Annotated in this window: 445 protein-coding genes, 4 tRNA genes and 5 pseudogenes (2 of these 454 running past the window's edge); 178 read left to right on the top strand and 276 right to left on the bottom strand. The window is 59.3% G+C overall.

The genetic code is table 11. The annotated features are described in order from the left end of the window. From QOL84_RS11165 to flhA, 13 genes are all read right to left on the bottom strand, one after another. Positions 1–265: the 5' portion of a chemotaxis protein CheW gene (locus QOL84_RS11165; RefSeq protein ID WP_008083417.1), read on the bottom strand. The gene continues 221 nt to the left of window position 1, outside the view; the window shows 265 of its 486 coding nt (coding positions 1–265); the start codon lies at positions 263–265; the stop codon falls past the left edge of the window. 89 nt (positions 266–354) lie between these two features. After that, positions 355–1,305: a CheW domain-containing protein gene (locus QOL84_RS11170; RefSeq protein WP_283437235.1), complete on the bottom strand. Its 951-nt coding sequence runs from the start codon at positions 1,303–1,305 to the stop codon at positions 355–357. A 131-nt stretch (positions 1,306–1,436) separates the two neighbouring features. Further along, positions 1,437–2,225: a ParA family protein gene (locus QOL84_RS11175; protein ID WP_007919990.1), complete on the bottom strand. Its 789-nt coding sequence runs from the start codon at positions 2,223–2,225 to the stop codon at positions 1,437–1,439. 43 nt (positions 2,226–2,268) lie between these two features. Continuing rightward, entirely contained in the window at positions 2,269–3,159 is an 891-nt protein-coding gene (gene motD / locus QOL84_RS11180; RefSeq protein WP_008077690.1) for a flagellar motor protein MotD, read from the bottom strand. A gap of 12 nt (positions 3,160–3,171) precedes the next feature. After that, entirely contained in the window at positions 3,172–3,912 is a 741-nt protein-coding gene (locus QOL84_RS11185; RefSeq protein ID WP_003222929.1) for a flagellar motor protein, read from the bottom strand. Further along, a complete protein-coding gene (locus tag QOL84_RS11190) occupies positions 3,912–5,060 on the bottom strand; it encodes a protein-glutamate methylesterase/protein-glutamine glutaminase (protein ID WP_283437236.1) in 1,149 nt (382 codons plus the stop codon). The genes QOL84_RS11185 and QOL84_RS11190 overlap by 1 nt, the downstream gene beginning before the upstream one ends. Positions 5,061–5,109: 49 nt before the next feature. Further along, positions 5,110–7,377: a chemotaxis protein CheA gene (locus QOL84_RS11195; RefSeq protein ID WP_283437237.1), complete on the bottom strand. Its 2,268-nt coding sequence runs from the start codon at positions 7,375–7,377 to the stop codon at positions 5,110–5,112. A 54-nt stretch (positions 7,378–7,431) separates the two neighbouring features. After that, a complete protein-coding gene (locus QOL84_RS11200) occupies positions 7,432–8,220 on the bottom strand; it encodes a protein phosphatase CheZ (RefSeq protein WP_034151516.1) in 789 nt (262 codons plus the stop codon). Between the two features lie 18 nt (positions 8,221–8,238). Then, on the bottom strand, positions 8,239–8,610 hold the full coding sequence (locus QOL84_RS11205; RefSeq protein ID WP_161986607.1) for a chemotaxis response regulator CheY: 372 nt from the start codon (positions 8,608–8,610) through the stop codon (positions 8,239–8,241). 166 nt (positions 8,611–8,776) lie between these two features. Beyond that, entirely contained in the window at positions 8,777–9,517 is a 741-nt protein-coding gene (gene fliA / locus QOL84_RS11210; RefSeq protein ID WP_007920004.1) for an RNA polymerase sigma factor FliA, read from the bottom strand. After that, on the bottom strand, positions 9,514–10,344 hold the full coding sequence (fleN, locus tag QOL84_RS11215; protein ID WP_003222917.1) for a flagellar synthesis regulator FleN: 831 nt from the start codon (positions 10,342–10,344) through the stop codon (positions 9,514–9,516). Before fleN ends, fliA begins: the two co-directional genes overlap by 4 nt. A 116-nt stretch (positions 10,345–10,460) precedes the next feature. Then, positions 10,461–11,801, bottom strand: coding sequence for a flagellar biosynthesis GTPase FlhF (gene flhF, locus QOL84_RS11220; RefSeq protein WP_129390952.1), 1,341 nt, complete (start codon positions 11,799–11,801; stop codon positions 10,461–10,463). An 11-nt stretch (positions 11,802–11,812) separates the two neighbouring features. Continuing rightward, positions 11,813–13,942, bottom strand: a complete 2,130-nt coding sequence (gene flhA, locus QOL84_RS11225; RefSeq protein WP_129390949.1) for a flagellar biosynthesis protein FlhA — start codon at positions 13,940–13,942, stop codon at positions 11,813–11,815. Between the two features lie 634 nt (positions 13,943–14,576). Between flhA and QOL84_RS11230 the strand changes: the two genes are divergently transcribed. Further along, complete coding sequence (locus tag QOL84_RS11230; RefSeq protein ID WP_158959458.1) at positions 14,577–14,933, top strand: DUF6124 family protein; 357 nt, start codon at positions 14,577–14,579, stop codon at positions 14,931–14,933. A 172-nt stretch (positions 14,934–15,105) separates the two neighbouring features. Here QOL84_RS11230 and flhB read toward each other — a convergent pair whose 3' ends face one another. The 53 genes from flhB to QOL84_RS11495 all read right to left on the bottom strand — a co-directional run bounded on the left by flhB (position 15,106) and on the right by QOL84_RS11495 (position 73,620). Beyond that, entirely contained in the window at positions 15,106–16,245 is a 1,140-nt protein-coding gene (flhB, locus tag QOL84_RS11235; RefSeq protein ID WP_129390943.1) for a flagellar biosynthesis protein FlhB, read from the bottom strand. 3 nt (positions 16,246–16,248) lie between these two features. Beyond that, a complete protein-coding gene (fliR, locus tag QOL84_RS11240; protein ID WP_129390940.1) occupies positions 16,249–17,034 on the bottom strand; it encodes a flagellar biosynthetic protein FliR in 786 nt (261 codons plus the stop codon). Between the two features lie 3 nt (positions 17,035–17,037). Further along, the gene (gene fliQ / locus QOL84_RS11245) at positions 17,038–17,307 is read right to left on the bottom strand and encodes a flagellar biosynthesis protein FliQ (protein WP_007920026.1); all 270 of its coding nucleotides are present in this window, start codon (positions 17,305–17,307) and stop codon (positions 17,038–17,040) included. Beyond that, positions 17,304–18,062, bottom strand: a complete 759-nt coding sequence (gene fliP, locus QOL84_RS11250; protein ID WP_283437238.1) for a flagellar type III secretion system pore protein FliP — start codon at positions 18,060–18,062, stop codon at positions 17,304–17,306. The genes fliQ and fliP overlap by 4 nt, the downstream gene beginning before the upstream one ends. Further along, positions 18,062–18,520, bottom strand: a complete 459-nt coding sequence (fliO, locus tag QOL84_RS11255) for a flagellar biosynthetic protein FliO (RefSeq protein WP_283437239.1) — start codon at positions 18,518–18,520, stop codon at positions 18,062–18,064. Before fliO ends, fliP begins: the two co-directional genes overlap by 1 nt. Beyond that, positions 18,521–18,970 carry a flagellar motor switch protein FliN gene (gene fliN, locus QOL84_RS11260; RefSeq protein ID WP_008077656.1) on the bottom strand — a complete coding sequence of 150 codons (450 nt, stop codon included), beginning with the start codon at positions 18,968–18,970 and terminating at the stop codon, positions 18,521–18,523. Between the two features lie 56 nt (positions 18,971–19,026). Then, positions 19,027–19,995: a flagellar motor switch protein FliM gene (fliM, locus tag QOL84_RS11265; protein WP_038363850.1), complete on the bottom strand. Its 969-nt coding sequence runs from the start codon at positions 19,993–19,995 to the stop codon at positions 19,027–19,029. A gap of 9 nt (positions 19,996–20,004) precedes the next feature. Then, complete coding sequence (gene fliL / locus QOL84_RS11270; protein ID WP_283437240.1) at positions 20,005–20,508, bottom strand: flagellar basal body-associated protein FliL; 504 nt, start codon at positions 20,506–20,508, stop codon at positions 20,005–20,007. Between the two features lie 205 nt (positions 20,509–20,713). Further along, positions 20,714–22,084, bottom strand: coding sequence for a flagellar hook-length control protein FliK (locus tag QOL84_RS11275; RefSeq protein ID WP_283437241.1), 1,371 nt, complete (start codon positions 22,082–22,084; stop codon positions 20,714–20,716). A gap of 105 nt (positions 22,085–22,189) precedes the next feature. Further along, entirely contained in the window at positions 22,190–22,537 is a 348-nt protein-coding gene (locus QOL84_RS11280) for an Hpt domain-containing protein (protein WP_283437242.1), read from the bottom strand. A gap of 31 nt (positions 22,538–22,568) precedes the next feature. After that, positions 22,569–24,272 carry an ATP-binding SpoIIE family protein phosphatase gene (locus tag QOL84_RS11285; protein ID WP_283438647.1) on the bottom strand — a complete coding sequence of 568 codons (1,704 nt, stop codon included), beginning with the start codon at positions 24,270–24,272 and terminating at the stop codon, positions 22,569–22,571. A gap of 5 nt (positions 24,273–24,277) precedes the next feature. Then, positions 24,278–24,583 (bottom strand): STAS domain-containing protein, encoded by a 306-nt coding sequence (locus QOL84_RS11290; protein WP_129390919.1) that lies wholly within the window; start codon positions 24,581–24,583, stop codon positions 24,278–24,280. A gap of 152 nt (positions 24,584–24,735) precedes the next feature. Continuing rightward, complete coding sequence (gene fliJ, locus QOL84_RS11295; protein WP_283437243.1) at positions 24,736–25,188, bottom strand: flagellar export protein FliJ; 453 nt, start codon at positions 25,186–25,188, stop codon at positions 24,736–24,738. Between the two features lie 6 nt (positions 25,189–25,194). Further along, positions 25,195–26,553 (bottom strand): flagellar protein export ATPase FliI, encoded by a 1,359-nt coding sequence (gene fliI / locus QOL84_RS11300; protein WP_129390909.1) that lies wholly within the window; start codon positions 26,551–26,553, stop codon positions 25,195–25,197. After that, the gene (gene fliH, locus QOL84_RS11305; protein WP_283437244.1) at positions 26,543–27,343 is read right to left on the bottom strand and encodes a flagellar assembly protein FliH; all 801 of its coding nucleotides are present in this window, start codon (positions 27,341–27,343) and stop codon (positions 26,543–26,545) included. Before fliH ends, fliI begins: the two co-directional genes overlap by 11 nt. A gap of 4 nt (positions 27,344–27,347) precedes the next feature. After that, positions 27,348–28,367 carry a flagellar motor switch protein FliG gene (fliG, locus tag QOL84_RS11310; RefSeq protein WP_007920042.1) on the bottom strand — a complete coding sequence of 340 codons (1,020 nt, stop codon included), beginning with the start codon at positions 28,365–28,367 and terminating at the stop codon, positions 27,348–27,350. Next, positions 28,360–30,147 (bottom strand): flagellar basal-body MS-ring/collar protein FliF, encoded by a 1,788-nt coding sequence (gene fliF, locus QOL84_RS11315; RefSeq protein ID WP_283437245.1) that lies wholly within the window; start codon positions 30,145–30,147, stop codon positions 28,360–28,362. Before fliF ends, fliG begins: the two co-directional genes overlap by 8 nt. A 15-nt stretch (positions 30,148–30,162) precedes the next feature. Further along, positions 30,163–30,492, bottom strand: a complete 330-nt coding sequence (gene fliE, locus QOL84_RS11320; protein ID WP_064119537.1) for a flagellar hook-basal body complex protein FliE — start codon at positions 30,490–30,492, stop codon at positions 30,163–30,165. Between the two features lie 252 nt (positions 30,493–30,744). Continuing rightward, positions 30,745–32,136, bottom strand: coding sequence for a sigma-54-dependent transcriptional regulator (locus QOL84_RS11325; RefSeq protein WP_283437246.1), 1,392 nt, complete (start codon positions 32,134–32,136; stop codon positions 30,745–30,747). A 5-nt stretch (positions 32,137–32,141) separates the two neighbouring features. Continuing rightward, positions 32,142–33,335: a sensor histidine kinase gene (locus tag QOL84_RS11330; RefSeq protein WP_283438648.1), complete on the bottom strand. Its 1,194-nt coding sequence runs from the start codon at positions 33,333–33,335 to the stop codon at positions 32,142–32,144. Between the two features lie 128 nt (positions 33,336–33,463). Then, entirely contained in the window at positions 33,464–34,939 is a 1,476-nt protein-coding gene (locus tag QOL84_RS11335; protein WP_064390855.1) for a sigma-54 dependent transcriptional regulator, read from the bottom strand. Positions 34,940–35,111: 172 nt separating this feature from the next. Next, positions 35,112–35,408: a flagellar protein FliT gene (gene fliT / locus QOL84_RS11340; protein ID WP_007920054.1), complete on the bottom strand. Its 297-nt coding sequence runs from the start codon at positions 35,406–35,408 to the stop codon at positions 35,112–35,114. 10 nt (positions 35,409–35,418) lie between these two features. Beyond that, entirely contained in the window at positions 35,419–35,814 is a 396-nt protein-coding gene (gene fliS / locus QOL84_RS11345) for a flagellar export chaperone FliS (RefSeq protein WP_129390894.1), read from the bottom strand. A 130-nt stretch (positions 35,815–35,944) separates the two neighbouring features. After that, positions 35,945–37,396: a flagellar filament capping protein FliD gene (gene fliD / locus QOL84_RS11350; RefSeq protein ID WP_283437247.1), complete on the bottom strand. Its 1,452-nt coding sequence runs from the start codon at positions 37,394–37,396 to the stop codon at positions 35,945–35,947. Positions 37,397–37,478: 82 nt separating this feature from the next. After that, positions 37,479–37,835: a flagellar protein FlaG gene (locus QOL84_RS11355; protein ID WP_283437248.1), complete on the bottom strand. Its 357-nt coding sequence runs from the start codon at positions 37,833–37,835 to the stop codon at positions 37,479–37,481. Positions 37,836–37,909: 74 nt separating this feature from the next. Then, positions 37,910–38,770: a flagellin domain-containing protein gene (locus QOL84_RS11360; protein ID WP_283437249.1), complete on the bottom strand. Its 861-nt coding sequence runs from the start codon at positions 38,768–38,770 to the stop codon at positions 37,910–37,912. Between the two features lie 242 nt (positions 38,771–39,012). Further along, a complete protein-coding gene (locus tag QOL84_RS11365; protein ID WP_283437250.1) occupies positions 39,013–39,279 on the bottom strand; it encodes a hypothetical protein in 267 nt (88 codons plus the stop codon). Continuing rightward, complete coding sequence (locus QOL84_RS11370) at positions 39,276–40,568, bottom strand: motility associated factor glycosyltransferase family protein (RefSeq protein ID WP_283437251.1); 1,293 nt, start codon at positions 40,566–40,568, stop codon at positions 39,276–39,278. The genes QOL84_RS11365 and QOL84_RS11370 overlap by 4 nt, the downstream gene beginning before the upstream one ends. An 87-nt stretch (positions 40,569–40,655) precedes the next feature. Then, positions 40,656–41,582, bottom strand: coding sequence for a ketoacyl-ACP synthase III (locus tag QOL84_RS11375; protein ID WP_283437252.1), 927 nt, complete (start codon positions 41,580–41,582; stop codon positions 40,656–40,658). 227 nt (positions 41,583–41,809) lie between these two features. Further along, the gene (gene pseI / locus QOL84_RS11380; RefSeq protein ID WP_283437253.1) at positions 41,810–42,862 is read right to left on the bottom strand and encodes a pseudaminic acid synthase; all 1,053 of its coding nucleotides are present in this window, start codon (positions 42,860–42,862) and stop codon (positions 41,810–41,812) included. After that, complete coding sequence (gene pseG, locus QOL84_RS11385) at positions 42,859–44,361, bottom strand: UDP-2,4-diacetamido-2,4,6-trideoxy-beta-L-altropyranose hydrolase (RefSeq protein ID WP_283437254.1); 1,503 nt, start codon at positions 44,359–44,361, stop codon at positions 42,859–42,861. Before pseG ends, pseI begins: the two co-directional genes overlap by 4 nt. Next, positions 44,358–45,053 (bottom strand): pseudaminic acid cytidylyltransferase, encoded by a 696-nt coding sequence (gene pseF / locus QOL84_RS11390; protein WP_283437255.1) that lies wholly within the window; start codon positions 45,051–45,053, stop codon positions 44,358–44,360. The genes pseG and pseF overlap by 4 nt, the downstream gene beginning before the upstream one ends. Continuing rightward, the gene (locus QOL84_RS11395) at positions 45,050–45,670 is read right to left on the bottom strand and encodes a pseudaminic acid biosynthesis-associated methylase (protein ID WP_283437256.1); all 621 of its coding nucleotides are present in this window, start codon (positions 45,668–45,670) and stop codon (positions 45,050–45,052) included. Before QOL84_RS11395 ends, pseF begins: the two co-directional genes overlap by 4 nt. A gap of 31 nt (positions 45,671–45,701) precedes the next feature. After that, positions 45,702–46,859: a UDP-4-amino-4,6-dideoxy-N-acetyl-beta-L-altrosamine transaminase gene (gene pseC, locus QOL84_RS11400; RefSeq protein ID WP_283437257.1), complete on the bottom strand. Its 1,158-nt coding sequence runs from the start codon at positions 46,857–46,859 to the stop codon at positions 45,702–45,704. After that, the gene (gene pseB, locus QOL84_RS11405) at positions 46,856–47,857 is read right to left on the bottom strand and encodes a UDP-N-acetylglucosamine 4,6-dehydratase (inverting) (protein ID WP_283437258.1); all 1,002 of its coding nucleotides are present in this window, start codon (positions 47,855–47,857) and stop codon (positions 46,856–46,858) included. Before pseB ends, pseC begins: the two co-directional genes overlap by 4 nt. A gap of 30 nt (positions 47,858–47,887) precedes the next feature. After that, the gene (locus QOL84_RS11410; protein WP_283437259.1) at positions 47,888–50,803 is read right to left on the bottom strand and encodes a TIGR00180 family glycosyltransferase; all 2,916 of its coding nucleotides are present in this window, start codon (positions 50,801–50,803) and stop codon (positions 47,888–47,890) included. A 55-nt stretch (positions 50,804–50,858) separates the two neighbouring features. Continuing rightward, positions 50,859–51,596 (bottom strand): cephalosporin hydroxylase family protein, encoded by a 738-nt coding sequence (locus tag QOL84_RS11415; RefSeq protein ID WP_093439633.1) that lies wholly within the window; start codon positions 51,594–51,596, stop codon positions 50,859–50,861. Between the two features lie 17 nt (positions 51,597–51,613). Then, a complete protein-coding gene (locus tag QOL84_RS11420) occupies positions 51,614–52,684 on the bottom strand; it encodes a class I SAM-dependent methyltransferase (RefSeq protein ID WP_283437260.1) in 1,071 nt (356 codons plus the stop codon). Further along, positions 52,681–53,532, bottom strand: a complete 852-nt coding sequence (locus tag QOL84_RS11425) for an NAD-dependent epimerase/dehydratase family protein (RefSeq protein ID WP_283437261.1) — start codon at positions 53,530–53,532, stop codon at positions 52,681–52,683. The genes QOL84_RS11420 and QOL84_RS11425 overlap by 4 nt, the downstream gene beginning before the upstream one ends. Continuing rightward, positions 53,529–54,755, bottom strand: a complete 1,227-nt coding sequence (locus QOL84_RS11430) for a class I SAM-dependent methyltransferase (RefSeq protein ID WP_283437262.1) — start codon at positions 54,753–54,755, stop codon at positions 53,529–53,531. The genes QOL84_RS11425 and QOL84_RS11430 overlap by 4 nt, the downstream gene beginning before the upstream one ends. Then, positions 54,752–55,312, bottom strand: a complete 561-nt coding sequence (locus QOL84_RS11435; RefSeq protein WP_283437263.1) for a dTDP-4-dehydrorhamnose 3,5-epimerase family protein — start codon at positions 55,310–55,312, stop codon at positions 54,752–54,754. Before QOL84_RS11435 ends, QOL84_RS11430 begins: the two co-directional genes overlap by 4 nt. Continuing rightward, positions 55,309–56,391, bottom strand: coding sequence for a CDP-glucose 4,6-dehydratase (rfbG, locus tag QOL84_RS11440; RefSeq protein WP_283437264.1), 1,083 nt, complete (start codon positions 56,389–56,391; stop codon positions 55,309–55,311). Before rfbG ends, QOL84_RS11435 begins: the two co-directional genes overlap by 4 nt. After that, a complete protein-coding gene (gene rfbF, locus QOL84_RS11445) occupies positions 56,373–57,146 on the bottom strand; it encodes a glucose-1-phosphate cytidylyltransferase (RefSeq protein ID WP_108226864.1) in 774 nt (257 codons plus the stop codon). The genes rfbG and rfbF overlap by 19 nt, the downstream gene beginning before the upstream one ends. A gap of 245 nt (positions 57,147–57,391) precedes the next feature. Continuing rightward, entirely contained in the window at positions 57,392–59,329 is a 1,938-nt protein-coding gene (locus tag QOL84_RS11450; RefSeq protein WP_283437265.1) for a calcium-binding protein, read from the bottom strand. A 239-nt stretch (positions 59,330–59,568) separates the two neighbouring features. After that, on the bottom strand, positions 59,569–63,162 hold the full coding sequence (locus QOL84_RS11455) for a glycosyltransferase (RefSeq protein WP_283437266.1): 3,594 nt from the start codon (positions 63,160–63,162) through the stop codon (positions 59,569–59,571). Positions 63,163–63,279: 117 nt separating this feature from the next. Further along, positions 63,280–64,848 (bottom strand): flagellar hook-associated protein 3, encoded by a 1,569-nt coding sequence (locus QOL84_RS11460; protein WP_283437267.1) that lies wholly within the window; start codon positions 64,846–64,848, stop codon positions 63,280–63,282. A gap of 13 nt (positions 64,849–64,861) precedes the next feature. Further along, on the bottom strand, positions 64,862–66,907 hold the full coding sequence (flgK, locus tag QOL84_RS11465) for a flagellar hook-associated protein FlgK (protein WP_283437268.1): 2,046 nt from the start codon (positions 66,905–66,907) through the stop codon (positions 64,862–64,864). Between the two features lie 24 nt (positions 66,908–66,931). After that, positions 66,932–68,236: a flagellar assembly peptidoglycan hydrolase FlgJ gene (flgJ, locus tag QOL84_RS11470; RefSeq protein WP_283437269.1), complete on the bottom strand. Its 1,305-nt coding sequence runs from the start codon at positions 68,234–68,236 to the stop codon at positions 66,932–66,934. Positions 68,237–68,247: 11 nt separating this feature from the next. After that, on the bottom strand, positions 68,248–69,336 hold the full coding sequence (locus QOL84_RS11475) for a flagellar basal body P-ring protein FlgI (RefSeq protein ID WP_283438649.1): 1,089 nt from the start codon (positions 69,334–69,336) through the stop codon (positions 68,248–68,250). A 27-nt stretch (positions 69,337–69,363) separates the two neighbouring features. Further along, a complete protein-coding gene (gene flgH, locus QOL84_RS11480) occupies positions 69,364–70,059 on the bottom strand; it encodes a flagellar basal body L-ring protein FlgH (RefSeq protein ID WP_053118299.1) in 696 nt (231 codons plus the stop codon). A 53-nt stretch (positions 70,060–70,112) separates the two neighbouring features. Continuing rightward, positions 70,113–70,898, bottom strand: a complete 786-nt coding sequence (gene flgG, locus QOL84_RS11485; protein ID WP_129390828.1) for a flagellar basal-body rod protein FlgG — start codon at positions 70,896–70,898, stop codon at positions 70,113–70,115. Between the two features lie 45 nt (positions 70,899–70,943). Next, positions 70,944–71,684: a flagellar basal body rod protein FlgF gene (locus tag QOL84_RS11490; protein ID WP_064390829.1), complete on the bottom strand. Its 741-nt coding sequence runs from the start codon at positions 71,682–71,684 to the stop codon at positions 70,944–70,946. A 373-nt stretch (positions 71,685–72,057) separates the two neighbouring features. Continuing rightward, positions 72,058–73,620, bottom strand: a complete 1,563-nt coding sequence (locus QOL84_RS11495; RefSeq protein WP_129390825.1) for a sigma-54-dependent transcriptional regulator — start codon at positions 73,618–73,620, stop codon at positions 72,058–72,060. A 374-nt stretch (positions 73,621–73,994) separates the two neighbouring features. On the opposite strand from QOL84_RS11495, the gene phhA reads away from it, so the two are divergent. From phhA to QOL84_RS11525, 6 genes are all read left to right on the top strand, one after another. Then, positions 73,995–74,786 carry a phenylalanine 4-monooxygenase gene (phhA, locus tag QOL84_RS11500; RefSeq protein WP_283437270.1) on the top strand — a complete coding sequence of 264 codons (792 nt, stop codon included), beginning with the start codon at positions 73,995–73,997 and terminating at the stop codon, positions 74,784–74,786. Between the two features lie 69 nt (positions 74,787–74,855). Next, positions 74,856–75,212, top strand: a complete 357-nt coding sequence (locus tag QOL84_RS11505; protein ID WP_003222798.1) for a 4a-hydroxytetrahydrobiopterin dehydratase — start codon at positions 74,856–74,858, stop codon at positions 75,210–75,212. Further along, positions 75,212–76,405: an amino acid aminotransferase gene (locus QOL84_RS11510; protein ID WP_283437271.1), complete on the top strand. Its 1,194-nt coding sequence runs from the start codon at positions 75,212–75,214 to the stop codon at positions 76,403–76,405. The genes QOL84_RS11505 and QOL84_RS11510 overlap by 1 nt, the downstream gene beginning before the upstream one ends. Before the next feature lie 294 nt (positions 76,406–76,699). Then, positions 76,700–76,831, top strand: a complete 132-nt coding sequence (locus QOL84_RS11515; RefSeq protein WP_256661294.1) for a hypothetical protein — start codon at positions 76,700–76,702, stop codon at positions 76,829–76,831. A gap of 71 nt (positions 76,832–76,902) precedes the next feature. Further along, a complete protein-coding gene (locus QOL84_RS11520) occupies positions 76,903–77,085 on the top strand; it encodes a hypothetical protein (protein WP_283437272.1) in 183 nt (60 codons plus the stop codon). Positions 77,086–77,187: 102 nt separating this feature from the next. Further along, positions 77,188–78,387, top strand: coding sequence for an MFS transporter (locus QOL84_RS11525; RefSeq protein WP_129390814.1), 1,200 nt, complete (start codon positions 77,188–77,190; stop codon positions 78,385–78,387). Here QOL84_RS11525 and arfB read toward each other — a convergent pair. Both arfB and QOL84_RS11535 read right to left on the bottom strand, forming a co-directional pair. Next, a complete protein-coding gene (gene arfB / locus QOL84_RS11530; RefSeq protein ID WP_007920134.1) occupies positions 78,384–78,797 on the bottom strand; it encodes an alternative ribosome rescue aminoacyl-tRNA hydrolase ArfB in 414 nt (137 codons plus the stop codon). The genes QOL84_RS11525 and arfB overlap by 4 nt on opposite strands. Positions 78,798–78,985: 188 nt before the next feature. Then, positions 78,986–80,398, bottom strand: coding sequence for an amino acid permease (locus QOL84_RS11535; protein WP_283437273.1), 1,413 nt, complete (start codon positions 80,396–80,398; stop codon positions 78,986–78,988). A gap of 893 nt (positions 80,399–81,291) precedes the next feature. Here QOL84_RS11535 and QOL84_RS11540 point away from each other — a divergent pair. Both QOL84_RS11540 and QOL84_RS11545 read left to right on the top strand, forming a co-directional pair. Continuing rightward, entirely contained in the window at positions 81,292–81,429 is a 138-nt protein-coding gene (locus tag QOL84_RS11540; RefSeq protein ID WP_003222780.1) for a hypothetical protein, read from the top strand. A gap of 70 nt (positions 81,430–81,499) precedes the next feature. Then, positions 81,500–82,465, top strand: a complete 966-nt coding sequence (locus QOL84_RS11545) for a M29 family metallopeptidase (protein WP_283437274.1) — start codon at positions 81,500–81,502, stop codon at positions 82,463–82,465. Between the two features lie 194 nt (positions 82,466–82,659). Here the strand turns inward: QOL84_RS11545 and rluB are convergent, their stop codons facing one another. The 6 genes from rluB to QOL84_RS11575 form a co-directional block, all read right to left on the bottom strand. Further along, positions 82,660–83,880 carry a 23S rRNA pseudouridine(2605) synthase RluB gene (rluB, locus tag QOL84_RS11550; protein WP_129390805.1) on the bottom strand — a complete coding sequence of 407 codons (1,221 nt, stop codon included), beginning with the start codon at positions 83,878–83,880 and terminating at the stop codon, positions 82,660–82,662. 154 nt (positions 83,881–84,034) lie between these two features. After that, positions 84,035–84,226, bottom strand: coding sequence for a DUF1289 domain-containing protein (locus tag QOL84_RS11555; RefSeq protein ID WP_283437275.1), 192 nt, complete (start codon positions 84,224–84,226; stop codon positions 84,035–84,037). A gap of 104 nt (positions 84,227–84,330) precedes the next feature. Beyond that, complete coding sequence (scpB, locus tag QOL84_RS11560) at positions 84,331–85,326, bottom strand: SMC-Scp complex subunit ScpB (RefSeq protein WP_283437276.1); 996 nt, start codon at positions 85,324–85,326, stop codon at positions 84,331–84,333. An 11-nt stretch (positions 85,327–85,337) separates the two neighbouring features. After that, positions 85,338–86,159, bottom strand: a complete 822-nt coding sequence (locus QOL84_RS11565) for a segregation and condensation protein A (protein ID WP_488168963.1) — start codon at positions 86,157–86,159, stop codon at positions 85,338–85,340. Further along, the gene (locus QOL84_RS11570; RefSeq protein ID WP_129390793.1) at positions 86,160–86,789 is read right to left on the bottom strand and encodes an L-threonylcarbamoyladenylate synthase; all 630 of its coding nucleotides are present in this window, start codon (positions 86,787–86,789) and stop codon (positions 86,160–86,162) included. A gap of 13 nt (positions 86,790–86,802) precedes the next feature. After that, positions 86,803–87,666 carry a PHP domain-containing protein gene (locus QOL84_RS11575; RefSeq protein WP_283437277.1) on the bottom strand — a complete coding sequence of 288 codons (864 nt, stop codon included), beginning with the start codon at positions 87,664–87,666 and terminating at the stop codon, positions 86,803–86,805. An 87-nt stretch (positions 87,667–87,753) separates the two neighbouring features. Between QOL84_RS11575 and QOL84_RS11580 the strand changes: the two genes are divergently transcribed. The 6 genes from QOL84_RS11580 (at position 87,754) to QOL84_RS11605 (ending at position 92,348) form a co-directional block, all read left to right on the top strand. Further along, a complete protein-coding gene (locus tag QOL84_RS11580; RefSeq protein ID WP_283437278.1) occupies positions 87,754–88,350 on the top strand; it encodes a septation protein A in 597 nt (198 codons plus the stop codon). 1 nt (position 88,351) lies between these two features. Further along, complete coding sequence (locus QOL84_RS11585; RefSeq protein ID WP_283437279.1) at positions 88,352–88,651, top strand: YciI family protein; 300 nt, start codon at positions 88,352–88,354, stop codon at positions 88,649–88,651. A 359-nt stretch (positions 88,652–89,010) separates the two neighbouring features. After that, positions 89,011–89,421: an SH3 domain-containing protein gene (locus tag QOL84_RS11590; protein WP_129390781.1), complete on the top strand. Its 411-nt coding sequence runs from the start codon at positions 89,011–89,013 to the stop codon at positions 89,419–89,421. A gap of 7 nt (positions 89,422–89,428) precedes the next feature. After that, complete coding sequence (locus QOL84_RS11595) at positions 89,429–90,106, top strand: response regulator transcription factor (protein WP_129390778.1); 678 nt, start codon at positions 89,429–89,431, stop codon at positions 90,104–90,106. 254 nt (positions 90,107–90,360) lie between these two features. After that, on the top strand, positions 90,361–90,810 hold the full coding sequence (locus QOL84_RS11600) for a Spy/CpxP family protein refolding chaperone (protein WP_129390772.1): 450 nt from the start codon (positions 90,361–90,363) through the stop codon (positions 90,808–90,810). A gap of 197 nt (positions 90,811–91,007) precedes the next feature. Continuing rightward, positions 91,008–92,348 (top strand): sensor histidine kinase, encoded by a 1,341-nt coding sequence (locus QOL84_RS11605; RefSeq protein ID WP_283437280.1) that lies wholly within the window; start codon positions 91,008–91,010, stop codon positions 92,346–92,348. A 676-nt stretch (positions 92,349–93,024) separates the two neighbouring features. On the opposite strand, the gene QOL84_RS11610 is transcribed toward QOL84_RS11605, so the two are convergent. Then, positions 93,025–93,591, bottom strand: coding sequence for a nitroreductase family protein (locus tag QOL84_RS11610; RefSeq protein ID WP_283437281.1), 567 nt, complete (start codon positions 93,589–93,591; stop codon positions 93,025–93,027). Positions 93,592–93,712: 121 nt separating this feature from the next. On the opposite strand from QOL84_RS11610, the gene QOL84_RS11615 reads away from it, so the two are divergent. Beyond that, positions 93,713–95,167 carry a TrkH family potassium uptake protein gene (locus tag QOL84_RS11615; protein ID WP_129390763.1) on the top strand — a complete coding sequence of 485 codons (1,455 nt, stop codon included), beginning with the start codon at positions 93,713–93,715 and terminating at the stop codon, positions 95,165–95,167. Here the strand turns inward: QOL84_RS11615 and QOL84_RS11620 are convergent. Next, positions 95,124–96,185, bottom strand: a complete 1,062-nt coding sequence (locus QOL84_RS11620) for an AraC family transcriptional regulator (protein ID WP_218570000.1) — start codon at positions 96,183–96,185, stop codon at positions 95,124–95,126. The two genes, QOL84_RS11615 and QOL84_RS11620, sit on opposite strands and share 44 nt — an antisense overlap. Before the next feature lie 164 nt (positions 96,186–96,349). On the opposite strand from QOL84_RS11620, the gene QOL84_RS11625 reads away from it, so the two are divergent. Continuing rightward, on the top strand, positions 96,350–96,661 hold the full coding sequence (locus QOL84_RS11625; RefSeq protein WP_129390760.1) for an Mpo1-like protein: 312 nt from the start codon (positions 96,350–96,352) through the stop codon (positions 96,659–96,661). Positions 96,662–96,687: 26 nt separating this feature from the next. After that, the gene (locus tag QOL84_RS11630; protein WP_283437282.1) at positions 96,688–97,278 is read left to right on the top strand and encodes an HD domain-containing protein; all 591 of its coding nucleotides are present in this window, start codon (positions 96,688–96,690) and stop codon (positions 97,276–97,278) included. 77 nt (positions 97,279–97,355) lie between these two features. Here the strand turns inward: QOL84_RS11630 and QOL84_RS11635 are convergent, their stop codons facing one another. Beyond that, positions 97,356–98,171: a UDP-2,3-diacylglucosamine diphosphatase gene (locus QOL84_RS11635; protein ID WP_283437283.1), complete on the bottom strand. Its 816-nt coding sequence runs from the start codon at positions 98,169–98,171 to the stop codon at positions 97,356–97,358. Between the two features lie 133 nt (positions 98,172–98,304). Here QOL84_RS11635 and QOL84_RS11640 point away from each other — a divergent pair, with 133 nt between their 5' ends. Together QOL84_RS11640 and QOL84_RS11645 are read left to right on the top strand one after the other, a co-directional pair. After that, positions 98,305–99,069, top strand: a complete 765-nt coding sequence (locus QOL84_RS11640) for a helix-turn-helix transcriptional regulator (protein WP_283437284.1) — start codon at positions 98,305–98,307, stop codon at positions 99,067–99,069. A 254-nt stretch (positions 99,070–99,323) separates the two neighbouring features. Then, positions 99,324–100,217, top strand: a complete 894-nt coding sequence (locus QOL84_RS11645; RefSeq protein ID WP_283437285.1) for a DMT family transporter — start codon at positions 99,324–99,326, stop codon at positions 100,215–100,217. On the opposite strand, the gene QOL84_RS11650 is transcribed toward QOL84_RS11645, so the two are convergent. Beyond that, positions 100,211–100,498, bottom strand: coding sequence for an Rdx family protein (locus QOL84_RS11650; protein WP_016771139.1), 288 nt, complete (start codon positions 100,496–100,498; stop codon positions 100,211–100,213). The genes QOL84_RS11645 and QOL84_RS11650 overlap by 7 nt on opposite strands. A gap of 71 nt (positions 100,499–100,569) precedes the next feature. Between QOL84_RS11650 and QOL84_RS11655 the strand changes: the two genes are divergently transcribed. Beyond that, a complete protein-coding gene (locus QOL84_RS11655; RefSeq protein WP_129390745.1) occupies positions 100,570–102,771 on the top strand; it encodes a patatin-like phospholipase family protein in 2,202 nt (733 codons plus the stop codon). Positions 102,772–102,819: 48 nt separating this feature from the next. Here the strand turns inward: QOL84_RS11655 and QOL84_RS11660 are convergent, their stop codons facing one another. From QOL84_RS11660 to recQ, 3 genes are all read right to left on the bottom strand, one after another. Next, complete coding sequence (locus tag QOL84_RS11660; RefSeq protein ID WP_283437286.1) at positions 102,820–104,595, bottom strand: motility hub landmark protein FimV; 1,776 nt, start codon at positions 104,593–104,595, stop codon at positions 102,820–102,822. Between the two features lie 127 nt (positions 104,596–104,722). Further along, the gene (locus QOL84_RS11665; protein WP_016984207.1) at positions 104,723–105,157 is read right to left on the bottom strand and encodes a MarR family transcriptional regulator; all 435 of its coding nucleotides are present in this window, start codon (positions 105,155–105,157) and stop codon (positions 104,723–104,725) included. A 564-nt stretch (positions 105,158–105,721) separates the two neighbouring features. Next, positions 105,722–107,851: a DNA helicase RecQ gene (recQ, locus tag QOL84_RS11670; protein WP_129390739.1), complete on the bottom strand. Its 2,130-nt coding sequence runs from the start codon at positions 107,849–107,851 to the stop codon at positions 105,722–105,724. Positions 107,852–108,210: 359 nt separating this feature from the next. On the opposite strand from recQ, the gene QOL84_RS11675 reads away from it, so the two are divergent. The 4 genes and pseudogenes from QOL84_RS11675 (at position 108,211) to QOL84_RS11690 (ending at position 112,425) form a co-directional block, all read left to right on the top strand. Then, a complete protein-coding gene (locus QOL84_RS11675) occupies positions 108,211–108,798 on the top strand; it encodes a UPF0149 family protein (protein ID WP_129390736.1) in 588 nt (195 codons plus the stop codon). A 10-nt stretch (positions 108,799–108,808) separates the two neighbouring features. Next, positions 108,809–109,204 carry a YbaN family protein gene (locus QOL84_RS11680; RefSeq protein WP_129390733.1) on the top strand — a complete coding sequence of 132 codons (396 nt, stop codon included), beginning with the start codon at positions 108,809–108,811 and terminating at the stop codon, positions 109,202–109,204. Between the two features lie 246 nt (positions 109,205–109,450). Next, positions 109,451–111,445, top strand: a complete 1,995-nt coding sequence (locus QOL84_RS11685) for a hypothetical protein (RefSeq protein ID WP_283437287.1) — start codon at positions 109,451–109,453, stop codon at positions 111,443–111,445. 658 nt (positions 111,446–112,103) lie between these two features. Next, positions 112,104–112,425 (top strand): annotated as a pseudogene (locus QOL84_RS11690) (DUF6124 family protein). A 202-nt stretch (positions 112,426–112,627) separates the two neighbouring features. Here QOL84_RS11690 and QOL84_RS11695 read toward each other — a convergent pair. Next, positions 112,628–120,529 (bottom strand): retention module-containing protein, encoded by a 7,902-nt coding sequence (locus QOL84_RS11695; protein WP_283437288.1) that lies wholly within the window; start codon positions 120,527–120,529, stop codon positions 112,628–112,630. A gap of 534 nt (positions 120,530–121,063) precedes the next feature. Here QOL84_RS11695 and QOL84_RS11700 point away from each other — a divergent pair. The 3 genes from QOL84_RS11700 to QOL84_RS11710 all read left to right on the top strand — a co-directional run bounded on the left by QOL84_RS11700 (position 121,064) and on the right by QOL84_RS11710 (position 126,122). Beyond that, on the top strand, positions 121,064–122,422 hold the full coding sequence (locus QOL84_RS11700; protein ID WP_283437289.1) for a TolC family outer membrane protein: 1,359 nt from the start codon (positions 121,064–121,066) through the stop codon (positions 122,420–122,422). A gap of 168 nt (positions 122,423–122,590) precedes the next feature. Further along, complete coding sequence (locus tag QOL84_RS11705) at positions 122,591–124,750, top strand: type I secretion system permease/ATPase (protein WP_283437290.1); 2,160 nt, start codon at positions 122,591–122,593, stop codon at positions 124,748–124,750. Positions 124,751–124,760: 10 nt separating this feature from the next. Beyond that, a complete protein-coding gene (locus QOL84_RS11710; protein ID WP_283437291.1) occupies positions 124,761–126,122 on the top strand; it encodes an HlyD family type I secretion periplasmic adaptor subunit in 1,362 nt (453 codons plus the stop codon). Positions 126,123–126,236: 114 nt separating this feature from the next. On the opposite strand, the gene QOL84_RS11715 is transcribed toward QOL84_RS11710, so the two are convergent. After that, positions 126,237–126,833 carry a tRNA-uridine aminocarboxypropyltransferase gene (locus QOL84_RS11715; protein ID WP_283437292.1) on the bottom strand — a complete coding sequence of 199 codons (597 nt, stop codon included), beginning with the start codon at positions 126,831–126,833 and terminating at the stop codon, positions 126,237–126,239. A gap of 18 nt (positions 126,834–126,851) precedes the next feature. Beyond that, complete coding sequence (locus QOL84_RS11720; RefSeq protein WP_053118206.1) at positions 126,852–127,745, bottom strand: LysR family transcriptional regulator; 894 nt, start codon at positions 127,743–127,745, stop codon at positions 126,852–126,854. A 292-nt stretch (positions 127,746–128,037) separates the two neighbouring features. On the opposite strand from QOL84_RS11720, the gene speB reads away from it, so the two are divergent. The 6 genes from speB (at position 128,038) to QOL84_RS11750 (ending at position 133,679) form a co-directional block, all read left to right on the top strand. After that, a complete protein-coding gene (gene speB / locus QOL84_RS11725; RefSeq protein WP_129390710.1) occupies positions 128,038–128,988 on the top strand; it encodes an agmatinase in 951 nt (316 codons plus the stop codon). A 10-nt stretch (positions 128,989–128,998) separates the two neighbouring features. Beyond that, entirely contained in the window at positions 128,999–129,421 is a 423-nt protein-coding gene (locus QOL84_RS11730; RefSeq protein WP_283437293.1) for a YybH family protein, read from the top strand. A 55-nt stretch (positions 129,422–129,476) separates the two neighbouring features. After that, positions 129,477–130,979, top strand: a complete 1,503-nt coding sequence (locus QOL84_RS11735) for a purine-cytosine permease family protein (protein ID WP_129390704.1) — start codon at positions 129,477–129,479, stop codon at positions 130,977–130,979. 217 nt (positions 130,980–131,196) lie between these two features. Further along, positions 131,197–132,576 carry a sodium:solute symporter family protein gene (locus tag QOL84_RS11740; RefSeq protein WP_129390700.1) on the top strand — a complete coding sequence of 460 codons (1,380 nt, stop codon included), beginning with the start codon at positions 131,197–131,199 and terminating at the stop codon, positions 132,574–132,576. Between the two features lie 85 nt (positions 132,577–132,661). Next, positions 132,662–133,387 carry an MBL fold metallo-hydrolase gene (locus tag QOL84_RS11745; RefSeq protein WP_283437294.1) on the top strand — a complete coding sequence of 242 codons (726 nt, stop codon included), beginning with the start codon at positions 132,662–132,664 and terminating at the stop codon, positions 133,385–133,387. A gap of 43 nt (positions 133,388–133,430) precedes the next feature. Continuing rightward, positions 133,431–133,679 (top strand): acyl carrier protein, encoded by a 249-nt coding sequence (locus QOL84_RS11750; protein ID WP_158836264.1) that lies wholly within the window; start codon positions 133,431–133,433, stop codon positions 133,677–133,679. A gap of 89 nt (positions 133,680–133,768) precedes the next feature. Here QOL84_RS11750 and QOL84_RS11755 read toward each other — a convergent pair whose 3' ends face one another. Next, positions 133,769–133,897, bottom strand: coding sequence for a PA1414 family protein (locus QOL84_RS11755; RefSeq protein ID WP_003184145.1), 129 nt, complete (start codon positions 133,895–133,897; stop codon positions 133,769–133,771). 142 nt (positions 133,898–134,039) lie between these two features. After that, complete coding sequence (ptrR, locus tag QOL84_RS11760) at positions 134,040–134,933, bottom strand: putrescine utilization regulator PtrR (RefSeq protein ID WP_283437295.1); 894 nt, start codon at positions 134,931–134,933, stop codon at positions 134,040–134,042. A gap of 104 nt (positions 134,934–135,037) precedes the next feature. Here ptrR and QOL84_RS11765 point away from each other — a divergent pair, with 104 nt between their 5' ends. Continuing rightward, the gene (locus QOL84_RS11765; protein WP_283437296.1) at positions 135,038–136,219 is read left to right on the top strand and encodes an MFS transporter; all 1,182 of its coding nucleotides are present in this window, start codon (positions 135,038–135,040) and stop codon (positions 136,217–136,219) included. On the opposite strand, the gene QOL84_RS11770 is transcribed toward QOL84_RS11765, so the two are convergent. From QOL84_RS11770 to QOL84_RS11780, 3 genes are all read right to left on the bottom strand, one after another. Next, on the bottom strand, positions 136,164–137,096 hold the full coding sequence (locus QOL84_RS11770) for a DMT family transporter (RefSeq protein ID WP_129390685.1): 933 nt from the start codon (positions 137,094–137,096) through the stop codon (positions 136,164–136,166). The genes QOL84_RS11765 and QOL84_RS11770 overlap by 56 nt on opposite strands. A gap of 251 nt (positions 137,097–137,347) precedes the next feature. After that, positions 137,348–137,764 (bottom strand): DUF2177 family protein, encoded by a 417-nt coding sequence (locus tag QOL84_RS11775; RefSeq protein WP_283437297.1) that lies wholly within the window; start codon positions 137,762–137,764, stop codon positions 137,348–137,350. A 114-nt stretch (positions 137,765–137,878) separates the two neighbouring features. Then, complete coding sequence (locus QOL84_RS11780) at positions 137,879–138,715, bottom strand: CvfB family protein (RefSeq protein ID WP_129390679.1); 837 nt, start codon at positions 138,713–138,715, stop codon at positions 137,879–137,881. A 339-nt stretch (positions 138,716–139,054) separates the two neighbouring features. Between QOL84_RS11780 and QOL84_RS11785 the strand changes: the two genes are divergently transcribed. The 3 genes from QOL84_RS11785 (at position 139,055) to QOL84_RS11795 (ending at position 141,124) form a co-directional block, all read left to right on the top strand. Then, complete coding sequence (locus QOL84_RS11785) at positions 139,055–139,243, top strand: hypothetical protein (RefSeq protein WP_016985943.1); 189 nt, start codon at positions 139,055–139,057, stop codon at positions 139,241–139,243. Between the two features lie 217 nt (positions 139,244–139,460). Further along, on the top strand, positions 139,461–140,177 hold the full coding sequence (locus QOL84_RS11790) for a TorF family putative porin (protein ID WP_283437298.1): 717 nt from the start codon (positions 139,461–139,463) through the stop codon (positions 140,175–140,177). A gap of 77 nt (positions 140,178–140,254) precedes the next feature. Beyond that, positions 140,255–141,124 carry a DUF6279 family lipoprotein gene (locus QOL84_RS11795; protein WP_283437299.1) on the top strand — a complete coding sequence of 290 codons (870 nt, stop codon included), beginning with the start codon at positions 140,255–140,257 and terminating at the stop codon, positions 141,122–141,124. An 87-nt stretch (positions 141,125–141,211) separates the two neighbouring features. On the opposite strand, the gene QOL84_RS11800 is transcribed toward QOL84_RS11795, so the two are convergent. Then, positions 141,212–141,604, bottom strand: coding sequence for a transcriptional regulator (locus tag QOL84_RS11800; RefSeq protein WP_283437300.1), 393 nt, complete (start codon positions 141,602–141,604; stop codon positions 141,212–141,214). 175 nt (positions 141,605–141,779) lie between these two features. Here QOL84_RS11800 and QOL84_RS11805 point away from each other — a divergent pair, with 175 nt between their 5' ends. The 4 genes from QOL84_RS11805 (at position 141,780) to QOL84_RS11820 (ending at position 144,417) form a co-directional block, all read left to right on the top strand. Further along, complete coding sequence (locus QOL84_RS11805; protein WP_283437301.1) at positions 141,780–142,514, top strand: DUF899 domain-containing protein; 735 nt, start codon at positions 141,780–141,782, stop codon at positions 142,512–142,514. Between the two features lie 169 nt (positions 142,515–142,683). After that, positions 142,684–142,959, top strand: coding sequence for a hypothetical protein (locus QOL84_RS11810; protein WP_129390663.1), 276 nt, complete (start codon positions 142,684–142,686; stop codon positions 142,957–142,959). 261 nt (positions 142,960–143,220) lie between these two features. Then, complete coding sequence (locus QOL84_RS11815) at positions 143,221–143,805, top strand: C39 family peptidase (protein WP_283437302.1); 585 nt, start codon at positions 143,221–143,223, stop codon at positions 143,803–143,805. A gap of 12 nt (positions 143,806–143,817) precedes the next feature. Continuing rightward, on the top strand, positions 143,818–144,417 hold the full coding sequence (locus tag QOL84_RS11820) for a hypothetical protein (protein ID WP_129390657.1): 600 nt from the start codon (positions 143,818–143,820) through the stop codon (positions 144,415–144,417). Positions 144,418–144,473: 56 nt separating this feature from the next. Here the strand turns inward: QOL84_RS11820 and QOL84_RS11825 are convergent, their stop codons facing one another. Beyond that, entirely contained in the window at positions 144,474–145,814 is a 1,341-nt protein-coding gene (locus QOL84_RS11825) for a DEAD/DEAH box helicase (RefSeq protein WP_129390653.1), read from the bottom strand. A gap of 191 nt (positions 145,815–146,005) precedes the next feature. Here QOL84_RS11825 and QOL84_RS11830 point away from each other — a divergent pair, with 191 nt between their 5' ends. After that, positions 146,006–147,304, top strand: a complete 1,299-nt coding sequence (locus tag QOL84_RS11830) for a mechanosensitive ion channel family protein (protein ID WP_283437303.1) — start codon at positions 146,006–146,008, stop codon at positions 147,302–147,304. Between the two features lie 90 nt (positions 147,305–147,394). Here QOL84_RS11830 and QOL84_RS11835 read toward each other — a convergent pair whose 3' ends face one another. The 3 genes from QOL84_RS11835 to QOL84_RS11845 all read right to left on the bottom strand — a co-directional run bounded on the left by QOL84_RS11835 (position 147,395) and on the right by QOL84_RS11845 (position 149,719). Continuing rightward, positions 147,395–148,252, bottom strand: a complete 858-nt coding sequence (locus tag QOL84_RS11835; RefSeq protein ID WP_283437304.1) for a carboxylate/amino acid/amine transporter — start codon at positions 148,250–148,252, stop codon at positions 147,395–147,397. Positions 148,253–148,573: 321 nt separating this feature from the next. Then, a complete protein-coding gene (locus QOL84_RS11840; RefSeq protein ID WP_283437305.1) occupies positions 148,574–149,173 on the bottom strand; it encodes an FMN-dependent NADH-azoreductase in 600 nt (199 codons plus the stop codon). 231 nt (positions 149,174–149,404) lie between these two features. Beyond that, positions 149,405–149,719 (bottom strand): 3-phosphoglycerate kinase, encoded by a 315-nt coding sequence (locus QOL84_RS11845; RefSeq protein WP_283437306.1) that lies wholly within the window; start codon positions 149,717–149,719, stop codon positions 149,405–149,407. 49 nt (positions 149,720–149,768) lie between these two features. On the opposite strand from QOL84_RS11845, the gene QOL84_RS11850 reads away from it, so the two are divergent. The 7 genes from QOL84_RS11850 to QOL84_RS11880 all read left to right on the top strand — a co-directional run bounded on the left by QOL84_RS11850 (position 149,769) and on the right by QOL84_RS11880 (position 155,776). Continuing rightward, on the top strand, positions 149,769–150,692 hold the full coding sequence (locus tag QOL84_RS11850) for a PA3225 family LysR-type transcriptional regulator (protein ID WP_129390612.1): 924 nt from the start codon (positions 149,769–149,771) through the stop codon (positions 150,690–150,692). A gap of 14 nt (positions 150,693–150,706) precedes the next feature. Beyond that, positions 150,707–151,510: an alpha/beta fold hydrolase gene (locus QOL84_RS11855; RefSeq protein ID WP_283437307.1), complete on the top strand. Its 804-nt coding sequence runs from the start codon at positions 150,707–150,709 to the stop codon at positions 151,508–151,510. Positions 151,511–151,513: 3 nt separating this feature from the next. Continuing rightward, positions 151,514–152,077 carry a peptidylprolyl isomerase gene (locus QOL84_RS11860; protein ID WP_283437308.1) on the top strand — a complete coding sequence of 188 codons (564 nt, stop codon included), beginning with the start codon at positions 151,514–151,516 and terminating at the stop codon, positions 152,075–152,077. A gap of 88 nt (positions 152,078–152,165) precedes the next feature. Further along, positions 152,166–153,998, top strand: coding sequence for an ABC transporter ATP-binding protein (locus QOL84_RS11865; protein ID WP_283437309.1), 1,833 nt, complete (start codon positions 152,166–152,168; stop codon positions 153,996–153,998). A gap of 278 nt (positions 153,999–154,276) precedes the next feature. Beyond that, on the top strand, positions 154,277–154,972 hold the full coding sequence (gene aqpZ / locus QOL84_RS11870) for an aquaporin Z (protein ID WP_129390601.1): 696 nt from the start codon (positions 154,277–154,279) through the stop codon (positions 154,970–154,972). 190 nt (positions 154,973–155,162) lie between these two features. Further along, entirely contained in the window at positions 155,163–155,432 is a 270-nt protein-coding gene (locus QOL84_RS11875; protein ID WP_283437310.1) for a hypothetical protein, read from the top strand. A 5-nt stretch (positions 155,433–155,437) separates the two neighbouring features. After that, a complete protein-coding gene (locus tag QOL84_RS11880; protein ID WP_283437311.1) occupies positions 155,438–155,776 on the top strand; it encodes a hypothetical protein in 339 nt (112 codons plus the stop codon). 95 nt (positions 155,777–155,871) lie between these two features. Here the strand turns inward: QOL84_RS11880 and QOL84_RS11885 are convergent, their stop codons facing one another. Then, on the bottom strand, positions 155,872–156,996 hold the full coding sequence (locus QOL84_RS11885; protein ID WP_283437312.1) for a GNAT family N-acetyltransferase: 1,125 nt from the start codon (positions 156,994–156,996) through the stop codon (positions 155,872–155,874). Positions 156,997–157,278: 282 nt separating this feature from the next. Here QOL84_RS11885 and QOL84_RS11890 point away from each other — a divergent pair, with 282 nt between their 5' ends. Next, positions 157,279–158,610 (top strand): putative porin, encoded by a 1,332-nt coding sequence (locus QOL84_RS11890; protein WP_129390589.1) that lies wholly within the window; start codon positions 157,279–157,281, stop codon positions 158,608–158,610. 159 nt (positions 158,611–158,769) lie between these two features. Here QOL84_RS11890 and QOL84_RS11895 read toward each other — a convergent pair whose 3' ends face one another. The 5 genes from QOL84_RS11895 to aceK form a co-directional block, all read right to left on the bottom strand. After that, positions 158,770–159,009, bottom strand: a complete 240-nt coding sequence (locus QOL84_RS11895; protein WP_129390586.1) for an anti-sigma factor family protein — start codon at positions 159,007–159,009, stop codon at positions 158,770–158,772. After that, positions 159,003–159,617, bottom strand: coding sequence for an RNA polymerase sigma factor (locus QOL84_RS11900; RefSeq protein WP_283437313.1), 615 nt, complete (start codon positions 159,615–159,617; stop codon positions 159,003–159,005). The genes QOL84_RS11895 and QOL84_RS11900 overlap by 7 nt, the downstream gene beginning before the upstream one ends. Before the next feature lie 95 nt (positions 159,618–159,712). Further along, a complete protein-coding gene (locus tag QOL84_RS11905; RefSeq protein ID WP_283437314.1) occupies positions 159,713–160,834 on the bottom strand; it encodes a beta-ketoacyl-ACP synthase III in 1,122 nt (373 codons plus the stop codon). A gap of 334 nt (positions 160,835–161,168) precedes the next feature. Further along, a complete protein-coding gene (gene hrpA / locus QOL84_RS11910; protein WP_283437315.1) occupies positions 161,169–165,080 on the bottom strand; it encodes an ATP-dependent RNA helicase HrpA in 3,912 nt (1,303 codons plus the stop codon). A 276-nt stretch (positions 165,081–165,356) separates the two neighbouring features. Then, the gene (gene aceK / locus QOL84_RS11915) at positions 165,357–167,078 is read right to left on the bottom strand and encodes a bifunctional isocitrate dehydrogenase kinase/phosphatase (RefSeq protein WP_129390573.1); all 1,722 of its coding nucleotides are present in this window, start codon (positions 167,076–167,078) and stop codon (positions 165,357–165,359) included. Between the two features lie 399 nt (positions 167,079–167,477). Between aceK and QOL84_RS11920 the strand changes: the two genes are divergently transcribed. Further along, complete coding sequence (locus QOL84_RS11920) at positions 167,478–168,386, top strand: DMT family transporter (protein WP_283437316.1); 909 nt, start codon at positions 167,478–167,480, stop codon at positions 168,384–168,386. A 75-nt stretch (positions 168,387–168,461) separates the two neighbouring features. On the opposite strand, the gene QOL84_RS11925 is transcribed toward QOL84_RS11920, so the two are convergent. Together QOL84_RS11925 and QOL84_RS11930 are read right to left on the bottom strand one after the other, a co-directional pair. Next, positions 168,462–169,325, bottom strand: coding sequence for a DMT family transporter (locus tag QOL84_RS11925; protein WP_129390567.1), 864 nt, complete (start codon positions 169,323–169,325; stop codon positions 168,462–168,464). 96 nt (positions 169,326–169,421) lie between these two features. After that, positions 169,422–169,586, bottom strand: a complete 165-nt coding sequence (locus tag QOL84_RS11930; RefSeq protein WP_162835961.1) for a hypothetical protein — start codon at positions 169,584–169,586, stop codon at positions 169,422–169,424. Between the two features lie 223 nt (positions 169,587–169,809). On the opposite strand from QOL84_RS11930, the gene QOL84_RS11935 reads away from it, so the two are divergent. Next, the gene (locus QOL84_RS11935) at positions 169,810–170,304 is read left to right on the top strand and encodes a hypothetical protein (RefSeq protein ID WP_346772240.1); all 495 of its coding nucleotides are present in this window, start codon (positions 169,810–169,812) and stop codon (positions 170,302–170,304) included. 35 nt (positions 170,305–170,339) lie between these two features. Then, positions 170,340–170,498 carry a hypothetical protein gene (locus QOL84_RS11940; protein ID WP_283437317.1) on the top strand — a complete coding sequence of 53 codons (159 nt, stop codon included), beginning with the start codon at positions 170,340–170,342 and terminating at the stop codon, positions 170,496–170,498. A 57-nt stretch (positions 170,499–170,555) separates the two neighbouring features. On the opposite strand, the gene QOL84_RS11945 is transcribed toward QOL84_RS11940, so the two are convergent. Both QOL84_RS11945 and cysK read right to left on the bottom strand, forming a co-directional pair. Further along, the gene (locus QOL84_RS11945) at positions 170,556–171,494 is read right to left on the bottom strand and encodes an aspartyl/asparaginyl beta-hydroxylase domain-containing protein (protein ID WP_129390558.1); all 939 of its coding nucleotides are present in this window, start codon (positions 171,492–171,494) and stop codon (positions 170,556–170,558) included. 256 nt (positions 171,495–171,750) lie between these two features. Then, entirely contained in the window at positions 171,751–172,725 is a 975-nt protein-coding gene (gene cysK / locus QOL84_RS11950; RefSeq protein ID WP_129390555.1) for a cysteine synthase A, read from the bottom strand. 128 nt (positions 172,726–172,853) lie between these two features. Between cysK and QOL84_RS11955 the strand changes: the two genes are divergently transcribed. Beyond that, positions 172,854–173,930: a DUF748 domain-containing protein gene (locus tag QOL84_RS11955; protein ID WP_283437318.1), complete on the top strand. Its 1,077-nt coding sequence runs from the start codon at positions 172,854–172,856 to the stop codon at positions 173,928–173,930. Here the strand turns inward: QOL84_RS11955 and QOL84_RS11960 are convergent. Both QOL84_RS11960 and QOL84_RS11965 read right to left on the bottom strand, forming a co-directional pair. After that, positions 173,927–174,424, bottom strand: a complete 498-nt coding sequence (locus QOL84_RS11960; protein WP_283437319.1) for a helix-turn-helix domain-containing protein — start codon at positions 174,422–174,424, stop codon at positions 173,927–173,929. The two genes, QOL84_RS11955 and QOL84_RS11960, sit on opposite strands and share 4 nt — an antisense overlap. Beyond that, complete coding sequence (locus QOL84_RS11965; RefSeq protein WP_283438652.1) at positions 174,412–174,642, bottom strand: DUF4160 domain-containing protein; 231 nt, start codon at positions 174,640–174,642, stop codon at positions 174,412–174,414. The genes QOL84_RS11960 and QOL84_RS11965 overlap by 13 nt, the downstream gene beginning before the upstream one ends. 201 nt (positions 174,643–174,843) lie before the next feature. Between QOL84_RS11965 and QOL84_RS11970 the strand changes: the two genes are divergently transcribed. Next, positions 174,844–175,689 carry an AAA family ATPase gene (locus tag QOL84_RS11970; RefSeq protein ID WP_038358424.1) on the top strand — a complete coding sequence of 282 codons (846 nt, stop codon included), beginning with the start codon at positions 174,844–174,846 and terminating at the stop codon, positions 175,687–175,689. Between the two features lie 12 nt (positions 175,690–175,701). Then, positions 175,702–176,880: a vWA domain-containing protein gene (locus QOL84_RS11975; RefSeq protein ID WP_008085921.1), complete on the top strand. Its 1,179-nt coding sequence runs from the start codon at positions 175,702–175,704 to the stop codon at positions 176,878–176,880. Between the two features lie 160 nt (positions 176,881–177,040). On the opposite strand, the gene QOL84_RS11980 is transcribed toward QOL84_RS11975, so the two are convergent. From QOL84_RS11980 to QOL84_RS11995, 4 genes are all read right to left on the bottom strand, one after another. Then, entirely contained in the window at positions 177,041–177,958 is a 918-nt protein-coding gene (locus tag QOL84_RS11980; RefSeq protein ID WP_283437320.1) for a 5-oxoprolinase subunit C family protein, read from the bottom strand. Then, positions 177,955–178,659 carry a 5-oxoprolinase subunit PxpB gene (gene pxpB, locus QOL84_RS11985; RefSeq protein WP_283437321.1) on the bottom strand — a complete coding sequence of 235 codons (705 nt, stop codon included), beginning with the start codon at positions 178,657–178,659 and terminating at the stop codon, positions 177,955–177,957. The genes QOL84_RS11980 and pxpB overlap by 4 nt, the downstream gene beginning before the upstream one ends. After that, positions 178,656–179,408, bottom strand: a complete 753-nt coding sequence (locus QOL84_RS11990; RefSeq protein WP_283437322.1) for a 5-oxoprolinase subunit PxpA — start codon at positions 179,406–179,408, stop codon at positions 178,656–178,658. Before QOL84_RS11990 ends, pxpB begins: the two co-directional genes overlap by 4 nt. 61 nt (positions 179,409–179,469) lie before the next feature. Continuing rightward, positions 179,470–180,756 (bottom strand): MFS transporter, encoded by a 1,287-nt coding sequence (locus QOL84_RS11995; protein ID WP_283437323.1) that lies wholly within the window; start codon positions 180,754–180,756, stop codon positions 179,470–179,472. 159 nt (positions 180,757–180,915) lie between these two features. Between QOL84_RS11995 and QOL84_RS12000 the strand changes: the two genes are divergently transcribed. Beyond that, complete coding sequence (locus QOL84_RS12000) at positions 180,916–181,830, top strand: LysR family transcriptional regulator (protein WP_283437324.1); 915 nt, start codon at positions 180,916–180,918, stop codon at positions 181,828–181,830. A 143-nt stretch (positions 181,831–181,973) separates the two neighbouring features. On the opposite strand, the gene QOL84_RS12005 is transcribed toward QOL84_RS12000, so the two are convergent. The 3 genes from QOL84_RS12005 to QOL84_RS12015 are packed head-to-tail and all read right to left on the bottom strand — an operon-like array spanning position 181,974 to position 183,818. Continuing rightward, the gene (locus QOL84_RS12005) at positions 181,974–182,516 is read right to left on the bottom strand and encodes a DUF2937 family protein (RefSeq protein ID WP_283437325.1); all 543 of its coding nucleotides are present in this window, start codon (positions 182,514–182,516) and stop codon (positions 181,974–181,976) included. Positions 182,517–182,528: 12 nt separating this feature from the next. Beyond that, a complete protein-coding gene (locus QOL84_RS12010; RefSeq protein ID WP_283437326.1) occupies positions 182,529–183,305 on the bottom strand; it encodes a class II glutamine amidotransferase in 777 nt (258 codons plus the stop codon). A 15-nt stretch (positions 183,306–183,320) separates the two neighbouring features. Then, positions 183,321–183,818, bottom strand: coding sequence for an MFS transporter (locus tag QOL84_RS12015; protein WP_283437327.1), 498 nt, complete (start codon positions 183,816–183,818; stop codon positions 183,321–183,323). A 225-nt stretch (positions 183,819–184,043) separates the two neighbouring features. On the opposite strand from QOL84_RS12015, the gene QOL84_RS12020 reads away from it, so the two are divergent. Beyond that, positions 184,044–186,098: a S9 family peptidase gene (locus QOL84_RS12020; RefSeq protein ID WP_283437328.1), complete on the top strand. Its 2,055-nt coding sequence runs from the start codon at positions 184,044–184,046 to the stop codon at positions 186,096–186,098. 204 nt (positions 186,099–186,302) lie between these two features. After that, a complete protein-coding gene (locus tag QOL84_RS12025; protein WP_034153174.1) occupies positions 186,303–186,776 on the top strand; it encodes a cyclic nucleotide-binding domain-containing protein in 474 nt (157 codons plus the stop codon). Here the strand turns inward: QOL84_RS12025 and QOL84_RS12030 are convergent. After that, the gene (locus tag QOL84_RS12030; RefSeq protein WP_283437329.1) at positions 186,773–187,057 is read right to left on the bottom strand and encodes a hypothetical protein; all 285 of its coding nucleotides are present in this window, start codon (positions 187,055–187,057) and stop codon (positions 186,773–186,775) included. The two genes, QOL84_RS12025 and QOL84_RS12030, sit on opposite strands and share 4 nt — an antisense overlap. Before the next feature lie 80 nt (positions 187,058–187,137). Between QOL84_RS12030 and QOL84_RS12035 the strand changes: the two genes are divergently transcribed. From QOL84_RS12035 to QOL84_RS12050, 4 genes are all read left to right on the top strand, one after another. Then, positions 187,138–187,824: a spermidine synthase gene (locus QOL84_RS12035; RefSeq protein WP_283437330.1), complete on the top strand. Its 687-nt coding sequence runs from the start codon at positions 187,138–187,140 to the stop codon at positions 187,822–187,824. Between the two features lie 48 nt (positions 187,825–187,872). Continuing rightward, a complete protein-coding gene (locus tag QOL84_RS12040) occupies positions 187,873–188,244 on the top strand; it encodes a YajD family HNH nuclease (protein WP_007911336.1) in 372 nt (123 codons plus the stop codon). Between the two features lie 132 nt (positions 188,245–188,376). Further along, a complete protein-coding gene (locus QOL84_RS12045; protein WP_007911337.1) occupies positions 188,377–188,847 on the top strand; it encodes an RNA methyltransferase in 471 nt (156 codons plus the stop codon). Between the two features lie 81 nt (positions 188,848–188,928). After that, positions 188,929–189,306: a YgaP family membrane protein gene (locus tag QOL84_RS12050; protein ID WP_129390514.1), complete on the top strand. Its 378-nt coding sequence runs from the start codon at positions 188,929–188,931 to the stop codon at positions 189,304–189,306. A 76-nt stretch (positions 189,307–189,382) separates the two neighbouring features. Here the strand turns inward: QOL84_RS12050 and QOL84_RS12055 are convergent, their stop codons facing one another. Continuing rightward, positions 189,383–190,612: a hypothetical protein gene (locus QOL84_RS12055; protein WP_283437331.1), complete on the bottom strand. Its 1,230-nt coding sequence runs from the start codon at positions 190,610–190,612 to the stop codon at positions 189,383–189,385. Between the two features lie 78 nt (positions 190,613–190,690). Then, positions 190,691–191,140, bottom strand: coding sequence for a YcgN family cysteine cluster protein (locus QOL84_RS12060; protein ID WP_129390508.1), 450 nt, complete (start codon positions 191,138–191,140; stop codon positions 190,691–190,693). A 280-nt stretch (positions 191,141–191,420) separates the two neighbouring features. Here QOL84_RS12060 and QOL84_RS12065 point away from each other — a divergent pair, with 280 nt between their 5' ends. Continuing rightward, positions 191,421–192,014, top strand: a complete 594-nt coding sequence (locus QOL84_RS12065; protein WP_283437332.1) for a nitroreductase family protein — start codon at positions 191,421–191,423, stop codon at positions 192,012–192,014. A 58-nt stretch (positions 192,015–192,072) separates the two neighbouring features. Here the strand turns inward: QOL84_RS12065 and QOL84_RS12070 are convergent, their stop codons facing one another. The 4 genes from QOL84_RS12070 to QOL84_RS12085 form a co-directional block, all read right to left on the bottom strand. Next, the gene (locus QOL84_RS12070; protein ID WP_283437333.1) at positions 192,073–193,005 is read right to left on the bottom strand and encodes a D-2-hydroxyacid dehydrogenase; all 933 of its coding nucleotides are present in this window, start codon (positions 193,003–193,005) and stop codon (positions 192,073–192,075) included. Between the two features lie 105 nt (positions 193,006–193,110). Then, entirely contained in the window at positions 193,111–193,404 is a 294-nt protein-coding gene (locus tag QOL84_RS12075; RefSeq protein WP_283437334.1) for a YcgL domain-containing protein, read from the bottom strand. Beyond that, positions 193,401–194,534, bottom strand: a complete 1,134-nt coding sequence (gene rnd, locus QOL84_RS12080; protein WP_283437335.1) for a ribonuclease D — start codon at positions 194,532–194,534, stop codon at positions 193,401–193,403. The genes QOL84_RS12075 and rnd overlap by 4 nt, the downstream gene beginning before the upstream one ends. Positions 194,535–194,776: 242 nt before the next feature. Then, positions 194,777–196,426, bottom strand: coding sequence for a phosphoethanolamine transferase (locus QOL84_RS12085; RefSeq protein ID WP_283437336.1), 1,650 nt, complete (start codon positions 196,424–196,426; stop codon positions 194,777–194,779). A 396-nt stretch (positions 196,427–196,822) separates the two neighbouring features. Between QOL84_RS12085 and QOL84_RS12090 the strand changes: the two genes are divergently transcribed. Together QOL84_RS12090 and QOL84_RS12095 are read left to right on the top strand one after the other, a co-directional pair. After that, on the top strand, positions 196,823–198,010 hold the full coding sequence (locus QOL84_RS12090) for a cyanate transporter (protein ID WP_283437337.1): 1,188 nt from the start codon (positions 196,823–196,825) through the stop codon (positions 198,008–198,010). Between the two features lie 185 nt (positions 198,011–198,195). Then, entirely contained in the window at positions 198,196–199,131 is a 936-nt protein-coding gene (locus tag QOL84_RS12095) for a LysR family transcriptional regulator (RefSeq protein ID WP_129390488.1), read from the top strand. A gap of 3 nt (positions 199,132–199,134) precedes the next feature. Here QOL84_RS12095 and QOL84_RS12100 read toward each other — a convergent pair whose 3' ends face one another. The 6 genes from QOL84_RS12100 to QOL84_RS12125 form a co-directional block, all read right to left on the bottom strand. Further along, positions 199,135–199,500 carry a 5-carboxymethyl-2-hydroxymuconate Delta-isomerase gene (locus QOL84_RS12100; RefSeq protein ID WP_283437338.1) on the bottom strand — a complete coding sequence of 122 codons (366 nt, stop codon included), beginning with the start codon at positions 199,498–199,500 and terminating at the stop codon, positions 199,135–199,137. A 168-nt stretch (positions 199,501–199,668) separates the two neighbouring features. Further along, positions 199,669–200,589: a LysR substrate-binding domain-containing protein gene (locus tag QOL84_RS12105; RefSeq protein WP_283437339.1), complete on the bottom strand. Its 921-nt coding sequence runs from the start codon at positions 200,587–200,589 to the stop codon at positions 199,669–199,671. A gap of 72 nt (positions 200,590–200,661) precedes the next feature. Continuing rightward, a complete protein-coding gene (locus QOL84_RS12110) occupies positions 200,662–202,770 on the bottom strand; it encodes a DUF6311 domain-containing protein (protein ID WP_283437340.1) in 2,109 nt (702 codons plus the stop codon). After that, on the bottom strand, positions 202,767–203,153 hold the full coding sequence (locus tag QOL84_RS12115) for a GtrA family protein (protein WP_283437341.1): 387 nt from the start codon (positions 203,151–203,153) through the stop codon (positions 202,767–202,769). The genes QOL84_RS12110 and QOL84_RS12115 overlap by 4 nt, the downstream gene beginning before the upstream one ends. Continuing rightward, the gene (locus tag QOL84_RS12120; RefSeq protein WP_283437342.1) at positions 203,150–203,860 is read right to left on the bottom strand and encodes a class I SAM-dependent methyltransferase; all 711 of its coding nucleotides are present in this window, start codon (positions 203,858–203,860) and stop codon (positions 203,150–203,152) included. The genes QOL84_RS12115 and QOL84_RS12120 overlap by 4 nt, the downstream gene beginning before the upstream one ends. Before the next feature lie 3 nt (positions 203,861–203,863). Continuing rightward, a complete protein-coding gene (locus tag QOL84_RS12125) occupies positions 203,864–204,829 on the bottom strand; it encodes a glycosyltransferase family 2 protein (RefSeq protein ID WP_283437343.1) in 966 nt (321 codons plus the stop codon). Between the two features lie 277 nt (positions 204,830–205,106). On the opposite strand from QOL84_RS12125, the gene QOL84_RS12130 reads away from it, so the two are divergent. Both QOL84_RS12130 and QOL84_RS12135 read left to right on the top strand, forming a co-directional pair. After that, on the top strand, positions 205,107–205,298 hold the full coding sequence (locus tag QOL84_RS12130; protein WP_129390466.1) for a YegP family protein: 192 nt from the start codon (positions 205,107–205,109) through the stop codon (positions 205,296–205,298). 152 nt (positions 205,299–205,450) lie between these two features. After that, entirely contained in the window at positions 205,451–205,657 is a 207-nt protein-coding gene (locus tag QOL84_RS12135; protein WP_283437344.1) for a hypothetical protein, read from the top strand. A 115-nt stretch (positions 205,658–205,772) separates the two neighbouring features. On the opposite strand, the gene QOL84_RS12140 is transcribed toward QOL84_RS12135, so the two are convergent. From QOL84_RS12140 to dapA, 6 genes are all read right to left on the bottom strand, one after another. Further along, the gene (locus QOL84_RS12140) at positions 205,773–206,033 is read right to left on the bottom strand and encodes a hypothetical protein (RefSeq protein ID WP_283437345.1); all 261 of its coding nucleotides are present in this window, start codon (positions 206,031–206,033) and stop codon (positions 205,773–205,775) included. Between the two features lie 537 nt (positions 206,034–206,570). Further along, positions 206,571–206,660, bottom strand: a tRNA-Ser gene (locus tag QOL84_RS12145). An 83-nt stretch (positions 206,661–206,743) separates the two neighbouring features. Beyond that, the gene (gene purC / locus QOL84_RS12150) at positions 206,744–207,457 is read right to left on the bottom strand and encodes a phosphoribosylaminoimidazolesuccinocarboxamide synthase (RefSeq protein ID WP_008077821.1); all 714 of its coding nucleotides are present in this window, start codon (positions 207,455–207,457) and stop codon (positions 206,744–206,746) included. Positions 207,458–207,485: 28 nt separating this feature from the next. Then, a complete protein-coding gene (locus tag QOL84_RS12155) occupies positions 207,486–208,247 on the bottom strand; it encodes an MBL fold metallo-hydrolase (protein WP_283437346.1) in 762 nt (253 codons plus the stop codon). A gap of 6 nt (positions 208,248–208,253) precedes the next feature. Beyond that, entirely contained in the window at positions 208,254–209,369 is a 1,116-nt protein-coding gene (bamC, locus tag QOL84_RS12160; protein WP_283437347.1) for an NlpB/DapX family lipoprotein, read from the bottom strand. A gap of 17 nt (positions 209,370–209,386) precedes the next feature. Further along, positions 209,387–210,265 (bottom strand): 4-hydroxy-tetrahydrodipicolinate synthase, encoded by an 879-nt coding sequence (gene dapA, locus QOL84_RS12165; RefSeq protein ID WP_283437348.1) that lies wholly within the window; start codon positions 210,263–210,265, stop codon positions 209,387–209,389. 337 nt (positions 210,266–210,602) lie between these two features. Between dapA and QOL84_RS12170 the strand changes: the two genes are divergently transcribed. Continuing rightward, positions 210,603–211,163, top strand: coding sequence for a glycine cleavage system transcriptional repressor (locus tag QOL84_RS12170; RefSeq protein WP_129390441.1), 561 nt, complete (start codon positions 210,603–210,605; stop codon positions 211,161–211,163). Positions 211,164–211,173: 10 nt separating this feature from the next. Next, a complete protein-coding gene (locus QOL84_RS12175) occupies positions 211,174–211,647 on the top strand; it encodes a peroxiredoxin (RefSeq protein ID WP_129390439.1) in 474 nt (157 codons plus the stop codon). 109 nt (positions 211,648–211,756) lie between these two features. Here the strand turns inward: QOL84_RS12175 and QOL84_RS12180 are convergent, their stop codons facing one another. Next, positions 211,757–212,827, bottom strand: coding sequence for an AI-2E family transporter (locus tag QOL84_RS12180; protein ID WP_283437349.1), 1,071 nt, complete (start codon positions 212,825–212,827; stop codon positions 211,757–211,759). Between the two features lie 32 nt (positions 212,828–212,859). Continuing rightward, positions 212,860–213,099 carry a sulfurtransferase TusA family protein gene (locus QOL84_RS12185; protein WP_129390433.1) on the bottom strand — a complete coding sequence of 80 codons (240 nt, stop codon included), beginning with the start codon at positions 213,097–213,099 and terminating at the stop codon, positions 212,860–212,862. Between the two features lie 98 nt (positions 213,100–213,197). On the opposite strand from QOL84_RS12185, the gene QOL84_RS12190 reads away from it, so the two are divergent. Then, positions 213,198–214,631 (top strand): M48 family metalloprotease, encoded by a 1,434-nt coding sequence (locus QOL84_RS12190; protein ID WP_129390430.1) that lies wholly within the window; start codon positions 213,198–213,200, stop codon positions 214,629–214,631. An 81-nt stretch (positions 214,632–214,712) separates the two neighbouring features. On the opposite strand, the gene QOL84_RS12195 is transcribed toward QOL84_RS12190, so the two are convergent. The 4 genes from QOL84_RS12195 to rpoE form a co-directional block, all read right to left on the bottom strand. Beyond that, positions 214,713–216,140: a DegQ family serine endoprotease gene (locus QOL84_RS12195; protein WP_283437350.1), complete on the bottom strand. Its 1,428-nt coding sequence runs from the start codon at positions 216,138–216,140 to the stop codon at positions 214,713–214,715. A 210-nt stretch (positions 216,141–216,350) separates the two neighbouring features. Then, entirely contained in the window at positions 216,351–217,316 is a 966-nt protein-coding gene (locus QOL84_RS12200; RefSeq protein ID WP_283437351.1) for a MucB/RseB C-terminal domain-containing protein, read from the bottom strand. An 8-nt stretch (positions 217,317–217,324) separates the two neighbouring features. Continuing rightward, entirely contained in the window at positions 217,325–217,912 is a 588-nt protein-coding gene (locus QOL84_RS12205) for a sigma-E factor negative regulatory protein (protein WP_283437352.1), read from the bottom strand. 30 nt (positions 217,913–217,942) lie between these two features. Further along, positions 217,943–218,524, bottom strand: coding sequence for an RNA polymerase sigma factor RpoE/AlgU (gene rpoE, locus QOL84_RS12210; protein ID WP_003172477.1), 582 nt, complete (start codon positions 218,522–218,524; stop codon positions 217,943–217,945). A gap of 557 nt (positions 218,525–219,081) precedes the next feature. On the opposite strand from rpoE, the gene nadB reads away from it, so the two are divergent. Beyond that, entirely contained in the window at positions 219,082–220,698 is a 1,617-nt protein-coding gene (gene nadB / locus QOL84_RS12215) for an L-aspartate oxidase (protein WP_283437353.1), read from the top strand. Here nadB and QOL84_RS12220 read toward each other — a convergent pair. Further along, positions 220,667–221,119, bottom strand: a complete 453-nt coding sequence (locus QOL84_RS12220; protein WP_283437354.1) for a protein YgfX — start codon at positions 221,117–221,119, stop codon at positions 220,667–220,669. The two genes, nadB and QOL84_RS12220, sit on opposite strands and share 32 nt — an antisense overlap. Further along, complete coding sequence (locus tag QOL84_RS12225; RefSeq protein ID WP_053118052.1) at positions 221,103–221,357, bottom strand: FAD assembly factor SdhE; 255 nt, start codon at positions 221,355–221,357, stop codon at positions 221,103–221,105. Before QOL84_RS12225 ends, QOL84_RS12220 begins: the two co-directional genes overlap by 17 nt. A 150-nt stretch (positions 221,358–221,507) precedes the next feature. On the opposite strand from QOL84_RS12225, the gene ygfZ reads away from it, so the two are divergent. Both ygfZ and QOL84_RS12235 read left to right on the top strand, forming a co-directional pair. After that, complete coding sequence (gene ygfZ / locus QOL84_RS12230) at positions 221,508–222,449, top strand: CAF17-like 4Fe-4S cluster assembly/insertion protein YgfZ (protein WP_283437355.1); 942 nt, start codon at positions 221,508–221,510, stop codon at positions 222,447–222,449. Between the two features lie 35 nt (positions 222,450–222,484). Further along, a complete protein-coding gene (locus QOL84_RS12235) occupies positions 222,485–223,306 on the top strand; it encodes an HDOD domain-containing protein (RefSeq protein WP_283437356.1) in 822 nt (273 codons plus the stop codon). A gap of 153 nt (positions 223,307–223,459) precedes the next feature. Here the strand turns inward: QOL84_RS12235 and QOL84_RS12240 are convergent, their stop codons facing one another. After that, positions 223,460–224,845: a sensor histidine kinase gene (locus QOL84_RS12240; protein WP_283437357.1), complete on the bottom strand. Its 1,386-nt coding sequence runs from the start codon at positions 224,843–224,845 to the stop codon at positions 223,460–223,462. Further along, positions 224,838–225,509 (bottom strand): response regulator, encoded by a 672-nt coding sequence (locus QOL84_RS12245; protein WP_038358340.1) that lies wholly within the window; start codon positions 225,507–225,509, stop codon positions 224,838–224,840. The genes QOL84_RS12240 and QOL84_RS12245 overlap by 8 nt, the downstream gene beginning before the upstream one ends. A gap of 236 nt (positions 225,510–225,745) precedes the next feature. Here QOL84_RS12245 and QOL84_RS12250 point away from each other — a divergent pair, with 236 nt between their 5' ends. The 5 genes from QOL84_RS12250 to QOL84_RS12270 all read left to right on the top strand — a co-directional run bounded on the left by QOL84_RS12250 (position 225,746) and on the right by QOL84_RS12270 (position 231,192). Then, a complete protein-coding gene (locus QOL84_RS12250) occupies positions 225,746–227,038 on the top strand; it encodes an OprD family porin (RefSeq protein ID WP_283437358.1) in 1,293 nt (430 codons plus the stop codon). 111 nt (positions 227,039–227,149) lie between these two features. Further along, positions 227,150–228,127 carry a Bug family tripartite tricarboxylate transporter substrate binding protein gene (locus QOL84_RS12255; RefSeq protein WP_129390396.1) on the top strand — a complete coding sequence of 326 codons (978 nt, stop codon included), beginning with the start codon at positions 227,150–227,152 and terminating at the stop codon, positions 228,125–228,127. A gap of 57 nt (positions 228,128–228,184) precedes the next feature. Further along, a complete protein-coding gene (locus QOL84_RS12260; protein WP_283437359.1) occupies positions 228,185–228,649 on the top strand; it encodes a tripartite tricarboxylate transporter TctB family protein in 465 nt (154 codons plus the stop codon). Position 228,650: 1 nt separating this feature from the next. Next, positions 228,651–230,165 carry a tripartite tricarboxylate transporter permease gene (locus tag QOL84_RS12265; RefSeq protein WP_129390390.1) on the top strand — a complete coding sequence of 505 codons (1,515 nt, stop codon included), beginning with the start codon at positions 228,651–228,653 and terminating at the stop codon, positions 230,163–230,165. Continuing rightward, entirely contained in the window at positions 230,158–231,192 is a 1,035-nt protein-coding gene (locus QOL84_RS12270) for an AbrB family transcriptional regulator (protein ID WP_129390387.1), read from the top strand. Before QOL84_RS12265 ends, QOL84_RS12270 begins: the two co-directional genes overlap by 8 nt. A 114-nt stretch (positions 231,193–231,306) precedes the next feature. Here QOL84_RS12270 and ung read toward each other — a convergent pair whose 3' ends face one another. Beyond that, positions 231,307–231,999: a uracil-DNA glycosylase gene (gene ung, locus QOL84_RS12275; protein WP_064119805.1), complete on the bottom strand. Its 693-nt coding sequence runs from the start codon at positions 231,997–231,999 to the stop codon at positions 231,307–231,309. A gap of 132 nt (positions 232,000–232,131) precedes the next feature. Between ung and QOL84_RS12280 the strand changes: the two genes are divergently transcribed. Continuing rightward, positions 232,132–233,244 carry an enoyl-CoA hydratase/isomerase family protein gene (locus tag QOL84_RS12280; protein ID WP_129390384.1) on the top strand — a complete coding sequence of 371 codons (1,113 nt, stop codon included), beginning with the start codon at positions 232,132–232,134 and terminating at the stop codon, positions 233,242–233,244. Positions 233,245–233,308: 64 nt separating this feature from the next. On the opposite strand, the gene QOL84_RS12285 is transcribed toward QOL84_RS12280, so the two are convergent. From QOL84_RS12285 to QOL84_RS12305, 5 genes are all read right to left on the bottom strand, one after another. Then, positions 233,309–238,867 (bottom strand): calcium-binding protein, encoded by a 5,559-nt coding sequence (locus tag QOL84_RS12285; protein ID WP_283437360.1) that lies wholly within the window; start codon positions 238,865–238,867, stop codon positions 233,309–233,311. Positions 238,868–238,869: 2 nt separating this feature from the next. After that, complete coding sequence (locus QOL84_RS12290; protein WP_283437361.1) at positions 238,870–239,730, bottom strand: hypothetical protein; 861 nt, start codon at positions 239,728–239,730, stop codon at positions 238,870–238,872. A gap of 33 nt (positions 239,731–239,763) precedes the next feature. Next, a complete protein-coding gene (locus QOL84_RS12295; RefSeq protein ID WP_283437362.1) occupies positions 239,764–240,978 on the bottom strand; it encodes a glycosyltransferase family 4 protein in 1,215 nt (404 codons plus the stop codon). A gap of 200 nt (positions 240,979–241,178) precedes the next feature. Then, the gene (locus QOL84_RS12300) at positions 241,179–241,586 is read right to left on the bottom strand and encodes a hypothetical protein (RefSeq protein ID WP_129390381.1); all 408 of its coding nucleotides are present in this window, start codon (positions 241,584–241,586) and stop codon (positions 241,179–241,181) included. 180 nt (positions 241,587–241,766) lie between these two features. Continuing rightward, positions 241,767–242,018 carry a hypothetical protein gene (locus QOL84_RS12305; protein ID WP_283437363.1) on the bottom strand — a complete coding sequence of 84 codons (252 nt, stop codon included), beginning with the start codon at positions 242,016–242,018 and terminating at the stop codon, positions 241,767–241,769. Between the two features lie 336 nt (positions 242,019–242,354). Here QOL84_RS12305 and QOL84_RS12310 point away from each other — a divergent pair, with 336 nt between their 5' ends. The 8 genes and pseudogenes from QOL84_RS12310 to QOL84_RS12340 all read left to right on the top strand — a co-directional run bounded on the left by QOL84_RS12310 (position 242,355) and on the right by QOL84_RS12340 (position 247,666). After that, complete coding sequence (locus tag QOL84_RS12310) at positions 242,355–243,842, top strand: sensor domain-containing diguanylate cyclase (protein ID WP_283437364.1); 1,488 nt, start codon at positions 242,355–242,357, stop codon at positions 243,840–243,842. After that, positions 243,835–244,065, top strand: coding sequence for a cysteine-rich CWC family protein (locus QOL84_RS12315; RefSeq protein ID WP_283437365.1), 231 nt, complete (start codon positions 243,835–243,837; stop codon positions 244,063–244,065). Before QOL84_RS12310 ends, QOL84_RS12315 begins: the two co-directional genes overlap by 8 nt. Positions 244,066–244,098: 33 nt before the next feature. Further along, a complete protein-coding gene (locus QOL84_RS12320) occupies positions 244,099–244,791 on the top strand; it encodes a pseudouridine synthase (protein WP_283437366.1) in 693 nt (230 codons plus the stop codon). A gap of 317 nt (positions 244,792–245,108) precedes the next feature. Continuing rightward, a complete protein-coding gene (locus tag QOL84_RS12325) occupies positions 245,109–245,993 on the top strand; it encodes an alpha/beta fold hydrolase (protein ID WP_064119706.1) in 885 nt (294 codons plus the stop codon). 159 nt (positions 245,994–246,152) lie between these two features. After that, positions 246,153–246,226: transfer RNA gene (locus tag QOL84_RS12330), tRNA-Gly, on the top strand. A 150-nt stretch (positions 246,227–246,376) separates the two neighbouring features. After that, positions 246,377–246,460, top strand: a pseudogene (locus QOL84_RS29505) (type II toxin-antitoxin system HicA family toxin); the annotation flags it as partial. Between the two features lie 36 nt (positions 246,461–246,496). Continuing rightward, the gene (locus QOL84_RS12335) at positions 246,497–246,904 is read left to right on the top strand and encodes a type II toxin-antitoxin system HicB family antitoxin (protein WP_283437367.1); all 408 of its coding nucleotides are present in this window, start codon (positions 246,497–246,499) and stop codon (positions 246,902–246,904) included. 33 nt (positions 246,905–246,937) lie between these two features. Next, on the top strand, positions 246,938–247,666 hold the full coding sequence (locus QOL84_RS12340; RefSeq protein WP_283437368.1) for a class I SAM-dependent methyltransferase: 729 nt from the start codon (positions 246,938–246,940) through the stop codon (positions 247,664–247,666). Positions 247,667–247,901: 235 nt separating this feature from the next. Here the strand turns inward: QOL84_RS12340 and tam are convergent, their stop codons facing one another. Continuing rightward, the gene (tam, locus tag QOL84_RS12345) at positions 247,902–248,672 is read right to left on the bottom strand and encodes a trans-aconitate 2-methyltransferase (protein WP_283437369.1); all 771 of its coding nucleotides are present in this window, start codon (positions 248,670–248,672) and stop codon (positions 247,902–247,904) included. A gap of 374 nt (positions 248,673–249,046) precedes the next feature. Here tam and QOL84_RS12350 point away from each other — a divergent pair, with 374 nt between their 5' ends. Together QOL84_RS12350 and QOL84_RS12355 are read left to right on the top strand one after the other, a co-directional pair. Further along, entirely contained in the window at positions 249,047–249,550 is a 504-nt protein-coding gene (locus QOL84_RS12350) for an inclusion body family protein (protein ID WP_008076892.1), read from the top strand. A gap of 125 nt (positions 249,551–249,675) precedes the next feature. Further along, entirely contained in the window at positions 249,676–250,215 is a 540-nt protein-coding gene (locus QOL84_RS12355; RefSeq protein WP_283437370.1) for an AidA/PixA family protein, read from the top strand. A gap of 39 nt (positions 250,216–250,254) precedes the next feature. Here the strand turns inward: QOL84_RS12355 and QOL84_RS12360 are convergent, their stop codons facing one another. Beyond that, entirely contained in the window at positions 250,255–251,340 is a 1,086-nt protein-coding gene (locus QOL84_RS12360) for a type I restriction endonuclease (protein ID WP_129390357.1), read from the bottom strand. 212 nt (positions 251,341–251,552) lie between these two features. Here QOL84_RS12360 and QOL84_RS12365 point away from each other — a divergent pair, with 212 nt between their 5' ends. Further along, positions 251,553–251,963, top strand: a complete 411-nt coding sequence (locus QOL84_RS12365) for a low affinity iron permease family protein (RefSeq protein ID WP_129390352.1) — start codon at positions 251,553–251,555, stop codon at positions 251,961–251,963. Between the two features lie 81 nt (positions 251,964–252,044). Here the strand turns inward: QOL84_RS12365 and QOL84_RS12370 are convergent, their stop codons facing one another. The 8 genes from QOL84_RS12370 to QOL84_RS12405 all read right to left on the bottom strand — a co-directional run bounded on the left by QOL84_RS12370 (position 252,045) and on the right by QOL84_RS12405 (position 257,979). After that, a complete protein-coding gene (locus QOL84_RS12370; RefSeq protein ID WP_283437371.1) occupies positions 252,045–252,548 on the bottom strand; it encodes a DUF4142 domain-containing protein in 504 nt (167 codons plus the stop codon). 75 nt (positions 252,549–252,623) lie between these two features. Continuing rightward, positions 252,624–252,779, bottom strand: coding sequence for a KGG domain-containing protein (locus QOL84_RS12375; RefSeq protein ID WP_007911485.1), 156 nt, complete (start codon positions 252,777–252,779; stop codon positions 252,624–252,626). 115 nt (positions 252,780–252,894) lie between these two features. Then, positions 252,895–254,244, bottom strand: a complete 1,350-nt coding sequence (locus QOL84_RS12380) for a sensor domain-containing protein (RefSeq protein ID WP_283437372.1) — start codon at positions 254,242–254,244, stop codon at positions 252,895–252,897. A 79-nt stretch (positions 254,245–254,323) separates the two neighbouring features. Further along, positions 254,324–254,962, bottom strand: a complete 639-nt coding sequence (locus tag QOL84_RS12385) for a LysE family translocator (RefSeq protein WP_129390343.1) — start codon at positions 254,960–254,962, stop codon at positions 254,324–254,326. A 60-nt stretch (positions 254,963–255,022) separates the two neighbouring features. Then, positions 255,023–255,439 (bottom strand): fosfomycin resistance glutathione transferase, encoded by a 417-nt coding sequence (gene fos, locus QOL84_RS12390; protein ID WP_283437373.1) that lies wholly within the window; start codon positions 255,437–255,439, stop codon positions 255,023–255,025. Positions 255,440–255,443: 4 nt separating this feature from the next. Then, complete coding sequence (locus tag QOL84_RS12395; protein ID WP_283437374.1) at positions 255,444–256,160, bottom strand: PA3715 family protein; 717 nt, start codon at positions 256,158–256,160, stop codon at positions 255,444–255,446. Positions 256,161–256,197: 37 nt separating this feature from the next. Then, positions 256,198–256,932 carry a PA3715 family protein gene (locus QOL84_RS12400; protein WP_283437375.1) on the bottom strand — a complete coding sequence of 245 codons (735 nt, stop codon included), beginning with the start codon at positions 256,930–256,932 and terminating at the stop codon, positions 256,198–256,200. A 135-nt stretch (positions 256,933–257,067) separates the two neighbouring features. Beyond that, positions 257,068–257,979, bottom strand: coding sequence for a LysR substrate-binding domain-containing protein (locus tag QOL84_RS12405; RefSeq protein ID WP_283437376.1), 912 nt, complete (start codon positions 257,977–257,979; stop codon positions 257,068–257,070). 77 nt (positions 257,980–258,056) lie between these two features. On the opposite strand from QOL84_RS12405, the gene QOL84_RS12410 reads away from it, so the two are divergent. From QOL84_RS12410 to QOL84_RS12420, 3 genes are all read left to right on the top strand, one after another. Further along, positions 258,057–258,542: a DMT family transporter gene (locus QOL84_RS12410; RefSeq protein WP_283437377.1), complete on the top strand. Its 486-nt coding sequence runs from the start codon at positions 258,057–258,059 to the stop codon at positions 258,540–258,542. A 272-nt stretch (positions 258,543–258,814) separates the two neighbouring features. Then, entirely contained in the window at positions 258,815–260,050 is a 1,236-nt protein-coding gene (locus QOL84_RS12415; RefSeq protein WP_283437378.1) for an aminotransferase class I/II-fold pyridoxal phosphate-dependent enzyme, read from the top strand. Positions 260,051–260,065: 15 nt separating this feature from the next. Continuing rightward, positions 260,066–261,232: an MFS transporter gene (locus tag QOL84_RS12420; RefSeq protein ID WP_283437379.1), complete on the top strand. Its 1,167-nt coding sequence runs from the start codon at positions 260,066–260,068 to the stop codon at positions 261,230–261,232. On the opposite strand, the gene yiaY is transcribed toward QOL84_RS12420, so the two are convergent. Next, entirely contained in the window at positions 261,229–262,377 is a 1,149-nt protein-coding gene (yiaY, locus tag QOL84_RS12425) for an L-threonine dehydrogenase (RefSeq protein ID WP_283437380.1), read from the bottom strand. The two genes, QOL84_RS12420 and yiaY, sit on opposite strands and share 4 nt — an antisense overlap. 154 nt (positions 262,378–262,531) lie before the next feature. Between yiaY and QOL84_RS12430 the strand changes: the two genes are divergently transcribed. Continuing rightward, entirely contained in the window at positions 262,532–263,551 is a 1,020-nt protein-coding gene (locus QOL84_RS12430) for a DUF4917 family protein (protein ID WP_283437381.1), read from the top strand. Between the two features lie 88 nt (positions 263,552–263,639). Here QOL84_RS12430 and QOL84_RS12435 read toward each other — a convergent pair whose 3' ends face one another. After that, complete coding sequence (locus QOL84_RS12435) at positions 263,640–264,182, bottom strand: helix-turn-helix domain-containing protein (RefSeq protein ID WP_283437382.1); 543 nt, start codon at positions 264,180–264,182, stop codon at positions 263,640–263,642. Between the two features lie 106 nt (positions 264,183–264,288). On the opposite strand from QOL84_RS12435, the gene QOL84_RS12440 reads away from it, so the two are divergent. Together QOL84_RS12440 and QOL84_RS12445 are read left to right on the top strand one after the other, a co-directional pair. Continuing rightward, a complete protein-coding gene (locus tag QOL84_RS12440; RefSeq protein ID WP_283437383.1) occupies positions 264,289–265,071 on the top strand; it encodes an aldolase in 783 nt (260 codons plus the stop codon). Between the two features lie 23 nt (positions 265,072–265,094). Next, entirely contained in the window at positions 265,095–265,976 is an 882-nt protein-coding gene (locus QOL84_RS12445; protein WP_283437384.1) for a dihydrodipicolinate synthase family protein, read from the top strand. 132 nt (positions 265,977–266,108) lie between these two features. On the opposite strand, the gene QOL84_RS12450 is transcribed toward QOL84_RS12445, so the two are convergent. The 3 genes from QOL84_RS12450 to QOL84_RS12460 form a co-directional block, all read right to left on the bottom strand. Beyond that, on the bottom strand, positions 266,109–266,453 hold the full coding sequence (locus QOL84_RS12450) for a YegP family protein (protein ID WP_025110712.1): 345 nt from the start codon (positions 266,451–266,453) through the stop codon (positions 266,109–266,111). 194 nt (positions 266,454–266,647) lie between these two features. Next, a complete protein-coding gene (locus QOL84_RS12455; protein ID WP_095119157.1) occupies positions 266,648–266,953 on the bottom strand; it encodes a ribbon-helix-helix domain-containing protein in 306 nt (101 codons plus the stop codon). Positions 266,954–266,966: 13 nt separating this feature from the next. Continuing rightward, entirely contained in the window at positions 266,967–267,548 is a 582-nt protein-coding gene (locus QOL84_RS12460) for a DJ-1/PfpI family protein (protein ID WP_129390304.1), read from the bottom strand. A gap of 270 nt (positions 267,549–267,818) precedes the next feature. Here QOL84_RS12460 and QOL84_RS12465 point away from each other — a divergent pair, with 270 nt between their 5' ends. Then, the gene (locus QOL84_RS12465) at positions 267,819–268,793 is read left to right on the top strand and encodes a DMT family transporter (protein ID WP_283437385.1); all 975 of its coding nucleotides are present in this window, start codon (positions 267,819–267,821) and stop codon (positions 268,791–268,793) included. Here QOL84_RS12465 and QOL84_RS12470 read toward each other — a convergent pair. From QOL84_RS12470 to QOL84_RS12485, 4 genes are all read right to left on the bottom strand, one after another. Then, a complete protein-coding gene (locus QOL84_RS12470) occupies positions 268,784–269,998 on the bottom strand; it encodes a class I SAM-dependent methyltransferase (protein ID WP_283437386.1) in 1,215 nt (404 codons plus the stop codon). The genes QOL84_RS12465 and QOL84_RS12470 overlap by 10 nt on opposite strands. A 168-nt stretch (positions 269,999–270,166) precedes the next feature. Further along, a complete protein-coding gene (locus QOL84_RS12475; protein ID WP_283437387.1) occupies positions 270,167–270,784 on the bottom strand; it encodes a TPM domain-containing protein in 618 nt (205 codons plus the stop codon). Positions 270,785–270,817: 33 nt separating this feature from the next. Further along, on the bottom strand, positions 270,818–271,570 hold the full coding sequence (locus QOL84_RS12480; protein ID WP_283437388.1) for a TPM domain-containing protein: 753 nt from the start codon (positions 271,568–271,570) through the stop codon (positions 270,818–270,820). Positions 271,571–271,685: 115 nt separating this feature from the next. After that, the gene (locus QOL84_RS12485; protein WP_103307001.1) at positions 271,686–272,294 is read right to left on the bottom strand and encodes a LemA family protein; all 609 of its coding nucleotides are present in this window, start codon (positions 272,292–272,294) and stop codon (positions 271,686–271,688) included. Positions 272,295–272,554: 260 nt separating this feature from the next. On the opposite strand from QOL84_RS12485, the gene bglX reads away from it, so the two are divergent. Next, on the top strand, positions 272,555–274,846 hold the full coding sequence (gene bglX, locus QOL84_RS12490) for a beta-glucosidase BglX (protein ID WP_283437389.1): 2,292 nt from the start codon (positions 272,555–272,557) through the stop codon (positions 274,844–274,846). A gap of 155 nt (positions 274,847–275,001) precedes the next feature. Here bglX and QOL84_RS12495 read toward each other — a convergent pair whose 3' ends face one another. The 5 genes from QOL84_RS12495 to QOL84_RS12515 all read right to left on the bottom strand — a co-directional run bounded on the left by QOL84_RS12495 (position 275,002) and on the right by QOL84_RS12515 (position 279,289). Next, positions 275,002–276,159 carry a phospholipase D-like domain-containing protein gene (locus QOL84_RS12495; RefSeq protein ID WP_129390285.1) on the bottom strand — a complete coding sequence of 386 codons (1,158 nt, stop codon included), beginning with the start codon at positions 276,157–276,159 and terminating at the stop codon, positions 275,002–275,004. Between the two features lies 1 nt (position 276,160). Next, a complete protein-coding gene (locus tag QOL84_RS12500) occupies positions 276,161–276,751 on the bottom strand; it encodes a YceI family protein (RefSeq protein WP_283437390.1) in 591 nt (196 codons plus the stop codon). 144 nt (positions 276,752–276,895) lie between these two features. Further along, a complete protein-coding gene (locus QOL84_RS12505; RefSeq protein WP_283437391.1) occupies positions 276,896–277,192 on the bottom strand; it encodes an amidase in 297 nt (98 codons plus the stop codon). Continuing rightward, positions 277,189–278,262 (bottom strand): serine hydrolase domain-containing protein, encoded by a 1,074-nt coding sequence (locus QOL84_RS12510; protein WP_283437392.1) that lies wholly within the window; start codon positions 278,260–278,262, stop codon positions 277,189–277,191. Before QOL84_RS12510 ends, QOL84_RS12505 begins: the two co-directional genes overlap by 4 nt. 148 nt (positions 278,263–278,410) lie before the next feature. Beyond that, positions 278,411–279,289: an acyl-CoA dehydrogenase middle domain-containing protein gene (locus tag QOL84_RS12515; protein ID WP_283437393.1), complete on the bottom strand. Its 879-nt coding sequence runs from the start codon at positions 279,287–279,289 to the stop codon at positions 278,411–278,413. 153 nt (positions 279,290–279,442) lie between these two features. Here QOL84_RS12515 and olsB point away from each other — a divergent pair, with 153 nt between their 5' ends. Both olsB and QOL84_RS12525 read left to right on the top strand, forming a co-directional pair. Continuing rightward, positions 279,443–280,198, top strand: a complete 756-nt coding sequence (olsB, locus tag QOL84_RS12520; protein WP_283437394.1) for an L-ornithine N(alpha)-acyltransferase — start codon at positions 279,443–279,445, stop codon at positions 280,196–280,198. Then, positions 280,198–280,992 (top strand): lysophospholipid acyltransferase family protein, encoded by a 795-nt coding sequence (locus tag QOL84_RS12525; protein ID WP_283437395.1) that lies wholly within the window; start codon positions 280,198–280,200, stop codon positions 280,990–280,992. Before olsB ends, QOL84_RS12525 begins: the two co-directional genes overlap by 1 nt. 223 nt (positions 280,993–281,215) lie before the next feature. On the opposite strand, the gene QOL84_RS12530 is transcribed toward QOL84_RS12525, so the two are convergent. Then, positions 281,216–281,800 carry an acyl carrier protein phosphodiesterase gene (locus QOL84_RS12530; protein WP_283437396.1) on the bottom strand — a complete coding sequence of 195 codons (585 nt, stop codon included), beginning with the start codon at positions 281,798–281,800 and terminating at the stop codon, positions 281,216–281,218. A gap of 170 nt (positions 281,801–281,970) precedes the next feature. On the opposite strand from QOL84_RS12530, the gene QOL84_RS12535 reads away from it, so the two are divergent. The 4 genes from QOL84_RS12535 to QOL84_RS12550 all read left to right on the top strand — a co-directional run bounded on the left by QOL84_RS12535 (position 281,971) and on the right by QOL84_RS12550 (position 285,160). Further along, positions 281,971–282,273 (top strand): ArsR/SmtB family transcription factor, encoded by a 303-nt coding sequence (locus tag QOL84_RS12535; protein ID WP_008080109.1) that lies wholly within the window; start codon positions 281,971–281,973, stop codon positions 282,271–282,273. A 34-nt stretch (positions 282,274–282,307) separates the two neighbouring features. Then, complete coding sequence (locus tag QOL84_RS12540; protein WP_283437397.1) at positions 282,308–283,474, top strand: MFS transporter; 1,167 nt, start codon at positions 282,308–282,310, stop codon at positions 283,472–283,474. A gap of 28 nt (positions 283,475–283,502) precedes the next feature. After that, complete coding sequence (locus QOL84_RS12545) at positions 283,503–284,552, top strand: alkene reductase (protein WP_283437398.1); 1,050 nt, start codon at positions 283,503–283,505, stop codon at positions 284,550–284,552. Between the two features lie 158 nt (positions 284,553–284,710). Next, complete coding sequence (locus QOL84_RS12550; protein ID WP_283437399.1) at positions 284,711–285,160, top strand: hypothetical protein; 450 nt, start codon at positions 284,711–284,713, stop codon at positions 285,158–285,160. A 365-nt stretch (positions 285,161–285,525) separates the two neighbouring features. Here QOL84_RS12550 and emhR read toward each other — a convergent pair whose 3' ends face one another. Then, positions 285,526–286,158, bottom strand: coding sequence for an efflux system transcriptional repressor EmhR (gene emhR / locus QOL84_RS12555; RefSeq protein WP_129390258.1), 633 nt, complete (start codon positions 286,156–286,158; stop codon positions 285,526–285,528). Positions 286,159–286,424: 266 nt separating this feature from the next. Here emhR and QOL84_RS12560 point away from each other — a divergent pair, with 266 nt between their 5' ends. The 5 genes from QOL84_RS12560 to QOL84_RS12580 all read left to right on the top strand — a co-directional run bounded on the left by QOL84_RS12560 (position 286,425) and on the right by QOL84_RS12580 (position 294,917). Beyond that, positions 286,425–287,582 carry an efflux RND transporter periplasmic adaptor subunit gene (locus tag QOL84_RS12560; protein WP_053117889.1) on the top strand — a complete coding sequence of 386 codons (1,158 nt, stop codon included), beginning with the start codon at positions 286,425–286,427 and terminating at the stop codon, positions 287,580–287,582. Between the two features lie 3 nt (positions 287,583–287,585). Beyond that, entirely contained in the window at positions 287,586–290,735 is a 3,150-nt protein-coding gene (gene emhB, locus QOL84_RS12565; protein WP_283437400.1) for an efflux RND transporter permease subunit EmhB, read from the top strand. Continuing rightward, positions 290,732–292,192: an efflux RND transporter outer membrane subunit EmhC gene (gene emhC / locus QOL84_RS12570; RefSeq protein ID WP_129390249.1), complete on the top strand. Its 1,461-nt coding sequence runs from the start codon at positions 290,732–290,734 to the stop codon at positions 292,190–292,192. The genes emhB and emhC overlap by 4 nt, the downstream gene beginning before the upstream one ends. Positions 292,193–292,556: 364 nt before the next feature. Continuing rightward, positions 292,557–293,816, top strand: a complete 1,260-nt coding sequence (locus QOL84_RS12575) for an OprD family porin (RefSeq protein WP_283437401.1) — start codon at positions 292,557–292,559, stop codon at positions 293,814–293,816. Between the two features lie 291 nt (positions 293,817–294,107). Then, positions 294,108–294,917 (top strand): methyltransferase domain-containing protein, encoded by an 810-nt coding sequence (locus tag QOL84_RS12580; protein ID WP_283437402.1) that lies wholly within the window; start codon positions 294,108–294,110, stop codon positions 294,915–294,917. 95 nt (positions 294,918–295,012) lie between these two features. Here the strand turns inward: QOL84_RS12580 and pcaC are convergent, their stop codons facing one another. From pcaC to pcaR, 11 genes are all read right to left on the bottom strand, one after another. After that, positions 295,013–295,405, bottom strand: a complete 393-nt coding sequence (gene pcaC, locus QOL84_RS12585; protein ID WP_025110738.1) for a 4-carboxymuconolactone decarboxylase — start codon at positions 295,403–295,405, stop codon at positions 295,013–295,015. Between the two features lie 13 nt (positions 295,406–295,418). After that, the gene (pcaD, locus tag QOL84_RS12590) at positions 295,419–296,207 is read right to left on the bottom strand and encodes a 3-oxoadipate enol-lactonase (protein ID WP_283437403.1); all 789 of its coding nucleotides are present in this window, start codon (positions 296,205–296,207) and stop codon (positions 295,419–295,421) included. A 12-nt stretch (positions 296,208–296,219) separates the two neighbouring features. Then, the gene (locus QOL84_RS12595; RefSeq protein ID WP_283437404.1) at positions 296,220–297,584 is read right to left on the bottom strand and encodes a 3-carboxy-cis,cis-muconate cycloisomerase; all 1,365 of its coding nucleotides are present in this window, start codon (positions 297,582–297,584) and stop codon (positions 296,220–296,222) included. A 45-nt stretch (positions 297,585–297,629) separates the two neighbouring features. After that, positions 297,630–298,925: an MFS family transporter gene (locus QOL84_RS12600; protein WP_283437405.1), complete on the bottom strand. Its 1,296-nt coding sequence runs from the start codon at positions 298,923–298,925 to the stop codon at positions 297,630–297,632. 197 nt (positions 298,926–299,122) lie between these two features. Continuing rightward, a complete protein-coding gene (pcaG, locus tag QOL84_RS12605) occupies positions 299,123–299,689 on the bottom strand; it encodes a protocatechuate 3,4-dioxygenase subunit alpha (RefSeq protein WP_283437406.1) in 567 nt (188 codons plus the stop codon). Position 299,690: 1 nt separating this feature from the next. Further along, a complete protein-coding gene (pcaH, locus tag QOL84_RS12610; protein WP_283437407.1) occupies positions 299,691–300,395 on the bottom strand; it encodes a protocatechuate 3,4-dioxygenase subunit beta in 705 nt (234 codons plus the stop codon). Between the two features lie 36 nt (positions 300,396–300,431). Further along, positions 300,432–301,637: a 3-oxoadipyl-CoA thiolase gene (gene pcaF / locus QOL84_RS12615; RefSeq protein WP_283437408.1), complete on the bottom strand. Its 1,206-nt coding sequence runs from the start codon at positions 301,635–301,637 to the stop codon at positions 300,432–300,434. Beyond that, complete coding sequence (locus QOL84_RS12620; RefSeq protein ID WP_283437409.1) at positions 301,634–302,413, bottom strand: CoA-transferase subunit beta; 780 nt, start codon at positions 302,411–302,413, stop codon at positions 301,634–301,636. The genes pcaF and QOL84_RS12620 overlap by 4 nt, the downstream gene beginning before the upstream one ends. Then, positions 302,413–303,270 (bottom strand): CoA transferase subunit A, encoded by an 858-nt coding sequence (locus QOL84_RS12625; RefSeq protein WP_053117863.1) that lies wholly within the window; start codon positions 303,268–303,270, stop codon positions 302,413–302,415. Before QOL84_RS12625 ends, QOL84_RS12620 begins: the two co-directional genes overlap by 1 nt. Positions 303,271–303,560: 290 nt before the next feature. Then, positions 303,561–304,907 (bottom strand): 4-hydroxybenzoate transporter PcaK, encoded by a 1,347-nt coding sequence (gene pcaK, locus QOL84_RS12630; RefSeq protein WP_283437410.1) that lies wholly within the window; start codon positions 304,905–304,907, stop codon positions 303,561–303,563. A 293-nt stretch (positions 304,908–305,200) separates the two neighbouring features. Then, positions 305,201–306,043: a pca regulon transcriptional regulator PcaR gene (gene pcaR / locus QOL84_RS12635; protein ID WP_007917109.1), complete on the bottom strand. Its 843-nt coding sequence runs from the start codon at positions 306,041–306,043 to the stop codon at positions 305,201–305,203. Positions 306,044–306,710: 667 nt separating this feature from the next. Between pcaR and QOL84_RS12640 the strand changes: the two genes are divergently transcribed. Both QOL84_RS12640 and QOL84_RS12645 read left to right on the top strand, forming a co-directional pair. After that, positions 306,711–306,911: a hypothetical protein gene (locus tag QOL84_RS12640; protein WP_008080067.1), complete on the top strand. Its 201-nt coding sequence runs from the start codon at positions 306,711–306,713 to the stop codon at positions 306,909–306,911. A 374-nt stretch (positions 306,912–307,285) separates the two neighbouring features. Continuing rightward, positions 307,286–308,761, top strand: coding sequence for an inorganic phosphate transporter (locus tag QOL84_RS12645; protein WP_129390214.1), 1,476 nt, complete (start codon positions 307,286–307,288; stop codon positions 308,759–308,761). Between the two features lie 991 nt (positions 308,762–309,752). On the opposite strand, the gene ccoM is transcribed toward QOL84_RS12645, so the two are convergent. Further along, positions 309,753–309,866 (bottom strand): cytochrome c oxidase subunit CcoM, encoded by a 114-nt coding sequence (ccoM, locus tag QOL84_RS12650; RefSeq protein WP_003222396.1) that lies wholly within the window; start codon positions 309,864–309,866, stop codon positions 309,753–309,755. 145 nt (positions 309,867–310,011) lie between these two features. Continuing rightward, complete coding sequence (locus tag QOL84_RS12655; RefSeq protein WP_283438679.1) at positions 310,012–310,368, bottom strand: hypothetical protein; 357 nt, start codon at positions 310,366–310,368, stop codon at positions 310,012–310,014. Between QOL84_RS12655 and QOL84_RS12660 the strand changes: the two genes are divergently transcribed. From QOL84_RS12660 to QOL84_RS12670, 3 genes are all read left to right on the top strand, one after another. Next, positions 310,357–311,223, top strand: a complete 867-nt coding sequence (locus tag QOL84_RS12660; RefSeq protein WP_283437411.1) for a LysR substrate-binding domain-containing protein — start codon at positions 310,357–310,359, stop codon at positions 311,221–311,223. The two genes, QOL84_RS12655 and QOL84_RS12660, sit on opposite strands and share 12 nt — an antisense overlap. An 88-nt stretch (positions 311,224–311,311) precedes the next feature. After that, positions 311,312–311,782 carry a RidA family protein gene (locus QOL84_RS12665; protein WP_283437412.1) on the top strand — a complete coding sequence of 157 codons (471 nt, stop codon included), beginning with the start codon at positions 311,312–311,314 and terminating at the stop codon, positions 311,780–311,782. After that, positions 311,779–312,990: an aminotransferase class V-fold PLP-dependent enzyme gene (locus QOL84_RS12670; protein WP_283437413.1), complete on the top strand. Its 1,212-nt coding sequence runs from the start codon at positions 311,779–311,781 to the stop codon at positions 312,988–312,990. The genes QOL84_RS12665 and QOL84_RS12670 overlap by 4 nt, the downstream gene beginning before the upstream one ends. Here QOL84_RS12670 and QOL84_RS12675 read toward each other — a convergent pair. Continuing rightward, positions 312,960–313,301, bottom strand: a complete 342-nt coding sequence (locus tag QOL84_RS12675) for a hypothetical protein (protein ID WP_003222394.1) — start codon at positions 313,299–313,301, stop codon at positions 312,960–312,962. The two genes, QOL84_RS12670 and QOL84_RS12675, sit on opposite strands and share 31 nt — an antisense overlap. A 271-nt stretch (positions 313,302–313,572) precedes the next feature. On the opposite strand from QOL84_RS12675, the gene rapA reads away from it, so the two are divergent. Beyond that, entirely contained in the window at positions 313,573–316,419 is a 2,847-nt protein-coding gene (gene rapA, locus QOL84_RS12680; protein ID WP_283437414.1) for an RNA polymerase-associated protein RapA, read from the top strand. A 246-nt stretch (positions 316,420–316,665) separates the two neighbouring features. On the opposite strand, the gene QOL84_RS12685 is transcribed toward rapA, so the two are convergent. Beyond that, entirely contained in the window at positions 316,666–318,015 is a 1,350-nt protein-coding gene (locus QOL84_RS12685) for a spinster family MFS transporter (RefSeq protein ID WP_129390207.1), read from the bottom strand. Between the two features lie 301 nt (positions 318,016–318,316). On the opposite strand from QOL84_RS12685, the gene QOL84_RS12690 reads away from it, so the two are divergent. Both QOL84_RS12690 and QOL84_RS12695 read left to right on the top strand, forming a co-directional pair. Then, a complete protein-coding gene (locus QOL84_RS12690; protein ID WP_034155003.1) occupies positions 318,317–318,685 on the top strand; it encodes a YkgJ family cysteine cluster protein in 369 nt (122 codons plus the stop codon). A gap of 149 nt (positions 318,686–318,834) precedes the next feature. Beyond that, positions 318,835–321,117 (top strand): putative bifunctional diguanylate cyclase/phosphodiesterase, encoded by a 2,283-nt coding sequence (locus tag QOL84_RS12695; protein WP_283437415.1) that lies wholly within the window; start codon positions 318,835–318,837, stop codon positions 321,115–321,117. On the opposite strand, the gene QOL84_RS12700 is transcribed toward QOL84_RS12695, so the two are convergent. Next, entirely contained in the window at positions 321,008–321,904 is an 897-nt protein-coding gene (locus QOL84_RS12700) for an NAD(P)-dependent oxidoreductase (RefSeq protein WP_164979411.1), read from the bottom strand. The genes QOL84_RS12695 and QOL84_RS12700 overlap by 110 nt on opposite strands. Positions 321,905–322,099: 195 nt before the next feature. Between QOL84_RS12700 and QOL84_RS12705 the strand changes: the two genes are divergently transcribed. Next, complete coding sequence (locus QOL84_RS12705; RefSeq protein ID WP_283437416.1) at positions 322,100–324,301, top strand: hypothetical protein; 2,202 nt, start codon at positions 322,100–322,102, stop codon at positions 324,299–324,301. 306 nt (positions 324,302–324,607) lie between these two features. On the opposite strand, the gene QOL84_RS12710 is transcribed toward QOL84_RS12705, so the two are convergent. Beyond that, the gene (locus tag QOL84_RS12710; protein ID WP_283437417.1) at positions 324,608–324,928 is read right to left on the bottom strand and encodes a DUF2288 domain-containing protein; all 321 of its coding nucleotides are present in this window, start codon (positions 324,926–324,928) and stop codon (positions 324,608–324,610) included. Between the two features lie 353 nt (positions 324,929–325,281). Here QOL84_RS12710 and QOL84_RS12715 point away from each other — a divergent pair, with 353 nt between their 5' ends. The 5 genes from QOL84_RS12715 (at position 325,282) to QOL84_RS12735 (ending at position 330,282) form a co-directional block, all read left to right on the top strand. Next, positions 325,282–326,409, top strand: coding sequence for a branched-chain amino acid ABC transporter substrate-binding protein (locus QOL84_RS12715; protein WP_129390189.1), 1,128 nt, complete (start codon positions 325,282–325,284; stop codon positions 326,407–326,409). Between the two features lie 230 nt (positions 326,410–326,639). Further along, positions 326,640–327,563 carry a high-affinity branched-chain amino acid ABC transporter permease LivH gene (livH, locus tag QOL84_RS12720; protein ID WP_034154997.1) on the top strand — a complete coding sequence of 308 codons (924 nt, stop codon included), beginning with the start codon at positions 326,640–326,642 and terminating at the stop codon, positions 327,561–327,563. Next, positions 327,560–328,816: a high-affinity branched-chain amino acid ABC transporter permease LivM gene (locus QOL84_RS12725; RefSeq protein ID WP_129390186.1), complete on the top strand. Its 1,257-nt coding sequence runs from the start codon at positions 327,560–327,562 to the stop codon at positions 328,814–328,816. Before livH ends, QOL84_RS12725 begins: the two co-directional genes overlap by 4 nt. After that, the gene (livG, locus tag QOL84_RS12730) at positions 328,813–329,580 is read left to right on the top strand and encodes a high-affinity branched-chain amino acid ABC transporter ATP-binding protein LivG (protein WP_129390183.1); all 768 of its coding nucleotides are present in this window, start codon (positions 328,813–328,815) and stop codon (positions 329,578–329,580) included. The genes QOL84_RS12725 and livG overlap by 4 nt, the downstream gene beginning before the upstream one ends. Next, the gene (locus QOL84_RS12735) at positions 329,581–330,282 is read left to right on the top strand and encodes an ABC transporter ATP-binding protein (protein WP_129390180.1); all 702 of its coding nucleotides are present in this window, start codon (positions 329,581–329,583) and stop codon (positions 330,280–330,282) included. 157 nt (positions 330,283–330,439) lie between these two features. On the opposite strand, the gene QOL84_RS12740 is transcribed toward QOL84_RS12735, so the two are convergent. The 4 genes from QOL84_RS12740 to QOL84_RS12755 form a co-directional block, all read right to left on the bottom strand. Then, entirely contained in the window at positions 330,440–331,678 is a 1,239-nt protein-coding gene (locus QOL84_RS12740) for a DUF2599 domain-containing protein (protein ID WP_283437418.1), read from the bottom strand. Between the two features lie 30 nt (positions 331,679–331,708). Then, on the bottom strand, positions 331,709–333,427 hold the full coding sequence (locus tag QOL84_RS12745; RefSeq protein ID WP_283437419.1) for a DUF2599 domain-containing protein: 1,719 nt from the start codon (positions 333,425–333,427) through the stop codon (positions 331,709–331,711). A gap of 293 nt (positions 333,428–333,720) precedes the next feature. Continuing rightward, on the bottom strand, positions 333,721–333,960 hold the full coding sequence (acpP, locus tag QOL84_RS12750) for an acyl carrier protein (RefSeq protein ID WP_283437420.1): 240 nt from the start codon (positions 333,958–333,960) through the stop codon (positions 333,721–333,723). Between the two features lie 93 nt (positions 333,961–334,053). Next, positions 334,054–334,305, bottom strand: a complete 252-nt coding sequence (locus QOL84_RS12755) for a hypothetical protein (protein ID WP_283437421.1) — start codon at positions 334,303–334,305, stop codon at positions 334,054–334,056. A 399-nt stretch (positions 334,306–334,704) separates the two neighbouring features. Here QOL84_RS12755 and QOL84_RS12760 point away from each other — a divergent pair, with 399 nt between their 5' ends. The 5 genes from QOL84_RS12760 (at position 334,705) to QOL84_RS12780 (ending at position 339,457) form a co-directional block, all read left to right on the top strand. Beyond that, on the top strand, positions 334,705–335,007 hold the full coding sequence (locus QOL84_RS12760; RefSeq protein WP_008086321.1) for a BufA1 family periplasmic bufferin-type metallophore: 303 nt from the start codon (positions 334,705–334,707) through the stop codon (positions 335,005–335,007). Between the two features lie 25 nt (positions 335,008–335,032). Beyond that, positions 335,033–335,920, top strand: coding sequence for an MNIO family bufferin maturase (gene bufB, locus QOL84_RS12765; protein WP_283437422.1), 888 nt, complete (start codon positions 335,033–335,035; stop codon positions 335,918–335,920). Beyond that, entirely contained in the window at positions 335,917–336,675 is a 759-nt protein-coding gene (locus tag QOL84_RS12770) for an HvfC/BufC N-terminal domain-containing protein (RefSeq protein ID WP_283437423.1), read from the top strand. Before bufB ends, QOL84_RS12770 begins: the two co-directional genes overlap by 4 nt. Then, a complete protein-coding gene (locus QOL84_RS12775) occupies positions 336,672–337,148 on the top strand; it encodes a DoxX family protein (protein ID WP_283437424.1) in 477 nt (158 codons plus the stop codon). Before QOL84_RS12770 ends, QOL84_RS12775 begins: the two co-directional genes overlap by 4 nt. A gap of 107 nt (positions 337,149–337,255) precedes the next feature. After that, entirely contained in the window at positions 337,256–339,457 is a 2,202-nt protein-coding gene (locus QOL84_RS12780; protein ID WP_283437425.1) for an RCC1 domain-containing protein, read from the top strand. 38 nt (positions 339,458–339,495) lie between these two features. On the opposite strand, the gene QOL84_RS12785 is transcribed toward QOL84_RS12780, so the two are convergent. Further along, positions 339,496–340,404, bottom strand: coding sequence for a LysR family transcriptional regulator (locus QOL84_RS12785; protein ID WP_283437426.1), 909 nt, complete (start codon positions 340,402–340,404; stop codon positions 339,496–339,498). Between the two features lie 104 nt (positions 340,405–340,508). Between QOL84_RS12785 and QOL84_RS12790 the strand changes: the two genes are divergently transcribed. From QOL84_RS12790 to QOL84_RS12800, 3 genes are all read left to right on the top strand, one after another. Beyond that, positions 340,509–341,108 carry a short chain dehydrogenase gene (locus tag QOL84_RS12790; protein WP_283437427.1) on the top strand — a complete coding sequence of 200 codons (600 nt, stop codon included), beginning with the start codon at positions 340,509–340,511 and terminating at the stop codon, positions 341,106–341,108. Positions 341,109–341,295: 187 nt separating this feature from the next. Then, positions 341,296–341,949, top strand: a complete 654-nt coding sequence (locus QOL84_RS12795; protein WP_283437428.1) for a COG3650 family protein — start codon at positions 341,296–341,298, stop codon at positions 341,947–341,949. Between the two features lie 97 nt (positions 341,950–342,046). Further along, the gene (locus QOL84_RS12800) at positions 342,047–343,660 is read left to right on the top strand and encodes an NAD(P)/FAD-dependent oxidoreductase (protein WP_122591545.1); all 1,614 of its coding nucleotides are present in this window, start codon (positions 342,047–342,049) and stop codon (positions 343,658–343,660) included. Between the two features lie 115 nt (positions 343,661–343,775). Here QOL84_RS12800 and QOL84_RS12805 read toward each other — a convergent pair whose 3' ends face one another. After that, positions 343,776–344,870, bottom strand: a complete 1,095-nt coding sequence (locus QOL84_RS12805) for a PLP-dependent cysteine synthase family protein (protein WP_283437429.1) — start codon at positions 344,868–344,870, stop codon at positions 343,776–343,778. Between the two features lie 250 nt (positions 344,871–345,120). Here QOL84_RS12805 and nhaA point away from each other — a divergent pair, with 250 nt between their 5' ends. The 4 genes from nhaA to QOL84_RS12825 all read left to right on the top strand — a co-directional run bounded on the left by nhaA (position 345,121) and on the right by QOL84_RS12825 (position 348,296). Beyond that, positions 345,121–346,311, top strand: coding sequence for a Na+/H+ antiporter NhaA (nhaA, locus tag QOL84_RS12810; protein ID WP_283437430.1), 1,191 nt, complete (start codon positions 345,121–345,123; stop codon positions 346,309–346,311). A 249-nt stretch (positions 346,312–346,560) separates the two neighbouring features. After that, positions 346,561–347,790 carry an S-type pyocin domain-containing protein gene (locus tag QOL84_RS12815; RefSeq protein WP_283437431.1) on the top strand — a complete coding sequence of 410 codons (1,230 nt, stop codon included), beginning with the start codon at positions 346,561–346,563 and terminating at the stop codon, positions 347,788–347,790. Positions 347,791–347,798: 8 nt separating this feature from the next. Beyond that, complete coding sequence (locus QOL84_RS12820) at positions 347,799–348,053, top strand: colicin E3-like toxin immunity protein (RefSeq protein ID WP_283437432.1); 255 nt, start codon at positions 347,799–347,801, stop codon at positions 348,051–348,053. A gap of 9 nt (positions 348,054–348,062) precedes the next feature. Further along, positions 348,063–348,296: a DUF7683 domain-containing protein gene (locus tag QOL84_RS12825; RefSeq protein ID WP_283437433.1), complete on the top strand. Its 234-nt coding sequence runs from the start codon at positions 348,063–348,065 to the stop codon at positions 348,294–348,296. Between the two features lie 63 nt (positions 348,297–348,359). Here QOL84_RS12825 and QOL84_RS12830 read toward each other — a convergent pair. After that, positions 348,360–348,620: pseudogene (locus QOL84_RS12830) on the bottom strand (outer membrane lipoprotein); the annotation flags it as partial. 10 nt (positions 348,621–348,630) lie between these two features. Here QOL84_RS12830 and QOL84_RS12835 point away from each other — a divergent pair. The 3 genes and pseudogenes from QOL84_RS12835 to QOL84_RS12845 form a co-directional block, all read left to right on the top strand. Further along, positions 348,631–348,807 (top strand): annotated as a pseudogene (locus tag QOL84_RS12835) (Na+/H+ antiporter NhaA); the annotation flags it as partial. Positions 348,808–349,056: 249 nt separating this feature from the next. After that, a complete protein-coding gene (locus QOL84_RS12840) occupies positions 349,057–350,244 on the top strand; it encodes a colicin E3/pyocin S6 family cytotoxin (RefSeq protein WP_283437434.1) in 1,188 nt (395 codons plus the stop codon). A 19-nt stretch (positions 350,245–350,263) separates the two neighbouring features. After that, a complete protein-coding gene (locus QOL84_RS12845) occupies positions 350,264–350,515 on the top strand; it encodes a pyocin S6 family toxin immunity protein (protein WP_283437435.1) in 252 nt (83 codons plus the stop codon). 72 nt (positions 350,516–350,587) lie between these two features. On the opposite strand, the gene QOL84_RS12850 is transcribed toward QOL84_RS12845, so the two are convergent. Beyond that, entirely contained in the window at positions 350,588–351,052 is a 465-nt protein-coding gene (locus QOL84_RS12850; protein ID WP_008086349.1) for an outer membrane lipoprotein, read from the bottom strand. Positions 351,053–351,232: 180 nt separating this feature from the next. Here QOL84_RS12850 and QOL84_RS12855 point away from each other — a divergent pair, with 180 nt between their 5' ends. Continuing rightward, a complete protein-coding gene (locus tag QOL84_RS12855; RefSeq protein ID WP_283437436.1) occupies positions 351,233–351,469 on the top strand; it encodes a hypothetical protein in 237 nt (78 codons plus the stop codon). A gap of 5 nt (positions 351,470–351,474) precedes the next feature. Here QOL84_RS12855 and pdxH read toward each other — a convergent pair whose 3' ends face one another. The 5 genes from pdxH to dinG all read right to left on the bottom strand — a co-directional run bounded on the left by pdxH (position 351,475) and on the right by dinG (position 359,424). Further along, positions 351,475–352,122, bottom strand: a complete 648-nt coding sequence (pdxH, locus tag QOL84_RS12860; protein ID WP_283437437.1) for a pyridoxamine 5'-phosphate oxidase — start codon at positions 352,120–352,122, stop codon at positions 351,475–351,477. A 24-nt stretch (positions 352,123–352,146) separates the two neighbouring features. Next, positions 352,147–353,253: an OmpA family protein gene (locus QOL84_RS12865; RefSeq protein WP_283437438.1), complete on the bottom strand. Its 1,107-nt coding sequence runs from the start codon at positions 353,251–353,253 to the stop codon at positions 352,147–352,149. A gap of 113 nt (positions 353,254–353,366) precedes the next feature. Next, entirely contained in the window at positions 353,367–354,512 is a 1,146-nt protein-coding gene (locus QOL84_RS12870) for a serine hydrolase domain-containing protein (RefSeq protein ID WP_283437439.1), read from the bottom strand. A gap of 191 nt (positions 354,513–354,703) precedes the next feature. Beyond that, complete coding sequence (locus QOL84_RS12875; protein ID WP_283437440.1) at positions 354,704–357,184, bottom strand: beta-galactosidase; 2,481 nt, start codon at positions 357,182–357,184, stop codon at positions 354,704–354,706. A gap of 95 nt (positions 357,185–357,279) precedes the next feature. After that, a complete protein-coding gene (dinG, locus tag QOL84_RS12880; protein ID WP_008085357.1) occupies positions 357,280–359,424 on the bottom strand; it encodes an ATP-dependent DNA helicase DinG in 2,145 nt (714 codons plus the stop codon). 99 nt (positions 359,425–359,523) lie between these two features. On the opposite strand from dinG, the gene QOL84_RS12885 reads away from it, so the two are divergent. Then, positions 359,524–359,988, top strand: a complete 465-nt coding sequence (locus tag QOL84_RS12885) for a DUF2269 family protein (RefSeq protein ID WP_129390122.1) — start codon at positions 359,524–359,526, stop codon at positions 359,986–359,988. Between the two features lie 220 nt (positions 359,989–360,208). On the opposite strand, the gene QOL84_RS12890 is transcribed toward QOL84_RS12885, so the two are convergent. The 4 genes from QOL84_RS12890 to QOL84_RS12905 form a co-directional block, all read right to left on the bottom strand. Beyond that, positions 360,209–360,967: a collagen-like protein gene (locus QOL84_RS12890; protein ID WP_129390119.1), complete on the bottom strand. Its 759-nt coding sequence runs from the start codon at positions 360,965–360,967 to the stop codon at positions 360,209–360,211. After that, positions 360,960–361,241, bottom strand: a complete 282-nt coding sequence (locus QOL84_RS12895) for a DUF1145 domain-containing protein (RefSeq protein ID WP_129390116.1) — start codon at positions 361,239–361,241, stop codon at positions 360,960–360,962. The genes QOL84_RS12890 and QOL84_RS12895 overlap by 8 nt, the downstream gene beginning before the upstream one ends. Before the next feature lie 162 nt (positions 361,242–361,403). Next, positions 361,404–362,126, bottom strand: a complete 723-nt coding sequence (locus tag QOL84_RS12900; RefSeq protein ID WP_283437441.1) for a PA1041 family peptidoglycan-binding anchor lipoprotein — start codon at positions 362,124–362,126, stop codon at positions 361,404–361,406. 89 nt (positions 362,127–362,215) lie between these two features. Continuing rightward, complete coding sequence (locus QOL84_RS12905; protein ID WP_064120833.1) at positions 362,216–362,911, bottom strand: PA1041 family peptidoglycan-binding anchor lipoprotein; 696 nt, start codon at positions 362,909–362,911, stop codon at positions 362,216–362,218. Positions 362,912–363,110: 199 nt separating this feature from the next. Here QOL84_RS12905 and QOL84_RS12910 point away from each other — a divergent pair, with 199 nt between their 5' ends. The 4 genes from QOL84_RS12910 to QOL84_RS12925 all read left to right on the top strand — a co-directional run bounded on the left by QOL84_RS12910 (position 363,111) and on the right by QOL84_RS12925 (position 364,909). After that, on the top strand, positions 363,111–363,608 hold the full coding sequence (locus QOL84_RS12910; RefSeq protein WP_283437442.1) for a DUF6231 family protein: 498 nt from the start codon (positions 363,111–363,113) through the stop codon (positions 363,606–363,608). A 4-nt stretch (positions 363,609–363,612) separates the two neighbouring features. Next, the gene (locus tag QOL84_RS12915) at positions 363,613–364,089 is read left to right on the top strand and encodes a YchJ family protein (protein ID WP_283437443.1); all 477 of its coding nucleotides are present in this window, start codon (positions 363,613–363,615) and stop codon (positions 364,087–364,089) included. Positions 364,090–364,208: 119 nt separating this feature from the next. Beyond that, on the top strand, positions 364,209–364,703 hold the full coding sequence (locus tag QOL84_RS12920; protein WP_129390104.1) for an LEA/WHy family protein: 495 nt from the start codon (positions 364,209–364,211) through the stop codon (positions 364,701–364,703). After that, entirely contained in the window at positions 364,700–364,909 is a 210-nt protein-coding gene (locus QOL84_RS12925) for an SEC-C metal-binding domain-containing protein (RefSeq protein WP_008083915.1), read from the top strand. The genes QOL84_RS12920 and QOL84_RS12925 overlap by 4 nt, the downstream gene beginning before the upstream one ends. 148 nt (positions 364,910–365,057) lie before the next feature. Here QOL84_RS12925 and QOL84_RS12930 read toward each other — a convergent pair whose 3' ends face one another. Further along, positions 365,058–365,615 carry a cysteine hydrolase family protein gene (locus QOL84_RS12930; RefSeq protein ID WP_283437444.1) on the bottom strand — a complete coding sequence of 186 codons (558 nt, stop codon included), beginning with the start codon at positions 365,613–365,615 and terminating at the stop codon, positions 365,058–365,060. A gap of 146 nt (positions 365,616–365,761) precedes the next feature. Between QOL84_RS12930 and QOL84_RS12935 the strand changes: the two genes are divergently transcribed. The 11 genes from QOL84_RS12935 (at position 365,762) to pdeM (ending at position 379,800) form a co-directional block, all read left to right on the top strand. After that, complete coding sequence (locus tag QOL84_RS12935) at positions 365,762–366,406, top strand: glutathione binding-like protein (protein ID WP_283437445.1); 645 nt, start codon at positions 365,762–365,764, stop codon at positions 366,404–366,406. 191 nt (positions 366,407–366,597) lie between these two features. After that, positions 366,598–369,048 (top strand): penicillin acylase family protein, encoded by a 2,451-nt coding sequence (locus QOL84_RS12940; RefSeq protein ID WP_283437446.1) that lies wholly within the window; start codon positions 366,598–366,600, stop codon positions 369,046–369,048. Positions 369,049–369,211: 163 nt separating this feature from the next. Next, positions 369,212–370,246 carry a ligase-associated DNA damage response exonuclease gene (locus tag QOL84_RS12945; protein WP_283437447.1) on the top strand — a complete coding sequence of 345 codons (1,035 nt, stop codon included), beginning with the start codon at positions 369,212–369,214 and terminating at the stop codon, positions 370,244–370,246. Continuing rightward, positions 370,243–371,931 carry an ATP-dependent DNA ligase gene (locus tag QOL84_RS12950; protein ID WP_129390085.1) on the top strand — a complete coding sequence of 563 codons (1,689 nt, stop codon included), beginning with the start codon at positions 370,243–370,245 and terminating at the stop codon, positions 371,929–371,931. Before QOL84_RS12945 ends, QOL84_RS12950 begins: the two co-directional genes overlap by 4 nt. Positions 371,932–372,304: 373 nt before the next feature. After that, positions 372,305–373,087, top strand: a complete 783-nt coding sequence (locus QOL84_RS12955; RefSeq protein WP_129390082.1) for a transporter substrate-binding domain-containing protein — start codon at positions 372,305–372,307, stop codon at positions 373,085–373,087. Positions 373,088–373,143: 56 nt separating this feature from the next. Next, a complete protein-coding gene (locus QOL84_RS12960; protein WP_283437448.1) occupies positions 373,144–373,872 on the top strand; it encodes an ABC transporter permease in 729 nt (242 codons plus the stop codon). Continuing rightward, positions 373,869–374,579, top strand: a complete 711-nt coding sequence (locus tag QOL84_RS12965) for an ABC transporter permease (protein ID WP_158832068.1) — start codon at positions 373,869–373,871, stop codon at positions 374,577–374,579. Before QOL84_RS12960 ends, QOL84_RS12965 begins: the two co-directional genes overlap by 4 nt. A gap of 13 nt (positions 374,580–374,592) precedes the next feature. Further along, entirely contained in the window at positions 374,593–375,711 is a 1,119-nt protein-coding gene (locus QOL84_RS12970; protein WP_283437449.1) for a succinylglutamate desuccinylase/aspartoacylase family protein, read from the top strand. Positions 375,712–375,724: 13 nt separating this feature from the next. After that, a complete protein-coding gene (locus QOL84_RS12975; RefSeq protein WP_034154958.1) occupies positions 375,725–376,489 on the top strand; it encodes an ABC transporter ATP-binding protein in 765 nt (254 codons plus the stop codon). Between the two features lie 168 nt (positions 376,490–376,657). After that, positions 376,658–379,147, top strand: a complete 2,490-nt coding sequence (locus QOL84_RS12980) for a ligase-associated DNA damage response DEXH box helicase (RefSeq protein ID WP_283437450.1) — start codon at positions 376,658–376,660, stop codon at positions 379,145–379,147. After that, positions 379,144–379,800 carry a ligase-associated DNA damage response endonuclease PdeM gene (gene pdeM, locus QOL84_RS12985; protein ID WP_283437451.1) on the top strand — a complete coding sequence of 219 codons (657 nt, stop codon included), beginning with the start codon at positions 379,144–379,146 and terminating at the stop codon, positions 379,798–379,800. The genes QOL84_RS12980 and pdeM overlap by 4 nt, the downstream gene beginning before the upstream one ends. A gap of 116 nt (positions 379,801–379,916) precedes the next feature. On the opposite strand, the gene QOL84_RS12990 is transcribed toward pdeM, so the two are convergent. After that, positions 379,917–380,126, bottom strand: a complete 210-nt coding sequence (locus tag QOL84_RS12990) for a hypothetical protein (RefSeq protein ID WP_283437452.1) — start codon at positions 380,124–380,126, stop codon at positions 379,917–379,919. Between the two features lie 107 nt (positions 380,127–380,233). Further along, positions 380,234–380,800 carry a dCTP deaminase gene (gene dcd / locus QOL84_RS12995; RefSeq protein WP_129390062.1) on the bottom strand — a complete coding sequence of 189 codons (567 nt, stop codon included), beginning with the start codon at positions 380,798–380,800 and terminating at the stop codon, positions 380,234–380,236. 354 nt (positions 380,801–381,154) lie between these two features. Here dcd and QOL84_RS13000 point away from each other — a divergent pair, with 354 nt between their 5' ends. After that, a complete protein-coding gene (locus tag QOL84_RS13000) occupies positions 381,155–381,364 on the top strand; it encodes a cold-shock protein (protein WP_002554837.1) in 210 nt (69 codons plus the stop codon). A gap of 153 nt (positions 381,365–381,517) precedes the next feature. Here the strand turns inward: QOL84_RS13000 and QOL84_RS13005 are convergent, their stop codons facing one another. Beyond that, the gene (locus QOL84_RS13005) at positions 381,518–382,525 is read right to left on the bottom strand and encodes a DUF481 domain-containing protein (RefSeq protein ID WP_283437453.1); all 1,008 of its coding nucleotides are present in this window, start codon (positions 382,523–382,525) and stop codon (positions 381,518–381,520) included. Between the two features lie 164 nt (positions 382,526–382,689). Here QOL84_RS13005 and QOL84_RS13010 point away from each other — a divergent pair, with 164 nt between their 5' ends. From QOL84_RS13010 to QOL84_RS13025, 4 genes are all read left to right on the top strand, one after another. Further along, on the top strand, positions 382,690–383,043 hold the full coding sequence (locus tag QOL84_RS13010; protein ID WP_283437454.1) for an MGMT family protein: 354 nt from the start codon (positions 382,690–382,692) through the stop codon (positions 383,041–383,043). Positions 383,044–383,086: 43 nt separating this feature from the next. After that, the gene (locus QOL84_RS13015) at positions 383,087–384,646 is read left to right on the top strand and encodes an AmpG family muropeptide MFS transporter (RefSeq protein WP_283437455.1); all 1,560 of its coding nucleotides are present in this window, start codon (positions 383,087–383,089) and stop codon (positions 384,644–384,646) included. Positions 384,647–384,775: 129 nt separating this feature from the next. Continuing rightward, positions 384,776–386,491: a proline--tRNA ligase gene (locus QOL84_RS13020; RefSeq protein ID WP_129390050.1), complete on the top strand. Its 1,716-nt coding sequence runs from the start codon at positions 384,776–384,778 to the stop codon at positions 386,489–386,491. Between the two features lie 17 nt (positions 386,492–386,508). After that, on the top strand, positions 386,509–387,462 hold the full coding sequence (locus QOL84_RS13025) for a hypothetical protein (RefSeq protein WP_283437456.1): 954 nt from the start codon (positions 386,509–386,511) through the stop codon (positions 387,460–387,462). Between the two features lie 88 nt (positions 387,463–387,550). Here the strand turns inward: QOL84_RS13025 and dinB are convergent, their stop codons facing one another. Next, complete coding sequence (gene dinB, locus QOL84_RS13030) at positions 387,551–388,612, bottom strand: DNA polymerase IV (RefSeq protein ID WP_283437457.1); 1,062 nt, start codon at positions 388,610–388,612, stop codon at positions 387,551–387,553. Between the two features lie 280 nt (positions 388,613–388,892). Here dinB and QOL84_RS13035 point away from each other — a divergent pair. From QOL84_RS13035 to QOL84_RS13050, 4 genes are all read left to right on the top strand, one after another. Continuing rightward, positions 388,893–388,969: transfer RNA gene (locus tag QOL84_RS13035), tRNA-Met, on the top strand. 222 nt (positions 388,970–389,191) lie between these two features. Beyond that, positions 389,192–389,268, top strand: a tRNA-Met gene (locus tag QOL84_RS13040). A 279-nt stretch (positions 389,269–389,547) separates the two neighbouring features. After that, a complete protein-coding gene (mprF, locus tag QOL84_RS13045) occupies positions 389,548–392,187 on the top strand; it encodes a bifunctional lysylphosphatidylglycerol flippase/synthetase MprF (RefSeq protein ID WP_283437458.1) in 2,640 nt (879 codons plus the stop codon). Then, entirely contained in the window at positions 392,187–393,482 is a 1,296-nt protein-coding gene (locus QOL84_RS13050; protein WP_283437459.1) for a virulence factor family protein, read from the top strand. Before mprF ends, QOL84_RS13050 begins: the two co-directional genes overlap by 1 nt. A gap of 194 nt (positions 393,483–393,676) precedes the next feature. On the opposite strand, the gene QOL84_RS13055 is transcribed toward QOL84_RS13050, so the two are convergent. Further along, a complete protein-coding gene (locus QOL84_RS13055) occupies positions 393,677–393,823 on the bottom strand; it encodes a hypothetical protein (protein ID WP_283437460.1) in 147 nt (48 codons plus the stop codon). Between the two features lie 371 nt (positions 393,824–394,194). On the opposite strand from QOL84_RS13055, the pseudogene QOL84_RS13060 reads away from it, so the two are divergent. Beyond that, positions 394,195–394,520 (top strand): annotated as a pseudogene (locus QOL84_RS13060) (DUF3077 domain-containing protein). A 162-nt stretch (positions 394,521–394,682) separates the two neighbouring features. Here the strand turns inward: QOL84_RS13060 and QOL84_RS13065 are convergent. Continuing rightward, positions 394,683–396,524 (bottom strand): potassium transporter Kup, encoded by a 1,842-nt coding sequence (locus QOL84_RS13065; RefSeq protein WP_430458729.1) that lies wholly within the window; start codon positions 396,522–396,524, stop codon positions 394,683–394,685. A gap of 349 nt (positions 396,525–396,873) precedes the next feature. Between QOL84_RS13065 and rimO the strand changes: the two genes are divergently transcribed. The 6 genes from rimO (at position 396,874) to tsaA (ending at position 402,135) form a co-directional block, all read left to right on the top strand. Further along, the gene (gene rimO / locus QOL84_RS13070; protein ID WP_129390028.1) at positions 396,874–398,211 is read left to right on the top strand and encodes a 30S ribosomal protein S12 methylthiotransferase RimO; all 1,338 of its coding nucleotides are present in this window, start codon (positions 396,874–396,876) and stop codon (positions 398,209–398,211) included. Between the two features lie 288 nt (positions 398,212–398,499). Then, a complete protein-coding gene (locus tag QOL84_RS13075) occupies positions 398,500–398,973 on the top strand; it encodes a GNAT family N-acetyltransferase (protein ID WP_283437462.1) in 474 nt (157 codons plus the stop codon). A gap of 189 nt (positions 398,974–399,162) precedes the next feature. Next, positions 399,163–399,873, top strand: coding sequence for an rRNA pseudouridine synthase (locus QOL84_RS13080; RefSeq protein WP_129390023.1), 711 nt, complete (start codon positions 399,163–399,165; stop codon positions 399,871–399,873). 72 nt (positions 399,874–399,945) lie between these two features. Next, complete coding sequence (locus QOL84_RS13085; RefSeq protein ID WP_053117744.1) at positions 399,946–400,416, top strand: YehS family protein; 471 nt, start codon at positions 399,946–399,948, stop codon at positions 400,414–400,416. Between the two features lie 128 nt (positions 400,417–400,544). Continuing rightward, positions 400,545–401,315, top strand: coding sequence for an SDR family oxidoreductase (locus QOL84_RS13090; RefSeq protein WP_283437463.1), 771 nt, complete (start codon positions 400,545–400,547; stop codon positions 401,313–401,315). Between the two features lie 121 nt (positions 401,316–401,436). After that, on the top strand, positions 401,437–402,135 hold the full coding sequence (tsaA, locus tag QOL84_RS13095) for a tRNA (N6-threonylcarbamoyladenosine(37)-N6)-methyltransferase TrmO (RefSeq protein ID WP_283437464.1): 699 nt from the start codon (positions 401,437–401,439) through the stop codon (positions 402,133–402,135). Positions 402,136–402,245: 110 nt separating this feature from the next. Here the strand turns inward: tsaA and fpr are convergent, their stop codons facing one another. Next, positions 402,246–403,025: a ferredoxin-NADP reductase gene (gene fpr / locus QOL84_RS13100; protein ID WP_007908723.1), complete on the bottom strand. Its 780-nt coding sequence runs from the start codon at positions 403,023–403,025 to the stop codon at positions 402,246–402,248. 133 nt (positions 403,026–403,158) lie between these two features. Here fpr and QOL84_RS13105 point away from each other — a divergent pair, with 133 nt between their 5' ends. Further along, complete coding sequence (locus QOL84_RS13105; RefSeq protein WP_034154937.1) at positions 403,159–404,085, top strand: LysR family transcriptional regulator; 927 nt, start codon at positions 403,159–403,161, stop codon at positions 404,083–404,085. Here QOL84_RS13105 and QOL84_RS13110 read toward each other — a convergent pair. The 3 genes from QOL84_RS13110 to QOL84_RS13120 all read right to left on the bottom strand — a co-directional run bounded on the left by QOL84_RS13110 (position 404,082) and on the right by QOL84_RS13120 (position 406,139). Beyond that, positions 404,082–404,444, bottom strand: a complete 363-nt coding sequence (locus tag QOL84_RS13110) for a diacylglycerol kinase (protein ID WP_129390014.1) — start codon at positions 404,442–404,444, stop codon at positions 404,082–404,084. The two genes, QOL84_RS13105 and QOL84_RS13110, sit on opposite strands and share 4 nt — an antisense overlap. Positions 404,445–404,518: 74 nt before the next feature. After that, positions 404,519–405,169, bottom strand: coding sequence for a response regulator transcription factor ErdR (gene erdR / locus QOL84_RS13115; protein WP_129390011.1), 651 nt, complete (start codon positions 405,167–405,169; stop codon positions 404,519–404,521). A gap of 223 nt (positions 405,170–405,392) precedes the next feature. Beyond that, positions 405,393–406,139, bottom strand: coding sequence for a tRNA-uridine aminocarboxypropyltransferase (locus QOL84_RS13120; protein ID WP_129390008.1), 747 nt, complete (start codon positions 406,137–406,139; stop codon positions 405,393–405,395). A gap of 189 nt (positions 406,140–406,328) precedes the next feature. On the opposite strand from QOL84_RS13120, the gene QOL84_RS13125 reads away from it, so the two are divergent. Next, entirely contained in the window at positions 406,329–406,754 is a 426-nt protein-coding gene (locus tag QOL84_RS13125) for a PA3611 family quorum-sensing-regulated virulence factor (RefSeq protein WP_129390005.1), read from the top strand. On the opposite strand, the gene QOL84_RS13130 is transcribed toward QOL84_RS13125, so the two are convergent. Continuing rightward, positions 406,755–406,949 (bottom strand): hypothetical protein, encoded by a 195-nt coding sequence (locus QOL84_RS13130; RefSeq protein WP_283437465.1) that lies wholly within the window; start codon positions 406,947–406,949, stop codon positions 406,755–406,757. It lies immediately after the preceding gene. Positions 406,950–407,301: 352 nt separating this feature from the next. On the opposite strand from QOL84_RS13130, the gene QOL84_RS13135 reads away from it, so the two are divergent. Continuing rightward, entirely contained in the window at positions 407,302–408,420 is a 1,119-nt protein-coding gene (locus tag QOL84_RS13135) for an LOG family protein (RefSeq protein ID WP_283437466.1), read from the top strand. A 54-nt stretch (positions 408,421–408,474) separates the two neighbouring features. On the opposite strand, the gene recX is transcribed toward QOL84_RS13135, so the two are convergent. From recX to QOL84_RS13375, 48 genes are all read right to left on the bottom strand, one after another. Then, a complete protein-coding gene (recX, locus tag QOL84_RS13140; RefSeq protein WP_283437467.1) occupies positions 408,475–408,945 on the bottom strand; it encodes a recombination regulator RecX in 471 nt (156 codons plus the stop codon). 8 nt (positions 408,946–408,953) lie between these two features. Next, complete coding sequence (recA, locus tag QOL84_RS13145) at positions 408,954–410,009, bottom strand: recombinase RecA (protein WP_201227715.1); 1,056 nt, start codon at positions 410,007–410,009, stop codon at positions 408,954–408,956. Between the two features lie 83 nt (positions 410,010–410,092). Then, positions 410,093–410,593 carry a CinA family protein gene (locus QOL84_RS13150; RefSeq protein WP_283437468.1) on the bottom strand — a complete coding sequence of 167 codons (501 nt, stop codon included), beginning with the start codon at positions 410,591–410,593 and terminating at the stop codon, positions 410,093–410,095. A 67-nt stretch (positions 410,594–410,660) separates the two neighbouring features. Next, positions 410,661–411,179 carry a lysis system i-spanin subunit Rz gene (locus QOL84_RS13155; protein WP_283437469.1) on the bottom strand — a complete coding sequence of 173 codons (519 nt, stop codon included), beginning with the start codon at positions 411,177–411,179 and terminating at the stop codon, positions 410,661–410,663. Further along, positions 411,158–411,724: a glycoside hydrolase family 19 protein gene (locus tag QOL84_RS13160; RefSeq protein ID WP_283437470.1), complete on the bottom strand. Its 567-nt coding sequence runs from the start codon at positions 411,722–411,724 to the stop codon at positions 411,158–411,160. The genes QOL84_RS13155 and QOL84_RS13160 overlap by 22 nt, the downstream gene beginning before the upstream one ends. A 36-nt stretch (positions 411,725–411,760) precedes the next feature. Then, positions 411,761–411,976 carry a hypothetical protein gene (locus tag QOL84_RS13165; RefSeq protein ID WP_283437471.1) on the bottom strand — a complete coding sequence of 72 codons (216 nt, stop codon included), beginning with the start codon at positions 411,974–411,976 and terminating at the stop codon, positions 411,761–411,763. Between the two features lie 10 nt (positions 411,977–411,986). Next, entirely contained in the window at positions 411,987–413,189 is a 1,203-nt protein-coding gene (locus tag QOL84_RS13170) for a carbohydrate-binding protein CenC (protein ID WP_283437472.1), read from the bottom strand. Between the two features lie 92 nt (positions 413,190–413,281). Then, positions 413,282–413,719, bottom strand: coding sequence for a phage tail assembly chaperone (locus QOL84_RS13175; protein WP_283437473.1), 438 nt, complete (start codon positions 413,717–413,719; stop codon positions 413,282–413,284). A gap of 9 nt (positions 413,720–413,728) precedes the next feature. Further along, complete coding sequence (locus QOL84_RS13180) at positions 413,729–414,433, bottom strand: gp53-like domain-containing protein (protein WP_283437474.1); 705 nt, start codon at positions 414,431–414,433, stop codon at positions 413,729–413,731. Positions 414,434–414,456: 23 nt separating this feature from the next. Then, a complete protein-coding gene (locus QOL84_RS13185) occupies positions 414,457–415,023 on the bottom strand; it encodes a tail fiber assembly protein (protein ID WP_283437475.1) in 567 nt (188 codons plus the stop codon). A gap of 7 nt (positions 415,024–415,030) precedes the next feature. After that, positions 415,031–416,110: a phage tail protein gene (locus tag QOL84_RS13190; protein WP_283437476.1), complete on the bottom strand. Its 1,080-nt coding sequence runs from the start codon at positions 416,108–416,110 to the stop codon at positions 415,031–415,033. A 139-nt stretch (positions 416,111–416,249) separates the two neighbouring features. Further along, positions 416,250–416,765 (bottom strand): phage tail protein, encoded by a 516-nt coding sequence (locus tag QOL84_RS13195; protein WP_283437477.1) that lies wholly within the window; start codon positions 416,763–416,765, stop codon positions 416,250–416,252. Then, a complete protein-coding gene (locus QOL84_RS13200) occupies positions 416,762–417,919 on the bottom strand; it encodes a phage tail protein (RefSeq protein WP_283437478.1) in 1,158 nt (385 codons plus the stop codon). Before QOL84_RS13200 ends, QOL84_RS13195 begins: the two co-directional genes overlap by 4 nt. A gap of 71 nt (positions 417,920–417,990) precedes the next feature. Continuing rightward, the gene (locus tag QOL84_RS13205; protein ID WP_283437479.1) at positions 417,991–418,410 is read right to left on the bottom strand and encodes a tail fiber assembly protein; all 420 of its coding nucleotides are present in this window, start codon (positions 418,408–418,410) and stop codon (positions 417,991–417,993) included. Positions 418,411–418,427: 17 nt separating this feature from the next. Then, positions 418,428–419,309: a gp53-like domain-containing protein gene (locus tag QOL84_RS13210; RefSeq protein ID WP_283437480.1), complete on the bottom strand. Its 882-nt coding sequence runs from the start codon at positions 419,307–419,309 to the stop codon at positions 418,428–418,430. Between the two features lie 12 nt (positions 419,310–419,321). Beyond that, a complete protein-coding gene (locus tag QOL84_RS13215; RefSeq protein WP_283437481.1) occupies positions 419,322–419,921 on the bottom strand; it encodes a YmfQ family protein in 600 nt (199 codons plus the stop codon). Further along, on the bottom strand, positions 419,912–420,952 hold the full coding sequence (locus tag QOL84_RS13220) for a baseplate J/gp47 family protein (protein ID WP_283437482.1): 1,041 nt from the start codon (positions 420,950–420,952) through the stop codon (positions 419,912–419,914). Before QOL84_RS13220 ends, QOL84_RS13215 begins: the two co-directional genes overlap by 10 nt. Then, complete coding sequence (locus tag QOL84_RS13225) at positions 420,942–421,340, bottom strand: phage GP46 family protein (RefSeq protein WP_038358016.1); 399 nt, start codon at positions 421,338–421,340, stop codon at positions 420,942–420,944. Before QOL84_RS13225 ends, QOL84_RS13220 begins: the two co-directional genes overlap by 11 nt. Continuing rightward, positions 421,340–421,849, bottom strand: a complete 510-nt coding sequence (locus tag QOL84_RS13230) for a phage baseplate assembly protein V (RefSeq protein ID WP_129389952.1) — start codon at positions 421,847–421,849, stop codon at positions 421,340–421,342. Before QOL84_RS13230 ends, QOL84_RS13225 begins: the two co-directional genes overlap by 1 nt. 114 nt (positions 421,850–421,963) lie before the next feature. Next, complete coding sequence (locus QOL84_RS13235) at positions 421,964–423,010, bottom strand: phage baseplate assembly protein (protein WP_283437483.1); 1,047 nt, start codon at positions 423,008–423,010, stop codon at positions 421,964–421,966. 3 nt (positions 423,011–423,013) lie between these two features. Further along, positions 423,014–424,249, bottom strand: coding sequence for a DNA circularization protein (locus QOL84_RS13240; protein ID WP_129389946.1), 1,236 nt, complete (start codon positions 424,247–424,249; stop codon positions 423,014–423,016). Beyond that, positions 424,236–425,924 carry a phage tail tape measure protein gene (locus tag QOL84_RS13245; protein ID WP_283437484.1) on the bottom strand — a complete coding sequence of 563 codons (1,689 nt, stop codon included), beginning with the start codon at positions 425,922–425,924 and terminating at the stop codon, positions 424,236–424,238. The genes QOL84_RS13240 and QOL84_RS13245 overlap by 14 nt, the downstream gene beginning before the upstream one ends. Positions 425,925–426,054: 130 nt before the next feature. Further along, on the bottom strand, positions 426,055–426,351 hold the full coding sequence (locus tag QOL84_RS13250; protein WP_003222226.1) for a phage tail assembly protein: 297 nt from the start codon (positions 426,349–426,351) through the stop codon (positions 426,055–426,057). Beyond that, positions 426,348–426,695 carry a phage tail tube protein gene (locus tag QOL84_RS13255; RefSeq protein WP_007908779.1) on the bottom strand — a complete coding sequence of 116 codons (348 nt, stop codon included), beginning with the start codon at positions 426,693–426,695 and terminating at the stop codon, positions 426,348–426,350. Before QOL84_RS13255 ends, QOL84_RS13250 begins: the two co-directional genes overlap by 4 nt. Positions 426,696–426,762: 67 nt before the next feature. Continuing rightward, on the bottom strand, positions 426,763–428,259 hold the full coding sequence (locus QOL84_RS13260; RefSeq protein WP_283437485.1) for a phage tail sheath subtilisin-like domain-containing protein: 1,497 nt from the start codon (positions 428,257–428,259) through the stop codon (positions 426,763–426,765). Next, positions 428,259–428,441 carry a DUF2635 domain-containing protein gene (locus QOL84_RS13265; RefSeq protein ID WP_129389937.1) on the bottom strand — a complete coding sequence of 61 codons (183 nt, stop codon included), beginning with the start codon at positions 428,439–428,441 and terminating at the stop codon, positions 428,259–428,261. Before QOL84_RS13265 ends, QOL84_RS13260 begins: the two co-directional genes overlap by 1 nt. Further along, complete coding sequence (locus QOL84_RS13270) at positions 428,438–429,022, bottom strand: phage tail terminator protein (protein ID WP_283437486.1); 585 nt, start codon at positions 429,020–429,022, stop codon at positions 428,438–428,440. Before QOL84_RS13270 ends, QOL84_RS13265 begins: the two co-directional genes overlap by 4 nt. Positions 429,023–429,117: 95 nt before the next feature. Beyond that, positions 429,118–430,086, bottom strand: a complete 969-nt coding sequence (locus tag QOL84_RS13275) for a hypothetical protein (protein WP_283437487.1) — start codon at positions 430,084–430,086, stop codon at positions 429,118–429,120. Positions 430,087–430,176: 90 nt separating this feature from the next. Beyond that, positions 430,177–430,533, bottom strand: a complete 357-nt coding sequence (locus tag QOL84_RS13280) for a phage tail protein (protein ID WP_283437488.1) — start codon at positions 430,531–430,533, stop codon at positions 430,177–430,179. Continuing rightward, on the bottom strand, positions 430,530–430,847 hold the full coding sequence (locus tag QOL84_RS13285; protein WP_283437489.1) for a hypothetical protein: 318 nt from the start codon (positions 430,845–430,847) through the stop codon (positions 430,530–430,532). Before QOL84_RS13285 ends, QOL84_RS13280 begins: the two co-directional genes overlap by 4 nt. Next, the gene (locus QOL84_RS13290; protein WP_283437490.1) at positions 430,847–431,971 is read right to left on the bottom strand and encodes a hypothetical protein; all 1,125 of its coding nucleotides are present in this window, start codon (positions 431,969–431,971) and stop codon (positions 430,847–430,849) included. Before QOL84_RS13290 ends, QOL84_RS13285 begins: the two co-directional genes overlap by 1 nt. A gap of 86 nt (positions 431,972–432,057) precedes the next feature. After that, positions 432,058–432,795, bottom strand: a complete 738-nt coding sequence (locus QOL84_RS13295; RefSeq protein WP_283437491.1) for a hypothetical protein — start codon at positions 432,793–432,795, stop codon at positions 432,058–432,060. Continuing rightward, positions 432,792–433,082, bottom strand: coding sequence for a hypothetical protein (locus QOL84_RS13300; protein ID WP_283437492.1), 291 nt, complete (start codon positions 433,080–433,082; stop codon positions 432,792–432,794). Before QOL84_RS13300 ends, QOL84_RS13295 begins: the two co-directional genes overlap by 4 nt. Beyond that, the gene (locus QOL84_RS13305; RefSeq protein ID WP_283437493.1) at positions 433,079–436,597 is read right to left on the bottom strand and encodes a TipJ family phage tail tip protein; all 3,519 of its coding nucleotides are present in this window, start codon (positions 436,595–436,597) and stop codon (positions 433,079–433,081) included. Before QOL84_RS13305 ends, QOL84_RS13300 begins: the two co-directional genes overlap by 4 nt. Before the next feature lie 68 nt (positions 436,598–436,665). Next, complete coding sequence (locus QOL84_RS13310) at positions 436,666–437,271, bottom strand: tail assembly protein (protein ID WP_283437494.1); 606 nt, start codon at positions 437,269–437,271, stop codon at positions 436,666–436,668. Between the two features lie 29 nt (positions 437,272–437,300). After that, entirely contained in the window at positions 437,301–437,906 is a 606-nt protein-coding gene (locus QOL84_RS13315; protein ID WP_283437495.1) for a tail assembly protein, read from the bottom strand. 27 nt (positions 437,907–437,933) lie between these two features. Beyond that, positions 437,934–438,737, bottom strand: coding sequence for a C40 family peptidase (locus QOL84_RS13320; RefSeq protein ID WP_283437496.1), 804 nt, complete (start codon positions 438,735–438,737; stop codon positions 437,934–437,936). Positions 438,738–438,739: 2 nt separating this feature from the next. After that, positions 438,740–439,423 carry a phage minor tail protein L gene (locus tag QOL84_RS13325; protein WP_283437497.1) on the bottom strand — a complete coding sequence of 228 codons (684 nt, stop codon included), beginning with the start codon at positions 439,421–439,423 and terminating at the stop codon, positions 438,740–438,742. A 66-nt stretch (positions 439,424–439,489) separates the two neighbouring features. Then, positions 439,490–439,828: a phage tail protein gene (locus tag QOL84_RS13330; RefSeq protein ID WP_186622077.1), complete on the bottom strand. Its 339-nt coding sequence runs from the start codon at positions 439,826–439,828 to the stop codon at positions 439,490–439,492. A gap of 37 nt (positions 439,829–439,865) precedes the next feature. Then, positions 439,866–441,092, bottom strand: a complete 1,227-nt coding sequence (locus QOL84_RS13335; RefSeq protein WP_283437498.1) for a phage tail tape measure protein — start codon at positions 441,090–441,092, stop codon at positions 439,866–439,868. 56 nt (positions 441,093–441,148) lie between these two features. Beyond that, entirely contained in the window at positions 441,149–441,403 is a 255-nt protein-coding gene (locus QOL84_RS13340; RefSeq protein ID WP_283437499.1) for a hypothetical protein, read from the bottom strand. A 29-nt stretch (positions 441,404–441,432) separates the two neighbouring features. Further along, positions 441,433–441,783, bottom strand: a complete 351-nt coding sequence (locus tag QOL84_RS13345; RefSeq protein WP_283437500.1) for a phage tail assembly chaperone family protein, TAC — start codon at positions 441,781–441,783, stop codon at positions 441,433–441,435. Between the two features lie 8 nt (positions 441,784–441,791). Then, a complete protein-coding gene (locus tag QOL84_RS13350) occupies positions 441,792–442,283 on the bottom strand; it encodes a phage tail tube protein (RefSeq protein WP_283437501.1) in 492 nt (163 codons plus the stop codon). Positions 442,284–442,375: 92 nt separating this feature from the next. Beyond that, positions 442,376–442,567: a hypothetical protein gene (locus tag QOL84_RS13355; RefSeq protein WP_283437502.1), complete on the bottom strand. Its 192-nt coding sequence runs from the start codon at positions 442,565–442,567 to the stop codon at positions 442,376–442,378. A gap of 24 nt (positions 442,568–442,591) precedes the next feature. Then, entirely contained in the window at positions 442,592–442,939 is a 348-nt protein-coding gene (locus tag QOL84_RS13360; protein ID WP_283437503.1) for a phage holin family protein, read from the bottom strand. Positions 442,940–443,079: 140 nt separating this feature from the next. Next, positions 443,080–443,502, bottom strand: a complete 423-nt coding sequence (locus tag QOL84_RS13365; RefSeq protein WP_283437504.1) for a tail fiber assembly protein — start codon at positions 443,500–443,502, stop codon at positions 443,080–443,082. 48 nt (positions 443,503–443,550) lie between these two features. Next, on the bottom strand, positions 443,551–443,955 hold the full coding sequence (locus QOL84_RS13370; RefSeq protein ID WP_283437505.1) for a tail fiber assembly protein: 405 nt from the start codon (positions 443,953–443,955) through the stop codon (positions 443,551–443,553). 517 nt (positions 443,956–444,472) lie between these two features. After that, entirely contained in the window at positions 444,473–445,207 is a 735-nt protein-coding gene (locus QOL84_RS13375; RefSeq protein WP_283437506.1) for an XRE family transcriptional regulator, read from the bottom strand. Between the two features lie 210 nt (positions 445,208–445,417). Here QOL84_RS13375 and mutS point away from each other — a divergent pair, with 210 nt between their 5' ends. Next, complete coding sequence (mutS, locus tag QOL84_RS13380; protein ID WP_283437507.1) at positions 445,418–448,000, top strand: DNA mismatch repair protein MutS; 2,583 nt, start codon at positions 445,418–445,420, stop codon at positions 447,998–448,000. Between the two features lie 163 nt (positions 448,001–448,163). Then, a complete protein-coding gene (fdxA, locus tag QOL84_RS13385) occupies positions 448,164–448,487 on the top strand; it encodes a ferredoxin FdxA (protein WP_064393166.1) in 324 nt (107 codons plus the stop codon). Positions 448,488–449,028: 541 nt separating this feature from the next. On the opposite strand, the gene rpoS is transcribed toward fdxA, so the two are convergent. From rpoS to QOL84_RS13425, 8 genes are all read right to left on the bottom strand, one after another. After that, a complete protein-coding gene (rpoS, locus tag QOL84_RS13390) occupies positions 449,029–450,039 on the bottom strand; it encodes an RNA polymerase sigma factor RpoS (RefSeq protein ID WP_129389857.1) in 1,011 nt (336 codons plus the stop codon). A 106-nt stretch (positions 450,040–450,145) separates the two neighbouring features. Continuing rightward, the gene (locus QOL84_RS13395; protein WP_283437508.1) at positions 450,146–451,015 is read right to left on the bottom strand and encodes a peptidoglycan DD-metalloendopeptidase family protein; all 870 of its coding nucleotides are present in this window, start codon (positions 451,013–451,015) and stop codon (positions 450,146–450,148) included. 210 nt (positions 451,016–451,225) lie between these two features. Further along, on the bottom strand, positions 451,226–451,861 hold the full coding sequence (locus QOL84_RS13400; protein ID WP_174823965.1) for a protein-L-isoaspartate(D-aspartate) O-methyltransferase: 636 nt from the start codon (positions 451,859–451,861) through the stop codon (positions 451,226–451,228). A gap of 41 nt (positions 451,862–451,902) precedes the next feature. Continuing rightward, the gene (gene surE, locus QOL84_RS13405; protein WP_283437509.1) at positions 451,903–452,652 is read right to left on the bottom strand and encodes a 5'/3'-nucleotidase SurE; all 750 of its coding nucleotides are present in this window, start codon (positions 452,650–452,652) and stop codon (positions 451,903–451,905) included. After that, positions 452,640–453,698 carry a tRNA pseudouridine(13) synthase TruD gene (gene truD / locus QOL84_RS13410; RefSeq protein WP_283437510.1) on the bottom strand — a complete coding sequence of 353 codons (1,059 nt, stop codon included), beginning with the start codon at positions 453,696–453,698 and terminating at the stop codon, positions 452,640–452,642. The genes surE and truD overlap by 13 nt, the downstream gene beginning before the upstream one ends. Next, positions 453,695–454,168 carry a 2-C-methyl-D-erythritol 2,4-cyclodiphosphate synthase gene (gene ispF, locus QOL84_RS13415; protein WP_020795989.1) on the bottom strand — a complete coding sequence of 158 codons (474 nt, stop codon included), beginning with the start codon at positions 454,166–454,168 and terminating at the stop codon, positions 453,695–453,697. Before ispF ends, truD begins: the two co-directional genes overlap by 4 nt. 44 nt (positions 454,169–454,212) lie before the next feature. Then, positions 454,213–455,058, bottom strand: coding sequence for an S-formylglutathione hydrolase (gene fghA, locus QOL84_RS13420; RefSeq protein ID WP_283437511.1), 846 nt, complete (start codon positions 455,056–455,058; stop codon positions 454,213–454,215). A 95-nt stretch (positions 455,059–455,153) separates the two neighbouring features. After that, a protein-coding gene (locus QOL84_RS13425) for an S-(hydroxymethyl)glutathione dehydrogenase/class III alcohol dehydrogenase (protein ID WP_283437512.1) crosses the window boundary here: on the bottom strand, positions 455,154–455,830 show its 3' portion. Its footprint extends 436 nt past the window's final position; only the last 677 of its 1,113 coding nucleotides appear in the window; its start codon lies beyond the right edge, outside the window — the gene reads right to left on this strand; its stop codon occupies positions 455,154–455,156.

Below are 455,830 nucleotides of genomic sequence, written 5' to 3' on the forward strand. Positions count from 1 at the left end.
TGACGATACGGGTGTTGTCGCTGATCTCGCCGCTGTTCAGGCCGAAGCGCTGACGGGTGTCGATCACGGTGACCACGTTACCGCGCAGGTTGATGATGCCCAGCACGTAGCTTGGCGCGCCCGGCACCGGAGCGATCTCGGTGTAGCGCAGGACTTCCTGAACGCGCATCACGTTGATGCCGTAGGTTTCGTTGTCCAGCTTGAAGGTCACCCATTGCAGGATCGGATCTTCAGAACCTTTTGCATTCGTCGCCTGATTACTCATACCTGACCCCTCGAAAAAACCGCTCTGGGCGGTGTGTGTTCTGTGTGGCGGCATTCAACAATGCCGTCGCCTGATTGTTATGTCGGCTGCTATGTCGGTTTATGTAGCGGCTTGTGGCCGCTCAAGTGCTTTGCCCCACCGCTGTCGATCAACTCGGCCAGTGCGGAAACGTCAAGCAATGCACACATGTGCTCAATCACGGTGCCGGCGAGCCATGGCCGCTGACCCCGGTGACTTCTCCATTTGATTTCATTCGGGTCCAGGCGCAACGAGCGGCTGACCTGATGCACCGCCAGGCCCCACTCGTAACCTTGTACCGAAATCACGTACTGCAGGCCCTGACGAAAGTCATCGCGATAGCGATCCGGCATGACCCAGCGTGCGGTGTCCAAAACTTTCAGGTTGCCGGACTGGCTCGGCAGGATCCCGAGGAACCATTCCGGCTGACCGAACAGCGGCGTCAGCTCATGACCGGCCAGCGAATAGATCGAGCCAAGGCACACCAGCGGCACCGCCAGGGTCAACCCGGCGACGTCGAACAGCAGGCATTCGAAGGCTTCTGACGCCCAGGCCGGACGGCCATCGGTTTCCACCGGTGGCGGCGTATTGCTGGGCGGCAGATGCACTTCGACCAGCGGCGGTACCAGCGTCTGCTCGACGGGTGCGGGTGCTACCGGAGCCGGTTCCGGTTCAAGCACCGCCGGTTCCGGCGCGGTTTTCAACAATTGGGTTTGCAACAGCGGCGCCAGCGTCGACACCGATGCGCGCATCGGCTCGTCTGCTTCGATCAATGCCACCGGCGCTTTGGCAACCGCGGCGATGGCAGGCGCAACAACCGGCGCAGCCGGCCTGGCCGCTTTCTGCGCGTCACGCGCCTGCTCTTCCAGCACCGCCGCCTGGAACTCGTCCAGCACCTCGGCACGTTCTTCGACAACCTCGACTGGCGCCGGCAACTCGTCAGGAATTTCCTGCAGCAAACTGTCCAGATACGACTGCAAGGCCAACTGCGGCTTAGACGTCAACTTCAAAGGCCGATTCATACACAGTCCCCTGTAGGAGCTGCGGAACGCTGCGATCTTTTGATCTTTTCAGAAGCACCACAAAGCAAGATCAAAAGATCGTCCGAACGCGGCACCGAACCTGCGGCAGCTCCTACAAGGTTCAAAATCATTCAAGCCACCTGCGGAACAAGTTGTTGCGCCAACAGGTGCTTGAGCAGCGCGCGATACGCCAGCACGCCACGGCTCTTGCCGTCGAATTGCGAAGGCGTGACACCGGCACGGCTGGCGTCGCGCAGACGAGTATCGACCGGGATGTAACCCTGCCAGATCTCTTCCGGGAATTTGTCGCGCAGCACGCGCAAGGTGTGCATCGATGCCTGCGTACGGCGATCGAACAGGGTCGGCACGATGCTGAACGGCAGCGCCTGTTTGCGTGAACGGTTGATCATCGCCAGAGTGTTGACCATGCGCTCGAGGCCTTTGACGGCCAAGTGTTCGGTCTGCACCGGGATCACCAATTGCTGGCTCGCCGCGAGGGCGTTGACCATCAACACGCCGAGCAACGGCGGGCTGTCGATCACCGCGTAATCGAAGTCCTGCCACAACTGCGCCAGACTCTTGGCGATCACCAGACCCAAGCCACTCTGACCCGGCGACTGCCGCTCAAGGGTTGCCAGCGCAGTGCTCGACGGCAACAGGGAAATGCGTTCGTCACTGGTCGACAACAGCAACTGCCCCGGCAGGCCTTGCGGCACACTGCCCTTGTGCAGAAACAGGTCGTAGTTGCTGTGTTCCAGGCTGTCGGGATCGTAGCCGAAATAGCTGGTCATCGAGCCGTGCGGGTCAAGATCGACCACAACCACGCGCTTGCCCGCCTCGGCCAGCAATCCGGCTAAAGCGATGGAAGATGTGGTTTTACCGACACCACCCTTTTGATTGGCGACTGCCCAGACTCTCATTCAGTTCGTTCCTCCCGGCCGATATGCTCGACCGAGACATAGCTCAGCGTGTTAATGCGGGTGACGGAGAATTGACGGCACTCTCGCGTCCCGGCGTCTTGACCGGGGTCGGTGCAGTTTGTGTGCCAGCACGCTTCAACGCGGCGTCCGGTTGCGCATTGGCGGTCCCGGTGCCCGTGAGGCTGCGACGCACATCGAGATTGCGCGACACCACCAGCACCACACGACGGTTCTTCGCGCGGCCTTCAACGGTGGCGTTATTGGCCACCGGTTGAAACTCACCGTAACCCACCGACGCCAGACGACCAGGGTTCACGCCCTGCATCGCCAGCATGCGCACGATGCTCGCCGAACGTGCCGAGGACAGTTCCCAGTTGGTCGGGTATTGCGCGGTGCGAATCGGTTGATCGTCGGTAAAGCCTTCGACGTGAATAGGGTTGTCGAACGGCTTGAGGATCGCTGCAACCTTGTCGATGATGTTGAACGCGATGTCGCTCGGCATGGCGTCGCCACTGCCAAACAACAGGCTGGAATTGAGCTCGATCTCGACCCACAACTCGTTGCCGCGCACGGTCATCTGGTTGGAGCTGATCAGGTCACCGAAGGCAGCGCTGATGTCATCGGCGATGCTTTTCAGCGGATCGCTGGCGCCGGCGATACCGGCATCGATCTGCTCGGCGTCCTTGACCAACGGCTTGGCCGGGGTCACGGTCTTCGGTCGCTCGTCGCCGATCGGGATCGGTTTTAGCGCGCGGTCGGAGTCTTTGAAAACGCCGACCAGCGCTTCGGAAATTTCCTTGTACTTGCCTTCGTTGATCGACGAAATCGAGTACATGACCACGAAGAACGCGAACAGCAAGGTGATGAAGTCAGCGTAGGAAACCAGCCAGCGTTCGTGGTTTACATGCTCTTCCTGGTGGCGACGACGAGCCATGAGGTTATTCCCTTAATCCATGAAGCCTTGCAGCTTCAACTCAATGGAGCGAGGGTTTTCACCTTCGGCGATCGACAGGATCCCTTCCAACAACATTTCGCGATAACGCGACTGTCGCAACGCGATTGACTTCAGCTTGGCGGCCACCGGCAGCAACACCAGGTTGGCACTGGCCACACCGTAAATGGTCGCGACGAAAGCCACGGCGATGCCGCTGCCCAACTGCGTCGGATCGGCGAGGTTGCCCATCACATGGATCAGGCCCATTACCGCACCGATGATGCCGATGGTCGGCGCGTAGCCGCCCATGCTTTCGAAGACTTTCGCCGCCTCGATGTCGCGCGCTTCCTGCGTATAGAAATCCACTTCGAGGATGCTGCGAATCGCTTCCGGCTCGGCGCCATCGACCAGCAGTTGCAGGCCTTTGCGCGAGTAATTGTCAGGCTCGGCATCGGCCACGCCTTCCAGGCCCAGCAGGCCTTCCTTACGCGCGGTGAGGCTCCAGTTGACGACGCGGTCGATGCCACCGGCCAGATCGACCCGTGGCGGAAACAGGATCCAGGCGAGGATCTGCATGGCGCGCTTGAACGCGCTCATCGGCGATTGCAGCAGCGCGGCACCGATGGTGCCGCCCAGTACGATCAATGCCGCCGGGCCGTTGGCCAGCGCACCGAGGTGACCACCTTCCAGGTAGTTGCCGCCGATGATGGCGACGAACGCCATGATGATCCCGATAAGGCTTAAAACATCCATCAGATACACGCCTCGACGATGTGCTTGCCGATGTCGTCCAGGCTGTACACCGCATCGGCGAGATCAGCTTTGACGATGGCCATCGGCATGCCGTAGATCACGCAACTGGCTTCATCCTGCGCCCAGATCGAGCTGCCGCCCTGCTTGAGCAGACGCGCGCCTTCACGGCCGTCAGCGCCCATGCCGGTCAACACCACCGCCAGAACTTTGTCGCCGTAGGACTTGGCTGCGGAACCGAAGGTGATGTCCACGCACGGCTTGTAATTCAAACGCTCGTCACCCGGCAGAATCTTCACCGCGCCACGGCCGTCGATCATCATTTGCTTGCCACCCGGTGCCAGCAACGCCAGGCCCGGACGCAGGATGTCGCCATCCTCGGCCTCCTTGACGCTGATGCGGCAGAGCTTGTCGAGACGCTCGGCGAAAGCCTTGGTGAACGCCGCCGGCATGTGCTGGATCAGCACGATCGGCGCCGGGAAGTTCGCCGGCAATTGCGTCAGCACGCGTTGCAGGGCAACCGGGCCGCCGGTCGATGTACCAATCGCAACCAGTTTGTAGGCTTTGCGTTTCGGTGCCGGCGACGACGAGCCGGCAGTCGAGGCGCGGCTTGCAACAGGCGCATGCACAGGTGCCGGGCGTGCCGGGGCACTGGTGCTGTGGCTGCTGAAGCTCGATGCCGCCGGGGTCGGCGCAGGTGCAGGTGCAGGTGCAGCCACTGGCGCAGGGGCGCTGTAAGCACTGAAACGACGATTGCTGCGCGAAATGCTGTGGACCTTCTCGCACAGCAGTTGCTTGACCTTCTCCGGGTTACGCGAGATGTCTTCGAAATTCTTCGGCAGGAAATCCACCGCGCCGGCGTCCAGCGCATCGAGGGTTACCCGCGCGCCTTCGTGGGTCAGCGAGGAGAACATCAACACCGGAGTCGGGCAGCGCTGCATGATGTGCCGCACCGCCGTGATGCCGTCCATCATCGGCATCTCGTAGTCCATGGTGATCACGTCTGGCTTGAGCGCCAGAGCCTGATCGATCGCCTCTTTACCGTTGGTGGCCGTACCGACCACCTGGATGCTCGGATCCGCTGAAAGAATCTCCGAGACGCGGCGGCGGAAAAAACCCGAATCGTCCACCACCAGGACTTTGACTGCCATAAACACTCCATTAGGTGCAGCGGGACGTTATCGCCCCGCCGCCCCGGATTCAAATACGCCGTGCGGCGTAACGCTTGAGCATGCTTGGAACATCGAGAATCAGTGCAATGCGGCCGTCACCAGTGATGGTGGCGCCGGACATGCCCGGAGTTCCCTGGAGCATTTTGCCCAATGGCTTGATGACCACTTCTTCCTGGCCGACCAGTTGATCGACAACGAAGCCGATCCGCTGAGTGCCCACCGAAAGGATCACCACGTGGCCTTCACGCTGCTCTTCGTGAGCGGCGGAACGAACCAGCCAGCGCTTGAGGTAGAACAATGGCAGCGCCTTGTCCCGCACGATCACCACTTCCTGACCATCGACGACGTTGGTGGTCGACAGGTCGAGGTGGAAGATCTCGTTGACGTTGACCAACGGGAACGCAAACGCCTGATTGCCGAGCATCACCATCAGGGTCGGCATGATCGCGAGCGTCAGCGGCACCTTGATGACGATCTTCGAGCCTTGGCCCTTGGTCGAGTAGATGTTGATCGAACCGTTGAGCTGGGAAATCTTGGTCTTCACCACGTCCATGCCGACGCCGCGGCCGGAGACGTCGGAGATCTCGGTCTTGGTCGAGAAACCCGGGGCGAAAATCAGGTTGTAGCACTCGGTATCGCTGAGGCGATCGGCCGCGTCCTTGTCCATCACCCCGCGTTTTACCGCGATGGCGCGCAGGACGTTCGGGTCCATGCCTTTGCCGTCATCGGAAATCGACAGCAGGATATGGTCGCCCTCTTGCTCGGCAGCCAACACGACACGACCGCCACGGGCCTTGCCCGATGCTTCGCGTTCTTCCGGCGACTCGATGCCGTGGTCGACCGCGTTGCGCACCAAGTGGACCAGCGGATCGGCGAGTGCCTCGACAAGGTTTTTGTCGAGGTCGGTTTCTTCACCGACCAGCTCCAGGTTGATCTCTTTCTTGAGCTGACGAGCCAAGTCGCGAACCAGACGCGGGAAGCGCCCGAAGACTTTCTTGATCGGCTGCATCCGCGTCTTCATCACCGCGGTCTGCAAGTCAGCCGTGACCACGTCGAGGTTCGACACGGCCTTTTGCATGGCTTCATCGCCGCTGTTCAGGCCCAGGCGCACCAGACGGTTACGCACCAGCACCAGCTCACCGACCATGTTCATGATTTCGTCGAGACGTGCGGTGTCGACGCGCACGGTAGTCTCGGCTTCGCTCGCCGGTTTTTCCGGTGGCGGTGTCGCCGGAGCGCGGGCCGGAGCCGGTGCAGCAGCAGCGGCCGGTTTCGGCGCTTCGGCTTTAGGCTCAGGCTTGGCCACAGGTTTGGGCGCTGCAACAGCGGCCGGTGCCTTGGCGGCAGGCGTGGCGACAGTAGAAGCGCTGCCCGCAGAAGCGGCGCCGACTTCGCTGAACTTGCCTTTGCCGTGCAATTCATCCAGCAGCGATTCGAACTCGTGATCGCTGATCAGATCGCTGCCGGCAGCCGCAGCCACCGGTGCGGCAGGCGCAGGTGCCGAGGCAATGGCCGATTCCAGCGCATCGACGGCGAAGTTGCCTTTGCCGTGCAACTGGTCGAGCAATGCTTCGAATTCGTCGTCAGTGATGTCGGAGTTGTCGCCCTTGGCAGGCGCCGCAGGCGTTGCCGCCGCAGGAGCCACGGCATCAACCGCGAACTGGCCTTTGCCGTGCAGTTGATCGAGCAACGACTCGAACTCGGCATCGGTGATTTCATCGCTGGCTGCTTCATTGGCAGTTTGCGCAGGGGCAGCAGCGGCCGGGGCTTCGGCTTCGGCCTTGACGGCGTTCAGCGAATCCAGCAGCTGTTCAAATTCGTTATCGGTGATGTCGCCCGAATCGCCTTCGCCAACCAGCTCTTCGATCATTTCAGCCACCGGCGATGCCGGGGCTGCGTCCGCCGATTGCGGTTCGGCCAGGCGCGCGAGGGCGGCCAGCAGTTCCGGGGTTGCAGCGGTGATCGGTGCACGCTCACGAACCTCAGTGAACATGCTGTTCACCGCGTCCAGTGCTTCGAGGACAACGTCCATCAGTTCTGCATCAACGCGACGTTCACCCTTGCGCAGGATGTCGAACACGTTTTCGGCGATGTGACAGCACTCCACCAGCTCATTGAGCTGAAGGAAGCCGGCGCCCCCTTTTACAGTGTGGAAACCGCGAAAAATTGCGTTGAGCAGATCTGCGTCATCCGGGCGGCTTTCCAGCTCGACCAGTTGTTCGGACAGTTGCTCAAGAATCTCGCCGGCCTCAACCAGGAAATCCTGAAGGATCTCTTCATCGGCGCCGAAGCTCATTAATGGGGTGCTCCTACAGGTCTAAAAACCCAAAAAACCTAAAATTCCACAACTCTAGAATCCAAGGCTGGATAACAAATCGTCCACATCGTCCTGACCGGACACAACGTCTTCTCGTTTATCGGCATGAATCTGCGGACCTTCACCCTGCGAGAGATGTTTTTGTGGATCTTTTTCTGCAAGCATCGCGGCGCGGTCATGTTCGATGCCCGCAAAGCGGTCGACCTGACTGGCCATGAGCACGAGTTTGAGCAAATTGCTTTCGACTTCGGTGACCAGTTGGGTCACACGCTTGATCACCTGACCGGTCAGATCCTGGTAATCCTGAGCCAGCAGGATGTCGTTGAGATTGCTCGACACCGCACGGTTGTCCGTGCTGCTGCGTGACAGAAAACCGTCGACCCGGCGCGCCAGTTCGCGGAACTCTTCAGCCCCGACCTCGCGACGCATGAAGCGGCCCCAATCGGCGCTCAAGGTCTGGGCTTCATCGGCCAGACCATTGACCACCGGCGTGGCGCTTTCCACCAGATCCATGGTGCGGTTGGCCGCGGCTTCCGTCAGCTTGACCACATAGCCAAGGCGTTCGGTGGCGTCGGTGATTTGCGACACTTCCTCGGCCTGCGGCATGTTCGGGTCGATCTGGAAGTTGACGATCGCACTGTGCAGTTCACGTGTGAGCTTGCCGACTTCCTGATACAGGCCACGGTCACGGGTCTGATTGAGCTCATGGATCAGTTGCACAGCGTCGCCGAACCTGCCTTTTTCAAGGCTCTCGACCAGTTCGACCGCGTGTTTTTTCAGGGTCGACTCGAAATCGCCCTGTGAAGATTCGTTATGCTCCATAGCTCCCCCGCGCGTTCATCAGCCGATGCGTTCGAAAATCTTCTCGATTTTGTCTTTCAACGCCTGAGCCGTGAAAGGTTTGACTACGTAGCCGTTCACACCGGCCTGAGCGGCCTCGATGATCTGCTCGCGCTTGGCTTCGGCAGTCACCATCAATACCGGCAGGTGCTTGAGTTTTTCATCGGCGCGCACGTGGCGCAGCAGGTCGATACCGGTCATGCCCGGCATGTTCCAGTCTGTTACCAGAAAGTCGATGCTTCCGCTGTTGAGCACTGGAATGGCAGTCACGCCATCGTCAGCCTCGACGGTGTTGGTGAACCCAAGATCACGCAGCAGGTTCTTGATGATCCGCCGCATCGTTGAGAAGTCATCAACGATGAGGATTTTCATGTCTTTGTTCAATTCGACCTCCAAGCAGTCTTAAACGCGCCCAGCACCTGGACGCGCCACTTCAATCAATCGGCGCAGCACTCGAAGACTGTCTGGAGCACAACAGAGCAAGACCGGTGCCGTTCATCACCGCACCAGCCTCGTTCGCAGTGTCCCCACACTGCCTTCAGCGCGCTCGCCACTCCCCCAAACGCCCCCGCAAACGGGCCGCGCACTGGCTGTGTAACTGGCTGACCCGCGATTCACTGACGCCAAGGACTTCACCGATTTCCTTGAGGTTCAGCTCTTCGTCGTAGTACAGCGCCAACACCAGTCGCTCACGCTCCGGCAAATTGGCAATCGCGTCCGCCAGCGCTGCCTGGAAGCGTTCATCTTCCAGATCGCGCGACGGCTCGAGATGAGCACTCGCGCCATCCTCGTGCAGCCCTTCGTGTTCGCCGTCCTGCAACAGGTCGTCGAAACTGAACAGGCGGCTGCCCAAGGTGTCATTCAAAATCCCGTAGTAATCGTCGAGACTCAATTGGAGTTCGGCTGCAACCTCGTGATCTTTAGCGTCACGGCCGGTTTTAGCTTCAATTGAGCGAATTGCGTCACTGACCATACGGGTATTGCGGTGAACCGAGCGTGGCGCCCAGTCCCCTTTGCGCACTTCGTCGAGCATCGCGCCGCGGATTCGAATGCCCGCGTACGTTTCGAAACTGGCGCCTTTGCTGGCGTCATATTTGGTCGAGACTTCGAGCAGGCCGATCATCCCGGCCTGAATCAGGTCTTCGACCTGCACACTCGCCGGCAACCGTGCCAGCAAGTGGTAAGCAATGCGTTTGACCAGCGGCGCGTAACGCTCGATCAGCTCGTACTGAGCGTCGCGTGCCGACTTCTTGTAGTAGTTCATACCGCTAGCGGTCATAACACGGGCCCTGCCGTTTGCTGCACGAGGCGCTCGACGAAAAATTCAAGATGGCCACGCGGGTTGGCCGGCAACGGCCAGGTATCGACTTTCTGCGCGATCGCCTTGAACGCCAGTGCGCACTTGGAACGCGGGAAGGCTTCATAGACGGCGCGCTGCTTCTGCACGGCCTTGCGCACACTTTCGTCGTACGGCACGGCGCCGACGTATTGTAGAGCGACGTCAAGGAAGCGATCCGTGACCTTGGTCAACTTGGCGAACAGGTTGCGCCCTTCCTGAGGGCTCTGCGCCATGTTGGCCAGCACGCGGAAGCGGTTCATGCCGTAATCGCGGTTGAGCAATTTGATCAGCGCGTAGGCATCGGTGATAGAAGTCGGCTCATCGCAGACCACCAGCAACACTTCCTGCGCTGCGCGCACGAAACTGACTACCGAGTCACCAATACCCGCAGCGGTGTCGATCACCAGTACGTCGAGATTGTCGCCGATGTCGCTGAACGCCTGAATCAGGCCGGCGTGTTGCGCCGGGCTCAGGTGCACCATGCTCTGCGTGCCGGAGGCGGCAGGCACGATGCGGATCCCGCCCGGGCCTTGCAACAGCACGTCGCGCAATTCGCAGCGGCCTTCGATGACGTCGGCCAGCGTGCGTTTGGGGGTCAACCCCAGCAGAACGTCGACGTTCGCCAGCCCCAGATCGGCGTCCAGCAACATGACCCGACGGCCAAGCTCTGCCAGCGCCAGGGACAAGTTCACTGACACGTTAGTCTTCCCGACGCCACCTTTGCCGCCGGTCACCGCGATCACCTGTACGGGATGCATGCTGCCCATGTTATTTCTTTACCTTGTCTTGCATAGACGGAGGCCACATTACTGGCTGCGCGTTCACAACCGGAACAATGCATGGCAGACCATCGATGTAGGTACAAAAATTATTCATGAATACCTCAGCCTACCTGCTTGGTCGGGCTGTGATAGATATCAGCGAACATGTCAGCCATGGCTTCTTCGCTGGGTTCTTCCTGCATTTGCACGCTGACGGCGCGGCTGACCAGTTGATGACGGCGCGGCAGATGCAGATCATCCGGAATCCGTGGGCCATCGGTCAGGTACGCGACCGGCAATTCATGACTGATCGCCAGGCTTAACACTTCGCCAAGGCTGGCCGTTTCATCCAGTTTAGTCAGGATGCACCCGGCTAGCCCGCAACGCTTGTAACTGTGATAAGCGGCGGTTAGAACCTGTTTCTGGCTGGTGGTTGCCAAGACCAGATAATTTTTTGAGCGAATGCCACGACCGGCGAGGCTTTCGAGCTGCATGCGCAGGGCCGGATCGCTGGCTTGCAGGCCCGCAGTATCGATCAACACCACGCGTTTGCGCAGCAATGGATCCAGTGCCTGAACCAGCGATTGGCCCGGATCGACGTGAGTCACCGGCACATTGAGAATGCGGCCCAGCGTCTTCAGTTGTTCCTGCGCACCGATGCGGAAGCTGTCCATGCTCACCAGCGCGACATTCTGCGCGCCGTACTTGAGCACATAACGCGCGGCGAGCTTGGCCAGCGTGGTGGTCTTGCCCATGCCGGCAGGGCCGACCATGGCAATCACACCGCCCTCTTCCAGCGGCTCGACTTCCGGTACGGCAATCATCCGCGCCAGATGCGCAAGCAACATGCGCCAGGCCTGACGCGGCTCTTCGATATCGGTAATCATCGACAGCAAGTCGCGCGACAACGGACCGGACAAACCGATGCGTTGCAGACGACGATACAGATTGGCTTGCGCCGGACGGCTGCCTTGCAGCTGATTCCAGGCCAGGGTGCCGAGCTGCACTTCCATCAGCTCGCGCAGGCTGTTCAATTCAAAACGCATCGAATCCAGTGCACGCGGATCAACGCCGCCGGAGGACTGCGCAGGTGCCGGGGCCGGACGCGCCGGCGCGGCGTAGGTCGGTTCGGTCAGCGGTTCGGCAGCGGTCAGCGGCAGGCCGGCCGTCAAAGGCAGCCCGGCGAACAACTGGCGATTGGTGTTGCCGTCGGCTTCGCCACGCATGCTCAACTCGGCCTGGGCGGTGACGATGCGCGACTGGGTCTTGCGCAGCTCGTCTTCGAGTTCCATGTTCGGAACCCGCGGCGCCAGCGCCGACAATTTGTAATCCAGTGCCGCCGTCAACTCGACACCGCCGGCAATGCGACGATTGCCAATGATGGCGGCATCAGCGCCCAGCTCATCACGAACCAGCTTCATGGCCTGACGCATATCGGCGGCAAAGAAACGCTTAACTTGCATATACCACTACCTCAGCCGTTGGGCCCTACTGTCGCAACGATGGTCACTTGCTTGTTGTCCGGTATTTCCTGGTAGGCCAGCACGTGCAGTCCAGGGACTGCGAGGCGGCCAAAGCGCGAGAGCATCGCGCGCACCGGGCCTGCTACCAACAGGATCACCGGCTGACCTTGCATTTCCTGACGCTGCGCCGCTTCGATGAGCGAACGCTGCAGCTTCTCGGCCATGCTTGGCTCCAGCAGAACGCCCTCTTCCGAGCCTTGTCCTGCCTTCTGCAGACTATTGAGCAATATTTGTTCCAACCTTGGTTCCAAGGTGATCACAGGCAGCTCGGACTCAGTGCCTACAATGCTTTGGACGATGGCGCGGGATACGCCGACGCGCACAGCGGCCACCAACGCGGCGGTATCTTGACTCTTGCTGGCGTTGTTGGCGATTGCTTCAGCAATGCTGCGAATATCGCGCACCGGCACATGTTCGGCGAGCAGCGCTTGCAGCACTTTGAGCAGTTGCGACAGCGAAACCACCCCCGGCACCAGTTCTTCAGCCAGTTTCGGCGAGCTTTTGGCCAGCAATTGCATGAGTTGCTGCACTTCCTCGTGGCCGATCAGCTCACTGGAGTGCTTGTACAGAATCTGGTTCAAGTGCGTGGCGACCACGGTGCTGGCGTCAACCACGGTGTATCCGAGGGATTGTGCCTGCGCACGCTGGCTGATTTCGATCCACACCGCCTCCAGGCCGAAAGCCGGATCTTTGGCGTTGATCCCGTTGAGCGTGCCGTAGACCTGGCCCGGATTGATCGCCAGCTCGCGATCCGGGTAGATCTCGGCTTCGGCGAGGATCACGCCCATCAGGGTCAGGCGATAGGCGCTTGGCGCCAAGTCGAGGTTGTCGCGGATGTGCACGGTCGGCATCAGAAAGCCCAGATCCTGCGAGAGCTTCTTGCGCACGCCCTTGATCCGCGCCAGCAATTGTCCGCCCTGGTTGCGATCAACCAGCGGAATCAGGCGATAACCGACTTCCAGGCCGATCATGTCGATCGGCGTCACATCGTCCCAGCCCAGCTCTTTGGTTTCCATGGCGCGGGCCGGCGACGGCAGCAGCTCTTGCTGGCGCTTGACCTCTTCCAGTGCCACGACCTTGGCCACGTTCTGCTTTTTCCAGAACAGGTACGCGCCACCACCAGCCAGCGCGGCCATGCTCAGGAACGAGAAGTGCGGCATGCCCGGCACCAGGCCCATGACCGCCATCAAACCAGCGGCCACGGCCAGCGCTTTCGGCGAGGCGAACATCTGGCGGTTGATCTGTTTGCCCATGTCTTCCGAACCGGAAGCGCGGGTCACCATGATCGCTGCAGCTGTGGATAACAACAGTGATGGCAATTGCGCCACTAAACCGTCACCGATGGTCAGCAAGGCGTAAACCCGACCGGCATCGCCGAAGCTCATGTTGTGCTGGAAGATACCGACGGCCATGCCGCCGATGAGGTTGATGAACAGAATCAGCAGGCCGGCGATTGCATCACCACGGACGAACTTGCTGGCACCGTCCATCGAACCGTAGAACTCGGCCTCCTGGGCGACTTCCTGACGGCGCATCTTCGCTTGATTCTGGTCGATCAGACCGGCGTTGAGGTCGGCGTCGATCGCCATTTGTTTGCCGGGCATCGCATCGAGGGTGAAGCGCGCGCTCACCTCGGAAATCCGCCCGGCACCTTTGGTCACCACGACGAAGTTGATGATCATCAGGATCGCAAACACCACGATACCGACCACGTAGTTACCGCCGATCACCACCTCACCGAAGGCCTGAATCACCTTACCGGCGGCGGCGTGGCCGTCCTGACCGTGGAGCATCACCACCCGCGTCGAGGCCACGTTCAACGCCAGCCGCAGCAGGGTCGCGACCAGCAGGATCGTCGGGAATACGGCGAAATCCAGCGGCCGCAGTGCGTATACGCAGACCAGCAGCACGACGATCGACAGGGCAATGTTGAAGGTGAAGAACACGTCGAGCAGGAACGGCGGCACCGGCAACATCATCATCGCCAGCATCACCAGCAACAGCAACGGCACGCCCAGATTGCCCCGACTTAAATCGGCAACGTTTGTGCGTGCTGTGTTGAATAACTGAGAGCGATCCACCGGTTTTCCCCGTTCCTTTAAAGCAAACTTTTGACGCCCAGAGCGGGCTCACGGCGGCTACTGCAAGAAGCTTTCCAACTTTTGCCGGGGAACGAAATAGCGAGGGAATAAACACGCCCCCTGTAGGAGTGAGCCTGCTCGCGATAGCGGTTTGTCTGGTTCGAATTCATCGACTGAAAAAACCCCATCGCGAGCAGGCTCACTCCTACAGGGGATTGCATTCCAAATGTCAGATTTAAATGCAATCCAAATGTGGGAGCGAGCCTGCTCGCGAAGAGGCCCTCATGTTCGGCGCAAATTTCTTCATTTAAACGAAGCTGTTTAAAAGACACCTGCAGACACGGTCTCAAGGCTACAAATCCTTGCGCCTTTGCCTACAGCCAAGCCAGAATCCGCCGGCTTGTGCGCTTTGGGGTCGGATTCTATTGTGGTTCGGTCGCTGATCGTTCAGTGATCGGGTTTAGCAGCCCGGGTTTTTCTCTAGACGCACAAGTCCGTTGTCGTTATGGCGGCTTTGCGTGGGGCACTTCGGTGCGCCGGGTTCTAGAGTCCTGGTCTGCTAACCCGCGTACAGCCGCCACCCTCTTCGTTAGCAGCGAACGTTGGCAGCTTCACCACTCTAGAGGCTCTACCGATGATCAAACCAACACCAAACCCACCCGAAACCGACCCCGCCTCACCTTACGAATCCATCGATTCAAAAAAACTCCACGACGCCGCCGAACGCGCCCTCGATCACTACCTCTGCCCCGGCAACACTCGGCCTGCGCGCAAACCCAGCACGATGTACGCCGTCGTCGCGGACATCAAAAGCGAAGAGCTGCTGGCCAACGCCTGCGAAACCCTCGCCTCAGCCAGAACCATCGCCCATGACTTCGCCAACCTCATACCCGCATCGCAGCGCCGAACACTGCTGGGGATCGCGCAATTGATCATGCTCGGGGAGTTGGCCGTTAACCGGGCGCTGGATAACTTGGAATTGCCGAATTAGTTCGGCCACAAATCGTTCCCACGCTCGGCGTGGGAATGCCTCAACGGACGCTCCGCGTTCGGCTCTGGGAAAGGGACGCGGAGCGTCCCGCGCTGCATTCCCACGCAGAGCGTGGGAACGATCAAAGAGTTGGCAGGTGCTGGCAACCATCCGACACGGCGTCGAATGACCGTCAGGAATCGCGGCGCAGGTCCGGCGGAATCGGCAGATCGTCCTTGAGCGGATCCGGGCGTTTGCCCTTGCCCGCGCGGTATTGGCGGATCTGGTAGACGTAGGCCAGTACCTGGGCTACCGCCAGATACAGGCCGCCAGGAATTTCCTGATCCAGTTCCGTGGAGTAGTAGATCGACCGGGCCAGCCCCGGCGACTCAAGGAGCATGACGTTGTTGGCCACGGCGATTTCGCGGATTTTCAACGCGAGGAAGTCGCTACCCTTGGCCAGCAATACCGGTGCGCCGCCCTTCTCGGTGTCGTACTTGAGCGCGACGGCGTAGTGCGTCGGGTTGGTGATGACCACGTCGGCGCTGGGAATCGCTGCCATCATTCGCCGCTGGGACATTTCGCGCTGGGTCTGCCGGATGCGCTGTTTGACCTCCGGGCGGCCCTCCTGATCCTTGTGCTCGTCGCGCACTTCCTGCTTGGTCATCAGCAGTTTCTTGTGGGCTTCCCAAAGCTGCACCGGCACGTCGACAGCGGCAATGATGATCAAGCCGCAGGCCAGCCACAACGTACTCCAGCCCACCAGCAATATGCTGTGAATGATCGCTGACTCAAGCGGTTCGTGGGCGATACGCATTATGTCGTCGACGTCCGATAACAACACCACCAACGCCACACCCAAAGTGATCAGAAACTTGGCCAGTGCCTTGAGCAGCTCGATCACAGCCTTGAACGAAAACATCCGCTTCAGGCCCGCCGCCGGGTTCATCCGGCTGAACTTGGGCGCCATGGAACCGGCCGCGAACAGCCAGCCACCGAGGGAGATCGGCCCGATCAGCGCAGCCAGCAACAGGGTGATCATGATCGGCTGGATCGCCACCAGCGCCATCTGGCCCGACTTCAACAGAAACGCGCCCATCGCGCCCTGATCCATGATCACCTCACGCGACAGCGTGAAGTTCAGGCGCATCAGCTCCATCAGGTCTTCGGCCAGCATGCCGCCAAACACCAGCAGCGCGCCGGCCCCGGCCATCATCACGGCGAGGGTGTTGAGTTCTTTGGATCGGGCGATCTCACCCTTCTCACGGGAGTCCTTTTTACGTTTATCCGTGGGGTCTTCTGTTTTGTCCTGACCGCTTTCGCTCTCAGCCATGACTCAGCGCGCCCGTGCCAGTTCGCGTAACAACTGCAAGGCCTCGGTGGCCAGCGGTTGATACTGATTGAGAATGTCCGCCAGACCGACCCAGACGATGAACAGCCCGAGCACCAGGGTCAGCGGGAAACCGATGGAGAAAATGTTCAGTTGCGGCGCGGCGCGAGTCATCACGCCGAACGCGATGTTGACCACCAGCAAGGCCGTGATCGCCGGCAATACCAGCAGCAACGCCGCCCCGAGGACCCAACCGAGCTTGCCAGCCAACTCCCAGTACTGCGCCGTCATCAGCCCGCCACCCACCGGCAGCGTGGTGAAGCTTTCGGTGAGCACTTCGAAGACCACCAGATGGCCATTCATCGAAAGAAATAACAGGGTCACGAGCATGGTGAAGAACTGCCCGATCACTGCCACCGAGACGCCGTTGGCCGGGTCGACCATCGAGGCGAAACCCATGCCCATCTGAATCGCGACAATCTGCCCGGCCACGGCAAAGGCCTGGAAAAACAGTTGCAAGGAAAAACCCAGCACGGCGCCCACCAGAATCTGCTCGGCGATCAGCATCAAGCCACTGAGATCGAGCGGGCTGACCGCCGGCATCGGCGGCAGGCTCGGCGCAATCGCTACGGTGATTGCCACGGCGAAATACAGGCGCACCCGGCGCGACACCAGCGTGGTGCCGAACACCGGCATGACCATCAGCATCGAGGCGACGCGAAACAGCGGCAACATGAATGACGCCACCCAGGTACTGATCTGGGTGTCGGTCAGCTGAAGCAGCGATTGCATGGCTTAGCCGATGACCATCGGGATATTTTTGTACAACTGGATGATGTATTCCATGAAGGTCTGCACGATCCACGGACCGGCGACGATCAGGGTCACCAGCATCACCAGCAGACGCGGGAGGAAGCTCAACGTCTGTTCGTTGATCTGCGTGGCGGCCTGAAACATCGCCACCAGCAGGCCGACCAACAGGCTCGGCACCACCAGGATCGCGACCATCAACGTGGTCAGCCACAGCGCTTCACGAAAGATATCGACCGCGACTTCCGGCGTCATGGCGTGACACCTCCGAAACTGCTGGCGAGGGTGCCGATGATCAGCGCCCAGCCATCCACCAGCACAAACAGCATGATCTTGAACGGCAGCGAAATGATCAGCGGCGAGAGCATCATCATACCCATCGCCATCAGCACACTGGCCACGACGAGGTCGATGATCAGGAACGGAATGAAGATCATGAAGCCGATCTGGAACGCGGTTTTAAGCTCGGAGGTGACGAATGCCGGCACCAGAATGGTCAGCGGCGCCTGATCCGGGGTGGCGATGTCGGTGCGCTTGGACAGGCGCATGAACAGCTCGAGATCGCTGGTGCGGGTCTGCGCGAGCATGAAGTCCTTGATCGGTACCTGGGCCTTTTCCACCGCTTGCTGAGCGGTGAGTTTTTCCGCCAGGTACGGTTGCAGCGCATCGTTGTTCACCCGGTCAAACACCGGCGCCATGATGAACATGGTCAGGAACAGCGCCATGCCGGTGAGGATCTGGTTCGACGGCGTCTGTTGCAGGCCGAGGGCCTGACGCAGGATCGAGAAGACGATGATGATCCGGGTGAAACTGGTCATCAGGATGACCGCCGCCGGAATAAAGCTCAGCGCGGTCATGATCAGCAGGATCTGCAGACTGACCGAATACTCCTGCGCGCCATTGGCGTTGGTGCCCAGCGTGATCGCCGGGATCGACAACGGATCGGCGGCGAACGCCAGTGGCGCGGCCAGCAACAAGGCCAGCGTCAAGACGATGCGTAACGCACCCATTACTTCGTATCCTTCTGATCCTTGCCGAGTATCTTCAGCAACTGCTGGGCAAAATCCGGCGTGGCTTTTTCACTGGTGCTTGGCACCGGCACCGGCTCTTTGAGCACGTGCAGCGCGGTGATAGTGCCGGGGCTCAAGCCGAGCAGAATCTGCTCGTTGCCGACCTGGACCAGCATCAAGCGATCCCGTGGGCCGAGCGCGCGCGAACCGATCAACTCGATCACCTGGCCCTTGCCCGCCGGGCCTGCCTGCTGCACGCGGCGCAACAGCCAGGCGAGGAAGAAGATCACGCCCAGCACCAGCAGCAGACCGAACACCAGTTGCGTCAGCTGACCGGCCACGCCACTGTTGACCATCGGCGCGGTGGCCGCAGGCACGCTTGCAGCGATGCTCGCCGCCGGCTCGGCAGCCAGCACGGTCAATGGCAGCGCCAGCAGCGCCCAGAGAAACCTTTTCACTCAGCGCAGCTTCTTGATGCGTTCGCTTGGGCTGATCACGTCAGTCAGGCGGATGCCGAACTTCTCGTTGACCACCACCACTTCGCCGTGCGCAATCAGCGTGCCGTTGACCAGCACGTCGAGCGGCTCGCCAGCGAGACGATCGAGCTCGATCACCGAACCCTGGTTGAGTTGCAGCAGGTTGCGAATATTGATGTCAGTGCTGCCGACTTCCATCGAAATCGACACCGGGATGTCGAGGATCACGTCCAGGTTCGGACCGTCCAGCGTCACCGGATCGTTGTTCTTCGGCACGCTGCCGAACTCTTCCATCGGCAGACGCGAGCCGCTGGAGGCGTCGGCCGCCAGCAATGCATCGATGTCAGCTTGACCATCACCGGTCTCTTCCAGGGCAGCAGCCCATTCATCGGCCAGTGCCTGATCGTCCTGGGCGTTCATATCGTCGTTCATCATGTGTCCTCGGCGGGCAACAATTCAGTTAATGCAAAAGGGGGTGTGGCGCCGCTTCAGCGGCGCTCGATCGGCTCGATCACTTGCAACGCGAGGTTGCCTTTGTGCGAGCCCATCTTGACCTTGAAGGCCGGCACGCCGTTGGCGCGCATGATCATTTCTTCCGGCATCTCGACCGGGATCACATCGCCCGGCTGCATGTGCAGGATGTCGCGCAGCTTCAACTGGCGGCGAGCCACGGTGGCGCCGATCGGTACGTCGACATCGAGCACGTCCTGGCGCAAGGCGTTGACCCAGCGCTCGTCCTGATCGTCGAGGTCGGACTGGAAACCGGCGTCGAGCATTTCGCGCACCGGCTCGATCATCGAGTACGGCATGGTCACGTGCAGATCGCCGCCACCGCCATCGAGTTCGATGTGGAACGTGGAGACCACGATCGCTTCGCTCGGGCCGACGATGTTGGCCATGGCCGGGTTCACTTCCGAGTTGATGTACTCGAAGTTGACTTCCATGATCGCCTGCCAGGCTTCTTTCAAGTCGACGAAGGCCTGCTCCAGCACCATGCGCACCACACGCAGTTCGGTCGGGGTGAATTCACGCCCTTCGATCTTGGCGTGACGGCCATCGCCGCCGAAGAAGTTGTCCACCAGTTTGAACACCAGTTTGGCGTCAAGGATGAACAGCGCGGTGCCGCGCAACGGTTTGATCTTGACCAGATTGAGGCTGGTCGGTACGTACAGCGAGTGCACGTATTCGCCGAACTTCATCACCTGCACGCCACCGACGGCAACGTCCGCCGAGCGGCGCAGCATGTTGAACATGCTGATGCGGGTGTAGCGGGCAAAACGCTCGTTGATCATTTCCAGGGTCGGCATGCGTCCACGGACGATGCGATCCTGACTGGTCAGGTCGTAGCTTTTGACACTGCCGGGTTCGGCAGCGTTATCGGTCTGTACCAGACCATCGTCGACGCCGTGCAACAGCGCGTCGATTTCATCCTGGGACAGCAGATCCTGCACGGCCATGTCGTGTTCCTACTGCAGTACGAAATTAGTGAAAAGCAACTGTTCGATCACCACTTTGCCCAGCTCTTTCTGCGCCACTTCCTGGACGCTGGCTGTAGCCTTCTGGCGCAACATCTCCTGGCCGATCGGCGTCGCCAATGTGGCGAAATCCTGACCGGAGAAAAGCATTACCAGGTTGTTGCGGATCACCGGCATGTGCACTTTGAGCGCTTCGAGATCAGCCTGATTACGCGCCAGCATGGTGATGCTCACCTGCATGTAGCGCTGACGGCCGTTCTGGTTGTAGTTGGCGACAAAGGCCGGCGCCATCGGCTCGAAAATCGCCGGTTGCTTGCCGGCCGGCGCAGCCTCGGCGGCCTCGGCAGGCTTGCTCTGAGCGCTGTGCATGAAGAACCAGGTCGCCCCCACGGACGCGCCAATGGCCAGCAGCAACGCCAGCACGATCACAATGATCAGCTTGAGTTTGCCTTTGGTTGCGGGGTCTTTCACTGCTGCTGTTTCGCTCTTCGCCATGCCAATAATCCGTCACTATTCGGGTTTTCACAGTCGCACGGCAAGGCAAGAGCAAGTGTTATGCCAGAAGTGTCCGAGCCAACAATTGGAGGAACTGCTAGAAGCACAAAGCAAAAGATCGCAGCCTACGGCAGCTCCTACATAGGCGCGTGTACACCCTGTAGGAGCTGCCGAAGGCTGCGATCTTTTAATGTCCCCGCAAACGTCAGGCGTAATAGTCGACCGCGCTGCTACCGATCACGCTGGTCGTTTGTGCAGCGGCTTCAGCAATGGCGGCCGGCGCCAATTCTTCATCGGCCGAATCGAGGCGACCACCGGCAGCGCTGGTGCGACCGCCCTGACCCTGCTGCGCCTGTTCCTGACCCTGCTGACCCTGCCAGCCACGGCTCTGGTCGGAGACATTGACGTCAACCTGGCCCATGCCCTGCTGGTTGAACATATCGCGCAGGCGATGCATCTGGCCGTCGAGGGCTTCACGCACACTTGGGTGCGCGCTCATGAACGTCACCTGCGTCTGCTGATCCGGAACCATGTTCACGCGGATATCCAGACGCCCGAGTTCGGCCGGCTGCAATTGAATGTCCGCCGCCTTCAGATTGGCGCTCGACAGATACATGACGCGGTTGACCACTTCTTCGGTCCAGCCGCTCTGATGCATGGCGATTGGCTGATTCACCGGCACCGCGTTGGCCGTCTTCGGCGTCGCCGCCTGAGTCAGCGCCGCCAGACGGTTGGCGAAATCATCGACGCGGGTGTCGCTGGTGGCAGTCTTGAGGTCTTTGAGGCCGTCATCGATCAGGCCACTGAAGGCCTTGTCACCGCCCTGGCTGGTGCTGTCCTTGTCGGCCTGCACATCCAGCATGCTGGCCATACCAGCGGCGAAGTTCTGCGCCGAGGTCAATTCGCCGTCGGCCTGAGTCTGTGCCGGCGAAGCTTTCGGCTGCGCCTGGCTGGCGGCGGAAATATGCCCGCCCTGCTCCATGGCCAGTCGCACCACCGGCAGTGCATCGAGCGGATCGGTTGAAGGATCGAATTCGCTGTCGGCGTTGGCCGCCGGGTCTTTGACCACGCCCGGCAATACCGCCACGGTCGGGGTTTCGGTTTTCGCCGGGGTGGCTACTTCGGCCGCTGGCGCGGCCACCACCGGCGCTGTGACCAGCGGCTGCACGACCTGCATCAACGCCGGATCCAGCGCCGGATCGACCGGCGCGGTATCGATAACCGGAGGTTGCGCGGTATCGGCACTGTCGTCGCTGCCGGCGCTCTTGTCAGCATCAGCGCTGGTTTTGTCGGCAGGCAAGGCATTGCCGCTATCGGCAACGGCCGGCGCCGGGGCGGCAGTCTGATCCTTGCCGACATCCTTCCTGGCGCTGTCATCGGCGACCTTGTCACGCGGTGATTTCACCGGGCTGTCAGCACTGACGGCAGTCTTTTTCGGGCCTTGGTCGGCGAACACCTGAGCGAAGCTTGAAGCCTTGTCCCCGGTGTCTGCGGCCACTGCCGACGTTTTGGCAGAGGCGGCTTGAGCCTTGGCCTGAGCGGCGTTCTGAAGAAGGATGTTGGGGGTCGCAGGCATGAAACGGTCTCCGCTGCACTGGGATCGTAGGTACAGTTGCGGAGATAACTGCAAGTGCCGGGCCAGTTTTGTCCGACGCTTGAGAAAAGCGCCGGACGGCCGGATTCAGTGCGTGTGCGCGTGGTGTTTTTCGTTTTCGTAAACCGGACGAACATGCTCGAACTCGCCACTGATGTCAGCGACCAGTTTGACGATTTCTGCGGGGCTTTTGTGCCTGGCGTCCGATTCGAGTTCCTGGCACAGCTCGGCCAGTCGAATCGCGCCCATATTGCTGGCGCTGCCCTTGAAACTGTGGGCAACTTCCGACAGGGCCTTGGCATCCGCCGCTTTTTGCAGCGCAACCAAGCGATTTTCGGAATCCGTGAGAAAGGTATCCAGCAGCTCTGGATAACCATCCTCCATGACTTCGCGCAGTACGCTCAGCGCCTCGCGATCAATATGTGTATCTGTCACTTGCTCACTCCTTGATCAAGAATTGCGCAGATTATGCCTGAACCTCCCAGAAAAACTCCACGCGGGCACTACGACCTTCGTCCGACCAACTGGCATTGCGCCCCAATTGCCGGACCAGACTGACCCCGCGCCCCGACAGACGGACACCTTCCAGCGGCCGTTCCATCACCCGCGCCACATCGAAGCCCTTGCCGCTGTCCTCGACGCGAACCACCAGACAACCGCCCGCGCCTTGCGGCAGCACCTGCAAATGCACGCGCACGTAACCGTCCTGCAGAGCCTCCAGCCGCGTATTGCGCTGTTCATAGTAGCGAGCAAAACCTGCGGCATCGCGCTTGAGACTGGAATCCAGACCGAGCACGCCGTGTTCCAGTGCATTCGAATACAACTCGGCGAGCACGCTGTACAAGGCGCCACTCTGCGCTCGCAACCCATGTACTTCCTGCAACAATTGCAGCAGATAAGGCATCGGATTGAATCGCCTGAGCGTGGCACCCCGGAATTCGAAGCTTACCGACCAGTCCAGCGGACACGACTGGCCGCTGTCGGAATAAACCGGCGCCGAAGGACGAACCTGCGCCGGCGCCAGCAGACTGACCTCGACCATGCTGACATCGTCCCGCGCCTCACCGCGAAAATCGCGCAGCGCCTGTTCGATATCTTCGAAGAGGCGATCAGGCTCGCGATTGGCGGCAAACACCTGCTGTAAACGTTCAACGCCGAACAACTGCTCGCTGGCATCACTGGTGTCGATCACCCCGTCGGACAACAGGAACACCCGATCCCCGACTGCCATCGGATGCACCTCGGTGCAATCGTCGAACGCCTGCGGGCTGAGCACACCCAACGGCAGATGCCGGGCGGCCAATGGCACACGCTCGCCGCTGGCGATTCGATGCAGATAGCCATCGGGCATGCCGCCGTTCCACACTTCGACCGAACGCCGCTGAAAACTCAGGCACAGCAGCGTCGCACAGCAAAACATGTCGACCGGCAGGATACGTTTAAGCTTGGCATTCATCTCGCGCAGGGTTTCCGCCAGGCCATAACCCTTGGCGGTCATGCCATAGAACACCTCGGCCAGCGGCATCGCCCCGACCGCTGCCGGCAGGCCATGCCCGGTGAAATCACCGAGCAGCACGTGCATGTCACCCGCCGGCGTATAAGCCGCGAGCAACAGATCCCCGTTGAACAGCGCATAGGGCGATTGCAGATAACGAATGTTCGGCGCGCTGAGGCAGCCGGAATGCGCGACCTTGTCGAACACCGCTTTGGCGACGCGTTGCTCGTTGAGCAGATAATCGTGATGCCGGGCGATCAGGTCACGCTGCTGCAGAACTGTGGCCTGCAAGCGGCGCAAGCGATCCATCGCCTTGATTTTGGCGGCGAGAATCACCTGGTTGTAGGGTTTCGCCAGAAAGTCGTCACCGCCCGCTTCCAGGCAACGCGCCAGCGCTTCGCTTTCAGTCAGCGAGGTCAGGAAGATGATCGGCACCAGGGTTTCCCCGGCCAAGGCCTTGATCTGCCGCGCCGCCTCGAAGCCATCCATCACCGGCATCATCGCGTCCATCAGCACCAGGTTCGGTTGCTCACGGCGAAACACCTCCACCGCCTCGGCACCGTTGGCGGCCGTCAGCACTGCATGACCCTGACGACGGACGATAGTCGACAGCAGCAGACGGTCGGCGGCGCTGTCTTCGGCGATCAGGATGGTCAGCGGCTCTTGCGCCTGCATGGCCGTCAAGTGATGTCGAAGAGCTTGTCGAAGTTGGAGATGGCGAGGATCTTGCGCACGTCGGAGTTGGGGTTCACGACACGGATATCGGAATCGTCGCCACCGGCATGATCACGCAAGAGCAACAGCATCCCGAGGGCGGAGCTGTCCAGATAAGTGGTCTCTTTCAGATCCAGCTCATAGGAATTGGGCTCCGGCTCGATTCGCTCATAGGAATTGCGAAATTCCTGATGCTTGCCGAAGTCGAATCGACCCTTGACCGAGATCTTGAGCTTTTTTCCATCCGGGGAGACTTCTGCAACGACTGACATTGACTGGCTTCCTTGTCATTGACGAACGTGTACAAGGTTTAGCACTTGGACAGGGTTGGGGCAAGGTCAGGAAGCCAGATCAAGAGATCGCAGCCTTCGGCAGGCTGATCCCCTGTAGGAGCTGCGGCACGCTGCGATCTCTTGATCTGGCTCTAAAAAGGCTGAGAACGCGGCAACCGCTGCGACAACTCGTCCAGCAACTTCTGCTCGCGCTTGTCTTCGAAGCGTTGCGCCTCTTCGCGGTAGCGCTGCACCAGTTTGCGCAGGCCTTCGACTTTGGCAAATGCCTGTTGCCAGGCCTCACGCGCATTGTCCAGATTCTTCTGGTGCCAGTTCAGGCTCTGCCGTTGCTGATCGACGGCAGTGTCGAGCTGGGCGAGAAAGCCCTGAAACCCCAGCAACCACTGCCCGCTCACGCCAGTGGCGCCGCGCACGATCCACTGCTCGGAATAATCCAGACGAAAGGCATTGAGGTCGGCGAGTTTGCTTTCAGCGACCTTCACCTGGCCTTGAAAGTAACCCAAACGCTGCACGGCGGTTTTCTCGGCTTTTTCAGCCATGTCCACCACCGGCGCCAGACGCGCGGCTCGACTGACGGCGGCCATGCGCGGTTAGCCGCCCGCCGCAGGCGCGAACAGGGTTTCCAGATAAGCCTGGCTTTCGCCCATGTTGATTTTGTCGTTCAGCCCCTGCCGCTGGTACCTGACCAACTGCGGTTGCAGGGAAATCGCCATGTCGGTTTCACGGTCACCGCCGGCCACGTAGGCGCCAACGCTGATCAGGTCACGACTCTGCTGGTAGCGCGACCACAGCTGCTTGAAATACTGCGCGCGCTGCATGTGTTCCGGCGAAACCACCGCAGGCATCACCCGGCTTATCGACGCTTCGATGTCGATGGCCGGATAGTGCCCTTCCTCGGCCAGACGCCGCGACAGCACGATGTGGCCATCGAGTACGCCCCGCGCCGAGTCGGCAATCGGATCCTGCTGGTCATCGCCTTCCGACAGCACGGTGTAGAACGCGGTGATCGAACCACCACCCTTCTCCGCATTACCGGCGCGCTCGACCAGTTTCGGCAACTTGGCGAACACCGACGGCGGATAACCCTTGGTCGCCGGCGGCTCGCCGATGGCCAGAGCGATTTCCCGCTGGGCTTGGGCGAAACGGGTCAGCGAATCCATCAGCAACAGGACGTTTTTGCCCTTGTCGCGGAAATATTCGGCAATGCGCGTGCAATACATCGCCGCGCGCAGACGCATCAGCGGCGCATCGTCCGCTGGCGAAGCGACCACGACGGAGCGCTTGAGGCCTTCTTCACCGAGGCTGTGCTCGATGAACTCTTTAACTTCCCGACCGCGCTCACCGATCAGGCCGACGACGATGATGTCGGCTTCGGTGAAGCGGGTCATCATGCCCAACAGCACAGATTTACCGACACCGGTACCGGCGAACAGACCGAGACGCTGGCCGCGACCGACCGTCAACAAACCGTTGATGCAACGGATGCCGACGTCCAGCGGCACGCTGATCGGGTCACGGTTGAGCGGGTTGATCGTCGGGCCGTCCATCGGCACCCAGTCTTCGGCTTTCATGCCGCCCTTGCCGTCCAGTGCACGACCGGCGCCATCAAGCACGCGACCGAGCATGCTCATGCCCATCGGCAAACGTCCGGTGTCGGCGAGCGGCACCACGCGGGCGCCCGGGGCGATGCCGGCGACACTGCCGACCGGCATCAGAAAGACTTTGCTGCCAGAGAAACCCATGACTTCTGCTTCCACCTGGGACGGGTGATAGCTGTCGTCATTGATCACCAGGCAACGCGTGCCCATCGCGGCGCGCAGGCCTTCGGCTTCGAGGGTGAGGCCGACCATGCGCAGCAGACGACCTTCAAGAATCGGCGCGCCGGCAATTTCAACGGCCTCGGCATAACTGCTCAGGCGCTTGGCGAAACTGGTGCGTTCAAGGCGCATCGGGAGTGTCCGCGAGCGGCTCTTCAGGCGTGGCCGCCGGTTTTACGGCTTCGGGAATGTCCAGGCTCAGATCTGCTTCAGCCGGATGCAAGGCCTGTTCGTGCAACTGATCGAAGAGCTTCGCCATGACCTGAACCACGCGCGTTTCAATGCTCGCGTCGATGCGACTGTGCTCGGTTTCAACCCGACAGCCACCCGGCAGCAGCGATTCATCTTCGACGATGCGCCAGCTTTCCTCATGACGTTCGCGCAGCGCCTTGGCTTGCTCGAAGTCTTGCGGGTTGACGTACAGACGCACGTTGTCGACGCCCAGCGGCAACAGCTTGAGGGCGTCGCGCATGACGTGTTCGATCTGGCTCGAATCGATGGCCAGTTCGCGCTTGATCACCTGTTTGGCGATGTGTTGCACGAGGTCGACCAGCGACTTTTCGATTTGCGTGTCTTGCTCGGCGATGGGTTCGAACAGGTTCGCCATCAGTTGCTCGAGGCTGGCAATTTTTGCCGCCAGCGCCACTTCAGCTTCCTGCCGGACTTTCAGCGTGGCGCTGTGGAAGCCTTCCTTTTCGCCGATAGCAAAGCCTTCGTTGTAAGCCTCCTGACGGATGCTTTCGAGCTCTTCGAGGGTCAGTGGCTGGACTTCTTCCAGCGGCACTTCTTCCATTTCCGGCGGTTCGGGCTCAGGCTCGGGTTCCGGCTTCGGCGGATCGAAGCTGGGCATGGCCCAGGATTCGAATCCGCGAACATCGCGGGCACGGATCAGATCCGTCACATCGTCGTCGTGCTTGTCCATGGGCTTAGATCATTTCCTCGCCACCCTTGCCGCCGAGTACGATCTCGCCGGCTTCGGCCATACGACGGGCAATGGTGAGGATTTCTTTCTGCGCGGTTTCGACGTCGCTGACGCGCACCGGGCCTTTGGCCTCGAGGTCGTCGCGCAACAGTTCGGCCGCACGTTTGGACATGTTCTTGAAGATCTTCTCTTTGACGCCTTCGTCCGAACCCTTGAGGGCCAGCACCAGCACGTCGGAGGAGACTTCGCGCAGCAACGCCTGAATACCACGGTCGTCGACATCGGCGAGGTTGTTGAACACGAACATGAGGTCTTCGATCTGACCGGACAGGTCTTCGTCGACTTCGCGGATCGAGTCCATGAGCTGGCCTTCGATCGAGCTGTCGAGGAAGTTCATGATGTCTGCCGCACGCTTGATACCACCCAGGGTGGTGCGCGAGGCATTCGAATTGCCGGAGAACTGCTTCTCGAGAATCTGGTTGAGCTCTTTCAGTGCCGCTGGCTGCACGGTGTTCAACGACGAGACGCGCAGGATGATGTCCAGACGCACCTTGTGATCGAAGTTGCCGAGCACTTCACCGGCCTGATCCGGATCGAGATACGCCACCACAATCGCCTGGATCTGCGGGTGTTCGTAGCGGATCACGTCGGCAACCGCGCGCGGCTCCATCCATTTCAGGCTGTCGAGGCCACTGGTGTTGCCACCGAGCAGGATGCGGTCGATCAGGCCGTTGGCCTTGTCTTCACCCAATGCCTGGGTGAGCATTTTGCGCACGTAGTCGTCGGAACCGACGCCAAGGCTGGTCTGGTCGCCGACGATGTCGACGAACTCGCTCATGACCTGCTCGACCTGTTCGCGATGGACGTTACCCATCTGCGCCATGGCTACGCCAACGCGCTGAACCTCTTTCGGGCCCATGTGGCGCAGCACTTGCGCGGCATCGGTCGAACCCAGGGACAGCAGCAGAATCGCGGCTTTGTCGACCTTGTTCAGTTTGACGGTTGCGGCTCGGTTATCACTCATCTGCGTTAATCCACTCTTTCACGACCTGAGCCACGCGACCCGGATCCTCGGCCACCAGACTCTTGATTGCATTCAGTTGCGCGTCATAACCCTCGCTTGGGCTTGGCAACAGAATGCTCTGCGGACCACCGAGGCTCACGCGGTCGTTGGAAAGTTCGCCGTCCAGGCCGCCCATCCCGCCGAGTTCCACGTCGCTGCCAAGACCGGCCAGCTCCTTGCCTTTGCCGCCACCGGTAATGTTGTTGAGCACCGGGCGCAGCACACCAAACACCAGCACCAGGATGAACAGCACACCCAGCACTTGTTTGACGATGTCCCAGAACCATGGCTGGGAGTAGAACGGAATATCGGCAATCACTTCACCGCGCTCGGCGGAGAACGGCATGTTGATCACGCTGACGCTGTCGCCACGGCTGGCGTCGAAACCGACGGCGTCCTGCACCAGACGGGTGAAGCGCGCCAATTCGTCGGCGCTCCATGGCGCACGGGTGGTTTCCCCGTTGGCGGCATTGACCTTGACCTGGTCGTCGACAACCACCGACACCGACAGACGATTCAGGCGACCCTGCTGCTGTTTGGTGTGGCTGATGGAACGGTCGAGCTCGAAGTTCTTGGTCGATTGTTGACGCTTGTCTGCCGGGTACGGCGCGAGCATTGGCTGGCCGGTGGCCGGGTCCATGATCTGCTGACCGTTGGCATCAACCAATGGCTGACCTGGCTGCACCATGCTGGCCGGCGCAGCTGCGCCGCCGGTGGTTTGCGGCGCCGAGGCCGGCGCTGGTGGCTGATTGCTCAGGGCACCCGGCACACCTTGCGGGCCATTGCTGGCGGTGCGTTGTTCGTTGACCGACTGCTCGCTGCGCAACGCCGGTTGATCCGGGTTGAACTGCTCGGCAGTCGATTCGACGGCATTGAAATCGATATCGGCCGAGACCTCTGCCTTGTAGCGATCGTTGCCCAATACCGGTTGCAGGATGTTGTGCACGCGCTGGGTGAGCATGCTTTCCATGCGACGGCTGTAATCGAACTGCTTGCCAGCCATGGTCATTTCGGAGTTTTCCGCCTGATCAGAGAGCAGTGTGCCCTTCTGGTCGACGACGGTGATGTGCGATTTGCTCAGCTCGGGAACGGAAGTCGCCACCAGATTGATGATCGCAATCACCTGACCCGGCTCCAGCGAACGACCGCTGTACAGTTCGACCAGCACCGACGCACTTGGCTTGCGCTCATCACGAACGAACACCGAGCTCTTCGGAATGGCCAGGTGCACGCGCGCACCCTTGACATTGTTCAGGCTGGAAATGGTCCGCGCCAGTTCACCTTCGAGGCCGCGACGATAGCGGGTCGCTTCCATGAACTGACTGGTGCCCAGCCCCTGGTCCTTGTCGAGGATTTCGAAACCGATGTTGCCGTCGCTGGGAGTGACACCAGCGGCAGCGAGTTTCATCCGCGCACGGGACAGGTCATCGGCTTTGACCAGCAAGGCGCCGGAATTCGGTTCTACGGTGTAAGGGATGTCGGCGGCGGCCAGGGTGTCCATGACCTGTTTGGCGTCCATGCCGGCAAGGCTGCCGTACAACGGACGGTAATCCGGCTGCTGCGACCACAGCACCACGGCAAAGCCAATCGCCACGCTCGCAGCCAGGCCGACCAACAGGCCCACCTGACGCAGCACGGTCATCTCGGAGAGGTTTTCCAGGAAGGACAGGCCGAAGAGCGGCGGTTTGCCGTCTATCGGGGTGGCCTTGGCCGGAACGTTATCGGCGACTGCTTCTGCCATGACTCAATCTCGTCCTTAAACCGGCATCTGCATGATGTCTTGATAAGCCTGAACCAGTTTGTTGCGCACCTGGGTCAGAGCCTGGAACGACACGCTGGCTTTTTGCGAAGCGATCATCACGTCCGTCAGATCGACGCCGCTTTTGCCGACTTCAAAGGCGTTGGCCAATTGAGTCGACGCTGTCTGGGTATCGCTGACTTTGTTGATCGCCTGACCGAGCATGTCGGAAAAGCTGCTGCCCGCCAGTTCAGGGACAGCGGTCGTCGATTTCGGCGCAGACATGGCATCCAGCTTCATGGCCTTCATGTCTGTCATCAACCGATTAAATTCAATACCTTGGCTCATGGTCTACTCTCTTGGGCGGCCCGCAATTTTTTGACACTCACTCGGCGGGTACACAGGTGTTAGCAACAAGGGTGCCAGCTCGGCGGACTTTTTCCACAAAAGCCAATCGGGGCACCGCGCGAACAGCGAAGCCACCGCAAAATCACTGTGGGAGAGGGCTTGCTCCCGAAGGCGGCGTGTCAGCTGCATAAATATCGACTGACACTCCCTCTTCGGGAGCAAGCCCCCTCCCACAATGGGTTTTGCGTGAGTTCAAGTGGCGAACAGATAGCCTTCGACATCCATCCCGGCATCGCGCATTTGCGCCAGTTTGTAGCGCAGGGTGCGTGGGCTGATGCCGAGTTTTTCCGCCGCTTCTTTGCGGCGGCCGCGCTCGGTGCGCAAGGTGTCGATGATCATCTGAAACTCCCGGCGCCGCAGGTCATCGCCCAGCGCACCGGCAGAATCGGCGTCGATTTCGACTTCACGGATCGCTGGCGGTACAGCTGTCGCCACCGGCAAAGGAGCGAACGTCACCGGACCGGCCAGACAGAAATCCTGCGGCTGGATCAGTCCGCCCTGCTGCAGGATCAACGCGCGCTGAATCGCGTTATCCAGCTCACGGACATTGCCTGGCCACGGGTAGGCGATCAGACACGCCTGCGCTTGAGGCGAAAGTTTCGCCGCCGCATGCTTCATTTTATTGACGTGTTTGTTCAGCAACCGCTCGGCCAGCGGCAGGATATCGGCAGTGCGCTCGCGAAGTGGACGCCAGGCCAAGGGGAAAACCGACAAACGGTAAAAAAGATCTTCACGGAAGCGCCCCGCCGCCACTTCGCCAGCCAGATCGCGGTTGGTGGTGGCGACCACACGGATGTCGAGAGTGATCGGCTTGCGCGCACCGACGCGCTCGACTTCGCGCTCCTGCAACACGCGCAGCAGCTTGGCTTGCAGGCCAAGGGGCATTTCGGAAATTTCATCGAGCAGAATGGTGCCACCGTCGGCCTGTTCGAACTTGCCGGCCTGGGCGGCGATGGCGCCGGTGAACGAACCTTTCTCGTGACCGAACAACGTCGCTTCGAGCATGTTGTCGGGAATCGCCGCGCAGTTGATCGCGATGAACGGTTGATTGGCGCGATGGGATTGCTGATGGATGTAGCGCGCCAGCACTTCCTTACCGGTGCCGGACTCACCCGAGATCAATACCGTGGAATCGCTGCGCGCCACGCGTGCCGCGAGATCGAGCAACTGTGCGCTGGCCGGTTCGACCGCGATCGGCCCTTCGGCTTCGCTGGCACTGATGCTGCCCAGCGCATGTCGCGCGACCAGATCCAGCAGCGCCTTGGGTTCGAACGGCTTCACCAGGTAATCCGCCGCGCCATGGCGCATCGCGTCGACCGCGCGCTCGACGGCACCGTGAGCGGTCATCAGCAACACCGGCAACTGCGGCTGACGGGCACGCAGCAGGGCGAGCAATTGATGGCCATCCATGCCGGGCATGTTGACGTCACTGACCACCAGGCTGAACGCTTCGCCCGCGACCGCCGTCAACGCTTCTTCTGCGCTGCCAACCGCCTGATAATCATGGCCGGCCAGCAACAGCGTATCGGCCAGCGCCTCACGCAACGAACGGTCATCCTCGACCAGCAAAACCTTGATGCCCATGGCGTTCACTCAGCTCCCTGTACAACGGAAAACAGCGGCAGGCTGACCTGCGCGCACGTGCCGCGCCCGACCCTCGAACGCAGCTGCAATTCTCCCTGATGTGCCCGGGCCACAGCCTTGACCACGGTCAGGCCGAGACCAGTACCGGTGACTTTGGTGGTGAAAAATGGCTCGCCGAGACGCGTCAGTACAGCCGGCTCGATCCCACTACCGTTGTCACTGACACTGATACGCAAGATGTTGTCGCGGGTGTAGCAATGCACTTTCAGGCGCACATCAGCGGCGCTGGCCTGAATCGCGTTTTCGAGCAGATTCAACAGCGCCCCGACCAAGGTGTCGCGGTTGCACAGCAGCTCGCCGGCATGACTGTCGCACTGCCAGCGGATTGGCAGATCCTGCACATGGGTCAGCGCGGCGGCTTGCAGCGCCTGCATCAGCGCATTCGGCGTCAAACGATCGGTCAGCGGCAATTCTCCGCGAGCGAACACCAGCATGTCGCGCACCTGATGCTCCAGCTCGTGCAGACGCTCTTTCAGGCGCCCGGCGAAACGCTGCTGGGTGGCGACCGGCAGCTCCTGCTCAGTCAAATGACTGGCGTACAACAGCGCGGCGGACAACGGCGTGCGGATCTGATGGGCCAGCGAGGCGACCATCCGCCCCAATGACGACAGACGCTCGTGGCGCGCCAGTTGATCTTGCAAATGACGGGTTTCTGTCAGGTCGTTGAGCAGCACCAACTGCCCCGGCTCGGCATCCAGCGAGCGCGTGGCAATCGACAGGCGTCGACCGTTTTTCAGGGAAATTTCGTGACCGTCGTCTTCGCGCGGGGCAAAGCAGCGCGCAATCACCTGACGCCACAACTGGCCTTCGAGCGGTAAGCCGAGCAGCTCGATGGCGGCCGGATTGGCTTCGCGCACCATGCCATGACCGTCGATGACGATGACGCCACCGGGCAACAGATCGAGGAGATTTTGCAGACGGTTGGCCAGGCGCTCTTTTTCCGCCAGCTCCTGCATGCGCTGGGCGCTGACCACCGCCAACTCGCCTTTGAGTTCGGTCACCCGCGCTTCAAGCATGCTGTAGGAATCAGTCAACTGGCTGGACATTTGATTGAACAGCTCGAAAGCCTGCTCAAGACCCTGTCGGCTTGCCTGTTCTACGGAGGACGGCTGCCCCTCGGGACTGGAGGCAGAAGACATCTGGGCGACTTGGGGCATTGTGCTTTCTCGCTTGGCTGACCGTCAGTGAAACGGAACGTTGCGAGGGCTGTAGCAATACCCGTGCCTAAAAAAAACCGCTTATAAATGAAGAGGTTGAAAAACAGGCGTCAATCATCCGCCTGTTCATCACCATCACGTCGACTCATGCCGTATTTGCGCATCTTCTCGACCAGGGTGGTTCGACGAATACGCAAGCGCTCGGCGGCACGTGCCACGATGCCATTGGCGTCGTCCAGTGCCTGTTGAATCAGGCCCTGCTCCAGACCACCGAGGTAGTCTTTAAGGTCGAGGCCTTCCGGCGGCAGCATGGCATTGGCGGTGAAGTCCGGCGTATGCCCGTTGATGGCCACACGCTCTTCCAGATCGCTGCGCAGGCTGTCGACCATTTGCTCGTCTTCGTCGTCGACGTAGCGGAATTTCTTCGGCAACTCGACCACGCCGATCACCCCGTACGGGTGCATGATCGCCATGCGCTCGACCAGATTGGCCAGCTCGCGGACGTTGCCCGGCCAGCCGTGACGGCACAGCGACATGATCGCCGCCGAGTTGAAACGGATCGAACCACGCTTCTCGTGCTCCATGCGCGAGATCAGCTCGTTCATCAGCAACGGAATGTCTTCGACGCGCTCACGCAGCGGCGCCATCTCGATCGGGAACACGTTCAAGCGATAGTAGAGGTCTTCGCGGAAGGTGCCGATCTCGATCATGCTTTCGAGATTCTTGTGGGTCGCGGCGATGATGCGCACATCGACGCTCTGGGTCTTGTTGCTGCCTACGCGCTCGAAGGTGCGCTCCTGCAAGACGCGCAGCAGCTTGACCTGCATCGGCAGCGGCATGTCGCCGATTTCGTCGAGGAACAGCGTACCGCCGTTGGCCAATTCGAATCGCCCGGCACGGCTGGTGATCGCGCCGGTGAAAGCGCCCTTCTCGTGGCCGAACAATTCGCTTTCGAGCAGCTCTGCCGGGATCGCCCCGCAGTTGACTGGCACGAACGGCGCGTCGCGGCGCTTGGAATGGTAATGCAGGTTACGTGCAACCACTTCCTTGCCAGTGCCGGACTCGCCGAGGATCAGCACGCTGGCATCGGTGTCGGCGACTTGCTGCATCATCTGGCGCACGTGCTGGATCGCCCGGCTGGTGCCGACGAGGCTGCGGAACAGATTGGGCTCACGATGACGGCCGCGCTCGCGGGCCTGGTCATACATCTCGCGATAGACCTGGGCACGGTGCAGGGAGTCGAGCAATTTGCTGTAGCTGGGCGGCATTTCGAGGGTCGAAAGCACCCGGCGGCGTTGGTCGTCAGGCAGATCGACGGAAGAATTATCGCCCATCAGCAAAACCGGAAGGAACTCATCCCAGGTTGAGAGTGTCTTTAACAAGCCCAAAAGCGCGCCAGGAGCATTAACGGTCCCGATCAGTACGCAAATGACTTCACGACTAGACGACAAAGAGCCGACTGCCTGCTGCCAGTCATGGCTGCCGCAGGGTAAATTTTCTTCGCCAAGAAAATTTAGAATCACCGCCAGGTCGCGGCGGCGGACGCTATCGTCATCGATCAGCAGAATTTTGGTTTCACGCCACATGCAATAGCAACTTCCCTAGTCAACTCAATGCCCGAAAAATGGGGCAAGCGAGACGCTTGCAGGACACCATGTGCCTGTAGACGCCTGAAATCTGAAAACAGCCACTAGTTAAGTCAAAAAACCGTGCACAGTCAAATTTATGGCGCACATGTCTGGATTAACTGGGGGTTAATTAACCAAACAGATGGTAAACCTTTGCCGCCTTTTGCGCTTGGGTGATCTGCGACATCTCGTTGGCTATCGCCTGCCGCTCACCCATGGCCACCTCAAGAAGCTCCTTGTAGACATGGAGCAACTCCTCAAGATTGTTGCGCAACGCGTCCTCATCCAGCGCAGCTTCAGCCATGACGTCTTCCATGCAGGAACGGCAAGCCAGATCCAGCTCGCCAATAGCTTCCCAATTGCGCTCGGCCAAGGCTGTTACCAAGGCTTCGCGGGTATCGGCAATTCGCTGCAATACAAGACTCATGGTGCTCTCCTTAAAACTGGGGGCCTGGCGGAGCAATACCGTCCCAGCCTTCCTTCACGGTGCGCAGCAGCCCGGCGACCTCATCGAGAATCTTCGGATCACTGTCGATGTTGGCCTGCGCCAGGCGCTTCATCATGTAGATGTAGAGCTGGTTGAGATCAGCCACCGACTCGGCGCTGTTCTCCAGATCGAGGCCTTCACACAAGCCACCGATAATGCCAACGGCCTTGTTGATCGCCGTCCCTTTGCCGGGAATATCCTTGCGCTCGATGGCGCCTTTGGCCTGAGCGATACGCTCCAGGCCGCCTTCCATCAACATTTGCACCAGACGGTGCGGGCTCGCTTCGGATGTCTGAGCGTGTGCGCCGACTTTCTGATATTGCCGAAGGGCTAACATTGGGTTCATGTTCTACCTCATTGCCACAATGACTCGTATAACCAGTGTATCGCCAGCGAGCCACAAAACTTTAGATGAAAAGACAAAAACCCGGCGCACGCCGATAAAGCGTAGCCGGGTTTTTGTCGTCAGATCATGACTAGCTGGCGGACTTCTGCGCGTCCAGCGAAGCGAAGAACGAGGTGATGTTACTCGCCGTCGCTTTCATCTGCCCGACCAACAGGTCCATGGCATTGTATTTGGCGGTCAATGTCGCCGTCAGGCTCGCCACGTGTATGTCGAGTGCGGTCTGCTGACTTTTCAGGCTCGCAGCCGAACTGGTCAGATTGCTGCTGCGCTGATCCAGCAGCCCCGTGCCCGGCTTGACATAGGGATCGACAGCGCTCTTCATGCGCGCCAGCAAACCGTTAGTGGACGTGGTGCCGGAGAACAACTGCTGAACCTGACCCGCCATCCCGGGTGTGCTCATACGATCATTGAACACCTTGGTGTCCAGCGTCAGCTCACCGGTTTCCTTGTCAGTCAGGACGCCCATCTGCGCCAGTACGGCCAGGCTACCGCTACCGGAGCTGCTCATGGTCAGTTGCGAACGAATATCCGACATCAGCGAGCGTGGTAGCGAGTCACCGGTAAACGCAGCAGAAACGGTCAGATTGCCATCCTCATCCGCTGTCGCATTGGACAGGGTGTCGATGGTTCTCTTCAGGGTGTTGTAGGAATCCATAAAAGACTGAAGCGACGTCTGGATACCCGTCGTGTTGGTGGCGACGGTGACAGTCGCGGCGGTCTGGGCTCCAGAGGCGTCTTTAGGGCTCACCGAAGTGAGGTTCAGCGTCATCCCGCTGATTGCACCCGACACCGTATTGCTTTTGCTGGTGACGAGCAGTCCGTCAATGGTGATCTTGGCATCCTGAGCCAAATCACCCACAGCGCCCGAGGCACCCGGGGCAGGAGTCCCACCCATTTGCTGGGTACCGTCGATTTCCAGGCCGGCAATACCGCTGACCTGCATGTCCATGCCGGCACCGGTCTTGCTCGAACTCAGCACCAGACGCGAGGCGCCAGTGGCGTCGGTCACGATGTTGGCAGAAATACCGTTGCTGGCCTGCGCGGTGTTGATCGCATCCCGAGTGCTCTGCAAGGTGGCATTGGCCGGAATCGCGACATTGTAATCAATGCCATTCTGACTGATTTTCAGAGTACCACTCGGAATGGCACTGGTTGCGCCGCCAGCGAATGCGGCACTGGCCACTTTCGAGCCGGTTGCCAGATTCTTCACGACAACGCTATAGCTGCCAGGCACAGCCGTGCTGTTGGAGGTAGCGCCGAGGACCGTCGGAGTGTCAGACGTCGCGGTATAACCGGCAAATGCAGGGCTCGTCGCCTGCCCAAGATCGGTCATCGATTTCTGGAATGCCGCGAGCGCGCTTTTCAGCGAGCCAACACCGGAAATCTTCAATGAGTTGGTTTTTGTCTGAGTATCGATCTGCGTCTGCTTGGCCGACTTGTCGGCATTGACCAGCGCAGTCACGATCGAACCGATGTCCAGACCGGAACCCAGTCCCGAACCCGGCAAAATTGGACTTGCCATGTGCATCTCCCTTCAGATTGTTGCCATTCTTTTGACCGTTACCCGCGTCCTGAGAACGTACAAACACTATTCATGCCAGCTATCAGACTTTGGCGTCGAACAACACGTGGCTCGCATTGGCGAGGCTGTCTGCCAGCTTGAGGGCTTCTGCGGAGGGAATCTGTCGAACGACTTCACCCGTCTCGCTTGCTATCACTTTGACGATAACCTTTCCGGAATGCTCATCAATGGAGAATTCCAGATTGCGCTTGATCGACTGTACGAACTTTTCGATCTCCTGCACTGCCAATTTCAACTTGGCATCGTCCGTATCCTGGCTCTTAGCAGCGACCGGAGCATCAGCCTTGGCAACTTTAGGCGCCTCTGACGGCTTGTCAGCAACTGGCGTTACTGGCTTGGGAGCCGGATAAGAGACGTTAAGCTTTACGCTCATGTCCATACCGATCACCTCCATAAACTAAAAAAGCGAGAGAGCGCGACAAGCGCACTCCCCCGCCTAAACTCATTCCGAAATTACTGAAGCAGCTTCAGTACAGCGGAAGGCAGTTGGTTGGCTTGAGCCAGTACGGAGGTCGAAGCCTGCTGCAGAGTTTGCTGCTTGGTCAGGTTAGCAGTTTCTGCGGCGAAGTCGGTGTCTTGTACACGACCCTGTGCAGCAGTGGTGTTCTCAACGATGTTTTGCAGGTTGGAGATGGTGCTGGTCAGACGGTTTTGCGAAGCACCCAGGCTGGCGCGCTGTGCACCGATTGCAGCGATAGCGGCATCGATTGCAGTGATAGCGTTGTCGATGTTCTGCGAAGCAGAACCCGCACCAGTACCCGAAGCACCAGTCAGAACTACAGTACCGCTACCAACCGACAGGCTGACGGCGTCGAACTTGGAGCTCAGTACCAGGTCGATGTGGTTAGCCGAACCGGTGTTTGCGCCAACTTGCAGAGTTACAGTACCAGCGGTACCGTCCAGCAGGTTTTTGCCGTTCAGGTTGGTCGAAGCCGAGATACGAGTGATCTCGTCGGACATCTGAGCGAATTCGGAGTTGGTAGCGGTCTGGTCAGCAGTGCCGTTGGTACCGTTACGTGCTTTAACAGCCAGTTCACGCATACGCTGCAGGATGTCGGTAGTAGCTTGCAGGCCACCTTCAGCTGCCTGAGCAACGGAGATACCGTCGTTGGCGTTCTGGATAGCCTGGTTGCCACCACGGATCTGCGAAGCCATACGGTTGGAGATCTGCAGGCCAGCGGCGTCGTCTTTAGCGCTGTTGATTTTCAGGCCGGAAGACAGGCGCTGCATCGAAGTCGACAGAGCGTCGGAAGCGCGGTTCAGGTTTTTCTGAACGTTCAACGACGTAGTGTTGGTGTTTACTGTTAAAGCCATGACGAATTCCTCGTTGGTTGGGTACTGCGGCTTCCGGCCCTGGCAACCGCCGGGTATGGCCTAGAGAACCTTCGTAATAGTTATCGTCGGATTGGCAGGTTGCTTGAGGGCTTTTTAAAAAAAAATTGCCATCACCCTGCCACCCCCGAGAAAACAAGGGCTTAGCCCACCCTCAACCGCGAAAAAATGACGTCATAAAACCGACCTCGGCGCAAAGCCACAGGCCAGTGCTGTTGCGTTTTTTACAATCGTGCATTTTGCAGCAGCTCGATCAATTCGAATTCCATGTAGTCGGCGAGACCGAGCCAGTCCTGACGCTCCTGACACGCGAGCATTTGTGTCAGCACGGCCGCCCAGGATTGCTGAACATCTGCCGATGCCGACAACAATGACTGTTGCGCCCCCTCAAACACATCGACCATCTCCAGCGCAGCCTCGACATCACGCCCCAGCCGAAACAACCCGGCGCATTCGCGGCATTCGTCCAGGCACTTATCAATCGCGGTCATTGCACGAACTCCTGATTGAAACGCGTCCCGACGATCAGCGCTCCCGCCCGACTGCTGTTAAAGAAATCGACCTGTGGCTGACTGGCGATGTAACGCTCGAGCACACATAGATAGCCTCGGAAGTTGAGCTGCGTGGCGACCCTCTGGCCATTGCCGTCCAATACCCAGTGCCGGGCCTGGCTCACGCCGGGGCCCAACTCGCCATCGTCCCAGCCAGCGTGAGTCTTGTTCATCGGAAAAGCAAAATCGGCGCCGAACAGCGTAATGCGCGCCGCACCCATTTTTACCGCCAGATCAGTGGCCGGATGAATCACGCTGCCGCCAACGTGCAATCGCGCTCGCGAACACTGTTCACGCAATGCGGCGTAGACCGGGCTGGCCGAGTAGCCGCCGTAGCGCTTACCTTTCCAGGCCTGCAACACCGCAGGATCGCTCATCGGCAAATACACCAGCGTTATGCCGTCAGACTCTTCGCACGGCAGATGACGGAAGCTGATGCGCTGATCGATGCTCACCACGATGTCAGGCACGATCCCGTGTTCGCGCAGCGGCCGGTAAGCAGTATCGACACAAATGAACAGCGGGCGCTCAGTTTGAGCACGTACTGCCGCCAGTCGCGCAAATTGACTCTCCAGTGTCGGACCGGTGCCAATCACATAGATTTCCCGCCCGGCGCAGGTGCCGAACAACTGCGCCACATCATCATCGGCTAACAGTACCGGCAAGCAGTCCTGCAAACGCTGCTTGATGAACGGCAACTGCGGATCGAATTCACGGTTGTTGAAACTCAGGTGCACTTCGCTGACCAGCCGATCACGGATCTTCGCGTTGAAGTCATCGGCCAGCAGCATTTCGGCAGGCAGGGCAAAAAACGGCGTGCAGATGTCCGCCAGATCACTGGCGTAGAGCAACTCAACTCGCGAGTCTTGCAGCCATTGGCGCTGATCGATCAGTTGCAGCACCAGCGCGAACAACGCGCCATTGAGGATGTGCACATACAAACGCTCAAGCCCGGCGCGCTCGAGCAACACCGCTGGCAGGTCGCCGAGCCCGGTGCCGTAAACGTGCAAGCGCGGCTTGTCCTGCGGCAGGCTGGCAGCCTGGATGCGCGCTTCGTGGTCGCGATCATGGCGACTGGTGAGCTGAATCCCGGCCACGCTCAGCGTCGAGCCCAACCCTTGCGTCAGCTCTGCCTGCACCGATGCACTGTCCTCGGCCATCAGACGTTCGAACAGCGCCGGCCAGCGCTGCTGGATGACTTCGACGTTGGCTTGGAAAAATTCGCTCATGCCGCCTCGCGCTCCATTCAGGCAAAAAAAATAGCGCTCAAGGTTAACCTTGAACGCTATTTTTGTATCAGGCGTTTTTGATCCGACTCAAGGACGGAAGATGATCGCCGAACCCCACGACAGACCGACACCGAAACCACTGATCGCGATGCGCTGCCAGTCGGAATCGAGTACGTGCTTCTCAAGCAGCAACGGAATGCTCGACGACACGGTGTTGCCGGTCTCGACCATGTCCTTGAGAAACTTCTCCGGCTTGTCTTCAAAGCGTCGCGCCACGGCATCGACAATCGCCGCACTGCCCTGGTGGATGCAGAAAGCGTCGATGTCATCAGCCTTGAGGTTCGAGTCGTCGAGCAACTCGTGCAGGTGCGCCGGGACTTTGAGCAATGCGAAGTTGAACACCTGACGACCGTTCATGAAGAACACGCCATCGGTGACTTTCAAGTGCGGTGCGCCGGAACCGTCAGTACCGAACTTGGCCTTGCCCAGCGCCCAGGTCGGATCTTCGCCCATCCAGGTGGCGGTGGCGGCGTCGCCGAACAGCATGGTGGTATTGCGGTCTTCCGGATCAACGATCTTCGAGTAAGGGTCGGCGGTAATCAGCAGGCCGTTTTTCAGACCGGCAGCTTCCATGAAGCCCTTGATTGCGTAGATGCCGTAGACGTAACCGGAGCAACCCAGCGAGATATCGAACGCGGCGACATTGGTCGGCAAGCCGAGTTTGTCCTGGACGATGGCTGCGGTGTGCGGCAAGCCTTCTTCGTCACCGTTCTGGGTGACGACGATCAGCGCGTCGATCGATTCACGTTTCAGTTGAGGATTGCTGGCAAACAGCGCATTGGCCGCTTCAACGCACAGATCCGATGTTTCCTGATCAGCGTCTTTGCGCGGCAGGAACGCCGAGCCGATCTTGCCAAGGATGAACTCTTCATCCTTCTCGAATTTTGCACCTTGTGCGTAATTGTCCACGCCGGCTACAGGAACGTAGCTCGCAATGCTTTTTATGCCAATCATTACGGCTTCCCAAAAAAAAACAGCCCAAGACCACCGCTCGCAAGGATTTCGAGGGGCGCCGACAAACAGAAAACGGCCGCCACAACGGGCAGCCACGGGAAGCGCAAAGGGCTATCACTGGAACCGAAAACGGGCCAGGCGCCATCTCCCCGATCAATACAATACAGTGAAGATGCGCGTTATGACTCGCAGGTCACGCTATTTTGCCGAATCGGTTGCAGATCGACTTATTCGACCAGCGACCAGTCCAGCGGCGTGCCGCGCTTGATCGGTGCACGAGCGCGACGACCGAGGATGGCATCGGTGTGCTTGGGCGGCAGACCGAGACCCGGACGGATGGCGCGCAGATTGTCCCCGGTAAAGGGGTCACCAGCGGCCATGTCAGCGGTGACGTACAGCGAACGGCGATAGACCAGCGACTTGCGTTCAGCCTCGGTCACGCCGTAATGCACCTGTCCCATGGCCTGCCAGGCGCGTTCGGTTTCCAGTACCAGACTGGCCATTTCCGCCGGTTCCAGCGAGAAGCTGGCGTCCACGCCACCGGCCGTGCGGTCGAGGGTGAAGTGTTTTTCCACCACCGTCGCCCCCAGCGCCACAGCGGCGACGGACACGCCAACGCCCATTGAGTGATCGGACAAACCGACTTCGCAGCCAAACAATTCGCGCAGATGCGGGATCGTGCGCACATTGCTGTTCAGCGGAGTCGCGGGATAGGTGCTGGTGCACTTGAGCAACACCAGATCCTTGCAGCCGGCCTCGCGGGCAGCGCGCACAGCCTCATCAAGCTCGGCGATGCTGGCCATGCCGGTGGAGATTATCAGCGGTTTGCCGGTAGCGGCGACGCGGCGAATCAGCGGCAGATCGGTATTCTCGAAACTGGCGATCTTGTAGGCCGGCACATCAAGGCTTTCGAGAAAGTCCACGGCGCTGTCATCGAACGGCGTGGAAAACGCCAGCATCCCCAGTTCTTTGGCCCGGGCAAAAATCGGCGCGTGCCATTCCCACGGCGTATGAGCTTGCTCATACAAGTCGTAGAGCGAGGTACCCGCCCACAGGCTGCCGGGATCCTTGATAAAGAATTCACCTTCCGACAAATCCAGGGTCATGGTCTCGGCGGTGTAGGTTTGCAGCTTCAAGGCGTGCGCACCGGCCTTCGCCGCAGCTTCGACGATTTGCAGGGCCACATCGAGCGACTGGTTATGATTGCCGCTCATCTCGGCAATGATGAATGGCGGCGCATCGGCACCGATCAAACGGTCGCCAATCTTGAAACTGCTCATGTGCGATGTTCCTTCAAAACCCGGGTGAACGCGCAGGCACTTTGAATGTACCCGGCGTCACGAAATACATTCAATGAGGCACGATTGGCCGGCAACACCTGAGCACTGATGGCAGTCAGTTGCGGCCAATGCGCGGCGACAAACTCTTCACCCCGCGCCAGCAGTGCCCTGCCCCAGCCCAGGCCGAAACGCCCTTCCAGCAGATATAACGAGACTTCGGCTTCAAAGCCGCGCAAGTCGTAACGCAAGACACCGACCGCGCCGTCGTCGGCCGCGGCAATCAGCAGCAGACGCTGGGGATTGCGCAGGCTCGCGGTCAGCCAGTTGAGATGTTGCGACCACTCGATCACCGCGCTTTGCTGCGACCAGCGTCGCACCGCCTCAGCGTTGCGTCCGTCGAACAGCAATTGTGCATCGTCCAGCGTCGCCACCCGCAGTTTGAGCACTGCCCCGGCCATTGCCGCCGCGACCCGCAGCGCACCGCGTCCATCAACCAGTTGCCGCGAGCGCTCAGCCAGACTTTGCCGCAGATAGACGTTGTCGACGACAAAACCGATGGCGTCACGCAATTGCTCAACGCTGACCTGCTCACGGGCGCCCATGAACACATGAGCACCGGCTGCCGCCATGACCTCACCGTTGTTCTGCTGATTATTCGACACCGCGATGCAAATCGTCGGCAGGCCCATCGCCGCACGCTCCCAACTGGTGCCGCCACCGGCGCCGATAAACAGATCAGCCTCGATCATGCGCTGATAAAAATCGCTGACAAAACTGTGCAGCCGCCAGTTCGGCCGTGTCTCGGCCAGCGCCTGCATCTGTGCCCACACCGGGTTATCGGCACCGGCAACGAAATCCACTTGCAGCGCGCAGAAGTCTGCCAGCGCCAGCATTGCGTGATGCGTCTGCATCGCCGCATCGAAGCCGCCGAAATTCACCAGCACTCGCCGGGCTCTGGGCTTGATCTCGATGGCCGGGCAGGTGAACTCTTCACGCAACATCGCATAGCGCGGCCCGAGCAGCGTGCGGCAACCGTCGGGCAGCAGCGGCGCGTAGTTCTCACTGAGTCCGGACAAATTCTGATTGAGCAAAAGATCGACGCTGTAGCGCCGCGTCGCCAGATCATCGACAGCGGCGATACGTGGCGCCCAGCGCCGCGCGGCGGTCTGCCAGTGATGGTCGAGTCCGTAATGGTCGGCGATGATCCAGTCGAAATCAGCATGGCCATCCAGTTGCAAGGCCAGCGCGTCGATATCCGCCTGCCACGGCAGTATCGATTCGATGCCTTGCTGCGGGTCTTCATCAGGGTAGAAGTCAGGCAGAGAAAAGGTCTCGAAACCCTCAGCGCTCAGCGCATCAAGCCGATGCCCCGGCAAACGGCGGCAAGCGAACGCGACATGACTGCCCTGCGTGCGTAACACCCGCGCCAGCGTCAGGCAGCGGGCGATATGGCCACTGCCAATAGTCGGCGAGGCGTCAGCGCGAATCAGCACTCTCATTGCAATTCACCACCGGCCTTGAGCGCGGCGTAAAGATATTCGGCACGCTTCCAGTCTTCCAGCGTATCGATGTCCTGCACCAGATGCCTTGGCAAAATCACCGGCAGGCTGGCAGGCGAATACAGCACGTCGCCGCGCAGCCAAGCGTCGCTGCGGCCCCAGTAAAACTGGCCGGCATCCTGAAACGCCTCGGGCAGATCCTGCGAGCGGGTGTTGCGAAATTCGGGATACAACGCGGTCAGGGCGCCCTGCCCGTCGACGGTCAGTGCACGCTGCACCGCAAAGCCGAAACTGCACACCGAGAACGCAAAGGATTTCTCCGGATGCCGTTCCAGCAACTCCAGCCCCTGACGCAAATAACGCGCCTGCAACAACGGCGCCGTGGCATAGATGCAGCAGGCATAGTCGAACGGCGGCAATTGCTGCAAGGCGTGCACGATCACCGCCGCAGTGCCGGTGAAATCATCGGCCAGATTCGCCGGGCGCAAAAACGGCACCTGCGCGCCATGTGCCTGCGCCAGCTCGGCGATTTCCTCGTCGTCGGTACTGACCACCACTTGATCGAACAGCCCTGAATCCCGCGCCATTCGAATCGAACGGACAAACATCGGCACGCCGTCGAACGGCATCAGGTTCTTGCGCGGGATGCGTTTGCTGCCCCCACGGGCCGGGATGATTGCGACGTGGCTCAAGGGCGTTTTTCCAATAGAAACCAGGTGATGTCATCCGTCGGGAATTGCCGGTCACGGTGATACACAAAGCCGTAATCCAGCAGTTGCAGATCAGCGTAGCGATCAAGCATTTCACCAGCGAAATCGCGTTTGAACAGCTTGCCGCTGTTGCCGCGATAGGACACCTCGACCGGCGCCGGGTTGTAATACTCGGCGATCAGGATGTAGCGCTGGCTCAGTTCATAAAGCTGCGCATAGGCGGTCGGCAGCAACTCGGGCGCCAAGTGGATCAACACACCTTTGCTCAGGGTCAGGTCGTAGCTGCGCTCGCGAGGAAAGTCGAACAGCGAGCCATGCCAGATCTGCGCGATGTCCAGCGCCCGCGCCTGGGCGCAGGCACTTTCGTTGATCTCGACGCCGAACAGCTCGCATTGCGGCAACAACTGATGCAACGCCTGCAAGTTATTGCCGGCATTGGTGCCCAGTTCCACCAGACTGTCGATGCGCCCGGCCCGGCTCAGTGCCTTGGCGAACAACGCCAGATTGGCCGCGACCAGCGGCTGACCGATATTGCGGTCAACGTACTGGTTGCCGAAATCGCCTTGCCAGAATTGTTCCTGCTCGCTCAGATCACGCATTGCCGTTTTCCATCCACCGCCGCAGCGGCATTTACTCGGTCAACCGTCGCAGTTGCTCGACCACATAGTCCTGCTGCTGATCGCTCAGCAACGGAAACAGCGGCAGGCTGATCGCTTCGGCGTAATAACGCTCGGCTTCGGGGAAGTCTCCCTCGGCGAAACCCAGGTCACGATAGTAGGGCTGCAAATGTACCGGAATATAGTGCAGATTCACCCCGACCCCGGCCGCACGCAAGCCTTCGAACACCTGCCGGTGACTGAGGCTGACGCGTTCGGTCTGCAAGCGCACCACGTACAGGTGCCACGCCGAATCGGCTTCCGGCTGAGGGCTGGGCAGCGTCAGCGGCAAGTACGTCAGCAGACTGTTGTAACGCGCTGCCAGTTCACGTCGACGTTCAATGAACTCGTCCAGTTTGCTCAACTGTGAAAGACCCAGCGCAGCTTGCAGATCGGTGATCCGGTAGTTGAAGCCCAGTTCGATCTGCTGGTAATACCACGGGCCATGACTGGGCTCGGTCATCTGCTGCGAATCGCGGGTCATGCCATGGCTGCGCAAGCGTTGCAGACGCTCGGCCAGTTCGCGGCGATTGGTCAGCACCATGCCACCTTCGGCGCTGGTGATGATCTTCACCGGATGAAAGCTGAACACGGTCATCGCCGCAAATTCACCGCAGCCCACCGGACGCCCGGCGTAACTGGCACCAACGGCGTGCGAGGCATCTTCGATCAAGGTGAAGTTGTAGCGCTCGGCCAGCTCGGCGATTTTTCGCATATCGCAGCTCTGCCCGGAAAACGCCACCGCCACCAAGACTTTCGGCAGCTTGCCGTCCTGTTCAGCCTGATCGAGTTTGGCTTCGAGGGCCAACGCATCGAGGTTCCAGGTCAGCGGATCGATATCGACGAAATCAACTTCGGCGCCGCAGTAACGTCCGCAATTGGCCGAGGCCAGAAAGGTATTCGGCGTGGTCCACAAACGGTCGCCCGGGCCGAGGCCCGCCGCCAGACAGGCAATGTGCAGCGCCGCCGTGGCATTGCACACCGCCACGGCGTAATCCGCCTGACAACGTTCGGCCATCGCCTGCTCGAAGCGTTCGATGGTCGGCCCTTGGGTCAACCAGTCGGACTGCAACACCTCGACCACCGCGTCGATATCGGCCTGATCAAGGCTTTGCCGACCGTAGGGAATCATGCCGAGAGATTCGCGTGCAGGTCGGCGATCTGCCCGACCGAGAGGAACTGCGGATTGGTGTCGGAGCGATATTCGAAGTCTTCACTCACCGGCCGCCCGCGCTCACCCAGTTTGTCGACGGCAAAATCGACATCGACGCTGGTGAAGCGGATCGACGGCTGGATGGTGTAGTGGTCTTCGAACTCCAGCGTCATCCGCGCATCGTCCAGCGGCACCATCAGCTCATGCAGTTTTTCGCCCGGACGAATCCCGACGTTTTTATGCGGCAGATGCTCGGCCATGCCCAGCGCCAGATCGACGATGCGGATCGACGGAATCTTCGGCACGAACACTTCGCCGCCGTGCATCCGCGCGAAGCTGTCGAGGACGAACTGCACACCGTGGTCGAGGGTGATCCAGAACCGCGTCATGCGCTCGTCAGTGATCGGCAGCTCAGTGGCGCCGTCGGCAATCAGTTTGTTGAAGAACGGCACCACAGAACCGCGCGAGCCGGCGACGTTGCCGTAGCGCACCACGGCAAAGCGGGTTTCCTGCTCGCCGGCAATGTTGTTGGCGGCGACGAACAACTTGTCCGAAAGCAACTTGGTCGCGCCGTACAGGTTGATCGGGCTGGCGGCCTTGTCGGTGGACAGCGCCACAACCTTCTTCACGCCATTGTCGATGGCGGCAGCGATGATGTTCTCCGCGCCATTGACGTTGGTGCGGATGCATTCGGTCGGGTTGTATTCCGCCGCCGGCACCTGCTTCAGAGCAGCGGCATGCACCACGTAGTCGATGCCGCGCATGGCCTGACGCAGACGGTCAGCGTCACGCACATCACCGATGAAGTAGCGCATGCACGGCGCGTTGAACGTCTGCTGCATTTCGTACTGTTTCAGCTCATCGCGGGAGAACACCACCACGCGCTTGGGCTGGTATTGCTCCAGCAAGCGACGGATGAAGTTGCGCCCGAACGAGCCAGTGCCGCCGGAGATGAAAATCGATTTACCGTTGAACATTTGCTGATTCCTGTTCCCTGTCCGACTGACTCAAGCGAGCAACTGTGACCAGTTGATCGGCGCGTCTTCTCTCAAGGTAAAACCCTTGCCGGTCGAGGCCAGATTGGCGTTATAAGCCGCATCTTGCGCAAAAACAGCGCTCCATTTTTCACGCAATGCAGCCAGCGACTCAGGCGCTTTCGGCAACTCGCCGGTATGTAGCACCTGCACCTGCGGCGTCCACACCGTGAGGTAACCGGCCTGTCCCGCCTTGAGGCACAGATCTACATCGCTGAAGGCGTCGGCGAAGATTCCCTCGTCCAGGCCGCCAAGCGCGTCAAACAGTTCCTTGCGCACCATCAGGCACACTTTCGACACAGCCGAATAGTTCTGCTCGACTGCCAGGCGCTGCATGTAGCCCTCGGCGGAATGTTTCTCGCCGATGAAGGCCGAACCTACGCCATCGCCAAACCCGAGAATCAAACCGGCCTGTGAGACTTTGCCGTCGCGGTCCACCAGCTTCGCACCCACGATGCCTACTTCCGGACGCAAGGCATGATTGAGCAACGATTCAATCCAGTTCGGGTTGACCACCTCACTGTCCGCAGCCATCAGCACCAGGCACTCGCCTTTCGCCTCTTGGCTGGCAGCATTGAACAGCGCCGCGTCAGTCAGCGGTTTATCGGCATGCAGGACACGGACCCTGGTGTTCTGCAATGTACCCAGCCAGTCGTTGACGTCAGCCGACTGATTGGGATTTGCGGCGATCAATACTTCATAGCGGGTATACCGGGTTCTGAGCAGGACGCCTTCCAGGCAACGTTGCAGTGCCGGGAGATCGTCGCCAGCAGGCAAGATGATCGAGACCAGAGGTTGTTCGGCATGACGGTAGTCGACTTGATAGGTGCCAGGTACCGCTGAAGTGACCTTGGCCTTGTAGCCGCGATTACCCAGATGGCGTAACAACGCCTGACGCTCATGAGCGTTTTCCTCCAGCATCGGCGCCTGGGAAATCAGCAACGGTTCGTCGAGGTGCGCCAGACCGCCGAGCCCGCCGCGCTGAATGATGCGCAGGAGCAAATCGAATTCCAGGGCTTTGCTGAAGTCCGCCTGATAACCACCGACCTCAAGCAGAACATCCCGACGGATCAGCCAGTGACGAGCCATCAGGGACGGAACGCTTTGCAGCAGATCAAGATTGAAGCCCGGCCGGAACATATCAACCAGTGCCCCCTTGTCGGTGCGCTGGATTTCATCGGTAGCAACCGCGCGAATGCCTTCGGCAGACATCAGCTCAAGGCTCGCCCGCAGCAATCCGCCCGCAGTGAACTCATCACCTGCCTGAGCCAGCAACAACCAGTCGCACGGTGACTGGCTGGCGCTCTGATTCAATTTGTCGACGAGATTACCCGGCGTGACGCGAACAAAGTGCAACGTGTTCTGCGCGGTAGTCGCCGCTGGTGCTTCACCCGTGGTGAAAACCACAATCCTGAACGCTTTGCAGTGCCCCTCGAGCAAGCTGTCCAGAGTCACCTGCAACTTATCGATATCGTTGTCCAGATCCAGCAGGAAAACACCGAAGTGCGGACCGCCACCGTTGGCGGCCAGATGCCGGGCAATCGATTCGATGTGTTCAACTGCAGGCTCGCGCGTTGCCAGCCACTTGAGCAGGCGACCGGATTGCATCCTGTCGAACACTGCGTGGTGATCATCGGCGGTCAGTGTCGCGAGGCGTGCGATCCACTCGTGCATCGCTTGCGCTTCGTCCTCATCACCCAGCGACTCCAGTTGAGTCGCCAGACGATTGATAACCGTACGGTTGAAAGCATTCAGATCATGAGCCTGCCACAAACGGTCCAGCACGCTTTCCGGCGTGTCGTTGTTGCGCGCTTGCAGCAAATGCGCCTGGCGAGTCCATATGCCTTCAAGTCCTTCCAGCTGAATGCGTCCGGCCGGCATGGCGTGCAGCATGAATTCAAACTGCTCGAGACGATCAAAGAATGGCTGGTTGTAAAACGGCATTTCAACGTATTGCAGCGGCCCGAAACGACGATCCGGCATTTTCAGCGACTGATTCCAGGTGGACTGGAATATCAGCTCTGCGGTCAAGGCTCGCCCGGATTGCAGACTGTCGACCATCGCCTCGAAACTTTGCAGGGCAAACGCTTTGCCCTGCTCCGCATCAAGCCCTTCAATGCCAGTGGGCAATGATGCGAGGAATTCGGCAAAGCCTTCCCGCTCGGCGACCGACTTGGCGTCGATATAAGTCAGCGAGTGATACACCTCGGTGCTGTGCTCAGAGTCACCGTAGTTGATCTCGCGCACAACATAAGGCATCGGCAGGATGCGTGCCTTGGCGCTCGCCAGCAGGAAGTAGACGTGACCGATTTCCTGCCATTGAAAACTGGTCCCGGGCGGCAGCGACGAGTGCCACTTCTTGATCAAATCGGTACGGCATACCGCGTAGAACGGAGGAATGTACTGACTCATGTAATCGATGACTCGATCCTGAGCCCGCTCGGAGGAATAATCCTCCTGAACCTTCTTGTCCCGGCGGTAGTAACTCACGCTGCCGGCAAGTGTCAGGTACATCAGGCAATAACCGTGACACATGCCGTAGTCCGGGTTCGCCTGCAGGAAGCCCACTGACTCGAACAGCGAGTCGTGCAGGATGAAGTCGTCGTCGGCAGCCAGCACCATATACGGCGTTGTCACCAGCTCCACACCATAGGCCAGCTTGGCCTGCATTCCCCAGTAAGCAAACTGCGGAACGTGATGGTAATCGACTAAAGAAAAATCGCCCTCAGCCCGCTCGGTAGTAGAGTCCAGCACCATGATCTTGCAGGGCAAACTGCTGTAATACTTTACCGCCCGGCGTAAAAACGCGGGCCGGTTATGAGTAAACAGCACCACGGTCAACAGCTCGTTGAGCGGCAGCGCTTGTTCAGAACTGTACTTGCCTTGCATAACTTCTCTCCACAACCGGCGACTGGCCGAGATAACGCTTTGATGATGTTGCGAATTAACGAACGCGACGCAGATAGCCGTCCGGCGCCACGGTGATCAGCAGCTTGTTCTGCAACTGCTGGTCGATCTCGAAATCCTGGTTCTCTTCGAGGTATTTCCACACCGCGGTTTTCGGGTTATCGCCCGGGCCCCATGGACGATCCGGAAAGAAATCGGCGGGCATGTCTTCGACCACGGTGTCCATCACCACGCAATAGCTGTCGACCGACACCAGCGGCGCGTAAAGGCGCAGCTCTTCGAGGACGTGATCGTGGGTGTGGTTGGAGTCGAGCACCAGAATGACTTTCTTGCCTTTGGCCGCAGCCTGCACCTGCGCGGCAATGCCGGCGTCGATGCTTGAGCCTTCGATCATCTTGATGCGCTTGGCCATCGGGTGGCTTTCGATCGCTTCGCGGTTGTGCGGACGAATATCGAGATCGATACCCAGCACTTCGCCGTGGCCCTGCAGCTCCAGCAACGAGGCGTAGTAGATGATCGAACCGCCGTGGGCGATGCCGCACTCGATGACCAGATCCGGTTTGACCTGCCAGATGATCTCCTGCATTGCCATCATGTCTTGTGGCAACTGGATGATCGGACGGCCCATCCACGAGAAGTGGTAGCTGTATTTGTGTTTGGCCGATTCGTTGAAGAAATCACGGGCCAGACCAGTGAGTTTCTGGTCGTCGCCTTGCTGGGCAATCTGTTCCCGGCACTCGGCTTCGAAAGCTTGGTTAATGCTGTTGTCGGTCATTTTCAAAATCTCAAGGGTCACTGGAACGAAGCGCTGTCGACGGCGTGATAGACATAACGTCCATCGGTCATCCGCTTGATCTCTTCGAGGTAATTGGAGTTCATCACAAACAGGTTGGCGCCTTCGGGCAAGGCGTCCATCGCCTCTTGCGGCGAGGACACCTGCACACCACTGAGCGGCAGATAACGCCCTTGCTTGGCCGGGTTGATATCCACCACCCGATCCACCGCCACACCTGCGCGTTGCAGGAACAGCGAATAGATCACGCCTTTGGACGAAGCGCCCCAGATCGCCGAACCCTGCTCGGGGGCGGACTGAATGATCTGCACCGCCCGGTCGAGACTGGCAGTGAAATCGTCGGGCAGCTCCAGGCGTGGCACCGGTTGTTCCGGGGTCAGGCGCAATGTCGCCAGGTCGGCGACGATGTACAGGTATTGGCCACCGAACAGGTGACCGGCCTCATGCACAGTGCCGAACATCCGGCGCAGGTCATCGAGGCGGAAATAATTGACGTGCTCGTAGAACAGGTCGAACCAGGCTTTGTGTTCGAGAATCCAGTCGAAGCACGGCACTTCGATGTAGATCTGCCCGCCCTGATTGGCTTCGGCGATTACCGCGAGGAAACTCACCGGGTCCTGAATATGTTCCAGCACATGGCGCAGGACGATGGCGTCCGCCGCCAGACCGAGGCCACGGGTGAACGGCGCCTTGATCACATCGGCGTTGTCACCTTCGTACGCCGGGTCGATGCCGGTGATCGAGTAGCCAAGGCCTTTGAGCAATTCAAGGAAGTAGCCCTTGCCGCAGCCGACTTCGATCAGCTCCTGGCCTTTGAAATGCCTGGCGATGATCCCTTCGACGTCGCTCAGGTGCTTCTGGAACTGGCCGGAATGCGCCTGCTCGTTCTGATAGTCAGCGTCGTAGCTGAGCTTGTCGGCGTCGAACGCGGCATTGAAGATCAGGCCGCTGCGCTCATCCTGCACCAGCAGCATGTCGGCACTGGCCGAGGCCTGCGCCGATTGCGCGTCGGCAAAGGTCCGGTTCTGCAGCACCGGCAGGTCGGTGACCCGATACAACTCGTGCCTCATTGCGACTCTCCCAATAACAGTTGCAAGCGCTCGGTCACCGCCCAGAACGCCAGCGGTTCGTGGTTCGGATACGGGTAGTGGCCGAGGTTCAGATTCAGGCTCGCGCCGCGTTCGCGCAGACGCTGTTCGACCAGCGCACGCACCGACACCGGTTCGCCGCTGGCGCAGTTGATCACGCCAGCGAAATCACGCTGCTGAAGAATGCTGGCGAGATGACCGGCAGCGGTTTCAATCGCCAGAAAATCGCGCAACTGCTCACCGGCAGACATGTTGAACGACGGCTCGCCGGCATCGATTGCCCTGTCCAGCGCCGCCAGCAGGCTGCTGGGATTCTGCCCTTCGCCATGCAGGTAAAACAGCCGCGCCCATTGCAGAGTGAACGGCTGCTCTTGCGCAAGGTTCTGCAAAAACAGATGCAAGGTGTGCTTGGCCAGACCGTAAGGGTTGCTCGGCCGTGGCTCGGTGCTTTCGCTGAGTGGGCCGCTCTGCATGCCATATTCGAAACAGGTGCCCGTGATGAGGACTTGCTTTACACCCGTCTCGACTGCGCTTTTGATAAAGCGGTAATCAGTCATCAGGTTGTGTTCGAAGTGAAACAGCGCCCGATAATTCGGCAACCCTGGCCAGGCCAGATGAGCCAACGCATCGCAGCCGTCAGTCAACGCCGCCACGTCCAGATCGGCAGCGTGAATATCCGCCGAGATGAATTCGACGTCATTGATCCACGGCATGCTCGCCGCTGTTTCGGCGTTGCGTGCAACCGCCCGCACCGCACAGCCACGTGCCAGCAACGCCGCGACCAGATGCCGACCGACGAAGCCTGTCGCGCCCGTGACCAGAACCTTCACAGCACTTTCAACTCAGGCACGGCGATCACGAAGCGCCCGTCCCACTGACGTACCTGCGCCAGTTGCTGACTGACTTCGTGCAGCAGATTCCACGGCAGCACCAGCACATAGTCCGGTTGCTCGATATCGATCTGCGCCGGCGCGACAATCGGAATACGACTGCCCGGCAAAAACTTGCCTTGCTTGTGCGGGTTGGCATCGGCCACCCAAGCCAGCAAGTCAGGCTTGACCCCGGCGTAGTTGAGCAAGGTGTTGCCCTTGGCTGCCGCGCCATAACCGACCACCCGTTTGCCGTCAGCCTTGGCCTGCAACAGGAAGCGCAGCAGCTCATGTTTGATGCGTTCAGCAGCCGGCGCGAGGGTCGCGTAGTACTCGACGGTTTTCACCCCGGCAGCCAGTTCGGCCTGCAACTGTTGCTGCACCGCTGGCTGCACGGCACGGCGTTCACCGTCCTTGCGCTGGACGAACACGCGCAGCGAGCCGCCGTGCGTCGGCAGTTGGCTGACGTCGAAGACTTCCAGGCCATTGCGCTCGCACAGCGCTTGCACGGCGGTCAGCGACAGATAGGAATAGTGCTCGTGATACAGCGTGTCGAACTGCGCGCCAGCCATCAGCGTCAGCAGTTGCGGGAATTCGAACGTGGCGACGCCGCTCGGCTTGAGCAAAGTGGCAAAGCCGCCGAGAAAATCATTGATGTCCGGCACGTGCGCGAGCACGTTGTTGGCCGCCATCAGATCAGCGCCCCAGCCTTCGCCTGTCAACTGCGCGGCAGTCTCGCGACCGAAGAACAGTTCACGAATTTCCAGGCCTTTTTCGCGCGCGGCTTGCGCGGTGCTGCGCGTCGGTTCAACACCCAGGCAGGGGATGCCACGAGCGGCGACGTATTGCAGCAGGTAACCGTCGTTGGCCGCGACTTCCACGACGCGACTGTCGGCAGTCAGGCCAAAGCGCTCGACCATTTCGGCGACATAGCGCTCGGCATGCGCCAGCCAGGTGCTGGAGAACGAACTGAAGTAGGCGTACTCGGCATCGAACAGGCTGTCGGCGCTGGTGTAATCCTCGGTCTGCACCAGCCAGCATTGCTGACACACCGCGACCTTCAATGGCACCCATTGCTCGGCCTGTTCCAGGCGATCGGCGTGCACGTAGGCGTTGGACGGTGGCGAGGTGCCGAGGTCGATCAGCGGCAGGCTCAGCGGTGCGGCGCACCCACGGCAGTTCATAGACGCACTCCAGCAAAGTGTTGATCGAGCGCGGGATGGCTGGAATCACGCACTGACAAATTATTGACAGGCAACGGCCAGGCAATCGCCAGCCGTGGATCGTTTACCGACAGACCGCCCTCATGCTCCGGCGCGTAATCGGCGCTGTGCAGGTAGAGCAATTCGGCGTCTTCGCTGAGGGTCTGGAAACCGTGGGCGAAGCCGGCCGGAATCAACAGGCTGCGACCGTCGCCGGCCTTGAGGTGCTCGGCGTGCCAATGCAGAAAGGTCGCGGAATCGGGGCGCAGATCCACCGCGACATCCCACACTTCACCGCGCAGGCAGGTGATCAGTTTGGCCTCCGGCGCATTGCCATTCTGATAATGCAAACCACGCACACTGCCCTTCTCGCGAGTGCAGGAATGGTTGATCTGACGGATATGGAATTCGCTGCCAAACGCACTCAGGCTGCCCTCGCAGAACAGCCGGGCGAAGTGCCCGCGCTGATCTTCGAAGCGCTTGTGCTGGACGCTGAACAACCCGGCGAGCGGCAACGCCTTCAGGGAAAACTCGCTCACAGCGCGCCTCGGTACAGGTTCAGTTGGCCGAGGGTGACGTTGCGCATGTCATCGCCGTTCTGCCACGCCAGGTGCCAGTCGAGGGTCTGCGTCAGGCATTGCTGCAAGGTCCAGCGCGGTTGCCAGCCAAGGACCTGACGCGCGCGGCTGCTGTCCAGGCGCAACAGGCCGGCCTCGTGCAGTTCGCTTTTTTCGATGCGTAAGCCGCGCGCTTGCGGCCAGCGGCTGGCGAGCAATTCGACCACTTCGCCGACGCTGCACATGTCCGTCTCGCCCGGGCCGAAGTTCCACGCCCCGGCGTACTCCGGGCCCTCTTCGTAGAGACCGGCGGCGAGTTGCAGGTAACCGGCCAGCGGCTCCAGCGCGTGCTGCCACGGGCGCACGGCTTGCGGGTAACGCAGGGTCACCGGCTCGTCTGCGGTCCAGGCTTTCAGCACATCGGGGATCAGGCGCTCAGGGGCGAAATCGCCGCCGCCCAAGACGTTGCCAGCGCGCGCGGTGGCCAGCGCCAGACCGTGCTCGGCGTACTTGTCGGCCGGGAAGAACGACGCAGCATAAGATTGTGCAAGCAGTTCACAGCAAGCCTTGCTGCTGCTGTAAGGATCGTGGCCACCGAGGGCTTCGTCTTCACGGTACGGCCACAGCCATTCCTTGTTGGCGTAGACCTTGTCGGTGGTGACCAGCACGCAGGCACGCACGCAACCGACCTGACGAATCGCTTCGAGCAGGTTCAGCGTGCCCATGACGTTGCTGGAGTAAGTGCCCAGCGGATCGCGATAACCTTCGCGCACCAATGGTTGCGCGGCCAGGTGCAGAACGATTTCCGGCTCGGTGTCGGCGATGATTTCCAGCAGCGCGCCGAGATCACGCAGATCACCGCGTTGATCGTTGATGCCTTCGTGCACGCGCGCCAGTTCGAACAGGCTCGGCTCGGTCGACGGATCGAGGGAAAAGCCGCTGACTTGCGCGCCGAGGCTTTGCAGCCACAGGGTCAGCCAACTGCCTTTGAAACCGGTGTGACCGGTAACGAGAACGCGTTTACCGCGCCAGAAATCCGCACTCAAGCCCATTGCTTCCATGGGGCCTCCCCGCTCTGCCACAGCGCTTCGAGATGGTTTTTGTCACGCAGGGTGTCCATCGGATGCCAGAAGCCTTCGTGTTCGAAAGCTTTCAGTTGTTCATCTGCGGCCAAACGCGCCAACGGCTCGGCTTCCCAGGTGGTGGCGTCATCGGCGATGTACGGCAGCACTTTCGGCGAGAGCACGAAAAAGCCTCCGTTGATCCAGCCACCGTCACCGCGAGGTTTTTCGGTGAAGCCCAGCACTTGATCGCCCTGACGCTCAAGCGCGCCATACCGACCCGGTGGCTGCACGGCGGTGACGGTCGCCAGACGGCCGTGGGCTTTGTGGTAATCCACCAGTTGCGCGATGTTGATATCGGAAACGCCGTCGCCGTAGGTGAAGCAGAACGCCTCTTCATCCTTGAGGTAACGGCCGGCACGCAGCAGACGGCCACCGGTCATGGTTTCCTCACCGGTGTCGATAAGGGTGACGCTCCACGGCTCGCTGTAATTCTGATGCACATCCATGCGGTTTTCGCGCATGTTGAAAGTGACGTCGGAGGTGTGCAGGAAGTAGTTGGCGAAGAAATCCTTGATCGCGTAGCCCTTGTAGCCCAGGCAGATCACGAAGTCGTGAATTCCGTGGGCGGAATACTGCTTCATGATGTGCCAGAGAATTGGCTTGCCGCCGATCTCGATCATCGGCTTGGGCTTGAGGTGCGACTCTTCACTGATGCGCGTGCCGAGGCCACCCGCCAAAATTACTGCCTTCATCGTCTCCCCTCTCGCTCGTCACAGGGCTGCGCAAGGCTTTGTTGAGCTGTGCGAGCCTTCTGGCTAAACCTTTTGCCGCTGCGGGCGCTGCTGAGCGCTCGTTTTATGGCGATTTGAGGGGTACTTGCAGGAAACGCGCCAGCTCGGCAAGCCCCGCGTCCGGGGCACAAAGGCCCATGAAAAAAGGGATGAATCCGTCAGCGGAATCATCCCTTTGATCAAGCTACAGCTGTGGTTTGAATGGATCAGCCAAACATGGCGAACGCATCACCACTGGTTGGCAGATCATAGACCTGGCCGTCGGCGGTCTGGATATGCTCGATGGTGTTGAAGCCCGCGTACCAGTCCGCCAGTTTCACGCCGTTGTCCGGCACACCACTGCCGGTGTCATTGGCACTGTGCAGATAGGCGTCGTTACCGATGCGGGTCACGCTCAACTGACCGGTATTGGCAATGGTGTTGAGGATCAGGGTGTCGTCCATGTCCAGCCCTTCATCCTGAATCGTCACCAGCCCGATGGTGTTCACCACGTAGGTGTCATTGCCGTAACCACCATAAGCACTGACGCCGGAGAGTGCCTGGCTGGAGAAATTGATGATCAACTGGTCATCGCCCTGCCCGCCAAAGGCAACCCCGCTTCCCAGCGTGATCGTGTCATTGCCGTCATCGCCACTGGCCCAAGTGAACAGGTCGTTGCTGGCAGCGACGATGACATCATTGCCCGCGCCGCCTGAAAGCGTATCCGACTGCCCTGCAGCATCCTGCCCGGACGCCAGACCGCCGTAGAGGTGGTCATTGCCATCGCCGCCCTGAATCTGGTCGTCGCCCGCACTGCCCTCCAGAATGTTGTCGTCCGAATTGCCTTCAAGGGAGTCATTGAACTGACTGCCGCGCAGGCCTTCGATATCAATGTAAACGTCATAAAGAGCAATGCCGCTCTGCGGGCCCCAGTTGAGGGAGGCGCTCAAACCTTCAGTGCTGTCGCCGTAACTGACGATGTCGATACCGGCTCCACCTTCGAAGCGATCGCCACCCGCACCACCGTACAACACATCATTGCCGGCGCCAGAGACGATGGTGTTGCTCTCGTCATTGCCGTAGCCGGTAAAGTCGGCAGTCCCGGTATACGTCAGGTTTTCAATGAACGGATCAAGGTGCATCGCAGACAGATTGGTGTACAGATGATCGGTTCCGCCTCGAAAATCACCCTCCTCTTCAATAGTCACTCCGGCGCTATTGATGATGTAGATATCGTCCCCGTCACCACCCGCGACAGTCACGCCAGCGACATTGACGGTGTAGTGGTCAGCACCCGATGTACCGATGACTTTTTCCACGTTTCGCAGTGTGTCGCCCTCTGCGTTGACGCCATCACCGCCGATCAGCAGGTTGACGGAATCAAAGGCGGATCGATAATTGACGGTGTCGTAACCAGCGGCACCATCAACGATCATCGAGCCTTGATGACGATAAATCACGTCATCGAAATTCGAACCCTGAATCGCTTCAATGCCAGTGAAAGTGTCGCCATAAGCGATGGTCAGACCGTCGAAGTTGCTGAAGTCCTCGACCCGTACACCCTCAAGGCTATCGCTGTAGCTGACCGTGTCGAAGCCATCGCCACCGACAAAGTGATCGGCGCCCGCGCCGCCCCACAACCAGTCATTACCGGCGCCGCCAATGATTTCGTTGTCACTGGCATTGCCGTAACCGCTGAAATCGCCGGTACCGGTGAACGTCAGCTTCTCGATAAACGGGTCCATCTTGATGGTATTGAGGCTGGTGCGCAGCTCATCGTAGCCAAGATGATCCTCCTCGGTGATCGTCACGCCCTCGCCGTCGACAATGTAAACATCATCACCGACGCTGCCCTCCAGCGTCACACCCGCCACCGAACTGGTGAACGTATCGTTGTGAAAGCTACCGAATACTTTCTCCACTCCAATCAGGGTATCGCTCTTGCCATCGGGGCCGGTGACCGTAGCCACACCGCCGCCAAACTCGACATTGATCCCCGAGGACATTGCGTAGTAGCTCGCCGCGTCAAAACCTTCACCGCCATCCAGTACGTCTGATCCCGCGCTGCCCAGCAGTAAATCATCCGACTCCAGTCCATAGAGTTGGTCATTATCGTCGGTGCCCAACAGGACATCCGCTTCACTCGTTCCATTTAAGACAGCCATTTGCGTCTTCCTTGTGTTGTTGAAACCGGATCTTCCATGGGTGCGATGCAAACCGAGGCAGCACGGCCGCCCCGTCTATACACCCGCAGGCAAACAAACGAATAACGGGGTATCGACTGAAGAAATCCAAAGCTTGAGGCTGGCGGGAGAAATCTCTGCTGATCGATGTAAGTACGTATTTCAAGGTACAAAAAAAGGCGACCCGAAAAGGTCGCCTTTTTTGATACGTCGCAAGCCGATCAGTCGGCCAGCCAGCCGTATTCCCAGTAGCGCAGGTTATCGCCGCGCAGCACGTAATCGCGCAGCACCACCTCCCGCAAATCATCCCCCATGCGATAGCTGGCATCCGGGTCAGACAGGTGCATGCGAATTGCCTGCAACCATTCATCCGTGGTGTTGGTCTTGACGCGAGTGCACGGCAGGTAGCCGCGATACGCTTCGGTGTCGGTACAAACCACCGGATAACCACAAGCACCGTACTCAAGCAGGCGCAGGTTGCTCTTGCAGTCGTTGAATATGTGGAACTCAAGCGGTGCCAGCGCCAGGTCAAGGTTGAGGCTTGCCAGTTTCGCCGGATACACGTCGAGCGGGATCACCCCATGGAACTCGTGCATGTATGGCCGCAGATCATCCGGGCACATGCCAAAAAATACCCAGTCGACCTCATTGGCCAGTTCGCGGACGACATCCGCGATTACCGCCAGGTCACCGTGATGACTGGTGCCTCCACCCCAGCCAACTCGCGGCTTTTTCGAGGTACGACGCTGACTGCGCAAGTTGCTCCACAAATCTTTGGCCAACATGTTCGGCACGACACGAATGTCGTGATGCATGTCCGACAGGACGTTGGCCAGCGGCTGAGTGGATACGACCACGCGATCACACAGCCCGATTGCGCGACGCACCATGCGCTCCATGTCCTGCTTGCTCGGCATGTTGCGGATGTGCGCATTGCGATGCGGGACGTCGATGACATAGTCATCGAGTTCGTAGATCCGCCGCGCACTGAAGTATTTTTTCAGCGGTGGAATTTCATCGATGGCGAGTTCCGAATAACGGCCTTGCAGAACAATCACATCGGGGGACTGGCGCTCGATATCAATGATCGATGGCAAACCGTAGCAAATGCGCCCTTCAATTCTGTTTGCCGCCTCCAACTCGATCATCGGCTGGCTCATGCGGTAATGACCAATGGCCGATGCATTGATTGGCACGACCAGTACATTGGGCAGCCGCGCCTTGGAAAATGGACTCCAACCGGTACGCAGACCCGGCTCAATACTGAAGCAGGTTGCACCAACACCCTGTAATGCCAGGTTGACGTTATAGGCTGGATCACGCGCTATAAGTGGCAGCCAGCGCTGGTAAAACGTGTCCAGCTCCTCGACGTGCACTTGCTCTTCTTCCTGCGTCGCCGCCGAGCCAGGCCGCGCCCCTACTGCAAGCGTGGCATAGGGATTCCATACCACCAAATAACCTTCCTGGCCGACTCGCAGACATAGATCCGCGATATTGAGCGATTGTTTCAGGTGCTGCTCGTCGAGTTTCCCGACAGCCTCGAAGACCGTCTTGCGGACCATCAGGCAGTCACCGCCCACTGCGCTCAGATCATGTACCGCCTGCAGGCGGAACATGTAGCCGTCAGACTGCATCGGCTGACCATAAAATGGCAGTCCCACCGGCCCTTGCAACCCAAGAATCAGACCGGCGTGCAGCACACATCCATCCGGGTTGAACAACCTCGCACCCACCACTCCGACCTCAGGGCGCTGCGCATGATTGAGCAGTTCGTCCAGCCAGTCCGCCCGGGTGATCACCGCAAAAGTATTAAGCATCACCACATATTCGCCGCGTGCGTGGCCTACCGCAAAATTGTACAAGGCCGCCGCATTACCCTTTTGCGGGAAGCTCAAAACGCGAATCCGGTCGCCGCCCAACTGCGCCATGCCATCCAGCCATGCCAACGCTTCAGCGCTTTCACTGCCATTGTCGACCAACACCAATTCATATTCGGTGTAAGCCGTCTTCTCCAACAGGGTTTCGACACAGCGCTGCAAGGCGGCGGTCTGATCCCGGGCAGTAATAATGACCGAGACCAGCGGCCGCCGGGCATGATGATAGTCGACACGATTGAGCAGCTCAGTGCTACCGCGACGAATCTCGTGGGCAACGCCCAGACGCTGCAAATGCGCTTCGAGCACGCGTGGGTTTTGCTCCACCACGCCGGGTTCGGCCAGCCACGCGGACAGATCGAATTTCGATTCCAGCAACACTTCGGCGATATGACCGATGACCTGTATGCCCTCGCTCTCGACCATGCGCAACAACACATCATGGGGGGCCAGTTCGGCGAACGCAGGATCAAACCCGCCGAGCGCCAGAAACTGCTCGCGCTTGAACGCCAAGGCACGTCCGACATAAGGATAACTGCGCATCAGATCCAGATTGAAATCCGGCTTGAATGCAGGCTCTACCGATTCGCCGCCACGCAGGCTGCCTTCATCGCTGTACAGACACGTCAGCGATGAGAAACGGGCAATTCGCTCGGCCATGACCAACAATGACGGCACTACCGGGCGATCGCCGGCCTGCAACAAGTAGAACCAGTCCGCGCCCTCCAACTGCGGCAACAGTGCGTTGATCTGCTCCAGACCGTCATCCTGCAACGGCATGCGGAACACTCGTCCATCCAGTTGCGCCTCAGTACAGGAAGCGGACAACACCAGAATCAGCTCAGGCAAATAATCCTGGGCAGCCAGCGCTTCCAGCGTGCGTTCGAGACCATCCTGTCTGCCCAACCCATCAATGATGATCGGTACGATTCGGGGTTGGTGCGACCAACCGGCAAGGGTTTCCGGCAGCAACTTGCGCTGCCCTTCAGTGAGCACCCGACACTCCAGCCATTGCGCATAAAGTTCAGCAAAACTGAAGCTGTCGACACCGACCGCCCATTCCTGACGGCTTTGCTTGGAACCCAGAGTTCGGCTCAGGGGAAGCTCTTCCCAAACCCTCGGCGATTCATCAGCCTTGGTCAAGGGAATGTAGCGAACCCATCCCTGTGCAGGCGCGGACTCACCGCTTCGAACCTTGAGCATTTGCGAGATCCACTCTCGCTCGACCTCAACCGCATCCTTCATGCGCTGTTGCGCGCTCAGTCGCTCTGGATAGAGTCGCTCGGCGCTCAGCACATTGTTGGACACCGCCAGATTGCCGCGCCGTAACAGACAGACATACAGGGCAAAATCCAGGGTCGCCACGAAGCAGCAACCCTCTTCAGTCAATGCCGGCAGCAACTCGACGATATCGGCACGCCGGAACAAGGCGTTGCTGAATCCGCCGAGAACGTTGACCGGGAATTTTTCAAATATACCCAGCAGATCGTCACCCTTGAGCAAGCCGCTGTAAGGTGACAAAGAGGTGTTTTCCAGACGCCCGGGCAAGATGATGTCGTTGGCATCCCAGAGCAGTCGCTGGGCCGTCACCAGACTGACCTCCTCGCGCAACATTTCATGGGCCTGCTGCTCGATGCAATTTGAATAGAGCAGGTCATCGTCACACAGAAACTTGATGAATTCGCCCTGCGCCTGACTCAGGCAGACCTTCAAATTGCCGACCATTCCCAGCGTCTGCGGGTTGCGCACATAGCGCACAACCACACCGGTCTGATCGACTACCGCGGCAACGATTTCCTCGATTGCGCTGCCGCGACTGTCATCGCACACAATGATTTCAAGATTGCCATAGCCTTGCCCGACGGCACTGCGCAGGGCCTTCTCGAAATATCGTGGATTGAAGGCAGGAATGACCAGACTGACAAGGGGAAGTGAATTCACGGCAGACTCGCAAGCGGCGGGAGCCCGCCCGGAACAGCGAGCCCTCTGGATACCGCAAAAAAAGACATTAGATACTCAAGAGCCAAAACAAACGGGCGCTTGCGCGCCCGGTTACCGTCAGATCTTGTTGAACAGGCCCAGCTGGCTGATCTTGCTGAATGCCAGTTGCGCCGCTTGCAGCATGGTTTGTTGCAGAGTCAGACGCGTCATGACTTCTGCCGGGTCCGAATCACGGATCGAGCCTTGAGTCGTGGTATTGGCGGTGCTCAGGCTCTGATTGGTGACGGTTTGCATATCCAGCGATTGACCGCGAGCACCGATTGAAGTGACAGCGGCGCCGACCTGATTGGAAGCGCTATCGATGTTACCTAGCCCCGCTTCCATGATGCCCTGGAATTTTTGCTTGGCGACGTCATTGCCATCGATCGGCGCATTCAACGCGGTCACCATCTGACCCAGCGTATCGAGGATATTCTGCGTCTGATGGTTGTTCGACTGGATCGAAAACTGATCACCGGCTGCAGGAGTGTTGCCCAATGCAAAGGTCACGCCCGCAGCGGTTGCGTTACCGCCAGCGACAGTGCCCGAGGACACTGGCTTGCTGTCAGCAGTGACAGGCGCCGCATACAAATCAAAAGCAGTGGCACTGGTGAACTTGAGGACTGCACCGCCCTGCGGGAAGGCGTTGCTGTAAGCCACAGGATCAGTGATGTTCGAACCGGTGATAACGGCGGTCGACGGGTTGCCCGGGCTACGTGCGGTAGTGAACGAGTCAGGCGTGGCCGACAATTGGAAGCTGTGCCCGGCGATCACGGCGTCGGGGTTGGTGTCACCCGCCTTGAGGTTGATGTTCAACTTCATGTCGACACCACGGAAGCTGACCGTCTGGTTGGCACCGCTGCTGTTGCTGATCAAACCATTCTGGGTTGCTTCAGCCGTAACATCATTACCCAGCGCATCGGTGATTTTCAGCTGCGTACTGCTGAGGAAGCTGACGGTGTAAGGCTCGCCGCCGGCAAATTTGGCGTTGTAGGTGGCAGCCGTTCCGACCGTACCGTTGGACAGCACGACACGACCGTCGTCAACCGGTGGAGAGGTCATGGTGGTGTTGGTGCGAGCGGTGTTGATGGTCTGCTGGAACGCGTCCCAGCCGGTAGTGTTGGTACCGACCGACATACCGTCGCCAATGCCCAGATTGATGGTGGTCTGGTCACCGTTGTAACTGTAAGTGCCGTCGTTGTTTTGCGAGTACGGCGCGGTATCGGTTTTCGAACCGGAAAACAGGTAGTTGCCGTCGGCATCCTTGGAGTTCATCAGGCCCAGGACTTGTTGCTGGATCTGCGACAGTTGCGCAGCGTAAGCCTGGCGGTCCTTGTCGGTAAGGTTGCCGTTGTTGGCGGCCAGGGAGATTTCCTTGGCACTCTGCAACGCCGTGGTGATGGAGTCCAGCGTGGTTTCCTGCACCGTCAGCGCACTCTTGGTGCTGCTGATGTTGGTGCTGTACTGATCCAGCATCGCGGCCTGCTGACCCAGTTGCAGCAAACGGCCGGCGCCGACCGGATCGTCGGAAGCGGTGTTGATGCGCGTCAGGCTGCTCGCCTCACTGGCGGTGGCAACGGCCTTGTTGAAGTTACGCTGATAGTCCGAAGCTTGCGTTCCGTAATACTGGGCGGTGGAAATGCGCATGAATTACGACTCCTTAAAGGCTGTTGATCAGCGTGGCGAAAGTTTCCTGCGCAGCTTTGATGATCTGCGAAGACGCTGTGTAGTACTGCTGGTATTTGACCAGGTTGCCGGTCTCTTCATCCAGGTTGACCCCGGACAACGAATCGCGGGCACCTTTGGCGTTATCGAGAATCGCCGAGGTCGCAGCGCTGTCGGACTTGCCTTGGGCGGTCTTGGTGCCGACGTTGGTGACCAGCTTGTTGTAGGCGTCAGTCAGGCTGATGCCCTTGCTCGCCGAACCGGTGTCGACGGTCTGCTTGGTTTGCAGGCCGACCAGCGCCTGCGCGTTGCGGTTGTCCGAAGACGCCGCACCGGTGAGGTTCATGGTGAAGGTTTCGCCGGACTTCGGCGTGCCGCCGACCGTGGTCTGCACGGTGAAGGTCTTCTGCACGTTCGGCGTGACGGTCGTGTCCATCACCGGGTTGCCGCTGGCATCGACGATGCCGACTTTGAGGTTCAGCGTGTTCGCCTGACCGGGAACGATGGTGCCGCTGCCGATGGTCGCGCCCTTGGCATCCACCAGGTTGTAAGACTGGCTACCGCCACTGGCCGCACCGAACACCAGTTTGACTGGCGTCGAATTCTTCAGCGCCGCCTGCATGTCTGCCTGGGCGGTCGGGTTGTAGATATTGATGCTGTCGCTGAGTGTCGGCTGAGTGTAAGTCCCCAGGCCGGCAGCGCTGGCCACACCGGTCAAGGGACCGGCCGCAGCGATTTTCTTCGGGTCGCTGAGAACGGTCTGGATGCTCGCCGCCGCGTTGCGGGTCGGCGTCACCTTGAAGCTGTCACCGGCGCTCAACGCACCGCCATTGAGCGACAGAGTGAAGCCGTCGATCACCGGTGGCGGGTTGGTGGTGGTGCTGAACGCGCCCAGGTCGGTGCCGTCGGACCGCTTGACAGTGTAGTCGGTGGCGCTGGTGAACGTGACTTGATAATCACTGGTGGTCAGCTTGCCGGTGTCCTTGATGGTGACATCAAGGTTGCCCGAACCGGTGCTGTTGCCCGACGCCGCGATGCTGCGCTGGCTGACCAGTGCAGCACTGTTGATGTTGTTGAACAGCGCCGCGCCGAAGTCACCGTTCTTGTCGATGCCTTGCGCTTGCTGGCTGTTGATCTGATCAGCCACCACCAGTGCAACACGACCCAGCTCATTGAGCGAAGGGTCGAGGACTTCTTTGCGATACGTCAGCAGACCGCCCATTTCGCCACCGCTCATCACCGAAGTGATGTCGAGGGTGCTCGAACCGCGGTCCATCTGAATGCCCATGCGCGACGGATCGTCTTTGAGCGGCACGGTGCTCAGGGTGTTGGTGGTGTTGCCGATCACCAGCGGCTGACCGCTGCCGACGTAGATGTCGAAGCTGGTACCGCGCTCGACGACCTGCGCACCGGTCAGCTCGGACAGTTGGCGCACGGCTTCGTTACGGCTGTCGAGCAGATCGTTCGGCGCACCGCCACTGGTGGAAATCTCGCCGATCTTCTGGTTCAGCGTGGCAATCGAACTGGCCAGCTTGTTGACCTGGGCGGCCATGTCACCAAGACTGCCGTTGATGCTGGTGTTCTGGTCGTTGAGCTGCTTGGCGAGGGTGTTGAAGCGGTTGGTCAAAGCCTGCGCGCCGGTCAGCACCGATTGACGGGAAGTGTCATCGGTGGCCGAGGTCGAAACGCCCTGCATCGAGGTGAAGAATTTTTGCAGCACACCGGTCAGGCCGGTATTGGTATCGGACAGCATCGAGTCCAGCGGCGTGGCCTGTGCCAGATAGGCCGCCGACTCGCTGTCGAGCGAGGTCGCGGTGTGCAACTGGCTTTCCAGGTACGAGTTGTAGACCCGGCGCACGTCGGCCAGGGTCGTGCCCGTGCCGATGAAGACGTTACCGAACTGCTGCGAGGATTTGGTCCCCTGCACGGTTTGCTGACGCGAATAACCGGCGGTGTCGACGTTGGCAATGTTGTTGCCTGTCGTAGCCAAAGAGGACTGGCTGGCCGACAGTCCCGACATCCCGATATTGAGCAAACTCATGGTTCAGACCTTATACCTTGTGCCTTATAAAGGCGTGGTGGATACACCCGCCGCAGCGTAGTTTTGGAAACTGTTCATCTGCTTGGCTATCTGCGAAATCTTTGTCGCGTAGTTCGGGTCGGTGGCGTAACCGGCCTTCTGCAACTCGCGTACAAACTGTTCTGGGTTATCGGCAGACTTCACGACATCTTGATAGCGATTATTGGTCTGCAGCAAAGTCACCAGATCGTGGAAGCTGTCCTTGTAGGAAGCATAGGAACGGAACTCCGCCGTCTCCTTGACCATCTGCCCGTCGCGGAATTCGCTGGTGATCGCCCGGGCCGAATCGCCCTTCCAGTTGCTGCTCGCCTTGATGCCAAACAGGTTGTGGCTGCTGCTGCCATCCTGGGCGCGCATGACCGATTTGCCCCAACCGGTTTCCAGTGCCGCCTGTGCGACCAGATAACGCGGATCGACGCCGATACGGTCGGCGGCTTCCTTGGCCATCGGCAACATGGTGTTGACGAACTCGTCGGCGGAACTGAAGGCTTTCTTCGCCGGCGCCAACGGGATCTGCGCCATCGCACGGCCGTAAATCTGCATCTGCCCGCCGGTGGCTTTATCGCTTTCGGCACGGGCCAGCCAGTCGCCGTTGTACAACGGGCCTGCGCCAGTAGCGACGGCGGTGGTGGCGCGTGGCAGCACGGTATTCGATGCCGGCGTGGCATTCGTCGTGGCCGACGGCACCAGACCTGCGAGCAGACGATCAGCCAGTTTCGGCGGCAAGGCCAGACGACGCTTGTTGATCATCGCCATGTCATTGCTGTGCGAAATGCCTGCGGTGTTCGACACACGCCCGGAACGCGAAGCCCACAACGGACGCTCGCCATTGACCCGCGACAACGGACCGTTGGTGGCGGTGGTGCCAGCAGCAACCGGCGTGGCCACCGCAGCGACTTTGGCCCGAGCTTCTTCCTGCTTGGCGGCGGACGCGGCGGCAGCCTCACCCGGCGCCATCGGTTTGTTCTTCTGCATCTGGCGCAACAGCACGTCAGCCAGGCCGATACCACCGCCCTCGCGGGACATGGAAACGGCCAGTTGCTGATCGGACATTTCCTGATATTGCTTGGCCGCCGGGGTGTTGAGCGGATTGTCCTGACCCAGCGTTTCGGTGGCCGAACGCATCGATTTGAGCATTTCACCAATGAACAGCGACTCGAATTCCTGCGCCACCTTGCGCATGTTGCCGTCGCTGTTCTTGTCGCCGACTTTCAGCTTATTCAGGCGATTGAGGTCGGAGTACGAACCCGAATCGGCGTTGCTGACCAGACTGCCTTTGCGCATATCCATGATGGCCGTCCTCAGATCACGATCAGGTCGGCTTGCAACGCGCCGGCCTGTTTCAGTGCTTCGAGGATCGCCATCAAGTCACCCGGCGCCGCGCCGACCTGGTTCACCGCACGGACGATCTCGTCGAGGGTGGTGCCCGGGCCGAACTTGAACATCGGTTTGGCTTCTTGCTCGGCGTTGACGCGCGAACGCGGCACCACCGCAGTCTGGCCGTTGGACAACGGGCCAGGCTGGCTGACAATCGGGTCTTCGGTGATGGTCACGGTCAGGCTGCCGTGGGTCACGGCGGCCGGCGAAACCTTGACGTTCTGGCCGATGACGATGGTCCCGGTACGCGAGTTGATGATGACTTTCGCCACCGCCTGACCCGGGTCGACTTCGAGATTTTCGAGGATCGACAAGTAGTCGACGCGCTGGCTCGGATCGAGCGGCGCAGTCACTCGGATCGAGCCGCCGTCGATGGCTTGTGCAACACCAGGGCCGAGCATGTCGTTGATCTTGTCGACGATGCGCTTGGCGGTGGTGAAGTCGGAGCGGTTGAGGTTCAGCGTCAGGCTGTTGCCCTGGTTGAAACCACTCGGCACCGAACGCTCCACCGACGCACCACCCGGGATGCGACCGGCCGACGGAACGTTGACGGTGATCTTCGAACCGTCGCGACCTTCGGCATCGAAACCACCGACTACCAGGTTGCCCTGAGCGATGGCGTAGACGTTGCCGTCGATACCTTTGAGCGGGGTCAGCAACAAGGTGCCGCCGCGCAGGCTCTTGGAGTTACCGATCGAAGACACCGTAATGTCGACCTGCTGACCCGGCTTGGCGAACGCTGGCAGATCGGCACTCACCGACACCGCCGCGACGTTCTTCAACTGCACGTTGCCCGAACCCGGCGGCACTTTGATGCCGAACTGCGAGAGCATGTTGTTGAAGGTCTGCAGGGTGAACGGGGTCTGCGTGGTCTGGTCACCGGTGCCGTTAAGCCCGACGACCAGGCCGTAACCGATCAACTGGTTGGAACGCACGCCGGAAATGCTGGCGATATCTTTCAGCCGCTCGGCGTGGGCACCAAAGGCTGCGGACATCACGGCCGCCGCCAGCATGAAGCTTTTCAGATTCAACGTAGCCACCTAGAAAGGGAACAGCGGGCTGAGGAAGAAACGGTCGAACCAGCCTGGCTGACTCGCATCGGCGAACGAGCCGGTGCCCGAGTAGGTGATGCGTGCATCGGCGACGCGGGTCGACGACACGGTGTTGTCGGTGGCGATGTCATCGGCACGCACCAGACCGGCAATGCGCACCAGTTCATCACCGGTGTTGAGGGTCATCCACTTCTCGCCGCGCACGGCGATGATGCCGTTGGGCAGCACATCGGCAACGGTCACTGTGACCGAACCGGTCAGGGTGTTGCCCTGCGCAGCCTTGCTGTCGCCTTTGGTCGCGCGGTCGCCGCTGTAACCGACGTCCAGGCTCAGATCGTTGCCACCCAACGGATTGTTGGTGACGCCGCTACCGCCGAACAGCGAGGTCAGACCGATGCCGGTCTTGCTGTTCTTGGCCACTTGCGAGTTGGCGTTCTTGCTCGCCTGAGTCTTCTCGTTCAGGGTGATGGTGATGATGTCACCGACCCGGAATGCCTTGCGGTCGCTGTACAGGTTCTGCTCGAACCCGGCCTGATAGATCGAGCCGTTGTTGGCCGCCGCCGGCAACGGCGTGCGCGGCAACACCGGAGCGTAGTAAGGGTCATTGGGCTTGGGCGTCGGTGCGACGCAGCCCGCGAGCGAGACGACCCCACCCAATGCCAGAACAGATACGAAGCGTTTCATGACCCTTACCTCACGGTGTTGCAGGCGACCTCATGGTCGCCTCATAGACTTGATTACAGATTCTGCGTTACGAACGAGAGCATCTGGTCGGCGGTGGAGATCACCTTGGAGTTCATCTCGTAAGCGCGCTGAGTGGTGATCATGTTGACCATCTCTTCAACGGTGCTGACGTTGGAACCTTCCAGGGTGTTCTGCAGCGTGGTGCCGAAACCGTTCAGGCCCGGAGTACCGATTTGCGGTGCGCCGGAAGCAGCGGTTTCCAGGAACAGGTTGTTGCCTACCGCTTGCAGACCGGCCGGGTTGATGAAGTCGGCGGTTTGCAGGTTGCCGATCACTTGCGCAGCCGGGTTGCCCGGAACCGTGATCGACACGGTGCCGTCGGTACCGACGGTGAAGCTCTGCGCGTTGTTCGGAATGACGATCGCAGGCTCCAGGGCGAAACCGCTGGCGTTGACGATCTGGCCATTGGAGTCGAGGTGGAAAGTACCGTCACGGGTGTAGGACGTGGTGCCGTCCGGCTGCAGGATCTGGAAGAAACCGCGACCGTCGACCGCCAGGTCCAGCGGCTGCTCGGTGGTTTGCAGGCTACCAGCGGTGAAGTTTTTCTGCGTGCCGACAATGCGCACACCGGTACCCAGTTGCAGACCCGACGGCAATTCGCTGTCCTGGGTCGACTGAGCACCTGGCTGACGCTTGATCTGATACAGCAGGTCCTGGAACTCGGCGCGGTCACGTTTGAAACCCGTGGTCGAGACGTTTGCCAGGTTGTTGGAAATGGTGGTCAGGTTGGTGTCCTGGGCGGACAGACCGGTTTTGGCAACCCATAGAGCCGGAAGCATTCAATTCTCCTCGTGCGCCTGTTTTACGGCGCGACGTTCTGATAATTAGCTGATCTGCAAGACCCGAGCCATGGCCTGGTCGTCGTCTTTGGCGGTGTTCATCATTTTGATGTGCAACTCGAACTGCTTGGCCAGAGCCAGCACCGAGGTCATCTCTTCGACGGCGTTGACGTTGCTCGACTCAAGGAAGCCCGACACCAGTTTGACGTTGGCATCGGCCGGCGCAGGCTGGCCATCCTTGGTGTAGATCGAGCCGTCGAGGCCCTTGTTCATGTTCTTGATGTCCGGATTGACCAGCTTGATCCGGTCGACTTCCGCCATGACGCGCGGGCCTTCGCCCATCGCCCGAATACTGATGGTGCCGTCTTCACCGACTTCGACTTGCTGCTCGGGCGGCACGGCAATCGGCCCGCCATTGCCCATCACGGCCATGCCGTTGCCGGCGCGCAATACGCCGAGGGCATCGATATTCAGGCTGCCGGTGCGCACGTAGCTTTCGCCACCGTTCGGGTTCTGCACGGCAATGAAACCGTTGCCGGTCACGGCGACGTCGAGGTCACGCCCGGTCTCGACCAGGGAGCCCGGCGAGAAATCAGTGGCAGGCCGTTCGCTCATGGCAAACGCACGCGCCGGAAAGCTGTCACCAAACACCGGCATCGAACGGGCCTGTTCCAGGTCCTTCTGAAAACCGTTGGTGGAGATGTTCGCCAGGTTGTTGGCATGCGCCTTTTGCGCCAGCGCATTCTGGCTGGCACCGGTCATTGCCACATAAAGGTACTTGTCCACACTCTTTCCTCTGCATGCCGGACGTTTGCCGCCCACCGCTGTACTGCTGAGCCATAAGCAATTTGCAGACCAACTTTTTTCTGGCGGCGCGAAGCCCGGTAAACAAAGGACTTGGGGGAGATTGCGAGGATTGGAGAAATGTATCGAAGTCGAAAAACCGGCGGTGTTATGCCGGTAAGTGGCAAGTGCCGGCCATCACGACCAACAATGATCTGTGGCGAGGGGATTTATCCCCGTTGGGTGGCGAAGCCGCCCCAAATCCATTCAATGCGGTGTATCAGCTCGACCGCATTCAAAGGCTTGGCGACTGCTGCGCAGCCGAACGGGGATAAATCCCCTCGCCACAACAGCCCGCTCACAACAAAAGCTCTACTTAGCTTTCGGGGTCTTTGCCCACTTCATATTCACGCAGCTTGTTGGCAATCGTCGTGTGCGAAACCCCCAGTCGCTTGCCCAGTTGTCGGCTGCTCGGGTGTTCGGAATACAACCGCTCCAGCACGGCTTTCTCGAAGCGTCCGACGATCTCGTCCAGCCCGCCTTCCAGCGAGAAATCGCCAAGCGGCTGACGCACGCCGTAATCCGGCAGCCGAATGTGCTCGGCCTTGACCGTGCCGCCATCGCACAGCGAAACCGCCTGGAACAGCACGTTCTCCAACTGCCGCACATTGCCCGGCCAGTGGTAATGACTGAGCCGATCCATTGCTGCCGGTGCCAGTTTTGGCAATGCGCAACCGATCTGCCGACTGGCCTGATCAAGGAAGTGTTCAACCAGCGGCGTCAAACCGTCGAGGCATTCGCGCAGGGGCGGAATGTGTAGCGAAAGCACGTTCAAGCGGTGATACAAATCCTGGCGAAACTCGCCACGTGCGCACAGCTCGGACAAGTCGACCTGGGTGGCACAGATCACCCGCACGTCGAGGTAAACTTCTTCATCGCTGCCAACGCGACGGAAGCAACCGTCCTGGAGAAAGCGCAGCAGTTTCACTTGCAAGCGCGGGCTCATTTCACCGACGCCATCGAGGAACAGCGTGCCGCCGGCGGTCAATTCGAGCAGCCCGAGCTTGCCTTCCGCACGCGCGCCTTCAAAGGCGCCCGGGCCGTAGCCGAACAGCTCGGTTTCGGCCATCGATTCCGGCAGACCGGCGCAGTTCAGCGCCATCAACGGCGACTGCCCACGCGGGCTGGCGAGGTGGCAGGCGCGCGCGAGCAATTCCTTGCCGGTGCCGGTTTCGCCTTCTATCAATAACGGCGCATCGAGCGGTGCCATGCGCCTTGCTTCGCGCACGACAGCGGCCATGACTTTCGAACTCTGGAAGATGCTGTCGAATCCACGCAACTCTTGCTTGCGCACGTTGTAGATACGTTCGCCGACGCGATCTGCACGGTGCAAGGTCAACACCGCACCGGCCATGGCCTCGCTGTCATCGTGTTCGGATTGCAGCGGCGCGATGTCGGCGAGAAACACGTCGCCCTTGACCTTCACGCGCATGCCGTTGATGCGCGATTTATTGGCGCGCACCAGCTCCGGCAAATCAAAGTCTTCGGCGTAACGCGACAGCGGAATGCCCGGCACCTCATCCACGCGCACGCCGAGCAACTGCGCCGCCGCGCGGTTGGCCGCGACGATCGAACCGCCCATGTCGATCGACAGCACCGGAAACTCCAGTGCACCGAGCAAGGCGTTCAACTCCATGTGCCGGCGCTCGCTCGGCATCAGCCCTACCCGCTTGACGCCGAACACCCCGGCAATCGCCTCGAACTTCGGCCGCAACGCCTGGAACTGGATGTTGATCAGGTTCGGACAGTGCAGATAGATCGCATTGCCGTGCTCACCACCGACCTCGCCACGGGCGACGTTGATCCCGTATTCGACGAGCAGGTTGAGGATGTCGCGCAGGATGCCGATGCGGTTCTGGCAGTGGACTTTGATGCGCATATAAATCGCCCGAATAAACGCTGAGAAACCTGTAGGAGTGAGCCTGCTCGCGATGGCTGTCGGCCAGTTGATATTGATGGCGACTGATACACCGCTATCGCGAGCAGGCTCACTCCTACAAGGGAACGGCGCCAGACTTTTCTGTCGAGGCGCGCAGATAGTTGTCAAGATTATGTGACAGTCACAGCGCTTTTCAAACCTTCCAGTCACCGTAAATGCGAGATATTGGTCAAAGCGTAACGAATAGTTTACGAAATCCACCGATTTTTCCTACGCGAGCGCGTCACCACCTACTGCACACCACTCCACTCTCAGGTAATTCTGACCCCATCGCTGGACATAACAAGAACGAATTCCCCTAGCAGGAGAGCAGTATGAAGCAGACGCAATACGTGGCCCGCGAGCCCGATGCGCAAGGTTTTATCGACTACCCCGCCGAAGAACACGCGGTGTGGAACACGCTGATCACTCGCCAGTTGAAAGTGATCGAAGGGCGTGCCTGCCAGGAGTACCTGGACGGTATCGAAAAACTCGGTCTGCCCCACGACCGCATTCCGCAGCTCGGCGAGATCAACAAGGTGCTCGGCGAAACCACCGGTTGGCAGGTCGCCCGTGTGCCGGCGCTGATTCCCTTCCAGACTTTTTTCGAACTGCTCGCCAGCAAGCAATTCCCGGTGGCGACGTTCATACGTACCCGCGAAGAGCTCGACTATCTGCAAGAGCCGGACATTTTCCACGAGATCTTTGGCCACTGTCCGCTGCTGACCAATCCGTGGTTCGCCGAATTCACCCACACCTACGGCAAGCTCGGCCTGCAGGCGACCAAGGAAGAACGCGTGTACCTGGCGCGGCTGTACTGGATGACCATCGAATTCGGCCTGGTCGACACCCCGCAAGGCAAACGCATCTACGGCGGCGGCATTCTGTCTTCGCCAAAAGAAACCGTTTATTCGCTGTCGAACGAGCCTGAGCATCAAGCTTTCAACCCGCTCGAAGCGATGCGCACGCCTTACCGCATCGACATCCTGCAACCGCTGTACTTTGTCCTGCCGAACCTCAAGCGCCTGTTCGACGTTGCTCATGAAGACATCATGGCCATGGTCAAACAAGGCATGCAGCTGGGTCTGCACGCGCCAAAATTTCCGCCCAAGCCGAAAGCGGCCTGAGCAGAACCCGCTCGCGACTTGCGTGCAAAGATAGTAATTTCCAACAAGAATCGAATTCAGGAACAGACCATGTCGACATTGAACCAAGCCCACTGCGAAGCCTGCCGCGCCGATGCGCCACAAGTCAGCGACGAAGAACTGCCGATCCTGATCAAGCAGATCCCTGACTGGAACATCGAAGTTCGCGACAGCATCATGCAGCTGGAGAAAGTTTTCCTGTTCAAGAACTTCAAGCACGCGCTGGCTTTCACCAACGCTGTCGGTGAAATCTCCGAGGCCGAAGGTCATCACCCGGGCCTGCTGACCGAGTGGGGCAAAGTCACCGTGACCTGGTGGAGCCACTCGATCAAAGGCCTGCACCGCAACGACTTCATCATGGCCGCGCGCACTGACGAAGTGGCCAAGACCGCAGAAGGACGCAAGTAATGCACTTCGACGCCATCGGCCGGGTCCCCGGCGACCCGATCCTCGGTTTGATGGAGGCGTATGCGCAGGACAGCAACCCGCGCAAATTTGACCTCGGCGTTGGCGTCTACAAAGATGCCCAGGGCCTGACGCCAATCCCGGAGGCGGTGAAAATCGCCGAGGCGCGACTGGTCGAAAGCCAGGACACCAAGACCTACATCGGTGGCCACGGTAATCCGCTGTTCGGCAAAGTCATCAACGAGCTGGTGCTTGGCGCCGACTCGAAACTGATCGCCGAACAACGTGCCGGCGCCACCCAGACCCCGGGTGGAACCGGTGCGTTGCGTCTGGCGGCCGACTTCATCGCCCAGTGCCTGCCAGGCAAAGGCGTATGGTTGAGCAACCCGACCTGGCCAATTCACGAAACCATTTTCGCCGCAGCCGGCGTCAAGGTCAGTCACTACCCTTACGTGGGCAGTGACAACCGCCTCGACGTCGAAGCCATGCTCGCCGTACTCAACGACGTGCCGAAAGGCGATGTGGTGCTGCTGCATGCGTGCTGCCACAACCCGACCGGTTTCGACCTGAACCACGACGACTGGCAGCGCGTGCTCGACGTGGTGCGCAGCCGCAACCTGCTGCCGCTGATCGACTTTGCCTACCAGGGTTTTGGTGATGGTCTGGAACAGGATGCATGGTCGACCCGCTTGTTCGCGGCCGAGGTGCCTGAGCTGCTGATCACCAGTTCCTGCTCGAAGAACTTCGGCCTGTATCGCGACCGCACCGGTGCGCTGATCGTCTGCGCAAAAAGCGCCGAGAAGCTCATCGACATCCGCAGCCAACTGGCCAATATCGCCCGCAACCTGTGGTCGACGCCGCCGGATCACGGCGCTGCGGTGGTCGCGACCATTCTCGCTGATCCAGAGCTGAAAGCCCGTTGGGCCGATGAAGTGGAAGCCATGCGCCTGCGCATTGCGCAATTGCGCAGCGGCCTGGTCGAAGCGCTGGAACCGCATGGCCTGCGTGAGCGTTTTGCGCACATCGGCGTGCAACGCGGGATGTTCTCCTACACCGGGCTGTCGCCGGAGCAAGTGAAACAACTGCGCGAGCAGCACAGCGTGTACATGGTCAGCTCGGGCCGGGCCAATGTCGCCGGTATCGACGCCACACGCCTCGCGCTGCTGGCTCAGGCTATCGCTGACGTCAGCAAGTAACACCGCAATACCCTGCGGCAGCTCCTACATGCTTTTGATCGTTCCCACGCTCCGCGTGGGAATGCAGGCAGGGACGCTCTGCGTCCCAATAGCGGACGCAGAGCGTCCATTGAGGCGTTCCCACGCAGAGCGTGGGAACGATCAATCACCGCAGTTCTTGCGCCCCCTGCGGCCATCTGTCGCATTAATTTGAATTAAAAGTCTGATTGTCATTTTTCCTGCTGTATCCTGCGCAGGCTTTCCAAAAGCGCGGATCTACCAGATCTATCAACAGACTTAGCGAGGAGCGCAACCATGCACGAGATTCCTAATCTCCCCTTCCCAAGCCTGCACGAACCTGAGCAGACGACCACGCAACAAGCCGGTGCGGGGCAGCCCGAACCGAAAGAAGCCGTTGAGAGCCGTCCGGCCGACAACGAAGAGTAAGACCCCGTCGTACAGACCGTGTGGAAAGCGCTAACATGCGCTTTCCACACCGCCTGACCCCGAGCCCCGCCATGACCGACGAATTCTCTGAAAACCAAGCTGCCGTACTGATCGGCGCCACCGAGAAAATGATCGAGATCTGGAACCGCCTCTCCCCCGAGAAACAAGCCGCCCTGCTCGCTCGCTTCGGCAGCGAAGAAAATGCCCTTGCCGCTCTGGTCACCACACAGCTGGTTGCACCGGCCAAGACCTGATGCCGTCAGCGGGCAAATAGTTTTACTTTTCCCGCCGCAGGCGCTTCCACGCCGGTATCATAAGCAGCCTATCTAATCTGCCGCTCCCGTGGATCGTTACCCATGTCGTTCTCCAAGTCAGAGCCCCAGCGCCCCCTGGCGGTCACGCTGCAAGTCGTCTCCATCGTCCTCTTCACCTTTATCGGTTATCTGAACATCGGCATTCCGCTCGCGGTGCTGCCGGGTTATGTCCACAGCGATCTGGGTTTTGGCGCCGTCATCGCCGGGCTGGTGATCAGCGTGCAATACCTCGCCACCCTGCTCAGCCGCCCGTACGCCGGCAAGATCATCGATAACAAGGGCAGCAAGCTGGCGGTGATGTACGGCCTCGCCGGTTGCGGTTTGAGTGGCGTGTTCATGTTGATTTCAGCGTGGACACCGCACATGCCGATGCTCAGTCTGATCAGTTTGCTGATCGGTCGACTGGTACTGGGCAGCGCCGAAAGCCTTGTCGGTTCCGGTTCGATTGGCTGGGGCATCGGTCGCGTTGGCGCGGCAAACACCGCCAAGGTGATTTCCTGGAACGGCATTGCCAGCTATGGCGCGCTGGCGATCGGCGCACCGTTTGGCGTGTGGCTGGTCGGTCAGTTGGGTTTGTGGAGCATGGGCGTCAGCATCATCCTGCTGGCCATTATCGGCTTGTTGCTGGCCTGGCCGAAAACCGCCGCGCCAATCGTCGTCGGCGAACGCCTGCCGTTCATGCACGTACTCGGGCGCGTGTTCCCGCACGGCTGCGGTCTGGCGTTGGGCTCGATCGGTTTTGGCACCATCGCCACCTTCATCACCCTGTATTACGCGACCCAGCATTGGGACAATGCGGTGCTGTGCCTGAGCCTGTTCGGCGCCAGCTTCATCGGCGCGCGACTGCTGTTCGGCAACCTGATCAACCGTCTCGGCGGCTTCCGTGTGGCGATTGTCTGTCTGTCGGTGGAGACGCTGGGCTTGCTGCTTTTATGGCTGGCACCGGACGCGCATTGGGCCTTGGCTGGCGCGGCATTGAGCGGTTTCGGTTTCTCGCTGGTGTTCCCGGCGCTGGGCGTGGAAGCGGTGAATCTGGTGCCGGCCTCCAGCCGTGGCGCAGCGGTCGGCGCCTATTCGCTGTTCATCGATTTGTCGCTGGGGATCACCGGGCCATTGGCCGGGGCGATTGCGGCAGGCTTCGGTTTTGCCTCGATCTTCCTCTTCGCCGCCATCGCCGCGCTGAGCGGATTGGCGTTGAGCGTCTATCTGTACAAGCACAGCGCGAAATACCGGGAAGACTAGAAATCCACCTTGCCGCGCCCGGCCTTGATGCTGCCGCGCTTGGTCTTCGATTCGAGCCGGCGCTTCTTTGAGCCGAGGGTCGGTTTGGTCGGGCGACGCTTCTTTTCGACTTTGGTGGCGCTGAGGATCAGCTCGACCAGACGCTCCAGCGCATCGGCACGGTTGGCTTCCTGCGTGCGATATTGCTGGGCTTTGATGATCAACACGCCATCGCTGGTGATGCGACTGTCGCGCAGCGCCAGCAGCCGTTCCTTGTAGAACTCGGGCAAGGACGAGGCCGGAATGTCGAAGCGCAGGTGCATGGCACTGGAGACCTTGTTGACGTTCTGCCCACCGGCGCCCTGGGCGCGGATGGCCGTCAATTCGATCTCGGCATCCGGCAGATGCACGTTGTTGGAAATCACCAGCATGGAAAAGCGTCCGTATTCAGAGCGTGCAGGATACGCCATGAACCCTGTAGGAACTGCCGCAGGCTGCGATCTTTTGATCTTGCTGGTTAAAAGATCAAAAGATCGCAGCCTGCGGCAGCTCCTACAGGGGAATGTGCAGAAATGACAAACCCGGCACTTGGCCGGGTTTGTCGTTTCTGCTCGCGCGGTTACTTCGCGGTCGCAGGCACCACAGTCTGGGCACTGCGCTTGTTCTTGATCACGTAGCAGACCCACATGAACACGACCCACACCGGAATCGCGTAAACGGAAATCTTGATACCCGGGATCAGCAGCATCACGCCGAGAATGAACGCGACGAACGCCAGGCAGATGTAGTTGCCGTACGGATACCACAGCGCCTTGAACAGCGGCGTCTGCCTGGTCTTGTTCATGTGCTGGCGGAACTTGAAGTGCGAGAAGCTGATCATCGCCCAGTTGATCACCAGCGTGGCAACCACCAGCGACATCAACAGTTCCAGCGCGCTGTGCGGGATCAGGTAGTTCAGCAGCACGGCAATCAGCGTCACCGCTGCCGAGGCCAGGATCGAACGCACCGGCACACCGCGCTTGTCGATCTTCGCCAGACCTTTCGGCGCATCGCCCTGCTCGGCCATACCCAGCAGCATACGGCTGTTGCAGTAGGTGCCGCTGTTGTACACCGACAGTGCCGCGGTCAGGACCACGAAGTTCAGAATGTGCGCAGCGGTGTTGCTGCCGAGCATCGAGAACACTTGCACGAACGGGCTACCGCTGTACGAATCGCCGGAGGCATTCAGGGTTTCCAGCAAACTGTCCCATGGGGTCAGCGACAGCAGGATCACCAGCGCACCGATGTAGAAAATCAGGATCCGGTAGATCACCTGATTGATCGCTTTCGGGATCACGGTTTTCGGCTTGTCGGCTTCAGCAGCGGTGAAACCGAGCATCTCCAGACCGCCGAAGGAGAACATGATGATCGCCATGGCCATCACCAGACCGCTGACGCCATTGGGGAAGAACCCACCGTGTGCCCAAAGGTTGCTGACCGAGGCCTGCGGGCCGCCGTTGCCGCTGACCAGCAGATAACTGCCGAGCGCGATCATGCCGACAATCGCCACGACCTTGATGATCGCGAACCAGAATTCGGCTTCACCGAAGACTTTGACGTTGGCCAGGTTGATTGCGTTGATCAGCACGAAGAAGGCGGCAGCCGAGACCCAGGTCGGAATGTCCGGCGCCCAGTAGTGGATGTACTTGCCAACCGCGGTCAGCTCTGACATGCCCACCAGAATGTACAGGATCCAGCAGTTCCAGCCCGACAGGAAGCCGGCAAAGCCGCCCCAGTACTTGTGTGCGAAATGGCTGAAGGAACCGGCCACCGGCTCTTCGACAATCATTTCACCCAACTGGCGCATGATCATGAAGGCGATGAAGCCGCAGATGGCATAGCCGAGGATCATCGACGGGCCAGCGGATTTCAGCACCCCGGCCGAGCCGAGGAACAATCCGGTACCGATCGCGCCACCGAGGGCGATCAGTTGAATATGGCGATTTTTCAGGCCGCGTTTCAGCTCGCCTGATTGCGAGGGTTGTCCGCTCATGCAAAAGGTCTCACGCAAGGTTTGATGATGTTCAGTAGACGTTGCTGCAAGGTTGCGATTTCAGGCAGCCCCGATCAAACCCCAGCGCAGGCACCAGGAGTTCAGCTTATTTACAACGGTCATGCGTCACCTGTTTGTTTTTATCTGTGACGAAATCGAACCCGACACGCTTGTGACGCGGCGGAGTGAACAAGGCGGGTAGCCTTGAGATTTGCGCGATTACGCAGAGGGTCACAGTTAAAACGCGGCGCATTGTACACCGCTAACCCCCTGCTGCCAGACCCCGCTGGATCAGCGTGGCGGTTGCCGGGATTGCGAGTGTCCACCACGAGAGACCCGGGCGGCTGCAAAAATTGAGTCAGGCCTTTGCAGGCCATCGACGTGGACGAGGAAAAAACCGTCCCACGGAGAGAGGTGGAGATCAGTCACGGCGTTCATTGCGCCTCCTTCTTGTTATGCACCTGCACGACAGGCATGGGGCGCATCTCACCCTGCAAACGCCCTCGAAACAAGCGCGCCAGAGCTTTGCATCTCCCTCGGCCCTACGGCTTGCGGCAGCTTTTCCTTACAACATCCGAGAGTCGATCAATCCATGGCGTTTTAGCGTGGTTTTCGTAAATATTTCCTTACAATGTGTAACGCAAACTTGCCGATCGAGAAATGTCTGTAGGACGTCTGCAAATTGACGGTAGCTAGCTCACTAACTAAAAGTCCCGTTTAGTTTTTTGTTTTAAAACGAGAAATTTCAATCTGCAAAACAGAATAAAAAGTTTATTTAAAAATTAAATAAATAATTTTTTGCATTACAAAAGTCTCTGAACTAGGTTCTTCACGTCTCGCCGGACACCTCGACCGGCCAGTCACAACCGTGAAAGTCATCTAGGAGATCGACCATGCAAGCACTGGAAAAAGACTTGGATACCGAACTGCAGCTGGACGAATGGTTTGAAGCGCCGACCCATGAAGCCGCTGTGGAAATGATGCAAGCCGATGCGGTCGTGCCGTTCGGCACGGCGATGTGGCCTCTGTAAGGCATCCCGGGCAGGCACGATCCGGCCGGTCGTGCCTGCCGTTTTTTTCACGGTCAGTCAGAGAGGACTCATGGATAAGCCCCGCGCGATCTCGCATTTCCTTTACTACCTCGAACATCACCCTGCCCTTGCCGGCCTCGACTCGGCGAAGGTATTGCTCGGCCACACGGCTGACTACGAAGCGCTGACCGGCACAATCGCCGAACAGGCTGGCAATCATCCTCGCTTCAAATTCAGCGCCCGACGCCTGGATCTGGAAAGCACCGCAGCGCTGAGCTCGGCGATTACCGACAGCGATCTGTACATTTTCTTCTACGACTCTTCCACCCTGCCCAACCCGCGCCCCGACGGCCCGGAGTTCGTCCGCGCCCTGCAAGGCGTGATGGCGGAAAACTGGAAGAAATCGCTGCTGTTCAAGGATTACGGCGAGTATTTCTACGACACGTTCAGCGTTACCCCGCAGCGCATTGCCGGCTTGAACAGCCATTTGATCCAGCGCATGTCCCGGGCGACGACGCTGAGTTTCAAGGACGATGAAGGCTCATGGTTTGAAACGCCGCTGAGCAGCATCAAGAAATGGACCGACATCAACGGCATCGGCAACTTCGACCTCGCGCCCGGTGAAATCGCCACGCACAGCGAAGCCATCAACGGTCACGTCAAGTTCAAGGGCACGTTTCTCAGCACCATTCCGTTTGCGCGCAAATATGGCGTGCTGGAGTCACCGCTGGAGCTGTGGATCGAGAACTCGACCATCAGCCGCATCGCCACCGAGGTGCCGGGGCTGGAGCATGATTTCAACAAATACCTGGACGCCAATCCGTCGAACCGGCGGATCGAGGAATTGGGGATCGGTACCAATGAAGGCGTGAAGGATTTGTATGCGCGCAATGCCGGGTTTGAGGAGCGGCATTGCGGGCTGCATCTTGGGCTAGGCGGTGGCGCGAAAGGCAGTCATCACCTGGACCTGATTTTCTCGGGCGGCGTCTTGGCGCTGGATGACAAGCCGGTGTTTGATGGGCGCTTTGTGTTTTAGGCGACTGACGCTATCGCGAGCAGGCTCACTCCTACAGGGGAACGCTTTTCACATTGTAGGAGTGAGCCTGCTCGCGATAGCCATTTCTCACCCACCACAACACTTCCGTTTTCGTCAGACGAAAAAAAACGCCAACCCTGAGGTTGGCGTTTTTGTTTGGGCTTGAAGCTTGCCGCTAGAAGCTCACAGCAGCCTTATTCCGGCTTGCGACGCCCGAAACCCGGGCGCTGACCGGAACCCGCCGGTGCACCACGACGCTTGCCCGACGGCTTGTCGCCATCGACCAGCTTGATTCCCGGACGCTTCGGCGCAGGCTTGGCCGGACGCTTGTTGGTGGTGTCCGCTGGACGATCCGCCACTGGCGTACCACGACCGGCAGGTGCACCACGCTCGCCACGTTCAGTGCGACCATTGGCCGGACGCGGAGCGCGCTCGCCGTCACGGGCGACTGGCTTGCGACCTGGACGCTCACCTTCGATCTGCGGCTCGCGGCTTGGACGTGGGCCGGTCGGCGCGCCAGCGGCTGGACGCAGCGTGCGCACGCGCTCGGTCTTGCCCATCGGGCGCGACGATTTGCGCTGCATACGCTCAAGCTTGTCTTTGCTCTTGGCGTTCAGTTGCGGCATCGCCACTGGGGTCAGGCCGACTTCAGCACTGAGAATGTCGACTTCGTACTGGCTCATTTCGCGCCAGCGGCCCATCGGCAGGTCGGAGTTGAGGAACACCGGACCGAAACGCACGCGCTTCAGACGGCTGACCACCAGACCTTGCGATTCCCACAGACGACGAACCTCACGGTTACGGCCTTCCATCACCACGCAGTGATACCAGTGGTTGAAGCCTTCGCCACCCGGGGCCTGCTTGATGTCGGTGAACTTCGCCGGGCCGTCTTCCAGCACCACGCCGGCCTTCAGGCGCTCGATCATTTCGTCGTCGACTTCACCGCGTACACGCACGGCGTACTCACGGTCCATCTCGTAGGACGGGTGCATCAGCCGGTTAGCCAGTTCACCGTCGGTGGTGAACATCAGCAGACCGGTGGTGTTGATGTCGAGACGACCGATGTTGATCCAGCGACCTTCTTTCGGACGCGGCAGCTTGTCGAACACGGTCGGACGGCCTTCCGGGTCGTCACGGGTGCAGATCTCGCCATCGGGTTTGTTGTACATGATCACGCGGCGTACCGATTCGGCCGCCTCTTCGCGCTTGATCACCTTGCCATCAATGGTGATGGCGTCGTGCATGTCGACGCGCAGACCGAGGGTGGCGTCTTTACCATTGACCTTGATCCGGCCCTGGCTGATCCAGGATTCCACGTCACGGCGCGAGCCGACGCCGATACGGGCGAGGACTTTCTGCAGTTTTTCGCCTGCTGGGCCGATTTCCTGGTCGTCTTTCTGATTGATGTCACTCATCTGGGCACCTCCCGGTGTGGTCTGTTCAAGCGCTCTGAATTGAGCGCCTGAAGCATTGAAATCTGGGTTCTTGGCCGAAGGGATCGGCGAAGGGTCGCGAATCATACGCGGATGTCGGCCGTCGCGCATCAGAGACTAGTCGATCAGGCCAAGGTTATTTCTTTTTCCGCCGACCGGCGTTGCCGAGCTTGATAAGGCGCAGTGCAGCTTCAGCGAGTACCGTGCGCTTGTCGTCCTTGTCGAGTTTCTTCCAGGCTTTGATTTCGCGCTTGCTGCGGCCGCAGCCGAGGCAGATGTCGTCGCTGAACTTGCAGACGCTGATGCACGGGTCTTTTGTCGAACTCATTTGGATACCTTTGAGAGATCAAAAGATCGCAGCCTTCGGCAGCTCCTACATTGGAATGCGGCCCCTGTAGGAGCTGCCGAAGGCTGCGATCTTTTCGGCGTCACTCAGTCTTCGAATTCGCGGCGTTCGGCTTCGATGGCTTCGGCCAGGGCGCGGGCTTCGGCTTCTTCTTCGCTCAGCTCCGGTTCCAGGGCTGGCGCCGATTGTTCGAGGGCGGCGACGGCGGCCAACAGCTTTTCGCGGGCTTGGGCGACGCCAAGAATGTCCTCTTGTGGTTCGGCTTCGGGCTCGGCTTCAAGTTCAACTGCGATGGTTGGTTCGGCGATCTGTGACTCAGGCTCAGTCTCGGTTTCACCATCAACCGTCGGCGCTTCACCGTCCGCCGCATCACGCAGCAAATCGTCGAAGTCGGTCTTGATCCCCTCCTCCATGCTGTCCAGTTCCAGCAACAACGTATGAAAACTGGTTTCCTCTTTCTCCTCCTCCGGCTCGGCGCTGGCGTCGGCCAACTCCTGCAAGCCTTGCGGCACCGGCGCGTCGTCGAAATCGAGCACCGGGTCGGTTTCCATCTCGCGCAGTTCGGCCAGCGGCGGCAGGTCTTCGAGGTTCTTCAGGTTGAAGTGATCGAGAAACATCTTGGTGGTGGCAAACATCGCCGGTTTGCCCGGTACATCGCGGTAACCGACGACACGAATCCACTCACGTTCCAGCAAGGTTTTGACAATGTTGCTGTTCACCGCCACACCGCGCACGTCTTCGATCTCGCCACGGGTGATCGGCTGGCGATAGGCGATCAGCGCGATGGTTTCCAGCAGGGCACGGGAATAACGCTGCGGACGTTCTTCCCATAAACGTCCGACCCACGGCGAAAACTTCTCGCGGATCTGCAAGCGATAGCCAGAGGAGACTTCCTTCAGCTCGAACGCGCGGCCCTCGCAGGACTTGCCCAGCAGGGTCAGGGCTTTCTTGAAGACCGCAGGCTCGGGGCGTTCACCCTCTTCGAATAACTCAAACAGGCGCTCAAGGGATTGCGGCTTTCCCGAGGCCAACAGAAAGGCTTCAAGCAGGGGCGCCAGCTCGCGGGGTTCAGTCAGGTTCATGTTTCGACTCGTTATTCGGCTCGGGCTCGCACGTGGATCGCGGCGAACGGCTCATTCTGCACCAGCTCGACCAAGGATTCCTTGACCAGTTCAAGGATCGCCATAAAGGTCACCACCACACCCAGCCTGCCCTCTTCGGCAGTAAACAGCTCGACGAACGGCACAAAACCGCCGCCCTTGAGCCGTTCCAGCACATCGCTCATGCGCTCGCGAGTGGACAGTGCCTCGCGGCTGACCTGGTGGCTTTCAAACATGTCGCCACGGCGCAGTACTTCGGCCATGCACATCAAAATCTCTTCCAGCGCGACATCCGGCAACAGCTTGCGCGCCCGGGCTTCCGGGGCGTCGAGCTTGGGCACGATGACATCGCGACCCACCCGGCTCAGGCCATCAATGCCTTCGGCGGCAGCCTTGAAACGCTCGTATTCCTGCAAGCGGCGGATCAGTTCAGCGCGCGGGTCATCTTCTTCGTCTTCGATGGTTTCGGCGCGCGGCAGGAGCATGCGCGATTTGATCTCGGCCAGCATCGCAGCCATCACCAGATACTCGGCGGCGAGTTCCAGGCGCACCGACTGCATCAACTCGACATAGCCCATGTATTGGCGGGTGATTTCCGCCACCGGGATGTCGAGGATGTTGATGTTCTGTTTGCGGATCAGGTACAGCAGCAGGTCGAGCGGGCCTTCGAAGGCGTCAAGAAAGACTTCCAGCGCATCCGGCGGGATGTACAGGTCGAGCGGCATTTCCATGACCGCCTGGCCATAGACCATGGCAAACGGCAGTTCCTGCTGAGCGCCGGCCTGGGGATCGACAACGGTTTCCACTGCGGACATTCAGGCCTCGACCATGAACGGCGTCGGATCGCCGCAACCGACGCGGACGACTTCCGGATCATCACCGGTCAGGTCGATCACGGTGGACGCCTTGATACCGCCGAAGCCGCCATCGATGATCAGGTCCACCTGGTGTTCAAGCAATTGGCGCATTTCGTGCGGATCGCTCAGCGGGTCTTCTTCGCCGGGCATGATCAGGGTCACGCTCATCAACGGCTCGCCAAGCTCGGCCAGCAGCGCCAGGGCGATCGGCTGGCTTGGCACGCGCAGGCCGATGGTGCGTTTCTTCGGATGCAGCAACAGCCGTGGCACTTCGCGGGTGGCGTTGAGAATAAAGGTGTACGGCCCCGGCAGATGCGCTTTCAGGATACGAAAGGTGCCGGTGTCGATCTTGGCGTAGTTGCCCAGTTGCGACAGGTCACTGCAGATCAGCGCGAAGTTATGCTTGTCATCGAGCTGACGCAGACGCCGCACGCGCTCGATGGCGTTCTTGTCGCCGATCTGGCAACCGATCGCATAGGAAGAGTCCGTGGGATAAACCACCACTCCGCCCTTGCGGATGATCTCGACCGCCTGTTTTATCAGGCGCGCTTGTGGGTTTTCCGGATGTATCTGGAAAAATTGACTCACATTTTCTACCTGTTCAGACGGCGGCAATAACTGTGTCATGTTTGAACCGACACCACAGGGGTGGAAGGTCCTCGGGAACCGGCCGGTACTGGCCGATCTCGGACCAGCCGCCAGGGCCATGGAAGTCACTGCCGGCGCTGACCAGCAGACCGAACTCGCGGGCAAGAATTGCCAGGCTGCCGACCTGTTCCGCAGGCTGATGGCCATTGACCACTTCAATCGCATGCCCGCCCGCTTGAATATAGTCGGCAATCAGCTTTCGGCGCTTGCTGCGGGTGAAATCGTAATGCCACGGATGCGCCAGGCTGACCCAGGCATTGGCGGCGCGCAGTGTGCCGACGGTGTCTTCGAGCGTCGGCCAGTGCAATTTGACGTCACCGAGCTTGCCGGCGCCGAGCCATTTGCGGAAGGCTTCGGCGCGATCCTTGACAAAACCCTCACGAACCATCCAGTCAGCGAAATGCGGACGGGCCGGCGCGTTGCCGCTGTCGCCCAGCTCCTGCTGGACCCTGCGCGCGCCTTCGAGGGCGCCGGGCATGCCTTTGAGCGCGAGCTTGCGGCTTATTTCTTCCGACCGCAGCCAGCGGCCATCGTGCAATTTGGCGATGGCTTCGACCAACGGTGTGGCATTGACGTCGAAACCGTAGCCCAGCACATGAATGGTCGCGCCGCCCCAGGTGCAGGACAATTCGACACCGTTGACCAGTTGCATACCCAATTCGTTGGCGGCCGTGCGCGCTTCGGCGAGGCCTTCGAGGGTGTCGTGATCGGTCAACGACAGGACTCGCACGCCGTTCTCGAACGCACGCGCAACCAGAACCGCAGGCGCCAGGGCGCCATCGGAGGCCGTGCTATGGCAGTGCAAATCTACATTCACGGAGAGTTGTAACCTCAAATCAGCTGGCGCTATCGCGCGCCCATATGTTTGTTATTATGCCGCCACATCCAGCTTCTGGCTCTCACTGTGAAACAATTCATCGATTTCATCCCGCTTCTGCTGTTCTTCATCGTTTACAAACTTGATCCACGGGTCGTCGACATCGCTGGCCATGAAGTGACTGTAGGCGGTATTTACAGCGCCACCGCGATGTTGATCATCAGTTCGCTGGTGGTGTACGGCGCGTTGTTCATCAAGCAGCGCAAGCTGGAAAAGAGCCAATGGCTGACCCTGATCGCCTGCCTCGTCTTCGGTAGCCTGACGCTGGCGTTCCACAGCGAAACCTTCCTGAAATGGAAAGCCCCGGTGGTCAACTGGCTGTTCGCCGTCGCGTTCATCGGCAGCCACTTCATCGGTGACCGCCTGCTGATCAAACGCATCATGGGCCATGCGCTGACCCTGCCGGATCCGGTCTGGACTCGCCTGAACATTGCCTGGATCGGCTTTTTCCTGTTTTGCGGAGCCGCCAACCTGTTCGTCGCCTTCACCTTCCAGAGCTACTGGGTCGACTTCAAGGTGTTCGGCAGCCTGGGCATGACCGTATTGTTCCTGGTCGCACAGGGCATTTACCTGTCGCGTCACCTGCACGACACCGATACCACAACACCAAAAACCGAGGACTGACATGCTCTACGCAATCATTGCCACCGACGTCGCCAACTCACTGGAAGCACGCCTGGCCGCGCGCCCTGCGCATCTGGATCGCCTGCAAGTGCTCAAGGGCGAAGGCCGCATCGTATTGGCCGGCCCGCACCCGGCCGTCGACAGCAATGATCCGGGCGCAGCGGGGTTCACCGGCAGCCTGATCGTCGCCGAATTCGACTCCCTGAGTGCTGCACAAGCGTGGGCTGACGCTGATCCGTACATTGCCGCTGGTGTGTACGCCAACGTGGTCGTCAAGCCGTTTAAACAAGTCCTCCCTTAAACAGATTTGCAGTGTGACGAGGGGTTTATGTGGCGAGGGGATTTATCCCCGCTGGGTGGCGAAGCCGCCCCAAAGCCATCCAATGCGGTGTGCCTGACACACCGCATTCAATGATTCACGACTGCTGCGCAGCCGAACGGGGCGGTGCGACGTTTCGCTAAATCCCCTCGCCACAAATACTCATCTGGCACAAAACCCTGCTCTGCCACAAAACCCTCCTCTGCCACAAAAATCCCATCAGCCACCAACATCCCTTCCCGCGCACTGAACCTTCTCGCTTCTCACCCATCTCAATCGCTCATTATTCTCGTTTGCCTGCCGACAACCTGCCCAATATCCATTTGGAAGCAGGTATCGCGATGCGCAAGGGTCCGTTGTGTCTGATGTTGGTCACGTTGTCGATCATGGCGCCCGCCCATGGTGAGGAAACCACCGAAGGCGGCACTTCCACGCCATTGTCGTTGAGTGCCGGCAGCCAGATCACCGAGTTGCAACAGCGCCTCAAGGCCAGCGAGCAGCAGCGGGAAGAACTGAACAAACAACTGCAGAATGCCGATAACCAACGCGAAAGCGCCCAGCTCGCCCGGTTGCGCCAAGAGAACCAGCGCCTCAAGCTGCAACTCAAGGAAGCCCAGGCCAGCCCGCAGCCGCGCCTGTTGACCGACCAGCAACAGTGGTTCGTCACCGGAGCCGGAGTAGCGCTATTGGCGCTGCTCTGCGGTATCTTTGCCAGTGGAGCAAGCCGAAAACGTCGGCAATGGCTAAATTGAGTGAGTCATGAGCGAGCTGTTATTGATTGATGATGACCAGGAGTTGTGCGAACTCCTGAGTAGCTGGCTGAGCCAGGAAGGCTTTCAGGTGCGTGCCTGCCACGATGGCCAGAGCGCCCGCAAGGCGCTGGCCGAATCCGCTCCTGCGGCGGTGGTGCTGGACGTGATGCTGCCCGACGGCAGCGGTCTGGAACTGCTCAAGCAACTGCGCAACGATCACGCTGATCTGCCGGTGCTGATGCTGTCGGCCCGGGGTGAGCCACTGGATCGTATCCTCGGCCTGGAACTCGGCGCCGACGATTACCTGGCCAAGCCTTGCGACCCACGCGAACTGACTGCACGCCTGCGCGCCGTGTTGCGCCGCAGTCATCCGGCCGCCGTGTCGACGCAACTGGAGCTGGGCGACCTGAGTTTCAGCCCGGTGCGTGGCGTGGTCAGCATCGACGAGAAAGAACTGACCCTCACCGTTTCCGAAAGCCGCCTGCTCGAAGCGCTGCTCAAGCAGCCCGGCGAGCCGCTGGACAAGCAGGAACTGGCGCAGATCGCCCTCGGCCGCAAGCTGACCTTGTATGACCGCAGCCTCGACATGCACGTCAGCAACCTGCGCAAAAAGATCGGCCCGCACCCCGACGGCCGCCCGCGCATCGTTGCCCTGCGCAGCCGTGGTTACTACTACAGCCTCTGAACCGCACACATCCCCCGGCCAACGGTAACCGACGCCTCCCCTGTAGGAGCTGCCGCAGGCTGCGATCTTTTGATCTTGTTTTTAAAAGACAGATCAAAAGATCGCAGCGTGCCGCAGCTCCTACAGGGATATGTGTAAGGTTGATGACGAAACGTCTTTACCCAAGCTTTACGCAGCGCTGACCGCCGCTGACCTTGATCTCCGTAATCTGAACTCATCCGGAACGTACCGGGAACGAGACAAGGAGATACACCATGCGCAAGACTCTTATCGCTCTGATGTTCGCTGCCGCTCTGCCAACCGTCGCCATGGCCATGCCGCAAGATGGCGGCCCGATGGGTGGCCCGATGGATGGCGCTCGCCACGGCGGTCAGATGCACGGCATGCACGGCAAAGGCCCGTACAGCCAACTCGACCTGTCCCGCGAACAGCGCGAGCAGATCCGCAAGATCATGGGCGAGCAGATGCACGAGCGTAAGCAAGTGGTCGACAAGTACCTGGAAAAACTCTCGCCGGCTGACCAGAAAGCCCTGAAGGACGAGATGGCGGCCAACCACAAGAAAGCCGAGTCCGATGTCCGCGCCGTGCTGAAACCGGATCAACAGAAGAAATTCGACGAGATCCAGAAGAAACAGGCCGAGCGTCGCGCTGAATGGGCCGAGTTCAAGGCGTGGAAAGCGCAACAGCCGCAAAAAGCGCAATAATGTACTGACCCGGACCCGACGGCCAACCCCGTCGGGCCTATTTTTATCTGCCCCCTGTAGGAGCTGCCGCAGGCTGCGATCTGATCGTTCCCACGCTCTGCGTGGGAATGCAGCCGGGGACGCTCTGCGTCCCACAGTCAAAAGATCGCAGCCTGCGGCAGCTCCTACAGGGGCTTTGTGTGTTCTGAGGGTTTTCTGTGCGTTCACTGTTCTGGCGTATTCTCGCGAGCTTCTGGCTGGCCATCGCTCTGGTGGCTGGCCTGTCGATTCTGCTCGGGCACATGCTCAATCAGGACGCATGGATCCTCAGCCGCCATCCGGGCCTCAACACCCTGGCCGGCGAGTGGACGCAAACCTATGAAGCCCAGGGCGAAGACGCCGCCCAGGACATCCTCGAACAGCGCAAACGCCAGTATCACATCGACGTCCAGGTACTTAACGAATCCGGCGACCCGGTGGTCCGTGGCACCTTTCCGCGCCGCGCCGCCGCCTTCGAAGCGCGGCAGAACAACGATGACCGACGCCTGCCATGGCGGCGCCTGACCGACGAATTCACCAGTGACAAAACCGGTGACACTTACCTGTTCATCTACCGCATCCCGCACCCGGAACTCGACGCCTGGCACCGCGAAAGCCTGCTCTGGCCACTGAGTGCGCTGGGGATCGCGCTGGTGGTGCTGACCCTGTTCAGTCTGCTCGTGACCTTCTCCATCACTCGACCGCTCAGCCGTCTGCGCGGCGCGGTGCATGATCTGGGGCAGACGACTTATCAGCAAAACAGCTTGGCGAAACTGGCCAACCGCCGCGATGAATTCGGCGTACTCGCCACCGATTTCAACCGCATGGGTGCGCGCCTGCAAAGTCTGATTGGCAGCCAGCGTCAGTTGCTGCGCGACGTATCTCACGAACTGCGTTCACCGCTGGCACGCCTGCGCATTGCTTTGGCACTGGCCGAACGGGCCAACCCTGAAGAACGCGAGAAACTCTGGCCACGGTTGACCCGCGAGTGCGATCGGCTGGAAGCGTTGATCAGTGAGATTCTGGTACTGGCGCGGGTCGATGCCGACAATGCCAGTGCCGAAGAGGTGGATCTGAACGCGCTGCTCGGCACGCTGCAGAAAGACGCGAAGCTTGCCTCACCCGAGCAGTTGGTGCGTCTCGATGCCGAACCGCAGCTGAACCTCAAGGGCTGGCCGACCATGATCGAGCGCGCCGTCGATAACCTGCTGCGCAATGCCCAGCGTTTCAATCCCGAAGGTCAGGCCATTGAAATGCAGGCATCGCGTCTGGGCGAAAAAATTATCGTCAGCGTGCGCGACCATGGGCCGGGCGTGCAGGCCGAGCATTTGAGTCAGTTGGGTGAGCCGTTTTACCGGGCGCCGGGGCAGACGGCGGCGGGGCATGGTCTGGGCCTGGCGATTGCACGCCGGGCGGCGGAGCGGCATGGTGGGAGTTTAACCCTGGCCAATCATCCGCAGGGTGGCTTTATTGCCAGTCTGGAATTGCCGCTGGTGCCGGGTGCGGTGGTGCAACCCTGAAAGCCGCCCTCACCCCAGAAAAGCCCCTCACCCCAGCCCTCTCCCTTTGGGAGAGGGAGCCGACCGAGGTGTCTGGCGTCAGACATTGACCTGAAACACCGAGTTGATTATGGGTTCGGAAGGCACGTGAATCGTCGCCGACTCCGGGCTCGAAATGCATCGGAACCGTTATCGATTCTGGATTCAGCCGAGCACTTTCAGGTCGGCGTATCTCTAGAGCATCCCCCAATCAGTCCCCTCTCCCTTTGGGAGAGGGAGCCGACCGAGGTGTCTGGCGTCAGACATTGACCTGAAACACCGAGTTGATTATGGGTTCGGAAGGCACGTGAATCGTCGCCGACTCCGGGCTCGAAATGCATCGGAACCGTTATCGATTCTGGATTCAGCCGAGCACTTTCAGGTCGGCGTATCTCTACAGCATCCCCCAATCAGTCCCCTCTCCCTTTGGGAGAGGGAGCCGACCGAGGTGTCTGGCGTCAGACATCGACCTGAAACACCGAGTTGATTATGGGTTCGGAAGGCACGTGAATCGTCGCCGACTCCGGGCTCGAAATGCATCGGAACCGTTATCGATTCTGGATTCAGCCGAGCACTTTCAGGTCGGCGTATCTCTACAGCATCCCCCAATCAGTCCCCTCTCCCTTTGGGAGAGGGCTAGGGTGAGGGGCTCTTCGCTTTACGCCTTACCGGGCCAGGCGCTGACGAACTCGGCCAGATCAACCTTCTCCGCCACACGCGGTTCTTTCTGCGGAGTGCCGAGGTACAGGAACGCAATCACCTCCTCCCCCTCAGCCAGCCCCAAACCTTTGGCCACGTGACTGGAATACGCCAGATCACCCGTGCGCCACACCGCACCAATCCCCTGCGCATACGCCGCCAGCAAAATCCCGTGCGCCGCACACCCGGCCGCGAGCAACTGCTCGGCCTTCGGGTACTTGAGGTGATCCTGCAATTTGGCGATGACCACAACCACCAGCGGCGCGCGCAGTGGACCGTTGCGCGCCTTGTCGATCATCGCCTCGGTGACTTCACCGTCCTGCTGTTGTGCAGCTTCAGCCAGCAACTCACCCATCTGCTCGCGCGCGGCGCCTTCGACGGTCAGAAAGCGATATGGCTGCAAGTGCCCGTGATCCGGCGCGCGCAAGGCGGCGCCAAACAGGGCTTCGCGCTGCTCGGCAGTGGGGGCCGGTTCGACCAGTCGTGGAACGGAAACACGGTTGAGCAAAGCGTCGAGAGCCTGCATCGGCCACCTCCTGAAAAATATGTGCGGCTATTCTAGCTTTAACTGCCAACCGGATGCCGGTTTACATGCCCTGTCCCACGGGTAGAATGGCGCCCTTCCCACATCAGCCCGAGCGGACTTCATGGCGTTGCCGACCTTACGGATCATTGGTTTCATCATCGGCATCTTCCTGATCACCCTGGCTGTCGCCATGGTCGTGCCAATGGCCACCCTGGTGATTTTCGAGCGCACCAGCGATCTGCCGTCGTTCCTCTGGGCGAGCATGATCACCTTCGTCGCCGGCCTCGCCCTGGTGATTCCCGGCCGCCCGGAACACATTCACCTGCGCCCCCGCGACATGTATCTGCTGACCGTCAGCAGTTGGCTGGTGGTGTGCATCTTCGCCGCGCTGCCGTTTCTGCTGACCCAGCACATCAGTTACACCGACTCGTTCTTCGAAAGCATGTCGGGCATCACCGCGACCGGTTCGACCGTGCTCAGCGGTCTCGACAATATGTCCCCCGGCATTCTGATGTGGCGTTCGCTGCTGCACTGGCTCGGTGGTATCGGTTTTATCGGCATGGCGGTGGCGATTCTGCCGCTGTTGCGCATCGGTGGCATGCGTCTGTTCCAGACGGAATCCTCGGATCGTTCGGAAAAGGTCATGCCGCGCTCGCACATGGTGGCGCGGCTGATCGTGGCGGCCTACGTCGGCATCACCATTCTCGGCAGCCTGGCGTTCTGGTGGGCCGGGATGAGCCCGTTCGATGCGATCAACCACGCGATGTCAGCGATCTCCACCGGCGGTTTCTCGACGTCCGACCAGTCACTGGCCAAGTGGACGCAACCGGCGGTGCACTGGGTTGCGGTGGTGATCATGATTCTCGGCAGCCTGCCGTTCACCCTGTACGTGGCGACGTTGCGCGGCAACCGCAAAGCGTTGATCAAGGATCAGCAAGTGCAGGGTTTGCTCGGCATGCTGCTGGTGACCTGGCTGGTGCTCGGCACCTGGTACTGGTGGACAACCAATCTGCACTGGCTGGACGCCTTGCGCCACGTCGCGTTGAACGTGACATCGGTGGTCACCACCACCGGTTTTGCCCTCGGCGACTACAGCCTGTGGGGCAACTTCTCGCTGATGCTGTTTTTCTATCTGGGCTTTGTCGGCGGCTGTTCCGGGTCGACAGCGGGCGGGATCAAGATTTTTCGTTTCCAGGTCGCCTACATCCTGCTCAAGGCCAACCTTAATCAGCTGATTCACCCACGTGCAGTGATCAAGCAGAAGTACAACGGTCACCGCCTCGACGAAGAAATCGTCCGTTCGATCCTGACTTTTTCGTTCTTCTTCGCCATCACCATCTGCGTGATCGCGCTGCTGCTGTCGCTGCTCGGCGTCGACTGGATGACTGCGCTGACCGGCGCCGCCAGCACCGTCTCCGGCGTCGGCCCGGGGCTGGGCGAAACCATCGGCCCGGCGGGCAATTTCGCCACCCTGCCGGATGCCGCCAAGTGGATCCTGTCGTTCGGCATGCTGCTCGGCCGACTGGAGATCATTACGGTGTTTGTGCTGTGTATTCCGGCATTCTGGCGTCACTGATGGCGTTGGGCGCCTGCAACAACCGCGTCCGGTAATCGCCGGGCGTGGTGTCGAACCAGCGGCGGAACGCACGAAAGAAGTTGCTCGGATCGGCGAAACCCAACAGGTAAGCGATCTCCAGCAAGGTCATGCTCGGCTGCGCCAGATACTGTTCGGCCAGCTCGCGACGGGTGTCATCGAGCAGTTGCTGAAAACTCGTGCCCTCCTCCTGCAAGCGGCGCTGCAAGGTGCGTTGCGACAAATGCAGGGTCTGCGCCACGGTATCGCGCTTCGGTTCGCCTTGCGGCAGCAACCGGCACAACACCTGCCGCGCCTTGTGCGTCACGCGACTTTCGGAAAACCGCGCCAGATACTCCCCGGCAAACCGATCGTGCAGCAGCGCCATCGCCTCGTTGGCGGTGGGCAGTGGCGCTTCCATGTCAGCCCGTTCAAAGATCAACGCATCGTACGGCGCGTTGAACATCAGCGGTGCGTGGAAGGCTTGCTTGTAGGGTTCCAGATCTTCCGGTTCCGCGCCCTGCACCAGCACTTTGACCGGGTGCAACGTACGCCCGCTCAGCCAGCCGCACAGGCCCAATGCGCAAGCCAGCGAGGCTTCGGCACTTTGCCGGGTCGGCGGCAAGTGATCGCCATGCACAGTCAGGATCAGCGCATAGCCTTCTTCGAGCAGACGAAAACTCAGGTCGGCACTTTCGGCGATGATGCGCTGATAACGCACCAGCCGTTGAAAGCCTTCGGCCAGAGTATTACTCGACATCAACGCATAGCCGGCGACATGAAACGACGCCGGGCGCACCACTTTGCCCATGTTCAGGCCGATCGCCGGATTGCCGGACAGCTCGACCGCCCGTTGCCAGAGTCGGGTCATGGAATCTTGCGGGAAGCGTGCATCCGGATCATCCAGAGCCGTGTAATCGAGCCCCAGTTGTTTGAACAGAACCCGGCAATCCAGGCCGTCCATCTCCAATGCTTTGACAATCCCCATCGCCCAGCTTGCAGAAGTCGTTCGTTCGCTCATGGCGTTTTTCTTTTACATGAGGGGCCGCATATTACGGCCTGATTTGCGAAGGATACTAAAGTGGCGCCGATTGTCACTGGCCCACGCCAATGATCACTCTAGACTCAAATAAGCTACCCGCAGAACAACTCGTCGCCAGAACAATAACCACAGAGAACGCGGTCGTGGAAAACATCAAGCATTTCAACAGCTTCGCTGAGTTCTACCCGTATTACCTCAGCGAACACAACAACAGCACCTGCCGCCGCCTGCACTTCATCGGCACGACCCTGGTGATTTTCATTCTGGCGATGACCCTCGCCAAAGGCGCCTGGCTGTTGTTATTGGCGGTGCCGCTGGCCGGTTACAGCTTTGCCTGGGTCGGCCACTTCTTCTTTGAAAAGAACCGACCGGCGACTTTCCAGCATCCGCTGTACAGCCTGCTCGGCGACTTTGTCATGTATCGCGACATGATCCTCGGTCGCGTGGCGTTCTAGATAACAAGAAACAACGAGGATGGCCGATGAACGCCAATGCCCGCTTCACCCATATGCAGGACGGCACACAAGAGGACTGGGCGATCATCGCCGCCGACTTCAGTGCCTACGCCAAACAGCTGTCGTCGCGAATTGTGACGCACCTGAAACTGCTCGAAGGTGACTTCGGCGGTTTCCCGGTGGACCGCCTGACCCACTCACTGCAAACCGCGACCCGCGCCTTTCGTGACGGGCGCGATGAGGAATACGTGGTTTGCGCGTTGCTGCATGACATTGGCGACACCTTGGGCTCGTATAACCATCCGGACATTGCTGCGGCGATTCTCAAGCCGTTCGTCAGTGCCGAGAATCTGTGGATGGTCGAAAAGCACGGGGTGTTTCAGGGCTATTACTTCTTTCATCACCTGGGCATGGATCGGCACCTGCGCGAGCAATTCAAGGCGCATCCACAGTTTCAGGCGACCGCCGAGTTTTGTGCCAAATATGATGCGGCGGCGTTTGATCCGGGCTATGACACGCTGCCGCTGAGCTTCTTTGAGCCGATGATGGAGCGCTTGTTTGCGCAGCCGAAGAACTCGATTTACAAGGCGGCGATGGAAGAACACACCACGGCCTAAGATCAACAGATCGCAGCCTTCGGCAGCTCCTACACAGGCTCCATGTAGGAGCTGCCGAAGGCTGCGATCTTTTGCTTCTAAGCGAGTTCGGCGACTTTGGCGGCCTTGAGCTCCGCCTCCCGTGCCTGCGCATCCGCTAACCGATACAACTCGATCGAGCCATCCCAGTGCTCGATCAACGCCGTACACGACTCCACCCAATCGCCGCAATTGAGGTAATCGACCTCGCCGACCTTGCGGATCTCGGCATGGTGAATGTGCCCGCAGACCACACCCTGCAATCCGCGCTTCACGCACTCATGGGCGATGGCTTCCTCAAAGTCGCTGATGAAACTCACCGCGGTTTTCACCTTGTGTTTGAGGTACGCCGACAGCGACCAGTAACCGTAGCCATACCGGGCGCGCCAGTGGTTGAGCCAGCGATTGAGGGTCAGGGTGAATTCGTAGGCCGAATCGCCGAGAAACGCCAGCCAGCGGTGATAACGGGTGATCACATCAAACTGATCGCCGTGAATCACCAGCAGATGCCGGCCGTCTGCGGTGACGTGCACCGCTTCGTCGACCAATTGAATGTTGCCGAGGATCAGCTTTGAGTAACGGCGCAGGAATTCATCGTGATTGCCGGTGACGTAAATCACCTCGGTGCCGCGTTTGCTCATGGTCAGCAAGCGGCGAATCACATTGGTGTGCGCCTGCGGCCAGTACATGCCGCCGCGCAGTTTCCAGCCATCGATGATGTCGCCCACCAGGTAGATCTTGTCGGCGTGGTAGCCCTTGAGAAACTGCGACAAGTGTTCCGCCTGGCAATCGCGCGTGCCCAGGTGCACGTCGGAGATCCACAGGGTTCGCACCCGTTGTTTGCGGCTGGGTTTGGCGAGCTCGGCGCTGGTCATGGGCAACCCTCTGCGATGTTTTCGCCAGAGTGCGCCCGTCCGGTTAATCGTCCATGACAGGCGCGAGTCAGTCCTGTGACAGCGCAGTCCGTGCCGCTCGGTGTAGACTGCTGGCCTGCCCGGAGACCTGTTCATGCGCCCGATTCTTACCCTGCGTCAGTACACCCGCGACCTGATCGTCCACAGCCACGAGCACGCCCAATTGGTGTTCGGGCTGTCCGGCGCGCTGGACTTCGAGGTCGAAGGCTGTGGCAGCCAGGTGCGCCAGCAAAGTTTCGTGGTCATCCCGTCCGGCGCCCATCACGCCTGCGGCAGTCCCGACGGTAGTCGTTGCCTGGTGATGGACATCCCTGACGGCCAATGGCTGGTCCATTCGCTGGGCGAACATGCCGATGCCAGTCGCCGCTTGCTCGAACGACCGGCGCGTTTGTCGCTGGATTCGGGGCAGAGCCAATTGGTCAACTGGCTGGCGAACAGCCCGGTCAGCGATCCGCTGATCGCGCAGCAAGGCGCGGTGTTGCTGCTGGCCAGCCTCAATCATGCGCAACCTGCCGAACTCGCCGCCCGCCGTCTGCCCTACGCGGCACTGGATGCGTACATCGAGCAAAACGCCGGGTATCCGCTGCAAGTCGCCGATCTGGCACGCGTTGCCGGGTTATCCAGCGCGCGTCTGCATGCACGGTTCATGGCGGAATGCGGGCAGACGCCGATGGATTACATGCGCAGTCGGCGCTTGCATCTGGCGGTGCAACTGCTGCGCGATACGGTTTTGCCCATGGGTGAAATTGCCAGCCGCGTCGGTTACAACTCGCAGAGTGCGTTCTCGGCCGCCGTCCTGCGCGAGTTCGGCGCATCACCCGGCCAGCTTCGGCGCGATTCTCGCGACAAAAGACAATAGCCTGCCGACAGACTCTTGGCCCTCAACCATTCATGATCGTTCCCACGTTGATCGTTCCCACGTTGATCGTTCCCACGCTCTGCGTGGGAATGCAGGCCGTGACGCTCCGCGTCACTGGACGCAGAGCGTCCCCAGAGGCATTCCCACGCAGAGCGTGGGAACGATCAACGCGGAGCGTCCCTGGAGGCATTCCCACGCAGAGCGTGGGAACGATCAATGCATCACAACGAATCGTGTCTGGATTAAGGATTGCAATGACTCCGCGTACCGCCCTCGGCGCTTTGCACATTGGTGCTTTGATGTTTGGCCTGACCGGTGTGTTCGGCAAACTCGCTGCCGCCTCGCCTGCCGTGATTGTTTTCGGCCGCGCGGCTTTTGCGGTGCTGGTCCTGGCGTTTTTCGTGCGTTTTGCCAGCCAGAACGGCTGGCAAAAACTGCAGGCGCTGGACTATCGACGCCTCGCCCTCAGCGGAGTGTTGCTGGCCGGGCACTGGGTGAGTTTCTTCATTTCGGTGAAAGTCGCCGGCGTCGCTATCGCCACTTTGGGTTTTGCCAGTTTTCCGGCCTTCACGGTGATTCTCGAAGGGCTGATCTTCCGCGAACGCATTCGCGCCAATGAAATTCTGCTGGTGGTACTGGTCAGCATCGGCCTGATTCTGGTGACCCCGGCCTTCGATCTGGGCAGCGGTGCCACCGTCGGTTTACTCTGGTCGGTGCTGTCGGGATTGCTGTTTTCTCTACTGTCGCTGACCAACCGCGCCAGCTCCGGACGCATCCCGGCCGTGCAGGCGGCGCTGTGTCAAAACGTGGTGGTGGCCCTGTGTTTGCTGCCGGTCGCGGCACCGCAACTGAACGCAGTGCGCGCGCTGGACTGGTTGTGGATCGCCCTGCTCGGGGTGTTCTGCACCGGTGTCGCCCACAGCCTGTTCGTCGCCAGCCTGGCGGTGATCAAGGCGCGCACGGCGGCGGTGGTGTTTGCGATGGAGCCGGTTTACGGCATCACCGTGGCCTGGCTGCTGTTCAATGAAAACCCGACGCCGAAGATGTTGATCGGCGGCGCGCTGATCATCGTCGCCATCGTCGTGTCGGCGCGGATGTCAGGCCATGCCGACAGAAAAACCGTCGCCGCCGAGGCTGCGTCTCACTGAGTGCGGTCGTTGTGGCCGAGGTCGCGGTCAGGATCGATCTGATCGCGCACCCGCTGTTTCAACACCTTGGCCTCCGGAAACCCGCCATCGGCCTTGCGCTCCCAGATCTGCACGCCTGCGCAGGTAATGTGAAACACCCCGCCGGTGCCCGGCACCAGTGAGACTTTGCCGAGATCATCGGCAAACGTGCTGAGCAGTTCCTGCGCCAGCCACGCGGCGCGCAGCAGCCACTGGCATTGGGTGCAATAAGTGATGACAACTTCGGCTTTGGCGACAGTCATGTTCGCTGAAACTCCTGAGACAGAGGGCGCCGCTATAATAGCCGGCTTTATCGCTTGCCCCGAGACTCACAATGCGCCGTCTGCTGTTCTGCCTGCTGCTTGGATTCCTCCCTTTGTTCGCTCATGCCGGCGTCGATGCCAGTGACGCGACGCGCCCGAAAGTCGGCCTGGTGCTGTCCGGCGGCGCCGCGCGCGGGTTGGCGCATATCGGCGTGCTCAAGGCCCTGGAAGAGCAAGGCATCAAGATCGATGCGATTGCCGGAACCAGCATGGGCGCCGTGGTCGGTGGCCTGTATGCGTCAGGCTACAAGATCGATGAGCTGGAAAAACTCGCGCTGAACATCGACTGGCAAGCCGCGCTGTCCGACGCCCCGCCGCGTGAGGACGTACCGTTCCGGCGCAAACAGGACGACCGCGACTTTCTGGTGAAGCAAAAACTCAGCTTCCGTGACGATGGCAGTCTCGGCCTGCCGCTGGGGGTGATTCAGGGCCAGAACCTCGCGTTGCTGCTGGAAAGCCTGCTGGCCCACACCAGTGACACCCGCGACTTCGACAAACTGCCGATCCCCTTCCGCGCCGTCGCCACCGACATCGCCAACGGTGAAAAAGTGGTGTTCCGCAAAGGTCACTTGCCTCAGGTGATCCGCGCCAGCATGTCGATCCCGGCGGTGTTCGCCCCGGTCGAACTTGATGGCCGGCTGCTGGTGGACGGCGGCATGACCGACAACATCCCTCTCGATGTCGTGCGGGCGATGGGCGTCGACGTCGCCATCGTGGTCGATATCGGCACGCCGCTGCGCAACCGCAAACAACTGACCACGGTGGTCGACGTGTTGAATCAGTCGATCACCCTGATGACCCGCAGTAACTCGGAAGAACAACTGGCCGCGCTGAAACCTTCGGACGTGTTGATTCAACCGGCGCTGGCGGCGTTCGGCGTCACCGATTTCGGCAAAGCCCAGGAAATGATCGACGCCGGTTACCGCGCGACGAAAATCCTCGATGCACGCCTCGCCCGACTGAAACCTGCCGAGTCCCAGGATGCCGAACTCAACGCCGCACGCTCGCCGGGTCAGCGCACACCGATCATCACCGCGATCAAGGTCGAGAACGACTCGAAAGTCGATGACGATGTGATCCGCTATTACATACGCCAGCACATCGGCGAGCCGTTGGATCTGGGTCGCCTGCATTCGGACATGGGCACCCTGTACGGCCTCGACTATTTCGAGCAAGTGCAGTACCGCGTGGTGCACAAGGGGCAAGATCACACCCTTGTGATCAGCGCCCGCGGCAAGCGCAGCGGCACCGATTATCTGCGCGTGGGCCTTAACCTGTCGGACGACATGCGCGGCGACAGCGCCTTCAACCTCGGCGCCAGTTACCGTATCAACGGCATCAACCGCCTCGGCGCAGAATGGCTGACCCGCGCGCAGATCGGCGACAAACAAGAGTTGTACAGCGAGTTCTATCAGCCGCTGGACGTCGGTTCGCGTTATTTCGTTGCGCCGTATGCGTCGTTCGAGGCACAGAACGTCGATTCGGTGCTCGATAACGATCCGGTCGCGCAATACCGCGTCGAGCGCTACGGGTTCGGCCTCAACCTCGGTCGACAGATCGGCAACAACGGTGAAATACGTTTCGGTGTCGGTGAAGCCTGGGGCAAGGCTGACGTGCGCATTGGCGATCAGGATCTGCCAAGCGAAAGCTTCACCGAAGGCTTCTACTCGCTAAAGTACTCCTACGATTCGCTGGACAACGTTTACTACCCTCACGAAGGCAAGGACATCAGCCTGACGCTGATGCAGTTCGAACCAAGCCTGGGCTCGGACACGCGCTATCGGCAGTGGGAGTTCAAACTCGACAAAGCCATGAGTCGTGGGCCGGACACGCTGATTCTCGGCGGTCGTTATGGACGCACGCTGGACAATGCCAACGTGGTGACGTCGAGCTTCCTGCTAGGCGGCGCACGGCAGTTGTCGGGTTTCCGCGAGGATTCGGTGTCGGGGCAGAATGTCAGCCTGATGCGCGCGGTGTATTACCGCAGGCTGACGCCGCGCTCGTACCTGCCACTGGATTTCCCGCTGTACGCCGGTGCTTCGCTGGAACGCGGGCGGGCGTGGAACAATGACAATGAGTTCGACAGCGGCTACATCAATGCGGCGAGCGTGTTTATTGGCTTCGATACGCCGTTGGGGCCGTTGAATTTCAGTTATGGACTGAATGATGCAAATGAGCAGGCGGTGTACCTGAACCTCGGCCAAACCTTCTGACCCGTGTAGGAGCTGTAGCCACAGTGCCAATGGGGGAGCGCATAAAACTCAGCGAATCCCCGCCAATAAAGTGCGTGCCGTTTGTTTCAGCGGCTCATCGCCTTCCTTGAGCAGCTCGTTGAGCAGTGCAATCGCGCTGTCGAGGTCGCCGTCATCAATGCAGGTTTGCGCCTGTTCGAGCTTTCCGGATCCGCCGCTGTGCAGCTCCTCCTGCGCTTGCAAATCCAGCGGTTCCAGTGCCAGTGACGGCGAATCAGCAAATTCATTGAGGAAGTCATCGTCCAGCGGCTGGGCATCCGCCTCGGCGATCCACTCAAGCTCAGCGTCCTCACTGTCCGCTGTTTCCGGCAGGGCAAAATCCTGCGGCAGCACTTGCAGGCTGGCACCGAAGGCGGACGCGTCTGTCGGCGCTGGCGCGGTGGCCGGACGGCTTTCTTCCAGATCCCAGGTGGAATCCATCGACAAGGCGTCGAGGTTCAGTTCGAAGTCATCTTCCGCTGGTGCAGGTTCGGGCGCGGCGGCAACGACAGGCGCTGCGCTGGCGACCGCCGGTACGATCGGCGCCAACGAAACCGCACTGGTCAATTTTGGATGACGCTGGCGAATTTCCTGTAACCGCTGCTCATCAACCCCGAGCTGGCGCATATGGTTTTCCTGCAATTCAAAGGCTGTGCTATCGCCCTGGCGCCCCAGCACTTCGAGCAATTGCAGGCCAAGATCAACCCGCTCCGGTTCCTTTTGCAAGGCATCGCGTAACAGCCCGGTTGCTTCGCCGAGCCGGCCATAAGCCAGATAGATTCCCACTGCCTCCAGCACATCGCCCGCCGCCGGCTCTTCTCGATGATCTGCAGAGGCGTGCGTCCTGACCGGCTCCGCGCTTGCGCTCGCATCAACGTCAGGTTCGCCAGGCAGCGCCGCGAATGGCAGCGGTTCGGCGCTGGACGCCTGTTGTTGCCGTCGACGGTGAATAAACAGTGCGGCCAACGCCCCGAGCAGCAGCAACAAACCGCCTAGCAACGGCCAGTTAAAGCCGTCATCGGCGGGTTCGACCGGTGCGGCGACCGGTGCCGGGATTGGCGTTATGACAGGCGCTGGCGGCGCCTTTTGCAGTTCGACCAAGCGGGTTTGCAGATCGCTGATCTGCTTCTTGCCATCGGCAATCAGCACGTCCTGCGCCTGGATTTTCAGATTCTGCTCGTCGAGGATTTTTTGCAGTTGCTGGTTCTGCAACACGCTCGCGGCCAACTGCTCGGCCAGTGCATCGTTGACGGGTGCCGGTGCCGGGGCAACAGGCGCGGTGTCACGCTTGCCTTGCGCGGCCTGCGCGGGCGCAGCCGGTTCAACCGTGGGAAAGCCGGAAGACTGCGGGCGCGGATCCGGCTCATCGGTGGCCGGCACGATACCGGGGGAACCCGGTGGATCGATCAGCACGGTGTATTCGCGCAGCAAGCGGCCGTTGGGCTGACTGAGCTGTACGAGGAAATTCAAATAGGGTTCGTTGACCGGTTTACTCGAGGTCACCCGGATCATCTGCCGATTGCCGTGCAGGATCGGCGTGAACTTGAGGTCATTGAGGAAGAACACTCGCTCAACCCCGGCCTGGCCGAATTCGTCGGCCGTGGCCAGGCTCACGGAGAGATCGTTTTGTGTCAGCCCGCCAACATCGACCAACGCGATGTCGGCCTTGAGCGGCTGATTGAGGGCGGAATGAACAGTGATGTCACCCAGCCCCAACGCCATCGACCAGGTCGAATAGCTGAATACGCCAGCGATCAGCAACCATTTGGCGCCACCGCGCAGTACCACGTGCCGACTTGCGAGCATGAGCATCCCTTAAATAAGCAAAACCGACTTCTATGCGTTCGCACATCCGGTACGAACACGATATTGCCCAGTAGTTCTTATAGTCTGCTCAGCGCGATCTCTCAAAAAAACGGCAGCGGGTTGTGCCTCAAGATTTTTCCAGATTACCCAGAATATGCCCGTGAACCCGCATGCAGACCTTTAAATCCGCCTCGTCGACGCCTTCGAACAATTCGTGACGCAGCTGCGTGGCAATCGTTTCGATTTGTTCGATCAGCGGCAGGGCCGGCGCACAGAGAACGATTTTTTTCGCCCGACGGTCTTCCATCACGGACTGGCGTTGCACCAGGCCCTGGCTTTCCAGACTATCAAGCAAGCGTGCAAGGGTCGGACCTTCGACACCGACGCTCTGCGCCAGCTCCCGTTGGGTCGGCGCCTCTTCAAAGCGCGCCAGATGCAGCAGCACCAGCCAGCGCGCCTGGGACAGCCCCAGGCCGGCCAGCCGGCGGTCCAGTTCGGCACGCCAGCCACGGGACATCTGGGCCAGTTGCATGCCAAAGCGGTGTTGATCGGTTAACGGCATAAAACACTCACGGTTAGACTGAAAAATAAAGAATTTCTAATTATTAGCCAGCTAAGCATGAGCTGCAGTTATAGGCAAGTGGCGGTCTGTACTGAATCGTTACATCTTGAAAGCCCCTCACCCTAGCCCTCTCCCAAAAGGAGAGGGGACTGAATGGGGGATGCGTCAGGGTTACGCCGACCTGATCCTGCTTTACCGAATCCATAATCGACTGGTTCTTTCAGGTCGATGTCAAACCCCAGACACCTCGGTCGGCCCCCTCTCCCAAAAGGAGAGGGGACTGAATGGGGGATGCTTCAGGGTTACGCCGACCTGATCCTGCTTTACCGAATCCATAATCGACTGGTTCTTTCAGGTCGATGTCAAACCCCAGACACCTCGGTCGGCCCCCTCTCCCAAAAGGAGAGGGGGCTGAATGGGGGATGCTTCAGGGTTACGCCGATCTGATCCTGCTTTACCGAATCCATAATCGACTGGTTCTTTCAGGTCGATGTCAAACCCCAGACACCTCGGTCGGCCCCCTCTCCCTCGGGGAGAGGGCTGGGGTGAGGGCTGGCGGCCAACCTACATCTCGAATTCCGATTGCAGCGCAGCCCGCACGCAGTAAAGCACGCCCTCTGGAACCCGGCCGGCGAACAACTCGGCAATTTCGGCGACCGACGGCAACTCGCCTTCGCCATCGAGGAACGCGTCCTGCACTTCGCCCATCAGTTCTTCAGGCAAGTCCAGCGCCTGTTCCAGCGACAATTGCTGCTTGCCGATGGCTTCGGCGAGCATGGTGTAGACGTTCTTTTCCGAGCACTGCAACTGACCGGCGATTTGCAGCGGCGTCATGCCGGCGCGGGCCAGCGTGATCAGTTCGTGGCGTACGTCGGCCACCGCTTTCGGCGCCTCGACTGCGCCGCCAAGCACTTCGAGGAAGGCCTCGCCGTAGCGCTCCAGTTTGCGTGCGCCGACGCCGCTGACCGTGGCCATTTCCGCCAGCGAGGTCGGCTGACTGCGGAGCATTTCCAGCAGCGTCGAGTCGGGGAAGATGACGTACGGTGGTACGCCGTGTTCTTCGGCGAGTTTGCGCCGCAGCGCACGCAGCGCTTCCCACTGTTCGCGCTCTTCGCCGCGCACCAGTTGGCTGGCCGGGCTCTTGCTGTTGCTCTTGGCGGCGACTTGCGGCTTCAGATCGCGGCGCAGCTCCAGGCTCACTTCGCCCTTGAGCAATGGCCGGCAACTGTCGTTGAGACGCAGACCGCCGTAGCCTTCGTGATCGACATCGGCCAGACCACGCGCCACCAACTGGCGGAACAGCGAGCGCCATTCGCTCTCGCTCAGCGCTTTGCCCACGCCCCACACCGACAGGTGCTGATGGCCGAAGCTGCGGATCTTTTCGTTGTCCTTGCCCAGCAGCACATCAACCAGATGGCCGACGCCATATCGCTGGCCAGTACGGAAAATCGCTGACAACGCCTGACGTGCAGGCTCGGTGGCATCCCAGGTCTGCACGCCATCGACACAGTTGTCGCAATGGCCACACGGCTCGGGCATGTCTTCATCGAAATACGCCAGCAGGGTCTGTCGACGGCAGCGGGTTTCTTCGCAGAGCGAGAGCATCGCGTCGAGCTTGTGCTGCTCCAGACGCTTGTGCCGCTCGTCGCCTTCAGAGTTCTGCAGCATCTGCTTGAGCATCACCACGTCTTGCAGACCGTAAGCCATCCACGCATCCGCCGGCAGGCCATCGCGGCCACCACGACCGGTTTCCTGGTAATACGCTTCAAGCGACTTCGGCAGATCAAGGTGGGCGACAAAACGTACGTTGGGTTTGTCGATGCCCATGCCGAACGCCACGGTGGCGACCATGATCAGGCCTTCCTCGTTGAGGAAGCGCTTCTGGTTGAACGCCCGCAGATCGTTGGGCAGACCGGCGTGGTACGGCAACGCCGGAAAACCCTGTTCGCTGAGGAACGTCGCCACCTCCTCGACTTTCTTGCGCGACAGGCAATAGACGATGCCGGCATCACTGCGCCGCTCGGCGAGGAACGCCAGCAACTGCTTGCGTGGCTGCTCTTTAGGAACGATGCGGTAAAAGATGTTTGGGCGGTCGAAGCTCGACAGAAAGCGCTCGGCGTTCTGCAGATGCAGGCGGGTGACGATTTCTTCGCGGGTGCGCTTGTCGGCCGTCGCGGTCAGGGCGATGCGCGGCACGTCGGGGAACAGCTCCGCCAACTGGCCCAGTTGCAGGTATTCCGGACGGAAGTCGTGGCCCCATTGCGATACGCAGTGCGCTTCGTCGATGGCGAACAAAGCGATATTCAGCCCTTGCAGGAACGACAGCATGCGCGGCTGCACCAGACGCTCGGGCGCCAAGTACAACATCTTCACTTCACCGCGTTTGATCCGCGTGGCGAGATCGCGCTGCTGCTCGGCACTCAGTGTGGAGTTCAACGCCGCTGCCGCCACACCCAGCTCTTCGAGGGTGGCGACCTGATCGTCCATCAAGGCGATCAACGGCGACACCACCACCGCCAGGCCTTCGCGCAACAGCGCCGGGACCTGGAAGCACAGCGACTTGCCGCCACCGGTAGGCATCAAGACCAGCGCATCCCCGCCGCTGGCCACGCGCTCAATGATTGCACCCTGACGGCCACGGAAACTGTCGTAGCCGAAGATGTCCTTGAGGACGCGTTGAGCCTGTTCGAGCATAAAAACTCCAAAAATCACAAAAACATCCCTGCAAGGCTGGTTCATGACGGGCAAGGCTGCACCGCAGAATCGTAAGAACGCATTGCATGACAGCCGCAATACAGGCAGGGAGCGCAAAACGCGGCAGTATACCCGAGGCCTCCCCTGCACAGGGCGACACCCGTCGATACAATCTAAGATGCGCCCCTGTAGGAGCTGCCGCAGGCTGCGATCTTTTGATCTTTAAAAAACAACATCAAAAGATCGCAGCCTGCGGCAGCTCCTACAAAGATGTAGGGTGAATCTGCCGTGCGGCTGGCTTGAGCGCTCAAGAAGGCCTAGAATTCCCGCATTGTTTATTCCCCCAAGGTAGCCCCGTAATGTCCTTCGCTGAGCAACTGACCCGCCTGCAAGTCTTCCTCGATGCCGACGAGCTGCACGACGAGGCGCTGGATTACGTGGCCGCGCACGGTTATCTGACCGCGCTGTCGATCTGCGCCGAAGACGTACCGGAGCGTGAGTGGATCGACGCCCTGTTCTCTGAAGAGCCGCATTACAGCAGCGACGCCCAGCGCGCAGAAATTGAAGCCACGCTGATCGGCCTCAAGGCGCACATCGCCCGTCAACTGGCCTCGGATGAAGAATTCGAGCTGCCATGTGACCTCGATCTCGGCGAAGAGCCGGACGACTCCGAACTGCGCGGCTGGTGCATCGGTTTCATGGAGGGCGTGTTCCTGCGCGAAGCAGCCTGGTTCGAAACCGCTGAAGAAGAAGTCAGCGAAATGCTCCTGCCGATCATGGTCGGTTCGGGCCTGTTCGACGAACAGCCAGAGTTCGAAGACATCGCCAAGGACGCCAACCTGATGGACGACATGATCGTGCAGATCCCGGAAGCCCTGACCGCGCTGTACCTGCTGTGCCAGGCACCCGACGAAAAACCGGCGATCCTCAAGCCACGTCACCACTAAGATCCGGCCTATGGACAACCCCATAGGCAACCGCTCTCTGATGTTGCGCTACTTGCTGCTGGCCATCGGCTGGCTCAGCGTGGCATTGGGGGTGATCGGGATCTTCCTGCCTGTCCTGCCCACCACCCCTTTCCTTCTGCTCGCCGCGGCCTGCTTCGCGCGCAGCTCTCCGCGTTTCTATCAATGGCTGGTCGAACATCCACGACTGGGGCCATGGATCCGCGATTACCTCGATGGCAACGGCATTCCGCTCAAGGGCAAGGTCTACGCGATCGGGCTGATGTGGGCGAGCATTCTGTTCTCGTGTTACCTGGTGCCGCTGCCGTGGGCACGGGGGTTCATGTTGACGAGTGCGGTGTTGGTGACGATCTATATCCTTCGGCAGAAGACTTTGCGCAAATCCTGATTCCTCCTTGTCTTCAAACAGAACTGTTTTAAAAGACACCCTGCAGAAGCTGCCGCAGGCTGCGATCTTTTGATGTTGCTCTTCAAAACAAGATCAACAGATCGCAGCCTGCGGCAGCTCCTACAGGGGGCGGTTTCAAGTTTGGGAAATCCATAACCGCTCCCACCCGCTTGACCATTCGTCTTAAACGTTTGCTTACCTGTCAGATCTGACAGTAGGCGGTGCCGGTCAGTGCGGTTCTAATCGATGGAGATCAGTGCGCCCCCCCAGGGCATCCGCCTCCCCGACGATGGGTTATTGCTCATGAGCCAGACAACCAGCAGCGCCAATGCTTCAGAAGAACAGGTCGTCATCTTTCCACCACCGTCGGGCGACGTCGGCGTGCTAGCGGTACCACCGCCGTATGTCATCGGTTACAAGCCGCTGAGCGATGGTGCGCAGGGGGTCAACTACAGCATGGTACACAGCGATGTTCAGGGCTTGCTGGTGTACATCCTCAGCTATTTGCAGATGGCTGTCGGTGACCATATCGATGTTTTTCTCGGCGATAAGTTAATCCCCGTGGCCTCGTTTTTTATAACCGCCGAACATTTCGATGCCGACGGTGTTGTGGCCCGAGATGTGCCTTTCTACATCCCGGCCAGTGTCATGTTGTCCAAGTATTCGCAGCCGGGAAATCAACCGTTCTTTTTCACTGTGAAGCGCATCAGCGATAACACCGAAAGCTCAACGCCCTATCAGCTGTACTACAAAAGTTTTCCGCCGGGCAACCCGGACACCGATGGTGGCAAGCCATTCAACCAGGGGTTGCCGCTGCCCATCGTTTCGGAAACGATCATTGACCAGAGCGTGATCGATACCGGCATGACCGTGACGATCAAAAGCTACCAGCATCAAGCACTGGAGGATCTGGTGAGCCTCGCCTTCGGGACATTGACGATGGTGTTCAAAGTCACCAATGCGACGGCAGATATCGTTTTTGAACTGACACCGGAACAACTCGCCAAATTGCCGCCAAGCGATTCGCTGGTGGTGCGCTATCAGTTGACCGACAAAGTGCACAATCAGAGCGGCTGGTCGGACGCACTAATCCTGCAAAGCAAACCGGGAATCACATTGCTGCCAGCTCCGGCAGTCGAAAGGACACCGGGCAACATACTCAATCATGACCTGCTCTTTGGTGGACCGGCGCGGGTCGTGATTTTCCTCAGCAATTATGCAAAGAATGACCAGTTGCAACTGACTCTGCAGGGCCTCACGGAAACGGGCGAAGCGGTCACGTTCACGTACACCCGGTCCCTGGACGGGATGAGCAGCGTGATTTATTTTGAAATCGAGAATGAGCGCGTGCTGGCGCTCATCCGGGGTTCCCTGCGACTGACTTACACCCTCAGCGCAGGAGGCACTGGCGCACCGCAACTGTCCAAACCGACCAATATCACCATCCAGGGCGGCGCCTTTACGCTACGTCCACCGATGATCGAACAGGTTGTGGAAGACGAACTGCCTGCCAACATCAGCATGGCGAAGGTGTTCATTCCCGATTACTGGGCCTTGAAAACCGGTGCGTCGGTGCAGCTGTATTGGCAGGTCACCGATCCACTCGGGGTCACGCTTCGCTATATTTTCGGGCGCACCATTACTGACCTCGACCTGCCGCTGAGCTTTGATGCAGGCAGCCGTTACATCGCACCTTTCGCCGGCAGTCCTCTGACGGTGCACTACAAGGTGACCAACCCTGGGCGCGCGCCGGTGCAATCACCGCTGCTGGAACTGCGGATCGGCAAGGCCAGCGAGCCGCCGCTGGAATACGACCTGACGAATTTTGACCAATACGGCTGGAATGGCTGGCGTCGGGGTCCGGCAACACTGCCGAATGACTGGACCATCGTGTTCGAACAAGGCAACTACAGGGCGCAAAACTACACCTACAGCAACAACTCGGCGGGCGTTGTGCTGCAGAAACAATTCGCCAATCTGAAGCCCGGTAGCCGGTATTCGTTGACGATCAACTGCATCCGTTTTCGCGGTGAATATGCTGCACCGTCGCTGTCGCTGAGTGCCGGGGGCGTTGCCATTGCCGGGCCGGTGACCCTCAATGACCTGGCCTGGACAACCTTGTCAGGCAACTTCGTCGCCAGCGCCAGCGAGATGACTCTGGCCATTGTCAGTCATGTCGATTCGGGGGTCGGCAACGATTATCAGGTGGACAATCTGGCATTGCAGTTACTCGATGTCTAGCGCCTGAAGAGCATGCCACAGCAAAACAGCACGCTCCTGCAGGAGCTGCCGCAGGCGGCGATCCCGTGATCTTGTCTTTTAAAAGCAACATCAAAAGATCGCAGCCTGCGGCAGCTCCTACATGGATCGGCGGTCGGCATAAAAATCCGTTATCCAGAGCAATCGGGGGCACCGGTTGATATGAAAATCCCGCCCACCCGATCATTCGGTTCGGCGGGTTTTGTCGTTGCCCTCGATCAAACCGTATCCACCTTCTACGAATGATCATTAGATCAACTCCTTTCAACAGTTCCTGACTGAATGGGTGGAGCTGCAGAAAGGTAGGATCCTTTCAAAACAAGGCGTTTAAAAAACACCTCCAGACACGCCTCGCAAGCTACACATCCTTGCGCCTTTGCCTACAGCTACGCCAGAATCCGCCGGCTTGTGCGCCTTGAGGGCGGGATCTATTGTGGGTCGGTCGCTGATTGTTCGGCGATCGGGTTTAGCAGCCTGGATTTACTCTAGACGCACAAGGTCCGTTGCCGTTATGGCGGCTTTGCGTGGGGCACTTCGGTGCGCCGGGTTCTAGAGTCCTGGTCTGCTAACCCGCGTACAGCCGCCACCTCCCTCGTTAGCAGCGAACGGTGGCTGCTTCATTACTCTAGAGGCTTCACCGATGATAAAACCAACGCCAAACCCGCCCGAAACCGACCCGACCTCCCCGTACGAATCCCTCAACTCAAAAAAACTCCACGAAGCCGCCGACCGCGCGCTCGATCACTATCTCCGCCCGCCCGGGTGTAACCGCCGACACCAAAAACGAGGAACTGCTGGCCAATGCCTGTGAAACGCTGGCTTCGGCGAAGACCATCGCCCATGACGCCGCCGCCCTGTTGCCGGCGTCACAGCGCCGGACGCTGTTGGGGCTTGCGCAGTTGATCATGCTCGGGGAACTGGCGGTGAATCGGGTGCTGGATAATCTGGAGTTGCCGGGTTGATGCAGGCGTGATCAACCGCTGAGTTATTCGGCGTCAGATCTGGCGCTTTCGCGAGCAGGCTCGCTCCCACAGTTAACCGCACTCCAGTGTGGGAGCGAGCCTGCTCGCGAAGGGGCCAAAATGAGCAACGCCCTACCATCAGACAGAAAAAACCCGCCGCCCCATCAACCGGGGTGGCGGGTTTTGTCGTTTCAGGCGTCGCTTACACCGTATCCACTTTCAACGAATGATCATTCAGCATCCCGCTGATGATCGTCGCCGTGTCGTGCCCGCTGGCGATCATCCCGCCCGCCCCCGGAGTCACACCGTAGTGGCTGGCGAGGTTGACGCCGGCGAGGTCGATGGTCTGGTTCGGCGTGGCGCCGGCCATGGCGCTGACGTCGATGCTGGTCATCACCGAGGCGCCGCTGCCGCTAACGGTGAAGTGCAGGTAGTCGTCGAGCGACGCGGTGGTGCCGTTTTCACCTTGCAGCAGTTGCGACAGGTCGAGCTTGTCGGTGCCGGGGGTGAAGTCGGTGATGGTGTCGTGGCCACTGTTGCCCTTCAGGTACTGGAAGGTATCGGCACCTGGCCCGCCGGTCAGGGTGTTGTTGCCCATGCCGCCGATCAGCAGGTCGTCGCCGCCGCCACCGTTGAGGATGTCGTTGCCGAGGCCGCCGTTGATCACGTTGTTATTGTTGTCGCCGGTCAACGTGTCGTTGAAGTTGGAGCCGACAAGGTTTTCGATACCGGTGAGGGTATCGGTGCCAGCGCCAAGGGTGTTTTGCGCACCGAGCAGACCGAGATTGACGGTGACCCCGGCCGTGGCGTGGGCGTAGCTCGCGGTGTCGATGCCGGTGCCGCCGTCGAGCAGGTCATTGCCCGGGCCGCTGTAGAGCAAGTCATTGCCGGCGCCGCCATGCAGTTCGTTGTTGCCTGAGCCTGCGGTGAGCACATCGTTGCCGTCGCCGCCATTGAGGATGTTGTCCCCCGTCCCTGCCACCAGAACGTCATCGCCGGAGGTACCGGTGAGGGTATGGCCGTCCTGATACGTGATGGTCACGTTGGCGGTGTCGCTGCCACCGTGGTTGTCGTTGGCGGTGTAGGTGCCGTGGTAATCCGGCGTGACATCGTGCGCTCCGGCGTAGTTGACCGTCATGGTCAGTTGATAATTTTCCGCCGCGCCGGTGTTGCTGCCACTGGTATTGGTGATGTTGGTGATGTGGATCTGATAGGTGCCATCGGCGCTGGCCGTGATAGTGCCGCCGTCGGCAATCGTCACGAACGCACCACCGTTGAGCGAATACTCCATGGTGATGTGCCCGGCCGCCAGGTTGTGGTCGAGGTTGAGGGTCTCGCCCTGTTTCAGTTTGACGGTGATCAGGTCTTCATCGTTGGCATTGGCGGTGGTCACCGCGCCGAGGTAGCCGCTGACCACCAGCATGGCGGTCAGTGCCGCCGTATTGGCCGCAAACGAACTGCGCACGTCTGCCAGGCTCTGATTGGCGGCGGTGTTGCCGGTGCCGGCGAAGCTGATCGCACCGGTGCCGGTGAAGTCCGCGCCCTTCGCCGCCCAACCGGTGTTGAACGTGGTCGGTGAGGCGTTGAGCGTATCGCCATTGGGGTCGGTGTCGTTGGCCAGCAGCAACTCGCCCGGCACCACGACATTGCTCGACAGCACGTTGGTGATGACGTGATCGTCGACTGCCACTGGCGGCGCATTGGGGATCACTTTCACGGTCAGCGTCGAACTGGCGAGGTCGCCGTCGTTGTCGCTGACGGTGAAGCCGATGTTCTCGGTGATGACCACGGCGGTGGTTTTCTGCGAGGTGTAGGTGTAGTCGCCGGTGTCGAGGTTGATCACCAGGGTGCCGCTGTTGTTGGTGGCAATGCTCACCGTGTTGTTCACGGTGTTGAAGGTGCCGTGATTGGCGCCACCGGTTGCGGTCAGCGAGCCTTGGCCGCTCAGGGCTTTCGGATCGTAGGTGTAGGTGGTGCCGTCGACGACGATGGATTTGATGAAACCGCCATCGGCGCCGAACGTACCGCCTTCGCCCAGCAACGAGCCGGTGACCGGCGCGCCCTGCACGGTGCCCGAGAGCACCGAGTTGAGCTGATTGAGGTCGGTGACCACCACCGCATTGGTGTTGGTGTGGCTGATGCCGTCATAGGCCAGCGGGTCGAGGTTGGCGTTGCTGACGCCGCTGCCGAGGCCGATCGCGTAGTTCTTGATGTTGTTGGCATCGAGGAAGTTTTTCAGCGCGGCTTCATCGCTGGTGCCGATGTCTTGACCGGTGGTGGGTTTGCCATCGGAGAAGAAGTAGCCGACGTTCTGCGCCCCGGTGAGTTTGCCAGAGGTATTGAACGCGGTTTGCAGCGCGGCCACGGCGGCGTCGTAGTTGGTGCCGCCACCGGCATTCAGGCCGGCGAGCAGCGTCTTGGCAGTGGCGACATCGACCCATACCGAGGTGCGGTCGGTGGCGTTGCTGCTGAAGGTGACCAACTGCACTTTGACATCGCCCAGATCATCGTACTTGTCGAGCAAGGCGCTGATCGCCTGCTTGGCCAGATCCAGCCGAGACAGGCCCGGCACACCCGAGGCGTCGGCCATACTGCCGGAAATGTCGAGAACGATGAGGATGTTGGAGTCGATCTCCACCGCCGCCACCGAACGATCCGACGCCACCGCTTTTGGCACATCGTCGACGATGTTGACGACGAGGGTGCTGGTGGTGCTGTTGCCCAGCGCATCAGTGGCTTTGTAGGTGAAACTTTCGCTCAGGGTGTTCGCCCCGTCGTTGGCGTTCGGCGTGGTTTTCGGCGCAGAGGTCAGCGTGTAGGTGTAGGTGCCGTCGGCGTTGAGCTGGATCTGCCCATAGGTGCCGGTGGCGCTGCCGACCAGGGTGTAGGTGATCGCCCCACTGCCGCCGGTGACGGCGCCGACCAGCGTGCCGGTCGCGGTTTCACCGGTATTGGTCGGATCGCTGCCGGTGACCGTACCGGGGGCCAGATCCTGGCCGTCCTTGGTCAGGTCGAGGGCTTTCTCGTAAACCGTCACGTCCTGATCGACCGAGGCCACCAGTTTGCTGTCAGCGACGTTGATGGTGATGGTCGTGGTGCTTTCATCGCCGTCGCTGTCGCGAATGGTGTAGGTGAAGGTATCGGTGGCGCCCGGTGGGCTCACCGAGTTCGGGTTGCTGTGATAGACAGCGTTGCCCAAGGCATCAAGGGTCAGATAGCCGAAGTTACCGTTGATGTTGCTGTTGAGGCCGCCGATCGCCGAAGTGCCGGTGTTGCTGCCGGCGCGCACGCCCACCACCGCGCCGCCCGCCGCCGCGCCATCCGCACCGGTAACGTCGTTGCCCAGCACGCTGATGTTGACCGTACCGCCTTCAGCCACCGACCCGGTATCCGCTTTGGCCGTCGGCAAGTCATCGATGATGTTGACGTTGATCTGGCCGCTGGCAGTGCTGCCATCGGTGTCTGTCGCCACCACGTTGAAGTTCTCGGTGAGGCTATTCGCGCCGTTGCCGGTCGGGTGCGCTTCATTGTCGACCAAGGTGTAGCTGTAGCTCACCACGCCGGTCGTCGCGTTGTAGCCGGTGACGGTGAACGTGCTGCCCAGCGGCGAGGTAACGGATTGCGGGAACCCTGCCGCGACACCGTTGGTGACCACGGCGATACCGCCGACGGTAAGACTTTGCAGACCATCGAGGGCGGTGACGGTAAAGGTGCCGCTCTGGGTCAGCGCCGGCGTATCGGGGCTGGTGCCGTCGCTGAGGTTTTTCTCGTAGACGGTGAGTTCGCCGCCGTTGACGTCGAGGCCGTTGAGCACCACCGGATCGTCGTTGTTGTGGATGTTCAGCACCAGGTTGGCGGTGCTGGTGTCGCCATCGGCATCGGTCAGGGTGTAGGTGAACGTCTCGGTGCCGTTGCCGCCGCCGTGCAGGTTCTTGAAGTCGGCATCGTTGGGATTCAGCGTGTAGGTGTAAGTCCCGTTGGCGTTGAGCACCAGCGTGCCGTAGGTCCCGGTGAACGTACCGGCGGTGATCGGCCCGGCATTCGGTCCGGTCGCCACCACATCCGCGCCTTGCACGTCGTTGGTCAGCACGTTGCCGGTCAGGGTCAACTGGCTTTCCGAGGCGCTGTTGGCGTTGCTGTCGTTCACGGCTTTGGGCACGTCATCGACGATGCTGACGACGATGCTGCTGGTGACGACGTTGCCCAGCGAATCGGTGGCCTGATAGGTGAAGGTTTCAGTCAGCGTGTTGGCACCGTCGTCGGCGTGCGGCGTGGTGGTCGCTGGCGACGTCAACGTGTAGGTGTAAGTGCCGTTGGGATTGAGGACGATCTGCCCGTAGTTGCCGGTGGCACTGCCGACCAGCGCATAGCTGATCGCACCGACCGCACCAGTGACCGAACCGACCAGCGTGCCGGACGCGGTTTCGCCGGTGCTGGTCGGGTCGCTGCCGATGACCGTGCCCGGCGCCAGGTCGGCGCCGTCCTTGGTCAGGTCGAGGGCTTTCTCATACACCGTGACATCGGTGTCGCTGGTCGCACTCAGCTTGCTGTTGGAGACATCGATGGTGATGGTGGTAGTGCTTTCGTCACCATCGGAATCGCGCACGGTGTAGGTGAACACATCCACCGCGCCCGGGCCGCTCACCGCATTGGGATTGCTGTGGTAGACGGCGTTGCCGTTGGCGTCCAGCGTCAGGTAGCCGTAGGTGCCGTTGATGTTGCTGTTGAGGCCACCGATGGCCGATGTCGAGGTGTCGGCACCTGCGCGCACGCCGACCACCGCGCCGGTGACGGCCGGCCCGTCAGCGCCGCCGATGTCGTTATCCAGCACATTGCCGCTGACGGTGCCGCCCTCCACCACCGACGCCGCGTCGGCATGGGCGCTCGGCAAGTCATCGACGATGTTGACGTTGATCTGCCCGCTGGCGGTGCTGCCATCGGTGTCGGTGGCGACGACGTTGAAGTTCTCGGTGATGCTGTTGGCGCCGTTGCCGGTTGGGTGCGCATCGTTATGGTCAAGGGTGTAGCTGTAGCTGACGACCCCGGTGGTGGGGTCGTAGCCGGTGATGGTCAACGTGCTGCCAAGTGGCGTGACAATCGACTGCGGGAAGCCTGCGGCCACGCCACCGGTGACCACGTTGATGCCGCCCACGGTCAGGGTTTGCAGGCCGTCGAATGCGGTGACGGTGAAGGTGCCGCTCTGGGTCAGCGCCGGAACGTCGGGGCTGGTGCCGTCGCTGAGATTTTTCTCGTAGACGGTGAGTTCGCCGCCATTCACATCGAGGCCGCTGATGACCACCGGATCGTCGTTGTTGTGGATCTGCAAGACGAGGTTGGCGGTGCTGGTGTCGCCATCGGAATCGGTGATGGTGTAGGTGAAAGTTTCAGTGCCGTTGCCACCGCCATGCAGACCTTTGAAGTCGGCATCGTTCGGGTTCACGGTGTAGGTGTAAGTGCCGTTGGCGTTGAGCACCAGCGTGCCGTAAGTCCCGGTGAAAGTACCGGCGGTGATCGGCCCGGCATTGGGGCCGGTCGGTACGCGGTCAGCACCTTGCACATCGTTGTCGAGGACGTTGCCGACTAGCGTGAGTTGCGTTTCCGATGCAGTGCCGGTGTTGCTGTCGTTCACGCCTTTTGGCAGGTCGTCGATGATGTTCACATCGAGGGTCGCGTTGGCGGTGGTGCCGTTGTCATCGACCACAGTGACGGCGAACTGCTCAGGCAGATTGTTCGCGCCGTTGGCGGTCGGATGCGCGTCGTTGTGATCGAGGGTGTAGCTGTAGCTGACGACGCCAGTGGTGGCGTTGAAGCCGGTGATGGTCAGCGTGCTGCCCAGCGGTGTCGTCACCGATTGCGGGAAACCTGCGGCCACACCATTGGTGACTACGGCAATGCCGCCGATAGTCAGCGTGGTCACGCCGTCCAGCGCGGTGATGGTGAACGTACCGCTTTGCGTCAGCGCGGTGGCATCCGGCGTGCTGCCGGTGCTGAGGTTTTTCTCGTAGACGGTGAGTTCGCCGCCATTCACATCGAGGCCGCTGATGACCACCGGATCGTCGTTGTTGTGGATCTGCAGAACCAGGTTGGCGGTGCTGGTGTCGCCATCGGAATCGGTGATGGTGTAGGTGAAAGTTTCAGTGCCGTTGCCACCGCCATGCAGACCTTTGAAGTCGGCATCGTTCGGGTTCACGGTGTAGGTGTAAGTGCCGTTGGCGTTGAGCACCAGCGTGCCGTAAGTCCCGGTGAAAGTACCGGCGGTGATCGGCCCGGCATTGGGGCCGGTCGGTACGCGGTCAGCACCTTGCACATCGTTGTCGAGGACGTTGCCGACTAGCGTGAGTTGCGTTTCCGATGCAGTGCCGGTGTTGCTGTCGTTCACGCCTTTTGGCAGGTCGTCGATGATGTTCACATCGAGGGTCGCGTTGGCGGTGGTGCCGTTGTCATCGACCACAGTGACGGCGAACTGCTCAGGCAGATTGTTCGCGCCGTTGGCGGTCGGATGCGCGTCGTTGTGATCGAGGGTGTAGCTGTAGCTGACGACGCCAGTGGTGGCGTTGAAGCCGGTGATGGTCAGCGTGCTGCCCAACGGTGTCGTCACCGATTGCGGGAAACCTGCGGCCACACCATTGGTGACTACGGCAATGCCGCCGATAGTCAGCGTGGTCACGCCGTCCAGCGCGGTGATGGTGAACGTACCGTTTTGCGTCAGCGCCGCCGAATCAGGAGCGCTGCCCAGTGCCAGGTTTTTCTCGAAAACCGTGAGCTCACCACCCTCGACGTTCAAGCCGTTGATGATCACCGGATCGTCGTTGTTGTGGATCTGCAGAACCAGGTTCGCTGTGCTTTTATCGCCATCGGAATCGGTGAGGGTGTAGCTGAAGGTTTCAGTTCCATTGCCGCCACCGTGCAGGGCTTTGAAATCTGCATCACTGGTGTTCAGGGTGTAGGTGTATGTGCCGTTGGCATTGAGCACCAACGTGCCGTAAGTCCCGGTGAAAGTACCGGCGGTAACTGGCCCGCTCGGCACACGGTCGGCACCCTGCACGTCATTGCTGAGGACATTGCCGGTCAAGGTCAGCAAGGTCTCCGACGCCGTTGCGCTGTTGCTGTCGTTCACCGCTCTGGGCACGTCGTCGATGATGTTGACGTCGAGCGAACCGGTGGCGCTGTCGCCATTGCTGTCGCCGGCCGTCACAGTGAAATGTTCGCTGAGGCTGTTGCTGCCGTCACCGGCCGGATGCGCGTCGTTGCCGTTGAGCGTGTAGCTATAGCTGACCACGCCAGTGCTCGCGTTATAACCGGTGATGGTCAGGGTGTTGCCCAATTGCGTGGTCACCGACTGCGGAAAACCTGCGGTCACGCCGCCGCTGATCACGTTGATGCCGCCGATATTGAGGCTGTTCAGACCATCCGGTGCCGTCACGGTAAAGCTGCCGCTCTGGGTCAGCGCGCCAGGATTGGCTGCCGAACCGGTAGGCAGATTGGCTTCATTGAGGGTCAGTTCGCCCCCGGGCACGGCGAGGCCGCTGAGGGTGACGATGTTGTTGACCGGCGGCGGAATCACCGGCGCCGGCGTGTTATCGCCGTTGTCGATGACCACGTTGTGGCGCTCTTCAGGAAACTCGGGAATACCGCCAAACCCGGCAGTGGGAAAGCCGATACGCGGATCGACGCGTCCGCCGACTTCCGTCAGCAGCACGAAACTGTGTCCGCCACCAGCCTCGCCTGGCACGCCGCCCGGCGCGTTGGGACCGGCGGCAGTGGCTTCAGCGGTTTTGGTCGGGTCGTCACCGGCGGCGATGGCTTTCTGGATCTGCTCGACGTCGGTCATCTGCGCTTCGCTCGGCGTCACCACCTCTGGCGCATTCACGTGGCCCGCCTGATCGGCGAGCAACTGGCCGGTCATCGTCAGGCTGCTGTCGCGACCGAGGGTAAGCTCCTGGCCGTTTTGCAGATGGACGGCGACGGCGCCTTCGGCCCCAGTGATCAGTTGATCGCCGGCAAACAGGCGATCCCCCTCAACCAGAGCGCGACGAGTACCGTCAGCTGCCTGCGCGAAAACCTGACCAATGACTTTAGTGACGGTGCCGATGAGCGTTGCCATGTGAAATCCTCCGCTGCCGACCACCGTCGGCACTGGTAAGCGAAGCAGCCCATGGCTCAATCGGGTTGCCGGAGGTGACGCTCGCACCCTCGACAGTTCGTTTCGCAGTGTCTGTCCGATAAGGAAACTCAAGTGCGATCAAGCACTTGTGAACCCTGATCAAGACAACCCGCCTGCTAGCGCTACGTAACGGTGGTGAATCACCCGAGTGACAAAAATCTGTCGCTCATCGACCGCTACGCGTCCCTCCCCTTCAGCAGTACTTCGCCGTATGTCGCAAAGTGAGTGGAACTTTCCTCAAGCCTTTTTGAGCTCCCTAAAGCGCATGAAACAAAGGCTTTCGTGCTGAACAATGTGCCGGATTTTACAAAGCGCATAAGTTTTTTTCGGCATAAGCCTTATGAAAAATTTTTCTTAGCTACGCTCTAGGATGTTCTTAGCTCTGTTGTTACAAGAGTGAAACGCCTACACCTAAAAATTCCGTCAAATATTTGGCGACAGTAACGCACCATCAGGACTCAGGGAGATGCACCCATGCGCGTTCTAACCCCCCTCTGCAGCGCGGTTTTGCTGGCCATGGCTTGCACTTCTCAAGCCCAGGCCATGAACCTCACCGAAGCCATCCAGAGCACCATTGCCACCCACCCGGAACTTGCTTCGCGCGTGGACGCCCGCCTGTCGGCTGATGAACAAGTGAAAGTCGCCAAGGGCGGCTTCTATCCGTCCGTCGATTTGAACGCCGCTTATGGCCGTGGCTACAGCGATAACACCAACACCCGGGCCTTCGGTAACCACGACACCCGAATTCTCAACTACACCCAGTCCGAACTGCGGCTGCGGCAAATGCTGTTCGACGGTTTCAACACCGCCAACGAGGTCGAGCGCACCAAAGGCGTGTCCAATTCGCGCGCCTATTATGCGCAAGGTACCGCCCAGGATCTGGCCCTGCGCACCATCGAGGTCTATCTCGAAGTGCTCAAGCGCCGTGAACTGGTGACCCTGGCGAAGAACAACCTGCAGGCGCATTTGCGCGTCAACGATCAGATCGGTCTGCGTACCGAACGCGGCATTGGCAGCACGGCGGACTCCGATCAATCGGTCGCCCGTAAAGCGCTGGCACAGAACAACCTCGACACCGCCGAAGTCGATCTGGCCGACGCCGAGTCGAACTTCTACAGCGTGGTCGGACGTCTGCCCGACGAGCTGGAAGCACCGGCCTCGACCCGTGGCGAATTGCCAACCAGCCTGCCGGAAGCACAGCAGAGCATGGTCGAGAACAACCCGTATCTGAAATCCGCGCAGGCTGACGTGCAGTCGGCCGAGAGCCAGTACGAAGTGGCCAAGTCGCCGTTCTATCCACGCTTCGATGCCGAAGCGGCCGTCGGTGCGAACAACAACGTGCAAGGCGATGAAGGCCACGACAACGAATGGCGTGTCGGCGTGATCATGAACTACAACCTGTTCCGCGGCGGCAGTGACAAGGCGCGATTGGCCTCCGATGCGCACCAGATCAACCAGGCCATGGACATCCGCAACAACGCCCTGCGCCAGCTCAACGAGAACATTCACCTGGCGTGGAACGCCATGGTCAACGCGAAGAAGCAGACCCCGACCGCCCGCGAATACGCTGAAACCACCAAGCGGGTACGCGCCGCGTATCAGGATCAGTTCGGCCTTGGCCAACGCACCCTGCTCGACTTGCTCGACAGTGAAAACGAGCTCTACAACGCCAACCGTCGCTACACCGAAATCCGCTACACCGAGGAATATTCGATGTACCGCGTGCTGGCGAACATGGGCCAGTTGCTGAGCAAACAACGGGTGGTGCTGCCGGCCGATGCGATCGCCTCGAGCGAAGTCAAAAACGAAGCGCGCCTTCCTGAACTGAAGTAGCGATCTTGATCGTTCCCACGCTCTGCGTGGGAACGCAGCCCGTGACGCTCCGCGTCACTGGACGCAGAGCGTCCCTAGAGGCATTCCCACGCAGAGCGTGGGAACGATCAACAGTGTGAGTGCTGCGCACTCAAGCGGGAGCAAGCTCCCTCGCCACAGGCGATCAATATGACCAGCATGGAACCCGGTAACGCCGGGATCGATCCGCGGCTGAGCTTCGATGATCCGTTACTTGACGGTCTGTTGATCCTCTGCAAACTGCATGGCGCGATCGTCAGTCGCGCCAGCCTGAGTGCCGGGCTGCCCCTGAACAAGCAACGCCTGAGCCTGGATCTGCTGCCGCGCGCAGCCGCCCGGGCCGGGTTGCAGGCGCGCATTTTGCGCCGTGATCTGAAGGATATTTCGCCGCTCAACCTACCAATCCTGTTGCTGCTCAACGACGGCCGCACTGCGGTGTTGCGGCGTTTTGGCGACGACGGCAAAGCACTGATCCTGCCCAGCGAAGCCGATGGCGGCGAGCAATGGGTCAGCCGCGAAGAACTCACTGAGCACTACAGCGGCCAAGCCTTGTTTGCCCGTCCGCGCCATGAACTCGAAGACCTGCGCTCGCCGCTGGTGCCGCGTGTGCATGCGTGGTTTCGCGACACCCTGAAGCTGTCGAAATGGCTCTACAGCGATGCCATCCTCGCCAGTTTCCTGATCAACCTTTTAGGGTTGATGGTGCCGCTGTTCGTCATGCAGACCTACGACCGCGTGGTGCCAAACCAGGCCACCTCGACCCTGTGGGTGCTGTCGATCGGGCTGCTGATCGGCACTGGTTTCGAACTGGTACTGCGGGTGGTGCGCGCGCATCTGCTGGACACCGCTGGCAAGAAAACCGATGTGATCCTTTCCGCGACTTTGTTCGAGCGCATCACCGGCATGTCGATGAAGGCGCGGCCGGCGACCATCGGCGGATTCGCCCAGAGCATTCATGATTTTCAGGGCCTGCGTGAGTTTCTCACCGCAGTGACCCTGACCAGCCTGATTGACCTGCCTTTCGTGGTGCTGATGCTGGTGGTGATCGGCCTGCTCGGTGGCTGGCTGGTGGTGATTCCGCTGCTGGCGTTTCCGCTGACGATCATCTTCGCCCTGGTGATTCAGGTGCGCCTGCGCGATACCGTGCAAAAAAGCCTGAGCCTCGGTGCCGAACGCCAGGCCGTGCTGATCGAAACCCTCGGCGGCCTGGAAACCCTCAAGGCCTGCAGCGCTGAAAGCGAGCGCCAGCACAAATGGGAAAGCACCCACGGCGCCCTCACCCGTCTCGACAGCCATGCGCGCAACCTCTCGGCGCTGGCCACCAACGGCACGCTGTTCATCCAGCAGTTTTCGGGGATGGCGACGATCGTTGCCGGGGTCTACAGCATCATCGCCGGCAACCTCAGCGTCGGCGCGCTGGTCGCCAGTTACATGCTCGGCAGCCGCGTGCTCGCGCCACTCGGGCAGATCGCCGGGCTGATCACTCGTTATCAGCAAGCGCAACTGACCATGAAAAGTACCGATGCGCTGATGTCCCTGCCGCAGGAGCGTGACGGCAAACAACGGCCATTGGAGCGCACGCAGTTGCAGGGGGCGCTGGACGTCAACGGCGTGACCTTCCATTACAACGGCCAGAATGCACCGGCCCTGAGCAATGTCACGTTCAGCCTGAAAGCCGGCGAACGGGTCGGCATCATTGGCCGCAGCGGTTCCGGCAAAAGCACCCTGGCGCGCCTGGTCATGGGTTTTTACGAACCGGAAGAAGGCCAGTTGCTGCTCGACGGCCTCGACTTGCGGCAACTGGATGTCGCCGACCTGCGCCAACAGATCGGTTATGTCGCCCACGACCTGCCGCTGCTGGCCGGCAGCCTGCGTGACAACCTCACGCTCGGTGCCCGCTACGTCAGCGATTCGCGGATGCTGGAAGTGGCCGAGCTGACCGGCGTCACCGAACTTGCCCGCCAGCATCCGCAAGGCTTTGACCGGCCGGTTGGCGAGCGTGGGCAATTGCTCTCCGGTGGCCAGCGTCAAGCGGTGTTGCTCGCACGATCCTTGTTGCTCGATCCGCCGATCATGCTGCTCGACGAACCCACCAGCGCCATGGACAACAGCAGCGAAGACCAACTGCGGCAGAGGCTGCATGGCTGGGTGCAAGGCAAGACGCTGCTGCTGGTCACCCATCGCACCTCGATGCTGAGTCTGGTGGATCGTTTGCTGGTGCTGGACAACGGCCGGGTCGTCGCCGATGGTCCGAAAGAAGCGGTCATCGATGCACTGCGCAAGGGCCGCGTCGGCTCGGCGGCGGTCTAGGAGTTGCCCCATGCCTGCTTCCTCCGATAGCAAATCACGCGGCTACTTCGACAGTTTCGGCAAAAGCGCCGAAGCCGAATTCATGCCGGAAACTGCCGGCGCCTCGTTGCAGGACTCGCCGCGCTGGTCGCGGATTACCGTGTGGCTGGCGGCGGCGCTGTTGATCAGCGCGTTGGTCTGGGCCAAGTTCGCCGTGCTCGAAGAAGTGACCATGGGCGAAGGCAAGGCGATTCCGTCGAGCAAGGTTCAGGTGATCCAGAACCTTGAGGGCGGCATCGTTACCGAAATCTTCGTGCGTGAAGGGCAAATGGTGAACAAGGGCGACAAGCTGTTGCGTCTGGATGACACGCGTTTTCTGTCGAACAAGGGTGAAAGCGAGGCCGATCGCTATGCGCTGACCGCGCAGGTTGAACGGCTCTCGGCAGAGGCCGAAGGGCGACCATTCAAGCTCTCCGACGAGGTAATCGCCAAGGCCCCACAAGTCGCCGAGGACGAACGTTCGCTGTACGACCAGCGCCAGCGCCGACTGGCCAGTGAGCAACGCACCCTCACCGAACAGCTACGGCAGAAAACTCAGGAGCTGGCCGAATTTCGCTCCAAGCAAGGCCAGTTCAGCTCCAGCCTCGCGTTGCTGCAACAAGAGATGAACATGTCGGCGCCGCTGGTTGGCACCGGCGCGGTATCGCCAGTGGAAATCCTGCGGCTCAAGCGCAGCGCAGTGGAGATTCGTGGCTCGCTGAACGCGACGACGCTGGCGATCCCCCGGGCGGAATCGGCGATCAACGAGATCAAGAGCAAGATCGACGAATCGGAACAGACCTTCCGCTCCGACGCGGCCAAGGACCTCAATCAGAAACGCACCGACCTGTCGAAGATCACCGCCTCCAGCATCGCCATCGACGACCGCGTCAGTCGTACCACCGTGACCTCGCCGGTGCATGGCGTGATCAAGCAATTGAAGGTCAACACCATCGGTGGTGTGGTGCAGCCAGGCAGCGACATGGTCGAAATCGTGCCGCTGGAAGACAATCTGTTGATCGAGGCCAAGGTGCGTCCGCAGGACGTCGCGTTCCTGCATCCGGGCCAGAAAGCCATGGTCAAGTTCAGCGCTTATGACTACACGATTTATGGCGGACTGAGCGCCAAGCTTGAGCTGATCGGGGCTGACACGATCACCGATGACAAGGGCAACAGTTTTTACCTGATTCAGGTGCGCACCGATAAAAACCATTTGGGCGGGGATGTGAAACCACTGCTGATCATTCCGGGGATGGTGGCGACGGTGGACATTATTACCGGGGAGAAGAGCGTGCTGGATTACCTGCTCAAACCCGTGCTGAAAGCGCGGACCGAGGCGATGCGCGAGCGCTAGCGAATGATCGTTCCCACGCTCCGCGCAGGAACGCCGCCCGGGACGCTCCGCGTCCCTTCGCGACAGTGACGCAGAGCGTCACTGGATGCATTCCCACGCAGAGCGTGGGAACGATCATCTGTCGCCATGATTACGCTGGAAGGTCTCCTCCCCCATCGCCGCAATCTGCCCCTCGATCAACGCCTCGAACGGCTTGAGCAACGGCTCGAATGACGCCGGCGCTTCCAATTCCTGCAACGCCTGCACAATCGCTTCAATCGTCGACAACGCGCCCGGCCCCGGTGCCTTGCGCAAGCGATAGCGCGACACGCCACCTTCGGCCAGCGTCACCCGTGGCAACGCCGCCAGCAGCGGATTGAGGTGGAGCATCTTGCGCGCCTTGCGCCACGTGCCGTCCGGCACCACCAGCAACAGCGGCTCATCTGATTCGCCATAAGTCTGCATCGGCTGCGCATCATCGGCGGGAAACAACAACCGCGCGCGATACCCTGGCTGATTGAGCAGCGCCGGCAAATCTTCGAATACTTCACCGACAATAAGCTCGGCATTACTCAACCCGAGCGCCGCCAACCGCGCAGTATTCAGCGCATGATTGACCTCACTCGGATGCTGCAACAGCAACACCCGCGTGCGGCTGTCGAGGCGCGGGATCAGCGGGCACAGGCAATGGGTTTGTGGGCGCAGGCAGCGCGGGCATTGCGGTCTGGACATACTTCTTTTTCCTACACGCTAAGCCTGATTGAGCTGAGCTTTGAGCAAATCACGGAACGTCTGGATCAGCGGTTCGCGGCTGCGACCACGGCGCATGATCATCGAGAATGGCGCCTGATAGCCGAAGGTCGCCGGCAGCAACACACGCAAGTCGCCCTTGTCGGCCCACGCCTGAGCGTAATGCTCCGGCAAATAACCGATGTAGGCGCCGGACAGCACCAGAATCAGCTGCGCCTCCATACTCTCCACCGTCGCGGCGCTGTGTTTGAAGCCGTGCCGGGCCAGTTCCGCCTGACTCCAGTAACCGCGCCCGACCATGCGTTGCTGGGTGATGACCTGCTCGGGAATACGCCGCTCGTTGAACAACGGATGCCGGCTGCTGCAATACAACCAGTGTTGTTCGCGGTACAGCGGCATGTACACCAGACCGCTCATGCGCGTGGAAAACGCGCCGATGGCCAGATCGAGGCGGTTGTCCTGCACGCCGAGTTGCAGTTCGTACGGGCTCATCACCGACAAATGCAAATGCACCGCCGGGTGTTCCTGGCTGTAACCGCCGATGGCTTCGGCGAACGGCAGAGCCTTGTCGCTGACCGTGGAGTCGATCACCCCGAGGTTGAGCGTGCCGCGCAGTTCGCCCTTGAGCGCGGCGGCGTATTGCTCGAAACCTTCGAGTTCAGCGAGCAGGCGCAGGGTTTCCTGATGGAACAGCTCACCCTTGCTGGTCAGGCTGAACCCGCCGCGCCCGCGATGACACAGCACCAGGCCGAGCGCGGCTTCGAGCTGGCTCATGTAGGTGCTGATCGCCGAGGTCGACAGGTTGAGTTCCTGCTGGGCGTTGGCGAAACCCTGATGACGCACGACGCTGACGAAGATGCGCAACAGTTTCAGGTCGGGTAAAGCGTTGGCCATGTCTACTCCAAGGATCGTTCCCACGCTCTGCGTGGGAATGCAGCCCGTGACGCTCTGCGTCACCTGCGAGTACGGCTGGACGCGGAGCGTCCGTGGATGCATTCCCACGCGGAGCATGGGAACGAGCAGGTGTAGAAGTCTGGCATTAGTTTAGAAAAATCTGAACTAAGTTTTTGCCCGTAGCGATTCTTTCCCCGCACTACATTTCGCATCATCGGCCCCACAGCGGCGCCCGAACCTGTGCTGTACGGCGCGCCGACATAAATAAAACAAAGACGATGAGGCCTTACCCGTGGACAAGATTCTTCACCAACCACTGGGCGGCAACGAAATGCCGCGCTTCGGCGGCATCGCCACCATGCTCCGACTCCCCCATGTACCGACCGCTGCCGGCCTGGACGCTGCCTTCGTAGGCGTGCCACTGGACATCGGGACTTCGCTGCGCCCCGGCACCCGCTTCGGGCCACGCGACATCCGCGCCGAATCGGTGATGATCCGCCCGTACAACATGGCGACCGGCGCTGCGCCGTTCGACTCGCTGGCCGTGGCCGACATCGGTGACGTGGCGATCAACACCTTCAACCTGCTCGACGCCGTGCGCATCATCGAAGAAGCCTACGACAACATCCTCGAGCACAACGTGATCCCGATGACCCTGGGTGGCGACCACACCATCACCCTGCCGATCCTGCGGGCGATTCACAAGAAACACGGCAAGGTCGGTCTGGTGCACATCGATGCCCACGCTGACGTCAACGATCACATGTTCGGCGAGAAAATCGCCCACGGTACGACCTTCCGTCGCGCGGTTGAAGAAGGTCTGCTCGATTGCGATCGCGTCGTGCAGATCGGTCTGCGCGCCCAGGGTTACACCGCTGATGACTTCAACTGGAGCCGCGATCAGGGCTTCCGCGTCGTACAAGCCGAAGAGTGCTGGCACAAGTCGCTGGCGCCGCTGATGGCTGAAGTTCGCGAGAAAGTCGGCGGCGGTCCGGTGTATCTGAGCTTCGACATCGACGGCATCGATCCGGCTTGGGCACCGGGCACCGGCACCCCGGAAATCGGTGGTCTGACGACCATTCAGGCAATTGAAATCGTTCGTGGCTGCCAAGGCCTCGACCTGATCGGTTGCGATCTGGTAGAAGTCTCGCCCGCTTACGACACCTCCGGCAACACCTCGCTGCTGGCCGCCAACCTGCTGTACGAAATGCTCTGCGTACTGCCTGGCGTGGTCCATCGCTGAGGGTCGGGTCATGAACGAACGTGATCAGGTTTTGCAAGCGGCCGCCGAACTGGTGTCCGCGTTTGCCCGTAACGATCGCGAAGCTTATTTCGGCGCGTTCAGCGCCGATGCAAGTTTCGTCTTCTACACCCTCGAACAGCCGCTGCTGTCGCGCGATGCCTATCAGGCCTTGTGGGACAGCTGGCGCGCCGAGGATGGCTTCGAGGTGCTTGCGTGCACCTCGAGAAACGCCTTCGTCAGCCTGCAAGGTGACGTGGCGATTTTCATCCATGACGTGGCCACCGAGCTGCGCATGCAAGGGGAGCAACACTTCAGCCAGGAGCGCGAGACGATTGTTTTCAAGAAACAAGCGTCGAGCCTAGAACAACAAGGCCATTGGCTGGCCTGCCACGAACATTTGTCCGCAATGCCGGAAGGGCTGCCATCCCCTTAGCCAAGACAGGTGACGCTCACGCACGATGAGCGCGCCTTTATGATCGGAGCAGATCATGAATAACAACAACAACGACCAAAGCCTTACGCAAATTGAAACCCACGGGGTCGAACAGATCCCGGACCACGAACGCAGCGCAGGCCCGACGGACTTGTTCCGGATGATCTTCGGCGGTTCGAATACCTTTGCCACCGCCGTGCTCGGCAGTTTCCCGGTGCTGTTCGGTCTGTCTTTTCAGGCCGGCGTCTGGGCGATTGTGTCGGGCGTGCTGCTCGGCTCGCTGATCCTCGCACCGATGGGCCTGTTCGGCCCGCTCAATGGCACCAACAATGCCGTGTCGTCGGGTGCGCACTTCGGCGTGCACGGGCGAATCGTCGGTTCGTTCCTGTCGCTGTTGACCGCTATCGCGTTTTTCTCGCTCTCGGTGTGGAGTTCGGGGGATGCGCTGATCGGTGGTGCAAAACGCCTGATCGGTCTGCCGGAAACCGACCTGACCCTGGGCCTGGCCTACGGTCTGTTCGCGATCCTGGTGCTGACCGTGTGCATCTACGGCTTCCGCTTTTTGCTGTGGGTGAACAAGATCGCGGTGTGGAGCGCCAGCCTGTTATTCCTGCTGGGCATCTTCGCCTTCGCCGGTCCTTTCGATGTGAACTACGCCGGTACGGTGAACCTCGGTCAGCCGGGCTTCTGGGCCGCGTTCATCGGCGCTGCGCTGGTGGCGATGAGCAACCCGATTTCCTTCGGTGCGTTCCTCGGTGACTGGTCACGCTACATCCCGCGTGACACCTCCAAGCAGCGGATCATGGCAGCGGTGGTGCTGTCGCAGATCGCCACGTTCATCCCGTTCCTGTTCGGCCTGACCACCGCGACCATCGTCGCGATCAAGGCGCCGGACTACATCGCGGCGAACAACTATGTCGGCGGTTTGCTGGCGGTGTCGCCGAGCTGGTTCTTCCTGCCGGTGTGCCTGATTGCGGTGATCGGCGGCATGTCCACCGGCACCACGTCGCTGTATGGCACCGGGCTGGACATGTCCAGCGTGTTCCCGCGTGTTCTCTCGCGAGTGAAAGCGACGTTGCTGATCGGCGTGCTGTCGATTGCCTTCATCTTCATCGGCCGATTTGCCGCGAACCTGGTGCAGAGCGTGTCGACCTTCGCCGTGCTGATCATCACCTGCACCACGCCATGGATGGTGATCATGATCATCGGTCTGCTGGTGCGTCGCGGCTTCTATTGCCCGGATGACCTGCAAGTGTTCACGCGCGGCGAACAGGGCGGACGCTACTGGTTCAGCCACGGCTGGAACTGGCGCGGTCTGGGTGCGTGGATCCCGAGCGCGGCGGTTGGCTTGTGCTTCGTCAACTTGCCGGGGCAGTTCGTTGGCCCGCTGGGTGAAATGGCCGGCGGCATCGACATCAGCTTGCCGGTGACCTTGGGCCTGGCTTCGGTGGTGTACCTGACGCTGCTGAGCCTGTTCCCGGAACCCCGGGAAGTGTTCGGCCCGAAGGATGTGCGCAGCCAAGTCATAGAAAAACCTGAACTGCGTCAGGCCGCCTGATCTGCACAGAAATTTGAAGGATTGGAGTTTTTGTGGCGAGGGAGCTTGCTCCCGCTCGACTGCGCAGCAGTCGCAAATCAGCGGTTGAGTTTCACTGAAGAAACTCGGTTGCAGGGTTTGGGGCCGCTTCGCAGCCCAGCGGGAGCAAGCTCCCTCGCCACAGAGAGACATTCGATTCAGCGTTCCACATAAAAAAGACAATCGGAGACACGCCATCATGGCTTTGGATTTATTCGTCGTCCTCATCTACGCCGCCGGCATGCTTTTGCTCGGCTATTTCGGCATGCGCAAGGCCAAGACCAACGAGGACTTTCTCGTTGCCGGTCGTAACCTTGGCCCAAGCCTGTACATGGGCACCATGGCCGCGACCGTACTCGGTGGCGCGTCCACCGTCGGCACCGTGCGCCTGGGTTACGTGCATGGCATTTCCGGTTTCTGGCTGTGCGCGGCACTCGGTTGCGGCATCGTCGCGCTGAACCTGTTCCTCGCCAAACCGCTGCTGAAACTGAAGATCTACACCGTTACCCAGGTCCTCGAAAAACGCTACAACCCGATGGCCCGCTCGGCGAGCGCGGCAATCATGCTGGCCTACGCGCTGATGATCGGCGTGACCTCGATTCTGGCCATCGGCACCGTGCTGCAAGTGCTGTTCGGCCTGCCGTTCTGGATCTCGGTATTGCTCGGCGGTGGCGTGGTGGTGGTGTACTCGGCAATCGGCGGCATGTGGTCGCTGACCCTGACCGACATCGTCCAGTTCATCATCAAGACCGTGGGCCTGATGTTCATCCTGTTGCCGATCTGCCTGTACCGCGTTGGCGGTTGGGACGAACTGGTGCTGAAACTGCCGGCGACTGCCTTCAGCTTCACCACCATCGGCTGGGACACGATCATCACCTACTTCATGATCTACTTCTTCGGCATCCTGATCGGTCAGGACATCTGGCAACGGGTGTTCACCGTCAAAACCGCCAAAATCGCGCAGTACGCTGGCAGCATCGCGGGCGTCTACTGCATCGTCTACGGTCTCGCCTGCGCGCTGATCGGCATGGCCGCTCACGTGCTGATCCCGGATCTGGACAACGTCAACAACGCCTTCGCCGCCATCGTCAAACTGTCGCTGCCGGACGGCATCCGTGGTCTGGTGATCGCTGCCGCACTCGCGGCGATGATGTCCACCGCCAGCGCCGGCCTGCTCGCTGCGGCCACCACCCTGACTGAAGACCTGCTGCCGAAACTGCGTGGCGGCAAACCGTCGAGCCTGCGCATCAACCGCCTGTTCACCCTGCTCACCGGTGTGGTCGTGCTGGGTATCGCGCTGGTGGTGAACGATGTGATCAGCGCCCTGACCCTCGCCTACAACCTGTTGGTGGGCGGCATGCTGATCCCGCTGATGGGGGCGATCTTCTGGAAACGCGCGACCACGGCCGGCGCCATCGCCAGCATGGGTCTGGGCTTTGCCACGGCGTTGCTGTTCATGTTCAAGGACGGTCTGGATGCGAACACGCCGATCTACTACAGCCTCGCTGTGGGTCTGGTGAGTTTCGTGGTGGTCAGCCTGATCTCCCCGCGCCCGGCGACAGTGGCGAGTGCGATCTAAGCTTTGATGTAACGACTTGATGCTTTCTTCGACGGGTGTGGCGTCGGTTGCCACACCCGTTTTTTTCGTCTGGAGAAAAGTGAATATGAAGATCGTTTCGCGCGATCAGTGGTTTGAAGTGCAGAGTTTGGGCGATGGCATTCGGCTGATTCACGAGCCGTATATCCGCCCGTTCTACCGTTGCAACCTCTGGCACATTCAAGGCCGCGACAAAGACCTTTTGCTGGATAGCGGTTCGGGGCTGGTCAGCCTGCGCGAGCAGTTGCCGTGGATTACCGAACGGCCATTGGTGGCAGTCGCCAGCCATTGCCACTTCGACCACATCGCCGGGCATCATGAGTTTGACGAGCGGCTGGTGCATCGCGCCGAAGCGGACATCCTTGCGGCGCCGGATGGCGAGAATGATCTGAGCCGCGCCTTCGTCGGTGACGACATGTTCGAGGCGCATCCGGATTGCCCGTTGTGCTACGCCGAATACCGGGTCAGAGCCGCGCCCGCGACCGGGTTTGTCGAGGACGGCGATGTGCTCGATCTGGGCAATCGCACGCTGCAAGTGCTGCACACGCCGGGGCACTCGCCGGGCGGGATCAGCCTGTACGAGGCGGCGACTGCAACCCTGTTCAGCGGCGACATCATCTACGACGGGCCGCTGATCGAAGACGCCTACCATTCCAATCTGCAGGATTACGCCACCAGTCTGCGACGTTTGCAGGCGTTGCCGATCCGCACCGTGCATGGCGGGCATTTCGGCAGTTTTGCCGGAGAGCGTTTGCGCTCGATGATTGACGAATGGTTGCGCGGGCACGCCTGAGGCCTGCTTCACTCAAGCAGAACAACTATCAGAAATATCTGCCATGAGAAGAGCTGCCGTGCGTGCCGCCGTGCACCGGTTCATCCGCCGCCTGCTGGAAAACCGCGAATTCAATGACCACACCAGCCTGGTGCAATTGGGTCTGGAGAAAGCCGATATCGAGGATCTGATCTTTCATCTGGAAGATGAATTCGGACTGACGGCGTTCACCGCCGAGGAAGACCGCATGCTCAAGACCGCGAGGACCGCGAATGACTTGAGCAGGTTCTTGCTTGAGATTGGTCGGCACTGAAAGCAAAAGATCGCAACCTGCGGCAGCTCCTACATTGATCCGTGTAGGAGCCGCCGCAGGCTGCGATCTTTTGATCTTTTATTTATGCACTACCGCCGACGAGGCTGGCGCCGACGCTGTTCGTCGTCCGTGCGGATCGGTACAGGTTGCAGAGGCGGTTCGATCAAGCCGAGGGCAACACCCAAATCATGCAGCCAGTTTTGAATTTTCTCTTTCATCGTCATGCCCCCTTCAGGGTGGTGCTGAGCGGCCGGAATTCTGAGGCCGCTTCGCACTGATAATAGTCCGAAGTCCTACGCAATGCTCGGCCAAATCCGCAATGATCTGTTACTGAATTGAACAGAGTCCGCTGGCATTGGTTCACGCTGTTTCGCGGGTTTCGATCTGAGCCGCAGGATAGACCGCTTGCTGCACCTCAACCCAGGCGTTCAGGTTGGCGCCGACCATGCCCTTGCGCCACATGAGCCACGTTGTCGCACCCACGAATGGCTCGGCCAACGGATGCACCGCGACGCTATCGCGCCCCGGCAGACTGGCGAGCATCGACTCCGACATCAGCGCCACGCCACTGCCGGCAATCACGCAGGCGAGCATGCCCTGATACGACTCGATCTCCATCGCCCGGCCCATCGACGCGTGGTAATGCGCAAACCACGCTTCCAGGCGCATGCGGTAGGAGCAGCCGCGACGAAAGGTGAACACCGAACGCCCCTCCACATCCCGGGCACTCGTGACTGGCGGATGATCGATTTCAGTGATCAGCACCAGCCGCTCCTCGCACAACGACACGCCATCGAGGCCGGCCAATTCCAGCGGGCCATCCACCAGCGCCGCATCCAGCCGCCCGGTGAGCAGACCTTCGAGCAACTCACCGCTCGGCGCCGACTGCACTTGCAGATTCACCGCCGGATACGCCTTGTGATAGCGCGCCAGCAACGCCGGCAAATGAATCGCCGCCGTGCTGTACATGGTGCCAAGGACAAAATCCCCCGCCGGCTGTCCCCCCATCACTGCCGCACTGGCCTGATCGCGTAATGCAAACAGTTTGCCGGTGTAGTCCAGCAGGACTTTGCCCGCCGGCGATAGCTGCAAGCGCTGACGCTCGCGCAGGAACAGTTCGACGCCGAGTTGCTCTTCGAGCTGTTTGAGCCGAGTCGACAGATTCGACGGCACCCGGTGCAGGCGTTCGGCGGCGCGGGTAATCGAACCCTCCTCGGCCACGGCCTGAAAAATCCGCAGTTGGCTGAACTCCACAACTTTCTCCAAAACAGAACAAGTTACTCACTATTATTCAATTTTAAAGAAAGTCAATCAGTCCTAGCCTGACGGTCATTACAGCTTTCTACGGAAATCCGACCATGTCACCACTGACGCGCCTGTGCGCCTGCTTCGTCGCCCTGATGATGGCCATGGGCATCGGGCGTTTCGCCCTCACCCCGCAAATGCCGCACCTGCTCAGCGAAGGCCAGTTCGACCTGACTGCCGCCGGTCTGATTGCCGCAGCCAACTACCTCGGTTACCTGTTGGGCGCGGTGGATGCAATGTTCGCGCATCGCCCGCAGCAAGTGCTGCGTCGGCTGCACGGTGGGCTGTGGTTGTGCGTGCTGCTGACGCTGGCATCGTTCTGGGCTGACGGGTTCTGGTCGCACCTGGTGTTGCGCTTCGGCACCGGGGTGGCGAGTGCCTGGGTGTTGGTGATGATCACATCGTTGAGTCAGCCGCTGGCGGCGGCAGCCGGTCGTCCGAGGCTGGGTGCGCTGGTATTTGCCGGACCGGGTCTGGGGATTTTTCTCACAGGCTTGCTGGCGCTGGTCTCACATCTGCTGCAGCAGACCTCGGCGACGTTGTGGCTGATTTATGCCGTGGCCGCATTGCTGATGCTGCTCGGGGTGTGGCGAATTCTTCCGCAACCGGTCGCCGCCGCATCAGTCGTCGCAGCTCACGTCAGTCCGTCGCATCGCGGTATCGGCCGTCTGGCACTGATCTATGGGCTGTATGGCGTGGGTTACATCATCCCGGCGACGTTTCTTTCGCAAATGGCCAATGCGCAGTTTCACGGGCAATGGCAGGCCGACCTGTTCTGGCCGTGCTTTGGTTTGGGTGCGGCGATCGGCGTGTTGCTGGTGAGCTTGCGCCGACATGACCCTGAGACCACACGGCACTGGCTGACGGCGACACTATGGCTACAAGCCGCCGGGGTGTTTGCCTGTCTGCTGGGCAGTGGCCTCGGTCTGGCACTGGGCGTAATTCTTTGCGGCACGCCGTTCCTTGCGTGCATGCAACTGGTGATGCAGCGCTCGCGAGAGCTGGCGCCGCACGCCACCCAGCGCAATGCCGGCATGCTCACCGCCTGCTTCGCCGTCGGTCAACTCAGCGGCCCCTTACTGGCGGCACTGAGCAGTCATTACAGCGGCAGTTTGCATCCGGCGTTGGTGATCGCCGGCAGCGGTTTGCTGATTGCCGGCGGCCTGGCGATGCAATCGGTCAGTGCTGGCCGAGCGCTTTGCGCAAACGCCGACGTACCCACTGCTCGGCGCTGACAAAGGTGATGCCGAGCAGCACCAGCACTGCGCCAACGACGAAGTTCAGGGTCAGTTGTTCGCCGAGCAGCAACACGCCGAAAGTGACGCCGAACAACGGCGTCATGAAGGAAAACACCGCCAGGTTGGCCGCCAGATAACGCCGCAGTAGCCAGAACCAGACCAGATAACTGAAGAACGATACGACCAGCCCCTGGAACAGCACACTGGCCACGGCCACGGGCGTCAGACTGACGTGGGTAATCTGACCGCTGAACAGTGCGATCAACAGCAGGCCGACGAAGCCGACGATCAACTGATAGAACAGGGTCAATGTCACCGGCGCTTCCGACAGCCGCGAGGCACGCACCACCACGGTGGTCGCGCCCCAACAGGCACCGGCCAATACACCGAAGGCGTCGCCCAGCAGCATGCGCCGGTCGAGGTTGTCCCACGACACGCCGCCGGCGAAAGCTATCGCGATACCGATGAACGCCAGCAGAATGCCCAGCCATTGCACCGGCCGCAGGCGCTCGCTGGCCAACAGAAAGTGCACCCCCAACGCGGTAAAAATCGGTGCGGTGTAGAGGAACACCGACATATGCGCGGCAGTGGTCAGCTGCAGGCCTTCGGCAATGAAGAAGAACTCCAGACCGAACAGCGCACCGGCGAGCAAACCACCGCGCCAAGTGTTGCCGACCTGATCCCAGCCGCCCTTCCAGCAGATCAACAGCCCGACCAGCAACGCGGAAATCCCCGAACGCGCGGCAGCCTGCATCACGGGTGCAATGTCCGGCGCGGCCCACTTGATCATCACTTGCTGCACGCCCCAGATCAGGCACAAGCCGATCATCACCTGCAAGGCAAAACGGTCGGCGTTACGCCGATCGACACTCACCGCAACACCTCGAACACACACAACATGGCAGGCCATCCAATGGTCAATAACAGTGCGGGGATTATCAATCAGTCAGACGGAAAAAGCCGTCTGAAAAAGACATTCAGTTCTTCAGTGGCGTCAGGGTTGAATGGCTGTCGGCTGCGCCGCCAATCGCTGGCAAGCCAGCTCCCACAGTGAACGGGTTGCTCACTGATTGTTTATTCAACACCAAACCCTGTGGGAGCTGGCTTGCCAGCGATGGCGTCAGTTCAATCGACGCGGGTTAGATCAGCTCCAGCAAACCGCCTCGCCAACAAAAACCCGACGGTACAGGCCAGCGCAGTGGCAAACGTCCCCCACGCCCAATCCAGCAACGTCACCTGCACTGACCAGCCGCGCAGCGTCGCCCAATTGGTCAGGTCGTACGTGCCATACGCCACCAGCCCGAGCAACGCGCCCATCTTCGCCGCCCGCTGCCAACTCAGCGCCGGCAGCACCACAAACACCACGCAACCGGAAACATACAGGCAATAAAAAACCGCTGCGGGCACCAGCAGCGGTTTTTCCAGCATCAGCGAACCGAGCAGCTCGCGATAGGTCGGCGCCATCAGCAGGCCGAGCCAGATGCCGTCGAGCAGCAGAAACGTCAGCAGCGTTGCAACATAGGCAATCAGTGCCTTCTTCATAGCAGCTTCCTCATGTAGGAACTGCCGCAGGCTGCGATCTTTTGATGTTGCTTTTAAAAGACAAGATCAACAGATCGCAGCCTGCGGCAGCTCCTACATCGGGCCAGCGGTGGCTCAGGTTAGTTCAATGCGATCGGCGTGGATGACGATCTTGCCTTCCTTGTACAGCGCACCGATGGCCTTCTTGAAGTTGCCTTTGCTGACGCCGAACAGGCTGCTGATCAGCGCCGGATCGCTCTTGTCGCTGACCGGCAGGGTGCCGCTGTTGTCACGCAACTTGGCGAGGATCTTCGAGTTCAGGCTGCTGGCCGCTTCCTGGCCAACCGGTTGCAGGCTCAGGGCAATCTTGCCGTCGGCACGCACTTCCTTGATGTAGCCCTTCTCGCTCATGCCGGCGCGCATGAACTTGAAGATTTCGTTCTTGTGGATCAAACCCCAGTGCTTGTTGTTGATGATCGCCTTGAAACCCATCTCGGTGGCTTCGGCAACCAGCAGGTCAACTTCCTGGCCCTGGCTGTAGTTGGCCGGGGTCTTGTCGAGGTAGCGATCCAGCCGCGCGGTGGCGGTAATGCGGCGGGTGTGCTTGTCGAGATAGACGTGCACCACGCAGTATTCGCCGGCGGTCATCTGCCGTTTCTCTTCGGAATACGGCAGCAACAGATCCTTCGGCAAACCCCAATCGAGGAACACGCCGATGCTGTTGACTTCAACAACTTTCAGGCTGGCAAATTCACCGACCTGAACTTTTGGTTTTTCAGTGGTAGCGAGAAGTTTGTCTTCGCTGTCCAGGTAAACAAATACGTTGAGCCAGTCTTCATCTTCGCTGGGAATATCTTTAGGGATATAACGGTTGGGCAAAAGAATTTCGCCGTCGGCACCGCCGTCCAGATATAAACCGAAGTTAGTGTGTTTAACCACTTGCAAACTGTTGTAACGCCCGACTAAAGCCATTTCCAGAACCCTCATTGCGTGGGCGGCATTCTACCCGGTTTTGCCTGCAAGGTTCGCCGGCTGATCGGCGCTTTGCGGGAAATCCGCGCAAAGCCTTGAATTTCCTTGATCACCATCACGGCGCTGCCGCCCGTCAGTCGGTTATGCGCCCTCGCGACAGATTGCCACACCGCCAGGATTCATTAGTGTTCTTATTTAAAACAGCAGGTTAGCGGGTTATTTCGAATATTTAATCGAGAATAATGCAGCACGCCGCTTGGTTATTCCGGGGGATATTTACCAAGCAATTGTCAAGTTATTCCTGTACGATGCCTGGCCGAGTTACTTTTCTACAGGTTAATGGCCGCCATGCGTGTAAAAGCATCCACCAGCAAAGCAAAGCCAGCTCCAGCCGTTGAAACCAGCGAATCGATCAACGATCAGATCGCAGCGTTCCTCAAGTCCGGCGGCGAGATCCAGCAAATTGCCAAAGGCGTCAGTGGCCAGACGTTCGGCCCGTCCAAGCAGATCAGCCTGGGCAAGAAGTAACACCCGGTTTTACACCCGTCCAGAGGCGCTTTGAGCTTCGAAGCGCCTGGACTGGCACCGCGAAACACCCTCCCCGCTTAAACAAATCAAATACCAAAAATTCTGAAAATCGACGAACGGCCATCAATGCCGAACATTCGCCGGTATCCTTGCACGCGTCTGGATCAAGCGTTTCAGCAGGCCCGCCGTCCTGCGCTCGCTGTTCATGGAGTGACGCATGCGCAAAACATCCTGTTTATTACTCGTTGGCCTGCTGGCCGGTACGACCGCACACGCGCAGGTTTTCCAGCGTGAAATGGGCGACTTCGACCTCAAGCTCGGCACCACGCCAACGCGCAGCATGGCCCAGGGCCTGGTCAAACCCTCGGCGGCCGGGTCGTTTCATGGCGGCCTCGATCTGAGCCACGACAGCGGCCTCTATGTCGGCCAATACGCACCGAGCATGGGCATCACGCCGGGCAAGAATCTCGAAATCGATTCCTACGTCGGTTTTAAACAACCCTTCGATCAAACCCTCGGCTACGAAGTCGGCATGATCCACTACAGCTATCCCAGCGTGGAAACCCTCGACAGCCAGGAGCTGTTCGGTGGCCTGACCCTGCTTGGCAGTCGTTTCGGCGTGGCTTTGAGCAACGACCCGGATAAACAGAACAACACCCTGTTTGCCGACCTTGGCGGCAATCAGCCGTTCGGCATTGGCGTCAGCATGAAATACACCACCCACCAATTGAACACGCCAGTCGCCGTGGACGGTGGTTATGTCAGCAGTTTCACCGATTGGTCAGTACAACTGTCGCGGCCGTTCATGGGCGTCGACCTTGACCTGATCTACAGCAACTCCAGCCTCAGCGGCAGCGATTGCTCGGCCTATTCCGGGCACAACAGCCAGTGCGACGGCCTCGTCACCCTCAAGGCCGAACGCGCGTTCTATTGATCGGCTGAACTGCCGCGCGCATCCTGCATCACATAAGAATCAGACTTTCGAAGCCAGGCCAACGCAAGGATTCGCCCATGTCTCGCTGGTTCAAACACATTGCCGTTCTGCTGACCTTTACCCTCGCCCTCGGCGCCTGCAGCCGTGTCGGCCTCGCCTATCGCAACCTCGACGTGATCATTCCCTGGACGCTCAGCGACTACGTGGACATGAACGGCGAGCAGAAAGACTGGTTCAACGAGCGTCTCAAGGAACACCTCACTTGGCATTGCACCACGCAACTGCCGGGCTATCTCGATTGGCTCGATCGCCTGCAAACGATGGTCGAGAGCAATCAGGTCACCGACGCCGCACTGCAGGCGCGTACGGCGGAGGCCAAAAAAGCCATCGCCGAAACCGCGAAGGAAATCACCCCGTCGGCCATCGAATTGCTGCAAGGCCTGGACGACAAGCAGGTGGCCGAAATGAATGATGCGTTTGCCAAGGATTTGCGCAAACGCCAGCAGGAATACCTCAAGCCCCCGCTGAATCAACAAATCGCCGAGCGCGGCGCACGCATGGACAAGCGCTTGAACGACTGGCTCGGACCATTGAGCGCAACTCAGGAACAACGAGTGATGGCCTGGTCGACCGCTTTGGGTGATCAGAACACCCAATGGATCGCCAACCGTGAGCATTGGCAGAAGCAATTCAGCGCCGCCGTGGCGCAGCGCAAAAGTCCCGAATTCCCAAAGAGAATCGAGACGCTGCTGGTCAATCGCGAAAGCTTGTGGACAGCCGATTACCGCAAGGCCTACGCCGATACTGAAGCGCAGGCGCGCGCGCTGGCGGTGGATTTAATGGCCGAGAGTACGCCGCAACAGCGGCAGCGGTTGTTGAAGAAGATCGAGGGGGTGCGTAAGGACTTCAATGACCTCAAATGCCTCAAGGCCGCGAAGCAGAATTAGAAGATCAAAAGATCGCAGCCTTCGGCAGCTCCTACACCGATCTCTGTAGGAGCTGCCGAAGGCTGCGATCTTTTGCCCTGTGGAGGATCAGGCGATCTGGGCTTTTGAGGCCACTTGGTCAAATGTCGCCTCGGCCAGCGCATCTTCCTGCTCATCCAGCACCTGACGCGGATGGTCATTGCCGGGAATGCTGCTGTCGATCAGGCTCAGCAGGCTCGAACCGCGTGGCGTCAGGACAAAATTGTTGCCGGTGCTGCCCTCTTCATCCGGACGCGGTGCGATGTAGCCACGCAACAACAGCAAGCGTTCATAGTCGCAGGCCAGCGTTTTCAGATGGTCAAGGTTGTCGATCGGCTCGCCGGCGCTGGCTTTCGCTGCGGCGTAGTCTTCGGCGTAGGCACGAGGGGCAAAACTATGGCCGGCGCTGTTTTGCACTTCATGCAGCAAGCGCTCAATCAAATCCCAGTTATAAGTCGTCATCCTGATTCAACCTCCGGTGCGCGTGATTTATGGCGCGTTCATAGGTTGTGACCGGAGCTGCTCGCAGCCGTTCAGCCGCATGTTGCGCGACGACCGACCGGCGGTCTGTCGATTTGCCGGAGGGTTAAACGACTAATCTGAAACAGACGGTTTCAACCCCGCAGGAGAAATCATCATGAACGTTGAGAATCATCCGGTGGTATCGCGCGAAGAATGGCTCGCCGCCCGCAAACAACATCTCGCCGACGAAAAAGCCTTCACCAAGGAACGCGACCGCCTCAGCGCCGCACGCCGTGCGTTGCCATGGGTAAAAGTCGACAAGGACTACCATTTCCAGGGTCCGAACGGCGAACTGAAACTCGCGGACCTGTTCGGTGAACACAGCCAATTGGTGGTTTACCACTTCATGTTTGCCAAGGACTGGGAGGAAGGCTGTCAGGGCTGCTCGTTCCTCAGCGACCACATCGACGGCGCCAACCAGCATCTGGCGCATCACGACATTGCGCTGGTGGCTGTATCCCATGCGCCATTCAACGAGTTTCAGGCGTTCAAACAACGGATGGGCTGGAAATTCGACTGGGTGTCGTCAGAAGGCTGCGACTTCAACTATGACTTCGGCGTGTGCGCCCGTGCCGACGATGTCGCGGCGGGAACGGCTACCTACAACTACGAAAAAACTGACAGTGCCGAGGAAGAAATGCCCGGGCTGAGCGTGTTCTATCGCGACGCAAATGGCGACATCTTCCATACCTATTCAACCTATGCCCGTGGTCTCGACATGCTGGTCGGCGCCTACAACTACCTCGACCTCACGCCCAAGGGCAGGAATGAAGACGAGATCATGGAATGGGTTCGGCATCATGATCGGTACGAGGGAGCGACAAAGTCCAGTTGCTGTCACGCAAACTGAGTGCCTTTTGGGGGAGCGCGCTTGCTCGCGAAGACGACGCCTCATTCAACATTGATAGCGCCTGACACGACGCTTTCGCGAGGAAGCTCACCCCCACAGATTCTGAACTTTTCGTCAGCTTCAGCCATCAACCGGTTAACCCGCCTTAACCGGAACTGAGGCCCTCCCCATGAAAACCCTGATCAAGCTCACTCTCGCCGCCACTCTTGCCTGCGCCCTGCCCGTCTGGGCCTGTACGCCGGAAGAGGCCACCGCCAAACGCGAACAACTGGCCAAGGAAGTTGCCAAGCTCACCGAACAGAATCCGGCCAAGGCCAAGGAGATCAATGCCGAGTTGCAGAAGATGGATCTGGGCACCGCCAGTGCGGATTTGCCGGACAAGTGCCAGTTGATTGATCAGCGGTTGAAAGAGCTGGATTCGGCCGAGAAGAAGACCGAGGGCTAATAGCAAAATCAAAAGATCGCAGCCTGCCGCAGCGCCTGCACAAACCCCGTAGGAGCTGCCGCAGGCTGCGATCTTTCGACCTTGAAAATGCATAAATGCATTTATTTATTTGCACAAACGCATATCCATGACTAGGGTTACATCGAGCAAGGAGATCGGCACCCGCCATCGGAGATGGCAACCCTTTAACGCCGATCGCTCTGTAATACCGCAACCCCCACACAAGCTGGACGCTTGTTTTCATTCATGGAGGATTGAAAAATGATAACCACTGAAGCAACACACTTTACCGCCGAGACACTGCCAGGATGTCTGCTTGGCCGATTGCTCGACCCGCAACTGGTCGAGGTCGAAGCGGCTGAAAAAATCAGCGCTCTCGCCGCTGGCAGTCTCAACTTCAACATGCAGCAACAGACTCAGACCAACTGGTGCTGGGCCGCCGTTTCCGCCTCGGTCGGCAACTATTACGGCACCGGCAACTGGACTCAGTGCGGTGTCGCCAGCACCCAGCTGGACCGTAACTGCTGCAATCAGCCGGGGCCGTGCAACGTCTACGGCTACCTGGATTCCGCTCTGCAAACCACCCGCAGCTACAACGGCATGAATCAGGGTTCGCTGCAGATGTCGGCCATCCAGAACCAGATCAGCATGGGCCGCCCGGTCGGTCTGCGCTGCGCCTGGTACGGCGGCGGCGCGCATTTCCTGACGATCTACGGCACCAACGGCGATTACGTTTTGGTCGCCGACTCGATCTACGGCTATTCGACGCGTGCGCTGAATGCCTTTCCCCGTGCTTACAACGGCGGCGGCAACTGGACTCATACCTACTTCACCGTGAAAAACTAGGAGGGCGACATCATGCAACTGACTTATCCAAAGGCGCCTTCCAACGGCGTACAGACTTTGCGCCCGGCGCTGCAAGCCGCGCTGCAAACCCAGGGTTTTGGTGCCAATCGGCAGTTCGCCAATGCGGCGCCGGCGAAGATCAGCCTCAGCGAAGCTTATCGGGGCTATTCGCTCAGTCTGGATGACCTGAGCAATGGCAAAGGTCTGAAGGATGCGCGAATCGGCGACTGGCATTATTTGGTGTTTGCCGATGGCGTAACGATTGCCGATGCGCAACTGGCCGAGGTTCGCGGGCATGTCGAGTTCGCCTCGTTGAACCATGGCGATCACGCCGCCGCTGCGGTAGGTGCGCTGAAACTGGCGGAACAAGCACCGCAGCTCCAGGGCAAAACCGTCGAACTGCGCGTGCTGTTCGTCTCGGCGCTGCACGTTGTCGCGATCTGGCTGCATGGCGACGGTGAGGATGTGCTGATCCCGATCGAACCGACGCCGAAAGCATTCGGGGTCATGCAGCTGCACGGCGAAGCGGCATTGCTCGCGGCGTTGAAACCGGCAGCTGATCAGGCCAAGCGACGCTTCGACGCCGACACCAGCGGTCAACTCGGCAATTGATGGAGGAAAAAAAACCCGGACATTGTCCGGGTTTTTTTATGCACGCTTGAAACGCCTTACTCAGCCGCAGGCTCTGCTGGCTTACGGCGCTTGAGCGGTGCCATGCCGTCGCTGCTGACCAACGAGTCCGGCTTCGGACGGTTGGCGCTCTTGCGCTTGGTCGGCGTCTTGGCGGCAGTTTTCTTCTTGTCGCCCTTGGCGTCGGTCTTTTTCTTCTTCACGCCAACGGCTTTGCCCGAGGCCTTGACCTTCTTCGGCCCGCCGTAGACGCCTTTGACTTCCTTGATGGTGCGGCGCTCGAAGCTCTGCTTCAGGTAGCGCTCGATGCTCGACATCAGGTTCCAGTCGCCGTGGCAGATCAGCGAGATCGCCAGGCCGTCGTTGCCGGCACGACCGGTACGACCGATGCGGTGCACGTACTCGTCGCCGCTGCGTGGCATGTCGAAGTTGATCACCATGTCCAGACCATCAACGTCCAGACCACGGGCGGCAACGTCGGTGGCCACGAGAATCTTCACGCCGCCCTGCTTCAGACGGTCGATCGCCAGTTTGCGATCCTTCTGGTCTTTCTCGCCGTGCAGCACGAACGCTTTGTATTCCTGAGCCACCAGGCGGCCGTAGATGCGGTCGGCCATGGCGCGGGTGTTGGTGAAGATGATCGCCTTCTGATACGTCTCGTTGGCCAGCAGCCAGTTCACAATCTGCTCTTTGTGCTGATTGTGGTCGGCGGTGATGATTTGCTGACGGGTGGTCGAGTTCAGCTGGCTGACCGCGTTGAGCTGCAAGTGCTCAGGGTTGTTCAGCACCTTGGCGATCATCTCGCGCAGGCCGGAACCACCGGTAGTGGCCGAGAACAGCATGGTCTGCTGACGGTTCGGGCACTCATCGACCAGACGCTGAACGTCTTCGGAGAAACCCATGTCGAGCATGCGGTCGGCTTCGTCGAGCACCAGCACTTCGACTTCTTTGAGGTCGAGGTTGCCGGCGTTGAGTTGCTCGATCATCCGGCCCGGGGTGCCGATGAGGATGTCCGGCACTTTGCGCAGCATCGCGGCCTGAACCTTGAAGTCTTCACCGCCGGTGATCAGGCCGGACTTGATGAAGGTGAACTGCGCGAAGCGTTCAACTTCCTTCAAAGTCTGCTGGGCCAGCTCGCGAGTCGGCAGCAGGATCAGCGTCTTGATGCTGACGCGGACCTTGGCCGGGCCGATCAGGCGATTGAGAATCGGCAGAACGAAAGCGGCGGTCTTGCCGCTACCGGTTTGCGCAGTCACCCGCAAATCACGCCCTTGGAGCGCCAGCGGAATGGCCGCGGCTTGCACAGGCGTTGGCTCGACAAATTTCAGCTCGGCCACAGCTTTAAGCAGGCGTTCGTGCAGGGCGAATTGGGAAAACACGGGTGCTACCTCGAAGATATGCAAAAAAACAGCTGCATAGGTTACCGGTTTCGAGCGCTCAGGCCGAGTTTCTTTATGCAAACGGACGCAATCAGTGGCTTTTTTGTTGCTCGATTTGTCTCCAACGGTAATACACCGCGTCTTAAATGCTCTAATCGCCCATCGCGTCTTACAGAAGAATCGTTGCTCATATGGATTTCAAACAGCTCTGGCTCAACGCCCAGGACCTCTGGGGCACTCTCGAACAGCATCCGCTCTTGCAGGCCGGTCTGGCTCTGACGGTGTTGCTGGTGATCGCGTTACTGCTCGGACGAGTGGCGCGTTATCTGATCCTGCACGCCAGCCGCATGCTCGGTCGCCAGCCGGCGCTGCACTGGATCAATGATTTTCGCCACAACAAGGTGTTTCAGCGCCTGGCGCAGATGACTCCGTCGCTGGTGATCCAGTTCGGCCTGCATCTGGTGCCGGAACTGAGCAAGACCGCCATGACCTTCCTCGGCAACGTGGCGTTGTCGTTCACCATTCTGTTCCTGCTGCTGTCGGTCAGCGCCCTGCTCAATGCACTGCTCGACATCTATGCACGCACCGAGCACGCACGCACACGCTCGATCAAAGGCTACGTGCAACTGGCGAAAATGGTTTTGTACGTGTTCGGCGCGATCATCATCGTCGCGACATTGATCGACCGCTCGCCGCTGTTGTTGCTTTCGGGTCTGGGCGCGATGTCGGCGGTGATTCTGTTGGTCTACAAGGACACTTTGTTGTCGTTCGTCGCCAGTGTGCAGTTGACCAGCAACGACATGCTGCGGGTTGGCGACTGGATCGAAATGCCGCAAGTCGGCGCCGATGGCGACGTGGTCGACATCACCTTGCACACGGTCAAGGTGCAGAACTTCGACAAGACCATCGTTTCGATTCCGACCTGGCGCTTGATGTCCGAGTCGTTCAAGAACTGGCGCGGCATGCAGCAATCCGGTGGACGTCGAATCAAACGCAGCCTGTTCATCGACGCCAGCGGTGTACGGTTCATGCGCGACGATGAGGAGGAGAAACTCTCGCAGGTGCACCTGCTGACCGACTACATGAGCCGCAAGAAAGCCGAGCTCAAGGCTTGGAACGAAGCCCAGGGCAATGTCGCGGCGATGTCGGCGAACCGTCGCCGGATGACCAACATCGGCACCTTCCGGGCTTACGCGTTGGCGTATCTGAAGAGTCACCCGGAGATTCAGCCCAACATGACCTGCATGGTCCGCCAGATGCAGACCACGGCGCAGGGCATTCCGCTGGAAATCTACTGTTTCACCCGCACCACGGCGTGGGCCGACTACGAGCGCATTCAGGGGGATATTTTTGATTATCTGCTGGCGGTGCTGCCGGAGTTCGGGCTGAGTTTGTATCAGCAGCCGAGTGGCGGGGATTTGCGCTCTGGCCTGCTGCCAGCGGTGCTCGGCGCGGCCAGCATCCCCGAGCCGCAAAAACACCTCCTGTAAAACACAATTCCCCTGTAGGAGCTGCCGCAGGCTGCGATCTTTTGACTTTAAAGATCAAAAGATCGCAGCCTGCGGCAGCTCCTACAGGGGTTATGCGGTGCGTCTGATGCCGAGGCGGCTGATCCACACGGCGGCGAGGATGACGCTACCGCCGAGGAACAACCGCCCCAGCTCCTCATGCTGATTCCAGATCAGCAAATTCAGCAGCAAACCCACCGGCACATGCAAATTGTTCATCACCGCCAGCGTACCGCCGTTGACCATGCACGCACCCTTGTTCCACCAGTACATGCCCAGCGCGGTCGAGACCAGGCCGAGGAACAGCAGCACGCCCCATTGCAGCGGTGCTTCCGGCAGGAAGTTGGCTTTGCCGAACATCAGGAAAGCCGGTAATACCACCGCCAGCGCACCGAGGTAGAAGAAGCCAAAACGCCGGTAATGCGGCAAATCACTCGGATGCTTCGCCACCAGATGTTTGTACATCACCTGCCCGGCGGCGTAGGTGAAGTTGGCCAGTTGCAGCAGCAGGAAACCCATGAAGAAGTCCGGGTTGATGCTGTCAAAGCGAATCACCGCCGCACCCCCCACCGCCACCAGTGCGGCAACCAGCGCCCACGGGTTGAAGCGGCGGTTCAAGGCATCTTCGATCAACGTCACGTGCAGCGGCGTGAGGATGGTGAACAGCAACACCTCAGGCACCGTCAGCACGCGGAAGCTCAGGTACAGGCAGACGTAGGTCACGCCGAACTGCAAGGCGCCGATCATCAGCATGCCGCGCATGAACGACGGTTCGACCGAGCGCCAGCGCGTCAGCGGAATGAACACCAGCCCGGCCAGCACGACACGCACCAGCACCGCGAAGTAACTGTCGACATGACCAGCGAGGTATTCGCCGATCAGGCTGAAGGAAAACGCCTGGATCAGCGTGACAAAAAGTAGATAGCCCATGCTCGCCCCTAATTCGAATGGCGGCGACGATAGCGGGTTTTCGATTCCGCAACCAACAAAAATCCCCGTGTAGGAGCTGCCGAAGGCTGCGATCTTTTGATGTCGATTTTAAAAACCAGGATCAAAAGATCGCAGCCTGCGGCAGCTCCTACAGGGGATCGGAGAATCGTGGGCAAAAAAAAGCCCGATCTCGCTAATGCGTTCAATCGGGCTACAGCACTCAGGAGCAAAAAGTGCAAAGGGAGGTTCGATGCGCGTAGAGCCTTGAAGGGGTTGCGCCAGGTCACTTAAACAATCGGCGATTATCTGGCGATTAACATATCAAGCGACCTGGGACAGCTTGGCGTTGGCCTGGTTGAGGCCTTTCTCCTGGAAATCACCGCCGAGGTTCATGCCTTCGGCGTGAATGAACGTCACGTCGTGGATGCCGATGAAGCCCATTACCTGACGCAGGTACGGTTCCTGATGATCTGCCGGGCCGCCGGCGTAGATGCCGCCGCGAGCCGTCAACACGTAGGCACGCTTGCCACTGAGCAGGCCTTGCGGGCCGGTTTCGGTGTACTTGAAGGTCACGCCGGCACGCAGCACGTGGTCGAGCCAGGCTTTGAGGGTGCTCGGGATGGCGAAGTTGTACATCGGCGCGGCCATCACCAGCACGTCGGCAGCCACCAGCTCATCGGTCAGTTCGTTGGAGCGATCCAGCGACGCTTGTTCGCTGGCGTTGCGTTGCTCGGCAGCTTTCATCCAGCCGCCCAACAGGTCGCTGTCCAGGTGTGGCACCGGATTGACGGCGAGGTCACGCACAGTGATCTGATCGGCCGGGTGCGCGGCTTTCCACTGACGGATGAAGGTCTGGGTCAGTTGACGGGATACCGAGTCTTGCTGGCGGGCGCTGCTTTCGATGATCAGAACGCGGGACATGTTGTGTAGCCTCCATCCGAGAATGTTGTAGGTCGATGGAGTGAAGGTTAAACAGAGTCGAATCGATGAAAAAGCGCAAATAATTGCTATAACACATCGATAAATTCGTTTATAAGCTGACACATACCCTTGTAGGAGTGAGCCTGCTCGCGATAGCGGCGTGTCAGCCAACATTAATTCATCTGATAGACCGCTATCGCGAGCAGGCTCACTCCTACAGGGGGTCGACTGTTATTTCGGGATGCAGGTCAGTTCGATGCGCAGCTTGATGATGGTGCGGGTGAACTTGGCCGTGGCGTTCTTGTGTTTGCCTGCCGGTACATCGATGTTGCGTATACGCGGTGCTTCCGGGCCGTTGCTGAATTTCGCTTTGCACGTCGCATCGACATCACCGTAGTTGGCCACCCGGATCGAGCCGATGTCGTTATCCGTGTCGTAGGTTTCGTAGTCGATTTTCATGCCGTTGAGATTTTTCTGCACATCGATCGGGTACGCAAAAGCAGTCAGCGGAAGCAGCGCCAGCACCACACAACAGAATTTTTTCATTCGGCAGTCTCCATGAGGGACGGCCAGCTTAGGACAAGAGGAGCTATTGATGAAAGCGCCCCGCGTGACCCTTGATCAATGGCGAACATTGCAGGCCGTGGTCGACCATGGTGGTTTTGCCCAGGCCGCCGAGGCCCTGCACCGTTCGCAATCGTCGGTGAGCTACACCGTCGCCCGCATGCAGGACCAGCTCGGCGTGCCGTTGCTGCGCATCGACGGGCGCAAAGCGGTGCTCACTGAAGCGGGCGGCGTGTTGCTGCGCCGCTCGCGGCAACTGGTGAAACAGGCCAGCCAACTGGAAGACCTCGCCCACCATATGGAACAAGGCTGGGAAGCCGAGGTGCGCCTGGTGGTCGATGCCGCGTATCCAAGCGCGCGGATCGTGCGCGCACTGACCGCGTTCATGCCGCAGAGTCGTGGTTGCCGCGTGCGTCTGCGTGAGGAAGTGTTGTCGGGCGTGGAAGAAGTGCTGCTCGAAGGCGTGGCCGATCTGGCGATCACCGGCCTGAGCATTCCCGGTTACCTCGGGGCGGAATTGAGCGACGTCGAGTTTGTCGCCGTGGCGCACCCCGATCACCCGTTGCACCGGCTCAACCGTGAGCTGAGTTTTCAGGATCTGGAAACCCAGATGCAGGTGGTGATCCGTGATTCCGGCCGCCAACAGCCACGAGACGTCGGCTGGCTCGGCGCCGAACAGCGCTGGACCGTAGGCAGCCTCGCCACCGCCGCCACATTTGTCAGCAGCGGCCTGGGTTTTGCTTGGCTGCCACGGCACATGATCGAACGCGAATTGAAGGAAGGTTCGCTCAAGCTGCTACCGTTGGATCAGGGCGGCAGCCGCAACCCGAGTTTCTATCTGTATTCGAACAAGGACAAACCCCTGGGCCCGGCCACGCAAATCCTCATCGAACTGCTGCGCACCTTCGATACCCTGCCGCTGGATGCGCCGTACGCCGCCCCTGAACAAGCCTGACACGGAGTTCACCGATGGCCTATTTCGAGCACGAAGGTTGCAACCTGCACTACGAGGAATATGGCCACGGCACGCCGTTGCTGCTGGTGCACGGGCTCGGCTCGAGCACACTGGACTGGGAAATGCAGATCCCGGCACTGGCCGCGCATTACCGGGTGATCGTCCCGGATGTGCGTGGCCATGGGCGCTCGGACAAACCCCGCGAGCGCTACAGCATCGCCGGATTCAGCGCGGATTTGTTCGCGCTGATCGAACACCTCAAGCTTGGCCCGGTGCATTACGTCGGGCTGTCGATGGGCGGCATGATCGGCTTCCAGTTCGCAGTCGATCAACCGCAATGGCTCAAGAGTCTGACCATCGTCAACAGTGCGCCTGAAGTCAAAATCCGCAGCCGCGACGATTATTGGCAATGGTTCAAGCGCTGGAGCCTGATGCGCGTGCTCAGCCTCGCGACCATCGGCAAAGCCCTCGGCGGCAAACTTTTTCCGAAACCGGAACAGGCCGATTTGCGGCAGAAAATGTCCGAACGCTGGGCAAGAAACGACAAACGTGCTTATCTCGCCAGCTTCGATGCGATTGTTGGCTGGGGGGTTCAGGAACGACTTTCCCGAGTGACCTGTCCAACCCTCATCGTCAGTGCCGACCGTGACTACACCCCCGTCGCACTGAAAGAAACCTATGTAAAACTGCTGCCCGATGCGCGGCTGGTGGTGATCGCCGACTCGCGCCACGCCACCCCGCTCGACCAACCCGAACGCTTCAATCAAACGCTGCTGGAGTTCCTCGCCACAGCCGAAAATCAATCTCAGGATCACTGACCCATGCTGAAAAAACTCGCCCTCGCCGCTGGTACCGTGCTGTTTGCCGCCAACCTGATGGCTGCCACGCCAGCCAAAGCACCGCACGTGCTGCTGGACACCACCAACGGCCAGATCGAAATCGAACTGGACCCGGTCAAGGCACCGATCAGTACCAAGAACTTCCTTGAGTACGTCGACAGCGGTTTCTACACCAACACCATCTTCCACCGCGTGATCCCGGGCTTCATGGTTCAGGGCGGCGGCTTCACCCAACAAATGCAACAGAAAGACACCAAGGCCCCGATCAAGAACGAAGCCAGCAATGGCCTGCACAACGTTCGCGGCACCCTGTCGATGGCGCGTACCTCCAACCCGGATTCGGCCACCAGCCAGTTCTTCATCAACGTGGCTGACAACGCTTTCCTCGATCCGGGTCGCGACGCTGGTTACGCGGTGTTCGCCAAAGTGGTCAAGGGCATGGATGTCGTAGACATCATCGTCAATTCGCAAACCACCACCAAAAGCGGCATGCAAAACGTGCCTGTCGACCCTGTGATCATCAAGTCGGCCAAGCGCATCGACTGAGTACTGCAGGGCATATCGAGCGGCGCCGGCCTGATCCCGCGCCGCTCACACTGATAAAAGGAGAGCCCGTACTCCGGGTGGTTATCTGATGCTCTATCGCCGTTTCGAACAACTGATCGACATATTCCGCGACGCTCCGACAGCGTCCCCTCCAGACCGGGTCTGGCCTTTCTATGTTTATTACCTCAAGCAAGTCTGGCCAAGTTTCGCCGCCCTGCTCGTCGTAGGCCTGTTCGCCGCGCTGATCGAAGTGGCGCTGTTCAGCTACCTGAGCCGCATCATCGACCTGGCCCAAGGCACCCCCAACCCGAATTTCTTCAGCGACCACGCCCTCGAATTGACGTGGATGGTGGTGGTTGCGCTGGTGCTGCGACCGATCTTCTTCGGCCTGCACGACCTGCTGGTGCATCAGACGCTGAGCCCGGGCATGACCAGCATGATTCGCTGGCAGAACCACAGCTACGTGCTCAAGCAGAGTCTGAATTTCTTTCAGAACGACTTCGCCGGGCGTATCGCCCAACGCATCATGCAGACCGGAAACTCGTTGCGTGACTCGGCGGTGCAAGCGGTGGATGCGCTTTGGCACGTGGTGATCTATGCCATCAGCTCGCTGGTGTTGTTCGCCGAGGCCGACTGGCGCCTGATGATCCCACTGCTGACGTGGATCGCCGCCTACATCGGCGCGCTTTACTACTTCGTGCCACGGGTCAAGGATCGCTCGGTGGAAGCCTCCGACGCGCGCTCGAAACTGATGGGCCGCATCGTCGACGGCTACACCAACATCGCCACGCTGAAACTGTTCGCCCACACCAATTTCGAACAGCACTACGCCAAGGAAGCCATCGAGGAGCAGACGGTCAAAGCGCAGATGGCCGGCCGCGTCGTCACCAGCATGGACGTGGCAATTACCACCATGAACGGTTTGCTGATCGTCGGCACCACGGCGCTGGCGCTATGGTTGTGGACGCAGTCGCTGATCACCGTCGGCGCGATTGCTCTGGCCACCGGCCTGGTGATTCGCATCGTCAACATGTCCGGCTGGATCATGTGGGTGGTCACCGGCATCTTCGAAAACATCGGCATGGTGCAGGACGGTTTGCAGACCATCGCGCAACCGGTCAGCGTCACCGATCGTGAAGGCGCCAAACCGCTGGAAGTGGCCAGAGGCGAAGTGCGTTTCGAGCACGTGGATTTTCACTACGGCAAGAAGCGTGGGATCATCGGCGACCTCAATCTGAACATCAAACCGGGGGAAAAGATCGGTTTGATCGGGCCGTCCGGCGCCGGTAAGTCGACCCTGGTCAATCTGCTGCTGCGCCTGTACGACGTCGAGGGCGGACGCATCCTGATCGACGGGCAGAACATTGCCGAAGTCGGTCAGGAGAGCCTGCGCGCGCGGATCGGCATGATCACCCAGGACACTTCGTTGCTGCACCGTTCGATCCGCGACAACTTGTTGTATGGCAAACCGGATGCGACTGATGCGCAGCTGTGGGATGCGGTGCACAAGGCTCGCGCCGATGAGTTCATTCCGCTCCTGTCGGATGCCGAAGGACGCACCGGGTTCGACGCGCATGTCGGCGAGCGCGGCGTGAAGCTGTCGGGCGGCCAGCGCCAGCGCATCGCTATCGCGCGGGTACTGCTCAAGGACGCGCCAATCCTGATCATGGACGAAGCGACCTCGGCGCTGGATTCGGAGGTCGAAGCGGCCATTCAGGAAAGCCTGGAAACCCTGATGCAAGGCAAAACCGTGATCGCGATTGCGCACCGGCTCTCGACCATTGCGCGCATGGATCGGCTGGTTGTGCTGGAAAACGGCAAGATCGCCGAGAGCGGCAGCCACGCCGAACTGCTCGCCCATGGTGGTCTGTATTCGCGACTGTGGGCGCACCAGACCGGCGGGTTCGTCGGGATCGATTGACCCCTCCAAGATCGTTCCCACGCTCTGCGTGGGAATGCAGCCGTGACGCTCCGCGTCACTGGACGCGGAGCGGCCCCTGAGGCGTTCCCACGCAGAGCGTGGGAACGATCACCGCCACAGCCCGCCAACCACGGGCGCTGGCGGTTTTTTTACGGGCGCTGGAAATCCGTAAAAACCCTGCTGTACTCAGCCAAGGTTCCGGAACGGAGCCTGTCGTAAGTCTGCAAGGACGCACAACTCGATGCAGTCTCGATAGCACGCCTATCAAGGACTCTCTCATGTCTCTGTTCAAACGTTCAGTTACTGAGTTGTTGGGTACGTTCTGGCTGGTTTTGGGTGGCTGTGGCAGTGCGGTGATCGCCGCGTCTTCGCCATTGGGAATCGGGGTGCTGGGGGTGGCCCTGGCGTTTGGCCTGACGGTGTTGACCATGGCATTCGCCATCGGCCACATCAGCGGCTGTCACCTCAACCCGGCCGTCTCGGTCGGTCTGTTCGTCGGTGGTCGCTTTCCGGCCAAGGAGTTGCCTGCCTACATCATTGCCCAAGTTCTCGGGGCGATTCTCGCGGCAGCGCTGATCGCCCACATCGCCAGCGGCAAGGAGGGTTTCGATATCGCTGCCGGCCTCGCCTCCAACGGTTATGGCGAGCACTCGCCGGGCAAATATTCGATGGCGGCGGGGTTCGTCACCGAGTTGGTGATGACCGCCATGTTCGTCATCATCATCCTCGGTGCCACCGACAAACGCGCGCCTCCAGGGCTGGCACCTATCGCCATCGGGCTGGGATTGACGCTGATTCACCTGATCTCGATTCCCGTCACCAATACCTCGGTCAACCCGGCGCGCAGCACCGGACCGGCGCTGATGGTTGGCGGCTGGGCGCTTGCGCAACTGTGGATGTTCTGGGTCGCACCATTGCTGGGTGCAGTCGTCGGCGGCGGGATTTATCGATGGCTGGGTGAGGAAAAAAACTGATTATCGCGCAACTAAAGAGGCCGCATTACTGCAACTAACAATGCGGCCTTTCAATGTTACCCATAGCGCAAAAAAAATATCCTGAAACAGCGAAAACGCTGACAGAAAGCTCTAGGCGTATTACCTTTAATCGCGCAAACCGAAGCAACTTCCTCAACACCTAAAACCCAACTCTCTCAAGGATTGAGACATGAACATTTTTATCAACAGCATTATTGCTATTGCACTGACTACCGGCCTGATGCAAAGCCACGCTGTTGCCGGTGATAACGGCACTAATGTTTACCGCTGCATGCAATACAGCGAAGACTTCAAAATGCACATCTGGAAACTTAAAGCTTTCCAAAGTAACGCCCCTACCGCCGAAGCGTTCATGGAGACCGAGTCCGCCAAGGCACTGGACTTGAGGAAATGCAAGGTTTGGGTATTTGAAGATAACGGCACCCACTGGGAGTGGTAAGTAAAATGAAGTATTCCAAAAGTCTCATCACCGCGGCACTGATCATTGCAACTTATTCGGGCTTTGCTTCGGCCATGCTCGCACCAACCGTTAATAGTGATTCGCCGATACAGTTCAACATGGGCGAAGCACTATCCGAAGTTCGCCCCGAACTAAATTGTTCTGCCAACGCTAACATGGGGAAAATCCAATGTGACCGCCCAGAGTTCGTATATACCTGTCAGGTCGCAAAAAAACCAAATCTGATGATTTATTATTATTCTTCGATCACCACTCTTGGGGATTTCAACAAGGTATCCTCGCAGAAAGGGTTAGCCAATTGCGTAGCGGGTGCAAGCTGGTAACCGAGTGTATTTATAGTTGAACAAGCAAGGCCCGAGCAAATCGTCGGGCCTTGCTGTCAGCAGCTATTTTGCGGTGTCGCGCGCGACGTCAGTGCTTAACCCTGTTTGTAAGGAAGTGCCGCAACGGCCTCCTGCGCATACGCCAGTACACCCGCACGCTCCTGGTGCAGGAAGTCTTTGACCGCAGCTTTCAATCCCGGATGACGCAGATAGTGCCAGGAATGCGTGATCACCGGTTCAAACCCGCGAATCAGTTTGTGCTCACCCTGAGCACCCGCGTCGAAGCGCTGAAAGCCGTGGGCAATCGCATAGTCCATGCCCTGATAGAAACAGGTTTCAAAGTGCAGCCGGTCGAACTCGGCCAGACAGCCCCAATAACGCCCGTAGAAACTGCCGCCACCGACCAGACTGAACGCCATCGCCACCGGCCGTGAGCCGTGCCTGGCCAGCACCACGCGGATCGATTCCGGCATACGTTCGGCGAGCAAACTGAAAAACTCCCGCGTCAGATAAGGCGTTTGCCGGCGCACCGCATAGGTGTTGGCGTAGCAGGCGTAGACAAAATCCCACTGCGCCTCGTCCAGTTCGCGCCCCTCCAGCCATTCAAACTCGAAGCCCTGCCCTGCCACCTGCTCGCGTTCCTTGCGCATCTGTTTGCGCTTGCGCGAACTGAGCACATCGAGAAAATCCTGAAAGTCGCGATAACCACGATTCTGCCAGTGGTACTGACAGCCGATGCGTTGCAACCAGCCCGGTTGCTCGGCCATCGCAGCATCGGTGAACGGGTCGGTAAAATTGATGTGCGCGCTGGAAAGCCCTTCGATTTCCAGATACCCCGGCAGGCTCTTGAGCAGTTCGAAACCATCCTCGACGCTGGCCGCCAACAGCCGTGGACCGCTGACCGGGCTGAAGGGCACGGCGGTCAGGAGTTTGGGGTAGTAATCGATACCGGCACGGGCGCAGGCATCGGCCCAGCCATGATCGAACACGTACTCGCCGTAGGAATGCCACTTGCGATAGCTGGGTAACGCGGCAATCAGTCGATCGCCTTCGATGTGCAGCAAATGTTCCGCTTGCCAACCGGTGTGGGGGCCAACACTTGCGCTGTCCTCCAGCGCGCTGAGAAACGCATGACGCAGGAACGGCTGGTTCTCCGGCACCAGTGCATCCCAACTGGCCGGGGCGATTTCTGACAGATTTTGCAGGCGTTGCAACGGCATCGACGGGCTCTCCACAACAGGACTTCAGCGCTCGGCGAGTATCGCCGATTGCGCTGCATTGCACACCCGCATTCGGGCGACAGCGCTCTAGATCAATAGTTCACGGCCATTTTGCATCGTCATCATCCTGCCATCACTGTGCCACTGCGCTGTCATAAACCATCGCGATACTGGCGCCTGTTTTTAGAGCGCCGGGTTCTACCCGGACACTGTTTTCCGACGTTAAACCGTCGGTTGTGCCCAGGATGGTTCAGCCATCCCCTCTCATCTTCGGAGATTGCTATGCGTCTTGCTTCCACGAAAACTGCGGCGGCCCTGTGCGGTGGCCTGTTGCTGGCCATGAGTGTTCCGGCCAGTGCCGCAGTCGACGCCAAACTGCTCGACATGCTCAAGGCTAACGGTTCCATTTCCCAGGCGCAGTACGTAGAACTGCAAACCGAGCTGGCGAAGGATCAGAAGGAGCAGCAAATCGCGCAGCAGGCGCAGCAAGAGACCAATCAACAAGTCGCGGCCGTCGCGAAGAAGAACGACGAACAAAGCCTTTTCGATCAGAAACTGGCGTGGGCTGCCAAGACCCAGTTCAAGGGTGATGTGCGCTTTCGTGAAGAAACCGTGCACAACGATGGCGTGCCCAACAGCAAAGACCAGGACCGTCAGCGCATCCGCGCACGTCTGGGCGCCTACAGCGAAATCAACCCGCAAGTGGACACCGGCATTCGTGTCGCCACCGGCAGCAGCGACGACGCCCGTTCGACCAACCAGGACCTCAACAACTACTTCGACAAGAAGCAGATCTGGCTCGACCTCGGTTACGTCGACTACCACCCTGACGCGGTCAAGAACCTGCACCTGATCGCCGGTAAAATGGCCCAGCCGTGGGTCAGCATGGGCGACATCATCTGGGACAGCGATATCAACCCGGAAGGTCTGGCGGTCACTTACAAGTATCCGCTGAGCGGCAGCACCGAACTGTTCGGTAGCGCCGGTCACTACACCCTCAAGGACAACGTTGACGGCGAAGGCGTGCAGTTCAAACACGACCTGCGTCTGTACACCGGCCAATTGGGTGCGCGTTTCGCTATCACCGACAGCGTGAAAATGACCTTGGGCGGCAGTATCTATTCCTACGACAACGACAAGGACAGCGCCTGCCCGACTTCGGGCACCGTCACCGCACCTTGCGCGCTGGCCGTCAACGGCAACAGCCCGAACGAAACCTTCAAGCTGTATGAAGGTTTCGGCCAGATCGACTTCGCCAACCTGCCGGTACCTCTGGCGATCTACGGTCAGTACGTGAATAACAGCGACGCCAGCACCGATCAGGACACTGGCTGGCTGGCCGGTGTGAAATCGAAACTGTACGGCTTCAACGTCGACTATAACTACCGCGATGTGCAGCGCAACGCCGTGGTCGGTGCCTTCACCGACTCCGACTTCGCCAACGGCTACACCGGTTCGCGCGGCAGCAAGTTGAAAGTCAGCTATGAGCTGGACAAGAACTTCACGCTCGGCGCGACGTACTTCATGGCGAACTCCGACTACACCAACGCCAGCCTGAAGAAGACCGATTCGGACATCAACACCCTGCAACTGGACGCGGAAGCCAAGTTCTAAGCGTTTTACCCTCATAGCCAGGCGTGGGCGGAACGATCCCCATCATCCGTTCGTTCCCCCCGCGCCACGCTATCCCCCCTGTAGGAGCTGCCGAAGGCTGCGATCTTTTGATCTGTCTTTTTAAAAGCAAGATCAAAAGATCGCAGCCTTCGGCAGCTCCTACAGGGAGTTGTCTTTGCGGCGCTGTTCGGCCAGGCGTTCAGCCAGGGCGTCGACGCCCTCTTGCGGTTTCTCCGGCATGGCCTTCAGCGTGGCCTGCATCAATTTCATCTGACGAATGAAACGTCGGCAATTGGGGCAGAACATCAGGTGATGACGCACCATCAGTTTTTCCCGAAAGCTCAACTGGCCATCGAGATAATCGCTGGAACGCGCCACTTGTTCTTTACACGTCAGCATTCGCCGGTCTCCTCAAAATGCTCCACCGTGGCGAAGACTTTCAGCCGCGCACGATGCAGCAGCACACGGACATTGGAGAGCGAGATCTCCAGAAGATTACAGATCTCTTCCAGCTCCAGACCCTGACGTTCACGCAGCAGCAAAACACTGCTTTGCAGTTCCGACAGGCTGAGCAGCGTGTGCTCCAGACACTCACGCAATTCGCTTTCGGTGAGCAGCGCTTCGGGGGTGTCCTGATGCCAGGCGAACGGGGCGATCAGCCAATGGCCATCGCCGGGGGAAAAGCGGTCGTCGTCAATGCCGCCATGAGGTGACGGCAGATCGTCCATCAAGACTTCACGGCGATTTTGTTTGTAACGGCCTTTGGCGGCGTTGGCGGTAATGGTCAGCAGCCAGGTCTTGAGACTGGAGCGGCCTTCGAAGCTGCCGATATGGCGCACCACAGACAGCCAGGCATCCTGCACCACTTCTTCGACGTGACGTTGCCCGACGATGGCATACGCGACAGCGCGCATGGCGCTCTGGTAGGTGCTGACCAATTCCTTGAAAGCTTTTTGCTCACCGGCCAGCAGGCGTTCGAGCAGTTGTGAGTCGTCCGTTGCGGCCATGCATTACCTCTCTAAAAGCAAAAGATCGCAGCCTGCGGCAGCTCCTACAAAGATCAGTGTAGGAGCTGCCGAAGGTTGCGATCTTTAAGGCGCAATCAGCGTTTGCGCAGGATGACGCTGCCGATCGAGTAGCCGGCACCGAACGAACTCAGCACGGCCAGCGAACCGGCGGCCAGGTCATCCTGATATTTGTGGAACGCAATCACCGAACCGGCGGAGCTGGTATTGGCGTAGGTATCGAGAATCACCGGTGCTTCTTCTTCGGTGGCTTCACGACCGAGCAATTTACGCACGATCAGGTGGTTCATGCTCAGGTTGGCCTGGTGCAGCCAGAAGCGCTTGACGTCGCCGACGTTGAGCTTGTTCTCCTCAAGGTGCGCGCTGATCAGCTCGGCGACCATCGGGCAGACATCCTTGAACACCTTGCGGCCTTCCTGCACGAACAGCTTGTCGCGGGCACCGACGCCCTCTTCTGCCGCGCGGTTGAGGAAACCGAAGTTGTTGCGAATGTTGTTGGAAAACTTGGTCAGCAGTTTGGTGCTGACCACATCGAACTGATGCTCGGAGGTGGCGGTGTCAGCACGCTCGATGATCACCGCAGTCGCGGCGTCGCCGAAGATGAAGTGGCTGTCGCGGTCACGGAAGTTCAGGTGACCGGTGCAGACTTCCGGGTTGACCATCAGGATCGCCCGGGCCTGACCCAGCTGCACGCTGTTGGCGGCGGTCTGAATGCCGAAGGTGGCCGAAGAGCAGGCCACGTTCATGTCGAAACCGAAGCCTTGAATGCCCAGCGCTTCCTGGACTTCGATGGCGATGGCCGGATAGGCGCGTTGCAGGTTGGAGCAGGCAACGATCACGCCGTCGATGTCAGCGGCAGTTTTGCCGGCACGTTGCAGGGCCTGTTCGGCGGCGCCGATGGCCATCTGGCAGAGTACCGACCATTCGTCGTTGGAACGCTCCGGCAGGCGCGGGGCCATGCGTTGCGGGTCGAGGATGCCGTCCTTGTCCATGACAAAACGGCTCTTGATGCCCGAGGCTTTTTCGATGAACGCGGCGCTGGATTCGGTCAGGGCCTGGATTTCGCCGCTGGCGATAGCCTCGGCGTTGTCGGCGTTGAACTGGGCGACATAAGTATTGAAAGACTGCACCAGCTCTTCGTTGGAGATGCTGTTGGCCGGGGTATACAGGCCGGTGCCGCTGATGACGACGTTATGCATGGTCGTTTCTCTAATCTGTTCAGGCAGAAAGTGCTGGAACCGTCGTACCAACACACAAAGGGTCTATTCCCATCCGGGGGACGCAAACCTGGCATCGCTTTATTCCGCTGCGCGACAGGGCCGAAGGCTCTGGGTCGCGAAACCGGCGTTTATGGTCGCGAAGTTTGCCATAAACGCAGGCTTTTGGCCCCTTTCTCAAAATCAACGCGGATGATCGTTCCCACGCTCCTGCGTGGGAATGCAGCCCGTGACGCTCTGCGTCACTGGACGCGGAGCGTCCCCAGAGGCATTCCCACGCAGAGCGTGGGAACGATCATCGTTGTGAGGTGCAGGCTCAGGGTTCTACCTGGCTCCACTGTTTGTTCAGGCGTTTGTCGGAGATCGGCGCTTTGGTGCCCAACTGCTGGGCGAACAGCGACACCCGGTATTCCTCCAGCCACCAGCGGTACAACTCGAGCTGCGGATCGCGCTTGCCTTCCTGCGCATGTTTGGCGGCACGGGCCTGGTATTGCGCCCAGAGGCCAGCGAGTTCGCCGCTCCAGACGCGATCTTTCTGCACCTGCGCACCCAGTTTTTCGAAACGCTGCTCGACCGCCTTCAGGTAACGCGGCAGTTCCTTGAGCCACTGCATCGGCGTCTCGCGAACAAACCCCGGATACACCAGATTGTTGATCTGCTGCTTGATGTCATTCAGCGCCACAGCCTGGGCCAGATCGATCTTGCCCTTGAAGCGCTTTTGCAGCCCGTGCCAGATTTTCAGGATATCCAGCGTCAACCGCGCCACGCGTTCAGCGTGTTCGGTCCAGCTGCCGCGTTTGCGCTCGGCCAATGCCGCCAACCCGGCACCATCACGCGGCAATGGGTCTTCGCCTTCGAGAATGCAGCTGTCGAGGCTGGCCAGCAGAATGTCTTCGACCAGCGCATCGACCCGACCCAACTCGCGATAGAGCAGACCCAATTCGGTCTGCCCCGGTAACTTGCCACGGAGGAACTTGGCCGGCTCGGCGAGTTGCTGCATCAACAACCGCTGCAACGCGCGACGGTGCTGAAACTCGGCTTCGGCCGGCGTTGAGAAGCGCCCTTCCTTGACCGTACCGCCCTCTTCGACCAGTGCCGGATACACCGTCATCGACAGCCCGGCGATCTTCTGCTGAGTCTTTTCCGCGACCGGCGCGAAGACTTTCGCCTCGACCGGCTGCTGGCTTTTCGCACTTTGCGGCACGGCCAACGCGGCCTGACTGGCTTCGGCAAACCGCGCGGTCAGCTCGGCCAGATCGCGTCCTTCACCAAGGAACTTGCCTTGGCCATCGACGATTTCCAGGTTCATCCGCAGATGCCCTTCGACCCCTTGCTCAGCTTCCGCCCACGCTTCATCGCTGACCCGCGCGCCGGTCATGCGCAGCAATTCACGGCCCAGCGCTTGCGGCAACGAACCTTCGGCAAAGGTCATGCGTTGCAAGGCAGCCTTGATGAAGTCCGGCACCGGCACGAAGTTCTTGCGCAGCGCTTTCGGCAGGTTGCGCACGAGGGCGATGCACTTGGCTTCGATCAACCCTGGCACCAACCACTCCAGACGCTCCGGCGGCAGCATCGGCAGCAGCGGCGCCGGCACGCGCAGGGTCACGCCGTCGCGCGGGTGATTGGGTTCGAAGTGATAGGTCAGCGCCAACTCCAGATCGCCGATGTGCAGCGTGTCCGGATAATGCAGCGCGGTGACCTCACTGGCCTCACGGGCCAGCACGTCTTCTTCGCGCATGATCAGCAGTTGCGGGTCTTTCTGGCTGTTGACCCGATACCAGCTGTCGAAGGTCGCGGTCTGGTGAATCTCCGCCGGCAAGCGCGCGTCGTAGAACGCGTATAGGGTTTCTTCGTCGGCAAGAATGTCGCGGCGACGGGCCTTCGCTTCGAGTTCGTCGAGCTGTTCCAGCAGTTGTTTATTGGCGGTGAGGCACTTGGCTCGGGATTGAATCTCGCCGCGCACCAGACCTTCGCGGATGAACAGCTCACGCGAAACCACCGGGTCAACCGGGCCGTAATGCACCGGGCGGCGACCGACCACGATCAGGCCGAACAGGGTGATCTGTTCAAACGCCACGACCTGGCCGCGCTTCTTCTCCCAGTGCGGTTCGAAATGGTTTTTTTTGATCAGGTGCCCGGCCAGCGGTTCGATCCAGTCGGCGTCGATCTTGGCGACCATGCGCGCGTAGAGCTTGGTGGTTTCCACCAGTTCGGCAGTCATCAGCCATTGCGGGCGCTTCTTGCCGATGCCCGACGACGGATGAATCCAGAAACGTCGCTGACGCGCGCCGAGGTAATCACCGTCCTCGGTTTTCTGGCCGATCTGGCTGAGCAGTCCGACCAGCACCGCTTTGTGCAGTTTCGGGTAATCCGCCGGCTCTTTGTTAAGGCTCAGCTGCATGTCGCGGCAGATCAGGCTCAACTGGCGATGGGAATCACGCCATTCGCGTAGACGCAGATAGTTGAGGAAATTCTTCCGGCACCAGTTGCGCAGCGGGCTCGCGGTCAAGGCTTGGCGCTGTTCCTCGAAACCACGCCACAGATTCACCAATCCGGCGAAGTCAGAATCAACGTCTTTCCATTGCGCATGCGCCTGATCGGCCGCTTGTTGACGCTCCGGCGGCCGCTCGCGCGGGTCTTGAATCGACATCGCACTGGCGACGATCAACACTTCCTGCAGGCTGCCGAGCTTGGCCGCTTCAAGCAGCATGCGGCCCATGCGCGGATCGACCGGCAGGCGCGCCAATTGGCGACCGAGCGGCGTTAGCTGACTGTTGCGATCCACCGCCGAGAGTTCTTGCAGGAGGTTGAAACCGTCGCTGATGGCCTTACCGTCCGGCGGCTCGATAAACGGGAACGCGGTGATTTCGCCAAGGCGCAGATGCAGCATCTGCAAAATAACGGCGGCAAGGTTGGTACGCAGAATCTCCGGATCGGTGAATTCCGGGCGCCCGAGGAAATCCTCTTCGCTGTACAAACGAATGCAGATACCCGGTTCGACCCGGCCGCAGCGACCTTTACGCTGGTTGGCGCTGGCCTGGGAAATCGCCTCGATCGGCAAGCGCTGAACCTTGGCGCGATAGCTGTAGCGGCTGATGCGCGCGGTGCCGCTGTCGATCACGTAACGGATGCCCGGCACAGTCAGCGAAGTCTCGGCGACGTTGGTCGCCAGCACCACGCGACGGCCCGGATGCGACTGGAAAATCCGTTGTTGCTCGGCCGGAGAAAGACGCGCGTACAGCGGCAGGATTTCAGTGTGTTTGAGCTGGGCCTTGCGCAGCATGTCGGCGGCGTCGCGAATCTCGCGCTCGCCCGGCAGGAACACCAGCACGTCGCCGGGGCTGCGGCGTTCGCTGCGCTCGTAGGCAGCGATTTCATCGAGGGTGGCGAGAATCGCCTGATCCACCGTCAGGTCATCCTCGACGCGGTTGCCCTCTTCGTCCTGCTCAAGGGTCAGCGGGCGATACCAGGTATCGACCGGGAACGTGCGACCCGACACCTCGACAATTGGTGCATCGTCGAAGTGCTTGGAGAAGCGCTCCAGATCGATGGTCGCCGAGGTGATGATGACTTTCAGATCCGGGCGACGCGGCAGCAGGGTTTTCAGGTAACCGAGCAGGAAATCGATGTTGAGGCTGCGTTCGTGCGCTTCGTCGACGATGATCGTGTCGTAGCGTTCAAGGTGACGGTCATTCTGGGTTTCCGCGAGCAGAATGCCGTCGGTCATCAGTTTGATCAGCGTATTGGAATCGCTTTGATCTTCGAAACGTACCTGATAGCCGACCAGTGACCCGAGCGGTGTGCCGAGTTCTTCGGCAACCCGGCTGGCGACGCTGCGCGCAGCAATTCGACGCGGCTGGGTGTGACCGATCAAACCGTGCTGACCGCGACCGATCTCCAGACAGATTTTCGGCAACTGCGTGGTTTTACCCGAGCCGGTTTCGCCGGCGATGATCAGTACCTGATGCTTTTCCAGCGCCTTTTTGATTTCGTCGCGCTTGGCGGCAATCGGCAAACTGTCGTCGTAACGAATCACTGGCAGGCTGGCGCGGCGGGCCAGCACCTGATCACAGGACGCCTGCATGCGCACGACCCACTGGGCCAGTTTGGCCTCATCGGGTTTCTTGCGCAGCTCAAGCAACTGCCGCCGCAGCCGGTGGCGGTCGGCAAGCATGGCGTGGTCGAGGTTTTTCAGCAGTTTGTCGATGGAGGGCGATTCGTCGGTCATCGGGTACGCAATTCGGTCGTCTATATGTGCAGGGGGCGGATTGTCGCAGATTTGGGGAATTTGTGGCGTGTCAGGGGGATTGCAACCCTCACCCTAGCCCTCTCCCGGAGGGAGAGGGGACCGACCGAGTCAACTTTGCCAGCCTCACCGATCTGAACGCGCATCACCGAATCCATAATCGCCAAGCCCTTTCAGGTCGGTGCTTGACGCAAGCCATCTCGGTCGGCCCCCTCTCCCTCCGGGAGAGGGCTGGGGTGAGGGTGTTTTTTAAAAGGGCTATTCGTTATCGAGGCCTTTGCGGCGGTACGGGAAGACGTCGATGACTTTGCCGGCGCGAATCGCCTCTTGCAGGCTCTTCCAGTAATCGGCGTTGTACAGCTCGCCATGCAGTTGATCGAACAACTTGCGCTGCCCGGAATCGGCGAACAGGAACGGTGGAAATTCCTCGGGGAACACGTCCAGCGGTCCGATCGAGTACCACGGTTCGGAGGCCATTTCGTCTTCAGGAGTGCGCGGCGCAGGAATGTGGCGGAAGTTGGCTTCGGTGAGGAAGCAGATCTCGTCGTAGTCATAAAACACCACCCGACCGTGACGAGTAACGCCAAAGTTCTTCAGCAGCATGTCACCGGGAAAGATGTTCGCCGCCGCCAGTTGCTTGATCGCCAGACCATAATCCTCCAGCGCCTCGCGCACCTGCGCGTCGTTGGCGTTTTCCAGATAGAGGTTGAGCGGGGTCATTCGCCGCTCGGTCCAGCAGTGACGAATCAGCACCGTATCGCCTTCGACCGATACCGTCGACGCGGCCACTTCCAGTAACTCCTCAAGGCACGCCGGATCAAACTTGGTCAGCGGAAAGCGGAAATCGGCGAACTCCTGGGTATCGGCCATGCGCCCTACCCGGTCGACGCTTTTCACCAGCCGGTATTTCTCGATCACCGTCGCCCGGTCGACGTTTTTCGATGGCGAGAAACGATCCTTGATGATCTTGAACACGGTGTTGAAGCCCGGCAGGGTGAACACGCTCATGACCATGCCGCGCACGCCCGGGGCCATGATGAATTGATCGTCGGTGTTGGCCAGGTGATTGATCAGTGCACGATAGAACTCGGATTTACCGTGCTTGTAGAAACCGATCGAGGTGTACAGCTCGGCGATGTGCTTGCCCGGCAGGATGCGCCGCAGGAAGCCAATGAACTCCGCCGGCACCGGGACATCGACCATGAAATACGAACGGGTGAACGAGAAGATGATCGACACATCGGCTTCGTCAGTGATCAACGCATCGATCTGAATCCCGCGCCCTTCGCGGTGCAGCAACGGAATCACCAGAGGCCATTGTTCGTCGCGGGTGTAGATGCGTCCGACCAGGTACGCGCCCTTGTTGCGGTACAACACTGAAGAAAACAGCTCGACGGCCAGTTCCGGGTCCTTGCACACCCAGTCCGGCAGGTTCTCGCGCAATTGCGCTTCAAGGCGCTGCAGGTCGCCCGACAAATCGGCGTAATCCTCGCTGAAACGGTAGTCGGCGAAGATGCTTGCGAGCATCCCCGACAACTGGCCTTGTGGCTTGTAGGTGCGGGTTTGCGCGGCGCGGGCACGGCGCAGGCTCGGGCGCGTGGTGTGGATGAACATGCAGCCATCGCTGATCAGGTCGTGGCTGAACAGGCCGCAGAAAATCGAGTTGTACCAGGTCTCGGACAGCTCATCGTCGAAGCGCAGGTCGATGACGCTGATATAGGCGCTTTTCACCAGCGGCCAGCAATTGACGTTCATCAGCGCTTCGTCGTCGAAATATTCGCGCAGACGGGCGATGGTTTCGCCGACCTTCTCTTCATAGAGATTGATCCGCGCCGCCGACGCGGTTTGCGTCTCCTGCCAGCGCGCCTGCTCGAAGCGCTCGCGGGCGCCGTCGGTGATCCGGCGGAAATGCTCGCGGTAATCGTCAAAGCCATCGAGGATCATGCGGGCGATGTCGGTGGCTGGCCATTGCTGCGGCATAGAAGAGACCCTCGGCGTGCGTTTGGAAATCTGTGCCTGAGCTTAGCCACGTAAGCGTGCGCAGGTGAAGTGCAATTTCTGCCAAAAGCGCGGCAAGTTCGTACAGCGATCCCGGTAGTAGCCGAGCTTGCTCGCGACGGAGCCTTTGAGATCGACACAGTTTTTTGCAACTGACCCGCAGCATTACCATGCCGATCAATCAGGCGCCTGGGCTGGCGCGGCGCGTTGCCGGCGGTGACCTCAGCGGCCAGCCAGCAATTGTCGCGCCTGGCCGGTTGACCTCAACCGGCTGGTCAGGCGATTTGTGCTCCAGGTAAAAAAGTTAAACGCCCGAATAGCGGTTGCCTTCATCAGGGCGCTCGGCAACACTCTCGTCCCGATCAAGGAAGGAGCCCCGCCGTGAGCCCTGTCGATATGTTCCGTATGTTGTCGCTGGCAGCCATCTGGGGCGCGAGTTTTCTGTTCATGCGTGTGATTGCGCCGGTGATCGGCTCGATCCCGACGGCGTTCTTTCGCGTGTCGATCGCCGCCGCCGGGCTGCTGGTGATTCTTGGCCTGATGCGCATCAGCTGGGATTTCAAAGGCAAACTGAAAACCGTAATGCTGCTCGGCGTTATCAATTCCGGACTGCCGGCAACGCTCTATTCAGTCGCCGCGCAAGTGCTGCCCGCCGGCTACTCGGCGATTTTCAACGCCACCACGCCGTTGATGGGTGTGCTGATCGGCGCGTTGTTTTTCAGTGAGAAACTCACCATCGCCAAGTTCAGCGGCGTCTTTCTCGGTCTGGTCGGCGTCGGCGTGCTGACCCGTGCCGGTCCCGTTGCGTTCGACCTGCAACTGCTGATGGGCGCCCTCGCCTGCCTGCTGGCGACCACCTGCTACGGTTTTGCCGGGTTTTTGGCGCGGCGCTGGCTGGATCAGGCCGGCGGACTCGATCCGCGACTGTCGGCACTGGGCAGCATGCTCGGGGCGACGTTGTTTCTGTTGCCGCTGTTCGGCTACAGCGTCATCACCGCGCCACCGGCCAGTTGGGGCGGCTGGAATGTCTGGCTGTCGCTGCTCGGTCTGGGCCTGGGGTGTACGGCGTTTGCCTACATCATTTACTTCCGCCTGCTCAGCTCGATCGGCCCGGTCAAGTCGATGACCGTGACCTTCATGATCCCGCCGTTCGGTGTGCTGTGGGGGGCATTGCTACTGGATGAGCCGCTATCGATGGCGCATGTGTATGGCGGGGTGTTGATTGCGCTGGCGTTGTGGCTGGTGGTGAAACCTGCTGCGGTAAAACCTGTTGAAGTGAACACCCGGTAGGCGCTGACGCAGGCTCGATCTTTTGATTTCGATTTTTTGAAAGCAAGATCAAAAGATCGCAGCCTGCGGCAGCTCCTACAGGGGTTTACGGAATACGAATGCCAGGCCGATGATGATCAACAGCATGCCCAGCACGCTTAACGCCGCCAGGCGATTGCCGAAAATCAGGTAATCCATCACCGCCGTCACCGCCGGCACCAGATAGAACAGACTGGTGACATTCACCAGATTGCCCCGCGCGATCAGCCGATACAGCAACAGGGTCGCCAGCACCGAGACCACCAGTCCCATCCACAACACCGGCACGATGAAACCCGCGCTGTGTTCAAAGTGGAACGGCTGGAACGGCACGAAGATCGCGCACAACAACAGTCCCGCCAGGTACTGCACCGGCAGCGTACCGAGCGGATTGTCGGTGATGCGTTTCTGCATGATCGAACCCAGCGTCATGCTCGCCAGCGCCAGCAAACCGAAAAGCATCCCTGCCCACGACATCCCGGCCAGGCCGATGCCCTGGTAAACCACCATGATCAGCCCGGCCAGCCCCAGCGCCAGACCGAACATCCGGCTCGCCGAACGCTGCCGCTCCATCAACACCACGGTCAGGATTGGCTGTACGCCCATGATGGTTGCCATCACCCCCGGCGTGACTTTGCTGTTCAGGGCCAGCAGATAAAAAATCTGATAGGCCCCCAGCAACACCACGCCCGTGGCAATCGCGTAGAGCATCGGCTTGCCGCCCTTGGGCAACTTCAGCTTGAGCAACGGTGCCAGCAGCGCCAGCCCGCACAAGGCAATCGCGAAGCGAATCAGCAGAAAGGCAAACGGTGAAGCGTGGGCCAGGCCCCATTTGGAGAAGATCGCGCCACTGCTCCACAGCAGAACGAACAGGCTCGTGGACGTCGCCGCGAGCGCGGTTTTTTTCGAAAGGACAAACATGAATACCACCTGTAGTCAGGCAAATAGCCAACTCAGCCGAAGCTGAAATTCAGTAGAGGGTTTCTGGCGGGCGCAGGACTCAGCAAAAAATGCCGATCAGCCCGAAACGCCAACGCCCGGCGGTGAAACGACTGCGCACACCGGCGTGCTACTGACAGGTGGAGGGTAATGACTGATCTGCTTGGGCTGCTGATTCCCGCACGGCACGACGCCAGCGTTGACCGCTGAATCGACTACCGCGTTGATGAGGGATGCAGGCATTGGCGCAGATCTTTTTTGAAGGATTGGAATGTGAGCCGTGCGACTCACGAGCGCCGACTATAACCAGCGTGGGACATGGATTGCAATGATTTGGGCAAAGGGCCGGTAGCGACGAATTGATGACGACTGAATAGGCTTTGGAGCAACTGCAACACCTATCGATGGGGAGACATGGAATGCTCGAAATCATATGCCAAGGTAACGTAGTTATCTGCGCTATCAGTTGTATCGGTCGCTGGCCAGGAAGCAGGCAAGCATCGCCACTGCTCTGTTACAGCTACCAGCGGGACATGACCTGTCGAAAGTACGCTTTGAACCTATCAATGCCAAGGCACTAGGTGCATTTGAGCTTTGGGAAAATCCGCATTTTTGCTGGCGAGAGATTGCCGCATGGAAGTCACGAGAACCCTTGTCCCTGGAAATCGCGATCTGGTTTGAAGAACAGCTGTGCGGACTGTGCTTCGTCAATCCGAACAAAAGCCGCCAGCGCATTCGAATCGTGCGATTGGAAGGGCGGCCCGGAGTGCCTCACCCGCTTAAAAAGCGTATTGCGGTTTTGGCAATGGTGGCCATCGATGAGTTTGCGCAAATAATCGGTAGTAAATGCATTGAAGTACAGGAACCGATACCAGGAGCAATTCCGGTTTATACAAAACTCGGCTTCAAATTTGATTTGGAAGACCGCCTTGTCCTCGCAGTGGAGAGTAAAGTATCGTGAAAACTGTTCAAGTAATGATCAACGAGGGCGGGAGCATGCGTAAATCCGTGAAAAAATCCCCCACCAAGAAGAGATTTATCAAAACGGACGACAAGCTTGTTTCTTCCGAGCTATCAGTCAATCAGCAGCGCTTTCTTCAGCTACTGATTACAGGGATCGAAGACGAACCCAGCGTTCTCGCCGGACGGCGCTGACATGCAGGCAATAAAAAACCGCTCACAAGGAGCGGTTTTTTATTGCCTGTTCCAGCCTCAGCCAAACAGCCAATAGCCCAACAACGTCAAGACCAGCACCGCCAGCACCGGACGCATCACGCGGTAGGCCTTGGGATGGCGGCGTTTCCACTGTTTGACCACGCCACTGAACTTGTCGCTGAAATTCTTGCTCCAGGCGTAAGCCTGATTGATCCCGCCAACACGCTCATCATCGAGGTTCTGCGGCGCAGTTGCGCGGCCGAGCCAGGCGCTGATCGAGCGGTTGATGCGGGTCATGAAGCGGTTGCTCAACGGACGCTCGACGTCGCAGAACAGGATGACGCGGGTCTTTTCGGTTTCGTTCTTGACCCAGTGCACGTAAGTCTCGTCGAACATCACGTCTTCGCCGTCACGCCAGGCGTAGACCTGGCCGTCAACGAAAATCCGGCAGTCGTCGGAGTTTGGTGTCGACAAACCCAGGTGATAACGCAGCGAGCCGGCAAACGGGTCGCGGTGCGGGTTGAGATGGCTGCCGCCCGGCAGCAGCGCGAACATCGCGCCTTTTACATTGGGAATCGCACTGACCAGTGCCACGGTTTTCGGGCACAGGGTTTGCGCCGAGGGCAGCGGTTTGTCGTACCACTTGAGGTAGAAACGCTTCCAGCCCTTCTTGAAGAACGAGCCAAAACCGGCGTCGTTGTTCTTTTCGGCGGCGCGAATGTAGCCCTCGTCGAAGAGGTGCATGGCTTCGTCGCGAATGGTTTCCCAGTTATCGCGCAGGACATCCAGTTCCGGGAACTTGCTGCGATCCAGATACGGTTTCGACGGCACGCCGGAGAACATGTACATCAAGGCGTTGTACGGCGCGAACAGCGCCGAATGATTGACGAACTGACGCAGGACCGGCAAACGCGCCTTGCCGCGCAAATGCACATAGAGCGTGCTGCCCAGAAACAGCAACAGCACAAACGCCTTGGCGGCAAACGAAAAGGTCATCAACAACTCCTTGAATAAAGACAACGCTGCGCAAAGCCCTTTACCCGGCATGGCAGCCGGCCATGATAAACACTACCGGCCTCGGGAAAAACCCGCTTGCGCCAAGATTCAGTGTTAAGGATTGCGCAACAAAGCGCTTATTAACATAACGATCCTGAACCTTGGCTGACCTGAATCATGAAGATCAAAAGATCGCAGCCTGCGGCAGCTCCTACAGGGACGGATTGAATATCCAGGAACTGCTGCAGGCTGCGACTTATTGCTGGGTCTCCTGCTCGGTGAACAGATCGCTGAACAGCATGCTCGACAAATACCGTTCGCCTGAGTCCGGCAGAATCACCACGATGGTCTTGCCCTGCATTTCCGGGGTTTCGGCCAGACGCACGGCCACGGCCATCGCTGCGCCACAGGAAATCCCGCACAGAATGCCTTCTTCCTGCATCAGGCGCAGGGCCATGGCTTTGGATTCTTCGTCAGTCACTAACTCAACCCGGTCAACCATCGACAGATCAAGGTTTTTCGGTACAAAACCGGCACCAATGCCCTGAATCTTGTGCGGGCTGGGCTTGATCTCTTCACCGGCCAGCGCCTGGGTGATCACCGGAGAGGACACCGGCTCCACGGCCACGGAAAGAATCGGTTTGCCCTGGGTATTCTTGATATACCGCGAAACGCCAGTGATGGTTCCGCCGGTGCCGACACCCGCCACCAACACGTCGACAGCGCCGTCGGTGTCGTTCCAGATTTCCGGACCGGTGGTTTTTTCATGAATCGCCGGGTTGGCCGGGTTATCGAACTGCGCGGGCATGAAGTATTTGGCGCTGTCGCTCGCGACAATCTCCGCAGCCTTCTCGATCGCGCCTTTCATGCCTTTGGCCGGTTCGGTCAGCACCAGTTCGGCGCCCAACGCTTTCAACACCTTGCGCCGCTCGATACTCATCGAAGCCGGCATCGTCAGCATCAGTTTGTAACCACGGGCGGCGGCGACGAAGGCCAGACCGATACCGGTGTTGCCCGAGGTTGGCTCAACGATGGTCATGCCCGGTTTGAGCTTGCCGCTGCTTTCGGCGTCCCAGATCATGTTCGCGCCAATCCGGCACTTGACCGAATAACCGGGGTTGCGCCCTTCGATCTTGGCGAGGATGGTCACGCCACGCGGCGCAATGCGGTTGATCTGCACCAACGGCGTATTGCCGATGGAATGGGCGTTGTCAGCGAAAATGCGGCTCATGGCTGGGTCCTTATGCAGCGTTGAATTCAGCCTTCCAAGGTAAGCCTGTTGCCCAGCGCAGTCCAGTCGGGTCGAACGTCTGTGATCGCCGACAGTCAATCGCTTTACATCGTTCGGGAATTACCGCCATGAAGCGTCGCTACAGTTGGCCATTGTGGACTCTCGCAGGAATCGTCGTGCTGCTGATCGCGCTGCACATCGCCCTGCCCTACGTGGTGCGCGATTACCTCAACGACAAACTGGCCAACATGGGCGACTACCGTGGGCAGATCACCGATGTGGATCTGGCTTTATGGCGCGGGGCTTACAAGATCAACGGGCTGAAGATCGTCAAAGTCGACGGCAAGGTGCCGGTACCGTTCGTCAATGCGCCGCTGATTGATCTGGCGGTCAGTTGGCATTCGCTGTGGTACGACCATGCGGTGGTGGCACAGGTGAAATTCTTCAATCCTGAGGTGAATTTCGTCGATGGCGGCGCCAACAAGCAAAACTCCCAGACCGGTAAAGGCACCGACTGGCGTGCGCAACTGGGCAAGTTACTGCCGATCACCCTCGACGAAGTGCAGATTCATGAGGGCAAGATCAGCTTCCGTAATTTCAACTCGAAACCGCCGGTCAACATGAACGCCACGAACGTCGAGGCCAGCATCTACAACCTGACTAACGTCGTCGATAAACAGGGCAAACGCGATGCCCGTTTCGAGGGTAAAGCTCTGCTGCTCGGCCACGCACCGCTGGAAACCACCGCCACGTTTGACCCGCTGAGCAATTTCGAAGACTTCGAATTCCGTCTGCGCGCCAAGGACATCGAACTCAAAAGCATGAACGACTTCGCTTCAGCCTATGGCAAGTTCGACTTCAACGCCGGCCACGGTGATGTGGTGATCGAAGCCCAAGCCAAAAAAGCGCAAGTCAGCGGTTACATCAAGCCGCTACTGCGCGACGTTGAGGTGTTCAACTGGCAGCAGGACGTGGAAAACAAGAACAAGAGCATCTTCCGCTCGGTCTGGGAGGCGCTGGTGGGCGGCACCGAAACCGTGCTGAAGAACCAGGCAAAAAACCAGTTCGCCACCAAGGTCGAACTCAGCGGCAACGTCCATCAGCAAAATATCAGCGCGTTCGAAGCGTTTTTGCAGATATTGCGTAATGGCTTTGTTCAGGCATTCAATGCGCGGTATGAACGGCCGAAGCCGGATGCGGGTTAGGTTTTGCGGTTGACGATATAGCGACCAGACGCCTCTGCTGCCAAAGTTGAGTTTTGTTGCAGTGAATCCCAGCCCAGACAAGCCAGCGCCAGCGAACGTGGCACTGCCTCACGTCCATTGCTGTAGCGACTGATGCTGCGGGCGCTGACACCCAGTGCCTCGGCAGCCTGATTAAGAGACAGCCCCGTTCGGGCGCGCCAATCAATAAAAATACGGGTGTTCTCATCGGCTGCGTTTTGAGCCAGCGCATCCATATAAAGCGTGTCTGCGCCAATCTGTATATCAGGTTCAAGCCATTCTACAGTCCAGCCCTCATCGTCCATTGTCACAGTGGCAAACACTTCGGGATCGAGCAAAGGTTTCAGACCTGGATAAGCTTGAATATCCTCGCCGAGATAAAGTGTCAGTTCCTGACCATCAATAAAGGTCAGTGCCAATCGAAAATCTGACAGTGCTTGCACAGCCGACAGACGAGGCCTTTTCATGGATAACATCGTTTCCAGTCCTCCAACTGTTGCACTTGATGAGCCGCGACCCACATCAGCGCTTCCTTGATAATCAGGGGCGGCGCCTTGCCCGTCATCACTTCAACGGTCTCCAGACTCAGCATCACATCCACGCCTCCACCGATCAGGTGGACATGGGGCGGAGGGTGATCCTTCTCGCGCAACTGAATGCGGTATTTGTCGCGAAATCGGTATTTAGTCGTCATGCCCGAGAGGCTATCGCCAAATCGGCGATACATGAATACTGGCCAAGCGCCGAGACTGAGTCAACATGTGACGCCCCATTCAGAGACTGAATAAGCCGTCTGCGTTCACAGTCGACCGGCCTGCGCGTTATAGTCGGGCATCCGATTATTTCGCCCCCGCCCTGCCCGTTCAGGTCGGCGTTACCGTTCGAGGATTAGCAGATGAAGTTCGAAGGCACCCAGGCCTACGTCGCCACCGATGACCTGAAGCTGGCGGTCAACGCCGCCATCACCCTGGAGCGGCCGCTGCTGGTCAAGGGCGAGCCGGGCACCGGCAAGACCATGCTCGCCGAGCAACTGGCCGAATCGTTCAATGCCAAACTGATCACCTGGCACATCAAGTCCACCACCAAGGCGCATCAGGGCCTCTACGAGTACGATGCGGTCAGCCGTCTGCGCGACTCGCAGCTGGGCACTGAAAAAGTCCACGACGTGCGTAACTACCTGAAGAAAGGCAAGCTCTGGGAGGCTTTCGAGTCCGAGGAGCGGGTCATTCTGCTGATCGACGAGATCGACAAGGCCGACATCGAGTTTCCCAACGACTTGCTGCAAGAACTCGACAAGATGGAGTTCTACGTTTACGAGATCGACGAGACCATCAAGGCCAAGAAACGCCCGATCATCATCATTACCTCCAACAACGAGAAAGAGCTGCCGGACGCTTTCCTGCGCCGCTGCTTCTTCCACTACATCGCCTTCCCGGATCGCCCGACCCTGCAGAAAATCGTCGACGTGCACTACCCGGACATCAAGAAGGATCTGGTCAGCGAAGCGCTGGACGTGTTCTTCGATGTGCGCAAGGTGCCGGGCCTGAAGAAGAAGCCGTCGACCTCGGAACTGGTCGACTGGCTGAAGCTGCTGATGGCCGACAACATCGGTGAAGCGGTGTTGCGCGAACGCGATCCGACCAAGGCCATCCCGCCACTGGCCGGTGCTTTGGTGAAGAATGAACAGGACGTGCAACTGCTTGAGCGCCTGGCGTTCATGAGCCGTCGCGGCACGCGCTAAGAGGCTGATGCCATGTTGCTCAACCTGTTCAATGAAATGCGTGCAGCCAAGGTGCCGGTGTCGGTGCGCGAGCTGCTCGACCTGATCAACGCGCTGAAACAGCGCGTGACCTTCGCCGACATGGACGAGTTCTACTACTTGTCGCGGGCGATTCTGGTGAAGGACGAACGCCATTTCGACAAGTTCGACCGCGCGTTCGGTGCCTACTTCAATGGCCTCGAAAAGCTCGACGATCACTTGCAGGCACTGATTCCCGAAGACTGGCTGCGCAAGGAATTCGAGCGCTCGCTGAGCGACGAAGAGCGCGCGCAAATCCAGTCCCTCGGCGGTCTCGACAAACTGATCGAAGAGTTCAAGAAGCGTCTGGAAGAACAGAAGGAACGTCACGCCGGCGGCAACAAATGGATCGGTACTGGCGGCACCAGCCCGTTCGGTTCTGGTGGTTTCAACCCGGAAGGCATTCGGGTTGGCGATGCCGGAAAACGTCAGGGCAAAGCGGTGAAAGTCTGGGATCAGCGCGAGTACAAGAACCTCGACGATTCGGTGGAACTGGGCACGCGCAACATCAAGGTTGCGCTGCGTCGCCTGCGCAAATTCGCTCGCCAGGGCGCGGCGGAAGAACTCGACATCGACGGCACCATCGACCACACCGCGCGCGACGCCGGCTTGCTGAATATCCAGATGCGCCCGGAGCGGCGCAATACGGTGAAGCTGTTGTTGCTGTTCGACATCGGCGGTTCGATGGACGCGCACGTGAAGATCTGCGAGGAGCTGTTCTCGGCCTGCAAGACCGAGTTCAAGCATCTGGAGTACTTCTACTTCCACAACTTCGTTTACGAATCGGTGTGGAAGAACAACATGCGCCGCACCTCCGAGCGCACTTCGACCCAGGATCTGCTGCACAAATACGGTGCCGACTATAAGGTGATTTTCATTGGTGATGCCGCCATGGCGCCGTATGAAATCACCCAGGCCGGCGGCAGCGTCGAGCACTGGAACGAAGAACCGGGTTATGTGTGGATGCAGCGTTTCATGGAGAAGTACAAGAAACTCATCTGGATCAACCCGTATCCGAAAGATACCTGGGGGTATACCTCGTCGACCAATATCGTGCGGGACTTGATCGAGGATCAGATGTATCCATTGACGTTGCGCGGGCTTGAGGAAGGGATGCGGTTTTTGTCCAAGTGACGACCAGATTGTTCCCAGGCTCTGCGTGGGAATGCATCCAGTGACGCTCTGCGTCACAGGGACGCGGAGCGTCCCTGGCGGCATTCCCACGCGGAGCATGGGGACGATCAAAATTCACGTTCCCCTGTAGGAGCTGCCGCAGGCTGCGATCTTTTGATCCTCAACCCAATCGCCGCAAATACTCGACATGCTCACGGTGCGCGACATCTTGCACCACCGGCCGCAACCACACCTTTGCCCCCGGCAGACACTGCGCCAACCGCGCCAACGCCAACGGCGTCAAAGCGCCCAACCGTGGATACCCGCCAATCGTCTGCCGATCATTGAGCAACACAATCGGCTGCCCATCCGGCGGCACCTGCACCGCGCCCAAGGGAATCCCCTCGGAAATCATCGGCTGTCCCTGATACTGCAAAGCCTTGCCCAGCAGACGAATGCCCATGCGATCGGCGCGGCTGTCGAGCGTCCAGGCACTGTTGAACACGTCAAACAGACTCTGCCCGCTGAACTGGCCAATCTGTGCGCCGAGCACCAGATCCAGCGGCGCAGTCGATTGCAAGTCCGGCCGTAGCGCCAGCGGCACTTCGCGAACCCACAGCGATTCCCCGTGATAACTCAACGCCGATCCCTTGGCCAACGACAAGCCCATGCCATCCAGACCGCCGAGCTCTTCGCGCACCACCGTGGCACTGCTGCCCAATACCTTCGGCGCCGCAAAACCACCGGGCGCCGCCAGATACGCCCGAGCGCCGAGCAGCGGCTGGGTAAATCGCAACGTCTGCCCTTTGCCCAACTTGAAACTGCGCCACGGCGCCAGCGGCTGACCATCAATCTGTGCGCCCAGATCAGCACCGGCCAGCGCCAGCAAACAATCTTCTTCAGCCAGCACGGTAAAACCGCCGAGGGTGATTTCGATCACTGCCACATCCAGTCCATTGCCCAGCAGCCAGTTGGCCCAGCTCATCGAGCACCAATCCGCCGCACCGCCCTGGGTCACGCCCAGATGCCGCACGCCAAATCGCCCGGCGTCCTGCAACAGGCACAGCGGCGTACTCGCCTCAATCGTCAGTCGGCTCATGCCTGCGCCTCCAATGGCGTGTCATCGCCGCCCAGTCGGATGAATTCGGCGTGGCTCACCGCTTCGAAACGCACGGTGTCGCCGGGTTGCATCAGACTGTAGCCGTCACGATGGCGGTCGAACAGCTTCGCCGGCGTGCGACCGATCAGGTTCCAGCCACCGGGCGAGACCACGGGATAGGCAGCCGTTTGCCGCTCAGCAATTCCGACGCTGCCGGCGGCGACTTTCTTGCGCGGCGTGTTCAAACGTGGCGCCGCGAGAATTTCTTCGACCAACCCCATAAAGGCAAAACCCGGCGCAAAACCGAGGGCGAATACCTGATATTCGCGGCCACTGTGGCGCCGAATCACCTCCTCCACCGCCAGCCCGCTGCGCTCGGCAAGCAAGCTCAGCTCCGGGCCGACGCTCAAGTCATACCAGACCGGCACCACGTGGCATTGCCCAGCGTTGCGCGCATTCGGCGACAGATCGATCAGCGCCTCAGCGATCAATTCACGCGCCTGGTTCGGGCTTAAAACCGTCAGATCGTAATGCACCATCAGCGTCGTATACGACGGCACCAGATCGATCAATTGCTCGCCGAATACCGCACGCAAACGCTCATTGGCGGCGAGCATCCACGGCATGTTGGCCTCAGCGATTTCGTCGAACAGGCGCAGCATCAGGCAATCCAGTGCCACCACTTCAATCCTTGGGTTCATTGTGCATCCTGCTGATTCAAGGCCTCGCGAATACGCTGCACGGCGGCCACCGAACTGGCGTTGTCGCCGTGCACGCAGAGAGTGTTGGCGTGCAGGCGCAAGACGCTGCCGTCGTTGGCGGTGAGATTGTCGCCACGGGCAATGGTCAGCGCTTGCTCGATGATTTTTTCCGGCTCGTGATGCACCGCGCCGGGCAGTTGCCGCGAAACCAGTTTGCCAGCGCTGTCGTACGCGCGGTCAGCGAAGGCTTCGAACAACAGCGTTACGCCGTACTCATCGCCGATTTGTTGCGCGGCAGAATTATCGCGAGTGGCCATCAACATCAGCGGCAGACTTCGATCGTAAGCCGCTACGGCCTGAATCACCGCACGCAGTTGCGCCGGGTTGGCCATCATGTCGTTGTACATCGCGCCGTGAGGTTTGACGTAACTGACTCGACCGCCCTGCGCCTTGCAAATGCCGTCGAGGGCGCCGATCTGATAATGCAGGATGTCTTGCAGCTCTTGCGCCGAATACGCCATGGAGCGGCGGCCGAAGCCGACCAGATCCTGATAGGCCGGATGCGCGCCGATCTGCACGCCGTGGCTCAGCGCCAGGCTGACGGTCTTGCGCATGATGCTCGGGTCGCCGGCATGGAAGCCGCAGGCGACATTGGCGCAATCGATGAAGGGCATGACCTCGGCATCCAGACCCATGGTCCAGCTGCCGAAACTCTCGCCAATGTCGCAATTCAATAGCAGGCGGCTCACGGTGAACACTCCTGTAGGGCTTGTCTTTTTATCTGTAGGAATTCGTTTCGCAGGTTATCAGTTACTGCGCATCGAGTTGCTTGCCACGGGTTTCCGGCAGGCTCAAGGCCGCGATAATCACCACGCCGTAAGACACCGCCGCAAACGCGCCAATGCCGACGCTCAACGGTACTTTCTGGCTAAGCAGGCCGATCAGCAGCGGAAACAATGCCGCCAGCGCCCGACCGATGTTGTAGCAAAAGCCCTGCCCCGAACCACGAATGCGTGTAGGAAACAGCTCAGTCAGAAACGCGCCCATGCCGCTGAAAATCCCCGAAGCAAAGAAGCCCAGCGGGAAGCCCAGCCAGAGCATCACGCCGTTGCTGACCGGCAATTGCGTGTAGAGCAGAACGATGGTGAACGAGCCGACCGCGAACAGGATGAAGTTCTTTTTCCGGCCGAGCAGATCGGTCAGATAGGCGCTGATCACATAGCCGACGTAAGAACCGACGATCACCATCGCCAGATACCCGCCGGTGCCGAGCACGCTCAAGCCGCGCTCATTTTTGAGGAAGGTCGGTAGCCACGAGGTAATCGCGTAATAACCGCCCAGCGCGCCGGTGGTCAGCAGCGAAGCGCGGAACGTGGTGAAGAGCATGCCGGGCGCAAAGATCTCGTAGAACTTCGACTGATTCTCTGGCGTTTGCCGGGCCTTGGCCTCGCGATAGATCTCCGGGTCCTTGACCAGTCGACGCACGAAAATCACGAAAATTGCCGGCACGATGCCGAGAATGAACAGCGCGCGCCAGGCGTCTTCTGGTGGCAACACCGAGAACAGCAGCGCGTACAGAATCGCCGTCAGCCCCCAGCCCAGCGCCCAACCGGATTGCACCATGCCCACCGCTTTGCCGCGATCCTGGGCGCGGATCACCTCGCCAATCAGCACCGCGCCGGCCGTCCATTCGCCGCCGAAACCGAAGCCCATCAAGGTGCGGGCGATCAGCAATTGTTCGTAGTTCTGCGCGAAGCCACAGAGGAAGGTGAAGAAGGCGAACCACAGCACGGTCAGTTGCAGGGTGCGCACGCGGCCGATGCGATCGGAAAGAATCCCGGCGACCCAACCGCCAATCGCCGAAGCAATCAAGGTGCTGGTGTGAATCAGCCCGGCCTCGCCGGTGGTGATGCCCCACATCGCAATCAGCGTCGGCACGACGAAGCTGAGCATCTGCGTATCCATGCCATCCAGCCCGTAGCCGATCTTGCAGCTCCAGAACGTGCGGCGCTCCTGCTGGTTGATGTTGCGATACCAGTCGAACGGCCCGGGACGCGCCGTTACCGTGGATGCTTTTAGGGTGTCGGGAGCACTCATGGCTTATCTCCGCAGGTTTTTTATTGGTCTTGTTCGTAGCCCCGACGACGCCTATCGTGGGAACCGCATGCGCCGATTTTTCGTCGCAGCACCCTCTCGCGTCCAACGAATAAAAACCCGCCTTAGGCATAAGAAAAATTTGTCAGCCGAGCCTTGCCCATGAACCTGAAGTTTCTCGAGACCTTTGTCTGGGTCGCCCGCCTGAAGAGTTTTCGCCTCACCGCCGACAAGCTGTTCACCACTCAGGCGTCGATTTCCAGCCGCATTGCGGTACTGGAAGGCGAACTGGGGGTGAAGCTGTTTCTGCGCGATTCACGCGGTGTCAGTCTGACGCCGGAAGGTTTGAAGGTGCTGGAATATGCCGAGCAGATGCTCGACACCATGTCGGCGCTGAGGCAGTCGATCGAGACCCGCTCAAGCAAGGTCGGCCGGGTGCGCATCGGTGTAATGGACACAGTGATCCACACCTGGCTGAGCCCGCTGGTGGCGCAGATGACCGATCTGTATCCACGGGTGGAAATCGAGTTGGTGGCGGATACCTCGCTGAACCTCTGCGATCAGCTGCAAAAAGGTTTTCTCGACCTGATCCTGCAAACCGACCTGGTGCGTCATGAAAGTGTGCGCAGCCTGGAGCTGGCCAGCCATCCGCTGGGCTGGATTGTCGCCAGCAATTCGATCTACAACCGCGACTACGCCGACCTCGCTGAACTGGCGCAGGAGCGAATCATCACTTACTCGAAAAACTCCCGGCCGCATCAGGATCTTCTCGCATTGATGCAGGCGAACGGCGTAATGGCGCCGCGCTTGAATTGCGTGAATTCGGTGTCGGCGATTACTCGGCTGTTGCGCGATGGCTTCGGGGTTGGCGTGCTACCGCCGGTGCTGGTGGCTGAAGAGCTGGCGCGGGGCGAATTGACCTTGTTGGCGATTGATCAACGGCCACCGAATTTGCAGGTGGTGGTGTCGTGGCGGGTGGGGGTGGAGTGGGTCGAGGAGATTGTGACGTTGTGTCAGCAGGTGTTGGCGGGGTATGCGCAGAAGGTCGGTGATGGGTATGTGGTTTTGAACCCCTGAACAGCAAAAGATCGCAGCCTTCGGCAGCTCCTACATGATCGTTCCCACGCTCCGCGTGGGAATGCCTCAATGGACGCTCCGCGTCCGCTTTGGGACGCGGAGCGTCCCGGGCTGCATTCCCACGCAGAGCGTGGGAACGATCATCAGAGGCCGCGCACGTCGCGGTCTTCGATCGGCCGGCTCTGACGCAGGCGCTTGCCGCCCAGCACCACCCAGTCGATCAGGCGGAACAGGCATTCAATCCCGAACGACAGCAGCAAAGCGCCGCTCATGCCCCAGATCATCGCTTCCGGGGTCAGCAGAATCTGATAGCTGTAACCGTTCCAGGTTTCCTTGCGAATATCCGGATCCGCCGCCAGCACCACTTGCAGGAAGCGGATGTACCACGGCCCTTGCATCGCCTGGAACTGTTTATCCAGCGCAGTCTGCCGATTGAGCAACGTGCTCAGGCTGTCGGCATCGCTGCGAAAAACCGGGTCTTCGCTGGCGCGGTAATGCGCGACCAGCGCCTGGATATCGCCCTTGAAAAACTGCTCGGCAGTGCCCTGGAAGCCGCGCAGGCCGGTTTGCGCTTCGATCAGGTGCGCCTCGACGCGTTTCGCGTAATCGTTGATGAACCCCGGCACCTGGACACCGATCAACAGGCCCGCCGCAAACAACACCAGCCGTAGGTAACTGAGCAACATGGGGTGCAATCCTTATTCGGTCTTGCCAAGGCTTACGCATTCGCCGCGTCGCCACAGGCTCCATTGGCCCGGTTCGTAGCGGGTCCAGGTTTCGTTTTCGGTCAAAGGCTCGGTGGCGATCACCGTCACCACGTCGTTGGGCGTGGTTTCGGCCTGGAAATCGACGATCACGTCGACGTCCTTGAGCCGCGCCGGGCCGAACGGTGCGCGCCGGGTGATCTGTGCGAGTTTGGTCGAGCAATAGCAGAACAGCCAGTCGCCGTCGCTGAGCAGGCAGTTGAACACGCCTTTGCTGCGGTATTCGGCGCACGCGGCCACCAGATCCGGCAGCAGCTCTTCTATATCGACCGGCTCCGGAAAAGCTGCACGCACGCGGTTGAGCAAATCGCAGAACGCCGCTTCGCTGTCGGTATCGCCGACCGGGCGGTAGAAACTCTTGATCGGGGTGAAATCGGCGAGTTGGCCATTGTGCGCAAAACACCAGTTGCGCCCCCACAGCTCGCGGACGAACGGGTGGGTGTTGGACAGGCAGACTTTGCCGACGTTGGCCTGGCGGATGTGGCCGATGACCACTTCGCTCTTGATCGGATAACGCTGCACCAGGTTGGCCACTTCCGACTCGCTGCTCGCCGCCGGGTCCTGAAACAGACGCAAGCCACGGCCTTCATAGAAGGCGATGCCCCAGCCGTCACGGTGCGGGCCGGTGCGGCCGCCGCGCTGCATCAGGCCGGTGAAGCTGAACACGATATCGGTCGGCACGTTGGCACTCATGCCCAGTAATTCACACATGTGCGGACTCTCGGGTTACAGGCGCGGCTCGACCCGCATGCGCTGCGGGTTATTCGGCAAAGGTGGGCGGCCGTAACGGTCATCCCCGGCACCGCCGAACGGTTGATCGTCGTCGCGGTCATCGGCGCGGGCCGCAGCCTTGGCGGATTCAGCCTGTTCGCGGCGCGCTTTGGAGGCCCGTTCGATCGGGAAACGGATCAGCACGAAGATCAGGTAAAGACCGAAAGCGATCATGCTGTACATGAACAGATCGGAAATCGCCCGCCAGGCGTTGTTGCCGACCTTGAAGGCCAGATCCAGCGCGGTAATGGCGATGGACGGTGCAACCTTGGCTTTCACCGGGTCAATGATGGTCGGGCTGAACAGCAACACCGCCATCAGCACGCGCAGCGGTTCGCGCAGCCAGCGCCACATCCAGGTAGTCAGGCGCATCCATACCAACAGGCAGCCCACAGCGGCAAAGGCGTAGAGGCCCCAGGCGATCAGATAGTCGTTCTCGGTCATGGTGTCCATGGCAAGGCAGGCAAAGAGGCGCTTATAGTAACGACTTTTCGCCCGCCAGGCTTGTCCCAATAGACACACGACCTGTAGGAGTGAGCCTGCTCGCGATGACGGACAGCCTGACAACATTGATGTTGAATGTGCCGGCCTTATCGCGAGCAGGCTCACTCCTACAGGGTCTGCGACGGTTTCAAAAGCTGCGAAAACCCTATTCCGTAATTTGTCCGAGAGCCATTCATGCCTGAATCCGCCAACGTCATCAGTGCCCCGATTGCCCACAAGGCTGCCGGTGCCGACCCGTATGCCTGGCTGCAGGAACGCGACACCGACGCGGTGCTCGATTACCTCAAGGCCGAAAACGCCTACCAGGAAGCGCAAACCGCCGATCAGGCCGAATTGCGCGAAACCCTGTTCGAAGAGATCAAGGGGCGGATTCTGGAGACCGACCTGTCGCTGCCTTCGCCGTGGGGCCCGTACCTGTATTACACGCGCACCACGGCGGGCGACGAATACGCTCGGCACTATCGCTGCCCGCGTCCGGCGGACGACAGCCTGAGCCTCGACGAAAGCCGCGAACAATTGCTGCTCGATCCAAATGAACTGGCCAACGGCGGATTCTTCTCACTGGGCGCGTTCAGCATCAGCCCCGACCACCAGCGCCTGGCCTACAGCGTCGACGCCTCGGGCGATGAGATCTACACGCTGTTCGTCAAGGAACTGGCCAACGACAAGGTCAGTGAACTGGAATTCGAAGACTGCGACGGCAGCATGACCTGGGCCAACGACAGCCTGACGCTGTTTTTCGGCGTACTCGACGATACCCATCGCCCGCACAAACTGTTCCGCTATCGCCTCGATGGCACGGCTGCCGAAGAGGTGTTCCACGAGGCGGACGGGCGTTTCTTCCTGCATTGCTACCGTTCCAGCTCCGAACAGCAACTGCTGCTGTCGCTGGGCAGCAAGACCACCAGTGAAGTCTGGGTGCTCGATGCCAATCAGCCGCACCTGCCGTTCACTTGCCTGGCGCCACGGGTCGAAGATCATGAATACGATGTCGATCACGGTCTGCTCGATGGCGTCTGGACGTGGTTTATCCGCACCAACCGTGACGGCATCAACTACGCCCTGTATCAGGCCCCGGACACCGGCACGGCGCCGACTGAAGCCGACTGGCAAAACCTGATCCCGCACAGCGACACGGTGATGCTCGACGGCGTCAGTCTCAACACCGAAGCCATGACCCTGAGCCTGCGCGAAGGTGGTCTGCCGATCATCGAGGTTCACCCGCAGGGTCTGGCGCCGTATCGCGTGCAACTGCCGGATGCGGCCTACAGCCTGTATGTGCAAAACAGCCAGGAGTTCGAGAGCGACCGTATTCGTCTGCGCTACGAGGCGTTGAATCGGCCGGCGCAAGTGCGCCAGTTGATCTTGGCGAGCGGCGAACAAACTGTTTTGAAAGAAACTCCGGTGCTCGGCCCGTTCGACGCCGACGCCTACGTCAGCCAGCGTCTGTGGGCGACGGCGCCGGACGGTACACAAGTGCCGATCAGTCTGGTGATGAAGCGCGAAATGCTCGGCAAAGCAGTGCCGCTGTATCTGTACGGTTACGGCGCTTACGGCTCGAGTCTCGATCCGTGGTTCTCCCACGCCCGCCTGAGCCTTTTGGATCGCGGCATGGCCTTCGCCATCGCCCATGTGCGCGGCGGCGGAGAACTGGGTGAAGCCTGGTATCGCGCCGGCAAGCAGGAGCACAAGCACAACACCTTCAGCGACTTCATTGCCTGTGCCGAGTTTCTGATCCTCAACGGCATTACCACCGCCGAGAAACTGGCGATCAGCGGTGGCAGCGCCGGCGGTTTACTGATCGGTGCAGTGCTTAACCAGCGCCCGGACCTGTTCGGCGTGGCGATTGCCGAAGTGCCGTTTGTCGACGTACTTAACACCATGCTCGACCCAGATCTGCCACTGACCGTCACCGAATATGACGAGTGGGGCAATCCCGAGGAGCCGGAGGTCTACGAGCGGATCAAGGCTTACGCGCCGTACGAAAACGTCCGTGCGCAGCATTATCCGGCGACGCTGGTGATTGCCGGCTACAACGACAGCCGCGTGCAGTATTGGGAAGCGGCCAAGTGGGTGGCGAAATTGCGCGCGACCAAGACCGATGACAACGTGCTGCTGCTCAAGACTGAACTGGGCGCCGGGCATGGCGGGATGAGCGGGCGTTATCAGGGATTACGTGACGTAGCGCTCGAATACGCATTTGTTTTCAAGGTTTTGGGCCTGGCTTGAGGAACTCCGTCGGTCTCTTGGGTCTTAATTCCAGACCCAAGAGGCCGATACCCCCAAGATCCCTTTGTGGGAGCGAGCCTGCTCGCGAATGCGACCTGTCATCCACATCGTCGGTGACTGACACTACGCTTTCGCGAGCAGGCTCGCTCCCAAAGGGGCGGTGTACAGCCTTGAAAATGTGAAAACAAAAAAGACCGTGACGACATGTCAGAACCAACCTTCCTGAACAATGAAATCCGCGACTGGCTGATGGACTGCGGCCTGTTCGATCAATTGCAACTGGCCGACTTTGCGGCCGCTTCCGGCTACTTCAGCATCAGCACCGTGGCTGAAGGCGAAGCGATTTTCCGTGAGGGCGATGCCGGCAGTTTCATGTGCATCCTCCACACCGGCCAGGTCGCTGTGCAGAAAACCGGGCCCGATGGCCAGGTCATCACCATGGCCACCCTGCGCAGCGGTCGGGCGTTCGGCGAAATGGCCGTGCTGGATGGCGAACGTCGATCGGCCACTTGCGTCGCAGCGACGAACTGCCAGCTATTGAATCTGGGCAAGGACTCGCTGGAGAAAATGCTCAACGACGCGCCGAAGATCGCTGCGAAGATCATCCGCGCCCTCGCCGTCTCGCTGTCGAAACGCCTGCGCATGGCCGACGGCCAACTGGCGGCGCAACAGGTTTAACCGCCGGGGGATTTCGTCTTGGTGCCGTTGGGTTCAATGCCCGGCACCGGTTGATCCTTGCTCGGCGGGCTGGGCATTTCGATCGGCACCAACGGCGGGCTGCCGCTGCCCGCGCCGGACTTGGGAATATTGATCGGCGTGATCTGCGGATACGGCGTCGGTGTCGCGGTACCGGGCGAGCCGGCTTGCGGCGCCGGGCTGAGCGGAATCGTCTGCTGCGCCTGCACTGCAGGAATCGAGAGCACGGCCAGGGCAATGACCGTTAGAATGGTGCGCTTCATCAAGGGCTCCGTTTGGCCTCTAGTCTGCGCTCAGGCTACTCCCAACGGGCCTGCTTGCCTTCCCCCTTGTAGAGATTTCCATGAAACGTTTCGTTCTGCTCGACACCACCCCGATCCCTGAAAGCGGCGGTGCCCTGTGCCTGTTCGAATATGGCGAGGATTTTGTCATCAAGATCCAGGGCGGCGACGGCGGGCAATTGATGAACACGCGCATGCACGGTTCCGAAGATGCGCTGGCCGAGATTCCTTGTCGCAAGGTTGCCGGCCGGCCGGCTTCGCGGGTCTTGATCGGCGGTCTGGGCATGGGTTTCACCCTCGCTTCGGCGCTCAAGCATCTGGGCAAGACCGCTGAAGTGGTGGTCGCCGAACTGGTGCCCGGTGTAGTCGAGTGGAACCGTGGCCCGCTCGGCGAAAAGTCCGGCCGGCCGCTGCTCGATCCACGTACGGTGATTCGTCAGGAAGACGTCGCCAAGGTGCTGCAAAGCGAGCCGAATGGCTTCGATGCAATCATGCTCGACGTCGACAACGGCCCCGAAGGCTTGACCCAGAAGGTCAACAGCTGGCTGTATTCCGCCGCCGGCCTGAATGCTTGCGCCAAGGCTTTGCGCCCGAAAGGCGTGCTCGCCGTGTGGTCGGCCAGCGCCGATCGGCTGTTTTCCGACAAATTGAAGAAGGCCGGTTTCAAGGCCGAAGAAGTCCAGGTCTTCGCCCACGGCAACAAGGGCACGCGCCACACGATCTGGATTGCCGAGAAGCTCAAGGGCTGAGCTAAACTCTGCACATAACCGTCATTAGTCTTTTACAAAGGTGAACCCATGAGTTCGTCCACCCCAACCAATACGTCGAAGCTGGATCGCATCCTCGCCGACAACCAGCGTGACAAGGAAATGGGCTACCGCGACAAGGCCCTGAAGATGTACCCGCATGTCTGTGGCCGCTGCACCCGTGAATTTTCCGGTAAGCGCCTGAGCGAACTGACCGTGCACCACCGCGACCACAATCACGACAACAACCCGCAGGACGGCTCGAACTGGGAATTGTTGTGCCTGTATTGCCACGACAACGAACACTCGCGCTATACCGATCAGCAATACTTCAGCGAGGGCTCGCTGAGCACGCCGAAGATTGCCAAGGCAACGCATAACCCGTTTGCCGCCCTCGCCGGGTTGATGAAGAAAGAAGATTAAAAAGCAAAAGATCGCAGCCTTCGGCAGCTCCTACAGGGTGTACGCCATTCAACTGTAGGAGCTGCCGAAGGCTGCGATCTTTTGATCTTATCCCCGTATAATCGCGCTCTTTTTCCCGAAGGCACCCCGCTCGTGGCAGACAAACGGTACAGCTGCATTGGTTTGTATAACCCCAAATCACCGGAGAACGTCGGTTCGGTGATGCGCGCCGCAGGCTGCTACGGCGTGGCATCGGTGTTCTACACCGGCAAGCGTTATGAACGCGCCGCCGACTTCGTCACCGACACCAAGCGCGTGCACTACGACATTCCGCTGATCGGCATCGACGATCTGAAAAAGATCCTCCCGCTCAACTGCGTACCGGTCGCCGTGGAACTGGTCGAGGGCGCCCGCCCGCTGCCGGAATACACCCACCCGGATCGCGCCCTGTACATCTTCGGCCCGGAAGACGGCTCGCTGGATAAAGAGATCCGCGACTGGTGCGAAGACGTCGTGTACATCCCGACCACCGGCTGCATGAACCTCGCTGCCACGGTCAACGTCGTGCTCTACGACCGCATGGCCAAGGGCCTGAACACCCGCTCCGGGCCAAAATTCCGCTGAAGCGTCGCACATCCGATGGAACAAGCTGACTGCTTGAGCAGTCAGCTTGTTTATCCATTACTCATTGCCTGGAGAAAGATCATGACCGAGCTCAAACGCGTCGAGCGTATCGAATCCACCCCGTTCCAGAGCCATTCCGAGCAGAACGTCGAGGGCTGGGAGCGCATCGGCTCCCTGGCCGGTGGCGTGATCATGGTCGGCAAGGGCCTGCGCCGTGGCGGTGTGTTCGGTTTGATTCAGGTGGCGATTGGCGGTGTGGCGATGGCGCGCGGGATTACCGGGCACAGTTCGGTAAAGAGCCTGTTTGAGAAAAGTCGTCAGGACATGAACAACGTGCGGGCGAAGATCGAGCGGGCCGGGGAAGAGTTGAGCAAGCTGAAGGCGAATGCCGAGGCGGCGACCAAAACTGCCACCGTGACCGGCAATGATTCGGTGAAATCACCAAAAACCGGGGTTTGAAAGTAAAAGATCGCAGCCTGCGGCAGCTCCTACATGGACGGTGTAGGAGCTGCCGCAGGCTGCGATCTTTTGATCTTTACTGTAGCAGCGCGGTATCAAGGACTTTGGAGGACTCACCGAGAACGCTCTCGGCCAACTGAACAAATGCCTTGGTACTCACCGTGCCCAGATGCATCGCCCCACGCAACACATCATCCAGCGAACGCTTGTTACGCGTTTTCAAACGAATCTCGCGATCCAGTTCCTGTAACAACACCACTGCTTTTGCCAACTGCGCCGGGCTGATCTGTTGGCCGCGCAAGGTCGTGACCTTCTGGCTGTCCCTGAGCAATTTCTCCTGCAAGCCCTGATAGCGCTCATCACTCATGCCACCCGCGCGGCGCACCAGTTCGATCGCGTAATACTCGGCAAAGCCTTCGCTGATCCAGGCACTGCGCTGCTCATCGTTGATCCGCCCGAACACCTGCGCCAACTCGCGCACCAGCGCACTGCTGCCGCTTTCGCTGACCAGCGGCAAGCGCGTATTCAGGTAGATCGACTCATGCGCGCCCAGACTGCCGCGCCACATCGGATCATTGGCGCCGACGATCAACAGCTTGCTCGGATGTCGCGGGTAGACGGCCTGCACCTGCGGCCAGACGAACGTCAGCAACGTCAGCACATCCATGCGCCGCATGCCCTGCCCTTGCGGCGAGGCCACAGTGACCTCAGTTTCGCCCAGACGGGTGCGCCGCGTACCGAGGTGGCCGGCAAGCATCCAGCCGGTCGGGCGGTCGAACAGGCGTGAGGGATTGTCGATGCGGAATTTGTTCTTGCCGATGCGTGGCCACGCGGTTTCGACGCTTTTCCAGCCGTCGGGTAATTCGAATTGCAGACGCGAGACCAGTTCAACGCCGTCCTGTTGGTCGAGCTTGGCCTGCGGCACCAATTCATCGCCGCGCAGCAACGCCCAAGTCGGCGTCATGCGCGTGTCGAAGCTGCCATTCTTGCGGCCGTGACTGATACGCACGCGGTAGGTCAGGCTGGCCTTGTCACTGGACGGACGCCAGACACCGCGAGTTTGCTTACCCGGGTTGAGCAGCCACTGGCCGTCAGCCTTGAAGTCGCTGTAATGGCTGCCATCGCCCAGGTCAAAATCGAGGCTGCGCACCGCTTCGCCCTTGGCGAGGGTCAGGCGCACTTCGGCCTGATCGCTCTGCGGCAACAGGCGCACGTGATAATCCAGATCGACTTTCTGCGCCGCCCACACCGGCACGCTCAGCGCCAGAAGTACGGCGAGCAGCGCCTGAGGCAATCCCACAGCCATACACACTCCTTGTGGCTAGCGAGCCTGCACGCAGACCCGAATGATCGGGAGCAAGCTCCCTCGCTACAGATTGTTCAGTTAACCTGCGCGGAAAATCAGGTGATCTTCCCAGTCATCCTCCGGCACGCTGCCCTCGGCGAGCATGCGCCCGGATTGCGAAATCCGCTGGTGATGCACGGCATCGCGATCACCGCTGACCAGATGGTGCCACGACGGCAAATCCTTGCCTTCGCTGACCAGTCGATACCCGCAGGTCGGCGGCAGCCATTTGAATTCTTCAGCCTGGCCCGGGGTGAGCTGGATGCAGTCCGGGACAAACTTGATGCGATTCGGGTAATCGCTGCACTGACAGGTTTTCAGGTCCAGCAGTTTGCAGGCGATGCGCGTGTAATAGACGCTGTTATCTTCTTCATCCTCGAGTTTTTGCAGGCAGCACAGTCCACAACCGTCGCACAGCGATTCCCATTCCTCCAGATCGAGTTGATCGAGGGTTTTGCGTTTCCAGAACGGTTCGACTTTGGCGACCATGGCTCAAGCATCAACATCAGGTGGTGAAAAGGCCGCCAGTCTAGTGCCCAAGGCCTTGCGGGCCAAGCGCTGGCGACTGCCGGTTGTGCAGGACTTGTCAGTTTTTGTGGCGGCGCGTAGCTTTGCCAGTCGCAAGGAGCCTTGCCCGCAAGCCATTAACGCCCGACCGCGTTGCATTGCGGTGAACTGTCAGGCTCGGAAAACTCCCATTGTTCAGCGCAACTGATCCCGCCGGGTTTTCGTTCGAATCTTTTACTCAAACGTAGCAAGGAATCTCTTGATGAGTGCCAACCCTCGCGTTGCCGATTACGCCATTCACCCGCAATTCACCGACCGCTGGTCGCCGCGCGCCTTCACTGGCGAAGCAATCCCGGAAGAAACCCTGCTGAGTTTCTTCGAAGCCGCGCGCTGGGCGCCCTCGGCGTACAACTCGCAGCCATGGCGTTTCCTCTACGCGCGTCGCGATACGCCGAACTGGCAGCGTTATCTGGGCCTGCTCAATGAGTTCAACCGTAGCTGGGCGCAGCATGCGTCGGCGCTGGTGATCGTGATTTCGAAAACCACGTTCACGGCACCGGGCGCCACTGAAGAAACGCCGGCGCTGTGGCACACGTTTGACACGGGTTCGGCGTGGGGCCATCTGGCGCTGCAAGCGAGCATCAGCGGCTGGCACACCCACGGCATGGCCGGTTTCGATCAAGAGCAGACACGCAAGGAGCTGAACATTCCCGAGGGTTATGCGCTGCACGCGGCTGTGGCCGTTGGCAAGCTGGGTGACAAGGCAACCCTGGCGGATTACCTGCAAGCGCGCGAAGAGCCAAGCCCGCGTCGTCCGCTGAACGAACTGGCGGCTGAAGGCGACTTTACCCTCTAAGCCACAGCGCAAATGATCGTTCCCACGCTCCGCGTGGGAATGATCTGAAGCAAGGAGATCAATACCCGCGGTTGAAATCCACTTCGCCGCGCAACGCCTCACTCGCCTGATACGCCTTCAGGTTGTCGACAAACAGCTGCACCATCAACGCCGGTGACGTCGGCGCCGAGCTGTGCCCGGTCAGCAGCAAGCCCCACGCGGTCCAGAACGGATGACGTTGCGGCAACGGTTCCTGACGGCAGACATCGATCACCGCGCCCGCCAGATGCCCTTCCTTCAGCGCTTCCACCAGATCCGCATCGACCACCGCGACACCGCGTCCGGCATTGATGAACAACCCGGTCGGCTTGAATTGCCGGAACAGCGCCGCATCGTAGATATCGTGGGTGTGTTCGGTGTTGGGCAGCAGATTGACCACGTAATCGACTTCGCCGACCAGCCGTGGCAGATCGGCCATCGAGCCGACTTCGACAAACGGCGCCTGCTCGCGGGCGCTGCTGGCGATGCCATACAGCTCGACGCCGAACGGCCGCAGAAACTGCGCGACACTCTGGCCGATGTCACCGGTGCCAACGATCAGCACCTTGCGTCCGACAAGACTCTGGCCGGTGCGATTGTCCCACTTGCGCTCGACCTGGCTGACCAGACGCGCCAGCACTTCGCGCTCATGACCGAGCATGTAGGTGAGGACATATTCAGCCATGACCTGGCCAAAAATCCCCACCGCCCGGGTCAGGCGGTAATCGCGACGCAAGCCGTCGGCGAGCAGCGGCGTGATGCCGGCCCAGGTCGATTGCAGCCATTGTGGCTGATGCCCTTGGCGCAACAGCGTCGCCAACAGATCCGGCTGCCCCAGCCACACCGGGCAATCGGCAGCCTGACGCGCCAGTTCGGCAGAGTCGCCACTGGTCAGCACTTCGAGTTCCGGCACTGCCTGACGCAGCAGTCGGGCGTATATCGCGTGGTCGTGTTCAGCAATCAGAACGCGCATCTTCAAACCTTTCGCAAACCGTGCAGATGGCCACCGGATTCAGGGCGGCCATCGCGGTAAAAACAGTTCCAGGGTTAACCAAGGCCCAGGACAGGGCCTTGCAGATCAGACCGGATCGTTGCGTCGCAGCAACTCTTCGGGCAAGTGCTCGATGTACTCGTCCTCGGCCGGCGGCATTTGCAGGTGATAGCCCTGCTTTTCGAGGTTTTCCAGAACCAGGACGATGTCTTCGCTGGCCAGTTTACGCTCGGGCGTCAACACCAGACTGAAGGTAAATATGGCTTTGCCGAAGGCCGCCATCAGGGCCTCGGGCACGCGTTCCAGCTCATCGCTCTTGAGCACATAGAGATACATGCCCTTGCGCTTCGAGCTTTGGTAAATAGAGCAAATACGTTTCAAGGCTGTTCTCCGGCGGTGGCCAGGCTGTCGAGCAGCTTCTGGCCCATGAGTTCGCGGCGCCAGCCACGCAACGACTCAGGCAATTGGTAAGGACCCTCGGGGTAGCCGCTTTTGACCAGGGCTTCGAGGGTTTTCTTGCGCAGCATCAATTCCGGGGCGATATCGAGGCGTTCAGCTTCGGCCTGACCCAGTGCGCGCAGTTGTTTGATCAACGCGGCGGCTTCGATCGGCAACGGTTCCGCCACGGCAGGTGGCCACTGATCAGGCCCCACACTGCCAGAGCGCTTGATCAGATCAAGCAGAAATTGACCGTCCTGACGCACGGTACGCGGGTGCATGTCTTCGATCTTGCCCAGCGCCGCGAGGTTGTCCGGTTGCGTGCGGGCCAGCGGCCACAGCGAATGCTCACGAACAATTCGGTTGCGCGGCAGATCCCGGGCACGGGCTTCGGTTTCACGCCAGGCGCACAGTTCACGCAGAACCGCCAATTGCGCGCGCGAGAGTTTCCACGCCAGTTTGGCCTCGCGGTAAACCTCGTACGGATCGCTTTCACGGCGCAGGTTGGCAACCAGTTCGGCGCCGTCCTCCAGCACCCAGGCGAACTTGTCGTCAGACAGTTTCGGCCGCAGTTGTACGAAAACTTCCGCCAGGTGCACGGCGTCTTCGGCGGCGTAGCTGATCTGGGTTTCGGACAGTGGTCGCTGCAACCAGTCGGAGCGCGTCTCGCCCTTCGGCAGTTCGATACCGAGCACCGCTTGCACCAGGCGCGAATAGCCCATGGAGAAACCGAGGTTCAGGTAAGCGGCGGCCAATTGTGTGTCGAACATCGGCGCCGGCAGGCTGCCGGTCAAGCGCAACAGCACTTCGAGGTCTTCGCTGCAGGCGTGCAGGACTTTGAGTACGGCCGGGTTTTCCAGCAATGCGGCGAGCGGTTGCCAGGCATTGATGGTCAGCGGATCAATCAGGTAGGCGCGTTTGCCGTCGCCGACCTGCAACAGGCCGGCAATCGGGTAGAAGGTGTCGACCCGCATGAATTCGGTGTCGAGGGCAACGAAAGGCAACTGCTGCCACTCGGCGCAAAACTGCGCGAGGCTATCGTTGTCGCGAATCCAGTGAATATCGATGGCCACACGGCTCTCCCTTGAAGAATGGCGCGCAGTATATATCGCCACTGGCGATTTACGCGCCTGCGAAGGGCAAGAGCTGTAACGAAATGTCCTGCCCAAGAGCAAGAATAGTCTGACAGAAGGATCAAACGCGGCCATTACCTGTAGGAGCTGCCGAAGGCTGCGATCTTTTGATCCTGTTATTGAAGATCAAAAGATCGTCCGAACGCGGCCCGAACCTTTGGCAGCTCCTACAGGGGAATGTTTCAGTCCTTGGCCAGGACGCCGTCGATCACGGCGCCACGGCAGCCGGCGAACATGTCCAGACCCGGCTGATACACCGAACTCTTCACTTCCAGAAGGCCGAGCATCGAATGGAACAGGTTGTCCTGGCTCAGCGGTTTGTCGCGGCTCATTTGCAGGCAATGAGTGTCGACCGAATAGGCCTTCTGATAGCTATCGGAGAACCACGCCAGCATCGCTACGTGTTTCTGTTGCTCCGGCGCCAGCATGTAAGGCGTGCCGTGCAGGAACAGGTTGTACTCGCCCAGCGATTCGCCGTGATCGGACAGATACAACATGGCGGTATCGACCTTGTCCTGATTGTTGCGCAACACGTCGATCAGGCTCGACAGCACATGATCGGTGTACACCAGCGTGTTGTCGTAGCCGTTGACGATACTTTCGCGGCTGCAATTGTTCAGCGCGTTACTTTCACAGACCGGGGTGAAGTGCTCGTACTCTTTTGGATAACGCTTGAAGTATTCCGGGCCGTGGCTGCCCATCTGGTGCAGAACCAGCACGGTGTCTTTGTCCAGATGATCAATAAAGCTTTGCAGGCCTTGCAGAAGAATTTCGTCACGGCATTCGCTGTTGGCACACAGGGTCGGGTCTTTCAAGTTGCTGACATCCTGCACCGTCACGCGATCACAGGTACCTTTGCAGCCTGACTGGTTATCGCGCCAGATCACATCGATACCAGCACGTTTGAGCACGTCGAGCAGGCCTTCTTCGTTCTTCGCCTTGCTCGCGTCGTAATCCTTGCGCCCCATGTTGGAGAACATGCACGGCACCGAGACAGCGGTTTCCGTGCCACAGGAATGCACGTCGGTGAAGGCAATCAGCCCGGTTTCCTTGTCGAGTTGCGGCGTGGTGTCCCGGTTGTAGCCGAGGATGCCAAAGTTCTCGGCACGCGCACTTTCACCCACCACCAGTACCGTCAGCGATTTACGCGGCTGCAGCTTCACATCGGGATTACGCTGAGCGTCTTCACCAATCTTGATAAACGGTTGCTCTGCCGAAGCCACCAGCTCGCGAAGATAGCCGGCCGATGCGCCAATGTAGTTGCTCGGCACCAGCATCAAACGAATTTCATGGTGATTGCGAAACAGCGACGATAACCCTTGGTAGTTAGCCAGTGCAACACCACCGATGACTGCTGTCGACGCCACACTGACAATAACCTTACTGAACAACTCGCGGTGCCAGCGACGATAGTTGACCGGCACTTTCCACAACAACCATGACGGCAAGACACCGAGCAATACTATATAAGCCAACAACTTCAACGACAGCAGATCGCGCACTTCGGTGATATTGGTTTCGGCGAAGTTTCTAAACATCCCCGCATCAATCATCACGCCATACTGGCTCATGAAATAAGCCACGCCGGCGCTGAGCAAAAACATCAACGTCAGAACCGGTTTAAGCAGTGGCCGAAAGGCCAGGAACGTCAGCACAATGTTGAACGCCGCAAAGATCATCACCGCGAAAGCCACGCGCATGGCGATGCCTTTGCCGTCTGCGGCAGTGATGTCGAACAGATGCTGCCAGAGCACGAAATTGAAACCGATCAAAAGAAAGGCGCTGGCAATCAACGTCACCCATTCCGGGCGCACGGCTTTTAACTTCAACATAAAGGTAATTACTTCCCGAAAGGACGCGCCTCGGTTATTTGTGAAAATTTCATTAACCAAGGCGTGACAGACTTTAAGCAGGCAACCATCAATTTTTTGTGAAAAAGACGCCAACGATTAGTTGGCTTGTCGGAATACTCTGAAACATGCCAAGCATTTGAGAATGATTCAGCTTTTATTCAGAAAACACCCCTGTAGGAGCTGCCGCAGGCTGCGATCTTTTGATCTTGATCCTGCTTCAAGATCAAAAGATCGTCCGAACGCGGCCCGAACCTTCGGCAGCTCCTACAGGCGTCGTAGCGGGTATTTGATTTTTAGGTTGCGGGGCGGGTTTTCTGGTTTGCGCGGCGGTGACGGGGCTGCGCTAAATCGTCAGCTCCGCTCAAAGGTCCGATGATGGAAAACGTCCGCACCACCACCGCCCGCCCAGCAGTCTGGCTGATGTTCGCGATCATACTCGTCGCGCTCAACCTGCGTCCTTCGATGGCGGCGGTCGGGCCGTTGCTCTCGGCGATTCGTGGTGACATTGCGTTGAGTTTCAGCCTCGCCTCGCTGTTGACCATGCTGCCGGTGATGGCGATGGGGCTGGCGATGTTTTTCGGCATTCGCATCAGTCAGCGTCTCGGCGAACTGCGCACCGTACTGCTGTCGTTACTGATCATCGGATTGGCGACGCTGTCGCGGCTGATGATCGACTCTGCTGCCGAATTGATTGCCAGCGCCGTGCTGGCGGGCATTGGCATTGCGCTGATTCAGGCATTGATGCCGGCGCTGATCAAATCGCGCTTCCCCGACAACGTGGCGCTATGCATGGGCTTGTACGTCACTTCGATCATGGGCGGTGCGGCCATCGCGGCGTCGTTCGCGCCACTGATGCTGGCGCACACCGGCAGTTGGCGGATCGCACTGGCTGTCTGGGCTGCGTTGGCATTGCTGGCCTTTGTGTCTGGCTGGACGCAGCGTAAAAATCTGTCATCCCCGGCTGCCGTGGCGACACAGAAAGAGTCGTTCTTCAACAATTCCCGCGCCTGGCTACTCGCAATCTTCTTTGGCTTGGGCACGGCGTCCTACACCTGTGTGCTCGCCTGGCTGGCGCCGTACTACGTGGAAAAGGGCTGGAGTGAACAAAACGCAGGGCTGCTGTTAGGTTTTCTGACGGCGATGGAGGTGATTTCCGGCCTGGTAGTGCCGGCCATCGCCAATCGCAGCCGTGACCGGCGCGGGGTGCTGATGGCCTTGCTCGGGCTGATCATCGCCGGTTTCTGCGGTTTGATCCTCAGTCCGCAACATCTCAGCCTGCTCTGGCTCTGTTTGTTGGGGCTGGGCATTGGCGGGCTGTTTCCGATGAGTCTGATCGTCTCGCTGGATCATCTCGATAACCCGCAACGCGCCGGGGGCCTGACGGCTTTTGTGCAAGGCATCGGTTACCTGATTGCCGGGCTCTCGCCGTTGATGGCCGGGATTGTCCGCGATCAATTAGGCAGTTTCGAATGGGCCTGGTGGTCGCTGACGGCGGTGATGGTGATCATGCTGTTGATGGTGTGGCGCTTCGATCCCCGGCATTACACGCGGCATTTTGACTGAACCGACTAGAGGCCTCTGGCCATGTTTTAGCCCTTTGTCGGACGACGTCGTGTTGCTAAAAGTTTCTGTCCCACAACTGTCCGTGAAATGTCCTACAAGGCTTTGTCCTGGCACCATCGTTCCGTTAGGATCGTTCGCACACGTTTGCGCGGATTCAGCGCAAGGAGCACAGCGGGACGGAACGGATGCTGAACAGTAACTTGCTTCGAAAGCTCGACATGCAGGATCTCATGGTGTTTATCGCCGTGTATGAGCAAAGCAGCGTCACCGATGTCTCGGAAACGCTGTTTGTCAGCCAGTCCACCGTCAGTTACTGCCTGAAGAAACTGCGCACCAGTTTTGAAGACGAGTTGTTCATCAACACGCGCACCGGCATGCGGCCGACCTACAAGGCCAGCAGCATGTACGGCCATGTGCAGAAGATCCTCGAAAGCATCAACCTGTGTCATGCCGGTGCCCCGGCGTTCGACCCGAGCCAGCAGGCCGTCACGTTCAATATCTGTGCCCCGGAATACTTCGAGCAACTGATCCTGCCACGGCTGTTGAAGCGCTTCGATTTCGATGACTTGCCAGTGATGGTCAACATGCACAAGTTTGAAACCGACGTGCCGGCCGATGAGTTGCGCGATGGCAGCCTCGACCTGGTGATCAGTTTCGGCCCCAACTTCCACCGCCATCACACCGACCTCAAGTCACGGATGTTGCTCGAAGACGATCTGGTCTGCGTCTTCGACAAACGTGCCACGCCGCTGGAACCGCGCCTGAGTCTGCAGGCCTTTACCGAGCGGCGGCACGTGTTTCCGACACCGTGGACCTCGACCACCAACATGGTCGACGGCTGGCTGGCACGGCAAGCGCAGAAACGCCAGATTGTCGCGCGCTCGAACAGTTATAGCGCCGCGTTGAAGATGATCACCGGCACCGATTTCATCCTCACCCTGCCCCGGCGCATTCAGCGTCTGCTCACCAACGAAGCGGTGTTCAATCACTGTGAGGCGCCGAACGGCTTGCCGGGGTTCACCCTCGACATGCAGTGGAGCCAGACGGTCGATCAGGACAGCGCCAATGTCTGGCTGCGCGAACAAGTGATCAAGGTGTGCAGTGAGCTGGAAGCGGCCTGAGGCTTAAACGCCGATGGCGGTTTTGCTGTAGGACTCGCGTTCGATGTCGACCAACTCGACACACAACTGCACTTCGAGCCCGGCCGGCCATTCGCAGAGATCCTGCAACACCGCCAGCAAACTCTGCGACAGCTGTTTCTTGATCTCCGCTGAACGACCGCTGAGCAGCGCCAGTTTCACGTAGACAAAGGCGCGCTCGGCCATTGCCGTGCCGACCTTGAACGTCTCGACTTTGGTCGCGCGGCTCTTGATATCGAACTCCGCCGCGAACTGACCGGACCCCACCAACGTATTGTTGAGCCGGATCAAAGCGACGTCGGCGTTCAACTGCGGCAGGTTGGCGGTGTATTCCAAGTGCAGGTGTGGCATCGGGAGGCTCCAGTGAGTCAGCGGAAAGTTCGTACATATACCACAAGCAGCTCTGCGCATTTTTCCCTGTAGGAGCTGTCGAGTGAAACGAGGCTGCGATCTTTTGATCTTGAGATTCAAAGATCAAAAGATCGCAGCGTGCCGCAGCTCCTACAGGTGCGGTGTTGATCAGGATGGAATCACCGGTCGTTCACTCATGAAAGCTTCCAGCCTTGAACGCAACCAACGCTCGGCCGGATCGCTGTCGACATGGCTGAGCCAGACCATCGACAGGTCCAGTGTCGGCGTCTTGAACGGAAACGGTTCCTTGAACAGCAATCCCGAGGTGGCCATCGCGGCGGCGGTGTAATCCGGCAGGCTGGCGATCAGATCGGTACCAGCCAGCAACGCCGGCAACGCGCTGTATTGCGGCACCGACAGCACCACCTGGCGAGTGCGCCCGAGTTCCGCCAGCCATTCATCAGCGAAACCACTGACATTCGCCGTGTGCGACACCAGTACGTGCGGCCGTGCGCAATATTCGTCGAGAGTCAGCGGAGTAGCCGAGGCATCGGCACGCAGGATGCTCGGCTGAATATGCCGCAGCAGTTTGCGCTTGGCATTGGCCGGCAGGCCACGGGTCTGGCTGATGCCGACGGTGATGTCGCCGGCGGCGAGCAGATCGGGAATCCGCCAGTAATCGACATGCTGCACGACAAACACCACGTTCGGCGCTTCCTGGCGCAAGGCGCGCAACAGCGGCGGCAGCAAGCCGAACTCGACGTCGTCGGACAGGCCGATGCGAAAGGTCATGGTGCTGACCGCCGGATCGAAATCGCGGGTCAGGCTCAGTGCCACCGACAGTGAGTCGAGCGCAGGCTTGAGATGGCGAAAGATATCCTCGGCGCGGGCCGTCGGCTCCATGCGATGGCCGACGCGGATGAACAGCGGATCGTTGAGCATCGTGCGCAGGCGATTGAGCGCCGAGCTGATGGTCGGCTGGCCGAGGAACAGTTTCTCCGCCGCCCGGGTCACGTTGCGCTCGAGCATCAAGGTCTCGAACACCACCATCAGGTTGATGTCGGCCTTGCGTAGTTCATTGCGGTTCATCCATTGCTCCCCGATCCCCAGTCTGAAGGGCAGTGTAGAAAGGTCCGCCGACAACGTCTATGCGGACACGGCTCAGTTGATCGACATTGCCTTCAGGCCTATGGCGAGTTGTCGGCGATCCTGGCCGACGCCCAACTGCTCAGGACTGATCGCATCGGCGAACTGCAGTTGCACCCGCAGCAAACCCTCTTGCGTGATGCGTTGGCGGATAGCCGGAGTGAGCTGCAATTGGAGACTGTTGCCTTCCGGCTGGTCCAGCGTGGTCGCCAGTGCTTCGATGCCATTGAGCTTGATCACCACGCGTTGGCGCATATGCCCCGGGGCAAGGAACGCCGTGGCCTGAAGATGCAGGGTGCGGGCCGAATCGTTCACTCGCATGACCATTTCCGCTTCGGCACCGCTGGACCAGACGCCCCAGGTTTCGGCATCCGACCAGCCGCGCGCGAGATAATCCTTACCAGCAGCACCATAGCTGAACTGCGCTTTTGCTCCGGAGACGAACTCAGGCACTAGCTGTTGTGGCGTCTGATCGACGGGCACCTGCACGCATTCACGACACTTTTTCCAGCCCGGCGCCAGCACCCGGAATCCATCGATACGGGTGAACAGATCCGTTTCGGTATTGACGGTGGAAACTGCCTGCAGCAGTGCCCGATCACTGAGCAGGTACAACGAATCCGCGTCATATTGCCCCGAAGCCAACATCGTGCGGCTGTGCTGATCAGCCACCTCCCACTGGTCCTTGCCCATCCGTCCCAGATAGACAGCGTCGGTCGGCAGCCCATGCGTTGCGGCGAATGCGGCGACGTTCATCCACTCCGGCGACAGGTTCTGCGGAAGGATCCAGCGGACTTTCTGATAATGCTCGGCGGCATTTTTCCAGAACGGGTCGACAAAGGGCGTCTTCCATTGCGTGCTTGGCGCGACCATCAACTGCTTGCGCACCAACGACCAGCCGCTGTGCGTATCCGCAACTTGAACGGCCAGCGCCAGCGCCATCAGCACGGTTGCCACACGCGGTTTATTGGCGCGAACAACCAGGTAAATGATCAACAGAATGAACGCGTAATACACCGGCCAGAACATGCGTCCCGAGGCCCGGAAAATATTGGCGATGGCGATTATCTTGTCCGGTAACGGATAGGTGAAATTCGCCCCTGCAACGGCAATGTTGTTGGACACCGCAAACACCGTCAGCCCGGCCAGCGCGATCAGCACAAGCCAGTGCCGACGCAGCGACTGCGCCAACCCGGTCTGCCCTTGCAGCCACCCGACCAGCCCACAGACGGCCAGCAATAACAGGCCCAGTCCGAGATAACTGAAACCTTCCGTATCACCCAGACCACCAGGCAGATCCTTGAGAAGGTATGACCAGTGATTGGGACTGAACAGTGTCAGCACATTGGCTCGGTACAAGCCAAATCCGTCGGAAACCGCATCGGAGCCGTTGACGGAAAAATACCCCGCCTGCCAGCAGCAAAAACTCACCAAGGCGAACAGCAGAACCAGTTCGATGGCGACATCACGCAAGGTCAGCCGCGCTTTGAAATACCGAGCGAGCAGATCGGCCAGCCAGAGCAGCGCGACCATGGCCAGAAAATACGCATGAATCAGCGCGGTGCACGCCAGCAAAATCCCCCAGGCCAGACGTCGCCGCGGGTCCACCGGGCGCAAGGCCAGGTACAAGGCGGCCAGAATCAGAAAATGTCCGGCCAGCGACAAATGGGTCGGCATGCGGATGATCATCGGCGGAGCAAACAGAAAAAGTGCACAACCCAATGCCCGCAAAGTGACACTGGAGGTGACCAGCCCGACCAGTTTCCAGGCGAACCATGCTTGCAGGACAAAACAGGCGAGAAACCAGATTCCGAAATACTGAAATGTCTGCGGAAGCCATGCAGCAAATGGCTTGAACAACAATGCCAGCAGCGGATTGGAGTCGGAAAAGATCAGGCCGTTGCTCAACTCCAGTCCGTATGTCGGATTCAGGCCGAGCGGAAACGTCCACGGCGCCTGACGGAAAAATGCCCATCCCAGATAGTGCGTTGCCGGATCGCCTTGCCCCAGCCAGGCAATATTCTGCGGATCAAGCGCCCGAGGGCCGACGACGATGAAGAACGCCAATACGCCGATCATCAACGGCAACAGAGTGACAGCCAGGCGTTTTGTGGAATCCTTCATCGATACGTCCAGAAGTTGTGCAGTACAAAAGTGAATGCCGGAATGGTCAGCGCCACCGCGACGATTCCCAACAAATAATGCAACCCGGCCATCTGCGCAGCCCAGGCAACGAACATCGCCAACAGGAATCCGCCCACCGATACCAGCAGAAAGCGCAGCAACGTTCTGCCACGCAGTCGGGCGGAAAAACTCCAGGTGGTATTGATCACGTAGGAAACAACCGTCGCCACGGCAAACGCAACACCGTTGGCCAAGGGCGGCTGCGGGCTGATGAAGTTGATGAACAACACCGCGACCAGCGCATGCAGAGCCGTGACAAACACACCGGTCACGGCAAAGCGTAAACCGCGCTGGATCAGCGCTGATTTTTCGCCTGAGGTCACGGTTTTTGCGCCAACACGAAAACGCTCAAACCGGCCAGACGATTCATGCCCATCAGCGGCAGTTCAAGGCTGCACAGGGTTTTCAGTACGCCGTTTACCAGCGGGTGATGACGCTTGAGCTGTGAGCGCGGCGCTGAGGCCTGCGGGCCTTGCGGTAACAACCGTAACGCCGCCGCAATCGGGAACACCGCGCCGAAATAATAGGCACCGCGCTGCACGGTCAGGCCGGCATCGCGCGCCAGCGTTTCGAACTGCGCCAGGGTGTAGCGGCGCTTGTGTTCAAGGAAATCGTCATGGCCGCTCCAGAGGAACTGGAAGGCCGGCACCGTCATCAGAAAACGGCTGCCGGAAGGCACTTTATCGACGTACATCCTGAGCAGGCCGAGGTCATCGTCAACGTGTTCCAGCACGTCCATCAGCAACACCAGGTCGGCGTCGAGGTTTTCAATCCCGCGCCGGTAATGCACCGGTTTGCCGGCAGTCGTCGTGCTCGAGTCGGCGGGATAGCTGATGTCGACGCACCATGCCTCCTGCGCGGTGGTATGCGTCAGCAGATGATGCGAGAAAAATCCGGAACCGGCGCCCACGTCGAGGATTCGTCTGATCGGCGCATCACCCAGCAAACGCGTGGTTGCCGCCGCTTTGGAGCAGTAATACCAATGCTCGTTGATGCTGTCGCCGAGGATGTCGGTTTCCTTGAGATCCATGTTTCAGTCCTTCGAGTCGTAGACACGACGCACCAGAAAAACCGGTCGGCGCTTCGCTTCAATGTAGGTACGGCCGAGGTATTCACCGAGCACGCCAATGCCGATCAATTGCAAACCTCCGAGAAACGTCACGGCAACCATCAATGAGGCATAACCGGGCAAATCGATGCCCGAGACCAACGTGCGCACGACAATGAAAATCGCGAAGGCAAAAGACACCAGCGACACCAGCGCGCCGACGTACGTCCAGACTCGCAACGGTTCGGTACTGAAGCTGGTAATGCCTTCGAGGGCGAAGTTCCACAGCCGCCAGCCGTTGAATTTACTCTGCCCGGCCGCGCGCTCGGGGCGCTCGTAATCGACGTGAGTGGTACGAAAGCCGACCCAGGCAAACAGGCCTTTCATGAATCGACGGGATTCGGGCAAGGTCAGCAAGGCATCGACCACGCAGCGATCCATCAGGCGGAAATCACCGACGTTTTCGGGCAATGGCTGTTCGGCGATCTTGTTGTGCAGGCGATAGAACCAGTGGGCCGATGTTTGTTTGGCCCAGGTATCGCTGCGCCGGCTGATGCGGTGGCCGAGCACCACTTCAAAGCCTTCTCGCCAGCGCTCGATCATTTGCAGGATGACTTCGGGCGGGTCCTGCAAATCAGCATCGATCGGTACGACGATCTGCCCGGTGGCAATCTGCAAACCAGCAGACAACGCCGCTTCCTTACCGAAATTACGGCTCAGGTCGACGATCCGCACACGCGAGTCTTGCTGTTGACGCTCGAGCAGGCGTTCAAGCGTGGCATCAGTGCTGCCGTCGTTGACGAATACCAGCTCAAGGTCGATCAACGCTTGTGTCTGAAAGACTTCGTCGATGCGCAGCAGAAACGTGTCGAGGCTGTCCTCTTCGTTAAAAACAGGGATCACCAGCGACAACGTTACCCGCGCAACCTGTTGCGTTCCGTGCTCGGTCAAGGGAGTGCTCTTTTTATAGTGTTTGTCGGTCATCGAATGATTTTCGATGCCATGAGCCATCCCGTATTAAGCAGTAGCGTCGTCGGCGTTGCAAGGGTCAGGCGGCGTCATATTGGCCAATCCAGAGGCCGATTGCTGCGCTCTAGCCCGTGGCCTTCAGAAACATTCACCAACGATTGGAAACAAATGTCCGATAGCCAAAATACCCGCCTGCGCTAGGCTTGCGTCGATGCGTCACACAGGATGTCGCACACATAAATCGCATGGAGCGAACTGAATGTATTTCGAGATTTACAGGCAATCCAGAGGCATTCCGAGCACGGGCAAAGGGCAATGGCGCTGGAGGCTGCGCGCGGGCAATCACGAGACCATCGCCAGTGGCGAGTCATACGTGAACAAGGCCGACTGCATTCATGTGATCGAGTTGATCAAAGCCGTGCAGGGCGACACCCCGGTGAGGGAAATTTAATCGCGCGAGCCAATGCAGGGCTGCGTCCTACAGCCACTTCCTTTTTTGACCGAACGACTGGCGAGCCATTTCTGCGCTCCTACGCTCATCGACGTATGGGGCGATTCAGCCCTGTTTCGCCACATCACTCGAACTCAAAAGGAGCCGCAGAAATGGCTAGAGACAAAGCGAAAGACGACAAGCACTTCAACTGCACGCAAGAACACGAAGCTGACTATGTCGCCGGCCTCTACCCGCATGCCAGGGACGAAGTGAAAACCTTCCTGACAACCGCGTGCATGGACAAGTCGCTGCATAACTCGACGCATAAGGATGTGTATGAATTGATCAAACGCAAGTTGGGCCACTCGCAGCCGTGAATGGCTGGGGCGCGGGGTGATGTAGCCTTGCGCAAATGAAAAAGCCCCACGGGTTCAGGCCTGTGGGGCTTTGTTGTAGACAAAATACGAGATTTGCGAAGACCGTCGATGGCATTCAATCGTCGTCATCATCGTCGTCATCTGAAGATATAGATGCTCCGCCACCCTCGACAAAAGACTGACAACCTTCATTGAAGGACTGCGACGGGGTGTCGCAAGAGGACTCATCGTCAATGTCGTTTTCTTCGGCCCAGTCATAGCCGGCCTGGTGTCCTGAGCAATCATCCGTGCATTCGTAGCTGTCGAATGTATCAGCAAGGGCAGTTGCGCATCCAGCCATCGATACGAGCAAACAGACGCCATAAAGTGCCTTCATCAACCACCTCGCAATGCTCCAACGAAACACAGAAATCTAGTGATTACTGACCATCACGAGATTTAGTACCGTATTTTCCAGTGTACGGATTCACATTTCCCTTAGTACTGTAGTTATTGTTTTTTGTGGAATCTGGATTTGTAGCATGGGCGGGTCGAACATAGGTGCCATTGCTTCGTGTATATCCAGCAACGGAGTGATCAGAACGACTTCCAGATGAATAGCTGGACTTGTACGACGAATGCCCAAAGGAGCTGCTGCCACGCGCCTGCACGCCGGCTGAAAATGCCACCGCTGATGCTAAAGCAGCTACGACCAGTATTATCTTCATTCTGCTCACCCTTTCCGACTCCGTGATAGCCTGACGATATCACTGCAAAGGGATGGCGGACAGAGAGGCACTCAAACTGAGTAGATCGTGCGCAACCCTATTGAAAGCAGCCGAGTCGTTCTCTAAAAGAATGAGCATTGAAATTCATGGAATCCGGAAACAAAAAAGCCCCGTAGCTTCTCAGCTACGGGGCTTTTTCTATGTAATGGCGGAGAGATAGGGATTCGAACCCTAGGTACCGGTGAAGGTACAACGGATTTCGAATCCGTCCCATTCGGCCACTCTGGCATCTCTCCAACGGCGCGCATCATAACAACACTTTTACCGAAAGCAAACCCTCTTTCGAAAATTTCTTCGTGCTATCAGATGCTTGCGTCGATTAAAGCGGTACACCCAGACGATTGGCGACTTCTTCGTAGGCTTCGATGACGTCACCGAGGCCCTGGCGGAAGCGGTCCTTGTCCATTTTCTTCTTGGTGTCCTTGTCCCACAGACGGCAGCCGTCCGGGCTGAACTCGTCACCGAGGACGATGGAGCCGTCGCTGAACACGCCGAACTCCAGCTTGAAGTCGACCAGCAGCAGGCCGGCGTCGTCGAACAGCTTGGTCAGGACTTCGTTGACCTTGAGCGACAGTTCTTTCATGCGAACCAGTTGCTCGGCGGTGCCCCAACCGAATGCCACGACGTGGGATTCGTTGATGAACGGGTCGCCCTTGGCGTCGTCCTTGAGGAACAGTTCGAAGGTGTAAGGGTTGAGCTTCAGGCCTTCTTCGACGCCCAGACGCTTGACCAGGCTACCGGCAGCGTAGTTACGCACAACGCACTCGACCGGGATCATGTCGAGCTTCTTCACCAGAACTTCGTTGTCGGCCAGCAGTTTGTCGAATTGGGTCGGAATGCCGGCCGCTTCGAGTTTCTGCATGATGAAGGCGTTGAACTTGTTGTTGACCATGCCTTTGCGGTCGAGCTGCTCGATGCGCTTGCCGTCGAACGCCGAGGTGTCGTTGCGAAACAGCAGGATCAAGCGGTCAGCGTCGTCGGTCTTGTAAACCGATTTGGCTTTGCCGCGGTAGAGTTCTTCACGTTTTTCCATGATGGGCTCCGCTTGCTAAGTAGGTGGGCTAGGCGATGTGGCGCCAGTCGAGCCCTGAATCTTGATCGGCCAGTTGCAGCCAGTCCGGGTCGCACCCGAGGGTGTCGACGAAACATTGCCGGGCCAGCTGCGGCATGTTGTTCTTGCTGCTCAGATGGGCCAGGACCAGGTGTTGCAACCTCTGCCAACCCAACTCGGACACCAGGAATGCCGCCTGATGGTTGTTCAAATGTCCCAGCTCGCCGCCCACCCGCTGCTTGAGAAAGTACGGGTAATGACCACGGGCCAGCATGTCGCGACAATGGTTGGACTCGATCATCAACGCATCGAGATCCCGATAACCGTCCAGCACCCGCTCGCAATAGGAACCCAGGTCGGTCAGCAGGCCGAAGCGCCGCTGCTCGTGATCACTGAAAACATATTGGGTCGGTTCCTGCGCATCATGGGCCACGGCAATGACCCCGATGTTCAGAGCACCGATCTGCAGTTGCTCGCCGCCGGCCAGAAAGCCTGCGGGTTCAATCGGTTTGCGCATCCCGCGCAGTGTGCCGCGACTGAGGTAGACCGGTAGATTGTAGCGCCGAGACAGCAAACCCACGCCATGCACGTGGTCGGCATGTTCGTGGGTTACGAGTATCGCGCTCAGTTGCGCCGGGTTCACACCCAGGCGCAACAGGCGTTTTTCGGTTTCCCGCAGGGAAAAACCACAATCCACCAGCACATACGTATCAGCACTGGCGATCAGCGTGCCGTTCCCTTGGCTACCGCTGCCGAGAACGGCAAAACGCATGGTTGATCAGCCCAGGTTGTCCTGAATCACGCTCAGCACTTTGCGCGCCACTTCAGCCGGCGCAACGGTGTTGATGTTTTTCTCGACGGTCACCTGAATGTTCTCGCCAACCTTGCTCAGGCGAACCTGATAACGCTCGGCACGGGACTCAACTTCTTCCTTGGTCGGCGCGCTGCCGAACAGGCTGCTGAAGAAACCAGGCTTGTCGTCTTTCTTTTCGGCTTTTTCGGCCAGGTTGATGTAGTACAGGCCGAGGCTGCGGTTGATGTCTTCAACGCGCCATTCGCCTTGCTCCAGCGCACGGCCAACACTCGACCAGGCACGGTCCAGATCGGTACCGACGTTCAACACCGGGTTGCCGCTGCCGTCTTCGCTGAGGCTGACACGGCTCGGCGTATCGAAATCACGCGAGGCCAGCATCGACACCGAACCGCCCTTCTCGGAGATCCGGCTCATGCTCGCGAGCATGTCGTCGACCAGGGCTGCGTCCAGGCCAGTGTTGACCGAACGGTTGGTGAAATCGACATCGGCAGTGCTGCCGGCAGGACGCTCGGCGCTGACCACGTAGATTTCACTGGTGTTGCGCTGCACGCCTGGCTCGATGCGGACACGGACGCGGGTTTCGCTGTCGCTGGCGATGCCGGCCGCGCTCAGGCGCTTGGCCATCGACGCGGACAGCTCATCGGAATGCTGCCAGGTGGTGGTGAATTCGCCGGTTTGCGGACGCTGTTCATCCAGACGGAAACCGTTGTCCTGGAAGAACTGCACCGCCACTGGCCAGACTTCGGCCGGTGGATGCTGGGCCATGACCCAACGCGAATCGCCGCTCTTCTGCAGCGAGTAGTCGGTGGCATCGGCGATCGCCGACAACGGTTGAGGACGTGGAACCACGTACTCGCCCTTGGCGGTGTCATCAGCAACGTTGCGCGGGATCGGCAGCAGCGGATCCAGACGCTTGGAAGTGCTGACATCCGGTGGCAGTTGCATCGGTGCAGTCTGTTGCGCTTCCAGGTAATCGCTACCACGGTCACGGAAATAACCTTCCGGGCCCCAGACCCATCCGCAGCCACTGGTGCTGGAGATAATCAAGGCAAGTGCGGAAAGTCCGGCCATTCGCTTCATGCGTTGTACTTCCTCAATTAAACCAGGACGCTGCACTGGCGCAGGGCCGAGCGCAACGTTTCATGACAAGGTGTGCTCAGCCAGGTCAGCGGCAGGCGGATGCCTTCGTGCATCAGGCCCATTTCAACCAAAGCCCATTTCACCGGAATCGGGTTGGCTTCGATGAACAGGTCTTTGTGCAGCGGCATCAGTTTTTCGTTGATTGCCCGTGCGGTGTCGGCGTCGCCCTTGAGCGCGGCCTCGCACAGGTCGGCCATTTCGCGCGGAGCGACGTTGGCGGTAACAGAGATATTGCCTTTGCCACCCTGCAGGATGAGCTCGACGGCGGTCGGATCATCGCCGGACAGCACGATGAAGTCCTTGCTCACACCATCGATGATCGCCTTGGCGCGCTTCAGATCGCCAGTGGCTTCCTTGATACCGATGATGTTCGGCACGGTGGACAGGCGAATCACGGTCTCGGCCTGCATGTCGCAAGACGTGCGGCCAGGAACGTTGTAGAGAATCTGTGGAATGTCGACCGCTTCAGCGATGAACTTGAAGTGCTGGTACAAGCCTTCCTGGGTCGGCTTGTTGTAATACGGAACGACCAGCAGGCAGGCATCGGCACCGGCTTCCTTGGCGTTGCGGGTCAGCTCGACGGCTTCGCGGGTCGAGTTGGCGCCAGTGCCGGCGATGACCGGAATACGCCCTGCAACCTGTTTGACCACGGCTTTGATGACGGCGATGTGTTCTTCAACATCAAGGGTTGCCGACTCGCCGGTAGTACCGACCGCGACAATGGCATGGGTGCCGTTCTTGAGATGGAAGTCCACGAGTTTGCTGAGGCTGTCCCAGTCAAGACGCCCTTGTGCATCCATGGGAGTGACCAGTGCCACCATACTGCCCGCAATCATGAAACCGCTCCTGCCGGAAAAAGAGAGCGGTAATGGTACTGGCGCCAAGATGCTTGCACAAGCGAAGTACTGCGCTGCCGCCATTCCCCTTGGCGCCGCTTTTCGCTACCCTTCAGACTTTGATCGGTATTGATCAGCTTGTACGCCGGGTTCCAGCCTCCCTTTACGGCCTCCCAGACCCCGTTCCTGCGTCGCATCGACGCGCTCCCGCTATAGTGGAGCGAGCCGCGAGCTTGCCGGAGTTTTCTGAAAGGACAGCCAGATCGGGTCATCACAGGCACTCCCGGCGACCAACGCCCGTTAACCTACCGACCGCTCATCGCTTTAGGAATGCTGCATGTCCACCCCCACAGTCCGCGAACAATTCCTTGTCATCAGTGCCCTCGGCGCCAACCCCATGGAGCTGACCAACGTCCTGTGCCGCGCCAGCCATGAAAATCGCTGCGCCGTAGTCACGTCACGCCTGACCCGCCACGGCGAGTGCAGCGCGCTGATCCTTGAGATCACCGGCAGCTGGGACGCCCTCGCCCGCCTGGAAGGCAGCCTGTCGGGGCTCGCCAAAAAGCACGCGTTCACCGTTAACGTGGTGCGCAGCGCCGCGCTGGAAAATCGTCCACAGGCCCTGCCGTACGTGGCTTACGTCAGTTCCGCGTATCGCCCGGACATCATCAATGAGCTGTGCCAGTTCTTCATGGATCACAATGTCGAATTGGAAAACCTGACGTGCGATACGTATCAGGCGCCACAGACCGGCGGCACCATGCTCAACGCCACGTTCACCGTGACCCTGCCGGCCGGCACCCAGATCAGCTGGCTGCGTGATCAGTTCCTCGACTTCGCCGATGCGATGAACCTGGACGCACTGATCGAGCCTTGGCGCCCACAAAACCCAATGTAAGGAAGCTTTCATGGCCGTTGTCATCGACCAACCGGTTGCGGATTTCGAAGCACCTGCCACCAGCGGGCAGACCGTCAGCCTGTCTGCCCTGAAAGGCAAGCAAGTGGTGATTTACTTCTATCCGAAGGACAGCACCCCGGGCTGCACCACGGAAGGCCAGGGCTTTCGTGATCAATACGCAGCTTTTCAGGCTGCCAATACGGAAATTTTCGGCATTTCGCGCGACAGCGTGAAGTCCCACGAGAACTTCAAGGGCAAGCAGGCTTTTCCGTTCGAGCTGATCAGCGACAAGGACGAGGCTGTCTGCCAGCTGTTCGACGTGATCAAGCTGAAGAAACTTTACGGCAAAGAATACCTGGGCGTTGATCGCAGCACTTTCCTGATCGATAAGGACGGTGTGCTGCGCCAGGAATGGCGTGGCGTGAAAGTGCCGGGGCATGTTGATGCGGTTTTGGCTGCTGCTCAGGATCTGAACAAGGCCTGAGATCAAAAGATCGCAGCCTGCGGCAGCCCCTACAGGGTTCGATGTCCGATCGCATATTTCGCGGTAACACGACCCCTGCAGGAGCTGCCGAAGGCTGCGATCTTTGCTTTCAAAGCAGCGGCGAAACTTCAGGCTCCTTGCGCGGCCACGCATCCAGCACAGCCTTGAACAGCGTCGCCAGCGGGATCGCAAAGAACACTCCCCAGAATCCCCACAAGCCGCCAAACAACAGCACCGCGCAGATGATTGCCACCGGGTGCAGGTTGACCGCCTCCGAGAACAGCAATGGCACCAGCACGTTGCCATCCAGTGTCTGAATGATCCCGTAGACCGCCATCAGATAAATGAACTGATCGCTCCAGCCCCACTGGAACAGCGCAATCAGCAACACCGGCACGGTCACCACCACGGCGCCAACGTACGGCACCACCACCGACACGCCGACCAACAACGCCAGCAGCGCCGCGTAGTTGAGTCCGAGCGCAACGAAAGCGATGTAGGTCACACCGCCACAAATCACGATCTCGATAACCTTGCCGCGAATGTAGTTGGCGATCTGCCGGTTCATTTCCTGCGCGACCCGGGTGATCAGCGCCCGCTCACGCGGCAGATAACCGCGCACCCACTCACCGATCATGGCGCGATCCTTGAGGAAGAAAAACACCAGGATCGGCACCAGCACCAGATAGATCATGATGTTCACCAGCAGCGGCAGACTCGAGAGCGAAAACGTCAGCGCCCACTGGCCAAACTTGCCGATCTCGCCGCGCGCCACTTCGATGGCTTGCAGCACCTGCTCGTCGGAGACCAGATGCGGATAGCGCTCCGGCAGCAACAGCAGCAGCGATTGCCACTTGGCGAGCATGCCCGGCAGTTCGTTGAACAGCGTGATCAACTGGTGCCAGAGCAACGGCACGACCACGACAATGAATACCATCAGCACGCCCATGAACAACGCAAATACCAGTCCCACTGCGGCGGCGCCGGGGACGCGCAGGCGTTCGAGGCTGACGACCAGCCCTTGCATCAGATACGCCAGCACCATTCCCGCCAACACTGGCGCGAGCATGCCACCGAGGGTGAGCACGGCGGTAAAAGCGAGAAACAACAGCACCGCCAGCACCACGGCTTCTTCATCGGAGAAGTAGCGCTGAATCCAGTCGCGTAACACTTTGAACATCAATATTCCTTAGGTCTTTTACGCTGGCGGTATCAGGCTTTTTTCAACCAATAGCGGTAAATGCCTGCTTCGTCTTCTTCGCGCAGCAGCGTATGACCGGCCAATTTGGCAAAGGTGCGGAAGTCGCGCTGCGAACCGGCATCGGTGGCGATCACCTTGAGCACCGCACCACTGGCCAACTTGTTCAGTTCCATTTTTGCCTTGAGCAACGGCAACGGGCAATTGAGGCCACTGGCGTCCAGTTCAACATCATGGGCTACAGCGTCAGTCATTGCGTCACTCCGGTTGTGGTCGTCGAGCTGCCTAGAATATCTGGTCGCAGGCCCGGTGTCCGGCTACAGTAAGGTCTTTGTCTTCTAAGGCTTTGTGCATGACTTTTCTGCGCCCTACCCTGCTGACGCTCGCTTGCCTGCTCGCCTCACCGGGCTTTGCCGACGATCTGCCGTCACTTGGCGACGCCAGTTCTGCCATCGTCTCACCGCAACAGGAATATCAGCTCGGTCGCGCCTGGCTGGCCATGCTGCGCAGCCAGGTTTCACAGCTCAACGATCCGCAGCTCAAGGACTACGTCGAGTCCAGCGTTTACAAGCTGGTGGAGACCAGCCAGGTCACCGACCGCCGCCTCGAATTCATTCTGATCAACAGTCCGCAGCTCAACGCTTTCGCAGCGCCTGGTGGCGTTGTCGGAGTCAACGGCGGCCTGTTCCTCAATGCGCAGACCGAAGGCGAGTACGCGTCGGTACTGGCGCACGAATTGGCTCACTTGTCGCAACGCCACTTCGCCCGTGGCGTCGAAGCCTCGCAGCGCATGCAGGTGCCGATGATGGCCGCGCTGCTCGCCGGCATCGTCATTGCGGCGGCCGGCGGCGGTGAAGCCGGGATCGCGACCATTGCCGGTACGCAAGCGGCGGCGATTCAGTCGCAACGGACTTTCTCCCGGCAGAACGAACAGGAAGCCGACCGCATCGGCATCCTCAATCTGGAAAAGGCCGGATACGATCCGCGCTCGATGCCGACCATGTTCGAGCGTCTGATGCGCCAATATCGCTTCGACGCCAAACCGCCGGAATTCCTGCTGACTCACCCGGTAACCGAGTCGCGTATCGCCGACACCCGTAACCGCGCCGAACAGGCCAAACCGGGCGGCATCGAAGACACCATGCGCTATCAGTTGATTCGCGCGCGCGTGCAGTTGATCTACGAAGAAACTCCGGGCCTGGGCGCCAAACGCTTCCGCGCGCAGCTGGATGAGAACCCGCAAAGCGATGTCGCGCGTTATGGCCTGGCCATCGCGCAAATCAAGGGCGGCCAATTGAATGAAGCGCGCGAAAACTTGAAACAACTGCTGGCGAAGTCGCCGAACGAGATCATCTACAACCTCGCGCAAGTCGATCTGGACATCACCAACAATCGCTTGCCCGACGCACAGTCGCGGGTTGACCGGATGCTCACGCAATATCCGGGCAACTACCCGCTGAATCAGGTTCGTGTCGATCTGCTGCTAAAAGAGAATCGTGCGGCGGATGCCGAGAAGGCGCTGGAAGGCCTGCTCAAGTCGCGCCCGGATGATCCGGACGTCTGGTATCAGGTGGCCGAGACTCGCGGCCTGTCGGGCAATATCATCGGCCTGCATCAGGCCCGCGCCGAATACTTTGCGCTGGTAGGCGATTATCGTCAGGCGATCCAGCAACTGGACTTCGCCAAGCGCAAGGCCGGCAACAACTTCCCGCTGTCCTCGCGGATCGATGCCCGTCAGCGTGAGCTGATGGAGCAGGAACGCATGATCAAGGACATGATGGGCTGAGTTCATCAGCGCAAGACAAAAGCTTCAGGCACAAAAAAACCGCCTCTTTCGAGGCGGTTTCTTTTTTAACTTACCGCTGGATTACTCAGCCAGTTTGAAGGTAATGAAGCTGGCGCGACCTTGACGCAGAACACGCATCGACACTGAACGGTTCTTCGGCAGCGCCTTGGCGATCTCACCGAACTCCTTGGTAGAGCCGATGGCCTGATTGTTCAGGTGCGTGATCACATCACCTGGCTGCAGACCGATCAGGGCAGCAGGGCCGTCCTGCACCTCCTTGATCACCACACCACCTTTGAGGTCGTAGGTTTTCTTCTGCTCGGCGGTCAGTTCGCCAACCGAAACACCGAGGCGATTGCTGGTGCTTTCAGCGCCGGTCTTCGGTAGTGCATCCAGCTCCTTGTCTTCATCCGGGATGGCGCCAACCGTCAGTTCGACGTTTTTGCGCTTACCTTCACGAATCACTTCCAGATTGGCTTTGGCGCCAGCCTTCAGTGCACCGACCAGATGTGGCAGGTCGGCAGACATGACGATCGGCTGACCGTTCATGCTGAGAATCACGTCGCCGACTTGCAGCCCACCCTTGGCAGCCGGGCCGTCATCCTGAATCTGCGCAACCAGTGCACCGGCCGGTTTTTCCAGTCCAAATGACTCGGCGAGGTCCTTGTTCACTTCCTGGATGACGACGCCCAACCAGCCACGGCTGACTTTGCCACCGCTCTTCAGTTGATTGGAAACATCCATCGCCACGTCGATCGGAATGGCGAACGACACGCCCATGAAACCACCGGAGCGGGTGTAAATCTGCGAGTTGATGCCGACTACTTCACCGTTCAGGTTGAACAGCGGGCCACCGGAGTTACCCGGGTTGATCGGCACGTCGGTCTGGATGAACGGCACATAGTTTTCGTTCGGCAGGCTGCGACCGACGGCGCTGACGATGCCTTGGGTCACCGTGTGGTCAAAGCCGAATGGCGAACCGATCGCTACGACCCATTGGCCGGCTTTCAGATCCTGGGATTTGCCGAGCTTGAGCACCGGAAGATCCTTGCCTTCGATTTTCAGCAAGGCCACGTCGGAACGTGGATCAGTGCCGACCAGCTTGGCTTTCATTTCACTGCGATCAGCGAGGCGAACGAGGATTTCGTCAGCATCGGCGATCACATGGTTGTTGGTGAGGATGTAACCGTCCGGGGAAATGATGAAGCCCGACCCCAGCGACTGTGCTTCACGCTGACGATCACCGCGCGGCGAACGCTGCTGCGGCATGCCGCGCTCGAAGAACTCGCGCAGCATGGGCGGCAAGCCTTCCAGATCAGGCATCTGCTGGTTCACTTTGCGATCCGGCAGCTTCTGCGTGGTACTGATGTTCACTACCGCAGGCGAGGCTTGTTCGACCAGCTGGGTGAAATCAGGCAGATCGGCTGCTTGCGCAGCAGGGACTGCCTGGCCCAGCACCAGCACGGTGGCGAAAATGGAGAGATAAGACTTCAAGCTAGGTATCGACATACAGCTCCCGTTACGACGAGCAGGGTTAAGCGATATGGAGCAAGGAACACCGGAAACCACCGACCGGCATTTTTGTTCCGGCAACAACAAACAAGGCCAGAGCCGTGAAGCTCTGACCTATAAAAAATTTTCGGGGTATTTGCAAATGAAAATGCTCAGCAAACATTTCATCTACGTCTCGAATAAGAGGTGGAAATGACTGAAATCAGCTCACTGCTTGCTGGTTGCAGTGCCGTCATTGTTACGCATGGACAGGGCAATTCTTTCGGCGGTGCCGATCGGAATCTCACCCACCACCGTAACCATCATTTCACCTTGCGGCGTGGTCAGGCGACGCGAAACGGCAACCGTCGGACCCAGTTGAGTCCGCGTATCGGTGACAGTTGCACCGTTCAGCGGCTCAAGGAAGACCGAGAATCGCGCCAGGCCATCGTCATACATGAGGCTGTTGACCTGCGTCTTGGTTTCCGGATCTTTGTGCGAGGTGCTGCTGGTCAATTCGAAACCCGGCGGCAGCCAGTCCGAATGCCAGACCTGCGCAGTCTTCACGGCTGAAGCCTTGTCGCTATCGAGCGTAACGGGCTTGCAGTCGGTGTCAGCCAGAAGATCCTTGTCCGACGGGACGTCATCGGTGTCCAGACTGGTGAACTGGAAACGTTCGAGCAACTGCCCTTTGTCATTCAACAGCAATGACTTCAGGGGCAGACCGGTCTGTTTGTCCAGATGCAGTTCGAAACCGTATCGATGCTGGTCGCGAGGGGTCAGCGATACGATCACCGCATCGCGTCCGGCCACGCGCGACTTGCCAATGACGGCAAGGTCATACCAATTTTTCAGCTTTTGCGGATCGAGAGGACGAGCGGCAGAGTTGGGAGAATCCCCCAGTCCGGCTATCAGGGTGCCGCTGACGCATTGAGTATGCCCATCAATGCGCACGACTTCCTGTGCCGAACCGTCGAGCTGGAGTAAACGCTCGCGGACCTGGCCATTCTGGACGCGATGCCAGATGTTGTGGGTAGAAAAACTACCGTTACGCTCGTAAACGAAGGTGCCGTGAAAGCTTTGCTGCTGCTCGGCCTGGCCCAGGCGGGTCAACCAGTCCTGAGCCTCATCGGCGTGGGCTGGAACAATGAACCAGCCACTCAGCAGAAGCGAAAGTAGAGGTATGGCGCGCATGATCCTCCTTAACGGTTTTCCAGGCTTGCAGCACGTGCGTAAGGCAGCGCGCTTTCAGTACCTTTCAGTGCAGCCTGTTGAGCGTGCTGACGCAAGTAGCCTGGCAGACGCTGATCGTGCCAGCCTGGTTGACCTTGCAGTACGCCGTTGGCCATAGGGCCAGTAGCTTCCGAACTCTCACTATAGCCTGCCAGAACAGCCGGACCTTTGACCTGTGGAGTGGCCAGGGTTGGCTGATTGGATTGCTGTGCCAGTTCGACACCAGCGATCTCGTCCTGGTTGTACAGGCGAACACCGGCCAGAACGGCAACAGTCACCGAGGCTGCAACAGCCAGGCGGCCGAGGCTACGCCATGGACTGCGCGATACTTTCGCCGGTGCTGTTTCGTCTTCCAGCGCAGCAGACACTGCCGCAGCGATATCCAGACGTGGCAGCAGCAAATCCTTGTGCATGGCTGCCCGAGCGATCTGGTAACGAGCCCAGGTCTCACGGGTTTCTACGTCATCAAGTGCATTGATCACTCGACGCAATTCCAGTTCGTCCGCTTCGTTATCCATCACTGCGGACAGCGATTCCTGCAGGGCTTCACGACTCATGGCGTTCCTCTCTTGGCTGTCGCCGCTGTCTCAGTTTTCCTGCAACAACGGCTGCAGGGCTTTATCGATGGCCTCCCGGGCGCGGAAAATCCGGGAGCGCACGGTACCCACCGGACACTGCATGACGCTCGCAATGTCCTCGTAACTCAGACCATCGAATTCACGTAAAGTTAACGCCGTACGCAAATCCTCTGGCAGTTGCTGAATGGTTCGATGGACGGTGCCTTCGATCTCATCCCGCAGCAGTGCACGTTCTGGTGATTCGAGATCCTTGAGGCCGTGATCGCCGTCGTAGAACTCTGCATCCTCGGAACTTACATCGCTATCCGGCGGCCGACGGCCGCGTGAAACCAGGTAATTCTTTGCCGTGTTAATGGCAATACGGTACAGCCACGTATAAAACGCACTGTCGCCGCGAAAGTTTCCAAGTGCTCGATACGCCTTGATAAAGGCTTCCTGAGCCACGTCCTGGGCTTCATGGGTGTCGTGCACAAAACGCACGATCAACCCGAGAATTTTGTGCTGATATTTCAGCACCAGCAGATCGAACGCTCGCTTGTCGCCACGCTGAACGCGTTCGACCAGCTGCTGATCCTCTTCCTGGGTTAGCATGAACACTCCTCGATAAGCCCGAAGGAGACTTGCATAACTAAACGACCAGACTTGCAAACATAGACTCGGGCTTTTCGCAAAAGTTCTCCCCCTCCAGGCAAGTTTCCTGCGCGCTCTGATTTGGCACGCACGAAAAACGCAGCGCGGGATAAACCGGCTGCGCGAATAATCTTGTCATCGGTTTCGCCGGCAGGAATCCAATCGCGGATTCCGCACTGAAGCCGACACGTCCCTTATTTCCGGCACCGACTATTGATCTTTGGCCTTTGGCAAAAGTTCCAAATATTTATAGCCGCACCCCACTGACATTGGGCGACCCGGTGCAGAAAAACTGTGTTTCAGCGGCGATACAGTGGTCTTTTCCCGATACAGGCGAAAAAAACATCCGACGAAGCACACGGTTTTTTCCGTCACAGTAGTTTCACAATGCCATATGTGGCCGGCTATTGTGCCGCCCCACCCCTCTATATACTAGTGGGCTGTGTGGCTGTCTTGACTCGCCGAACCAGCTGTCTTGCGCCACCCCCGACCCGGGTCGCTTTGAGCGGAATCCTGTAATGAGCCAACAATTCCAACATGATGTTCTGGTCATTGGCAGCGGTGCTGCCGGTTTGAGTCTCGCGCTGACCCTGCCGGGTCATTTGCGCATTGCCGTATTGAGCAAAGGCGATCTCGCCAACGGTTCCACTTTCTGGGCACAAGGTGGCGTCGCTGCCGTTCTCGACGACACCGATACTGTCGAATCCCACGTCGATGACACCCTCAATGCCGGCGGCGGACTGTGCCATGAAGACGCCGTGCGCTTCACCGTCGAGCACAGCCGCGAAGCCATTCAGTGGCTGATCGATCAAGGCGTACCGTTCACCCGCGACGAACAATCCGGCACTGAAGACGGCGGATTCGAGTTTCACCTGACCCGGGAAGGCGGTCACAGCCATCGACGCATCATCCACGCGGCCGATGCCACTGGGGCGGCGATCTTCAAAACCTTGCTGGCCCAAGCCAAAGAACGCTCGAACATCGAGTTGCTTGAGCAGCGCGTCGCCGTCGATCTGATTACCGAACGCCGCCTGGGCATGGAAGGCGACCGCTGCCTCGGCGCCTACGTGCTGAACCGCAAGACCGGCGAAGTCGACACCTACGGCGCGCGCTTCGTGATTCTGGCGTCGGGTGGCGCCGCCAAGGTCTACCTCTATACCAGCAACCCCGATGGCGCCTGCGGTGATGGCATTGCCATGGCCTGGCGCTCGGGTTGCCGGGTAGCGAACCTGGAATTCAACCAGTTCCACCCGACCTGCCTGTATCACCCGCAGGCCAAGAGCTTCCTGATCACTGAAGCACTGCGCGGCGAAGGCGCGCACTTGAAGCTGCCAAACGGTGAACGCTTCATGTATCGCTTCGACAAACGCGCCGAACTGGCGCCGCGCGATATCGTTGCCCGGGCCATCGACCATGAAATGAAGCGCCTGGGTGTCGACTGCGTCTATCTCGACATCAGCCACAAACCCGAAGACTTCATCAAGACGCACTTCCCCACTGTTTATGAGCGCTGCCTCGGTTTCGGCATCGACATCACCAAACAGCCGATCCCGGTCGTCCCCGCCGCGCATTACACCTGTGGCGGTGTGATGGTCGACCAAAACGGCCGCACCGACGTGCCTGGACTGTATGCAATCGGCGAGACCAGCTTCACCGGTCTGCATGGCGCCAACCGCATGGCCAGCAACTCGCTGCTGGAGTGCTTCGTTTACGCCCGTTCGGCGGCGGCGGACATTCTCGCGCAGTTGGACGATGTCGATGCGCCAAGCGCCCTGCCCGTCTGGGACGCCAGCCAGGTCACCGACTCCGATGAAGACGTGATCATCGCGCACAACTGGGATGAGCTGCGCCGGTTCATGTGGGACTACGTCGGCATCGTGCGCACCAACAAGCGTCTGCAACGGGCGCAGCACCGCGTGCGCCTGCTACTCGATGAGATCGATGAGTTCTACAGCAACTATAAAGTTAGCCGTGACCTGATCGAGCTGCGCAACCTCGCCCAGGTCGCCGAACTGATGATCAGCTCAGCCATGGAACGCAAGGAAAGTCGCGGCCTGCATTACACCCTCGACTATCCGGACATGCTGCCCGAAGCGCTCGACACTATTCTGGTGCCGCCCACCTACGCCGGCTGAACTTGAGCCGTACTCGCAGGCGTCGATGCACATCGGCGACCTGCGAGTCTCGCGGCACGCAGATCGATCTGACCCGCCATTCCCCGCGCAGACGAAAGCGCAGCACCACAATCAGCGGCAGCGCCAGGCTGTCCGGGCGCATTTGCACCGCTTGCCAGCCCTTCGCCTGATTCCACAATTGCCAGCCATCGGCATCCCGACGCAATCCACAAAATGCCTGCGGATGCGTCAGCAGAATCTGCCGTGGCAACACCCAAAAGCCATGCAGCACACAGCCGAACGCCGCGAGCAGACTGGCCCAGAGTGGAATCGACAGGAGAAACACCACACCCAGAGCGAACGCCTGGGCCGACAGATACGCCGCCAGCAACTGCCGAGAGGCATGCCAGCGGCATTCGAACGAATTACTTGGGCTGGACACGATCCAGGATCATCCGGACCATGCGCTGCAGTTCCGGGTCTTCAGACTCGCTGCGCTCCATGAACCAACCGAACATGTCCTGATCCTCGCATGTCAGCAAACGGACATACAGATCGCGATCCACCTGGTTCAGAGTCGCGTAGACCTCCTTCACGAATGGCACCAGCAACACGTCAAGCTCAAGCATGCCGCGACGGCTGTGCCAAAACAGGCGGTTCAGTTCAACTTGTTCGACCATGGGGCCCTCCTCAAATTTGCCGGCAAGTATACAGCCCCGAGACGGGTCGCACAGTCGGCTTTGGTCGGGCACCATCGATCCTTTATCAACTACCCATTTCAACAACGCGCCCTTATGATGTGCCCCAGTCTATTTACCCTGCGATGACCCATGGCCGATTCTGCTTTTTTCTGCACCCTGTCTCATGAAGGCGTTCTCGCGGTTCGCGGCGCGGATGCCGGAAAATTCCTGCAAGGCCAGTTGACCTGCAATCTCAATTACCTGAGCGACACTCGCGCCAGCCTCGGTGCCCGTTGCACCCAGAAAGGCCGGATGCAGTCGAGTTTCCGCATTCTGCTGGAAGGTGACGGCGTGGTCCTGGCGATGGCCAGCGAGTTGCTCGAGCCGCAACTGGCGGATCTGAAAAAGTACGCAGTGTTCTCCAAATCGAAACTCACCGATGAAAGCGCCGCCTGGGTGCGCTTTGGCTTGGCACATGGCGATAACGCCCTGACCGGCCTGGGTCTCGAGCTGCCGGCAGAAACCGACGGTGTCGTGCGTAACGACAACCTGATCGCCATTCGTGTTTCGCCAGACCGCGCAGAACTCTGGGTGCCTGCCGATCAGGCTCAGGCGATCAAAGCCAAACTGGCGGCAACATTGCCGGAAGGCGAGCTGAACCAATGGCTGCTGGGCCAGATCCGCGCCGGTATCGGTCAGGTCATGCCGAGCACTCGCGAGCTGTTCATCCCGCAAATGCTCAACCTGCAAGCCGTGGGCGGCGTGAGTTTCAAGAAAGGCTGCTACACCGGCCAGGAAATCGTCGCGCGCATGCAATACCTCGGCAAACTCAAGCGCCGCCTGTATCGCCTGAGCCTGGACGCTGCCGACTTGCCGGAGCCTGGCACACAGTTGTTCGCGCCAAGCCACAACAGTTCGATCGGCGAAGTGGTGCTGGCCGCCAATGCCGGACAAAACATTGAACTCCTGGCGGTGCTGCAAGCCGAAGCTGCCGAAGCCGGTGATTTACATCTGGGCACCCTCGAAGGCCCGGCGCTGCACTTGCTCGACCTGCCGTACGAACTGGATCGCGACCGCGAAATCCAGCGCTGATCGCAGCATTTGTCGCAACACCCTAGAGAGTTTAAATGAGCGAACTGGCGGAAAAGGTCCAACAGGATTTGGTTGAGGCCATCGATAACGATGACCTGGTTCTGCCAACGTTGCCGGAAGTGGCCCTGCAAATTCGCAAGGCCGCCGAAGACCCGGAAATCAGCGTCAGCGACCTGAGCAAAGTGATCGGCCGGGACACGGCGTTATCGGCGCGCCTGATCAAAGTGGTCAACAGCCCGTTGCTGCGCGCCGCACAGGAAGTCACCGACCTGCACACCGCCATCACCCGGCTGGGCATCAACTACAGCAGCAACCTGGCGATTGGCCTGGTGATGGAGCAGATTTTCCACGCCAGCTCCGAAGTGGTCGAACACAAGATGCGCGAAGTCTGGCGCATGAGCCTGGAAATCGCCGGGGTCAGTTATGCCCTGTGCCGCCGCTACACCCAACTCAAACCGGATCAGGCAGCGCTCGGAGGGCTGGTACACCAGATCGGCGTTCTGCCGATCCTGACCTACGCCGAAGATCACTACGAATTGCTTTCCGACCCGGTCAGTCTCAACCATGTGATCGACCACATTCATCCGTTGCTGGGCGACAAGCTGCTGCGGGTCTGGGAATTTCCGGAGCGCCTGGTGGAATTGCCGGGGCGCTATCAGGACTTCAAGCGCGACTCGACGGCCATTGATTACGTCGATCTGGTGCAAGTGGCGAGCCTGTATTGCCACAAGGGCACCGACCATCCATTTGCGCGGATTGATCCGTTGAGTGTTCCGGCGTTCAGGAAGCTTGGGATCGATCCAGAGAACAAGGCGTTGTGTGCGGACCTGGAAGAGTCGCGGACGATGTTTTACTAAAACCGGTGGCGAGGGAGCTTGCTCCCGCTGGGCTGCGAAGCGGCCCCAAAACCCGGCGATTTTTTTTATCAGATACACCGCGATTTGAGGAATTACGACTGCTGCGCAGCCGAGCGGGAGCAAGCTCCCTCGCCACAAAAGCCAATTTGCCCATCACCCGGCGATAAAACTGACCCGCACCTTCAACCCCGCCTGCTCGCCATCATGCAGACTGATCTGCGCCAGATGCGCCCTGCAGATCTCACCGACAATCGCCAAGCCCAGGCCAGAACCCGCCACCTGCTGATTACGCCGATAGAAGCGTTCGAACACCCGATCACGCTCCTCCAACGGAATCCCCGGCCCATCGTCTTCCACCTCCAGCACCGCCGGCGCAGTCACCCGCAAAATCACGTTGCCGCCCGGTGGCGTGTGCGCCAATGCGTTGTCCACAAGATTACTCAGCAACTCATTCAGTAACGTCGGCTCACCGCGTAACCAGACAGGTTCGTCCGCCTCCAGCGCCAGCGCTACCCCGCGCTTGTGCGCCAGCGGCGCCATGGCCATGCCCAGTTCGCGCGCCAACTGGCTCAGATCGAGCAACTGCGCCCCGCCCTCGGCAATCGCCCGCGCACCGTTTTCGACGCGTGCCAGCGACAGCAACTGATTGGCCAGATGAGTCAGGCGATCAGTGCTTTGCGCAGACGACTCCAAAGTACTGCGCCAGGTCTCAGGCTCCGTTGAGCGCAGGCCCAACTCAAGCCGCGCCTTCAACGCCGCCAATGGTGTACGTAACTCATGCGCCGCATCGGCAATGAACTGCGCCTGCCGTTCAAACTGCCCGCGCAGACGCTCGGTGAAATGATTGAGCGCACGCACCAGTGGCCATAGCTCATGCTGCACCTCGACCAACGGCAGCGGACGCAAATCGTCGGGCTGACGCTCTTCAACCGCCGTGCGCAAACGCTCCAACGGGCGCAACGCAGCGCTGACCGCGAACCACACCAACAGCAACGCGCCGATTGCCAGCATGCCCAGACGCAGCAACGTATCGGCCGCCAGACTGCGCGCCATGCTCACTCGCGCTTCGTCGGTTTCAGCGACGCGAATTTCCGCCATGCCGTTCATGTTCGGTTCGGTGACCGCTTTCAACAGACTGACCACGCGCACGTTCTGGCCGTTGTAGGACGCGTTGTAGAACCGCGCAAGCGCCGGATAGCTGTCGGTGCGCTTGGTGCCGGGCGGCGGTCCGGGGAGGTTTTCGTAGCCGGAAATCAGCTTCTGATGAATATCGTTGACCTGATAATAAATCCGCCCGGCGCTGTCGTAGGCGAAGGTATCGAGCGCCACGTAAGGCACGTCGGCGCTGAGGCTGCCGTCACGCTGCGACAGCCCGGCAGCGATGGTACGCGCCGAGGCCAGCAGGGTGCGGTCGTACGCGGTGTCGGCCGCTTCACGTCCATTCCAATAGGCGCTCAAACCACTGGCGAGCATCAACACCACCAGCAATAACGCGAGGTTCCACAGCAACCGCCAACGCAGGCTGCTGGGCTTATGCATCGCGGCTTTCCAGCAGATAACCGAGGCCACGGAAGGTCACGATCGCCACCGGTTGGCCGTCGAGTTTCTTGCGCAGGCGATGCACGTAGATTTCGATGGCATCGGGGCTGGCTTCCTCGTCGAGGCCGAACACTTGCGAAGCCAATTGCTCCTTGCTCATCACCCTGCCCGGTCGGGCGATCAGCGCTTCCAGCACGGCTTGTTCGCGGGAGGTCAGGGTCAGCAATTCTTCACCGAGGGTGAAACGCCGGGTGTCGAGGTCATAGGCCAGCACGCCGCAACGCTGCTGGCGTTCGCCGCCGAGCACACTGCGGCGCAGCAGGGCTTTGACCCGCGCCTCCAGCTCAGTCAGTTCGAACGGTTTGGCGAGGTAATCGTCAGCGCCCAGATTGAGGCCATGCACGCGGTCCTTCACATCACTGCGCGCGGTCAGCATCAGCACCGGCAGATTTTTTCCGCGTGCGCGCAAACGCGCGAGTACTTCGAAACCGTCCATGCGCGGCAGGCCGACATCGAGGATCGCCACGGCGTACTCCTCGCTGCTCAATGCCAGATCGGCGGCCACGCCATCGTGCAGCACATCCACGGTCAGACCGGTGCTCTTGAGCGCCTGCGCGACACTTTCGGCCAGTTGCAGATGGTCTTCGACGAGCAGAACACGCATGGATTTTTACCTCGTTCAGGGATGGCCGACGCCACGCTTTGCCGCGGAGTTTACAGCCGCAACCGCCGCTGTGAAGCCCGAAAACCGTGAAAGTCAGCTGAAAGGTTAGCGAAAGGTTAGCCGGTTAGAGTCGGCCCACGGACAGTCCCGGCTGCCGTCGCTGCTGCCACACAGCGCTACGAAAAACGCCACGAAGCGTTTTCGACCAATAAGAACAATAAACGGAGTACACCCGCATGCCGTCCATGCAGCCTCAGGCATCCTCGCCTGTTCGCCCTTCCCGTTTCAGCCACACCGCCCTCGCCAGCGCCGCCGCTCTTGCCGGTTTTTCGCCGTTGAGTTTTGCCGACTTCATCGAAGACAGCAGCGCCACTTTCGAAACCCGCAACATGTATTTCAACCGCGACTTTCGCGATGGCACCAGCGCTCAACAGTCCAAGCGTGACGAATGGGCCCAAGGCTTCATGCTCAATCTGCAATCGGGTTACACCGACGGCACCGTGGGGTTCGGTGTCGATGCGCTGGGCATGCTGGGGGTGAAACTCGATTCAAGCCCGGACCGCACCGGCACCGGTCTGTTGCCGACCCATGACGACGGGCGTGCAGCAGACGAATACTCCAAGCTGGGTCTGACCGGCAAAGTGAAAATCTCCGCCACGGAACTGAAAATCGGCAGCCTGATTCCCGAACTGCCGATCCTCAAACCCAACGACGGACGCATCCTGCCGCAGACGTTTGAAGGCGGTTTGCTGACCTCCAAAGAGATCAAGAACCTGACGTTCACCGGTGGTCGACTGGAGAAAGCCAAGGATCGCGACAGCACCGACTTCGAAGACATCGCCCTCAACAACAAGAACAGCCGTTTCGCCGGTACCGCTGCCGGCAAACACTTCGATTTTGGCGGCGTCGACTACAAGTTCACCGACAAGATCACCGGCAGTTATCACTTCGCGCAACTGGACGATGTCTACAACCAGCACTTCTTTGGCCTCGTTGCCTCGCGGCCGATGGGGCCGGGCACGTTCGCCACCGACCTGCGTTTCGCCGTCAGTGATGACCAAGGCGCGGCCCGTGGCGGCGAGATCGACAACCGCTCGCTCAACGGTCTGGTCAGCTACGCACTCAGCGGCCACAAATTCAGCGCCGGTTATCAGCACATGTCCGGCGACAGCGCCTTCCCCTACGTCGATGGCAGCGACCCGTACCTGGTCAACTTCGTGCAGATCAACGACTTCGCCGGCGCTGAAGAACGCTCCTGGCAGGCGCGCTACGACTTTGACTTCGCCAGGTTTGGCATCCCCGGCCTGAGCTTCATGAGCCGCTACTTGAGCGGTGACAACATCAAGCTCAAGAACGGTGAAGAAGGCAAAGAGTGGGAGCGCAACACCGAGATCAAATATGTAGTACAAAGCGGCGCCTTGAAGGATGTCGCGGTGCGTTTGAGGAATGCTACTTACCGTTCCAATTACTCGGCTCGCGATGCGGATGAAGTGCGTTTGCTGGTGAGCTATAGCGTTGCCCTTTGGTAATTGATTGAAATGCCTTGGTGTTGTGGTCGGGAGATCAAAAGATCAAAAGATCGCAGCCCTCGGCAGCTCCTACACAAAAGCCCTTACAACAAAAAAACTGTGGAGAGACCAATGAATTTTTCACTGCGTAAAGTTGCTTTGGCGGCCGGCATGATGCTGGTTGCTGGCCAGTTGCTGGCTGAACCAAAACGTCCGGAATGCATTGCGCCGGCATCGCCGGGCGGTGGTTTTGACCTGACCTGCAAACTGGTGCAGAGCGCACTGGTCAATCAGAAACTGCTGAGCAAACCGATGCGCGTCACCTACATGCCCGGCGGTGTCGGCGCAGTGGCTTACAACGCGGTGGTTGCTCAGCGTCCGGCCGATGCCGGCACGCTGGTCGCGTGGTCGAGCGGTTCGCTGCTGAACCTGGCGCAAGGCAAGTTCGGTCGTTTCGATGAGACCAACGTGCGCTGGCTGGCAGCGGTTGGCACTAGCTACGGCGCCATCGCGGTGAAAAGCGATTCGCCCTACAAGACCCTCGACGATCTCGTTCAGGCGTTGAAGAAAGATCCAGGCTCGGTGGTCATCGGTTCCGGTGGCACGGTCGGCAGCCAGGACTGGATGCAAACCGCACTGATCGCCAAGGCCGCCGGGATCAACCCGCGTGACCTGCGCTATGTGGCGCTCGAAGGTGGCGGCGAAATCGCCACCGCCCTGCTCGGCGGCCACATCCAGGTCGGCAGCACCGACATCTCCGACTCCATGCCGCACATCCAGAGCGGCGACATGCGCCTGCTCGCGGTGTTCGCCGACAAGCGTCTCGACGAGCCGGAAATGAAAGACATCCCCACCGCTCGCGAGCAGGGCTACGACATCGTCTGGCCAGTGGTGCGCGGTTTCTATCTGGGGCCAAAAGTCAGCGATGAAGATTACGCCTGGTGGAAAGACGCGTTTGACAAACTGCTGGCCTCCGACGAGTTCGCCAAGCTGCGCGATCAGCGTGAACTGTTCCCGTTCGCCATGACCGGCCCGGAACTCGACACCTACGTGAAGAAGCAGGTCGCGGACTACAAAGTGCTGGCCAAAGAGTTCGGCCTGATCCAGTAACCGTCCCTGCATCCCACGGCCATGTCCCTTGACGGGGGCATGGCCCAGGAGTTTGTCATGTCCACACTTTTACAACGCATTTTCGCCTCGATGCTGTTGCTGGTCTGCGTCGGCCTGGCACTGATGGCGTGGCCGTACCAAGCGGCTTTTTCATACGAACCCGTCGGCCCGCGCGCTTTCCCTCTATTGATGCTTGCGCTGATGGGCGCGGCGCTGCTGTACATGGTGTTCCGTCCGGCAGCGATCAAACACAGTGATGACGAGCCGCCGCTGGATCGCGAAACCCTGACCAAGATCGGCATCTGCGTGGTGCTGCTGCTGGTGTTCGCCGGCACCTTCGAACCCCTCGGCTTCATCGTCGCCAGCATCCTCACCGGCGTACCGATGGCTCGCCTCTACGGTGGCCGCTGGTTGCCGAGCGCGGTGATCATCAGCCTGATGGCCATCGGTCTTTACCTGTTGTTCGACCGTGTGATGGACGTTCCGCTGCCTCTCGGCCTGCTCAGCGTTCTGGAGAACTGATATGGATACTCTTGGCTATTTGGGTCAGGGTTTCGGCGTCGCGCTGAGCCCGTACAACCTGGTGACCGCGCTGTGCGGCACGCTGATCGGCACCGTGGTCGGCCTGCTGCCGGGCCTGGGGCCGATCAACGGCGTGGCGTTGCTGATCCCGATCGCATTTGCACTCGGCTTGCCACCGGAGTCGGCATTGATCCTGCTGGCAGCGGTGTATCTGGGCTGCGAATACGGTGGCCGGATCAGCTCGATCCTGCTGAACATTCCGGGCGAAGCCTCCACCGTGATGACCACCCTCGACGGCTACCCGATGGCCCGCAAAGGCCTGGCCGGTGTGGCGCTGTCGCTGTCGGCGTGGAGCTCGTTCATCGGTGCGTTTATCGCCACTTGCGGCATGGTGCTGTTCGCCCCGCTGCTGGCGAAATGGGCGATTGCCTTCGGCCCGGCGGAATACTTCGTATTGATGGTGTTTGCGATTGTCTGTCTCGGTGGCATGGCCGGTGACCGGCCGTTGAAAACCTTTATCGCGGCGTTGATCGGCCTGTTCCTCTCGACCGTCGGCATCGACGCCAACAGCGGCGTTTATCGCTTCACCGGCGACAACATTCACCTGACCGACGGCATTCAGTTCGTCGTATTGGTGCTGGGCCTGTTCTCCATCAGCGAAATTCTTCTGCTGCTGGAAAAAACCCACCACGGCCAGGAAGCGGTGAAAGCCACCGGTCGCATGATGTTCAACTTCAAGGAAGCGGCATCGGTATTCACCGTGAACCTGCGTTGCGGCGTCCTCGGTTTCATCATGGGCGTATTGCCGGGTGCCGGCGCGACCCTTGCCAGCGCCGTGGCCTATATGACCGAGAAACGCATTGCCGGTACCACCGGCAAGTTCGGTGAAGGTGATGCCCGTGGCCTCGCCGCCCCGGAAACCGCCATCGGCGGCGCAGCGTGCGGCGCATTGGTGCCGATGCTGACCCTCGGTGTACCCGGTTCGGGCACCACGGCGGTGATGATTGGCGCGCTGTCGCTGTACAACATTACTCCCGGCCCACTGCTGTTCCAGCAACAACCAGACATCGTCTGGGGCCTGATCGCGTCGTTGTTCATCGCCAACGTCATGCTGGTGATCCTCAACATCCCGATGATCCGCGTATTCACCCGCATCCTCGCCGTGCCGAACTGGGCACTGGTGCCGGTCATCGCGATCATTACCGGGATCGGCGTTTACGCGGTGCATGCCACCACGTTCGACCTGTTCCTGATGATCGGCATCGGCATCTTCGGTTACATCTTGCGCAAGCTGGATTTCCCGTTGTCGCCGCTGCTGCTGGGCTTCATCCTCGGTGGTCTGATGGAGCAGAACCTGCGTCGTGCCCTGTCGATCTCCAACGGTGCATTGGAGATTCTCTGGTCGAGTCCGATCACCTTCGGTTGCTGGGTACTCACAGCGATCATGCTGCTGATGCCGATCATCCGCATCTGGCGTAAACGTTCGGCCGCGCAACGCGCCATCGCCGATGTTTGATCGGTCTTCCCTCAAGTCCTGGTGGGGAACCCCGCTGGTCGGTCTGCTCGGCGGTTACCTCGCCAGCCAGATCGGCTGGCCACTGCCGTGGATGGTCGGCTCGTTATTGGCGATCATCCTCGTACGCTGCCTGACCCCCTGGCAACTCACGGAAATCCCTGGCGGCCGCAAGTGCGGCCAGTGGATTGTCGGCATCGGCATCGGCCTGCACTTCACTCCAGTGGTGATGGAGCAGGTGCTCAGCCATTTCGGTTTGATCTTCTTCGGTGCGCTGGTCACCAGCCTGTCGGCGGTAGTCGGCGTGTGGCTGATGCGGCGCACCGGCGAGGATCGCGCCACGGCGTTTTTTTCGAGCATGCCCGGTGGATCCGGAGAGATGGTCAACCTCGGCGCACGCAACGGCGCGATGCTCAGCCACGTCGCGGCGGGACAGAGTCTGCGGGTGTTGGTGGTGGTGTTGTGTGTGCCGGCGGCGTTCAAGTATTTGCTTGGCGACGGCAGCCCGATTGCCCACGCTGGCAGCGTCGATTGGCGCTGGCTGGCGATTTTGTTTCCGGCGGGTGGTTTGCTCGCGTGGCTCTGGCAACGTTTGCGTCAGCCCAATCCTTGGCTGTTCGGGCCTCTGCTGGTGAGTGCCACGGTGAGTATCGCCTGGGATCTGCACATCGGTTTGCCGGATGGCGGCAGTCAGATTGGCCAGTGGTTGATTGGCAGCGGTTTGGGCTGTCACTTCAACCGGCAATTCTTCCGGCGTGCGCCTTCATTCATGGGGCGCACGTTGATCGGCACGGCGTTGACCATGTTGATCGCGACGCTGGCGGCGTTGGGGTTGAGTGCGCTGACTCATCTGGACCTGCGTTCGCTGACGCTGGGCATGATGCCCGGCGGAATTGCCGAAATGAGTCTGACGGCGGAGACGCTGCAACTGTCGGTGCCGCTGGTGACGGCGATGCAGGTGATGCGGTTGCTGTTTGTGCTGTTTCTGGCGGAGCCGTTGTTCAAGTACTGGAATCGTAATCCCGAGTAAAACCGTGTCGACTTCATCGCTGGCAAGCCAGCTCCCACAGGTTTTTGAGGTGTTCACATAATCTGTGGCACCCACAAAACCCTGTGGGAGCTGGCTTGCCAGCGATGGGGCCCTTCAAATCGGCGGTAAACGCCACTCGATCGGCGTCTCGCCATTCTGCTCAAGAAACTTGTTGGTCCGGCCAAAGTGCCCGCAACCGAGGAACCCGCGATAAGCCGACAACGGCGACGGATGCACCGACGTCAGCACCAGATGTTTAGTCGCATCAATCAGCTTCTGTTTACTCTGCGCATGCGCGCCCCAGAGCATGAACACCAGATGCGGCTGGCGCTCGCTGACCAGTTCAATGATCCGGTCGGTGAAAAACTGCCAGCCCTTGTCCTTGTGCGCATTGGCATTGGCGCGCTCGACGGTCATGGTGGTGTTGATCATCAACACGCCCTGATCGGCCCAGCTCTGCAGGTAACCGTGATTGGGAATGTCGATGTTGAGGTCGCGCTTCAGCTCTTTATAGATGTTGACCAGCGATGGCGGCGCCGGCACGCCCGGTTGCACCGAGAAGCACAAGCCATGGGCCTGACCCGGGCCGTGATACGGGTCCTGGCCGAGAATCACCACCTTCACTTTATCCAGTGGCGTCGAGTTCAAGGCATTGAAAATCATCGGCCCCGGCGGATAGATTTCCTTGCCGGCCGCCCGCTCCTGCTGCAGAAACTGGCGCAACTCTGCCATGTAAGGCTGGTCGAACTCAGCACGCAGTGCCTCCTTCCAGCTCGGTTCGAGTTTGATACGGTCGTCAGCAGTCATGGTCATACCCGGCAAAAACAATGGGGCGAACCCTAGGAAAGCCGACCACGCTTGTCAATTGCTCTGACACCGATCCGGCACTTTCCCCCACAACGATCATACTGATCGTTCAAATTCCCGATCGAGGTCACGATGAATCTGCACTTCGAAGAACTCACCGGCACCGATGGCGCCCGCATCGGCATCGCCAGCCTGGATGCTGAAAAATCGCTGAACGCGCTGTCCCTGCCGATGATCAACGCCCTCAGCGACAAACTGAACGCCTGGGCCAAGGATCCACAAATCGTCTGCGTATTGCTGCGCGGCAATGGCGCCAAAGCCTTTTGCGCCGGCGGCGAAGTGCGCAGCCTGGTCGAAGCCTGTCGTGCCCACCCCGGCGAAGTGCCGCCGCTGGCCGCACAGTTTTTCAGCGCGGAATATCGCCTCGATTACAGCCTGCACACCTATCCGAAACCGTTGATCTGCTGGGGCCATGGTTACGTGCTCGGTGGCGGTATGGGCCTGTTGCAAGGCGCGAGCACGCGGATTGTCACGCCGAGCAGCCGCTTGGCGATGCCGGAAATCACCATTGGTCTGTATCCGGACGTCGGCGCCAGTTGGTTTCTCGCACGTCTGCCGGGCAAGCTCGGCTTGTTTCTGGGTCTGACCGGCGCGCACATGAACGCGCGCGATGCGATCGATCTCGATCTGGCCGATCGTTTTCTGCTGGATGAACAGCAACCGCAACTGATCGAAGGCTTGCTGCAATTGAACTGGCAGGAACAGACCGACATGCAACTCAACAGTCTGCTCAAGGCCCTGCAACAGGAAGCCGTGGCGCAGATGCCCGAAGCGCAGTGGCTGCCGCGCCGTCAGCAGATCGACGAACTGCTTGATGTCAGCGACGTTGCCTGCGCCTGGAAAGCCATCAGCCTGCAACGCGACAGCAGCGATCCATTGATCGCACGGGCGGCGAAAACCATGAGCGAAGGCTCACCGCTGACCGCGCATCTGGTCTGGGAGCAGATTATCCGGGCGCGGCACATGTCGCTGGCCGAAGTCTTTCAGATGGAGTACACCCTGAGCCTCAACTGCTGCCGGCACCCGGAGTTCAGCGAAGGGGTTCGTGCGCGGCTGATCGACAAGGATCAGAAACCGCATTGGCATTGGCCGGACATCAACCATGTGCCGGATGCGGTGGTCGAGGCGCACTTTCACAAAGTCTGGGAGGGGCGGCATCCGTTGGCGGATTTGACGCAGTATTGAATCCCGTCAATGCCTGCGATGGCCGATTTTCGAACGCTATCGCGGGCAGGCCTCTCGATTGTGGCTAGACGTTCAAGTCGTAAAATTTCACTATTTCCGCCAGTGCCTGCAACGCCTCTTCGTCATTTCTTGTCAAGATATCCTCGACGTCACGAAGCGGAGGAAGAGGATGTAGCAGGCCAGAAAGCTCGTTCGCGGAATAGTCGCGGACAGACTTCCCGGCTTCGTTGACTCTTATAAAACTGATAGCAGCATCACCACCTGAGAAATGATTGGAAACCCGGATCTTCGGCGACATGCCGTAATCCACAACGACGACAAGGTCGTCGTTTTCACGGTGAAATTTAAGGTTATCAATAGACAATCCAGAGGTGGAGAAGTCGACTCCATCAGTACCGCCCCCGGCATTCATCACGACATCTCGTCCGAGTCCGTCATATCTGTAAAGGTCGTTACCAGCGCCACCGGACAGCGTGTCGTTTCCTGCACCCCCCATCAGAATGTCATCGCCAACATTGCCTGTTAACAGATCATCACCTCGTAAGCCTCGAATCTCTCCTGACCCGCTTAGCGTGTCATTGCCATGACCTCCAACCAGCGGGAGAGCTTGTCCTTCACGAATGGATTTGAAGTGCGTTGAGCTATTAACGATTACACCTTGATGGTAAGTATCTGGCACCGCACTTAACTGGCTCGACTCTAAAAGTTGCTTCAAACTGACGCTCGTTCCATCAGCAAACTTTATAATCTCAATACCCGAACCGGCCAGATCACCAGCATGAGGCAACACAATCCGAACCTGTTGTGATCCTCCCCATCTGATATCGAGCGTCGAATACAGCATCTTTGCCCGAAGTGGACGGCGATAGGCATCGCGATGCGGATCAGGTGCCAACTCAACATTGACTGCTTCAATCAGAGCCGCCCCCCAACTTAACTGCAGTTGATCACGCATAGCCTCATCAGGAAGGATGACAGTGTCTTGGTCGAGCACTCCGTATTCGTCACTCCATCCGGTAACGCCCACTTCAGGCCGGAGAAAAACAGGGTTCAATACGTCCGCAATAACGGTCGTTGCGCCAGCATGCGATTGCACGATGTACGTATCGGCACCGTCCTCACCGTAAAGCCAATCTTCCCCTGCACCAGCGATCAGGTAATCCGCGCCTTCAGAGCCAAGCAACGTATCGTTACCTGCCCCGGCAGATAGCAGGGCGCCCAGTGTTCTGCCCCCCACTGCGCCATAATCGAGCGGCGAACCGGCGTAGGCGACGATTACATCATCCCCTGCACCTCCCAGGAAAAGGTTTCCGACTTCGACATTTACTCGCCCGCCAGCATCGCTGCCCTGCACGATTTTATGTTTGATGGTTTCAGTCGTGACGTTCCAGCGAAACTCTTTACGAACAGTCTCGCCAACGCCAAAGCTTCCCGCCGGATAGATGAACCATCCCTCAATAGCGCCTGAGTCTTTTCTGTCCTCGACTATTACGTCTCCAGTCTTGAACGAAAACCCACTGCCCGTTCCAGAACGATAGTAGTAAGGTTTCTGAACCGATGATGAAATTGCTCCCTCGGCCTTAACATTTTTGTATTCGACTTGGGAGGTGGATTCAGACTGCCGTTCACTGATCACAGCATCGTCAGCGGCAGAACCCATCCATTGCGGTGTAGCAGACAATGCTCCATTTTCGACGCTTTCGATGAGCAGATCAGTATGGGTGGTAAAGCCCGTATCATTAGTGACTATCTGATTACGAACCCAGATACCCTTTTCATTCAAAATAAAACCCTTTGCGCGCCTGCTCGTCGAACGTTTTTCTTTTAATTCCGCAAGAAACTGACTTGTCCAATCGGCGCCATTACCTGAGGCGGAACCGGCGTTTTCATCCAGAACATTACCGTCTGAAGGAGCCTGAAAGTCACCCGTACTGCTGACTTCAGTTATGTCTTTATGTTCTTCGATCATTACCGGATTCGTCACCGGCGGATCGACCACTTCTATCGGACGCTGTATTTTCTTCATGACGTCTTGATAGCTGAGAGTCACGCCATCGCTAAAGCTGAAAGTCGAACCCTGCCAGTTTTCGTGGCGTCGGAGCAGAACCGCATCACCCTTTCCGTTGGACAGCCGCAACACCCGTCCTGCATTGATCTCAATGATGTCCACTTGCAAGTTTTCTGCAGAGAATCCTGCTCCAAACCTGATGACATTCTTGCCACCGGGATCGTTAATAACATCAAGTCCATCACCGATGCCAAAGCAGTAAATATCATCGCCATCCTCGCTTTCGAGCAAGTCGTTACCGGTCCCCCCCTCTAAAACGTTATTACCTGAATCGCCGCGAAGATAGTCCATTCCCTCCCCGCCAATTAATGTGTCGTTTCCACCGCCACCTTGCAGCGTGTCATTGCCTGAACCTCCATCCATATAATCCGGACCATGATCCGCTTCGGCTTTTTGTTCGTAATCCCCCACCAAAACGTCATCATCCGCGCCTCCATAAAGTGTGTCGGCGCCCAAACCGCCCAAAAGCGTATCGTTTCCTGCATCACCTTGAAGGTAATCATTGTTGACTCCACCTGATTGCAATTCAGCGGCGTCACCATCCAGCGCATCTGCCCCCGACCCACCGATGAGTGTGTCCGAGCCGCCCGCCCCTCTGAGGGTGTCATCCCCCTCACCGCCATCAAGAAAGTCATCACCGTGATAACGAACGGGATGGTTGGGGTAATCACCGGTCAGGTCATCTTTACCGGTGCCCCCCAACAGCGAATCATCAGCGCCGCCGCCACAGAGAGTGTCGTCTCCCGCGCCACCGTCCAGCAAATCACGTCCGAAAAAAATGGCGGCGTTGCCGGCAACTCCGTCCAATCCAACATCGTCACCCTTCAGGTCATCGTTGCCGGGACCGCCATACAACACATCGTTACCACCATTGCCGGCAAGCCGATCATCGCCCATGCCGCCATCCAGTAAATCGTCGCCATGGTGCTTGCTCTGGAGTCCAACACTGCTGTCGAGATCGTCGCCAGACAATGTGTCGTTGCCGTGCCCGCCCAATAGCGTGTCATTCCCTCCCTCACCCCACAAAAGATCATCTTCAGTTCCACCGTCCAGTAGATCTTCGCCCCAGCCACCATTGAGTACGTCCCGGCCACCTTGACCATAAAGAACATCGTTATCGCCCTCCGATGTAGCATTCGGAGAGGCTTTGGAAAAGACGGTAGTGTGATAACTGATGCTGCCTACAAGTCTTTCAACCTGCTTGAAACTCCAATTCTGTTCGACCATCCCGGTCGAATTATCACCGTATAAAACATCGTCTCCTGCTCCGCCGACCAACGTGTCCCGATTGTTTCCACCGAGCAATACGTCTCGGGAAGCCGTGCCGATCAACAGATCGTCTCCCTCCCCTCCGTCCAGCCAATCGCCACGACTTGCCTTGCCTTTGGCTGAACCATCGGCCAAGGCTTTCTCGAGCGTTGTTTGTTTATCTCCGAACAGGCGATCGTCGCCAGCTTTGCCAAATAGCCGATCAGAACCGCCAAGACCGAGAATGACGTCGTCTTTTGCAGAACCGTAGAGCACGTCGGCTTTGTTCCTTTGTTTTACTTTGGGCAATACCAAGACGTTGCCCAACTCATCGTAAGAGACTTGTTCACCGGGCGTAGCAGGATCGGTGTCTTTGGCTTTCCAGTCGCCTTGCAAGATGAGATCAGGGGAGGAGACTGTTTGCCCTTGATAGTCAGGCAGACGAATACCGAACATTCCCGGCTGGAAGTTCTTGATGACGATCAGATCGCCAGGTCCGTATTTGATGTTCAACGTACTTTCATTGAGTTCTTCGATGAGCGTTACAGCAATCGCTCGATCGTCAGTGAACCAAGTGTTGCTCAGCGGCGTACTGCGCTTTAGCGCCGGGATTGGCAGGCCATTTATCACTATCTGTCCAGCGATTCCGGCTTCGAAAATCTCATCGATTCCATCACCGGTAGAGAACTCGTAGCGATCGTTGCCTTCGCCACCGATAAGGAAGTCGTTGCCCCTCCCACCGACCAATACGTCATCGTCGGCCATTCCATAAAGAGCATCATTACCCTCGCCTCCGGTTAACGAATCACGACCGCGCCCCCCTTCAACGAAGTCATTGCCGGTCAATCCATTGATCGAATCATTACCCGCGCCGCCATACAGGTGATCGGCGTTTGCACCACCTGCGAAAGATCGCCCCCCATCATCACCAAACATGACCAGCGGGTTTGATACCCCCGTCGACATCGGCGCCTGTTTCCCTGAGGCGAGATCCGAGTAGGAAAATTTCCGCAAGGTATTTTCGCCGTACGAGCCATTGGTTCTGGAAATCAATCGGGCCAACATTTGCGCACGATCGGCAATCCATTGCTCTGTAATGACGCCTTCGCCAGTTTGTGGATCGTAAAGCTCCAGTCCCCGTCCCGAGTAACCGTCCGCTCGTTCAATCACTACTTCACTGAGCTGTTTAAGCGAATTGCGCAAAGCTTCGCCGACCGGTGTTGCCTCGGCAGCCAACGTCGCCCACGCAGTAGCACTGCCGTATTCCCCGATTGTCCTGGTAACGATGCTTTGAGACTGAGTCGGTAGAAGGGCCGAAAAAAATGCATAGGCGTTAGTAGCAAAGGTTTCATTGGTGGTGGGCATCGCGGCAGAATTACCGTCGTAGGTACGCCTGAACATGTCGAAAAAGTCATTCAGGCCATATCGCAGAATCAGGTTAACGATGGGAGAAACAGGGGTGTTTTTCACAACATATTGGATGAGCGGGTTGATATTTCCGCTGGCCAGGCCGATGTTGATTTGCTCTGGCAACACTGAAAACAAAGTGCCAACCATATTGACACCGAAGTTCTTTATTACCGACCTCAAACCGGCACTGTAGGAATCCATCGCAAACAGGATATTTTTATAATCATCCAACCTATTAACTTTGGCCAGTTCATGACTGCCTTTGATATCTGAGCCCGGATCACCTGCGGATATCAGCCTCCAGGTTTCATAGGGAGGTTTTCCACCTAACAGGCTAAAGCCGATTGTTCCGGACCAGCCGGCATTTTGACTTGAAGCAGAATCTTCTATCCCAATCTCCTTGCTAAACAACACCTCTCCAATCGCACTAGCATCAATCGCGGCGACTTGATCGATGGAAGGAACGGTCCATGGAGGCAGATCAAATTTAACCGAGCCGTTCATCAGGGAGTTCATAAAGTTGACAGCGACCTGATTGGACGACTCTTGCATCTGAATTTCGCTGAACACTTTATTTAACCTGAGCTCACCTTGCCGCAATGTGTAAGCACGGATCAATGCAGAGTAAGCGCCCCGTCCGCCATTAGCATCAATCGCGACGTCCAGCCAAAGCTTTGCGCTTCTTATTATATCTACCACTTCTTCCTCAAACTCAGCACCACCCCTGAATTTACTTCCAATGATATCGGATAGTGCTTGGTATAAACGCGTGCAGCTCCCCCCCTCCATCTTCTCAGCTTCGTACCTCATATGTTCTGCCCGGAAATTCATTCCGCCGCATGCATTTGCGGCTTTGAAAATTTCCGTTTTTTCTAGATCATTAAAAATATAACTCATCATTACTTCCCTGTAATAATTGAAGCAGAAAGATACTCACTGACAAACCTAAGCGCTTCAGGAGCGCCGCGTAACGAACTGGTACCCAAACTTACACGACCATCCCCTCCGACAAAGTCGAAGCTATGAAGCTCGACTGAACAACGGGTATTCAGCCTTCGAAAATCTAAATTTTCCAATTCCGGCCTGCTAAACGTCAGCAATTCTGTTTGACTCAACCCACTCGCAACAACTTCATCACTAGCAGAATTTAGACCATCACAATATATAAGACGTGGCGTTCCATCACGACGACGCCAATCAGGTATTACAAAAACCTTAATGCTTCCGACATTCTTAAAATGAGGCGGAGGCGCATTGAGCCAAAGTTCCAACCCCGGATAGTTTTTAAGCTTTATAATCAAGTCATCCGGCCAATCCGTATGCCGATAACCCATCGTGTGCGGCTCATTGTGCTCCGTTCTGGTGTAAAGCCTGGCTGCGACTTTAAAGAACCCCCATTCAGGTGACGGCTCTTTCCCAACCTGCTCATGGGCCGTGATCAGTTCGGTTCCCGTCCACCAGAACGCCCCCTCAAGAATGTCCGCAATACAGGAGCCATCGCCTTTCAGCCTGGAACCAAAATGAAAGCCGGGGATTCGAGTCCTGTCCAGATAGCTGCCCCCCAGAATGGGCACCTGCTCCATGCCGGCAAGCTTTTTACTGCACTCGCCTTCTTCCTTGTGGCGAATCGCCCGGGCTTGCGCCGCTTCCTCCCACTTGAGATGAAAATCTACTACCCAATAACAAACGGCGAACAAAACACTGTATTTCACAGCTTTTTTAATTCCGCTGACTGTATCCCTTCGAGACACCCTAAACATTTCAACACCCCCTGTTGAAACAGCAGAAACAGCTCACTTATTACTGCGGACCATCATTAGCTCATCAAAGATATCGAAATATCCTTTCAGCCCATCTATCACACTAAACTTACTCGCAGCAAACTTTGCCGAGTCGCCGATTTCTTGCATATCCCTTTCAGACTTTAAAACCCCGCCCACTTTCCGAGCGATCGCCTTGCAGTCAAAAAAATCCACTAACAACCCATTCACCCCATCAACAATAACCTCCTGCACGGGTGCCGTATCTGACGCAACCACGATACAACCAGAAGCCATAGACTCTAAAAGCGACCACGACAAAACAAAGGGATAAGTCAAATAAACGTGAGCTTTCGAAACCTTCAGGACAGCTCTGTACTTTTGGTACGGCAGTTTCCCGGTAAAATGCACACTGGAAAGATCAAACGTCACCTCCGCCATCATCTTAGTTCGCCAATCTGGATACCCGATTGGCATTCGTCCATAACTGACGCCATCTCCACCGACAATGACTATTTGAGCGTCCGGGCACTCGGCCTGAATATGAGGAATGGCTCTCATAAAAATATGGAATCCGCGATAGGGCTCCAGATTTCTGGCCACGTACGTAACGATTGGCTGACCTGCTTTCAAAACATGCCCACTGGGCAGCGTTACCGAATCAACCGTGGGTGACGAACAATTCTGAACAACACCTTCATGTATCACTCGAATTTTCGATTGGTAGGCTGCCGGAAAAAGGCTGCGCTGCCACCGTGTTGGAGCAATTGCAAGATCACACTGTTCAAGATTCAAAAGATGCATCGAGTTCAAAACCCGTAGCCTTGCGGAGGTTCCTTCCACGCATGGAAACTCTGGATCAAACCCAGCGTCCGCGCCTTGCGCCTGATAATAAAACTCACAAAAGTGAATCAGCGGCACATCGGGATATACGTCTTTGATGAATAGTGTTTCGCCCCATCCAGGATGAGCGAGAATGACATCGGGTCGATAACCCTCCAGCTTTATTTTTTGTAAAATATGGAAAACTCGCTGCCCATCAATTACCGCTTCCTCATACTTGCGCAAAAAAACATGAACATCGCTTTGCCTGGTTTTTGATGAACGATATCGAAACAGCTTTACGCCTTCGATTCCGGGAGCCGTATCTCGCCCAATAGCGATCACCTCGCAACATCGACGAACTGCCTCTAAAGCCACATGACGAAATTGCCCCGGAAAATTTTGATGAACCACAAGAAGTTTCATACCTGAGCAAAGTCCGTTTTATATATCTCCATTGAACTGAGGTTTTTCAACATCAATTGACATATACAAACGCTAACAAATGCTTGGAAATAAAACTGTAGGAGACTTCCTAGAAGTCCCTAGGAGATGGCGTAACACAGGTATTTTTTAGCAGGCACAAAAAAGCGGCGCTCAATGCGCCGCTTTTCGTTTGTGGGTGATTACCAGCGGTTGCCACGTCCGTTGTGGTCGCCACGTCCGCTGTGTCGGTCATAGTTGCCGCGTCCACGGTGGTCGTTGTCCCAACCGCCGCGACGATGGCCGTCCCAGTTGCCGCGGTCATTGCCGTGCCAGCGACGGCTTTCGTAATAACGCGGTGCCGGCTGATAGTAGCGTGGTGCCGGTTGGTAATAACGCGGTTGCTGGTAGTACCGCGGTGCTGGCTGGTAGTAGCGGGGTTGCGCGTAATACGTGCTGCCTCCGCTGTAATAGGTGCCACCTGTGTTGTAGTAAGCCGGTGCGGGGGATGTGTAGACCTCGGAGCTGTAATACGAGTCCGCATACGAGTATGGGACGCAACCGGCAACGGAAAACATCAACGCAGCAAGCAGAAGAATTCGTCTATACATGGCGGCCTCCTGGACCGCGGGTTGGCCACACCAGCGACGCTAGCGGGCGACAGCCATTTAATCGGTGGCTGTCGAATTATCTGACAGCGTTTTCCGAATCTGGTGCGTTCCTGCAACAAGTTGAAACAAGTGATTGATGAAACCTTGTTCATCGGTAAAACGCGGTCATTCAGCTGCTGATTAGTGGTGACCACCGTGATATCCGCCGCCGTGATAACCCCGTCCGTAGCCGCCTCGGTAGCCGTAGCCACCGTAGTAATAGCGGCCGCCGCCGTAGTAACGCGGACCGTAATAACCGCCGTAGTAATAAGGCGAGTAATAGCCGGGAGAGTAGTAGGTGGCGGGGTAAGCGTCGTAAGGGCCGGCGTAGTAGTAACAACCGGACAAACCAAAAACGAGAACGGCACCGAGCAAGATTTTCGGGATACGCATGGCGGCCTCCTGAAAGACCCACGGCCGCAACGGAACAGAGCAGCCGACACACGTTTGACTGGTGCGGAGCAATCAAGTGCCCAGTGCCGCTCGGCTTCAGATCAGCGGTGTTCGCCCCCTCGCAAAACCCTGTGGGAGCGAGCTTGCTCGCAAAGGCGGTGAATCAGCCAAATCATTGTTGAATGACATACCGCATTCGCGAGCAGGCTCGCTCCCACAGGTTCTGATGCAATACCCCCGAATACAGGAGCATCCATTCGCGCCGCACATGGAGCAGTTATTTGCGCGCCGTGCCACTAGAATGCATGCCATCGGGCCACTGCCAACGGAACTGCCATGCCGCATCGATCTGCGCTGTACTCCCAACGTTCGCTGGTATTGACGTTGATCGCCCTGCTCGGCGCCGGTTTCCTCGCCACGTCCCTGCTGAGTTACTACGCCTCCCGCGCATCGATCCGCGACAACATCGTCAACACTGAACTGCCGCTGACCTCCGACACGGTGTACTCGGAAATCCAGAAAGACCTGGTCCGGCCGATCCTGATTTCCTCGATGATGTCCCGCGACACCTTCATGCGCGACTGGGTGGTAAACGGTGAGCAAAACCCCGAACAGATGACCCGCTACCTCAACGAGGTCATGACCCATTACGGCGCCTACACCGCGTTCTTCGTCTCCAACAGCACCCTCACCTACTACCACGCCAAAGGCGTGCTCAAGCAGATCAAAGTGGAAGAACCGCGCGACGCCTGGTACTTCCGCGTCCGCGACATGAAAGACCCCTACGAGATCAACGTCGACCCGGATCTGGCCAACAAGGACAACCTGACCTTCTTCATCAACTACAAGGTCTACGACTACCACGACCGTTTTATCGGCGCGGCCGGTGTCGGTCTGACCGTGGATGCAGTGATCAAGTTGATCGACAAGTATCAACAGCGCTATCAACGCAGCGTGTATTTCGTCGACACCTTTGGCCGGCTGGTGCTGACCGGTGCAGAAGGTGGCCCGCAAGGTGCGCACATCGGCCAGAGCCTCGGCGAACTCGAAAGCATGAAAAGCCTGGTCAGCCAGTTGCCCAAACCGCATACCGGCAGCTACGAATATTCCGCCCACGGTCAGGGGCATTTTCTCAACGTGCGGTTTATTCCGGAATTGAACTGGTACCTGTTCGTGGATAAACGCGAAGACGGCGCCTTGAGCGAAATCCGTCAGTCGCTCTACCTCAACCTGCTGATCTGCCTGTTGGTGACGCTCAGTGTTCTGGCGCTGCTCAACCGCGTGATCAAGCGCTATCAAACCAAAATCCAGACTCAAGCCACCCTCGATAGCCTCACCGAACTGCCCAACCGCCGCGGCTTCGACATTCTCGCCGCGCAGGCCTTGCACGAAGCACAACGCGAGACCAAACCGCTGACGGCGTTGCTGCTCGACCTCGATCACTTCAAGGTGTTGAACGATTCCTACGGGCACATGGCCGGCGATCAAGTGCTGATCGGTTTTGCCCGCGATCTGCAAAGCTGCCTGCGCCACGCCGATATCGTCTGTCGCTGGGGTGGTGAGGAATTTATCGTTTTACTGAAGGACACCGACGGTGACACCGGTCAGAACATTGCCGAAAAGATCCGCGAACACGTCGAACGCCAGGAATATGCCTACAACGGCCACGCACTTAGTCTGACGGTAAGCATCGGCGTCACTACCCTGCAACGCGATGACACCTTGCACAGCCTGCTGTCGCGGGCGGATCATGCGATGTATCGGGCCAAACAATCCGGCCGCAACCGCACCTGCGTGGAAATGCCTCACTCGACTTATGCCTGAATCCGACGTTAAACCCGACCATTGCCCAGCCTGCGGCGCCCGCAACGACTGCAGCCTGGCCGACCCGCGCACCGCCGACCGCGAATGCTGGTGTTACGGCGTGACGATCGACCCGGCCGTGCTCGAAGCGTTGCCGCCAGAGCTGCGCAACCAATCCTGCCTGTGCCCGCGTTGCGCGCAGGTCGAGGCGCAGTTGCAAGCGGCCGAGCGCTCGATCCCGTAAGATGCGCGGCCCTTCTTTCACTGAACTCTGAACATGCGCGTCGACCGTTTCCTCAGCAACCTGCCCCGCTACAACCGTCAGCAGGTTCGCCTGTTGCTGGTGGAAAAGCGCGTGCGGATTGACGGAAAAGTCGTCAGCGATCCGCACAGCGAGGTGCTGGAATTCAGCCGCGTCGAAGTCGATGACGAAGTCCTGCAAAGCGGTAAGCCGGCGCGCTATTTCATGCTGCACAAACCGCCGGGCTGCGTCAGCGCCACCCGCGATCCGCAACACCCGACCGTGCTCGACCTGATTGATGAACCGGACAAGGACGACCTGCACATCGCCGGACGCCTGGACTTCAACACCACCGGTTTGATGCTGATCACCAACGACGGAAGTTGGTCGCGGCGCCTGACCCAGCCGCAGACCAAATTGCCGAAGGTCTACTACGTTGAGACCGAGCAGGAGATTGGCGCGGAATATGCGATCACCTTCGCCGAGGGGATTTACTTTGCGTTTGAGGACCTGACCACGCAACCGGCGCAGCTGGAGCTGCTCGGCCCGTGTTCGGCGCGGTTGAGTATCGTCGAAGGTCGCTACCATCAGGTGAAGCGCATGTTCGGCCACTTCAACAACAAAGTCGTGCGTCTGCACCGCGAATCGATGGGCCCGCTATTGCTCGACAGCGCGCTAAAACCGGGCGAGTACCGCGCTTTGCGCACCGAAGAGATTCATTTGTTCTAAGCCCGCGACCGCTCAGCAGAAGTTGTCGAACAATTTACCAACGGCACTTGCGCGATCCTGCCTCCCCTGCTTGAATCAGGACGTCGGCCAAATTGTGACCGACAAGTCACAACATACTTCCAAGAAACTTTTTGCCGGTCGGAGAGCCACCAGACTCCACCTCCCCCCGGCAGACTGCCCGCCAATAACAACACCCGTCGACCTGCCGTTCCGGATCGACATGGGCTTCAAAACTCCAGGCGTATGCCTACCTGTCACAAAGCTCGTGCAATCTCTATTTGCGCGCATACCCGCTTGCTTGCCAGGAGTCTTATGACATGAGGCCAGAAATCGCTGTGCTGGATATACAGGGTCAGTATCGGGTTTACACGGAGTTCTATCGCGCAGACGCCGCAGAAAAGACCATCATTCTGGTCAACGGCTCGATGGCCACAACTGCGTCGTTTGCACAGACTGTGAAAAACCTGCACCCGCAATTCAACGTGGTTTGCTACGACCAGCCCTACGCGGGTCGATCGAAAGCGCACAATCGCCACGAGAAGCACCTGACCAAGGACGTCGAAGGGCAGATTCTGCTGGAGCTGATCGACCACTTCGCCGCCGAACACGTGTTGTCGTTTTCCTGGGGTGGCGCCGCGACCCTGGTCGCCCTCGCCCATCAGCCACGACGCATAGAGAGAGCGGTGATCAGCTCGTTCTCGCCGGTGATCAACGCGCACATGCTCGATTACCTCGAACGCGGCGTCGATTACCTCGGTCAGCGCGACGGCGACCGGGTCGGCCATCTGGTCAACAACACCATCGGCAAACACCTGCCGTCGCTTTTCAAGCGCTTCAATTATCGCCACGTCAGCAGCCTGGCCGAGCACGAATACGGGCAGATGCATTTCCACATCAGCGATGTGCTGCACAGCGATCGCCAGTGCTACTTGAATGCGGCGAAAAAGATCAACGTACCGGTGCTGTTTTTAAACGGCGAATGGGACGAATACACCGCGGCCGAAGATGCGCGCCTGTTCGGTAACCATGTGGCGCAGAGCACGTTTACCACGCTGCAAGCCACCGGGCATTTTCTCGACATGGAGCACAAGGCCGCGTGCCGCGATAGCCAGAATGCCTTGCTCGGATTTCTCAAACCGGCACAGCAGACCAGCCGAACGCGTTACTCGTTTGTTCAGGATCAACATGCACTGGCCATTTGAAAAAGTGTCGTCGCGAGCGAGGCTGCAAGGTAGGGATTTTGGTTTACCGACCCGCAGGGCTCGCCCGCGATTGACCGGTTTCAGTGATTTAAAGCCTTCATGAGTAAAAGAAAAACTTCAAATCCGTGGCCGAGTCTGGTACAAAGTCAGCCGCTCTGAGCGGGTATAGTTTAATGGTAGAACAGTAGCTTCCCAAGCTTCCGACGAGGGTTCGATTCCCTCTACCCGCTCCACTCGATTTTGTCTCACGTTGGTTTTTTTGACGGGGGATGCAGGAATAGAAAAAACCGGCCTACAGGGCCGGTTTTTTTGTGTCCGGGATTTGAGCGAGACGTGCGCGCAAAGCCCCGAAACACAACAATATTTCAATCGCCTCAAGCCTACCTGGACTGGTTACCCTGCCACATCCGAAAAAGGATTTGCTGAAGAAAACGGCCGTCAGCATTTTGCAGCAGGCGTTGTTGTGAATCACTCAGTTCGTTGCGCCATGGAGGACCGTAAATATGCTCTACCCGATTGCGATTTCAATAGGTGATGACAAACATGCTTGGGGCGTCGAGGTGCCGGACATCCCAGGTTGTTTTTCCGCAGGAGAAGATCTGGACGATGCCGTCGCCATGGCTCGTGAAGCCATTGAGGGTCATTTCGAAATTCTCGCCGAGGACGGCACACCGATCCCACCCGCGAGCAAACTGAGCCTGCATGTAGTCAATCCGAAGTACGCGGGTTGTGCGTGGGCCGTGGTGGATATAGATGTGATCAAATATTTGGGCAAAGCCCAAAAACTCAATATCACATTGCCAGGGCACTTGCTCAATCGTATTGATGAATATGTGTTGCATCACCCTGAAGAGAAAAGCCGTTCCGGGTTTCTTGCCTCAGCAGCCTTGAAGGTTTTGCAGCAAGGCTGAAACAAACCTGCTGTTTATCGAAGAGCCTTCACCATGACGCAAAAGATCTATGACGATCCCGAATTTTTCCAGGGCTATAGCCAGATGAACCGCTCGATCGGCGGCCTCGACGCGGCGCCGGAGTGGCCGGCGCTCAAAGCGTTGTTGCCGTCCATGCACGGTTTGAACGTGGTGGATCTGGGTTGCGGTTATGGCTGGTTCAGCCGTTGGGCCATAGAGAATGGTGCGGACAGCGTGCTGGGGCTGGATGTCTCGGAGAAGATGCTGGAGCGGGCGCGGGCATCTAAGACGGCGGCGAACATTCGTTATGAGCGCGGCGATCTGGAACAGCTCGATCTGCCAGCCTGCAGTTTTGATCTGGCTTACAGCTCACTGGCGCTGCATTACATCAAGGATTTGCCGGGGCTGTTTGCTCACCTCTATACGGCGCTGAAACCGGGTTCGCACTTTGTCTTTTCCATCGAGCATCCGATCTTCATGGCACCGCGTAACCCGGGTTGGTTGATTGATAGCGCAGGCAACAAGCGCTGGCCGCTGGACAGCTACCAGATGGAAGGTGAACGGGTGACCAACTGGCTGGCCGAAGGTGTGATCAAGCAGCATCGTACGATGGGGACGCTGCTTAATTCGCTGATTGCTGCCGGGTTCGCCATTCGCCACGTCAACGAATGGGGACCGAGCGATGCCGAAGTCGCGGCACAACCGGCATTGGCGGAAGAGCGCGAGCGGCCGATGATGCTGCTGGTGGCAGTGCAACGCTGAGCGGGTTTGCACCTTGAGAAGCCCCTCACCCTAACCCTCCCGAAACGTCGGACCGCCCAAAGGGAGAGGGGACTGACCGCAGTGCCAGTACGATCTACGCCGACGTGCGAAATCGAGGCGAACTCAGGTTTTGGAAGCGACACGCATCGGCTCCCTCTCCCTCGGGAGAGGGCTGGGGTGAGGGGGAGTCCGCACCGCACCCAAAATCTCAAGCCGAACAATGGTCCAATTTATTTCAGCGAGTCGCGACGATGAACAATCGTGGGAACGGCAATAGCACCGAACCATCCGCCAATGCGGGATAAGCCTTCGCGACTTCCGCCTGGTACTGCGCCAGATACTGCGCCTTTTCCGTTTCGTCGAGCGGACTCAAAAACGGAATCAAGCCACTGCCCTTGAACCACTCCACCACCCCTGCCGCCCCACCGGCCAACGGGTGATAATAGGTGGTGCGCCACACATCGACCCGCGAACAGTGTGGCCGCAGCATCGAGAAATAATCGCTGGCACTCGCCATGTCGGTACGCTGTCCCGCAGCGCCGGCAAGCTTGCTCGCCCACGGGCCATTCGCGGCCACTTCACGCATCAGACGGTGGGATGACTCGTTGAGATTATCGGGCATCTGGATCGCCAGACTGCCACCCGCCGAAAGCTTGCTCGCCAGCGTCGGTAGCAACGCCGCGTGATCCGGCACCCATTGCAGCACGGCATTGGCGAAGATCACATCAAACGGCCCGGCATCGGCCCACTTATCTATCTCGGCGACATCGAACTGCAACTGCGGCAAGCGCTTGCGCGCCGCAGTAATCATGTCGGGCGAACTGTCCAGACCGCTGACCGTGGCTTCTGGAAAACGCTGCACCAGCAACTCCGTCGAATTACCGGGACCACAACCGATATCGACCACCGATCGCGCATCTGCCGTGGGGATCGCTGCCAGCAGATCGCGGGCCGGACGGGTGCGCTCATCTTCGAAAGCGACGTATTGTTTGGCGGACCAACTCATTGCGTTCTCCTGTCGGGACATTCCAGCGGTTCGTCACGATACAGGTAGCGCAGCGAGCAGTTCCAGAACGACTGAATTGCAAAGGGTGTCAGACCGATGAACGCCTTATTGCCAACAGTTTGTTTTTACGATGCGGGCGACCGTCCGTCGAGTCAGACAAAAGCAATTTTGACAGCTCAACAATCGTACCTATAGTCAACAAGCGGCAATCGGAAGGAACCCGAATCAGTCGATTTCGTGCAAGGAGCACGGCCCATACATTTCTTGTAACCGGTGGGTTCCCCAGTAGTGTGCTCGCAAAAGCCATACGGCAAGCAAGCAGCGTCGAGGCTGGATCACAGCCCGATGTCCACTATGAAAAAAGGAGCGTTCCCATGTCTCGAGTGACGGATATTCTGGTTTCCATCGACACCGAAACCATTCTGAAAAAATACCCGAACATCAGCAAGGACCCGAAAAACCCAACGCTGATCGACTGGCATCATGTGTACATGGTCACCAATCAGGACAACGTCGTCAGTGGCCAGGCCGGTGGTGAACTGGACCTTAAGGCACAGGTCGGCGACCTGATCCGCTGGCGCGAAACCAGCCTGTCGCAGAGCTTCGAACAAGCCGTGATTTTCTACAAATTCATCGGCAACGCCGGGGCTGACCTGATCTCGCCACCCTCGCCACGCAAGGCCACAGCCTGCGTCGCAGTACCGAATCGCGAAAATCCATCCGTACCCAGCTGCCAGAAAGTCGATAACCATTATTGGTCGTCGGAGACCCTCGACTGCGGTCGCGTGACCTACCACTTCCACTTCCTGATCGTCGATCGCAACTGCCAGATTATCGGCTGCTGCTCGTGGGATCCGTTCATCTCCATCCATAACTGATGATGTGTCGAGCCCTTTGGTGACAGAGGGCTCAACCGATCCGCTGTCGCTCCGGCCGGAACAGGATGTCTTGCCGTGACCGAAGCGGCTGGCGTTTTGTGCCAACATCATGAAAGGAATCCATGATGACCAGCGAACCGATCCCGTCACCATCAACCGGCGTCACCAGCGCGCACAACGTGCTGCTGATCGTCGACGCCGAATCAATATTGGCACGTTATCCGAACCCCAGCCTGAACGCCGCCACGCCGACGAGTATTACCGATGGATTGATCTTTTTCGCCATAGGCAATAGCTCGAAAGAAATAGTCATAAATGACAGCAAAATCACGGTTCCGGTGCAGATTGGCCAGGATCTGCATTTTCGCGGACGTTCCGTCAGTCTGATCGCCGAGCACAGTGTCGTGGTGTACCGCATGACGGCAGCTGACAACAGCGTACTGTCTGAGCCGAGCTTGCAGGTTCACATCAACCTGACGGTGCCCGCGCCCAATCCGGACGACCCGACAGCGCCAGGCAACCGGAAAGCTGACGACCACTTCTGGACCTGCACGCCGAAGAAGTCTGGCGACGTGCAATGCGAGCTGAGTTTCATGCTGGTCAATCAGCAGTGTGAGGCGGTGGGGTATTTCCACTGGGTCGCAGACCTGAAGATCACAGAATAATCGACCCCAAAAAAACCGGCCTGATGGCCGGTTTTTCTATCAATCGTAATACCCGACCGTTTTCTTCAAATGGTCCGAATACTCATAAATGTCGTCAATTGAACTGATTGGATGACGGGTTTCGTTTTTTTCTTCATCGAAGATGCCGATGTACTTCTGGGATCGATTGAAATGCAACCGGCAGATCGGTTTGCGATTGTTGTCATCCAGCAGAATGCCAAAGTAACTCTGCGTATCACGTTGAACAATTCGCTTCGCATCGACCACCGAGCGAACGAGCGCACGAACGATGTGATATCCCTCAAGCTCTTCCAGAGTTGTCAGCACCTTGTCATCTGATTCGTCTCGCGGATCTACTGGATCAGTACCCGCAGTGGCGGACGGCAGCGAAGCCAATGCTGGCTGGATCGCACCACTCATCGCAGATTTAAGTCGGTCATTGATCTGGTCATTCAGAAATTGCACGACCGCTTTACGTGTCAACTCGTGAAACTGCTCACGTACTTTTTGGGTGATCACGCCGTCGTAAACACGAGACGCAAAAACCTTCACAAAGTCATCATCCGGCTTGCTGACCTGCGCCGCGATAACCTTTTTGATTTGGCTGACATATTTCAATTCGCCCGCGGCGCTGATGATCGAGTCAACATCAAAAGCCGACTTGGTCAGCTTGATCAGCTCAGGAACCGAATATTCATCAATGTCTAAAAGGTCCAGCTCCAGAAATGGTTTTTCATCCATCTTGTTCGGCGCGTCCAGATCAGTGAAAAACTTGTAGACCTGACCGTTGGTAAGAATCGAGATACGCGCGCTGGTCACATGAAAGTACCGAAACAGCTGCGAAGCATGATTGATGTGTAGCGGCTCACCGATCTTTTTACACTCAATCAAAATCTGCACTTCACCATCCTTCATGATGGCGTAATCAATTTTCTCGCCTTTCTTCGTACCTATATCGCAGACAAATTCGGGCGTCACCTCGGTGGGGTCAAAAACGTCGTAGCCCAGAACCGTGCTGATGAATGGCATGACGAACGCATTTTTTGTTGCTTCTTCCGTCTGGATTGCAGCGCTCTGCAGCCGAACTTTGGCGGCTAGGCTGGCTAACTTTTCGAAGAATTCCATGAGGGGCCTCTGGCTTGATTTCTATCCGTGTTAAAGCTACTGGCAATTTGATTGCCACTTGATACTAGCCACAAACCCGCACAATGAAAGTTTCGCCCTCAAGTTGCTGCAATGCCTCTTGGCTTTTATCGAAAGGCAGGAGATGCCGGTAGAATTTTCTCAAAGCCGTCAGTGTCTCAATCTCAGGCACTCTCCCGATAAGGAACACGGCTATGAAATTCGCAAAAATTTCCCAAAAGCTCGCTCTGTGGGCCGGTAGCCCCAAGACCTTCATGGGCGCGTTGGTCCTGATCGGACTCTGGGGATTGAGTGGGCCGATTTTTCATTACAACGATACCTGGCAACTGATCATCAATACCTCGACGACGATCATCACGTTCCTGATGGTTTTCCTGATTCAAAACACACAGAACCGCGATACCGACATTCTGCATTTGAAAATCGATGAGTTGCTGTTCGTGACGAAAGAAGCGCAGAACGCGATGCTTGGGCTGGAGGCGCTGGATTTGAAGCAGTTGGAGGCGCTGCGCAAGCATTACCGCGCGCTGGGCGAAGGGGAAGTGTTCAATCTTGAGGGGCTGGGTGAGAAAAGTAAGCCGAAGCAGGATTTGAATGAATGCTGAAAAGCAAAAGATCGCAGCCTGCGGCAGCTCCTACACGGATGAATGCAGGAGCTGCCGAAGGCTGCGATCTGTTGATCTCGCTTAGCGGCTAGCCTGTAAAGCGCGAGCCATTTGCAGATGGTTTTGCAATTTCGGCAACGTCTCGTCGGCGAAGGCCTTGATCTCCGGCACGTCGGTGCTCTGCGCTTCCTGTTGAATCTGCTCTATGGCTTCTTCAGTGGCCTTCACCTGACTGGCGGCGTAGGCCTGGTCGAAAGTGGCTCCATCCGTCACTTGCGGCATCAATTCTTTGGCCTTGTCGGCGATTTCTTCACGCGGCGCGACAGGCAGGTCGAGCTTCTTGGCGATCTTCGCCAAGTGCTGATTGGCCGTGGTGCGGTCGTTGATCACGACGATGGTGTAGTCCTTGACCTCTTTGGACTCGGACTTCTGATGCGCCAGACGGCTGGCTTCAATGTCGGCCATGCCTTTGGCGGACGCATCGTTGATGAATTCGGCGGGCGACTGGGCAAACACACTGGTGGCACACAGGCCCAGCACGGTTGCGAGACTGGCATTGCGTATACGGGTGGCCATCCGGTTCATGGTCGCGCCCTCCTTCTTGCGAAATTCAAGCGGGAGCTTACGCCCCCGCCTCTCAATCAAAACAACCTTCACCGACTACTTCGATTTCTGCGCGGGCTTGCGGCCCATGTCTGGTTTTGGCTCTTTATCGACAGTCGTGGTGGTGGTTTTGCCACCTTTGCGACCGGCTTCAGACGCCTTCGTTCGATCGTTGGCGAAGTTTCCCGAGTTCGAGTTTCTTGAATTAGGCATGATTCTCTACCTCTTGGTAATGATCGTGGCGAGCAGGTGCCCGCCTAGATTAGGAATTTTCTGACGGGCAAAGGTTTAGAAAAGTTGCCGACGCTGCGACGAACGGTGAGCCCGATCAACTGTTGAGCGCGTGATGGTTCAGTCGTTTGGCGGCATACATCGCCTGATCGGCATGACGGAACAGCTGCTCTTCCTCGCTGCCATGCTCTGGAAAACGAGCGACACCGATGCTCGGTTCGATATGCAGGTTATGGCCATCCAGGCGCATGGGCTGCACCAGCACCTGGCGGATTTTTTCCGCAACGCTGTCGGCATCTTCCGCAGCGTTCACGCTGTGCAGCAGCACCACGAATTCATCACCACCGATCCGCGCGACCGTGTCGGTCTCGCGCACGCAGCCCTTGAGGCGGTTGGCCACGGTTTGCAGCAACATATCGCCCACTGCGTGACCGAAGGTGTCGTTGACCTGCTTGAAGCGATCAAGGTCGACATACAGCAATGCCATGTGTCCCGACTGCTCGTGCGCGCAGGCCAGCGCGGCTTTCAATCGGTCGCGCAGCAACTCGCGATTGGGCAATTGCGTCAGTTGGTCGTACTGCGCCATCCGCCGCAGCCGCGCATGCAGTTGTTGCCGTTCGATGGCGGTGGCGACCTGGGCGCAGACGTATTGCAGCAGTTCTTTGTCCTGCTCGGTGTAGCGTTCGCCGCCGGGCAGGCTTTTGACGATCAGTGCGCCGATGGTGCCGTTCTTCGAATTCAACGGGACGCCCAGCCAGCAGGGTGAATCCTGCCCGGCTACCAACTCGGCGAAATCGGCTGGGGAATCCGCACTGTCCGGCGTCAGAAGAATCGGCTGACCGCTACGGATAACTTCCGCACACAAGCGCCCGGTGACGGTTCCGGGCTGCTCGGGCTGCAATTCGTGATCGTCGACGTGATAGGGAAAATTCAGTTGCGCGCAATGTTCGTCATACAGCGCCACGGAGAAATTCAGCGCCGGCAACCATTCACCGATGATCAGATGGATGCGCTTGAACAGCGCCAGCAAATCCTCGGCGACATGGGCGGCCTCGGAGATTGCATACAACGCTGCTTGCCGCGACTCAGCCTGTTTGCGCTCGGTGATATCGCGGGCGACAGCGATGCGCAGTTGATCAACTTCCGACCAGCGCGCCGACCACAGGATATGCGCGACGCTGCCGTCCTTGCGCACATAGCGGTTCTCGAAATTATGTTTCGGCTCGCCGCCCATGATTTCGCTGGCGGCCGCGAGGGTGCGCTCGCGATCAGCCGGGTGAACCAATTCGATCATTGGCCGGCCGATCAGCTCTTCAGGCGTGTAGCCGAAAACCCGCTCGCAGGCAGCACTGACAAAAACGAATCGGCCCTGCTTGTCGACCGCGCAAACGGCGTCCAGCAACAGGTCGATGTAACTCGCCAACGGCGCGGAGTTTCGGCTTTCCATGGTTCAGCGTGGGTGTCCGGGCAATACAGCACTCATCAACCATCCCTGACGTTGGGTTCGCGCGTCCCTGCAAACAACATCAAGCCTTGTTCGGCATCAGCCCCGGCAGCGCATGCATCAGCGCATTGATGGCAAAACCGATGAACATCACACCACACAAACGTGTGATCAACAGTTCATGACGCTGATACAGCGTGCGTACCCGTTGCGCGCCGACCACGCCAATCAGAATAGCGTAGGCAAGCAATCCGCCGAGGAAACTCAGGGCGATCAGCGCTGGCAGCATCGACCAATTGAGCAGCTCCGCGCGGCTCGACAGCAGCGCGGTAAACGTTGCAACTGCCACCGGATAAGCCTTGGGATTGGTCAATCCGAACAGAATGCCGTGCCAGAAAGGTTTACGCGCCGCTCCTTGCGGTTCGTCACCGCTGCGAGGCTGGGCACGCACTGCACGCCAGCCGAGCCAGAACAGGTACAGACCGCTGAGGACGCCAAGCACGTCGAACGCAGTGCTGCCGATTTCCCGCGCGCCGACAATCGCGATCAACGCGGTACTGCACCAGACCACATCGCCCAGCAGATGCCCGCAAAGAAACCCCGCCCCCGCCCGCCGCCCATGCGCCGCGCCAATGCCAAATACGGCCAGCACACCCGGCCCCGGCGTAATGCCGTAAATGAAACCCGAGGCCAGCACGGCCATTAATAACGATGGAGTCATGGAAACCCTGCAAGCGCCAGAACACGTGGCCGTCAGTCTATATCAGCCGATTGCGGCTGATCACTGCTCGTCGTAAAAACGCATGCCGGCGTACGGTTTTTGCCGACACGCTGCCAGTCGTGAAGCGAGATCGCCGACGTGAGCTTCGAGCTTGTGGCCGTCGGGATCGAGGAAGTAGAACGACGCACCTTCGCTGCGGTTGTCCCGCCATTCTTCGACGTTGGCGGCTTTTAGCGATTGAACGAAGACCGCAAAGTCCGCGGAACCCAGGCTGAATGCATAATGGGTGTAGTCCGGATTCGCCACGGTTTTTCGCAGCGGGTCCAGCGACAGGCACAACCACAAACCAGGCAACGACAAATAAGCACCGGCATCCCACGTTGCCTCGACGCGCAACTGCAGCACATCGCGGTAGAACGCCAGGCTTCGGTTCACATCGCTGACCGCCAGGGTCAGGTGGTTAAGGCCGGTGAGCATGGGATCAGTAACCTCGCAAGTCGTCGGGGACGACGTATTGCTGACCATCGTAGATCAGGGTCACTTGTTTCTGCTTCAGATACGCGGTTTTGGAAAGACACTCTTTGCCCGACTGGGTGTTGGTCACTTTTGTGCCGTTGGTGGTGATGAGCAGATCGGCCAAGCCATGGTGGCTGGACTGGGCGATTTCGACGGTTCTGCGGATTTTCTTCACATAGCCTTCGCAGTCGTTGGTGAATTCACCGTTGCTTTTGGCGACGACCAATCCCTCCAGCACCGGGCGCAACTCCGCGCCTTCGCGGACATACAGCGCCAGATCGGTTTTCTCGTAAGGGTTGGCGCCAGAACTGTGGGCGAACTTTGACCGCAGACCAAACGCCCGGATGTCGGGCGTCAGACGGTAGCGAGCCGTATCAATGCGCACATCTTCCAGACGCACGGCATCGGAGTTGTAGGCGCCCGGCTTGCGGTAAGTGGCGAGGGGCCGGGCGTCGCTGGCATTGAGGATTGCCAGATCCAGATCGAACGCTCCGGCATCGTCCCCGCCGGCATCGGCCAGGAAGGTGGACTTGACCGAAATCGCCTGACTCGGGAAGGCCGGCCAGACATTGCAGCGCGACATGGATTTGCCGTCAAAACTCTGGGTGGTGCAGGCGGCTTGGGCTTGGGTGGTGAGGGCCAGCAAACCAAGGGAAATCAGGAGTCTGGTTGCAGTGAACATTGTTCTTCCTTGATAAAAGTCATGTTGAGCAGACCGGTTACAGGCCTTTGAAGCCTTGCGGCAGGACGTAAGCTTTTCCGTCGTAGCGCAGCGCGGTCAGCACGGGCTTGTCGTTCGTCGTCTTCATTTCGCAATTGTCAGGCGATCCTTCTCCGACGAGACCGGTGGTGACTGATTTAACGACAAGGTCGGCAAAACCATGAGAGCTGGTTTTACCCATTTCAATGGTGCGAACAGTGGTCGCGCGTTCTCCGGCGCAATTGCCATCCCATTCACCACTGAATCGGTAAACCAATAATCGGTCCAGCACCGGACGCAGTTTGCTTCCCTCTTTCACATAGAGCGACAGCACGGTTTCATCCAATGGATTAACGCGAGACGAGCCTTTGAAATTTGCCCGAATACCAAAAGCACGAAGTTCAGGCGTGAGTTTGTAGCGCGCGGTGTCGATCTGCACGCTATCCAGCGCGAACGCATCAGAAAAAAATGCAGCAGCTTGATGGTATGTGGCGACGGGAGTTGGGTCGTCTGCTGATAAAACGGATAAACCCAAATCGTATGAGCCAATCTTATCGCCATCGGCGCCAACTGGATCCGGCTCAAACTTCAATAGCGAAGAGATGGTCAGCCCCGGATAAGCAGGCCAATCCTTGCACTGGCCAAAGTCCCAGTCCCCCGACACCGCGGGTGGCGTGCAGTCGGCCAACGCCTGCCCCGCCAGCAACCCGCCGCACAATGCCGCACATCCGATCCAGCCAGACTTCACTGTCACTTTCCACTCCTTGAGCACTTTTTCAGCGGCGCACTATCCCCTTCTGTATCGACCGTTTCAACAACGGCAATAGCTTAGGCTTTGCATAAACCCGACTGGTCACGCTTGGCATACCCGCTTGAGCATCAAGCCTACCTAGACTTGTTCTATCCCCTCCTCAATCCTGCGATTCAACCAATTCAGCGCTTGATCCCCACCCCTGCGCTTATGCCACGCCAGTACAAACGTAAACGGCGCAATCTCGAACGGCGGCGGCACCACGATCAGTTCACGCTGTTCAATCTCGCGCACGCTGCGTGAGGACACCGTCAAAATCAGATCCGTACCACTGATCAACTGCGGCGCGACATTCCAGTGCGGCAGGCTGATCGCGACACGGCGGCGTTCGCGCAATGTCGTCAGCGCCCGCTCGATTTCCGGGGTGCCGCTGCCGCGCATTTCCAGCAGCACATGCGGGCGAGACAAGTAGGTCGGCAGATCCAGAACACCGTTGACCGGTAAGGTCTGGCGATCCAGCAGGCAGACGTAGCGCTCTTCAAATAGCACTGAGCTGCGAAGTTCGTTGGGCATCTCCGGGAAGACCCCGGCAGCGACGTCGATATCGCCGTTAAGCACGCCCTCAAGCATGCCTTCGCGGCTGGCATGGCTGATCTGCAGATCGATGCCGGGCGCCTCACGACGCAAGGTGCGAATCAGCGTAGGCAGAATAATTGCCGCGCCGTAATCCGACATCGCCACGCGAAACGTCCGACGTGCGCTGGCCGGATCGAAGGCATTTGGCGCCAGCAGCGATTGCACTTGGGCCAGTGCTTCTGCCAGCGGCGCGACCAGTTCCAGTGCGCGCGCGGTCGGCACCAGGGATGCGCCAGCCCGCACCAACAGCGGATCACCGAGCAGATCGCGCAAGCGTGCCAGCGCATGACTGACCGCCGGTTGGCTCAGGTGCAGGCGTTCGGCGGCGCGGGTGACGTGTTGCTCATTGAGCAGGGCGTCGAGGATCACCAGCAAGTTGAGATCGATACGGCGCAGATCATTCATCTGATGCATGTTCTGGATGAAGAAACGGAATTTAAATCTGCGCGACGAATACTCTAGAGTCCAGCAAAACCTGTTGGAGTTTGACCATGAGTACGTTGCAGTGGACCGGTTTGTTGACGCTGGCCGCGTTTGCCGGCGCGGTAGTGCCGTTTCAGAGCGCGATCAACAGCAATCTGGCGCGAGCGTTGGGGCATCCGTTGTGGGCGACGTTGGCGTCGTTGCTGGTGAGCGTTTTGCTGTTGTTACCGGTGATCCTGGCGTTGCGCTTGCCGCTCCCGTCTATGGCGTTTATCAGTAAAGCGCCCTTGTGGATGTGGGCGGGCGGGGCATTTGGCGTGTGTTTTGTGGCGTTGGCGGTGGTGCTGCTGCCGAAGCTTGGAGCATCGGGGTTTGTGGCGCTGGCGTTGGCCGGGCAGGTGATTGCCTCGATGGTGCTGGATCACTTTGGCTTGTTTGGGCTGGTGGAGAAACAGCTGACGGTGTCGCGAGTGTCTGGCGCGGTTTTGTTGATTGCGGGGGTGGTGTTGATTCAGTTTGGCCAATCGGCTGGCAGGGGTTTGGTGCCACAGTGAAGATCAAAAGATCGCAGCCTTCGGCGGCTCCTACATTAATAGGTGGGAAGGCGGCGATCTTTTTTGCCACTTAAAGATTTTCCGATTTTCGCCCAAGTCAGACAGGTGATTGCTTGTCGGACTTTCAGGGTTTCGCCCTACAAACAAAACTCCGCCAGCCCTCAGCAATAGCGGAAACGCCCGATTCTTGCCTGACACAAGTCTCGGTAAAGTCTGGCAATACACGCAGCTTGCAACGCCCCATGGATCGCAACACTCAAGGAATGTCATCGATGAATCACACGTCCTTCACCACCCACACCTTTTCCAATTACCGCAAGGTCATCGCATTGGCCGATCACGATTGGGAAATTGCCGAGGCCGGAAAGATCGCCGGGCTGAATGTCGCAGTCGACAGCCCCAACCTGCTGCTCGATCAACACGGGCGCAGCTTTCATCACTTCTGCACCACTTCCTATCTGGGCCTGGATCATCATCCGGCTCTGCTCGAAGGGGCGATGGCTGCTTTGCGCGAAACCGGTTCACTGCGTGTTGCCAACTCGCGCAACCGCTGCAAGCTGGCGATTCTGGAGCAGTACGAAAGCGAGCTGTCGCAGCTGTTCGGCGCGGTGTGCCTGAGCAGCCTGTCGTGCAGCGCCGCGAGTGCCGGGGTGCTGCCGTTGCTGGCCAGCGGCGTGTTCACGCAAAATCGTCCACCGGTGATGGTCTTTGATCGCCTGGCGCATTACTCGATGCATCATCTGAAGGCCAGTTGCGCCGATGAAACCAAAGTGCTGACCTGCCCGCACAACGACATGGATTTTCTCGAGTCGATCTGTCAGCGGCATGCCACCGTCGCCTACATTGCCGACGGCGCCTACAGCATGGGTGGGGTGACAAACATGGATGGACTGCTGTACCTCAAGGATCGCTACGGTTTGTTTCTCTACCTGGATGATTCGCACGCATTGTCCGCTGTCGGTGAGAACGGTGCCGGGCTGGTGCGCCCCACGCTTCAGGCGCTGGAGGACGACTGTCTGATCGTCGCTTCACTGGCGAAATCCTTTGGCGCCAGCGGTGGCCTGGTGATGTTTGGCAACTCGCGACAGAAGACTCTTGTGCAGCGTTACGGTGGCCCGAGCAACTGGTCGCAAAGCCTTAACTGCGCGGCCATCGGCGCCGGCCGAGCGGCCATCGGCTTACATCGCACCGAGGCTTTCAGCACCTTGCAGAAACAGCTGCAGGCTAACATCCAGCTGTTCGACAGCCTGATCAGCACTCAACAGTACGGCAGCAACATGGCCATCCGCCTGATCCATTGCGGTGAAGCCGCCATCGCCAACAAAATCGCCATTGAGCTGGCCGAACTGGGCTACTTCACCAGCGCGGTGTTTTTCCCGGTCGTGGCGCAAGGCCAAGCGGCGATCAGAATCACCTTGCGCGCCGACATGCCGGCGCCGCTGATCCGCAGTTTCTGCACAGCGGTCAGCGAACTGTTGCGCACGCACCGCTGCGACCTCGGCGAATAAAAACAGGGACGCCCCATGAACGCCAGCGTCACGCTCCTCATCACTTGCTGCACGGTTTTCCTCGCGCAGTTGGGCATGAGTATCTATTTGCCGGCACTGCCGGAAATTGCCCGCGATCTGCAGGCGCAACCTGCGCAAGTAGCCTGGGGGCTGTCGCTGTACCTGATCGGCATGGCCTTGCCCATGTTGTTCTGGGGCAGCCTGGCGCAGCGTATCGGACGCAAACCGGTGTTGCTGGCAGCGCTGGGTATTTACGGCCTGGCAAACCTCGCGTTGCCAGCGGGTTCGACGCTGGAATCGTTTCTCGCGGTGCGACTGCTGCAGGGTGTCGGTGCCAGTGGTATTTCGGTGATGGCGCGAGTGTTGATCCGCGACAGTTTTCGCGGCGAGCAATTGGCCAAGGCGCTGTCGTGGATTTCGATATCGTTCGTCGTAGCGCTGGGTATCGGACAGTATCTGGGGTCGGTCATTCAGCTGATTCTGGGATGGCAGGCGATCTTCTATCTTCTCGGAGCATCCTCTCTGTTGATGGCTGCGGTGGTGTCGCGGATCGAGTTTCCGCCCCTGCTCGACGGACCGGTCACTAGCTCATCCTGGGCGGTTTACCGGCAGATTCTGCGCCATCCGGCCTTTCTGCTGCCGGCACTGGCCGGGGGTTTGGGCTACGGCGTGATCATCGCTTTCAACACCGCCGCGCCGCTGATTCTGCAAGGGCCGTTCGGGTGGTCGACGGTGGAATATGGCCTGTTGGGCTGGCCGATCAGCCTGGCGTATTTTCTCGGCGCACTGGCAGTCAATCGCCTGGTTTTGCGTACCGGTCAGCGCTGGTTGATGACGCTGGGCGTGGGCCTGGTGACGGCTGGTTGTACGGTGATGCTGCTGGGCAGCCTGACGGCAAGTTCGCTGGCGCTGCTGTTCTGGTTGCCATACTGCGTGGCGGTTTTCGGGCAGTCACTGAACTACCCGATCAGCCTGTCGCTGGCCAACGATGGCGCACCGATTGCCGGTGCCTATGCGATGGCGTTGAGCGGTTTCATTCACCAGCTGATGGCGGCGATTATCGCCGCCATTGCCAGCCTGATCGCCAGTCCGCAAGCGTGGCCATTGTCGCTGTTGTGCCTGCTGCTGGCGCTCGGTGCGATGCTTTGCACGAGATGCGCACCGACGCGGGGAGCCACTTAAAACGCGTTACGGAAAATTTCCTCGATCTGACGTTGATCCGCCGCTCGAGGATTGGTCAGCCCGCAAGCGTCTTTCAGGGCATTGGTAGCGAGAATCGGGATGTCGGTGAGCCTGGCGCCAAGTTCACGCAAACCGCCGGGGATCTCGACGTCCTTGGCCAGACAGCGAATGGCACTGATCGCGGCTTGTGCGCCCTCTTCCGGGCTGAAGCCGCGAATGTCCGCGCCCATCGCGTGAGCGACATCGGTCAGGCGATCGGCGCACACCAGTGCATTGAAGGTCTGCACATGCGGGAGCAGCACGGCGTTGCACACACCATGGGGCAAGTCGTAATAACCGCCCAGTTGGTGCGCCATCGCGTGTACATAACCGAGTGATGCGTTGTTGAAGGCCATGCCGGCGAGGAACTGCGCGTAGGCCATGTTCTCCCGCGCCGCGAGGTCACTGCCGTCGCGCACCGCCAGGCGCAGGTTGTTGCTGATCAGGGTGATTGCCTTCAGCGCACAGGCGTCGGTGATCGGGTTGGCGGCAGTCGAGACGTAGGCTTCAATGGCATGGGTCAGCGCGTCCATGCCCGTGGCGGCGGTCAGGCTTTTTGGCATGGCGACCATCAGCTCCGGGTCGTTGACCGACAGCAGTGGCGTGACGTTACGGTCGACGATGGCCATTTTCACATGCCGCGATTCGTCGGTGATGATGCAGAACCGGGTCATCTCGCTGGCGGTGCCGGCGGTGGTGTTGATGGCGATCAGCGGCAGTTGTGGCTTGCTCGATTGATCGACACCTTCGTAATCGCCGATCTGCCCGCCGTTGGTCGCACACAGGGCAATGCCCTTGGCGCAGTCGTGGGGCGAGCCGCCGCCGAGGGACACGACGAAATCGCAGCGGCTTTCCTTGAGCAAGCCCAGACCGGACTCGACGTTGGCGATGCTCGGGTTCGGTTTGGCGCCATCGAAGATCACCGAATCGATGTCCTGCATCGCCAATTTCTCGGCCAGCATGCTGGCGACACCAGCCTTGGCCAGCCCGGTGTCGGTGACGATCAGCGCCTTGCGAAAACCGTAGTTGCGGATCGCGACCATGGCTTCGTCGAGGCAGCCATTGCCCATGATGTTGACCGCCGGAATGAAAAAGGTGCTGCTCATCGTGCGTCTCCTGACTGGGGCCGAATCGACTGCGCCGATCCGGCGGATGCACACAGGATCGACCGATCGGTCATGGACGATGTTGATCTGGCTCAATGCCCGCTCGTGATAAAGTCGCCGCCCATCAGCCCCTTTGTTTTGAGACACCTGCGCAATGACCGATTTTCTGGATGTCGACGCCACCCTCGAAGACTGGAGCGCCCTGCGCACCGCGACCGACTTCGAGGGTTTGCTGGTGGGCAACGGCGCCAGCCGCGCCGTGTGGGACGACTTCGGCTACGATTCGCTGTTCGAAAATGCCCGCACCGTGGAAGAGAAGCCGCTCGGCGCCTCCGAACTGGCGGTGTTCGACGCAATGCAAACGCGCAGCTTCGAGCAGGTGCTCGGCGCGCTGAAAACCACCAGCCGGGTCAACAAGGCCCTGGCCGTCAGTTCGGCGGCGCCGCGCAACCGCTATTACGCGATCAAGGAAGCGCTGATCAATACCGTGCACGCGGTACACATTCCGTGGCGACTGGTTAAGCCTGCAACGCTGGCGACGCTGAATGAAGAACTGGCGCGCTATCGCACAGTGTTCACGACCAATTACGACTTGCTCAACTATTGGGCTCTACAGCACCGAAGCGAGGCCATCGACGATCTGTTCAACGGACCGAATGCCAGCTTCGATCTGGCCGAAAGTGCGACCGACAAACCGCGTTTACTCTACCTGCACGGCGGTCTGCACCTGGTGCGCAATCAGGACGGCACCGCACGTAAACTGACCTCGACCGAGGGCACGCTGCTCGGCAGTTTTGCAATCAACAACACCCTCAAGACGCTGGATGACGTGCCGCTGTTCGTCACCGAAGGGCCGAGTGCGGACAAGCTCAAGACCATTCGCAGTTCCGATTATCTGTCGTTCTGCTATGAGCAATTGCTGGGGCATGGCGGCAGCCTGTGCATCTTCGGCCATGCGCTGGGTGAGCAGGACGCACACATTGTCCGCGCACTGCGATTGGCGAAACCGGCGACGGTGGCGATCTCGATTTATCCGCGCAGTGCAGCGTTTGTTCAGCATCAGAAGCGCCATTACGCGCAGGTGTTTGAAGGGACCGGGGCTGAGTTGCGGTTTTTTGATGCGAAAACCCATGCGTTGGGCAGTACGAAGCTGTCGGTGCCGGTCGAGGTTTGAAGCAAGATCAAAAGATCGCAGCCTGCGGCGGCTCCTACACGGATTAAGGTAGGAGCTGCCGCAGGCTGCGATCTTTTGACTTCAAGGTTCATTCCTCGCTGCTGTGCACCACCACCAGCAACTGCGCCTGCACATCCCCCACCGATCTGATCCGGTGCGGCTTCTGGGCATTGAAGTGCAGCGCATCGCCGCGTTCCAGCAGCACCTTCTCGTTCATGAAATCCACTTCCACCTGCCCTTCGTGGACGAACAGAAACTCTTCGCCCAAATGCTCCTTGAAGGTCTTGTCAGTGAACTCGCTCGGCGGGTAGATGATGAATGGCAGCAGGTTGCGCTCGCTGACCTGATGCGCCAGCACGGCATAACCCGGGCTCTGGTCATTGGCCGCCAGTGACTGACGCTCGTGGCTGCGCACCAGGCTGTAGCTGTCGAGGCTGACGTTGTCTTCGGAGAACAATTCCTCGACTTTCACGTTCAGCGCCTTTGCCAGTTTCAACGCAGCGGCAATCGACGGTGTGTTCAGCCCGCGCTCGACTTTCGACAGATAACTCTTGGTCATGCCGGATTTTTCGGCCAATGCCTCAAGGGTAACGCCAAGTTTTTTTCTCAATAATTTCAAACGGATAGACATGCGCAGCAGTTATTCCAGCAAGGAAGCGACGATTCGTGCTTGCCAATGACACTTTGTGTCATATAGCCTCTTTAGTGTCATTTGCAATCACCCAAAGGACACAGACATGGCCAAGACATTAGCACTACCCAAAGAACAACTGGTCAAGCAAGCGCTGACCCAGATGCAAAATACTCTGGCGGATAATACGTGGACGGATCGGCAAAAGCTGGCCCTGACCTGCCGGATTCTTTTCGAGAGCGGTCATGACTCAGGTCTGGCCGGACAAATCACTGCTCGCGGCCCGCAACCGGGCACCTATTACACTCAGCAACTGGGCCTGGGTTTCGACGAAATCACCGCAAGCAATCTGCTGCTGGTCAACGAAGACCTGGAAGTCCTCGAAGGTCACGGCATGGCCAACCCGGCCAACCGTTTCCACAGCTGGGTGTACCGCGCTCGCCCGGACGTGAACTGCATCATCCACACGCATCCGACGCACATTGCCGCGCTGTCGATGCTGGAGGTGCCGCTGCAAATTTCGCACATGGACTTGTGCCCGCTGTATGACGACTGCGCGTTTCTCGAAGGCTGGCCGGGGGTGCCGGTGGGTAACGAGGAAGGCGAACTGATTGCCGGTGCGCTGGGCGACAAACGCGCGATCCTGCTCTCGCACCACGGCCAGTTGTCGACCGGCACGACGATCGAGGAGGCCTGCGTCATCGCCCAGTTGATCGAACGTGCGGCGAAACTGCAACTGCTGGCGATGGCGGCCGGCACGATCAAGCCGATCATTCCGGCGCTGGGCCACGAAGCCCATGACTGGGTGTCGAAGCCTAAACGCCACGCTGCCGCCTTCAACTATTACGCTCGGCAGAACCTGCGCCAACACGCCGATTGCCTGAACTGAAAACCCATTACGGAGACATTCCCATGTCCAATATTCACGGCATCATCGGCTACACCATCACCCCGTTCACCGCCAATGGCGAAGGGCTGGATCTGCCGGCACTCGGCCAATCGATCGACCGCCTGATCGCCAGCGGCGTCCACGCCATCGCGCCACTGGGCAGCACCGGCGAAGGCGCTTATCTGAGCGATGCGGAGTGGGATCAGGTTGCCGAATTCAGCATCAAGCACGTGGCCAGACGCGTACCGACCATCGTCAGCGTGTCCGACCTGACCACCGCCAAAGCCGTGCGCCGAGCACGTTTCGCCGAAGCCCACGGCGCCGATGTGGTGATGGTACTGCCAGCGTCTTACTGGAAACTGACCGAAGCGGAAATCCTCGCCCACTATCGCGCTATCGGCGACAGCATCGGCGTACCGATCATGCTCTACAACAACCCGGCCACCAGCGGCACCGATATGTCGGTCGAATTGATTCTGCGCATCGTCAATGGCGTGGAAAACGTGACCATGGTCAAGGAGAGCACCGGCGACATCCAGCGCATGCACAAGCTGCAACTGCTCGGCGACGGTCAGGTGCCGTTCTACAACGGCTGCAACCCGCTGGCGCTGGAAGCGTTCGCGGCCGGGGCGAAAGGCTGGTGCACCGCAGCGCCGAACCTTATCCCGCGGTTGAATCTGGATCTGTACGAAGCGGCCATGGCGGGCGATCTCGACCGGGCGCGGGATTTGTTCTATCGCCAATTGCCGCTGCTGGACTTCATCCTCAAGGGCGGCTTGCCGGCGACGATCAAGGCCGGGTTGCGCGAAACAGGGCTGGAGGTTGGCGATCCGCGGTTGCCGGTGTTCCCGTTGAGCGAGGCTGGGCAAGGTCAGCTACAGGCAATCCTCAAGACCTTGCGCTGATCCTCGGGCAATACACAAAACCCTGTAGGAGCTGTCGAGTGCAACGAGGCTGCGATCTTTTGATCCTGATCTGTACAACCCAGATCAAAAGATCGCAGCGTGCCGCAGCTCCTACAGGGGAATGTGGTGATTTCAGAGGACTGGCAACGTCTTGTCCTTGATCACTTTGCTCGGCCCGTTGGCCTTGACGCTGGCGATGCCTTTGGCACACGCGGCGTCAGTGGAATACGACTCGCTGCTGCCGATGATCTGGTGGTTGGCAGCCTTGAGGTTGAAGTAAGGATGGCCATCCTTGGTGGTCTTTTTCTCGTAGCGTTCATCCAGCGGGCTGTTGGTCTGCACCGAAGCAATGCCGTTGTCGGCTGCCGCGCGGGTGGTGTAGAGCTCGCTGGTGAGAATGGTTTCGGCGTTGGCGGCCTTCAGCACAAACCTGAACTGACCGTTGCTGCTTTTACTCACTTCGTACCATCCGGACATGCTCGTTTCTCCTGGGCGATTAAGAGATTTCGCGCTTCAGAGTAAAGACCAGTCCAGAACATCTGTCGCCTGTACCGGACCCTTCGCCAGCAGGCCGGCTCCCACATTGGATCTCCAGTGAACACAACCTTGGTGAACACTCAGTACCCAATGTGGGAGCGGGCTTGCTCGCGAAGGGTTCAACCCGCAATCGGCTATTTCACCACCGCCCGCACCACCGACAACTCCGGCGTACTCACCCGTCGCTGCGACAGATACCGCGTACAACTCACCCGCAAAAACGAGGCGAAATTCACTACCTCGCCACGATAATCCATCACCTCTTCATACAGCTTGGCGATCAATTGATTGGTGGTCATGCCGTCGACTTCGGCGATTTCGCTGAGGATGTCCCAGAACTGATTTTCCAGGCGCAGCGTCGTCACCACTCCGCAGATACGCAGCGAACGGGAGCGCGATTCGTAGAGAATCGGGTCGGCCTTGACGTAGAGCTCGCACATTGGCGAATCCTCGTTACAAAGTGATTTTGGTGCCAAGCAGGCCAAGGAAACCGGCCAGCCAGTTCGGATGCGCCGGCCATGCCGGAGCAGTGGCCAGATTGCCTTGAACGTGGCCTTCCGTCACCGCGATGTCGATGTACGTACCGCCCGCCAGTCGCACTTCCGGGGCGCAGGCCGGATAGGCGCTGCATTCGCGACCTTCGAGCACGCCCGCCGCTGCCAGCAGTTGCGCACCGTGGCAGACCGCCGCGATGGGTTTGCCGGCCTTGTCGAAAGCGCGTACCAGATCGAGGACTTTTTCGTTGAGGCGCAGATATTCCGGCGCACGTCCGCCGGGGATCAGCAGCGCGTCGTAGTCGGCTTCGCGGGCCTTGGCGAAGTCGAAATTGAGCGCGAACAGGTGACCGGGTTTCTCGCTGTAGGTCTGGTCGCCTTCGAAGTCATGGATCGCGGTGCGCACGGTCTGCCCGGCGGCCTTGTCCGGGCACACGGCGTGGACGCTGTGACCGACCATTTGCAGGGCCTGGAACGGCACCATCACTTCGTAGTCTTCGACGTAATCGCCGACCAGCATCAGGATTTTTTTCGCGGCCATGGGGGAGGACTCCTCTGGGAAATGCTTGGGAGTATTCAAGGTAGACCTATTCGACAGTGACGGGTAACAACGGGCTACTACCGAGTTGACGCCATCGCGAGCAGGCTCACTCCTACAAGGGAACGCATTTCAATTGTAGGAGTGAGCCTGCTCGCGATGGGGTCAGCAAACTGTACGGATAAGTCCGTGCCTAGCTGTAACAGCCAGAAAGCCACGATTTATGGCTTTATGAAGATACGTCCCTGCCACCTTCGATTCTGGTCCCCCATCATGTCCTCTCGCGAAAACACCGGCATGGCCCTCGGTCTGCTTGGCGTGGTGATTTTCAGCCTCACTCTGCCCTTCACCCGCATCGTCGTGCAGGAACTGCATCCGCTGCTCAACGGTCTCGGTCGCGCGTTGTTCGCGGCGATTCCGGCGGCGCTGCTGTTGTTGTGGCGTCGCGAAAAGTGGCCGACATGGCAGCAAGTCAAAGGCTTGAGCCTGGTGATCGTCGGGGTGATTCTGGGTTTCCCGGTGTTGTCGGCGTGGGCCATGCAAACGTTGCCGGCGTCTCACGGTGCGCTGGTCAATGGCTTGCAGCCTTTGTGCGTGGCGCTGTATGCGGCGTGGCTGTCTCATGAGCGGCCGTCGAAAGCCTTCTGGGCCTGCGCGGCGCTGGGCAGTGCGTTGGTGCTCGGCTATGCGCTGTACACCGGGGCCGGCAGCATTCAGGCCGGTGATCTGCTGATGCTCGGCGCGATTGCCGTGGGCGGACTGGGCTATGCCGAGGGCGGTCGGTTGGCCAAGGAGATGGGCGGCTGGCAGGTGATCTGCTGGGCGCTGGTGCTGTCGACGCCGCTGCTGATCGGCCCGGTGTTGTATCTCGCGCTGCAACATCAGGGCGCGGTATCGGCGAAAACCTGGTGGGCGTTTGGCTATGTGGCGTTGTTTTCGCAGTTTCTCGGTTTTTTTGCCTGGTATGCCGGGTTGGCCATGGGCGGCATTGCCCGGGTCAGCCAGATCCAGTTGTTGCAGATTTTCTTCACCATCGCGTTTTCGGCGCTGTTCTTTGGTGAACATGTCGAGCCGATCACCTGGGTGTTTGCCTGCGGGGTGATTGCGACGGTCATGCTCGGTCGCAAAACCACCATCAAACCAAATGTGGGAGCGGGCTTGCTCGCGAATGCGGTTCAACATTCACCACACATGGTGACTGATCCGACGCCTTCGCGAGCAAGCCCGCTCCCACACGATCAAAGGTAACCGTCGGCGCGCAGCAGGGTTTCCAGGCAGTGTTCGCTGATCTGGTAGAAGGCTTTCAACTCGGCAATCTTCAGCAACAGCTGCGCCGGGTCGACCGGCTCGGCGCGTTTTACCGCGAGGATCATCTTGTTCTTGTTGGTGTGATCGAGCGAGATGAACTCGAACACCTTGGTCTCGTAGCCGCAGGCCTCAAGGAACAACGCGCGCAAACTGTCAGTGACCATCTCCGCCTGCTGACCGAGGTGCAGACCGTACTGCAGCATCGGTTTGAGCAACGCCGGGCTCTGGATTTGCAGGCGGATCTGTTTATGGCAGCACGGCGAGCACATGATGATCGAGGCGCCCGAACGAATGCCGGTGTGGATCGCGTAATCGGTAGCGATGTCGCAGGCATGCAGGGCAATCATCACGTCCAGCTCGCTCGGCGCCACGCTGCGCACATCACCGCACTTGAACACCAGGCCCGGATGATCGAGCTTCGCCGCCGCCGCGTTGCACAGGTTGACCATCTCTTCGCGCAGCTCGACGCCGGTGACTTCGCCCTCGGCCTTCAAGGTGTTGCGCAGGTAATCGTGAATCGCAAAGGTCAGGTAACCCTTGCCCGAACCGAAATCGGCGACCCGCACCGGTTTGTCCAGCGCCAGCGGCGACGAGGTCAGGGCATGGCTGAACACTTCGATGAACTTGTTGATCTGCTTCCACTTGCGCGACATCGCCGGGATCAGTTCCTGCTGCGCGTTGGTCACGCCAAGGTCCTTGAGGAACGGACGGCTCAACTCCAGAAAGCGGTTTTTCTCGCGGTTGTGCTCGGCGGAAGGCGCTTCACGCAATTGCTGAGGTTTGCTCTTGAACAGCGAACTCTTGCCCTTTTTGCTGTATTCGAGCTGGGCTTCATCGGTCACGGCGAGCAAATGCGCATTTTTGAACGAAGCCGGCAGCAACGCGGCAATCGTCGCCACGCCTTCGCTCAGCGGCAGGTTTTTGGTGATGTCACGGGTCTTGTAGCGATAGACGAAGGACAGGTTCGGCTGCGCCTTGACCGTCACCGCTTTGATGATGACTCGCTGCAACTCCGCCTCGTCGCCGACGTATTTGGCCAGCACCAGTTTGATGAAGCCGTTCTGCTCGAGGCTGGTCTGCAGCAGCTCGATGAACTGGGCGTGGTGATCGGGCGCAGGCTTGGTGGCAGGGGCGGTAACGGACATGGAAAAACGGCCTCGGGCGGGCAAAATCGGGAATGGCGGGTATTTTAGGGGGGATGTCGGTCGGGGACACGCTCTTATTTACCCAACGGCACAAATCAAAAGATCGCAGCCTTCGGCAGCTCCTACACAGGCCAATGTAGGAGCTGCCGAAGGCTGCGATCTTTTGATCTAGGCCAACACCACCAACCGATTGGGCAATTCGTTGCGCACCTGCGTCACCGGCACATGCACTTTGAGCAACTCACCACAGGCCTCGATACACGTCACAAACCCTTCCAGCGTACGCCCCTGCCGCACCTGCTCGGTAAACGCCGCCACGATCGAATCCCAACTCTTGTTGTCCAGTCGACTGGAAATCCCCTCATCCACCAGAATCTCCACATACCGCTCTGCCTCGCAGACAAAAATCAGCATGCCGGTGCTGCCCACCGTGTGATGCAGGTTCTGCTCGAGAAACTGTCGCCGCGCCAGGTTCGACGCCCGCCAATGGCGCACGCGACGCGGGATCAAATGCGTGGTGATTTTCGGCAAACGAAACAGCAGGCACAGCACGATAAACGCGCCCCACTGCACCAGCAGCAGACTGTGCAGGGTCAACCAGCCGGTCAGGTAATGCACGACGCCGGGCACCACCAGCGCCAGCAAACTCGCCCACAGCAGCGGGATGTACGCGTAGTCGTCGGCGCGGGCTGCCAGCACTGTCACCAGTTCGGCATCGGTGTCGCGCTCGACCCGGGCAATTGCCTCGGCGACTTTGCGTTGTTCGTGTTCAGTCAGTAATGCCATGTCGAAAAGTGCCTGCTCATTATTCTTTTAATGTCACCAGCCGCCGGATGAACCACCGCCGCCGAAGCTGCCCCCGCCACCGCTGAAGCCGCCGCCTCCACCGCCGCCGCCAAAACCGCCACCGCCGAAACCTCCGCCGCCCCCGGAGCCGCCACGGCCGGTGGGAAGGATACCGAGCATCTGGCAGACAAACACCGTCAGGATGAACAATATCACCAGAAAAACGAACAACGCCGGGTGCCGCGAAATGAAATCGTCGGAAGGGTCGCCGCTGGATTCATACACTGTCGACGGCTCGTCCAGTGGATTACCGCCCAGCACCACCAGCATCGCCGCGACGCCATCGCTGATGCCTTTGCTGAAGTTGCCGGTCTTGAATGCCGGCGTGATGACTTGATGGATGATCACCGAGGTCTGCGCATCGGTCAGCCGGTCTTCAAGGCCATAACCGACCTCAATGCGCAGTTTGCGCTCATCGCGCGCGACGATCAGCAGCGCGCCGTTGTTCTTGTCTTTCTGGCCGATGGCCCAGTGCCGGCCAAGCTGAACGCCGAAATCCTCGATGGTGGTGCCCTGCAGATCCGGCACGGTGACGACGACCAATTGCTCGCCGGTCGCCTGCTCGTGGGCCTGCAACTGCTGCTCCAGTTGCACGCGCACCGCCGGCTCGATCATCTGCGCGGCGTCCACCACCCGCCCGCTTAGCGCCGGAAACGTCAACTCGGCCCGAGCGCTGAGGGCGAACAACCACAGCAACAACACCAGGCCCATCTTCAACACACGCATAAATATCCCCACCGCCCCCCTGTAGGAGCTGCCGAAGGCTGCGATCTTTTGATCTTGTTTTTTACAAACCAACGGCAAAAGATCGCAGGCTGCGGCAGCTCCTACACAGGCTTTCTCAGAATTTCACTTCCGGGGCTTTTTCTGCGCCGGGTGTGGTGGCTTCGAAGGTTTCGCGGATCGGCAGGTCGCTGTACATCACGCTGTGCCAAAGGCGACCGGGGAAGGTGCGGATCTCGGTGTTGTATTTCTGCACCGCCAGAATGAAATCGCGGCGCGCCACGGCAATACGGTTTTCCGTGCCCTCAAGCTGCGATTGCAGGGCGAGGAAATTCTGGTTTGCCTTCAAGTCCGGATAACGTTCGGAAACCACCATCAAACGGCTCAACGCGCCGGTCAGTTGATCCTGCGCCTGCTGGAACTGTTTGAGCTTCTCGGGATTGTCGAGGGTGCTGGCGTCGACCTGGATCGAAGTCGCTTTCGCCCGCGCTTCGATCACTGCGGTCAGGGTCTCTTCCTCATGCTTGGCATAGCCCTTCACCGTTTCCACCAGATTGGGAATCAGGTCGGCGCGGCGCTGGTACTGGTTCTGTACCTGGCCCCACGCCGCTTTGGCCTGCTCGTCGAGGGTCGGGATGTTGTTGATGCCGCACGCGGTCAGCAGCGTGGCCAGCACCAGCAGCGTGGCGACCTGCAAGCGCGAACGATAGGTTGGACTGACATTCATCGGAGTGATGCTCCCTGGCACATTTGATTAAAAAACCGGCAGTGAAACACTCGGGGCTGGCACTTGGGGCATAATCGGCCGCGCCACTGGATTGCTGCGGGCTAATGGGCTAAAAAGTGCCCTGCACGATCACGCTGCCGACGCTCGGTGGGCGTTTTTGGCGGTGTGTTTTTGCGCCTGCACCCGAACAACAATAGTCGCTCCCTAAATTTTGGCTGGCCGGCATTGCATTGCCGTTTGCGCCCTTGAGAAAAATATTCATGAAGAAGCTGTGTTTGCTGGGTCTGTTCGTCAGCCTGGCCAGTCATCAAGTATTGGCCGCCACGACCCCGGCACCCCTGGAAAACAAGGACGCGTTCATCAGCAACCTGATGAATCAAATGACCCTCGACGAGAAGATCGGCCAGTTGCGCCTGATCAGCATCGGCCCGGAAATGCCTCGCGAGTTGATCCGCAAAGAAATCGCCGCTGGCAACATCGGCGGCACGTTCAACTCGATCACCCGCCCGGAAAACCGTCCGATGCAGGACGCGGCGATGCGCAGTCGCCTGAAGATCCCGATGTTTTTTGCCTACGATGTGATCCACGGTCACCGGACGATTTTTCCGATTCCGCTGGCTCTCGCGTCGAGCTGGGACATGGACGCCATCGGCCAGTCCGGCCGTGTCGCCGCTAAAGAAGCCGCTGCCGACAGCCTCGACATCACCTTCGCGCCGATGGTCGATATCTCCCGCGACCCGCGCTGGGGCCGCAGCTCCGAAGGTTTCGGTGAAGACACCTACCTGACCTCGCGCATTGCCGGCGTCATGGTTCGCGCCTATCAGGGCGCCACCCCGAGCGCTGCCGACAGCATCATGGCCAGCGTCAAGCACTTCGCCCTCTATGGCGCGGTTGAAGGTGGTCGCGACTACAACACCGTCGACATGAGCCCGGTGAAGATGTACCAGGATTACCTGCCACCGTACCGCGCCGCGATCGATGCCGGCGCTGGTGGTGTGATGGTCGCGTTGAACTCGATCAACGGTATTCCGGCCACCGCCAATACCTGGCTGATGAACGACCTGCTGCGTCGCGACTGGGGCTTCAAAGGCCTGGCGGTCAGCGACCACGGCGCGATCTTCGAACTGATCAAGCACGGCGTCGCTCGCGACGGTCGTGAAGCGGCGAAGCTGGCGATCAAGGCCGGCATCGACATGAGCATGAACGACACCCTGTACGGCAAAGAGCTGCCGGGGCTTCTCAAGTCCGGCGAGATCGAACAGAAAGACATCGACAACGCCGTGCGTGAAGTCCTCGCCGCCAAGTACGACATGGGTCTGTTCAAGGATCCGTACCTGCGCATCGGCAAGGCTGAGGATGATCCGGTCGATACCTACGCCGACAGCCGTCTGCACCGCGCTGAGGCCCGCGAAGTCGCGCGCCGCAGCCTGGTGCTGCTGAAGAACCAGAACGAAACCCTGCCGCTGAAGAAGGACGCAAAAGTCGCGCTGGTCGGCCCGTTGGCCAAGGCACCGATCGACATGATGGGCAGCTGGGCGGCGGCGGGTAAACCGGCGCAATCGGTGACCCTGTTCGACGGCATGAGCTCAGTGATCGGCAACAAGTCGAACCTGATCTACGCCCGTGGCGCCAACATCACCAGCGACAAGAAGGTCCTCGACTACCTGAACTTCCTCAACTTCGATGCCCCGGAAGTGGTCGACGACCCGCGCCCGGCCAACGTACTGATCGACGAAGCGGTAAAAGCGGCGAAGGACGCTGACGTGATCGTGGCAGCCGTCGGCGAGTCCCGTGGCATGTCCCACGAATCTTCCAGCCGTACCGATTTGAACATCCCGGAAAACCAGCGTGAGCTGATCCGCGCGCTGAAAGCCACCGGCAAACCGTTGGTGCTGGTGTTGATGAACGGCCGTCCGCTGACCATTCTCGAAGAGAACCAGTCGGCTGACGCGATTCTGGAAACCTGGTTCAGCGGCACCGAAGGCGGCAACGCCATCGCCGACGTGCTGTTCGGCGACTACAACCCGTCGGGCAAACTGCCGGTGACCTTCCCGCGCTCCGTGGGCCAGATCCCGACTTACTACAACCACCTGAGCATTGGCCGGCCGTTCACGCCGGGCAAACCGGGCAACTACACCTCGCAGTATTTCGATGACACTACCGGGCCGCTGTTCCCGTTCGGTTATGGTTTGAGCTACACCAACTTCGCCCTGAGCGACATGGCGTTGTCGTCGACCACCCTGAACGCCACCGGCAAGCTCGACGCCAGTGTCATGGTGAAGAATACCGGCAAGCGTGACGGCGAAACCGTGGTGCAGTTGTACATTCAGGACGTCACCGGCTCGATGATCCGTCCGGTGAAAGAGCTGAAGAACTTCCAGAAAATCATGCTCAAGGCCGGCGAACAGAAAGTCGTGCACTTCACCATCACCGAGGATGACCTGAAGTTCTACAACGCCCAGCTCAAGTACGCAGCCGAGCCTGGCAAGTTCAACGTGCAGATCGGCCTGGACTCGCAGGACGTGACGCAGCAGAGCTTCGAGTTGCTGTAACCGATTTTTGCCCCGATGATCGTTCCCACGCTCCGCGTGGGAACGCCTCAAGGGACGCGGAGCGTCACGGGCTGCATTCCCACGCAGAGCGTGGGAACGATCAATGGTGTACACCCTGTAGGAGCTGCCGCAGGCTGCGATTTTTTGATCTTGCTCTACCCGCGTCTATCCAGAATGTTGACCACCACCCGATCCACCCATCCCCAGATCCGCTGCTTGACCCGCCGCCACAACGGCCGGCGCTGCCACTCTTCCAGACTCACCAACTGACTCAACCCGAAGTCCTTCACAAAACTCGCCTCGACCGCGGCCGTCAACGACGCATCCAGCGCTTCCAGATTCGCCTCCAGATTGAAGCGCAGATTCCAGTGATCGAAATTGCACGAGCCGATGCTCACCCAATCGTCCACCAGGACCATTTTCAGGTGCAGGAAACACGGCTGATATTCGAAGATCTGCACCCCGGCCTTGAGCAGTCGCGGATAGTAGCGATGCCCGGCGTAGCGCACTGACGGGTGATCGGTGCGCGGCCCGGTCAGCAACAAGCGCACGTCAACACCGCGCGCGGCAGCCTTGCGCAAGGAGCGGCGGATTTTCCAGGTTGGCAGGAAATACGGCGTGGCCATCCAGATGCGTTTTTGCCCGCTGTTCAAGGCGCGGAACAGCGACTGTAGAATGTCACGATGCTGGCGCGCGTCGGCATAAGCCACTCGACCCATGCCCTCGCCTTTATCCGGCACGCGCGGCAATCGCGGCAGACCGAAATGCGCGGCCGGGCGCCAGGCGCGGCGATAGCGGTTGGCGATCCACTGGCGATCAAACAGTAATTGCCAGTCGATCACCAACGGGCCGCTGATCTCGACCATCACTTCATGCCACTCGCTGGTGTCATGCCCCGGCGTCCAGAACTCGTCGGTGACGCCCGTGCCGCCGACCACCGCCAGACGCTGATCGACCAGCAGCAATTTACGGTGATCGCGATAGAAATTACCGACCCAACGCCGCCAGTTCAGCCGATTGTAGAAACGCAGTTCGACCCCGGCATGGGTCAGGCGCTGACGCAGATTGAAGGTGAAGGCGAGGCTGCCGTAATCATCGAACAGGCAACGCACGCGCACGCCACGTTCGGCCGCCAGCACCAGTGCTTGCACGATGGTTTCGGCACAGGCACCAGCCTCGACCAGATACAGCTCAAGTTCGATCTGTTCCTGCGCGCCAGCGATCTGCTCAAGCATGCGCGGAAAGAACTGCGGGCCGTCGATCAACAACTCGAACCGGTTGCCGTCACGCCATGGGAATACCGCGCCGCGCATGTCAGCGCGCCGTGAAGATCAGCACCGCACCCACCGGCACCGATAGACTGATGGCCGACAGACCGGCGAGTTTACGCAGGCTTTCCAGCCCTGGCGCCAGATCAAAATCCTCGGCGTTGATCACCAGCGGCTCGAGGGTAACCACTTGAAAGCGTCGATCATCGAGCCGCGTCGCCAGCAGCTCGGCAGGGTATTCGTGTTGCTTGCCGTGCAGGTTGACGGTCAGCGGCAGGCGCAACTCCAGCTGCGCGCCGGGCGCCAGATCGTTGATCGGACGCAGGTCGATCTGGGTGGTGATGGTCGCTTCGGGAAATTGCTCGATCTGGAACAGCTCCTTGCGCATGCGCTCGTCGCGCAGCGGGATACCGCTGTTGACCGAATCCAGCTCGACTTCGACTTCGGCGCGACCGTTGGGGTCGACCTTACCGTGCAGCACCAGAAAGCGCTGCACTTCGGAAATGTTGGCGTTTTTTGTGCTGACGAACGACAGCCGCGACGACTCGCCGTCCAGATACCAATTGGCCTGCGCCGGCAACGCGACAGCGGCCAGCAGCAGGCTGGACAGGGATGCAATGAGGGAGCGGTTGAACATTGAGGACTCGTGGGGCCGATAAACCTGCACGAACCTTAACTGGCCATGGGGTTATTGCAAACATCAGGATCAAAAGATCGCAGCCTGCGGCAGTTCCTACAGGGTGGACATGATCCTGTAGGAGCTGCCGAAGGCTGCGATCTTTTAAGGCTGTAAACGACAGCCTTGCCGTTCGCTCAACCATTGGGCACTGTTGCTGCGGCCCATGCCGCTGACCGTGATGGTTTTGTTGGCGCTGTCATCGGTGAATGCGCTGGTCGGCAGCCATTGTTTTACGTAGCCACGGCAATACTCGGCATCGTTGTTCATCACATAACGGCACGAGCAATATTCCTTGGCGGTGTAAGCGCTGATGATGTCCGGGAAGGCCCACAGATTTTCGCGCTCATAGACGATCCAGCCGAGCAACAAAACCAGCAGCAACAGCAAAAACCGCTTCATGGCCGCACCGCCTGCATCACGCGCTTGAGTAGCTCGTTGTGCCGATAACTGCCGTCGCGATCATCGCCATAGCGCACGATCAGCAGTTTTTCGCTGGGAATCACATACATCGCCTGGCCCCAATGCCCGAGGGCGGCGAAGGTATCCGGTGGTGCATCGGGCCACGGTGACGTTGCGCCATCCGCCGGCCGATTGAGCCACCACTGCCCGCCGGGCACGGCTTCGTCCTGATGAGCCTTGTAACCGGCGAAGGGTTTCAGGTTGAACGCCACCCAGTCCTTGGGCAGCAGTTGCTGGTCATTCCAGCGCCCGTCGCGAGACATCAACAACCCGACCCGTGCCAGATCGCGGGCGGTGAGATAAGCGTAAGACGAGGCGACAAAAGTGCCCGTCGCATCGGTTTCCCACACGGCGTGGTGGATGCCCAAAGGCTCGAACAATGCCGTCCACGGATAGTCGGGATAACGCTTTGGGCCAACGATATTTTTCAACGCTGCCGCGAGCAGATTGCTGTCGCCGCTGGAGTAGCGAAAAGCTTGCCCCGGTGCGGCATAGCTATCGTGATCAGCCGTGAACGCGGCCATGTCGCGGTGACCACGGGTGTAGAGCATCGCCACCACCGAGGATTTCAGCGGCGCGTATTCGTAGTCTTCCTGCCAGTCGATGCCTGAAGCCCAGTGCAACAAGTCGGCGATTTTTATCTGCGGGTGTTTAGCCAATGGCGGGTAGAACTTTGCGGCGGGGTCTTCGAGTTTGAACAGCCCTTCGCCGTACGCCATACCGAGGACCGTAGCCATCAGGCTTTTGCTGATCGACCAGGTCAGGTGCGGGGTGTGTTCGGTGGTCGGGCCGGCGTAGCGTTCATAGATAATCTGGCCGTCGCGGATGATCAGCAACGCGTCGGTGCGGACGCCTTTGCGGGTGGTGTCATTACGGGGTGGGAAGGCGTAGTTTTCCAGCGCCTCGACGTTGCTGATGGGCGAGCCGCTCGGCCATTGCTCACCGGGCCATTGTTCGGCCTGAACGGTGAAGCTGATCAGCAGTAGAAACAGGGTCAGGCCTTTGAACATGGAGAGGGCTCTGGGGATGAACCTGCTGAGATTAGGCGGTGTTTATGACCGATGTGTGGTGATTGTCAGATTGCTATCGCGAGCAGGCTCACTCCTACAATTGAAATGCGTTCCCCTGTAGGAGTGAGCCTGCTCGCGAAGACGCCAGTCAGGCCACCGCCAAAGCCTTGGCCAACCGCTTGGCCCGAGCCCCAGCCGCCAATTGCATCACCCCCTGATCCCGCGCCCACATCTGCGCCCACTCCGAACCACCCTCCGCCAACGCCTGATCAACCTCAGGCTTGAGCGAATCAAACTGCGCAAACAACCCAGCCAACAGCACATGCCCGGCCGCATTATTCGGCGGCTGCCGGCTCGCCTCCGCGCACCCGGCCAACAACGCTAGCAATCGAAGTTGCAGCGCCTGCGGCCAGTCACTGTCCTGCCCGACGCCATACAGCCACGCGGTCATCGCGCTCAGCACATAGACATCTTCGAGGGTGCGAAACGGCTTCACATAAGCGTCCCAACCATCGCCCGCGAGCAACTCGCACAGGGCGCCATCCAGCAGCAAGCGGCCATGACTGATGTCCGGCATCAACGGCAACGCCGGCAGTTTTTCCACGGTCACACCGGGTTCACCTGGGTACACCACGGCCAGACTCAGGCGCGGATTTTCGCCGGGCTCCTCACTGCGCGCAGCAATCAGCAACCAATCCGCCGCATCACCGGCCGTGACGAAATCCTTGCGCCCGCTCAGGCGTAAATCGGTGAGCCGCGTGTGCATGTCCGCCGGTCGCAGACTGCGCTGTTCGGTCGCACACAACGCGCCAAGGCTGAGCGGAGCACTCGGCCACAACATGCGCAATGCCGCCTGATAACCGACCAGAAACGCCAGCCCCGGCGTCGCCATCCGCCGTCCGCCCGCGATCGCCAATTCGAACGGTGTGACGTTGCCCAACTGCTGCAACAACGTCGCAAAACCCTCGGCAAGGTCAGCAACGGCGGGCAATCGTTCATGGCTTTGCAGCAGATCTGGCCAGGGCATAAGAGGCTCCTTGTGGGCTGTCATATAAGCATCACCGAACGTTCATGGCGATGACACCGGGGCTACATAGCCTGACTTTGCACAACACGGCTGCATAAAGAAAGTCGATCGGCTGCAACCCACGACGGGTTCAAGGCCCGTACGGAGATTCACATGACTCAGATCGCCCGCATCAGCGACACCGGCAATGAACGCCGTCTGCAAGCCGAACGCCTGATCGGCGCCGAGGCTCTGCAGCAAGCCCAGGCCTTGCGCTTCAACGTCTTCAGCGGCGAGTTCAACGCCAAGCTGAAAGGCGCGGAACTGGGTCTGGACATGGATGATTATGATGTTCACTGCAGCCACATCGGTGTACGTGATCTGAATACCGGTCGCTTGGTGGCGACCACCCGTTTGCTCGATCACACCGCCGCCAGCAGCCTTGGCAGGTTCTACAGCGAAGAAGAATTCAGCCTGCACGGTCTGGCGCATCTGCAAGGTCCGATCCTCGAAATTGGCCGTACCTGCGTCGACCCGGCATACCGCAACGGCGGCACCATCGCGGTGTTGTGGGGCGAGTTGGCCGAAGTATTGAATCAGGGTGGCTACAGCTATCTGATGGGTTGCGCAAGCATCCCGATGCAGGACGGCGGCATTCAGGCGCACGCGATCATGCAGCGTCTGCGCGAGCGTTATCTGTGCACCGAGCACTTGCGCGCCGAGCCGAAAAATCCGCTGCCGACGCTGGATATTCCCTCCAACGTGATCGCCGAAATGCCGCCGCTGCTCAAGGCTTATATGCGTCTGGGCGCGAAGATCTGTGGCGAGCCGTGCTGGGACGAAGACTTCCAGGTCGCCGACGTGTTCATCCTGCTCAAGCGCGACGAACTCTGCCCGCGCTACGCCAAACACTTCAAGGCGGCCGTGTGATGAGCCGGCTGCGGGTGTACGCGCGGATTGCGCGGGTGCTGCTGGTGGTCTCGCTCGGATTGACCATGGCCAGCGTCTTCGGCATGTTTGAACGGATTGGCCTGGCGCATTCGATGGAGCGGCGCCAGCGCTGGTCACGCTTCTTCATGGCGCGCCTGAGCAACGCCCTGCCCTTTCGCATGACGGTGCACGGTGAGTTGCCGCAGCAGCCGATGCTGTGGGTCAGCAATCATGTGTCGTGGACGGATATTCCGCTGCTCGGCATGCTCACGCCGTTGTCGTTTCTGTCCAAGGCCGAAGTGCGCACCTGGCCGGTGGCCGGTTGGCTTGCGGCCAAGGCTGGCAGCCTGTTCATTCGTCGCGGTTCGGGCGACAGTCAGTTGATCCGCAAGCAGATGACCCGTCACTTGCAAAGCGATCACGCATTACTGATGTTTCCCGAAGGCACGACTACCGATGGCCGCTCGCTGCGCACCTTTCATGGTCGCTTGCTGTCGGCGGCGATTGATTCCGAGGTGATGCTGCAACCGGTGGCGATCCGATATCTGCGCGATGGCGAACTCGATGCACTGGCGCCGTTCATTGGTGATGATGATCTGCTGTCGCACCTGATGCGTCTGTTCAGCAATGATTGCGGCGATGTCGAAGTGCACCTGCTCAAGCCGATTGCCTGCCAGGGCCGTGAGCGTGCGGCGCTGGCGTTCGAGGCACAGCAGGCGGTGCAGAAGGTGTTGTTTGGTGAGGTGGCGAAACCTGCTGAACCGCGTCGCGCAGGCGAACTGATCGCCGCTTGAAAAGCAAAAGATCGCAGCCTTCGGCAGCTCCTACATTGCCCCCTGTAGGAGCTGCCGAAGGCTGCGATCTTTTGATCTTGCTTAATCCCGCAACCCAGCAAAATCCTGGAGAACTGCCTGAAACACAAAGTCCCTGTAGGAGTGAGCCTGCTCGCGATAGCGGTGCATCAGGCAACATCGATGTGACTGATCCACCGCTATCGCGAGCAGGCTCACTCCTACATTAGAGCTCCGGCGTCTGGGGGTTTTTGGCGAAACTTTGGAGATGTGGGTAAAAGAGCCGGAAATCCTCACTCAACGGCTCATACAACCGCCGCAATTCCTGCATCGCCCCCGCCAGTTCCTCCGGCCGGCTTAACCGCCGCGAGATCCCGCGCAGCACCTGCTCCAGCACTTCAAATTCCTGATACGAACCCAACCAGTCATTGGCAACCATGTGCGGCGCAATCTTCGCCAGTCGTTCGGGCAACTGCCGTTCATGGGTCAGCACCCGATACACATCAGCGGTAAATACCTCCAACGGCTGATCGGCATACAACCGCCAGTCCCGCGCCAGGCAATGATCGAAAAACACATCGAGGACGATCCCGGCATAACGCCGCCGCGTCTCGGTAAACCGCCCCAGCGCGATGTCCACCAGCGGATGGTGATCGGTGAACACGTCAATCCGTCGATGCAGTTGAATCGCCGCTTCCACCTCCGGCGCAAACTGCCCTTGCAGCCGGCCTTTGACGAAGTCGCCGTACAGACTGCCGAGTAACTGACCGGGGCGCTGGCCACCGAGGTGCAAATGTGCGAGATAGTTCATGGGCGCAGCTTAGCACCGCGCCCTGCAATCGACACCTCACCATATCGTTATAACCCGATATACCAATTTATGCTGATCACAGATCAAAATCATATTGGTATATCGCGATCTAACGATTTAAAGTTCGCCTCATCGCGATATAGCGTTGTACACATTACGAGCCCCCTGCCATGAACCTTGACCTCGACGAAATAATAAAAGCCCTGGCGCACCCAGTACGGCGAGACATCCTCAACTGGCTGAAAGACCCGAAAGCAGAATTTCCGGAACAACTGCACAACCACGAGTACGGCATCTGCGCCGGGCAGATCGATCAGCGCTGCGGCTTGTCGCAGTCGACCGTTTCCGCACATCTCGCGACGTTGCAACGCGCCGGTCTGATCAGCAGCCAGAAGGCCGGTCAGTGGCACTTTTTCAAACGCAACGAGGACGTGATCCAGGCGTTCCTCAGCACCCTCAGTAAAGAGCTCTGACCCTTAACGTCAGCCAGCCGACAAGGAAACCCGCATGCCCCTCTCGCTACTCATCCTCGCCTTGAGCGCCTTCGCCATCGGCACCACCGAATTCGTCATCATGGGCCTGTTGCCCGATGTCGCGGCCGACCTCGGTGTGTCGATCCCCGGCGCCGGCTGGCTGGTGACCGGTTACGCCTTGGGCGTGGCCATCGGTGCGCCGTTCATGGCAATGGCCACCGCCAAACTGCCGCGTAAAGCTGCACTGGTCGCGCTGATGGGCATTTTTATTGTCGGCAACCTGCTCTGCGCGATTGCCAGTGATTACAACGTGCTGATGTTTGCCCGGGTGATCACCGCGCTGTGTCACGGTGCGTTCTTCGGCATCGGTTCGGTGGTGGCAGCCAATCTGGTACCGGCCAACAAACGTGCTTCGGCGGTGGCTTTGATGTTCACCGGTCTGACGTTGGCCAACGTCCTCGGCGTGCCGCTGGGCACCGCGCTGGGTCAGCAATACGGCTGGCGCTCGACCTTTTGGGCGGTGACCGTGATTGGGGTGATCGCTTTGATCGGTCTGATCCGCTTCCTGCCGGCCAAGCGCGACGAAGAGAAACTCGACATGCGCGCCGAACTCTCCGCCCTCAAAGGTGCCGGGATCTGGCTATCGCTGAGCATGACCGCGCTGTTCGCAGCGTCCGTGTTCACCTTGTTCACCTACATCGCGCCGTTGCTCGGTGAAGTCACCGGTGTGTCGCCACGTGGCGTGACCTGGACGCTGATGCTGATCGGCCTGGGCCTCACCGTCGGCAACATCATCGGCGGCAAACTCGCCGACAGAGGTATGGCCGCGACGCTGATCGGCGTGTTCATCGCCATGGCCGTGATCTCCACCGTGCTGACCTGGACCAGCGTCGCGCTGATCCCGACTGAAATCACTCTGTTCCTCTGGGCCACCGCGTGTTTCGCCGCCGTACCGGCGCTGCAAGTCAACGTGGTGACCTTCGGCAAAGCCGCACCGAACCTGGTGTCGACCCTGAACATCGGCGCTTTCAACGTCGGCAACGCCCTCGGCGCCTGGGTCGGCGGCAGCGTCATCGCCCACGGTTACGGCCTGACCAGCGTACCGCTCGCAGCCGCCGCGCTGGCAGTGCTCGCCCTGCTGGTGACCCTGATTACTTTCCGTCAGAGCGGCAATGCCGATCTGGCCCCCGCTACTCACTGATTAACTTTCACCTACGAGGGTTGTAGACATGGCAACTATTTTCGATCCAATCAAACTCGGCGACGTCGAGCTGGCCAACCGCATCATCATGGCCCCGCTGACCCGCTGCCGCGCCGACGAAGGTCGCGTACCGAACGCGCTGATGGCCGAGTACTACGTGCAACGCGCTTCCGCCGGCCTGATCCTCAGCGAAGCCACTTCGGTAACGCCGATGGGCGTCGGCTACCCGGACACCCCGGGCATCTGGTCCAACGATCAAGTGCGCGGCTGGGCTAACGTCACCAAAGCCATTCACGGCGCTGGCGGCAAGATCTTCCTGCAACTGTGGCACGTCGGCCGCGTCTCGCACCCGTCGTACCTCAACGGTGAAGCGCCGGTCGCACCGAGCGCCATCCAGCCCAAAGGCCACGTCAGCCTGGTTCGCCCATTGGCCGACTACCCAACCCCGCGCGCACTGGAAACCGCTGAAATCGCCGACATCGTCGACGCCTACCGCACCGGCGCTGAAAATGCCAAAGCCGCCGGTTTCGACGGTGTGGAAATCCACGGTGCCAACGGTTACCTGCTCGACCAATTCCTGCAAAGCAGCACCAACCAGCGCACCGACAACTACGGTGGCTCGCTGGAAAACCGTGCTCGCCTGCTGTTGGAAGTAACTGACGCCGCCATCGAAGTCTGGGGCGCCGGCCGTGTTGGCGTGCACCTGGCACCACGCGCTGACTCCCACGACATGGGCGACGACAACCTGGCGGAAACCTTCACCTACGTCGCACGTGAACTGGGCAAACGCGGCATCGCGTTCATTTGCTCCCGTGAGAAAGAAGGCGCCGACAGCCTCGGCCCGCAATTGAAAGAAGCTTTCGGCGGCCCGTACATTGCCAACGAAAAATTCACTAAAGACAGCGCCAATGAATGGCTGGCCAGCGGCAAGGCTGATGCCGTGGCGTTCGGTGTGCCGTTCATTGCCAACCCGGATCTGCCGGCGCGCTTGAAGGCTGATGCACCGCTCAACGATGCACGTCCTGAGCTGTTCTACGGCAAAGGTGCGGTCGGCTATATCGATTATCCAACGCTGTAACCAACATCAACTAACAGAAAGCCCTGCCTCGAAAGAGCCAGGGCTTTTTTATTTGCATACATTTAAAGATTCGCCACCAGAACAATATAAACCTAAGCTTCATTCAGCAACTAATCAGTTGCAAACCAAGACACTTAATTCAATAAGGACATTTAAACATGAATGATGCAGATCCAAACAAACTTACTTTCCTCCTGCAAATCACCAATGCCACAGATTCTACTTTCTGGCTTGACGATTCCTCTCCAAAGCAGCCACCCGCGACTCGTATCGACAAGATCCTCCCTTACCAGACCGTCTTTATGATGTTTGAAGGCGATCCTCATCTGAAGCAGGACAGCGATATTGATTACGATATCAAAAAAGAGGTATTTAGCACTTACATCTGCTACACCAACTACAAACAAAAAGTGCGGTTCGACACCACACTCAGTTATTGCCACAGACAAACGGCGGGACACCGAGTTCCAAAAGTCGAACTCTTCTGGGAAAGCAATGCTTTCTCTATTGGCGCCGAACCCATCACCTGCGGCGCGGCCCTGCAAAATGAAAACCCGGTTTACCCTTACAACTATAAGATGATCGCCTTTATGACGCCGTCGGCCTGATAAAGGGTTGCCCGTTCATGTAGTAACGGTACGGACAACGCTGTCGCTAATAAGGTGCAAGTACATTCACGGTCGTGGCTTCAGCCCATCGAAGTAACACTGCCCGGAGGTGAAGATCGAGCACAGGGGGACACAGAAACGAAACGGACCGGTTGGTGCGTATCGGCTGCTCGGCACCCTTTTAGCCCGAGTCGTTAACCTTTATTCACACAGTCGACACAAACCCCCTACAAAATACGTAGCTCGCTGCCTATCAACCTGGCCAACGTACGTATATAAAAGCACCCCATTGCAGAAAGACTTGAAGCAGGGACATTTCCACGCTTCAAGTCTTGACACGGACAGATTCAATTACGCATTTTGTTTCATTTGCGCAGGCTGGGGCTCAGGCGCAGCATGTCCAACCCTGTATCGACCCAACGCTCGGCTTCCGCATGCAGCTCAAAGCTGTCCGGCGCCAGCAGCCAGCCATACAGAAGGCCATCGATATAGGCATGAATGCTGATGGCCGCGCGAGCAGTGTCGAGATCTTCCGGCAACTGCCCACGATTCACCGCATTACGCAGGGTCAGCCCGATGCGCTCATTGCATTCGAGACTGGCCACCCGGCGCTGCTGGCGCAAATCGCACATTTCATCGGTGAATTCGCACTTATGAAACAGAATTTCGTTGATGCGGCGGGTCTTCGGATCCAGCGAAACTTGATGAAACAAATGAATCAGCAGTTTGCGCATGCAGCCCAGCGGATCTATTTCGTCCTCGCTCTCACTGGCCTTGGCCAGCTCATCCAGCGGCTCATGCAGCGTATCGAGCATGGCCTGGAGCAGATCGGCCTTGTTGCTGAAATGCCAGTAGATGGCACCGCGCGTCACGCCGGCCATCGTCGCGATATCTGCCAGGGTCGTACGCGCGACGCCCCTTTCATAAAAGGCTTTCTCCGCCGCTTCCAGAATCTGGCTGCGGGTTTCTTGAGCTTCCTCTTTGGTACGACGGACCATGGCAGTAAAACCTCAAACAGGATGTTTCAGGGATGGCTGAATATCCGCTGAATAAAGAGGGGGCGATCTCTCATGAATCGGCTCCCCGGCCTACAATTTCAAACCTTGCGACGATTTTTGTAACAGGGTGGATACGACGCCAAGGTATTTACAAACAACCATGAACGTAAGTATATTCCTTAGCAAGCTACTTATCCACCCGGTACCCTTTTTTTACCCTTCCACACTTCTTGTGCGCTTTTTGCGCGCCTGACCCGAGGATTTTCATGCAATTCAAGCCAGCTGTTACCGCTCTGGTCACTGCCGTCGCCTTGGCATCGCTGCTCAGCGGATGCAAAAAGGAAGAAGCGGCACCGGCCGCTCCGCCCCCTCAGGTCGGCGTCGTTACCCTGCAACCACAAGCCTTTACCCTCACCTCGGAACTGCCGGGCCGCACCAGTGCGTTCCGCGTTGCGGAAGTTCGACCACAGGTCAACGGCATCATTCTCAAGCGTCTGTTCAAGGAAGGCGGCGACGTCAAAGCCGGCCAGCAGCTGTATCAGATCGATCCAGCCGTGTATGAAGCGACCCTGAAAAGCGCCGAAGCCAACCTGCGTTCGACCAAGTCGATCTCCGATCGCTACAAGCAACTGGTCGATGAACAAGCGGTAAGCCGTCAGGAATACGACACCGCCGTGTCCAACCGCATGGAATCGGAAGCGTCGTTGCAGAGCGCGCAGATCAACGTGCGTTACACCAAGGTTTACGCGCCGATCTCCGGGCGCATCGGTCGTTCTTCGGTCACCGAAGGTGCGCTGGTCAACAATGGCCAGACCGACGCCATGGCAACGATCCAGCAACTCGACCCGATCTACGTCGACGTGACCCAGTCCTCGGTTGAATTGCTGGAACTGCGCCGCGAGCTGGAAAGCGGTCGCCTGCAAAAATCCGGCGAGAACTCGGCAGCGGTCAAACTGACCCTGGAAGACGGCAGCCAGTACAAGCTCGACGGTAAGCTGGAATTCTCCGAAGTGTCGGTCGATCCGACTACCGGTTCCGTGACCCTGCGCGCCGTGTTCCCGAACCCGGATCACACCCTGCTGCCGGGCATGTTCGTTCGCGCTCAGTTGCAGGCTGGTGTTAATGCCGCAGCGATTCTGGCGCCGCAACAAGGCGTGACCCGCGACCTCAAAGGCACTCCGACCGCACTGGTCGTCGGCGCCGACAACAAGGTCGAACTGCGTCAGCTCAAGGCCAGCCGCACCGTCGGCAGCCAGTGGCTGATCGAAGACGGCCTGAAAGCCGGCGATCGCCTGATCACCGAAGGCCTGCAATACGTGCGTCCGGGCGTGCAAGTCAACCCGACCGAAGCCACCAACGTAGCGAAAAAGAACCCGGCCCCCGCTCAGCCTGCTGACAAAGCCGCTGGCGGCAAAGGGGAGTAACTCATGTCAAAATTCTTCATCGACCGTCCGATTTTCGCCTGGGTAATTGCCCTGGTGATCATGCTGGTCGGGGCACTTTCGATCCTGAAATTGCCGATCAACCAGTACCCGAGCATTGCGCCACCGGCCATTGCGATCTCCGTGACCTACCCGGGCGCTTCGGCGCAAACCGTGCAGGACACCGTGGTTCAGGTGATCGAGCAGCAGCTCAACGGTATCGACAACTTGCGTTATGTGTCTTCGGAAAGTAACTCCGACGGCAGCATGACCATCACCGCGACCTTCGAGCAAGGCACCAACTCCGACACCGCGCAGGTTCAGGTTCAGAACAAGCTGAACCTGGCCACCCCGCTGTTGCCGCAAGAAGTGCAGCAACAAGGTATCCGTGTGACCAAGGCAGTGAAAAACTTCCTGCTGGTGATCGGCGTGGTATCGCGTGACGGCAGCATGACCAAGGACGACTTGTCCAACTACATCGTGTCGAACATGCAGGACCCGATCTCGCGCACCGCCGGTGTCGGTGACTTCCAGGTCTTCGGTGCCCAGTACGCGATGCGCATCTGGCTCGACCCGGCCAAGTTGAACAAATTCAACCTGACCCCGGCTGACGTCAGCTCCGCCATCTCGGCACAGAACGTCCAGGTCTCCTCCGGTCAGCTCGGCGGTTTGCCGGCGCTGCCTGGCCAGCAACTGAACGCCACGATCATCGGCAAGACCCGTCTGCAGACTGCCGAGCAGTTCAAGGCGATTCTGCTGAAGGTCAATCAGGACGGTTCGCAAGTTCGTGTCGGTGACGTTGCCGATGTCGGTCTGGGTGGCGAGAACTCGACCATTTCGGCCCAGTTCAACGGCAAGCCGTCGTCCGGTCTGGCGGTGAAACTGGCCAACGGCGCCAACGCCCTCGACACCGCCAAAGCCCTGCGCAAGACGATTGACGAGCTCAAGCCGTTCTTCCCGGAAGGCATGGAAGTGGTGTTCCCGTACGACACCACTCCGGTGGTGACCGAGTCGATCAAGGGTGTGGTTGAAACCCTGGTCGAAGCAATCGTGCTGGTGTTCCTGGTGATGTTCCTGTTCCTGCAGAACTTCCGCGCCACCGTCATCACCACGATGACTGTGCCGGTGGTATTGCTCGGTACATTCGGCATCCTCGCGGCGTTCGGTTTCAGCATCAACACCCTGACCATGTTCGGTATGGTGCTGGCCATCGGCTTGCTGGTGGATGACGCCATCGTTGTGGTGGAAAACGTCGAGCGGGTGATGAGCGAAGAAGGCTTGTCACCGAAGGAAGCGACCAAGAAGTCCATGGGCCAGATCCAGGGCGCCCTGGTCGGTATCGCGCTGGTGCTGTCGGCAGTATTGCTGCCGATGGCGTTCTTCAGCGGTTCCACCGGTGTGATCTACAAGCAGTTCTCGATCACCATCGTCTCGGCCATGGCCCTGTCGGTATTGGTTGCGCTGATCTTCACCCCGGCGCTCTGCGCGACCATGCTCAAGGCGATTCCGAAAGGCGAGCACGGCACGCCGAAAAAAGGTTTCTTCGGCTGGTTCAACCGCAACTTCGACCGTGGCGTTCGCAGCTACGAGCGCGGCGTTGGCAACATGCTGTCGCGCAAAGCCCCGTATCTGCTGGCGTACCTGCTGATCGTGGTTGGCATGATCTGGCTGTTCACCCGCATTCCGACCGCGTTCCTGCCGGAAGAAGACCAGGGCGTACTGTTCGCTCAGGTGCAAACCCCGGCCGGTTCCAGTGCTGAACGTACCCAAGTCGTCATCGACGAAATGCGTTCCTACCTGCTGGAGAAAGAGTCCGGCGCGGTGGCCTCGGTGTTCACCGTGAACGGCTTCAACTTCGCCGGTCGTGGGCAGAGCTCGGGTCTGGCGTTCATCATGCTCAAACCGTGGGACGAGCGTGACGCCAGCAACAGCGTGTTTGCCCTCGCCCAGCGTGCGCAGCAGCACTTCTTCACCTTCCGCGATGCGATGGTGTTTGCCTTTGCCCCGCCAGCGGTACTGGAGTTGGGTAACGCCACCGGTTTCGACGTGTTCCTGCAAGACCGTGCCGGTATCGGTCACGACAAGTTGATGGAAGCGCGTAACCAGTTCCTCGGTCTGGCCGCGCAGAGCAAGGTGCTCTACCAGGTACGTCCGAACGGCCTGAACGACGAGCCGCAATACCACCTGGAAATTGATGACGAGAAAGCCCGCGCCCTGGGTGTGAGCATTTCCGACATCAACAGCACCCTGTCGATTTCCTTCGGTAGTAGCTACGTCAACGACTTCATCGACCGTGGTCGGGTGAAGAAGGTATACGTGCAAGGTCAGGCCGGCGCTCGCATGAGCCCCGAAGACATGAAGAAATGGTACGTGCGCAACAGCGCCGGGACCATGGTGCCGTTCTCCGCGTTCGCCAAGGGCGAGTGGATTTACGGTTCGCCGAAACTGGCGCGTTACAACGGTGTAGAAGCGATGGAGATCCTCGGTTCTCCGGCGCCGGGTTACTCCACCGGTGATGCGATGGCCGAAGTCGAAGCGATTGCCAAGAAGCTGCCGGCGGGTGTCGGTATCTCCTGGACCGGTCTGTCGTATGAAGAGCGTCTGTCCGGTTCGCAAGCACCGGCGCTGTACGCCCTGTCGCTGCTGATGGTGTTCCTGTGTCTGGCGGCGCTGTACGAGAGCTGGTCGATTCCGATCGCCGTTATGCTCGTGGTGCCGTTGGGGATCATCGGTGCACTGCTGGCCACCAGCCTGCGCGGTCTGTCCAACGACGTGTACTTCCAGGTGGGCCTGTTGACGACCATCGGTCTGGCGGCTAAAAACGCCATTCTGATCGTCGAGTTCGCCAAGGAACTGCATGAACAGGGACGCAGCCTGCGGGATGCGGCGATCGAAGCGTGCCGCATGCGTCTGCGACCGATCATCATGACGTCGCTGGCCTTCGTCCTCGGTGTTGTACCGTTGGCGATCTCCACCGGTGCCGGTTCGGGCAGCCAACACGCGATCGGTACCGGCGTAATTGGCGGTATGCTCACAGCCACGATCCTGGCGGTCTTCTGGGTCCCACTGTTCTTCGTTACGGTTTCGTCCATCGGCCAGCGTAAAATCGCTGATGAGGATGAAGCGACTGAAACTCCTAAAGAGGCTGGCCAATGAGCAAGTCGCTACTCTCCATCGCAGTCGCCGCCTTCGTGCTGAGCGGTTGCTCGCTGATACCTGACTATCAGCAGCCTGAGGCTCCGGTCGCAGGCCAATACCCACAGGGGCCGGCGTACTCGCCGGCCCAGGCACCGGCGCAGGCCGCTGCCGAGCAGGGCTGGAAGCAGTTTTTCCATGACCCGGCGCTGCAACAGCTGATCCAGGTCTCCCTGGAAAACAACCGCGACTTGCGTGTCGCGGCGCTGAACATCGACGCTTACGCGGCTCAATACCGCATCCAGCGTGCCGACCTGTTCCCGGCAGTTTCGGCCAATGCCAGTGGCAGCCGTCAGCGGGTTCCGGCCCGTGCCTCGCAGACCGGTGAAGCGGGCATCACCAGCTCCTACTCCGCCACCGTCGGCATCAGCGCCTACGAACTCGACCTGTTCGGTCGCGTTCGCAGCCTGAGCGAGCAAGCGTTGCAACAATACTTCGCTACTGAAGAAGCGCGTCGCAGCACCCAGATCAGTCTGGTTGCCAGCGTCGCCAACGCTTACCTGACCTGGCAAGCGGACAAGGAACTGCTCAAGCTGACCCAAGACACCCTCGGTGCCTTCGAAGAAAGCTACAAGCTGACCAGCCGCAGCAACGAAGTCGGTGTCGCGTCGGCGCTGGATCTGGCGCAGTCGCGCACGTCGGTGGAAAACGCCCGTGCACAACTGGCGCGTTATACCCGCCAAGTGGCGCAGGACGAAAACAGCCTGACCCTGCTGCTCGGCACCGGTATTCCGGCCAATCTGCAAGCGGCCAAACCGCTGTCGGATGACCTGCTCAGCGACGTACCGGCCGGTCTGCCTTCGGATCTGCTGCAACGTCGTCCGGACATCCTCCAGGCCGAGTACAACCTGAAGGCAGCCAACGCCAACATCGGCGCGGCGCGTGCAGCGTTCTTCCCGAGCATCAGCCTGACCGCCAACGCGGGCAGCCTGAGCCCGGACCTGTCCGGCCTGTTCAAGGGCGGTTCGGGGACGTGGCTGTTCCAGCCGCAGATCAACCTGCCGATCTTCAACGCCGGCAGCCTGCGCGCCAGCCTCGACGCCGCCAAGATCCAGAAGGACATTGGCGTGGCGAACTACGAGAAGTCCATTCAAACGGCCTTCCAGGAAGTCGCCGACGGTCTCGCCGCCCGCCAGACCTACACCGACCAGCTGCAGGCGCAGCGTGACTTCGTGCAGGCCAACCAGGATTACTACCGTCTGGCCGAGCGTCGCTACCGCATCGGTGTCGACAGCAACCTGACCTTCCTCGATGCCCAGCGTCAGCTGTTCAGCGCGCAACAAGCGCTGATCACCGACCGCCTCGCGCAGCTGACCAGTGCGGTCAACCTGTACAAGGCCTTGGGCGGTGGCTGGAATGCGCAAACCGCGCAGAACGAACCGCTGAAAGAAGAAGCACCGAAGATGAAGTTGTTCTGATCATCATCAGGTGAAAACAAGGAGCCCACCGATTGGTGGGCTTTTTGTTGGCTGAAAATCAAAAGATCGCAGCCTTCGGCAGCTCCTACAGGGATCAATGTAGGAGCTGCCGAAGGCTGCGATCTTTTGATCCGAATGCTGTTCGATAATCGCCCAAAACCCGCTTCCGCCGATTGAATCCCTACCACCGCCCCCCGCACCATTCGAGCCACAAAACCAATAACAACAGGTTCGACACCATGCTCAAGCGCTCCGCCCCATCCGGCTGATTGCCGTCGTTTCATCCCTGAACATTTTTCATGTCTGCGCCCGAAAACAGCGGCAGCGCCCCCGTTCGCTTAAAAAAACAAGAGAGTCCCCAGCCATGACAACGTCCCCTGCGCCCTACGCATTCCCCGGCCTGATCGCCCTGGCCCTGGCTGGCGCAGCCCTGCCCGCCGTGGCGGAAGAAGCCGGTTTCGTCGACGGTGCCAAGGTCAACCTCAACCTGCGCAACTTCTACATCAACCGCAACTTCACCAATTCGACCAAAGCGCAGGGCAAGGCTGAAGAGTGGACGCAGAACTTCATCCTTGATGCCAAATCCGGCTTCACCCAAGGCACCGTCGGTTTTGGCATGGACGTGCTCGGTCTGTATTCGGTGAAGCTCGATGGCGGCAAAGGTACCGGCGGCACGCAGTTGCTGCCGCTGGATCACGACGGCCGCCCGGCCGACAACTTCGGGCGCACCAACGTCGCCTTCAAGGCCAAGCTTTCCCAGACCGAAGTGAAGGTCGGCGAGTGGATGCCCGTGCTGCCGATCCTCCGTTCGGACGACGGTCGCTCACTGCCGCAAACCTTTCGCGGCGGCCAGATCACCTCGAAGGAAATCGACGGCCTGACCCTCTACGGCGGCCAGTTCCGCGCCAACAGCCCGCGCGACGACAGCAGCATGAGCGACATGTCGATGACCGGCAAAGCAGCGTTCACCTCGGCTCGTTTCAACTTTCAGGGCGGCGAATATGTGTTCAACGACAAGCGCACGCAGATAGGGCTGTGGAACGCCGAACTCAAGGACATCTACAGCCAGCAATACGTCAATCTGATCCACAGCCAGCCACTCGGCGACTGGACGCTGGGCGCCAACCTCGGTTTCTTCTACGGCAAGGACGACGGCAGCGCCCGCGCCGGCGATCTCGACAACAAGACCTGGTCGGGGATGTTCTCGGCCAAATATGGCGGCAACACCTTCTACGTCGGCCTGCAGAAACTCACCGGCGACAGCGCGTGGATGCGCGTCAATGGCACCAGCGGCGGCACCCTCGCCAACGACAGCTACAACGCCAGTTACGACAACGCGCAGGAACGCTCCTGGCAACTGCGTCACGACTATAACTTCGCCGCCATGGGCGTTCCCGGCCTGACACTGATGAACCGCTACATCAGCGGCGACAACGTGCACACCGGGACCATCACCGACGGCAAGGAATGGGGCCGCGAATCGGAATTGGGCTACACCTTGCAGAGCGGCGCGCTGAAGGATCTCAACGTCAGATGGCGCAACTCGACCATGCGCCGGGATTTCAGCAATAACGAATTCGACGAAAACCGGCTGATCGTCAGCTACCCGATCAGTCTGTTGTAAACACTGTTAGATCTGATCCCCGCGATCCTGTAGGAGCTGCCGCAGGCTGCGATCTTTTGATCTTGTTTTTAAGATCAAAATCAAAAGATCGCAGCCTTCGGCAGCTCCTACAGGAGATTTGTGCCATTGGTCTGGATTAATGGCGCTTTGCTGGGCGTCGAGTAGAGTAAAAAAACCTGAAGGACTCAGGTGTATACCCTTTCCGCTTCCGTTATCTGTTGATGTTGGTCCCCTAAAGACTTGAGCCAGGTTGTCATCGGAAGACACCTTTGATCACCAGAGGATGACCTCATGATCACCCGACTCAAATCAGCAGCCCCCGACTGGGACGCCAAAGCGTACCAGCAGTTTTCTCGCCTCAGGCAACGCCCGGTCAACGAACTGCTTGATCGTGTCGAGCTGCGAACCCCCCAACGTATTTATGACCTCGGTTGCGGCACAGGCATTGCCACGCAAGTGCTGGCCAAGCGCTGGCCGCGAGCGCAGTTACTCGGAATCGACAGTTCAGCGCAAATGCTCGAAGAAGCGCATCGCCTGCCGATCAACGCCGCATGGCAGCAATGCGATCTGCTCGACTGGCAGCCCGAACAACCGGCAGACCTGCTGTTCGCCGCCGCCGTGCTGCACTTTATCGATGGCCATGAAACGCTGCTGCCGCGCCTGCTCGGCCAGCTCAACCCGGGCGGCTGTCTGGCCGCGCACATGCCGGACTGGCGCGATGCGTTGTGGTATCGGTTGATGCTCGAAACCCTCGACGACGGTGGTGTCGGCGGCAAGCCATTGGGCACGGCGGAACTGCGTCAGCGCATGGCGGCGCGGCCGTTGTTGTCTTTGGAGGATTACTACCGCTTGCTCGCACCATTGACCAAGTCGCTGGATATCTGGGAGACCGAGCAGTTGCAGGTGGTTGATGGGAAGTCGCCGGTGTATGACTGGGTGAAAGTTTCGGCGCTGCGGCCGGTGATGCAGGCGCTGAGTTCAGCAGAACAGGCGCGGTTTATTTATCACTACCTGATGCGGGTGCATAAGCATTATCCGCAGGAGTGCGACGGGCATACGTTGTTTGCGTTCAAGCGGATATTTATTGTGGCCAGGGTTTGAAGAGCAAAAGATCGCAGCCTTCGGCAGCGCCTACAGGGGAACGCATTCCAAATGTAGGAGCTGCCGAAGGCTGCGATCTTTTCGGTTTGCACCACTCACTCCCGGGATTCGACACCCAGCTCATCCCACACCGACTCGGCCAGATGAAACGTTGCATTCGCCGCCGGAATCCCGCAGTAAATCGCGCTCTGCATGATCACTTCCTTGATCTCGCCACGGCTCACACCGTTATTGGCCGCTGCGCGCAAATGCAGCTTCAGCTCGCCTTCACGGTTCATGCCGATCAGCATGGCGATGGTGATCAAACTACGCGTATGCCGAGGCAACCCTGGACGTGTCCAGATATCGCCCCAGGCATGCCGGGTGATCATTTCCTGAAACTCCGAGTTGAACTCGGTCAGCGTGGTCAGGCTGCGATCGACATGCGCATCACCGAGTACCGCGCGGCGCACTTGCATGCCGTCGTCATAACGTTGTTTCTCGTCCACGAAAATCCCCTTGTCAGACGTTTAAAAACGCCAACACACGATCACTGAAATCGGCACCGGCCTGCACATTCGACAGATGCGCCGCATAGAACTCGGCGTACTCGGCACCGCGTACATGTTCCTGAATGAAATGCCCACCGGACGGCGGCGTCACCGCATCTTCAGTGCCGGCAATCACCAGCAACGGCACGTTGATCGAGGCGAGCTGCTCGCGAAAATCGGCATCACGCACCGCCGCGCAATTGGCCGCGTAACCCTCAGGCGAAGTGGCGGCGAGCATTTCGGTAATCTGCTTGGCTGCCGCCGGATGTTCAGCGGAAAAATCCGGGGTAAACCAACGGGCAATCGACGCATCACGCAGGGCAACCATCGCTGCCGCGCCGTCACGCAGCACGGTTTCGATGCGTGGATTCCACACCGACGGATCGCCGATTTTTGCCGCCGTGTTGCAGACAATCAGCTTGTTCAAACGATGACCGGCATTGATCCCCAACCACTGCCCAATCAACCCGCCCATCGACAGTCCGCAGAAATGCGCGCGTTCGATGTGCAACGCATCCAGCAAACCGAGTACGTCATGACCGAGTTGCTCGATGCGGTACGGCCCCGGCGTCACCAGCGATTGACCGTGACCACGGGTATCGAAACGCAGCACGCGAAAGTGCTCGGTGAACGCCGGCATCTGCGCGTCCCACATGTGCAAATCAGTGCCCAACGAGTTGGACAGCACCAGCACCGGCGCATCGACCGGACCTTCTATTTGATAGTGCAGTTCGCCATCGGCGAGTTGAACGAAAGCCACAGCCCTCTCCTTTCAGACAGACAATGCGTTGTGTTCGGCCACCGCGCGCTCGACCCAGGTTCGCGCCTGGCCAAGGTAATGGGCGGGGTTCAAAAGATGATCAAGTTCAGCGCTGCTCAACTCGGCGGTAACTTTGGGTTCGTCACCCAGTACGGCGCGCAAGTGGCGCTGTTCGGCCACCGCGCGTTTGCAGCATTGCTCAAGCAAATGATGCGCGGTGTCGCGGCCAACCCGTTGCGCAAGCACGATGCTCACCGCTTCGGCCAGCACCAGCCCTTGGGTTAGTTCGAGATTGCGCGCCATGCGTTCGGCGTCGACTTCCAGGCCCTCGGCGAGCAAGCGCGCCTGTTGCAGCGAACCCGACACCAGGCAGCAAATCTCCGGCAAGGTTTCCCACTCGGCATGCCACAGACCGAGGCTGCGCTCGTGCTCTTGCGGCATCGCGCTGAACAGCGTCGAGACCAGACCCGGCACCCGCGTCGCTGCGCCGATCAACACCGCCGCACCGACCGGATTGCGTTTGTGCGGCATGGTCGACGAGCCGCCCTTGCCCGGTGCTGAAGGTTCGAACACTTCGCCCGCTTCGGTCTGCATCAACAGGCTGATGTCGCGGCCGAATTTGCCGAGGCTGCCGGCGATCAAACCGAGCACCGCGCCGAACTCGACCACGCGATCACGTTGGGTGTGCCACGGTTGTTCGGGCAAGGTCAGTTGCAGTTCTTCGGCCAGCGCTTCGGCAATCGGTAACGCCTGTTCGCCCAAGGCTGCGAGCGTCCCGGATGCGCCACCAAATTGCAGCACCAGCAGACGCGGTTTAAGTTCACGCAAACGCTGACGGCTGCGAGTGATCGCGCCGAGCCAACCGGCGATTTTCATGCCAAGAGTTACCGGCGTCGCGTGTTGCAGCCAGGTGCGTCCGGCCAGCGGCGTGGCGGCGTGACGTTGTGCCTGGGTGGCGAGAGACTCGGCCAATTGCGCCAGATCGCCTTCAATCAATTCCAGCGCCTGACGCAATTGCAGGACCAATCCGGAATCCATCACGTCCTGACTGGTCGCGCCCAAATGCACATAACGCTCGGCCTCGGCATCGCTGGCGGCGATCTGCTTGCCCAGCGCCTTGACCAGCGGAATCGCCGAATTGCCGGCCGTGGCAATCGCCTCGCCCAGCGTCGCGAAGTCATACAGACCCGCACTGCACGCCGCCGCAATCGGTGCAACCGCAGACGAAGGAATCATTCCGACCCGCGCCTCCGCCCGCGCCAGCGCCGCTTCGAAATCAAGCATCGCCTGCACGCGGCCCTGATCGCAGAACACCTCACGCATATCGCGGGCAGTGAAGTAGGCATCGAACAATTGATTGCCCGGTCGCTGAGTCATAAAAGTCCTTGCCGGCGCGGGCCATCACGGCCCGCGCGCATCGGGTTAGAGATCGTGGTGCAAGTACGCTGCCTGTTTTGGCAAGCGCAGACTGAACAGGAACGCGATCGCCATCATCGCCGTCACGTACCAGTAGAAGGAGTTTTCCATGCCGATGTTCTTCAGACTCAGGGCAACGAATTCCGCCGAGCCACCGAAGATCGCATTCGCCACCGCGTAAGCCAGGCCGACACCGAGGGCGCGAACTTCCGGCGGGAACATTTCGGCTTTCACCAGGCCGCTGATCGAGGTGTAGAAACTGACGATTGCCAGCGCCACCGTGATCAACACAAACGCAAGAAACGGGCTGCTGACGCTTTTCAGGCTCAACAGGATTGGCACGGTGAACAGCGTGCCGAGCGCGCCGAACCAGAGCATCGAATTACGTCGGCCGATCTTGTCGGCGAGCATGCCGAACAGCGGTTGCATGCACATATACAGGAACAGCGCGCCGGTCATGATGTAGCTGGCGGTCTTGGCGTGCATACCGGCGGTGTTCACCAAGTACTTCTGCATGTAGGTGGTGAAGGTGTAGAAAATCAACGAGCCACCGGCGGTGTAACCGAGCACGGTGATGAACGCGGCTTTGTGATCGCGGAACAGCGCACTGATGCTGCCGGCGTCCTTGTGCGCGCGGGTTTCCTTGTTGGTGGTTTCTTTCAGCGAGCGACGCAGGAACAGCGAAATCAACGCGGCCACCGCACCGACCACAAAGGGAATCCGCCAGCCGTAGGCGCGCAGGTCATCTTCGGTGAGGAATTGCTGAAGAACCACGACCAGCGACACCGCCAACAGTTGCCCACCGATCAGCGTCACGTATTGGAACGAGGCGAAAAATCCGCGCTGGCCCTTGAGGGCGACTTCGCTCATGTAAGTCGCGGTGGTGCCGTACTCACCGCCGACCGACAGGCCTTGCAGCAAGCGTGCGAACAACAGCAAGACCGGTGCCCAGACGCCGATATCCTTGTAAGTCGGCAGACAGGCGATCAGCAAGGACCCGAAGCACATCATCAGAATCGAGATGAGCATCGAGTTCTTGCGGCCGTGCTTGTCGGCGACACGACCGAAAATCCAGCCGCCAATCGGGCGCATGAGGAAGCCGGCGGCGAACACGCCAGCGGTGTTCACCAGTTGCACCGTCGGGTTATCGGAGGGGAAAAACGCCGGGGCGAAGTAGATCGCGCAAAAGGCGTAGACATAGAAGTCGAACCATTCGACGAGGTTGCCGGACGAGGCGCCGACAATGGCAAAGATGCGCTTGCTGCGCTCTTCACCCGTGTAATGAGAGGTGGTGGTTTTCATTGTTTTTCACTCGATAGGGACAGTGAGAGTCTAGACATACTTTGCAACAGTCCCGTTCCACAGTTCCATCAGCAACACAGTTCTCCCCTGTGGGAGCGAGCCTGCTCGCGAAGAGGGAGTGTCAGACGACATTTATGTTGGCTGACCCACCGCTTTCGCGAGCAGGCTCGCTCCCACAGGGGATTGGTGGTGTTCTTTTAATAATCGAAGAACACCGTCTCGGCGTCGGTGCCCTGCAGAATCACATTCCACTGGTAAACCCCCGAGGCATCCTTCTTCGCCAGCAACGTCGCACGACGCTCAGCCGGCACGCACTCAAGCAGCGGATCATCAACGTTCGCCGGCTCGCCATCAAAATAAATCCGCGTCAGCAAGTGCTTCACCAGGCCACGGGCAAACACTAACACCACCAAATGCGGCGCCTGGGTCGAGCCCTTCAGCCCCTCAACCGTACCCGGCTTGATCGTGGTGAAACGAAAGCGCCCTTCAGCATCCACCGGCACCCGGCCAAAGCCTTCGAAGTGCGGGTCGAGCGGCTTGTCCTGCTCGTCTTCCGGGTGGTCGTATTTGCCGGCAGCGTTGGCCTGCCAGACTTCCAGCATGGCATCGTTGACGACATCGCCATTGCCATCCACCACTTGCCCGGTGATCGCTACGCGCTCGCCGAGAGTTTGTTCGACGGTGAGGTCTTCGCGGTTCAGCCAGGTCAGGCCGATGTGGTAATACGGCCCGACGGTGTGGGACGTGGTCGCAGTCAGCGTCATCTTATTTCTCCATCGGCGTGGCTTCACGCCCGCGCAGCACGATGTCCCAACGATAACCGAGGGCGTAGGACGGAATGGTTTTTTCCAGATCGAAACGGGCGATCAGGCGTTCCTTGGCCGAGGTGTCCGGCACGCAGTTGTAGATCGGGTCGTACGCCAGCAACGGGTCGCCCGGAAAATACATTTGCGTGACCAGACGCGTGAGGATGCTCGGCCCGAACAGCGAAAAGTGGATATGCGCCGGGCGCCACGCATTGTGGTGGTTGCCCCACGGATAGGCGCCGGGCTTGATGGTCTGGAACTGGTACCAGCCATCGGCGTCGGTCACGGTGCGGCCGGTGCCGGTGAAATTCGGGTCGAGCGGCGCGTCGTGCAGGTCGCGCTGGTGGTTGTAGCGGCCGGCGGCGTTGGCCTGCCAGATCTCCACGAGAATCCCCGGCACCGGCAAGCCGTTTTCGTCGAGCACGCGGCCGTGAATGATGATGCGCTCGCCCTGTGGCTCGCCTTGATGCTGGGCGGTCAGGTCGTTATCGGTATCGCCGACACGCTCGGCGCCGATGGTCGGGCCGGTGATTTCCGACAGCGAATGCGGCAGAAACACCAACGGCTTCGACGGCGAGCGCAGGTTGGTGGATTGATACGTCGGGTGCAGGTACTCAGGCTGAGTGCCTTCCTGCGGACGACGGTAACCAGGCTTGTCAGACATGTCGCTTTCCTCTGTTCTTATTCGTCACGGCTTGCGTCAGACGCGTTCGATGGCCAAAGCCAGACCTTGGCCGACACCGACGCACATGGTCGCCAGACCTTTCTTGCCACCGGTCTTTTCCAACTGATGCAGCGCGGTCAGCACCAGCCGCGCACCGCTCATGCCCAACGGGTGACCAAGGGCAATCGCCCCGCCGTTCGGATTGACCTGCGCGGCGTCATCCGCCAGCCCCAATTCACGCAGCACCGCCAAACCTTGGCTGGCGAATGCTTCGTTGAGTTCGATCACATCGAAATCGCTGACCGCCACGCCGAGACGCTCGATCAGTTTGCGCACCGCCGGTACCGGGCCGATGCCCATCACGCGCGGCGCGACACCGGCGCTGGCCATGCCGAGCACTTTGGCGCGGGCGGTCAGGCCATGTTTTTTCACCGCTTCGGCGGACGCGAGAATCAGTGCGGCGGCACCGTCGTTGACGCCGGAGGCATTGCCGGCGGTGACGGTTTTGTCCGGGCCGTTGACCGGCTTCAATTTTGTCAGCGCTTCAATCGTGGTGTCGGCGCGCGGATGTTCATCCTGGCTGACCACGGTTTCGCCCTTCTTGTGCGCGATCCGCACTTCGACGATTTCTTCGGCGAAGTAACCGGCAGCCTGTGCGGCGGCCGTGCGTTGCTGACTGCGCAGTGCGAAAGCGTCTTGATCGGCGCGCGAGACTTTATAGTCGTCGGCGACGTTGTCAGCGGTCTGCGGCATCGCATCGACGCCGTATTGCGCCTTCATCAACGGGTTGATGAAACGCCAGCCGATGGTGGTGTCTTCCAGCTTCATGTTGCGCGAGAACGCCGCGTCAGCCTTGCCCATCACGAACGGTGCGCGCGACATCGACTCGACGCCACCGGCAATCGCCAGTTCCATCTCGCCGCTGGCGATCGCACGGAATGCGGTGCCGATGGCGTCCATGCCCGAAGCGCACAGACGATTGAGAGTCACGCCCGGCACGCTTTCCGGCAGGCCCGCCAACAGCAGCGCCATGCGTGCCACGTTGCGGTTGTCTTCGCCGGCCTGGTTGGCGCAGCCGAGGAACACTTCGTCGATGGCGCTCCAGTCCACCGAGGAATTGCGCTCCATCAGGGCCTTGATCGGCACGGCGGCCAGGTCATCAGCGCGCACGGCGGACAAACCGCCGCCGAAGCGGCCAATGGGTGTGCGAATCGCGTCGCAGATATAAACGTCACGCATCATGCTTCTCCCGGTGCCTGGCCGTGGGCGGCGGCGGTGCGCGCTTCGAGATCGCGCAGTGCGGTCAGTTCGACGTCGGTCGGTTCTGCGGTGGTTTCGACGTTGTCAGCAAAACGAATCGCCCAACCGGTGGCCGCAACCACTTGCTCGCGGGTTACGCCCGGATGCAGTGCGGTGACCACGAACTCGTGGGTGCGCTCTTCCGGCTCCATGATGCACAGGTCGGTGATGATCCCGACCGGCCCTGCGCCCGGCAGGCCCAGACGTTTGCGCGAATCGCCGCCCTCGCCGTGACCGACCGAGGTGATGAAATCGAGCTTGTCGACAAACGAACGCGCCGACTGTTTAAGGATGATCAACACGCTTTTTGCCGAGCCGGCAATTTCCGGCGCGCCACCGGCACCCGGCAGGCGCACTTTCGGCGAGAAGTAATCGCCGACCACGGTGGTGTTGATGTTGCCGAAACGGTCAACCTGCGCGGCGCCAAGAAAACCGACGTCGATGCGCCCGCCCTGCAGCCAATAGCGAAAAATCTCACCGGTCGGTACGACGGTGTCAGCAGTTTCCGCCAGTTCGCCGTCACCGATGGACAGCGGCAGCACGCTCGGCTTGGCGCCAATCGGGCCCGATTCGTAGATCAGCACCACGTCCGGCGACGAGGTCAGCCGCGCGAGGTTGGCGGCTTTCGACGGCAGGCCGATACCGACGAAGCACACCGAACCGTTCTTCAGGCGCCGGGCTGCGGCGACGGTCATCATTTCATTGGTGGTGTAAGTCATTACTTGGCCTCCGAAGCAGCGGCCAACTTGGCCTGGAACTCGCTGAAGTCAGCACAGCCATGGATGTATTCGTTGATCCACGCGGTAAACGTCTCACGGTCACGGGCGATCGGATCCCACGCTTGATAGAAACGATTGTCGCGCTCGTTGTAACCGTGGGCGTAGGACGGATGTGCGCCGCCGGGCACATGGCAGACCGCGCTCAAGGCCCAGGTCGGCAATACGCAAGAGTTCATCGGTGCGTTGAGGTTGTCGACGATTTCTTCGACGGTAACGATGCAACGCTTGGCAGCCAGTGCGGCTTCTTTCTGTACACCGAGAATGCCCCACAGCAGCACGTTGCCCTGGCGGTCGGCTTTCTGTGCGTGGATTACGGTGACGTCCGGGCGCACCGACGGCACCGCCGCCAACACTTCACCGGTGAACGGGCAGGTCACGGTTTTGATCAACGGGTTGACCTTCGGCAGATCGGAACCGGCGTAGGCGCGCAGCACCGCGAACGGTAGGCCGGAAGCGCCGGCGACGTAGGCATTGGCCAGGTCGGCGTGGCTGTGTTCTTCGATCTCCAGCGGCTGCGGCCATTGCTTCTCGACCGCGTCGCGCAGACGGTGCAGCGAACCCACGCCCGGGTTGCCGCCCCAGGAGAAGATCAGTTTGCGTGCGCAGCCGGCACCGATCAGTTGGTCGTAGATCAGGTCGGGCGTCATCCGCACCAGCGTCAGATCTTTCTTGCCCTGACGAATGATTTCATGACCCGCGGCCGTAGGGATCAAGTGAGTGAAGCCTTCGAGTGCGACGGTGTCGCCGTCGTTGACGAATTGCTTCACCGCGTCGTGCAGCGAAAGGATCTCAGCCATGGAGCGGGCTCCCGTTTTTGTAATGAATCGCCAGTGATAAAAAGGCGCGAGGGTTCAGCGCCGGAGTCACTGAAGATTAAGCCTGGGAAAAGTGCCAAACAATCCGATAATCGACTGAGTGTTCGTTTATCGAACAGATTGTTGTCAGCCTATCGTTCGGTACTGATCGTTCCCAACGCTCCGCGTGGGAATGCATCCCGGGACGCTCCGCGTCCCTTTCAAAGGCCGGAACGCGGAGCGTCCCTAGAGGCGTTCCCACGCAGAGCGTGGGAACGATGAGGCGCTGAAACTCAGGTCGCATCCGCATGGCTGACCATGCCTTTAATCACCACCGCCGTCGTCGCCAACGCCGCCGGAATCACCAACGCCGTCAACACCTGCTCGAAATTCCAGCCCAGGCCCAACAACGTCGCGCCCATCCACGCCCCGAGAATCGCGCCGAAACGACCGATCCCCAACATCCACGAGACACCGGTCGCCCGCCCCTGAGTCGGGTAGAACCGCGCCGCCAGCGACGGCATCGCCGATTGCGCACCGTTCACGCACATCCCCGCCACCAGCACCAGCGTCGCCAGCAAGGTGATATTCCCCAGGCTTTGCCCAACCGCGTAGGCAAACACCCCGGCCAGCAGGTAGAAAGTGCCGATGACCTTGTGCGGATTGAAGCGATCCATCGCCCATCCCACAGCCACCGCACTCAACACGCCACCAAACTGGAACAACGCACCGATGAACGCCGCTTGCTCCATGCTCGCGCCGCTGTCACGCATCAGCGTCGGCAGCCAGCTGGTCAGCAGATAAACAATCACCAGGCCCATGAAATAGGTCAGCCACAACAGCAAGGTGCCGGTGCTGTAGGTGCCGGAGAAGATCACGGCGAAAACGTTGCGCGCCTTGACGGTTTTCTGTTCCGGCACGCTGAAGCTGGAGGCTTGGGCGACGGTAACCGGGTCAATCGGCGCCAGGGTCTTGCGGATCTTGTCGGTGCCACGGTTACGGACTACAAGGTAGCGCGCCGATTCCGGCAGCCAGAACAGCAGCACCACGGCGAGAATCAGCGGCAGGATCCCGCCGATCAGCAGCAGGCTGTGCCAGCCGAACGCCGGGATCAGCTTGGCGGAAATGAACCCACCGCCAGCCATGCCTAGGTTGAAACCGCAGAACATGCTGGTCACCAGCAGGGATTTCTTGCGCTCCGGGGTGTATTCCGAGAGCAATGTGGTGGCATTGGGCATCCCCGCACCCAGACCGAGGCCAGTGAGGAAGCGCAGCACCAGCAATTGTTCGACGTTATTGCTGTAAGCCGACGCGAGACTGAAAGCACCGAACAGCAGCACCGCGCCAACGAGTACGACTTTTCGCCCGAAGCGGTCAGCCAAAGGGCCGGAGCCCAATGCGCCGAAGACCATGCCGATCAGCGCGGCGCTCATCACCGGGCCGAGGCTGGCACGGTCGATACCCCAGTCCTGCGACAGCGCCGGGGCGATGAAGCCCATCGCCGCAGTGTCGAGGCCGTCGAGGAAGACAATCAGGAAACACAGGATCACCACCCGCCATTGATAGCGCGAGATCGGTTGGGCATTGATGAAGGTCTGCACATCGAGGCATTGACCTACAGCGGACTGAGGCTGGTTCATTATTTTTATTCCACGCAAAAAACGCAGTCGAACGACGGCCGGCCAACGAGCGGCACGGGCACAAGATTAGAAGGTCTGGATCAGGCGTTGCGGTGAACCCGGCAACAGCGGATGGGGCTGAGACAGTCGGGGAACATGCGCATGGGGAGTTGCCTCTTGTCATTATTATCGGAGTCGACAGTCCGGCGGCTCATTCACATCAGTGCCGGATGACGCTGCCGCGACATTAATGATCCGGGGGTTTTAGCGTCAATTCGATAAACGCAACACTGTGCGTTTATCGAACAGCTTCATCAGGCAAACAATTGTGCACTGAGGTCGCGACTGGCACTCAACAGCCCCGGCAGAAAGCGCTGCTCCAGCTCGGTACGGCTGACACGACCGGCATGGGTGCTGACGTTGAGCGCCGCCACCACTTGGCCCGAGGCATCATAAACCGGCACGGCGATCGAGCGCAGACCCTGTTCCAGTTCCTGATCGACGATGCACCAGCCCTGCTGCCGGACTTCCTGCAAACATTCGAGCAAAGCGTCGGGGGTGTGGATCGTACGGCTGGTCTTGGCAACGAGTTCGGCGTGGTCGAGGTATTCGCGCAGCGACGTGTCATCGAGCGCCGCCAGCAGAATTCGGCCCATCGAGGTGCAATACGCCGGCAGACGTCCGCCCACCGACAGATCCACCGATATCAGCCGCTGGGTGGTCGCCGAGCGCGCGATGTAGAGGATGTCATCGCCTTCCAGCGTGGCCATGTTGCAGGCTTCATGCAATTGCTCGCTCATGCGATCGAGATAAGGCTGCGCGGACACCGCCAACGGTGTCGAGGATAAATAAGCATGACCGAGGGTCAGCACTTTCGGCAGCAGCGAATAGGTGCGCCCGTCGGTGGTGGCGTAGCCGAGCTTGATCAACGTGTGTAGGCAACGGCGCACCGCGGCGCGGGGAATTTCCGTGCGGTGGCTGATCTGCGCGATGGTCAGATGCCGCTTGCGCTCCTGAAACGCCTGCACCACTGCCAGGCCACGGGCCAGCGAGGTCATGAAGTCCGGATCACCGGTCAGCGCCTGAATCCGCTTGGCTGGCGAGGCGACTATCGGCGGCGCCACTGAGGTGAAGGAGTTGCGCATTTGATCGTTCATTTCCTGTCCTTTTTTGCGGATACCGCACGGATCAATCGCTATACAAGCGGCTAGCCGACAGATGCACAAGGGCTGAGACGCCAAGATTGGGCGATTATCGAACCGCCGACCGATAATCGCAATGCAGCGGGGGATTGCCGATCTGCGCGGTTGAGACGCTCGTGCAACCTCAGCGGTAAACTGCACCCGTCTTTTAGTTGATCGACTAAATGGCGCCAAAAACACATCGCACGGTAAATAACGCAGTAAATAACGCCAGGCCTGCACTGCAACTAGTGAGAAAAGTTGCGAGTAACAAAACGATCACACATCCAGAACCGTTTTTAACTTGGCAAAGATAGTCATTCCCGAATCGACCGCTATAATGCGTTCAGTGGCAGCCTGTTTTTAATCACCGAGGTTGTCACCGCTGACGCGATGCCATCGCTGTCGGACCCGGCCAGCGCCTGACGCTCATTACTCATGCAACGCCAACGCTCGCTGAAACAGGAAACTGATGCTGCGTCAGTTTTAATCTGGTGCCGTAGCCGCCTGTAACATGGAAGTCTTGATCGCCCTGTCGATGACACCAATGCCTGCACAGGCGTTGCGCATTCGACAGGTCCGCTCAATCGATTTGTTGCAGCGCGTTCACCAGACATTCAACTCAACTCAAACAGGTAGCACTGTGACGAAAGACGAACTGCGCGCGGAACTTGAGCGCCAGGAACAACGTTACAAGGAAGTTTACGGCGGGGAAGTCACCACCTACGCCGCCCAGCCCGAACCGGAACGCAAAGCATGGCGTAAACGCCCAACCGTTCAGGATCAGGTCTTCAAGCAGGAAATCGAAAAGATCGAAAAGGAACTCAAAGCCGAAGAGCCATGAGCCCCGGTGTTTGAATCTTTCGAGGGTAAGCGTGCGCACCGGTTACAAGCGCGGTGCATGGACCTTGCCTTGCGCGCCCGCTACCCGCGGGCAGCGGCTATCTCCCCGTCCTACAGGGTAAAGGGGAGCTTCCTACAGGTTTCATAGATATTTCAGACAAGCGTTTGAGCCTTCGCCGCGCCAGCAAAATCGCCTGTAAAAAATGCGCTTTCCCAATAAAATCAATGGGTTGAAAAACCCTGTGTGGCGCTTGGTTTTAATGCGCTGCAACAAATTAAATCGAAGAAGATTGTTACCAACGAGCAGGTAGGGCATCGATTTCCAGTCTTTTCTGGCATAATCGCGCCCCCTTACGACCGGGTCAGAAAACCTTCATGATCGATTTATTCAGCGGACTGGATGCTTGGGTGCTTGTGAGCCTCTTGCTCGCCCTGACATTTGTCCTCGCCTTCGAGTTCATCAATGGATTTCATGACACCGCTAACGCGGTAGCCACTGTTATCTACACCAAAGCCATGCCGCCTCATCTGGCGGTGTTCTTCTCCGGTGTGTTCAATTTCCTCGGCGTGCTGCTGGGCGGCGTTGGCGTGGCGTATGCCATCGTCCACTTGCTGCCGGTTGAGCTGCTGATCAATGTGAACACCGGCCATGGCCTGGCGATGGTGTTCTCGTTGCTCGCCGCGGCAATCGCCTGGAACCTTGGCACCTGGTACTTCGGTATCCCGGCGTCCAGCTCGCACACGCTGATCGGATCGATCCTCGGTGTCGGCCTGGCCAACGCCCTGATCAACGACATTCCGCTGGCCGACGGCGTGAACTGGCAGAAAGCGATCGACATCGGCGCCTCACTGGTGTTCTCGCCGATGGCCGGCTTCCTGATCGCCGCGCTGATCCTGATCGGTCTGAAATGGTGGCGCCCGCTGTCGAAGATGCACAAGACACCGGAACAACGCCGCAAACTCGACGACAAGAAGCACCCACCGTTCTGGAACCGCCTGGTCCTGGTGATCTCGGCCATGGCCGTGAGCTTCGTGCACGGCTCCAACGATGGTCAGAAAGGCATTGGCCTGATCATGCTGGTGCTGATCGGTATCGTTCCTGCACAGTTCGTCCTCGACCTGAACAGCACCACGTACCAGATCGAACGCACCCGCGATGCGACCCTGCACCTGAGCCAGTTCTACCAGCGCAATGCCGATTCGCTGGGTGAATTCCTGGCCTTGGGTAAAAGCGTGGAAGGCGACCTGCCGGAGAAATTCCGCTGCAACCCGCAGCAGACCGAACCGACCATCAGCGCCCTGCTGCATACGCTTAAAGGTGTAGCCGACTACCATTCGCTGTCGTCGGACAGCCGTGTCGAAGTTCGTCGCTACCTGCTGTGCCTGGACGATACCGCGAAGAAAGTCAGCAAGTTGCCGGTTCTGGATGCCCGTGAAAAGGCTGACCTCGACAAGTTGCGCAAGGATCTGACCACCACCACTGAATACGCGCCGTTCTGGGTGATTCTGGCAGTTGCACTGGCCTTGGGCCTGGGCACCATGGTGGGCTGGAAACGTGTGGTACTGACCATTGGCGAGAAGATCGGCAAGCAGGGCATGACCTATTCTCAGGGCATGTCGGCGCAGATCACTACGGCCAGTTTGATTGGTCTGGCCAACATCTTCAGCCTGCCGGTGTCGACCACTCACGTTCTGTCTTCGGGCGTGGCGGGGACCATGGTCGCGAACAAGAGCGGTCTGCAGGGTGGGACTGTTCGCACCATTCTGCTGGCGTGGGTGTTGACCCTGCCGGCGACGGTGGCGCTGTCGGCCGGGTTGTTCTGGCTGGCGTCGAAGGCGCTGGGTAGTTGATAGATAGCTGTATATGAAGAAGGCGCGATTCTTTGGGATCGCGCCTTTTTTTTGGTTCGGGGGTTGGGGTTGGGGGCATATCCGTTGCTGCGGTGATGGCTGCTGGCGGTTTCGCTCTTACAGCGAGTTACCTTTTCCAAACGCCGAAAAGGTAACCCAAAAGGCTTAGCCCCGGCGTACGGCACTTCGCTGAGGCTCAGTGTTCCCTCGCTACGGTGTCCATCCGGGGGCATCGCCTACGGTTTGCTGCGCTGCACCTCCTCTCGATGTATGCGCTACGCCGCACGGCGCTACGCGCCTACCCCCGGATGAACACCTTCGCTCGGCCTGCCGAAGGGGCAAAAGATCAAAAACCAAAGCAAGATCAAAAACCAGATCGAAAGCCCCTCACCCTAGCCCTCTCCCGGAGGGAGAGGGGACTGACCGAGGTGTTTGGTAGAGTTACGCCGACGTGAAAGTCCGAGTTGAACGCAAATTTTCACAGGCCCACCATCGGCTCCCTCTCCCTCGGGAGAGGGCTGGGATGAGGAGCAAGAGCACCACAAACCCAAAGCCGAACACCCGCTTTTCACCACTCAATAGGCCGAGTGTCAGCTCGCCTGCTTTTGATCGTGATCTGTAAGGCGACGTCGGAAGGCTGAGTGGAGGGATTGATCCGGGCGTGGGAGCGCAGCGACCGTTTGGCGAAGCCAAACACAGCGGAAGGAGGTGCAGCGAAGCAAACCGTAGACGCTGCGCCCGGATCGATCCCGGAGCGAAGGAACCCGAGCCTGCGAGGGCCGAACGCAGGAGCAAGCCTTTTGGGTTACCTTTTTGGCGCTTGAAAAAGGTGACCCACCGTAAGGGCGGAACCGTAATCAGCAACACCCGCAAAAACGGATATTCACCCAGAACCCCAGGAGCATGGTCGGCCCACAGGCCGCCAAGACAAAAAAAAAGGGGCAACCGAAGTCGCCCCAAAATGCCTTGCGTGCTCATCACTCCAGAAGAATCACTTCTTGCGCTTATTCGCGTCCTTCCAGATAAAAAATCCAAACCCTGCAAAAAACAGAACCATCAGCCCTACAGTCAGGACCCCGGCAAACACCACGTTATCGAAAAACATGACTGGCCTCCTGGCCCCTGCTCTGCTGCGATGGGACTAAGTTACCAAACACACAGGCGCACAAATTGACCGGGATCAATGCCAGCAACGAAGGGAGATAAAGGCGAGAAAATAACTGACCTGCATCAACGGATGCAGGGGGAGATCAACGCTTTTTCGGCTTGCTCTTCGACTTTTTCTTGGTTTTGCCCAACGGCATGGCCTGTTCGAAAGCCTGACGCACTTCGTTCAGGCGCTTCTCTTTAATGTCATGCACACGCTTGGCGCGTTCAGTGCTGAGGTCGATCAGTTTGTCGTCTTGGCTCATGGCATTCGGTACATCGCTGGAAAGGATCACAACTGCCACATCACCGGCAGGACTGCGCCAATAATGCAGCCTGACGCCAGCGCTGACCAGCCATTGCCAGCAGCGGCAGATAACAATTGATGTACCAAACGACAGTTTTGCCCGCAGAATCTGCGCTTTGCGCCAAACCCGAGGATGTTTGCCGTGCCTTTGCATCAGGATCTGCCACCGTTGATGGCCCTGCGCGTATTTGAAGCCGTGGCCCGCCATTTGAGTTTCATCAAGGCAGCCGATGAATTGTCGGTGACCCAGAGTGCGATCAGCCATCAGGTGCACAAACTCGAAGCGTTTCTGGATCAGCGGCTGTTTGTCCGGCGCACCCGAGCAATCGACCTGACATCCGCCGGCGCGGCCTACTATCGCCAGATCGAACCGGCCCTCAGCGCCATCGCCGCCGCCAGCCGCGAACTGCGTGGCAATCAACGCACAACCTTGCGGATCGGCCTGCTGGCATCCTTTGCCACCTTGTGGCTGGCCTCGCGACTCAGCGACTTCAGGGCCAAACACCCCGACATCCATGTCGAACTGATCCCCGCCGTGCACTTGGCGGACGTCAAAGGTGGCGAGGTCGATCTGGCCATTCGTTACGGCAAGGGTCATTGGCCGGACGTACAGGCCCGACGCTTCATGACCGAAACGCTGACGCCGGTGTGCAGCCCGGCCTTCAAGCGTCAGGGTGTGCAAAACGGCCCCCTGCTGATGGCCAAATCGCTGCAACCATTCGAATGGACTGACTGGAGCCAGCACAGCGCAATCGATCTGACGCAGGTGCCGAGCGTCATGCTGCACGACTACAACATCGTGGTCGAATCAGCCGTCGCCGGTCAGGGCATCGCCATGGGCCGGCACTGCCTGATCGCCCGCCGTCTCAACGACGGCACGCTGGTGCCGGCCTTTGATACCGAACCTCTGCGGGGCGAGATCGGTTATTGGCTGGTGACGCCGGATCGTCCTTTGTCGGCGCCGGCGGCGTGCTTCAGCCAGTGGCTGGATGAAGCAGCAGACGCATGAGCCATTTCGATTCATCGAATTAGATCTATGCGTTTGTCGCCCTTGCTTCGCTTCAACATGCTGGAGCCTTCATTCAGGAGGTCTCAACATGAGCGAATCTCTCAGCCAGCGTATCGAACAACTCGGGCTGCGCCTGCCAGCGCCGAGCCAACCCATTGCCAACTACGTCAGCCATGTTGTCAGTCGAAACCAGTTGTTCATCTCGGGACAGATTCCGATGCTGGATGGCAAACCTGCATTCATCGGGCGGCTCGGTGAAGCCATCAGCGAAGCAGAGGGGATCGACGCCGCCGAACTCGCCGCTCTGGGTTTGCTGGCCCAATTGAGCGATGCCCTCGGTGATGATCTTTCGAAACTGGTGAGAATTATCCGCCTTGGTGTGTTTATCGCCGCCGATCCCGAATTCCAGCGTCAAGGTGTGGTCGCCAATGGCGCGTCCAACCTGCTGGTCAATGCGCTGGGCGACAAGGGCCGGCATGTCCGCACCGCCGTCGGCGTCTCCAGCCTGCCGAGTGGCGTGGCGGTAGAGCTCGACGCGATTTTCGAGCTCAAGCCGTGAACATCGAGGAAGTCGAACGCCAGCGGACAGCCACGCCCGGTTGCGCGCGGATCATTCACTTCAACCACGCTGGCTCCTCACTGCCGAGCCAGGCCACCCTTGATGCGATTGTCGAGCAATTGCAACGCGAAGCACTCGGTGGACCGATGGAAGCCGCCGACCTGCAGATTCAGCAACGGGCGCGCACCGCCGCCGCTCGCCTGTTGAATGCCGAACCCGAGAGCATCGCCTTCGCCAGCAGCGGCTCGGCAGCATGGAGTCAGGCCTTCAATGCGCTGGGGCCTTGGCAAGCGGGTGAGCGGATTCTGGTCGGGCGCCATGAATGGGCCGGCAATCTGGCGTGCATCGCTGAGGCAGTAAAAGCCGGCGCGCGTCTGGAGGTCATTCCCTGCGATGCCCACGGCGCGGTTGATCCGCAGGCACTGGCGCAGATGATCGACCGCAACGTGCGGCTGATCGCGTTGACCTGGTTGCCCGCCAACGGCGGCCTGATCAATCCCGCCGCGCAGATTGGTCAGGTCGCGCAACGACACGGCATTGCCTACTTCATCGATGCGGGCCAGGCGTTGGGGCAGTTGCCGTGCGATGTGCAGACCTTGCACTGCGATGTGCTCAAAGGCGCGGGACGCAAATACCTTCGAGGCCCGCGTGGCACCGCGCTGCTTTATGTACGACCGGGTTTCATGCAACGTTTGCTGCCCATGCAGCGCGATGTGCTGTCGGCGCCATGGGACGGCCAACGGTTTACCTTGCGCGAGGATGCCCGACGTTTCGAAACCAGTGAAGTGTCATTGGCACTGCTGGCCGGACTGGCCAATGCGCTAGAGGAACACAACCGGCTCGGCGCGCAGGCCATTCGCCGGCGAATCGAGCAGATGAGTCGCGCGTTGCGCCAACGTTTGAGGGACATTCGCGGATTGGCATTGCACGATCTCGGCCGCGAGCATCAGCAATCCGGCCTGATCGCTTTTACGCTTGAGGGCTGGAACTGCGTGGCGTTGAAACAGGCGCTGGCGACGCGAGGGATCAACATTGGTGCCAATGGCGTGGCTTATACGCCGCTGGATATGCAGGCGCGAGGGATTGAGAGCATCGCGCGGATTTCCCTGAGCTATCTGAACACCGAGGCAGAAATCGACGTCTTGCTGGCACACTTGAGTGAACTCGCCGCCCAGCCTCAAATCTCGATATCGACCCACAACCCCTGACGCGGCTGATCTTCCATCAGTGGCACCACCGGCACGGTATTGTCGGCATTGAGCTCGGTGCCAGGCACGGCCAGATGCTCTTCGGGATCTTCATCGGCTTCGCGCCGACGGCGATCACGTTCCTGCTGGCGGCGCTGTTCTTCGCGCGCCAGCAGGCGATCCTCTTCCGGATCGCGCTTTTGCAGATCGATCGTACTTTCGTTGGAGCTTTCCTGCACCGGCACCACCGGAGGAATGTCCGGCCGCTGGCGGATCGGATCCTGCTGGGAAGTGATCGGCACAGCGCTCAGGGGGAGCATCGGTGGCAACATATAAAGGGTCTCCTGTCAGCAGGCTATCGGCTGCGGCAAAGGCGCCTTGAGCCACTGGTCGCAAATCTGTGACGCACTTGGCACCTGCAGGAGCTGCAGGAGCTGCCGGAGCTGCCGCAGGCTGCGATCTTTTAATGGGACAACACGGATTCCAAGTGTTCCCCAAGATCAGAAGATCGCAGCCTGCGGCAGCTCCTACCCAGTAATCTTTGGCCCTGAAGCCTGCATTCCGTTAAGATAGCCCGCTTTTTCAAGGTGGGAGTCAGGCAGCATGGCGCAGCAGTATCAACCGGGGCAACGCTGGATCAGTGACAGCGAAGCAGAGCTTGGTTTAGGCACCGTTCTGGCACAGGACGGCCGCTTGTTGACCGTGCTTTACCCGGCCACTGGCGAAACCCGCCAGTACGCGCTACGGAATGCGCCCCTGACCCGCGTGCGGTTCTCGCCGGGTGACAGCATCACCCACTTCGAAGGCTGGAAGATGACCGTGCAGCAAGTCGACGACGTCGACGGCCTGATGGTCTATCACGGTCTCAACGGGCAGAACGAAGCCGTCACCCTGCCGGAAACCCAACTGTCGAACTTCATCCAGTTCCGTCTGGCCAGCGACCGTCTGTTCGCCGGGCAGATCGACCCGCTGGCGTGGTTCTCGCTGCGTTACAACACCCTCGAACACACCAGCCGCCAGTTGCAATCGTCGCTCTGGGGCCTGGGTGGCGTGCGTGCGCAACCGATCGCGCACCAATTGCACATCGCCCGTGAAGTCGCTGACCGTATTGCGCCGCGCGTTCTGCTGGCGGACGAAGTGGGTCTGGGTAAAACCATCGAAGCCGGTCTGGTGATCCATCGCCAACTGCTCTCGGGCCGCGCCAACCGCGTGCTGATCCTCGTTCCGGAAAACCTCCAGCACCAGTGGCTGGTCGAGATGCGCCGCCGCTTCAACCTGCAAGTCGCGCTGTTCGACGAAGAACGCTTCATCGAAAGCGATGCCGCCAACCCGTTCGAAGACACCCAACTGGCGCTGGTCGCGCTGGAATGGCTGGTCGATGACGAGAAAGCGCAGGACGCTCTGTTCGCCGCCGGTTGGGATCTGCTGGTGGTCGACGAAGCCCACCACTTGGTCTGGCACGAAGAAAAAGCCAGCGCCGAATACTCGCTGGTCGAGCAACTCGCCGAAGTCATCCCGGGCGTGCTGCTGCTCACCGCCACCCCGGAACAACTCGGCCAGGACAGCCACTTCGCCCGTCTGCGCCTGCTCGACCCGAACCGTTTCCATGACCTGGCTGCCTTCCGCGCCGAGAGCGACAACTATCGCCCGGTGGCCGAAGCCGTGCAGGAACTGCTCGACAAGGGCCGTCTCTCGGCCAAAGCGCACAAAACCATTCAGGGTTTCCTCGGCAATGAAGGCGAAGCACTGCTGACCGCGGTCAACGACGGCGATACTGAAGCCAGCGCCCGCCTCGTCCGCGAACTGCTTGACCGTCACGGCACCGGCCGCGTGCTGTTCCGTAACACCCGCGCGGCCGTGCAGGGTTTCCCGGAGCGCAAACTGCATCCGTACCCGCTGCCGTGCCCGGACGAATACCTCGAACTGCCGCTGGGCGATCACGCCGAGCTGTACCCGGAAGTCAGCTTCCAGTCGCAGCCAGACGCCAGCGAAGAAGAACGCTGGTGGAAATTCGACCCGCGCGTCGAGTGGCTGATCGATCAGCTGAAAATGCTCAAGCGCACCAAAGTGCTGGTGATCTGCGCCCACGCCGAAACCGCAATGGACCTGGAAGACGCCCTGCGCGTGCGTTCCGGCATCCCGGCCACGGTGTTCCATGAAGGCATGAACATCCTTGAGCGTGACCGCGCCGCCGCGTACTTCGCCGACGAAGAGTTTGGCGCGCAAGTGCTGATCTGCTCGGAAATCGGCAGTGAGGGTCGCAACTTCCAGTTCGCTCACCACCTGGTACTGTTCGATCTGCCGTCGCACCCGGACCTGCTCGAGCAGCGTATCGGTCGTCTCGACCGGATCGGCCAGAAGCACATCATCGAACTGCACGTGCCGTACCTGGAAACCAGCCCGCAAGAGCGCCTGTTCCAGTGGTATCACGAAGCGTTGAACGCGTTCCTCAACACCTGCCCGACCGGCAACGCCTTGCAGCACCAGTTCGGCCCGCGCCTGCTGCCGCTGCTCGAAGAAGCTGATGATAGCGAGTGGCAAGCGCTGATCGACGAAGCGCGCACCGAGCGCGAGCGTCTCGAAGCCGAGCTGCACACCGGTCGCGACCGTCTGCTGGAACTCAATTCCGGCGGCGCTGGCGAAGGTGAAGCGCTGGTCGAAGACATCCTTGAGCAAGACGATCAGTTCGCCCTGCCGATCTACATGGAAACCCTGTTCGACGCGTTCGGCATCGACAGCGAAGACCATTCGGAAAACGCGCTGATCCTCAAGCCGAGCGAGAAAATGCTCGACGCCAGCTTCCCGCTGGGCGACGACGAAGGCGTGACCATCACTTACGACCGCAATCAGGCGCTGTCGCGCGAAGACATGCAGTTCATCACCTGGGAACACCCGATGGTGCAGGGCGGCATGGACCTGGTGCTGTCCGGTTCGATGGGCAACACCGCCGTCGCGCTGATCAAGAACAAAGCGTTGAAGCCAGGCACCGTGCTGCTGGAATTGCTGTATGTCAGCGAAGTGGTTGCCCCGCGTTCGCTGCAACTGGGCCGTTACCTGCCGCCGGCTGCGCTGCGCTGCTTGCTGGATGCCAATGGCAACGACCTGTCGCCTCGCGTCTCGTTCGAAACGCTGAACGATCAGCTGGAAAGCGTGCCGCGTGCCAGCGCCAACAAGTTCATCCAGGCCCAGCGCGATCAACTGACGCCACGGATCAACGCCGGTGAAGACAAGATCGCCCCGCGTCACGCCGAGCGCGTGGCCGAGGCCCGTCGCCGTCTGGCGGCCGACACCGACGAAGAACTGGCGCGCCTGACCGCGTTGCAAGCGGTCAACCCGACCGTACGTGACAGCGAACTGGTGGCGCTGCGTGAGCAGCGTGAGCAGGGTCTGGCGATGCTGGATAAAGCGGCGTTGCGTCTGGAAGCGATTCGGGTGTTGGTGGCGGGTTAAACCGCCCCGCTCCACCGCCAAAAACAACAAGGCCCGCAGCGATGCGGGCCGATCGTTCCCACGCTCCGCGTGGGAATGCCTCAAGGGACGCTCCGCGTTCCAGCTCTGGAAAGGGACGCAGAGCGTCCCGGGCTGCATTCCCACGCAGAGCGTGGGAACGATCAAGCAAAGATCGCAGCCTTCGGCAGCTCCTACAGGAAACCGCATTCCCATGTAGGAGCTGCCGAAGGCTGCGATCTTTTGATCTCAAGCAGTCGCCGCCACAACCTCTGGCTCAACCACCGCCACCAGCCCCTCCTTCATCCGCTGCGCATCGCGCACAAAACACCGCGCTGCCATAAACAGAAAAACCATGGTCAAGAACAGCGCCACCGGAATCAGATACATCGCATCATGCAGCCCGACCGCTTTGAACGCCTCGGTCATCTGCTCAGCGCCCGCCGAGAGCATCGCCGTGTGGGCGAAGTGATCGGACAAGCCACCGACCACCACCGGTCCCAAACCACCACCGAGCAAATACAACCCGGCAAAGAACAACGCCATCGCCGTCGCCCGCAGGCGCGGTTCGACCACGTCCTGAATCGCCGTGTAAACACAGGTGTAGAAGTTGTAGGCAAACAGCCAACCAACACTGAATACCGCGACAAACACACCGATCTCGATACGCCCGGCATGCAGCGCCCACGCCGTGCACAGCGTCGAAATAATCAGGCTGAACGCCGCGAACAGCAGTCGCCCGTTGGCCACGCGCTGGTGAATCTTGTCGGCAATCCAGCCGCCCAGCGTCAAACCCACCAGCCCGGTGACGCCGACGATCATCCCGGTGGCCACCGCCGCTTCCTGCAATGGCATGAGGAAATAGCGCTGCAGCATCGGCACCAGAAATGAGTTGCAGGCATAAGTCGCGAAGTTGAAGCACAACCCGGCCAGCACCAGCCAGAGAAAGGTCGGCACCGCGAGAATCCGCCGGATCGGCTTGTCGACTCGCTCTTGCGAAACCTGCACGGATTCCGCCGCGCCGCGCTTCGGCTCTTTAATGAAGAACATGAAGATCGCGAGGATCAGCCCCGGCACCGCCGCAATAAAGAACGGCGCGCGCCAGCTGTCGAACGCCTTGACCATCGCGCCGATGGTGAAGAACGCCAACAACAGACCCAGCGGCAGACCGAGCATGAAAATGCCCATCGCCCGCGCCCGACGATGCGCCGGGAACAAATCGCCGATCAGCGAGTTGGCCGCCGGCGCGTAACTGGCTTCACCGATGCCGATGCCCATGCGCACGATCAAGAAGCTCCAGAAACTGCCGACCAGTCCGTTGACCGCCGTCAGCGCGCTCCACGTCGCCAGGCCCCAGCCCATCAGTTTGCGCCGCGAGCCGGTGTCGGCCATGCGCCCCAAAGGCAGGCCGGCGATCGCGTAGACAATGGTGAATGCCGTACCGACAATCCCCAGTTGAAAATCGCTGAGGTGCCACTCCATGCGGATCGGTTCGATGATGATCGCCGGAATGGTGCGGTCGAAGAAGTTGAACAGGTTGGCGAGGAACAGCAGGAACAGAATGCGCCAGGCATTCGCCGCTTGGGTCGAGTTCTGCATGGGTCCGTCTCTTTATTGTTATAGGGCTTCACTGCCAACGCATCCGAGCCCGGAACCTGCAATCTAGTCAGCCCGTCGGAAGCTGTCTGTGATCATTCGTCTGCCTGATATCGGGCCATGCCACTGTAACGAAACGTAAGCCCTTGATAAGTCTGCAATCCCCCGAAAACCGGGGCTTTTGCAGCAAAATCCTGGCACAAAAAAATAGTTTCGCGCCCCCCTTCCCAACGCTGTGGCGAAGCCTAGAATAGCCGCCGGATCCGTCCGGATCTCCCGATCAATCCCTTTGATACCCCCGTCCATGTCCGAAGTCAGTCCGTGTCTGAATTGCGGTGCCTGTTGTTCCCATTTTCGTGTGTCTTTTTTCTGGGGTGAATGCGCGTCCTCCGGCGGCACGGTGCCCGATGAACTGGTCACGCAGATCAGCCCGAGCCGGGTGGCGATGAACGGCACCGACTGCAAATCGCCACGCTGCACGGCATTGGTCGGCGAGGTCGGCAGCGAGGTGAAGTGCTCGATTTATGAATTGCGCTCCAGCCCTTGCCGCGAGTTCGAATCGTCTTGGGAAAACGGCGAACAGAATGTCGATTGCGACAAGGCCCGTGCACGCTTCGGCTTGCCGCCGCTGCAACCGGACTGGGCGCAAATCCCATTCGAACAGATCGCCTGAGCCTTTAGCGCCAATCGCTATGACGCTAATGACGAAATCATTAGCGCCAATGTGCCACTACCGCTTGCTCCCTGAAAACCGCCTCTATACTCCAGTCATTCGCCTGCGTTCACCGCGCAGTCAGGACGACTTCAGAGACGGGGCATGCTATGGAGTGGCTTGGTTTGCAGTTTGTTACCGAGCTGCCGGAGAGCGGGCAGGTCATTCTCGATTGCACCCATAATCCCTTGCTGGTGCTGGTGGCCTATCTGGTCGCCTGCGCGGCGAGTTTTGCCACCCTCGACATGGCGGAGAGGGTGGGCCATGCCGAAGATCCCCGCTCGCAACGTTTGTGGCGCTGGATCGGCGCAACCTGTCTGGCCGGTGGCATCTGGGCCATGCATTTCATCGGCATGCTGGCCTTCCAGGCGCCGATCGAAATCCAGTACGACCTCGCCATTACCCTGTTCTCCCTGCTGATCGCCCTGCTCGCCTCTTGGCTGGCGATGCACACGTTGAGCGAGCCGCAGCCGAGTCTGATCCAGTACCTGAAAACCGCGATCGTCATCGGCCTCGGCATTGCCGGCATGCATTATGTCGGCATGGCGGCGATGCAATCGGTCGCTACCGCTTATTACCAACCGCTGCTGTTCTGCCTTTCAGTGGTGATTGCCATCGGCGCCAGTTTCGCCGCGTTATGGGTGGCCGGTTACTTGCGTGAAGGCAGTGGCCTCGGCCATCAGATGCTCAAGTACAGCGCCGCGCTGATTCTCGGTGCCGGCATCATCAGCATGCATTTCACCGGCATGGCCGCATTGCGCCTGGTGTTGCCCGAGGGCCGTGTGCCGGTCCTGGCGGTCGAGAGCAGTCATCTGCAACTCGGCCTGACGGTGGCGCTGATCACGCTGTTGATCCTTGGCAGTGCGATCAGCGCCGCCCTGGCCGACAAGAAACTGCAAAACAAGGAGCACGACCTGCGCCGGGTCAACGCCCTGCTCAGCCAGCTCGATCAGGCGCGCATGTCGCTACAGCAAGTGGCCAATTACGACGCCCTGACCAACCTGATCAACCGTCGCGGCTTCAATCAGATCTTCGCCGAAAAACTCAGCCAGAAAGCCAGTGAAGGCGGCATGCTCGCGGTGATGTTCCTCGACATCGACCACTTCAAACGGATCAATGACAGCCTCGGCCATGACGCCGGTGACGAGTTGCTGAAAGTCATCGCCAACCACATCAAAGGTTCGGTGCGCAGCCATGAGGACGTGGTCGCGCGTTTTGGCGGTGACGAGTTCTGCATTCTGATCGGCCTGCATGACCGCGAAGAAGCCCGCAACATGGCGCAGCGCATCATGCTGAAGATGAAAGAGCCGATCGAGTTGGCCGGACGGCGCATGGTCATGACCACCAGTATCGGCATCAGCCTGTTTCCCGAAGACGGCACCACCTGCGAAGAACTGCTCAAGCACGCCGACCTGGCGCTGTATCAATCAAAAGGTGCCGGGCGCAACGGCCTGCACTTTTTCAATTGCAACCTGAAAAACCGCGCCACCCTGGAGCTGCAACTCGAGGAGGAACTGCGTCATGCCCTGCGCGAAGAAAACGGCCTGATGCTCTACTACCAGCCGATCTTCGAACTGAAAACCGGCCGGGTGACCAAGCTCGAAGCGCTGATTCGCTGGCAGCATCCGTTGCATGGTTTGCTGACGCCGGACCGCTTTATCAGCATCGCCGAAAACAACGGATTGATCGCCGAACTGGACAATTGGGTGCTGCGCCGCGCCTGCAAGGACCTCGGCGAACTGTCGCGCCATGGCTGCGATGAATTGAAAATCGCCTGGAACTGCTCGCCCCTCAATCTCGCCCGCGAAGAGCTGGCCATCGAGATCGAAAGCGCGCTGCGCACTGCCGGCGTGGCACCGGAACGACTGGAACTGGAAGTCACCGAAAATGCCTTGATGGGCAATATTGCCAACACGCTGGTGCTGTTGCGGCAGATCCGCGCCCTCGGTGTATCACTGTCAATCGACGACTTTGGCACCGGTTATTCGTCGCTGGCTTACCTCAAGCGTCTGCCGCTCAACACGCTGAAAATCGACCGTTCGTTCATCATCGACATTCCCAATGCCACGGCGGACATGGAGATCGTCCAGGCAATCATCGTCATGGCGCACACCCTGCATCTGCAGGTGGTTACCGAAGGCGTGGAAAGCCTGGAGCAATACGAGTTTCTCGAGCGCTCGGGTTGCGATTTCATTCAAGGCTACCTGCTCAGCCGCCCGGTGCCGCTGGACGAGCTGCGCCCCGTGCTGGAGGAAATCAATCAGCGCAAGCACTCTCATGCGGTCAATCCGTTGAGTCTGGCGCGCGGTACATTTGCACCAGTGTCGCTGGATCCTTTGCCAAAAAGCCCTGCGCCCCATGCAGGCGCATCAGTTGTGCGGCCAATCCGCTGATCGGCGTTGCCGAGCCTTGTTCACGGGAGAATTTCACCGCCGTGTCGAGATCCTTGAGCAGCGTGCGCACATGCCATTTGATCGGTTCGAAACGGCTTTCGGCCATTTGCGGGGCGAGAATCTGCAACGGTTTCGAATCGGCAAAACCACCGGCCAGCGCTTCGGCGATCAGGCTTGCATCGACCCCAGCCTGTTCGGCCAGCGCGACCACTTCAGCGATCACCAACGCATTGCAGGCGACGATCATCTGATTGCAGGCCTTGGTCACCTGCCCGGCGCCGATGCCGCCCATGTGCGTGACGCGCTGACCAAGATTGAGCAGCACCGGGCGCACGCGCTCAAGGTCCGCCGCCGCGCCGCCGACCATGATTGCCAGACTGCCCGCCTCGGCGCCGACCACCCCGCCGGACACGGGTGAGTCCAGCCAGGCCATGCCGCTTTTCTCGGCCAGCTCCGCTGCCATCTCGCGCGTGGCGGTCGGTTCGAGGCTGGAAAAGTCCACCAGCAACTGGGCACTTTTCGCACCTTCGGCGATACCGCCAGCGCCAAACACCACCTCACGCACCACCGCCGTATCGGCCAGGCACAACATCACGATGTCCGCGTGTTCGCACAAATCGGCGGGGTTCGCTACCTGCCGGGCACCGGCCTCGACCAGCGGCGCGCACTTGGCCGGGTTGCGGTTCCACACGGTCAGCGGATAACCCGCCGCCAACAGACGCCGGCACATGGGCAGCCCCATCAGACCGATTCCGGCGAACCCCAACGAAGGTAGCGTTGACATCATTTTGCCTCTTTTCGATTAAAGATCGCCGAATAATGGCCGATTCAACAACGATCAGGAAAGGATTCCCCCCAGCGACAATCAGGCCAAGTCCCTGACGCTCGGGCCAAATACGCGCAAAAAAGACGCGAGATCTTATTCCGTGAGGTTCGCAGGCATCGGCCAGCGCACCAACCCAGTCCAGGTATATGGCGCACAATGACTTCTAAAAACAATCCCGCCACTTCGGTATCCGATCTGACGTTGAGCCCTGCCGCCAACAGCCCTTCTGCGTCGAAGCCATTGGTCCCGTCGCGCCCGCTGTCGACCCAGCAATACCTGTACTTCACCGAAACCAATACCGACCGCATCCTCGACAATCTCGATGGCCTGCGTGATCTGGTGTTCCCGCGCCCGCCGCACCTGGAAGGCGACAACGAACAGCACAACGATCAGGAATTCCCTTCGGTGTGCCTGATCGGCCTCGGTCGCTGCGGCTCCAACATTGCCCTCGATGTGGCGGAGCTGGTGTACAACGCGCGCAAGTTCTATCTCAACGAATTCAACAACGAAGATCGCCCGACCAGTGACCGGCGCTCCGCCGACAAGGGCTACAGCCCGGCGCAGTGGATCAAGAACAACCTGCGCATCGGCAACAGCAAGGCGAGCAAACCGGTGTTCCTGGTCGAACCGCTGGTGATGCTTGGCGACCTCGACAAGGACATCGCCGGGCGCATCCGTTTTTCGCGCAAGGGCGAGAAAAGCGGCTTCCTGCGCGACTACAGCAAAATGAAGATCATGGACTTGTCCGAAGTCCACGCCGGTGGCGCCGGTAACGCGCCGATCCTCGGCCAGTACCTGGCGAAGATCATCCTCAACAAGGACACCCAGCGCTTCTCCAGCCCAGACTGGAAAATGATCCACTCGTACCTGATCGACAGCTGCGGCATCAAGGCCAACCAGTCGCGCCTGTACTTCTCGATCTTCAGTGCCGGCGGCGGTACCGGTTCCGGCATGGCCTCGGAATTCGGTCTGGCCCAGCAGCACTCGTACATGAACAAGACGTTCGACACCAAGCCGATGGACGAGCACGACGGCAAGAGCGGTCATTCGTTCGTGTTCGAGCCGATCTTCACCAGCGGCATTTGCGTGCTGCCGAACATTTCCGATCACCGCAGCGAAATGTCCGAGGCGCTGCACATCAACGCCGGTCGCCTGCTGTGCAAATACCTCTCGGAAGAATGGGATTTCTCCTACAACTTCGCCAACGAAGACAGCAGCGAAGCCAGCGTCATGGGCCGTATCCGCCCATGGAACGCGATGATGCTGATCTCCAACGACATCATGCGTTACGCCGAAGAAAGCGATGACGGCAACATCCAGAACATTGATGTCAATGCGATGGAAAAGCACGCCAACCAGTACATCTCGCAGCAGATCTTCAACATTCTGACGGCGCAGGCAGTTACGACTGACTACGACCAGAACTACTTCCGTCGCGCCGGCATCGACATCGGCGAAACTATTCGCCTCGACGCCAACGACCTGTTCATGAGCCTGGCCGGCCCGGTAGCGATTGCCTACGCCGAATCGGTGGTGCCGGAAACCCCGCCGCCGAGCAGCGACAAATTCAAGGTGTTCGACAAAGAGCCGCAGCGCCTGAACATCGATGACCTGTTCTTCCGCTCGATCGACCTGCCGCACTTCAACAAGGTCACCCAGGCGATCGAAGGCATCAGCCTGCTGCCGATCGAGTCCAAGCGTTATCGCGCGTCGCTTGAGCAGTACAAGAATTCCGGCTACGACGCCGCCGCTTTGCACGACCTGCACTTCTTCAAGAACTGCTCGTCGGTGGTCTCGATCGTGTCGTTGCCGAAAGACTACAAGCTGTCGTACATGGACCTGAACCGGTTGAAGACTCACCTCAATAGCCTGTTCCCCAACACCACGCTCAAGCGTTACGCACTGGTGATCGGCGCCTCCGCCAACCTCTCGCTGACCACTTTGATCGCGAAGAGCCCGTGCCTGTCAGACGACTTCCTGACGCTGATCGTGGCGTTCATCAAGCGTTGCTTTGCGAAGAACCCGTACCGTTTCGACGAGACCCTCGACAACTCGATTCTCGACTTCATCATCAACGAAGAATTCGACGAAGACCGTATCGACGACCTGCTCAACGAATTCGAAAACCCGGCGAAGATCCTTGATACCAACTGGTACGCGATCAAGCCGATGTACGAGAAGAAGTATCGCGAACTGATCAACGACAAAGAGAAGTTTGTCTCGATCAATGACATTCGCCTGTCGCGCGATTGTGTGAAGAAGTCGATCAAGTACCTGCGCGAGATTTATCGTCACCGGATTGGCAAGACCAAGGTTATTTCGCTGAATAACCATACCGGGAAGTCGTTTACGGTCTGATCCGGAACCGAGTCGCCGCCTTCGCGAGCAGGCTCGCTCCCACGATCGTTCCCACGCTCTGCGTGGGAATGCCGCCCGGGACGCTCTGCGTCCCATGCGGACGCAGAGCGTCCATTGATGCATTCCCACGCGGAGCGTGGGAACGATCATATCCAGAAACAATTAAGCAGCCGTTAGGCTGCTTACTAAACTGTTCCCGTTACGTTTACGTCACCGTGATGCCACCCTCGCTTGTGGTGTTTCTCTACGGCAACGTGCCATCACGCTACTCGGCTACACACTTTTCGCTGACGACCGGTCGCACCATCAAGGTGCGACGTCTGCAGCGACTGCCCTTTCCTGGATCAGAATCCACGGCGAAACCACCACCGCCCACAACGGCGGATCACGTTCGAAAAGATCCAGCGCCCGCGTTTCAGACAGCTTGGCGACCTTGTCTTCGGCCAGCCAGGCAGCCACTTTCTCGCCTTCGTCCGAGGCTACGGCCTCGGCAGCGGCGATCAGATCCAGCGTAGGGTCGACCCACAATAGGGCACCCTTGGCGAAGAACGGCTCCAACTCCTTCCAGGTAATAGATGCGGTTTCACCAAGCAGCTTGGCATAGAGGGTGCTAGGTTCTTGATTCATGGGCGCTGTTCCGGAAAAGAAATCGACGCAAATGATAACGTCGGTGGTCCGTCAGCAAAACCCGGTTGCAAATGGCTGCACCGAACGAAAAGAGCAGGAACGCCAAGGAATGCTGTTGATTGGGATATATGCCCACGAACGCCCCGCCGCAATTCTGTCTTTTTCATTCAAAAATGCGACACCCCCAAGTTTTGCCCCTCGGCGCCCGCTTCCCAGGCTGACAACCGGCGCTCTACACTGTACCGGTACAGTTGCCGGGGGCATTTCCGGAGGGTATCGCAAAGATATCTGACCCGGTTCTGCTGCTACGGCGCCAGAACTCAAAAAAATTACAACAGTAAGAGTGGAGCACTATGACTAAGGCTACTAAGCAGATTTCCAAACTGTTTGCCGCTATGGTTCTGGCCGGGGTTGCCAGCCATTCGTTCGCAGCTGACACCATCAAAATCGGTATCGCCGGCCCTAAAACCGGTCCAGTAGCCCAGTACGGCGACATGCAGTTCAGTGGCGCCCGCATGGCCATCGAACAGATCAACGCCAAGGGCGGCGTCGACGGCAAGAAACTCGAAGCTGTTGAATACGACGACGCCTGCGATCCGAAACAAGCGGTAGCGGTAGCGAACAAGGTCGTCAACGACGGCGTCAAGTTCGTCGTCGGTCACCTGTGCTCCAGCTCCACTCAACCGGCTTCGGACATCTACGAAGACGAAGGCGTGATCATGATCACCCCGGCTGCCACCAGCCCGGACATCACCGCCCGTGGTTACAAAATGGTCTTCCGCACCATCGGTCTGGACAGCGCCCAAGGCCCTGCCGCCGGTAACTACATTGCCGATCACGTAAAACCGAAAATCGTTGCTGTGCTGCACGACAAACAGCAATACGGTGAAGGCATCGCCACCGCCGTCAAATCCACCCTTGAGAAGAAAGGCGTGAAAGTTGCCGTGTTCGAAGGCGTCAACGCCGGCGACAAGGACTTCTCCTCGATCATCGCCAAACTCAAGCAAGCCAATGTCGACTTCGTTTACTACGGCGGCTACCACCCGGAGCTGGGCCTGATCCTGCGTCAATCGGCTGAAAAAGGCCTGAAAGCCAAGTTCATGGGTCCGGAAGGCGTGGGTAACGACTCCATTTCGCAGATCGCCAAAGACGCTTCCGAAGGTCTGCTGGTAACCCTGCCGAAATCCTTCGACCAGGATCCGGCCAACATTGCCCTGGCGGATGCATTCAAGGCGAAGAAAGAAGACCCGAGCGGCCCGTTCGTGTTCCCTTCCTACTCGGCGGTTGAAGTGATTGCCGGCGGTATCGCCGCTGCCAAGAGCGAAGACCCGGCCAAAGTGGCTGAAGCCATTCACGCCGGCACCTTCAAAACCCCGACTGGCGATCTGAGCTTCGACGCCAAGGGTGACCTGAAGGACTTCAAATTTGTGGTTTACGAGTGGCACTTCGGCAAACCAAAAACTGAAGTTTCGCCTCAGTAAGGCGCGCCCTGACTGACTGCCAATAAAGCCCACGGCGTGCCGTGGGCTTTGTTTTACGAATGTATGGGCCGCGCTGGCGTGATCCGCCAGTCTCCCCACCTGAAAATCTCAAAACCGTCATCAGCGGTTCGCTGGCAAAACCCGGATTCGAAGTGGATATAGATCCACGGGGCCGGGCGGGAAAATGACTCCACCAGTGAAATGCGTATCAGGTTTTTAGGAGCGTTGTAATGCCTGACCTCTATCACTTCTTCCAGCAGCTGGTTAATGGCCTGACCATTGGCAGCACGTATGCCCTGATCGCCATCGGCTATACGATGGTTTACGGCATCATTGGAATGATCAACTTCGCCCACGGCGAGGTGTACATGATCGGTTCCTACGTGGCGTTCATCGCCATCGCCGGGCTGGCCATGATGGGAATCGACAACGTCCCGCTGTTGATGACCGCCGCCTTCATCGCGAGCATCGTTGTCACCAGTTCGTATGGTTACAGCATCGAACGGATCGCCTACCGCCCCCTGCGCGGCAGCAACCGTCTGATCCCGCTGATCTCCGCCATCGGCATGTCGATCTTCCTGCAGAACACGGTTCTGCTGGCGCAAGACTCCAAGGACAAATCCATCCCCAACCTGATCCCCGGGAACATTTCCTTCGGACCAGGTGGCGCACATGAAGTGCTGATTTCCTACATGCAAATCGTGGTGTTCGTGGTGACCCTGGTCGCCATGCTCGGGCTGACGCTGTTCATCTCCCGTTCTCGTCTGGGCCGCGCCTGCCGCGCCTGTGCCGAAGACATCAAGATGGCCAACCTGCTCGGCATCAACACCAACAACATCATCGCCCTGACCTTCGTCATTGGTGCTGCGCTGGCGGCCATCGCGGCCGTGCTGCTGAGCATGCAATACGGTGTGATCAACCCGAACGCCGGTTTCCTCGTCGGCCTCAAAGCCTTCACCGCAGCGGTACTCGGCGGTATCGGCAGCATCCCCGGCGCCATGCTCGGCGGGCTGGTGCTGGGGGTGGCGGAAGCGTTTGGTGCCGATATCTTCGGCGACCAATACAAGGACGTCGTGGCTTTCGGCTTGTTGGTTCTGGTGCTGTTGTTCCGTCCGACCGGCATTCTGGGCCGTCCGGAGGTTGAGAAAGTATGACTAGGAATCTTAAACAGGCGCTGTTCAGCGCTTTGCTGGTGTGGGCCGTGGCCTACCCGGTACTCGGTCTGAAACTGACCATCGTCGGCATCAACCTCGAAGTGCACAACACCAGCCCGATGATTCTGGCGACCATCGCCATCTGCTCGGTGCTGATGTTCCTGCGGGTGCTGTTCAACCAGCAGATCAGCAAGGCGTGGAATTCCTCGCCGGGCCTGCCGCTGATCCCGGCCAAGGCCAGTAACTTCCTGACCCTGCCGACCACGCAACGCTACTTCATCATTGCGCTGATCATCGGTGCGCTGGTGTGGCCGTTCTTCGGCTCGCGTGGCGCGGTGGACATCGCGACGCTGATCCTGATCTACGTGATGCTCGGCCTTGGCCTGAACATCGTCGTCGGTCTGGCCGGTCTGCTTGACCTCGGTTACGTCGGCTTCTACGCCGTCGGCGCCTACAGCTACGCGCTGCTGTCGCACTACTACGGTTTGAGCTTCTGGATCTGTCTGCCGATCGCCGGCCTGATGGCGGCGACGTTCGGCTTCCTGCTGGGCTTCCCGGTATTGCGTTTGCGCGGTGACTATCTGGCGATCGTGACCCTCGGCTTCGGCGAGATCATCCGTCTGTTCCTGCGTAACCTGACCGACATCACTGGCGGTCCGAACGGCATCAGCAACATCGAGAAACCGACGTTCTTCGGCCTGACCTTCGAGCGTAAAGCCGCGGAAGGCATGCAGACCTTCCACGAGTATTTCGGCCTGCAATACAACTCGATCAACAAGGTGATTTTCCTCTACCTGGTGGCCTTGTTGCTGGCACTGGCGGCGTTGTTCATCATCAACCGTCTGCTGCGCATGCCGATCGGCCGTGCGTGGGAAGCGCTGCGTGAAGATGAAATCGCCTGCCGGGCACTGGGTCTGAATCCGACGATCATCAAGCTGTCGGCGTTCACCCTCGGTGCAAGCTTCGCCGGTTTCGCCGGTAGCTTCTTCGCTGCCCGTCAGGGCCTGGTGACCCCGGAATCGTTCACCTTCATCGAGTCGGCGATCATCCTCGCCATCGTCGTGCTGGGTGGCATGGGCTCGCAGTTAGGTGTGATCCTCGCCGCAGTGGTGATGATCCTGTTGCCGGAAATGATGCGTGAGTTCAGCGAGTACCGGATGTTGATGTTCGGTGCGCTGATGGTGTTGATGATGATCTGGCGTCCACAAGGTCTGCTGCCGATGCAACGCCCACACATGGAGTTGCGAAAATGAGCCGCGAGATTCTTAAGGTCGAAAACCTGAGCATGCGCTTCGGCGGTTTGCTCGCGGTCAACGGCGTGGCCCTGACCGTCAAAGAGAAACAGGTGGTTGCGCTGATCGGCCCGAACGGCGCCGGCAAGACCACCGTGTTCAACTGCCTGACCGGTTTCTACCAGCCAACGGGCGGCAGCATTCTGCTCGACGGCGAGCCGATTCAAGGCCTGCCGGGCCACAAGATCGCCCTCAAAGGCGTGGTGCGCACCTTCCAGAACGTGCGCCTGTTCAAGGACATGACGGCGGTCGAGAACCTGTTGATCGCCCAGCACCGTCACTTGAACACCAACTTCCTGGCTGGCCTGTTCAAGACTCCGTCGTTCCGCAAAAGCGAGCGCGAGGCCATGGAGTTTGCCGAGTACTGGCTGGAAAAGGTCAACCTCAAGGAGTTCGCCAACCGTACCGCCGGCACCCTGGCCTACGGTCAGCAACGGCGTCTGGAAATCGCTCGCTGCATGATGACCCGTCCGCGGATCCTCATGCTCGACGAACCGGCCGCCGGCCTGAACCCGAAGGAAACCGAAGACCTCAAGGCGCTGATCGGCATGCTCCGTGAAGAGCACAATGTGACAGTGCTGCTGATCGAACACGACATGAAACTGGTCATGAGCATTTCCGACCACATCGTCGTGATCAACCAGGGCACGCCTCTGGCTGACGGCACGCCGGAACAGATCCGCGACAATCCTGAAGTGATCAAAGCCTACCTGGGGGAAGCGTAAATGCTGCAGTTCGAAAACGTTTCCACCTTCTACGGCAAGATCCAGGCCCTGCACAGCGTCAACGTCGAAGTCCGTCAGGGCGAGATCGTCACCCTGATCGGCGCCAACGGTGCCGGCAAATCCACGCTGCTGATGACGCTCTGCGGTTCGCCGCAAGCGCACAGCGGCAGCATCCGCTACATGGGTGAGGAACTGATCGGCCAGGACTCGTCGCAGATCATGCGCAAGAGCATCGCGGTGGTGCCGGAAGGTCGTCGGGTGTTTGCCCGTCTGACCGTTGAAGAAAACCTGTCCATGGGCGGCTTCTTCACCGACAAGGGCGACTATCAGGAGCAAATGGACAAGGTCCTCGGCCTGTTCCCGCGCCTGAAAGAACGCTTCAACCAGCGCGGCGGCACCATGTCCGGCGGCGAACAGCAAATGCTCGCCATCGGCCGCGCGCTGATGAGCAAGCCCAAGCTGTTGCTGCTCGACGAGCCGTCGCTGGGCCTGGCACCGATCATCATCCAGCAGATTTTCGACATCATCGAAATGCTGCGCAAGGACGGTGTGACGGTGTTCCTGGTCGAGCAGAACGCAAACCAGGCGCTGAAAATCGCTGACCGGGCGTACGTTCTGGAGAACGGCCGCGTCGTCATGCAAGGTACCGGTGAAGCACTGCTGACCGACCCGAAAGTACGCGAGGCGTACCTCGGCGGCTGATGCATGCGCCCAACAAAAAAAACGGCCCTCGGGCCGTTTTTTTATACCCACACATCCCCCCTGTAGGAGCTGCCGCAGGCTGCGATCTTTTGATCTTGTTTTTAACAAACAACGTCAACAGATCGCAGCCTGCGGCAGCTCCTACAGGGCATCAGTGTCAGTACGGGTTGCAGTGTTGCGCTACAGCGGTGGCCTGATCGACATACGGACGCGCCGGTTCAAGGTTCCACTCCGGTTTATTGCGCACCGGCTTGCCGTCGTAGGTTGCCGCCAGATGGCAGACCATCTGCCGACGCAACGAACCACCGTTGACGCTGTACTCGCGCCATTGCTGATCGTCTTTGTGCTTGTTGTAGAGCTCGGCAAACATCCGGTCAGTCTGGTCATCCTTGATCGCGCGACCGCAAGCGGTCGGCACCACCGAGAGCGACCAGGTGTTCGGCCCCAGTTTCGGATCGGGACGTTGTACCCAAGTGCTGGATTCGATGTACTTGTCGCAGAATTTTGGTTCTGCCGGCGTCGAGGTCTGGATGCACGAGAACGAGGCCTTGGCGACCGGGGTTTGCGGGAAATTGATCTTGATGATGTTGCGGTCCTTGCCGGTTTTGGCCTTGTAATCGCGCTGATTGGCCATGGCATCGCTCAAACCGCGCTGATCGCTGTAGAAGAACGCCAGAATCGGTAGCTCGTCGGTTTTCGGATTGCCCAGGCGCAGCTCGGTCTGGGTTTGAAACTCGCGACTGTTGATGACTTTGCGCGCGCCCATGAAATTGCGGAAGGCATCGACACGCTCCCTGCTGCTCATCGGATTGCGCATGTTGAAACCGCACTGCAACTGATCCTGCTGCCGGTTGTTGTTGTACTGAGTGAAGTGGGCGACCCAGGCATTCGGGCTGCTGATCGGTGGTTTCATTGCCTGGCAGACCGCTTCGGTCGGCGCGGTGTTCTTGTTGTCGCCACAGCCACGGTCATTGCGAAAATCAGTCCAGGCATCGTTGGGAAACGCGCAGTAAACATGCACCGGCGTCTCGGGGTCGCGGATCAGATCTCTTGGCGTAATCAAGTAGCCGTTTTGCGTACTCATGCCCGGGTCTTCATAGCTGATGCCGTCAGCGCGCATATACGAAGCGGCGAATGTTCCCAGTTCCACGGCTTTCGGGCTGGGATTCCACACATCCCATTTCTGCCCCTTGGCCGGATCGGCGCGGTGGGTGCCACGCACCAGCAGTCCCGAGCAGTCCGACGCGGGATCCTGCCCGCAACTGTCGACGGTTTTGTTGTACAGGCTTTCGACCTTTTTCAGCGTCTCTTCGCAAGATTCGGCACGGGCCCATGTCGCGTGCAACAGCAGCGGCAACATCAGCAATGGAGCGGTCCTGATCAGACGTTTTTTCATGGCTTGCATCTCCTTGATTAGCCAACACACTCAGCGAGGAACAGGGTTGCAACCGGCGGCCCGGGTGTCGGCGTCCGACAACGCCGGCCGGAACGGCTCAAGATTCCACGGCGTCTTGTTGCGATAATTGGCCAGGACGCAACCCAATTGCTGACGCATGCTGCCGGCCGACGTTTCGTTGTCGCGCCAGTTGCTGTCTGCGCCCTTGAGTGCGAACAGTTGCGCGTAAATCGCGCCGAGTTGCTCGTTGGGCAAGGCACGCCCCGCCGCCGTGGGCACGATGCTCAGGCTCCATTCATCCTTGCGGGTGCCGGGGTCGTAACGTTTGACCCAGTCAGCCGAGGCGATGTATTGCGGTGACGCGGCAGCCACGGGATTGCAACCGGCCTTCGCTGTTTCCTGCGGGCTGACAGCGGGACGGAAGGGTTCCAGATTCCATTCGGTCTTGGCCGGATAGTTTTGCACCAGACAGGCCAGTTGCTGACGCATGCTACCCGCCGACTTCTCGTTGTCGCGCCACTGGCTATCAGCCCCCCGCAGCGCCAGCAGTTCCTGATACACCGCCTCCTGATTGCTGGCCTGGTTCGCCTTGCCCTGGGCGGTCGGCGTGACGCTGAGCGACCATTCGTTTTTCTTGCTGCCCGGATCGTAGCGCTCGATCCAAGTGGCGCTGGCGATGTATTTCGAACTCGGCGCAATCGGCGGCTGGGGACCGCCCGCCACCGGCAGATCGATCGCCTGATCGGCAGCGACGAAGCTGAAACGCTGTTCGGCGGGCTTGGTGAAATCCAGTCGCAGGATCGGCACGCTGTAGCCTTGCGCCTGAAGTTTCTTCTGGAAATTGCGCGCGCTGTTCAAACCGTTCTCGGGCTTCGGTGGCGCCTGATCACCGCGGGTGGCGAAGTTCTGCGTGCTGTTGACGTTGTAGATGAAGGCATCGATGTACTTCATGTTTTCGCTGCCATCGTTGGTCGCAGTGGCGTTTTTCAACATGAACTCGTTGACCTGGGCACTGAAGGCAAAGGGGTCCTTGTTGGTGGTGCTTGGCCGCGACTCGTGTACCCGGATCATCGCGTTCCAGTCGCTGGGCTTTTCCGCGTTCCACGAGCACTGGCCGTATTGAATCGGCCCCTTCATCAAGCCGGTGTATTTCTGCGTCCACTGCTCGGCAGTGCTGACCCCAGCCTCGGCACAGGTACCGTAGGCCAGTGCCGCATTGCGATTATTCATCGCCGCCTGTGCGGCACGCGGCGGTTCACGGCTGTCGAAGAAGCCGCAGCCATACCACTTGCGCTCCGGCCCCGTACCGCCATCGAAGGCGTAGATGCAGGTAAAGCCCTGCTCTTTGACCGGCAGATTCAAAGTCGCCGCATCCGTGGGCGTGCGCAGGATGAAACCGGCCGGGTGGATAAGGATTCGCGTACTCAGATCCTTGCGAATCCATGAGTAGGACGTCGCGCCAATCCTGATCGCGTAAGGACTGTAATCCCAAGGATTGAAAGGCCCGTCATTGACCATGCGCAGCGTCACGCCGCTGCAATAGTAGAGACCACGCGCCGCACCGGTATCGGGTTCCTGGCACGCGTCCTTGAGGGTGTTGTAGTTGTGGTTGATGCGTTTGAGCGTGTCCTGCGGATCGGCTTGCGGCTGGGCGTAAACCGTGGAGAACAGCAAAGGCAGCGTGCAGGCCAGAGCAAACGATGAAGTCTTGCGCGACAGCACAGCGCAGACTGAGCGATCCTTCGTCATGAGATACCGTCCTGGTAAATCGGCCTGTCGGAGTGGCCGTTGAAGTGACTATAGAACACTGCCGGCAACTCGGATAAATCACTGTAGGAGCTGCCGCAGGCTGCGATCTTTTGCTCTTGATTCAGTAGATAAAAAGCCAAGTCAAAAGATCGTCCGATCGCGGCCCGAGCCTGCGGCAGCTCCTACAGGGGCTCTGTATTATCTGGAAAAATTGCGATGAGTTGAGACTGAGGCGTCAGGTCGAACAAAAAACGCCGTTCTGGCCGTTTTTTGTGTCGTTCAATAAAAAGACCTCAGGTTTTGATATGCGCGTGCAGATAATCAAGCGCCTTTTGCACGGTATTGATTTTTTCGGCTTCTTCTTCTGGGATTTCCGTCTCGAACTCATCTTCTAATGCCATGACCAGTTCAACGGTATCGAGCGAGTCCGCACCCAGGTCATCAATAAAATGGGAAGACAACAAAATATTGCTCTCGGACAAACCTAATTGCTCAGCAACAATTTTAATCACACGCGACTGTATGTCATCCATCTTAAAACCCCACTTCCTCAACCTTGCAAACTTCAATTGCCTTAAGCAAATAAATATTTGCCGGTGATTAATTAGCTAAATTTCAATGCGCAGTTATTTTTCAACTCTCGATCGAAGCGTCTCTTTTGCAGCTAGCACCCCCAACGCCTGCAGGACTTTATTGACTGCGTGCAGGGCGCCCACATCCTCTAACGTAGCCTTTTTATTGAGAATTCTTCGAAAGCAAAAATAAATCTGCATCTCTCCCAATGCGGCACCATCGTGAACCATATCCTCATCAAGGATGATTTGAGCCTTTTCATTGATCTTGATTTCTAGAAACTCCATTAACTCAGCCCTGGTCATAACTCTCTCCTTTTTAAAAACCGCTAGCCTTTGAGTGTATTCAGCTGACTCAGAACCTCGAACTGTCAGAAATAACAGTCTTTTATGACCATTCGCGATTACCAACTGGTGTTTATTCCGCGAAGAACAAAAGACAGACTTCGCAAGTTTGAAAACGCCTGATATCAACGGCAAACACAGTCTCTGTAGGAGCTGCCGCAGGCTGCGATCTTTTGATCTTGATTCACCAGGGAAAAAAGACAGATCAAAAGATCGCAGCCTGCGGCAGCTCCTACAGGGGGTTTTGGATTATTTGGGAAAAATTTGCGGTGGGCTGTAACGCATTGTCGACTGGTTTCTCTAGAGGGGTAAGCAAGCGCAAATCGCTTGTACAAACCCTGACAAGACTGGAGAAACATCATGACTGCTACCACCCGCACCCTGTCCGCCACTGCCTTGGTTCTGGCCCTCGGTTCTGCCCTGAGCATGGCCGCTGTTTCCACCGCCCACGCCGCCGACGACATGGAAAAATGCTTCGGCGTGGCCATGAAAGGTCATAACGACTGCGCCGCAGGTGCAGGCACCACCTGTGCCGGCACGGCGAAAATGGATTACCAGGCCAACGCCTGGAAACTCGTGCCGAAAGGCACCTGCGCCACCACCGAAAGCAAGACCTCGCCGACCGGTTTCGGCCAGATGGAAGCCTTCAAAGCCAAATCCTGATCCCCGGTCTGCCTGAGTGACGATCATGTCCAACGCCCATCAATCTGCCCTCCCCCGCACTCAGGCAGCCCGCGCCGAGCTCCCGCCACGTGCGGGGCTCGGGCTCAAGAGCGAGCACTTTGCGCAAGTGCTCGGTTCGTCACCGGACCTCGGTTTCTTCGAGGTCCACGCCGAAAACTACATGGTCGACGGCGGCCCGTTTCATCATTTTCTGGGTTTGATTCGTCAGCAGTATCCGCTGTCGCTGCACGGTGTCGGGTTGTCCATCGGTGCTGAAGGGCCGCTGGATAAAGACCATCTCAAGCGCCTTGCCGAGCTGATTCGGCGCTATCAACCTCAGTCCTTTTCCGAACACCTGGCCTGGTCCAGCCACGGCCCGGTGTTTCTCAATGATCTGCTGCCACTGGCCTACGACGCGCCGACGCTGAACCGTGTCTGCGAGCATATCGATCAGGTGCAGGACAGCCTCAAACGCCCCATGCTGTTGGAGAATCCGGCGACTTATCTGGCGTTTCAGCGCTCGACCATCGATGAGCCGGAGTTCATCGCCGAGGTCGTCCGCCGAACTGGCTGCGGCCTGTTACTCGACGTGAACAATGTCTACGTGTCGTGCATCAATCATCAGCGCGATCCGCTGGCTTATCTCGACGCACTGCCGCTGCATCGCGTCGGCGAGATTCATCTGGCCGGTTTTGCCGAAGATTCCGACAGCCCCGGTGAACGCCTGCTGATTGACGATCACGGTGCACCGATCGATCAAGCGGTGTGGGATTTATACCGGCAAGTTCTGAAACGCATTGGCCCGGTGGCCACGCTGATCGAACGTGACAATCAAGTGCCGGCGTTCGATGTGCTGCTGGCCGAAGCGCAGCAAGCCGATCACTTGTTGCTGCAAGCCAGGGGGCGCGCATGAGTACGCACAGCGCTTTCGCTGCCGCGCTCATTGACACGCGGCTTCCCTGCCCCGACGGCTTGTGCAGTGCCAGCGGCGCCGATCCGGCCAGGCGCTTCGCGGTGTATCGCAACAACGTGCAAAACTCGCTGATCAACGCGTTGGCCGACAGTTATCCGGTGGTCAGGCAATTGGTCGGCGAGGAATTCTTTCGGGCGATGGCCGCCGTTTTCTTACAGGTCCAGCCGCCGCAAAGTCCGCTGATGAGTCGTTACGGCGAAGATTTCGCTGACTTCGTTGCCGCGTTCGAGCCGGCGTCCAGCGTGCCCTATCTGGCCGATGTCGCGCGCCTTGAGCGTTTGCGCACCTGTGCTTATCACGCGGCCGATGCGTTGCCGGTGCGGGCGGAAGAAATCACCGCTGCACTCGCCGATCCGCATTCCCTGAGCGCCCTGAGTGTCGAGTTGCATCCGTCGTTGCATCTGCTCGACTCACCCTGGCCGACGGTCGCGATCTGGGCAGCGCATCAACGGCAAGCAACGCTCGCGGGCATCGACTTGCAGCAAGCACAGCACGCGCTGGTGCTGCGCAACCATCTCGTCGTTGAAGTGTTTGTCATCGAGCCCGGCACCAGCGCGTTTATCCGCCATCTCATCGATGGCCAGCCATTACTGGCGGCAGTTGAACACAGCCCTCCCTTCGATCTCGCACAAACCCTCGGCTTGCTGATCGCGCACAACGCCATCACCCACTTGAGCAACAAGGAATCGCCATGACCAACCTCATCGTCCGCGCCATCGCGCTGCTGGAAAAAATCCCCCACAGCCTGATCGCCTTCATCGCACGGTTTTCGATTGCTGCGGTGTTCTGGAAGTCCGGGCAGACCAAGGTCGAAGGGTTGGCCATCGACCTGATCGACGGCACCTTTGAATTGAGCTGGCCACGACTGGCGGACTCGACGATTCCGCTGTTCAAGAGCGAATACCCTGTGCCGCTGTTGTCGCCAGAGATTGCTGCGCACATGGCCGCGTTCGCCGAACACTTTTTTCCAGTATTGATCCTGATCGGTTTCGCTACACGGTTTTCTGCGTTGGCATTGCTGGGCATGACCCTGACGATTCAACTGTTTGTGTACCCGGATGCGTATCCGACTCACGGCACCTGGGCGGCGATATTGCTGTACCTGATGGCGAGCGGGCCTGGGAAGCTGTCGATCGATCATCTGATCTCGCGGTATGTACAGCGCTGACCGTTCGTCTAATAGCCCCCGCCACCTGTCAATCCTGACAGTAGGCAGGAGGCTCATTACCGCGTTGACTCATGCCTTCGAACCGTATCACTTCGAAGGAAACGTCCATGAGCGCAAAAGATACCGAACCGGGTGTATTGGCCATTAATCCTCCTCGCATTCCAAATGCGACAGATCCAATCACCCCTTACCCGCCCCCATTACCGGGCGTGTACTACGTTGGTCTTGCGCAATCGGCGTTCACTCTGTCGCTGACCCGTGATCCCACTCGCAAAAACGCGGCGTTGGTCTTGGCCGATCCCCTTTCCGATGATCCTGCCAACCAATATGAAACCCTTGCTCTGAGGGTCAACAACACGCAGGTTTCCAGCCAATACGTAGAGCCGGAAGATCAAAATGGAATCGTGCAGGCACAACTGCCCCAGGCAGAACTCAACGAAGGCTTGAATATCCTGGAGCTGCGCTATATCCGAGCCAGCGGAAACTTTAACGACTCACGAAAGCTGGGAATCCAGTACCACCGAAATCTACCAGGCGGCAATGATGTGCCGGGAACCGGGGATCATCCTGATTTGCACCTGGATTTTGCATCGCAGTTGGGCAGTCCTCCGGTGATCGGGCCCGAGGAGTTCGCCAATGGTCTGGTCCGGCTGAATCTCGACTATCCGTTCAAACGCGCCTACGACACGATCAAATTCGAAATCAACAATGTGCCGTTTTTTTTCACGGTACAGCCGGGCGAGGAAAACAAACCTTTCGTTATCATCGTAACGATGGAGATGTATGTCTCGGCCGGAAAGCCTGGCGTGCTCACGGTCAGCTACACCGTGACCGATCAACTGGGCAATCCCACGCACTTGCGACGTTGGTCAAGACGGATATCGGCAACCGTCGATCCCGTGGACGGTGAGTTAGACGTCATGGGCGCACGCGTGGCCGCAGTGCAATACTGGGCCAACAAAGGCGCGTCGCGCTATATCACGGCCCTCGACGCGCGGACCGGCAAACCTCTCAGAGCACGGTGGCGATATGAGGGTGAAACGCAAGAAGTGGCTACCGCTCACTTCGATGACCTCCACCCCGAGCACCCACTTCATGTGCGATATGGCGGGCGAAGCGTAACCATCAGACCGGCGAATTTTTTCGGTAACGGATTCTGTGACCTCGACAATTTCAACCTTGCTCACTCTGCCTTCGTGGCATTGAAAGATGACGGAAATGTATTCACATGGGGTGTTCCAGACAATGGTGGTCGCACTGTGTCGATTAGCGATGTCAGCGTCGTGGCCTGGTCAATGGCGGCATTCGCTGCACTCAAGCGCGATGGTTCAGTCGTCGCATGGGGGAACTCAGTGTTAGGAGGGGAAGTCCCCGCGCCCATCGCGGCGCGTCGAGACATACGCCGACTGTGTACGGCAGGCCAGGCCATTGCGGCACTGACAAACGACAACTCCGTGGTTGCATGGGGCGTCCCGGCCAATGGTGGACAAGTGCCCGCCAACATCGCTGCGCTGAAAACCATCCGCAACATTCGGGCGAGCGCAACGGCATTCACTGTGCAACTGACGGACGGGTCGCTAATGGCATGGGGGGATGCCTCGCGCGGTGGAGTGGTGCCAGCCGACATCGCTCGTCTACGCAACATCGCCGAGGTGGTCAACAATCATGATTCGTTTGCGGCCCGCCTGACCAACGGCACCGTAGTAGCGTGGGGCAACCCAGACTCAGGAGGTCAACTGATCAGCCCTCTGAGCAATGTTGCCCGAATCATCAGCGCCGGCTACGCCTATGTTGCGCATCTGGACAACGGGCAAATAAAAACATGGGGCAGACCAGACTGGGGGGGCGCTGCACCGGCGTCGATTCTTGCCCTCCACAACATCATCGATATCGTCGGCGCCGGCTATGCATTTGCGGCCATTCTGGATGACTATCGTGTCGTGGCGTGGGGCAACCCGGACCACGGTGGGGAGGTACCCAGAGCGATAGGAGAGTTGCGCAATGTCGTGCAACTCGCCGCGACCAATGGCGCCTTTGCAGCCCTGTGTGCGGATGGCAGCGTGGTGACCTGGGGCAATTCTGTCTGGGGCGGGGACAGTGCTCTGGTCAGCAAGCGCTTGAAGGATGTCGTGGCCATTTACAGTAACTCTGAAGCATTCGTGGCGTTGACCAGGACAGGTGTCGTCATCACTTGGGGGCTGGCCGAGTCGGGAGGCCATGACACCGCGGCTGAATATGAACTGCTGGAAGAAATCTCCTATTCAGCTTCGACGGTCGCACAAGGGATCACAAGCGAACAGTCTATCTAGACACCAACGGCGTTGATACAAGAAGGCGCTGGTGGCCGTCAAAGTTGATCCAGCGCCTCTCCACTGCGCTTGAACCAGCCGATCAGATAGTCCGCCAGCACCTGCGTACGTTTCGGCAGCCCTCCCTGATACGGATGCACCAGGTACATCGGCATGCGCCGGGTCTGAAAGTCGCGCAGCAGCCATTTCAATCGCCCGTCCGCCAATTCCGCTTGCAGGAGGTACGAAGGCAATCGAGCGATGCCGGCGCCGGACAGCGCAGCTTTTTTGAGCAGGCTGTAATGGTTGCTGGCGAACGGCCCGGACACCCGCACTCGCAACAATTCGTGCTGCAGGTGATATAGCCACTCTTCGCGTCCGCTGTAGTGGCTGTTGAGCAAGCAACGGTGTTCGGCCAGTGCCTGCGGCATCGTCGGCTCACCGAAACGCTCAAGATAAGCCGGGCTGGCGCAGGTCATTTCCTGCCAGGCCAGCAGCGGCTTGGCCACCAGCCGCTGATCATTGGCGACCTCGGAACGAATCGCCAGATCAAAACCATCCCGCGACAGGTCGCGATAACTGTTGTTCAGTTCCAGCTCGATCTGCACCTCGGGGTATTTCTGCGAGAACTCCAGCAGCAAGCCGTCGAAGAAGGTTTCCCCCAACGACACCGGAACCGTCATACGCACGGGACCGGCCATATCGTCCTTCAAACGCGCCAATGCCTGACGCGCCTTTTCGACCTGGACTACCAGCGCCTGGGCCTGCGGCAACAACGCCGCGCCCGCTGCCGTCAGGCTCAAACGCCGGGTGGTCCGTTGCAACAACACCACAGAAAACTGCGCTTCGAGCTGGCTGATGCGCTTGGACAACTGGCCCTTGCTACAGCCCAATTGCTGCGCCGCCAGGGTGAAACTGCCAGCCTCGATCAACACGGCAAACGCCGCCAGATCATCCATTTCGCTCATGGATTGTTTCCATTTGAAAACCAAAGGTTGCCTATTAGTGCGCTTATCCGCAGAAAAAACCACTCTAGACTGAAACCTCGTTCAATCACTTGAGGCACAGCACGATGAAAATTCTGTTGATAGGCGCTGGCGGCACCATCGGTTCGGCGGTGGACAAAGAACTGTCGCAACGCCACGAAGTCATCCGTATCGGTCGTAACAGCGGTGATCTGAATGTCGATATCAGCGACAGCGCGTCAATCCGCAAGCTCTTCGAGAAAACCGGCAAGTTCGATGCGCTGATCTGCGCCGCCGGCAACGTGACCTTCGCGCCGCTGGATGAGATGACTGGAGACAGCTTCGCCCTCGGCCTGAAGGACAAGCTGATGGGCCAGGTCAATCTGCTGCTGATCGGCCGGGAATTCGCCAATGACGGTGCTTCGTTCACCTTTACCACCGGCGTGCTCAGTCATGATCCGATTCGCAGTGGCGCATCGGCGGCGCTGGTCAACGGAGCAATCGACAGTTTTGTTCGTGCGGCAGCCATTGAATTGCCGCGCGGTCTGCGGGTGAACTCGGTCAGCCCGACCGTGTTGCTGGAGGCTATGGGTAAATATGCGCCGTATTTCCGTGGGTATAAGCCGGTTCCGGCGGCGGATGTGGCATTGGCTTATGCGAAGAGTGTTGAAGGCTTGCAGACGGGTCAGACGTTTCACGTCGGTTAAGATCAAAGGATCGCAGCCTGCGGCAGCCCCTACAAGGGCATGTCGGGGGTTGTGATCTTTTGCATTTTGCCGACGGTCTTCATAACCCGGTGTACACGTATCCATGCAGGAGCTGCCGCAGGCTGCGATCTTTTGCATTTGACCGGCAGGCTGCGTAACGTGGCGGCACTTGTCTGGAGAGCCGAAGATGCGTGTTGCCCGTTCGTTAGTCCTTGTTGCCCTGCTGCCGTTGTTTGCCGCCTGCCAGTTGTTCGATGGCCAGCGAGAAAGTGCCTCGCACGTCGGGCAGACGCGGATGCAGGGGCAGCTGACCGCCGCTGACGGCAAACTGGTGTTCCAGCCGTGTCAGGATCAGCGCCAACTCGTCGTCAATGACATCGGTGGCACCAGCATTCTGCAGGAAGCTGCTACCTTGGCCGACGAGCAAGGCAAACTGTTCGCCGATGTTCGCGGCAAAGTCGCCGGCGATCGACTCGACCTGACTCAGCTGTATCGTGTCGAACGCTCCGGCACCGCCTGCGATGATCCGAATTTCAAACTGCTGATTCTGCGCGCCAGCGGCCACGGTCCTGAGTGGAACGTCAAAGTCAGCGGCAAAGGCATGGTCATCGACCGTGAAGGCCAGCCGCCACTCGCCGTACCTTATGTTGAAGAACAACTGGGCGACGGACGCTTCAACCTCAGCAGCGAAGCCAACAACCAGCGCATCGAATTGTGGGTCGCGCCGCAGCGCTGCGTCGACAGCAGCACTGGCAGCGTGCAGCACATGAGCGCCGAACTGCGCATCGACGGCAAGGTGCAGCGCGGTTGCGGGTATTTCGGCGGATCGCGCAACGACTGAGCGTTTTAGCCTCACCGGATCCGGCCTTTGCGGCTTATAATCGCGGCCTTCAAACGCCCTGGCGCAGTTGTGCGCCCCGCGAACCCGGATCCTCGCCATGTTACGAATCACTGAACTCAAGCTGCCAATCGACCATCCCGAAGAAGACCTGCGCCCTGCCATCGTGCAGCGCCTGGGCATCGCCAGCGATGATCTGCTCGATTTCACCTTGTTCAAGCGCAGCTACGATGCGCGCAAAAAGTCCTCCGAACTGTGCTTCATCTACACCATCGACCTCGAAGTGCGCGACGAGGCCAAGGTGTTGGGCAAGTTCGCCGACGACCGTAACGTCAACGTGGCGCCGGATGTCAGCTACAAATTCGTCGGTGAAGCACCAAGCGATCTGAGCCAGCGCCCGATCGTCGTCGGTTTCGGCCCGTGCGGGATCTTCGCCGGCCTGTTGCTGGCACAAATGGGCTTCAAGCCGATCGTCCTCGAACGCGGCACCGAAGTCCGTCAGCGCACCAAGGACACTTGGGGCCTGTGGCGGAAAAGCGTGCTCAACCCCGAGTCCAACGTGCAGTTCGGCGAAGGCGGCGCGGGCACATTCTCCGACGGCAAACTGTACAGCCAGATCAAGGACCCGAAATTCCTTGGCCGCAAAGTCCTGCACGAGTTCGTCAAGGCCGGCGCGCCGGAAGAAATCCTCTACGTCAGCAAGCCGCACATCGGTACGTTCCGTCTGACCGGCATGGTTGAAAACATGCGCGAGCAGATCCGCGAACTGGGTGGCGAAGTGCGCTTCCAGGAACGCGTCACCGACGTGCTGATCGAAGACGGCCAACTGGTCGGCGTCGAACTGGCCAGCGGTGAAACCCTGCATTCGAAACACGTGGTTCTGGCCCTCGGCCACAGTGCCCGCGACACCTTCCGCATGCTTCACAGCCGTGGCGTGTTCATGGAAGCCAAACCGTTCTCGGTGGGTTTCCGTATCGAACACCCGCAATCGCTGATCGACCGTGCGCGCTTGGGCAAGTACGCCGGACACCCGAAACTGGGTGCCGCCGACTACAAACTGGTGCACCACGCCAAGAACGGTCGTTCGGTCTACAGCTTCTGCATGTGCCCGGGCGGCACCGTGGTCGCGGCGACTTCCGAGCCGAACCGCGTGGTCACCAACGGCATGAGTCAATACTCGCGTAACGAGCGCAACGCCAACTCCGGCATCGTCGTCGGCATCACCCCGGAAGTCGATTATCCGGGCGGCCCGCTGGCGGGGATCGAGTTGCAGGAACGTCTGGAATCCCACGCCTTCATCCTTGGCGGCAGCGATTACAAGGCACCGGCGCAACTGGTTGGCGACTTCATCAACGACATTCCTTCGACCGAACTGGGCGAAGTCGAGCCGTCGTACAAACCAGGTGTAGCGCTGGGCGATCTGGCCCTGGCGCTGCCGGATTTTGCCATCGAGGCAATCCGTGAAGCGTTGCCGGCGTTCGAGAAGCAGATTCGCGGTTACTCGCTGCACGATGCGGTGTTGACCGGGATCGAGACCCGCACTTCCTCGCCGCTGCGCATTACCCGTAACGAGACGCTGCAGAGCATGAACGTGAAGGGCTTGTTCCCGGCTGGTGAAGGCGCGGGTTATGCAGGCGGGATTCTGTCGGCGGGTGTGGACGGGATTCGTATTGCTGAAGCCGTGGCGCGCGACATCCTCGGCCTGACTGACTGACACAAAACCCTGTAGGAGTGAGCCTGCTCGCGATAGCGGTAGTCCATTCAACATCAAAGTTGAATGCTATTCCGCCATCGCGAGCAGGCTCACTCCTACAGTTGATTTCGCTGTGTCAGATGTTGGCGCGTAGCACTGAAGTCGGCAGCGCCTCACCACGCTCGGCGCTCGCCGCCACTGCCTCGATCAACCCAGCCAACTCGTACCCCTGAGCCTTCAGCCAATCCTGATCGTAATAGGTGTCGGCATAGCGTTCGCCGCCATCGCACAGAATCGCCACGATCGACCCCGACTCCCCCGCCGCTTTCATCTGCTGCGCCGCCATCAGTGCACCAATCAGATTGGTCCCGCTCGAGCCGCCAACATGCCGACCCAGGCGCTGCGCCAGATAATGCATGGCCGCCAGCGACAAGGCATCCGGCACTTTGACCATCGCATCGATCACTTTGGGCAGGAACGACGCTTCGACGCGCGGCCGGCCAATGCCTTCAATGCGCGAACCGCAATCCAGGCGCAGACTGGCGTCGCCGGTCTGGTAGTAATCGAAAAACACCGAACGCTCGGCATCGGCGCACAACACGCGGGTGCAATGCTGGCGATAGCGCACGTAACGGCCGAGGGTCGCGGTGGTGCCGCCGGTGCCGGGGCTGGAAATCAGCCAGCTTGGCTCGGGATGCTTTTCGTAACGCATCTGCTGGAAGATCGACTCGGCGATGTTGTTGTTCGCGCGCCAGTCGGTGGCTCGTTCGGCGTAGGTAAACTGGTCGATGAAATGGCCACCATGTTCACGGGCCAGGCGCTCGGATTCGGCGTAGATCTGCGTCGGATCTTTCACCAGATGGCTCTGGCCGCCATAGAAGGCAATCTGCGCGATCTTCTCTTTGGAAGTGGTTGCCGGCATCACCGCAATAAACGGCAGGCCGAGCATCCGCGCGAAATACGCTTCGGAAATCGCCGTCGAACCGCTGGACGCCTCGATCACCGGCGCACCCGGTTTCAACCAGCCGTTACACAATGCATAGAGAAACAGCGAGCGCGCCAGCCGATGCTTGAGGCTGCCGGTCGGGTGGCTCGACTCATCCTTGAAATACAACTCGATGCCTGCAAAACCCGGCAGCGGCAAAGGGATCAGGTGGGTGTCGGCGCTGCGCTGGAAGTCCGCCTCGATAATGCGGATGGCTTCGCGGGCCCACTGTCGGTTGTCGCTCATGGTGATGGTTCTCGTTGAATCGGGCAGGAGATCGGCCTCTATGAAGGCTCACTCATCAGCTTAGGAAAAAACCTACATCGCGCACAGGTACAGCTGAGTCTCAATATGTCAGGCAACTGCTAGGCTCACCGTGGCTTGGGCCAGACACCTTGTAACGACATATAACAAAAAAGAATATAACTTTTGTTTTAACAACTAACAGTACGGGTTAGGGTGTCCCACCTTTTTGACGATTCGATGGAGAGCGACCTTGCCTCTGCGTAGCACTTTCACGCGTTTCTTTCAGTTGGAAGCTGCCAGCGGTCTGTTATTGATCGCCGCGGCCATTCTGGCTCTGATTATCAACAACTCGCCACTGTCGTGGCTGTACACCGGCCTGCTCGACACCCCCGTGGTGGCGCAGATCGGTGCGTTGAAAATCGCTAAACCCCTGCTGCTGTGGATCAACGACGGCCTGATGGCGATGTTCTTCCTGCTCATCGGCCTGGAAGTGAAGCGCGAAGTCCTCGACGGCCAGCTGTCGAAACCGTCGCAGATCGTCCTGCCCGGTGCCGCTGCGATTGGCGGCATGCTGGTGCCGGCGCTGATCTACTGGTTCCTCAACCGTGACAATCCGGCAGCCCTCGACGGCTGGGCGATTCCGACCGCCACCGACATCGCCTTCGCCCTCGGCGTGCTGGCCTTGCTCGGCAAGCGCGTTCCGGTATCGCTGAAGCTGTTTCTGATGACCCTGGCGATCATCGATGACCTCGGCGCCATCGTGATCATCGCGATCTTCTATTCCGGCGAACTCTCGACCCTGTCGCTGGGTCTGGCGGCGGCGTGTATCGCGGCGCTGGTGGCGATGAACCGGCTCGGGGTGGTCAAGCTCGGGCCGTACATGATCATCGGCCTGATCCTTTGGGTTTGTGTACTCAAGAGCGGTGTCCATGCAACGCTGGCGGGTGTCACGTTGGCCTTCTGCATCCCGCTGCGCACGAAAAACGCCGAGCCGTCGCCACTGCTGACCCTCGAACATGCGCTGCACCCGTGGGTGGCTTACGGCATTCTGCCGCTGTTCGCCTTCGCCAACGCCGGCCTGTCGCTGAGCGGCGTCACCGTCGAAAGCTTCACTCACCACGTGCCGATGGGCATTGCGGTTGGTCTGCTGCTGGGCAAGACCGTCGGCGTGTTCGGCCTGACCTGGCTGGCCGTGAAGATCGGCATCGCCACCCTGCCGCAAGGCGCCAACTGGGGCCAGGTCATGGGCGTGGCGATTCTCTGCGGGATCGGCTTCACCATGAGCCTGTTTGTCGGTTCGCTGGCGTTTGAACCGGGTGTGAGCGATTACGCCGGGATGGACCGGATGGGGATTTTGACCGGGTCGATTCTGGCGGCGCTGATTGGTTATGCGGTGACGGCGGCGGCGAGTCGCCGAAACACAGTACTGAATCCTGCGTAGAACACCTGTGGCGAGGGGATTTATCCCCGTTGGGCTGCGAAGCGGCCCCCGCTTTTAAATTAAGAGCTGGGGGACTGCTGCGCAGTCCAACGGGGATAAATCCCCTCGCCACAAGTGCCGCCATACTGATACACAGCGACTAATCCCCACGTCTTTAGAGACGCGTCCTACAGCCACCATTTTCCTGCTTCGTTAACGTTACGCAGCCCTTTGCGAAGGGCTGTCGACGGATGAACGAAAGGACGATCAGTGGCTGGCAACAAGGACATTCCCCGGGTTCAAAACCCACCGCAAGGCGACGGGCATCACGTCACCTACCGCTACATGACGGCCACTGAACTGGCCGAGCGCGACGCCAGACAAAATGCTTACGACGCCATGCTGGCCCGACAGGATGCTTTCGAGCGCAGCCGTGAGGTGGCGGTCAAAAAAGCCGAGCCCGTTCGGGCTGGCTGTGTATTCGCCAAGTCCTGCAATCTGCCGGATGCAATTATCGATTACTCCAGTCCTTCGGGGATGGTGCCGACTGACAGCCTGAAGGATTACGGCGAGCTGATTTTGCTGGGCGCGCGTGAGGCTGATGACAGCGGCGAGGTCCCTCTCAAGAAAATCGGTGCGACAGCCATCCCGGCCGGGTTTGGTAGTCTGGCGTTGGCCGGTTCGGTGTTTGAAACACTGCCCGCTGTGATATCCAGTGCGGCTGTTGCGCCTTTGGTGGGTTTGGTAGCGCTGTTCATGCCATCGAGTCTTGGCGACAGCGCGTTGTATACCGATGAGCAGTTGCGCGGACTTGAGCAGGCGCGAACACGAGTTCGGCTGAGCATCGAACAACAGGCCGACGGCCGCCTGAACGGTTACGGTTTTTACACAGGCAAGAATCGCGACTGGGAAATGGTTGATGTCGTGCAGTTCACCGCGCGCGGTAGCCAGTTCATTGCGGATCTGGGTGAAGGCGTCGAACTGATCTGGACGCCTGCTGTGGATGGCTCAGACATCCTCGGCATCCCCGCTTTAGAGACTGCACCGCAGGCACCCCATATTTGGGTTTATCCGCCGACGAAAGCGGCGGATGGGATTTTGGTCAACCCGGTTTATCCGCCGGAGTATCGGGATTTTATTCTGGTGTTTCCGGCTAATTCGGGTGTTAGGCCGGTATACATCGTAGTCAGCACATCATCACGTAAAGGCTTACCGTCCGCGGGGCATAGTTATCATAGGCCTCCAAAAGCAGAGGAAATCACTGCATTTCCCGGACTGATAAAGGTGCAGAAAAAGAATCCCATACAAGGAGGCGGAGGACTTCGGGAACGGTGGAAAGATGCGAAAGGTAGAAAAATCTACGAGTGGGATTCGATGCACGGAGAGCTGGAGGTTTACCGAGCAAGTGACGGAACTCACCTAGGCGCGTTTGACCCCTTTACAGGGGAGCGACGCGAAGATGCGAAAGATGAAAGAAGCATCAGAAAAAAATATTTGTGAGGTTGATGATGGGATTAAAACTGAGGCTAGAGTGGTACGACAAGCAAAACCATCTATGCGAGGGTGAAGAGTATTCCAAGGATTTAGGTGATGATGAAACCGTTTTGAATGCTTTGGGTATACCTGTGGAAAACAACATAAACAATGGCGGTTTCAATGTTCTCGAAGATTGGATTCGAATCATTCAGCCGTATTTTCAACATGGCATCGTCTTCAAAACTTACGATTATCAGATCTCTTTTGACTACAGCGATGTCTGGTGACGGTCTCTTATGATTTATAGGATTGAAGCATTCGATAGGAAAACAGAGTTTCTCGTTTTTGAAGAAGACCTGCCTAGCGGATGCGACGAGAACCTGGCTGCTATCATGAATTGGTCTTGTAAGCAGGAAGGCTGGGAGGGTTACGATCTTTCAAATAATCAGCTTGCCGCGCTGGAGAAACTGCTGGAAAGGAATGTCTTCGATCCGAAGTACACCTTCCAACTGACGTGCAATGGACGTTGAAACGCATTAAAAAAACCCCGACCAGTCACCTGATCGGGGTTTTCTTTAACAACTCGCTATCGCTTAGTGCGAAACGCGGCTCGTCCCGCCAACAGTCGAAATCCGCACGCGCTCGCCAACGCGGAACACTTCGTTCTCCTGAACCTGCTGCACATAGGCGCGCATGCTGCCGTCGTCTTCACGTACGGTGATTTCCACACCTTGCGTACGGGTCAGGCCTTCTTCAGTGGCCGAACTAATCAAGCCACCCGCCACCGCACCGATGACTGCAGCAACGATGCTGCCCTTGCCACCGCCAACGGCTGCACCGGCGAGGTCGCCCATCGGGGTCGGCGGGATCGGCTTCACCATGAGCCTGTTCGTCGGCTCGTTGGCGTTTGAACCGGGTGTGAGCGATTACGCGGGGATGGACCGGATGGGGATTTTGACCGGATCGATTCTGGCGGCGCTGATTGGTTATGCGGTGACGGCGGCGGCGAGTCGCCGAAACACAGTATTGAATCCTGCGTAGAACACCTGTGGCGAGGGGATTTATCCCCGTTGGGCTGCGAAGCGGCCCCCGCTTTTAAATTAAGAGCTGGGGGACTGCTGCGCAGTCCAACGGGGATAAATCCCCTCGCCACAAGTGCCGCCATACTGATACACAGCGACTAATCCCCACGTCTTTAGAGACGCGTCCTACAGCCACCATTTTCCTGCTTCGTTAACGTTACGCAGCCCTTTGCGAAGGGCTGTCGATGGATGAACGAAAGGACGATCAGTGGCTGGTAACAAGGACATTCCTCGGGTTCCCAACCCACCGCAAGGCGACGGGCATCACGTCACCTACCGCTACATGACGGCCACTGAACTGGCCGAGCGCGACGCCAGACAAAATGCTTACGACGCCATGCTGGCCCGACAGGATGCTTTCGAGCGCAGCCGTGAGGTGGCGGTCAAAAAAGCCGAGCCCGTTCGGGCTGGCTGTGTATTCGCCAAGTCCTGCAATCTGCCGGATGCAATTATCGATTACTCCAGTCCTGCGGGGATGGTGCCGACTGACAGCCTGAAGGATTACGGCGACCTGATTTTGCTGGGCGCGCGTGAGGCTGATGACAGCGGCGACGTCCCTCTCAAGAAAATCGGTGCGACAGCCATCCCAGCCGGGTTTGGTAGTCTGGCGTTGGCCGGTTCGGTGTTTGAAACACTGCCCGCTATGATATCCAGTGCGGCTGTTGCGCCTTTGGTGGGTTTGGTCGCGCTGTTCATGCCATCGAGTCTTGGCGACAGCGCATTGTATACCGATGAGCAGTTGCGCGGACTTGAGCAGGCGCGAACACGAGTTCGGCTGAGCATCGAACAACAGGCCGACGGCCGCCTGAACGGTTACGGTTTTTACACAGGCAAGAATCGCGACTGGGAAATGGTTGATGTCGTGCAGTTCACCGCGCGCGGTAGCCAGTTCATTGCGGATCTGGGTGAAGGCGTCCAACTGATCTGGACGCCGGCTGTGGACGGTTCCGACATCCTCGGTATTCCGGCGTTGGAGGCTGCACCGCAGGCGCCGCATATTTGGGTGTATCCGCCGACGAAAGCGGCGGATGGGATTCTGGTCAACCCGGTTTATCCGCCGGAGTACAGGGATTTTATTCTAGTTTTTCCACTAGGCTCGTTGGTTCAGCCGGTTTATATAGTTGTAAGTAAACTTCCTGACCACAAGTATTACGACGACCCGGAAACACTTCCCGCATTCCCCGATACGAAAAGGGTGAAGTCAAAAGCTTCCGTACAGGGAGGGGGAAAGAAAAGAGCCCGCTGGCTTGATCGAAAGAGCCGGATATATGAGTGGGACTCCAAAAGCGGTGCTGTCGAAATTTATGACAAATTAGGAATACACCTAGGAGAGTTCGATCACGTAACCGGGAAGCAAACCAAAAAAGCGAAGCCGGGCCGGACGACTCCCAAATAACTCAAGAACGAGAAAAACTATGCGTTACCTATCTATCACTGGATTCTTGCCTGACGAAGCAAAAGACGATTCATTGCAGTTCGAGCTACTGATAAAAGACTACGAGCTAAACCAAGCATTAGCACAATTAACAGAATCAAAATCCCTTGATGATCTGGAACCAGGTGAACTGGAAATGACTGATACTCAAATAAAGCAAGCCGCGGAACTCTTGAACACCGAGTTCCCGGAAGGCTTGGAATATTTCATTGGAACCCGAGCATTATCTTGACGAACGAGGGTGCAAAAAACAAAAACCCCGACCAGTCACCTGATCGGGGTTTTTCTTTACCCTACATCCCGCTTAGTGCGAAACGCGGCTGGTCCCGCCGACGGTGGAGATGCGCACGCGCTCGCCAACGCGGAACACTTCATTCTCCTGAACCTGCTGCACATAGGCGCGCATGCTGCCGTCGTCTTCACGTACGGTGATTTCCACACCTTGCGTACGGGTCAGGCCTTCTTCAGTCGCCGAACCAATCAAGCCACCCGCCACCGCACCGATGACTGCAGCAACAATGCTGCCCTTGCCACCGCCGATCGCGCTGCCGCCGACGCCGCCGACTGCTGCACCGGCGATGCCGCCGATCGGGGTTTTGGTGCCTTCAATTTTCACCGGGCGCAGGGATTCGATGGTGCCCATGCGAATCGTCTGCACGCGACGTGCTTCGTCACGGGAGTAGGAGTCACCGGTCAGGCTCGATTGGCAGCCGGTAAGCAACATCGCCATCGTGGAAAAGGAAGCAACCAGCAGAACAGACTTACGCATAGCATCAACTCCAAAAGAACATATATTCATTAAACTCCGTGGCTTGACGCCTGTCACGACGCAGCCCGGACAAATTCGCTTTCATTCAGGCACGGTACAGACGCCTGCACGCTTTCGCTGACATAGCCCCTACAGTAGCGCCAAATTGGCAAACCTGCGCCACCGAGGCCAAGGATTTTCATGGATTACTTCATCATCGTCGTCACCACTGCCGCCGGTTTGTACTTCCATTGGTGGTTGTACAGACGGATCAAGCGCTGGATGGATCGCGACCTGGCGCTGTCACTGGCGGGTAAGGATGAGGGCAAACGTGCCTTCATGCTTGACCAGCTGGCGCGCGCTCAGGCGCAGAAGATCAAGCGCCGGGATCTGCCGAAGTGGCTTGAGGCCGCGTCAGCAGGCTATCCCGCTCGGTAGACTGTTCAGGGTGCCAGACGTTCAAGAATCCAGTCGGCGCCTTGCACACGGTAGTTGAGGCGATCGTGCAGGCGGCTTGGACGGCCCTGCCAGAACTCGATGCGCTCCGGCAGCAAGCGGTAACCGCCCCAGTGTTCCGGGCAGTCGGGCTGTGTGTCGGAAAAGCGCTGCTCGGTTGCCTTGAGCAAATCTTCCAGTTCACCGCGCCCGTCGATCACCCGACTCTGCGGCGATGCCCAGGCACCGAGACGGCTGCCCAGCGGCCGCACCTGATAATACGCATCGGACTCTTGCGGCGTGACCTTCACCACGCGCCCTTCGATGCGCACCTGGCGCTCCAGGGTTGGCCAGAAAAAGGTCATGGCGGCAAACGGATTTGCCGCCAGTTGCTGGCCCTTGGCGCTGTCATAGTTGGTGAAGAACGTGAAGCCCTGCTCGTCCAGGCCCTTGAGCAGCAGAATGCGGCAATGCGGACGCCCGTCAGCATCGACCGTGGCCAGGGTCATGGCGTTGGCTTCAACCGGCGCCTGTTCGGTTTTCACCGCGTCGGCAAACCACTGGTGAAACAGCGCAAACGGCTCGGCCGGGGCTTGCGCCTCGGTCAGGCCATCGCGGGTGTAATCACGACGCATATCTGCCAGAGCCTGGGTCATGGCGCATTCCTTTTCGTTAGCGGATCACTTTTTGGTGGTATCGGTCGCGGCGACTTTCTTGTCGGTCGCGGCCGCTTTGGCTGGCGTGGTTTTCTTCGCTGGAGCCTTGGCTGGAGCTTTTTTCGCCGGAGCCTTGGCTGCGGCTTTCTTGGCCGGTGCTTTTTTGGTGGCCGGCACCGCTGCTTTTTTCGTTGCTGGAGCCGGGGTGACCGGTTTGGCGACTGGCTTGACGTCTTGCGCAGCGACCATGGTCACTGGTTTCGGCGCTGGCATGTTGTACTTGCTCAGCAGGGCTACCATGGTGTTTTGCGGGGTCACCAGCAGTTCGACGCGACGGTTCAGGGCGCGGCCTTCAACGCTGTCGTTGGCTGCGCGCGGGGCTTCGGAACCCATGCCGCGCAGCATCAGGCGATCACGCTGCAAACCGCTGAGGCGGAAGATCGCCGCAATGGCCTGGGCACGTTCCTGGCTCAGTTTGATGTTGGCCGGTGCGGCGCCACTCGAGTCGCTGTGACCGAGCACCAGAACGGCGGTTTTCGGGTCGGCTTCGAGGATTTTCGCTACACGGGTGAACGGGCCGAGAGTCACCGGCAGCAGCATGGCTGGACGATCCGGGTTGAAGGAGCCTTCGACCGGCGCGGTGACCACCAGCACGTTTTCACGGCGTTCAAGTTGCAGATTGCTGTCCTTGACCGCTTCACGCAGGCGCGGCTCGTAGTCGTCAAGCCAGGCCTGGGTGACTTTTGGATCTGGCATCGGCACGGCTTGGGCGGTTGCTTGATCCTTGCCGCCGAACGGCCACCACCATTTGCTGCCGGTGTCGGCGTCAGCCTTGGCCACGGCGACCGGCTTCCTGGCTTCCGGTGCGACTTCAGCCTTCATGTCAGCCTTGGCCGCTGCATCATCGGAACCGAAAGGCCAGTACCAAGGATTGCTGCTTTCGGTTTTCGCCACCGGAGCAGTGGCGGCAGGTTTCATTGGGGCTGGAACCGGAGCCGGCTCTTTGGCCGCCACTTTGTCGGAAGAACCGAACGGCCACCAACTGCCGCCGTCCGCATCGTTTTTCGGGGTCTGTGCACAACCGGTGATCGCTACACACAGGGCCAGGGCGAGGGTCTTTTTAGATGACATTGAAAATCCACAAAATGAAGTAATGAAAAATCAGAGCACTTTCGCCCGGATAAACAGCCGTTTTGAATCGAAAATCACGCCGAGGTTCCGACCCTGGAACTTCTAATGACGCTTTACAGACAAGTGGCAAGTACCCGCGCGAGCTTTTGCGCGCGCGGATCCATCAAAACGTAAGGCCCAAGGGTATTTGTCACAAAACCAAACGCGACATCATGCTCAGGGTCAGCAAAACCGATGGAACCGCCCGCCCCCGGATGACCGAATGCACGCGGGCCGAGGCCGTACGTGGCATTCGGCACGTCCGGTTGATCGAGCATGCAGCCGAGGCCAAAGCGGGTGCGGGTCAGCAACGTCTTGTCTTCGCCGAGGCTGTGTTCGCGGGTCAGCTCTTCGAGCATGTCGCTTTCGAGCAGGCTGCCGTCGAGCAGACCGGCGTAGAACCCGGCGAGACTGCGCGCATTACCGTGGCCGTTGGCCGCCGGTTGCTGCATGCGTCGCCATTCCGGTTTGTTGGTGCTAGTGAGCACCGACGGCGGATTGGTAAAAGCGCGGGTGGTCATGGCGGTCGGTTCGCGCATGGTCACTTGCAGCAGGCGTTGCGCGGCGGCGTCGCCGGCATTGCCTTTGCCGCGAGCAATATGTGCGACACGGTGAAATTCTTCGTCAGCCAGACCGACATGAAAATCCAGGCCCAACGGCTTGGCCACGCGGGCGACAATCGATTCGCCCGGGCCACGACCGTCGGCGCGTCGGAGCAATTCGCCGACCAGCCAGCCGTAAGTGATCGCGGCGTAACCGTGACCGGTGCCCGGTGTCCACCACGGTGCTTCGGCGGCGAGCGCGTCGACCATGGTTTGCCAGTCGTAGAGGGCTTCTGGCGCCAGCAGTTCGCGCAGGGCCGGCAAACCGGCCTGGTGGCAGAGCAATTGGCGCAGGGTCACGGCTTCTTTGCCGGCAGCGGCGAATTCCGGCCAGTAGCGCGCGACCGGAACATCGAGTTGCAACTTGCCTTCAGCGACCAGTTGCAGCGCAGTGACAGCGGTGAACGTCTTGGTGCAGGAGAACAGGTTGGCGATGGTGTCGCTGTGCCAGGCCTCGGCGCCATCCTTGTCGGCGGTACCGGACCAGAGGTCGAGGACGGTCTCTCCGCCGACCTTGATGCACAGGGCTGCGCCGCGCTCCTGGGGATCGTCGAACAGTGCGGCGAAAGCCTCGCGCACTGCTTCGAATTGAAGCTCGTAATGTCCCTGAATCTGCACCCGCAACTCCCCCGCGACAACGCTCTACAAAGTGGCCCGCATTGTTCCAGCCCTTGAGGGATTTTGGAACAGCTGCGGGCCAGACGGTTAAAAGCAGAATCAAAAGATCGCAGCCTGCGGCAGCTCCTACATGGGGTTGCGTTCCTTTTGTAGGAGCTGCCGAAGGCTGCGATCTTTTAGCGTTTCAAACCTTAATGACCATTCCCCGAATGCCCACCCGCATGCCCTGCTCCCGGCCCTTTGCCGGCCTCGCCCTTGCGCCCGCCCTCAGCTTCATGCCCTGCCGCAGCGGCGGCTTTCTCAGCTTCTTTGCCAAGTTGATCAATCGCCTGAAGATTGCTCTTGCGCACCGTTTCAACAAAGCCCTGATACGGCAGATCTGTAACGCCGACCAGACCGAAGTGACCGTTCTCGCCGTCGAGCAAACGCCCGGTCACCGGTTGATCGAGATACTGGAACCAATGCACGCCGACAATCGACGGCTCGCTCAAGGCCTGCTTGAGGAAGTTGGCGTAGGCCGGGCCGCGATCTTCTTCTTTGCTCAGTTGCGTCACGCCGCCCCAGAACGGGCCGCGATCGGCGGAGCCAAAGTTGAACTCGGTGATCAACACCGGCTTGTCCAGTGCGCCCAGCGCAGCGAAGTCGTAACCGTCCTGAGGCTTGAGCGTGTACATGTTGAAGCTCAGCACATCGCAATATTGCGCGCAGGACGCCACGGCTTCCGGGGTACTGATGGCGAAGCGGCCGCCGAGGAGCATCTGGTTCGGCGCGTGCCATTTCAGCGAGTCGGAAATGGTCTTGAAGTAGGTGTCGGCAAAGACCTTCTGGAAGTATTTGAAATCCGCCTCGATTTCCGGATGTTCCGGGCTCGGCAACGGTGGTTCGAAGCCCGGGTCTTCCATCAACTCCCACGCCGGCAGGTCAATGCCCCAAGCCTTCGACAGTCCGGCCTGGTTGCGGTACTTGTCACGCAGCTGCTTGAGGAAGGCGCGTTTGGCCGGCACGTCGGTGGTCATTTTCAGCGTGCCGTAAGCCAGCGCGTAGCGGGATTTCGGGTCATCGCCGGGGCCGGCCCAAGCCAATTCGTTGTCAGCGTAATAGCCGATCAGCCAGGGATCATCGCGATGATCGCGGGCGGCGATGGCCACGGCACGCTCGGTGGCCATGGCGAAGCGCGGATCGAACGGATCAGGCATGCCGCCCCACCAGTCGCTGCCGGTGCTGATACTGGTGTAATCGCCGACGATAGAAAGGGGCAAGGTGTACGGCACGCGTTCGGCTTCACTCAGCGAATCGGCGCTCCAGTTGCCGACCGTGTTGAAGCCCCAGGCTTGCAGGCGATCGAGCGTGTGGTTGGCCCACTGCTGCTGATCGATCATCGCCTTGCACGGCACGGCAACCTTTTCAGTGGTCACTTGAACGGTTTCAGTCTTGGCCGCTTCAGCGACGCCGGACTTCGGCTCGGCCGGCACGGCGGCAGGTTCTGCGGCTTTGGCGGCGGCGGTCTCAGTGGCTTCAGCCTTCGCCGCTGCAGCGACCCCGGATTTAACTTCGCTTTGCGCTTTGCACGGTTCGCCGTATACACGCTGCAGGTTGGCGCCATAGAAGTCGTACCAACGCCCGTTGCCGTAGCCTCGCCCCTGATCGGCGCCATTGCCGCCACGGTTGTCGCCTTCACCGAAGTGACTGGCCAACGGTTCGTCAGGTTCAGGCAAAGATTCGAACATGTACTCGCGACCGGCCACGTAAGTCTGGCTGACGTCGGGGCTGATGGTATTGACGCCGAGGGAGTAGAACGGATGCCCCTCAGGCGTGACCAGATACCAGCGACCGTCACGCTTTTCCGTGCGGAAAAAGCCACTGGCCTTGAACGCCGGGCCTTTGTTCCAGCCACCGAACTTGTCCAGCGAGGACTTCTCGCGCTCGGCCAGCCAGGTTTTCAGCTGTTGCTGTTCCTTGGCGGCGGCAGATTTCAGTTGTTCGTCACTGCTGACTTTTTCCGGCCATTTGCTGCGGGTCGATTGCCCGTAAGCGTCGACCAGATTGCCGTAAACAGCCTGGGTCACCGAGTCGCCGTCCTGAACACCGAAACGCTCGAGCAGCAAGCTCTGCGCGACTTTCGGCTGATCCATCGACAAGCTCACCGAGACCACCTGGCTGCGATCGATCTCACCGCTGCTGCTGGCGAGCAAAATACGCTGGCCATCGACGGTCATCGGCATCGGCGGCCCGGCCTTCATGCCTTGGCTCAACGGTGTCGAGGCGACCAGCGGCACCAGCAACGTCTGCGCAGGACCGGCCGGCAGATCGACGCGACTGACCAGCGTGCGGCCGTCATTGCTCTGAATTTGCACGTAAACGGTGACGGCCCAGTTCATCGCGCTCTGCAAACGCAGGGTCATCATCGCGGATTGCGACCAGTCCCAGGCACCGGTCTGCGGGGTCAGGCGCAAAGTCGGGCGGACCACCGGGTTGAAGGTTACCCGGCGCAGCACTTCGCCTTCTGCCGTTTGCTCGGCGTTGGCTTGCGGCAGATCAGCGTTTTCGGTGGCAATTTTCACCACGTCGGCAGGGCGGACAAAGTTGAACAGGGTCTGCTGACCGGCGGGTGCCGCGAACAATGGCGCAGCGAAGATCAAGGCGAAAACGGCAGGCAACGAACGGCGAATCATAAGAACGGAGTTCTCCCTAGCGACCAACATTGGCCAATGGAAAAGCGATGGCAGAGAGATAGACAGCACGGCGGGCAAAACTGCCCACCGATGTCTCAGGATATTTCACGACGGAAGGGAGGCAACGCATTGAGGATCGCTTTGCCATAGCGCTGGGTGACCAGCCGCCGATCCAGCAAAGTGATGGTGCCGCGGTCTTCTTCGGTACGCAGCAGTCGCCCGCAGGCCTGCACCAGTTTCAGCGAGGCGTCGGGCACGGAAATTTCCATGAACGGATTACCGCCACGGGCCTCGATCCATTCCGACAGCGCCGCTTCGACCGGATCATCCGGCACCGAAAACGGGATCTTGGCGATCACTACGTGTTCGCAATACGCGCCGGGCAAGTCGACGCCTTCGGCAAAACTGGCGAGGCCGAACAGTACGCTGGAGTCACCGCCATCAACCCGCGCCTTGTGCTTGTTCAGGGTTTCCTGTTTCGACAGGTTGCCTTGAATGAACACTTGCTTGCGCCAGTCGCGGTCGAGGCCGTCGAACACGTCCTGCATCTGTTTGCGCGAAGAGAACAACACCAGCGTGCCGCGTGAGCCTTCGACCAGATCCGGCAGATCACGAATGATCGCGGCGGTGTGCGCGGGAGCATCGCGCGGATCGGCTTTCAGATCCGGCACTCGCAGCACACCGGCATCGGCGTGATGGAACGGGCTCGGCACCACGGCGGTGACGGCTTTTTTCGGCAGGCCGGCGCGCATGCGGAAGCGGTCGAAAGTGCCCAGCGCGGTCAGCGTTGCCGAGGTCACCAGACAGCCGTAAGCCACGTTCCACAGGCTGCGGCGCAAGGTTTCGGCGGCGAGGATCGGGCTGGCGTTGACCTCGATGTCGAACAACGAACCGCTTTCGGCGAGGGTCAGCCAACGCGCCATCGGCGGGCTGTCTTCCGGGTCTTCGGCGGTAAACGCGGTCCACAGCTCCCAGTTGCCCGACGCTCGGGACAACAGGCTGCCGAACAGCGGATACCACTCTTCGGCCTGATTGCTGGCGATGCCGATGTTGACCTCGCCGTCCATGCCTTCCTTGAGCAGGTCGGTCAAACGCGTGAACAGATCGTTCAAGCGCGAGAAACCTTTCTTCAGCTCGATGCCCATTTCGCGCATGTGTTCAGGAATCACCCCGGCGACGAAACGATGACGCGGACGCTCACGGCCTTCGACGTCCTCGCCGGGCTTGAAGTCGGCAACCTGCTCGCAAGCGCTGAACATGAACTGTTGCTGGGCCTTGATCTCGCGCGCCAGCTCCGGCACCTGCTCGATCAACTTGCCGAGATCGCCCGGCAGCGGGTGCTGGGCGAGCAATTTGGTGAGGTTCTTCGCGGTGGTTTCCAGCCAGTCGGCGGTGGAGCGCAGGCGCGTGTAGTGGGCGAAGTGGCCGATCGCCTTGTCCGGCAGGTGGTGGCCTTCGTCGAACACGTAAATGGTGTCGCGCGGGTCCGGCAGTACCGCACCGCCGCCCAGCGCCAGGTCAGCGAGGACCATGTCGTGGTTGGTGACAATCACGTCGACCTTGCCCATGCCTTCGCGGGCCTTGTAGAAGGCGCACTGGCCGAAGTTCGGGCAATGACGGTTGGTGCACTGGCTGTGATCGGTGGTCAGCCGCGCCCAGTCGGCGTCTTCCAGCGCGTTGGGCCAGCTGTCGCGGTCACCGTCCCATTTATTCCCGGCAAGCTTCTCGATCATGCTGGTGAACAGCTTCTGACTGGCCTCATCGACCTCGATCTTGAAGCCTTCTTCTTCGAACAGCTGGGCGGTGGCGGTTTGCGCGTGACCTTCCTGCAGCAACATGTCGAGCTTGGACAGGCACATGTAGCGGCCACGGCCCTTGGCCAGGGCGAAGGTGAAATTCAGCCCGCTGTTGCGCATCAGGTCGGGCAAATCCTTGTAGACGATCTGCTCTTGCAGCGCGACGGTCGCGGTGGCGATGACCAGTCGCTTGCCGGCGGCTTTCGCAGTCGGGATCGCCGCCATGCTGTAGGCCACGGTCTTGCCGGTACCGGTGCCGGCTTCCACCGCAACAATTGCGGGGTCGCCACTGCGCCGGCCTTCGTCGTCGGTGTCGATATCCCCGAGGACTTTGGCGATTTCAGCGATCATCAGGCGCTGGCCGTAACGCGGCTTGAGGCTCTTGGCTTCAAGAAAACGCGAGTAGGCGCCCTGGATCGTGGTTTTGAGTTCAGTGCTGATCATTGAGTGTCGGGCGCAAAAAACGCTGGATAAATTTTCAGTGGTTTGGATCGGCGGCTATCATACCCCGCGAATCGATCCTGCGCAGAACGGAGTAACCCAATGACACTTTTTAGCCTCGTTTATCCCCTGCATGTCCTGTCCGCCCTGGTCTGGGTCGGCGGCATGTTTTTCGCCTGGATGGTCCTGCGCCCGGCGGCTGTGAAGGCCCTCGACGGCCCTGCCCGACTGACCCTGTGGGTGGAAGTGTTTCAAGGTTTTTTCCGCTGGGTCTGGGTCGCGGTGATCTTGTTGCCGATCAGCGGTGTGGGCATGTTGCATCTGCAGCAGGTCGGGTTTGAGACCGCGCCGAAATATGTGCAAGTGATGATCGGGTTGTACGTGGTGATGACGGCGCTGTTTATCCGGATTCAAGGCTTGATGCTGCCGGAGCTGCGCACGGCGGTGGAAGCGAAGGACTGGCCGACAGGCGCGGCGGTGCTGGGGCGGATTCGCCGGGTGGTGGGGCTTAACTTGATTGTGGGGTTGGTGCTGGTGGCAATTGCGGCGGCTCGGCCGATGATTTGAAGATCGGGGATTAGATCAAAAGCCCCTCACCCTAGCCCTCTCCCGGGGGGAGAGGGGACTGAATGGGGGATATTGAAGAGATACGCCGACTTGAAAATTCTCTGCCGAATCCATAATCGACTCGGTTTTTCAGGTCGATGGATAGCGTGAGTCACCTCGGTCGGCCCCCTCTCCCTCCGGGAGAGGGCTGGGCGGGCGGCGTTCCGATGAGGGTCTGCTTTTACAGGCGCTGCACGGTCACGGCACCCGCCGCGCCCACCGGCCCAGGCTGGCCATCCGTCCCGGCCTTGCCATTTTTGCCGCCATCAGCGCGATACACCAGGCAGCCCTTGGACTTGCCACCCTTCCCTGCTTTACCGCCAACACCCGCCGGGCCACCGGCACCGCCGGTGACGTTCACCTTGATCAGCTCAGCCGGAAACTCGCGTGGCACCTCAAGTCGCACCAGCGCACCCGGTGCACCCGGCTGACCGTCACTGCCATTGCTGCCATCAAAACCATGTCCGGCCGAGCCATAAGTGCAGCCCGGATCTTCACCGTTGCCGCCATCCAGCCCGACAAAACCCGGTGCGCCAGTGCCGCCACGGGCATCGACCAACAGTTGCGGCGCATTCAACGCCTTGAATTGCAGATTCAGATTGCGCCCGGCACGCGCGGCTTTTTCATAAGTACCCGGCGCGCCACGCGCGGTGATCTGGCTGCCATCGCTCAACTCGGCGCGAATGACTTTCAGGTCCAGAGCCTGTTCACCCGGGACAATCGCAATACGTGCTTCATGGCCAAGACGTAGTTCACCGACACTCAACTCGGTCACGTTCGCCGGAATCAACAGCGTGCCGTAATCGGCGACTTCAAGCTTCTCCAATTGCAAAGTGCTGGCAGTGTTGGGCAAGCGCATCAACGAATTGGTTTCGACACTGACCACCTGGGCACAGGCCAAAGGGCTGATGAATGCAGCGAGCAGGCAAAGTTTACGCATGGGAAGAAGCCTCCGGAGCGGCCGGGGCCGGGATGGTTTGCAGGTGGAATACGCCGAACAGCAGGATGCGGCCACGGTCACGCCAAGGGTGCGGCCGGCCTTTGAGGCTGCGGTTGCACAGCAGCACTTCGATTATGTGGATCAGCAACAGCAGAGCGCCGGCCAGATTGACCAGCAAATGCAGCGGATGAACGAACGGCACCAATTGATTGGCCAGCACCACGCAGCAGAACAGCAGGGTCAATAAACGCCCCAGCCCCCAGAACACTTTCATACGCTCCCCCGTGTTGCGAATTATTCTTTGGGCGCACAGTAACGGCTTCTGCGAGGGATAAGCCAGAGGGGTAAATGAAAAAACTTCGGTGGCCTGCCAAATGGCTGCCAAACGACGAGGGTCGTCGCCCGGCAGCTCTAGCCCGCGGACTACAGACGCGTCCTAACGATTGATGTGCAACTCGACGCGACGGTTTTTCGCGCGGCCCTCATCGGTTGCGTTATCCGCCACCGGTTCACTCTCGCCACGACCTTCGCTGGTGAGTTTGTTCGGTGCCAGGCCCTGGCTCAGCAAGTACGCGGCGACACTGCTCGCCCGGCGTTCCGACAATGCCTGGTTATAGGCATCCGAGCCCTTGCTGTCGGTATGGCCGACCACCTTGATGCTCACCACATCGGCGTTACGCAGTTTGTCCATCAGCGTATCGAGCTGGGCTTTCGCCGACGGGGTCAGGTCGGACTTGTCGAAATCGAACAGCACGTTGCCGGCATCGCTCAAGGTGATGACTTCCGTCTGCGGCGCTGGCTCCGGTACTTTTTCCGCGACTGGATATTGCGGCAATGGGCAACCACGGTGATCAACCGGAGTATTGGCTGGGGTATCCGGGCAACGGTCGCGGCGATCGAATACGCCGTCGCCGTCTTCATCGCCGTCCTGGGCATAACAGATCAGTCCGCCGGTGAGAATCCCCAGCGCTGCGCCGCCACCGGCCCAACCGCCACTTTCAATGGCGCCGAGACCGCCACCGACCAGCCCGCCGATAAGGCTGCAGATCGGCCACGTACGTTGATTGAGGGGTGCCGTGCCATCGCTGTGGGTGGCGCAACCGGTGAGCAAGCCGCCTAGCAGCAGCACCGGCAAGACGGACCTTGAGAATACAGTCATTGTAAAAGCTCCTGTGTCACCGGCCCATACCGGTTACACAGGAGTAAAGACCCGCATCCGCGACTGCACAAGCCGCGGATGCGAGAGGTCTAGCGGACGATTTTGATTTCGGTACGACGGTTTTGCGCACGACCGTCAGCGGTTTTGTTGTCGGCAACAGGCTGGCTTTCACCCAGACCGGACACCGAAACGAAGCTGGCGCGCGGCACACCCTGCTGGATCAGGTATTCCACCACCGAGTGCGCACGACGATCCGACAGTTTCTTGTTGTAGGCATCGCTGCCGACGCTGTCGGTGTGACCGGTCACGGTCAGTTGTGCAGTCGAGGATTCCTGTTTCAGGCGAGTGGCGACTTTGTCGAGCACCTGTTTGTCAGGGCCGGTCAACGTGGCTTTGTCGAACTGGAAGTGAACATCACGGATGACAATGGTTTCTTCCTTGACCACTACAGCTTCTTCGACCACGGGTGCAGGCGCTGGTGGAGGGCAACCGTCAGCGTCGACTTGCACGCCTTTAGGCGTGTGCGGGCACTTGTCGCGGCTATCCGGCACACCGTCGCCGTCTTCGTCGCCATCACCGTGTACCCAGCAATAAGCCGCTGCCGTACCACCGACCAGCAACGCGCCGTAGCCGGCCCATGCCGAACTTTCGGTAGCGCCGAGACCAGCGCCGACCACGCCACCGACCGCCGCACAGGTCGGCCAGTCGGTTTTTTGCAAACCTGCGCAACCAGTCAACACACTGGTTAGCAGAATCAAAGGTAATGCTGTCCGAACTATGCTCATCTGGTTTTCTCCTGAGGGATCGGCTTAGAACCGATTCAGGGAGTAAAGACCGGAGTTTTAATCTCCGCCAGCAATAGGCCACTGCCGTTTGCGACCGTGTTCACAGGACTTTGGCGCTTTTGCCGGAAACCGGCGTCACAGGGCTCTTTGCCGGGACATTCAGGCAGGCTAGTCTTGGCGGTCTGATTGAGGAGCTTCGATGAACGTCGCCATTTCTTCCCGCACGCCGCAACAGGCGTTGGCCGCTTTGCTGGATCGCTACGCCCCGGCGCGTCTGCTGCTGATCGGCGCCAGTGAGTTTCCGGCGTTGAGTGCCTTTAAAGCGGCGCATCCGGATACCGTCGTCGCCCACGCCGCGCCCGGCGCCTTGCCTGCCGAACTGGCGGCGCAGCGTTTCGATCTGGCGCTGGTGGTCGATTGCCTGGAGCATTTGCCCAAGCGCGATGGCCTGAACCTGTTGGGCGGCATCCGCAACCTCAACGCCAGCCGCATCGCTGTACTGGCGGATCTGTCGGCCAGCGGCTGGCAGGAAACCGACTTCTATTCGCTGGCCCTGCAAGCCAGTGAACGTTTTCAACGCGACGAGCAGACGCTGACCTTGTTCACCTACGATCTGCTTGACTACAAACAAGTCCCCGACTGGCTCAACTCACGGTTCTGGGCCAATCCGGAAAATTTCGGGAAATACTGGTGGTAATGCGATGAGTACAGCCATTTGCCCCTGCGGCAGCGGCAATTTGCTGGATGCCTGCTGCGGCCATTATCACGAAGGCCATCCGGCGCCGTGCGCCGAAGCCTTGATGCGTTCGCGCTACAGCGCGTATGTGCTGGGTCTGATCGATTACCTTGTGGCGACCACCCTGCCTGCTCAGCAAGCGGGACTGAATCGTCAATCGATCAGCGACTGGAGCGCGCAAAGCACCTGGCTCGGCCTGGATGTCGAAAGCTCGGAAGTCTTCGGCGGTCAGCCGGAACACGCCTTCGTCACCTTCACCGCGCGCTGGCACGACGATCAGGGTGAACACAGCCATCGCGAGCGCTCCTCGTTCGTGCAGAACACCGGACGCTGGTACTTCATTGATCCGACGGTGCAATTGAAGCTGGGGCGCAACGACAGTTGCCCGTGCGCCAGCGGGCAGAAGTTCAAGAAGTGCTGCGCGGGGTATTTTGGTGCTTGAGGATCAAGATCAAAAGATCGCAGCCTGCGGCAGCTCCTACATGAGATTGCGTACCCTGTAGGAGCTGCCGCAGGCTGCGATCTTTTAGCGTCTAGACTGGCACCAAAGGGAGTTAAACCATGCTCGGTCGTCGGCGCACCTGCCAATGCTTCATTATGATGCTGATCCTGAACCTCGGCGGTTGCGCCTCATGGTTCAGCGACGACAGCGTCGACCCCGCCGTGCACCTGGTAAAAGTCGAGGTGGTGCGGGCGAAATTACTCGAACAGAAATTCATCCTGCACTTTCGCATCGACAACCCCAACGACAGTGACCTGACCGTGCGCGGCCTCGAATACCGCATTCATCTGGCCGACATGTTGCTGGCCGACGGTGAGCACGAACACTGGATTACCGTCGCGCCGAAAAGCAGTTCGTTCTACAAAGTGCCGATCCGCACCAACCTGTGGCCGCAGGTGAAAGAAGTGGTGAAAATGCTGAAAAATCCACACCAGCAGATCCCCTATCGCCTGCAAGGGGAAATGGAAACCGGTTTATTCATCGCGCATTACGTGCACCTTGAGCGCAATGGCGTGATAATCCCCGCCGATTTAATTCCGGAGCAACACCGATGACCCAGCAACCTCATGTCCATGGCCCTGACTGCAACCACGATCATGATCATGACCATCATCACGATCACGACCACGGCCATGTTCACGGCCCGAACTGCGGCCACGCCCACCAGGAACCGGTGCGCAACGCCCTGAAAGACGTCGGCCGCAATGATCCTTGCCCATGTGGCAACGGCAAGAAATTCAAGAAGTGCCACGGCGCTTGATGCTCCGGGCGAAGACCTACTTCGCCTGACCTGCCGCCTTCACGAGCAGGCTCGCTCCTACATTGAACCGGGTTTCGTCAGTTGGAATGCAATCTATTGTAGGAGTGAGCCTGCTCGCGATGGCGGCGGCATATTCAACGAAGGATTTTCAGCCAGCCACCAGAATCTGCGCAGCACTGACCACCGTCGCATACTCCCCGTGCAAATTCCCCAGCGACATCCCGTGCACCTCTTCAGCCGTGCGCAACGTGCCAAAATAATCGGCCTTGTCGAAGGTAAAGCACGCGTCCTCCGCCACCCACGCAGCAAAGCCAAGATTGCCCGCCGTACGCGCCGTTGACTCCACTGAGTTGTTCGTCGCCACACCGACGATGATCAATTGCGAGATGCCTGCCTCGCGCAACCGCGCCTCTAATCCAGTGGCACAAAACGCATCCGGCACCTGCTTCTGAATCAGCCACTCCCCGTCCTGCGGCAAAAACCGCTGCTGAAACTCCACGCCTTCCTGCTCGGGCCAAAACACCGAATCCGGCTCGCGGGACAAATGCTGAACATGAATCACCGGCCGTCCGCTACGCCGCCAAAGCCCCAGCAGATCGAGGATTCGCGCTTCCGCCTGGGGGTTATTGCGCCGCCCGAGACGCGGCTGCAGGATGCCTTTTTGCTGGTCGATGATGATCAGTGCAGCGGTGGCCTGAAGCTCCATGGCAATTTTTCTCGCGCGGGGTCATTGAATTCTGCGCAGTTCAGCATCACCTCTTCTCACTAAGCAAGCTATCGAACGCACACAGGATGACCTGACGCCGGCGTTTGCTGTCCGCACGCACGTCCCTTTCAGTTTTGGAGTTTTCCATGATCGACCTGTATTACTGGACCACCCCCAACGGCCACAAGATCTCCCTGTTCCTCGAAGAAGCCGGCCTGCCGTACAACCTCCACCCGATCAACATCAGTCAGGGCGAGCAGTTCCAGCCGCACTTTCTGAAAATCGCCCCGAACAACCGCATCCCGGCCATCGTCGATCATCAGCCTGCCGATGGCGGCGAGCCGTTGTCGCTGTTCGAATCCGGGGCGATTCTGTTGTATCTGGCGGAGAAAACCGGCCAGTTCCTGCCCAAGGATCTGCGTGGCCGGCAAACAGCGCTGCAATGGCTGTTCTGGCAAATGGGTGGTTTGGGGCCGATGGCCGGGCAGAATCATCACTTCAGCCAGTTCGCGCCGGAGAAAATTCCTTACGCGATCAAGCGCTACATCGATGAGACGGCGCGTCTGTATGGTGTGTTGAACAAGCAATTGGCCGATAACGAATTCGTTGCCGGCAGCGAATACAGCATCGCCGACATGGCGATTTATCCGTGGATCGTCTCGCACAAGTGGCAGAGCCAGAACCTTGAGGATTTCCCGCATGTGCAGCGCTGGTTCAACCACATCAAGGATCGCCCGGCGACAGTGAAGGCGTATGCGCTGGTGCCGAAGGTCAATCCACCGAAGGCTTGATTGAAGGGTAAAAGATCGCAGCCTGCGGCAGCTCCTACATTGGAATGCGTATCCCTGTAGGAGCTGCCGCAGGCTGCGATCTTTTCCATTCGACAGAAATACACAAATAACCCCTGCCCCCGCTTGCGCGGCATCCTCCTGCTCACTAACGTAGCGCCTTTACTGACGTTACCCCCCGCAGGAGCTTTGCCATGGCCTCGCCAGCCCTCACACATTTTCTTCCCCGGTTCGGCGTTGCCGCAGCAGTGGCCGGTGTTTTGAGCCTGTCCGGTTGCCAGACCTGGAACACTCAGGACACCCTCCCGCCCACCTCCGGCGTGCAACCGCTCAAGGGGCTGGCGCAGAACGTTTCAGTGCGACGCAATGCCATGGGCATGCCGTTGATCGAAAGCAATACCTTCCACGACGCGCTATTCAGCCTCGGCTATGTGCACGCCAGCGACCGCATCAACCAGATGGTCACCCTGCGCCTGTTGGCTCAGGGCCGTCTGGCGGAAATGTCCGGCGCCTCCATGCTCGACGCCGACCGCTACATGCGCGCGGTCAACCTGAAGAAAAGCGCCGGCGAGCTCTATAAAGCGTCGTCGCCACGCCTCAAGCGTTTCTTCGAAGTCTATGCACGCGGCGTCAACGCCTACCTGTTCCGCTACGCCGACAAGCTGCCGGGCGACCTCGCCTCCAGCGGCTACAAGCCGGAATACTGGAAACCAGAAGACTCGGCGCTGATTTTCGCCCTGCTGAATTTCAGCCAGTCGGCCAACCTGCCGGAAGAAATTTCCTCGCTGGTGCTCGCGCAAACCGTGACCACCGACAAGCTCGCCTGGCTGACCCCGTCCGCGCCTGACGAAAACCTGCCTCTGGCCGAGGCCGACAAGCTGCAAGGCATCAAGCTCAACGGGCAGATCCCGGGGCTGACCGAACTAAGCAACGCCAGCCAGCAACTGGCAGCGCTGAACCTGCTGGGCACGCCGTCGGCAAATAACTGGGCAATCGCCCCGCAACGCAGCCGTAGCGGCAAAAGCATTCTCGCCAGCGACGCCCATGGCCCGCTGGCCGCACCGTCGCTGTGGAGCTTCGTGCAGATTCGCGCGCCGAAATATCAGGCAGCGGGCGTCACCGTCGCCGGTTTGCCGATGGTGCTGGGTGGCTTCAACGGCAAAGTGGCGTGGAGCATGACCAGCGTGCTCGGCGACAACCAGGACCTGTTCCTGGAAAAAATCCGCCGCCAGGGCAACAGCCTGACCTACGAGGTCAATGGCAAATGGCAGCCACTGACCGTGCGCAACGAAACCTATTTCGTCAAAGGCCAACGACCGATTCGCGAAGCGGTATACGAAACCCGCCATGGCGCGCTGCTCAATAGTGCGCAAGCAGCGGCGCAGGGCAATGGCTTCGGCCTGGCCTTGCAGACGCCAAGCTTCACCGACGACAAGTCGCTGGACGCGTTTTTTGACCTGAGCCGCGCGCAAACCGTGGAACGTGCTTCGGATGCCAGCCGCGAGATCCGCGCCATTGCGCTGAATCTGGTGTTCGCAGACGCGAGCAATATCGGCTGGCAAGTCACCGGACGTTTCCCCAATCGCCGTGAAGGCGAAGGCCTGCTGCCGTCGCCGGGCTGGGAAGGTCGCTATGACTGGGACGGTTACGCCGACCCGATGCTGCACCCGTACGATCAGGATCCGGCACAGGGCTGGCTCGGCACCGCCAACCAGCGGGTCATCCCGCATGGCTACGGCATGCAGTTGTCGAACTCCTGGGCTGCGCCGGAACGTGGTGAACGCCTGGCGGAACTGGCCGGCAGCGGCAAGCACGACAGCCGCAGCGTGATCGCCATGCAGTACGACCAGACCAGCACTTTCGCCGCCAAGCTGAAGAAGATGTTCGAGGCACCGGGGATGAAGCAATCGCTGAAACAAGCGATCGATGCTTTACCGGAAGCCGATCGCAGCAAGGCGCGTGAAGCGTTCACCCGCTTGATGGCGTTTGACGGCAAGCTCAGCGCGACGTCGGCCGATGCGGCGATTTACGAGCTGTTCCTGCAGGAAAGCATGAAACAGATTTTCCTCGACGAACTCGGTCCGCAAAGCAGCCCGGCGTGGAAGGCGTTCATCGCCAATGGCGACTTGTCCTACGCGGCGCAGGCCGATCATCTGCTCGGTCGCGAAGACAGTCCATTCTGGGACGACATTCGTACGCCGAACAAAGAAGACAAACCGACCATCCTCGCGCGCAGTCTTGCCGCAGCAATCACCGCCGGCGACAGCCAGTTGGGTGGCGATCACCGTGCCTGGCAATGGGGCAAGCTGCACACCTACCAATGGACCAATGCCAATGGCCGGAACGTGCGCGGGCCGCTGGCGGCGGGTGGCGATCACACCACGTTGAACACTTCGGCGTTCGCCTGGGGCCAGGATTTCACCACCACCCGTGCACCGTCGATGCGCTTCATCGTCGACTTCGGCCAGGCTGAACCGCTGATGGGCCAGAACGGTACCGGCCAATCGGGTAATCCGGTCAGCCCGAATTACCTCAATGGCATCGATGCGTGGCTGAAGGGGCAGTACGTCGGCCTGCCGATGCAGCCGCAGAACTTTGACCGGGTATACGGCAAAGCGCGTTTGACCCTGACGCCGGGCAAGTAACGGCAAGATCGAAAGATCGCAGCCTGCGGCAACTCCTGTACAGATCAATGCAGGAGTTGCCGCAGGCTGCGATCTTTTGCTTTTTACCCCCGCGAAAAAGTCGATAGAACTTCCGGCCCAGCGCCAGCCTCATAGCTAACAAGCCCCCCATTCTGGTAACGACATGGACCTTGTTATCGCGCGCCCGGAAGGTTTGTACTGCCCCGCCGGGGATTTCTACATTGACCCGTGGCGCCCCGTCGAGCGTTCGGTGATTACCCATGCCCACGGCGATCACGCGCGTACCGGCAACCAGCACTACCTGGCCAGCAGCGCCAGCGAAGGGATTCTGCGCGCGCGACTCGGTCAAGACATCAACCTGCAAACCCTCGCCTACGGTCAGCGCCTGAGCCATCACGGCGTCACCCTGAGTTTTCACCCGGCGGGTCACGTCCTCGGTTCGGCACAAGTGCGTCTTGAATACGGCGGTGAAGTCTGGGTTGCGTCCGGCGATTACAAGGTCGAGCCGGACGGTACCTGCGCGCCGTTCGAACCAGTGCGCTGCCACACCTTCATCACCGAATCGACCTTCGGCCTGCCGATCTATCGCTGGCAACCGCAGGCGCAGATCTTCGCCGAGATCAATCAGTGGTGGGCGGCGAACATCGCTGCCGGCAAGGCCAGCGTGCTGTTCTGCTATTCGTTCGGCAAGGCACAGCGGATTCTGCATGGCATCGATGAAAGCCTCGGCCCGATCCTCAGCCATGGCGCGGTCGAACCGCTGAACCGGGTCTACCGCGAGGCCGGGGTGTATTTGCCGGCGACGATCTACGCCGGTGACGTCGCCAAGAACGATCCGCGCATGCGTGAGGCGCTGGTCATCGCCCCGCCCTCGGCGGGAGGCAGCAGCTGGATGCGGCGTTTCGGCGATTTCAGCGACGCGTTCGCCAGTGGCTGGATGCGCTTGCGCGGCACGCGACGGCGGCGCGGTGTCGACCGTGGCTTCGTGCTTTCCGATCACGCCGACTGGGCCGGGTTGCTCTGGGCGATCGAACAAACCGGCGCCGAACGGGTGATGGTTACCCACGGTTCGATCGGCGTGCTGGTGCGTCATCTGCGCGAGCAAGGTCTGGATGCGCAAGGCTTCAACACCGAATACGGCGATGACGAAGAAGACAACATCGCCGCCCAGCCAACCATCGCCGAGATGCCCGCATGAAGGCCTTCGCCGAGTTGTACGCCGAACTCGACGCGACCACGTCGAGCAACGCCAAACTGGCGGCGATGCAGGCTTATTTCGCCCAGGCGGCACCGCAAGATGCAGCGTGGGCAGTGTATTTCCTGTCAGGCGGCCGACCTCGGCAACTGGTGCCGGTGCGAATTCTGCGCGAGATTGCCGTGAACATGTCCGGCCTCGAACCCTGGCTGTTCGAGGAAAGTTATCAGGCTGTCGGCGATCTGGCGGAAACCATTTCGTTGGTACTCCCGGAAAATCTGCACAGTTCTGAAGCCGGCCTTGCGCAATGGATCGAAGACAAACTGCTGCCGTTGCGCGGTGAAACGCCAGAATTTTTGAGCAGGCAACTCCCGGCGCTGTGGGCGCAACTGGATCGTTCAAGCCTGATGCTGTGCATCAAACTGATCACCGGCAGCTTCCGCGTTGGCGTGTCGAAATTGCTCGTTACCCGTGCACTGGCGTCGATGGCCGGTCTGGACAGCAAACGCGTGGCGCAACGCCTGGTCGGCTACACCGACCTGTCCAATCGCCCGAACGCTGCCAGTTATCTGAAACTGATTGCCCCTGAATCCGCCGACGAGCATGCCCAGCGAGGCGGTCAGCCTTACCCGTTTTTCCTCGCCCACGCGTTGTCGCAACCGGTTGAAGAATTTGAAGCGTTGATCGGGCCGGCCAGCGATTGGCAGATCGAATGGAAGTGGGACGGCATCCGCGCACAAGTGGTCAAGCGCGACGGCAAGTTGTGGGTGTGGTCGCGCGGAGAAGAACTGGTCACCGAGCGCTTTCCCGAACTGGATGTGCTGGTTCACGGGCTGCCCGATGGCACAGTGATCGACGGCGAAATCGTCGTGTGGAAAAGCACCCATCCCAGCACCGAAGATGCTTTCGATCCGCAATCCAACGAACCGCCAGCGGTACAGCCGTTCGCCCTGTTGCAGCAGCGCATTGGCCGCAAAACCCTCGACAAAAAGATTCTCGAAGAAGTGCCGGTGGTGGTGCTCGCCTACGACTTGCTGGAATGGCAAGGCGAAGACTGGCGCAATCAACCGCAGGCCAAACGCCGCGCGCAACTGGAAGAGGTCATCGCTCGCTGTAACAGCCCGGTGCTGCTGCCCTCGCCGGTGCTGACCGGCAGCGACTGGTTCGACCTTGCCCGCCAGCGCGAGGCCTCTCGGCGCTTGGGTGTGGAAGGCATGATGTTAAAGGCGCGTGACTCGCTATACGGTGTTGGCCGTACCAAAGACATGGGCGTGTGGTGGAAGTGGAAAGTTGATCCGTTCAGCGTCGATGCCGTGCTGATTTATGCGCAACGCGGCCATGGGCGCCGGGCCAGTTTGTACAGCGACTACACCTTTGCGGTGTGGGATGGTCCGCCGGAGTCGAGCCAACGGGCGCTGGTGCCATTCGCCAAGGCTTATTCAGGGCTGACGGATGCGGAGATGCGTCAGGTCGACAGCATTGTGCGCAAGACCACGGTGGAGAAATTCGGCCCCGTCAGTAGCGTGAAACCGAGCCTGGTGTTTGAGCTGGGCTTCGAAGGCATCGCCCTGTCGCGGCGGCATAAAAGCGGAATTGCGGTGCGTTTCCCGAGGATGCTGCGCTGGCGGCAGGATAAGACCGTCGATGAAGCGGACAGCCTGGCCACTCTGCAAGACCTGCTGGCCTGAACCCTTCTCAGGCGATAAATAACCCCTGTGGCGAGGGGATTTATCCCCGTTGGGCTGCGAAGCGGCCCCCTGCAATTTCACTGGAAAACCGCATACTCAGGTTTTGCGACTGCTTCGCAGCCGAACGGGGATAAATCCCCTCGCCACAGGGAAATCATATTCCGCAAAACCTGGGGTTTGATCCGAAAGGGTGCAACGAAATCGCAATGCCCATTTCCGGGCATTCCATCCCCCTCGCCGCCCCCCGCCCAACCTTTTAAAACACTTGTTCGGGACTCTGGTTCGGAAATTGCTACTTTCTATAGGTCGTACGCGTTCCAGTAACAATAATTCTGCGCCACAAGCGCTCATATTGGTTCTTAGGGATTGAATAATGAAAAAAGCATTGCTGACCCTTTCTGCACTGGCGTTGTGCATGGCCGCTGGCTCCGCGCTGGCCAAGGAATACAAAGAGCTGCGCTTTGGCGTTGACCCTTCGTACGCACCGTTTGAGTCGAAAGCGGCCGACGGCAGCCTGGTGGGCTTCGACATCGACCTGGGCAACGCGATCTGCGCCGAACTGAAGGTCAAGTGCAAGTGGGTCGAAAGTGACTTTGACGGCATGATTCCGGGCCTCAAAGCCAATAAATTCGACGGTGTGATCTCGTCGATGACCGTGACCCCGGCCCGCGAAAAAGTCATCGACTTCTCCAGCGAGCTGTTCTCCGGCCCGACGGCCTACGTGTCGAAAAAAGGTTCCGGTATCACCGCCGACGTCGCGTCGCTGAAGGGTAAAACCGTCGGTTACGAGCAAGGCACCATTCAAGAAGCCTACGCCAAAGCCGTACTGGACAAGGCCGGCGTGAAAACCCAGGCCTATCAGAACCAGGATCAGGTGTACTCCGACCTGACCTCCGGCCGTCTCGACGCTGGTATCCAGGACATGTTGCAAGCCGAACTGGGCTTTTTGAAGTCGCCACAGGGCGCCGACTATGACGTCAGCAAGCCAGTCGACAACGAATTGCTGCCAGCCAAAACCGCTGTCGGTATTAAGAAAGGTAACACTGAGCTGAAGGCGCTTTTAGATAAAGGTATCAAAGCGTTACACGACGACGGCAAATACGCCGAGATTCAAAAGAAACACTTTGGCGATCTGATTCTGTACAGCGGCAAATAATGCCTCGGCGCCCATCTTCGATGGGCGCCTTTTCCATCCGCTCAGGTTGCTGATTTATGTTCGAAACCCTCCTGCAAAATCTGGGGCTCTCCGCCTTCAGCCTCAAAGGCTTCGGTCCTTTGTTGCTGGAAGGCACCTGGATGACCATCAAATTATCGGCGTTGTCGCTGCTGGTGGCCGTGTTGCTCGGTCTGATCGGCGCCAGTGCCAAACTGTCAAAAATCAAATTGGTGCGCCTGCCCGCCCAGCTCTACACCACGCTGATTCGCGGGGTGCCGGACCTGGTGCTGATGCTGTTGATCTTCTACAGCCTGCAAACCTGGTTGACGACGCTGACCGACTACCTGGAATGGGAATACATCGAGATCGACCCGTTCAGCGCCGGGGTGCTGACCCTCGGCTTCATCTATGGCGCGTATTTCACCGAAACCTTCCGCGGCGCGATTCTCGCGGTGCCGCGCGGTCAGGTCGAAGCCGCCACGGCGTACGGCCTCAAACGCGGCCAGCGCTTTCGCTTCGTGGTGTTTCCGCAAATGATGCGCTTTGCCCTGCCAGGTATCGGCAACAACTGGATGGTGATGCTCAAGGCCACCGCGCTGGTGTCGATCATCGGCCTCGCCGATCTGGTCAAAGCCGCGCAGGACGCCGGTAAAAGCACTTATCAACTGTTCTACTTCCTGGTCCTCGCTGCGTTGATTTACCTGCTGATCACCAGTGCGTCGAACTTCATTCTGCGCTGGCTCGAACGCCGTTATGCCGCCGGTTCCCGGGAGGCCGTACGATGATCGAACTTCTGCAGGAATACTGGCGCGCCTTCCTTTATACCGATGGCCAGAACATCACCGGGCTGGCGATGACGATGTGGCTGCTCACGGCCTCAATCGTTATCGGTTTCCTTGTGTCGATTCCGTTGTCGATCGCGCGGGTGTCGCCGCACTTCTACATTCGCTGGCCGGTGCAGTTCTACACCTACCTGTTCCGGGGCACGCCGCTGTATATCCAGTTGCTGATTTGCTACACCGGGATCTACAGCCTCGCCGCCGTGCGCGCGCAGCCGATTCTCGACAGTTTCTTTCGCGATGCGATGAACTGCACGATCCTCGCCTTCGCCCTCAACACCTGCGCTTACACCACGGAGATTTTTGCCGGGGCGATCCGCAGCATGAACCACGGCGAAGTCGAAGCGGCCAAGGCTTACGGCCTGACCGGCTGGAAACTGTATGCCTACGTGATCATGCCTTCGGCGCTGCGCCGTTCGTTGCCGTATTACAGCAACGAAGTGATCCTGATGCTGCACTCGACCACCGTGGCTTTTACCGCGACCATTCCCGACATCCTGAAAGTCGCGCGGGACGCCAACTCGGCGACCTTCCTGACCTTTCAGTCGTTCGGCATCGCCGCGCTGATCTACCTGACCATTACCTTTGCGCTGGTCGGCCTGTTCCGCCTTGCCGAACGCCGATGGCTGGCCTTCCTCGGGCCGACTCACTAGGACAACACTGCAAATGCGCCACCTGATCCATGACTTGCTGGCCCCGCTGCCGGGGACCGCACGACAGATCCACAGCTTCCACTTCGGCCCGGAACAGGCCAAAGGCAAGATCTACATCCAGTCCTCGCTGCATGCCGATGAACTGCCGGGCATGCTCGTCGCCTGGCACCTCAAGCAGCGTCTGACAGAGCTGGAAGCCGCCGGGCGCCTGCGCAGCGAAATCGTGCTCGTGCCCGTGGCCAACCCGGTCGGCCTCGAACAGGTGCTGATGGATGTGCCACTGGGCCGCTACGAGCTGGAGAGCGGGCAGAACTTCAACCGCTGGTTCGTCGACCTCAGCGAGGAAATCGGCAATGCCATCGAAGGCAAGCTGAACGATGATCCGCAGCACAACCTCGAACTGATCCGCACGCATCTGCGCGCTGCCCTCGCCCGCCAGACCGCCGGCACGCAACTGCAATCGCAGCGCCTGACCCTGCAACGGCTGGCCTGCGATGCCGATATGGTCCTCGACTTGCACTGTGATTTCGAGTCAGTGGTGCACCTCTACACCACGCCCGAAGCCTGGCCGCAGGTCGAGCCATTGGCGCGTTATATCGAGTCGCAGGCGAGCCTGTTGGCCACCGATTCCGGCGGCCAGTCGTTCGACGAATGCTTCACGCTGCTGTGGTGGCAATTGAAGGAACGCTTCGGCGAACACTTCGAGATTCCGCTCGGCAGCTTCTCGGTGACCGTCGAGTTGCGCGGCCAGGGTGACGTCAATCACCCAATGGCCAGCCGCGACTGCCAGGCGCTGATCGACTACCTGATCCAGTTCGATGCGATCGTCGGCGAGACCAAACCGCAGCCGCCATTGCCGTATCCGGCCACTCCGCTGGCCGGCGTCGAACCGGTGACCACGCCGGTTGGCGGCTTGCTGGTGTACTGCGTCACCGCCGGTCAATACCTGGAAGCCGGCCAGCAAATCGCCGAAATCATTGACCCGATCAACGACAAGGTCACCCCCATTCATTGCTCCGCCGCTGGCCTGCTCTATGCCCGCTCGCTGCGGCGCATGGCCACTGCCGGCATGGTCATCGCCCACGTGGCGGGCGCCGAAGCCTATCGCAGCGGCTACCTACTTTCGCCTTGAGGATGTTCGTCCCATGTACAAACTGACCGTTGAAGGCCTGCACAAAAGCTATGGCGACCATCAGGTGCTCAAAGGCGTTTCGCTCAAGGCCAAGACTGGCGACGTGATCAGTCTGATCGGCGCCAGTGGCTCGGGCAAAAGTACCTTTTTGCGCTGCATCAACTTTCTCGAACAACCCAACGACGGGGCGATGAGCCTCGACGGCCAGGCGATCCGTATGGTTACCGACCGCCACGGCATGCACGTCGCCGACGCCGATGAACTGCAACGCCTGCGCACCCGGTTGGCGATGGTTTTCCAGCACTTCAACCTGTGGAGCCACATGACCGTGCTGGAAAACATCACCATGGCCCCGCGCCGGGTGCTGGGTTGCAGCAAACAGGAAGCCGACGACCGCGCCCGACGTTATCTGGACAAGGTCGGCTTGCCGGCACGGGTGGCGGATCAATACCCGGCGTTCCTCTCCGGGGGTCAGCAGCAACGCGTGGCGATTGCCCGGGCGTTGGCGATGGAGCCGGAAGTGATGTTGTTTGACGAACCGACTTCAGCGCTCGATCCGGAGTTGGTCGGGGAAGTGTTGAAGGTGATTCAAGGTCTGGCTGAAGAAGGCCGCACCATGATCATGGTCACCCACGAGATGAGCTTCGCCCGCAAGGTTTCCAGCCAGGTGCTGTTCCTGCACCAAGGCCTGGTGGAAGAAGAAGGCGCTCCCGAGGATGTGTTGGGCAACCCGAAAAGCGAACGCCTCAAACAATTCCTCAGCGGCAACCTGAAGTAACGTCTTGCTCATGTAGGAGCTGCCGCAGGCTGCGATCTTTTGATCTTGTTTTTTACAATCAAAAGATCGCAGCCTGCGGCAGCTCCTACAGGGGTTCGCGTTGTTTTTAAACCTTTCGCTGGTCAGCGTGGTCATTGGAAGTACACCTCCAGAGCGCGCGCAGCCGGCATGGCGAAATATCCCGACCACGCAAAAACCTGGTTCAGCGCCCGCGACTGGAAGCCGTTCGCCTTTCAGAAGCAGGTCTGGGCGGCGGTCAAACGCGGAGAATCCGGGTTGCTGCATGCCAGCACCGGTGCCGGCAAAACCTATGCGGTGTGGTTCGCTGCACTCAACCGTTTCGCCAAATCCGCTGCCATCGTTGAAACCTCGCGCAAGCGCAAACCACCGGCCGAACCACTGACCGTGTTGTGGATCACGCCCATGCGCGCGCTCGCCGCCGACACCGCGCGCGCTCTGCAAACCCCTGTCGATGATTTGCAAATACCGTGGAGCATCGGTCTGCGCACCGGCGACACCAGCAGCAGCGAACGCGCGCGCCAAAGTCGACGCCTGCCGACCACGTTGATCACTACGCCGGAGAGCCTGACCTTGCTGCTGGCCCGAGCCGATGCGCAGGTCGCGCTGTCGACGCTGCGGATGATCGTCGTCGACGAATGGCACGAACTGCTTGGCAACAAGCGCGGTGTGCAACTGCAACTGGCCCTCGCGCGTTTGCGTCGCTGGCAACCGGATCTGATTGTCTGGGGCGTGTCCGCCACGCTCGGTAATCAATCCCACGCCGAGGAAGTACTGATCCCACAGAGCGGTGGCATCAGTGTTCAAGGGCAAAGCGAAAAATCGCTGAAGGTCGACACCCTGATCCCACCGTCCATCGAGCGCTTTCCGTGGGCCGGACACATCGGCTTGAAAATGCTGCCACAGGTGGTCGCCGAGCTCGACGCCTGCGCCAGCACGCTGGTGTTCACCAACACCCGAGCGCAGTCGGAGATCTGGTATCAGGCGCTGCTCGAGGCACGACCGGATTGGGCCGGATTGATCGCACTGCATCACAGTTCTCTGTCTCGCGACACCCGCGACTGGGTCGAGAAAGCCTTGAAGGATGGCCTGTTGAAAGCCGTGGTCTGCACCTCGAGCCTGGATCTGGGTGTGGATTTTCTGCCGGTTGAGCGCGTCCTGCAAATCGGCTCGGCCAAAGGCGTTGCCCGCTTGATGCAACGCGCCGGGCGTTCGGGCCATGCACCCGGACGTACCTCTCGCGTGACGCTGGTGCCGACCCACAGCCTTGAATTGATCGAAGCCGCGGCTGCCCGCGACGCGGTCGAGCAACGGCGCATCGAACCACGCCTGTCGCCGCATAAATCGCTGGATGTGCTGGTGCAGCATCTGGTCAGCATGGCCCTCGGTGGTGGATTTTTGCCGGATGAGCTGTACGAAGAAGTCCGTACTACGTGGGCTTATCGCGATCTGACGCCTGCGCATTGGGCGTGGGCGCTGGCTTTCGTACGCCACGGCGGGATGTCTCTGACAGCCTATCCGGATTATCGCCGGGTCGAACCGGATGAACATGGCGTCTGGCGTGTACCGGATGCGCGTCTGGCGCGGCGCCATCGCATGAGCGTCGGGACCATCGTCAGCGATGCCAGCATCAACCTGAAATTCTGGAGCAAGGCCGGCGGTGGGAAACAGCTGGGCAGCGTCGAGGAAGGCTTTATCGCGCGGCTCAAACCCGGTGATGGATTTCTGTTCGCCGGGCGTTTGCTGGAGTTGGTGCGCGTGGAAAACATGACCGCTTACGTCAAACGCAGCAGCGTGAAAAAAGCGGCGGTGCCGCGCTGGAATGGCGGGCGGATGCCACTTTCCAACGAATTGGCGCAAGCCGTGGTGGCACGCTTCAGTGCGGCCGCAGAAGGTGAGTTTATCGGCGCGGAAATGCAGGCGCTGCGTCCGCTACTGGAGACTCAGGCACGCTGGTCGGGGCTGCCGACCGTTAACAACCTGCTGGCGGAGGTGCTGAAATCCCGCGAAGGCTGGCATCTTTTCCTCTATCCGTTCGCCGGGCGGCAGGTGCATCTGGGGCTGGCGAGCTTACTGGCCTGGCGCGTCAGTCAGCGCCAACCGGTGACCTTCTCGATCGCGGTAAATGATTACGGTCTGGAGCTGCTCAGTGCCACGCCGGTGGATTGGTCGAAGCAGCTCAACGCTGAACTGCTCGACCCTGCGCATCTTTTGGCTGACGTTCTGGCGAGCCTCAATGCTGGCGAACTGGCTTTGCGGCGTTTCCGCGAAATCGCGCGAATTGCCGGGCTGGTGTTCGCCGGCTACCCCGGTGCCCCGAAAAGCACCCGACAGGTGCAGGCTTCGAGCGGACTGTTCTTTGAAGTATTCAAACAATATGACGCGGACAACCTGTTGCTCGCCCAGGCCGGGGAAGAAGTCCTGCGCGAAGAGCTGGATATTCGTCGCCTGGAACAGACCCTGGAGCGCATCAACCGGATGAAACTGGACGTGCAGCAGATCAAACGTCCTACGCCGCTGGGCTTTCCGTTGCTGGTGGAGCGAATGCGCGAAAGCATGAGCTCGGAAAAACTCGCCGACCGGATCAGGCGCATGGTCGGTGATCTGGAAAAATCGGCCGACAAAGGCAAACGCCTATGAATACGCCTTATCCCGTAAGGCTGGCCGGGGAAGAGCTGTGGCTGCTGCCAGAAAAAGCCCTGTACTGGCCGGCGCAACAGGCGCTGCTGATCGCCGATGTGCATTTCGGCAAGGCCGCGGCTTACCGCAGCCTCGGCCAACCGGTTCCGCAAGGCACCACGGCGAGCAACATCGCGGTGATTGATCGATTGCTGGCAACGCTGCCCTGCCGGCAACTGATATTTCTCGGGGATTTCCTGCATGGCCCAGGCTCTCATGCTGCGGGCACCTTGGGCGCCTTGGCGCAATGGCGCGCACGTCACGTTGATCTGCCGATGACGCTGATTCGCGGCAATCATGACAAGCGCGCGGGGGATCCACCGGCGGCGCTGAACATTCGAGTGGTGCCGGAGCCGCTACTGCTGGGCCCATTCGCCCTGCAGCATGAGCCCGAGCCACATCCTGAGCGGCATGTGCTGGCCGGGCATGTGCATCCGGTTTATCGCCTGCACGGCAAGGGCCGCCAGAGTTTGCGGCTGGCGTGTTTCAGGTTGGGCGAACGCATCAGTCTGATGCCGGCGTTCGGCGCGTTTACCGGCGGTTATGCGGTTGAAAAGGATGACAGCTGCAAAATCTTTGTCATCGGTGATAACGAAATCTGGCCAGTCAACTGATCCGCCCCTCATCCCTGTACAAGCAAGCTTGCTTGCGAAGGCGTCCGCCCATTCACCCAAGATGAAACAGACAGACGGCTTCGCGAGCAAGCGTTGCTCCTAGAGAAGCACAAGCATCAGGCCACTGGCGCCGGTGGTGGCTCATCCGGCAGCGTCGGTTCGCCCGGTTCGGTCGGCTGTTCGTTGGGCGAGTCAGGATCAGGCTGACCGGGAATTCCACCGGCCATGCTCAAGGATGGTTGTGCCAACAAGGACCAGGCCAATACGCCAACCTGATTGGGCTCAAGCCTTGCCAGCTCGGCAGTGATATGCGGGTCGATCTTCATGGAGCACTCCTCGGCGAAGGCCCGCTTTGCCAGAAACAAAAACGGGCAGTACACCCCATAGAGTGTCTGCCCGCCAAAGAATTCCCGACATCCGCCGGATGGACGAATCAGGTACGCGGCAGAGTCACGCCACGCTGGCCCTGGTACTTGCCGCCGCGATCCTTGTAGGAAACTTCACATTCCTCATCGGATTCGAGGAAGAGCATCTGCGCCACGCCTTCGTTGGCGTAGATTTTTGCCGGCAGGTTGGTGGTGTTGGAAAATTCCAGGGTCACGTGACCCTCCCACTCTGGTTCGAGCGGAGTGACGTTAACGATAATGCCGCAGCGCGCGTAGGTGCTCTTGCCCAGGCATATGGTCAATACGTTGCGCGGAATGCGGAAATATTCGACGGTGCTGGCCAGTGCGAACGAGTTCGGCGGAATGATGCAGACATCACTGTGGACGTCGACGAAGCTGCCCGGATCGAAGTTTTTCGGGTCGACGATCGACGAGTTTATGTTGGTAAACACCTTGAAATGATTGGTGCAACGCACATCGTAGCCGTAGCTCGACACACCGTAGGAGATCACTCGGTTGTCGTCGTTGCCACGCACCTGGCGCTCAACGAAGGGCTCGATCATGCCGTGTTCCTGCGCCATGCGGCGAATCCACTTGTCCGATTTGATGCTCATGGCGGGGTGTCCTGAATAGCGAGGTGGAAAAATTCTGTCCGGCATCTTACCGGGCGCGCCGCCGGGTTCAAAGTGCGGGCTGCAATTCTCGCCGATCCCCCATGATTTACGCGGTCTGGCGACGAACCGTCACACCGTCGATCCCTAAATCTCAGAAACCTTCGCAAGAAGCATTGGCACGTCTCGGAAAAAGGGTTAAGGTGGCGCCACTGTGCTGCTTGTGTCACTGAGAATCTCTACACGATATGTTGAATTTCGATCCAACCATCTACAAGAATTTTTCCTGCTCTTTGCACTCAGTCTCGGCCAGGGTTCTTCCTGAGTCGCAGTTATCTTTGTTCAAGGAGTTACACCATGTCTAATCGCCAAACCGGTACCGTTAAGTGGTTCAACGATGAAAAAGGCTTCGGCTTCATCACTCCACAATCCGGTGACGACCTGTTCGTTCACTTCAAAGCTATCCAATCCGACGGCTTCAAAAGCCTGAAAGAAGGCCAACAGGTTTCTTTCATCGCTACCCGCGGTCAGAAAGGCATGCAAGCTGAAGAAGTACAAGTTATCTAACTTGTAGCTTCTTTAGAAAAGAGCCCCGCCCTTAAAAGCGGGGCTTTTTTGTGGGCGTCTGTTTTTCAGGCGCAAAAAAAGATCGCAGCCTGCGGCAGCTCCTACATGAATCCCTGTAAGAGCTGCCGCAGGCTGCGATGTTTTGCTGGTGTCTTACCAGGCCACGCCAAACCCTGCGGTGTAACGGGTTTTGCTCAAGTCAGCATCGTTGGTGCCGCTGATGATATCGCGCTCGGCCTTGAGGTTCAGCGACGCCCAGTCCGTGACCTTGTAGCGCAAGCCCATCTCGGCATCCAGCGCATAGTCAGCCACGCCGGACAACGGCTTGCCGATTTCACCGTTAGTGAAGAACTCGACCTTTTTGCCGATCAGGTAACGGTTGTAGTCCCACTTCATTGCGACCGAGTAGAAGTTGTCCTTGCCGCCATCGCTGTACTCGTAATCGGTACGGTTGAGCAGCGAGCCCAGCGAGAACGCACCCAGCTCGTCATCCCAGAACTGATAACCCGGACCGGTACCGACCACGCGCTGACGGGACAACTCTTCGACGTAATCACGCTTGTAATTCAAACGCCCCTGCCAGAACCATTTGTCCGTCAGGAAACGGTCGAGGGAGTATTCGGCGCGCCAGTTGTTGGTGGTGACCTCGTCGTCCTGCACTTCGCGGTTGTATTCGCCTTCGGCGGTGTGACGCCAGCGGCCGTGACGAGCAGACGTCTTGAAGCCAACGTCGTAGTCGTCGGTGTCCTTTTCAGCGCGCTGATAATCGAGCGCCATATCGACATTACCCTTCCAGACCAGATCCTCGACCACCGGTTTAGGCTTGAGAATCTGCTGAATGCTCGCCAGCTCGACCGTTCTCGGTGCTTCGCCATTGGCCAGGGTGACCTTGCCATCTTCAGCGGCGGTCAGCGATTTCGACACCTCTGCGGTGTAAGCGTCCTGCTTGACCAGCAAATGCTGATCACTGTTCAGAGTCTTGACCTCTTTCCAGTCAATCGTGACGGCACCGGCATACTTGGTCTGGATCAACAGCTTACCGCCATCGAACACGGTGATTGTGCCGCTCAACTTGTCACCGTTCTTCAACCAGACGGTGTCGGCAAGCAGGGGCGTAGACGCACTGAAAACAGCAAGGCACAGCAAGGTTCTGGACAACATAAGCTAATCGAGGGCTCAGGTTTGCGAAAAAAGGTCGGCATTATCCGTAGGAATAAGACCCTGACAAGGACTGACCGGACTATTTCTATTGAGTTCATTTCTCAACAGCGCGGCGACGGATTACCCTTGAACCAACATCACGCCGAAGTTCAGGAACCACGCCCGTGACAGACCCGACCCACGAAGCTGACAGCGAAGCGCAAATCCGACGCACGGCGCTCTACTCGACCCTCGCGCAAGTGCCCGAAGGTAAAGTCGTCAGCTATGGCCAGTTAGCCGAACTCGCCGGATTGGGGCGCGCCGCGCGCTGGGTCGGCCGCACCTTAAGCCAGTTGCCTAGCGACACCAAACTGCCCTGGCACCGCGTATTGGGCGCCGGCGGTCGGATCAGCCTGCCGCTGGGCACACCCTCAGGCGATGAACAACGGGCGCGATTGCGCACGGAAGGCATCACCGTCCGGAATAATCGTGTGGATATTCAGCGTCATGGCTGGCGTCCGGTAGAGCACAGCGGTTAGAGTGCGCGCTTTGTTTTCGCAATCTTGAGGCAGACTTCAGCCCATGCCCCGTAAAACCTGGCGCGCCGCGCTCGCCGCCTATGCCAGTCCTTCGACGCTCGTGCTGTTGTTGCTCGGTTTCGCCGCCGGCCTGCCGTACATGCTGGTGTTTTCGACGCTTTCAGTCTGGCTGCGTGAAGCGGGCGTCGCCCGTGAAACCATCGGTTACGCCAGCCTGATCGGTCTGGCCTATGCGTTCAAATGGGTCTGGTCACCGTTACTCGACCAATGGCGCCTGCCGTTGCTCGGCAAGCTTGGCCGTCGCCGTTCATGGCTGGTGCTCTCACAGGTGCTGGTGATCCTCGGCCTGATCGGCATGGGTTTCTGCGATCCGCAGAAACATCTGTCCTGGCTGATCGCAATTGCCGTTGTCGTCGCTTTCGCCTCTGCCACCCAGGACATTGCGGTCGACGCCTATCGCCTGGAAATCGCCGAGGACAACCGTCAGGCCGCCCTCGCCGCCAGCTACATGTCCGGTTATCGTGTCGCAGCCCTGCTCGCCACTGCTGGCGCACTGTTTTTCGCTGAAGGCTTCGGCTCGACTGGCTTCAACTATAAACACTCGGCCTGGACCGGCACTTACGTGCTGTTCGGCGCATTGATGGTGCCCGCGCTGCTGACCACGCTGTTCATGCGCGAGCCACCCGTGCCGTTGCGCACCCAGCTGCAGGCCGGGCGCTACACCTTCATGCATCAATTGATGTCGGTATTCGTGCTGATCGTCCTGCTGGTGTCCGTACCGGCGATGTTCACCCAGCTCTACAACACCGACTTCGCCAGCGTGCTGTTCGGCGGCATGAGCCCGCTTGACCTGCTGCTCGAAGACCGCGCCTTCCTGCGCGCCATTCTCTATACGCTGCTGACCGGTCTGTGCCTGTCGACCATGGGCCGCCGCGGCTTGGCGCCGGTACTGACGCCAGTCAACGACTTCATCCTGCGTTACCGCTGGCAGGCGCTGTTGCTGCTCGGCCTGATCGCCACCTATCGAATGTCGGACACGGTGATGGGCGTCATGGCCAACGTGTTCTATATCGACCAGGGTTTCACCAAGGATCAGATCGCCAGCGTGAGCAAGATCTTCGGCCTGATCATGACCCTCGTCGGTGCAGGCATGGGCGGTCTGCTGATCGTGCGTTTCGGCATTCTGCCGATTCTGTTCATCGGCGGCGTAGCCTCGGCGGCGACCAACCTGCTGTTCGTGATGCTGGCCGACATGGGCCCGAACCTGCAGATGCTGGTGGTGACCATTTCCCTCGACAACTTCAGCTCGGGCCTCGCCACATCGGCGTTCGTTGCCTATTTGTCGAGCCTGACCAACCTGAAGTTCTCGGCGACGCAATACGCCCTGCTCAGCTCGATCATGCTGCTGCTGCCACGCCTGATGGGGGGGTATTCCGGGGTGATGGTCGAGAAGTTCGGGTATCACAGCTTCTTCCTCATCACCGCCCTGCTTGGCGTGCCGACCCTGGTGCTGATCGCCCTGCACTGGTTCCAGGAAAGCCGCCGCGCAGGCCCGACACCAACGCCGGAGCCGGTACCGACGCCGGTCGCGGAAGAATCGTAAGACGTTTCCTCAACGGCGGGAGGAATCCCGCCGTTGAACCTCTCCACCGGCCGCACGCCTGTACGTCAGCAAAACTCGCCGGTACACTGCTCCGTCATTTCCAGTCATAGCAACCGACAACGGCCAACCATGCGCACCAGTCAATTTTTGCTCGCCACACAGAAAGAAACGCCTTCCGATGCGGTCGTCATCAGCCACCAGCTGATGCTGCGCGCCGGCATGATCCGCAAACTCGCCTCGGGCCTGTACACCTGGCTGCCGATGGGCCTGCGGGTTATGCGCAAGGTTGAAGCCATCGTTCGCGAAGAGATGAACGCCGCCGGCTCTCTGGAAGTGTTGATGCCGAGCACCCAACCGGCCGAGCTGTGGCAGGAATCGGGGCGCTGGGAAGAATACGGCCCTGAGCTGCTGCGCATCAAAGACCGCCACGGTCGCGACTTCTGCGCGGGCCCGACCCACGAAGAAGTGATCACCGATCTGATGCGCAACGAGTTGAGCAGCTACAAACAGCTGCCAATCAACCTGTACCAGATCCAGACCAAATTCCGTGACGAAATCCGTCCACGCTTCGGTTTGATGCGCGGCCGCGAATTCATCATGAAGGACTCGTACTCCTTCCACGCGGATCAGGCGTCGCTGCAGATCACTTATGACCGCATGCATGAAGCCTACTGCAACATCTTCACGCGTCTGGGCCTGAAATTCCGTCCGGTTGAAGCCGACAACGGTTCGATCGGCGGCGCCGGCTCCCACGAATTCCACGTGCTGGCCGAATCCGGCGAAGACGACATCGTCTTCAGCAACGGTTCCGACTACGCGGCGAACATCGAGAAGGCCGAAGCGGTGCCTCGCGAGACTTCGCGCGCTGCTGCGACCGAAGAGCTGCGCCTGGTCGATACGCCAGACACCAAAACCATCGCGGCGCTGGTGGAAAAATTCAATCTGCCGATTGAAAAGACCATCAAGACCCTGATCGTGCGCGCCGAAGAAGAAGGCAAACTGATCGCACTGGTCATCCGTGGCGACCACGAACTCAACGAAATCAAGGCTGCCCAGCAACCAGGCGTGGCCAACCCGCTGGTCATGGCCACCGATGCCGAACTGCGTGACGCCATTGGCGCCGGCGCCGGTTCGCTCGGCCCGCTGAACCTGCCACTGCCAATCATCATCGACCGTTCGGTCGAGCTGATGAGCGACTTCGGCATCGGCGCGAACATCGATGACAAGCATTACTTCGGCGTGAACTGGGAGCGTGATTTGCCAGTTCCGACCGTAGCTGATCTGCGCAACGTTGTTGCCGGCGACCCAAGCCCGGACGGCAAGGGCACGCTGGAAATCAAACGCGGCATCGAAGTCGGGCACATCTTCCAGCTGGGCAACAAGTACAGCAAGGCGATGAAGTGCGAAGTGCTGGGCGAGAACGGCAAGCCAGTGACCCTGGAAATGGGTTGCTATGGCATCGGCGTTTCCCGCGTGGTGGCTGCCGCCATCGAGCAGAACAACGACGCCAACGGCATCATCTGGAGCGACACCCTCGCGCCATTCCAGATCGCCCTGGTACCGCTGCGTTATGAAACCGAGCAGGTGCGCGAAGCCACCGACAAGCTGTACGCCGAACTGACGGCGGCCGGCTTCGAAGTGCTGCTGGACGATCGCGACAAGAAAACCAGCCCGGGCATCAAGTTCGCGGACATGGAGCTGATCGGCATTCCACACCGGATCGTGGTCAGCGACCGCGGCCTCGCCGAAGGCAACCTGGAATACAAGAGCCGGACCGAAGGCGAAGCGCAAGCACTGCCGGTGGCCGACGTATTGTCCTTCCTGCAGGCCCGTATCCGCCGCTGAAACCAGATAGAGACGTCATGTTCAAGCGAAACACCTTAGGCCTCGGAGGCACCGCCCTGTGCGGTGCCCTGCTGGTCAGCGGCTGTGCCAATCACATGTCACAACGCAGCGAGCACGAAGAGCGGGTCGAGCGAAAGTTGCTCGACCATAGCCTGCAGATTGATGTCGGTGAGCCTAAGGCGCTTGAGCTGCCGCAGCGTCGCGTGAAGATCAACGAACAGAAGACTTTTGAAGTCACCGAGTTCGAGGTCACCCGTCATTACGATCGCTACACGCCGTACCAGCCTTGGCGGGAGGTCTACGAGATTCCGCTGGGCGTGGTGGCCGTGGTCGGTGGTGTCGGCGCGAATGTGGTCAACGTGTTTGCGCTCGGCAGTCTGCCGGACAGCGTGACCAAGGACTGGCTCAGCTACGGTTTCGCCGGGCTCAACCCGTTCATGAACGTGCAATCCAACGGTCGTGCGCAGCAGAATCTGGCCGGCATCGATGAAGTCCAGCGCGACAAGCGCACGGAGTACTCGAGCCTGCCGTGGAGCGAGCGTCCGGTGCAGGTCAAGGCCGGCAAGCAGACCTTCGACATGACCACCGATCGCAACGGCGTTCTGCGCCTGAACCTGCTCGACAGCCCATTTGCCGAAAATAACCTCAATCATGTCGGCAAACTGCAGATCAGCGTCGAAGACGCCAAGGATGACGTGCACTCGGACTCGACGCTGATGATCAGCAGTCACCTGCGCGGCAAACTGCTGGAAGCGCACGGGCTGATTTATGACGATCTGGAAGACGACGAAGTGAGTCAGTGGGTACACCGGGTCAAACGTCTGTCGGAACTGGGTCTGGAAGAAGAAGCCAGCGAACTGGAACAAAGCCTGATCGAACTGACGCGTAACGATCCTGAGTTGCAGACTGAGTTTCTCAAGTCGCTGACCAAGGATGCGGGGCGTCTGGTGGCGGATCCGGGACCGAATTAAGGCCTATTAAAAGATCGCAGCCTGCGGCAGCTCCTACATTGGAACGCATTTTCCTGTAGGAGCTGCCGAAGGCTGCGATCTTTTGACTTTAACGCTCAAACAACTCCATCTGCTCAAACCCTCCGCGCAAATCCTCCAGCCGCACCCCAACCCCCAACAACCGCACCGGTTTCCCGCCGCGATTGAACGCCTGCGTCAACATCAACTGATAACTGCCCAGATCCCGCCCTGCCCCGGCCTGCTCCAGCGTCGTCTGGGTAAAGTCATGGAACTTCACTTTGACGAACGGTTTGCCCGGTCGGTAACTGCTGTCGATCCGCGCCATGCGGGTTTTCAGGGTGTCGAGCAACTCCGGCAACTTATCCAGGCAACTGCGCAAATCCGGCAGATCAACGTCGTAGGTATTTTCCACGCTGATCGACTGACGCCGACTGTCGTTGTGCACCAAGCGCTCATCAATCCCACGCGCCAGACTCCACAGTCGTTCACCGAAACTGCCGAATTCGCGTACCAGCGCCAGTTTGTCCCACTCGCGCAATTGCGAGCAGTCGACGATGCCGTGCTTGCCCAGCTTGTCGGCGGTGACTTTGCCGACGCCGTGCAATTTGCTCACCGGCAAACCGCTGACAAAGTCCTCGACCTGATCCGGGGTAATCACGAACAAACCGTTGGGCTTTTTCCAGTCACTGGCAATTTTCGCCAGAAACTTGTTCGGCGCTACGCCAGCGGAAACGGTGATGTGCAATTGATTGGAGACCCGGCGACGAATGTCCTGGGCGATACGCGTGGCGCTGCCGCCGAAATGCGCGCTGTCCGACACATCCAGATAAGCCTCATCCAGTGACAACGGCTCGATCAGGTCGGTGTAGTCGGCAAAGATCGTGTGAATTTCTTTCGAGGCTTCGCGATAGGCGTCCATGCGCGGCTTGACGATGGTCAGGTCCGGGCACAGTTTCAAGGCATGCCCCGAAGCCATCGCCGAACGCACGCCATACGCCCGCGCCTCATAGTTGCAGGTGGCGATCACCCCACGCCGATCCGCCGAACCACCCACCGCCAACGGCTTGCCGGCCAGACGCGGGTCATCGCGCATCTCGATGGCGGCGTAGAAACAATCGCAGTCGATGTGGATGATTTTTCGCTGAGTCATGTCAGAAAAGGAAACGTGGCGAGCCGGATCGGCAGTATCTCACCGACACCTGTATATAGCACCAGTGGTATGAATGTTCTTTTACGCGTGTAGGAAAACAGCTTTGAATTTATTTTATCAATCGAACAACGCCCTCCAATAGAGCTGAAAGCCTTGCCCCGCCTGACCTGCAGCGCGAAAAACACCCGAGAAAAAACGCTAACCGATTGAACCTCAACAGATTTTATCCAGATTGCGGGTTGACACCCCCGCGTTCCTCTGTAGAATGCCGACACACAGACGCGGGATGGAGCAGTCTGGTAGCTCGTCGGGCTCATAACCCGAAGGTCGTCGGTTCAAATCCGGCTCCCGCAACCAAACATCAAAAAAGGCTACTCGAAAGAGTGGCCTTTTTTGTGCGCGTCTGTTTTGTGGTTTTCTTCTACTTATAGAGAAGTAATCGCCAAACAGGAATTCGTTGCATTTCCGATGCTTAACGCTCCAACTGCGACCGTTTGACGCTATTGCACACTTATTTGACCCTTTATGGGATTAGCGGTTGACACCCTGTCGTTCCTCTGTAGAATGCCGCCACACAGACGCGGGATGGAGCAGTCTGGTAGCTCGTCGGGCTCATAACCCGAAGGTCGTCGGTTCAAATCCGGCTCCCGCAACCAAACATCAAAAAAGGCTACTCGAAAGAGTGGCCTTTTTTGTATCTGTCGAAAAAGTCCTTTCGCAACAATGATCTGTCATCGTGCAGTGAATCGTCCAGGATCGTCAGACGCGCCAAGTTGCGACTATGCTTTGAGTCGCAGGCATGACGTCTGCAATCCATGACTGCCCTCGCCGATACCCGGTGAGAGGCGTAGTATTTTGTGATTATTTTTTTCTACAGGGATTGGTAACTTGGCTGGATACCCCCATCCTGTCGCGCACAATCCAAGAGGTGATTGATGCGCGCCAACTCGTCTGATCCACAAGACACCGTCACAGCGGAACATCCGATCAAGCCTGAGCGTCTGCGCTTGCTTGATCGGTTGAGCAAATACCGACAACCGATTGGTCTGGCGGTCACTTTGCTGTTGTTCGCCATTGCGCTGATTGCCTGTCGTCATCTGCTCGCCGAACTCGATCTCGATGCGTTGCATGACTCGATTCTCGACGTGCCGAAACCCGCCATGCTCGGCGCGTTCGGCGCTACTGTCGTCGGCTTCATTATTCTGCTGGGTTATGAATGGTCGGCCAGTCGCTATGCCGGCGTGACATTGCCTCCGCGTACGCTGGCCCTCGGCGGCTTCACCGCATTTGCGATCGGCAACGCCATCGGCCTGTCGCTGCTGTCCGGCGGTTCGGTGCGCTACCGTTTATATGCACGACTGGGGCTCGGGGCGTCAGAAGTCGCGCACATGACCCTGTTCGCCAGCCTGTCGCTGGGCTGCGCTTTGCCGCCGCTCGCCGCGCTGGCAACGCTGAGTGACCTGCCCGCCGCCTCTCAGGCACTGGGCCTGTCCGAGGGCTTGCTCGGCTCCGTTGCCGTCACTGTTCTGCTGCTCGGCGCGATCCTGGCCATCGGCATCTATCGCCGCCGCCTGCCGGATCAGCCTTATCCGGACAACCTGCTGGTCAGGGCCGGTCGCCGCACCCTGCGCCTGCCCGGTCGACGCCTGACCTTTCTGCAACTGATCATCACCGCCCTCGACGTTGCTGCTGCCGCGACCGTGCTTTATCTGTTGCTGCCGGAAGCGCCGCCGTTTGGTGCGTTCCTGCTCGTGTACCTGTTGGCCTTGGCCGCTGGCGTTCTCAGCCATGTGCCCGGCGGCGTTGGTGTGTTCGAAGCGATCCTGCTGGCCGCTTTCGCCGACAAGCTCGGTGCCGCGCCACTGGCCGCCGCCCTGCTGCTGTATCGCCTGATCTACGTGGTGTTGCCGCTGTTGGTGGCCTGTGTATTGCTGCTGATCAACGAAGGCCAACGCCTGTTCCAGACCCAGACCATGCGCGCCGCATCCGGTCTGGCGGCGCCGATTCTGGCGGTATTGGTTTTCCTCTCGGGTGTTGTCCTGCTGTTTTCCGGCGCCACTCCGGAGATCGACACACGTCTGGAACACATCGGTTTTCTGATCCCGCATCGTCTGGTCGACGCTTCGCACTTTGGCGCCAGCCTGATCGGCGTGCTCTGCCTGATGCTCGCGCAGGGCCTGCGTCGGCGCCTGTCGGCGGCGTGGATGCTGACCACCATTCTGTTGCTGGTCGGCGCCCTGCTCTCGCTGCTCAAGGGCTTCGACTGGGAAGAAGCAACGCTGATGACACTGACGGCTGCGCTGCTCGGTGTGTTCCGTCGCTCGTTCTATCGCCCGAGCCGTCTGACCGAACTGCCCTTCTCGCCGCTGTATCTGGTGGCCAGCCTCTGTGTGCTGGGCGCTTCGACGTGGCTGCTGCTGTTCGCCTATCAGGACGTTCCTTATAGCCATCAACTCTGGTGGCAGTTCACCCTTGATGCTGACGCGCCGCGTGGCCTGCGCTCGCTGCTCGGCGCTGCGGTGTTGTTGCTGGTGATCGCGCTGACCTGGCTGCTGCGCACCGCGCGCCCGGTCATTCACTTGCCGACGCCTGACGAGCTCGATCGCGCAGTGAAGATTCTGATGGCCTCGTCGCAACCCGACGGCGGCCTCGCACTGACCGGTGACAAGGCGTTGCTGTTTCACCCGAACGACGAAGCCTTTTTGATGTACGCGCGCCGTGGCCGCAGCCTGGTGGCACTGTACGACCCGATCGGCCCCGGCCAGCAACGCGCCGAGATGATCTGGCAGTTCCGTGACCTCTGCGATATCCACCACGCCCGCCCGGTGTTCTACCAGGTGCGCGCGGAGAACCTGCCGTACTACATGGACATCGGCCTGACTGCGATCAAGCTTGGCGAAGAAGCCCGGGTCGATCTGCAGCGCTTTGACCTGGAAGCCAAGGGCAAAGAGATGAAGGACCTGCGTTATACCTGGAACCGTGGCTCCCGCGACGGCCTGTCGCTGGAGATCCATGAGCCGGGCCAGGCGCCGATGGATGAGCTGAGAGTGATTTCCGATGCGTGGCTGACCGGCAAGAACGTGCGCGAGAAAGGTTTCTCGCTCGGTCGTTTCAGCGACGAGTACCTGAAGCATTTCCGTATTGCGGTGATTCGCTTCGAAGGCCGCCCGGTGGCGTTCGCCAACCTGCTCGAGACTTACAGCCACGACTTGGCCAGCCTCGACCTGATGCGCGCGCACCCGGACGCCCCCAAGCTGACCATGGAATTCATGATGGTCGGCCTGATTCAACACTATAAGAGTCACGGATACGCGCGCTTCAGCCTGGGCATGGTGCCGTTGTCGGGGTTGCAACCCCGGCGCGGTGCACCGCTGACCCAGCGTCTGGGCTCGATGGTTTTCCGCCGTGGTGAGCAGCTGTACAACTTCCAAGGCTTGCGCCGCTTCAAAGACAAATTCCAGCCTGACTGGGAACCCCGTTATATGGCCGTGCCCGCCGGACTCGATCCGCTGGTGGCGCTGGCCGACACTGCTGCCCTGATCGCGGGCGGCTTGACTGGATTGGTGAAACGCTGATGATTCAACGCTCCCTGAAGTACATCCTGGCCGCACTGATCGTGCTGGCCGTGATTGCCGGCGGCGGTTACTGGTACCTGAAACGCCCGGCACCGGAACCCACCGTCGAACAGCTCAACCCGGCCGATGGCGCGGCGATGACCCGCGTCATCCCCGGCACCAAGGCCAAGGCGCAGGTGCTGATCGCCGTCAATGACGATCAGAAGCTCAATGAAAAGCAACTGACCACCCTGAGCCGTAGCGCTTCGGCGCAAATCGTCCAGGTGATTCTGCCCAAGGACTGCCTGCTGCAAAGCCGCGCCCTGCAATCGGGTCTGCGTGAACTGAATGGCCCGGCCACCTTGGTCAGCGGCATCGGCCCAGGCGCTGTGCTGGCCTGGCGCTGGTTGTCGGAGCAGAAAGACGACAAGGCCCAGGCCATCTCCGTCGACCTCGCTCTGGAAAAAGGTGGTTGCACGCACCTGCTGCCAAAATCCGCCGCCCACGGCCACTGGCTAGTGGCGTGGAACGACAACCCGGATGACGCCAGCGCAGGTTTCGTACGCGATCAACCGAACGCCGAAACCAGCATCAGCGACTACGACATCAACCTGCCGCAAGTGCTCAACAACGAACTGCGCAAGATCCTCGTCGGCGGCGACAAGGCCAACGGCGGTCTGGCGATCCCGGTGGTTGAAGTGCCGGCCGGCCAGGCGAAAGACACCGTCACCCTGTTCCTCTCCGGTGACGGTGGCTGGCGCGACCTCGACCGCGACGTGGCCGGTGAAATGGCCAAGATCGGCTATCCGGTCGTCGGCATCGACACCCTGCGCTACTACTGGCAGCACAAGAGCCCGGAGCAAAGCGCACTGGACCTGACCGAACTGATGCAACACTACCGGCAGAAATGGGGCACCAAGCGCTTTATCCTCACCGGTTACTCGTTCGGTGCTGACGTGTTGCCGGCGATCTACAACCGCCTGCCGGACACCGAGCAGCAACGCATCGACGCCATCATCCTGCTGGCCTTCGCCCGCACCGGCAGCTTCGAAATCGAAGTCGAAGGCTGGTTGGGCAACGCCGGCAAAGAAGCCGCTACCGGGCCGGAAATGGCCAAACTGCCTCCGGCCAAGGTGATTTGCATCTACGGCGAAGAAGAGACGGATGAAAGTGGCTGCACTGACAAGACTGCAGTCGGTGAAGCCGTGAAACTCCCTGGCGGCCACCACTTCGACGAGAACTACCCGGCGCTGGCCAAGCGTTTGGTGGACTTGATCGAGAAACGTCAGAGCAAGGACTCGGTCGCCGAAGAGTGATCTGAGCCCCCACAAAAAGCCCCCGCAACTTCACGGTTGCGGGGGCTTTTTACATTCCAGCCGCCAGCAAAATCCCCTGTGGGAGCGAGCCTGCTCGCGAAGCGGTGGGTCAGTTTACAGATTCGTCGACTGACACTACGTCTTCGCGAGCAGGCTCGCTCCCACAGGGGAATTTCGCTGGACTCAAGTAATCGTTAGCCCCGGCAAGCGTATCTTGCCCGCATATCGTCATGGCTGATCACTTGAACCGGATCGAGGTTGATCAGTCGTTCCATCGCTTCGGCTTCAATTCGAAGATTCTCGAGATCATCCTGCTTTTCTTGTTCCGATGACGCCGTCATACACTCCTCGCTCATTTGCACACCCTAGTTCGTGTCAGACGTTTAGTATCGTTTACTTCTAGTCTCGCAATATCAGATGACGCCCACAGACCTTGTAGGCAAACTCCGAAACTCGTGTTCGGGCGCTGTGCCGCTCTATTGCGCTGTTTTTCGACGGGATACTCTCCGGACGTCGCTGACCCATTCAGCGATCGGGTGTGGTAACCCGGAGAAACCATCGCAACAGCGCGCTCCTCAAGATATGGCGGCTGTGCGTGGGACGCTTTCGGGCGTGCCGGTTTCCTTGGTTCCCGGTTTACCACCCTGCGTACAGTTGCCTCCCTTTCGCGCGGTAACGAAAGTCGCGGCACTTCGAACCAAGGAGTAACACGATGACCGAAACTGATCTGCACGGACTCGCAAACGTTAAAACCATCGGCTTCACCCTTTCCTCTACAACGCGGATCAAGCGGTCTTCAACGTCCGCTCCGGCATCCCGATCATCGATGCCTTGTCCCAATCCTCCGACCTGCTATCCCTCGCCAAATCCTTCGCCGAGGATGCGGCCTTTATCAGAGACACCGATCGCCACGCCTGGGCCGCGCATTACCTGACGGTGATGGGCAAAGCCTTGATTGATGACGTGATCCAAGCGCTGATCCCACGACCTGCGCGTACGAAGACCGAGTCTGAAGCAGAGATGCCTGAAGGCTTGTAGAGGTTTGAAGATCAAAAGATCGCAGCCTTCGGCAGCTCCTACGTGGAATGCGAAACCTGTAGGAGCTGCCGAAGGCTGCGATCTTTTGATCTGAAGTTGCCGCCCACAAAAAAGCCCCCGCCCGCCACTAGGCCAACGAGGGCTTTTCAGTTGAGGCGAAGCTTACATCTCCACCTGCGTCCCCAACTCAATCACCCGGTTCAGCGGCAGATTGAAGAAACGCAAATTGCCGTTGGCATTCTTCAACATGAACGCAAACAACGCCTCTCGCCAACGCGCCATACCTTCAAGTTTCGAGGCAATCACCGTTTCCCGGCTGAGGAAGTAAGTCGTGCGCATCGGGCTGAAGTCCAGATCATCCAGATGACACAGCTTCAGCGCTTGCGGCACGTCCGGTTCGTCGGTGAATCCGAAGTGCAGGATCACCCGGAAGAAGCCTTCGCCATGAGCCTCGACCTCGAAACGTCGCGATGGCGGTACGCGCGGGATGTCTTCGTAGACCACCGTCAGCAGAACCACTTGCTCATGCAGTACCTGGTTGTGCAGCAAGTTGTGCAACAGCGCATGCGGCACGGCGTCGGAACGCGCAGTGAGGAACACCGCGGTGCCCTGTACCCGATGCGGCGGTTGCACGCGGATGCTGCTGATGAAGATCGGCAGCGGCAGCGCGCCTTCGTCGAGGCGTTCGACCAGCAATTGCTTGCCGCGCTTCCAGGTGGTCATCAGCACGAACAGGGCGATACCGGCGATCACTGGGAACGCACCGCCCTGCACGATTTTCGGCACGTTGGCGGCGAAGTACAGGCCGTCCACCAGCAGGAAGCCGATCAATACCGGCACCGCGAGGATCGGTGGCCATTTCCACAGCAGCAGCATCACCGCCGACACCAGAATGGTGGTCATCAGCATGGTGCCAGTCACCGCCACGCCGTAGGCCGAGGCCAGTGCGCCGGAGGACTCGAAGCCCAGCACCAACAGGACCACGCCCACCATCAGCGCCCAGTTCACCGCGCCAATATAGATCTGGCCCTGTTCATCGCTGGAGGTGTGCTGAATGTACATGCGCGGAATATAGCCAAGCTGAATCGCCTGACGAGTCAGGGAGAACGCGCCGGAAATTACCGCTTGCGAGGCAATCACCGTGGCCATGGTCGACAGACCGACCAATGGAATCAGCGCCCAACTCGGCGCCAACAGATAGAACGGGTTACGTGCCGCTTCCGGGTTATCCAGCAGCAAGGCACCTTGACCGAAATAATTCAGCACGAGCGCCGGCAGAACCAAAATGAACCAGGCGCGGGCAATCGGCTTGCGGCCGAAGTGGCCCATGTCGGCATACAGTGCTTCGGCACCGGTCAGCGCCAGCACCACGGCGCCGAGGATCGCCACGCCCATGCCAGGGTGCACAGTGAAGAAGCGTACCGCCCAAGCAGGATTCATCGCATGCAGCACTTCCGGGGTGTGGCTGATGCCATACACGCCGAGAGCGCCGAGGACGAGGAACCAGGTGACCATGATCGGCCCGAACAGAATGCCGATCCGCGCCGTACCGTGACGCTGGATCAGGAACAAACCGACCAGCACCACCAGCGACAGCGGCACCACCCAATGGTCGATGCCATCGAATGCCAGCCCCAGACCCTCAATCGCCGACAGCACGGAAATCGCCGGGGTGATCATGCTGTCGCCGTAAAACAGCGCCGCGCCGATCAGCCCGCAAACCACCAGCAACGAACGCAGCTTCTTGCGATGCCCTGCCGCCCGCCGCGCCAGTGCGGTGAGCGCCATGATGCCGCCCTCGCCCTGGTTGTCGGCGCGCAGCACGAACATCATGTATTTGATCGACACCACCCAGATCAGCGACCAGAAGATCAACGACAGAATGCCCAGCACGCCGTCGTGGTTGACCGGTACGCCGTAACCGCCGGAAAACACTTCTTTGAGGGTGTACAACGGGCTCGTGCCGATGTCGCCGTAAACTACCCCGACTGCCGCGACCAGCATGCTCAGCGGCTTGGAGGCCGAACCCTCGGCGCCTGCCGCATGACTACTTGCCTGACCCATCCAACACTCCTGATTTTAGAACCGGCTTCTTTGAATGAAGCACTATGCTTTGTGGTGCAGCATGCGCCGTTTTACCTGTTGTTACAGACGTTTTGTTGACTGTAAAAAATTGGTAAAGCTCCACGGCGCGAAGCATAGCGCAGCACTCGTCGTATTTCCCTGCATAAAGCTGGTCAAGTGCGTTGCTCGCCGCTAGAATTGCGCACTTTTTGATCAGAGGCGCGCCCTAAGCGCCCATCCGTCGGCTTTCGCACCAAGAAAGCGATGTCACAAAATACCGAGGTTAGACATGTCCACCACTCCTGCGCCGGCCAATCCAAAGGTTGGCTTTGTATCTCTGGGTTGCCCGAAAGCACTGGTCGACTCCGAGCGCATCCTGACCCAGCTGCGCATGGAAGGCTATGACGTGGTGTCCACCTATCAGGACGCCGACGTTGTCGTCGTCAACACCTGCGGTTTCATCGATTCGGCCAAGGCTGAGTCTTTGGAAGTGATCGGCGAAGCGATCAAGGAAAACGGCAAGGTGATCGTCACCGGTTGCATGGGCGTGGAAGAAGGCAACATCCGCAACGTCCACCCGAGCGTGCTGGCCGTGACCGGTCCGCAGCAGTACGAGCAAGTGGTCAACGCCGTGCACCAAGTGGTGCCGCCACGTAAGGATCACAACCCGCTGATCGACCTGGTGCCGCCGCAAGGCATCAAGCTGACCCCGCGTCACTATGCGTACCTGAAGATTTCCGAAGGCTGTAACCACAGCTGCTCGTTCTGCATCATCCCGTCGATGCGCGGCAAACTGGTCAGCCGTCCGGTTGGCGATGTGCTCGACGAAGCTCAGCGTCTGGTCAAATCCGGCGTTAAAGAGTTGCTGGTCATTTCGCAGGACACCAGCGCTTACGGCGTTGACGTGAAATACCGCACTGGCTTCTGGAACGGCGCGCCGGTGAAAACCCGCATGACCGAACTCTGCGAAGCGCTCAGCACCCTCGGCGTCTGGGTGCGTCTGCACTACGTTTACCCGTACCCGCACGTTGACGAGCTGATTCCGCTGATGGCCGCCGGCAAGATCCTGCCGTACCTGGACATCCCGTTCCAGCACGCCAGCCCGAAAGTGCTGAAGTCGATGAAACGCCCGGCGTTCGAAGACAAGACCCTGGCGCGCATCAAGAACTGGCGCGAAATCTGCCCGGACCTGATCATCCGTTCGACCTTCATCGTCGGTTTCCCGGGCGAAACCGAAGAAGATTTCCAGTACCTGCTGAACTGGCTGACCGAAGCCCAGCTCGACCGCGTCGGCTGCTTCCAGTACTCGCCGGTTGAAGGCGCTCCGGCCAATGATCTGGATCTGGAGATCGTCCCGGACGACGTCAAGCAGGATCGTTGGGATCGCTTCATGGCGCACCAGCAAGCGATCAGCTCGGCACGCCTGCAACTGCGCATCGGCCGTGAAATCGAAGTGCTGGTGGACGAAGTCGACGAGCAAGGCGCAGTTGGCCGCTGCTTCTTCGACGCACCGGAAATCGACGGCAACGTGTTCATCGACAACGGCAGCAACCTGAAGCCGGGCGACAAGGTCTGGTGCAAAGTCACCGACGCCGACGAATACGACCTGTGGGCTGAGCAGATATAAACGTCAAAAGCCCCTCACCCTAGCCCTCTCCCGAGGGAGAGGGGACTGATCGAGGTGTTCTCACGAGCTGCACCGACCTGAACGTTCGAGTCGAACTCAGGTTTGAACAGCACGAAGATCAGCTCCCTTCCCCCTCGCCCCCTTGGGGGAGAGGGTTGGGGTGAGGGGGAAGGCAGACACCGCAACTAATACAGAAAGCCCCGCTCTTTTTAAGAGATGCGGGGCTTTTTTACGGCTATCGTTTAGCGGGGGACGGACTCCCTTGAAACGGACAAGAGGCAGACGGGCATGCGTCACCATTCGGTCATCCACACACCGAAACTCAGCGATTATCAGGAACTGACCCGAGTCTGGGAGGCCTCGGTTCGCGCCACCCATGATTTTCTGCCGGACAGCTACATCGAATTGCTGCGCAATCTGGTGCTGACGCGTTATCTGGATGCCGTGATGTTGATCTGCACCAAGGACGCCAATCAGCGCATTACCGGGTTTGCCGGTGTTGCGGCGGGAAAAATTGAAATGCTGTTCATCGATCCGGATTATCGGGGGCAGGGCTTGGGCAAGAAACTGCTCAACTACGCGATGCAGCACCTGAATGCCGATGAACTCGACGTCAACGAACAGAATCCGCAAGCGCTGGGCTTTTACTTCAAGCAGGGGTTTGAAGTGATCGGACGCTCTGAGGTGGATGGCATGGGCCAACCGTATCCGTTGCTGCATATGCGCTTGAGGCAGAACCAGCAACGCTCAAGCCACGCCTGACACACCACAAACAAATGTAGGAGTGAGCCTGCTCGCGATAGCGCCAGATCAGCCAACATCAATGTCGAATGTCAGATGGCTATCGCGAGCAGGCCCACTCCTACAAAAAGCCACACCGTGAAAATGGAACCGGGCTTAACCGGCGCCACACAGGTACAATGCCCACCCCTTTTTTGTTACGGCCCTGTCATGACTGACCCGATTCGCCTCTCCAAACGCCTCATCGAACTGGTCGGTTGCTCCCGCCGGGAGGCCGAGCTGTTCATCGAGGGCGGCTGGGTCACCGTGGACGGCGAAGTGATTGACGAGCCGCAATTCAAGGTCGGCGAGCAGAAAGTCGAGCTCGACAAGGACGCCAAGGCCACCGCGCCGGAGCCGGTGACCATCCTGCTCAACGCGCCGGCCGGCATCGACGTCGAGACCGCCATGCAGTCGCTCAGCGCCGAAACCCTCAGCGAAGAGCATCGTTTCAGCAAGCGCCCCCTGCGCGGGCACTTCCTGCGCCTGACCGCCAGTTCCGACCTGCAAGCCAAGGCCAGCGGGCTGTTGGTGTTCACTCAGGACTGGAAAATCCTGCGCAAGCTCACTGCTGACGCCGCGAAGATCGAGCAGGAATACATTGTCGAAGTCGAAGGCGACATGGTCGCCCACGGCCTCAATCGCTTGCAGCACGGCCTCACGCACAAGGGCAAGGAGCTGCCGCCGGTCAAGGCCAGCTGGCAGAACGAAAACCGTCTGCGCTTCGCCATGAAAAATCCGCAGCCGGGGATCATCGCCCAGTTCTGCGAAGCGGTCGGCCTGAAGGTCATCGGCATCCGCCGCATCCGCATCGGCGGCGTCTCGATCGGCAAAGTCCCGGTCGGCCAATGGCGCTACCTGTCCGGCAAAGAGAAGTTCTAACGCTTCCACTGCCGCCACACATTCCGGCAGCGCGCCTGCGTGCTGCCCACAACGCTTATCAGGATTATCGACATGATTCATAACGACGTATTGCGCAGCGTGCGCTACATGCTCGACATCAGCGACAAGAAGGTTGTCGAGATCATCAAGCTCGGCGGCATGGACGTCGCGCTCGCTGACGTGCTGACCTGGCTCGACAAGAAAGAAGAAGACGAAGAAGGTTTCGTGCGCTGCCCGGACGAAGTCATCGCGCACTTCCTCGATGGCCTGGTGATCTTCAAGCGTGGCAAGGACGAAAGCCGTCCGCCGCAGCCGATCGAAGTGCCAGTCACCAACAACATCATCCTGAAAAAACTGCGCGTGGCCTTCGAACTGAAGGAAGACGACATGCACGCGATTCTCAAGGCGGCCGAGTTCCCGGTGTCCAAGCCTGAGCTGAGCGCGCTGTTTCGCAAGGTTGGCCACACCAACTACCGTCCTTGCGGCGACCAGTTGCTGCGCAACTTCCTCAAGGGCCTGACCCTGCGCGTTCGCCCAGCCTGATCCTCTTTGCGGTGGCGACCGATAGTCGCCGCCGCAGCGCATGACCGTTCATTCCCTGCGAAAATAGTGGCTCCGCTTTTTGCGGCTGACGACTAGGGTGTATTGATCCCTAATCCTCAGGACTCGCCATGCACCCATACTTTTCCCTGCAAGGCCGCACCGCTCTGGTGACCGGCGGCACCCGTGGTATCGGCAAAATGATCGCCAAAGCCTTTGTCGAGGCTGGCGCGCGTGTCTATGTCTGCTCGCGTGACGCTGAAGCGTGTCATCAAACCGCCGAAGAACTCAGCGCCCTGGGCAAATGTCATGGCATCGCCGCCAACCTGGCGACGGAAGAAGGCGTACAGGAGCTGGCCGCGCGCCTGGGCGAGCAGATCACTCATCTGGATATTCTGGTGAACAACGCTGGCACCACCTGGGGCGCGCCACTGGAGAGCTATCCGGTGAAGGGTTGGGAGAAGGTCATGCAGCTCAACGTGACCTCGGTGTTCAGCTGCATCCAGCAGTTTCTGCCGCTGTTGCGCAAAGCCGGTTCAGCGGCGAATCCGGCACGGATCATCAACATCGGTTCTGTGGCGGGAATTTCTTCGTTTGGCGAACAGGCCTATGCCTACGGGCCGAGTAAAGCGGCCCTACACCAATTGTCGCGCATTCTCGCGCGGGAACTGGTGAGCCAGCACATCAACGTCAACGTGATCGCGCCGGGGCGCTTTCCGAGCAAGATGACCCAGCATATTGGCAATGATCAGCAGGCGTTGGCTGAGGATACGGCGCTGATCCCGATGAAGCGCTGGGGGCGTGAGGAAGAAATGGCGGCGTTGGCGATCAGTCTGGCGAGTACCGCTGGCGCGTATATGACCGGAAATATCATTCCGCTGGATGGTGGGTTCAGCCTTTAAAAGATCGTAGCCTTCGGCAGCTTCTACATGGGATCGACGCGCCCCTGTAGGAGTTGCCGAAGGCTGCGATCTTTTGATCTTTCGGGCATCATGCCACCCTGCCCCGCTTCGAATGCAAACCATGACTTACAGCGTCTCCCCCATCGGCTTCGTGCGCTCCTGCTTCAAGGAGAAATTCGCCATTCCCCGCCAACCGCAACTAGCGCCCGCCGCCCGTGGCGTGCTGGAACTGGTGGCGCCGTTCGATCAGGGTGACGCCGTGCAAGGTCTGGAACAGGTCAGCCACGTCTGGTTGCTGTTTCTGTTCCATCAGGCGCTGGAAGACAAGCCTCGCCTGAAAGTCCGTCCACCGCGACTGGGCGGCAACAAGTCCATGGGCGTATTCGCTACCCGCGCCACTCACCGGCCGAACGGCATCGGCCAATCGGTGGTGAAACTGGACAAGGTCGAAGGCAATCGACTGTTCATCTCTGGCATCGATTTGCTCGACGGCACGCCGGTGCTCGACATCAAACCGTATGTGCCCTATGCCGATATCATCCCTAACGCCGTCAATAGCATCGCCAGCGCCGCGCCGCAGCTGATTGACGTGCAGTGGACGGACTGGGCGCTGAAACAAGCGCACAGCCACGCTCAGCGCCTCGACGAGCCGTTGGTTGAGCTGATTGAACAGTGCCTGGCTCAGGACCCGCGTCCGGCGTATCAAACCCCGGCGCCGGAACGCGAGTACGGCGCGCAGTTCTGGGATCTGGATGTGCGCTGGCATTACCCGACACCCGAGCAAATACGCGTACTCGAAGTCATCCCGGCCAACGCATAACCCCCGAAAACGAAAAAGCCCGCGCTGCCTTCTCAGGCAACGCGGGCTGATCGTTCCCACGCTCCGCGTGGGAATGCATCCAGTGACGCTCCGCGTCACCGGCCAAACGCTTACTTCTCGACGAATGCACGTTCGATCAGGTAATCACCCGGCTCACGCATCCGCGCCGAGATCTTCAGGCCGAAGCTGTCGAGCACTTCGCTGGTCTCGTCGAGCATGCTCGGGCTGCCGCAGATCATCGCGCGGTCGTCCTGCGGGTTGATCGGTGGCAGGCCGATGTCGCTGAACAGCTTGCCGCTGCGCATCAGATCGGTCAGGCGGCCCTGATTCTCAAAAGGCTCACGGGTCACGGTCGGGTAATAGATAAGCTTGTCACGCAGCGCTTCGCCGAAGAACTCGTTCTGCGGCAGGTGCTCGGTGATGAATTCGCGGTAGGCGACTTCGTTGACGTAACGCACACCGTGCACCAGGATCACTTTTTCAAAGCGCTCGTAGGTTTCCGGGTCCTGGATCACGCTCATGAACGGCGCCAGGCCAGTGCCGGTGCTCAGCAGGTACAAGTGCTTGCCAGGGTTCAGGTCGTCAAGCACCAAGGTGCCGGTAGGCTTCTTCGAGATGATGATCTCGTCGCCTTCCTTCAAGTGCTGCAACTGCGAAGTCAGCGGACCGTCCTGCACCTTGATGCTGAAGAATTCCAGATGCTCTTCCCAGTTCGGGCTGGCGATCGAGTAAGCGCGCATAAGCGGGCGGCCGTTGGGCTGCTGCAGGCCGATCATCACGAACTGACCGTTCTCGAAGCGCAGGCCCGGATCGCGGGTGCACTTGAAGCTGAACAGAGTGTCGTTCCAGTGATGAACACTGAGGACACGCTCGTGGTTCATGTTGCTCATGTACGTTTGACTCCTGGAGATTGGGTCTGCGCTGGCTTATACCGCTGAGAGTGCGCAATTGCATCGCATTCTAATAGCGACGACAATATCTGTTAACTGGATTATTAAGATAAGGGTTATCGGTTATATCGATATGCGATTTACTCTCCGTCAACTGCAAGTCTTCGTCGCCGTCGCCCAGCAGGAAAGCGTATCCCGTGCTGCGGGTCTGCTCAACCTCTCGCAGTCGGCCGCCAGCACCTCGATCACCGAGCTCGAGCGCCAATCCAGCTGCCAGCTATTCGACCGCGCCGGCAAACGGCTGAGTCTCAACGCCCTTGGCAAACAGCTGTTGCCACAAGCGGTGGCCCTGCTCGATCAGGCCAAGGAAATCGAAGACCTGCTCAACGGCAAATCCGGTTTCGGCTCGCTGTCGGTGGGCGCCACCCTGACCATCGGCAATTACCTGGCGACGTTGCTGATCGGCAGTTTCATGCAGCGCCACCCCGAGAGTCAGGTGAAGCTGCACGTACAGAACACTGCCAATATCGTGCAACAAGTCGCCCACTACGAAATTGATCTGGGTCTAATCGAAGGCGATTGCAGCCATCCCGACATCGAAGTGCAGAGCTGGGTCGAGGATGAGCTGGTGGTGTTCTGCGCGCCACAGCATCCGCTGGCCCAACGTGGTAGCGCGACCATGGAAGAGCTGACCCACGAAGCGTGGATCCTGCGTGAGCAGGGTTCGGGCACGCGGCTGACTTTCGATCAGGCCATGCGCCACCATCGCAGCGCGCTGAATATCCGTCTGGAGCTGGAACACACCGAAGCGATCAAGCGCGCGGTGGAGTCGGGACTGGGGATTGGCTGCATCTCGAGGCTGGCGCTGCGCGATGCGTTCCGGCGCGGCAGTCTGGTGCCGGTAGAGACGCCGGATCTGGATCTGGCGCGGCAGTTCTACTTCATCTGGCACAAGCAGAAATACCAGACCTCGGCGATGCGCGAGTTTCTCGAGCTGTGCCGCGCTTTCACCGCCGGGGTGCAGCGCAGCGACGAGATCGTCTTGCCGACGATTGCTTAAAGCAGAATGACGGCCCACACCAGCGCGATCATGGTCAGCGCGACAAATTGCGCGGCGCTGCCCATGTCCTTGGCGTTCTTCGATAATGGGTGCAGTTCCAGCGAGATGCGGTCGATGGCCGCTTCGACTGCCGAGTTCAGCAGTTCGACGATCAAAGCCAGCAGGCACACGGCAATCAACAGCGCCTGCTCTACGCGACTGACATTGAGGAAGAATGTCAGCGGAATCAGCACGACATTGAGCAGCACCAGTTGGCGGAACGCCGCTTCACCGGTGAAGGCGGCGCGCAGGCCATCGAGCGAATAACCGGAGGCATTGAGGATACGTTTCAGGCCGGTCTGGCCCTTGAAAGGTGACATAAGGAAGAAACCAACCAAAAAGGAGTGAGAAAGCTAGATCAATAAAAGTCAAAAAAGCGTGAAGACACCAGCCTTTAATGGCTCGGAATTGACTCAAGTTGTTGCAGCAGTAAAGCCGCTTGCGTGCGAGTACGCACATTCAACTTGCGAAAGATCGCCGTAACGTGGGCCTTGATGGTCGCTTCCGACACACTCAGCTCATAGGCAATCTGCTTGTTCAGCAGGCCTTCGCAGACCATGGTCAACACACGAAACTGCTGCGGGGTCAGGCTGGCAAGGCCGTCGCTGGCGGCTTTGGCTTCGTCGGAAACAGCGACCGCCTCGAACGCCTGCGGCGGCCAGAACACATCGCCATCGAGCACTTTGCGCACTGCTTGCTGAATCACGCTGAGGTCGCTGGACTTGGGAATAAAGCCACTGGCGCCAAATTCACGGGACTTGACCATGACCGAAGCTTCTTCCTGCGCCGAAACCATCACCACCGGAATCTGCGGATATTGCCCGCGCAGCAGCACCAAACCGGAAAATCCGTAAGCGCCGGGCATGTTGAGATCGAGCAGTACCAGATCCCAGTCGGCTTTTTCGGTCAGGCGGGTTTCCAGTTCGGCAATGCTTGCCACTTCCACCAGGCGTACATCCGGGCCGAGGCCCAGCGTCACCGCCTGATGCAGTGCGCTACGAAACAGGGGGTGATCATCGGCAATCAGGATGTCGTATGTGGCCATTTTTCAAATGATCCTGTTTTTGATGGCAGACGCGGTGCATTCCGGTCTGGCCAAAGCAACTCGAGATGCCGCTTTGAAGCGATATCCACAGGGGCACGTTCAACGCCAATCAACAGCAAACACGGCGTTTCAAACCTTGGCCGCTCCCTAATCGGCGCCAAGCATGCCCAGCGAAGACTGGGTGGTCAAGCAGCACGGCCACCGTTGTGTACAGTATGGGCCACTATGCGGCCGACACCGGCTGCGGCTTTGGTATATAGGCTTGCAACTCGGCATGCGCCGGCGTCGACTCGTTCATGTCCAGTTGCTGCTTGGCGCCCAGATAGTGCTGGCTGAACACGTCAAAGTAAGCGTCCAGGGCAGAGGCCGCATCCGTGTCGCCTGCCAGCTCCAGACACAGCGCCGCGACTTCGGCGGTGCACAGGTGCTCGCTGCGGGTCGAACGGCGCAAGCGATAGCGCGAGAGTTTATCGGGCAGGAGGCTGAGGATCGGCAAACGGTCGAAGTACGGGCTTTTGCGGAAGATCTTCCGGGCTTCGGTCCAGGTCGCATCCAGCAGGATGAACAGCGGGCGTTTGCTGCTATCGATGGCGACGGTGTTGGTCACCCGCGACGGCTCGACATATTCGCCGGGAAACACCAGATACGGCTGCCATTGCGGGTCATTGAGCAGTGCGAGCATCTGCGGATCGGGCTCGGTGCGCGACCAGATGAACGCATGGTTATCGCGCACCACATCGGCAATCAGCCAACCGGTATTGCTCGGTTTGAACACTTCCTTGCCGGTCATGATCAGGCACACGCCCGAGCGGGTCTCGACACTCGGCCGCCAGGCGCACAGGCAATGGCTGATGATCACCCGGCAGTCACGGCAACGCTCGGAGCGAAAGCCGCGGGCCTGAATCGGCTTGATGCCTTCATCTTCGCGCTGGTCGCGCAAACGGGCGACGGCGTTGGGGGCATGGTTCATCGCGGATAACGCCGGCAGACAGGGAAACTCGACACGAACAGCACTCGGCAGGGCAATAAAGGCCGGCAGTTTACCAGAGCAACGGGCACAAGCCTGTACCCTCCCGACCGGCTCCCCTATAATTCGCCGCCACTGAACGCACAGCCCCGAGGCTGGTCGAACCACCAGTCACCGAATCAGGAGAGTTTCATGCTGCGCCTTATCGTTCCCACCGCTGCCATTCTGCTGGCGTCGTCCTTCACCGCTCAGGCCGCCTCCCTGAGTGAGCAGAATCTGAACCGTGAGCTGCGCAACGTCGCCGCCCAAAGCAGCGTCGGCACGCCACGCGCCATCAGTGAAGACATTCTTGATCAGGGCTTCACCGTTGAAGGCACACAATTGATCAACCACCTGAGCGTGCAAAAGAGCCACGCCGACAAGATGCGCGCTGACCCCAAAGCCGTGTATTTCCAGTTGGGTGCCTCGGTGTGCAACAACCCTTCGTTTCGCAAGCTGATGGCCAAGGGCGCGATCATGCGTTACGACTTCACCGAAGTGAAAACCAACAAAGCGGTCGGCTCTGCCAGCTACCAGGAATCGGATTGCCCGAAAGCCGGCCCGGCGAAGAAGAAGTAATCAACGTGAATTGGCGCGCCGCTGTTCATCCTCGGCGCGCAGTTCGGCCAGCAAGGCCTGTAAATAGTGCGAACGGCGTTCGCCGCCAGCCAACCGCCGGCAGCACTCCTCTTCGAGACTGACATGATTGGTCTCGGCTGATGCCTTCAATATTCGATACAGCTGCGTATCGATCTCCAGAATCACTCTGGCCATGTGTCCCGCCTCCTTGCCACCCGCAAATCCTTGAATCGCGTGCACCTTGCATACGGTGATTGACGCAATGCTGTCGTACGGTGCCTGTCAGTTAGTTAATCAGAGGGATAGCCACTCGGCGTGCGTTCGGACGAGCGGTGCCGATACTGGCAAAAAATCAATAAGCGGTTGCCAGCCAGAACGTTGCGGCGCAATGATCAAGCCAGCGCAAACGCGCGCAAGGGTCTAGATTCAGAGTATTCCCGATCACTTTTCAACGGCAGACAAGGAACTGCCGATCGTGTGTTTTTTTGCAGCGCGGCACTGACGCCGCTCGTCAGGGCCATCCGCTCTGTGCAGAAGGAGACGTTGAATGCCTTACCAACCGAATGACTTGCTCAGCCGGCATTTTCAGGAAAGCGGTCCCGACCTTATCAGCCAGGTCGAAGCACAACTCAACCGTGTTTCCCCCAACAGCCCGAACATTCCCATCTACCGCGACATGATCCTCACCGTGCTGCGCATGGCACAGGAAGACCACAACCGCTGGAACGCCAAGATCACCCTGCAAGCCCTGCGCGAACTGGAGCAGGCGTTTCGTGTGCTGGAACAATTCAAGGGCCGCCGCAAAGTCACCGTATTCGGCTCGGCGCGCACGCCGGTCGAGCATCCGTTGTATGCCATGGCGCGCGAACTCGGTGCCGCGTTGGCGCATTCAGACATGATGGTCATTACCGGCGCCGGGGGCGGCATCATGGCCGCTGCGCATGAAGGTGCCGGCCGTGATCACAGTCTCGGATTCAACATCACCCTACCCTTCGAGCAGCATGCCAACCCGACTGTCGATGGCACCAATAATCTGCTGCCATTCCACTTCTTCTTCACGCGCAAACTGTTCTTCGTCAAAGAAGCCGACGCGCTGGTTTTGTGCCCTGGCGGGTTCGGCACGCTGGATGAAGCACTGGAGGTACTGACACTGATCCAGACCGGTAAAAGTCCACTGGTGCCTGTGGTGTTACTGGATGCGCCAGGCGGCACGTTCTGGCAGGTCGCAATGGACTTCATTCGTCAGCAACTGGAGGACAACCGTTACATCCTGCCGACCGACATGAAGCTGATGCGATTGGTCTACAGCGTTGAAGAGGCCGTAGAACAGATCAACCAGTTCTACAGCAACTTCCACTCGAGCCGCTGGCTCAAGCGGCAGTTCGTGATTCGCATGCATCACAAACTCAACGATCAGGCGCTGGAGCATATGCAGGAAGCTTTCGCCGATCTGTGCCTGAGCGACCAGTTTCATCAACACGCCTACAATGGCGAGGAACACGACGAAGCGCAGTTCAGCCATCTGGCGCGACTGGCCTTCGCCTTTAACGCGCGCACTCACGGGCGTCTGCGGGAGTTGATCGATTACATTAACCTGCCGGAAAACTGGGCAGACTCCAAACCGCAAGCAACGCAACGCGCGCGCGAACCGTCAAAGGTCATTTGAAGGCAAAAAAAAAGGCCCGCTATTTTCATAGCGGGCCGTTTTTGTTGAATCGTTTTAATCGTCCATGTCGCGACCGCTGAACAAGCGGTTGATCATCTCCATCGAAAAGCCTCGATACGCCAGGAAACGGCCTTGCTTGGCCCGCTCTTTCGCGTCGATCGGCAAATGTCCGGAGAACTTGCGTTGCCAGGTGTCCTGAAGCTGCTGCTGCCAACTGATACCGCATTCGCGCAGGGCGAGTTCGATATCGGCACGCTGCAAACCGCGCTGGCCCAGCTCTTCGCGAATCCGCAGAGGGCCATAGCCGGAACGGGCACGGTAGGAAACAAAGCTTTCAAGGTAACGGGCTTCGGAAAGCAGCCCTTCTTCCGTCAAACGGTCGAGGGCTGTTTCGATCAACTCCGCCTCAGCGCCGCGTTGACGCAGTTTACGCGTCAACTCGACTCGACCGTGCTCGCGACGTGCGAGCAGATCCATGGCGGTTCGCCGCACCGCGACGAGGGTATCGAGTACGGCGGTGGTCATCGCTGCAATCAGATGTCAGCGTCGGCCAGGTCGTCTGCAGTCTCTTTGACTGCCGAGGCCTTGGAGTCGATCACTGTCGGCGTCAGCAGCTTGTCACGCAGTTGCTTCTCGAGCTTCGCAGCGATTTCCGGGTTGTCTGCCAGGAACTTGGCCGAGTTGGCCTTGCCCTGACCGATCTTGGTGCCTTCGTAGGCGTACCAGGCGCCGGACTTCTCAACGAAACCGTGCAACACACCGAGGTCGATCATCTCGCCGTTGAGGTAGATGCCTTTGCCGTAAAGAATCTGGAACTCGGCCTGACGGAACGGCGAAGCAACCTTGTTCTTCACAACCTTGACGCGGGTTTCGCTGCCGACCACTTCGTCGCCTTCCTTCACCGCGCCGGTACGGCGGATGTCGAGACGAACCGAGGCGTAGAACTTCAGCGCGTTACCACCGGTGGTGGTTTCCGGGCTACCGAACATCACGCCGATCTTCATGCGGATCTGGTTGATGAAGATTACCAGGCAGTTGGCGTTCTTGATGTTACCGGTGATTTTACGCAGCGCCTGGGACATCAGACGGGCTTGCAGGCCCACGTGCATGTCACCCATTTCACCTTCGATTTCAGCCTTCGGTACCAGTGCAGCCACGGAGTCGACGATGATCACGTCAACCGCGTTGGAACGCACCAGCATGTCGGTGATTTCCAGGGCCTGCTCGCCGGTGTCCGGCTGGGATACCAGCAGGTCGTCAACGTTGACGCCCAGTTTGCCGGCGTACTCAGGGTCGAGGGCGTGTTCGGCGTCGACGAATGCGCAGGTCGCGCCGGCTTTTTGAGCCTGGGCGATCACCGACAAGGTCAGCGTGGTTTTACCGGAGGATTCCGGACCGTAGATTTCAACGATACGGCCTTTGGGCAGACCGCCAATGCCGAGTGCGATGTCCAGACCCAGAGAGCCAGTGGAAATAGCCGGGATCGCCTGACGGTCTTGATCGCCCATACGCATCACGGCACCCTTGCCGAATTGACGTTCGATCTGACCCAGGGCCGCAGCCAAGGCTTTCTTCTTGTTGTCGTCCATTAAAGTCCTCACGTAATCAATAAGGCCTGACGGCCAACACCTGTATAAGTAGCCAGTATTATTCCACAGCGTTCGCGGATCGCCTACCCCTGATTTTCGATTTCTCGTGCCGCTAGTCGCAGGAGCCCCTCTAGCGCGGCCTTCACCGTTTGTCGGCGGACTTCATCACGGTTGCCGGGGAAGTGCTGAACCTCACTGGTGACCGTTTCGCCAACACCCCAGGCCAGCCACACAGTGCCCACCGGTTTGTTCGGTGAACCACCGTCCGGCCCGGCCACCCCGCTGACCGCCACGGCAAATCGCGCCAGGCTTTTGTCCTGCGCGCCACGCACCATTGCCTCGACCACCTCGGCACTGACCGCGCCGACCGTCTCGAACAACTCGACCGGCACATTCAGTTGCAGGGTTTTCTGCCGGTTGGAGTACGTCACGTAACCGGCCTCGAACCACGCCGAGCTGCCGGGAATCCGCGTGATCGCCTCGGCGATACCGCCGCCGGTGCACGACTCGGCGGTGGTGACGTGGGCATTGAGCACTTGCAGGCGTCGGCCAAGTTCAGCAGCCAATTGGGTGATCTCTTTCACGGCGCACTCCGGATCGTGTGGGATGCCTTCACCGTACACGAGCCGGTTGCGCTTTCAATACACAGAGTCATTCAAAATGTTCGGGGGCCAACGCTCTGACATAGGCCTGACACGCCTGCAGCGCGATCAATCCGCGGTCGCCGCTGTCGGTGATGGTGATAATTCGTTGAGCATGCGCCGGGTCAAGTCGGGCACGTACGGTTGCATGATCCACGCCGCCGGGGCCGGCGGTGGCTGGCACGTTGCAGCCTGGGGCAACGTCGCTGGCGTCGAGTAGGACTGACAGGCGCACATCAGCAGTGGCAAGACGATCGCGCAGGCGATCCTGATCTCGTTGGGCATCGCTCAGCGCTCGATAGTGGGTTTGTTCACTGGCGGCGAGCCGTTGCTCCAGCGCCAGGCGTTTATCCTGTTCGGCCTGTTGGGCTGAGGCAGCGGCAAAATTCTGTTGATTGAGGACTTCGGCGTTTAACCGAGCCTGCTCGGCGAGTTGCCGGCCGTAACGCCAGTCCTGCAACTGCCAGGCCACGGCAAAAGCTCCCAGCGCCAACAACAAGATGCCGATCATTCGCCAGGGGATTGGCATAACACCGCCCTCGCCCGCGCCCAGATTTCCAGGCGATCCTGCAAGCCGTTCAACCCGCCGTTGATGCGCCGGGTGATGGTGTTGAACTGGTCGCGATCGGCCAGTTCGTTCAAACCGTTCTGTTCCCAGAACCACGCGGCGGATTCGGCTGCCCATTGCGGCTGTTCGAGCAGTTCGGGCAACGACAACAGCCGCTCATCGCCAAACAGGCCAACGCTGCATTGCCGATAATTGCTACGGCCAGTGATTTGTATCAGCCCGCGTCCGCGGTACTTTTGCCCGTCGCCATCAGCCTCTGGGGTATTGCCCAGACGCAGCGCCAATGTGCCGGTGTCGTATTTGCTCAGGTATTGGTTGTTGCCCAGCTCGCGCACATAACGCAGTTGCCCCGACTCGTGGCCGACCTGCGCCAGAAACGCAGCCATGCGTTTGGGCGTGTCGATACGACGCCGCGTCATGGCGGCGTTGAGCGCAGAAACAAAAACGCCCGCTTGGGAGCGGGCGTTGGGCATGATGTCGATAAGGTTATTTTCAGTTATTTGCATGATGCGTAATCCTCCCTGGATACTCCCCCGATTGAATCACGGCTGCCGGCCAATGCCTGCCAGCCATTTATTTGCCAGAGTTTTCAGGGTGCTGCCCGCTGCCGCTTCAGGTGCTTCGTCCAATGGCAGCACTTGCCCACCCGATACCAGCCACGACTGATACGCGACCCAGTCACGATTGGTCGGATCCTGTGGGATGAATGCCGAATCCTCGATGCGCAATACGCCGCAAGGAGTCAGTTGATAGGTCATGAGTTCACTCCTAAATTTCAGCGTCCGCTGTCCATTCAATCTGCAACCCGTTACCAGGCGCGCTGCTGGGTGACGTCACAGTGCCAATCGCGAAGCTCCGCTCGGTCGTACTTTGCACGGTAGTCCCCGTGCAAACCGCTCCCGCCGAATAGTTCCAGATCTGATTACTGGCATTGGCAGGGCAATACAACACAACAGTAGGCTGCACTCTCTTCTGCACCTGCATGTAGACGACCATTCCATATTGAGGGCTGGCGGCTGCCGCAGACTGGGTAAACGAGACGATGCAAGTACCGACGCCATTGTTCGCCCGGACCACTGAACTGTTGGCAAAGGACTTCTCGAAATAACGCAGACATAGCATCAGCTCCTCGGCCGGAGGACGGTATTCGAAAGGCGTGGAAACCGGTCCTTCCTCCAACTGAACTTGTGCCAGGTCAACCGTCTGCAAAACATTGAGCGGCAGGTCGAAAGCCAGTCTCAGAAAATTGTTCACCCCGAGCATTTTCCCTGCGATGACGGGTACCTGAAACGTCGCCGAGTACTTTGTCCAGGCCGTGTTCAACTGAAAAACGTCGACCACTTTCACTACAGGTTCCGAGCCGCTGACGCCGAAATATTGCCCCGCCGTCACCTGCAGCGCCCGTGGCGCATCGGAACGTGCCCAAAAGGTGACAGTGGCGGTCTTCCCGGCCAGGCTCCGAACCGACTCAATAGCCTGGGAAATTTTATGCTCCGTTGCACCAACGCCCGCCGTGGTCTGCTGCCAGCGCAGGAAATACGCCGGCTCACCGGCCACCTCGGTCTGCCCCGGAACGAAGCTCTGCCGGCTGATCGCTACAGCCGCATTACTGTTCCAGTCACAGCGAAACCGATCAGCCACGTAACCACCAATATTCGGCCCCGGATTGGTCGTCCCGCGTTGCCAGATATCGAATCCACCGTTGATCAGCAAATTCTTGCGGTACACCTGCACCGGGAATTGCTGCAACGGGTCCGGCTTCGACAACAGCCGAATCGCCTGCGCGAGTTGATTGGTTTGTGCTTCATCCGGAGTCAAACCGGCGGCAGTAATTGCGCTGAGAATTTCTTCGGTAACGCTGTTGCCCCAAATGGCCGGGATCAGTGAACCGGGCTTGCCCGCAATCGGGTCTTCATCGACAAACTTGCCGTTCTCCAGGCCGGAGCCGGGGACGCTTTTCGGGTAATCCACTTTCAGCTCCTTTCAAGTCGCATGAAACGCCAACGCCCGCAAAGGCGGGCGTTGGCAAAAAATGAATGAGGCACTCTGTTCAACTGGCGACATCAAGCCCCAGCCAGCATTCGCATCAGCCAGCCCGGCGCTAAAGGTCGACTCGTGTCTGCGGGAAACTCCGTGCTCGCCGGCCAGTCACGCAGTTCCTGGCGATAGTCAAGAAGCTCTTGGTGGTCCTCGATACTCAGACTCAACGGCCTGCCCGCGGCCTCCTCATCCCGATCACGGTCCACCAGCCATTGGCTGGCCAACAATTGCTCGTCGCGCCATTTTCGCGCCAGGTCTGAAAGCTCGGAAACCGACAAGGGGGCGGCATCGATGAGCACCGGCAGCCCCTCAGCATCATGGCTACGCACTTTTCCAGGTGCAGGGTTGCCGATCACGGCGATGAAACGCTCCTCAGTGATCGGTACGGCATCGCTCGGCATGCTTGGATTAATGCCGGACAGGTACACACAGCCTGTCGACTGGCTATAAAAACGACTCATGGTTTTTCCTCAGCGCCCGAACGCGATTGCACAAAAGCCGCAAGGCAACAGTTCCGAGTACAACGTAAACCCGGTCTGCGTTTTCGCCCCCAGCGAAACACTGCCAGGCGCGCTGCCATTCAATGTGGAGGGGAATACCGCCAGGCAGGTATTGGGAAACGCGAGGGCGAAGCTTGAATAAGCACCCTGAATCCCCAGTGTCGAGATTCCAACCCATTGAATGATGAAACCACCCAGCCAAGTAGGAAAAACGATGTAACCGTTGGTGGTCAGACTGGCAGAAAAACCAAAGCGCAGCGTTTTCGGCGTTACGATCGTGGTGTTATCCGCACCACCATCGGTTTGCGCCTGAGTGGCCGTCTTCGCCACCCCGGCAATGCTTTCGCTCGCCTGCACCACGCGTTTGGCAATCGCTTGAAAAACTCGCAACGGCGTCATGCGCTTGACGTTGTCAGTGCCTTGTTCCGCGTCTTGAACACTGGCCACCGGCACCACGCTTTGGGTGATTTTCTGTTCGATGGCGGACTTCAGTTGAGCGTTGTCCTGCTCATCCGCTGCGAGGCCAGCCGACTGAATCACATTCAGCACTTCCTCAGTGACAGCGTTGCCCCACTGCGCAGGAATCAAAGACCCGATGGCCCCGGTCAACGGGTTTTCGTCGACAAACCTGCCATTGACCAAGCCCGTGCCGGGCAAACTCTTTGGATAATCCATTTCACTTTTTCCTTGTGTAGAAATCAGCCGTTCACGGCAGCGCCGGGGACAATCGGCCACGTGATTTCGTCAGGAAACCCGCTCTGCTTTTCGAGGCGATTGAGCTCGACGCTGTAGAGTTTCCATTCGAGCAATTGCAGTTGTTCTTCGTGGCTGGCATCGCCGATGTCTTCGGCGTACTGAAGAGGTGCGATGCGCAAAACGGCTTCGCGCAGCAACACATCACGCTTGGCGAGAGACTGTTGGCTGACGCTCGACAAACGAGCCTGCTCATCCAGCACCCAGGCGTTGTCGCGCCAGACATGGAGCTCGCCGGGCCAAGGCTGTGACGTAAGGGTTTCGGGCAACGCCCCCAGTTCGGTCCAGATCTGTTGGGCGCCCCCGTCCTTGCGATAAACCACACCGCGGCGATCGATCGCTTCACGGGGTACGCCATTGATCAGCGCCCAGCTACGACCGGCTTCAGGCTCAGGCAACTCAAACGACAGCTCAATTGCGTTGGCGGGAAGCTGAATGCCGATTCCGGGCGTGACAGGAAACTCGACGGGGCCGGACAGAGCGCCCGAGCCATCGATCAGATAATTGAACATGGACACCTCAGATAAGTTTGATTCGACCCGGATAAGCAATATTTCGAGGACGCGTGATACCACCATGGTTCAGCAAATCAGCGTCAGTGATTGGCGTAACCGGCGCTGCAGGAGTGATGTATTTGACGGTGGAGCCCGCGTAATCGGCGTATTCGCCCATATCGAAACCCAGTTGGGCCTTCTGCGTACTGATGTGTGTCGCGAACAGAATATTGTCGCCAATGCCGTTGTCGCCCTGAACTAAAGAGCCTTTTTGCCAAGACCCCGGTGCACGCCCGGTATCGACCAAACGGCCTTCGGCCAGTACGCGCAAAAATTCGCCACGGGCTTCTGGCAGTCGAAACGTCGCGGCGCCATCTCCAAGCGTCCACGCGCCGCCCCGATCGGCTTCAGAACGCAACATGCCCGACTGCTGTGCGTGATCCCAGAGCCATGGCCATTCCGAGCGATTGAGTAAGGAACCATTCAGCACTGCATAGCCACCGGGCATTACAGCCAGAGTGGTTTCAAAGGCTACGTAGCCGAGCGAAGCTCCGTCCAGACGACCGATCGGCCACCAGTTGCCCGCTGTATCGCTGCGCAAATGCCACCAGTCACCTGCCCCCATCAATACGAAAAACGGATAACCCGAAACATTCAGGTGGGTGTGAAACCTGATCAAGTCGCCGCCTGAACTTTTCACGACGAGGCGATTACCGCTGTTATCGACACGTCGCACAATGACGTCACGCACGCCCAGGCTGGTATTGGCTGGCGGCAGACTGACGCTCAGTGCCCCGGCCCCGGCATCGATCAGAACCAGGCCCAACTCATCCATGGTCAGAGACCTGGAGGTGCCAACCCGAGTAATGACCGAACGCATCGGACTGGAATTACCAATAATCGACTGAATCGCCTTGTACAACTGGCCGGTGTCCGCTTCGGCAGCGACCAACCCGGCACCAGTAATCACACTCAGAATCTCCTGAGTGACACTGTTGCCCCACACCGCCGGAATCAAAGAACCCGGCGTGCCCGCCACCGGGTTTTCATCGACGAAACGGCCATCGACCAGGCCGACGCTGGGGACGCTTTTTGGATAATCCATAGGTTGTTCGTTCCTTTGAAATGACAAATGACCTACGTCGACACAGCGTTTCAAGCGTGTCCGTCTCCGGTCGGTTTTCTGAAAATAAAAAGCCCACGTTGAAGTGGGCTTGGGTGAAGCGGAAGGAAGGCTTTTTGGCTTAGCCGGAAACACCGCTGGCCAGCTCACGGATCGCGACCAAAGCCTCGTCACCTGCACTGCGAACCAGATCCATTTTGCCCTTGGCAGCCTGCGCGCGAATCTGCGCCTTGGCCTTCAGGCGCAGAGTACGCAGCGTCAGCAAGTGATCGGTGAGTTGCTCAGCCTTGCTCAGGATCTGCTCGGCAGCCTGTTTGGCCGTGCGACCTTTGGCTACCCAGGCAGCGACCGACAGCGGCACTTCCTTTTTCGGGTAACCGGCGTCTTGATAAGCCTGCGCGTCAGCGGCAGCCTGAGCGTATTCCATGGCTTTGAGCGGATCGCCAGCCAACACTGTGCGGGCGCTGTCAGCGGCGGCGTCGATTTTTGCGCACAAGCGTTCAGTCTCCTGCACGTCCAGCGCCGCCTGTTTATCGCCGTTCACTACCCATTTATCACCATCCCAATCGTGGGCGGCAGAGGGTTGGGGAAGACGCATTTCGCCGTCGAACTGATGAAGCTCCTGAATAACGATCATCGAATAAGCTCCCACGACAGTTGGACGTTCACGGCGTCGGCAAAGTTGATTGCAATACCAACGCTGTAGTCGGTGATTGGATGAGTCTTGATGCCCATGCTCAGCAACAACTCATCACTCTCGGCGTTCGACTGGCCAAGGTTGTGCTCTGCCTGATAGCACTGCCACAGCGAGCGCAAATTGGCATGGTCGAAACTGGCGGTCAGCGTTGCAACCGTCACGTCGTTAACGATGTTGTTGGTGAACAACACACAAGGGGAAATCGTTGCGGGATTCCAGCCCCCGGGGTTGTTGGAGCTGCCGGCAATTACGGGCGACAGGAAGCAATAGTTGCCCCCCACCCATCCGGTTGATGGAAACGCGACCGACGTCACCGCCGTCGACGACGGTGTCGGGTTGCCGGCAACCAATCGTGCAGAACGTGCATGGGGATCCAGTGGCAGGAAAATTGCGCCCGTCCCGTTGACGGTCTGGGTCCAGGTCAAACGGGCACGGTTGTAAATGGTTCGCACAGTGGGTACCGACCCCGGTGCGCCGGTAATTACCCAGGCCAGGCACATGTCCAGAGCTGTTGACTGGAATCCGCCACCGGCGGCGCCGTTGACTGTTCCTTTCAACGATTCGGGCGTCACGTCATGGATGTTGCCGCGCTGCACATAGAACGTCAGCGCACCGCCAGAGACTTGCGCGCGCAGAAAATAATGACTGCTGGGCAACAGATCAGCACTGCTCCAGGCGGACGTCACAAAAGTGCGCGAACGACCCAATTGGCCACTCACGACTTCCTGACCCAGGCTGATAAACGTGCCCGCCGCAATTGCAACCCTGCCACCGCTGGTGGATGCCGCAGCCGGGCTGACCGTCAGCCGGCCATCGGCAGTGGCAACGGTCGGCAGCGGCAATGCCACAAGAGGCAACGCCAGATCCTGATTCCAGCCCTTGGCCGTCACCGACTGAATCGCCTGCAACAACTGATCGTATTTCTTCTCGTCCGGGGTCAGCCCACCGGCATTGATCACGTTGAGAATTTCCAGCGTAACCCCGTTACCCCATTCCGCCGGAATCAGCGATCCCGGGGTTCCGGTCATCGGGTTTTCATCAACAAATTTCCCATTCACCAATCCGGCGCTGGGCACACTGTTTGGATAATCCACGCGGGGACCTCCCGTTATTCTGGGTGATTGTTCAAGAAGCTGTTTTTGCAGGCTTCAAGTCAGAAAAGGCATCAAACCGGCAACACTGGCCAGTCCACGCTTTGCGGATAACCTGGCTGCCTGTCGATTTTGTTCAGCGCCAGTTTGTAGGTGGCAAAAGCCTTGAACCGCTGCATGTCATCGGCATCCAGCAACCCTGCGATGTAGGCGTCGGCCATACCGACGGTTTGCTGGTCTGCTTCGGCCAACAACTCATCCCGCCGTGCCAGGGCCGATGCTCGCTGTTCGCTTTCGACCAGCAACGATGCGTTCGGCAATGCATGTTTGGTGACCTTGCCATCGGTCCATTTCCAGATGCCGTCGCGCTCCTCGATCGTGCGCAGGAACAGCTCATCGGAGATCTCTATAGCAGTGGCGGGCATCTGCGTGTGAATCGACGAGTCATAGCGCCCAAGCAGTTCGCGCTGGGCATCAAAATCAATGTATTTCATTTCATTCACCGTTGATTTCAGTAGCCCAGGGCAAACCAGTTCCAGCCGCCAGGGTCAGCATTGGAGAAGCGCTGAAACTGGCTTGGCGAAAGTCTGTACAGGGAGAAGCGCAGATCCGCGAATCCCGGCGAGATATCGCCACCCGAGAGAAAAAGCACGCTTTTTGGAAAGGCAATCGGGTAGGTAATGGTTTCGCTGAGTGCTCCGCCCGTGGCCAGTCCCCACTGCAGGATCAAGCCACTGGGTAAACGCTGATAGCCGCCTGCAGTGTTCAATGAAGCGGTAAACGCGGGCGAGTACTTGAGTGCACCGTCACCGGAGTCCAGACCCCAGCCTCCGCCGAGTAGAAGTCGGCGAAACGTAACGTAGCTACCACCGACAAATGACAACGTGTTATCCGGCACACTACCGGCGGCGGTGACCAGACTTTCGCCACTTCTGACTTTTACGGTCAAGCCACCGGAGCTTGCCATCAGAGACACCAACCCTCCGGCAGGCACAGTCGACCACTGCGGCAATGTTGCAGTGCTGGGGCCAGTAAAGATCGACAGTTTGCCGACGTCAGCGACGGTCATCGAAACCTCACCGACGTAATTGGTCTGCCCCGCCAGATTGCCGAGTGCGCGCTGTACAAACTCGGTGGTCGCAACTTTCTGGCTGACATCGAACTGGGCCGGCGTTTCAAACAGCTTTGTGCCGCGAATGGCCGCCAGCAACTGCGTGTTCAAGCCTTCGGTCGGCTCGAGCCCGGCGGCCTTGATGACCGTCAACACCTCTTCGGTAAGGGCGTTGCCCCACTCTGCTGGAATCAGCGATCCGGGCGTCCCGGTAACAGGATTTTCATCGACAAAACGACTGTTGACCAAACCGACACCGGGCATGCTTTTCGGATAATCCATCCGGCTTACTCCCTAGTCATAATTGATGTGCACCTTGGTATGCGCCGGCGCACTGCGGTGAATCAGGCACTCCAGCGCCGAACCCGGGTTCACGCCGAAGCGCTCGCCCCAGTAGCTCGCGCCGTAACGCCGGCCGAGCAGCAGGCGCCCGCCGGTGTTGAGCGTCCACATGAACTGCGCTTCCCACGTGCCCCAGTGCGCCGAACCAAAACGCGAACGGCCCATGCGCGGTGCTTCGAGTTCGGTGATGGTGGCGTTGGGATAACCCTGGCTTTTGGCGATATCGAGGTAGTAACCGACGGCCTGGCTGCCGACCGCGAGCAGGCGTCGGCGTACGGCGAGGCGGCGGTCGTCGAACAGCGGTGTGGCGCCCAGGCACGGATCGGGCAGTTCCATCACCCGTTCCCAGTCCGGCACCAGTTCGCTGACGCCGGCCGGGTCCATCTCGTTGAGCAGGTCGGCGGCGCGGGCGTCGAGGCGCGCCAGTTCGACGGCGACGCCTTGCAGCACTTCCTCAAGTTCGGGGACGCGCTCCGGATCCCACGCCGGGCCGCTCGGCAGCAGCGCACGCAGTTGCGTCTGGTATTGCGCAGCGGATCTGATCACGCCCATACGCAACCTCCGAAGGTCAACAGTTCGCTGTCATCGGCAGCGACGTTGCCGGTCGGCGAATTGAGCACGTGATCGGTTTCACCGGCGGCGCTGCTAATCGCTTCACGAATATGGCTGATCAACAGGTTCTGACCGAGGTCGGCTTCGCGGTTGTGCAGGTCGCGCAACTGGGTTTCGACCGCCGCGCGCACGGCAGAGGTGTCCGGCGTCAGCTTCAGGTTGTAGGTCACCGGCACCTGCACCGGAGGTAGTACGTGGACCTCGGCGGTGACCGGGCGCAGCGGTTCGATGTGTGCCTGGACTTCCGCCAGTTGCTCGGCGTTGGGCACCGGTTGCGGATCGTCGTCGCGCATGATGTAGAGGCTGACCGTGCCCGGCCCGAGCAAACCGCCGCGACACCATGCGCGCGTCACGCCTGGCAGTTCCAATGCCCAGGTCTCGTAATCGCTGGCCGCACCGCCATGCGGAATTACGCGATAGGAACGGATCACCCGCGAACGCAGCGACTCCAGGCTTTCCAGGGCGACGCCGCCACTCAGGCCCGGCTCGGTAACGACGAAGCTGGTGCCGACGATACCGGCAATCGGTTGCACCGGAGTGAGCGTCAGACCGGCATCGGCATTGCCCAGGCTGCCAGCGTCGAGCGCGGCGATGGTGGTGCTGTTGCTGCCATTGGTCGTGGTGCGTGCCTTGATGACTTTATACGTACGGCCGTCGTTGGTTTGCAGCAACGTATCGGCGTCGAGCACCGCACCGGCGGTGGCGGTAAAACTCACCGTGCCGGTGGCCGCTTGGGCCGGTTTGCGCGGCTGGTTCAGACGCAGTGCAGCGATGCGTTCCAGGGTCGATTCGTCGGCCTTGTCCGGCAGGATCTGCTCGGCAATCCAGTCGAGGTAACCGTACAAGCCATACGCGGCGCCGCTGAGCGTTCGGGCCAGCACTTGCGCATCGGACTGGCGCAGCGAATCGCCGGCCAGGTCGCTTTGGGTGCGCTTGATCAGCACCGGCAGCGAAGGGGTTTCAAACGGCATAGATCACCTGCCAACTGTTATCGGGGTTGATGTCCAGGCGTTCGCCGTCGGCCAGGGTCAGGACCGTGCGCAGGTTCAGGCGCTGAGCGTCGAGGCGTTCGCTGATGATGTCGATGGCGCTGCAATGGCCGTCATCGATCAGCCATTGCAAGGCTTCGCGGGCATAGAATTCGGCGTCCATCTGGGTCTGTCGGGTCAGCTTGACCCGGCGTAACAGCCACAGCCGCGAGCCGATGCGATCGTCGGCGACGGTGGGGAAACTGTCGCCCCACCAGCCAAAGCGCTCGTCGTCATCGAGGGCGTCGTCATCGGCGGCGCGGCGCCAGGTAAACAGACTGATGAGCACGGCGCGGGTCAGCGCGGCGTGAAGGTTCGGGCTGATAAGCATCATTTGCCTCCCGCCGGCGCGCCGGTCTGGCCGCTGCCGGCCTGTACGCCGACGTGCACGTGTTTGATCTGGCTGATGCCACCGGCGAGCTGGTCGCCGGTGGAGACGATTTTGCCGGTCTGGTTGATCACCGGCGTATCGAAGTTCACCGCGCTGCTGGCGCGGATGTTCAACGTGGCGGTTTCGATGTCGATGATCCGGCCACGCTTGAAGTGAATCCGGTCGCCCTCGTCGGTGTAGATCGCCACTTCGCCGGCAGCCAGCGATTGCAGGCGATAGCGGCGGTCAGCGATGACCAGGGCGATGGCGTGGGAGCGATCGCCACCGATGAACGTGACGACACCTTCGGCACCGGCCAGCGGATGGCTGGTGAAACCGTAGGGTTCGAAGTGCTCCATGTCGTCGTTCACTTCGCCGGCGGTAAGGCGCATTTGCAGCGATTGCAGCTTGGATGCCGAATTGGCGAGCACGACAGTGCCGCGCGCCAGCAGGCGTGTCAGTAGGCTCATGCTTGGTTCCTGTAAGAAACGGGCCGACGTCAAAAGATCGCAGCCTGCGGCAGCTCCTACACAGGATCGGCGTACACCTGTAGGAGCTGCCGAAGGCTGCGATCTTTTCAGGGCCTATGTGGTTTTTTTCGGGGGGCTGGGATTGGCGTCGAAGGTATGCGGCGGCGCCACTTGCAGCGTGGTCACCGAACCTTGCGCCGACAGCGAATACGTGACTTTGGAAATCAGCATGTCGCCATCAAACCCAAGCACCGGATCTTTCACCCGCACCAGCGTGTTGTGCCGCCACAGATCGCCGTTGGCCTGACGCCAGCCCTGCACCTGATAGGTGGTGGTCTGCGCGCGGCCCATGCGGGTAGCGCTTTCCCATTGAGCACGCTGCTGCGCCAACTCAAAGGTCAGTTGCGTGCCTTCGTTGATCACCGTGGTGCGGCGACGTTTGAAGGTCAGGTCGGCAGCAATCGATTCGACTTCGCTGACCGCCGCCCCGCTCTTCTTGTCCGAGCCTTTTTGCTGGCCGATCACCCGGTATTCGGAGAACACCTGGCTGTAATCCATCGCCGCGTTGGCCGAAAGGATATTCTTGCCCAGCTCCAGCACATCACTGGCCCGACCGCCGCTGCCGGGCTTGGCCAGCACCAGCCGGCCCTGCTCGTCATCGGTGGAAAACACCCGCAGCAGCGAGAGCAAACGGTCGATCGACTGAAACACCGTTTCACCCGGCACGATGGTGTGTTTGGTCAGTCGTGCGGTCTCGGGTATTTCGTTGACCACCGACTGCGAATAGCCCATCGCCAGCGCCTCGACAATGCTCAGCAGCGGTTGCTCCTGCCATTGCCCCGGGCGATTGATGGCCGCGCAATCGACCAGGTCCTGAGTCTTTGAACTGCCTTCGATGGTCAGGCTGATCTGCCGCCCGTCATAGCGGATCGGCGCCTTGAACACGTAGCCGGTGAGCACCAGATCGTTGCCGATCTTCACCTCGCACGGGTCGCCGGGCTTGATCGGTTGATCCACCGTTTGCCCTGGCCATTGCCAGGTGATGTCGAGTTTGAAGGTACGAAACTGGCGCTCCAGATCAGCCGTGATTTCCACGCTTTTCCAGCCGCCATATTCCAGGTTGTTGACCGTCAGCGTGACGCGGTTATCCATCTCGCTCATGGTTCACTCCCCGGGGACTTTCACTTGGTTGGGTGAGAACCCGGGATGATTCGTCGGGTTGCGTTGCTGGATTTCCAGGGCCCGCGTGGCATCGCCCAGGTACTTGTAGGCAATCACCAGAGCCGGCGCGCTTTCCTGAATGGTTTTAGTGACAACCCGTATACCCGAGGACGCAACAGCCTTGAGGTGAGTGACCAACGCATCCTGCAAATCGCTGGCTACCTGGTGATGCGCAGGACTGGATTTGTTCTTCGCCAGATCCAGCGTGCTGACCAGATTCTTCAGCATCGCCAGCGTATCGTCGGTGGACGGCACGTCCTGATGAGTGATTGGCTGGCTGGCCTGATTGTTGACGGAAGGCGTCGACGGCAACTTCATCGGTTTGCTGGCGACCGGCATCGACGCGATCCACTGCGCCGCTTTCACGATCAGCGTGTCCTGCACCAGATCGGCCATGGCTTGCGCCGCCGCATTGGTGTCCGTGCCGGTGGTGAGCTTCGGCGCATCGGCCTTGCGGATCGCTTCGAGTTGTTGCGACACGTCGGCAATCACGCCACGGTAGCCTTCCTTCGCAAACGTCTTCAGCTCCTTGATATCGCCGAGCAAGCCGTTGAACTCCGCCGCCAGCTCCTTGGGCAACTCCTTGACCGCTTTGACCAGGTCGGTGATGTCTTTGTAGTACGTGATCAGCGGCTGGAGCTGTTCTTTGATGATCTCGTAGACCCCGGCGAGACTGTTACGCAAATTGGCAATGCCGATCCGCGCCGCTTTGATCATCGTCATCGCCTGCTCGAACCGCGCGAGGGCAGAAGCCTGAAAAGTCCCGGCCTTGAGCAGTATTGCCTGTTGGGTACTGACGGACGCAGTCGGAAACTGCAACGGCTTGTCGGGATAGAACTTCAGGGTAAAGGTCACCAACCCGCCGTCCTGGCGGGTGTGGGTCATGTCGCATTCGCCGACCTTGACTTGCAGGCGTCCGAGCCACGGATGCACCAGCTCGCCACTGCCCGCCTCCAATGCCTTGAGCAACTTGTCGCGCTGCTCCAGGCAATCGGCGCCGATGATGAACGCCGTGACGTCATGAATCCTCGCCTGCTGGCCAAGGTCCTCGAAGTACGGCAGGTCACGCTGCGGATACTCGTGCAACTGACCCTTGCGACCGACCGGGGTTTTCGTCGAATCAATCCAGAAACCGACACCGCGAAAGGATGCCGGCAACAAACGGTCACGCCAGTTCATTGGAACCTCCCACGGACAACGAGCGATAGCCAATGCGCGAAGACAGCGCCAGGCCCGGTTGATTGGTTTGCGGTTGATCGGTACGCATCCCCGGCGGGGCATTGACGAAGCTCACCGTCAGGCCGCCTTCGAGTTGCGTGCGATTGTTGATTGCGCTTTGCTGGATCAGGGCGCTGGAGGATTGCGGCAGAGAGCCGCCCTGCATCAACGGTTTTTGCAGCGAGTTGCCGGGTTCCGACAACGCACCCGACGCCGCCTCGCTGGCACCACCGAAGAACGCTGGCGCCAGTTCACCCTTGCCTTCGGCATTGGTTTTTTTCTGAGCGTCAGCAAAGCCTTCGATCTTGCCGGTGATCTTGGTGATGAACCCGCCGAAACTGCCGCCGAGCATTTCCCTGATTGGCGCCATGTACGATTCGATCTTGTCGGCAAACTCACGGATACGGTCGGTCAATGGCGACCATTTCAAATCAAACATGTCCAGCGGTGAACCCATGAACGGCAAGCCGAAAATCGCCCCCAACGCCATCATCACGGCACGAATGGATTCTGTTTTTTCGGCAAAGAACGCAGGCACCTGACCCCAGAGTTCGTTGATCTTGTCCATCGGGACGTAGTCATTGAATACGCTGCGCAACGTCTCTTTGAGCGGTACGATCAGCGCCGTCAGCAAATCGAAGATGGCCGCGAGCAACTGAGTGACCGGTCCCCAGTTATTCACTATCAAGCCCCACGGCGTCCAGCTGAAAGCCTCTTTGAGATTTGCGAAAAACGAAGTTGCGTTCTCCTGGATACGCGCGAAAATCGCCGTGAATATCGGGCTGATGATCCCCCAGTTATTCACAATCAAACCCTGCGGAGTCCAGGCAAACAGGGCCTTGAAGAATTCGAACGCGGGTACTGCTACAGCCTTGATTCCTCGCCAGAACGACGAGAAAAACTCAGTGACCGGTCCCCAGTTGTTGATCAGCATTCCCAGCGGGGTGTAGCTGAACATTGTCTTGAAGAACTCGGCCATCGGGATCACTACCGGCGCAATCTTCTGCCAGAGCTCGCTGAAAAACGTCGAGATCGGTTTCCAGTAGGCGACGATCAAACCGGCGGCCAGGGCAATCCCGGTGGCGATCAGCATGATCGGGTTGGCCTTCATCACCAGGCTCATGATGTCGAACACTTGGGTCGCGCCCGTCACCGCGGTTTGCATTGCCGAGAAGGCGATGGCTCCCGCCGCGAGGCCTTGTACCAGCTCGGGGTTGTCGGCCAGCAAGCTGCCGAAACCGTTGAGCATGGGTTCAAGACCGATCACCACCGCGCCAACCGCCGGCACCAACGCGGCATTCACCGCCGTCGAGACCTTCTCCATCGACGCACTGAACACGTTCATGGTCTGTGCGGCGACTTTCGGCGCGGCGGGCAAGTCGACGGTTTTTGCCGTGTCGCTGACTTCGGTCAACTTGCCCTGAAACGCGGCCGCCGACTTGATCCCCTCGACAAACGGCGTGATCACGCTGCCGCCCTTGAACAGACCGCTGATGTCCAGTTTGCCGAGGCCGGTCTGTTCGAGGTTTTTCTTGAAGCTGTCGACCTTCGCTCGCAACGCGCCGAGCTTGGGCGACAGTTCATCGATGCCCGTGATCAGCACCGGGGTTTTCACTTTGGTTTCTTCGTCTGCCATCACTGCACCTGCTGCATCGCATTGATCCGTTGCGCGTGCTCCAGCGATTCGCGGAGCACATCCAGTGGCCTGGCCATCATCTGTTCGGGGTCAACCTTCCAGAACCAGGCCAGGTCATAGGCGACTGCGATCAGGTCGGTGATGGCTCCGACGCCGCACTCATGAAAAAACTCGCAACAGCCCAGCTCAGCGCGTTGAGGTCAGCCAGATCCAACTGGTTGACCGACGACGGCGGAATGCCGGCGCACACGGCGATGTATTTGGCCGCCACGTCCATGTCGAGGCTGACTTCTTCGCTCTTGTCGATCTTGTACGGCAGCGCCTTGATCGCTCGCACTTCCTGCACCGTTGGACGGCGCAGGACGAGTTCGGTCAGGGGCTCGCCGTGAGCTTCGATCGCAACCTGAAGCTTCACGGCGCCGCTCATTGCCAGGTCCCCTTGATGCCTTCGAATTTCAGTTCGATGGTGGCGTCATCGCCCTTGGAGACTGGCTCTTCAACCAGATAGGCGCCGGCCAGCACGTAGACTTTGCCGTTGCTGAATTCGCAGGTGACGGTGATGTCGGTGCCTTCGATCAGCTTCTTCAGCGGGAAGTCGGCGGTGTGCAGCGCAGTCACTTTGAACGACGGTGCGATATCGGTTTCCTTGTAGAAACCCGGCACGACGGTTTCGCGTTTGACGGCCATCAGCGGGGCTTCGCAGCCGCCATTGATAGTCAGTTGTGCGCCGTCGACCTTGACGTAGCAGGTGCCTGCAATCAGTTGACCCATGGTGTTACTCCCTTGAATAAAAAAGCCCACGCGAGGTGGGCTGAATGCTGGTGGTCAAACGCGCTGATCAAGCCGCGTCGTCGTACTGCAGACGGAATTGGTTGAGCAGTGCGAACACGCGCAGACCGTTGATGTAATCCGGCGGGAACAGCACGTTGACGCGGCTCGGATCCTGCACGTCGCGCTCGACGATCAGGTGCTCGGCGAACAGCTCGGCATTCTCCACGTGGCCTTCCAGTTCGAGCTTGGCGTACTGGGCGATCAGCTCACCACGGATGGTCGCCGGGGTGACGATCGGCTGGCCGGCGCCGAAGCGGGTGCCGTCGGACGCCAGTTTGTGCCGGCCGTATTTGCTGGTGATCACGCTTTGCAGACGGCGCACGATGAACGCCGACTGGTGCATGGTTTCGCTGTCCAGGTAGGAGTTGTCGGCCTGCCCGTAAGCGTTTTTCTGGTAGGTGGTAATCGAGCGCTGGATACGCACGTAACCGCCTTCGTAGTAGGCGGTGGCGATGCCGTAGTTGAGCAGCGACTGACGCTCGGTCAGGGTGAAGCGCTCGCTCGCCGGCGCCGGATCAACGCCCGGCAGGCTGCCGCTTTGGGTCGGACGGCTGGCGTCGGCGGAGATGAACACGGCGGTGCGTGCAGCCAGTGCGGCAGCCTGTACCCAGAACGGTTGCGGTACGCCCGGTTCCAGCGCCTGAATGGTCATGTGCTGGTCGTTGCGTGCCTGGCCGGCAGCAACCAGAGTACCGACGGTGCCGCGCTTGGCGCTGTAGACGTGACCGAACAGTTGCTTGGCCCACGACCAACGACCGGTGCTGTCATCCATGACGGCTTGCCAGGTGTTGAGGGTCGACAGATCGGACCATGGCAGTGCGATGAATTCGAACGGTTCATCACCCAGTGCGGCGATCGCTTCAACCTGATCCGGCACACCGGCGCCGCCGGTCATGGCGGTGATTGCAGCAGTCAGGCCGGCCGGGGTTTCTTCGCCGTTGCTCTTGCCCAGGCGATTGAATTGCAGGCTGATGTCGTTGCCGCTGTCGCCAGTCCATTTGGCGTTCAGGGTGACCACACCTTCAGCAGCGGCAGCGCTGACCGGCAGGTCGGCCGTGGCGTTGATTTTCTGCGCCAGTGCGGTGGCGGCTTGGGCTGCGGTGCCACCGTTGACCACGGTGGCTTGCACACGCACGCCACCGACGTAGAGATTGAGCAGACCGGCCTGGGTCGCGGTGCCGGTGAGGGTCAACACGCCTTTGGCGACGGCGCCTTCAGCGTTGTGCAGCGGCAGGCACCAGATCTCGCCGATCGGGTCGGCCTTGCGGAAGGTCTCGTACATCGAGGCGAGCATCGAGCCTTGGCCGCCGATGCTTTTCGCCAGCGCAACGCTGGACACCAACACCAGTTTGCCGACTTCAGTCGGTGCGATGTTGTCGTTGACCTGAGCCACGATCAAACGGCGCATGGTCGAACTCGCGCTATTGGCGGCCGAGTTGTCCATTTCGGCATAGAACAGCGGTACACGAATGTCCGCGGGGATGTTGCTGAATCCGATCGCCATTATTTGGCTCCCTGTGGTTTAGCCGCTTTTGCGGTTTTGATTGTGATATCGCCGTCGGCCAGACGTCGGCGCCACCAGGCGCTGTCCAGCACTTCACGGCCTTCGAGGGGCAGCAGATCGCCGGCCTCCGGGTCAGGTACGGCGCGGCCGGCGGCCGGCAATACGGTGATGCGATTGCTCATGGGGTTACGTCTCCAGAGAAAGTCATTTCCACGCGCCCATCGGGGCCCGGGCGTTTCAGGTTGGGGTCGGCGGGGTCGATCGCATCGACCCGCACGGTGGCCCCGGTAAAGGACGACAAACCGTCCAGTTCGCGTTCGTGCCAACTCTCCGCAGGCTGACTTGGCAGATTGCGGCCGAGCTGGAACTCGGCAAAAAAGCGCAGCCGATAGAAAGCCCGGCTGCTGTTGATCGAGACCAGCTCGCCGCCGTCATAAGCGATGGCGCTGTAGTCTTTGTCCGGCTTGAACCCAACCAATGCGCGCCACAACTCGGCACGCAGGTCATGCAACAGATCCAGCGCTTTTGTAGCGTCGCTGGCGTCAAGCGCCAGGACGATTTCGAAGCGGTCGCGGATCGGTTGGGTGGTGAGGTTTTGTGAGGTGCTGTTGTTGGCTGCATCGGCCAGCGATGTGATGCTGGCGCACGGAATTTGTAGCGCCGCATCGGCTTGCAGTGCAGCGACGTCAATGCCCACGGTGATTCGATTGCCCAGCGTCGGGCACTGAGCACGCAATTGCGTGACCAGAGGGGTCATTTTCATGAGGAAGTACCGAGTGGGGGCGGTCGCAGGTCAGCGCCTGTACTCAACCCGATTTAACGAGGAACCCCAGCCGCAGTTTTCAGTCTGGGTTTTGCTTAGAACCACCGGCCGATGGCGAAGCAGTCAAAGGAGACTATTAGCTCGTCTCCTTGTACGAACTGACCAAGGCTGAAAGCGCAGATGCTGGCAAAACCGAGCCCTCTGCTATAGGCGCTGACGCTGGTTACCGCCCTAGTCACACCCAATACTCCAACCAGATTCCCAATGACAAATCCCAGCGTCACGAAGGGCATCGGATAAGACCAGTTGAAGCCCATGTTGGACGGGTTGTTAAACACTGCGCCGCCCTTGTTGCTGAGGGTGCAAATCAACGTGCCGTCGGCAAACTTGACGTATTCACCGTTGGCATTGGCGCCGCGCTCAATGACGGCTCCGGTTGGAACGCCTTTGTCCTGGCTGACCGTTCCGACCAACGCGGCAACGGCAGCACTGCCCAGTCCGAGGCCCGACCGAGCGGTTGCCGGGGAGTTTCCACCCGTGCCACCTCGTGCTACCGGTACAACAGCGTCCGTTGCCACAGCACCGAGTCCAAGCGCCAAGCGCGCCGAGGCGGCATCCGTCGCGCCGGTTCCGCCACGTACGATGGGCACAATGGTGTCGGTTGCGACTGCACCCAGGCCAAGGCCCTGGCGAGCAGAAACAAGATCCGTTCCTCCGGTGCCACCATTTCGCACCGGCAGGACATCGAAACCACTCGCGTCACCCAGTGCTGCCAGCTTCGGGCCGTACTGAACGTTAAGGTTGTTGAATGCATCGGCCAGTGCCTTGGGATAGCCCTGCACGGGCATGATCGAATAGGCCGCAGCGTTGGCCGTCGTTCCCTGGTAAACCGGGGTGATCGACAACATCGCCGGACTGGCGATATTGCTCACTTCATATTGTCGTCCATCCGGTCCGACGAAGGCGTCGCCCACCCGGACGTTAGTCACGAAATCAACGTTGAGGCCAATGACCGCGGGCGAATTGTTGGTGACATTGACCGTACCTGTTCTAAGCCATGGCATGGTGCAGTCCTTTTTTAAGCGAAAAAAAACCGCACTCGGCGGTATGAGGTGTTTAAGACGATTTCAATCAGGTAGCTATCAGAAAGCCAGTCAGCCCGGCGGCAAGGCCGGGTCACCCACTATCATCGGAACATCGGGCTGGACAGGCCACTTCGGCGTCACGGGCCAGGCAGCTTGTGTGATCACTTTGCCCAAGCTGTACTTGTAGGCTTTCCACTGTTTCAGGTTGCCAAGCAGTGCTTGCTGTTCCGCCTTATCTTCAGTCGTCGCCTCCCCCAGATCGATGCCGTAACCGAGGGTGTCGATCCGATCCTGAATACGAGCGACCTGTGCTGCTGCCACCTCGTTTTTGCTCTTGAGCAGTGCTTGAGCTTCGGTCAATCGTGCTGCGGCAGCCGCTGTCTCTTTCATGGCTTTGGTGATCAATTGCGACCAGTCGATATTCATACTTCAACCACCTCTTGCGGCAAAGGCTGTGGCAATGCCACGTCACCGTCAGGAATATCGATCAGGTCGGCAGGAAACGCTTGCGCCTGACTGTAATCGGCCGGGATCGGCAGCAACAGGTGAAGGGTCAAATGGCCGTTCTCGTGGAAAACGTCACCCACGAACCATTCAGAGTCGATTGCGGCTCGCGGTAGCGTGTCGCCGTCGGACAACCGCGAAAAATCGAACGTTTCGCCGTTCACCGTGATCAGCGCGCCCGACTTGTGCAGCGTCAGAGCATCCTCTCTGCGTTGCGGAGACAGAACAATGTTCATCAATACCACCTGCCTATTGCGATCAAATTGATTTGCGCAGCCGAGGCTGCGTTCGTTGTAGCGATGGCGCGCCAGGCGCCCCAGTTGGCGATCGACGGGGGGATCCAGGCGCTGGCCATGACGCAATCGACGTTTACCCTGCCAATCGCTGCGGACGTCACGGTAGGTATCGACGCGAATGCTGAAGGATAGGCACCCGGCGCATACGCATCACTACCGAACAATGCGCCCACCGCGTAGGTACCCGTCGAGTTGGTGGCAATCACCTTCCAGCAGACAAGTGTGCCATCGGCGAATTTGGTGTACTCACCATTGGCATTGGCCCCCCGCTCGATAATGGCTCCGGTAGGCACACCGGCTCCCGAAACGACGCCGAGAATGTTGTTCTGTCGGTAAACCATGCGCCATGCGCCGAAGGCGCCGGTACCGTACTGATCACGCTCCCAACTGCGCTTGGTGCCGCCGGCAGCAATGCCATCGACTTCGTGCCAGACCTGATGCACTGGTTGGCCAACAAGCTTGATGGTGTCCATCAGGCCATAATTTGAATTGGGCGGCTTCACCCCGGTGCTGGTATTGATGACAAAACAACGACCTGCAGGAACAGACGCCACGTCATCGATATTTCCAGCGTAGACCGGGGTGTCACCGCCGATGCCGAACGCTCCGACTTGCATGACGCGCCCGGCAGTCGTATCGCTGAGAGTGGTTTGAAGGGTGGCTGAAGCGGCACTGCCCAGCTCCAGAGCAGCGCGAGCTGCGGCGGGCGTTGTGCTACTGGTTCCCCCTCTGGAAACTGGCAGTACATCGAAATTGGCGGTTGCGCCAAGCCCCGCAAGCTTCGCTCCATACTGATTGACGATGGTGCGCAATTGATCCGCAGAATCCTTGACGTAGCCTTGCATGGGCGCCAGCGTATACGGCCCGCTCGCGGAGCTGCTGCGGTATTCCGGTGCAATGGATAGCGCCGTGTCGCTGGCAATATTAATGACTTCGTACCATCCCCCATCGGGGCCTCGAAAAGCATCACCTACACGGCTGTTGGCAATGAACGCAGTGCCGCTACCGGTGACGGTGGTTGAATTCTGGACGACAGTGACTGTTCCAGTTTTATACCAGGGCATATGTACTCCAGGATTGTTAGAAAATTGCAGAACGCGGCAACGACCGGACAAAAGACATACGTGTCCGCCTATCAAGCAGGGGACTGCTATTCTTTGATAATCGGAATGGCCGGCATCGAATAGTAGATAGCTTGGGGAATCCCCGGATAATTCGTAGTGAAGCCGGTACGTGAATCGAGCATCAATCTGGGTTCGCCATTGGCAGCGAACCCCCATCGAATATAAGTGATCGCGTTGACTGTCACGCCATTGACTGCCACTTGCCCCAGCTCGACATCAAGCGCCATTCCGACAGCCAGATAGGTATTCGAGCTGGTGATCCATGAAGCGGGACGATAGATATCCATGCGTGCAGCACCCGCGATCGGCTGTCCGGAGACCAGTATCCAATCCTGGGGAGAGCCCCCCAACTCTCTTTCAAAGACAGGAGGGCGAAGCAGAGAATCAAACACGACTTCCCCGCGTTCATTACGCACGCGCATTCCATAACCGCTGACGGAACGAAGGTTATAGGCATAAACGCGTATGGCAATGTTCTGGGATGTATGTCCGCCGTTACCAATAAAGGTCAATACCGCTCCGGTCCAATTTCCCGGCCCGCCCAGATACTGGACGCTGTCATAGAACAGCGCAGGATTGTCCCATGCCCTGACAGCCAGAATGGGCGGAGCTGCCGAGGTCACCGGATATGGAAAGGCCAACTGATACACGGCACTCGTACTGACCGCTATGTTTTGCTCCAGCAAAATTCCAAGATTATGGAACTTGCTGTCGATAATGGTCGCGCCGCCAGCATTACGCACAAGCAGTCCAAAATTACTCATGATTTCGCTACCACATAGAGTGTTCCGGCGGTGTGGTAAGCATTGCTCCACCACCCGTAGAATCCCCACTCGACATAGCCATCGCGCATAAATGCCCACACCGGACGCTTATTGACCTCGTTGCCGACCACATAGGCAGTTGCATTGTTTGAGTTGAAACCAGGCAAAGCAAAAGTTCCAGAATCGGCAAACTTTACGGGCATCGAGTGAATGACTCTCAGTGCCCGATCAGTCACATCAATGGATATTCTTCCCTGCGCGTCGAACGTTCTAAATCCGAATGTCATGTTGAGAGCATCCCCATTTCAACCCGAACCGTGCCGGCCTGATCCACCACCGTCCATCGTCCGCCCTTGTCCAGCGTCCAGATGGGAGTGCCATTGTTGGCTAATGCCGTGGATTGGATGACATTGCCAATTTTTGCGTTTGTGATCGTGCCGTCCTGGATGAAAGCGGAATTGATGAACGTCTGATTACCAGCGACCGTGAACGGTGAAGTCGGCGTGCCTTTGGCCAGGTTTAACAACATGAAGGTGTCCGCACGCACGACGAACTGCGATGAAACACCGGATGGATCAACCTGAAGACCTAGGCCGAACGACGCCGCATATTTCTGGCCACCTGCAGTCGTGTCCATTTTCACCGACCACAAAGTCGACAACTTACCGCTGGTATCCGCCAGTGCAGTTGCGGTCTCCCTCACGGTCGCACTGTTTTGCCCGACCTGTGCGGTCAACTGGTCAATTTTCGAGGCTGTCGCAGCGTTAGTGGTTGTCACCGCTTTTTCGAGCGAAGTGACAATTGCCGTGTTCAGATCAGTGGTGACCTCAACGGTTGAAAGACGCTGCGCCGTGGCCTCATTCTGCGACGCCCTGACACTGCTTTCGACGGCGATGGCCGCCGTACTGGTCCACCCTTTGAGCGCATCTGCCAACTCGCCTTCACCGTTATCATCTCGCGATGCGGCGCGCAGCGCCTGGAATGCAGCAGCCTGAGCCGTCAGTGCGCCATCGATCTTATTGATATCAGCGGTGTTGGTCCCGACCTGCTGAACCAGTCCAGTGGCAGTCTCGACCGTTTGCCCTACATCGACCCAATACTCGGCGTTCGGCGGTGGCAGATTGACGGGGACCAGCGCCTTGGCCTGATACAAGCGATCGCCCTGACGGACGACGGCATATTTCGCATATGTCCTCGTCGGATCATAGCTTTCATCCAGGGCATCAACCCGACTTTGCAAACCGGGAATTTTCTCGATTTCACCGAGCAGATCTTTCCCCAGTTCGGTCTGCGAGATCTTGCCCGCGAGCATGTCGAGAATCGGTCCAGCCTCCGAACTGGCTTGCCCCAGCACCCCGTTGCCAGTCGGATACCACGGCCCGATATTGCCCGTACGATCGACCAGCCTCGCCCAGAAGAAGAACGACGAACCGGCCAACAGGCTCTGCATCGTGTAATCACTTTGCGGATACGCCAGGTCGGCCAGCTTGATAGCGGCTTCAAGATTTGCCGTTGGCCCGTACCAGATTTCGGTTCGCTGCGTGTCTTCAGCGCCCGCCGGAAACTCCCACTTCAGGCCGATACCGAACAGCAGGCTGTCAGCCTTGAGGAACGTCACTGAAGGCGGTGGCGTGGTTTTCCCGGAGAGTTGCGTTTCCACCGAAGTCGCATAGATCGAACCGATGTCCAGCGCGTTGATGGCTCGCACTTTGGCCACGTAACGCCCGGCATAAATGCCGCGTACCTCCATCGACGAACCGCCGGTTCGACCGGCATACACCCATTCACTGTCGTTCTTGCGCCAGTAAACTTCATATGCAATGGCGTTGGCCGGGCGCGCCCACTCGATGGTCATCACACCGACTGCACTGCCCTGATCGACGAAGTGGTTATTGCTGATCGTGACTGAAGTCGGCGGCGCCTGAACGCCTGGCGGTATGACCGTGACAGGGGGGCGCTCGATGCGGGAGCCGTTGTCGATTGCGCCGTACTTGCTCGGCACATGTTTGACGGCGCTGATGCTGTACTTGATTTCAGTGTCGGTGAAGTCTTCAGCAATCGACAACACGCGAAATTGCTGTGCAGCCAGAGAAACGGAATCAATGGCCCACATCGACTGCGCCGGCGGCAACTCGCTCAAAGGCTGAGTAAGGACCACACGCTGCGCCTCGTCACTGATACTCACTGACTTGATCACACGTGATACGGCTTTGCCGGTCGGCATGACCAAGGTGAGAGTATCGCCAGCTTCGGCGGTCACGTGGGCATCCAGGGTCAGCGTATCGAGTGTTGCACCACGCAGGCGACCACCAATCCGTCGGCCGGCACGGTCGTTGTCAGCCACACGGATAATTTGCCCCGGACGCGCCAGCGTCCCGTCCAGACCGACCGAGAAAGTGACACTTTCAGTTTCCAGGCGATTGGTCAGCAGTGCCCACTTACCAATGCGTTGGGCCTGGGCCTGAGACGTACAACCGGTCGCAGTGATCTCCGTCTGCTGTACACCATAGCGAGCGATACCATCAGCATCATCGACGTACTGAACCTTCTGCCGGTAGAAGTCCGTCGGATCATTCCAACTGACCAGCGCCACGGTGAACCGGGTCTTTTTCGCCGACCCGCCATAGACGAACTTGCCATCAATGACGTTGCCGTTGGAGTAGGTGTACACCGGGTCTTCCGGCATGTCGGCCACTGCCATGACCGAGCCCGCCCCCCAATACGACATGCCACGAAACGTGGTCGCCAGATCCTGCAAAACCTTCAGGGCATCGGCACGCACCGACAAATACAGGTTGCAGGTGAAGCGCGGTTCAGTCCCGCCCTTGCCGTCGGAGACTGGCTGGTCGCAATACTGACCGATGCGGTACAGCTCCCATTTATCCACCTGACCGGCATTGAGCAAATGGCCCAGGCCATAACGCGGATGCAGCAGCAAATCGTAGTAAATCCACGCCGGGTTGTCGGTCCAGGCCGATTTGAACGTACCGTCCCAAATGCCGCTGTACGTGCGGCTCTGCGGATCGTAGTTGCCGGGCACCCGGATGATTCGTCCGAGCAATTCAAACGAACGTGAAGGAATCGACTGAAACTGCGAAGCATCAAATTGCAAACCGATGATCGCCGAGCCGGGATAGCGCAACTTGGCGTCGATCACCTCAGTACTCGATTCGACACTGGTGGTGTCGGCAATGGCGCCGCTGGTGGAATTGGGGGTCAACCGGCGTACTCGCACGGTCCAGCCACTTTTGGCCGCAGGCAGATCGATACGGTGCGATCGCTCGTACTTGGTGGTGGTTTTGCCACTGAACGCAGACGTCAGCACTTCGACGAAGGCACCGCCATCGGTGGCCAGATCGATCGCGTATTTGACTGTATAACCGTTAGTGTCGCCGTTGCTGGTGTTGGTCTGCGCCAGTCGCGCCACCGCCAGACGAATCCGCACAGCCGACAATTGCAGGTTGGTAAAGGCCTTGGTCCACGGTTGATCACTACGCAACTCGACCGCTGCGACCGTCTCGTTCTCCACTGCGGGAAAACCGGGGATATGTGCCTGATCCTGGCTACCGGTACGAACATCCAGCGTGACGCCATTGAAGTTCAGGCTACCGTCGTCGTTGGCCAGCGGTGTTTCATCCAGAAACACTGAGCGGGCGTCGTTTTTCAGACCGACAATCTCGCCTTCGCTGACGAGATCGAGGATACGAGCGTAAGCCGTGCTTTGCAGGCTGTCTGGCGCCTCCACGGAGGGGCGCGGCTTGGCGCCGCCACCTTTGCTGCCAGCGAGAATGAGGTCAGTCATGGCTTTCCTTCAGGCGAAATAAAACCCGCACAGGGCGGGTTGGGTGGACGTCAATAAAAGATCGAACGCTAGAGTTGATCCTGCGCGTAGATACCTGCGCTGATCACGGAACTGCCGACGACCAACTGGCCATACAACAGACCTACCGGATTACCTTGGGCGCTGGTGTTGACCGGGCCGTTGAAGCTGTAGCTGGCGCGATGGGCGGGGCTGTCCTGAGCCCCCAGGCCTTTAGCTTGGGGGGACAGCATTTGCAAAACACCACCGATCACCATCGCGGTTCCCATTTGATACAGAAAAGGTGAAGCACCGGCGAATGGCGTAAACGACAGTACGAATGCGGCAGCGATCATCACACTGCCGACAATGGTTTGAAGTGATCCCGCGCGCTTTGATCCTGCAATGACCGGCACAATTCGCAGCACCTCTTTGCCGGTAGGCTTACCCAGTTCATCTTGCGAAAGATTTTCCCGACCATTGAACAGCGCAAACCGAAGCCCTTTGCCAGCGCTTTCGTTCATGTATCTTTCGAAACCGGAGAACTGCTTGAAGTAACCCATGACATCCCGAAACCCGCCGGAAGTTGTCACACGATGCTTGCGCCCAAACAATCGCGCCAGGGATCCGGATAACAGGACCGTCTGAATTTTTTGTTGATCTGTTTGCATTGCCATAGATTTCTCCGGCAGTAAAAAGCCGCTCGCTACAGTTGATCCTGCGCGTAGATCCCGGCACTGATCACTGCGCTGCCGACAATGGCCTGGCCGTAAAGCAGGCCCACCGGGTTGCCTTGAGCACTGGTATTGGTGGGGCCGTTGAAACTGTAGCTGGCTCGATTGGCAGGGCCGTCCTGGGCGCCCAGGCCTTTGGCTTGTGGAGAAAGCATCTGCATGACGCCCCCAATCACCATGGATATGCCTACAGACCCCACTGCTCCCCAGGTACCACCAGCGGCAATACCAGCAAAACCACCGGTGAAAAATGTTGCTGCGGCGATCAATACGACACCGACAACCGTCTGCAATGAGCCCGCTCGCTTGCTGCCAATAACCATCGGTGCAATACGAATATCAAGTGCGCCACTCGGCACTTTGAGCCGGTCCTGGCCAATGTTGTCGCGGCCCAGGAAAATCGAGTACGTAAGCCCCCGGTCCCGGGACTCCATCAGAAAGCGCTCGAACCCCGGAACCAGAATGCACAAGGCATGAATGGCTTCCGCGGCGTTGTTCACAGCCAGCCGGTGCACGCGACCAAAACTGGCACCCAAGGTGCCGTAAAGGCGAATAGTCCTAAGTTTTTGCTGATGCATTTCACAGCTCCAGGAGAAGACCTCCAGTCAGGTTTCAGTCATTGAGTCAGGGGGCTGATGATGAGAAATTTTCGATTGATGCCGCCAACAGCTCACCGTCACTTCTGCCCAATATCCGCCATAGGTATCGCGCCGGCTGTCTCGCCCATAAAGGTGATGCAGGATTGAACCGGGCGCGGGGAAGTGATCAGGCTCAGTCTTGAGTACGCCATCTTCAAGATAAATGGCGGCATGGTTGGGCACCGGCGAACGAATCTGCATCAGCACGATATCGCCCTGCTGCAATTGGCTGACCTGTTCAAAACCCGCGGCGGGCAGGTTCTCCAGATAGAGATTTGCGCCTTTGTCCCACCAGCCGTCCTCGCGGTCGTAGTCACCGAGTTCGATACCCATTTCTCGTCGGTAATAGTCGAGAATGATGCTCAGGCAATCATGTACCCCGTGGACGAATGCGCGCCCAATCAAGGGCGCCAGATATCCACTCGGTGTGATGGTGACCAGTTCACCCTTGCAAACCCGTCCCGCATCATCCTTGCGCACTTCGAGAATGTGCCAAGGCAACCCAGAGGCCTCACAAGAAACCCGGTCTGCCTCGCTGGCCGTCGCCGGATAATCCGGATGACTGTGAACGACGGCGAGGATCTCGCCGCACTCCTCGGCCGCCGCGTAGTCTTGTGGTGCCAGACGAAAGTGTTCACTGGGCGTCGTCGCAGTATTGCGGCACGGCACATAACGCTGTTTGCGTCCCTCGCGAATCAGCAAACCGCAGCATTCGTCGGGATACTGCGCGATGGCATGACGCTCGATGGCGGCCAGTGTGGTCTTGTTCATGATCAGCTCCGAATCAGACCCGCCGCCGGAAACGAGCCATATGGCAGTGGATTGTTTTCGCCAAAACGCAGCTTGCAACTGCTCAGGCGTCCTCCGCACTTGTCCCTGGCCGCGTCGCTGACGATTACGTCATTGGCGTCCGCCACGGGGCCGCCGTTGTAGCCGCAGTACGGACCGCGATAACCACCACAACTGAGCCACCAGCAGACATTGGCAACGATTTGCCGACGCGGAAGTTGTACGCCGTTGAAGTCCAGTGCACTGGCGAGTTCGAACTTCACCACTTCACTGTCTTCACTGACCTTGCGCTCGATAAACCAGACATCTGGCGGCAGTTCTTCTTCGGGATCGGCTTCAGGCTGACCATCGAGGTACTTGCCCAACGTGCGATGACGGATCAGCCGCGCCCCGACCAGATCATCGAAATACAACACCAGAGCAGTGATGAAACCACCGACGTTACCAACCGAAAGCGATGGAGTCGGTTGTGTGCCCTGCCCGGTCATCTCAAAGCCTTCGGCCTGAATGGGCCAGGGTGAATACTCCAGGCCTTGCCAGAAAATCGAGGCCTGCTGTGGATAACCGTGGAAGCGATATAACTCGGCTCCGAGGCTGGTCGCATCGAGCTCAAACAGCTCGACCCAGGCACCCGGTTCCAGCGCCTGGATATCTGCAGTAATGGACATTTAAATCTCCGGGCAAAGAAAACCCCGCGCAAGGCAGGGTGGTTTTGGCGTCAGGCGTATCCCGGTTTACGGGTGAAATGCCTGCTCGAAGGTGGCTACCAAGGTATAGAGACCTGCGCCCATCGGAGTCGGTTGATAACCTTTGCAGCGATAGAGGGCAGGCTCGCTCAACGGTGCCGTCCAGTAAAAAGGCGCGGCTCCGGCGTGACGATCAAGAAACTGCACAATGGATCTGATCCGCACCTCGTCACCGACGAAGGTCAGCGGCCAGGATTGTGTTTTGTTGTTGATGCCGTCTTCGGCCACTTGTTGATAGCCATCACCAAACTTCGCCGATTTGAGGCGAAACTCGACATTGCCGACGGGCTCTACTTTTGGAAGCCAGCTGAATGTTTCCGTGCTCATGTTTCCTCCGGGCGTGAGTGGTTGCAGCCGCTGATCGTCAGCGGCCGTTGATGGCGGACCAGATCTGCCCACCCGGTTTAAGGTCACGAGCAATCTGTTCGGCGGCACCCAGTTTGGCGGCACCGGCGTAGGCCTTGGCGACGGTTTGCGAGTTCATGTCGCCTGCTACGCTCCCCCCCGAACTGTCACCTACATTGATGGTTTGCTGGATGACTACTTGATGGTTGCTGTTACCGCCCAATGCGCCACCCTGCACCTGCACGCCGAGGGAGCCATCGGAACCTCGACTGAGCGGCATGATGGCTTCTGCTCCGGCTTCGCCAAACATGGCCATCGGCGCCAGGATCGGCCCCGTGGCAACGCCGTTTGTAAAGGCACCACCCTTGGCGAATCCGGTGTATCTGAAATCCGACCCAAGCGATAAAGCCGGGTTGAATAGGGTGGTGTCCGCCCCTACTCTCGCGGTCGTTACCCCAGGTGCGCTACCACCACCAAACAGCGACGTCGCCGCCGTTCCGACCAGACCGAACAACGAACTCAGACCTTTGGACATCGCTGTCTGAGCCGCCAGTTTGGCCATGTCTCCAAGCACTGATTTGGCAAAATCGGAAAACGAAAACTTGCCTGTCAGCGCAAATGTCGAAACCGCATCGCCCATGGTGTTGAACGCATTGGTAAACACTGCCTTGGATTTGGCTGCAACATTGTTGGAGCTGGTCAGGTAATCATCCCAGGCCGAAGTGGCCCCGTTGATCCAGTTACCCTGAGCCTCGGTCATCGCCTCGTAGTTGCTTTGAACCTGAAGAGTCATCTGCTCGTGTTCGGTTTTCAACTCGCCGAGCTTCGCGCTGTAATCGGCACCTTCCTGAGGCGCAATGCCTCCCGCCGTGGGCGTGTCCAGCGCCTTGCGTGCCAACGCATATTTCTGGTCGATGTCATTCAACGCTTTCGCACGCTCACTTTCCCGCGACCCCATTCCGAGCTGCGCGGCAGCAAGAGCACCATTACTGCGCAACTTGTCGAAATCGTCTGAATAGTTGGTTCGCTTGCTGGCTTGTTCTTGAACATCGACGTAGGTGGCGACATTGGCTTGGGCAATCGAACTGGCCGATGCATGTAACGTCACACCAATTTTTTTCGCTGCATCCTCGATCTGCTTTTGCATTTGGCGCAGCTTTTGTTCAGTAATTCGTGACGCCTGAGTCCAGGCTTGTTCAAGGCCGTCCAGGTTCGGCGTCAAACCCGCTGAGGAAGTAACTGCCATGTGCATTTCTCCGGGCTATAAAAAAACCCGCCGAAACGGGTCATGTAGTTGTCTGCCTATCGCCATTGCTCAATCGCGAGCTCAAGGGATAACCCTTGACGCTGCTCATGCGGCATGAAGTCCAGCAGTTCCGCCAGGCCGCCGCCCAGTCGGTGGGTCTGTAGCGCAACCATCGCGCTACTCGCCTCCAGCCGCCTGCCGGTATGTAGCGAACCATATCTATCGATATAGCGACCCCAAGCCAGAGCTTCATGATAGGTCATGCGCTCCTTGGCTTCGGCAATCGTCCGGCCGCCGACTCCGTTCAGCACCAACTCGTGCCAGAACTCATCGGCGGCGGTCAGTTTTTTGTTGAATGCCCACCGGTGCCATTCACCTCATTGACTGCGTTGAGCAATAAGAACCCTAAAGACGGTTCAAGGTTGTAGGCGTCATCAAAGGACAGCGCTTCCGAACCATCCGCGCCTAACGAAACCGACGCGGCGATGTAACTCGCGTTGCGGCTTTGCTCGTTCTCGCCTTGAGCGAACAGACGCTCGATGACACCGAACGATTGGCGGCGGACATGCAGAACGAACGTATCGGTTATTTCCTTGCCCGACTCGCCATCATAGTGAGTCCAGCTCACCTCTTTCCTGATCGGCTGCCCATCGACAATGCCGCCCTTGGCTTTCAGTTGTTTGAGGTTCATGGCGTCTCTCAGGCTTTCTTGATCCAGGCGGAACCGCCGGTACGCTGAATAGTGACAGTGGTAGTGACCACGGTATTGAGGGCGAAGTTGAACGGGAAGTCCGACACATAACCGTCGAAGGCGAACCAGGTACGGGTGGCTGGCAATTCGAAGTCATTGCCCTGAGCATTCACCGTTGGCGCTACACCTTTGCCGTCCGACCAGCCCACAACCCATTTGATGCCGGTATCACCGTCGGCTTCCGACAATTGATGCAGACGGATATGGCTAGCGTTGGTCGGGTCGGCGTTGAGGCCGAGGCTGGCGGTACCGGGTGTGCGCAGACCTTTTTTATAGGTGCGCTCTTCAGCGTTGAGACTGGTGTCTTCAATCTGTTCTGCAGGGGCACCGCCCGGATCGAACGAAGTGGCGTGTTCGATTTCCAGTACGGTGTAAGGGCCGGTGCCTGCGGCTGGCGGAACAAGGGCGAAAATTTGAGTACCTTGGGTAAGAATCGACATCTGGCGTTCTCCATTGAACAAAAAAACCCGCAATAGCGGGGTTGAGGGTATTACTCGGATGGACCTGTCTCGGCGTTGCGAGCGGCGTTCAGTCAGGGTGCAGGTGTACCGTCCAGGTAGGACGGTGCGTTGGGATCCGGCTCTCGACTCTTGATCAAATCGACCAGTGCCTGGTTGCTTTGCGCCAACAATCGAATGGAGGCACTCAATGCCGTCTGACTGTCGGACTGGATTTGCAGCGCCGCAACCAATTGATTGATTGCGGCCAGATCTTCGTCATTCATATTCAGCGTTTCTCTTTGCGGGAATCATGGATCGGTCGGCGAATCGCGCGGAGGAACTTCGCAAACGCCGATGCGCTTGGCGGCCCAGCGTTCGTACAGACCGATGGCGACGTCGGCCCCGGCCATCGCGGTGAGGCAGCCGAAGGCGCCGGCTGCCCAGATCGACATGCCGGCGGCATACAGCAGCATGATCGCCGACACGCCGCAGATCATGCAGGCGCCGGAGCGCAATGCCAGACGCCGTACCAGCGGCCAGCCACGGGCGCCCTCTTTGTCGGCGCGCCACATTTCGCCGGACACCCCGCCGACAACGGCAAGGAGGATGACCAGCCAGATCGGCATGTCCGCCAACGCTTGTTGCTCGTTTGTCATGTCACGCCTCCTGGTGTGATGGATGAATGGTGTGTGTTGGGTTCAATCGGTTTCTCTTGAGGTAGGCATTCCGAAAAGCCCGGCGCTGTGGCCGGGCTTTTCAGTAATGCGCTCCCACAGACAAGCTTTGAAAGTGGCGATCAGAAGGGCGCGGCCGGCCAGTTGATGGTTGGAAATGTGTTCTGGTTTTTTACATCGCCGACAGCGATGAAGTACTGCTTGTAGGCTACCAATGTCGCTTCATCAGCCGCAGTGGCGATACCGAGATCCAACTTGTATTGCAAAGGGTTGAATTTCAGCCAGCGTGTTGCGTCGTCCAACCGAAGTTCTATGCGACCGCTCGTAAACAATTGCTGCTCCTGGACCGTCGTTTCAGCAAATTCATTTCCGGAAGGCCCCCACACCAGTTTCATTCCCGGTTGAACGGTTTCGTTACCGGTGACATCGCGCCATGAAGCAGTTGGTTCTCCTCCCGGTACGGCTGGCGCCTCGCCATCAATGTCCACCAGTTGTAGAACCACGGTGTAACCCATGGCCGTAATTGTGAGTGCATAACGATTCATCAAATTTCCTTTTGGCTAATTCTTGAACGAAGTGGCTTGGTGTGTTTGTCAGTACGGCGCTACCGGCCAGACGATGTTTGCCGGGTAACCCGGTTGCTTATCAATGTCGCTGACGTCAATGCAATACTGCTTGTGAGTCAGCAAACGAGCCTGGTCTTCCGTTGTCGCGATACCGAGATCAACTTTGAACTGAAGCGAGTTGAGCAGTAGCCAGTTGGCGGCGACATTCAGCAATTGCCATTTCTGTTGTTCGGCTTCGTTACGCAAGTCTTCATCTGTTGGGGGTGTGAATGTCCAGACTCCGTTGAAGGCCGCTCCCCAACCAACGCGTATTTCTGTATTTCCGGTGACATCTACCCAAGCGGACGTGGGCGAAGCAGGTGCATCCGGACTGACGTTGCTTTCTTTCAACTGAACGACCTTGCTGTATTCAACCAGTGCATAGAGATTCATTTGATACTCCTGAATGTGTTGTCATTTGAGGTGGGCGGTTGTGAAGCAGTAAGACAGGCATTCCAAAAAGCCCGGTGAGGCACCGGGCTTTTCAGTAATGCACTCCTTCGCCTTCCTTCAAATCCTGTGTTCAAGAAGGAAGCTGACTTTTCGGCGCTACTGGCGCGGTACGAGTCCATTCAGATTGTTTTTCCGACCGCGGTCCCTGCCCGCCGGATAACTGCTTCTGGTGCTTTACGCTGCACACCCGGGTCAGTTGCCTACCCTCTGAACCGTTGAGGCCGGTTCATCGCTGCCTGTTCTTGTGGAACTAAAGAGCTTTCGTTTCCAGCCGCTTTGTCGAGCGGCTTGGTGGCAAGGATATGCATGGATGCATATACAGTCAATGCGTAAATGCATTTATTTATGCACAAGAAATGCGCAAACGCATGAAAGCCCCAGTATGCAAGGGCCTGGCGATTCGCTGGAGGCGAAAAAAAACCCGCCGAAGGGCGGGTTTTATCTGAAGGAGGTCTGGTTAGCGGGCGTACATGCCCCACCAGAAGACGTGACCAAGGATGACGATCTGTTCTTCCTGGATTTCCTGGAAGCTGTAGTCCTCGTCCGGATGTTCATCGCGGTTGAAGCTGCGCAAACGAATGCCGGTCGGCAGGCGATAGAGTTGCTTCACGCGCAGCTGGCCATTGTGATTGATCGCATAGAGGTCGCCATCGATGATGTCGCCGATGCCGCACTTGCCTGCGTTGACGCCGACGGTGGCGCCATCACGCAACACCGGCAACATGCTGTTGCCGCGCACTGTCACGCATTTGGCCTGGTCGAACTGCACACCATTATGGCGCAGGCTGCGCTTGCCGAAGCGCAGGCTAGAGCGCTCGCTCTCTTCAATGACGAATCTTCCTGATCCTGCTGCCAATTCAACCTCGCGAAGAAACGGCACCGATACCTCGTCGTCATCGACAGGGGTATCGTCGTCCCACAGCATTATGTCCTTGAGTTCCGCGTGCACGTCATCGCGCGTGACAGCAGCCGAAGACGCGACATCCGCGCGGCCGCGCAATTGATCGGTGCTCACGGCGAAGTATTCGGCGATCTTCGAAATGTGTTTATCCGAAGGATCGACGATCTTCCCGCTGAGAATTCGCGAGAGCGTGGATTGAGGCACGCCGGTACGACGGTGAAGCTCCGTGGGGGAGATCCCGTGTTGATCGAGCAATGCTCTTAAGACGGTAGATACGTTGCGTTTTTGCATAACGCGCATAGTGCTTGAAGTTTTTTATTAAGACAAATGCTGATTTGCATATTTTGTGCATGACCAGCGTTTTTGATGCAGAAAGCTGTCACCCAGCCCTCGCACCTGCGTCCTGTGGACTGCCCATGGTAATCTTGCGCCCATCGCGGAAAAGCCCGGCCAACGCCACGCTTTTGCCCCACACATTTCAACGAGTTTCCTGACAATCCGATGAATAAAGCCGTCTCCGACCTGTCCTCCCACACCCCGATGATGCAGCAGTACTGGCGCCTGAAGAACCAGCACCCGGATCAGCTGATGTTCTACCGCATGGGCGACTTCTACGAGATCTTCTACGAAGACGCGAAGAAGGCGGCCAAGTTGCTCGACATCACGTTGACGGCGCGTGGGCAGTCGGCGGGGCAGGCGATTCCGATGTGCGGGATTCCTTATCACGCGGCGGAAGGCTATCTGGCGAAACTGGTCAAGCTTGGCGAGTCCGTGGTGATTTGCGAGCAGGTTGGTGACCCAGCCACCAGCAAGGGCCCGGTTGATCGTCAGGTGGTGCGCATCCTCACGCCGGGTACGGTCAGTGATGAGGCGCTGCTCGATGAGCGCCGCGACAACCTGATCGCCGCGTTGCTGGGTGACGAGCGTCTGTTCGGCCTGGCCGTGCTGGACATCACCAGCGGCAACTTCAGCGTGTCGGAAATCAAAGGCTGGGAAAATCTGCTGGCGGAACTGGAGCGGATCAACCCGGTCGAGTTGCTGATCCCGGATGACTGGCCACGAGACCTGCCGGCGGAAAAACGCCGTGGCGTCAGTCGTCGCGCACCGTGGGATTTCGAGCGTGATTCGGCACTGAAGAGCCTCTGCCAGCAATTCTCCACTCAAGACCTCAAAGGTTTCGGCTGCGAGAACCTGACCCTGGCCATCGGCGCTGCCGGTTGCCTGCTGGCTTACGCCAAGGAAACCCAGCGCACCGCCCTGCCGCATTTGCGCAGCCTGCGCCATGAACGTCTCGACGACACCGTGGTGCTCGACGGCGCGAGCCGCCGCAACCTGGAACTCGACACCAACCTGGCCGGTGGCCGCGACAACACGCTGCAATCGGTGGTCGACCGCTGCCAGACCGCCATGGGCAGCCGTTTGCTGACCCGTTGGCTGAACCGGCCGTTGCGCGATCTGACCGTGCTGCTGGCGCGCCAGACCTCGATCACTTGCCTGCTCGACCGCTACCGCTTCGAAAAACTGCAACCGCAGCTCAAGGAAATCGGCGACATCGAGCGGATTCTGGCGCGTATCGGTCTGCGTAATGCTCGTCCTCGTGACCTGGCGCGCCTGCGTGATGCGCTCGGCGCCCTGCCTGAGCTGCAAGTGGCGATGACCGATCTGGAAGCGCCGCACCTGCAAGGTTTGGCGACAATCACCAGCACTTATCCGGAACTGGCGGCGCTGTTGGAAAAAGCCATCATCGACAACCCGCCAGCGGTGATCCGTGACGGCGGCGTGTTGAAAACCGGCTATGACAGCGAACTCGACGAGCTGCAATCGCTGAGCGAAAACGCCGGCCAGTTCCTCATCGATCTCGAAGCCCGCGAGAAGGCCCGCACCGGCCTGAGCCACCTGAAAGTCGGTTACAACCGCATTCACGGCTACTTCATCGAGTTGCCGAGCAAGCAGGCCGAGTCAGCGCCGGCAGACTACATCCGTCGGCAAACCCTCAAAGGCGCCGAGCGTTTCATCACCCCGGAACTGAAAGAGTTCGAAGACAAGGCGCTGTCGGCCAAGAGCCGCGCCCTCGCCCGCGAGAAGATGCTTTATGAAGCGCTGCTGGAAGATCTGATCAGCCAGTTGCCACCGTTGCAGGACACCGCCGGCGCGCTGGCCGAACTCGACGTGCTGAGCAACCTTGCCGAGCGCGCGCTGAACCTTGACCTGAACTGCCCGCGTTTCGTCAGCGAGCCGTGCATGCGCATTTCCCAGGGACGTCACCCGGTGGTTGAGCAGGTGCTGACGACGCCGTTCGTGGCCAACGACCTGAGCTTGGATGACAATACGCGCATGCTGGTGATCACCGGCCCGAACATGGGCGGTAAATCCACCTACATGCGCCAAACCGCGTTGATCGTGCTGCTGGCGCACATTGGCAGTTTCGTTCCGGCGGCCAGTTGCGAGTTGTCGCTGGTCGACCGCATCTTCACCCGGATCGGCTCCAGCGATGACTTGGCCGGTGGCCGTTCGACTTTCATGGTCGAAATGAGCGAGACCGCCAACATTCTGCACAACGCCACCGAGCGCAGTCTGGTGCTGATGGACGAAGTCGGCCGCGGCACCAGCACCTTCGACGGTCTGTCGCTGGCGTGGGCGGCGGCTGAACGTTTGGCTCAGTTACGCGCGTACACGCTGTTCGCTACTCACTACTTTGAACTGACCGTGTTGCCGGAAGCCGAGCCTCTGGTGGCCAACGTGCACCTCAATGCCACCGAGCACAACGAACGCATCGTGTTCCTGCATCACGTGCTGCCGGGGCCTGCCAGCCAGAGTTATGGCCTGGCGGTGGCACAACTGGCCGGCGTGCCGAGCGAAGTGATTGTGCGTGCCCGCGAGCACCTGAGTCGTCTGGAAGAAACCGCTTTGCCGCATGAAGCGCCGAAACCCGCTGCCAAGGGCAAACCGGCAACGCCGCAACAAAGTGACATGTTCGCCAGTCTGCCGCACCCGGTGCTCGATGAGCTGGCTAAACTGGATCTGGACGACCTGACGCCACGCCGTGCGCTCGAAATGCTCTATGCCCTGAAGAACCGGATATAAGCACTGAAGAAGCGGATATAACGCAAACGGCTTCAAGCTGTTAGAATCTCGCGCGGTTTGGGATGCTGCTGGCTAATAGCCTGGCCAGCAGATATCGCTCCCGAACCTGGCGACCCCAACCGTGAAGGGGCAACGCTGCCGCCGCCTGAGGAGAAAATTAGAAATGACCTTCGTCGTCACCGACAACTGCATCAAGTGCAAGTACACCGACTGCGTAGAAGTCTGTCCGGTGGACTGCTTTTACGAAGGCCCGAACTTCCTGGTGATTCACCCGGATGAGTGCATCGACTGCGCACTGTGCGAACCAGAATGCCCTGCTGTGGCCATTTTCTCCGAAGATGAAGTTCCAGAGGACATGCAGGAGTTCATTCAACTGAACGTTGATCTTGCAGAAATCTGGCCGAACATCACCGAGAAGAAAGAATCGCTGCCGGATGCCGAAGAGTGGGATGGCGTCAAAGGCAAGATCAAAGACCTCGAACGCTGATCTGTCCCGCGCTCGATAAAAAGGCCCTTACGGGCCTTTTTGCTTTTCTGCAGGCAAAAAAAGGGGCGGTATGACCCGCCCACATTTTTTCCCTATTCCCTGTATTCCTTTTCATCGTCCTGATGAATCGCGTCCTGCGATGTCCGTTCCCCTCTTCCTTGAAGGGCGTGTCTGTCCGTCGACACAACCTGAATACTAGAGCTTTTCCTGGTGAGAGCAATCGGCACTCCGAGCCGAAAAGCGCCGTCATAAGCCCTTCACATTAAAAAATAGATATACGAATCAACAAGTTAAATACTTAGCTTGAGAACGATCACCGTCTGCCACAGTGTAAAAATAACGAACACTTACGAAACAGTAAGCCAAGGCTTACACCGCAAGGCTACAAACCCTCGCCATGTAGGAGCTGCCGCAGGCTGCGATCTTTTGATCTTAAAAGCAAAATCAACAGATCGCAGCCTTCGGCAGCTCCTACATGGAATACAGGCAACAAAAAGCCCCGAACCAGTCGGGGCTTTTTGCGGGCGGTCGTGTGAGGCGCTTACTGGAACAGCGACTCGCTCGACAGGCCATTCTTCTCGAGGATCTCGCGAAGGCGCTTGAGGCCTTCCACCTGGATCTGCCGCACCCGTTCCCGGGTCAGGCCGATCTCCAGGCCTACATCTTCCAGCGTACTGCTCTCGTGGCCGCGCAGACCAAAGCGGCGAATAACCACCTCGCGCTGCTTGTCGGTCAGCTCCGACAGCCACTGATCGATGCTCTGCGACAGGTCGTCATCCTGCAGCAGTTCGCATGGATCGGTAGGACGATCGTCGGTGAGAGTGTCCAGCAGGGTTTTATCCGAATCCGGACCCAGCGAGACGTCGACCGAAGAAACCCGTTCGTTCAGGCCAAGCATGCGCTTGACCTCACCCACCGGTTTTTCCAGCAGGTTGGCGATTTCTTCGGGTGAAGGTTCGTGGTCGAGCTTTTGCGTCAGCTCCCGTGCAGCCCGCAGGTACACGTTGAGTTCCTTGACCACATGGATCGGCAACCGGATGGTCCGGGTCTGATTCATGATCGCGCGCTCGATGGTCTGACGAATCCACCAGGTCGCGTAGGTCGAGAAGCGGAAGCCGCGCTCGGGATCGAATTTTTCCACCGCGCGGATCAATCCGAGGTTGCCCTCTTCGATCAGATCCAGCAGCGACAGCCCCCGATTGACGTAACGCCGGGCGATTTTGACCACCAGCCGCAGGTTACTTTCAATCATGCGCTTGCGCCCGGCGGGATCGCCACTTTGCGACAAGCGCGCAAAATGAACTTCTTCTTCCGGGGAGAGCAATGGGGAAAAGCCGATTTCGTTGAGATACAACTGCGTGGCATCAAGTGCCCGCGTGTAGTCGATGTACTTGTGTTGTTTAAGTGAAGCGGAGTGTTTGGATTTGGAACGAACGGAAGGTGGAGCAGCCCCTTCATCATTCGACATCGAAGAATCCGAATCGATGCCGGTCTCCATAAGGAGAACCTCATCGTCGATGTCAAACTCCGGCACTTCTTTACTGAGAGCCATTGTTATAGTCCTTTGGTGAGTTCGACCCCAAGCTCAAGCGACGCCTTTATCCTTGGCAGCGCTGGAGCCTGTCCCCTCTACGTGACGGAACAGGCTGGCTTACAAATCAACGTCTTGGCAGGAACTGCAGCGGATCTACAGGTTTACCTTGGCGGCGAATCTCAAAATGCAGTTTCACCCGGTCTGTACCCGTTGACCCCATTTCGGCAATTGTCTGTCCGACCTTGACCTGCTGTCCCTCCCGAACCAACAGCCTGCGGTTATGGCCGTAGGCACTGACGTAGGTTTCGCTGTGTTTGATGATGACTAATTCGCCGTAGCCCCTTAAGCCACTCCCGGCGTATACCACCGTCCCATCAGACGCAGCTAAAACAGGCTGTCCCAAATCCCCGGCGATATCAATTCCTTTATTCAAACTACCGTTTGAAGAGAATTTTCCAATCAGAATGCCATTAGATGGCCATCCCCAGCCGGTCGGGGCTGGGCCGGCAGGAGGCAGTGGAGCAGGCGCTGGCTTGTTGGCGACGGACGGTGCAGCCCCCGCAGAACCGGTGGTTGTCGTGGTCGTCGTGCCATTTGCCTGGCGCCGGATTACCGTGGTTTTACTGGACGAAGAAGGCGCAGAACCGGCGTTGCTCACCACGGCCGTCGACGTTGACCCGGTGCGACCATCGAAGCGAATTGTCTGACCCGGATGGATCGTATACGGCGTAGGAATATTGTTCCGGGCAGCGAGGGCTTTGTAGTCCCAGCCGTAGCGAAATGCGATCGAAAACATCGTATCGCCCGGACGGACTACGTACTGTCCGGTCGTCACGGTAGGACGCTGCGCCACCGCATTGTTGCGATCGACCACACGAACATTGTTCGATTTGGTGCTGGAGCAACCCACCAGCAAGGTGCTCAAGACAAGGCCAGTCACCAGGCGCTGAAAGCTCGTGTTACCCATACGCTGCGCAATGACTGTGAGACTCACCCGCCGCTCCCTTTGTGGTGGCTGAAAAATGGAATGCCGGATTTCGGCATGAGGTGTCGCAAGTATAACGGGCCGAATCGGCTTTACCTTTAATGAAGCGAAATCGCTTCGCGCACACGTTTGCAAGTTGACACTCTGCTGCGTTTAAACCATCGCTGCCGGAGTAAGACCCGGGCGAACGAAAGGAATTCAGCGCCTGCAAACAAATGCTCAGGCCAGTGGCCCATTGAGCAAAGGCACGAAGCGAACGGCACCGAGAACATGCCGGGAAAAGCCGTGTTCTTCACGCACGATCAGCATCAGCTGCTGCACTTCTCCGGCGCCGACCGGAATCACCATGCGCCCGCCCGGTGCCAGTTGATCGAGCAACGCTTGCGGCACATCAGTGGCCACGGCCGTGACGATGATGCCGTTGTACGGCGCCAGCGCTGGCCAGCCCTCCCAGCCATCGCCCCAGCGAAACACCACGTTGCGCAGGTTCAATTCGACCAGGCGTTCCTTGGCGCGATCCTGCAGCACCTTGATGCGCTCCACTGAGAACACCCGTTCGACCAGTTGCGACAACACCGCCGTCTGGTACCCGGACCCGGTGCCGATCTCCAGCACTTTATCCAGCGGCCCCGCCTCCAGCAGCAGTTCGCTCATGCGCGCCACCATATAAGGCTGGGAAATGGTCTGGTTGTTGCCGATCGGCAGCGCCGTGTCTTCGTAGGCGCGATGCGCCAGCGCCTCATCGACGAACAGGTGACGCGGCGTGCGGCGGATGACTTCCAGCACCTTGGCGTTCGACACGCCTTCTTCATATAGACGCTGAATCAGGCGCTCGCGGGTGCGCTGGGAGGTCATGCCGATCCCGCTGCGCAGTCGGTCTTCGTGTTCACGGGCCATCAGCGCAGTCCCTCCAGCCAGCCATCAAGATTTCTGAAGGCGTCGTTGAAGGTGCGATCGAGCTGCAACGGCGTGACCGACACATAACCCTGCATCACCGCGTGAAAGTCGGTACCCGGGCCGCCATCTTCGGCATCGCCGGCAGCAGCAATCCAGTAACCGGCCTTGCCGCGCGGATCGACCACTTTCATCGGCGCCGCCGCACGGGCGCGATGGCCGAGACGGGTCAGCTGGATGCCACGAATGTGGTCGATCGGCAGATTGGGAATGTTCACGTTGAGCACCGTGCGCGGCGGCAGATCGAGCCCGGCGTGGGCCTCGACCAGTTTGCGCGCGAAGTACGCCGCTGTCGGCAGATTATCCACCTGACGTGAGACCAGCGAGAAGGCAAACGACGGACGTTCGAGGAAGCGCCCTTCGAGCGCTGCCGCGACGGTTCCGGAATACAACACGTCATCGCCCAGATTGGCCCCGAGGTTGATCCCGGAAACCACCATGTCCGCCTCGCGCTCCAGCAAGCCGTTGAGGCCCAAATGTACGCAGTCGGTCGGGGTGCCGTTGAGGCTGATAAAGCCGTTGGCCAGGTATTGCGGGTGCAACGGACGGTCGAGCGTCAGCGAACTGCTGGCGCCGCTTTTGTCCTGCTCCGGGGCGATAACCACGCATTCGGTGTAATCCGCCAGCGCAGCATAAAGCGCGGCGAGACCGGGTGCGGTTACCCCATCGTCGTTAGAAATCAGAATACGCATGGGCTGTCCGTCTGCCCCACCGGCACCAGATCAACGAGCTCGCGCACCAATACGGTGGCAAAGCATCCGGCCGGGAGGACGAATTCCAGTTGCAGAATGTCAGGCTGGGGATAATGCCACGTCAACCCGCCAATGGGCAGCCGCAGGATGCGACGTTCGTGGCTCATGCCGGCGTGAATCAACCAATCTCGCAGCTCGGCTTCACCGGCGGCGATCCCCTGCTCCAGTTCATGGACAGCGCCTGCGGTGGGCGAGTCACCTTCGCCCCACTGCGGGCCAGTCGGGTGCAGATCGAGAATAGCCAGACGCGGGTCGCTGCACTCAGCTTCACCGGCCGGAAAAAAGCTGCGACTGTCGGTGAACGCGAGCAGATCACCGACCTGCGCTTGCTGCCAGGTGCCATCGGCAACACGCGCCGCCAGCACCTTATTGAACAGAAAACTGCGCGCCGTCGACAGCAGGCGCGAACGCACATTGCGCTGCTCCGGCAAGGCTTTGCGCGCCGCCCACCCACGCGCATCAACGACGTTGCCGCCGTCATGGCCGAAACGCTGGGCGCCGAAATAATTGGGAATGCCTTGCTGGGCGACCAGTTGCAGACGTTGTTCAATCGCGTCTTTGTCGCCAGCGAACTGGGTCAGGCGCAAAGTAAAACCGTTGGCCGAGTGCGCACCGCGTTGCAGCTTGCGCTTGTGGCGGGTGGTCTTGAGGATCTTCAGCGTGTCGTTTTCCGCCGCCGACAAATCCGGATCAGCCTTGCCCGGCAGTTGCACGCTGAACCACTGACGGGTCAACGCCTGACGATCCTTGAGCCCGGCATAGCTGACGGTGCGCAATGGCACACCGGCAGCCTTGGCGATACGCCGCGCCGCTTCTTCCGTGTTCAGGCCACGCTTTTCGACCCAGATCCACAAATGTTCGCCATCGCCGCTGAACGGGATGTCGAGGACTTCATCCACCTGAAAATCTTCAGCGATGGCTTTCAGTACCGCAGTGCCGAGGGGTTCACCATAGGCACGCGGGCCGAGCAATTGCAGTTCATTCATGCGCGCAGCAACAAGGCAACGGAGTGCACGGCGATGCCTTCTTCGCGACCGACAAAGCCAAGCTTTTCGGTGGTGGTAGCTTTCACGTTCACTTGATCCAACTCAACTTGAAGATCCGCCGCGATCAACGCGCGCATCGATTCGATATGCGGGGCCATTTTTGGCGCCTGGGCAACGATGGTGTTGTCGACGTTGCCGACTTTCCAGCCTTTTGCGTGGATCAGCGCGACCACATGACGCAGCAGCGCACGGCTGTCGGCGCCCTTGAATTGCGGGTCGGTGTCCGGGAAATGTTTGCCGATATCACCCAGCGCCGCAGCGCCGAGCAAGGCATCGCTCAAGGCGTGCAGCAGGACGTCACCGTCGGAATGAGCGAGCAGCCCGAAGCCGTGTGCAATGCGCACGCCGCCCAGAGTAATGAAATCGCCTTCAGCGAAACGGTGCACATCGTAGCCGTGGCCAATACGCATAAAAAAAACGCCCCGATTTTTGTCAGGGCGTGATTCTACCTGCATTAACCGCGCAGGGCGCGTGCGTGATGCTGCAAGTGGTCGTCTATGAAGCTTGAGATGAAGAAATAGCTGTGGTCGTAGCCCGGTTGCAGGCGCAGTTCCAGCGGATGACCCGCCTGTTTTGCCGCTTGTTGCAGGGCTTCGGGTTTGAGCTGTTTTTCAAGAAAGTCATCGCGATCACCTTGATCGACCAACAGCGGCAATTTTTCATGCGCTTCGGCGATCAGCGCGCAGGCATCCCACTCCTTCCACTTCGAACGGTCTTCGCCCAGAAAACGCGAAAATGCCTTCTGCCCCCACGGGCAATCCATCGGGTTGTTGATCGGCGAAAACGCTGACACCGATTGGTAACGCCCCGGGTTGCGCAGCGCACAGACCAATGCACCGTGGCCGCCCATGGAGTGGCCGCTGATGCTGCGTTTGTCGGACGCGGGAAAATGCGCTTCAACCAGCGAAGGCAATTCCTGCACGACATAGTCATGCATCCGATAGTGCCGCGACCAAGGCTCCTGGGTGGCATTCAGATAGAAGCCGGCACCGAGACCGAAATCCCATGCACCATCCGGATCGCCGGGTACATCGGCACCGCGCGGACTGGTGTCCGAGGCGACGATGATCAGCCCGAGTTCAGCCGCCATGCGCATCGCGCCGGCTTTGTGCATGAAGTTTTCATCGGTGCAGGTCAGCCCTGACAGCCAGTACAGCACCGGCAGTTTGCCGCCCTGCTCCGCCTGCGGTGGCAAGTACACGGCAAACACCATGTCGCAACCGAGTACGTCGGAGCGGTGGCGATAGCGTTTGTGCCAGCCGCCAAAACTTTTCTGACAGGAGATGTTTTCCAGATTCATGGGATTCTCCCAGCTGCAAGTGGCAAGCTTCGAGCTTCAAGAAAAGGCAAAAGCGCCCTGACTTGCAGCTGGAAGCTTGCTGCTTGGCGCTGCTTTTAGAAATGAATGACGGTACGAATGCTCTTGCCTTCGTGCATCAGGTCGAATGCCTTGTTGATATCTTCCAGGCCCATGGTGTGGGTGATGAAAGTATCCAGTGGGATCTCGCCGCTTTGCGCCATCTCGACATAGCTTGGCAACTCAGTACGGCCGCGTACGCCGCCGAACGCCGACCCGCGCCAGACGCGGCCGGTGACCAACTGGAATGGACGGGTAGCGATTTCCTGGCCGGCACCGGCTACACCAATGATCACCGACTCGCCCCAACCTTTGTGGCAGCACTCAAGCGCTGCACGCATCAGTTGCACGTTGCCGATGCACTCGAACGAGAAGTCGACGCCGCCATCGGTCATGTCGACGATCACTTCCTGGATCGGACGATCGAAATCTTTCGGGTTGACGCAATCGGTGGCACCGAGCTGCTTGGCGATCTCGAACTTGGCCGGGTTGATGTCGATGGCGATGATGCGCGCAGCCTTGGCTTTGACTGCACCGATAACTGCAGACAAACCGATACCGCCGAGGCCGAAGATGGCCACGGTGTCACCCGGTTTGACCTTGGCGGTGTTGAGCACCGCACCGATACCGGTGGTGACGCCGCAACCCAGCAGGCAGACCTTTTCCAGCGGCGCATCCTTGGAGATCTTGGCTACGGAGATTTCCGGCAGCACCG

This window comes from Pseudomonas helmanticensis (genome assembly GCF_900182985.1).
Taxonomy (GTDB): domain Bacteria; phylum Pseudomonadota; class Gammaproteobacteria; order Pseudomonadales; family Pseudomonadaceae; genus Aquipseudomonas; species Aquipseudomonas helmanticensis.

Bases quoted from the DNA above. Each gene is read 5' to 3' on its own strand.
- QOL84_RS12100 (WP_283437338.1), bottom strand. From the start codon at position 199,500: ATGCCACACCTGCACTTGGAATACACCGCCAACCTGCCGCAGTTGAAC.
- QOL84_RS12110 (WP_283437340.1), bottom strand. From the start codon at position 202,770: ATGAAGGATTCCACAAAACGCCTGGCTGTCACTCTGTTGCCGTTGATG.
- QOL84_RS12800 (WP_122591545.1), top strand. From the start codon at position 342,047: ATGTTACGAATCACTGAACTCAAGCTGCCAATCGACCATCCCGAAGAA.
- pseI (WP_283437253.1), bottom strand. From the start codon at position 42,862: ATGAGCAGTTTCAAGATTGGCGACCGTTTGATCGGTGCCGATGCGCCG.
- QOL84_RS11895 (WP_129390586.1), bottom strand. From the start codon at position 159,009: ATGCTGACGTGTAAAGAACAAGTGGCGCGTTCCAGCGATTATCTCGAT.
- QOL84_RS13325 (WP_283437497.1), bottom strand. From the start codon at position 439,423: ATGTCCATTACTGCAGATATCCAGGCGCTGGAACCGGGTGCCTGGGTC.
- QOL84_RS11820 (WP_129390657.1), top strand. From the start codon at position 143,818: ATGCAACTGACTTATCCAAAGGCGCCTTCCAACGGCGTACAGACTTTG.
- QOL84_RS11705 (WP_283437290.1), top strand. From the start codon at position 122,591: ATGACCAGCATGGAACCCGGTAACGCCGGGATCGATCCGCGGCTGAGC.
- hrpA (WP_283437315.1), bottom strand. From the start codon at position 165,080: ATGACCGACGAATCGCCCTCCATCGACAAACTGCTGAAAAACCTCGAC.
- QOL84_RS13290 (WP_283437490.1), bottom strand. From the start codon at position 431,971: ATGCCCTGGTATAAAACTGGAACAGTCACTGTCGTCCAGAATTCAACC.
- QOL84_RS12515 (WP_283437393.1), bottom strand. From the start codon at position 279,289: ATGCCCTGGCCAGATCTGCTGCAAAGCCATGAACGATTGCCCGCCGTT.
- QOL84_RS12235 (WP_283437356.1), top strand. From the start codon at position 222,485: ATGAGCGAACTGGCGGAAAAGGTCCAACAGGATTTGGTTGAGGCCATC.
- QOL84_RS12595 (WP_283437404.1), bottom strand. From the start codon at position 297,584: ATGACTCAGCGACCGGGCAATCAATTGTTCGATGCCTACTTCACTGCC.
- QOL84_RS12875 (WP_283437440.1), bottom strand. From the start codon at position 357,184: ATGATTCGCCGTTCGTTGCCTGCCGTTTTCGCCTTGATCTTCGCTGCG.
- QOL84_RS13180 (WP_283437474.1), bottom strand. From the start codon at position 414,433: ATGGATTATCCAAAGAGTTTGCCCGGCACGGGCTTGGTCAATGGCAGG.
- QOL84_RS13335 (WP_283437498.1), bottom strand. From the start codon at position 441,092: ATGGCAGTTACTTCCTCAGCGGGTTTGACGCCGAACCTGGACGGCCTT.
- QOL84_RS11615 (WP_129390763.1), top strand. From the start codon at position 93,713: ATGGCGTTGCCGACCTTACGGATCATTGGTTTCATCATCGGCATCTTC.
- QOL84_RS12980 (WP_283437450.1), top strand. From the start codon at position 376,658: ATGGCGAAATATCCCGACCACGCAAAAACCTGGTTCAGCGCCCGCGAC.
- QOL84_RS12360 (WP_129390357.1), bottom strand. From the start codon at position 251,340: ATGGAATTCTTCGAAAAGTTAGCCAGCCTAGCCGCCAAAGTTCGGCTG.
- QOL84_RS11800 (WP_283437300.1), bottom strand. From the start codon at position 141,604: ATGACGACTTATAACTGGGATTTGATTGAGCGCTTGCTGCATGAAGTG.
- QOL84_RS12340 (WP_283437368.1), top strand. From the start codon at position 246,938: ATGACGCAAAAGATCTATGACGATCCCGAATTTTTCCAGGGCTATAGC.
- QOL84_RS12130 (WP_129390466.1), top strand. From the start codon at position 205,107: ATGTATTTCGAGATTTACAGGCAATCCAGAGGCATTCCGAGCACGGGC.
- QOL84_RS11475 (WP_283438649.1), bottom strand. From the start codon at position 69,336: ATGCTGGCGGCGGCCGTGATGTCCGCAGCCTTTGGTGCCCACGCCGAG.
- QOL84_RS12200 (WP_283437351.1), bottom strand. From the start codon at position 217,316: ATGCGCGCCATACCTCTACTTTCGCTTCTGCTGAGTGGCTGGTTCATT.
- QOL84_RS12035 (WP_283437330.1), top strand. From the start codon at position 187,138: ATGAAACGTTTCGTTCTGCTCGACACCACCCCGATCCCTGAAAGCGGC.
- QOL84_RS12790 (WP_283437427.1), top strand. From the start codon at position 340,509: ATGAAAATTCTGTTGATAGGCGCTGGCGGCACCATCGGTTCGGCGGTG.
- QOL84_RS12245 (WP_038358340.1), bottom strand. From the start codon at position 225,509: ATGCGTGTTCTGCTCGTCGAAGACCATCTGCAACTGGCCGAAAGTGTC.
- QOL84_RS12735 (WP_129390180.1), top strand. From the start codon at position 329,581: ATGCTGCAGTTCGAAAACGTTTCCACCTTCTACGGCAAGATCCAGGCC.
- flgK (WP_283437268.1), bottom strand. From the start codon at position 66,907: ATGAGTTTGCTCAATATCGGGATGTCGGGACTGTCGGCCAGCCAGTCC.
- QOL84_RS12335 (WP_283437367.1), top strand. From the start codon at position 246,497: ATGCTCTACCCGATTGCGATTTCAATAGGTGATGACAAACATGCTTGG.
- QOL84_RS11275 (WP_283437241.1), bottom strand. From the start codon at position 22,084: ATGCCTGCGACCCCCAACATCCTTCTTCAGAACGCCGCTCAGGCCAAG.
- QOL84_RS13295 (WP_283437491.1), bottom strand. From the start codon at position 432,795: ATGAGTAATTTTGGACTGCTTGTGCGTAATGCTGGCGGCGCGACCATT.
- fliG (WP_007920042.1), bottom strand. From the start codon at position 28,367: ATGAGTGATAACCGAGCCGCAACCGTCAAACTGAACAAGGTCGACAAA.
- QOL84_RS11330 (WP_283438648.1), bottom strand. From the start codon at position 33,335: ATGTCTTCTGCCTCCAGTCCCGAGGGGCAGCCGTCCTCCGTAGAACAG.
- QOL84_RS12820 (WP_283437432.1), top strand. From the start codon at position 347,799: ATGGGATTAAAACTGAGGCTAGAGTGGTACGACAAGCAAAACCATCTA.
- tam (WP_283437369.1), bottom strand. From the start codon at position 248,672: ATGAGTTGGTCCGCCAAACAATACGTCGCTTTCGAAGATGAGCGCACC.
- acpP (WP_283437420.1), bottom strand. From the start codon at position 333,960: ATGGATGACATACAGTCGCGTGTGATTAAAATTGTTGCTGAGCAATTA.
- QOL84_RS11495 (WP_129390825.1), bottom strand. From the start codon at position 73,620: ATGCGCATCAAAGTCCACTGCCAGAACCGCATCGGCATCCTGCGCGAC.
- QOL84_RS13240 (WP_129389946.1), bottom strand. From the start codon at position 424,249: ATGAACTGGCGTGACCGTTTGTTGCCGGCATCCTTTCGCGGTGTCGGT.
- QOL84_RS12525 (WP_283437395.1), top strand. From the start codon at position 280,198: ATGAGCCGGCTGCGGGTGTACGCGCGGATTGCGCGGGTGCTGCTGGTG.
- QOL84_RS12040 (WP_007911336.1), top strand. From the start codon at position 187,873: ATGAGTTCGTCCACCCCAACCAATACGTCGAAGCTGGATCGCATCCTC.
- QOL84_RS11765 (WP_283437296.1), top strand. From the start codon at position 135,038: ATGTCACCACTGACGCGCCTGTGCGCCTGCTTCGTCGCCCTGATGATG.
- QOL84_RS11525 (WP_129390814.1), top strand. From the start codon at position 77,188: ATGTCGTTCTCCAAGTCAGAGCCCCAGCGCCCCCTGGCGGTCACGCTG.
- QOL84_RS12705 (WP_283437416.1), top strand. From the start codon at position 322,100: ATGACTTCTAAAAACAATCCCGCCACTTCGGTATCCGATCTGACGTTG.
- mutS (WP_283437507.1), top strand. From the start codon at position 445,418: ATGAATAAAGCCGTCTCCGACCTGTCCTCCCACACCCCGATGATGCAG.
- fghA (WP_283437511.1), bottom strand. From the start codon at position 455,058: ATGAATCTGGAAAACATCTCCTGTCAGAAAAGTTTTGGCGGCTGGCAC.
- cysK (WP_129390555.1), bottom strand. From the start codon at position 172,725: ATGAGCCGCATTTTCGCTGACAACGCCCATTCCATCGGCAATACGCCG.
- olsB (WP_283437394.1), top strand. From the start codon at position 279,443: ATGACTCAGATCGCCCGCATCAGCGACACCGGCAATGAACGCCGTCTG.
- QOL84_RS12445 (WP_283437384.1), top strand. From the start codon at position 265,095: ATGTCCAATATTCACGGCATCATCGGCTACACCATCACCCCGTTCACC.
- QOL84_RS11600 (WP_129390772.1), top strand. From the start codon at position 90,361: ATGCGCAAGACTCTTATCGCTCTGATGTTCGCTGCCGCTCTGCCAACC.
- flhB (WP_129390943.1), bottom strand. From the start codon at position 16,245: ATGGCTGAGAGCGAAAGCGGTCAGGACAAAACAGAAGACCCCACGGAT.
- QOL84_RS12120 (WP_283437342.1), bottom strand. From the start codon at position 203,860: ATGGATCTCAAGGAAACCGACATCCTCGGCGACAGCATCAACGAGCAT.
- QOL84_RS11420 (WP_283437260.1), bottom strand. From the start codon at position 52,684: ATGAGGCACGAGTTGTATCGGGTCACCGACCTGCCGGTGCTGCAGAAC.
- QOL84_RS12315 (WP_283437365.1), top strand. From the start codon at position 243,835: ATGCCTGAATCCGACGTTAAACCCGACCATTGCCCAGCCTGCGGCGCC.
- QOL84_RS12005 (WP_283437325.1), bottom strand. From the start codon at position 182,516: ATGTTGCTCAGTTACCTACGGCTGGTGTTGTTTGCGGCGGGCCTGTTG.
- QOL84_RS13355 (WP_283437502.1), bottom strand. From the start codon at position 442,567: ATGAATGACGAAGATCTGGCCGCAATCAATCAATTGGTTGCGGCGCTG.
- QOL84_RS12895 (WP_129390116.1), bottom strand. From the start codon at position 361,241: ATGAAAGTGTTCTGGGGGCTGGGGCGTTTATTGACCCTGCTGTTCTGC.
- fliQ (WP_007920026.1), bottom strand. From the start codon at position 17,307: ATGACGCCGGAAGTCGCGGTCGATATCTTTCGTGAAGCGCTGTGGCTG.
- QOL84_RS11410 (WP_283437259.1), bottom strand. From the start codon at position 50,803: ATGCAAGGCAAGTACAGTTCTGAACAAGCGCTGCCGCTCAACGAGCTG.
- QOL84_RS12105 (WP_283437339.1), bottom strand. From the start codon at position 200,589: ATGAACCGCAATGAACTACGCAAGGCCGACATCAACCTGATGGTGGTG.
- emhC (WP_129390249.1), top strand. From the start codon at position 290,732: ATGAGCAAGTCGCTACTCTCCATCGCAGTCGCCGCCTTCGTGCTGAGC.
- QOL84_RS12015 (WP_283437327.1), bottom strand. From the start codon at position 183,818: ATGGACACCATGACCGAGAACGACTATCTGATCGCCTGGGGCCTCTAC.
- QOL84_RS12000 (WP_283437324.1), top strand. From the start codon at position 180,916: ATGAACCTGAAGTTTCTCGAGACCTTTGTCTGGGTCGCCCGCCTGAAG.
- QOL84_RS12370 (WP_283437371.1), bottom strand. From the start codon at position 252,548: ATGAACCGGATGGCCACCCGTATACGCAATGCCAGTCTCGCAACCGTG.
- QOL84_RS11970 (WP_038358424.1), top strand. From the start codon at position 174,844: ATGAAGTTCGAAGGCACCCAGGCCTACGTCGCCACCGATGACCTGAAG.
- QOL84_RS13350 (WP_283437501.1), bottom strand. From the start codon at position 442,283: ATGTCGATTCTTACCCAAGGTACTCAAATTTTCGCCCTTGTTCCGCCA.
- QOL84_RS13370 (WP_283437505.1), bottom strand. From the start codon at position 443,955: ATGAATCTCTATGCACTGGTTGAATACAGCAAGGTCGTTCAGTTGAAA.
- QOL84_RS11195 (WP_283437237.1), bottom strand. From the start codon at position 7,377: ATGAGCTTCGGCGCCGATGAAGAGATCCTTCAGGATTTCCTGGTTGAG.
- QOL84_RS11810 (WP_129390663.1), top strand. From the start codon at position 142,684: ATGAAAACCCTGATCAAGCTCACTCTCGCCGCCACTCTTGCCTGCGCC.
- QOL84_RS12090 (WP_283437337.1), top strand. From the start codon at position 196,823: ATGGAAAACGTCCGCACCACCACCGCCCGCCCAGCAGTCTGGCTGATG.
- QOL84_RS13260 (WP_283437485.1), bottom strand. From the start codon at position 428,259: ATGGCGATCGGATTCAGCAACATCCCCGCGGACATTCGTGTACCGCTG.
- QOL84_RS11840 (WP_283437305.1), bottom strand. From the start codon at position 149,173: ATGTCCCGCGTTCTGATCATCGAAAGCAGCGCCCGCCAGCAAGACTCG.
- QOL84_RS12685 (WP_129390207.1), bottom strand. From the start codon at position 318,015: ATGCAGAACTCGACCCAAGCGGCGAATGCCTGGCGCATTCTGTTCCTG.
- QOL84_RS12740 (WP_283437418.1), bottom strand. From the start codon at position 331,678: ATGAAAAAACGTCTGATCAGGACCGCTCCATTGCTGATGTTGCCGCTG.
- QOL84_RS13130 (WP_283437465.1), bottom strand. From the start codon at position 406,949: ATGGCCAGAGTGATTCTGGAGATCGATACGCAGCTGTATCGAATATTG.
- bglX (WP_283437389.1), top strand. From the start codon at position 272,555: ATGAAGAAGCTGTGTTTGCTGGGTCTGTTCGTCAGCCTGGCCAGTCAT.
- QOL84_RS13215 (WP_283437481.1), bottom strand. From the start codon at position 419,921: ATGGGCGTGATCAGATCCGCTGCGCAATACCAGACGCAACTGCGTGCG.
- phhA (WP_283437270.1), top strand. From the start codon at position 73,995: ATGAAGCAGACGCAATACGTGGCCCGCGAGCCCGATGCGCAAGGTTTT.
- QOL84_RS12855 (WP_283437436.1), top strand. From the start codon at position 351,233: ATGGATTACTTCATCATCGTCGTCACCACTGCCGCCGGTTTGTACTTC.
- QOL84_RS11610 (WP_283437281.1), bottom strand. From the start codon at position 93,591: ATGCAGGCTCTCGACGCTTTGCTCAACCGTGTTTCCGTTCCACGACTG.
- QOL84_RS12320 (WP_283437366.1), top strand. From the start codon at position 244,099: ATGCGCGTCGACCGTTTCCTCAGCAACCTGCCCCGCTACAACCGTCAG.
- QOL84_RS13205 (WP_283437479.1), bottom strand. From the start codon at position 418,410: ATGAAATACATTGATTTTGATGCCCAGCGCGAACTGCTTGGGCGCTAT.
- QOL84_RS12575 (WP_283437401.1), top strand. From the start codon at position 292,557: ATGACAACGTCCCCTGCGCCCTACGCATTCCCCGGCCTGATCGCCCTG.
- rfbG (WP_283437264.1), bottom strand. From the start codon at position 56,391: ATGGAAGCAATGGGCTTGAGTGCGGATTTCTGGCGCGGTAAACGCGTT.
- QOL84_RS11170 (WP_283437235.1), bottom strand. From the start codon at position 1,305: ATGAATCGGCCTTTGAAGTTGACGTCTAAGCCGCAGTTGGCCTTGCAG.
- QOL84_RS13120 (WP_129390008.1), bottom strand. From the start codon at position 406,139: ATGAACCATGCCCCCAACGCCGTCGCCCGTTTGCGCGACCAGCGCGAA.
- QOL84_RS12225 (WP_053118052.1), bottom strand. From the start codon at position 221,357: ATGGTCGAACAAGTTGAACTGAACCGCCTGTTTTGGCACAGCCGTCGC.
- ung (WP_064119805.1), bottom strand. From the start codon at position 231,999: ATGACTGCTGACGACCGTATCAAACTCGAACCGAGCTGGAAGGAGGCA.
- QOL84_RS11685 (WP_283437287.1), top strand. From the start codon at position 109,451: ATGGAGATCAGTGCGCCCCCCCAGGGCATCCGCCTCCCCGACGATGGG.
- QOL84_RS12925 (WP_008083915.1), top strand. From the start codon at position 364,700: ATGACCCAGCAACCTCATGTCCATGGCCCTGACTGCAACCACGATCAT.
- QOL84_RS12755 (WP_283437421.1), bottom strand. From the start codon at position 334,305: ATGACCAGGGCTGAGTTAATGGAGTTTCTAGAAATCAAGATCAATGAA.
- pseC (WP_283437257.1), bottom strand. From the start codon at position 46,859: ATGATTCCCTACGGTCGGCAAAGCCTTGATCAGGCCGATATCGACGCG.
- QOL84_RS13230 (WP_129389952.1), bottom strand. From the start codon at position 421,849: ATGAGCCTACTGACACGCCTGCTGGCGCGCGGCACTGTCGTGCTCGCC.
- QOL84_RS12295 (WP_283437362.1), bottom strand. From the start codon at position 240,978: ATGAAACTTCTTGTGGTTCATCAAAATTTTCCGGGGCAATTTCGTCAT.
- QOL84_RS11740 (WP_129390700.1), top strand. From the start codon at position 131,197: ATGGCTTTGGATTTATTCGTCGTCCTCATCTACGCCGCCGGCATGCTT.
- QOL84_RS12270 (WP_129390387.1), top strand. From the start codon at position 230,158: ATGTTTGATCGGTCTTCCCTCAAGTCCTGGTGGGGAACCCCGCTGGTC.
- pdeM (WP_283437451.1), top strand. From the start codon at position 379,144: ATGAATACGCCTTATCCCGTAAGGCTGGCCGGGGAAGAGCTGTGGCTG.
- QOL84_RS12250 (WP_283437358.1), top strand. From the start codon at position 225,746: ATGCCGTCCATGCAGCCTCAGGCATCCTCGCCTGTTCGCCCTTCCCGT.
- tsaA (WP_283437464.1), top strand. From the start codon at position 401,437: ATGACTTACAGCGTCTCCCCCATCGGCTTCGTGCGCTCCTGCTTCAAG.
- QOL84_RS11200 (WP_034151516.1), bottom strand. From the start codon at position 8,220: ATGGAGCATAACGAATCTTCACAGGGCGATTTCGAGTCGACCCTGAAA.
- QOL84_RS12910 (WP_283437442.1), top strand. From the start codon at position 363,111: ATGAACGTCGCCATTTCTTCCCGCACGCCGCAACAGGCGTTGGCCGCT.
- QOL84_RS12305 (WP_283437363.1), bottom strand. From the start codon at position 242,018: ATGCGTATCCCGAAAATCTTGCTCGGTGCCGTTCTCGTTTTTGGTTTG.
- dcd (WP_129390062.1), bottom strand. From the start codon at position 380,800: ATGAGCATCAAATCGGACAAGTGGATTCGCCGCATGGCGCAGGAACAC.
- QOL84_RS12050 (WP_129390514.1), top strand. From the start codon at position 188,929: ATGACCGAGCTCAAACGCGTCGAGCGTATCGAATCCACCCCGTTCCAG.
- QOL84_RS12420 (WP_283437379.1), top strand. From the start codon at position 260,066: ATGAACGCCAGCGTCACGCTCCTCATCACTTGCTGCACGGTTTTCCTC.
- QOL84_RS12290 (WP_283437361.1), bottom strand. From the start codon at position 239,730: ATGTTTAGGGTGTCTCGAAGGGATACAGTCAGCGGAATTAAAAAAGCT.
- QOL84_RS12655 (WP_283438679.1), bottom strand. From the start codon at position 310,368: ATGCAAAGGCACGGCAAACATCCTCGGGTTTGGCGCAAAGCGCAGATT.
- QOL84_RS12440 (WP_283437383.1), top strand. From the start codon at position 264,289: ATGGCCAAGACATTAGCACTACCCAAAGAACAACTGGTCAAGCAAGCG.
- QOL84_RS12485 (WP_103307001.1), bottom strand. From the start codon at position 272,294: ATGAATGTCAGTCCAACCTATCGTTCGCGCTTGCAGGTCGCCACGCTG.
- QOL84_RS11830 (WP_283437303.1), top strand. From the start codon at position 146,006: ATGGATTTCAAACAGCTCTGGCTCAACGCCCAGGACCTCTGGGGCACT.
- pcaF (WP_283437408.1), bottom strand. From the start codon at position 301,637: ATGATGCGTGACGTTTATATCTGCGACGCGATTCGCACACCCATTGGC.
- bamC (WP_283437347.1), bottom strand. From the start codon at position 209,369: ATGAAGCGAATGGCCGGACTTTCCGCACTTGCCTTGATTATCTCCAGC.
- QOL84_RS13330 (WP_186622077.1), bottom strand. From the start codon at position 439,828: ATGAGCACGGAAACATTCAGCTGGCTTCCAAAAGTAGAGCCCGTCGGC.
- QOL84_RS13210 (WP_283437480.1), bottom strand. From the start codon at position 419,309: ATGGATTATCCGAAAAGCATGCCCGGTGTCGGTTTGGTCAACAGTCGT.
- fliE (WP_064119537.1), bottom strand. From the start codon at position 30,492: ATGAGCCAAGGTATTGAATTTAATCGGTTGATGACAGACATGAAGGCC.
- QOL84_RS12085 (WP_283437336.1), bottom strand. From the start codon at position 196,426: ATGTTGAAGTTAAAAGCCGTGCGCCCGGAATGGGTGACGTTGATTGCC.
- QOL84_RS11660 (WP_283437286.1), bottom strand. From the start codon at position 104,595: ATGCTCGCAAGTCGGCACGTGGTACTGCGCGGTGGCGCCAAATGGTTG.
- QOL84_RS11815 (WP_283437302.1), top strand. From the start codon at position 143,221: ATGATAACCACTGAAGCAACACACTTTACCGCCGAGACACTGCCAGGA.
- QOL84_RS11175 (WP_007919990.1), bottom strand. From the start codon at position 2,225: ATGAGAGTCTGGGCAGTCGCCAATCAAAAGGGTGGTGTCGGTAAAACC.
- emhR (WP_129390258.1), bottom strand. From the start codon at position 286,158: ATGGTCCGTCGTACCAAAGAGGAAGCTCAAGAAACCCGCAGCCAGATT.
- QOL84_RS13025 (WP_283437456.1), top strand. From the start codon at position 386,509: ATGTTCAAGCGAAACACCTTAGGCCTCGGAGGCACCGCCCTGTGCGGT.
- QOL84_RS11980 (WP_283437320.1), bottom strand. From the start codon at position 177,958: ATGAGCCGACTGACGATTGAGGCGAGTACGCCGCTGTGCCTGTTGCAG.
- QOL84_RS12915 (WP_283437443.1), top strand. From the start codon at position 363,613: ATGAGTACAGCCATTTGCCCCTGCGGCAGCGGCAATTTGCTGGATGCC.
- fliT (WP_007920054.1), bottom strand. From the start codon at position 35,408: ATGAGTCTTGTATTGCAGCGAATTGCCGATACCCGCGAAGCCTTGGTA.
- QOL84_RS13005 (WP_283437453.1), bottom strand. From the start codon at position 382,525: ATGTTGTCCAGAACCTTGCTGTGCCTTGCTGTTTTCAGTGCGTCTACG.
- QOL84_RS11880 (WP_283437311.1), top strand. From the start codon at position 155,438: ATGAAGTATTCCAAAAGTCTCATCACCGCGGCACTGATCATTGCAACT.
- QOL84_RS12405 (WP_283437376.1), bottom strand. From the start codon at position 257,979: ATGCATCAGATGAATGATCTGCGCCGTATCGATCTCAACTTGCTGGTG.
- QOL84_RS12480 (WP_283437388.1), bottom strand. From the start codon at position 271,570: ATGCGTGTGTTGAAGATGGGCCTGGTGTTGTTGCTGTGGTTGTTCGCC.
- QOL84_RS13255 (WP_007908779.1), bottom strand. From the start codon at position 426,695: ATGGGTCAACTGATTGCAGGCACCTGCTACGTCAAGGTCGACGGCGCA.
- flgJ (WP_283437269.1), bottom strand. From the start codon at position 68,236: ATGGATATGCGCAAAGGCAGTCTGGTCAGCAACGCCGATTCGGGTTCG.
- pseB (WP_283437258.1), bottom strand. From the start codon at position 47,857: ATGTTCAACGGTAAATCGATTTTCATCTCCGGCGGCACTGGCTCGTTC.
- QOL84_RS11945 (WP_129390558.1), bottom strand. From the start codon at position 171,494: ATGACCTTTTCGTTTGCCGCCAAGGCGTTTGTGCTGTTGCTGTTTCTG.
- QOL84_RS13315 (WP_283437495.1), bottom strand. From the start codon at position 437,906: ATGCATCAGCAAAAACTTAGGACTATTCGCCTTTACGGCACCTTGGGT.
- QOL84_RS11520 (WP_283437272.1), top strand. From the start codon at position 76,903: ATGACCGACGAATTCTCTGAAAACCAAGCTGCCGTACTGATCGGCGCC.
- QOL84_RS11995 (WP_283437323.1), bottom strand. From the start codon at position 180,756: ATGAGTGCTCCCGACACCCTAAAAGCATCCACGGTAACGGCGCGTCCC.
- rluB (WP_129390805.1), bottom strand. From the start codon at position 83,880: ATGAGTGACATCAATCAGAAAGACGACCAGGAAATCGGCCCAGCAGGC.
- QOL84_RS12620 (WP_283437409.1), bottom strand. From the start codon at position 302,413: ATGACTTACACCACCAATGAAATGATGACCGTCGCCGCAGCCCGGCGC.
- QOL84_RS12475 (WP_283437387.1), bottom strand. From the start codon at position 270,784: ATGGCATTACTGACTGAACACGAACAACGCAAAGTCGCCGAGGCAATT.
- erdR (WP_129390011.1), bottom strand. From the start codon at position 405,169: ATGGCCACATACGACATCCTGATTGCCGATGATCACCCCCTGTTTCGT.
- fliH (WP_283437244.1), bottom strand. From the start codon at position 27,343: ATGGACAAGCACGACGACGATGTGACGGATCTGATCCGTGCCCGCGAT.
- mprF (WP_283437458.1), top strand. From the start codon at position 389,548: ATGCGCGCCAACTCGTCTGATCCACAAGACACCGTCACAGCGGAACAT.
- QOL84_RS11415 (WP_093439633.1), bottom strand. From the start codon at position 51,596: ATGACCGACAACAGCATTAACCAAGCTTTCGAAGCCGAGTGCCGGGAA.
- QOL84_RS13160 (WP_283437470.1), bottom strand. From the start codon at position 411,724: ATGCAAATAACTGAAAATAACCTTATCGACATCATGCCCAACGCCCGC.
- QOL84_RS11635 (WP_283437283.1), bottom strand. From the start codon at position 98,171: ATGACCAGCGCCGAGCTCGCCAAACCCAGCCGCAAACAACGGGTGCGA.
- QOL84_RS12495 (WP_129390285.1), bottom strand. From the start codon at position 276,159: ATGCGCGGCGCGGTATTCCCATGGCGTGACGGCAACCGGTTCGAGTTG.
- QOL84_RS11640 (WP_283437284.1), top strand. From the start codon at position 98,305: ATGCGCCCGATTCTTACCCTGCGTCAGTACACCCGCGACCTGATCGTC.
- QOL84_RS12970 (WP_283437449.1), top strand. From the start codon at position 374,593: ATGCGCCACCTGATCCATGACTTGCTGGCCCCGCTGCCGGGGACCGCA.
- QOL84_RS11695 (WP_283437288.1), bottom strand. From the start codon at position 120,529: ATGGCAACGCTCATCGGCACCGTCACTAAAGTCATTGGTCAGGTTTTC.
- QOL84_RS11630 (WP_283437282.1), top strand. From the start codon at position 96,688: ATGAACGCCAATGCCCGCTTCACCCATATGCAGGACGGCACACAAGAG.
- QOL84_RS11885 (WP_283437312.1), bottom strand. From the start codon at position 156,996: ATGCCGTTGCAACGCCTGCAAAATCTGTCAGAAATCGCCCCGGCCAGT.
- QOL84_RS13105 (WP_034154937.1), top strand. From the start codon at position 403,159: ATGCGATTTACTCTCCGTCAACTGCAAGTCTTCGTCGCCGTCGCCCAG.
- QOL84_RS11590 (WP_129390781.1), top strand. From the start codon at position 89,011: ATGCGCAAGGGTCCGTTGTGTCTGATGTTGGTCACGTTGTCGATCATG.
- QOL84_RS13245 (WP_283437484.1), bottom strand. From the start codon at position 425,924: ATGGCAGACGAAGAAACCAAAGTGAAAACCCCGGTGCTGATCACGGGC.
- QOL84_RS11205 (WP_161986607.1), bottom strand. From the start codon at position 8,610: ATGAAAATCCTCATCGTTGATGACTTCTCAACGATGCGGCGGATCATC.
- QOL84_RS11805 (WP_283437301.1), top strand. From the start codon at position 141,780: ATGAACGTTGAGAATCATCCGGTGGTATCGCGCGAAGAATGGCTCGCC.
- ispF (WP_020795989.1), bottom strand. From the start codon at position 454,168: ATGCGTATTGGCCACGGCTACGATGTGCACCGTTTCGCTGAAGGCGAT.
- QOL84_RS13285 (WP_283437489.1), bottom strand. From the start codon at position 430,847: ATGAACATTGTTCTGTCTCCGCAACGCAGAGAGGATGCTCTGACGCTG.
- QOL84_RS12885 (WP_129390122.1), top strand. From the start codon at position 359,524: ATGACACTTTTTAGCCTCGTTTATCCCCTGCATGTCCTGTCCGCCCTG.
- QOL84_RS12300 (WP_129390381.1), bottom strand. From the start codon at position 241,586: ATGTATAGACGAATTCTTCTGCTTGCTGCGTTGATGTTTTCCGTTGCC.
- QOL84_RS12745 (WP_283437419.1), bottom strand. From the start codon at position 333,427: ATGACGAAGGATCGCTCAGTCTGCGCTGTGCTGTCGCGCAAGACTTCA.
- pxpB (WP_283437321.1), bottom strand. From the start codon at position 178,659: ATGAACCCAAGGATTGAAGTGGTGGCACTGGATTGCCTGATGCTGCGC.
- QOL84_RS12550 (WP_283437399.1), top strand. From the start codon at position 284,711: ATGAATGATGCAGATCCAAACAAACTTACTTTCCTCCTGCAAATCACC.
- QOL84_RS12285 (WP_283437360.1), bottom strand. From the start codon at position 238,867: ATGAGTTATATTTTTAATGATCTAGAAAAAACGGAAATTTTCAAAGCC.
- QOL84_RS12535 (WP_008080109.1), top strand. From the start codon at position 281,971: ATGAACCTTGACCTCGACGAAATAATAAAAGCCCTGGCGCACCCAGTA.
- fliJ (WP_283437243.1), bottom strand. From the start codon at position 25,188: ATGGCCGCCGTCAGTCGAGCCGCGCGTCTGGCGCCGGTGGTGGACATG.
- QOL84_RS11325 (WP_283437246.1), bottom strand. From the start codon at position 32,136: ATGGGCATCAAGGTTTTGCTGGTCGAGGATGACCGTTCGTTGCGTGAG.
- QOL84_RS11720 (WP_053118206.1), bottom strand. From the start codon at position 127,745: ATGGCCAACGCTTTACCCGACCTGAAACTGTTGCGCATCTTCGTCAGC.
- QOL84_RS12530 (WP_283437396.1), bottom strand. From the start codon at position 281,800: ATGAACTATCTCGCACATTTGCACCTCGGTGGCCAGCGCCCCGGTCAG.
- QOL84_RS12055 (WP_283437331.1), bottom strand. From the start codon at position 190,612: ATGGCTGTGGGATTGCCTCAGGCGCTGCTCGCCGTACTTCTGGCGCTG.
- QOL84_RS11700 (WP_283437289.1), top strand. From the start codon at position 121,064: ATGCGCGTTCTAACCCCCCTCTGCAGCGCGGTTTTGCTGGCCATGGCT.
- QOL84_RS11665 (WP_016984207.1), bottom strand. From the start codon at position 105,157: ATGCCGTTAACCGATCAACACCGCTTTGGCATGCAACTGGCCCAGATG.
- QOL84_RS13250 (WP_003222226.1), bottom strand. From the start codon at position 426,351: ATGAGCGGCGCCGTGAAGCTTCAGGTTGCGATCGAAGCTCACGGCGAG.
- QOL84_RS12410 (WP_283437377.1), top strand. From the start codon at position 258,057: ATGAGTACGTTGCAGTGGACCGGTTTGTTGACGCTGGCCGCGTTTGCC.
- QOL84_RS13265 (WP_129389937.1), bottom strand. From the start codon at position 428,441: ATGAGCAATCGCATCACCGTATTGCCGGCCGCCGGCCGCGCCGTACCT.
- QOL84_RS13090 (WP_283437463.1), top strand. From the start codon at position 400,545: ATGCACCCATACTTTTCCCTGCAAGGCCGCACCGCTCTGGTGACCGGC.
- QOL84_RS11730 (WP_283437293.1), top strand. From the start codon at position 128,999: ATGAACGAACGTGATCAGGTTTTGCAAGCGGCCGCCGAACTGGTGTCC.
- QOL84_RS11365 (WP_283437250.1), bottom strand. From the start codon at position 39,279: ATGACCGCGATTGATAAGTGCCTGGACGAATGCCGCGAATGCGCCGGG.
- nadB (WP_283437353.1), top strand. From the start codon at position 219,082: ATGAGCCAACAATTCCAACATGATGTTCTGGTCATTGGCAGCGGTGCT.
- QOL84_RS13020 (WP_129390050.1), top strand. From the start codon at position 384,776: ATGCGCACCAGTCAATTTTTGCTCGCCACACAGAAAGAAACGCCTTCC.
- QOL84_RS11960 (WP_283437319.1), bottom strand. From the start codon at position 174,424: ATGTTATCCATGAAAAGGCCTCGTCTGTCGGCTGTGCAAGCACTGTCA.
- QOL84_RS11370 (WP_283437251.1), bottom strand. From the start codon at position 40,568: ATGAGCGAATTTTTCCAAGCCAACGTCGAAGTCATCCAGCAGCGCTGG.
- QOL84_RS12095 (WP_129390488.1), top strand. From the start codon at position 198,196: ATGCTGAACAGTAACTTGCTTCGAAAGCTCGACATGCAGGATCTCATG.
- arfB (WP_007920134.1), bottom strand. From the start codon at position 78,797: ATGCTGGTGATTTCCAACAACGTGCATCTGCCGGATGCCGAGATCGAA.
- QOL84_RS11335 (WP_064390855.1), bottom strand. From the start codon at position 34,939: ATGTGGCGTGAAACCAAAATTCTGCTGATCGATGACGATAGCGTCCGC.
- dapA (WP_283437348.1), bottom strand. From the start codon at position 210,265: ATGATTGCGGGCAGTATGGTGGCACTGGTCACTCCCATGGATGCACAA.
- aceK (WP_129390573.1), bottom strand. From the start codon at position 167,078: ATGCCGCAGCAATGGCCAGCCACCGACATCGCCCGCATGATCCTCGAT.
- QOL84_RS13235 (WP_283437483.1), bottom strand. From the start codon at position 423,010: ATGAGCGAGATGGATAACCGCGTCACGCTGACGGTCAACAACCTGGAA.
- QOL84_RS12455 (WP_095119157.1), bottom strand. From the start codon at position 266,953: ATGTGCGAGCTCTACGTCAAGGCCGACCCGATTCTCTACGAATCGCGC.
- QOL84_RS13055 (WP_283437460.1), bottom strand. From the start codon at position 393,823: ATGACGGCGTCATCGGAACAAGAAAAGCAGGATGATCTCGAGAATCTT.
- livH (WP_034154997.1), top strand. From the start codon at position 326,640: ATGCCTGACCTCTATCACTTCTTCCAGCAGCTGGTTAATGGCCTGACC.
- QOL84_RS12505 (WP_283437391.1), bottom strand. From the start codon at position 277,192: ATGAAGCGGTTTTTGCTGTTGCTGCTGGTTTTGTTGCTCGGCTGGATC.
- QOL84_RS12990 (WP_283437452.1), bottom strand. From the start codon at position 380,126: ATGAAGATCGACCCGCATATCACTGCCGAGCTGGCAAGGCTTGAGCCC.
- QOL84_RS12665 (WP_283437412.1), top strand. From the start codon at position 311,312: ATGAGCGAATCTCTCAGCCAGCGTATCGAACAACTCGGGCTGCGCCTG.
- QOL84_RS11535 (WP_283437273.1), bottom strand. From the start codon at position 80,398: ATGAGCGGACAACCCTCGCAATCAGGCGAGCTGAAACGCGGCCTGAAA.
- QOL84_RS13275 (WP_283437487.1), bottom strand. From the start codon at position 430,086: ATGCCATGGCTTAGAACAGGTACGGTCAATGTCACCAACAATTCGCCC.
- pseG (WP_283437254.1), bottom strand. From the start codon at position 44,361: ATGAGAGTGCTGATTCGCGCTGACGCCTCGCCGACTATTGGCAGTGGC.
- QOL84_RS12170 (WP_129390441.1), top strand. From the start codon at position 210,603: ATGTCCACCCCCACAGTCCGCGAACAATTCCTTGTCATCAGTGCCCTC.
- QOL84_RS11745 (WP_283437294.1), top strand. From the start codon at position 132,662: ATGAAGATCGTTTCGCGCGATCAGTGGTTTGAAGTGCAGAGTTTGGGC.
- QOL84_RS11675 (WP_129390736.1), top strand. From the start codon at position 108,211: ATGTCCTTCGCTGAGCAACTGACCCGCCTGCAAGTCTTCCTCGATGCC.
- QOL84_RS11595 (WP_129390778.1), top strand. From the start codon at position 89,429: ATGAGCGAGCTGTTATTGATTGATGATGACCAGGAGTTGTGCGAACTC.
- QOL84_RS12385 (WP_129390343.1), bottom strand. From the start codon at position 254,962: ATGACTCCATCGTTATTAATGGCCGTGCTGGCCTCGGGTTTCATTTAC.
- QOL84_RS12030 (WP_283437329.1), bottom strand. From the start codon at position 187,057: ATGAAGCGCACCATTCTAACGGTCATTGCCCTGGCCGTGCTCTCGATT.
- QOL84_RS12645 (WP_129390214.1), top strand. From the start codon at position 307,286: ATGATCGATTTATTCAGCGGACTGGATGCTTGGGTGCTTGTGAGCCTC.
- QOL84_RS12690 (WP_034155003.1), top strand. From the start codon at position 318,317: ATGTCCGAAGTCAGTCCGTGTCTGAATTGCGGTGCCTGTTGTTCCCAT.
- QOL84_RS12935 (WP_283437445.1), top strand. From the start codon at position 365,762: ATGATCGACCTGTATTACTGGACCACCCCCAACGGCCACAAGATCTCC.
- QOL84_RS12955 (WP_129390082.1), top strand. From the start codon at position 372,305: ATGAAAAAAGCATTGCTGACCCTTTCTGCACTGGCGTTGTGCATGGCC.
- QOL84_RS12010 (WP_283437326.1), bottom strand. From the start codon at position 183,305: ATGTGTGAATTACTGGGCATGAGTGCCAACGTGCCGACCGATATCGTG.
- truD (WP_283437510.1), bottom strand. From the start codon at position 453,698: ATGAATGAACTGCAATTGCTCGGCCCGCGTGCCTATGGTGAACCCCTC.
- fleN (WP_003222917.1), bottom strand. From the start codon at position 10,344: ATGGGCAGCATGCATCCCGTACAGGTGATCGCGGTGACCGGCGGCAAA.
- QOL84_RS12945 (WP_283437447.1), top strand. From the start codon at position 369,212: ATGGACCTTGTTATCGCGCGCCCGGAAGGTTTGTACTGCCCCGCCGGG.
- QOL84_RS13155 (WP_283437469.1), bottom strand. From the start codon at position 411,179: ATGCCAATCCCCTGGCGAATGATCGGCATCTTGTTGTTGGCGCTGGGA.
- QOL84_RS13000 (WP_002554837.1), top strand. From the start codon at position 381,155: ATGTCTAATCGCCAAACCGGTACCGTTAAGTGGTTCAACGATGAAAAA.
- QOL84_RS12020 (WP_283437328.1), top strand. From the start codon at position 184,044: ATGCCTGAATCCGCCAACGTCATCAGTGCCCCGATTGCCCACAAGGCT.
- QOL84_RS11755 (WP_003184145.1), bottom strand. From the start codon at position 133,897: ATGAAAGAGAAAATTCAAAACTGGCTGCATGATTTGGGTGTTGCCCTC.
- QOL84_RS12900 (WP_283437441.1), bottom strand. From the start codon at position 362,126: ATGACTGTATTCTCAAGGTCCGTCTTGCCGGTGCTGCTGCTAGGCGGC.
- ygfZ (WP_283437355.1), top strand. From the start codon at position 221,508: ATGGCCGATTCTGCTTTTTTCTGCACCCTGTCTCATGAAGGCGTTCTC.
- QOL84_RS12710 (WP_283437417.1), bottom strand. From the start codon at position 324,928: ATGAATCAAGAACCTAGCACCCTCTATGCCAAGCTGCTTGGTGAAACC.
- fliD (WP_283437247.1), bottom strand. From the start codon at position 37,396: ATGGCAAGTCCAATTTTGCCGGGTTCGGGACTGGGTTCCGGTCTGGAC.
- QOL84_RS12175 (WP_129390439.1), top strand. From the start codon at position 211,174: ATGGCCGTTGTCATCGACCAACCGGTTGCGGATTTCGAAGCACCTGCC.
- QOL84_RS11795 (WP_283437299.1), top strand. From the start codon at position 140,255: ATGTCTCGCTGGTTCAAACACATTGCCGTTCTGCTGACCTTTACCCTC.
- QOL84_RS11860 (WP_283437308.1), top strand. From the start codon at position 151,514: ATGCTGAAAAAACTCGCCCTCGCCGCTGGTACCGTGCTGTTTGCCGCC.
- rpoE (WP_003172477.1), bottom strand. From the start codon at position 218,524: ATGCTAACCCAGGAAGAGGATCAGCAGCTGGTCGAACGCGTTCAGCGT.
- rapA (WP_283437414.1), top strand. From the start codon at position 313,573: ATGGCGCAGCAGTATCAACCGGGGCAACGCTGGATCAGTGACAGCGAA.
- QOL84_RS11430 (WP_283437262.1), bottom strand. From the start codon at position 54,755: ATGAACTGCCGTGGGTGCGCCGCACCGCTGAGCCTGCCGCTGATCGAC.
- QOL84_RS11780 (WP_129390679.1), bottom strand. From the start codon at position 138,715: ATGGCTTTAGTCGGGCGTTACAACAGTTTGCAAGTGGTTAAACACACT.
- QOL84_RS12695 (WP_283437415.1), top strand. From the start codon at position 318,835: ATGGAGTGGCTTGGTTTGCAGTTTGTTACCGAGCTGCCGGAGAGCGGG.
- QOL84_RS13175 (WP_283437473.1), bottom strand. From the start codon at position 413,719: ATGAGTCGTTTTTATAGCCAGTCGACAGGCTGTGTGTACCTGTCCGGC.
- QOL84_RS12065 (WP_283437332.1), top strand. From the start codon at position 191,421: ATGAGTGCCAACCCTCGCGTTGCCGATTACGCCATTCACCCGCAATTC.
- QOL84_RS12460 (WP_129390304.1), bottom strand. From the start codon at position 267,548: ATGGCCGCGAAAAAAATCCTGATGCTGGTCGGCGATTACGTCGAAGAC.
- QOL84_RS11355 (WP_283437248.1), bottom strand. From the start codon at position 37,835: ATGGACATGAGCGTAAAGCTTAACGTCTCTTATCCGGCTCCCAAGCCA.
- QOL84_RS13075 (WP_283437462.1), top strand. From the start codon at position 398,500: ATGCGTCACCATTCGGTCATCCACACACCGAAACTCAGCGATTATCAG.
- QOL84_RS11395 (WP_283437256.1), bottom strand. From the start codon at position 45,670: ATGCGTGATCTGAGCGAGCAGGAACAATTCTGGCAAGGCGATTTCGGC.
- QOL84_RS12760 (WP_008086321.1), top strand. From the start codon at position 334,705: ATGACTGCTACCACCCGCACCCTGTCCGCCACTGCCTTGGTTCTGGCC.
- QOL84_RS12920 (WP_129390104.1), top strand. From the start codon at position 364,209: ATGCTCGGTCGTCGGCGCACCTGCCAATGCTTCATTATGATGCTGATC.
- rimO (WP_129390028.1), top strand. From the start codon at position 396,874: ATGTCCACCACTCCTGCGCCGGCCAATCCAAAGGTTGGCTTTGTATCT.
- QOL84_RS13050 (WP_283437459.1), top strand. From the start codon at position 392,187: ATGATTCAACGCTCCCTGAAGTACATCCTGGCCGCACTGATCGTGCTG.
- QOL84_RS12960 (WP_283437448.1), top strand. From the start codon at position 373,144: ATGTTCGAAACCCTCCTGCAAAATCTGGGGCTCTCCGCCTTCAGCCTC.
- QOL84_RS12940 (WP_283437446.1), top strand. From the start codon at position 366,598: ATGGCCTCGCCAGCCCTCACACATTTTCTTCCCCGGTTCGGCGTTGCC.
- dinG (WP_008085357.1), bottom strand. From the start codon at position 359,424: ATGATCAGCACTGAACTCAAAACCACGATCCAGGGCGCCTACTCGCGT.
- scpB (WP_283437276.1), bottom strand. From the start codon at position 85,326: ATGAACCTGACTGAACCCCGCGAGCTGGCGCCCCTGCTTGAAGCCTTT.
- QOL84_RS13360 (WP_283437503.1), bottom strand. From the start codon at position 442,939: ATGACAAACGAGCAACAAGCGTTGGCGGACATGCCGATCTGGCTGGTC.
- motD (WP_008077690.1), bottom strand. From the start codon at position 3,159: ATGGCTCGTCGTCGCCACCAGGAAGAGCATGTAAACCACGAACGCTGG.
- QOL84_RS12540 (WP_283437397.1), top strand. From the start codon at position 282,308: ATGCCCCTCTCGCTACTCATCCTCGCCTTGAGCGCCTTCGCCATCGGC.
- QOL84_RS12375 (WP_007911485.1), bottom strand. From the start codon at position 252,779: ATGCCTAATTCAAGAAACTCGAACTCGGGAAACTTCGCCAACGATCGA.
- QOL84_RS13085 (WP_053117744.1), top strand. From the start codon at position 399,946: ATGATTCATAACGACGTATTGCGCAGCGTGCGCTACATGCTCGACATC.
- QOL84_RS13195 (WP_283437477.1), bottom strand. From the start codon at position 416,765: ATGATCGTTATTCAGGAGCTTCATCAGTTCGACGGCGAAATGCGTCTT.
- QOL84_RS13080 (WP_129390023.1), top strand. From the start codon at position 399,163: ATGACTGACCCGATTCGCCTCTCCAAACGCCTCATCGAACTGGTCGGT.
- QOL84_RS12510 (WP_283437392.1), bottom strand. From the start codon at position 278,262: ATGTTCAAAGGCCTGACCCTGTTTCTACTGCTGATCAGCTTCACCGTT.
- QOL84_RS11750 (WP_158836264.1), top strand. From the start codon at position 133,431: ATGAGAAGAGCTGCCGTGCGTGCCGCCGTGCACCGGTTCATCCGCCGC.
- QOL84_RS12770 (WP_283437423.1), top strand. From the start codon at position 335,917: ATGAGTACGCACAGCGCTTTCGCTGCCGCGCTCATTGACACGCGGCTT.
- QOL84_RS11450 (WP_283437265.1), bottom strand. From the start codon at position 59,329: ATGGCTGTCTTAAATGGAACGAGTGAAGCGGATGTCCTGTTGGGCACC.
- fliN (WP_008077656.1), bottom strand. From the start codon at position 18,970: ATGAACGACGATATGAACGCCCAGGACGATCAGGCACTGGCCGATGAA.
- QOL84_RS11545 (WP_283437274.1), top strand. From the start codon at position 81,500: ATGGATAAGCCCCGCGCGATCTCGCATTTCCTTTACTACCTCGAACAT.
- QOL84_RS12785 (WP_283437426.1), bottom strand. From the start codon at position 340,404: ATGAGCGAAATGGATGATCTGGCGGCGTTTGCCGTGTTGATCGAGGCT.
- recX (WP_283437467.1), bottom strand. From the start codon at position 408,945: ATGACCACCGCCGTACTCGATACCCTCGTCGCGGTGCGGCGAACCGCC.
- QOL84_RS12905 (WP_064120833.1), bottom strand. From the start codon at position 362,911: ATGAGCATAGTTCGGACAGCATTACCTTTGATTCTGCTAACCAGTGTG.
- QOL84_RS12185 (WP_129390433.1), bottom strand. From the start codon at position 213,099: ATGACTGACGCTGTAGCCCATGATGTTGAACTGGACGCCAGTGGCCTC.
- QOL84_RS12975 (WP_034154958.1), top strand. From the start codon at position 375,725: ATGTACAAACTGACCGTTGAAGGCCTGCACAAAAGCTATGGCGACCAT.
- livG (WP_129390183.1), top strand. From the start codon at position 328,813: ATGAGCCGCGAGATTCTTAAGGTCGAAAACCTGAGCATGCGCTTCGGC.
- QOL84_RS12430 (WP_283437381.1), top strand. From the start codon at position 262,532: ATGACCGATTTTCTGGATGTCGACGCCACCCTCGAAGACTGGAGCGCC.
- QOL84_RS12715 (WP_129390189.1), top strand. From the start codon at position 325,282: ATGACTAAGGCTACTAAGCAGATTTCCAAACTGTTTGCCGCTATGGTT.
- QOL84_RS12500 (WP_283437390.1), bottom strand. From the start codon at position 276,751: ATGTTCAACCGCTCCCTCATTGCATCCCTGTCCAGCCTGCTGCTGGCC.
- QOL84_RS11930 (WP_162835961.1), bottom strand. From the start codon at position 169,586: ATGCCTGCATCCCTCATCAACGCGGTAGTCGATTCAGCGGTCAACGCT.
- QOL84_RS13165 (WP_283437471.1), bottom strand. From the start codon at position 411,976: ATGACCTATCAACTGACTCCTTGCGGCGTATTGCGCATCGAGGATTCG.
- QOL84_RS12450 (WP_025110712.1), bottom strand. From the start codon at position 266,453: ATGTCCGGATGGTACGAAGTGAGTAAAAGCAGCAACGGTCAGTTCAGG.
- QOL84_RS12190 (WP_129390430.1), top strand. From the start codon at position 213,198: ATGACTTTTCTGCGCCCTACCCTGCTGACGCTCGCTTGCCTGCTCGCC.
- QOL84_RS13280 (WP_283437488.1), bottom strand. From the start codon at position 430,533: ATGAATATCGACTGGTCGCAATTGATCACCAAAGCCATGAAAGAGACA.
- fliM (WP_038363850.1), bottom strand. From the start codon at position 19,995: ATGGCCGTGCAGGATCTGCTGTCCCAGGATGAAATCGACGCGCTGTTG.
- QOL84_RS13065 (WP_430458729.1), bottom strand. From the start codon at position 396,524: ATGCTGGTCGCGGCAGTCGGGGTAGTTTACGGCGACATCGGCACGAGC.
- QOL84_RS11360 (WP_283437249.1), bottom strand. From the start codon at position 38,770: ATGGCTTTAACAGTAAACACCAACACTACGTCGTTGAACGTTCAGAAA.
- QOL84_RS12415 (WP_283437378.1), top strand. From the start codon at position 258,815: ATGAATCACACGTCCTTCACCACCCACACCTTTTCCAATTACCGCAAG.
- QOL84_RS12560 (WP_053117889.1), top strand. From the start codon at position 286,425: ATGCAATTCAAGCCAGCTGTTACCGCTCTGGTCACTGCCGTCGCCTTG.
- QOL84_RS12700 (WP_164979411.1), bottom strand. From the start codon at position 321,904: ATGATGTCAACGCTACCTTCGTTGGGGTTCGCCGGAATCGGTCTGATG.
- QOL84_RS13310 (WP_283437494.1), bottom strand. From the start codon at position 437,271: ATGGCAATGCAAACAGATCAACAAAAAATTCAGACGGTCCTGTTATCC.
- QOL84_RS12195 (WP_283437350.1), bottom strand. From the start codon at position 216,140: ATGTCGATACCTAGCTTGAAGTCTTATCTCTCCATTTTCGCCACCGTG.
- QOL84_RS11290 (WP_129390919.1), bottom strand. From the start codon at position 24,583: ATGTCAGTCGTTGCAGAAGTCTCCCCGGATGGAAAAAAGCTCAAGATC.
- QOL84_RS12265 (WP_129390390.1), top strand. From the start codon at position 228,651: ATGGATACTCTTGGCTATTTGGGTCAGGGTTTCGGCGTCGCGCTGAGC.
- QOL84_RS11585 (WP_283437279.1), top strand. From the start codon at position 88,352: ATGCTCTACGCAATCATTGCCACCGACGTCGCCAACTCACTGGAAGCA.
- QOL84_RS11710 (WP_283437291.1), top strand. From the start codon at position 124,761: ATGCCTGCTTCCTCCGATAGCAAATCACGCGGCTACTTCGACAGTTTC.
- QOL84_RS12260 (WP_283437359.1), top strand. From the start codon at position 228,185: ATGTCCACACTTTTACAACGCATTTTCGCCTCGATGCTGTTGCTGGTC.
- rpoS (WP_129389857.1), bottom strand. From the start codon at position 450,039: ATGGCTCTCAGTAAAGAAGTGCCGGAGTTTGACATCGACGATGAGGTT.
- QOL84_RS13225 (WP_038358016.1), bottom strand. From the start codon at position 421,340: ATGCTTATCAGCCCGAACCTTCACGCCGCGCTGACCCGCGCCGTGCTC.
- QOL84_RS12310 (WP_283437364.1), top strand. From the start codon at position 242,355: ATGCCGCATCGATCTGCGCTGTACTCCCAACGTTCGCTGGTATTGACG.
- QOL84_RS13300 (WP_283437492.1), bottom strand. From the start codon at position 433,082: ATGACATTCGGATTTAGAACGTTCGACGCGCAGGGAAGAATATCCATT.
- QOL84_RS13320 (WP_283437496.1), bottom strand. From the start codon at position 438,737: ATGAACAAGACCACACTGGCCGCCATCGAGCGTCATGCCATCGCGCAG.
- QOL84_RS11645 (WP_283437285.1), top strand. From the start codon at position 99,324: ATGACTCCGCGTACCGCCCTCGGCGCTTTGCACATTGGTGCTTTGATG.
- bufB (WP_283437422.1), top strand. From the start codon at position 335,033: ATGTCCAACGCCCATCAATCTGCCCTCCCCCGCACTCAGGCAGCCCGC.
- QOL84_RS13365 (WP_283437504.1), bottom strand. From the start codon at position 443,502: ATGAATCGTTATGCACTCACAATTACGGCCATGGGTTACACCGTGGTT.
- QOL84_RS13375 (WP_283437506.1), bottom strand. From the start codon at position 445,207: ATGCAAAAACGCAACGTATCTACCGTCTTAAGAGCATTGCTCGATCAA.
- QOL84_RS12780 (WP_283437425.1), top strand. From the start codon at position 337,256: ATGAGCGCAAAAGATACCGAACCGGGTGTATTGGCCATTAATCCTCCT.
- fliF (WP_283437245.1), bottom strand. From the start codon at position 30,147: ATGGCAGAAGCAGTCGCCGATAACGTTCCGGCCAAGGCCACCCCGATA.
- QOL84_RS11285 (WP_283438647.1), bottom strand. From the start codon at position 24,272: ATGCAGGCGCAAGAGCCGCTGACCATCCTGATCGCCGAAGACAGCGCC.
- QOL84_RS13110 (WP_129390014.1), bottom strand. From the start codon at position 404,444: ATGTCACCTTTCAAGGGCCAGACCGGCCTGAAACGTATCCTCAATGCC.
- QOL84_RS13015 (WP_283437455.1), top strand. From the start codon at position 383,087: ATGCCCCGTAAAACCTGGCGCGCCGCGCTCGCCGCCTATGCCAGTCCT.
- QOL84_RS12775 (WP_283437424.1), top strand. From the start codon at position 336,672: ATGACCAACCTCATCGTCCGCGCCATCGCGCTGCTGGAAAAAATCCCC.
- QOL84_RS11715 (WP_283437292.1), bottom strand. From the start codon at position 126,833: ATGTCCAGACCGCAATGCCCGCGCTGCCTGCGCCCACAAACCCATTGC.
- QOL84_RS12865 (WP_283437438.1), bottom strand. From the start codon at position 353,253: ATGTCATCTAAAAAGACCCTCGCCCTGGCCCTGTGTGTAGCGATCACC.
- QOL84_RS11230 (WP_158959458.1), top strand. From the start codon at position 14,577: ATGATCAAACCAACACCAAACCCACCCGAAACCGACCCCGCCTCACCT.
- flgG (WP_129390828.1), bottom strand. From the start codon at position 70,898: ATGCTTCCGGCTCTATGGGTTGCCAAAACCGGTCTGTCCGCCCAGGAC.
- QOL84_RS11955 (WP_283437318.1), top strand. From the start codon at position 172,854: ATGAAGCGTCGCTACAGTTGGCCATTGTGGACTCTCGCAGGAATCGTC.
- QOL84_RS12965 (WP_158832068.1), top strand. From the start codon at position 373,869: ATGATCGAACTTCTGCAGGAATACTGGCGCGCCTTCCTTTATACCGAT.
- QOL84_RS11925 (WP_129390567.1), bottom strand. From the start codon at position 169,325: ATGTTTGTCCTTTCGAAAAAAACCGCGCTCGCGGCGACGTCCACGAGC.
- QOL84_RS12850 (WP_008086349.1), bottom strand. From the start codon at position 351,052: ATGCGTAAGTCTGTTCTGCTGGTTGCTTCCTTTTCCACGATGGCGATG.
- QOL84_RS12140 (WP_283437345.1), bottom strand. From the start codon at position 206,033: ATGAAGGCACTTTATGGCGTCTGTTTGCTCGTATCGATGGCTGGATGC.
- QOL84_RS12825 (WP_283437433.1), top strand. From the start codon at position 348,063: ATGATTTATAGGATTGAAGCATTCGATAGGAAAACAGAGTTTCTCGTT.
- fliL (WP_283437240.1), bottom strand. From the start codon at position 20,508: ATGGCGAAGAGCGAAACAGCAGCAGTGAAAGACCCCGCAACCAAAGGC.
- QOL84_RS12155 (WP_283437346.1), bottom strand. From the start codon at position 208,247: ATGCGTTTTGCCGTTCTCGGCAGCGGTAGCCAAGGGAACGGCACGCTG.
- QOL84_RS11510 (WP_283437271.1), top strand. From the start codon at position 75,212: ATGCACTTCGACGCCATCGGCCGGGTCCCCGGCGACCCGATCCTCGGT.
- QOL84_RS12845 (WP_283437435.1), top strand. From the start codon at position 350,264: ATGCGTTACCTATCTATCACTGGATTCTTGCCTGACGAAGCAAAAGAC.
- QOL84_RS13400 (WP_174823965.1), bottom strand. From the start codon at position 451,861: ATGACCTCCCAGCGCACCCGCGAGCGCCTGATTCAGCGTCTATATGAA.
- QOL84_RS12625 (WP_053117863.1), bottom strand. From the start codon at position 303,270: ATGGCTGAGATCCTTTCGCTGCACGACGCGGTGAAGCAATTCGTCAAC.
- QOL84_RS11890 (WP_129390589.1), top strand. From the start codon at position 157,279: ATGCGTCTTGCTTCCACGAAAACTGCGGCGGCCCTGTGCGGTGGCCTG.
- pdxH (WP_283437437.1), bottom strand. From the start codon at position 352,122: ATGACCCAGGCTCTGGCAGATATGCGTCGTGATTACACCCGCGATGGC.
- QOL84_RS12280 (WP_129390384.1), top strand. From the start codon at position 232,132: ATGAATCTGCACTTCGAAGAACTCACCGGCACCGATGGCGCCCGCATC.
- fdxA (WP_064393166.1), top strand. From the start codon at position 448,164: ATGACCTTCGTCGTCACCGACAACTGCATCAAGTGCAAGTACACCGAC.
- QOL84_RS13125 (WP_129390005.1), top strand. From the start codon at position 406,329: ATGCTGCGCCTTATCGTTCCCACCGCTGCCATTCTGCTGGCGTCGTCC.
- QOL84_RS11555 (WP_283437275.1), bottom strand. From the start codon at position 84,226: ATGAGTTCGACAAAAGACCCGTGCATCAGCGTCTGCAAGTTCAGCGAC.
- QOL84_RS12205 (WP_283437352.1), bottom strand. From the start codon at position 217,912: ATGAGTCGTGAAGCCCTGCAGGAATCGCTGTCCGCAGTGATGGATAAC.
- fliR (WP_129390940.1), bottom strand. From the start codon at position 17,034: ATGCAATCGCTGCTTCAGCTGACCGACACCCAGATCAGTACCTGGGTG.
- fpr (WP_007908723.1), bottom strand. From the start codon at position 403,025: ATGAGCAACATGAACCACGAGCGTGTCCTCAGTGTTCATCACTGGAAC.
- recA (WP_201227715.1), bottom strand. From the start codon at position 410,009: ATGGACGACAACAAGAAGAAAGCCTTGGCTGCGGCCCTGGGTCAGATC.
- aqpZ (WP_129390601.1), top strand. From the start codon at position 154,277: ATGTCTCTGTTCAAACGTTCAGTTACTGAGTTGTTGGGTACGTTCTGG.
- pcaK (WP_283437410.1), bottom strand. From the start codon at position 304,907: ATGAACCAGCCTCAGTCCGCTGTAGGTCAATGCCTCGATGTGCAGACC.
- emhB (WP_283437400.1), top strand. From the start codon at position 287,586: ATGTCAAAATTCTTCATCGACCGTCCGATTTTCGCCTGGGTAATTGCC.
- QOL84_RS12435 (WP_283437382.1), bottom strand. From the start codon at position 264,182: ATGTCTATCCGTTTGAAATTATTGAGAAAAAAACTTGGCGTTACCCTT.
- QOL84_RS12600 (WP_283437405.1), bottom strand. From the start codon at position 298,925: ATGAAAACCACCACCTCTCATTACACGGGTGAAGAGCGCAGCAAGCGC.
- QOL84_RS12465 (WP_283437385.1), top strand. From the start codon at position 267,819: ATGTCCTCTCGCGAAAACACCGGCATGGCCCTCGGTCTGCTTGGCGTG.
- QOL84_RS13190 (WP_283437476.1), bottom strand. From the start codon at position 416,110: ATGGATTATCCAAAAAGCGTCCCCAGCGTCGGCCTGGTCGATGGCCGT.
- QOL84_RS11515 (WP_256661294.1), top strand. From the start codon at position 76,700: ATGCACGAGATTCCTAATCTCCCCTTCCCAAGCCTGCACGAACCTGAG.
- QOL84_RS11620 (WP_218570000.1), bottom strand. From the start codon at position 96,185: ATGAGCGAACGAACGACTTCTGCAAGCTGGGCGATGGGGATTGTCAAA.
- fos (WP_283437373.1), bottom strand. From the start codon at position 255,439: ATGCTCACCGGCCTTAACCACCTGACCCTGGCGGTCAGCGATGTGAAC.
- QOL84_RS13135 (WP_283437466.1), top strand. From the start codon at position 407,302: ATGCCTTACCAACCGAATGACTTGCTCAGCCGGCATTTTCAGGAAAGC.
- QOL84_RS11905 (WP_283437314.1), bottom strand. From the start codon at position 160,834: ATGCATAACGTCGTCATCAGCGGCACCGGCCTGTATACCCCGGCCAAC.
- flgH (WP_053118299.1), bottom strand. From the start codon at position 70,059: ATGAAACGCTTCGTATCTGTTCTGGCATTGGGTGGGGTCGTCTCGCTC.
- QOL84_RS12890 (WP_129390119.1), bottom strand. From the start codon at position 360,967: ATGCGTAAACTTTGCCTGCTCGCTGCATTCATCAGCCCTTTGGCCTGT.
- QOL84_RS12240 (WP_283437357.1), bottom strand. From the start codon at position 224,845: ATGCATAAGCCCAGCAGCCTGCGTTGGCGGTTGCTGTGGAACCTCGCG.
- QOL84_RS11655 (WP_129390745.1), top strand. From the start codon at position 100,570: ATGCGCCGTCTGCTGTTCTGCCTGCTGCTTGGATTCCTCCCTTTGTTC.
- QOL84_RS11865 (WP_283437309.1), top strand. From the start codon at position 152,166: ATGCTCTATCGCCGTTTCGAACAACTGATCGACATATTCCGCGACGCT.
- QOL84_RS11900 (WP_283437313.1), bottom strand. From the start codon at position 159,617: ATGGCCGCAACGGACGACTCACAACTGCTCGAACGCCTGCTGGCCGGT.
- QOL84_RS12470 (WP_283437386.1), bottom strand. From the start codon at position 269,998: ATGTCCGTTACCGCCCCTGCCACCAAGCCTGCGCCCGATCACCACGCC.
- QOL84_RS12795 (WP_283437428.1), top strand. From the start codon at position 341,296: ATGCGTGTTGCCCGTTCGTTAGTCCTTGTTGCCCTGCTGCCGTTGTTT.
- fliI (WP_129390909.1), bottom strand. From the start codon at position 26,553: ATGCGCCTTGAACGCACCAGTTTCGCCAAGCGCCTGAGCAGTTATGCC.
- QOL84_RS12545 (WP_283437398.1), top strand. From the start codon at position 283,503: ATGGCAACTATTTTCGATCCAATCAAACTCGGCGACGTCGAGCTGGCC.
- QOL84_RS12350 (WP_008076892.1), top strand. From the start codon at position 249,047: ATGTCTCGAGTGACGGATATTCTGGTTTCCATCGACACCGAAACCATT.
- QOL84_RS12255 (WP_129390396.1), top strand. From the start codon at position 227,150: ATGAATTTTTCACTGCGTAAAGTTGCTTTGGCGGCCGGCATGATGCTG.
- QOL84_RS12365 (WP_129390352.1), top strand. From the start codon at position 251,553: ATGAAATTCGCAAAAATTTCCCAAAAGCTCGCTCTGTGGGCCGGTAGC.
- QOL84_RS11735 (WP_129390704.1), top strand. From the start codon at position 129,477: ATGAATAACAACAACAACGACCAAAGCCTTACGCAAATTGAAACCCAC.
- QOL84_RS11565 (WP_488168963.1), bottom strand. From the start codon at position 86,159: ATGTCCGCAGTGGAAACCGTTGTCGATCCCCAGGCCGGCGCTCAGCAG.
- dinB (WP_283437457.1), bottom strand. From the start codon at position 388,612: ATGACTCAGCGAAAAATCATCCACATCGACTGCGATTGTTTCTACGCC.
- QOL84_RS12380 (WP_283437372.1), bottom strand. From the start codon at position 254,244: ATGGAAAGCCGAAACTCCGCGCCGTTGGCGAGTTACATCGACCTGTTG.
- QOL84_RS11540 (WP_003222780.1), top strand. From the start codon at position 81,292: ATGCAAGCACTGGAAAAAGACTTGGATACCGAACTGCAGCTGGACGAA.
- QOL84_RS11775 (WP_283437297.1), bottom strand. From the start codon at position 137,764: ATGAAGAAGGCACTGATTGCCTATGTTGCAACGCTGCTGACGTTTCTG.
- QOL84_RS11975 (WP_008085921.1), top strand. From the start codon at position 175,702: ATGTTGCTCAACCTGTTCAATGAAATGCGTGCAGCCAAGGTGCCGGTG.
- QOL84_RS11845 (WP_283437306.1), bottom strand. From the start codon at position 149,719: ATGAAAAAATTCTGTTGTGTGGTGCTGGCGCTGCTTCCGCTGACTGCT.
- QOL84_RS12675 (WP_003222394.1), bottom strand. From the start codon at position 313,301: ATGTTGCCACCGATGCTCCCCCTGAGCGCTGTGCCGATCACTTCCCAG.
- pcaH (WP_283437407.1), bottom strand. From the start codon at position 300,395: ATGTCTGACAAGCCTGGTTACCGTCGTCCGCAGGAAGGCACTCAGCCT.
- QOL84_RS12325 (WP_064119706.1), top strand. From the start codon at position 245,109: ATGAGGCCAGAAATCGCTGTGCTGGATATACAGGGTCAGTATCGGGTT.
- QOL84_RS11785 (WP_016985943.1), top strand. From the start codon at position 139,055: ATGGCCGCCATGCGTGTAAAAGCATCCACCAGCAAAGCAAAGCCAGCT.
- QOL84_RS11965 (WP_283438652.1), bottom strand. From the start codon at position 174,642: ATGACGACTAAATACCGATTTCGCGACAAATACCGCATTCAGTTGCGC.
- rfbF (WP_108226864.1), bottom strand. From the start codon at position 57,146: ATGAAGGCAGTAATTTTGGCGGGTGGCCTCGGCACGCGCATCAGTGAA.
- QOL84_RS13305 (WP_283437493.1), bottom strand. From the start codon at position 436,597: ATGACTGACCTCATTCTCGCTGGCAGCAAAGGTGGCGGCGCCAAGCCG.
- QOL84_RS13270 (WP_283437486.1), bottom strand. From the start codon at position 429,022: ATGAAAATGACCCCTCTGGTCACGCAATTGCGTGCTCAGTGCCCGACG.
- QOL84_RS12395 (WP_283437374.1), bottom strand. From the start codon at position 256,160: ATGTTCACTGCAACCAGACTCCTGATTTCCCTTGGTTTGCTGGCCCTC.
- fliA (WP_007920004.1), bottom strand. From the start codon at position 9,517: ATGACCGCTAGCGGTATGAACTACTACAAGAAGTCGGCACGCGACGCT.
- QOL84_RS13345 (WP_283437500.1), bottom strand. From the start codon at position 441,783: ATGAACCTCAAACAACTGAAAGCCAAGGGCGGCATTGTCGATGGGCAG.
- QOL84_RS12180 (WP_283437349.1), bottom strand. From the start codon at position 212,827: ATGTTCAAAGTGTTACGCGACTGGATTCAGCGCTACTTCTCCGATGAA.
- recQ (WP_129390739.1), bottom strand. From the start codon at position 107,851: ATGCTCGAACAGGCTCAACGCGTCCTCAAGGACATCTTCGGCTACGAC.
- QOL84_RS11875 (WP_283437310.1), top strand. From the start codon at position 155,163: ATGAACATTTTTATCAACAGCATTATTGCTATTGCACTGACTACCGGC.
- QOL84_RS11790 (WP_283437298.1), top strand. From the start codon at position 139,461: ATGCGCAAAACATCCTGTTTATTACTCGTTGGCCTGCTGGCCGGTACG.
- QOL84_RS11855 (WP_283437307.1), top strand. From the start codon at position 150,707: ATGGCCTATTTCGAGCACGAAGGTTGCAACCTGCACTACGAGGAATAT.
- QOL84_RS11650 (WP_016771139.1), bottom strand. From the start codon at position 100,498: ATGACTGTCGCCAAAGCCGAAGTTGTCATCACTTATTGCACCCAATGC.
- QOL84_RS11850 (WP_129390612.1), top strand. From the start codon at position 149,769: ATGAAAGCGCCCCGCGTGACCCTTGATCAATGGCGAACATTGCAGGCC.
- QOL84_RS12725 (WP_129390186.1), top strand. From the start codon at position 327,560: ATGACTAGGAATCTTAAACAGGCGCTGTTCAGCGCTTTGCTGGTGTGG.
- fliS (WP_129390894.1), bottom strand. From the start codon at position 35,814: ATGAACCCAATGTTAGCCCTTCGGCAATATCAGAAAGTCGGCGCACAC.
- surE (WP_283437509.1), bottom strand. From the start codon at position 452,652: ATGCGTATTCTGATTTCTAACGACGATGGGGTAACCGCACCCGGTCTC.
- QOL84_RS11190 (WP_283437236.1), bottom strand. From the start codon at position 5,060: ATGGCAGTCAAAGTCCTGGTGGTGGACGATTCGGGTTTTTTCCGCCGC.
- QOL84_RS12950 (WP_129390085.1), top strand. From the start codon at position 370,243: ATGAAGGCCTTCGCCGAGTTGTACGCCGAACTCGACGCGACCACGTCG.
- flhF (WP_129390952.1), bottom strand. From the start codon at position 11,801: ATGCAAGTTAAGCGTTTCTTTGCCGCCGATATGCGTCAGGCCATGAAG.
- QOL84_RS11375 (WP_283437252.1), bottom strand. From the start codon at position 41,582: ATGATTGGCATAAAAAGCATTGCGAGCTACGTTCCTGTAGCCGGCGTG.
- QOL84_RS13220 (WP_283437482.1), bottom strand. From the start codon at position 420,952: ATGCCGTTTGAAACCCCTTCGCTGCCGGTGCTGATCAAGCGCACCCAA.
- ccoM (WP_003222396.1), bottom strand. From the start codon at position 309,866: ATGTTTTTCGATAACGTGGTGTTTGCCGGGGTCCTGACTGTAGGGCTG.
- QOL84_RS12930 (WP_283437444.1), bottom strand. From the start codon at position 365,615: ATGGAGCTTCAGGCCACCGCTGCACTGATCATCATCGACCAGCAAAAA.
- QOL84_RS13185 (WP_283437475.1), bottom strand. From the start codon at position 415,023: ATGTTCAATTATCTGATCGATGGCTCGGGCGCTCTGTCCGGCCCCGTC.
- purC (WP_008077821.1), bottom strand. From the start codon at position 207,457: ATGGAAAAACGTGAAGAACTCTACCGCGGCAAAGCCAAATCGGTTTAC.
- pcaR (WP_007917109.1), bottom strand. From the start codon at position 306,043: ATGAACGATCAAATGCGCAACTCCTTCACCTCAGTGGCGCCGCCGATA.
- QOL84_RS12355 (WP_283437370.1), top strand. From the start codon at position 249,676: ATGACCAGCGAACCGATCCCGTCACCATCAACCGGCGTCACCAGCGCG.
- pcaG (WP_283437406.1), bottom strand. From the start codon at position 299,689: ATGACGCTGACTGCGACCACGTCCCACACCGTCGGGCCGTATTACCAC.
- QOL84_RS11460 (WP_283437267.1), bottom strand. From the start codon at position 64,848: ATGCGCATTTCCACCGCCCAGTATTACGGAACGCAAGCTTCGGACTAT.
- QOL84_RS12805 (WP_283437429.1), bottom strand. From the start codon at position 344,870: ATGAGCGACAACCGACAGTGGGCCCGCGAAGCCATCCGCATTATCGAG.
- yiaY (WP_283437380.1), bottom strand. From the start codon at position 262,377: ATGAGCAGCACCTTTTTCATTCCGGCGGTCAACATCATGGGCAATGGC.
- QOL84_RS12070 (WP_283437333.1), bottom strand. From the start codon at position 193,005: ATGCGCGTTCTGATTGCTGAACACGACCACGCGATATACGCCCGACTG.
- QOL84_RS12060 (WP_129390508.1), bottom strand. From the start codon at position 191,140: ATGGTCGCCAAAGTCGAACCGTTCTGGAAACGCAAAACCCTCGATCAA.
- fliP (WP_283437238.1), bottom strand. From the start codon at position 18,062: ATGGGTGCGTTACGCATCGTCTTGACGCTGGCCTTGTTGCTGGCCGCG.
- QOL84_RS11505 (WP_003222798.1), top strand. From the start codon at position 74,856: ATGTCGACATTGAACCAAGCCCACTGCGAAGCCTGCCGCGCCGATGCG.
- QOL84_RS11835 (WP_283437304.1), bottom strand. From the start codon at position 148,252: ATGGGCTATCTACTTTTTGTCACGCTGATCCAGGCGTTTTCCTTCAGC.
- QOL84_RS11940 (WP_283437317.1), top strand. From the start codon at position 170,340: ATGCGTAAATCCGTGAAAAAATCCCCCACCAAGAAGAGATTTATCAAA.
- QOL84_RS12135 (WP_283437344.1), top strand. From the start codon at position 205,451: ATGGCTAGAGACAAAGCGAAAGACGACAAGCACTTCAACTGCACGCAA.
- QOL84_RS11185 (WP_003222929.1), bottom strand. From the start codon at position 3,912: ATGGATGTTTTAAGCCTTATCGGGATCATCATGGCGTTCGTCGCCATC.
- QOL84_RS12580 (WP_283437402.1), top strand. From the start codon at position 294,108: ATGATCACCCGACTCAAATCAGCAGCCCCCGACTGGGACGCCAAAGCG.
- QOL84_RS12025 (WP_034153174.1), top strand. From the start codon at position 186,303: ATGTCAGAACCAACCTTCCTGAACAATGAAATCCGCGACTGGCTGATG.
- QOL84_RS11680 (WP_129390733.1), top strand. From the start codon at position 108,809: ATGGACAACCCCATAGGCAACCGCTCTCTGATGTTGCGCTACTTGCTG.